The sequence below is a fragment of the Pontibacter roseus DSM 17521 genome (assembly GCF_000373265.1).
Classification (GTDB): domain Bacteria; phylum Bacteroidota; class Bacteroidia; order Cytophagales; family Hymenobacteraceae; genus Pontibacter; species Pontibacter roseus.
In genome coordinates this window covers 230687-692059 of record NZ_KB890762.1, presented here as the reverse complement: position 1 = coordinate 692059, position 461373 = coordinate 230687, and the positions used below count along the sequence as shown (strand labels likewise).

General features: G+C 52.0%; 402 protein-coding genes, 5 tRNA genes and 2 pseudogenes (2 of these 409 only partly in view). 230 read left to right on the top strand and 179 right to left on the bottom strand.

Annotated elements, in window-relative coordinates:
* From B051_RS0109565 to B051_RS0109545, 5 genes are all read right to left on the bottom strand, one after another.
* Nucleotides 1-542, bottom strand: partial view of a hypothetical protein gene (locus B051_RS0109565; protein ID WP_018477978.1) — the start only. Its footprint begins 625 nt before the window's first position; 542 of the gene's 1167 nt are visible here — the first part of the coding sequence; the start codon lies at nt 540-542; its stop codon lies off the left edge, out of view.
* 179 nt (nt 543-721) lie between these two features.
* A tRNA-Thr gene (locus tag B051_RS0109560) sits at nt 722-794 on the bottom strand.
* A gap of 31 nt (nt 795-825) precedes the next feature.
* A tRNA-Thr gene (locus tag B051_RS0109555) sits at nt 826-898 on the bottom strand.
* A gap of 129 nt (nt 899-1027) precedes the next feature.
* Entirely contained in the window at nt 1028-3178 is a 2151-nt protein-coding gene (locus B051_RS0109550; protein ID WP_018477977.1) for a DUF349 domain-containing protein, read from the bottom strand.
* Nucleotides 3179-3209: 31 nt separating this feature from the next.
* Nucleotides 3210-3779, bottom strand: a complete 570-nt coding sequence (locus B051_RS0109545) for a YqgE/AlgH family protein (RefSeq protein ID WP_018477976.1) — start codon at nt 3777-3779, stop codon at nt 3210-3212.
* Nucleotides 3780-4055: 276 nt separating this feature from the next.
* Between B051_RS0109545 and pdxH the strand changes: the two genes are divergently transcribed.
* The 4 genes from pdxH to B051_RS0109525 all read left to right on the top strand — a co-directional run bounded on the left by pdxH (nt 4056) and on the right by B051_RS0109525 (nt 7861).
* Nucleotides 4056-4706 (top strand): pyridoxamine 5'-phosphate oxidase, encoded by a 651-nt coding sequence (gene pdxH / locus B051_RS0109540; RefSeq protein ID WP_018477975.1) that lies wholly within the window; start codon nt 4056-4058, stop codon nt 4704-4706.
* A 32-nt stretch (nt 4707-4738) separates the two neighbouring features.
* Nucleotides 4739-6037 (top strand): DUF1015 domain-containing protein, encoded by a 1299-nt coding sequence (locus tag B051_RS0109535; protein WP_018477974.1) that lies wholly within the window; start codon nt 4739-4741, stop codon nt 6035-6037.
* The gene (locus B051_RS0109530; protein WP_018477973.1) at nt 6003-6575 is read left to right on the top strand and encodes a Maf-like protein; all 573 of its coding nucleotides are present in this window, start codon (nt 6003-6005) and stop codon (nt 6573-6575) included. The genes B051_RS0109535 and B051_RS0109530 overlap by 35 nt, the downstream gene beginning before the upstream one ends.
* Nucleotides 6576-6673: 98 nt before the next feature.
* Entirely contained in the window at nt 6674-7861 is a 1188-nt protein-coding gene (locus B051_RS0109525) for a class I SAM-dependent rRNA methyltransferase (protein WP_018477972.1), read from the top strand.
* Between the two features lie 44 nt (nt 7862-7905).
* On the opposite strand, the gene B051_RS0109520 is transcribed toward B051_RS0109525, so the two are convergent.
* The 7 genes from B051_RS0109520 to sdaAB all read right to left on the bottom strand — a co-directional run bounded on the left by B051_RS0109520 (nt 7906) and on the right by sdaAB (nt 15512).
* Nucleotides 7906-9324, bottom strand: a complete 1419-nt coding sequence (locus B051_RS0109520; RefSeq protein WP_018477971.1) for a methyltransferase RsmF C-terminal domain-like protein — start codon at nt 9322-9324, stop codon at nt 7906-7908.
* An 83-nt stretch (nt 9325-9407) separates the two neighbouring features.
* Nucleotides 9408-9809 carry a (deoxy)nucleoside triphosphate pyrophosphohydrolase gene (locus B051_RS0109515; RefSeq protein WP_018477970.1) on the bottom strand — a complete coding sequence of 134 codons (402 nt, stop codon included), beginning with the start codon at nt 9807-9809 and terminating at the stop codon, nt 9408-9410.
* A 41-nt stretch (nt 9810-9850) separates the two neighbouring features.
* On the bottom strand, nt 9851-10840 hold the full coding sequence (locus B051_RS0109510) for an acyltransferase family protein (protein WP_018477969.1): 990 nt from the start codon (nt 10838-10840) through the stop codon (nt 9851-9853).
* Nucleotides 10841-10940: 100 nt separating this feature from the next.
* Nucleotides 10941-11930, bottom strand: a complete 990-nt coding sequence (locus B051_RS0109505; RefSeq protein ID WP_026236303.1) for an NAD(P)H-dependent glycerol-3-phosphate dehydrogenase — start codon at nt 11928-11930, stop codon at nt 10941-10943.
* A 12-nt stretch (nt 11931-11942) separates the two neighbouring features.
* Nucleotides 11943-13334 carry an efflux RND transporter periplasmic adaptor subunit gene (locus tag B051_RS0109500; RefSeq protein ID WP_018477967.1) on the bottom strand — a complete coding sequence of 464 codons (1392 nt, stop codon included), beginning with the start codon at nt 13332-13334 and terminating at the stop codon, nt 11943-11945.
* A gap of 11 nt (nt 13335-13345) precedes the next feature.
* The gene (locus tag B051_RS0109495) at nt 13346-14824 is read right to left on the bottom strand and encodes a TolC family protein (RefSeq protein ID WP_018477966.1); all 1479 of its coding nucleotides are present in this window, start codon (nt 14822-14824) and stop codon (nt 13346-13348) included.
* 10 nt (nt 14825-14834) lie between these two features.
* On the bottom strand, nt 14835-15512 hold the full coding sequence (gene sdaAB, locus B051_RS0109490; RefSeq protein ID WP_018477965.1) for an L-serine ammonia-lyase, iron-sulfur-dependent subunit beta: 678 nt from the start codon (nt 15510-15512) through the stop codon (nt 14835-14837).
* Between the two features lie 386 nt (nt 15513-15898).
* Between sdaAB and B051_RS0109485 the strand changes: the two genes are divergently transcribed.
* The 3 genes from B051_RS0109485 to B051_RS0109475 all read left to right on the top strand — a co-directional run bounded on the left by B051_RS0109485 (nt 15899) and on the right by B051_RS0109475 (nt 19104).
* A complete protein-coding gene (locus tag B051_RS0109485) occupies nt 15899-16867 on the top strand; it encodes a tryptophan 2,3-dioxygenase family protein (protein ID WP_018477964.1) in 969 nt (322 codons plus the stop codon).
* 198 nt (nt 16868-17065) lie between these two features.
* Entirely contained in the window at nt 17066-18643 is a 1578-nt protein-coding gene (locus tag B051_RS0109480; protein ID WP_018477963.1) for an NAD(P)/FAD-dependent oxidoreductase, read from the top strand.
* Between the two features lie 98 nt (nt 18644-18741).
* On the top strand, nt 18742-19104 hold the full coding sequence (locus B051_RS0109475) for a CoA-binding protein (protein WP_018477962.1): 363 nt from the start codon (nt 18742-18744) through the stop codon (nt 19102-19104).
* Nucleotides 19105-19371: 267 nt separating this feature from the next.
* Here the strand turns inward: B051_RS0109475 and B051_RS0109470 are convergent, their stop codons facing one another.
* Together B051_RS0109470 and B051_RS0109465 are read right to left on the bottom strand one after the other, a co-directional pair.
* Nucleotides 19372-21882, bottom strand: coding sequence for an ABC transporter permease (locus B051_RS0109470; RefSeq protein WP_051080658.1), 2511 nt, complete (start codon nt 21880-21882; stop codon nt 19372-19374).
* Between the two features lie 114 nt (nt 21883-21996).
* Nucleotides 21997-22716 carry an ABC transporter ATP-binding protein gene (locus B051_RS0109465; RefSeq protein WP_033316835.1) on the bottom strand — a complete coding sequence of 240 codons (720 nt, stop codon included), beginning with the start codon at nt 22714-22716 and terminating at the stop codon, nt 21997-21999.
* A gap of 146 nt (nt 22717-22862) precedes the next feature.
* On the opposite strand from B051_RS0109465, the gene B051_RS0109460 reads away from it, so the two are divergent.
* The gene (locus tag B051_RS0109460; RefSeq protein ID WP_018477959.1) at nt 22863-23582 is read left to right on the top strand and encodes an arylesterase; all 720 of its coding nucleotides are present in this window, start codon (nt 22863-22865) and stop codon (nt 23580-23582) included.
* 183 nt (nt 23583-23765) lie between these two features.
* Here B051_RS0109460 and B051_RS0109455 read toward each other — a convergent pair whose 3' ends face one another.
* From B051_RS0109455 to B051_RS0109445, 3 genes are all read right to left on the bottom strand, one after another.
* Complete coding sequence (locus tag B051_RS0109455; RefSeq protein WP_018477958.1) at nt 23766-24938, bottom strand: efflux RND transporter periplasmic adaptor subunit; 1173 nt, start codon at nt 24936-24938, stop codon at nt 23766-23768.
* Nucleotide 24939: 1 nt separating this feature from the next.
* Nucleotides 24940-29337: a CusA/CzcA family heavy metal efflux RND transporter gene (locus B051_RS0109450; protein ID WP_018477957.1), complete on the bottom strand. Its 4398-nt coding sequence runs from the start codon at nt 29335-29337 to the stop codon at nt 24940-24942.
* A 112-nt stretch (nt 29338-29449) separates the two neighbouring features.
* Nucleotides 29450-29773, bottom strand: a complete 324-nt coding sequence (locus tag B051_RS0109445; RefSeq protein WP_322786342.1) for a DUF6660 family protein — start codon at nt 29771-29773, stop codon at nt 29450-29452.
* 259 nt (nt 29774-30032) lie between these two features.
* Here B051_RS0109445 and B051_RS0109440 point away from each other — a divergent pair, with 259 nt between their 5' ends.
* Genes B051_RS0109440 through B051_RS0109430 form a run of 3 tightly spaced genes read left to right on the top strand, consistent with a single transcriptional unit; the run spans nt 30033 to nt 32590 of the window.
* Nucleotides 30033-30566 carry an RNA polymerase sigma factor gene (locus B051_RS0109440; RefSeq protein WP_018477955.1) on the top strand — a complete coding sequence of 178 codons (534 nt, stop codon included), beginning with the start codon at nt 30033-30035 and terminating at the stop codon, nt 30564-30566.
* 15 nt (nt 30567-30581) lie between these two features.
* Nucleotides 30582-31451 carry a hypothetical protein gene (locus tag B051_RS0109435; RefSeq protein ID WP_018477954.1) on the top strand — a complete coding sequence of 290 codons (870 nt, stop codon included), beginning with the start codon at nt 30582-30584 and terminating at the stop codon, nt 31449-31451.
* Nucleotides 31452-31462: 11 nt separating this feature from the next.
* Nucleotides 31463-32590, top strand: a complete 1128-nt coding sequence (locus B051_RS0109430) for an outer membrane beta-barrel protein (RefSeq protein WP_018477953.1) — start codon at nt 31463-31465, stop codon at nt 32588-32590.
* Nucleotides 32591-32635: 45 nt separating this feature from the next.
* Here the strand turns inward: B051_RS0109430 and B051_RS0109425 are convergent, their stop codons facing one another.
* Nucleotides 32636-33388, bottom strand: a complete 753-nt coding sequence (locus B051_RS0109425; RefSeq protein ID WP_018477952.1) for a TrmH family RNA methyltransferase — start codon at nt 33386-33388, stop codon at nt 32636-32638.
* A gap of 13 nt (nt 33389-33401) precedes the next feature.
* Here B051_RS0109425 and tamL point away from each other — a divergent pair, with 13 nt between their 5' ends.
* Nucleotides 33402-35840 carry a translocation and assembly module lipoprotein TamL gene (gene tamL / locus B051_RS0109420; RefSeq protein WP_018477951.1) on the top strand — a complete coding sequence of 813 codons (2439 nt, stop codon included), beginning with the start codon at nt 33402-33404 and terminating at the stop codon, nt 35838-35840.
* A gap of 82 nt (nt 35841-35922) precedes the next feature.
* Here tamL and B051_RS0109415 read toward each other — a convergent pair whose 3' ends face one another.
* Nucleotides 35923-38001, bottom strand: coding sequence for an alpha-ketoacid dehydrogenase subunit alpha/beta (locus tag B051_RS0109415; protein ID WP_018477950.1), 2079 nt, complete (start codon nt 37999-38001; stop codon nt 35923-35925).
* Nucleotides 38002-38197: 196 nt separating this feature from the next.
* On the opposite strand from B051_RS0109415, the gene hemF reads away from it, so the two are divergent.
* The 4 genes from hemF (at nt 38198) to B051_RS0109395 (ending at nt 43040) form a co-directional block, all read left to right on the top strand.
* A complete protein-coding gene (hemF, locus tag B051_RS0109410; RefSeq protein ID WP_018477949.1) occupies nt 38198-39097 on the top strand; it encodes an oxygen-dependent coproporphyrinogen oxidase in 900 nt (299 codons plus the stop codon).
* Between the two features lies 1 nt (nt 39098).
* Nucleotides 39099-39686 (top strand): phosphatase PAP2 family protein, encoded by a 588-nt coding sequence (locus B051_RS0109405; RefSeq protein WP_018477948.1) that lies wholly within the window; start codon nt 39099-39101, stop codon nt 39684-39686.
* Between the two features lie 73 nt (nt 39687-39759).
* A complete protein-coding gene (locus B051_RS0109400; RefSeq protein ID WP_018477947.1) occupies nt 39760-42102 on the top strand; it encodes a TonB-dependent receptor in 2343 nt (780 codons plus the stop codon).
* Nucleotides 42103-42107: 5 nt separating this feature from the next.
* Nucleotides 42108-43040, top strand: coding sequence for a DUF4249 family protein (locus B051_RS0109395; protein ID WP_157578718.1), 933 nt, complete (start codon nt 42108-42110; stop codon nt 43038-43040).
* 2 nt (nt 43041-43042) lie between these two features.
* On the opposite strand, the gene B051_RS0109390 is transcribed toward B051_RS0109395, so the two are convergent.
* Nucleotides 43043-43630 carry a riboflavin synthase gene (locus tag B051_RS0109390; RefSeq protein ID WP_018477945.1) on the bottom strand — a complete coding sequence of 196 codons (588 nt, stop codon included), beginning with the start codon at nt 43628-43630 and terminating at the stop codon, nt 43043-43045.
* A 243-nt stretch (nt 43631-43873) separates the two neighbouring features.
* On the opposite strand from B051_RS0109390, the gene B051_RS0109385 reads away from it, so the two are divergent.
* The 3 genes from B051_RS0109385 (at nt 43874) to B051_RS0109375 (ending at nt 45856) form a co-directional block, all read left to right on the top strand.
* Entirely contained in the window at nt 43874-44536 is a 663-nt protein-coding gene (locus B051_RS0109385; RefSeq protein ID WP_026236300.1) for a protein-L-isoaspartate(D-aspartate) O-methyltransferase, read from the top strand.
* Between the two features lie 123 nt (nt 44537-44659).
* Complete coding sequence (locus tag B051_RS0109380; protein WP_018477943.1) at nt 44660-45199, top strand: acyl-CoA thioesterase; 540 nt, start codon at nt 44660-44662, stop codon at nt 45197-45199.
* Nucleotides 45200-45208: 9 nt separating this feature from the next.
* On the top strand, nt 45209-45856 hold the full coding sequence (locus tag B051_RS0109375) for a hypothetical protein (protein WP_018477942.1): 648 nt from the start codon (nt 45209-45211) through the stop codon (nt 45854-45856).
* A gap of 72 nt (nt 45857-45928) precedes the next feature.
* Here B051_RS0109375 and B051_RS0109370 read toward each other — a convergent pair whose 3' ends face one another.
* The 3 genes from B051_RS0109370 to alaS form a co-directional block, all read right to left on the bottom strand.
* A complete protein-coding gene (locus B051_RS0109370; RefSeq protein WP_018477941.1) occupies nt 45929-47041 on the bottom strand; it encodes a TlpA disulfide reductase family protein in 1113 nt (370 codons plus the stop codon).
* A gap of 125 nt (nt 47042-47166) precedes the next feature.
* Nucleotides 47167-48624: an Asp-tRNA(Asn)/Glu-tRNA(Gln) amidotransferase subunit GatB gene (gene gatB / locus B051_RS0109365; RefSeq protein WP_018477940.1), complete on the bottom strand. Its 1458-nt coding sequence runs from the start codon at nt 48622-48624 to the stop codon at nt 47167-47169.
* A gap of 70 nt (nt 48625-48694) precedes the next feature.
* Complete coding sequence (alaS, locus tag B051_RS0109360; RefSeq protein ID WP_018477939.1) at nt 48695-51331, bottom strand: alanine--tRNA ligase; 2637 nt, start codon at nt 51329-51331, stop codon at nt 48695-48697.
* 203 nt (nt 51332-51534) lie between these two features.
* Here alaS and B051_RS0109355 point away from each other — a divergent pair, with 203 nt between their 5' ends.
* The 3 genes from B051_RS0109355 to B051_RS21125 are packed head-to-tail and all read left to right on the top strand — an operon-like array spanning nt 51535 to nt 53859.
* Complete coding sequence (locus tag B051_RS0109355; RefSeq protein ID WP_026236298.1) at nt 51535-51882, top strand: MerR family transcriptional regulator; 348 nt, start codon at nt 51535-51537, stop codon at nt 51880-51882.
* 18 nt (nt 51883-51900) lie between these two features.
* On the top strand, nt 51901-53022 hold the full coding sequence (gene dprA, locus B051_RS0109350) for a DNA-processing protein DprA (protein WP_018477937.1): 1122 nt from the start codon (nt 51901-51903) through the stop codon (nt 53020-53022).
* 21 nt (nt 53023-53043) lie between these two features.
* A complete protein-coding gene (locus B051_RS21125; protein ID WP_018477936.1) occupies nt 53044-53859 on the top strand; it encodes an aminotransferase class IV in 816 nt (271 codons plus the stop codon).
* A gap of 93 nt (nt 53860-53952) precedes the next feature.
* Here the strand turns inward: B051_RS21125 and B051_RS0109340 are convergent, their stop codons facing one another.
* Nucleotides 53953-54510, bottom strand: a complete 558-nt coding sequence (locus B051_RS0109340) for a hypothetical protein (protein ID WP_157578716.1) — start codon at nt 54508-54510, stop codon at nt 53953-53955.
* Nucleotides 54511-54781: 271 nt separating this feature from the next.
* On the opposite strand from B051_RS0109340, the gene B051_RS0109335 reads away from it, so the two are divergent.
* Nucleotides 54782-55849, top strand: a complete 1068-nt coding sequence (locus B051_RS0109335) for a Gfo/Idh/MocA family oxidoreductase (RefSeq protein ID WP_026236297.1) — start codon at nt 54782-54784, stop codon at nt 55847-55849.
* A gap of 95 nt (nt 55850-55944) precedes the next feature.
* Here the strand turns inward: B051_RS0109335 and B051_RS0109330 are convergent, their stop codons facing one another.
* Nucleotides 55945-56739 carry a thymidylate synthase gene (locus B051_RS0109330; RefSeq protein WP_018477933.1) on the bottom strand — a complete coding sequence of 265 codons (795 nt, stop codon included), beginning with the start codon at nt 56737-56739 and terminating at the stop codon, nt 55945-55947.
* 225 nt (nt 56740-56964) lie between these two features.
* Here B051_RS0109330 and B051_RS0109325 point away from each other — a divergent pair, with 225 nt between their 5' ends.
* A complete protein-coding gene (locus B051_RS0109325) occupies nt 56965-58959 on the top strand; it encodes a cation:proton antiporter domain-containing protein (protein ID WP_018477932.1) in 1995 nt (664 codons plus the stop codon).
* A gap of 25 nt (nt 58960-58984) precedes the next feature.
* Here the strand turns inward: B051_RS0109325 and B051_RS21975 are convergent, their stop codons facing one another.
* A complete protein-coding gene (locus B051_RS21975; RefSeq protein WP_018477931.1) occupies nt 58985-59608 on the bottom strand; it encodes a DUF4136 domain-containing protein in 624 nt (207 codons plus the stop codon).
* 176 nt (nt 59609-59784) lie between these two features.
* Between B051_RS21975 and B051_RS0109315 the strand changes: the two genes are divergently transcribed.
* The 6 genes from B051_RS0109315 to alr all read left to right on the top strand — a co-directional run bounded on the left by B051_RS0109315 (nt 59785) and on the right by alr (nt 70568).
* The gene (locus B051_RS0109315) at nt 59785-61074 is read left to right on the top strand and encodes an acetyl-CoA hydrolase/transferase family protein (protein ID WP_018477930.1); all 1290 of its coding nucleotides are present in this window, start codon (nt 59785-59787) and stop codon (nt 61072-61074) included.
* 57 nt (nt 61075-61131) lie between these two features.
* Nucleotides 61132-61971, top strand: coding sequence for a DUF1206 domain-containing protein (locus tag B051_RS0109310; protein WP_026236296.1), 840 nt, complete (start codon nt 61132-61134; stop codon nt 61969-61971).
* Between the two features lie 389 nt (nt 61972-62360).
* Nucleotides 62361-63719 (top strand): sigma-54-dependent transcriptional regulator, encoded by a 1359-nt coding sequence (locus B051_RS0109305; protein ID WP_018477928.1) that lies wholly within the window; start codon nt 62361-62363, stop codon nt 63717-63719.
* A gap of 147 nt (nt 63720-63866) precedes the next feature.
* Entirely contained in the window at nt 63867-68129 is a 4263-nt protein-coding gene (locus B051_RS0109300) for a PAS domain-containing hybrid sensor histidine kinase/response regulator (RefSeq protein WP_018477927.1), read from the top strand.
* 111 nt (nt 68130-68240) lie between these two features.
* Entirely contained in the window at nt 68241-69410 is a 1170-nt protein-coding gene (locus B051_RS0109295; RefSeq protein ID WP_018477926.1) for an amidohydrolase, read from the top strand.
* 6 nt (nt 69411-69416) lie between these two features.
* Nucleotides 69417-70568, top strand: coding sequence for an alanine racemase (gene alr, locus B051_RS0109290; protein ID WP_018477925.1), 1152 nt, complete (start codon nt 69417-69419; stop codon nt 70566-70568).
* Between the two features lie 4 nt (nt 70569-70572).
* Here the strand turns inward: alr and B051_RS0109285 are convergent, their stop codons facing one another.
* The 15 genes from B051_RS0109285 to B051_RS0109215 all read right to left on the bottom strand — a co-directional run bounded on the left by B051_RS0109285 (nt 70573) and on the right by B051_RS0109215 (nt 87460).
* Nucleotides 70573-71409: an ion transporter gene (locus B051_RS0109285; RefSeq protein WP_018477924.1), complete on the bottom strand. Its 837-nt coding sequence runs from the start codon at nt 71407-71409 to the stop codon at nt 70573-70575.
* Between the two features lie 130 nt (nt 71410-71539).
* Nucleotides 71540-72895, bottom strand: coding sequence for a DUF2254 domain-containing protein (locus tag B051_RS0109280; RefSeq protein WP_018477923.1), 1356 nt, complete (start codon nt 72893-72895; stop codon nt 71540-71542).
* A 125-nt stretch (nt 72896-73020) separates the two neighbouring features.
* Nucleotides 73021-73392 carry a cyclic nucleotide-binding domain-containing protein gene (locus tag B051_RS0109275; RefSeq protein ID WP_083919439.1) on the bottom strand — a complete coding sequence of 124 codons (372 nt, stop codon included), beginning with the start codon at nt 73390-73392 and terminating at the stop codon, nt 73021-73023.
* 65 nt (nt 73393-73457) lie between these two features.
* The gene (locus tag B051_RS0109270; RefSeq protein WP_018477921.1) at nt 73458-74375 is read right to left on the bottom strand and encodes a universal stress protein; all 918 of its coding nucleotides are present in this window, start codon (nt 74373-74375) and stop codon (nt 73458-73460) included.
* A gap of 142 nt (nt 74376-74517) precedes the next feature.
* On the bottom strand, nt 74518-75234 hold the full coding sequence (locus B051_RS0109265; RefSeq protein WP_026236294.1) for a sulfite exporter TauE/SafE family protein: 717 nt from the start codon (nt 75232-75234) through the stop codon (nt 74518-74520).
* Nucleotides 75235-75238: 4 nt separating this feature from the next.
* Nucleotides 75239-75706: a FixH family protein gene (locus B051_RS0109260; RefSeq protein ID WP_018477919.1), complete on the bottom strand. Its 468-nt coding sequence runs from the start codon at nt 75704-75706 to the stop codon at nt 75239-75241.
* A gap of 45 nt (nt 75707-75751) precedes the next feature.
* Nucleotides 75752-77158 (bottom strand): cytochrome c oxidase accessory protein CcoG, encoded by a 1407-nt coding sequence (gene ccoG / locus B051_RS0109255; RefSeq protein WP_018477918.1) that lies wholly within the window; start codon nt 77156-77158, stop codon nt 75752-75754.
* 269 nt (nt 77159-77427) lie between these two features.
* Nucleotides 77428-78630: a c-type cytochrome gene (locus tag B051_RS0109250; protein WP_018477917.1), complete on the bottom strand. Its 1203-nt coding sequence runs from the start codon at nt 78628-78630 to the stop codon at nt 77428-77430.
* Nucleotides 78627-78824, bottom strand: a complete 198-nt coding sequence (locus B051_RS0109245; RefSeq protein ID WP_018477916.1) for a hypothetical protein — start codon at nt 78822-78824, stop codon at nt 78627-78629. The genes B051_RS0109250 and B051_RS0109245 overlap by 4 nt, the downstream gene beginning before the upstream one ends.
* A 107-nt stretch (nt 78825-78931) precedes the next feature.
* Nucleotides 78932-81127, bottom strand: coding sequence for a cytochrome-c oxidase, cbb3-type subunit I (ccoN, locus tag B051_RS0109240; RefSeq protein ID WP_026236293.1), 2196 nt, complete (start codon nt 81125-81127; stop codon nt 78932-78934).
* Between the two features lie 145 nt (nt 81128-81272).
* The gene (gene ccoS, locus B051_RS0109235) at nt 81273-81458 is read right to left on the bottom strand and encodes a cbb3-type cytochrome oxidase assembly protein CcoS (protein ID WP_018477914.1); all 186 of its coding nucleotides are present in this window, start codon (nt 81456-81458) and stop codon (nt 81273-81275) included.
* Between the two features lie 65 nt (nt 81459-81523).
* Entirely contained in the window at nt 81524-83932 is a 2409-nt protein-coding gene (locus B051_RS0109230; RefSeq protein ID WP_018477913.1) for a heavy metal translocating P-type ATPase, read from the bottom strand.
* Between the two features lie 354 nt (nt 83933-84286).
* The gene (locus B051_RS0109225; RefSeq protein ID WP_018477912.1) at nt 84287-84991 is read right to left on the bottom strand and encodes a Crp/Fnr family transcriptional regulator; all 705 of its coding nucleotides are present in this window, start codon (nt 84989-84991) and stop codon (nt 84287-84289) included.
* Between the two features lie 157 nt (nt 84992-85148).
* Nucleotides 85149-85682, bottom strand: coding sequence for a plastocyanin/azurin family copper-binding protein (locus B051_RS0109220; RefSeq protein WP_018477911.1), 534 nt, complete (start codon nt 85680-85682; stop codon nt 85149-85151).
* 32 nt (nt 85683-85714) lie between these two features.
* Entirely contained in the window at nt 85715-87460 is a 1746-nt protein-coding gene (locus B051_RS0109215) for a L,D-transpeptidase family protein (RefSeq protein ID WP_018477910.1), read from the bottom strand.
* Nucleotides 87461-87893: 433 nt separating this feature from the next.
* On the opposite strand from B051_RS0109215, the gene B051_RS0109210 reads away from it, so the two are divergent.
* Nucleotides 87894-89696, top strand: coding sequence for a M1 family metallopeptidase (locus B051_RS0109210; RefSeq protein ID WP_018477909.1), 1803 nt, complete (start codon nt 87894-87896; stop codon nt 89694-89696).
* Nucleotides 89697-89846: 150 nt separating this feature from the next.
* Here B051_RS0109210 and B051_RS0109205 read toward each other — a convergent pair whose 3' ends face one another.
* A complete protein-coding gene (locus B051_RS0109205) occupies nt 89847-90350 on the bottom strand; it encodes a YciE/YciF ferroxidase family protein (RefSeq protein WP_018477908.1) in 504 nt (167 codons plus the stop codon).
* Between the two features lie 345 nt (nt 90351-90695).
* Here B051_RS0109205 and B051_RS0109200 point away from each other — a divergent pair, with 345 nt between their 5' ends.
* Complete coding sequence (locus B051_RS0109200; protein WP_018477907.1) at nt 90696-91589, top strand: cyanophycinase; 894 nt, start codon at nt 90696-90698, stop codon at nt 91587-91589.
* A gap of 22 nt (nt 91590-91611) precedes the next feature.
* On the opposite strand, the gene B051_RS0109195 is transcribed toward B051_RS0109200, so the two are convergent.
* Complete coding sequence (locus tag B051_RS0109195; RefSeq protein ID WP_018477906.1) at nt 91612-92535, bottom strand: isoaspartyl peptidase/L-asparaginase family protein; 924 nt, start codon at nt 92533-92535, stop codon at nt 91612-91614.
* Between the two features lie 170 nt (nt 92536-92705).
* Between B051_RS0109195 and B051_RS0109190 the strand changes: the two genes are divergently transcribed.
* Nucleotides 92706-93083: a DUF3127 domain-containing protein gene (locus B051_RS0109190; protein ID WP_018477905.1), complete on the top strand. Its 378-nt coding sequence runs from the start codon at nt 92706-92708 to the stop codon at nt 93081-93083.
* A 179-nt stretch (nt 93084-93262) separates the two neighbouring features.
* Nucleotides 93263-93883, top strand: a complete 621-nt coding sequence (locus B051_RS0109185; RefSeq protein ID WP_018477904.1) for an AlbA family DNA-binding domain-containing protein — start codon at nt 93263-93265, stop codon at nt 93881-93883.
* 89 nt (nt 93884-93972) lie between these two features.
* Here the strand turns inward: B051_RS0109185 and B051_RS0109180 are convergent, their stop codons facing one another.
* The gene (locus tag B051_RS0109180) at nt 93973-94437 is read right to left on the bottom strand and encodes a toxin-antitoxin system YwqK family antitoxin (protein WP_157578714.1); all 465 of its coding nucleotides are present in this window, start codon (nt 94435-94437) and stop codon (nt 93973-93975) included.
* A 304-nt stretch (nt 94438-94741) separates the two neighbouring features.
* On the opposite strand from B051_RS0109180, the gene B051_RS0109175 reads away from it, so the two are divergent.
* Nucleotides 94742-96166: a PhoH family protein gene (locus B051_RS0109175; RefSeq protein ID WP_018477902.1), complete on the top strand. Its 1425-nt coding sequence runs from the start codon at nt 94742-94744 to the stop codon at nt 96164-96166.
* A 114-nt stretch (nt 96167-96280) separates the two neighbouring features.
* Here B051_RS0109175 and B051_RS0109170 read toward each other — a convergent pair whose 3' ends face one another.
* Nucleotides 96281-96832, bottom strand: a complete 552-nt coding sequence (locus tag B051_RS0109170; RefSeq protein WP_018477901.1) for an SRPBCC family protein — start codon at nt 96830-96832, stop codon at nt 96281-96283.
* Between the two features lie 166 nt (nt 96833-96998).
* Here B051_RS0109170 and B051_RS0109165 point away from each other — a divergent pair, with 166 nt between their 5' ends.
* From B051_RS0109165 to gndA, 3 genes are all read left to right on the top strand, one after another.
* Nucleotides 96999-97481 (top strand): YkvA family protein, encoded by a 483-nt coding sequence (locus tag B051_RS0109165; RefSeq protein WP_026236291.1) that lies wholly within the window; start codon nt 96999-97001, stop codon nt 97479-97481.
* A gap of 195 nt (nt 97482-97676) precedes the next feature.
* Nucleotides 97677-100004, top strand: coding sequence for a S46 family peptidase (locus B051_RS0109160; protein WP_018477899.1), 2328 nt, complete (start codon nt 97677-97679; stop codon nt 100002-100004).
* Nucleotides 100005-100226: 222 nt separating this feature from the next.
* Nucleotides 100227-102122 carry an NADP-dependent phosphogluconate dehydrogenase gene (gndA, locus tag B051_RS0109155; RefSeq protein WP_018477898.1) on the top strand — a complete coding sequence of 632 codons (1896 nt, stop codon included), beginning with the start codon at nt 100227-100229 and terminating at the stop codon, nt 102120-102122.
* Between the two features lie 160 nt (nt 102123-102282).
* Here the strand turns inward: gndA and B051_RS0109150 are convergent, their stop codons facing one another.
* Entirely contained in the window at nt 102283-103155 is an 873-nt protein-coding gene (locus B051_RS0109150) for an SDR family oxidoreductase (protein ID WP_018477897.1), read from the bottom strand.
* A 126-nt stretch (nt 103156-103281) separates the two neighbouring features.
* On the opposite strand from B051_RS0109150, the gene B051_RS0109145 reads away from it, so the two are divergent.
* Nucleotides 103282-103686, top strand: a complete 405-nt coding sequence (locus tag B051_RS0109145; protein ID WP_018477896.1) for a nuclease A inhibitor family protein — start codon at nt 103282-103284, stop codon at nt 103684-103686.
* A gap of 49 nt (nt 103687-103735) precedes the next feature.
* On the opposite strand, the gene B051_RS0109140 is transcribed toward B051_RS0109145, so the two are convergent.
* Entirely contained in the window at nt 103736-104575 is an 840-nt protein-coding gene (locus B051_RS0109140) for a DNA/RNA non-specific endonuclease (RefSeq protein WP_018477895.1), read from the bottom strand.
* Nucleotides 104576-104715: 140 nt separating this feature from the next.
* Entirely contained in the window at nt 104716-106170 is a 1455-nt protein-coding gene (locus B051_RS0109135) for a phytoene desaturase family protein (RefSeq protein WP_018477894.1), read from the bottom strand.
* 107 nt (nt 106171-106277) lie between these two features.
* On the opposite strand from B051_RS0109135, the gene B051_RS0109130 reads away from it, so the two are divergent.
* From B051_RS0109130 to B051_RS0109115, 4 genes are all read left to right on the top strand, one after another.
* Entirely contained in the window at nt 106278-106553 is a 276-nt protein-coding gene (locus B051_RS0109130) for a hypothetical protein (RefSeq protein WP_018477893.1), read from the top strand.
* A 36-nt stretch (nt 106554-106589) separates the two neighbouring features.
* Nucleotides 106590-107417, top strand: coding sequence for an SDR family oxidoreductase (locus tag B051_RS0109125; protein WP_018477892.1), 828 nt, complete (start codon nt 106590-106592; stop codon nt 107415-107417).
* 92 nt (nt 107418-107509) lie between these two features.
* On the top strand, nt 107510-108748 hold the full coding sequence (locus tag B051_RS0109120) for a BaiN/RdsA family NAD(P)/FAD-dependent oxidoreductase (protein ID WP_018477891.1): 1239 nt from the start codon (nt 107510-107512) through the stop codon (nt 108746-108748).
* Nucleotides 108749-108829: 81 nt separating this feature from the next.
* Nucleotides 108830-109285: a ferritin-like domain-containing protein gene (locus B051_RS0109115; RefSeq protein WP_018477890.1), complete on the top strand. Its 456-nt coding sequence runs from the start codon at nt 108830-108832 to the stop codon at nt 109283-109285.
* Nucleotides 109286-109616: 331 nt separating this feature from the next.
* Here the strand turns inward: B051_RS0109115 and B051_RS0109110 are convergent, their stop codons facing one another.
* On the bottom strand, nt 109617-111458 hold the full coding sequence (locus B051_RS0109110) for a DEAD/DEAH box helicase (protein ID WP_018477889.1): 1842 nt from the start codon (nt 111456-111458) through the stop codon (nt 109617-109619).
* 667 nt (nt 111459-112125) lie between these two features.
* Between B051_RS0109110 and B051_RS0109105 the strand changes: the two genes are divergently transcribed.
* The 11 genes from B051_RS0109105 (at nt 112126) to B051_RS0109050 (ending at nt 125696) form a co-directional block, all read left to right on the top strand.
* The gene (locus B051_RS0109105; RefSeq protein WP_018477888.1) at nt 112126-112665 is read left to right on the top strand and encodes a hypothetical protein; all 540 of its coding nucleotides are present in this window, start codon (nt 112126-112128) and stop codon (nt 112663-112665) included.
* A gap of 179 nt (nt 112666-112844) precedes the next feature.
* Nucleotides 112845-116243, top strand: a complete 3399-nt coding sequence (locus B051_RS0109100; protein WP_018477887.1) for a UvrD-helicase domain-containing protein — start codon at nt 112845-112847, stop codon at nt 116241-116243.
* A 104-nt stretch (nt 116244-116347) separates the two neighbouring features.
* Nucleotides 116348-116902, top strand: coding sequence for a DUF5655 domain-containing protein (locus B051_RS0109095; protein ID WP_018477886.1), 555 nt, complete (start codon nt 116348-116350; stop codon nt 116900-116902).
* Nucleotides 116903-117003: 101 nt separating this feature from the next.
* Nucleotides 117004-117435 carry a VOC family protein gene (locus tag B051_RS0109090; RefSeq protein ID WP_033316768.1) on the top strand — a complete coding sequence of 144 codons (432 nt, stop codon included), beginning with the start codon at nt 117004-117006 and terminating at the stop codon, nt 117433-117435.
* Nucleotides 117436-117476: 41 nt separating this feature from the next.
* Complete coding sequence (locus B051_RS0109085) at nt 117477-117767, top strand: hypothetical protein (RefSeq protein ID WP_018477884.1); 291 nt, start codon at nt 117477-117479, stop codon at nt 117765-117767.
* A gap of 47 nt (nt 117768-117814) precedes the next feature.
* Nucleotides 117815-120715, top strand: a complete 2901-nt coding sequence (locus B051_RS0109080) for a PD-(D/E)XK nuclease family protein (protein ID WP_018477883.1) — start codon at nt 117815-117817, stop codon at nt 120713-120715.
* 59 nt (nt 120716-120774) lie between these two features.
* Nucleotides 120775-121515: an energy transducer TonB gene (locus tag B051_RS0109075; protein ID WP_018477882.1), complete on the top strand. Its 741-nt coding sequence runs from the start codon at nt 120775-120777 to the stop codon at nt 121513-121515.
* Nucleotides 121516-121602: 87 nt separating this feature from the next.
* On the top strand, nt 121603-122655 hold the full coding sequence (locus B051_RS0109070) for an FUSC family protein (RefSeq protein WP_018477881.1): 1053 nt from the start codon (nt 121603-121605) through the stop codon (nt 122653-122655).
* Between the two features lie 83 nt (nt 122656-122738).
* Nucleotides 122739-123494, top strand: coding sequence for a metallophosphoesterase (locus B051_RS0109065; protein WP_018477880.1), 756 nt, complete (start codon nt 122739-122741; stop codon nt 123492-123494).
* 472 nt (nt 123495-123966) lie between these two features.
* A complete protein-coding gene (locus tag B051_RS0109055) occupies nt 123967-124851 on the top strand; it encodes an N-acetylmuramoyl-L-alanine amidase family protein (protein ID WP_018477878.1) in 885 nt (294 codons plus the stop codon).
* A gap of 245 nt (nt 124852-125096) precedes the next feature.
* Complete coding sequence (locus B051_RS0109050) at nt 125097-125696, top strand: hypothetical protein (RefSeq protein ID WP_018477877.1); 600 nt, start codon at nt 125097-125099, stop codon at nt 125694-125696.
* Between the two features lie 72 nt (nt 125697-125768).
* Here the strand turns inward: B051_RS0109050 and B051_RS0109045 are convergent, their stop codons facing one another.
* On the bottom strand, nt 125769-127025 hold the full coding sequence (locus B051_RS0109045; RefSeq protein ID WP_018477876.1) for an alkaline phosphatase family protein: 1257 nt from the start codon (nt 127023-127025) through the stop codon (nt 125769-125771).
* Between the two features lie 191 nt (nt 127026-127216).
* Here B051_RS0109045 and B051_RS0109040 point away from each other — a divergent pair, with 191 nt between their 5' ends.
* Nucleotides 127217-128596, top strand: coding sequence for an MBL fold metallo-hydrolase RNA specificity domain-containing protein (locus B051_RS0109040; RefSeq protein WP_018477875.1), 1380 nt, complete (start codon nt 127217-127219; stop codon nt 128594-128596).
* A 9-nt stretch (nt 128597-128605) separates the two neighbouring features.
* Here B051_RS0109040 and B051_RS0109035 read toward each other — a convergent pair whose 3' ends face one another.
* On the bottom strand, nt 128606-129067 hold the full coding sequence (locus B051_RS0109035; RefSeq protein ID WP_018477874.1) for an RES family NAD+ phosphorylase: 462 nt from the start codon (nt 129065-129067) through the stop codon (nt 128606-128608).
* On the bottom strand, nt 129064-129492 hold the full coding sequence (parS, locus tag B051_RS0109030) for a type II RES/Xre toxin-antitoxin system antitoxin (protein ID WP_018477873.1): 429 nt from the start codon (nt 129490-129492) through the stop codon (nt 129064-129066). Before parS ends, B051_RS0109035 begins: the two co-directional genes overlap by 4 nt.
* Nucleotides 129493-129755: 263 nt before the next feature.
* Here parS and B051_RS0109025 point away from each other — a divergent pair, with 263 nt between their 5' ends.
* From B051_RS0109025 to B051_RS0109015, 3 genes are all read left to right on the top strand, one after another.
* Nucleotides 129756-130469 (top strand): tetratricopeptide repeat protein, encoded by a 714-nt coding sequence (locus B051_RS0109025; RefSeq protein ID WP_018477872.1) that lies wholly within the window; start codon nt 129756-129758, stop codon nt 130467-130469.
* Between the two features lie 74 nt (nt 130470-130543).
* A complete protein-coding gene (locus tag B051_RS0109020; protein ID WP_018477871.1) occupies nt 130544-131245 on the top strand; it encodes a tetratricopeptide repeat protein in 702 nt (233 codons plus the stop codon).
* 202 nt (nt 131246-131447) lie between these two features.
* A complete protein-coding gene (locus B051_RS0109015) occupies nt 131448-132305 on the top strand; it encodes an OmpA family protein (RefSeq protein ID WP_018477870.1) in 858 nt (285 codons plus the stop codon).
* An 88-nt stretch (nt 132306-132393) separates the two neighbouring features.
* Here B051_RS0109015 and B051_RS0109010 read toward each other — a convergent pair whose 3' ends face one another.
* Nucleotides 132394-132921, bottom strand: coding sequence for a DUF2062 domain-containing protein (locus tag B051_RS0109010; protein ID WP_018477869.1), 528 nt, complete (start codon nt 132919-132921; stop codon nt 132394-132396).
* 221 nt (nt 132922-133142) lie between these two features.
* On the opposite strand from B051_RS0109010, the gene B051_RS0109005 reads away from it, so the two are divergent.
* The 5 genes from B051_RS0109005 to B051_RS21110 all read left to right on the top strand — a co-directional run bounded on the left by B051_RS0109005 (nt 133143) and on the right by B051_RS21110 (nt 138259).
* Nucleotides 133143-133937 (top strand): SDR family NAD(P)-dependent oxidoreductase, encoded by a 795-nt coding sequence (locus tag B051_RS0109005; RefSeq protein WP_018477868.1) that lies wholly within the window; start codon nt 133143-133145, stop codon nt 133935-133937.
* Between the two features lie 69 nt (nt 133938-134006).
* The gene (locus B051_RS0109000) at nt 134007-135155 is read left to right on the top strand and encodes a helix-turn-helix domain-containing protein (RefSeq protein ID WP_018477867.1); all 1149 of its coding nucleotides are present in this window, start codon (nt 134007-134009) and stop codon (nt 135153-135155) included.
* Between the two features lie 80 nt (nt 135156-135235).
* Complete coding sequence (locus B051_RS0108995) at nt 135236-136390, top strand: acyltransferase family protein (protein ID WP_018477866.1); 1155 nt, start codon at nt 135236-135238, stop codon at nt 136388-136390.
* A gap of 99 nt (nt 136391-136489) precedes the next feature.
* A complete protein-coding gene (locus tag B051_RS21970) occupies nt 136490-137440 on the top strand; it encodes a helix-turn-helix transcriptional regulator (protein WP_018477865.1) in 951 nt (316 codons plus the stop codon).
* Between the two features lie 66 nt (nt 137441-137506).
* Entirely contained in the window at nt 137507-138259 is a 753-nt protein-coding gene (locus B051_RS21110) for a hypothetical protein (RefSeq protein ID WP_018477864.1), read from the top strand.
* Between the two features lie 8 nt (nt 138260-138267).
* On the opposite strand, the gene B051_RS0108980 is transcribed toward B051_RS21110, so the two are convergent.
* Nucleotides 138268-139380: an AI-2E family transporter gene (locus B051_RS0108980; protein ID WP_018477863.1), complete on the bottom strand. Its 1113-nt coding sequence runs from the start codon at nt 139378-139380 to the stop codon at nt 138268-138270.
* 135 nt (nt 139381-139515) lie between these two features.
* Here B051_RS0108980 and B051_RS0108975 point away from each other — a divergent pair, with 135 nt between their 5' ends.
* Nucleotides 139516-140895, top strand: coding sequence for a DEAD/DEAH box helicase (locus tag B051_RS0108975; protein ID WP_018477862.1), 1380 nt, complete (start codon nt 139516-139518; stop codon nt 140893-140895).
* Nucleotides 140896-141003: 108 nt separating this feature from the next.
* On the opposite strand, the gene B051_RS0108970 is transcribed toward B051_RS0108975, so the two are convergent.
* Entirely contained in the window at nt 141004-141276 is a 273-nt protein-coding gene (locus tag B051_RS0108970; RefSeq protein WP_018477861.1) for a hypothetical protein, read from the bottom strand.
* A 109-nt stretch (nt 141277-141385) separates the two neighbouring features.
* On the opposite strand from B051_RS0108970, the gene B051_RS0108965 reads away from it, so the two are divergent.
* The 4 genes from B051_RS0108965 (at nt 141386) to B051_RS0108950 (ending at nt 147087) form a co-directional block, all read left to right on the top strand.
* The gene (locus B051_RS0108965) at nt 141386-143644 is read left to right on the top strand and encodes an efflux RND transporter permease subunit (RefSeq protein ID WP_018477860.1); all 2259 of its coding nucleotides are present in this window, start codon (nt 141386-141388) and stop codon (nt 143642-143644) included.
* Between the two features lie 61 nt (nt 143645-143705).
* Nucleotides 143706-144302 carry a hypothetical protein gene (locus B051_RS0108960; RefSeq protein ID WP_018477859.1) on the top strand — a complete coding sequence of 199 codons (597 nt, stop codon included), beginning with the start codon at nt 143706-143708 and terminating at the stop codon, nt 144300-144302.
* Nucleotides 144303-144504: 202 nt separating this feature from the next.
* Complete coding sequence (locus B051_RS0108955) at nt 144505-146445, top strand: AAA domain-containing protein (protein WP_018477858.1); 1941 nt, start codon at nt 144505-144507, stop codon at nt 146443-146445.
* A gap of 126 nt (nt 146446-146571) precedes the next feature.
* Nucleotides 146572-147087 (top strand): FKBP-type peptidyl-prolyl cis-trans isomerase, encoded by a 516-nt coding sequence (locus B051_RS0108950; RefSeq protein WP_018477857.1) that lies wholly within the window; start codon nt 146572-146574, stop codon nt 147085-147087.
* A 61-nt stretch (nt 147088-147148) separates the two neighbouring features.
* Here B051_RS0108950 and B051_RS0108945 read toward each other — a convergent pair whose 3' ends face one another.
* Complete coding sequence (locus tag B051_RS0108945; protein WP_018477856.1) at nt 147149-147736, bottom strand: acyl carrier protein phosphodiesterase; 588 nt, start codon at nt 147734-147736, stop codon at nt 147149-147151.
* A 137-nt stretch (nt 147737-147873) separates the two neighbouring features.
* Here B051_RS0108945 and B051_RS0108940 point away from each other — a divergent pair, with 137 nt between their 5' ends.
* Entirely contained in the window at nt 147874-148368 is a 495-nt protein-coding gene (locus tag B051_RS0108940) for a pyridoxamine 5'-phosphate oxidase family protein (RefSeq protein WP_018477855.1), read from the top strand.
* 123 nt (nt 148369-148491) lie between these two features.
* Entirely contained in the window at nt 148492-149229 is a 738-nt protein-coding gene (locus B051_RS0108935) for a DUF3291 domain-containing protein (RefSeq protein ID WP_018477854.1), read from the top strand.
* Between the two features lie 56 nt (nt 149230-149285).
* On the opposite strand, the gene B051_RS0108930 is transcribed toward B051_RS0108935, so the two are convergent.
* Nucleotides 149286-150059, bottom strand: coding sequence for a DUF1003 domain-containing protein (locus B051_RS0108930; protein WP_018477853.1), 774 nt, complete (start codon nt 150057-150059; stop codon nt 149286-149288).
* Nucleotides 150060-150125: 66 nt separating this feature from the next.
* Nucleotides 150126-150776, bottom strand: a complete 651-nt coding sequence (locus tag B051_RS0108925) for a DsbA family protein (protein WP_018477852.1) — start codon at nt 150774-150776, stop codon at nt 150126-150128.
* A 172-nt stretch (nt 150777-150948) separates the two neighbouring features.
* On the opposite strand from B051_RS0108925, the gene leuS reads away from it, so the two are divergent.
* The gene (gene leuS / locus B051_RS0108920) at nt 150949-153720 is read left to right on the top strand and encodes a leucine--tRNA ligase (protein ID WP_018477851.1); all 2772 of its coding nucleotides are present in this window, start codon (nt 150949-150951) and stop codon (nt 153718-153720) included.
* Nucleotides 153721-153951: 231 nt separating this feature from the next.
* On the opposite strand, the gene B051_RS21105 is transcribed toward leuS, so the two are convergent.
* The 4 genes from B051_RS21105 to ispG all read right to left on the bottom strand — a co-directional run bounded on the left by B051_RS21105 (nt 153952) and on the right by ispG (nt 157389).
* Nucleotides 153952-154458 carry a MarR family winged helix-turn-helix transcriptional regulator gene (locus B051_RS21105; protein ID WP_018477850.1) on the bottom strand — a complete coding sequence of 169 codons (507 nt, stop codon included), beginning with the start codon at nt 154456-154458 and terminating at the stop codon, nt 153952-153954.
* 318 nt (nt 154459-154776) lie between these two features.
* Nucleotides 154777-155127 (bottom strand): MmcQ/YjbR family DNA-binding protein, encoded by a 351-nt coding sequence (locus B051_RS0108910; RefSeq protein ID WP_018477849.1) that lies wholly within the window; start codon nt 155125-155127, stop codon nt 154777-154779.
* A gap of 13 nt (nt 155128-155140) precedes the next feature.
* Nucleotides 155141-155305, bottom strand: coding sequence for a DUF6728 family protein (locus B051_RS22580; protein ID WP_018477848.1), 165 nt, complete (start codon nt 155303-155305; stop codon nt 155141-155143).
* A gap of 110 nt (nt 155306-155415) precedes the next feature.
* Entirely contained in the window at nt 155416-157389 is a 1974-nt protein-coding gene (gene ispG, locus B051_RS0108900; protein WP_018477847.1) for a (E)-4-hydroxy-3-methylbut-2-enyl-diphosphate synthase, read from the bottom strand.
* 188 nt (nt 157390-157577) lie between these two features.
* On the opposite strand from ispG, the gene B051_RS0108895 reads away from it, so the two are divergent.
* Together B051_RS0108895 and B051_RS0108890 are read left to right on the top strand one after the other, a co-directional pair.
* Nucleotides 157578-158096, top strand: a complete 519-nt coding sequence (locus tag B051_RS0108895) for a flavodoxin family protein (RefSeq protein ID WP_018477846.1) — start codon at nt 157578-157580, stop codon at nt 158094-158096.
* 13 nt (nt 158097-158109) lie between these two features.
* On the top strand, nt 158110-158472 hold the full coding sequence (locus tag B051_RS0108890; protein WP_245539602.1) for a hypothetical protein: 363 nt from the start codon (nt 158110-158112) through the stop codon (nt 158470-158472).
* Nucleotides 158473-158532: 60 nt separating this feature from the next.
* Here B051_RS0108890 and B051_RS0108885 read toward each other — a convergent pair whose 3' ends face one another.
* Nucleotides 158533-160725: a glutamine synthetase III family protein gene (locus tag B051_RS0108885; RefSeq protein ID WP_018477844.1), complete on the bottom strand. Its 2193-nt coding sequence runs from the start codon at nt 160723-160725 to the stop codon at nt 158533-158535.
* 259 nt (nt 160726-160984) lie between these two features.
* Between B051_RS0108885 and B051_RS0108880 the strand changes: the two genes are divergently transcribed.
* From B051_RS0108880 to B051_RS0108870, 3 genes are all read left to right on the top strand, one after another.
* Nucleotides 160985-162826 carry an LTA synthase family protein gene (locus tag B051_RS0108880; protein WP_026236289.1) on the top strand — a complete coding sequence of 614 codons (1842 nt, stop codon included), beginning with the start codon at nt 160985-160987 and terminating at the stop codon, nt 162824-162826.
* 154 nt (nt 162827-162980) lie between these two features.
* On the top strand, nt 162981-164300 hold the full coding sequence (gene mtaB / locus B051_RS0108875) for a tRNA (N(6)-L-threonylcarbamoyladenosine(37)-C(2))-methylthiotransferase MtaB (RefSeq protein WP_018477842.1): 1320 nt from the start codon (nt 162981-162983) through the stop codon (nt 164298-164300).
* 73 nt (nt 164301-164373) lie between these two features.
* Nucleotides 164374-165009 carry an OmpH family outer membrane protein gene (locus B051_RS0108870; protein WP_245539601.1) on the top strand — a complete coding sequence of 212 codons (636 nt, stop codon included), beginning with the start codon at nt 164374-164376 and terminating at the stop codon, nt 165007-165009.
* A gap of 230 nt (nt 165010-165239) precedes the next feature.
* On the opposite strand, the gene B051_RS0108865 is transcribed toward B051_RS0108870, so the two are convergent.
* The gene (locus B051_RS0108865; protein ID WP_018477840.1) at nt 165240-166472 is read right to left on the bottom strand and encodes an ABC transporter permease; all 1233 of its coding nucleotides are present in this window, start codon (nt 166470-166472) and stop codon (nt 165240-165242) included.
* Between the two features lie 133 nt (nt 166473-166605).
* Here B051_RS0108865 and B051_RS0108860 point away from each other — a divergent pair, with 133 nt between their 5' ends.
* Complete coding sequence (locus B051_RS0108860; RefSeq protein WP_018477839.1) at nt 166606-167874, top strand: hypothetical protein; 1269 nt, start codon at nt 166606-166608, stop codon at nt 167872-167874.
* A 59-nt stretch (nt 167875-167933) separates the two neighbouring features.
* Here B051_RS0108860 and miaE read toward each other — a convergent pair whose 3' ends face one another.
* The 3 genes from miaE to lpxK form a co-directional block, all read right to left on the bottom strand.
* Complete coding sequence (gene miaE / locus B051_RS0108855; RefSeq protein WP_026236288.1) at nt 167934-168536, bottom strand: tRNA-(ms[2]io[6]A)-hydroxylase; 603 nt, start codon at nt 168534-168536, stop codon at nt 167934-167936.
* A gap of 64 nt (nt 168537-168600) precedes the next feature.
* Complete coding sequence (locus B051_RS0108850; RefSeq protein WP_157578710.1) at nt 168601-170499, bottom strand: putative porin; 1899 nt, start codon at nt 170497-170499, stop codon at nt 168601-168603.
* Between the two features lie 109 nt (nt 170500-170608).
* Entirely contained in the window at nt 170609-171649 is a 1041-nt protein-coding gene (lpxK, locus tag B051_RS0108845; protein ID WP_018477836.1) for a tetraacyldisaccharide 4'-kinase, read from the bottom strand.
* 129 nt (nt 171650-171778) lie between these two features.
* On the opposite strand from lpxK, the gene B051_RS0108840 reads away from it, so the two are divergent.
* The 12 genes from B051_RS0108840 (at nt 171779) to groL (ending at nt 184411) form a co-directional block, all read left to right on the top strand.
* The gene (locus B051_RS0108840; protein WP_018477835.1) at nt 171779-172276 is read left to right on the top strand and encodes a hypothetical protein; all 498 of its coding nucleotides are present in this window, start codon (nt 171779-171781) and stop codon (nt 172274-172276) included.
* Between the two features lie 69 nt (nt 172277-172345).
* Nucleotides 172346-173455: a Nif3-like dinuclear metal center hexameric protein gene (locus B051_RS0108835; RefSeq protein ID WP_018477834.1), complete on the top strand. Its 1110-nt coding sequence runs from the start codon at nt 172346-172348 to the stop codon at nt 173453-173455.
* A 4-nt stretch (nt 173456-173459) separates the two neighbouring features.
* Nucleotides 173460-174191 carry a zinc ribbon domain-containing protein gene (locus tag B051_RS0108830; protein ID WP_018477833.1) on the top strand — a complete coding sequence of 244 codons (732 nt, stop codon included), beginning with the start codon at nt 173460-173462 and terminating at the stop codon, nt 174189-174191.
* Nucleotides 174192-174238: 47 nt separating this feature from the next.
* The gene (locus B051_RS0108825) at nt 174239-175711 is read left to right on the top strand and encodes a tetratricopeptide repeat protein (RefSeq protein ID WP_018477832.1); all 1473 of its coding nucleotides are present in this window, start codon (nt 174239-174241) and stop codon (nt 175709-175711) included.
* A 13-nt stretch (nt 175712-175724) separates the two neighbouring features.
* Nucleotides 175725-177026, top strand: a complete 1302-nt coding sequence (locus tag B051_RS0108820) for an anthranilate synthase component I family protein (RefSeq protein ID WP_051080649.1) — start codon at nt 175725-175727, stop codon at nt 177024-177026.
* A gap of 119 nt (nt 177027-177145) precedes the next feature.
* Nucleotides 177146-178585 (top strand): tRNA (N6-isopentenyl adenosine(37)-C2)-methylthiotransferase MiaB, encoded by a 1440-nt coding sequence (miaB, locus tag B051_RS0108815; protein WP_018477830.1) that lies wholly within the window; start codon nt 177146-177148, stop codon nt 178583-178585.
* A 102-nt stretch (nt 178586-178687) separates the two neighbouring features.
* Complete coding sequence (locus B051_RS0108810) at nt 178688-179959, top strand: sigma-54 interaction domain-containing protein (protein WP_018477829.1); 1272 nt, start codon at nt 178688-178690, stop codon at nt 179957-179959.
* Nucleotides 179943-180473 carry an LPS assembly lipoprotein LptE gene (gene lptE / locus B051_RS0108805; protein WP_018477828.1) on the top strand — a complete coding sequence of 177 codons (531 nt, stop codon included), beginning with the start codon at nt 179943-179945 and terminating at the stop codon, nt 180471-180473. The genes B051_RS0108810 and lptE overlap by 17 nt, the downstream gene beginning before the upstream one ends.
* A 30-nt stretch (nt 180474-180503) precedes the next feature.
* On the top strand, nt 180504-181793 hold the full coding sequence (locus tag B051_RS0108800) for a tetratricopeptide repeat protein (RefSeq protein WP_018477827.1): 1290 nt from the start codon (nt 180504-180506) through the stop codon (nt 181791-181793).
* 1 nt (nt 181794) lies between these two features.
* The gene (gene secG, locus B051_RS0108795) at nt 181795-182190 is read left to right on the top strand and encodes a preprotein translocase subunit SecG (RefSeq protein WP_018477826.1); all 396 of its coding nucleotides are present in this window, start codon (nt 181795-181797) and stop codon (nt 182188-182190) included.
* A 255-nt stretch (nt 182191-182445) separates the two neighbouring features.
* A complete protein-coding gene (gene groES, locus B051_RS0108790; RefSeq protein WP_211214327.1) occupies nt 182446-182736 on the top strand; it encodes a co-chaperone GroES in 291 nt (96 codons plus the stop codon).
* Nucleotides 182737-182773: 37 nt separating this feature from the next.
* Complete coding sequence (groL, locus tag B051_RS0108785; protein ID WP_018477824.1) at nt 182774-184411, top strand: chaperonin GroEL; 1638 nt, start codon at nt 182774-182776, stop codon at nt 184409-184411.
* Nucleotides 184412-184661: 250 nt separating this feature from the next.
* On the opposite strand, the gene B051_RS0108780 is transcribed toward groL, so the two are convergent.
* Complete coding sequence (locus B051_RS0108780; protein ID WP_456107042.1) at nt 184662-186167, bottom strand: peptide MFS transporter; 1506 nt, start codon at nt 186165-186167, stop codon at nt 184662-184664.
* 308 nt (nt 186168-186475) lie between these two features.
* On the opposite strand from B051_RS0108780, the gene pckA reads away from it, so the two are divergent.
* The 3 genes from pckA (at nt 186476) to B051_RS0108765 (ending at nt 189639) form a co-directional block, all read left to right on the top strand.
* The gene (pckA, locus tag B051_RS0108775; protein ID WP_018477822.1) at nt 186476-188092 is read left to right on the top strand and encodes a phosphoenolpyruvate carboxykinase (ATP); all 1617 of its coding nucleotides are present in this window, start codon (nt 186476-186478) and stop codon (nt 188090-188092) included.
* 150 nt (nt 188093-188242) lie between these two features.
* Nucleotides 188243-188959, top strand: coding sequence for a 16S rRNA (uracil(1498)-N(3))-methyltransferase (locus tag B051_RS0108770; RefSeq protein WP_026236283.1), 717 nt, complete (start codon nt 188243-188245; stop codon nt 188957-188959).
* A 14-nt stretch (nt 188960-188973) separates the two neighbouring features.
* Complete coding sequence (locus B051_RS0108765; protein ID WP_018477820.1) at nt 188974-189639, top strand: DUF4159 domain-containing protein; 666 nt, start codon at nt 188974-188976, stop codon at nt 189637-189639.
* 10 nt (nt 189640-189649) lie between these two features.
* Here the strand turns inward: B051_RS0108765 and B051_RS0108760 are convergent, their stop codons facing one another.
* Nucleotides 189650-190192 carry a hypothetical protein gene (locus tag B051_RS0108760; RefSeq protein ID WP_018477819.1) on the bottom strand — a complete coding sequence of 181 codons (543 nt, stop codon included), beginning with the start codon at nt 190190-190192 and terminating at the stop codon, nt 189650-189652.
* Between the two features lie 141 nt (nt 190193-190333).
* Between B051_RS0108760 and smc the strand changes: the two genes are divergently transcribed.
* A complete protein-coding gene (gene smc, locus B051_RS0108755) occupies nt 190334-193876 on the top strand; it encodes a chromosome segregation protein SMC (protein ID WP_018477818.1) in 3543 nt (1180 codons plus the stop codon).
* Between the two features lie 77 nt (nt 193877-193953).
* Here smc and B051_RS0108750 read toward each other — a convergent pair whose 3' ends face one another.
* From B051_RS0108750 to B051_RS0108725, 6 genes are all read right to left on the bottom strand, one after another.
* On the bottom strand, nt 193954-194307 hold the full coding sequence (locus B051_RS0108750; RefSeq protein ID WP_026236282.1) for an MmcQ/YjbR family DNA-binding protein: 354 nt from the start codon (nt 194305-194307) through the stop codon (nt 193954-193956).
* A gap of 29 nt (nt 194308-194336) precedes the next feature.
* Nucleotides 194337-194888, bottom strand: coding sequence for a 1-acyl-sn-glycerol-3-phosphate acyltransferase (locus B051_RS0108745; RefSeq protein ID WP_018477816.1), 552 nt, complete (start codon nt 194886-194888; stop codon nt 194337-194339).
* A 91-nt stretch (nt 194889-194979) separates the two neighbouring features.
* Nucleotides 194980-195510, bottom strand: coding sequence for a hypothetical protein (locus B051_RS0108740; protein ID WP_018477815.1), 531 nt, complete (start codon nt 195508-195510; stop codon nt 194980-194982).
* A 249-nt stretch (nt 195511-195759) separates the two neighbouring features.
* On the bottom strand, nt 195760-196536 hold the full coding sequence (locus B051_RS0108735; protein WP_018477814.1) for a patatin-like phospholipase family protein: 777 nt from the start codon (nt 196534-196536) through the stop codon (nt 195760-195762).
* Nucleotides 196537-196540: 4 nt separating this feature from the next.
* Nucleotides 196541-197383, bottom strand: a complete 843-nt coding sequence (locus tag B051_RS0108730; protein WP_018477813.1) for an MBL fold metallo-hydrolase — start codon at nt 197381-197383, stop codon at nt 196541-196543.
* 176 nt (nt 197384-197559) lie between these two features.
* A complete protein-coding gene (locus B051_RS0108725) occupies nt 197560-198510 on the bottom strand; it encodes an acetyl-CoA carboxylase carboxyltransferase subunit alpha (protein WP_018477812.1) in 951 nt (316 codons plus the stop codon).
* Between the two features lie 222 nt (nt 198511-198732).
* On the opposite strand from B051_RS0108725, the gene B051_RS0108720 reads away from it, so the two are divergent.
* Together B051_RS0108720 and B051_RS0108715 are read left to right on the top strand one after the other, a co-directional pair.
* Nucleotides 198733-198806, top strand: a tRNA-Asp gene (locus B051_RS0108720).
* Between the two features lie 58 nt (nt 198807-198864).
* Nucleotides 198865-198938, top strand: a tRNA-Asp gene (locus B051_RS0108715).
* Between the two features lie 20 nt (nt 198939-198958).
* Here the strand turns inward: B051_RS0108715 and B051_RS22415 are convergent.
* The 3 genes from B051_RS22415 to fcl form a co-directional block, all read right to left on the bottom strand.
* The gene (locus B051_RS22415) at nt 198959-199105 is read right to left on the bottom strand and encodes a hypothetical protein (protein WP_157578708.1); all 147 of its coding nucleotides are present in this window, start codon (nt 199103-199105) and stop codon (nt 198959-198961) included.
* Between the two features lie 54 nt (nt 199106-199159).
* The gene (gmd, locus tag B051_RS0108710; RefSeq protein ID WP_018477811.1) at nt 199160-200272 is read right to left on the bottom strand and encodes a GDP-mannose 4,6-dehydratase; all 1113 of its coding nucleotides are present in this window, start codon (nt 200270-200272) and stop codon (nt 199160-199162) included.
* Nucleotides 200273-200388: 116 nt separating this feature from the next.
* Nucleotides 200389-201324: a GDP-L-fucose synthase gene (gene fcl / locus B051_RS0108705; RefSeq protein WP_018477810.1), complete on the bottom strand. Its 936-nt coding sequence runs from the start codon at nt 201322-201324 to the stop codon at nt 200389-200391.
* A 713-nt stretch (nt 201325-202037) separates the two neighbouring features.
* Here fcl and B051_RS0108695 point away from each other — a divergent pair.
* The 4 genes from B051_RS0108695 (at nt 202038) to B051_RS0108680 (ending at nt 206690) form a co-directional block, all read left to right on the top strand.
* The gene (locus tag B051_RS0108695) at nt 202038-202508 is read left to right on the top strand and encodes a hypothetical protein (protein WP_033316766.1); all 471 of its coding nucleotides are present in this window, start codon (nt 202038-202040) and stop codon (nt 202506-202508) included.
* 105 nt (nt 202509-202613) lie between these two features.
* Complete coding sequence (locus B051_RS0108690; RefSeq protein WP_018477807.1) at nt 202614-203231, top strand: HD domain-containing protein; 618 nt, start codon at nt 202614-202616, stop codon at nt 203229-203231.
* A 95-nt stretch (nt 203232-203326) separates the two neighbouring features.
* Complete coding sequence (gene rmuC / locus B051_RS0108685; protein WP_018477806.1) at nt 203327-204676, top strand: DNA recombination protein RmuC; 1350 nt, start codon at nt 203327-203329, stop codon at nt 204674-204676.
* Nucleotides 204677-204839: 163 nt separating this feature from the next.
* Complete coding sequence (locus B051_RS0108680; RefSeq protein ID WP_018477805.1) at nt 204840-206690, top strand: M2 family metallopeptidase; 1851 nt, start codon at nt 204840-204842, stop codon at nt 206688-206690.
* Between the two features lie 97 nt (nt 206691-206787).
* Here B051_RS0108680 and B051_RS0108675 read toward each other — a convergent pair whose 3' ends face one another.
* The gene (locus B051_RS0108675; RefSeq protein WP_018477804.1) at nt 206788-207507 is read right to left on the bottom strand and encodes a pirin family protein; all 720 of its coding nucleotides are present in this window, start codon (nt 207505-207507) and stop codon (nt 206788-206790) included.
* A gap of 167 nt (nt 207508-207674) precedes the next feature.
* Complete coding sequence (locus B051_RS0108670; protein WP_026236280.1) at nt 207675-208451, bottom strand: XRE family transcriptional regulator; 777 nt, start codon at nt 208449-208451, stop codon at nt 207675-207677.
* 524 nt (nt 208452-208975) lie between these two features.
* On the opposite strand from B051_RS0108670, the gene B051_RS0108665 reads away from it, so the two are divergent.
* Nucleotides 208976-210427, top strand: a complete 1452-nt coding sequence (locus B051_RS0108665; protein WP_026236279.1) for a S8 family serine peptidase — start codon at nt 208976-208978, stop codon at nt 210425-210427.
* A gap of 84 nt (nt 210428-210511) precedes the next feature.
* On the opposite strand, the gene recQ is transcribed toward B051_RS0108665, so the two are convergent.
* Entirely contained in the window at nt 210512-212650 is a 2139-nt protein-coding gene (gene recQ, locus B051_RS0108660) for a DNA helicase RecQ (protein ID WP_018477801.1), read from the bottom strand.
* A gap of 171 nt (nt 212651-212821) precedes the next feature.
* Between recQ and B051_RS0108655 the strand changes: the two genes are divergently transcribed.
* The gene (locus B051_RS0108655; protein WP_018477800.1) at nt 212822-213157 is read left to right on the top strand and encodes a four-helix bundle copper-binding protein; all 336 of its coding nucleotides are present in this window, start codon (nt 212822-212824) and stop codon (nt 213155-213157) included.
* Between the two features lie 64 nt (nt 213158-213221).
* Here B051_RS0108655 and B051_RS0108650 read toward each other — a convergent pair whose 3' ends face one another.
* The 11 genes from B051_RS0108650 to B051_RS0108600 form a co-directional block, all read right to left on the bottom strand.
* Entirely contained in the window at nt 213222-213554 is a 333-nt protein-coding gene (locus B051_RS0108650; protein WP_018477799.1) for a phage holin family protein, read from the bottom strand.
* Nucleotides 213555-213629: 75 nt separating this feature from the next.
* Nucleotides 213630-214718, bottom strand: a complete 1089-nt coding sequence (locus B051_RS0108645) for an agmatinase family protein (protein WP_018477798.1) — start codon at nt 214716-214718, stop codon at nt 213630-213632.
* Nucleotides 214690-216018 (bottom strand): polyamine aminopropyltransferase, encoded by a 1329-nt coding sequence (gene speE, locus B051_RS0108640; protein WP_018477797.1) that lies wholly within the window; start codon nt 216016-216018, stop codon nt 214690-214692. Before speE ends, B051_RS0108645 begins: the two co-directional genes overlap by 29 nt.
* 415 nt (nt 216019-216433) lie before the next feature.
* Nucleotides 216434-217078: a chemotaxis protein CheC gene (locus B051_RS0108635; protein WP_018477796.1), complete on the bottom strand. Its 645-nt coding sequence runs from the start codon at nt 217076-217078 to the stop codon at nt 216434-216436.
* A gap of 39 nt (nt 217079-217117) precedes the next feature.
* Nucleotides 217118-218752, bottom strand: a complete 1635-nt coding sequence (locus tag B051_RS0108630; RefSeq protein ID WP_018477795.1) for a chemotaxis protein CheA — start codon at nt 218750-218752, stop codon at nt 217118-217120.
* Nucleotides 218749-219864: a chemotaxis protein CheB gene (locus B051_RS0108625; RefSeq protein WP_018477794.1), complete on the bottom strand. Its 1116-nt coding sequence runs from the start codon at nt 219862-219864 to the stop codon at nt 218749-218751. The genes B051_RS0108630 and B051_RS0108625 overlap by 4 nt, the downstream gene beginning before the upstream one ends.
* A gap of 54 nt (nt 219865-219918) precedes the next feature.
* The gene (locus B051_RS0108620) at nt 219919-220281 is read right to left on the bottom strand and encodes a response regulator (RefSeq protein ID WP_018477793.1); all 363 of its coding nucleotides are present in this window, start codon (nt 220279-220281) and stop codon (nt 219919-219921) included.
* Nucleotides 220282-220320: 39 nt separating this feature from the next.
* Nucleotides 220321-220908: a chemotaxis protein CheW gene (locus B051_RS0108615; RefSeq protein ID WP_018477792.1), complete on the bottom strand. Its 588-nt coding sequence runs from the start codon at nt 220906-220908 to the stop codon at nt 220321-220323.
* 15 nt (nt 220909-220923) lie between these two features.
* Entirely contained in the window at nt 220924-225483 is a 4560-nt protein-coding gene (locus B051_RS21100) for a methyl-accepting chemotaxis protein (RefSeq protein ID WP_018477791.1), read from the bottom strand.
* Nucleotides 225484-225628: 145 nt separating this feature from the next.
* Nucleotides 225629-226375 carry a ParA family protein gene (locus tag B051_RS0108605; RefSeq protein ID WP_018477790.1) on the bottom strand — a complete coding sequence of 249 codons (747 nt, stop codon included), beginning with the start codon at nt 226373-226375 and terminating at the stop codon, nt 225629-225631.
* Nucleotides 226376-226466: 91 nt separating this feature from the next.
* Complete coding sequence (locus B051_RS0108600; RefSeq protein WP_018477789.1) at nt 226467-226955, bottom strand: SixA phosphatase family protein; 489 nt, start codon at nt 226953-226955, stop codon at nt 226467-226469.
* Between the two features lie 168 nt (nt 226956-227123).
* Between B051_RS0108600 and topA the strand changes: the two genes are divergently transcribed.
* The 3 genes from topA (at nt 227124) to B051_RS0108580 (ending at nt 233536) form a co-directional block, all read left to right on the top strand.
* Nucleotides 227124-229556 carry a type I DNA topoisomerase gene (gene topA, locus B051_RS0108595; protein ID WP_018477788.1) on the top strand — a complete coding sequence of 811 codons (2433 nt, stop codon included), beginning with the start codon at nt 227124-227126 and terminating at the stop codon, nt 229554-229556.
* Nucleotides 229557-229675: 119 nt separating this feature from the next.
* Entirely contained in the window at nt 229676-230374 is a 699-nt protein-coding gene (locus B051_RS0108590) for an SIR2 family NAD-dependent protein deacylase (RefSeq protein WP_018477787.1), read from the top strand.
* 378 nt (nt 230375-230752) lie between these two features.
* Nucleotides 230753-233536 carry an outer membrane beta-barrel protein gene (locus tag B051_RS0108580; RefSeq protein WP_018477785.1) on the top strand — a complete coding sequence of 928 codons (2784 nt, stop codon included), beginning with the start codon at nt 230753-230755 and terminating at the stop codon, nt 233534-233536.
* A gap of 65 nt (nt 233537-233601) precedes the next feature.
* Here B051_RS0108580 and B051_RS0108575 read toward each other — a convergent pair whose 3' ends face one another.
* Complete coding sequence (locus tag B051_RS0108575; protein WP_018477784.1) at nt 233602-234681, bottom strand: o-succinylbenzoate synthase; 1080 nt, start codon at nt 234679-234681, stop codon at nt 233602-233604.
* A 197-nt stretch (nt 234682-234878) separates the two neighbouring features.
* Between B051_RS0108575 and egtB the strand changes: the two genes are divergently transcribed.
* The 4 genes from egtB to B051_RS0108550 all read left to right on the top strand — a co-directional run bounded on the left by egtB (nt 234879) and on the right by B051_RS0108550 (nt 239438).
* Nucleotides 234879-236141, top strand: coding sequence for an ergothioneine biosynthesis protein EgtB (gene egtB / locus B051_RS0108570; protein WP_018477783.1), 1263 nt, complete (start codon nt 234879-234881; stop codon nt 236139-236141).
* Between the two features lie 6 nt (nt 236142-236147).
* On the top strand, nt 236148-237155 hold the full coding sequence (gene egtD, locus B051_RS0108565; protein ID WP_018477782.1) for an L-histidine N(alpha)-methyltransferase: 1008 nt from the start codon (nt 236148-236150) through the stop codon (nt 237153-237155).
* 279 nt (nt 237156-237434) lie between these two features.
* Complete coding sequence (locus B051_RS0108555; protein ID WP_018477781.1) at nt 237435-238775, top strand: MATE family efflux transporter; 1341 nt, start codon at nt 237435-237437, stop codon at nt 238773-238775.
* A gap of 75 nt (nt 238776-238850) precedes the next feature.
* Entirely contained in the window at nt 238851-239438 is a 588-nt protein-coding gene (locus B051_RS0108550) for a DUF922 domain-containing protein (RefSeq protein ID WP_018477780.1), read from the top strand.
* An 83-nt stretch (nt 239439-239521) separates the two neighbouring features.
* On the opposite strand, the gene B051_RS0108545 is transcribed toward B051_RS0108550, so the two are convergent.
* Nucleotides 239522-241075 (bottom strand): FAD-dependent oxidoreductase, encoded by a 1554-nt coding sequence (locus tag B051_RS0108545; RefSeq protein ID WP_018477779.1) that lies wholly within the window; start codon nt 241073-241075, stop codon nt 239522-239524.
* Between the two features lie 220 nt (nt 241076-241295).
* On the opposite strand from B051_RS0108545, the gene B051_RS0108535 reads away from it, so the two are divergent.
* Nucleotides 241296-241652, top strand: a complete 357-nt coding sequence (locus B051_RS0108535; protein WP_018477778.1) for a tRNA-binding protein — start codon at nt 241296-241298, stop codon at nt 241650-241652.
* 8 nt (nt 241653-241660) lie between these two features.
* Here B051_RS0108535 and B051_RS0108530 read toward each other — a convergent pair whose 3' ends face one another.
* Nucleotides 241661-242074 carry a DUF4296 domain-containing protein gene (locus B051_RS0108530; protein WP_245539600.1) on the bottom strand — a complete coding sequence of 138 codons (414 nt, stop codon included), beginning with the start codon at nt 242072-242074 and terminating at the stop codon, nt 241661-241663.
* A 58-nt stretch (nt 242075-242132) separates the two neighbouring features.
* On the opposite strand from B051_RS0108530, the gene B051_RS0108525 reads away from it, so the two are divergent.
* From B051_RS0108525 to B051_RS0108495, 7 genes are all read left to right on the top strand, one after another.
* A complete protein-coding gene (locus B051_RS0108525; protein ID WP_018477776.1) occupies nt 242133-243014 on the top strand; it encodes a DUF58 domain-containing protein in 882 nt (293 codons plus the stop codon).
* Nucleotides 243007-243921 (top strand): hypothetical protein, encoded by a 915-nt coding sequence (locus B051_RS0108520; protein ID WP_157578706.1) that lies wholly within the window; start codon nt 243007-243009, stop codon nt 243919-243921. Before B051_RS0108525 ends, B051_RS0108520 begins: the two co-directional genes overlap by 8 nt.
* Nucleotides 243902-244954 carry a VWA domain-containing protein gene (locus B051_RS0108515; protein ID WP_018477774.1) on the top strand — a complete coding sequence of 351 codons (1053 nt, stop codon included), beginning with the start codon at nt 243902-243904 and terminating at the stop codon, nt 244952-244954. Before B051_RS0108520 ends, B051_RS0108515 begins: the two co-directional genes overlap by 20 nt.
* Nucleotides 244955-245104: 150 nt before the next feature.
* Nucleotides 245105-245794 (top strand): YggS family pyridoxal phosphate-dependent enzyme, encoded by a 690-nt coding sequence (locus B051_RS0108510; RefSeq protein ID WP_033316818.1) that lies wholly within the window; start codon nt 245105-245107, stop codon nt 245792-245794.
* Between the two features lie 39 nt (nt 245795-245833).
* Nucleotides 245834-246283 carry a DUF2750 domain-containing protein gene (locus B051_RS0108505; RefSeq protein ID WP_018477772.1) on the top strand — a complete coding sequence of 150 codons (450 nt, stop codon included), beginning with the start codon at nt 245834-245836 and terminating at the stop codon, nt 246281-246283.
* Between the two features lie 197 nt (nt 246284-246480).
* On the top strand, nt 246481-247338 hold the full coding sequence (locus tag B051_RS0108500) for a glycerophosphodiester phosphodiesterase (protein ID WP_051080657.1): 858 nt from the start codon (nt 246481-246483) through the stop codon (nt 247336-247338).
* Between the two features lie 57 nt (nt 247339-247395).
* Complete coding sequence (locus B051_RS0108495; RefSeq protein WP_026236274.1) at nt 247396-247773, top strand: DUF423 domain-containing protein; 378 nt, start codon at nt 247396-247398, stop codon at nt 247771-247773.
* Between the two features lie 76 nt (nt 247774-247849).
* Here B051_RS0108495 and B051_RS0108490 read toward each other — a convergent pair whose 3' ends face one another.
* The 3 genes from B051_RS0108490 to B051_RS0108480 all read right to left on the bottom strand — a co-directional run bounded on the left by B051_RS0108490 (nt 247850) and on the right by B051_RS0108480 (nt 250382).
* Nucleotides 247850-248299 carry a DUF1573 domain-containing protein gene (locus B051_RS0108490; RefSeq protein WP_018477769.1) on the bottom strand — a complete coding sequence of 150 codons (450 nt, stop codon included), beginning with the start codon at nt 248297-248299 and terminating at the stop codon, nt 247850-247852.
* 78 nt (nt 248300-248377) lie between these two features.
* Complete coding sequence (locus B051_RS0108485) at nt 248378-249784, bottom strand: ATP-dependent DNA helicase (protein ID WP_018477768.1); 1407 nt, start codon at nt 249782-249784, stop codon at nt 248378-248380.
* A 130-nt stretch (nt 249785-249914) separates the two neighbouring features.
* Complete coding sequence (locus B051_RS0108480; protein WP_018477767.1) at nt 249915-250382, bottom strand: PaaI family thioesterase; 468 nt, start codon at nt 250380-250382, stop codon at nt 249915-249917.
* 37 nt (nt 250383-250419) lie between these two features.
* Here B051_RS0108480 and B051_RS0108475 point away from each other — a divergent pair, with 37 nt between their 5' ends.
* The 3 genes from B051_RS0108475 to coaD all read left to right on the top strand — a co-directional run bounded on the left by B051_RS0108475 (nt 250420) and on the right by coaD (nt 252504).
* Entirely contained in the window at nt 250420-250905 is a 486-nt protein-coding gene (locus B051_RS0108475) for an NUDIX domain-containing protein (protein ID WP_018477766.1), read from the top strand.
* Between the two features lie 78 nt (nt 250906-250983).
* The gene (locus B051_RS0108470) at nt 250984-251871 is read left to right on the top strand and encodes a DUF3822 family protein (protein WP_018477765.1); all 888 of its coding nucleotides are present in this window, start codon (nt 250984-250986) and stop codon (nt 251869-251871) included.
* A 153-nt stretch (nt 251872-252024) separates the two neighbouring features.
* A complete protein-coding gene (gene coaD / locus B051_RS0108465; RefSeq protein ID WP_018477764.1) occupies nt 252025-252504 on the top strand; it encodes a pantetheine-phosphate adenylyltransferase in 480 nt (159 codons plus the stop codon).
* On the opposite strand, the gene B051_RS0108460 is transcribed toward coaD, so the two are convergent.
* Nucleotides 252458-253138: an NUDIX hydrolase gene (locus B051_RS0108460; protein ID WP_018477763.1), complete on the bottom strand. Its 681-nt coding sequence runs from the start codon at nt 253136-253138 to the stop codon at nt 252458-252460. The genes coaD and B051_RS0108460 overlap by 47 nt on opposite strands.
* A 110-nt stretch (nt 253139-253248) precedes the next feature.
* On the opposite strand from B051_RS0108460, the gene pyrE reads away from it, so the two are divergent.
* Both pyrE and B051_RS0108450 read left to right on the top strand, forming a co-directional pair.
* Nucleotides 253249-253887 carry an orotate phosphoribosyltransferase gene (gene pyrE / locus B051_RS0108455; RefSeq protein ID WP_018477762.1) on the top strand — a complete coding sequence of 213 codons (639 nt, stop codon included), beginning with the start codon at nt 253249-253251 and terminating at the stop codon, nt 253885-253887.
* Nucleotides 253888-253889: 2 nt separating this feature from the next.
* A complete protein-coding gene (locus B051_RS0108450; protein ID WP_018477761.1) occupies nt 253890-254387 on the top strand; it encodes a metallophosphoesterase family protein in 498 nt (165 codons plus the stop codon).
* A gap of 107 nt (nt 254388-254494) precedes the next feature.
* Here B051_RS0108450 and B051_RS0108445 read toward each other — a convergent pair whose 3' ends face one another.
* Nucleotides 254495-254686, bottom strand: a complete 192-nt coding sequence (locus B051_RS0108445) for a hypothetical protein (protein ID WP_018477760.1) — start codon at nt 254684-254686, stop codon at nt 254495-254497.
* Nucleotides 254687-254765: 79 nt separating this feature from the next.
* Here B051_RS0108445 and B051_RS0108440 point away from each other — a divergent pair, with 79 nt between their 5' ends.
* The 4 genes and pseudogenes from B051_RS0108440 to B051_RS23040 all read left to right on the top strand — a co-directional run.
* Nucleotides 254766-255806: a threonine aldolase family protein gene (locus B051_RS0108440; RefSeq protein WP_018477759.1), complete on the top strand. Its 1041-nt coding sequence runs from the start codon at nt 254766-254768 to the stop codon at nt 255804-255806.
* A gap of 82 nt (nt 255807-255888) precedes the next feature.
* Entirely contained in the window at nt 255889-256527 is a 639-nt protein-coding gene (locus B051_RS0108435; RefSeq protein WP_018477758.1) for a DNA-3-methyladenine glycosylase family protein, read from the top strand.
* A gap of 196 nt (nt 256528-256723) precedes the next feature.
* Nucleotides 256724-256939, top strand: a complete 216-nt coding sequence (locus tag B051_RS22715; RefSeq protein ID WP_018477757.1) for a rhodanese-like domain-containing protein — start codon at nt 256724-256726, stop codon at nt 256937-256939.
* 27 nt (nt 256940-256966) lie between these two features.
* Nucleotides 256967-257107 (top strand): annotated as a pseudogene (locus B051_RS23040) (rhodanese-like domain-containing protein); the annotation flags it as partial.
* A 160-nt stretch (nt 257108-257267) separates the two neighbouring features.
* Here B051_RS23040 and B051_RS0108425 read toward each other — a convergent pair.
* Nucleotides 257268-258179, bottom strand: coding sequence for a DUF58 domain-containing protein (locus B051_RS0108425; RefSeq protein ID WP_018477756.1), 912 nt, complete (start codon nt 258177-258179; stop codon nt 257268-257270).
* A 9-nt stretch (nt 258180-258188) separates the two neighbouring features.
* Complete coding sequence (locus B051_RS21090) at nt 258189-258605, bottom strand: septal ring lytic transglycosylase RlpA family protein (protein ID WP_018477755.1); 417 nt, start codon at nt 258603-258605, stop codon at nt 258189-258191.
* Between the two features lie 146 nt (nt 258606-258751).
* On the opposite strand from B051_RS21090, the gene B051_RS0108415 reads away from it, so the two are divergent.
* Together B051_RS0108415 and ychF are read left to right on the top strand one after the other, a co-directional pair.
* The gene (locus B051_RS0108415) at nt 258752-259114 is read left to right on the top strand and encodes a DUF3276 family protein (protein WP_018477754.1); all 363 of its coding nucleotides are present in this window, start codon (nt 258752-258754) and stop codon (nt 259112-259114) included.
* 207 nt (nt 259115-259321) lie between these two features.
* Nucleotides 259322-260419 carry a redox-regulated ATPase YchF gene (gene ychF, locus B051_RS0108410; protein ID WP_026236273.1) on the top strand — a complete coding sequence of 366 codons (1098 nt, stop codon included), beginning with the start codon at nt 259322-259324 and terminating at the stop codon, nt 260417-260419.
* Nucleotides 260420-260527: 108 nt separating this feature from the next.
* Here ychF and B051_RS0108405 read toward each other — a convergent pair whose 3' ends face one another.
* From B051_RS0108405 to B051_RS0108395, 3 genes are all read right to left on the bottom strand, one after another.
* Entirely contained in the window at nt 260528-261382 is an 855-nt protein-coding gene (locus B051_RS0108405; protein ID WP_211214326.1) for a putative sugar O-methyltransferase, read from the bottom strand.
* A gap of 212 nt (nt 261383-261594) precedes the next feature.
* Nucleotides 261595-262224: a class I SAM-dependent methyltransferase gene (locus B051_RS0108400; protein ID WP_018477751.1), complete on the bottom strand. Its 630-nt coding sequence runs from the start codon at nt 262222-262224 to the stop codon at nt 261595-261597.
* Between the two features lie 14 nt (nt 262225-262238).
* A complete protein-coding gene (locus tag B051_RS0108395; RefSeq protein WP_033316765.1) occupies nt 262239-263558 on the bottom strand; it encodes a type IX secretion system plug protein in 1320 nt (439 codons plus the stop codon).
* A 191-nt stretch (nt 263559-263749) separates the two neighbouring features.
* Between B051_RS0108395 and B051_RS0108390 the strand changes: the two genes are divergently transcribed.
* Nucleotides 263750-264613 carry an SDR family oxidoreductase gene (locus B051_RS0108390; RefSeq protein ID WP_018477749.1) on the top strand — a complete coding sequence of 288 codons (864 nt, stop codon included), beginning with the start codon at nt 263750-263752 and terminating at the stop codon, nt 264611-264613.
* Nucleotides 264614-264627: 14 nt separating this feature from the next.
* Here B051_RS0108390 and B051_RS21085 read toward each other — a convergent pair whose 3' ends face one another.
* The 3 genes from B051_RS21085 to B051_RS0108375 form a co-directional block, all read right to left on the bottom strand.
* A complete protein-coding gene (locus B051_RS21085) occupies nt 264628-265062 on the bottom strand; it encodes an OsmC family protein (protein WP_018477748.1) in 435 nt (144 codons plus the stop codon).
* 88 nt (nt 265063-265150) lie between these two features.
* On the bottom strand, nt 265151-266509 hold the full coding sequence (locus B051_RS0108380; RefSeq protein ID WP_018477747.1) for a sensor histidine kinase: 1359 nt from the start codon (nt 266507-266509) through the stop codon (nt 265151-265153).
* Nucleotides 266499-267884 (bottom strand): sigma-54-dependent transcriptional regulator, encoded by a 1386-nt coding sequence (locus tag B051_RS0108375; RefSeq protein WP_018477746.1) that lies wholly within the window; start codon nt 267882-267884, stop codon nt 266499-266501. Before B051_RS0108375 ends, B051_RS0108380 begins: the two co-directional genes overlap by 11 nt.
* Before the next feature lie 292 nt (nt 267885-268176).
* Here B051_RS0108375 and B051_RS0108370 point away from each other — a divergent pair, with 292 nt between their 5' ends.
* The 22 genes from B051_RS0108370 to B051_RS0108260 all read left to right on the top strand — a co-directional run bounded on the left by B051_RS0108370 (nt 268177) and on the right by B051_RS0108260 (nt 287713).
* Complete coding sequence (locus B051_RS0108370) at nt 268177-270582, top strand: ABC transporter permease (RefSeq protein WP_018477745.1); 2406 nt, start codon at nt 268177-268179, stop codon at nt 270580-270582.
* A 152-nt stretch (nt 270583-270734) separates the two neighbouring features.
* Nucleotides 270735-270806, top strand: a tRNA-Glu gene (locus B051_RS0108365).
* A gap of 663 nt (nt 270807-271469) precedes the next feature.
* Nucleotides 271470-271664, top strand: a complete 195-nt coding sequence (locus tag B051_RS22180; protein WP_071594865.1) for a YgaP family membrane protein — start codon at nt 271470-271472, stop codon at nt 271662-271664.
* A 39-nt stretch (nt 271665-271703) separates the two neighbouring features.
* Nucleotides 271704-272090, top strand: a complete 387-nt coding sequence (locus tag B051_RS0108355; protein ID WP_018477743.1) for a DUF302 domain-containing protein — start codon at nt 271704-271706, stop codon at nt 272088-272090.
* 161 nt (nt 272091-272251) lie between these two features.
* Nucleotides 272252-272863, top strand: a complete 612-nt coding sequence (locus tag B051_RS0108345) for a class I SAM-dependent methyltransferase (RefSeq protein WP_018477742.1) — start codon at nt 272252-272254, stop codon at nt 272861-272863.
* Nucleotides 272864-272914: 51 nt separating this feature from the next.
* On the top strand, nt 272915-273757 hold the full coding sequence (locus B051_RS0108340; protein WP_018477741.1) for a universal stress protein: 843 nt from the start codon (nt 272915-272917) through the stop codon (nt 273755-273757).
* A 56-nt stretch (nt 273758-273813) separates the two neighbouring features.
* Entirely contained in the window at nt 273814-275211 is a 1398-nt protein-coding gene (locus B051_RS0108335; protein ID WP_018477740.1) for a hypothetical protein, read from the top strand.
* A gap of 178 nt (nt 275212-275389) precedes the next feature.
* A complete protein-coding gene (locus tag B051_RS0108330) occupies nt 275390-276733 on the top strand; it encodes an MBL fold metallo-hydrolase (RefSeq protein ID WP_018477739.1) in 1344 nt (447 codons plus the stop codon).
* A gap of 58 nt (nt 276734-276791) precedes the next feature.
* Complete coding sequence (locus B051_RS0108325; protein WP_018477738.1) at nt 276792-277103, top strand: rhodanese-like domain-containing protein; 312 nt, start codon at nt 276792-276794, stop codon at nt 277101-277103.
* Nucleotides 277104-277554: 451 nt separating this feature from the next.
* A complete protein-coding gene (gene trxB, locus B051_RS0108320; protein ID WP_018477737.1) occupies nt 277555-278544 on the top strand; it encodes a thioredoxin-disulfide reductase in 990 nt (329 codons plus the stop codon).
* A complete protein-coding gene (locus B051_RS22705; protein ID WP_018477736.1) occupies nt 278541-278780 on the top strand; it encodes a hypothetical protein in 240 nt (79 codons plus the stop codon). The genes trxB and B051_RS22705 overlap by 4 nt, the downstream gene beginning before the upstream one ends.
* 19 nt (nt 278781-278799) lie before the next feature.
* Nucleotides 278800-279447, top strand: a complete 648-nt coding sequence (locus B051_RS0108310; protein WP_018477735.1) for a Crp/Fnr family transcriptional regulator — start codon at nt 278800-278802, stop codon at nt 279445-279447.
* Nucleotides 279448-279598: 151 nt separating this feature from the next.
* Nucleotides 279599-280462 carry a sulfite exporter TauE/SafE family protein gene (locus tag B051_RS0108305; RefSeq protein WP_026236271.1) on the top strand — a complete coding sequence of 288 codons (864 nt, stop codon included), beginning with the start codon at nt 279599-279601 and terminating at the stop codon, nt 280460-280462.
* 127 nt (nt 280463-280589) lie between these two features.
* Nucleotides 280590-282002, top strand: a complete 1413-nt coding sequence (locus B051_RS0108300) for an MBL fold metallo-hydrolase (protein ID WP_018477733.1) — start codon at nt 280590-280592, stop codon at nt 282000-282002.
* A gap of 170 nt (nt 282003-282172) precedes the next feature.
* Nucleotides 282173-282499 (top strand): rhodanese-like domain-containing protein, encoded by a 327-nt coding sequence (locus B051_RS0108295; RefSeq protein ID WP_018477732.1) that lies wholly within the window; start codon nt 282173-282175, stop codon nt 282497-282499.
* Nucleotides 282500-282580: 81 nt separating this feature from the next.
* The gene (locus B051_RS0108290) at nt 282581-283138 is read left to right on the top strand and encodes a YeeE/YedE family protein (RefSeq protein WP_026236270.1); all 558 of its coding nucleotides are present in this window, start codon (nt 282581-282583) and stop codon (nt 283136-283138) included.
* Between the two features lie 49 nt (nt 283139-283187).
* Nucleotides 283188-283601, top strand: coding sequence for a DUF6691 family protein (locus B051_RS0108285; RefSeq protein WP_018477730.1), 414 nt, complete (start codon nt 283188-283190; stop codon nt 283599-283601).
* A gap of 100 nt (nt 283602-283701) precedes the next feature.
* Entirely contained in the window at nt 283702-284967 is a 1266-nt protein-coding gene (locus B051_RS0108280) for an MFS transporter (protein WP_018477729.1), read from the top strand.
* Nucleotides 284968-285058: 91 nt separating this feature from the next.
* Nucleotides 285059-285421 carry a hypothetical protein gene (locus tag B051_RS22700; protein WP_018477728.1) on the top strand — a complete coding sequence of 121 codons (363 nt, stop codon included), beginning with the start codon at nt 285059-285061 and terminating at the stop codon, nt 285419-285421.
* Nucleotides 285422-285563: 142 nt separating this feature from the next.
* Nucleotides 285564-286448 carry a DoxX family membrane protein gene (locus tag B051_RS0108270; protein WP_018477727.1) on the top strand — a complete coding sequence of 295 codons (885 nt, stop codon included), beginning with the start codon at nt 285564-285566 and terminating at the stop codon, nt 286446-286448.
* Between the two features lie 55 nt (nt 286449-286503).
* The gene (locus tag B051_RS0108265; protein ID WP_018477726.1) at nt 286504-287139 is read left to right on the top strand and encodes a TlpA disulfide reductase family protein; all 636 of its coding nucleotides are present in this window, start codon (nt 286504-286506) and stop codon (nt 287137-287139) included.
* A 127-nt stretch (nt 287140-287266) separates the two neighbouring features.
* The gene (locus B051_RS0108260) at nt 287267-287713 is read left to right on the top strand and encodes a DsrE family protein (protein WP_018477725.1); all 447 of its coding nucleotides are present in this window, start codon (nt 287267-287269) and stop codon (nt 287711-287713) included.
* Nucleotides 287714-287793: 80 nt separating this feature from the next.
* Here B051_RS0108260 and B051_RS0108255 read toward each other — a convergent pair whose 3' ends face one another.
* The 4 genes from B051_RS0108255 to B051_RS0108240 form a co-directional block, all read right to left on the bottom strand.
* Nucleotides 287794-289416 (bottom strand): bifunctional metallophosphatase/5'-nucleotidase, encoded by a 1623-nt coding sequence (locus tag B051_RS0108255; protein WP_018477724.1) that lies wholly within the window; start codon nt 289414-289416, stop codon nt 287794-287796.
* A gap of 25 nt (nt 289417-289441) precedes the next feature.
* Nucleotides 289442-290866, bottom strand: coding sequence for a bifunctional metallophosphatase/5'-nucleotidase (locus tag B051_RS0108250; protein WP_026236269.1), 1425 nt, complete (start codon nt 290864-290866; stop codon nt 289442-289444).
* 121 nt (nt 290867-290987) lie between these two features.
* On the bottom strand, nt 290988-291926 hold the full coding sequence (locus B051_RS0108245) for a YeiH family protein (protein WP_018477722.1): 939 nt from the start codon (nt 291924-291926) through the stop codon (nt 290988-290990).
* A 3-nt stretch (nt 291927-291929) separates the two neighbouring features.
* On the bottom strand, nt 291930-292322 hold the full coding sequence (locus B051_RS0108240) for a rhodanese-like domain-containing protein (RefSeq protein ID WP_083919444.1): 393 nt from the start codon (nt 292320-292322) through the stop codon (nt 291930-291932).
* Nucleotides 292323-292482: 160 nt separating this feature from the next.
* Here B051_RS0108240 and B051_RS0108235 point away from each other — a divergent pair, with 160 nt between their 5' ends.
* From B051_RS0108235 to B051_RS0108225, 3 genes are all read left to right on the top strand, one after another.
* Complete coding sequence (locus B051_RS0108235) at nt 292483-292869, top strand: hypothetical protein (protein ID WP_018477720.1); 387 nt, start codon at nt 292483-292485, stop codon at nt 292867-292869.
* Nucleotides 292870-293070: 201 nt separating this feature from the next.
* Entirely contained in the window at nt 293071-294723 is a 1653-nt protein-coding gene (locus B051_RS0108230) for a bifunctional metallophosphatase/5'-nucleotidase (RefSeq protein ID WP_018477719.1), read from the top strand.
* 174 nt (nt 294724-294897) lie between these two features.
* Nucleotides 294898-295950 (top strand): c-type cytochrome, encoded by a 1053-nt coding sequence (locus B051_RS0108225; RefSeq protein ID WP_018477718.1) that lies wholly within the window; start codon nt 294898-294900, stop codon nt 295948-295950.
* A gap of 37 nt (nt 295951-295987) precedes the next feature.
* Here B051_RS0108225 and B051_RS0108220 read toward each other — a convergent pair whose 3' ends face one another.
* On the bottom strand, nt 295988-296200 hold the full coding sequence (locus B051_RS0108220; RefSeq protein WP_018477717.1) for a hypothetical protein: 213 nt from the start codon (nt 296198-296200) through the stop codon (nt 295988-295990).
* A gap of 474 nt (nt 296201-296674) precedes the next feature.
* Between B051_RS0108220 and B051_RS0108215 the strand changes: the two genes are divergently transcribed.
* Together B051_RS0108215 and B051_RS0108210 are read left to right on the top strand one after the other, a co-directional pair.
* Nucleotides 296675-297646 (top strand): MBL fold metallo-hydrolase, encoded by a 972-nt coding sequence (locus B051_RS0108215; protein ID WP_018477716.1) that lies wholly within the window; start codon nt 296675-296677, stop codon nt 297644-297646.
* A gap of 266 nt (nt 297647-297912) precedes the next feature.
* Nucleotides 297913-298716: pseudogene (locus tag B051_RS0108210) on the top strand (MBL fold metallo-hydrolase); the annotation flags it as partial.
* Nucleotides 298717-299172: 456 nt separating this feature from the next.
* Here the strand turns inward: B051_RS0108210 and B051_RS0108205 are convergent.
* The 6 genes from B051_RS0108205 to B051_RS21965 all read right to left on the bottom strand — a co-directional run bounded on the left by B051_RS0108205 (nt 299173) and on the right by B051_RS21965 (nt 306999).
* Nucleotides 299173-299742, bottom strand: coding sequence for a DapH/DapD/GlmU-related protein (locus B051_RS0108205; protein ID WP_018477714.1), 570 nt, complete (start codon nt 299740-299742; stop codon nt 299173-299175).
* Between the two features lie 165 nt (nt 299743-299907).
* Nucleotides 299908-300069: a hypothetical protein gene (locus tag B051_RS22405; protein ID WP_018477713.1), complete on the bottom strand. Its 162-nt coding sequence runs from the start codon at nt 300067-300069 to the stop codon at nt 299908-299910.
* Nucleotides 300070-300416: 347 nt separating this feature from the next.
* Nucleotides 300417-300935: a DUF488 domain-containing protein gene (locus B051_RS0108195; protein ID WP_018477712.1), complete on the bottom strand. Its 519-nt coding sequence runs from the start codon at nt 300933-300935 to the stop codon at nt 300417-300419.
* A gap of 294 nt (nt 300936-301229) precedes the next feature.
* The gene (locus tag B051_RS0108190; protein WP_018477711.1) at nt 301230-301631 is read right to left on the bottom strand and encodes a GlcG/HbpS family heme-binding protein; all 402 of its coding nucleotides are present in this window, start codon (nt 301629-301631) and stop codon (nt 301230-301232) included.
* 377 nt (nt 301632-302008) lie between these two features.
* Complete coding sequence (locus B051_RS0108185) at nt 302009-304555, bottom strand: PAS domain-containing sensor histidine kinase (protein WP_018477710.1); 2547 nt, start codon at nt 304553-304555, stop codon at nt 302009-302011.
* Between the two features lie 473 nt (nt 304556-305028).
* Nucleotides 305029-306999, bottom strand: coding sequence for a PAS domain-containing sensor histidine kinase (locus B051_RS21965; RefSeq protein WP_083919437.1), 1971 nt, complete (start codon nt 306997-306999; stop codon nt 305029-305031).
* A 370-nt stretch (nt 307000-307369) separates the two neighbouring features.
* Here B051_RS21965 and B051_RS0108170 point away from each other — a divergent pair, with 370 nt between their 5' ends.
* The gene (locus tag B051_RS0108170) at nt 307370-307705 is read left to right on the top strand and encodes a 4a-hydroxytetrahydrobiopterin dehydratase (RefSeq protein WP_018477707.1); all 336 of its coding nucleotides are present in this window, start codon (nt 307370-307372) and stop codon (nt 307703-307705) included.
* Nucleotides 307706-308170: 465 nt separating this feature from the next.
* Nucleotides 308171-309193, top strand: a complete 1023-nt coding sequence (locus tag B051_RS0108165) for a rod shape-determining protein (protein WP_018477706.1) — start codon at nt 308171-308173, stop codon at nt 309191-309193.
* A gap of 71 nt (nt 309194-309264) precedes the next feature.
* Here B051_RS0108165 and B051_RS0108160 read toward each other — a convergent pair whose 3' ends face one another.
* From B051_RS0108160 to ygiD, 12 genes are all read right to left on the bottom strand, one after another.
* Nucleotides 309265-309876: a DUF417 family protein gene (locus B051_RS0108160; protein WP_018477705.1), complete on the bottom strand. Its 612-nt coding sequence runs from the start codon at nt 309874-309876 to the stop codon at nt 309265-309267.
* A 48-nt stretch (nt 309877-309924) separates the two neighbouring features.
* A complete protein-coding gene (locus tag B051_RS0108155; RefSeq protein ID WP_033316811.1) occupies nt 309925-310752 on the bottom strand; it encodes a helix-turn-helix domain-containing protein in 828 nt (275 codons plus the stop codon).
* A gap of 90 nt (nt 310753-310842) precedes the next feature.
* Nucleotides 310843-311121: a GNAT family N-acetyltransferase gene (locus B051_RS0108150; RefSeq protein WP_018477703.1), complete on the bottom strand. Its 279-nt coding sequence runs from the start codon at nt 311119-311121 to the stop codon at nt 310843-310845.
* A 4-nt stretch (nt 311122-311125) separates the two neighbouring features.
* Nucleotides 311126-311761, bottom strand: a complete 636-nt coding sequence (locus B051_RS0108145; protein WP_018477702.1) for an alpha/beta hydrolase — start codon at nt 311759-311761, stop codon at nt 311126-311128.
* A gap of 37 nt (nt 311762-311798) precedes the next feature.
* Nucleotides 311799-312167 carry a cupin domain-containing protein gene (locus B051_RS0108140; RefSeq protein ID WP_018477701.1) on the bottom strand — a complete coding sequence of 123 codons (369 nt, stop codon included), beginning with the start codon at nt 312165-312167 and terminating at the stop codon, nt 311799-311801.
* A gap of 51 nt (nt 312168-312218) precedes the next feature.
* Nucleotides 312219-313154, bottom strand: a complete 936-nt coding sequence (locus B051_RS0108135; protein WP_018477700.1) for a ring-cleaving dioxygenase — start codon at nt 313152-313154, stop codon at nt 312219-312221.
* A gap of 131 nt (nt 313155-313285) precedes the next feature.
* Nucleotides 313286-313738, bottom strand: coding sequence for a DoxX family protein (locus B051_RS0108130; RefSeq protein WP_018477699.1), 453 nt, complete (start codon nt 313736-313738; stop codon nt 313286-313288).
* Between the two features lie 20 nt (nt 313739-313758).
* The gene (locus B051_RS0108125; protein ID WP_018477698.1) at nt 313759-314331 is read right to left on the bottom strand and encodes a YceI family protein; all 573 of its coding nucleotides are present in this window, start codon (nt 314329-314331) and stop codon (nt 313759-313761) included.
* Nucleotides 314332-314379: 48 nt separating this feature from the next.
* Complete coding sequence (locus tag B051_RS0108120) at nt 314380-315036, bottom strand: NADPH-dependent F420 reductase (RefSeq protein ID WP_033316764.1); 657 nt, start codon at nt 315034-315036, stop codon at nt 314380-314382.
* A 118-nt stretch (nt 315037-315154) separates the two neighbouring features.
* A complete protein-coding gene (locus B051_RS0108115) occupies nt 315155-315733 on the bottom strand; it encodes a Crp/Fnr family transcriptional regulator (protein ID WP_018477696.1) in 579 nt (192 codons plus the stop codon).
* Between the two features lie 178 nt (nt 315734-315911).
* Nucleotides 315912-316883, bottom strand: a complete 972-nt coding sequence (locus B051_RS0108110; RefSeq protein WP_018477695.1) for an aldo/keto reductase — start codon at nt 316881-316883, stop codon at nt 315912-315914.
* A 133-nt stretch (nt 316884-317016) separates the two neighbouring features.
* A complete protein-coding gene (gene ygiD / locus B051_RS0108105) occupies nt 317017-317850 on the bottom strand; it encodes a 4,5-DOPA-extradiol-dioxygenase (protein WP_018477694.1) in 834 nt (277 codons plus the stop codon).
* 366 nt (nt 317851-318216) lie between these two features.
* On the opposite strand from ygiD, the gene B051_RS0108100 reads away from it, so the two are divergent.
* Both B051_RS0108100 and B051_RS0108095 read left to right on the top strand, forming a co-directional pair.
* Nucleotides 318217-319059 carry a DUF3575 domain-containing protein gene (locus tag B051_RS0108100; RefSeq protein ID WP_157578701.1) on the top strand — a complete coding sequence of 281 codons (843 nt, stop codon included), beginning with the start codon at nt 318217-318219 and terminating at the stop codon, nt 319057-319059.
* Between the two features lie 509 nt (nt 319060-319568).
* The gene (locus B051_RS0108095; protein WP_157578699.1) at nt 319569-319835 is read left to right on the top strand and encodes a hypothetical protein; all 267 of its coding nucleotides are present in this window, start codon (nt 319569-319571) and stop codon (nt 319833-319835) included.
* A gap of 24 nt (nt 319836-319859) precedes the next feature.
* Here B051_RS0108095 and B051_RS21070 read toward each other — a convergent pair whose 3' ends face one another.
* Entirely contained in the window at nt 319860-320981 is a 1122-nt protein-coding gene (locus B051_RS21070) for a serine hydrolase domain-containing protein (protein ID WP_018477691.1), read from the bottom strand.
* Nucleotides 320982-321320: 339 nt separating this feature from the next.
* Here B051_RS21070 and B051_RS0108085 point away from each other — a divergent pair, with 339 nt between their 5' ends.
* Nucleotides 321321-322037, top strand: a complete 717-nt coding sequence (locus tag B051_RS0108085) for a protein-L-isoaspartate(D-aspartate) O-methyltransferase (protein ID WP_018477690.1) — start codon at nt 321321-321323, stop codon at nt 322035-322037.
* Nucleotides 322038-322057: 20 nt separating this feature from the next.
* Here B051_RS0108085 and B051_RS0108080 read toward each other — a convergent pair whose 3' ends face one another.
* Nucleotides 322058-322861, bottom strand: a complete 804-nt coding sequence (locus B051_RS0108080) for a CPBP family intramembrane glutamic endopeptidase (RefSeq protein ID WP_018477689.1) — start codon at nt 322859-322861, stop codon at nt 322058-322060.
* Nucleotides 322862-323023: 162 nt separating this feature from the next.
* The gene (locus tag B051_RS0108075) at nt 323024-323938 is read right to left on the bottom strand and encodes a pirin family protein (RefSeq protein ID WP_018477688.1); all 915 of its coding nucleotides are present in this window, start codon (nt 323936-323938) and stop codon (nt 323024-323026) included.
* 111 nt (nt 323939-324049) lie between these two features.
* On the opposite strand from B051_RS0108075, the gene B051_RS0108070 reads away from it, so the two are divergent.
* The 3 genes from B051_RS0108070 to B051_RS0108060 all read left to right on the top strand — a co-directional run bounded on the left by B051_RS0108070 (nt 324050) and on the right by B051_RS0108060 (nt 326374).
* A complete protein-coding gene (locus B051_RS0108070; RefSeq protein WP_018477687.1) occupies nt 324050-325108 on the top strand; it encodes an LLM class flavin-dependent oxidoreductase in 1059 nt (352 codons plus the stop codon).
* Nucleotides 325109-325411: 303 nt separating this feature from the next.
* A complete protein-coding gene (locus B051_RS21065) occupies nt 325412-325615 on the top strand; it encodes a hypothetical protein (protein ID WP_018477686.1) in 204 nt (67 codons plus the stop codon).
* Between the two features lie 21 nt (nt 325616-325636).
* Nucleotides 325637-326374 (top strand): PRC-barrel domain-containing protein, encoded by a 738-nt coding sequence (locus B051_RS0108060; RefSeq protein WP_018477685.1) that lies wholly within the window; start codon nt 325637-325639, stop codon nt 326372-326374.
* Nucleotides 326375-326449: 75 nt separating this feature from the next.
* Here the strand turns inward: B051_RS0108060 and B051_RS0108055 are convergent, their stop codons facing one another.
* Nucleotides 326450-328882: a TonB-dependent receptor gene (locus B051_RS0108055; protein ID WP_018477684.1), complete on the bottom strand. Its 2433-nt coding sequence runs from the start codon at nt 328880-328882 to the stop codon at nt 326450-326452.
* A 244-nt stretch (nt 328883-329126) separates the two neighbouring features.
* Here B051_RS0108055 and B051_RS0108050 point away from each other — a divergent pair, with 244 nt between their 5' ends.
* Nucleotides 329127-329645, top strand: coding sequence for an ExbD/TolR family protein (locus B051_RS0108050; RefSeq protein WP_018477683.1), 519 nt, complete (start codon nt 329127-329129; stop codon nt 329643-329645).
* Between the two features lie 84 nt (nt 329646-329729).
* Here the strand turns inward: B051_RS0108050 and B051_RS21060 are convergent, their stop codons facing one another.
* The gene (locus tag B051_RS21060) at nt 329730-330338 is read right to left on the bottom strand and encodes a hypothetical protein (RefSeq protein WP_018477682.1); all 609 of its coding nucleotides are present in this window, start codon (nt 330336-330338) and stop codon (nt 329730-329732) included.
* A gap of 378 nt (nt 330339-330716) precedes the next feature.
* Here B051_RS21060 and B051_RS0108035 point away from each other — a divergent pair, with 378 nt between their 5' ends.
* The 8 genes from B051_RS0108035 (at nt 330717) to B051_RS0108000 (ending at nt 342566) form a co-directional block, all read left to right on the top strand.
* Complete coding sequence (locus B051_RS0108035) at nt 330717-331304, top strand: RNA polymerase sigma factor (RefSeq protein ID WP_018477680.1); 588 nt, start codon at nt 330717-330719, stop codon at nt 331302-331304.
* A complete protein-coding gene (locus B051_RS0108030; RefSeq protein WP_018477679.1) occupies nt 331291-332088 on the top strand; it encodes a carboxypeptidase-like regulatory domain-containing protein in 798 nt (265 codons plus the stop codon). The genes B051_RS0108035 and B051_RS0108030 overlap by 14 nt, the downstream gene beginning before the upstream one ends.
* Nucleotides 332089-332431: 343 nt before the next feature.
* A complete protein-coding gene (locus tag B051_RS0108025; RefSeq protein WP_157578697.1) occupies nt 332432-333985 on the top strand; it encodes a GAF domain-containing protein in 1554 nt (517 codons plus the stop codon).
* Nucleotides 333986-334016: 31 nt separating this feature from the next.
* A complete protein-coding gene (locus tag B051_RS21960; RefSeq protein WP_083919435.1) occupies nt 334017-338126 on the top strand; it encodes a chemotaxis protein CheB in 4110 nt (1369 codons plus the stop codon).
* 112 nt (nt 338127-338238) lie between these two features.
* Nucleotides 338239-338535: an antibiotic biosynthesis monooxygenase family protein gene (locus B051_RS0108015; RefSeq protein WP_018477676.1), complete on the top strand. Its 297-nt coding sequence runs from the start codon at nt 338239-338241 to the stop codon at nt 338533-338535.
* 111 nt (nt 338536-338646) lie between these two features.
* Entirely contained in the window at nt 338647-339147 is a 501-nt protein-coding gene (locus B051_RS0108010) for an ankyrin repeat domain-containing protein (protein ID WP_018477675.1), read from the top strand.
* Between the two features lie 424 nt (nt 339148-339571).
* The gene (gene hrpB / locus B051_RS0108005) at nt 339572-342121 is read left to right on the top strand and encodes an ATP-dependent helicase HrpB (RefSeq protein ID WP_033316763.1); all 2550 of its coding nucleotides are present in this window, start codon (nt 339572-339574) and stop codon (nt 342119-342121) included.
* A gap of 214 nt (nt 342122-342335) precedes the next feature.
* Nucleotides 342336-342566 carry a hypothetical protein gene (locus B051_RS0108000; protein ID WP_245539599.1) on the top strand — a complete coding sequence of 77 codons (231 nt, stop codon included), beginning with the start codon at nt 342336-342338 and terminating at the stop codon, nt 342564-342566.
* Nucleotides 342567-342657: 91 nt separating this feature from the next.
* Here the strand turns inward: B051_RS0108000 and B051_RS21050 are convergent, their stop codons facing one another.
* From B051_RS21050 to B051_RS0107940, 12 genes are all read right to left on the bottom strand, one after another.
* Nucleotides 342658-343305 (bottom strand): OmpA family protein, encoded by a 648-nt coding sequence (locus B051_RS21050; RefSeq protein ID WP_018477672.1) that lies wholly within the window; start codon nt 343303-343305, stop codon nt 342658-342660.
* Between the two features lie 5 nt (nt 343306-343310).
* The gene (locus B051_RS0107990) at nt 343311-345080 is read right to left on the bottom strand and encodes a hypothetical protein (RefSeq protein ID WP_018477671.1); all 1770 of its coding nucleotides are present in this window, start codon (nt 345078-345080) and stop codon (nt 343311-343313) included.
* Nucleotides 345081-345145: 65 nt separating this feature from the next.
* A complete protein-coding gene (locus B051_RS0107985; RefSeq protein WP_018477670.1) occupies nt 345146-346120 on the bottom strand; it encodes a hypothetical protein in 975 nt (324 codons plus the stop codon).
* 135 nt (nt 346121-346255) lie between these two features.
* A complete protein-coding gene (locus B051_RS21045) occupies nt 346256-349720 on the bottom strand; it encodes a cell division protein FtsA (protein WP_157578695.1) in 3465 nt (1154 codons plus the stop codon).
* 206 nt (nt 349721-349926) lie between these two features.
* Nucleotides 349927-351378 carry a hypothetical protein gene (locus B051_RS0107975; protein ID WP_018477668.1) on the bottom strand — a complete coding sequence of 484 codons (1452 nt, stop codon included), beginning with the start codon at nt 351376-351378 and terminating at the stop codon, nt 349927-349929.
* Between the two features lie 2 nt (nt 351379-351380).
* A complete protein-coding gene (locus B051_RS0107970; protein WP_018477667.1) occupies nt 351381-351794 on the bottom strand; it encodes a hypothetical protein in 414 nt (137 codons plus the stop codon).
* Nucleotides 351795-351800: 6 nt separating this feature from the next.
* Nucleotides 351801-353153 carry a hypothetical protein gene (locus B051_RS0107965; RefSeq protein WP_018477666.1) on the bottom strand — a complete coding sequence of 451 codons (1353 nt, stop codon included), beginning with the start codon at nt 353151-353153 and terminating at the stop codon, nt 351801-351803.
* 638 nt (nt 353154-353791) lie between these two features.
* Nucleotides 353792-354226: a response regulator gene (locus B051_RS0107960; RefSeq protein WP_018477665.1), complete on the bottom strand. Its 435-nt coding sequence runs from the start codon at nt 354224-354226 to the stop codon at nt 353792-353794.
* A 52-nt stretch (nt 354227-354278) separates the two neighbouring features.
* Nucleotides 354279-356402, bottom strand: coding sequence for a sensor histidine kinase (locus B051_RS0107955; RefSeq protein WP_033316762.1), 2124 nt, complete (start codon nt 356400-356402; stop codon nt 354279-354281).
* 250 nt (nt 356403-356652) lie between these two features.
* Nucleotides 356653-358047 (bottom strand): M16 family metallopeptidase, encoded by a 1395-nt coding sequence (locus tag B051_RS0107950; protein ID WP_018477663.1) that lies wholly within the window; start codon nt 358045-358047, stop codon nt 356653-356655.
* A gap of 6 nt (nt 358048-358053) precedes the next feature.
* Complete coding sequence (locus tag B051_RS0107945) at nt 358054-359502, bottom strand: M16 family metallopeptidase (protein WP_033316761.1); 1449 nt, start codon at nt 359500-359502, stop codon at nt 358054-358056.
* 353 nt (nt 359503-359855) lie between these two features.
* Nucleotides 359856-360410: a fasciclin domain-containing protein gene (locus B051_RS0107940; protein WP_018477661.1), complete on the bottom strand. Its 555-nt coding sequence runs from the start codon at nt 360408-360410 to the stop codon at nt 359856-359858.
* 237 nt (nt 360411-360647) lie between these two features.
* Between B051_RS0107940 and B051_RS0107935 the strand changes: the two genes are divergently transcribed.
* The 3 genes from B051_RS0107935 to B051_RS0107925 all read left to right on the top strand — a co-directional run bounded on the left by B051_RS0107935 (nt 360648) and on the right by B051_RS0107925 (nt 365009).
* Nucleotides 360648-362255 carry a class I SAM-dependent methyltransferase gene (locus B051_RS0107935; RefSeq protein ID WP_026236262.1) on the top strand — a complete coding sequence of 536 codons (1608 nt, stop codon included), beginning with the start codon at nt 360648-360650 and terminating at the stop codon, nt 362253-362255.
* Nucleotides 362252-362752, top strand: coding sequence for a GNAT family N-acetyltransferase (locus tag B051_RS0107930; protein WP_157578693.1), 501 nt, complete (start codon nt 362252-362254; stop codon nt 362750-362752). The genes B051_RS0107935 and B051_RS0107930 overlap by 4 nt, the downstream gene beginning before the upstream one ends.
* A gap of 151 nt (nt 362753-362903) precedes the next feature.
* Nucleotides 362904-365009, top strand: coding sequence for a M13 family metallopeptidase (locus B051_RS0107925; RefSeq protein ID WP_018477658.1), 2106 nt, complete (start codon nt 362904-362906; stop codon nt 365007-365009).
* 60 nt (nt 365010-365069) lie between these two features.
* Here the strand turns inward: B051_RS0107925 and B051_RS0107920 are convergent, their stop codons facing one another.
* Nucleotides 365070-366338 carry a hypothetical protein gene (locus B051_RS0107920; protein ID WP_018477657.1) on the bottom strand — a complete coding sequence of 423 codons (1269 nt, stop codon included), beginning with the start codon at nt 366336-366338 and terminating at the stop codon, nt 365070-365072.
* A gap of 140 nt (nt 366339-366478) precedes the next feature.
* On the bottom strand, nt 366479-368050 hold the full coding sequence (locus tag B051_RS0107915; RefSeq protein WP_018477656.1) for a malate:quinone oxidoreductase: 1572 nt from the start codon (nt 368048-368050) through the stop codon (nt 366479-366481).
* A 425-nt stretch (nt 368051-368475) separates the two neighbouring features.
* On the opposite strand from B051_RS0107915, the gene B051_RS0107910 reads away from it, so the two are divergent.
* The 5 genes from B051_RS0107910 to B051_RS0107890 all read left to right on the top strand — a co-directional run bounded on the left by B051_RS0107910 (nt 368476) and on the right by B051_RS0107890 (nt 375801).
* Nucleotides 368476-369519 carry a hypothetical protein gene (locus B051_RS0107910; protein WP_018477655.1) on the top strand — a complete coding sequence of 348 codons (1044 nt, stop codon included), beginning with the start codon at nt 368476-368478 and terminating at the stop codon, nt 369517-369519.
* A 251-nt stretch (nt 369520-369770) separates the two neighbouring features.
* Nucleotides 369771-372386 carry a penicillin-binding protein 1A gene (locus tag B051_RS0107905; protein WP_018477654.1) on the top strand — a complete coding sequence of 872 codons (2616 nt, stop codon included), beginning with the start codon at nt 369771-369773 and terminating at the stop codon, nt 372384-372386.
* 103 nt (nt 372387-372489) lie between these two features.
* A complete protein-coding gene (locus B051_RS0107900; RefSeq protein WP_018477653.1) occupies nt 372490-373164 on the top strand; it encodes a response regulator transcription factor in 675 nt (224 codons plus the stop codon).
* Nucleotides 373164-374438, top strand: coding sequence for a sensor histidine kinase (locus B051_RS0107895; protein WP_018477652.1), 1275 nt, complete (start codon nt 373164-373166; stop codon nt 374436-374438). Before B051_RS0107900 ends, B051_RS0107895 begins: the two co-directional genes overlap by 1 nt.
* Before the next feature lie 82 nt (nt 374439-374520).
* Nucleotides 374521-375801 (top strand): SdiA-regulated domain-containing protein, encoded by a 1281-nt coding sequence (locus B051_RS0107890; protein WP_018477651.1) that lies wholly within the window; start codon nt 374521-374523, stop codon nt 375799-375801.
* 56 nt (nt 375802-375857) lie between these two features.
* Here B051_RS0107890 and B051_RS21040 read toward each other — a convergent pair whose 3' ends face one another.
* The 3 genes from B051_RS21040 to B051_RS0107875 form a co-directional block, all read right to left on the bottom strand.
* Nucleotides 375858-376676 (bottom strand): phosphatase PAP2 family protein, encoded by an 819-nt coding sequence (locus B051_RS21040; protein WP_026236261.1) that lies wholly within the window; start codon nt 376674-376676, stop codon nt 375858-375860.
* A 120-nt stretch (nt 376677-376796) separates the two neighbouring features.
* A complete protein-coding gene (locus B051_RS0107880) occupies nt 376797-377654 on the bottom strand; it encodes an aminotransferase class IV (protein ID WP_018477649.1) in 858 nt (285 codons plus the stop codon).
* Nucleotides 377638-378774, bottom strand: coding sequence for a DmpA family aminopeptidase (locus B051_RS0107875; protein ID WP_018477648.1), 1137 nt, complete (start codon nt 378772-378774; stop codon nt 377638-377640). Before B051_RS0107875 ends, B051_RS0107880 begins: the two co-directional genes overlap by 17 nt.
* A gap of 180 nt (nt 378775-378954) precedes the next feature.
* Here B051_RS0107875 and B051_RS0107870 point away from each other — a divergent pair, with 180 nt between their 5' ends.
* The 3 genes from B051_RS0107870 to B051_RS0107855 all read left to right on the top strand — a co-directional run bounded on the left by B051_RS0107870 (nt 378955) and on the right by B051_RS0107855 (nt 382645).
* Entirely contained in the window at nt 378955-379722 is a 768-nt protein-coding gene (locus B051_RS0107870) for a S1/P1 nuclease (protein WP_018477647.1), read from the top strand.
* A 232-nt stretch (nt 379723-379954) separates the two neighbouring features.
* Complete coding sequence (locus tag B051_RS0107865; RefSeq protein ID WP_007659836.1) at nt 379955-380146, top strand: cold-shock protein; 192 nt, start codon at nt 379955-379957, stop codon at nt 380144-380146.
* An 834-nt stretch (nt 380147-380980) separates the two neighbouring features.
* Nucleotides 380981-382645, top strand: coding sequence for a M1 family metallopeptidase (locus B051_RS0107855; protein WP_018477645.1), 1665 nt, complete (start codon nt 380981-380983; stop codon nt 382643-382645).
* A gap of 142 nt (nt 382646-382787) precedes the next feature.
* Here the strand turns inward: B051_RS0107855 and B051_RS0107850 are convergent, their stop codons facing one another.
* Entirely contained in the window at nt 382788-383918 is a 1131-nt protein-coding gene (locus B051_RS0107850; RefSeq protein WP_018477644.1) for a hypothetical protein, read from the bottom strand.
* Nucleotides 383919-384220: 302 nt separating this feature from the next.
* Here B051_RS0107850 and B051_RS0107845 point away from each other — a divergent pair, with 302 nt between their 5' ends.
* The 22 genes from B051_RS0107845 (at nt 384221) to B051_RS0107740 (ending at nt 407519) form a co-directional block, all read left to right on the top strand.
* Nucleotides 384221-384742 (top strand): DUF2911 domain-containing protein, encoded by a 522-nt coding sequence (locus B051_RS0107845; RefSeq protein ID WP_026236259.1) that lies wholly within the window; start codon nt 384221-384223, stop codon nt 384740-384742.
* A gap of 144 nt (nt 384743-384886) precedes the next feature.
* Nucleotides 384887-385651, top strand: coding sequence for a membrane or secreted protein (locus B051_RS0107840; protein WP_211214325.1), 765 nt, complete (start codon nt 384887-384889; stop codon nt 385649-385651).
* A 90-nt stretch (nt 385652-385741) separates the two neighbouring features.
* On the top strand, nt 385742-386590 hold the full coding sequence (locus B051_RS0107835) for a restriction endonuclease (protein WP_018477641.1): 849 nt from the start codon (nt 385742-385744) through the stop codon (nt 386588-386590).
* A gap of 261 nt (nt 386591-386851) precedes the next feature.
* Complete coding sequence (locus B051_RS0107830) at nt 386852-387286, top strand: CBS domain-containing protein (protein ID WP_018477640.1); 435 nt, start codon at nt 386852-386854, stop codon at nt 387284-387286.
* A 68-nt stretch (nt 387287-387354) separates the two neighbouring features.
* The gene (locus tag B051_RS0107825; protein ID WP_026236258.1) at nt 387355-387789 is read left to right on the top strand and encodes an NADH-quinone oxidoreductase subunit A; all 435 of its coding nucleotides are present in this window, start codon (nt 387355-387357) and stop codon (nt 387787-387789) included.
* 77 nt (nt 387790-387866) lie between these two features.
* On the top strand, nt 387867-388505 hold the full coding sequence (locus B051_RS0107820; protein ID WP_018477638.1) for an NADH-quinone oxidoreductase subunit B: 639 nt from the start codon (nt 387867-387869) through the stop codon (nt 388503-388505).
* Between the two features lie 479 nt (nt 388506-388984).
* On the top strand, nt 388985-390733 hold the full coding sequence (gene nuoC / locus B051_RS0107815; RefSeq protein WP_018477637.1) for an NADH-quinone oxidoreductase subunit C/D: 1749 nt from the start codon (nt 388985-388987) through the stop codon (nt 390731-390733).
* A gap of 18 nt (nt 390734-390751) precedes the next feature.
* A complete protein-coding gene (gene nuoE / locus B051_RS0107810) occupies nt 390752-391216 on the top strand; it encodes an NADH-quinone oxidoreductase subunit NuoE (protein WP_018477636.1) in 465 nt (154 codons plus the stop codon).
* A 19-nt stretch (nt 391217-391235) separates the two neighbouring features.
* The gene (nuoF, locus tag B051_RS0107805; RefSeq protein ID WP_018477635.1) at nt 391236-392537 is read left to right on the top strand and encodes an NADH-quinone oxidoreductase subunit NuoF; all 1302 of its coding nucleotides are present in this window, start codon (nt 391236-391238) and stop codon (nt 392535-392537) included.
* The gene (gene nuoG, locus B051_RS0107800) at nt 392519-395254 is read left to right on the top strand and encodes an NADH-quinone oxidoreductase subunit NuoG (protein ID WP_018477634.1); all 2736 of its coding nucleotides are present in this window, start codon (nt 392519-392521) and stop codon (nt 395252-395254) included. The genes nuoF and nuoG overlap by 19 nt, the downstream gene beginning before the upstream one ends.
* Nucleotides 395224-396195 (top strand): NADH-quinone oxidoreductase subunit NuoH, encoded by a 972-nt coding sequence (gene nuoH / locus B051_RS0107795; RefSeq protein ID WP_018477633.1) that lies wholly within the window; start codon nt 395224-395226, stop codon nt 396193-396195. Before nuoG ends, nuoH begins: the two co-directional genes overlap by 31 nt.
* 308 nt (nt 396196-396503) lie before the next feature.
* Complete coding sequence (gene nuoI / locus B051_RS0107790) at nt 396504-397019, top strand: NADH-quinone oxidoreductase subunit NuoI (protein WP_026236257.1); 516 nt, start codon at nt 396504-396506, stop codon at nt 397017-397019.
* 3 nt (nt 397020-397022) lie between these two features.
* Nucleotides 397023-397580: an NADH-quinone oxidoreductase subunit J gene (gene nuoJ, locus B051_RS0107785; RefSeq protein ID WP_018477631.1), complete on the top strand. Its 558-nt coding sequence runs from the start codon at nt 397023-397025 to the stop codon at nt 397578-397580.
* A gap of 11 nt (nt 397581-397591) precedes the next feature.
* Nucleotides 397592-397885: an NADH-quinone oxidoreductase subunit NuoK gene (gene nuoK / locus B051_RS0107780; protein ID WP_018477630.1), complete on the top strand. Its 294-nt coding sequence runs from the start codon at nt 397592-397594 to the stop codon at nt 397883-397885.
* A 4-nt stretch (nt 397886-397889) separates the two neighbouring features.
* Entirely contained in the window at nt 397890-399776 is a 1887-nt protein-coding gene (gene nuoL / locus B051_RS0107775; protein WP_018477629.1) for an NADH-quinone oxidoreductase subunit L, read from the top strand.
* Nucleotides 399773-401350, top strand: coding sequence for an NADH-quinone oxidoreductase subunit M (gene nuoM, locus B051_RS0107770; protein ID WP_018477628.1), 1578 nt, complete (start codon nt 399773-399775; stop codon nt 401348-401350). The genes nuoL and nuoM overlap by 4 nt, the downstream gene beginning before the upstream one ends.
* Nucleotides 401337-402791: an NADH-quinone oxidoreductase subunit N gene (locus tag B051_RS0107765; protein ID WP_018477627.1), complete on the top strand. Its 1455-nt coding sequence runs from the start codon at nt 401337-401339 to the stop codon at nt 402789-402791. The genes nuoM and B051_RS0107765 overlap by 14 nt, the downstream gene beginning before the upstream one ends.
* Nucleotides 402792-403046: 255 nt before the next feature.
* Entirely contained in the window at nt 403047-403625 is a 579-nt protein-coding gene (locus tag B051_RS0107760; RefSeq protein WP_018477626.1) for a YqeB family protein, read from the top strand.
* Nucleotides 403626-403672: 47 nt separating this feature from the next.
* Nucleotides 403673-404638: a GNAT family N-acetyltransferase gene (locus B051_RS0107755; RefSeq protein WP_018477625.1), complete on the top strand. Its 966-nt coding sequence runs from the start codon at nt 403673-403675 to the stop codon at nt 404636-404638.
* 9 nt (nt 404639-404647) lie between these two features.
* Complete coding sequence (locus tag B051_RS21035; protein WP_018477624.1) at nt 404648-405793, top strand: alpha/beta hydrolase-fold protein; 1146 nt, start codon at nt 404648-404650, stop codon at nt 405791-405793.
* 161 nt (nt 405794-405954) lie between these two features.
* Nucleotides 405955-406875: a lytic transglycosylase domain-containing protein gene (locus B051_RS0107745; RefSeq protein ID WP_018477623.1), complete on the top strand. Its 921-nt coding sequence runs from the start codon at nt 405955-405957 to the stop codon at nt 406873-406875.
* 101 nt (nt 406876-406976) lie between these two features.
* The gene (locus tag B051_RS0107740) at nt 406977-407519 is read left to right on the top strand and encodes a GreA/GreB family elongation factor (RefSeq protein ID WP_033316760.1); all 543 of its coding nucleotides are present in this window, start codon (nt 406977-406979) and stop codon (nt 407517-407519) included.
* Nucleotides 407520-407863: 344 nt separating this feature from the next.
* Here the strand turns inward: B051_RS0107740 and B051_RS0107735 are convergent, their stop codons facing one another.
* The 4 genes from B051_RS0107735 to B051_RS21030 form a co-directional block, all read right to left on the bottom strand.
* Nucleotides 407864-409639 carry an efflux RND transporter periplasmic adaptor subunit gene (locus tag B051_RS0107735; RefSeq protein WP_018477621.1) on the bottom strand — a complete coding sequence of 592 codons (1776 nt, stop codon included), beginning with the start codon at nt 409637-409639 and terminating at the stop codon, nt 407864-407866.
* Nucleotides 409640-409685: 46 nt separating this feature from the next.
* Entirely contained in the window at nt 409686-411113 is a 1428-nt protein-coding gene (locus tag B051_RS0107730; RefSeq protein WP_018477620.1) for a TolC family protein, read from the bottom strand.
* Nucleotides 411110-414871 (bottom strand): efflux RND transporter permease subunit, encoded by a 3762-nt coding sequence (locus tag B051_RS0107725; RefSeq protein WP_018477619.1) that lies wholly within the window; start codon nt 414869-414871, stop codon nt 411110-411112. Before B051_RS0107725 ends, B051_RS0107730 begins: the two co-directional genes overlap by 4 nt.
* A 98-nt stretch (nt 414872-414969) precedes the next feature.
* A complete protein-coding gene (locus B051_RS21030; protein WP_157578691.1) occupies nt 414970-415377 on the bottom strand; it encodes an HYC_CC_PP family protein in 408 nt (135 codons plus the stop codon).
* Nucleotides 415378-416006: 629 nt separating this feature from the next.
* On the opposite strand from B051_RS21030, the gene B051_RS0107710 reads away from it, so the two are divergent.
* The 4 genes from B051_RS0107710 (at nt 416007) to B051_RS0107695 (ending at nt 419964) form a co-directional block, all read left to right on the top strand.
* Nucleotides 416007-416465 carry a DUF2892 domain-containing protein gene (locus tag B051_RS0107710; RefSeq protein WP_018477616.1) on the top strand — a complete coding sequence of 153 codons (459 nt, stop codon included), beginning with the start codon at nt 416007-416009 and terminating at the stop codon, nt 416463-416465.
* A gap of 112 nt (nt 416466-416577) precedes the next feature.
* Nucleotides 416578-417654: a COX15/CtaA family protein gene (locus B051_RS0107705; RefSeq protein WP_018477615.1), complete on the top strand. Its 1077-nt coding sequence runs from the start codon at nt 416578-416580 to the stop codon at nt 417652-417654.
* Nucleotides 417655-417883: 229 nt separating this feature from the next.
* Nucleotides 417884-418633 carry an ABC transporter ATP-binding protein gene (locus B051_RS0107700; protein WP_018477614.1) on the top strand — a complete coding sequence of 250 codons (750 nt, stop codon included), beginning with the start codon at nt 417884-417886 and terminating at the stop codon, nt 418631-418633.
* A complete protein-coding gene (locus B051_RS0107695) occupies nt 418624-419964 on the top strand; it encodes a hypothetical protein (protein ID WP_018477613.1) in 1341 nt (446 codons plus the stop codon). Before B051_RS0107700 ends, B051_RS0107695 begins: the two co-directional genes overlap by 10 nt.
* Nucleotides 419965-419980: 16 nt before the next feature.
* Here the strand turns inward: B051_RS0107695 and B051_RS0107690 are convergent, their stop codons facing one another.
* The 10 genes from B051_RS0107690 to B051_RS0107645 all read right to left on the bottom strand — a co-directional run bounded on the left by B051_RS0107690 (nt 419981) and on the right by B051_RS0107645 (nt 430169).
* Nucleotides 419981-420976: a PorP/SprF family type IX secretion system membrane protein gene (locus B051_RS0107690; RefSeq protein WP_018477612.1), complete on the bottom strand. Its 996-nt coding sequence runs from the start codon at nt 420974-420976 to the stop codon at nt 419981-419983.
* A gap of 6 nt (nt 420977-420982) precedes the next feature.
* Nucleotides 420983-424990: an Ig-like domain-containing protein gene (locus B051_RS0107685; protein WP_018477611.1), complete on the bottom strand. Its 4008-nt coding sequence runs from the start codon at nt 424988-424990 to the stop codon at nt 420983-420985.
* Nucleotides 424991-425181: 191 nt separating this feature from the next.
* A complete protein-coding gene (locus B051_RS0107680) occupies nt 425182-426810 on the bottom strand; it encodes an ArnT family glycosyltransferase (RefSeq protein WP_018477610.1) in 1629 nt (542 codons plus the stop codon).
* 10 nt (nt 426811-426820) lie between these two features.
* Entirely contained in the window at nt 426821-427465 is a 645-nt protein-coding gene (locus B051_RS0107675; protein WP_026236255.1) for a lipid-A-disaccharide synthase N-terminal domain-containing protein, read from the bottom strand.
* The gene (locus B051_RS0107670; protein ID WP_018477608.1) at nt 427452-428195 is read right to left on the bottom strand and encodes a glycosyltransferase; all 744 of its coding nucleotides are present in this window, start codon (nt 428193-428195) and stop codon (nt 427452-427454) included. The genes B051_RS0107675 and B051_RS0107670 overlap by 14 nt, the downstream gene beginning before the upstream one ends.
* Before the next feature lie 22 nt (nt 428196-428217).
* Nucleotides 428218-428490, bottom strand: a complete 273-nt coding sequence (locus tag B051_RS0107665) for an NAD-dependent epimerase/dehydratase family protein (protein WP_018477607.1) — start codon at nt 428488-428490, stop codon at nt 428218-428220.
* A gap of 141 nt (nt 428491-428631) precedes the next feature.
* Nucleotides 428632-429141 carry a DUF2243 domain-containing protein gene (locus B051_RS0107660; RefSeq protein WP_018477606.1) on the bottom strand — a complete coding sequence of 170 codons (510 nt, stop codon included), beginning with the start codon at nt 429139-429141 and terminating at the stop codon, nt 428632-428634.
* Between the two features lie 9 nt (nt 429142-429150).
* The gene (locus tag B051_RS0107655; RefSeq protein ID WP_018477605.1) at nt 429151-429360 is read right to left on the bottom strand and encodes a hypothetical protein; all 210 of its coding nucleotides are present in this window, start codon (nt 429358-429360) and stop codon (nt 429151-429153) included.
* Nucleotides 429361-429481: 121 nt separating this feature from the next.
* Nucleotides 429482-429841 (bottom strand): hypothetical protein, encoded by a 360-nt coding sequence (locus B051_RS0107650; protein WP_018477604.1) that lies wholly within the window; start codon nt 429839-429841, stop codon nt 429482-429484.
* A 10-nt stretch (nt 429842-429851) separates the two neighbouring features.
* A complete protein-coding gene (locus tag B051_RS0107645; protein WP_211214324.1) occupies nt 429852-430169 on the bottom strand; it encodes a hypothetical protein in 318 nt (105 codons plus the stop codon).
* Nucleotides 430170-430615: 446 nt separating this feature from the next.
* On the opposite strand from B051_RS0107645, the gene B051_RS0107640 reads away from it, so the two are divergent.
* From B051_RS0107640 to B051_RS0107630, 3 genes are all read left to right on the top strand, one after another.
* Nucleotides 430616-430987, top strand: coding sequence for a hypothetical protein (locus tag B051_RS0107640; protein ID WP_018477602.1), 372 nt, complete (start codon nt 430616-430618; stop codon nt 430985-430987).
* 23 nt (nt 430988-431010) lie between these two features.
* The gene (locus tag B051_RS0107635) at nt 431011-431193 is read left to right on the top strand and encodes a hypothetical protein (protein ID WP_018477601.1); all 183 of its coding nucleotides are present in this window, start codon (nt 431011-431013) and stop codon (nt 431191-431193) included.
* 364 nt (nt 431194-431557) lie between these two features.
* Complete coding sequence (locus B051_RS0107630) at nt 431558-432286, top strand: VIT1/CCC1 transporter family protein (protein WP_018477600.1); 729 nt, start codon at nt 431558-431560, stop codon at nt 432284-432286.
* Between the two features lie 264 nt (nt 432287-432550).
* On the opposite strand, the gene B051_RS0107625 is transcribed toward B051_RS0107630, so the two are convergent.
* Nucleotides 432551-433099, bottom strand: a complete 549-nt coding sequence (locus B051_RS0107625) for a transposase (protein WP_018477599.1) — start codon at nt 433097-433099, stop codon at nt 432551-432553.
* Nucleotides 433100-433390: 291 nt separating this feature from the next.
* On the opposite strand from B051_RS0107625, the gene B051_RS0107620 reads away from it, so the two are divergent.
* A complete protein-coding gene (locus tag B051_RS0107620) occupies nt 433391-436873 on the top strand; it encodes a class I SAM-dependent DNA methyltransferase (RefSeq protein WP_018477598.1) in 3483 nt (1160 codons plus the stop codon).
* Nucleotides 436874-436987: 114 nt separating this feature from the next.
* On the opposite strand, the gene B051_RS0107615 is transcribed toward B051_RS0107620, so the two are convergent.
* The gene (locus B051_RS0107615; protein WP_033316759.1) at nt 436988-437347 is read right to left on the bottom strand and encodes an endonuclease domain-containing protein; all 360 of its coding nucleotides are present in this window, start codon (nt 437345-437347) and stop codon (nt 436988-436990) included.
* Nucleotides 437348-437683: 336 nt separating this feature from the next.
* On the bottom strand, nt 437684-437950 hold the full coding sequence (locus tag B051_RS0107610; RefSeq protein WP_018477596.1) for a hypothetical protein: 267 nt from the start codon (nt 437948-437950) through the stop codon (nt 437684-437686).
* A 609-nt stretch (nt 437951-438559) separates the two neighbouring features.
* Here B051_RS0107610 and B051_RS0107605 point away from each other — a divergent pair.
* Nucleotides 438560-438955 (top strand): hypothetical protein, encoded by a 396-nt coding sequence (locus B051_RS0107605; protein ID WP_018477595.1) that lies wholly within the window; start codon nt 438560-438562, stop codon nt 438953-438955.
* Between the two features lie 209 nt (nt 438956-439164).
* Nucleotides 439165-439551, top strand: a complete 387-nt coding sequence (locus tag B051_RS0107600) for a GIY-YIG nuclease family protein (RefSeq protein WP_322786340.1) — start codon at nt 439165-439167, stop codon at nt 439549-439551.
* Nucleotides 439552-439926: 375 nt separating this feature from the next.
* Here the strand turns inward: B051_RS0107600 and B051_RS0107595 are convergent, their stop codons facing one another.
* From B051_RS0107595 to B051_RS0107585, 3 genes are all read right to left on the bottom strand, one after another.
* A complete protein-coding gene (locus tag B051_RS0107595; protein ID WP_018477593.1) occupies nt 439927-440142 on the bottom strand; it encodes a hypothetical protein in 216 nt (71 codons plus the stop codon).
* Between the two features lie 172 nt (nt 440143-440314).
* Nucleotides 440315-440812 (bottom strand): hypothetical protein, encoded by a 498-nt coding sequence (locus B051_RS0107590; protein ID WP_018477592.1) that lies wholly within the window; start codon nt 440810-440812, stop codon nt 440315-440317.
* 130 nt (nt 440813-440942) lie between these two features.
* A complete protein-coding gene (locus tag B051_RS0107585; RefSeq protein WP_018477591.1) occupies nt 440943-441398 on the bottom strand; it encodes a hypothetical protein in 456 nt (151 codons plus the stop codon).
* Between the two features lie 99 nt (nt 441399-441497).
* Here B051_RS0107585 and B051_RS0107580 point away from each other — a divergent pair, with 99 nt between their 5' ends.
* The 4 genes from B051_RS0107580 (at nt 441498) to B051_RS0107565 (ending at nt 444919) form a co-directional block, all read left to right on the top strand.
* Nucleotides 441498-441914 (top strand): hypothetical protein, encoded by a 417-nt coding sequence (locus tag B051_RS0107580; protein ID WP_018477590.1) that lies wholly within the window; start codon nt 441498-441500, stop codon nt 441912-441914.
* Nucleotides 441915-442169: 255 nt separating this feature from the next.
* Nucleotides 442170-443426, top strand: coding sequence for a PQQ-dependent sugar dehydrogenase (locus tag B051_RS0107575; protein ID WP_018477589.1), 1257 nt, complete (start codon nt 442170-442172; stop codon nt 443424-443426).
* A gap of 69 nt (nt 443427-443495) precedes the next feature.
* Entirely contained in the window at nt 443496-443945 is a 450-nt protein-coding gene (locus tag B051_RS0107570; RefSeq protein WP_018477588.1) for a hypothetical protein, read from the top strand.
* Nucleotides 443946-444046: 101 nt separating this feature from the next.
* Complete coding sequence (locus B051_RS0107565) at nt 444047-444919, top strand: hypothetical protein (RefSeq protein ID WP_018477587.1); 873 nt, start codon at nt 444047-444049, stop codon at nt 444917-444919.
* Between the two features lie 84 nt (nt 444920-445003).
* Here B051_RS0107565 and B051_RS21955 read toward each other — a convergent pair whose 3' ends face one another.
* On the bottom strand, nt 445004-446584 hold the full coding sequence (locus B051_RS21955; RefSeq protein WP_157578689.1) for a YfaP family protein: 1581 nt from the start codon (nt 446582-446584) through the stop codon (nt 445004-445006).
* A gap of 286 nt (nt 446585-446870) precedes the next feature.
* Here B051_RS21955 and B051_RS0107555 point away from each other — a divergent pair, with 286 nt between their 5' ends.
* Nucleotides 446871-447203, top strand: coding sequence for an ArsR/SmtB family transcription factor (locus B051_RS0107555; RefSeq protein ID WP_018477586.1), 333 nt, complete (start codon nt 446871-446873; stop codon nt 447201-447203).
* Between the two features lie 52 nt (nt 447204-447255).
* Complete coding sequence (locus B051_RS0107550) at nt 447256-448095, top strand: arsenite methyltransferase (protein WP_018477585.1); 840 nt, start codon at nt 447256-447258, stop codon at nt 448093-448095.
* A gap of 71 nt (nt 448096-448166) precedes the next feature.
* On the opposite strand, the gene B051_RS0107545 is transcribed toward B051_RS0107550, so the two are convergent.
* Together B051_RS0107545 and B051_RS0107540 are read right to left on the bottom strand one after the other, a co-directional pair.
* Complete coding sequence (locus B051_RS0107545; protein ID WP_018477584.1) at nt 448167-448760, bottom strand: hypothetical protein; 594 nt, start codon at nt 448758-448760, stop codon at nt 448167-448169.
* A 30-nt stretch (nt 448761-448790) separates the two neighbouring features.
* Nucleotides 448791-449516 carry a hypothetical protein gene (locus B051_RS0107540; RefSeq protein ID WP_018477583.1) on the bottom strand — a complete coding sequence of 242 codons (726 nt, stop codon included), beginning with the start codon at nt 449514-449516 and terminating at the stop codon, nt 448791-448793.
* Between the two features lie 223 nt (nt 449517-449739).
* On the opposite strand from B051_RS0107540, the gene B051_RS0107535 reads away from it, so the two are divergent.
* The 4 genes from B051_RS0107535 to B051_RS0107520 all read left to right on the top strand — a co-directional run bounded on the left by B051_RS0107535 (nt 449740) and on the right by B051_RS0107520 (nt 455011).
* Nucleotides 449740-451254: a hypothetical protein gene (locus B051_RS0107535; protein WP_018477582.1), complete on the top strand. Its 1515-nt coding sequence runs from the start codon at nt 449740-449742 to the stop codon at nt 451252-451254.
* 103 nt (nt 451255-451357) lie between these two features.
* Nucleotides 451358-451858: a VOC family protein gene (locus B051_RS0107530; RefSeq protein WP_018477581.1), complete on the top strand. Its 501-nt coding sequence runs from the start codon at nt 451358-451360 to the stop codon at nt 451856-451858.
* 930 nt (nt 451859-452788) lie between these two features.
* A complete protein-coding gene (locus B051_RS21950; RefSeq protein WP_169336204.1) occupies nt 452789-454585 on the top strand; it encodes a right-handed parallel beta-helix repeat-containing protein in 1797 nt (598 codons plus the stop codon).
* A 144-nt stretch (nt 454586-454729) separates the two neighbouring features.
* Entirely contained in the window at nt 454730-455011 is a 282-nt protein-coding gene (locus B051_RS0107520) for a GNAT family N-acetyltransferase (RefSeq protein WP_018477579.1), read from the top strand.
* A gap of 16 nt (nt 455012-455027) precedes the next feature.
* Here B051_RS0107520 and B051_RS0107515 read toward each other — a convergent pair whose 3' ends face one another.
* A complete protein-coding gene (locus B051_RS0107515) occupies nt 455028-455258 on the bottom strand; it encodes a hypothetical protein (protein ID WP_018477578.1) in 231 nt (76 codons plus the stop codon).
* 405 nt (nt 455259-455663) lie between these two features.
* Between B051_RS0107515 and B051_RS0107510 the strand changes: the two genes are divergently transcribed.
* Nucleotides 455664-457274, top strand: coding sequence for an alpha-amylase family glycosyl hydrolase (locus tag B051_RS0107510; protein WP_018477577.1), 1611 nt, complete (start codon nt 455664-455666; stop codon nt 457272-457274).
* Nucleotides 457275-457409: 135 nt separating this feature from the next.
* Here B051_RS0107510 and B051_RS0107505 read toward each other — a convergent pair whose 3' ends face one another.
* The gene (locus B051_RS0107505) at nt 457410-457925 is read right to left on the bottom strand and encodes a YciE/YciF ferroxidase family protein (RefSeq protein WP_018477576.1); all 516 of its coding nucleotides are present in this window, start codon (nt 457923-457925) and stop codon (nt 457410-457412) included.
* A 266-nt stretch (nt 457926-458191) separates the two neighbouring features.
* Here B051_RS0107505 and B051_RS0107500 point away from each other — a divergent pair, with 266 nt between their 5' ends.
* The 4 genes from B051_RS0107500 to B051_RS0107485 form a co-directional block, all read left to right on the top strand.
* Nucleotides 458192-458641, top strand: coding sequence for a DinB family protein (locus tag B051_RS0107500; RefSeq protein WP_157578687.1), 450 nt, complete (start codon nt 458192-458194; stop codon nt 458639-458641).
* 108 nt (nt 458642-458749) lie between these two features.
* Nucleotides 458750-459223 carry a GbsR/MarR family transcriptional regulator gene (locus B051_RS0107495; protein WP_018477574.1) on the top strand — a complete coding sequence of 158 codons (474 nt, stop codon included), beginning with the start codon at nt 458750-458752 and terminating at the stop codon, nt 459221-459223.
* A gap of 68 nt (nt 459224-459291) precedes the next feature.
* Nucleotides 459292-460644 carry a TolC family protein gene (locus tag B051_RS0107490; RefSeq protein ID WP_033316758.1) on the top strand — a complete coding sequence of 451 codons (1353 nt, stop codon included), beginning with the start codon at nt 459292-459294 and terminating at the stop codon, nt 460642-460644.
* A 16-nt stretch (nt 460645-460660) separates the two neighbouring features.
* Nucleotides 460661-461373, top strand: partial view of an efflux RND transporter periplasmic adaptor subunit gene (locus tag B051_RS0107485; protein WP_018477572.1) — the 5' portion only. The gene runs 340 nt beyond the window's last position; only the first 713 of its 1053 coding nucleotides appear in the window; the start codon lies at nt 460661-460663; its stop codon lies off the right edge, out of view.

Below are 461373 nucleotides of genomic sequence, written 5' to 3'. Positions count from 1 at the left end.
GTAAGCTTATCTTCTACAGTCCGGTAGTACACATACTGGTTGAAGTATAGCTGGAAACCATAATTTTCGAACAACTGCTGGTAGTAGGGGTAGTTATAGTTCATGCAGTAGGTGGGCGGCAGGAAGCCGTCTACCATAAGTCCCCACCACTTGTCGCGCTCCCCAAAATTGACAGGTCCATCCATGGCCTCCATACCTCGCTCCTGCAGCCAGGCGCGGCAGGCATCAAAAAGCAGGTTGGCGGCTGCCTGGTCGTTGATGCAGTCAAAGAAACCCATGCCTCCGGTAGGCTGCTCATATGTGTTGGCCGTTTTCTTGTTGATGAAAGCTGCCACACGTCCTACCGCCACGCCACTTTTGTCGCGCAGTATCCAACGTATAACCTCGCCGTCACGGAGCAGTTTGTTCTTCTTTGGGTCGAAGACTTGGTCTATGTCTTTGTCGAGCGGACGGATGTAGTTGGGGTCTTTCTTGTATAACCTCAGCTGTACTTTCAGGAATTCTTCTGCCAGTGCAGGCGTGGTCACTTCTATCAGTTGCATGGCTGTTCTGTAGCGTTGGGTGAAAGCCCAAAATAACTCATAAAACTTGAGAAAGCATAGCTATTTAAGCATACTGGTAAGAGGCAATAGGACCTTACGAAAATTGGTGAGACGAGAATATGGGAAAGGTATAAATAGAAAAAGCCTCCAGATTTCTCTGAAGGCTTTTTCCGTTTCTGAGCCCCCTGCCGGGATCGAACCAGCGACCTACTGATTACAAGTCAGTTGCTCTACCAGCTGAGCTAAGGAGGCTTTGAAACAAACAACAAATCTGGTAAAGAAGAGCCCCCTGCCGGGATCGAACCAGCGACCTACTGATTACAAGTCAGTTGCTCTACCAGCTGAGCTAAGGAGGCGTACTCTTATTTGTTGTGCCCTATCGTTCTAAAGCGTTGCAAAGGTATAATCTATATTTTAATCTGCAAATACCTGTTGCATGTTTTTCTGCTATATTGGATAAGGGTTTGAGTATCAGGAATAATTTTTTACCCTCTGAACGCTGCTAATTGCCGCTGCAGAATATCAATGCGCTTCTGAGCGTCCTCGATACGTCCTTCGTACTCCTCCCGAAGCTTATCCGCGTTCTTGGAGCGTGCAAAGAACTCCAGGTTGGTGCGGAGCGTCTGGATGTCGTTCTGCAACTGGGAAATCTCCCGACGCACCGTCTGTTCCTTCTGGTGCAGCTTGTGCGATGCATCCGGGCTGCTCTTCAGGCGTTCCACTTGCAACTGCACGAGCATAGAGGTACGCTCATCGTATGACAGGTTCGGTACGCGCTCCAGGTAGCGCTCCATCAAGGCAATGAATTTCTCCTCCACTTTGGTGCTGGAACGCTTGCTGCCAGCATCCAACTGACTCCACTCCTGCACAATGCTGTTATAATCCTCCAGCGTGGTGGTGGTGTTCGGCTGTGACAGTTCTTCGGTGATTCGGTCACACAAAGCCATCTTCTCAGCTGACAGCTTCTCCATTTCAGCGCCTTTTTGTTGTTCCTGTACCTGCTTGCGGTCAAAGAACTCGTTGCAGGCCGCACGGAAGCGCTGCCATATCTTGTCTGAGTGCTTGTCCGGCACGCGCCCAATAGTTTTCCATTTTTTCTGGAGCTGAATCATCTTCTCCTTGGTGGCATTCCAGTCGGTGCTTTCCTTTAGAGCTTCTGCCTCCTCACACAGGGAGGTCTTCAGGCGTAGGTTTTGCAGTTTTTGCTCATCCAAGCCTTTGAAGAATTGGTTCTTGTGCTGGAAAAAGCCTTTGTAATTGCTCCAGAAGGTCTTGTTAATCTCCTCTGCATATTCTTTCGGCACCAGACCGGCGCTGTCCCACTCCTCCTTCAGTCTCTGGATTTCATCCGTCTTGTCACGCCACTCGTTAATACGGTCTGTGTTGAAGTTCTGGAACTCGCGCAGTCGCTCAAGCAGGGCGCGCTTCTTTTCCAGGTTAGCAGTTTCATGTGTCTTGCGCTCCTCCATGTAGGTACGGCGGTGCTCGTGCACCCGCTCAGAGGCTTGAATGAAACGCTCCCAAATAGGGTCACGCTGTTCGTTCGGTACAGGTCCTATGTTCTTCCATTCCTCATGAAGGTGGCGCAGCTCCTGCAGCGCTTTGTTGATGGACGGCTCGTTTTGCAATGCTTCGGCACGCTCTATCAACTGCAGCTTGGCATCCAGGTTACGCCGCCTGTCAAGCTCCTTCATCTCGAAGAACATGCTGCGGTTGTTGTAGAAGATGTCCAGCAAGGCGTGGTAAGAATCCCACAGCTCCTGGGCCTCGCCTGGAGGCACTGGCCCTATCGTCTTCCACTCTGACTGTAGCTTTTTAAGCTCTTCGCTGCTGCTCTTGGTCTCGGCGGACTCCACCAGTTCACGAAGCCTTTGCAGGAGTTCGCGCTTACGATCCAGGTTTCGGTGCCGCTGCTCCTCAGTTTGCTGGCGCTCCTGGTAACGGGCCTCGCGGTAGGCTGTGAAAAGCTGCTCCAGTTCCTGGTGCTCCACAGGAGCGTGGTATTCGAAGTCCTCGTCCGTCCCCCCCTCCTGCTTGAAGCGTTCCAAGGCCTCCGCCCTCTCCGCTTGAAAAGACTGGTCGTAGAAGCGGTGGAGCTCGTTCACCTTCTTGTATTTTTTTCGGGCGTCAGGTCCCTTGAGCATCTGCTGGAGCTGCGTGCGCAACTCCTCAATGGACATGTGGCTGTAATCCGCGGCTTCGTCTTCTTCGTGCTCCTCCTCGTCATGTAACTCCTCTCCGGTATGGGTCGAAGGTGCAGCAGTGGCATCTGTCTGGGCCGACTCGGTCTCATCTGCTACAGGAATAACTTCGGAGGTTTCTTGTATGGAAGGCGCTTCGGTAGGAATCTCCTCTGGAAGGTTCGCTTCGGCAGAGGCCTGTATCTTCTCTTCTATGAGCTCTTCTTCAGCGTCGGTAGTTAGGTCTGGCTGCATCTCCGGTTGCTCCTCCTTAGGCACACCTTCATCCGTTGGTTCCTGCCCGCTTTGATTTTTGGCGTTTATCTCTGCAAGGCGTTTCTCCAGGATGTTCATCGGGGACTCCGCCTGCTGCTGGTTTGCTTGGGCGTCGCCTTGCTGCTGGGGCTTGTTGGCCTCAGCCCCATTAGGGATGGTGTGCTGATTCTCAGTTGTCATGACTTCAGGTTTTGGTACAACGTTAGAAGCGTTAGTTTAGCCGGGGGTCTACCGGGTAATTGGACAGCACCTTGTATTTGCCCCCCATTTGGCGCAAAATGCCTCGCCACAAGGTATCTGCCTCCAAATTAAATAATTTATCAGTAGCATTGTTGTTCACAATCCAAACATTTTTATCTATTTCCTCCTGAAGTTGCCCCGGCGTCCAGCCGGAATAGCCCAGGAAAAACCGGATATCTGACGTCGAAACGACACCCGAGGCTATCATGGTGCGCAGCATCTCGAAATCACCGCCCCAGTACACTTCCTCACCTAGTTTGACCGCCTGCGTGAGTTGGGAAATCCGGTGCACATAGTGCAGGGTGTTGTACTGAACCGGACCGCCTATACCTAGTTCTGCTTCAAAGGAATCGTTGTAGATGTCAATCACATCTGATAGCTTTAAGTTAGACATGCGGTTGAGCACCAGCCCGAAGGTTCCCTCGTCCTCGTTGTGGCTGCAAATCAGAACCACTGTCCGCTCAAAGTTCGGGTCTCCCAGGTATGGCTCCGATATGAGTATGCTGCCGTTCTGCGGCTTGTTTAAGCTGTCTTCATCCATGTATCGTAAGGCTTTTGAGTCTTGTCAGGAAAAGCGTTCAGATAAATCTTCTGCAACACTTTGCATCGTTATCCTCTCTTACGCAAAGAAGACGATAGGGTATCGAATGCACGATTCTGGCAATGATTACCTTTATCTGTACTTCCCTTTCCATACCTCTCTATGGACAGAACCTATTACGCAGGATTATAAAAATAATGGAAATTTTCACAATGTCAATTAATATTTACGTGCAGCGGAATATTTTATAATTTTGGGAAACCTTTGGTATCGCCTATGTCGCTCCTACATGACATCGCCTCTATCCGGATAAACTACTCCCGGCAGGCTCTCACGGAAGAATCAGTTCTGGAAGACCCGTTGAACCAGTTCAAGGTATGGCTGAACGAAGCCATCGCCTCGGAGGTGCTGGAGCCTACGGCGCTGGTGCTCTCTACTGTCTCCGCCGACTGCCGTCCTTCGGCTCGTGTGGTGCTCCTGAAGGAAGTTTCAGGGCAGGGCTTTGTCTTTTTCACGAACTACGACAGCCGCAAAGGCCAGCACCTGGCGGAGCACCCGTTTGCCTCACTCACCTTTTTTTGGGCGGAGCTGGAACGGCAGGTGCGCGTGGAAGGAAGCGTGCAGAAAGTGCCAGAGCAGGTGTCGGATACTTATTTCCACAGTCGCCCCAGGGGCAGCCAGATTGGGGCATGGGCCTCTCCGCAGAGCCAGATTATACAAAGCCGCGAGGAACTGGAGAAGGCCGACAAGCGCTATACCCAAGAGTTTGCCGAGAAGGAAGTGGTTCCCCGGCCCGCGCACTGGGGTGGGTATATCCTGTTGCCGGAGCGCCTCGAGTTTTGGCAGGGACGCCCCAACCGCCTGCACGATCGCATTCTGTTTGAGCAGCACGGCGGCACGTGGAGCCGGAAACGCCTGGCTCCCTGATATCAACTTATAATCGCACCTAAGACCATCCGATGGCAGAAATATTACCCATAAAAGCTTGGCGCTACAGCGAGGCGCTGGACCAGTCGATAGAGGAGCTGACTTCTCCTCTTTTTGATGTGGTGTCGGCGAAGCAGCGGGAAGCACTGTACCAGAACCAGTTCAACAGCATACACCTGTCGGTGCCGCGTGGCGATAGTCCGGCTGAGGAAGCGGCCCGCCTTCTGCAGGAATGGAAGGACAAAGGTATACTGGCGCAGGACCCGTTGCCGGGCATCTATGTCTACTACCAGTATTTCCGACTGACGGGAACAGACAAAGAGCATTGCCGCAAGGGCTTTATCTGCCATATCAAAGCCTATGACTGGGATGAACGCGTTTTGCTGCGCCACGAAAACACCATACCCAGCGCCGTGAATGACCGGATTGACCTGCTGGATAAGACACAGCTGAACACTAGCCCTACCCACGGCCTCTACACAGACCCCGAGTTCGTGTTGGAGTCGTACATGGACGAGAGCATCAAGACGCCGCTCTATGTGACGGAAGACTACCAAGGCGTGCGCGATGTGCTGGCGGTCATTCATGACCATGACATCATCAGGCGGTTTGTGGAGGTGTTAGAGGAAAGGCAGGTGCTGCTCGCCGATGGCCACCACCGCTACGAAGGTTCTTTGGAGTACCGCAAAAAGCGGATAGCACAGAATCCGGAGCATACCGGTTTTGAGCCCTATAACTACCATTTGATGTACTTGACCAATACCGAGGCCGATGATTTGCGCATCCTCCCGACGCACCGCGTGCTGGAGCAGATGGACTATACCGATGAGGAGTTTCTGGAGAAGCTGCGTTCCTATTTTGTGGTAACCCCGAAGGAGGACGTGTATGAACTGAATGAGGTGATAGTAGGCAAGAATTGGGCGTTCGGGCTATACCTGGCGGGCAATGCTTATAAGCTGCGCCTCAAACCCGAGGTCCATCCCCTCATTGACTGGCCGGTACCGCAGGAGGTGAAGGACCTGGACCTGACCGTGATGCACTACTTCATTTTTGAGAAGGTGCTGGGCATCAACCGCGAGGAGCAGCGCAACTACAGCGGACTGAGCTACGTGCGCAACTTCACAGCCTGCGTGAGCCAAGTGGACTCAGGCAAGTCGCGGCTGGCACTTATCACCAACGACGTGTCGATGGAGCAAGTGAAGCGGGTGTGTTTCAGTGGTGCCATCATGCCGCAGAAATCCACGTTTTTCTATCCGAAGGTCATCTGCGGGTTTTTGTTCAGTTCAATCAAAGAAGATGAATTTATCTCGGCCCATACTGCTTGCCTCTAACTCCCCGCGCCGCAAGGAACTGCTGGCCAGCCTAGGGCTCAGCTTTGACGTGCGTGTGAAGGAGGTGAACGAAGATTTCCCGGAGCACATGCGGCGCGAAGAAGTAGCGGAATATCTGGCCTCACACAAGGCCGAGGCCTACGCCGCTGACCTGCAGGACGAGGTGCTGATTACGGCCGACACCATCGTGTGCCTGAGAGAGCGCATCCTGAACAAACCAGCCGATGCTGCGGAGGCCTTTGAAATGCTACGTTCCTTGTCCGGCACGTCGCACGAGGTCATCACTGGCGTCTGCCTGCTTACACAGGAAGGCAAAACCGTTTTCCATGACGTGACAAAGGTATACTTCAAGGAGCTGACGGACGAAGAAATCAACTACTACATCCTGCATTACAAGCCCTTCGACAAGGCCGGTGCCTACGGCATACAGGAATGGATTGGGATGATAGGCATCGAGAAGATAGAAGGTTCTTATTTCAACGTGGTGGGCCTTCCGGTCCAGAAACTCTATACGCACCTGCTGGCACTCTGCTCCTAATATTGCTCTCGCCATACCTGTTGGAACTGATTCCGGCTATTCTTGTTCTTTTGCAGGTATAAGCTATACCTTTGCAACCACATTTCAATCCATCTTTGATGTCATTCACGAAGCTATACCTGGCGACAGGCAAGGAGCACTCGCTCAAACGTTTTCACCCCTGGGTTTTCTCCGGGGCCATCAAAAAATTAGAGGGACCTGAGCCTGAGGAGGGCGACACCGTGGAGGTTTACTCCAGCAAGCGCGAGTTTCTGGGTATGGGCCATTGGGCGCCGGGCTCTATCGCCGTGCGTATTTTCTCCTTTGAACAGGTCGAACCTGACTACGCCTTCTGGCGAAGCAAGGTGCAGCAGGCCTATGACTATCGTAGTCGATTGGGCCTTGCAGAAAACCCACATACTGACGTTTACCGGCTGATTTATGCAGAAGGCGATGGCGTGCCGGGCCTGATTGTGGACGTGTACAAAGACACGGCCGTGGTGCAGACGCACTCAGTAGGCATGTACGGCGTGCGCGAATACGTGGCCAGGGCGCTGCGGGAAATCTATGGCAATCGACTGAGGGCCGTGTATGACAAGAGCGCAGAGTCCTTGCCACCTAAGGCGCCTGTGCAGGCGGAGAACGGCTATTTGTTCGGAGATTCCTCTGGGGGCGTTGTGGTGAAGGAGAATGAAAACCAGTTTTTCGTGGATTGGGAAAGCGGTCAAAAGACAGGCTTCTTCATTGACCAGCGTGAGAACCGCGACCTGCTGGCGCGCTACGCCAAAGGCAAATCAGTGCTGAACACCTTCTGCTATACCGGCGGCTTCTCTGTGTACGCCCTGAACGCAGGTGCTAGTCTGGTGCACTCCGTGGACGTGTCGAAGAAGGCGATTGAAATCACGGAGAAGAATGCCCAGTTGAGTCAGGCGCCGGAGCGGCACGAGGCTTATGCAGTTGATACCTTTGAATTCCTGAAAGGCAAGGAAGAACAATATGAAGTCATTATCCTAGACCCGCCTGCCTTCGCCAAGAGCCAGAAGGTACGACACAACGCGGTAATGGGCTACAAACGCCTGAACGCCGAGGCCATGAAGAAGATAAAGCCGGGCGGTATACTTTTCACTTTCTCCTGCTCACAGGTGGTGGACAAGTACCTGTTCAACAACACGGTGATGGCCGCCGCTATAGAGGCAGGCCGCAGCATCAAAATCATGCACCACCTTTCCCAACCGGCAGACCACCCTATCTCCATTTTCCATCCGGAAGGAGAATACCTCAAAGGACTGGTACTGTTTGTCGAGTAAGGTATAGAAACAGAAAAGGCAGGTAAAGCACCTGCCTTTTTTATTCAAATAGTGCGTAATTGGTACTGCGCCAAGGTATAGAGGGTGCCATTTGTAATGTGCTGCGGCAGTTCCATCCGTATGCGCCATTCCTTCGGGTAGTAGTTGTTCAAACGATTTCCAACCTGCTTCGCCCATCCGAGTGGGAGGCCCAGATACGTTAGCAAAATCCAGTCCGTGCCGTTGCTGTCGAGGCTGATGTCTACTTTCCGCAGGAAACGAAGCGCTGCCTCCAGGTCAAGTTCCGCTATTTTGAAATTATCCCTGTTCAGGTGACGGGACAAGGCCAAGGCATGGAGCGGTTTCAGCTTTTTCCCATTCACCTCGGCTACTTCAGTGCCGGCGTATACCACATATAAGCTCTGGTATACCTGGTCCGCGTCTTCGAACAGGTTGGCAGGTATAGCCGATATCACTTCCCCGTGTTGCAGCCACTCGAAGCGCTCAGGCTGTGACAACCATTCCCGGACCAGTGCCTGCTCTTTCTTGCCGGCTGGTGTCAGTTTGTATTTTTTTCTTTTGCCAGAGCCATGCACTTCTTGCGCTTCCCCGGCTTTGCGTATTACAGCCAGAAAGAAGCCTTCCCCCTGTACCTGATGCGGATAAAAACGGTACCCGGTCAACCCGTTCCATTCGGAGGCGACCACACCCCAAGCCGGGTCAATGTCGAGCGGCAGGCTCTGGGTATCTTCCTGTTCTGCCAACCAGGCCATGTTACATTCATTCTCGGCCTCGTTCCAGGTGCAGGTGCTGTAAATGAGCGTGCCACCCGGTTTCAGAGCACCCCACACATCCATCAGGATGCGCTGCTGCCGTTGTGCGCATAGGTTCACGTTCTCCTCAGACCACTCCTGCACCGCCTGTGGGTCTTTGCGGAACATCCCTTCGCCGCTACAGGGAGCATCTACTACCATGACATCAAAAAACTCTGACAGACGGCCAAATTCACGTGGGTCGTTGCTGGTGACAAGCACATTGCCGCTCCCCCACTTGGTCACGTTCTCTGCCAGAATAGAGGCTCGGCTACGGATAACTTCATTCGCCACCAGCAGGCTGTCTTCCGAAATAAGGCTGGCGATGTGGGTGGATTTGCCTCCGGGAGCGCCGCAGAGGTCCAACACCCGGAGGGGCTGCTCCAGGTCTACCGTCTGCCGCAATGCCTGCTCCAGGAACATGGAACTTGCCTCCTGCACATAATAGGCGCCTGCATGGAGCAGGGGGTCTAGTGTGAAGAGCGGCCGCTCCGGCAGGTAAAAGCCTGTGGACGACCAAGGCACATTCGGAAGCACCGGAGGAGTCTGTAACTTGAGGTTGTTCACTCGGATGCTGACCGGCGCCGGCTGCTGCAGGGCTGCCGCAAAAGAGGCGTAGGCAGGGCCTAACTGCTGCTGCATGCGCTCAACAAAGGAGATTGGTAGTTCCATACACAAAGGTACGGCTATTTCAGCGGAAAATACAGATGTACCCTGGTGTCAGGTATAGACAAGGGCAAGCGGAAATACTATACCTAGCCCTGTTCAGCTTGCAATAACCTAAGGTATTCTTCCACGATGGGCACATCCGCCGGGCACCAGTCGTAGTTGGGTAGTTCCTGCTGCGTAGCCCAATGGTAGGTGCGGTGCTCCAACAGTTGGATTGTCCCGCCGTTGTACTCGCACATGTATGGGATGAGTTCAATGATTTTATCTGGGTATTGCTGCACGACCGGCGTCAGCCGACGGGATGGAGTGATATTTAAGTTCAGCTCTTCCTGTATCTCCCTGATGAGGCACGATTTCTCTGTCTCACCGGCCTCCAGCTTGCCTCCAGGAAACTCCCAGAGCAGTGCTTGTGACATCGATTCGCTGCGCTGGGTGACCAGCACCCGCCCATACTGCTCAATAATAGCACAGGTAACTTTAATAATCATGGCGCCAATTTATAGATTTCCGCCAAAGAAGCCTCCGGACATCATGCAGAAAATCTTTTCGCCAAGGCACTCTCTAAATAATAAAACAGGTTGCCGAGCAATAGGCAAGTACCCAGGTTGAGCAGTGGGTTAGAACTGTCCGGGAGCAGCCCGAAGTATAGCACCTGCACCAGGAAGATGTGGTAAGAGGCTTTGCCGATGGACGCTATGGTGGCCAGCAGCCTGTTACCAGACTGTTGCGGGAAAGCCAGCATGAACAGATACACCAGGAAAGCGGCATACGGGAAAGTCAACACCTGCTGCGCCTGCCACTCCGGCCGGATGTGCGGCAAAAGCAGGCCCTGGTATTGGTAATAGTACAGGTATACCCCACTGGCCATCGCCAGCACAAGCAGCAACCACCTGCCGCTTTTCCGTTCCGAGGTGATTAACACCGACAGCCAAAGCCCCAGGGCGATGGCAGACAGGTAGCGGAAAAAGGCGGCATCGTAGAGATAGCGTTCCGTATCAAAATAGTCAATCCGGAAAGCCGCCAGCAGAAACACAACCTCACCCAGCACCAGTAGCAGCGTAGTGACCAAGCGCCACCGAAAGAAGCCATACCCAATGAAAGGCAGGAACAGCACCGACTGCAGCGCCAGCGTAATAAAGTAGTTGCCTTTGCCTGACACTGGCAGCACACCGACGAAGCTCTCCCACCCCAATGTATAGACGTCCTCGCCATACAGCCGCTGCCAGATAAAACCGGCCACCAACGCGATGCCATACATGAGGAGCAACGGGAGCAGGATGCGAAGCCCCTTCTTTTGAAAGTAATGCCAGGTATAAATGTGACGGAACCGAAGTGTCTTGCTGCTGTAAGAAAGTCCCAGGTTCAAGCCCATGATGACCAGGAACACAGGAACGGCCTGCCAAATATGGAACACAGCATAGCTCTGCTGCAACTCCTCCCTGGAGAAGGTGTGCAGCAGAATGACGGCCATGATGGCCAGCCCTTTCAGAATGTCTATTTGCTGGAAATGCTGCTTCATGAGCTTTGTGCAAGAACAACAGGCGATACCACTGCCTGCTGCCCGATAAAAACAGAAGGCATACCTGCCGGCATGCCTTCTGTTTTATTATGCGTTTAATTTATTTCAGCTTCTCTTTCAAAATCTCGAACTCCACGGCAGGTGCGATGCGCTCATACAGTATCAGATACACCGCCGTCGTGATGGGCATGTCTACTTTCAGCCTCTTGTTCAGTTCGTAAATGCTCTGCACGGCGTAATAGCCCTCAGCCACCATGTTCATCTCTATCTGGGCCGATTTTACGGTATAGCCGTGGCCAATCATGTTGCCGAATGTGCGGTTACGGCTGAATTGCGAATAGGCCGTCACCAGCAGGTCACCAAGGTAGGCGGAGCCGCTGAGGGCGCGGTGCATGGGCATGATGGCGTGCAGGAAGCGCTCAATCTCCAGCATGGCATTCGACACCAGCACCGCCTGGAAGTTGTCGCCGTAGTTGAGTCCGCGAGCTATACCGCAGGCAAGCGCTATGATGTTTTTGATAACGGCACAATACTCCACCCCATCCAGGTCATCAAGCGGGTTGGCCTTTACGTACCGGTTGCGCAGCAGTTCACAGAAGCGCTCTGACGTAGCCAAATCGTGAGACCCGATAGTGAGGTACGACTGCTTCTCCATGGCCACTTCCTCGGCGTGGCAGGGGCCGGCAACCACCAATAAATGGCTTTTGGGCACCTGGTAATGCTTCTCCAGATAATCCGTAATGAGGATGTTCTCCTTCGGAATCATTCCTTTAATCGCAGATACCAGCACTTTGTTTCTCAGCGCATCAGTCGGCAATGTTTTCAAGGCCTCCTGCACAAAGGCCGCCGGAACGGCCAATACCACCCAGTCTACCGTAGCCACCACCGCCTGCAGGTCCGTGGAGGGTTTGACGTATTGCAGGTCATAAGTCACGCCGCTCAGGTAGCGGGGATTATGTCTGTAATTGATGAGGTGCTGCACGTCGTTTTCGTTGCGCATCCACCAGTGTACCTGTGATTTATTCTCAGAAAGGATTTTCACCAGGGCCGAAGCCCAACTCCCCCCTCCTATAACTGCTATTTTTTCCAAGCCGGATAGTTTTTATTTTTCACCATTCGCATCAGCAAGTGCTGACTTGTTTAGTGACTTCTCATCCTTCACCGCTACTTTGGCGCCGTCTTTCAGTGTCTTAGATACTGCTCTGAATGGACCAGACACCAATTTCTGGCCTTCCTGCAAGCCGCTCAAAATCTCGATGTTGTCAAAGTCGCTGATGCCGGTTTTCACTTTAACGGCCTTCACGGTGTTTGCGCTGTCATACACGAACACAACTTCTTCTATTGGTCCGGCAGGAGCTGGCTGCGGCGTGGCGGCCTCCTGCTTCTCTGCGTCGGCATCGTCACCCTCGGCCTTTTCGCCTTCAGCAGGCGTGTTGGAGCGAGTCGTCACTGCGGACAAAGGTACTGATAAAACGTTATTCTTTTGCTCTGTGATGATATCCACCGAGGCTGTCATACCTGGCCGGAACGGTCGGGCGCTGTTCTTTGACAAATGAGCGTAGGAATCGTTGAGCAGGCGGATGCGCACCTCGAACTCTGTCACGGCCTCCAAGGTGGTAGCGTCTTTGGCGGTATTGGCGATGGCTGTCACCACCCCTTTGAATTTCTCGTCGCGGTTGGTATAGGAGTCCACCTCCACCACTACGGAGTCACCCAAGTCGACGCGCACAATGTCGTTCTCATTCACATTCACGCGGACCTCCATGTTGTTGAGGTTGGCTATACGCATGATTTCGGTACCGGCCATTTGTGAGGTACCCACCACGCGCTCGCCGCGCTCTACGTTCAGTTTGGATACTGTGCCACTTACTGGGGCATAAATGGTGGTTTTGTTCAGGTTCTCACGTGAATCATTGAGGGAGGCCTGGGCGCTCTGCACGTTGAATTCAGCGGCCCGTACACTCTGAACCAGCGATTGGATTTCCTGCTTACCGGCTTCGTAGCTTGCCTTTATCTGCTGGAACTCGGCTTGTGATATCACCTTCTGGTCATAGAGTGTTTTGTTGCGATTGTAGTTCTGTGCCACTTGCTCAAAGTTAGCCTGTGACTGGGCCAGACGTGCCTTTGACTGCGCCAGGTTGGCACGCGACTGATTCACAGCGGCTTGCTGCATCTCCACCAACGACTGGTAGTTGTCCGGGCGGATGCGCAGCAATAGCTGACCCTTTACTACGGAATCGCCTTCCTGCACGTGCAGCTCAATGATTTCACCTGAAACGTCCGGGCTAATTTTCACTTCAGTTTCAGGCTGCACCTTGCCCGAAGCACTTACTTTTTCAGTAATCTGTATTTTCTTCGCTTCGGATAGCACTACCTCCACCCCTTCTTCTTTGCCTATCCAGCCTGCTTTTTTTGCAACGAGTGCGCCTACAAGCAGTAATACCAGTACGCCTACCAGAGTGTAAATAAGCTTATTCGATTTTTTAGTCGCCATAGTGTGTTTGATTATAAAGAAAGGTCTTTGCCTTGGTAAAAGTCTAATACTTTAAGCTTGAAGGTATACTCATATTTAGCCTGCACCAAGCTTGACTGCGCCGTGCGGTAAGAGTTCGCTATCACGTTGAAATCAACTGTATTGATGATGCCGCTGTTGAGTCGCAGCTCAGCGTTTCTGTAATTCTTCTCGGAGGCGTTCACCTGCTCTCTGGCGGCGGCGTAACGGCGTTGTGCGGCAATCGCATCTACGTAGGCTTGCTCAATCGTTTGGCGCAGGTTGTTGCGAGCAATGTCAGCGTTCAACTGTGCGTTCTGCTGCGAAATCTTGGCTCTTTGCACGTTCAGCCTTGTCTGGAAGCTGTTCAGGATTGGGATTTGCAGCGCCAAGCCTACTTGGGTCGAGAGGTTATCGTCGAATTGTCGGAAGAGCGGGTAATCCGATTCGATGCGCTGCACGCCGAACTGAGGAAAGTAGAGTGTCTCAGAGCGAGTACCAGCTTCGTCGTAGTAAACCACTTGAGGCTGCAGACCCTGGTTGACCTGTTCTAAACCCAAAAGCCTTCTGCTGGTGCTGGCATAACGACTACCTGCGCCGGCAAACAAGCTTAGACGTGGATAGTAAGCGCCTCGTGCCACATCAATGCCCTTTTCGGAACTGCGCAGGCGTAAGTCAACGGCACGTATGGCAGGCAGTGTCTGCAGCGCCACATCGTATACCTGGCCGCCGTCCACGATGACAGGATTTTCATCCGGCTCCGGAATCTGTGGTATCTCTATCTGGAATTCCTGATTCGTGGGGATATTGAGCAGCTGCATGAGCGAGAGGCGCGCAATGTCTCGTTGGTTCTGGGCTGTGATGAAATTCAACTCATCTGTGGCTAATTGCGACTCAATGTCTAATACCGCGTTTTCAGCCACGCTTCCTGCTTTGAAGAGGGTGCGCGTCCGGTTCAGTTGCTGTTGGGTCAGGCCGCGCTGCAGCTCCGAGATACTCATCTGCTCATTGGCGAACAGGATGTTGAGGTATGCTGTGACTATCTGAATGGTAATGTCATTCTGCGCTGACAGAAACTCCTGCTCACTTGCCTCCGCATTAAGCGTGCTCTGCTTGATTTGATTCACGGTCTGAAAGCCAGCGAACAATGGCAGGTTTGCATTGATGGAGGCGTTGGCGGTGCGCGCGTTCTGCGTGAGAAGACTGAACGTAACCGGGTCCTGGAAAGAACCAGTGTTGAAGCTGTAATTCCCGTTCGCGTTGATGGTTGGCAGCCGGCTGAACTTTGCCTGATTCAGGTCTGCCCTGTCCAGATCGCGGTTCAGGCTGCTCTGCCGTATGTTCAGGTTGTTGGTTTTGGCGTGATTAATGGCCTCTTCCAGAGACCAGATGCCATCACCACCCGCTCCCTGCTGCTGGGCCATGGCGATAGGCGCACCTGCCAGGCTCAGACCCAAGGCGAGCAGCAGTGCCTTCTTAGATAATTTTTTCATAGTGGGAAGATTATAGGTCGATGTTGGGTATGTAGATGACATGTTTCACCCAGCTCAGTTGCTTCAGGTATTCCAGTGTGATGGGTTTTATGCCGGAGTCCATCTCGATGAACTGGCGGGCCAACTCGTTTTTCCCCTTTCTGGACACGTTCATGGTGGCGATGTTGCAATCGTCGTGTGCAATGACCGAAGCAATGAAAGCAATGCTTCCCTTCACGTCAGCTGCATCGATGATGAGGGTGTGCAGGTTGGCTGAGAAGTTGGCTGAGAAGCCATCGACCTCCACAATCTTGATGACGCCACCGCCCCGGCTTTGTCCGATTACCTCAACATTCCGCTCGCCTGCCTTCAGGTTGAGCTTGATGGTGTTGGGGTGCATGGTGGAGGCATTGCCCACCGAGCGGAAGGTGTACTTAAGGCCACGCTCTTTGGCATGGTCAAAGGCCTCCTTGATGCGCTTATCGTCTGTTTTGAAGTCCAGCAGACCGGCCACGATGGCCCTGTCTGAGCCGTGCCCTTCGTAGGTCTGGGCAAAGGAATTGTAAAAGGTGATGATGGCCTCTTCGGGAGCGGCGCCAAGTACCCGGATGGCGGCACGCGCTATGCGCACGACGCCAGCTGTATGCGAACTGGAAGGGCCAATCATAATCGGTCCTATCATATCAAAAACACTGCTCTTTTCGGCCATTGGAATCTATGCGGGCAAATATCGTAAAACCCAAATTTAGCAATTTAGCTGAAGTATAACATTTTTTGGCGGGTATATTGTGCCTAATTCTACCAACCGCCCTATTTACTCTATAAATGTTATCTTTATACCTATTAGCGTGTCGCCTCTATTTGCCTCCATCAAGGCTGTGTTACAACACCTTGCCTTTGCAGGTATACCTAACAATGATGAGATGAACAGACTGCAGGGATGGTTGCCTGGCTTTCGGCAGCGTAATCCATGGTGATTGCGTTTAACCATAGGGAGCGCCAAATTTCTGCTGCGGCTAGGACTTCTGATGGATAGTTTTAGTTACTTTGTGTCAACTTTTTGCAGCATCTGACATCACCAAGCATTTGTACACCATGGAGCAACAAGCGTTTAAGCCGGAAGTACTGGAGCAACTCAGGAGATTGGAGGCCAAATACGTGCCCCTCGGTCAGGATTTGGCGGCTTACCTGGAAGGCCTGTACTACACAGACTACCTCAACTACTGGGATTACATTCACCTGGACACCCTGTTGAGCCTTCAGAACCCGCGTACCTCCATACCGGATGAGAAGATTTTCATCATGTATCACCAGATTACGGAGCTTTACTTCAAGCTTTGCCTGGAGGAGTACCGACAAATTGGTGAGGACAAGGAGATTACGGCCGATGTGTTGATGAAACGCCTGAAGCGCATCAACCGCTACTTCGATAACCTGATTGACTCCTTCGATGTGATGGTGGACGGTATGGACCCGAAGCAGTTCCTGCAGTTCCGTATGGCACTGATGCCGGCGAGTGGTTTCCAGTCTGTGCAGTACCGCATGATAGAAATTGCTTCCACAGAATTGCGCAACCTCACCGACAAAGAGAAACGCAAGGCGCTTGGTTTGCAAAGTACGCACGAGGAGATGATGGGATGCATCTACTGGAAAGAGGGCGCTACCGAGGTATCCTCCGGCTCTAAGACACTCACCTTGATACGTTTTGAAGAGAAGTATACGCCACAGCTGATTCAGTTCGCACGGGAGTATGAACACAAAAACGTTTGGAGCGTGTACAAGCGCCTGCCAGAAGAGGCACAGCAAAACCCACGGCTAATCCGGCAAATGCGCGAACTGGACAGCAACGTGAACGTGAACTGGCCCCTGATGCACTACAAATCAGCGGTGCGCTACCTGCAACGCGACCCGGAGGTGATTGCGGCCACAGGCGGCACCAACTGGCAAAAGTACCTGCCTCCCAAGTTCCAGAAACGCATCTTCTACCCGGAACTTTGGTCGGAGGAAGAGCTGCAGAACTGGGGAAAAGGCTGGGTTGAGAAAGTGCTGAATGGGGATATATAAGTTTGGAGTATACAATCAGTTGAATGGTTCAGGTATAGATTTGAGGTATAGGTAGGCTAATTTTCTTTTGAAATATAGGCCCAATCTTTTCACCCGATGAACAGAACTACAACCGACTTAAACATGTTGAACAGACAATCTACAATTACCCATCAATAGAAATTAAAAGTTTAAGGTTAACTACCTTACCTGTTGTGAATGAGAAAGAAAGAGATTGAAGTGGTGTTGTCGCCTGAAGTGGCGTATGACAACGACCTGCTGGAGCGTGAGCTCATCAAAAGTGCCGGCGTACAACCGGAAGATGTCAAGTACATCCATAGAATCAAGCGCTCCATTGATGCGCGCGGGCGGCAGGTGCAACTCCGCATCAGAGCTGACCTATACCTGGACACCCCTCCTGCCGATATCCATTTGAACCGGTATACCTACCCGGACGTAAGCCAATCCAAAAAAGTAATTATAGTGGGCGCCGGTCCGGCTGGACTGTTTGCTGCCCTGCGTTGCATCGAATTGGGACTGAAGCCCATCGTGCTGGAGCGCGGCAAAGACGTGCGTTCCCGCCGCCGCGACCTGGCAGCCATCAACAAGGAGCACATCGTAAACCCCGATTCCAATTACTGTTTCGGGGAAGGCGGCGCCGGCACCTATTCCGACGGAAAACTCTATACCCGTTCCAAGAAGCGGGGCGATGTGCAGCGTATACTGGAGATTTTCGTGCAGCATGGCGCCACAAAAGACATTCTATTTGATGCCCATCCGCACATCGGTACAAACAAACTGCCTGTCATTATTTCCAATATTCGTGAAGCGGTGATAGCCGCCGGAGGCGAGGTGCTGTTCGATAAGCGGGTGTCGGATTTCATAGTAGAGCAGGGCGTGATGAAGGGCGTGGTGACGCAGGATGGGCAGGAGTATGTCGGCGAGGGCGTCATTTTGGCTACCGGCCACAGCGCCCGTGATATTTTTGAGTTGCTTCATCAGAAAGGTGTCACTATTGAGGCCAAGCCCTTTGCCATGGGCGTACGTGTGGAGCACCAGCAGCGCCTGATTGACAAAATACAGTATAAGTGCGAGGACCGTGGCTGCTGGCTTCCGGCCTCCTCCTATTCGCTGGTGCACCAGACGGTATACGATAAGAAGCAACGGGGCATCTTCTCGTTCTGCATGTGCCCGGGCGGGTTTATCGTTCCCTCGGCCACCGCGCCAGGCGAGGTGGTGGTCAATGGTATGTCGCCTAGCCGCCGCGACTCCCGCTTTGCCAACTCAGGCATTGTGGTGGCCATCGAGCTGGAGGATTTGGAGCTCGACAAATACGGTCCTTTGGCCGGCCTTCGGATGCAAGAGGCGCTGGAGCGTAAAGCCTGTGACATGGCTGGCGGCACCCAGAAAGCCCCGGCTCAACTCCTGTTCGACTTCACACAGGGCAAAACAGGCGGTCAATTGCTGGAAACTTCCTACCAGCCAGGCCTCACTCCTGTGGACATGAATAAACTGTTCTCAACAGCCATGGCCTATCGGTTGCGGGAAGGTTTTAAAGCTTTCGGAGCCAAAATGCGCGGCTACCTGACCAACGAGGCGCAGATTATAGGTGTGGAGAGCCGTACCTCCTCCCCTGTCCGGATTCCACGTGACCGGGAGACGCTGGAGCATGTGCAAATCCGGAACCTATACCCTTGTGGCGAGGGCGCAGGCTATGCCGGAGGCATTGTGTCGGCGGCCATGGACGGTGAGCGCTGCGCCGAGATGATTGCCGCCAAGGTAAAGCGGGTGGTGTAAGAACAGGCATAGCATTCAACTCATACTGCCTTGCTTTGTAACGTTTTAGGTAAAGCGCCTGTTAAATAAGCTTGAATTACCAATCATTGAATAAAGCTATGAAAAAGACACTCGTATTAGGCGCCACGGATAACCCATCCCGGTTTGCCTACAAAGCCATACATAAACTGCAGCAGAACGGCCATGAGGTGGTGCCAGTGGGCATTAGAAAAGGGGAAGTAGGCGGTCAAGCCATCATCACGGACAAGGAACAGACGATTGAAGGGGTTGATACCGTGACGCTGTACGTAGGCCCACAGAATCAGCCCTCCTGGTATGACTACATCCTGTCGCTCAAGCCCAAGCGCATCATCTTCAATCCAGGTACTGAGAACAGGGAACTAGAGCAGATGGCGGAAGATGCCAACATCGAGACGCTGCACCATTGTACCCTCGTGATGCTGGCTTCTGATACCTACTAAAATTTTTAAAATATTTCAGATAGACCTAAACCTGTGCATGCCTGGGTCGTATAAGCTAGTATAATCAAAATAAACAGATGGCATTGGTTGTCTATGTTTATTTAGGGAAAAGGGATCTTTCAAGAGATCCCTTTTTTATTTTATATCTGTTTCGCATTCCCTAGCAGGTATAGCATATGAGCCACTTTACAACAGAGCAAAAAAACCAAAAGAGGTATAGCCGGCGAAGCTATACCTCTTTTGGTTTTAAAATTTGTTTTAGAAGGATTATGCTTCGCGGCGGAGCACCTCCAGCGGTGGTCTGTTGAGAATACCCCGGCTGTTCAAAAGCCCCACGGCCACAGTGAGCAGCACGACTAGCGCGAAGATGACGACCATCGGCCAGAGTACCGGCACAAATTCCATCTCGAAGCTATAGACGGCCAGAGCCCAAGCGGCTCCAAAAGCAATGACACAGCCGGTTGCCGCGGCTAGGATGCCCAACAGGAGGTACTCCATGAAGGTTATACCCAAAATCTGTTTTTTGTTAGCCCCTAAAGTACGCAGCAGCACGCTTTCCTGCACTCGCTGAAATTTACTTACGTTTACCGAACCCACCAGCACCAGCAAGCCCGTGAAAATGCTGAAAAGGGCCATGAACTGGATGACGAACGAAATCTGGCTTACAACCTCATCCAGTGTGCGCAGAATCAAATCGAGGCCTATGGCCGAAACGTTCGGAAAGGTCTCCACTACACGCCGCTGGAACTGGGCCGCCTGTTGCTCATTGTCGCTCCGGGTCATGAGCACATGGAACTGCGGCGCCTCCTCCAGCACGCCTTTCGGAAAGAGCACCTGGAAGTTGGTCTGGACGCGATTCCAGTCCACGCGACGCAGGTGGGCTACTCGGGCAGGTATAGAAGCTCCCTGCACATTGAAGATGAGTGAATCCCCTACCTGCACCTTGATTCGCTCCGCATAACCTTCTTCCAGCGACACCGGCACCAGCTCCCCCTCTTGGTATTGGTTCTCGCTCCAGGTTCCGCTTTCTGTTTCTTCTGAGTCGCTGAGGTGGTCGCGGTAGGTCACCCTGTACTCGCGGGTGAAGTTCCTAGGGCCGATATCCAGAGTTGTGTCTTTGCGGACATCGGCTAGGGTCAGTTGCTTTATCTGCTCCAGCCGCACCGTCACAATCGGGTCGAAGTATAGGATAGGAAGGCCTTGTTCTTTCGTTAGCTCCGCCACCTGATCGCGCTGCGAATTCTGGATGTCGAATAGTACCAGATTAGGCTGGTCTTCGCTGCCTGCAATGGATACCTCGCTCAGGAGTGTCCGCTGCACCATGTAAAGCGTGCCAATCAGCGCTGTACCAAGCCCGATGGAGACCATGAGCAGCAAAGTTTGGTTGTTCGGGCGGTATAGGTTCGCCAATCCTTGGCGCCACACGTAGCCCCAGTGCTTTGGGAAATAGCGTTTCACCGTCCAAGAAAGGCCTTTTGCGAGCAGCGCCAAGACCAGGAAAGCGGCAATCACCCCACCTGTAAACGCCAGCGCCTGCCACCAAGTGCCCATTTGCCACCGTGAAAACACGAGAATGAAAGCGAGAATCAAACCATAAACGGACCAGCGTAACGGGTCTTTCTGGTTCGTTAAATGTTCAATACTGGCCCGCAAGGTGATGAGCGGCGATACCTGCCGGATGCTGAGCAACGGCAGCAAGGCAAACAGCACCGACACAATCACACCTAACATAATGCCCTGTGCCGCCGCCGTGAATGAGAAATAGGCCTCTACTTGCACCGGCAGGAAGGATTGGAACAACTTGGGAAGCAGTAGTTGGACCACACTACCCAAGGCGGCGCCTGCCAGTCCTCCCAGTAAGCCCATACCCATCACCTGGAACAGGTATACCAGAAAGGCCCGTTTCCCGCTCATGCCCAGGCAACGCAAAATGCCAATGGTAGCCAATTTGTCCCGCATGTATACGTGCACGGCACTGGCTACTCCCACACAACCCAACAAAAGCGCCACAAAGCCGACGAGCGCCAGAAAACGGGCCAATTCGTCATAGGAGCGCCCCATGCTCTGCTTCCGGGTTTCCACAGTGTCGTAGAAGAGGCCATATTCCTCCATACGCGATTCCAGACGGCTGCCCAGCGTGTCAGGCTGGACACTATTATCCAAGTCATAGTAATAGTAATAGGAGACGCGGCTGCCTCGCTGCACCAGGCCCGTTTCCGGCAGGTACTGTCGTGGGATGTACACCACAGGCGCTACGGCGGCCGTCATGGCTGTCTGTCCAGGTATGCGGTGGAGCGCTCCTTCAATGGCAAAAGTCAGGTTTCCCACCCGAATGGAATCTCCGGGTTTGGCCTCGTACTGCAACATCAGGTTGTAGTCTACTAAGGCGCGTCTGTCTTCCCGGAAGGTGCGGCTCGCCGCTGCCGGTTCTGTTTCAATGGACCCGAAATAAGGAAAGCCACCCTCCAGAGCCCGCACCTGCACAAGGCGGGTGGCATTGGTTTTCACAAAATAGACCATGGAGAGCATGCGGTTCTCATCGGAGCGCTCCCCCAGCGTCTTGACTGAGTCTATCAGCGCCATGGACAGGGAGTCGGGCTCTTTGTTCATGCCCATCACAAAATCTGCCCCTATCAGCGTTCTTGCTTTGTCATCTATGGCTACCTGCAGGCTATCGCGGAAAGAGTTAATGGCCACCAGGGCGGCTATACCCAGCACAATGGACGAAAGGAACAGCACCAGTTTGCCACGGCTTCGGCGCGTATCGCGCCAGGCCATCTTGAGCAGCCAGGGTATGTTCAGTTTAGGTTTTTTATCTGATTGAAGGTCTTGTTCAGGCAAGGTATACTTGAAGTTAAGAAGGTTAACTTGATGTATTGATGTAAGGTATAGCTACAGCTGTGGGGCTCCGTTCTGCTGCTGCACGATTTCCGGGGCTCCCGTGTCAGATACAACGTGCCCCCCTTTGATGCGGATGATGCGCTGTGTTTTCTCGGCCAGTTCCAGGTCGTGCGTCACCAGTACCAGGGTGGTGCCCGCCTCACGGTTGAGGTCGAAGAGCAGCCGCTCTACCTTCTCGCCTGTCTCCTCGTCCAGGTTGCCGGTGGGCTCATCTGCAAAGAGAATGGTGGGTCTGTTTGAGAAGGCCCGTGCGAGTGACACGCGCTGCTGCTCTCCTCCTGAAAGCTGCGTCGGGTAATGGTCATGCCTTTCTGCCAGCCCTACCCTGGCCAACAGTTCCATTGCCTGTTGCTGCACGTTGCGTTCGCCCCGCAGCTCCAGCGGCACCATTACGTTCTCCAGTGCCGTGAGTGTAGGTATTAGCTGAAAGTTCTGAAAGATAAAGCCAACGTACTGATTTCGAACCTGTGCCCGTTTGTCCTCACTGAGGTTGTCGAGGGTAACACCGTTTAGGATGACGGAGCCGCTACTGGCGCGGTCAAGGCCGGCGCATAGGCCAAGCAAAGTGGTCTTGCCGCTCCCGGAGGGGCCCACGATGGAGCAGGTGTCGCCCGCCTGGAGTTTGAAATTGATGCCTTCCAGCACCGTCAGGTGGCGGTCGCCACTGTCGTAGGTTTTGCGTAGGTTGTTTATTTCGAGTATAGTAGACACGCTGTTTGTGTTTGGTTTGATGGACGAAAGGGCCAGCACCTGTTTCACTGTCTGGAGCCGGTTGCTGCGCCCCGAACCTAATAACTAATACAGGACGTTATAGGTTTTACATACGTTAAGACTAAATTTAGGAAAAAATCACATACATGAAGAAAAATAGCAAGCTTATCTCCCTGCTCCTGTCCCTGTTGCTGCTTGCCTCCGGCTGCGAGCAGGCCGGCACAACGGAACGCGTGCAGGCCGAGCAGGAAGCAGGCGCCCAGGCCACTGTGGCGGGTGAGAACACCAAAACCGAACGCACCAAGACCATTGTATTTTTTGGCAACAGCCTTACGGCAGGATACGGATTGGAGCCCGACCAGGCTTTTCCCGCCTTGCTGCAGGCGCGCATAGACTCGCTGGGGCTCCCTTACAAAGCAGTGAATGCAGGTTTGAGCGGAGAGACATCCGCTGGCGGGAAAAGCCGCATTGACTGGCTTTTGAAACAGCCGATTGATGTTTTTGTACTTGAACTGGGAGCGAATGACGGCTTGAGAGGTATAGACCCGGCCTCGACCTACGACAACCTGGCTACAATCATTGACAAGGTGCGGGAGAAGAACCCTGAAGCGGAGATTATTCTGGCAGGTATGCAGATGCCACCGAGCATGGGGCAGCGGTTTACCAAGGAATTCCAGGAGGTATACACGCGCTTGGCCAAAGACAAGGAGGTAGCTTTGATTCCATTCCTGCTGGAGGGCGTTGCCGGAGAACGGGCACTGAACCAAGGCGATGGCATACATCCTACCATAGAAGGGCAAAGGATTTTAGCTGATAATGTCTGGACCGTGCTAGAGCCGATTCTGGTAGCCAACAGAGCCTCCTAACCCTTATTTTTTGAAAAAGTAAATTATTTTCAAAAGTTTGTAACCCTACACAATCTAATAGCCGTATAAAAGAACGGCTAAAAGTTGAAAGTTTATTTACGAATAAATCCTTTCACATAATAACAGCACCGGCTCACTTGTGGACCGGTGCTGTTTTATTTTAGGCAGTTTTATTGCCAGAGCTTAATCCTCGGCCACTTCCGATTTCATCTTCTCGGCCAGAATGTAATACGCGCCCTTCGTCACCACCTGTGCATCCTGTGGCAATTCTTTAATAGGCCTGACTTCCGTAAAGCCTTCTTCGGCTACACCGGTCTCTACCTCTTCCATCCGGAAGGTGCTCGGCCCTTCCTTCACAAAAACATAGTGCTTGCCCTTGTAGCGAACCACCGCTTCCTCGGGCAGGGACGGCAGTTCCTGTCTTCCTGCCAGTATCTGGGCGTTCACGTACATGCCTGGCAGCAGCTTCGCGTTTTTATTGTTCTCCAACTCAGCGTGTACCATTACCATACGCGAGTCTCCTTCAAAAGCTTTCCCAAGCGCGAATACTTCTGCTTCTAGCGGCTCGCTTGCCACGTTAGGAAGCGTGAAGAGCACCTTCTGCCCTTTCTCCATCTTTCCAAAGTCCTTCTCAAAGACATTCAGTTCCAGGTGCAGGTGGGAATTGTCCACCAACTGGAACATCTGCTGGCCTGGCTGTGCGTAGCTGCCCATGTTCACATCGATGCCCTGCACATAACCGCTGATAGGGGCTGTGATGGACAAGGTAGAGGTGATTCTTCCCGCTTCTACGTTTTTGGGCGAAACGCCCATAGCGGTTAGGTGCGTTTGCAAGGCCTGTAGGCGCGCGCGTTGCACTTTCACATCAGATTCAGATTGTTCAAACCGCTTGCGGGAACCTACCTGTTCCTCATTCAAGGTGCGCTGCCGCTCATAGTCCTGCTCCGCAAAGCGCAGCTGGTTCCGAGTGGTCAGGTACTCCTCCTGCAATTTGATGAGCTCCGGGTTCTGGATGGTGGCCAGGACTTTCCCCTTCTGCACGTAGTCCCCTTCTTTGACAGGTATGCTGCGCACCACGCCGCCCATTAACGGGTTGATACTGGCTATGTTCTGGGGCGGCAGTTGAAGCTGGCCGTTAGCCGGCACCCGTGCCGAAAGGCTGTGGTTCTGGATGGAGCCGAGTTCGATGCCGCTTACTTTCTGCTGTTCCGCCGAAAAGGCTACCACAAAGGGCGACGTGGTGGCGGCTGGTTCTGCCGTGGCGGCCTCTGGCTGTTTAGCCTGCTCTTGCTCGGAGCAGCCAAACAAGCTGAGGAGACCGCAAAGGGCGATGATTCTTATGGTTGATACTGTCATGTTATTCGATTCCTGCTGTGAATTCTAAGCTGATGATGGTTTGGTTGTAATCCCTCAGGGCGTTGAGGTAATTCGTCTTAAGCTGATAGGCCTGGTCAAGCGCCTGCACATACTCCACGTAGTCGATGTCGCCGGTACGGAAGCTGAGTTCAGCGGCTTTGGACAATCGGTCGGCCTGCTTTAGGGCGCCCTGTTCGAAGAAGGAGAGCGTCGTACTGTGCTTCTGCAGTTCCTGCGTCAGGTTCTGCAGTTCAGTCAGCAATAGCTGCTGCTGGTAGGTCACCTGGTTCTTCACCGCCTCCTCATTCAGTTTTGCCGCCTTGATACGGGACTTCTGCGCACCGAACCACAGGGGTATGGCTATACCTGCCTCTATACCTGTGAAGCGGTCGCTGGAGGTATACACCCTGCCCGGGGTGTCTCGGGGAGTCTCGCCTTTAAAGGTCTGGTTGAAGTAGCCCACCGTAAAGTCAGGCAGAATACGCGATTGCTCCAGTTTTTTCTGACGCTGGGCCAGGTTGAGTTCGCTCTGCAGGAAGGCAGCATAAGGATTGGCTGAGGCCGCAGTGCTATCAGTCAGCACCTTCAGCTCACGTTTCGTCAACTCCTCCAGATTGAAAGCCAGCGGTTCTTGCGCCTGCAGCAGCTGTCTCAGGCGACGCTCAACTATCTGCAAGTCTGCCTGTGCCTGTTGGAGCTCAGTACGCATAGCCAGGCTGCGGGTCTCAGCCGTGGCCTGCTCCAGGTAGCCTGTCTCACCTGTTTTAAAACGAATGGTGGCGGCACGCGTGAAGCGACCATACAGGCTGTCCTGCTGTTGCAGCAGTTGCAGGCGCTCGTTGTGGTACTGCATTAGGTACCAGGCCAGCTTCACATCCCGTACCAGTTCCCGCTCCACAATGTGCTTCTGGGCCTCCGCCTGTTGGATGGTGGCATCCGCCAGCTTTGCCTGGTCACGGTATACCGTCGGGAAGGCGAATTGCTGGGAAGCGGATATGTACTCATCCTGGTTCATGGTGCTGATTTGTCCGCGACTGTAGTTTATGTTGGTCTTGGGCAAATCGGTGGCCGCACCACGTAGGGCCTGTTCCCGCTCCACACTGTACTGCGCGCTCTTCAGTCCTAGGTTGTTCGTCTTGGCATATTCGATACTCTGCTGCAGCGAAAGCGGCTGCTTTGCCTCCTGTGCCTGAGCGGTATAAGTGTCCAACGTTCCTGCACCAAGCAAGAACCAGGCAATCACGTGTGCCGGTACAGCCCTGCGTACTGGTTCTTCTTTGGAAGGCTTTTCCTTGGAAGAGAAAATATAATAGAGCACCGGCAGTACCACCAGCGTAAGCAGCGTGGAGGTGAACAGGCCACCAATCACTACTGTAGCCAGTGGGCGCTGCACCTCGGCCCCGGCAGACCCGGAAAGTGCCATCGGTAAGAAGCCCAGCGCAGCCACGGAGGCAGTCATGATAACCGGCCGGAGTCGCACGCTTGTTCCCAACAGCACCCGTTCGTACACATCTTCTATACCTTCCTTCTTGAGCTGGTTGAAGTAGCCAATCAGCACGATTCCGTTCAACACGGCCACACCAAACAAGGCGATGAAACCAACGCCGGCCGATATACTGAAAGGCATGTCGCGGAGCCAGAGGGCGAAGATACCACCGATGGCCGACAAAGGTATAGCGGTGAAAATGAGCAGGCTTTGCTTTACGGAGTTAAAGGTAAAATAGAGGAGCGCCAGGATAAGCAGCAAAGCGGCAGGCACCGCCACAGAGAGGCGCTGTTTGGCGGCCACCAGGTTCTCAAACTGTCCACCGTAGGTGATGTAGTATCCCACCGGCAGGGGCAATTCCTGGTTCAGCTTCTGCTGTATTTCTGAAACGATGGACTCCACATCACGTTCCCGCACGTTGAAACCCACCACGATGCGCCGACGTCCTTCTTCTCTAGAAATCTGCATAGGTCCTTCTTCAAACCGGATGTCAGCCACCTGTTGCATCGGTACCTGCCCACCTCCTGGCAGTGGTATGAACAGGTTCTCAATGTCTTTCAGGTCTTGCCGGGCGGTGCCTTCCATCCGAACTACCAAGTCAAATCGACGGTCACCTTCGTAGATGGCACCTGCCGTCTGTCCCGCGAAGGCAGTACGCAGCACCGCATTCACATCTGCCACCTGCAGGCCGTATTGTGACATGCGGGCCCTGTTATAATCTACCACAATCTGTGGCAGACCCGTCACTTCCTCTACATAGATGTCCTGCACACCAGCAACGGGAGCTATGAGTCTGTCTACCTGGTCTGCCAAATCAGACAGTTGGTCGAGGTCCTCCCCGAAAATTTTGATGGCTACGTCTTGTCTCGCTCCTGTCATCAATTCGTTGAAGCGCAGCTGGATGGGCTGCTGGAAACCGTAATTTACGCCTGGAAGCACTTTGAGCGCCTCGTCCATTTTGGCGGCGAGTTCCTGTCTGGTACTCGCGCTGGTCCACTCGTCTTTATCCTTGAGCAGAATCATTACGTCGGCGGCTTCAATCGGCATCGGGTCTGTTGGGATTTCGGCTGTTCCAATCTTGCCAATCACCTCCGTCACCTCCGGAAACTGCGTCAGGAGAATCTCACTGGCTTTGGTGGTAGTTTCAATGGTCTGGGTTAGGGAAGCCCCCGGCACCAGGCGCAGGTCCATGGCAAAGTCACCTTCCTCCAAATCCGGCAGGAACTCCCCGCCCATGCGGCTGAATACCAACAGACTGAAAGCGAACAGCAACACGGCTGCCCCTACCACCAGTGCTTTGCTGCGCAATGCGACGCGGATGATCGGCATGTAAGCACGCTCAATGGCCGCCATGATGCGGTCCGAGATATTGGGTTTGTGCTTCGTCTTCTTGCTCAGAAGCAGCGTGGACACCATCGGCACGTAGGTAAGGGACAGGATGAAGGCTCCCAGGATGGCAAAGCTCACGGTTTGGGCCATCGGCTTGAACATCTTGCCCTCTATACCTACCAGCGCCATGATGGGCAGGTATACGATTAGGATGATGAGCATACCAAAAGCAGCGGAATTCATGATGCTGGAGGCGGCTGATTTTACTTCCAAATCCATTTCCCGCTGGGTCAGTCGCCGCAGAGGGAGATTTTTGTTCTTGACTGCAATGAAGTGCAGTACGCCTTCCACGATAATCACCGCTCCGTCCACTATCAGGCCAAAGTCTATGGCGCCCAGGCTCATCAGGTTACCCGATACCCCGAACACGTTCATCATACCTAAGGCGAACAGCATAGAAAGTGGTATAACCGAAGCAACCACCAGGCCCGCCCGCAGGTTGCCTAACAACAGCACCAGCACGAATATCACAATCAGGCCTCCTTCTATAAGGTTGGTTGCCACTGTGTTGATGGCTTTTTCCACCAAGTCGCTACGGTCGAGGTAGGCTTCGATGATGATTCCTTCCGGGAGCGATTCCTGTATTTCCGCCACTTTGTCCTGCACATTCTGGATGACCTCCGAAGAATTTGCCCCTTTGAGCATCAGCACAATGCCACCTACCACTTCGCCTTCGGTGTTACGGGTGAGGGCGCCATACCTGACGGGATGTCCGTACTGCACTTGGGCCACGTCGCGCACCAGCACCGGCATGCCGTCGCGGCTGCTCACCACAATCTTTTCGATGTCCTCCAGCGTATTTGCCTGCCCCAGACCTCGGATAAAGTAGGCACTCTGGTTTTTCTCAATGTAGGCGGCACCGGTGCTCTCGTTGTTCTTCTCCAATGCCCCTATGACGTCCGCTACTGTTAGGTTCATGCTACGCAGACTGTTGGGGTTCACGGCTACCTCATACTCTTTGAGGAAGCCGCCGTAGCTGCTCACATCGGCTACGCCAGGTGTGCCCAGCAGTTGCCGGCGTACTATCCAATCCTGTATGGTTCGGAGTTCGGTGGCGTCATATTTCTTTGGACTTTCAGGGTCCTGTACCAGCACATACTGGTATATCTCGCCCAAGCCAGTGGTGACAGGGGCCAACTCAGGCGTGCCCATCTGCTCGGGAATCTGTCGGCTGGCGTCTCCGAGCCGCTCTGTTATCATCTGGCGGGCCAGGTACTGGTCCACATCATCGTCGAACACGACCGTGATAACGGATAGTCCGAAGCGGGAAACGGAGCGCATCTCCTCGACATCCGGCACATTGGCCAGGGCCATCTCGATAGGTGTAGTGATAAAACGTTCCACCTCCTGTGCGGCCAGGGTAGGCGAAGAGGTAACCACCTGTACCTGGTTGTTGGTGATGTCGGGCACGGCGTCAACGGGCAGCTGGGTCAGGGAATAGGTCCCCCACACGATAAGCACGAGCACCATCAGCCCCACCACCAGTTTATTATGAATCGAAAAATCGATGATTCTATTGAACATGGTAAGCTTTGGTTATACTTGGTTGATTGGAAATGCGGCAATTGGGCAGCCAGTGGAATGCAGGTCTGCCTTGACAACCAGGTATGGCTGCCAACGCCGCGTCAAGGAAGTGTTAGGCTACCAGCCGTGGAGGGTGCCACCAGGCAGAGGCCACTCTGATTTCGCTCATTTCAGGGTATACCAGTGGTTTGGTTTGGGGAACGACGGGAAAGCGGAACACAATCAGCTCCGGCTCCATCGCAATGGTGAAGGTGGCGCAGCAGCCGCAGCCGCAGAACACCGGGCAAGTGTCGTCATGAAAAGGGGAACTGCCGGTGGTATCGGCTACGTCCGTCATGCTCGGGTGGTGTTCGTGGGTATCCATAATCTTATCCGTGCACGGCAGGCAAGCCATCCAGCACAGGTATAGAGAAAAGAAAATAGCCACGAATCGCATCACTACAAATATAATCCATAATTATGGAAACGGGTTCCTGAAGCCGCAATTCAGAATTATTCTTAAAAAGATGGAATAAAATATAGCTGACAGTCAATAAATTACCGTGAAGAGCTACCCCATCTGAAAAAAATAGCGCAAATTTATTCCTGCTTAGGCAACCTCCCCATGGGGTATCTGCATCTAAGGGGTAAAGAGCAACGAAACAGCTCCCACTAAGGCCAGGAAAGCAAATTGATTTGATAAAATTTTACCCAGCGTGACGGAACAGGAGTTAATAGCAGGATGCCAGAAGGCCGAGAGTAAAGCGCAGAAATGCCTTTACGAGCGCTTCGCCTCGCCGATGTACGGTGTGTGCCTGCGTTACCTCAAAAACCAGATGGACGCAGAAGAGGCTCTACTCAACGGGTTTATGAAAATCTACCAAAACATAAATCGGTTTGAGGGCAAAGGCAGCTTCGAGGGTTGGGTGAGACGCATCATGGTAAACGAGGCCCTGGGGTTTCTTCGGAAAAAGGAATCGCTATACCTGTCCATTGAGGACGACCACGTACAAGTGGCCGGAGGTATGGGAGCTGATCAGGACTTGGCCGAGGGAGAGCTTTTGGAGTTGTTGCGCACTTTACCTGCCGGCTACAGGGCAGTTTTCAACCTGTATGCGATAGAGGGATATTCCCATAAAGAAATAGCCGATTTGCTGAATATCACGGAAGGGACGTCAAAATCGCAGTTGAGCAAGGCACGTGCCATGCTGCAGCGAAGACTGACCGGACAAGAAGCAGTCGCTAGCTAAAAAAAGGAGGTACATATGAGACCAGAAGACATAGACAAGCTATTCAAAGAGCGCCTGGGGCCTTCGTCCCCTACCCCGCCCGCTGACCTCTGGAACAGGCTCCAGGACAGGATGGAAGCCGAAATGCCAGAAAAGGAAGCCGAAAAACGCAAGCCAGCAGGCTATATGTGGCTGTCCTACTCTATTGCGGCGGCCATCACGCTGCTTCTGACGGTGGGCATCGTGTTCTACAACGTGAAGCACAACAATGTGCCCTTCGATGGTATGGCCCATGACAACAGCCAGGTGGCGGAGCAGCCGCTCGTTATCGCAGACCCAGCCCAGGAGCAGACGATTGCCGAGGCCACGGAGCCAGTAGCTATACCTGAGGTGACAGAGCAACCCGTTGCCCCCGCTCCTATACCTGATAACACGGTTGCCATACCTCAAAACACAGTGGCCAAAGCAGAACCCAAACCAGCAACCACCAAAAGAAATGTACTAGCGGCGGCACCTAAAAAGCAGAAAGCGGCCCCTATACCTTCCAGCCATCAGGTCGCCAAGGTAGAGAAACCCGCTATACCTGCGGAGGCTGAAAAGGGCTCCTACTATAACACAGGAGAACCTGTTCCGGCAACATTTGCATCGGCAGGCAACTCTAACCTGGATGCGCAACCAGTCGAAATCATCATCAAGCGCGCTGTGGCGGTGCAGCAAGCGGAGGAGGAAGCTGAGCCGAATGGCTTTGAGAAGAAGCAGAAGCTGGCCAAGAACATCTTCAAGCAGGTGCGCAACCTCTCCAACGGGGAGCGGGTGGAGCTTTCGGAACTCGGCATCAACGCTGACAAAATTGCACTCGAAACCCAAATCGGAAAACAGAAAATATCCAAAGTCATCAATCTCTAACCTTTAAAACCATGAAAAGAGTACTACTTCTCGTAACGGCCATCATCATAGCCGCAGTCACCGGTGTGTCTGCCAAAGGCGGACAAACCATCGGCCAGCGCCTCGGCCAGCAGGATACCATTGTCGTCAAAATGGCCAACGGCGCCAAAATGGTGCTATACCTGCAGAACATCGAACAGCTCAAGGCCTTCGAAAACTACAGCCTCGACTCCCTCATGCGGGTGCTCAACAAGTATGTCGACCAGGTGGATAAGATGGATGAAGCCAACAAGGAGCTCAAGTCCAAGGAAACAACGGTAACCTTCGGCCGCGACTCCGACGACCCGGAGCAAGTCACCATCACGGTGCAGGAAACCGATCAGGACGGCAAGGTGAGCAAGGAAAAGCACGAAATCCGCATCAACAAGAAGTTCAAGATAGATGTGGAGATTGAGGAGAAAGACGGCAACACCCGCGTAGACGTGAATGTGCCCAACCGGGAAGAGCGCGACAGCATCCGTGTCCATACCAAGAAAGACACCTACAAGTCTACCCGCTTTAACTTTGACGTGGACCTGGGCCTCAACAACTTTATTGAGAAGAACGACCAGCTGGTGCCTGACCTGAAGCCGATGGGCTCCCGTTATGTCAGCCTCAACTCACACTTGAACTCCCAGATTGGCGGCCGCACCAGCCCCTTCTACCTGGTGTCAGGTCTTGAGTTCGCCTTCAACAACTACATGTTCGACCGCAACTACGTGATTGAGGAAGACGTGAACGAGGTGACCTACTTCCGCCGCGAAACCGAGATTGACTACGACAAGTCTAAATTGACCATGTCTTCGGTGAATGTTCCCCTCATGCCCATGCTCAAGTTCAAGCGCCAGAACGGCAAGGATGGCTTCAAGATAGGAGCTGGTGGTTTTGCCGGTTATCGGTTGGGTGCGCACGCCAAACTCAAGTATGAAGAAGGCGGCAAATCGCAGAAGGACAAAATCCGCAGCAGCTACAACCTGTCGGATTTCCAGTACGGCCTGACCGGCGTGATTGGCTACGGCAACCTGGACCTGTTCGTGAAGTACAACATGAACGATTTGTTCAAAGACAACCGCGGTCCCGATGTGAACGTCATCAGCTTCGGCTTCAGACTGTTAAACTAATTAAATGTGAACGAGCAGAGAAGGCCCTGATGGGGCCTTTTCTGTTTACAAGCCGGCTGTGCGCATGAAATTGTCGATGATGATGGCCGTAGCGGTGGCCACATTCAGGGATTCCGCCTTGCCGAAAGCCGGAATCTTTATCAGTCGGTTCACGCGTTGCGCCACCTCGGGCCTGAGGCCGTTGGCTTCATTCCCCATCACGACTATACCTTGTGGCTTCAGTTGCATGCGGTGGATGTTGTCACCTTCGAGCGAGGCGCCGTAGATGGCCACCTCCTTTGCCTGCGCGCCAAGCCAATCCGCCAGGTCCAGGTAATACGCCTTCACGCGGGTGAAGGAGCCCATGGTCGCCGAGATGGTTTTGGGGTTGTAGAAGTCGGCGCAAGTGTCGGAGCAGACGATGGTGCTGATGCCATACCAGTCGGCGATGCGGATGATGGTGCCCAGGTTGCCCGGGTCACGTATGTCGTCCAAGGCGATGGCGAAATCGGAAGGCTGAAAGCGCAGCTCGGGTAACCGCCGCATGTGGGCGATGGCCAGCGCGGCATTGTTGCTGGAAAAAGTGCCGGCCTTGATTAAATCCTGCTCCGTAACCACATCATAATGCGTACTTTTAGGGAATGCTTTGGCGTGCTTCTGGTAAAATTCCTCCGTCACGAACACATGTTGCAGCTCAAAATCCGATTGCAGGAGCTCCAGCACGCTTTTGGCACCCTCCACCACAAAGGCTTGGTGTTGGTTGCGGTATTTTTTTACTTGCAGAGAGTTCGCGTACTTTACAACTGCTTTCGACAACATAGCTGACAATCGTTTGAGATCACGATTTTACATATTCGGGCTGGTAATTACAATTATAAGTTTCCAGGCCTGTGTCCCCACCAAGCACCTGGCGGAGAACGAGCAGTTGCTGGTGAGCATCCAACCCATGGGGCTGCAGAACATCGAACCGTCTGCTATTGAGGCTGTCTACCAGCAGCAGCCCAACCGAACCTTCCTGGGCTCCACGCCCTACCTGGCGCTATACAACTTTGGGAAGAAATTCTACAGCCCGGCCAAGATTGACGAGCGCATAGAGAAGCAGCGGGCAAGGCGTGCCGAGAAAATGCGGGAGGCAGGAACCGATTCAACCAAGGTGCGCCGCCAGCAGGACAAGTATGACCGCCGCATTGCCCGCCACCGCAAGAAAAAAGAGGAAGGCAATTTCCTGATGCGTATAGGTGAACCCCCGGCCATTTACGACTCCACCCTCATGGAGCAGACGATGGACCAGGTAGACATCTTCCTGAACACCAAAGGCTATTTTGACCATGAGGCTGATTATGAAAAGCAAGTAAAGGGTAAGAAGGTATACATCACCATCAACATCGCCGAAAACGAACCTTACCGTTACAGCCACCTCGACTACAATATTCGGGATGACTCGGTGTTGGCCGTGGTGAAGCGATACGAGAACCGGTCGCTGCTGCAGGTAGGTGACATTTACGATGAGCAAGTCATCAGTGCTGAGCGTGACCGGCTGTATGAGATGATCCGGCACAACGGCTACTTTGACTTTGCACGGGCCTACATCGTGTTTGAGCCTGACACCAGCTATGGTGGCAATACCGTTCGGATGCGCACTGTGATTCAAGACCCGGAGGATGGCACCTCACACAAAGCCTATACCATCCGCAACGTATACTTCAAGACTGACGCTGACCGCTTTGGCATTGCTCGGGATACAGTATTCTTCAACAATGTGAAGTATGTGGCCTATGACCATAACTTCTCACCCAAGGTGCTGGACAAGAAAGTGTCAGTATACCCGGGGCAAAAGTATAGCCAGTTCCGCACCTCGCTTACCCAAAGGCGACTGGCCGAGATGGATGTGTTCCAGTTCAACAACCTGAGCTACAATAAGGTCACCAATCCCACCGATTTTGCCGCTGGCTACCAGCTGAACGCCTTCATCAATGCCGTACCCTCCAAGAAGTTCCAAGAGACAACGGAGCTGGGTATGAACTTCACCGAGCGACGCCCGGGGCCGTATTCCAGTATCCGCCTCAAAATACGCAACGTGTTTGGCGGGGCCGAGAATCTGGAAATCGGTGTGCGAGGCGGTCTGGAGGGCCAGATAAACCTGACCACAGACGCTACGGTTATGATTCGGGAATATGGCGGCGATGCGGCCCTGTCTTTTCCGTTGTTTCTTCTACCGTTCGGCGGAAAGGATGTGCTGCAGGACTTCAACCCGAGAACCCGAATCTATACAGGCTATACCAACGTGGATAGGGCTGAATTTCAGCGCACGCTGTACGAGTCGTCGCTGGAATACATCTGGCAGAAGTACCCACGCCCTTTGTTGCCTCCAACGGTTCAGTACATCTTCTCTCCCATCAACATTGATGTGATTCAGGTGGGCCGCATCGATTCCTCCTTTCAGGATTTCCTGGGCAGAATCAGCACGGGGGAAGAAGAAGGCGGAACCCGCTCCTTTAGCGAGAGTTTCCAGAGTGGCTTCATTTCCTTCATCGGGATGAACATCATCTACAACACCAACGATTTCAACCAGACCCGCAATGCGCGCTACCTGCGTGTGCTGACAGAGGTGGGAGGTCTTACCTCGAAGCTGGGAATCATGCCGAATGTGGGCAATCTGAGGCAGTACCAGTACGCCCGACTCAACCCCGACTACAGGCGCTACATCCCTTTGGGTGGCCAGAAGTACTTTGTTTACCGGGTGAATGCCGGGGTGGCAAGTCCCCTGTTTGGCTCCAATGCCATTCCCTATGACAAGTACTTTTTTGCGGGAGGCGCCTCGAGTGTGCGAGCCTGGCGCGCGCGCAGGCTCGGCCCCGGCTCATACCAGACGCTTATAGAAAACGGAGCGGAAGACAACCAACTGGAACCCGAGCAGCCTGGAGAAGTGATTCTGGAAGGAAGCGCCGAATACCGGTTTAATATGGTGGGTTTCCTGAACGGGGCGTTTTTCCTGGATGCCGGCAACGTATGGCTGCTGAGTGAGGATACCAACAGACCCGGCTCCGGCTTTAGCTTCAACCGGTTCTACAAAGAGCTGGCCGTGGGTACTGGCTTCGGACTGCGCCTGGACTTCTCAGTGATGATTTTGCGGTTTGACTTCGCCACCAAGGTATACGACCCGGCAGTCACTGACGGAAGCAAGTTTGTTATCCGGGATTTCCGTTTTTCGGAGTTCTTCAAGCTGAGCAACCAGGCAAATCTGAACATAGGCATTGGCTATCCATTCTAGCCTTGTTAGCATTCAATCCCAATAAAAAAAGCCCTGTCGCTTATGACAGGGCTTTTTTTATTGTTGCTATACCTGATTTGATTTAATAGTTCAGGAGTTCCTCCATGGCCGCGGCTACTTTGTCGGGGTTCGGTAGCATCATCTTCTCCAACTCCACGTTGAGCGGTATGGCCGGCAGGTTGGCGGCACCCAAGGTATAGACCGGCGCATCGAGCTGCTGGAAACACTCTTTGGAGATACGCCCGGCTAGTGACTCAGCGAAGGAGTTCATCAACGGCTCCTCTGTCAGTACCAAAGCCTTACCATGGCGGCGGACAGAGGCTACCACCGCCTCGAAGTCGAGTGGGTTGAGCGTGCGCAAGTCAAGTATTTCCACGCTGCCATTGAACTTCCTGGAAGCGGCCTTGGCCCAGTAGACGCCCATACCGTAGGTGATGACCGTCATGCTGTTCCCCATTCGCAATGCTTCGTCGCTGGCCTGTTGCACTATGTTGGCTTTGCCCAGTGGCAGGATGTAATCCTCGTCCGGCTCCACGGTTTTGGCGTCATCCGTACCGGCGACTTTAGACCAGTAAAGGCCTTTGTGCTCCAGCATGACAACCGGGTTGGGGTCCAGGAAGGCAGCTTTCATCAGTCCTTTCATATCGGCAGCGTTGCTCGGGTATACTACCTTGATGCCGCGTATGGTCAGCAAAGTGGATTCAATGCTACCAGAGTGGTAGGGCCCGCCCCCGCCGTAGGCCCCAATGGGTACCCGTATCAGCGACTGCACCGGGAACTTACCCATGGACAGGTAGCAGCTCTTGGAAAGCTCCTCTACCAGCTGGTTCATGGCAGGCCATATGTAATCGGCGAACTGTATCTCCACAATAGCCTTGGCTCCTACCGCGGACATACCGGCTGTAGAACCCACAATGTAAGCTTCTTGGATGGGCGTGTTGAACACGCGCGAGTCTCCATATTTCTTGGCTAGCAAGGCTGCTTCCCGGAACACACCACCTAGCTCCCCTCCTACGTCCTGGCCGTAGAACAAGGCTTCCGGATAGGTGCGCAGGATGTCGTCCACGGCATGTAGCGCCGCGTCTACCATGATGGTTTTCTCTGCACCGGCGGGGTTACGTTCACCTGTTTCCTCTGTCACTGGCGTAGGGGCAAACTCATGCTGGTCGAAGGTGCTGGGGTCCGGTACGGGTGCGTCAAGGGCGCGCTGGTAATCTTCGGCTACCGTCTTACGGGCTTCATTCTCCAGCCATTCTACTTCCTCAGACGTGACATCCGCTTCCAGCAACGCCTGGCGTAGTTTCGGTATAGGGTCGTTCACGCTGTGCTCCTGCAGGTTGTTTCCCCGGTACCACTCCCGGCGCACGCCGGAGGTATGGTGGCCCAGCAGCGGCACTTTGGCATGTACCAGAATGGGCTTTCGTACTTCCCGCGCATATTCAAAGGCGATGCGCATACCCTCATATGACTCAGCGAAGTCGGAGCCGTTCACGCGGAGGCGCTCCATACCTTTAAAGCCGGCTGCATATTCATAGGCATCCATGGCGCGCATCTCTTTGCCGGTGGCCGATATGCCCCAATCGTTGTCCTGTACCAGGTATACGATGGGCAGGTTCTTGAGTACCGCCATCTGGAAAGCCTCAGCCACTTCGCCCTCCGTCACAGACCCGTCTCCCAGCGAGCAAAGCACCACCGGCTTCTCCTCAGGCTGTGACAGCCCCTGCGATTCAAAATAAGCGATGGCGTGTGCCATACCTGTTGCCGGAATGGCCTGCATACCGGTGGCGGAACTTTGGTGTGGGATGGTCGGGAAGCCTTCGCGGCGCAGCGAGGGATGACCGTAGTAGGTACGGCCACCCGAGAATGGGTCGCCGGCCTTGGCCATCAGCTGCAGCATGAGCTCATAGGGCTGCATACCGATACCCAGCAACATGGAGTCGTCGCGGTAGTAGAGGGCCGCATAGTCGTAGGGCTTCAGCTGGAAGGCCGTCGCCAGTTGTATGGCTTCGTGGCCCCGTGAGGTGCTGTGTACGTACTTGCTGCAGATGGTTTTGTTTTCTTCGTAGGTGTCTGCCATGGTCTTGGCAGTTATCATCAGGCGGTAGGCTTTCTTAAGAATCGCTGTGTCAATCTTAAAGGCCTCCATCAGTTCTTTGGACATAGGTTGCGCTTGTGTTATTGGCCGAAGATACTAAATAAAGCCCTACTTCTAAAATCCTGGAGAAGGTTCGGTAGAGCGGGCTTTATTTGGTAATTTTGTGGTTTGAATTTGAGCCCAAAGCCCTATACCTTGTTTTCCAGGTATAGCGGCGAGCCAAAATTCTGGTGTCTTGTGTCATACATGTAACGACTGTAAAATGTTCAGAGAAGAAGTTGAAGCCTTTATGCGCCAGTTCCAGCTGGACCTGGTGCGTGACCTGGAAAACTGCGACGGCGGCACCACTTTCCAAAAGGATGAGTGGCAGCACGAACAGGGCGGTGGCGGCATTTCGCGCATCATCGAAAACGGCAACGTGCTCGAGAAAGGCGGTGTCAACTTCTCAGCGGTGCAGGGCGAGTTGTCGCCCCAGTTCCTGCAGATGCTCCAGATGCCTGACCCCAAGTACTTCGCCACGGGCGTGTCGGTGGTGATGCACCCGCACAGTCCCATGGTGCCCATTACGCACATGAACGTGCGCTATTTTGAAGCCGGCGATGGCAAGGCCTGGTTTGGCGGCGGCATAGACCTCACTCCTATTTATGTGGATGTGCAGCAGGCGCGGGAGTTCCACCAGGCTATGAAGGCGGTATGCGACAAACACCACCCCTCCTATTACCCCGAGTTCAAGAAATGGGCCGATGACTACTTTTACAACGAGCACCGCAAGGAGACCCGTGGCGTGGGCGGCATTTTCTTTGACCGCCTGATGGCGACCGACCAAATCAGCATGGAAGAGCGCTTTGCTTTTGTGCGCGATGTGGCCTACGCCTTCGCCCCTTTCTATACCTCCATCATCAACCAGAACCGTGATTTACCTTACGGTGAGCGCGAGAAGCAGTGGCAGCTCATCCGGCGTGGCCGCTATGTGGAGTTCAATCTGGTCTATGACCGTGGCACCAAGTTCGGGCTGGCCACCAACGGGCGCATCGAATCCATCCTGATGAGCCTTCCCCAGCATGCCTCCTGGGTGTACAACCACAAGCCAGAGCCGGGCGGACCAGAGGAAAGGACGCTGGGCTACCTCAAAAAGGAAATTGACTGGATAAACATTGCCTGATATGCTGGAACGATTGGAGAAGCTGGACCAGGAGCTGTTCCTATACCTGAACGACCAGCACAGTCCCTTCTGGGACACCGTCATGGTCACGGTCTCGAACAAATATTTCTGGATTCCCTTTTACCTTCTTTTGGTAGGCTACATCGTGTACCGCTACCGGTTGCAGAGCATTCCCATGCTCCTGATGGCGGTTGTCGGCATAGGTCTGGCGGATTATGTGGCTTCCGGCATTTTCAAGCCATACTTTGCCCGATTGCGTCCTTGCCACGATCCGGAGCTCTCGGCGCTGGTGAATATCGTGCAGGGCTGCGGAGGCAAATTTGGTTTTCTCTCGTCCCATGCCTCCACAGGCTTCGCGCTGGCGGTGTTCTTCAACCTGATTCTTTCTGACCGCTACCTGGTGTTTAAAATCCTGCTGGTGGTCTGGGCAGCGTTGGTCTCGTACAGCCGCATCTACCTGGGGGTGCATTTTCCGGGCGACATTATAGGAGGCGCCTTGGTGGGCACCGGCACGGCTATGCTGGCAGTGGTGGGCTACCGGTTCTGGCTCCGAAAATATACCCGCTTTCAGCTCAAACCTTCGTCATAGTCCGCTGTTTCTGACGTATTGTTAGAACAGTTGATTCCCGGTTTTGCGACTACGACACTTCTTATACCTTCTTTTGGCCTTTATCCTGCTGTCTGCGCCGTCGGTCTGGGCACAGGATGGCTTTGTGTTGCGCGGCCGGGTGCTGGATGCAGGCACAGGTGAGCCCTTGGCCGGAGCCTCTGTCAGCCTGAAAGAGCGGCCTTCGGTAGGATCCGTTTCAGAACCCGATGGGCGCTACAGTATGGTCGCTCCGCCGGGAAGCTATACCTTGTTGGTGCGGTACATTGGCTATGAGGAGCAAGAACTCACCTTATTGCTTTTCCGGAACGAGACACAGGACCTGCGGCTGAAGCCGGTCAGTTATAGTACCAACGAAGTGGAGGTAATCGGCACGCGGCTCAAGCCCATCACCCAGACAGCCGTCATGGGGGAATTGGATATCCCGATGGAGTCTGTCAAAACACTGCCTGTGCTGTTTGGGGAGACGGATATCATGAAAACCGTGCAGCTGCTGCCGGGTGTGCAGTCGGGTGGTGAAGGAAACACGGGTTTTTACGTACGCGGCGGCGGGGCGGACCAGAACCTCGTGCAGCTCGACCAGGCAGTGGTATACAATCCTGGGCATTTATTCAACTTCTTCTCCGTCTTCAACAGCGACGCCATTAGCAATGCTACGCTTATCAAAGGCAACATGCCGGCCAGGTATGGCGGTAGGCTTTCTTCAGTGCTGGACGTGGAGATGCGCGAAGGCAGCCCAGACAGCCTGCAGGCCGAAGGCGGAATCGGCCTCATAGCCTCCCGCCTGAGCGTGCAGGGGCCTTTGGTGAAGGACAAGGCCGCTTTCATTTTCTCCGCCCGCCGCACTTATGTGGATGTTTTGTTCAGTCCTTTGTTGCGCAACACGGAGCAAGGTGGCGTACCGTATTATTTCTATGACTTCAACGGCAAGCTCTCCTATACCTTGTCGCCCAAGGACCGGCTATACCTGAGCGGCTACTACGGCAAGGATGTTGGTTCGCTCAAGCTCTCCTCTGGCAAGTTTGTGGCGGATTTCCAATGGGGCAACGCCGCCGCCACGGCCCGCTGGAACCACCGCTTCTCTGATGGGCATCAGGTAGATGTCTCTGGCATCCTGAGCGACTACGCCTTCAACTTTGATTGGGACTTCGGCGACATCACCACCACCGTGGAGACGGGCGTGCGGGACTATAGCCTGAGAGCAGATTTCGTCTATACCCCTTCGGTGCGGCATCAGCTGGAATACGGACTGCACTATACCCACCATACCCTGCGCCCGCGCACCGGCAGCGCCGAAACGGCCGAGGGCGATGTGTTCTCGACGGACCGCATCCTCTCCAAATCGGCGCACCAGGCTGCGCTATACCTGTCTGATGACTGGAACGTAACCGACCGGCTCCTGCTGAGCCTGGGGCTGCGGGGCAGTTATTTCGTGCAGATGGGGCCGTTCACTTTTTATGAATTCGATGATAATCAACGGGCCACAGACTCGGTGGTGTATGCGGCGGGTGAGCGCGTGAAGGACTTTATGGCCTTCGAGCCTCGTGTATCGGTGCGCTATACCTTGAGTGCCTCCTCCTCTGTGAAAGCCAGCTATACCCGTTCGGCGCAGTACCTGCACCTGGTCTCCAATGCCTATACTACTTTGCCATTGGATGTGTGGGTGCCGAGCTCGGCCATCGTGGAGCCGCAGCGGGCCACCCAATATGCAGCCGGATATTTCCAAAGCTTCCGCCAGAACATGTACGAAGGCTCGGTGGAGCTTTACTACAAGACCATGGAAAATCAGCTGGAGTACCGCGAGGGATTTGTGGCAGGCCCCTCTAACCGAGACCTAGAGTATGAATTTGTGCAGGGCAGCGGCGAGTCCTATGGGGTGGAACTTTTCCTGCGCAAAAACTACGGCGATTTGCAAGGGTGGTTCGGCTATACCTTATCCTGGACCGACCGCACCTTCGCTGGCATTAACCAGAGCCGCGCCTTCCCCGCCCGCTTTGACCGGCGGCACGACGTCTCGCTGGTGGGCACTTTTAAGCTGAACCCGCGCTGGACCTTTGGCGGGAGTTTTGTGTACGGCACCGGACAAGCCACCACCATGCCCGAGCGGCGCTACCTCATTGAAGGAACGGTGAATTACCAGTATGGCGACCGCAACAGTTTCCGTATGCAGCCTTTCCACCGGCTCGATTTGTCGGCCACTTTAGATGGAAAATCCTATGGCAGGCTACAGTCGAGCTGGACCTTCGCTATTTACAACGTCTACGGCCGTCGCAACCCCTTCCTGTACTACATCGACAGCGAAGGACCGCCTTACAGCACAGATACCTCGGTACAGGCCAAAAAAGTCTCGCTTATACCTTTCCCACTGCCGTCTGTCACGTTCAATTTCAAATGGTGATGCTTATGCGTTTGATAAATATTCTGTTGTTGCTCCTGCTCTTTTCTCTCGCTTCCTGCGAAGAGAACCTAACGCTGGATATACCTGAAGGACAGGAGCAACTGGTGGTGGAGGGGCACATAGAGCAAGGGGCACCGCCGGTGGTGGTGCTCACGCGCAGCCTGCCCGTGTTCGAAGGCTTTTCGCCTGCCGATACCGAAGCAGGTTTTGTGCATGGGGCGCAGGTGGTGGTGTCGAGCGGAGGCCGCAGCTATACCTTAGAGGAAATCCCTGCCGCAGCCTTCTGGTCGGAACTCCGCCGCGTGGTGTCGGAGCAGTATGGCATACCGGAGGACCAACTCACCAACGGCAGTGGCTTTATCTTCTATGTCTATACATCTAGGGAGTTGTTAGGCGAGGTGGGTAAGAGTTACCAGCTGCGCATCAGCCACGAAGGGCGGGTGCTGTCTGCCTCTACCACCATTCCGCAGCTGAACCCGCTGGATGCGCTCTTCCTGCAGCCGCACCCCGACCCAGACCAGGACAGCCTGTTCACCCTCTTCTACCGCTACCGCGACCCCGACACACTGGGTAACAGCGTGCGCTACTTCACCAAACGCAACAGCGAGCCCTTCTACCCCGGTTATTTCGCCTCCGTTTTCAATGATGAACTCATTAATGGTGTGCAGGCGCTTTCGTACCCACTCGACCGTGGCGAACCTCGCGGACAGGACCCAGACCTGGACACCTACAGCTACTTCGGTAAAGGGGATACGGTGGTGGTGCGCTGGGCGGCCCTCGACCTCGACCACTACCGCTTCTGGTATACCCTGGAGAATGAACGGAACAACAACGGCAGCCCCATTGGCTCTCCCAACACCACCCGTTCCAACATACAGGGCGGTATGGGTGTATGGGGTGGCTATGGCGTCACCTACCACCAGATTATCATAGAGTAAGGCTAGTTTTTGCTGAGGAGTCGCGCTACGTACTTGCCGATGATGTCGAATTCCAAGTTGACGGTGGAGCCGGGCTTTACCTGGTGCAGGTTGGTATGCTCGTAGGTATAGGGGATGATGGCCACTGAAAAACGGTCCTCTTGGGAGTTGACCACCGTCAGGCTGATGCCATTGACGGTGATGGAGCCTTTCTCCACAGTCACATTACCTAAGGAAGGGTCGTAGCGGAAAGTGAATACCCAACTTCCGTTCTCATCTGTCACCGACTCGCAAACAGCCACCTGGTCCACATGGCCCTGCACGATATGGCCGTCGAAGCGGCCATTGGCGCTCATGCAGCGCTCCAGGTTGACTTTGTCTCCTACCTGTAGTGCGTTGAGGTTTGTTTTTTGGAGCGTCTCGTCAATGGCAGTCACGGTATAGGTTTCGCCGGCAATGTCCACCACCGTCAGGCAGATGCCGTTATGCGCCACACTTTGGTCTACTTGCAGTTCCTGCGTGAAAGGCGCCGAAACGGTGAAGTGTTTGTTCGTTCCCTCTGCCTTAATGGACTGTACCTGGCCCATGGCCTCTATTATACCTGTGAACATCGTTTTTTCTGGTTATTGGAGCTGCAAAATTAGCCATGATTTGGTTTAAAACCGCTGACGGCCCCGCCTTTATGTCACATGCACACGTTATAAAAGCAAACCAGATGAGGTAATTATGGCCCGGGTTGCTTATTTTCGCATGATTCAATTACCATATTTCCTCTACGGCGGAAGGTGGTGCACGAGGAGTCAGCCAAGGGGCCGGTTCACCCTTATTTTGTTAACGTACTGAAACAAACGGAAATGCAAACAGATTTGTACAAGCACAAAGGTATGCGTCGCGCGTTGGTCAGCCAGCTCAGGCAAAAAGGCATCCGGGACGAGCGGGTGCTGGCGGCTATCGAAACCGTGCCGCGTCACTTTTTCTTCGAGAAGGCGTTCCTGGAGCAGGCCTATCAGGATAAAGCGTTTCCGATTGGCGAAGGACAGACCATATCCCAACCCTACACGGTCGCTTTCCAGACGGAACTGCTGAAACTCAAGCCTACCGACAAGGTGCTGGAAATCGGGACCGGCTCCGGCTACCAGTGTTGCGTGCTCTTACAAATCACTCCCCACGTCTATACCATCGAATACAAAAAGACGCTTTACGAAAAGGCGGTTAAGTTCTTCAGGACCTATGGCCTATTCCCCCATACCTTCCATGGAGACGGCTCCCTGGGCCTGCCGGCCCATGCGCCCTACGACAAAATCATCGTGACGGCAGGAGCGCCAGGCGTGCCCACCGCTCTAGTGAAGCAGCTCAACACAGGGGGTGTCCTGGTGATTCCGGTAGGAGGCGAATCAAGCCAGAAGATGCTGCGCATCACCCGAACCGGCGAAAACGAGTTCACCAAGGAGGAGTTCTCTGACTTTAAGTTCGTGCCGCTCCTAGGCAAGTCGGGCTGGGAGGCGGAGCGTTTTTAGCAAACTCCATTATCCCCCTATACCTGCATCCAAGGTCAGATGAATTTGCACCTGACGCGAAAGTATATTTTACGCATTGCCCTTTGAGGACTATATTTGTACCACTAAAAAAGCCTATACCGAATGCGTAAACAGAAAAAAGTAAGCGAATCATACGTTATCATGACCGAACTGGTGTTACCCAACGACACCAATACCCTGCACAACCTGATGGGGGGAAAAATGATGCATTGGATGGATATCGTGTCGGCCATTGCCGCGCAAAAGCACTCCAACCGCATCGTGGTGACGGCATCGGTAGACAACGTTTCGTTTGCTGAAAGCATAAAACTGGGCAATGTCGTGACGCTCGAGGCCAAAGTGACGCGCGCCTTCAGTTCCTCCATGGAGGTACACATCGTGGTGTATGCCGAGGACATTCCGAGTGGCAAGAAAGTGAAGTCTAACCAAGCCTTCTTCACGTTTGTAGCGGTAGACCAATCCGGTAAAGCGATTGACGTACCAGAGGCCGTGCCGGAGACGGAAGAGGAAATGAAGCTGTATGAAGGTGCCCTGCGCCGCCGCCAGTTGCGTCTGGTGCTTGCCGGCCGCATGAAGCCAAGCGAAGCCAATGAGCTGAAGTCCATTTTCGATTTGAAGGAAGAGCAGCAACAGAATCCATAACAAAGCTACATGGCACCACTCTCGACAGAACATCCGAACGCAGCCTTTTACAAGAACTTCCTCACCGAGACACTATACCTGGTGCAGGAGGAAATGCCCGCTCCTGCCCTGCCGGTAGCGGAGCAATCTGTGCTCGCCCCTGTCGCTGAGTCTGCTCCTGCGCTTCCTATAGCCGAAGCGCCTGTTAAACCTCCCGTCACGCCACCCGCTGCTCCGGTTCCCGCTATACCGAAGCTTCCAAAAGTGGAGTCGGTTGAGGTGCCGAAGAGTTTTGAGGTGATTGGTGAGAACCGGAAAGGACTTGTCGTGTTGGTGACACTTCCAGCCAATGAATTCCAGACCTTGCCCCAGTCAGAGTTCCTGCAGCGAATACTGGCCGCCATCGGTTTTGGTCCCGCCGATGTAGCCTTCGTGAACAACGTCTCGGGAACAATAACCCGATTCGAGGCACTCTCCGAAGCCACTCTGACCAGACACATCATCAGCTTTGCCAGCCGACTCGATACTGACTTGCCGCACGAGAAGTTCACGCTGTACAACCCGGTGCTCCTGGACGATGTTCCCGTCGTGTTCTCCCAGTCACTGGCCGTGCTGGATGGCGACCAGGAGCAAAAGAAACTTCTTTGGAACGCACTACAGCGGGTTTTCAAAAAATAAAAGCGAAACAGCTATAAACAAGAAGGCCCCTCTAATTTAGAGGGGCCTTCTTGTTTATAGCTGTTCATTAATCTACGGTAGCAGGGAGGCCAGTTTGTTCTCCAGTTCCTCGCCTCTCAGGCCTTTGGCGATAATCTTGCCCTCCTTGTCAAGTAGGATGGTCTGCGGGATGGCATCTACCTGATACAGCTGCGCCGCCTGGCTTTCCCATCCTTTTAGGTCTGATACCTGGGGCCAGGTCAGCTTGTCATCCGCAATCGCTTTCAGCCATTTCTCGCGTGACTGGTCCAGCGACACGCCAAATATCTCGAAGCCTTTGTCCTTATACCGGTTGTACATTTTTACCACGTTCGGGTTCTCTTTGCGGCACGGACCGCACCAGCTTGCCCAGAAGTCGATGAGCACATACTTGCCACGCAGCGATGACAGTGCTATACTGCCGCCTTCTGGTGTGGCCAATGAGAAATCCGGTGCCACTGAGCCGACTGCCGTACTGCGCAGGCTCTCCAATCGCTTGTTCAACAAAGCGGTATACCTGGAATCGGGCAATTTCTCGGAATACAGGGTAGCCATGCTGTCAGCAAAGCTGAAGTCGGTCGTCGGGTTGATGAGGTTGAGCGTGCCGAATGTCGATACGATGGAACTAGGATGCTGCGCCAGAAAGTTCTTCAGCTCCTTCTGCATCGCCAGGTATTGTTGCCTATACCCTTCTGCTTCCTCGGTCTTGCCCTCTGACATGGCCTGGTTGAATTGCTGGCTCAGTTCCGCCTCTTTTTGCCGCGACTCCGTCACCATCTTGTTTAGCTGCTGGAACAGCTCAGAATCCTGAGACCCTTCAATTTTGGCTGTCCCGTTCAAATCGCTGGCATCCGCCTCCACTTTGATGGTGCTGTTGTCGAGCACCAGCATCAAACCATTCTGTTGGTCAAGTCCCACCCGGTAGAAAGTGGGCTCCTTCACCTCTCCTTCAAAGGTGAAGGTACCGTCCTGGCTGATGACGGCTGTGTCGCGGGCTACAAACTGCTGTTCCCCCAATTCATACAGGTATATCTGTCCGGCTGAGGCATTCTGCAGTTTCCCTTGGATGGTGTAGGCGCTTCCGCCATTAGAAGCTGACTTATTCCCCTGGCAACTGCCCAACAGTGCAATGGCCAACGGCAGTATAGCAAATTTTCTTAGGTTCATATCACTTCAGATTTGATGACTTGACAAAGGGCTGTTTTACAATCGACTTTATAATTCAAGGTTTAGGCTTTATACTATCTATTCCTGAATGAAAATATAATTGATTCAGAGCTTTGTCTTATAATTTAAGCATTCAGGCTCTCTTGAAGCAACTTGTTTGCCACTTTCGGGTCTGCCTTGCCTTTTGTCTTTTTCATTATCTCACCCATGAACATACCGATGAGAGATTGCTTCCCAGCTTTGTATTCTTCTACCTTCTGCGGATTGGCAGCCAATACCTCGGCCACTATACCTTGCAGTGAGTCAGAATCCGACTCTTGCAACAGATTCTGCTCTTCGGCCACCTGGTGCGCCGCCAGTCCGGGGTTCTCGAGCATGTAGGGGAAAATCTTCTTGGCGGCCACCGAATGGCTCACCTTGTTCTCGTCCACGAGTGCGATAATTTCCGCAATGCTGTGTGGCTGCAGCGGGAAATCCTTGATGTGCAGCTGAAGCTCGTTCAAGTAAGATTTCACCGGACCCATCACCCAGTTGGATGCGCCTTTGTAATTGCTGGTATACTTGCAGAGTTCCTCAAAGTATAAGGCAATCTCCTTGGAGTCGGTCAGAACGCCTGCATCGTATTCTGATAAGCCGAACTGCTCGGTGAAGCGTTTGTACAGTTCCTGCGGCAGGCTCGGCATGGTGGCCTTGATGCGCTCCAGCCACTCTTGTTCGATGACCAATGGCGGCAGGTCCGGCTCCGGGAAGTAACGGTAGTCGTTCAGCGTCTCTTTGGAACGCATCGCTGTGGTCGTTCCCGTGTTAGCGTCGAAGTTACGTGTCTCAGAGTCTACCTGGCCCCCGTTCTCCAGTACCATAATCTGACGCTCGATTTCATGCTCAATGGCGCGCTGCACGTTGCGGAAGGAGTTCATGTTCTTCACTTCGACCTTGGTACCCCAAAGCGGCGAGTCCTTCAGCATCACCGAAATGTTGGCGTCACATCGCAGCGAGCCTTCTTCCATGTTGCCGTCGCAAATCTCGAGGTAACGCACCAAGCGGCGGATTTCGGTCAGGTAATTATAGGCTTCCTCTGAATCGCGTATATCCGGCTCAGAAACAATCTCAATCAGCGGCACACCGGCACGGTTCAGGTCAATAAGCGTTTCCGTCTCACCGGGCAAGTGCATGGATTTGCCGGCATCCTCCTCCATGTGAATGCGCGTGATACCGATGCGTTTGTCGTTGCCGGCCGCGTCTTTCACGTCCAGGTAGCCAGCCGTACAAACAGGTGTCTTGTCCTGCGTGATTTGGTAACCTTTCGGAAGGTCGGGGTAAAAATAGTTTTTGCGTGCGTAGAGGTTATAGCGCCTGATGTCGCAGTTGGTGGCCAGGCCCATCTTCACGGCCATCTCTACTACCCGCTTGTTGATGCGCGGCAAGGTGCCCGGGTGGCCCAATGTTATCACGCTCAGGTTGGTGTTGGGCATCACGCCGTATTCAGTTGAGTCAGACGAGTAGGCCTTACTCTCCGTCAGCAGCTGCGCGTGCACTTCCAGGCCGATAATCGCCTGGTATTTGTCTCTTATCTCTTTGTTCATTATCTGATTTTGAAGGTGCGCTATACCTGTTTCGTAAGTTTCCTGTCTACAGGTATAGCGCTGCTATCGTTTAAGCATTCATCAATGTCGTTACAAGTTCCTGGGCTTTGGCAGGTATAGCATGTAGTCCGGCTGTTTCTTTACCGCCTGCCGTGGCATAAAAGGGCTGTCCGCCGCCTCCGCCTTTGATTTCTTTAGCTAGTTCGCGCACCATTTGACTGGCGTTCAATTTGCGTTCAGTTACCAGGTTGTCTGATAGCATCACCGCAATTTGTGGCTTGCCATCAATTTCTGCGGCCAGCACCAGCACCAGGTTTTCGACTGCCTGACGCATATCGAATGCCAGTTTCTTCAAATAATCCGCAGTGGACACATCCACCTTTTCTGCCACGAAGTTAACCCCGTCAATCGACTGCGCTTTCTGCACCAGGCTTTCCTTCAGGCTAGTCAACTGCTTCAGTTCGAATTGCTCTAGTTGCTTTTGCAGGGCTTTGTTGTCTTCCTGCAGTTTTTGTACGGCACCTGAAATGTTGCTATGTGTACCCAGCACGTCGCGCACGGCGTTCAGCTCGTTCAACTGCTGCTGCATGTATTCTTCTGCCGAGCTCGCCGTGGTAGCCTCGATTCGACGCACACCTGCTGCTACAGAACTTTCAGACAGAATCTTGAAGTAGCCAATCTCGCCGGTGTTAAACACGTGCGTACCACCGCAAAGCTCTACCGAATGGTCGCGGTCGAAAGCAATAACACGAACAAACTCGCCATATTTCTCACCGAATAGCGCCATCGCGCCCATTTCTTTTGCCTGGGCAATCGGCACATTGCGCTGCTCCTCCAAAGGTATAGCCTGACGCACACGCTGGTTCACAATGGTCTCTACTTCGCGCAGCTGCTCGTCGGTTACTTTAGCGAAGTGAGAGAAGTCAAAACGGAGCACTTTCTCGTTCACCAAAGAGCCTTTCTGCTGCACGTGCTCACCTAAAACTTTACGTAAAGCGGCGTGTAGTAAGTGTGTAGCCGAGTGGTTCTTACGAATCAGGTTGCGGCGCTCGAAATCCACTTCACTTCTAAATGCAGCCTCTATATTCTGAGGCATTTTTGATGTGATGTGCAGAATCAGGTCGTTCTCCTTTTTGGTGTCCAGCACCTCGATTTGCTCGGAATCAGAAATCAAGTAACCGGTATCGCCTACCTGTCCGCCGCTCTCGGCATAGAACGGCGTACGGTCCAGCACCAGGTGGTACTCGCTCTTGTTTTTGGTCTTAACCTGACGGTAACGCACAATGTGCGAATCGGCCACGTCATGCTCATAACCTAAGAACTCCGTCTCCACATCTGGCTGAATGATGACCCAGTCACTTTGCTCTGAAGCCGAAGCGTTGCGTGAGCGGTTCTTCTGCTGCTCCATCTCCACCCCGAAACCAGTCTCGTCCACTTTCAGGCCTTTTTCACGGGCTATCAGGGCAGTCAGGTCGAGTGGGAAACCGAAGGTATCGTATAGTTCGAAGGCGGTTTTGCCGTCGATGATGTTGTTATTTTCTTTGAATTTAACTTCCAGAGCATCAAGACGCTTTAGTCCGTTCTCCAGCGTACGCAGGAATGCATTTTCCTCTTCCTCAATCACGCGTTGCACAAAGCTTAGCTGTGCCTTCAGTTCCGGGAATACGGTTTCCATCTGGTCGGCGAGCACGGCTGCCAGTTTGTAGAGGAAAGGCTTTTTGAAGTCCAGGAAGGTGAAGCTATACCTGACGGCACGGCGCAGGATACGACGAATCACATAGCCCGCTTTGTTGTTTGACGGCAGCTGTCCGTCAGAAATCGCAAAGGCAATAGCACGGATGTGGTCAGCCATTACACGAATGGCAATGTCTACTTGCTCGTTCTCGCCATAAACCACACCGGCTTCTTTGGCGATGAACTGAATCAGCGGCTGAAATACATCCGTGTCGTAGTTGGAGCGCTTACCCTGGATGGCCATGCACAAACGCTCGAAGCCCATACCTGTATCCACGTGCTGCGCAGGCAGTTTTACCAGCGAGCCATCGGCCAAGCGGTTGAACTCCATGAATACGTTGTTCCAGATTTCCACTACCTGCGGATGGTCAGCGTTCACGAGTGTCTTGCCGTCTACCTGCGCACGCTCTTCGTCGGTACGCAAGTCCACGTGTATCTCCGAGCACGGACCACACGGGCCCGTATCGCCCATTTCCCAGAAGTTGTCCTTCTTGTTGCCCATCAAAATGCGTTCTTCCGCAATCATAGACTTCCAGATGTCAAACGCTTCCTGGTCCATCGGCAGATTCTCAGAATTATCTCCCTGAAAAACTGATACATACAGCCTGTCTTTCGGCAGTTGGTATACCTCCGTCAACAACTCCCATGACCAGGCCAAAGCTTCTTTCTTGAAGTAATCACCGAATGACCAGTTGCCCAACATCTCGAACATGGTGTGGTGGTAGGTGTCGTAGCCTACTTCCTCCAAGTCGTTGTGCTTTCCCGAAACGCGCAGACACTTCTGCGTGTCGGCGATACGCTTGGACGGAGCCGGTTTGTTGCCAAGGAAATAATCTTTGAAGGGCGCCATACCTGAGTTGATAAACATCAGGGTGGGGTCATCTTTTACCACAAGGGGGGCCGACGGCACAATCTGGTGCTGCCGTTGCGCGAAGAAGTCAAGAAACTTTTGTCTAATCTCAGCTGAGTTCATCTATGAGTATTAAGCCTTTAGATACTATCTGCTATACTTGTTGTTTAATAACAAAAAATATAGAATTTTTGCCTTACAGAAACAGCCTCTACAGGTTATGCTTCATGGGCCTGCAATAAGGCAAAAGTAGCATATTTTAGCCGTATTTCTTGCGCTATACCTGAAAATTCGTGCTGTGGCTGCCATCCCCTGAAACCGACATTATGCCTTATAAAGAAAAAGAAATCGAGAAACAGTACTACACGATAGGTGAAGTAGCTGCCATTTTTGACGTTGCCCCCTCCCTCATCCGCTTTTGGGAAACAGAGTTTGAGCAACTAAAGCCAAAGAAAAGCAAGAAAGGCAACCGCCAGTACACTCCCAAGGACATCGAGGATTTACGTTCAGTCTACCACCTGGTAAAGGAGCGCGGCTTCACCATTCAGGGCGCCAGGGAGGTGCTCAAGAACAAATCGGTACAGACGAAAGACAAAATCGAAATCATCAACTCACTGGAGAAAGTGCGCTCTTTCCTGGTCGGGATAAAGGAACAGCTGAACACCAAAAGCTAAGCCTGCGTACCTTGGTGCATGTCTGAAGAAGCTCAGTTCGAAGTAGCCCTTTCCTTTCTGCCTTATGTCGGCCCACAGCTGACAAAGGTGCTGGTGAGTTATTGTGGCTCAGCCAAGGCCATTTTTGTTACCCCTGCCGCCAAGCTGGTCAAGATTCCAGGTATAGGCGAACGGGTGGCCAACAGCATCCGCGACAATGCCCGGCAGGCGCTGCTAGAGGCCGACCAGGTGCTCAAGCAGGCGGAGGCGAAAGAGGTGCAGTTGCTGTTCTATACCTCTCCAAAATACCCGAACCGGCTCAAGCAATTGCCGGACGCTCCCCCGCTGCTCTATTACCGCGGCAATGCCGATTTGAACCACCGCCGCATCATCAGCATGGTGGGGACACGCAAACCTTCTTCTTATGGAATGTCTGTGACGGAACGGATTGTCGAAGATTTAAAGCCCCTCAACGTGATGATTGTGAGCGGCCTCGCGTACGGTATTGACATCCTGGCGCACCGGGCAGCTCTTCAAGCTGGCCTGCCGACGATTGGCGTAATGGCCTCTGGGCCAGACATCATCTACCCGGGTGTACATAAGAAGTATGCGGAGAAAATGCTGGAGCAGGGCGGCGTGCTGACGGAGAATACATTCGGCACCAAACCCGACGCACCCCGCTTTCCAGCCCGAAACCGCATCATCGCCGGCATGTCGGATTGTACCATCGTAGTGGAGGCGGCTTTCAAGAGCGGCACCCTCATCACCGCCGATATTGCCCACAGCTATGACAAAGAAGTGATGGCCGTGCCGGGCAATATAAACTCCCCCGTGTCGGAAGGCACGAACCACCTCATCAAATCGAATAAAGCCGCCGTCTATACCTGCTCGCAGGATTTGGTGGAACTCCTGAACTGGGACGTGGAGGACAGCCTGGCGGCGAAGCGGGCCGCAGCCATACCTGTTCTCAATCCAAAAGACTTCACTCCGGAAGAGATGCAGGTGCTGCAGGTGCTCATTCAGGCTGGTGAAGAGCACATGGACAACCTCAGCTGGAAAGCTCAGGTACCGGTGAGTCAGTTGGCCTCCGTGCTGCTCGCGTTGGAATTTAAAGGAATGGTCAAGGCTATTCCTGGTAAACGCTTTGCCCTCATACGATAACCAACCCTCCTAGCTCCTGCCATGCAAGTGATTTACAACAGCACCCCAATGCCAGAAGAGGACGTCCGACTGTCGCTTTCCAACCGGGCCTTCCAATACAATGATGGGTTTTTTGAGACCATTATGATGGAAGGCGGTAGATTGCGGTTCTGGCTAGACCACCAGGAACGGATGCGGGAGGCGGAGCTGGCATTGCACCTGGAGTTGCCGGATTGTTTCTGGGATGGTACTCTGGAGCAGCAACTGCTGGAATTGACACAGCAGAATGAGGTCTCGCTAGGGCGCCTGAAGCTTCAGGTATGGCGGGCTGGTTCCGGCCTTTACACCCCTCAGACAAACCAGGTAGAGTGGTTAGCGACGGTGCAACAGGCAGCACCTGCTCCGGAGGAACCGATTCATATAGGGGTATGCCAATCAGTGCGAAGCATTCACTCAGCTCTCTCCCATGTCAAAGGTCCACAGGCCCCTCTTTATGTGTTGGCAGGTATAGAAAAGCAACAGAAGCAGCAGGACGACATGCTGCTGCTCAGCCTACAGGGCTATGTATCTGAGTTGATTTCATCCAATATTTATTGGGTAAAGGAGAACGTTCTCTACACACCCACACTGGACACAGGCTGCGTAAATGGCGTTTCCCGACGGAACATACTGCGCTACTGCCTGGAGCAGCACATGGAGGTGCGGGAGTTGCAGTGTGCAGTCGGGCAGCTGGCAGAGGCAGAAGCGGTTTTTGCTTCTAATGTAGCCGGCCTTCGCGCTATCGCTTCCATAGATGCTGTCCCCCTGCCAACACAACACCCGCTCATCTCCCAAATCAGGAAGGCGCTATACCTATAGAAATAATCTTGTCCGGCCTATACCGAGCAGAAGTTAGGAAAAAGCCATAAGATAGTTTAAGCAATAGGCTTAGCGGAGCCACATACGGCTAACCTATATATTGTAATCCGGTACTTGAACGCCCTGGAGGGTGGGACGCTCGTCAAAGTCCTGCAATAGGTGGTTAATTTCCTCTTGCGATAGCTTCCCCGTTGCCAGTTCATACACCTTGCCCTTCAGAATCTGCACCCAACTGCGCCTGCCCAGTAGGTTGAGTAGGCTCCTGAGTTCAGCCATTTCACGGTCCAGCGTGGCATCGGATATGACTTTGCCTAGGCTCGACTCTCGTAATCTTTGGCAGAGCTCATCCAGTTTGTTCCCTAGTACTTCCCGCTGCAAGGGTTTGATTCTGTCCTGTGGCAAATAACTGCTGCCGGTGAAAAAGTTATTCTCATCGAGAAATTCAACACCGTCAGTTGAAATCTGCGCATACACGGTGTCTTCCACCGTCAATGTTTTAACCAAGCCATCCTCTTCCAGCGTTCTTGCAATCTCACGGCACTCAATGGGATTGCATCTGATGCCACTGCTGGCAAACACTTCCCCTACTTCGTAGAGTTTTCCATTGTACTTGTGCTCGTACAGGGCCAGGAGCAAATACCTTATCTTCATCGACAATTCCATATCAACCTCCTCTTTATGCTATTGATTTGCCCCCGTTTCTATAACACAACACGATTAATTCGGGTTTTTCTCTAGACAGAATATACAAACAATGTTGGTGAACCGAACCAGAAGACGGGCAAAGAATCGATTGGAATTGGTAGGTGTTTTGTTAATTTGTCCCGGTTCCAGAACTGGATTGCATCGTGGCCTCGTAGTAGGTCTATAAGCCTTTCTTATTATGGGAAGCTCCCGGTACAGGAGTGTTAAACTTACCGCTATGGAAAAAAGGATACGCGTAGGATTGTTAGGTTTCGGGATGGCTGGCAGGGTGTTTCACGCGCCCTTCATTTCCATCCTTCCCGCATTGGAACTGAAGAAAATAAGGGCAAATCGGCAGGAGAGCGTGGCCCTGGCGAAAGCAGCTTACCCCACTGCAGAGGTGGTGCAAGACGATGCGGCTATACTGGATGATGAAGGAATCGACTTGGTCATTGTGGCCACCACGAATGCCACGCATTACAGTCTGGCCAAGCAAGCGCTTTTGGCTGGCAAGCACGTGGTGGTGGAGAAACCTTTCACAGTGACCTCCGACGAGGCGACTGAACTCATCGCCCTGGCCAAGCACCAGCATAAGGTGCTCACGGTATACCAGAACAGGCGTTGGGACAGCGACTTCAAAACAGTACGCAAGGTGCTGGAAAGCAACCTTCTGGGCACTCTGGTGGAGTATGAAGCACATTTTGACAGGTTTCGGAATAAACTGTCTCCTGACACTTGGAAAGAGGAGAATGTTCCGGGCACCAGCCTGCTCTACGACTTGGGTTCCCATCTGATAGACCAGGCGCTATACCTGTTCGGGATGCCGGAAGAAGTTACTGCCGACCTGCGCATACAGCGCCCGGAGGGTAAAATCGTGGACAGCTTTGACGTGACACTGCACTACCGAAGTGGGCTCAAGGCCATTCTGAAAGCAGGTATGCTGGTCAAGCAGCCAGGTCCCCGATTCATATTGTCGGGTGACAAAGGTTCTTTTGTGAAGTATGGACTGGACGTGCAGGAGGTGGCCCTGAAAAGAGGACTCTCGCCGGCCACTACGTCCGAGTGGGGAGTGGAACCTACGGAGCTTTGGGGGCAGGTGGACACGGAACTGCACGGGATGCGGCTATCAGGCAAGATAGAAAGTGAAACGGGTGATTACCGCGGTTTCTATGAGAACGTCAGCCAGGCTATTCTGGGGAATGAAGAACTGGTAGTGAAGCCGGAACAGGCTAGGAATACCATCCGCATCATTGAGCTAGCCATGCAGAGCAGCGCCGAAAAACGCACTCTACCCTATCATGGATGAAATGGTAAGATTTCTCCCTTTCCATCTTGCAGCTACTTAGAATCCATTTCTAAATACAGAAAGAGGATACCGTTTCCCCAGTATCCCCTTTCCTTCTATACCGCGACCGGTGCTTTTATGGCAGGATGCGAAATGTAGTTTTCTAATTTGAAGTCCTCGAATTTGAAGTCGAAGATGTCTCTTATGTCCGGGTTAATCCTGATGGTAGGCAACGGATAGGTATGGCGGGTAAGCTGCAGTTTGGCCTGCTCCAAGTGGTTCAGGTATAGGTGGGTGTCGCCGCCGGTCCAGATGAACTCACCAGGTTCCAGGTCGGTGACCTGCGCCATCATGAGCACCAGAAGGGCGTAGGAGGCAATATTGAACGGCACTCCCAGGAACACATCGGCGGAGCGCTGGTACAGTTGGCAGGAAAGCTTCCCTTCCGCCACATAGAACTGGAAAAAGGCGTGGCAAGGCGGAAGCTTCATGTTCTCTATCTCCGCTACGTTCCAGGCGCTTACAATTATTCTGCGGGAGTCCGGGTTGCGTTTCAGTTGCTGTACCACCTGCGAAATCTGGTCGATGTGGCGGCCGTCTGGTGTTGGCCAGTTGCGCCACTGCGAGCCATACACAGGACCCAAATCACCGTTCTCATCGGCCCATTCATCCCAGATTGTCACCCCGTTCTCCTTCAGGTATGCGATGTTGGTGTCTCCTTTCAGAAACCACAGCAACTCGTGTATGATGGAGCGCAGGTGTGCCTTCTTGGTGGTCACCAACGGAAAGCCATCCGCCAGGTTGAATCTCATTTGGTAGCCGAAAACACTCAATGTGCCTGTTCCTGTCCTGTCTTCCTTCTTCACCCCTTTGTCCAGGATGTGCTGCATCAAGTCTAGATATTGTTTCATGGCTACTAAGTATGTTGTGTGTGATTCGGAAGCTTAAATATAGGGGAAATATCAGAATTTATAAATGGATTTGGAGGAGCCTAACAGCAAATAAAGCGTAGTGATTTAATTCACTGCACCTTAGCCCATACCAACTAAATTCATCTGAGTTGCAGTATTATTATTGTATATTTCAACTCGATTTTAGAAGATAACGAATAACAGAGTCTATAGCAGAAAAGAGCAATGGAGATTCCTTTACTATCAGACGTCGTTATCATCTTAGGTCTTGCTGTGGTGGTTATACTGCTCTTTCAGCGCATCAAACTGCCTACTATTCTGGGCTTCCTGGTGACGGGCGTGATAGCGGGCCCACATGGTCTGAGCCTTGTGGCGGATGCGCATAACATCGAGATTCTTGCCGAGATAGGAATCATTCTGCTTCTCTTCATCATCGGAATTGAGTTTTCGCTCCGCAGACTGGCACTCATCAAACGAACCGTACTGTTGGGGGGGGCTACACAGGTGGTCCTTACCATACTGCTGGTGGGCCTGTTCCTGATGATGTTCGAGTTCAGTGCCGGTGAGGCTTTTTTTGTAGGTTTCCTGGTTGCCCTGAGCAGCACGGCCATTGTGCTCAAACTCCTGCAGGATAAAGGGGAAATCAGTAGTCCGCATGGCAAGGTGGTGCTAGGCATTCTCATTTTCCAGGATATCGTGGTGGTGCCGATGATGCTGGTAGCCCCGTTGATGGCAGGTGGGTCGGATAATGTAGCTTTGAAGCTGCTGCTGATGCTGCTCAAAGGCATTTTTGTGATTGTGTTCGTTCTGATTAGTGCCCGCTACCTGGTGCCCAGGCTCCTATATTTGGTGGCCAGCACCAGAAGCAAGGAGCTTTTCATCCTGAGTATCGTCGTTATCTGTTTTGCGGTGGCCTGGCTCACGCAGAGTCTGGGCTTGTCTCTGGCCTTGGGTGCCTTTATGGCAGGTCTGATTATCTCAGATTCGGAGTACAGCTACCAAGCCACTAGCAACATACTTCCCTTTCGCGAAATATTCACCAGTTTCTTCTTCGTTTCCATCGGCATGCTACTCGACTTTGAGTTCATGCTGCAGCATTTCCTGCTGGTCGCTGTGTTGGCTGTTTGCACCTTCCTGCTCAAGAGCCTGGTAGCCACCATCGCTGCCCGCATACTGCAGTACCCGCTGCGCACCTCGCTGCTGGTAGGGTTGTCGCTGTTTCAGGTGGGTGAGTTCGCCTTTATCTTGTCCAAAACAGGTATAAGCAGTGGGCTCCTGAGCAAAGAGGTATACCAGTTTTTCCTGTCGGTCTCCCTTCTGACTATGGCCATCACCCCCTTTGTGATAGGCAATTTCCACGTTATTGCCAATTTTATCGGTGCTAAGGTGCTGCGTATCCGAAATTCTCACACAAACGAACCTGTTGAAGGGGCGCCGACAGACGAGCTAATTCACCTGGAGGACCATATCATTATCATTGGATATGGTATTAATGGGCGAAATGTGGCCAAAGCGGCACGGCACGCTAACATACCGTATGTGATTGTGGAGTTGAATCCTGTTATGGTGCGAGAGGAGCGCCTGCGAGGAGAAGCCATCCTGTACGGCGATGCGGTGCATGGTGTGATTTTGTCGCACGTCAACATTCACAAGGCACGTGTGGTGGTTGTTGCGATTTCAGATGCTGAGGCCACCAAACGTGTAACAACCGCCATCCGGGAGCTAAATGACAAAGTGCACATCATCGTGCGTACCCGTTTTGTGCAGGAGATGGAGGAGAACTTCAAAACAGGAGCCGACGAAGTGATTCCAGAGGAATTTGAGACGTCCGTTGAGATTTTTACCCGCGTGCTCAACAGGTACCTGTTGCCTCGTGACGAGATAGAAGCCTTCACCAACAGCATCCGGGCAGACAACTACGATATGCTGCGGAGCCTCACGAATGCGAAGCGCCCTTCCATAGGTATAGGAACTGAACTGCCGGATATTGAGGTAGCCAGCCTGCGCATCTTTACCAAAGATGATTCGCTGGTAGGCAAAACACTTATCGAATCCGATATAAGGAGTCGGTTTGGCGTAACGCTGGTAGCCATCAAGCGCGATGGCGCTACGCTGCTGGAAATCAATGGGCGCACCACGCTGGAAAGAGGCGATGTGGTGTATGTGGTTGGTAGACCAAAAGACGTCACGCTTTTCAACAGTTTTCTACGCGCCGACTAGACGGGCTCCTAAAGCCATGTTTCAGTTAATTGCCGCTTGCAGCAGGCAGTTTGGAAATGATGTTACGCACTATGCCCGAGACTTTGCCATAGCCGGCGTTGAAATTGCTGATAGCGCCCTCGGTCCAGCCGCGCCAAAGAAGTTGATTGGTTTTCGGGTCAATCAGGTCCACTATCACGGTACCTTCCTTGAACAGGTCCACGGCACGGTAGCCAGGCATCTGGGTGTTGCCATAGGTATAGCGGTAACCGCCCATATACGCATAGCTATACCCAAACCCGTTGCCATACAGCTCGGGCACATCCTTTTCAACCGGAACCGAAACACTCACGTCGTATGCCAGCAGCAGGTCGGGGTTGACACTGGTTTTGCGGTACCCTTTCTCAGCCAGTTCCGCCTCAATGGCCTTTGTCAGGTGTTGGTGCAATTCCGGGCTGTAGTCTTTGCCGTAGGTAGCCGGGGCAGTGGGTTTGGGCTGGTACCAGCTGTATGTGCGCTGTTTGCTCAGGGACTTGTCCGGCGACATAATAGTATTGGTGCGCTCTACGACGGAGGTAGTCACGCAGGAGCTGAAAAGTACACTGATGAGCAGCGCAGGTAGCCACTTGAATAGCCTGAGGGGAGTCGTTTTCTGTACAGTTTGCTTCATTTTGAGGGGTTGTGCTGGTAACAGTGACAAATATCATCGCTTCCGAATCAAATTTATATATCCTTTGCCGAATAAATTTTCAGCCGGGGCCTGAGCCTGTGCCGCACCATAACCGAAGCGTGCTGGCTCCGTACCCCTTAGCTATACCTAGTCCTGAACCATAAAGAGATTTACATATGAACCATCCACACCTCCCCTATACCTCTGCTGAGGAAGCCCTTTCGGCCATCAAGTCAGGCGACCGCTTGTTTATACACGGAAGTGCTGCCACGCCCCAGTACCTGGTGCGCAAGTTGGCGGAACGGGCCGATGAGCTGCGGAATGTGGAACTGGTGAGCATTTCCACCTTCGGCGACATGCCCTGTGCTGAGGAAAGATGCAGCGACGCCTTTTACATCAACTCCCTCTTTGTGTCGGCCAACGTGCGCGAAGCCGTGAACAGCGGCCGCGGCGACTACGTGCCCATCTTCCTGAGCGAAATCCCCAACCTGTTCCGCTCCGGCATCATGCCGCTGGATGTCGCCATCGTACACGTGTCGCCACCTGACAAGCACGGCTTCTGCTCCCTCGGCGTGTCAGTGGACATTGCCCGCGAGGCCGTTATCAGCGCTAAGCATGTCATCGCGCAGGTGAACCCGCAAATGCCCCGCACCCACGGCGATGCCCTCATCCATACCCGGCGTTTTAATGCCTTGGTGGAGGTGGACGAAGCGCTGCCCGTGGTAGATTACAGCCTCAAAATCTCTGAGACGGAAGAGCGGATAGGGCGTTACATCGCGGAGATGGTGGAAGACGGCGCCACGCTGCAGATGGGTATAGGCGGCATACCGGATGCCACGCTCAAGAGCCTCACTAACCACAAAGGACTTGGCATCCATACCGAGATGTTCTCAAATGGCATACTTCCGTTGGTGAAGCAAGGCGTAATCACGAACGAATTCAAGACGAAACACAAGGGGCGCATCGCGACAGGCTTTATTGTGGGGAACCGGGAGTTGTATGACTTTGTGGATGATAACCCGCTCATCACCATGCTCAGCTCAGATTATGTGAACGATGTGACCGTCATCCGCTCCAACCCGAAGGTGACAGCCATCAACAGCGCCATCGAAATCGACCTGACAGGCCAGGTGGTGTCCGATTCCATCGGAACGTATCAGTTCTCAGGTATAGGTGGTCAGATGGATTTCATACGGGGAGCCGCTCTCTCTAAAGGTGGCAAACCCATCATCGCGCTGCCTTCTGTCACCGCCAAAGGCATTTCACGCATCACGCCGTACATCAACCAGGGTGCCGGCGTGGTGACCACACGGGCACACGTGCATTATGTAGTGACGGAGTATGGCGTGGCTTATCTCTATGGCAAAAACCTGCGGCAGCGAGCTAAGGCCTTGATTGAGATTGCCCACCCAGACCACCGCGAACGACTGGAGGAGGAGGCTTTCAAACGTTTTAAGACTATATAGGAAGTGCCATAACCTTGCGGGTTTTTTTGCGTGTATGGGAGAAACAAACTCACTCCTATGGATATATCTACTGTTTCTTCGCATATACCTTCACCCCGCCCGGAATGGGTGGTGCGTTTTGCCCGTGTGGGCCTCATCGCCAAAGGCATTGTGTACTGCCTGGTGGGGGCGCTCGCCTTTATGGCAGCCTTCGAGATTGGCGGCAAGTCCACGCAGGACTCCGGGAAGACTGGCGTTTTCCAGTTCCTGCTGGAGCAGCCTTACGGCAAGGTCATATTGGCTTTGGTGGCGCTCGGCATGCTCTGTTATGCCGTGTGGCGCATTATCCAAGCCATCAAGGACACTGAAGACAAAGGCGATGACGCCAAAGGCATCGGAAGGCGAATCGGATATCTGTTCAGTGGCCTAGTGTATGGTGCGCTGGCATTTTACGCGGCAAAGCTCGTAATGGGCAATGGCGGCGGAGGCAACGGAGACTCACGTCAGACGATGGCCCAGGAGCTTCTTTCCCAGCCTTTCGGGCAGTGGCTGCTGGGCGCGGTAGCCGTGGGCACCATGGCTGTGGGCATTTACCAGTTCTACAGGGCGTTCTCCGGCAAATACATGAAAAAGGTGCAGGCCTCAAGGCTACAGCCAGAACTCCAGCAAACGCTTATTCGCGCCGGAAAGGTGGGGTATGCAGCCCGTGGAGTCGTCTGGCTGATTATCGGCTACCTGCTGCTCAAAGCCGCTCTGGAATCGGACTCGCAGGAAGCGGGTGGCAGCGCAAGTGCTTTCCAATTCTTGGAGAATAGCTCCTATGGATCCTTCCTGCTAGGGGCTGTGGCCTTGGGGCTGATTTGCTACGGCGTGTTCATGTTCGTGCGGGCCAAGTGCGAAGTCATCAATGCCAATTGATGCGTATTCAGTTCTAGGGCTGTAGCCTCACTATACCTGTATTGCTTTCCTGAAGAGCCTCTCATTTGTTAAGCCAAACGAGAGGCTCTTCTTTTTCTTCCAGTTTTCATTAAGCAGCTTTGGTCTTTTTGGAGTGGCTATCAAAGCCTGAGCGGCAGGTATAGAATAAAGCGAGTGCCCGCTTTTAGAACTTCTCTACTTTTACCATCCCCTGTTGTTTTCTCATGCATGGTGCTCTGATTAAAGACTTCATGCTGCGGCTTCAGGTATAGGTTCCTTCGAATTGGCCATACCTGTTTCAGGGTAAACCAATTTAGCCGGCCAAACTGTTCAGAAGGTACGACAATCCTGTTATATTTGATGCTTGCAAGGAAACTCCAACTGGCTAGATGACAAACGACTCTTTTAAGATATTCATACTGGATGACGACGTGTGGTACAGCGAGTTGCTGGAGTATCATCTGTCCCTCAATCCGGATTACGAAATCAGGAAATTCCATTCTGCCAACGAGTGCCTTTCCAACCTGTACCAGAGCCCCAATGTCGTGACGCTGGACTATTCCCTCCCCGACAAAAACGGCGCGGAGGTGCTCAAGAAAATAAGGGAGCAGAACCCGGACGTGCAGGTGGTGGTGATTTCTGGCCAGGAAGACGTCGCCACTGCCGTAGACCTGCTTAAGCAAGGCGCCTACGACTACATTGTCAAAGACGAAGACACCCCGGAGCGGCTCTGGAACACCATCAACAAGATTCGTGAGAACGTGTCGCTGCGCGAGGAAATCAGCCAGCTCAAGGAAGAAATCGGTCAGAAATACGATTTCAGCAAAGTCATCATCGGCAATAGTGAAGCCATACGCAAGGTATTTTCGCTCATGGATAAGGCTACCAAAACCAACATCACCGTCTCGATACACGGCGAGACTGGTACCGGTAAGGAGCTTGTAGCCAAGGCCATCCATTACAACAGCACCCGCAAGAAACAGCCTTACGTGGCGGTCAACGTGGCCGCTATACCTCGAGAATTAATAGAAAGCGAACTGTTCGGCCATGAGAAAGGCGCTTTTACTGGCGCGTTGTCCAGACGGCTGGGCAGGTTTGAAGAGGCCAGCAAGGGCACCATTTTCCTGGATGAGATAGGCGAACTGGACATCAGCCTGCAGGCCAAACTGCTTCGGGTGCTGCAGGAGAAAGAAATCACCCGCGTGGGCGGCAACAGCGTGGTGCCTGTGGATGTGCGCATCATTGTGGCTACCCACAAAAATCTGGCAGAGGAGGTCAAAAAAGGCACCTTTCGCGAAGACTTGTACTACCGCCTGCTTGGACTTCCCATTCAACTGCCGCCCCTCCGCGAACGTGGCAGCGACATACTAGTGCTAGCCAAGTACTTCATGGACGCATTCGCGAAGGAAAATGGGATGGGCAGGAAATCGCTCTCGCCGGCTGCTCAGCAGAAGCTACTCTCCTACCCTTTCCCCGGCAACGTGCGCGAACTGAAGGCACTGGTAGAACTGGCCGTCGTGCTGGCGGACGAAGACGTTGTGCAAGAGCACGAAATCAATTTCTCAGCCAGCCACACCGACAGAGATTTTCTGGCGGAAGAGCGGAGTCTGAAGGACTATACCACGGCCATCATCCAGCGCTTCCTCGACAGGTATGACTACAATGTGCTGCTGGTGGCCGATAAGCTAGGTATAGGCAAGTCCACCATCTATCGCATGATACAGAGCCGTGAGCTCTTTGTGAAATAATTTCCCTAGGCAAATTTTATCTGCGGCATGTTCCGCTTGAATAGCGGAACATTTCCATACCTGTAAGCAATCATTGAGGCATTTTGTCTGTTGATGCTTTCAGATATACCCTTAGTATCGTATCATTTTCTCTGCTAGCTAGTTCAGATGGAAACAATCAATAACACACAGGTGCTACAGGAGCTGGAACAGGAGCGGCAGGCGCGTCTGCAGGCAGAACAGCAGGTCGCGCAACTGACCCGGCAACTGCATCGCCTCCAGCAGGCACAGTCCGCTCCAGAGCTGGAGCATGCCCAACCCATGCTGCGCCTCTCTTACCAAGGAGAGCTGCTACACGCCAATGCCTCCGGCCATCAGTTTCTGGAAAGTCTGGGAGCACGACGGTTCCCGGCATTGCAGAATCTGCTCCTGAACAAAGCCAAGCGGCTGGAACGCCTGGGAGCTCCGGCATCCTTGGAGGCGAGCATCAGCGGCAAGCACTTTTTGCTGCACCTGACTTCCAGCCCCGACAAAGGCTACCGGAACTTCTTCCTGACCGACATTACTCCGCGCCGGCTGGCAGAGAAGGCCTTGGAGGAAAGCCAGATGTTTGTGCAGAACATCACGCGCACCATACCCAACATCGTGTACATTTATGACCTCGAAGCGGACCGGACTATCTACCTCAACAAGCAAATCAGCAATGTGCTGGGGTATACTGATGCCGATATCACGGCCATGGACGGGCACGTCTTCAGCTCCATCGTGGAGCCGGTGGGCAAGGAAGCACTGTATGCGCACGCGCAGCGTATGAGGATAGCATCCGATAATGAGATACACGAAGTAGAATATAACGTCCTGGCGAAAGATGGCTCCGTCAAGATTCTCAGCTGCCGCGAAAGTGTGTTCAAGCGCAGCCGCAACGGGCAGGTGAAGCAAATTATCGGGTCGGCTGAGGACATCACCCGTTTGCGCCAGAAAAGCCGGGAACTGGCCCGGCAGAAAGACTTTTACGAGTCCATACTCAACCATATCCCTTCGGACGTCGCGGTGTACGACGAGCATTTGCGCTACCTTTTCGTGAACCCCGCCGCTGTGGGCGACCCCGCTATTAGGGAATGGATTGTGAACAAAACCAATGAGGAGTACTGCGCCTACCGCAACGTGCCGCTCCACCGCATCGAGTCGAGGGGCCGCCACCTGCACCGGGTGCTGGAGGAGAAAAGACGCGTTGAGTTTGAGGAAAACCTGGTAGACAAAAACGGGGAAGCCTCTTACCACCTGCGCAGACTCAACCCCGTGCTGGATGAGGAAGGGAACGTCAAACTCATTATCGGGCATGGCCTCAACATCACGGAGTTGCACCACGCGCAACAGGAGATAAAGCAGAGCGAGGCCAAAGTCAGGACCATACTGGAGGCTATACCTGACCTCATGTTCATCATCGACAAAGACGGGGTATACCTGGAGATGCACAACGAGAACGAGGCCCACCTGCAATACGATGCGGAGGAAATCATTGGTAAAACGATTTTCGACACGCACCCCGACTCGCTAAGTCAGGATTTGTATGAGCGGGTACAGCAGGTGCTGCGGACAGACCAAATGGAGTCCATTGATTACCACCTGGATTTGCCCATTGGAACACGCTACTATGAAGGCAGGATAGTCAAGTATAGCGACGACAGAGTGCTGGCCATCATCCGGGACATTACCGAAGAACGGCAGGCGGCGCAGGAAGTCAAGGAAAAGAACGATTTCATACGATTAGTACTAGACACCAGCCCGAGCCTGATCTACGTTCGGGATGGGAAAGGGCATTTCAAACTGGCTAACCAGGAGTGCGCCGCCTTGTTCGGCCTAACGCCGGAGCGGATGATAGACAGCAACACCAGCGAAATTCATACCATTCAGCAAGAAGTGGCTTTTTTCAATGCGATAGACCAGCACGTGATAAAGTATGGCAAAGAGGTCAAGGTGCAGGAGCGCTTCACCTTGCCGTCTGGCAGCGTGGTCTGGTTCAACACCATCAAAAAGCCGCTTGTGACCAGCGACGGCCAGGTGCATGTGCTAGGTATTTCCACCAATATCACCGAGCAGCGTTCTGCCCGTAAGCGGCTGGAGCGCAGCGAGGAACTACACAGACTCCTCTCTGAGAACTCACGCGACCTGATTTGCCTGCACGACCCGGATGGCACTTACCTGTACGTGTCCAGAGCGGCCGAAGAGATGCTGGGATACAAACCAGATGAATTGGTAGGTACCTCCCCTTATGAAATCGTGCACCCGCAGGACAGCCAGAACGTGCTGGTGAACGGACACGAGCGGACCATCCAGACGCGGAACAACATCATCATACAGCACCGCCTGCGCCACAAGAACGGCACCTATGTATGGATGGAGACCAGCATTCGGCCGATTATGGACAGCAGCGGTGAAGTAATGAAGCTCCAATCGGCCTCGCGTGACATCACTGACCGCCGCCTGTCAGAGGATGCGCTTAAAAACAGCGAGAAAAAGTACCGGGACCTTATCAAGTACAGCCAGGCTTACATCTGTACGCATGACATGGAAGGGCGCATTCTGGCCGTTAACCCATACCTGATGCAGATGCTGGGTTACACAGAACAGGAGATAGTGGGCAAAGAGCTGAAAAACTTTTTCCCCTTGCTGCACCGGCAGCACTTCCCCGCCTACCTGGAGCAGATTCAGACAAACCGCGTGGTGGATGGCGTGCTTTGCATCCTCAACAAACAAAAAGAGGAACGCTACCTCTACTACCAGAACTACAAGGTGAGCGAAGAGGGACAGGAAGCCTATGTGATTGGCATCGCGCAGGACATAACGGATAGGATGCAGACCGAGCGGGAGCTCAAAAAAGCCAAGGAAGCCGCCGAAGAATCGGCGCGGGTGAAGGAGAACTTCCTGGCTAACATGAGCCACGAAATCCGTACGCCATTAAACGGTATACTGGGTATGGCGGGTCTGCTGAACAAAACACCACTGAAGGAAGACCAGCAGAACTACCTCAAAATCATCAACCAGTCCGCCGACAATCTGCTAGTGGTCATCAACGACATTTTAGATATAGCCAAGATTGAGTCCGGCAAACTGGAGTTGGAGTCTATCCCTTTCCATGTTGATGAAACAGTGCAAGCCGCTTTCCAGACGCTGCGGTACAAGGCCGAAGAGAAGGAAATAGCGCTGGTGCTGGGAGACCAGCAGCTTGGCCATACCGTGCTGGAAGGCGACCCCTACCGCCTGAACCAGATTCTGCTGAACCTGCTCAACAACGCCATCAAGTTTACCGACGAAGGAAGCGTGACGCTGAGCGCCCGCACGCTAGAAGAAACCTCCTCTACCCTCACCATTGAGTTTGCCGTGACGGATACAGGTATAGGCGTGCCTGAAGATAAGAAGGACTTTATTTTTGAAGGATTCACGCAGGCCTATTCCAGCACGACCCGCAAATACGGTGGCACCGGCCTCGGACTGAGCATCTGTAAGAACCTGGTGGAGCGACAGGGCGGTGACATCTGGGTGGAGAATAACCCTACCGGAGGCAGCACCTTCAAGTTCATGCTGACGTACCCTAAGAGCAGCAAAACCTTGCCAGAAGCCACTGAGCAGACTGCCATTGACTTCAGGAGCCTGGGCGAGGTGCGTGTGCTGCTGGCAGAGGACAACGAAGTGAACGTGTTCCTGGCAAAAGCCATTATGGAGGATTGGGGATTCAAGCTGGATGTGGCCGTCAATGGACAGGAAGCGGTCGAACTGGTGAACCAGCATACCTACGACATCATCCTGATGGACATACAGATGCCCGAGCTCAGTGGTATTGACGCCACCCACATCATCAGGGAGCACCAGGATGAGCGGATAGCGCAGCTGCCTATTATCGCTCTCACAGCCAACGCTTTAAAAGGAGACGCTGAGAAATACCTGAATGCCGGCATGAATGACTACGTGTCCAAGCCCTTTGAGGAAGAGGTGCTGTTTTCTAAAATAGCGGCGCTCCTGCCCCACAAGCTGAGCGGCGGCAAGCTGACAGTGCCTGGAAAAGCAATCCAAACAAGCACCTTGGAACCCATGTACAGCTTAGATGTCATCCGGAAAATGTCGCGCAACAACACGGCCTTCCTGAACAGGGCCATGCAGTTGTTCACTGACACGGTACCTGGCACTGTTCAGGATATGCGCCTGGCTGTGCAGCGGGAAGACTGGCAGCAGGTGAGTTCCTTGGCCCACAAGCTGAAATCCACCATCGATACCATGAAGATTGGGCAGTTGCGCGAAATGGTCCGGTTCATTGAAGGAAATGCGAGGCAGCAAACCCATCTCTCAGAAGTAAGCACATCTGTCGAGGAGCTCTGCCAGGTGATGCTGCAGGTAGTGGACCAGGTACGCGAGAACATTCCGGAACTAAACTAACCCTATCACCTTCCAAACGGCTGCCCTACCTGAGACGGTAAGGCAGCCGTTTCCATTTTTGCACTCTTCGCTCGTATTGAGTATATTAAGCCATACCTGCCAGCTATACCTATGTCAACAACCCCTGTCAGCCCAACTCTGGAAGACCTGAACAACATCACAGCACTGCGTCACCACCTGCACCATTTTCCTGAATTGTCGGGAAGTGAGCACAATACCAGCCATACCATCCGGCAGTTCGTGAAGCGCTACCAACCCACTGAGGTAGTGGCAGATTTGGGCGAAACAGGTATAGCCGTGATGTTTGCAGGAGCAGGTGCGCCTGGACCTACCCTCCTTTTCCGGGCTGAACTGGATGCACTCCCTATAAAGGAGACCAACGTCCTCCCCTATACCTCCTCTAGCCCGGGCATAGGGCACAAGTGCGGTCACGACGGGCACATGGCTATCCTGATGGGCTTGGCGAGTCTGTTGCATAGCCAGCCTTTGGCAGCAGGAAAGGCTATTTTGCTGTTCCAGCCGGCTGAAGAGACAGGCGCAGGAGCCCGGAAAGTTTTACAGGAGGAACGCTTCAAGGATTTGAAGCCGGATTACGTGTTTGCGTTGCACAACCTGCCAGGTGTCCCGTTGCACCAGGTGCTGGTGCGCGAGCATACCTTCGCGGCGGCCTCCGTTGGGCTCAAGGTGTCTTTATGGGGCAAGGAATCGCACGCGGCGGAACCTGACAAAGGCCTAAACCCCGGTGAAGGTATGAGCGAACTGATTCAGACCCTCAACGCATTGGTGAAGGATCAGCGTTCATTCCAGAGCCTGACCCTGCTCACTGTAGTCCATGCCCGTTTAGGAGAGGTCGCTTTTGGTACGAACCCGGGTTTTGCCACGGTCATGGCGACCTTACGCGCTTTTGAACAACAGGACCTGAATAAACTAAAACAGCTTGCCCTACACACAGTTGAAGCCATTGCCGAGAAGTACGGCTTGAAGCACAGCCATGAGTTTGTGGAGGAATTTCCGGCTACGGTGAATGCGCCGGAGGCGGTGGAGGTGATTATCGCAGCAGCGAAGGATTTGAATCTAGATATACAGCAAGTTGAGCAGCCGATGCGGTGGTCAGAGGACTTTGGTCACATCACGAATACCTACACAGGCGCGCTCTTTTGCCTGGGGTCCGGCTTGAATCACCCTGAGTTGCACCATGCTAACTACGATTTTCCGGATGAACTCATCCCGACAGGCAGCTCCCTGTTATACCGCATCGCGCAGCGCCTTACCAAATCCTAATCTAACATGTTCTACAGCTCCTATATTGAGATAAGTAAGTCAGCCTTACACAATAATATTGCCTTCCTGAAAGGGCTGCTTCAACCAGGGGTGCGGCTTTCTTCAGTAGTCAAGGGAAATGCCTATGGCCATGGCATAGAGGAGTTCGGGCAGTTGGCACAGGAATGTGGCATTGACCACTTCTCCGTATTCAGCGCGGATGAAGCATACCGCTTGCTCCAGGTGGCTTCCCCTGGTACGACTATCATGATAATGGGGTTCCTGGATGAAGAGCAGCTGGAATGGGCCATTGCCAACGGAATTGAGTTCTATGTTTTCCATATAGACCGTTTGGAGCGCGCCGTGGAGGTTGCCCGCAAGCTGCAAAAGCCTGCCCGCATCCACCTGGATTTAGAAACAGGCATGAACCGAATCGGGTTGGGTGGTGCAGAACTGAAGGCTGTGGTCAGAATGCTGCAGCAAAACAAAGCGCTGGTGGAGATAGCCGGCATCTGCACACACTTTGCAGGCGCCGAGAGCAGCGAGAACCATGAGCGCGTCACTAGTCAGCTAGAAAAGTACAGCGCTACCGTTAACTACCTCTCTTCCAGTGATATTGCCGCCGACGCGCTGCACACAGCTTGTTCAGCCGCTGTGGTGGCCTACCCCGAAACACACCTGAACATGGTTCGGGTGGGCATTATGCAATATGGTTTCTGGTCCAGTCCTGAAATTTTCCAGCGCTATATGCAACAAAATGGAGAACAAGCAGACCCACTCAAGCGACTGATAAACTGGAAAAGCCACATCATGACCATTAAGCTGGTGGCTGTAGGCGAGTTTATCGGGTATGGGAACAGCTACCAAGCCAAAGAGGACATGCTGCTGGCGACGGTGCCGGTGGGTTATGCCTGGGGGTATAGCCGCTCGCTCAGCAACCAGGGCGAGGTGCTGATTCGGGGGCATAGGGTGCCAGTCGTTGGGATTGTGAACATGAACGTGCTGATGGTGGACGTGACCAGCGTACCAGATGTAGCGCTGAATGATGAGGTGGTACTGCTGGGGCATCAGGGAGAAGAGAACATCACCGTCGCCTCTTTTGCGGAGTTGAGCACCCAGCTGAACTACGAACTGCTCACCCGGCTCCCGATGAACATCCCCCGCTACATCATCGACTGAGTAGCTATACCTCCCTTTCCTCCGGCCTGAGCCTATATCCGCAATTGTCACAGAAATTGGCTCCTGTTGAATGACCCTCTTTATGGCAATTTGGACATAAACGGGTGTTTGCATCCAGACGGTCTGCTCTGGCCAGTTCAACAGACACTATACCCGTTGGCACGGCGATGATGCCGTAGCCCATTATCATCAGGCAGCTGGCCAGGAACTGACCAAGCGGAGTCACCGGTGTGATGTCTCCGAAGCCTACTGTGGTGAGTGTGACGATGGCCCAGTAGATGCTGATGGGGATGTTGGAGAAGCCGCTTGCCTTGCCTTCTATCACGTACATCAAGGCGCCTACCACCACTACTGTCATCAGCACCACTCCTAAGAAAACCGAGATTTTTGTCAGACTGGCTCCCAGTGCTCGGGATAGTACCTGGCCCTCCGTAACGAAACGAGTGAGCTTGAAAACGCGGGCTATGCGCAGCAGGCGGAACACCCGGATGACCAACAGGTACTGAGACCCCAGGATAAACAGGCTGAGGTAGGTAGGGATGATGGCAAGCAAATCGATAATCCCGAAAAAAGAAAAGATATACCGCAAAGGCTTTCGAGTTGAGACTATCCGCAGCAGGTACTCTATGGTGAACAACCCGGTAAATGCCCACTCCAAGCCCTGCAGGATAGGTAAGTATTTCCTTCTAATCTCCACCACACTCTCCAGCGAAACCACCACAATGCTGGCCAGAATCAGCATGAGTATCAGGATATCAAAAGTCTTGCCTGCAGGAGTCTCTGCCTCAAATATGATAGTGTGTAGCCTCCGCTGAAGCGTGTTTTGTCCTGTCTGGCTCATGTGCTGTATACGGTTTCTGCTGCTTTCTGCTACCGCTTGTGTCTGAAGGGGTGTGAAAACAATGTGGAGGCCATTTCTCTTTACAGGTTTGAAAGCCTGGCGGGGCAGTGCTATACCTGTATACTTATTCTTATGACATTAAGGCAAGAGGTGGCACCTTCAGGAGCGGCAGCTTCGGGTGCAGCGCTTCCAAGGCATTCATCTCACGGAGTTTGTTGTTCAGCAGTTCTATATCACCGGGGTTGTGGATGGAGCAAGCGGCATCCTGTATCACCAACAGCGCCTCTTTGTGAAGAGCAGGGATGTATTTTCTGAAATCGGGTGCCAAAAATAGTACGTTTTGGAGCAGGTGAAGCAGACGCTGCAAAATGATAGGGTCAGACTTTCCGTAAGTCCGTACCGGACCGAGACACAGCGACAGCAGGTCCGCAAACTTCACTTCATCCAGTCGGAGGCGCAATACCTGCTCCTCGTCATGGAATACCTTCTCCTCCGTCAGTTGCATTCGCACAACCAGTAAGTCTGTCAGGTAGTCAATGGCCCGGATTGCCGTACCTGGGTCGTTGATGCCCGGGCTCAGAGCCTTGACGGCACTTTCCGTAATCTGCTTGAACCCATAGAGGTAGTTGAGGCTGGTGAGTTCTTCCTGATAGTAGTTGATGTGGCTGTTGAGCGCTTGGCAGAAGTCCGCTTCCCTCTCCAGTTTTCTGCTGATGCGGGCAAACGGTATGCCCTTGACAACGAACTGGCCGAGTGGCTGCAGAAACTCCAGCACCACATCGTGTTTTTGGCACAGTTTAATGATAGGCTCTCGGTCTATCTCCTGCAGGTAACCAGAAGAAATGCTCTTGAGCGGGTGCCAGTCCTTGACCTCAGACGCACCGGGAGGCACAACCCCCTCATCCTGCTCGATTTCTTGCCGCAGTTTGTCCAACGTCACTTTGTAGATGCTCTCCAGGATATTGTCAATCTGTATGGCGGTAGAGATGGAGTGGATAAAGTAAACGAAGGATGCGAGACATAGAAAGGTAAAACACATCGCCAGAAACACCGCCAGCCCAGGCAGGTCCGCATCATAATACTCAGACCGTATGTTAACCATCACCACCAAGGTATAGATGAGCGTACCCATAAAAATACCCAGCACTTTCTGGTTAGATTTAGAGGAGATGAGGCCAGGTATGACCCGGGGTGAGAAATTGGAACTAGCCTGGTTGAGCACCAGCATCACCATGGTGAAACTGAAGACGATGAGGGAAAACACACCAGTAGCAATGGAGCTGAGAATCATGGTGGCTGTTTCGCCGTGGGTAATAATGATGAAGGGCATTTCTTCTTTCAGGCTGTTGCTGAGCCCCTGTGTTTCGAGGTATATGGTGAACACGGCTAAGGCAAAGAACAACAGCGAAATAAGAGTCGGATAAAACCCAATGCTGGTGACGATGAACTGGAAGGCATGTCTGAACCGGCTTAGGAGGTTGGTCATAGTGTGCGGGCGCTGTCTTTTCAGGTATTGTTTGGTTTACTGTACCGGTGCCCCGCAGGTTGTAAATCAAAAAAAAGCCACTGCTGGAGACAGTGGCTTTTCTTTACTCGGTTTATCGGCTTATTCTATTCAAAGGCGGCATTTGCCAAGGTGGTCTGCCGGCTCATCTGTCTGAGCAGGTATAGGCGCAGGTGGGGCATGCACTGCAGTGCCTCCAGCAGGTCCTCCTTTTGGAGCCGTACGCAATCCGTGACTTCCAGTACTTTGGCCGTGTGGCTATAGCGTTCGTTCATGAGGTCAGGCAGGCCCAGGAGGTTGTTTTCAGAGGCGATGGCTGGCAATGGAGCATCCACCGCTGGGGTCAGACTCACACTCCCTGACATCACGAAGTAAAAGCACTCCAGCTGCTCCCCTGCCTTGAAGAGACAGCTTCCGGGCTGGAGCCTCTCCGGCTTTCCTTTCAGCATCCCGCTCTCTATCAATTCCCTGACTACCATACCTCCTCTACTTTACAGAAGCCTATGAATAACTTGTCTAAAAGCCTACAACAGTGAAAATCTGGTTATCCCATCAGCACGTTGAGTTGCTGCACTTCTTGTTCCCGCTGCTTGCTGGTGCAGTTGGCACAGCAGCCGGAGCAGGGCTTCTTCTTCAGCTGGCGGAAAGTGAGCAGCGGAATGCGGGTATGGTAGGCCATTGTTTTGGTGTAGTTGCTGCTGAAGAGGCGCTCCATCAGGAAACTGTCCTGGGTGGCCAGCACGAGCATGTCAGCTGATGCCAGTTCAGCAAATTCACCGATGCCTTCCAGCACATCTTCTTCCTCGAGTAGCCTGCACGTCACCTTCCGGCCCAACAACTGTTTCTCCACCTCCAGCATGGCCGCTTTGTAGCTGCACAACTGAGAGCGTTCATCGGGACCGTATACCTGCACCAGCGTGAGACGGGCTTTCAGTTGCTGCGCGAAATCGGCGATTTGGAACAGTACGGTTTGCTGCTGGTCTGTGAAGTCGGTGGCGAATACCAGGTGCTTCAGCTTCTTGAAGCGCACAGAGGCTGGAAGCACCATCACCGGGCAAGACACCAGTTCCATGATGGCCGAGGCGTGATTCGCGGCTTCGGCAGGTATAGCGTGTGGCGGTGTAACCCCAGCCTCCATCAGCACCAGGTCTATCTGGTACTCCTGCACCACGCTTTGGATGCTATCTCGGATGTTGCCAGGCCGGACGACGCAGTCAAAAGGCGCTGCCGCTTTGGCTGAGTTGAACTCTCTGCTGAAAACGCGCTCAGCGAACGCGCGTAGCTTCTGGATGCAGTTGCTCTGCTGGGTGAAGGTCAGGTCGAGTGTCTTGCAGGCATGGAACAGGTATAGCTCCGCTCCCATGGCCATGGCGAGTTGCCCGGCATAATACAGCAAGTCTTCCCCCGTCTGGTTGAGTTCAACTGGAACCAGTATCCGCTTTGTTTGTGATGGCTTGCTCATTTCTTTCGTCTTTTATCAGGTATAAAGGTATAGGTCCGGCAATGAAAAGTCAGTGAGCCAAGTCAGCTGCAAAAATGACTTATGTTAGTTATCGCTAGAAAAGGAAAGGCCATGTCCAGGTATGGCTGGCCGAGGTGGCTGCCTATTTCGGCTTGGAGCAGCAGCTCATCTCCGTGGTGTGCTGCTCGGTATGCACCACTTTGGGGCTGAGGTAAGGTATGCCCAGTCCCAGGCCGCGCACAATGAAGAGCACCGCCAGGCACATGCCTACGTATGGCACAGCCTTGTTGAACGTAGCCCGCACCTTCAGGCTGATGAGCTTGCCAGACAGGGACACCAAAAACATGAGTGGGAAGGTGCCTAGCCCGAACAAGGTCATGTAGAGCATGGCACCGCCTATACCTGGCGCGCTGATGGCGCCCGCCAACGCAATGTAAACAAACCCGCAGGGCAGCAGGCCGTTCAGCATACCTACCGTGAAGAGGGAGCCCAAAGAGTTTTTCTGGAAGTAGTAGCCCAATTTCTGGCGCACCCATACCATGATTTTATCTGTGCCCAGCACCTGCGCTGCCTTGCCTTTAGAGGCCGCCGGCAACACTAGCAAGAGTAGGATGAGTATACCTGACACAATGGAAACGGTCTGTTGCAGACCAGCCAGCTGCAGCGACTGTCCAAAGGCACCCGCCAGGGCACCAAGTGCGGCATAGGTCACGATTCTCCCACCATTGTACAGGAGCCGGCCAGCGTAATAACGCCAGCCGGTACTCCCGACAAATGGTAGAGCCATTGCTATAGGGCCGCACATCCCGACACAATGGAAACTGCCTAATAATCCGAAAAGAAGTCCTGCCCAAATCATGGCTTTATCTTATCTGGATGGTTTTCTCTGAATAAAATGTCTCTTCGCCTGAGCTGTAGTTCACGCGCAACTTCCAGACGCCCTTCTCCAGGCCGGAGGCCTCTATGAGCTGGCTCTGGTCGCGGCCCAACTGCAGCGGGAACTGCTTGTCCAGCTTGTCGTCTGACGGGCGGAACAGCGTGATGGTGCCGCTCAGGCTCATGTCTCGGTAGGTAGCGGGCAGCTGAAGCAGGATGGTCTCAGCCTCAGCATTGTAGTTTATCATCACGTCACCCAGCGCCTGCGTACGCTTCACACGGTCAATCTGGTCCTGGTAAGCGATTTCCTGTTGGTAATAGTCCTTGCTCACCAGGCCTACTTCCTGGTTCATGGCTCTGTAGACAAACATGGCGATGTAGCCCATAAACAGTACCATGGCTATGACGATGGCATAAGGCCAGTATGTGAATTTCTTGTTTTTATCAGTTGTCATTGTGGTCGTCTTTAGTAGTTGCCGTTGTTATACAGCCAGTTACACTTATTTTGCCGGTGCCAGGAACTTGGTTTCCTGTGTCGTAATCAGCTCATCGTTGTGGAAGACCCCGATTTCAATCTCGGAGTTCATACCTGTCAGCTGTTCCTTCGGAATCTCAGCGAAAAACACGCCTTCGGCTATACCTTGGGCTGGCAGCACCAATTCATTTCCGACCACTTTGATGGTCCCGTCTGAGGAGAGCAGCTTCAGCGTGAGCGGCATTTCGGTATTGGTCTTGTTGATGACGGAGATGTTATACAGGTTCTTCACCGTGCCCTGCTCTGTTTTTTGATACAACTGGCCCGGCGTACGCAGAATGGTGGCCTCGGCATTGTCACGGATTATGAGCAGCGCAGAGAGTGCCAACAGCAACAGTGCCAGCACAGCGCTATACCCCATGACGCGTGGCGTGAACAGCTTCCAGCTTTTCCCTTCAGCAATCGCCTCTTCTGAGTCATAACGGATGAGGCCTTCCGGCTTGTCAATCAGGCGCATGATGTCGTTGCAGGCATCGATGCAGGCGGTACAGTTGATGCATTCCAGCTGCTGCGCTCCGTTGCGGATGTCTATACCTGTCGGGCATACCTGCACGCACTGGTGGCAGTCGATGCAGTCGCCTTCCGTCCGCTCCTGCCCTTTTCTGAACTTTCCGCGAGGCTCGCCACGTCCATAGTCGTAGGCCACGGTCAGGCTCTTCTTATCGAGCATCACGCCCTGCAGACGACCATACGGACAAACGATGGTACATACTTGCTCCCGGAAATAAGCAAACACCCAGTAAAACACACCTGTGAAGACAACGATAGCACTGAGGCCACCCAAATGGTTCATAGGATTGTCCGTGACGATTTGCTTCAGCGCATCAATACCGATGATGTAGGCGAGAAAGGTATTGGCGATAATAAAAGAGATAAGCAGGAATACGACCGTTTTGCTCCCTTTTTTGAGAATCTTTTCGGTATTCCAAGGCATCTTGTCTAGGGCCCGCTGCTTCGTGTAGTCGCCCTCTATCAGGTATTCTATTCGCCTGAACACCATCTCCAGAAAGATGGTCTGCGGGCAAACCCAGCCGCAGAACAGGCGGCCGTATACCACCGTGAACAGGATGATGAACACGACGAGCGCCAGGAAGGCCAGCACCAGGATGAAGAAGTCCTGCGGCCAGAAGAGCACGCCGAAGATGACGAACTTGCGCTCCACCACGTTGAGCATGAGCAGCGGCAATCCGTTGATTTTGATGAAAGGGCCTACGAACAGCAATGTCAGCAGGCCATAGCTGACCCACTTCCTGTAGTCGTAGAGTTTGCCTTTCGGCTTTTTGGGGTATACCCAAACCCGCTTGCCATGCTCATCTACCGTCGAGATGTGGTCGCGGAATTCGTCCGGGGACGTCTGTACTTTACTTGCCATGGCAGTTTAATTTGTGCGGATATTAATCCTGCCTTTAAATGAAAAATTGAAAGCGGAAATCCGTAAAGCGGTCATCTCCACCGTGACAAAATTCCGAAAATGCCCCTTCGTAAAAGATGACCTAGGTCACTTTCGGAAGTGATTGTCATCAGTAATGGGCATCAACTCTCAATCTAGCTTTCGGCTATACCTACTGTAAAAGACCTGAGGGTTATAAGCACCCTCTACAGATGCCTATAACCCTCAGATTCACTATCATGGATTAGCGCTTACTCCTTCTCGCCTTGCGCCTCTTTGCCATTAGCTGGGTTGGAGCCTTGCAGGGACAGGATGTAGCTACTTACTTCCAGCATCTGGTCTTTGGTCAGCTTGCCTTGCCAAGGCACCATGCCTTTGCTCGGTACGCCAAACTTCACCGTCTTGAAGATTTCGTTCACATCCCCACCGTGCAGCCAGTACTCGTCTGTCAGGTTAGGTCCTACGGTACCCTCACCGGCCTGGCCGTGACAGGCAGCGCAGTTTTGCAGATAGATAGCCTTGCCAGACTCCAGCGCGGCAGCCTCCGTCAAAACCTCAAAGTTGGTTACAGCGTTCGGGTCTTCCACGTTCTGGGCGGCAATCAGAGCGGCTTCCTGCATTTCCATCTCATACTCCTCCTCCTGCAGGGCCCCAGTGCGGAACACGTGGTAGTGCAACATATAGCCTACCGCAAATACGATGGACACATAGAACATGTACTTCCACCAAGGTGGCAGGTCGTTATCGTACTCCTGTATACCGTCGAAGTCGTGGTTCGAGTGGATGACGTCCTTTGCCTTGCCCGTCATCACGGTGGTGTCACCTTTGAGCAGGAACAGCATACGGCCGGCAAATGAGGCGCGGAAGTCTTCGTCATAGATGGAATCACCCATCATAGGCACCAGCAGGCGGAACAGCATCACTAGCGTCAGGACAACTAGCAGCGCCACCAGGCCTGCCAGGGCAAATGTAATCAGCATCACGGGCGGAAGGTCCAGGAAGGCCACTTCGGCAGGTGCGGCCGGAGCCGCCGCGGCGTCAGTTGTAGTGGCCGGAGCCTCTGCTACGGCAGCCGCTGCGGGTTGTGCGCTCGCCTCTTTGATGTAGGCAATCACGCTGGAGATTTCACCGTCAGACAACGAGCTCCCAAAGGCCGGCATCGGCATCTTGTTGAACTTCTCGTATACCGCCACGGCATCCTTGTCACCTGATTCAACGAGCGCCTGTGAGTTCTTGATGAATTTCAGCAGCCATTCGTCTCCGCGACGCTCGTGCACGTTCTTCAGGGCAGGCCCTACTACATCGGCATCCAGGCTGTGGCAGGCGGCGCAGTTGCCTTCGAATATCTTCTTGCCCTCGACCGCATCCTGCGCTAAGGCCGGTGCGCTCATGAGAAGCAGGCCAGCCACCAGGGCCAGACCACTGTTGCGGATGGTTTTTAATGCAGCGTTCATTGTCTAGTGCCTCCTAGCTTTGGTTCGGTTTCATCATCCACAGAGCAGGCGAAGCTGCTCATGGTACTCACATATTTCTTGTCCATTAGCGCCACGTATACCAGCAGGCCCAGGAAGAACACGAAGAATATCGTGAAAGAGATAAGCGGGTATATTTCGATGCCGTCTATGGCTTGCAAAACGTTCTTATACATTGTCTTTTGCGTTTTTTGACTTTGTGACTCAGGACAAAAGGCCTTGCTGTTCTGATACTTTTGAAAGCTCGCCTTTTGTCTTTCGTCAAATCGTCCTTTGTCCTAAATTATTCCTCTACTTCAGCTTTCACCTTAATGTCGGTTCCCAGGCGTTGCAGGTAGGCAATCAGAGCCACAATCTCAGTCTCAGGGCGTACCTCCAGTCCTTCTTTGGCCAGGTCAGCGGTAATCTGGTTGGCCTGCTTCATGAGTTCCTCGTTCGCATTGGCGATGTATTCCTCCTCATAAGGAACACCCAGCTTCTTAAGCACTCTCAGCTTGTCTTCTGTGGTGCTCATGTCCACGTCTTGCTCAAACAGCCATGGGTAAGCCGGCATGATAGATCCTGGTGACATGGAAGTCGGGTCGAGCATGTGGTGGTAGTGCCAGCTGTGCGGGTACTTGCCGCCTACACGGTGCAAATCCGGACCGGTACGCTTGGAGCCCCACAGGAAGTTGTGGTCGTACACAAACTCGCCTGCTTTGGAGTACTCTCCGTAGCGCTCTGTCTCTGAGCGGAACGGACGCACCATCTGGGTGTGGCAATTCACGCAACCCTCTTTGATGTACAGGTCTCGCCCTTGCAATTCCAGTGAAGTATAAGGCTTCACACTGGCGATAGTCGGCACGTTTGATTTGATGACGAAGGCAGGTATGAATTCTACCAGGCCACCAATCAGGATTGCAACGGTTGCCCATACGGCCATTTGCATTGGGCGCTTCTCAATCCAGCTGTGCCAGTGACCGGCGTTGTGGCTTTCTTCTTTCACAACCGGAGGAGCTATTGCTGCCTCATCTGCTACCAGGGCACCAGACTTGGCTGTTTTGTACAGATTGTACACCATCAGGAATACACCACTCAGGTATAGCACGCCACCGATACCACGCAGGTAGTACATCGGCACGATTTGCAGCACAGTCTCCAAGAAGTTAGAGTACTGAAGCGTTCCTTCTGCAGTGAATTGTTTCCACATCAAACCTTGTGTGAAACCAGCCCAGTACATAGGTATGGCGTAGAACAGGATGCCCAGCGTACCCAGCCAGAAGTGTGCGTTCGCCAGCTTCTTGGAGTGTAGCTTGGTGTTATACAGTCGAGGGAACAACCAGTACAGCATCGCGAATGTCAGGAAGCCGTTCCAGCCCAAGGCACCTACGTGCACGTGTGCCACTATCCAGTCGGTGAAGTGGGCGATGGCGTTCACGTTTTTCAAGGAAAGCATCGGACCTTCGAAGGTCGCCATACCGTAAGCGGTGATGGCCACCACCATGAACTTGAGTACCGGCTCTTCGCGCACCTTGTCCCAGGCACCACGCAGCGTCAGCAAACCGTTAATCATACCGCCCCAGCTAGGCGCAATCAGCATCACGGAGAACACCACACCCAGCGACTGAGCCCAGTCAGGCAGAGAGGTATAGAGCAAGTGGTGCGGTCCAGCCCAGATGTAGATAAATATCAGGGACCAGAAGTGGATGATGGACAGGCGGTACGAGTATACCGGACGGTTAGCAGCCTTCGGCAGGAAGTAATACATCAGGCCCAGGAAAGGAGTAGTTAAGAAGAATGCTACCGCGTTGTGGCCATACCACCACTGTACCAGTGCATCTTGCACGCCAGCGTAGCCAGAGTAACTTTTCCAGAATGTAACCGGCATCTCGTAAGAGTTCACGATGTGTAGCACAGCCACAGTCAGGAAAGTAGCGATGTAGAACCAGATGGCTACGTACATGTGCTTCTCGCGGCGCTTGGCAATGGTACCGAACATGTTCCAGCCGAATACCACCCATACCAGTGTAATCAGGATGTCAATTGGCCACTCCAGTTCAGCGTACTCCTTGGAAGTGGTGATGCCTAGCGGCAAGGTGATTAATGCAGCCAGGATTACTGTTTGCCAGCCCCAGAAATTGAGTTTGCTGAGTTTGTCGCTGTACATGCGCGTCTTGCAGAGACGCTGCAGCGAATAGTACACGCCCATGAAGATAGCGTTGCCCACGAATGCGAAAATCACCGCGTTGGTGTGCAATGGTCTGATGCGGCCAAAGGTGGTGTACTGGTTGCCCATATTCACCTCCGGGTTAGCCAGCTGGAAGGCAATCAGCGTACCGATAATCATACCGGCCAGACCCCAGAAGATGGTGGCTATACCAAAGTTGCGGACTATGGTGTTGTCGTAAAAAAACGTTTCCGTAACCCCAGGATGATTCCCCTTCGGCGGGGAAACCTGTTGTGGGTCATGTTCCAAGACTCTTTCTACCTTAGTTGACATGTGCGGTGTCCTCCATTCGTTTGATTGTGTTGAGTAATGTGTTGATGATTTCTGTGTGATTTAGTGTTACAAAATTCTAAATAAGCGTCCGCCCAAAAGATGACCTAGGTCACTTTCGGAAGTGATTGTCATCAGTAATGGCAGGCTAGGAAGTCTTCTGTTCCAGCTTTTCGGATTTGCCGGCTGGCTTGTACTCGTTTTCGAACAGCATGCGCACGGCTGGCGTATAGTCGTCGTCGTACTGGCCGGAGCGCACCGCCCACAGAAATGCCGCCAGGAAACCCGCCGCCACCACGACGCTTATTGCTATTAAAATGAATATGATATGCATGAGAGTTTAGGAGTTAGAGGGTTTGAGCGTGAGGGATAAATATAAAGCACCATACCTACTGATTATTATAAGCCTGCTTTTTTGGCAGCATACCTAACGGAAAGTGTGGCAAATGCCATCACGCTGAGCGTGCTAATGGGCATCAGGATAGCAGATACAATGGGCGTAAAAAGACCTTGCACAGCAATAGTTAACCCCACCACGTTATAGATTAAGGACACAGCGAATGTCAGCAGGATGAGATTCATCGACTTTTTGGAGAAGTTGAGGAACGTGCTTAGTTTGTCAAAGGCGCCAGCATCCAGGATGGCATCACAGGACGGTGAGAAGTTAGTCACGCTGTTGCTCAAGGCTATACCTGCATCGCTTTGCTTCAGGGCTCCTGCGTCATTCAGGCCATCGCCCACCATCAATACCTGGTGTTGCCCCCCCTGCTTGAGGCGCTGGATGTACTCTAGTTTCTGCAGCGGCGACTGGTTGAAATTCAGTTCCGCCTCCTGGCCCAGCAACTCTTGCAAACGTGCCTCCTCGTGGTTATTGTCACCAGACAGGACGGCTATCTTTTTATCGCCGAGTCCCTGCAGTACCTGACGCAGCCCTTCGCGGTACACGTTGAAGAAGGTATAGTATCCCAGCAACGTACCGTCCACAGATACATATACCGTCGTCTTGAGAGTATCCTGCTGCTTGTCGGCGGGCACACCCAAGTAGGCGGCAGATCCGATGCGGACAAGCATGCCGTTCACCTCACCTGCCAGTCCCTTGCCTGCATATTCCTGGAAGTGCTGCACCTGAGCAGTGTCTCCTGTCAAAGCGTGGCTGATGCGCTGGCTAAGTGGGTGAGTAGAGTGGCGCAGCACTGACAGTATCGCTTGCTGTTGTGCGCTGGAAAGTGTTTTCCCTGTGTAGGTTACCTCAGCCTCGCTAGGTTCGGTGAGCGTACCGGTCTTGTCAAACACCACGGTGTCAATTTTGGCCAGCGTCTCTACGACTGCTGCGTTTTTGATGTAGAACTTATTCCTTCCAAACACCCGCATGGTATGGCCATGAACGAAAGGTGTGGCCAATGACAGGGCGCAAGGACAGGCAATAATGAGTACAGAGGTAAAGGCTTTCATGGCCATATCCATATCGCGCGGCACCCAGTACCAAAGCGCGCCAGCGGCCACCAGCAGCGTCACGATGATGAACCACTTGCCAGCGATATTAGAATAGGTATGGAGGCTCTGCGATTCATCTTTGGAGAACACAGTATCGTTCCAGAGTTGCGTCAGGTAGCCCTGCGATACCTCTTTTACCACTTCCAGCTCAATGCTCTCGCCTTCCTGTCGGCCACCGGCATAAATCACCTCGCCCATCACCTTCTCCACCGGCTCCGATTCACCGGACACGAAGCTGTAGTCAATCATGGCGCGGCCTTGCAATAGGATGGCATCTGCAGGTATAAGTTCTTGGTTACGAATACGGATACGGTCGCCTACTTTAAGGTTTCGTACAGCTGTGGAGGCTTCTTCCCTATTCTCTTTTATCACCGTAATGGATACCGGGAAGTACGAGGTATAGTCGCGGTCGAAGGCAAGCGTGTCGTAAGTCTTTTGCTGAAAATACTTGCCGATGAGCATGAAGAACACCAAACCCGTGAAGGAATCCAGATAGCCTGGGCCACGCCCTGTCACAATATCGAATATACTTACAAAGAAGAGCGCCAGCAGACCCGTAGAGATAGGCAAATCGATGTTGACCATCCGTTGTCTGATGCCTTGCCAAGCTGAAGTGAAGAAACCACGTGCGCTGTAGAAGAACACAGGTATGGATAAAAGGATGCTCAGGTACCCGAAGAAGGAGCCATAGCTGTGCTGCAGTTCTTCTGTGAAGGAGAGGTAATCCGGAAAGGCAAGCAACATGACGTTGCCGAAAGCGAAGCCGGCCAGACCCAGTTTGTAGATGATGGTGCGGCTCTGCTTGCTCGTTTTCTTTCCATCCGTGTCTGCTAGTGTGATAGCGGGTTCATACCCGATGCGGGCGAGCAACTGTACCACCTCCCGAAGGCTCGTCCTTTCATGGAAATACGTGATGGCCACTTCCTTGCGCAGGAAGTTCACGGTCGTCTCGGCTATACCTGGGTTCAGCTTGAAGAGGTTCTCGAGCAGCCAGATGCAGGAGCTGCAGTGCATCTGCGGGATGTAAAAGGTAAGCTTGCAGATTTTGTCGCTGCGGAAATTTATCAGCTGTGCCTCTACACCTGGGTCATCGAGGTAGGCAAAGCGGGCCTCTGACACCGGCTTCTTGCCCGTGAGGCCTGGGTTTTCCTCCAGGTTATAATAGGTGCAGAGGTTGTTTTCTTCGAGAAGTTCATAAACGGCTTTGCACCCATCGCAGCAAAACGCCTTGTCGTGCGCCAGGATGGGTTCGTCCTTGCAGGAATCCCCGCAATGGTAGCAGTTCTGAATATTGGTTTGGAGTGCGGCTTCCATCTCAATTATCCTTTTTAGTCTGATACAAAGGTAATTGGCGGGTATAGCCTAAAAGATGACGCTTATCACTTTCTAAAGTGATTCTACTCAGTGCATAGGTTCAGGAAGACCAGGATATTTGTAACAGAAACAAGGGCAAGAAAAGCCTGTGGTACTATTAGCCCGAGCATATCGAATGAAAGAAACGCTTCCGCAGGGTATAGCCATAGTGCGGCAGGCGAGGCAGATATAAGTTGTTTTGTGATTAAAGTTTAGTGTTTTAGTATAAGGTGATTGGAGCCAAGCTGTGCTCTATCAGAAAAGGCAGGTGTCTTACACCTGCCTTTTTATATATACCTGTTGTAGCGTCTCTGCCTAGTCGTAGAGGTGACCTATCTTATACAGCTTCTCCTGGTCCAGGATGGTGATGGAACTGCCTTTGGTGGTGATGACCTGTTCGTCTTTAAAGTCAGATAGTAGGCGGATGGTGGTCTCTTTGGCGGTGCCCACTATGGAGGCCAGGTCTTCGCGGGAAATGGAGATGGTGAAGTTATCCTCGCCTTCGCGTTGTTGGTAAGTCTTCTGGAGAAGCAACAGGGCCTCGGCCAGGCGCTCGCGCACTGGTTTGTAGGCCATCTGCACCATACGCTCCTCGGCTTCACCCAACGCATTGGAGAGCAACTTCATCAAGCCACTGGCAAAATCCACGTTATGGCTGATGAGCTCCAGAAATTGTGAGCGTGGAATAAAGCAGACCACTGCATCTTCCAGACTCACGGCCGAGGCCGAATAGTTGGAGTCAGCCATAAGGGCGCGGTAGCCAATCACGTCGCCCGGCTTGGCCAAACGCACGATTTGCTCTTTGCCGTCGCTGCCCATCTTAGAAATTTTTATTTTGCCGGAGTTGATGCAGTAGAGTCCGCTCGGCTTCCCTCCCTCATGAAAAATCAGCTGCCCCTTTTTATAGGCATAGCAAGACTTGGTGGCAGAGAGTTGCTCCAACTCGGCACCGCGACAGCAGCCTAGCAAGGAAGAGGCTCTGCTGGTGCAGTTCTTGCAATCAGGAGTGGTGAATTTCATATGCAATCAGTATTCCGTAAAAATATACATTCAGCCGATAGGAAGTACGCAATATAACAGGCTTTTTTTCGGAATCGTTCGTTTGCCGCACTGGGGTAGATTTGCGCTAGCCTGGGAAAAAACAAGGCCCTCTGTGGAGGGCCTTGTGAACATACTGTTATTTTACAATCAGTGTGCCTCGCATCCGCTCATAATCTCCGGGGTAAGTGGAGACAAAGTCGTATGTGCCCGTGCTCTCCGGCGCCACAAACTCCAGTTTGACGGTCTGGCCCGGAAGCGCCAGCGGCGAGGCCGCTATGATGATGGAGCTGTCGGGCAGGTAATTGGCAGTGGCGCCCGCTTTGCTCCCCTCCTGCGCCGCTCGTTTGTACTGCCCCGGCTGGGTGAACACGATGTTATAAATCATTTTAGGGTCACTGCCTTCGTTGATGAGTTCCAGCTTGACGAGCGCATTGGCCTTCACCTCCAGCGTGTCCTGGTCGAATGCCATGCTCTCTTCCTCGGTTCCAACAGCTCGTATGGAGAGTTCCTGCACGGGCTGCAAAGTGGTGTCCTGCTCTGTTTCTTCCTGCTTCAGGGGCTCCTCCACAATGGTTTCCGGTTTCTCCGTCACATCTTCGGAGCTACCGCCATTGCAGGCAAAAAGAAAGAGGCCAGTTAATAGACTATAAACTATAGTACGGAAGTTCATGTGTTTATACTGATAGGTTAGCTTCTGCGGAATTAGCTAAAGAACTCCTGCTCAAGCTTCTTGTCGTGCCCGTAAATGTCCTCTCGGAAGTGCACATTCCCGGCCTCGTCGACCCAGCTGGTGAAGTATACCAGGTATACCTGCAGCTTTTTAGGGAGCGTTATCCATATTTCCTCCCCTCCGTTTATGGTCTCCCGAATCCTGTTCTCATCCCACTCCGGCATGTCCTGCAGTACGTACTTGGCTAGTTCCATAGGTTTTTCCAGTCGCACACAACCGTGGCTAAAGCCGCGTTGCGTCTGGCTGAAGAGCTGGCCTGATGGGGTATCGTGCAGGTATACGGCGTGCTCATTGGGGAAAAGGAACTTCATGCTGCCCAGTGAGTTCTTAGGCCCAGGACGCTGGCGCACCATGTAAGGGAAGTTCTTCTCCGTGACAGAAGCCCAGTCAATGGAGAAAGGGTCAATTGGTTTCGGGTCTTTCTCCTTGGTCACGATTTCCATGTTCTGTCTTTCCAGCCAACCGGAATCACGCAACATGGCAGGGGCCACTTCCTTCTCAACAATGCTGTTTGGCAGGTTCCAATAAGGCGCCAGTACCACATACTCCATCTTATCGCTGAAGATGGGTGTGGAGTTCAGCGTCTTGCCCACAATCACGTTCATTTCCATCACTTTCTTATAGGCCCGCTCGGCTTCGGGGTCGTTGTCCGGGTCTTCGTAGATGTATAGTTTATATTCCGGTATGTTCACCCAGATGTATCGCTGGTCCTGGCTCTTGGGCACCAGTCGTTTAGGAATCCAGCGCCAGCGCTCCATGTTCATCATGATTTGATCGATGCGGCTCTCAATCGGCACGTTCATCATTTTGAGGGTGTTACCCCCCACCTTGCCGTCCTGGCTCAGGCCGTGCAGCAGTTGAAATTTCTTCACCTCTGCCTCCAGTTTCTCATCAAAACGGCGCATGGTGGAGTCATTCGGGTTGAGCTGTAAATCGGGGTTCAAACGCTTGCGCACCTGCAGCACTGCGGCGGCTGTGTCGCCTTTCTGCAACATCTTCCGCTTGCCCAGCTCGACCTTGGACCAGCCGCCTTTCTTTTCAATCTCTCTATACTTCTGCAGGGCATCGCGCAGGTCTATGTAGCCTTTGTGCAGCGCCTCAAACTCGTAATACGGATAAGTGCTCTCCCGTTCTTTCAGAATGGTCTGAAGGGCCTTGTGCAGCTTTATCTTGTTCTTCTTCACGCCCCACTCTACCTGCGTCACTTCGTTAGGGTTGATGCGGCCCCGGTAGAAGTCGGAGGCATAGTTGAAGTAAGTGCCTGTCAAGGCGACATCAATCTGCTGCTGCAGTTCCAGACGGGCAGAGTCTTTGCGGCCCATCTCTTTGTAGCGCGCTATCATGTTGTCTATGTCGACCACTTTGTATTCCTTAGGGTCGAGGCCTTCCTTGGCGGCATTGTTAAGCGTCGAGAGCAACTTGTCTGACTGCGGTACCAAATCCGTGTCTTTGAACCAGGCTAGGTTGTAGTCCCGCTCCCCGTAAAAGAGGTATATCAGGTCTTCATGCTTTTTAAAGGCTGGTTGCTTGTCAATGTAGCTTTTGATGAAGAGGCTGTCGGTGGCGCTTTGAGACAGCGTCTCCAATCCGAGCAAATCTTTTACGCCGGAGCCCTCGCCATCTTTGTTATCGCCGCTGCGGTTACAGGAGGCGAACAGGAACAGGCACAAAAGGCCTAGGGTGAATTGTTTCAGTTGCAGTAATTTATTTGGGTTCATGGGTGCTGGTTTTTGGTGAATGATGCTGCAGGCAGTGCAAACTAATTCAGGAGAGTGGCCTGCAATGGCAGGAACATGCTTTAAATTGTACTATTTGCCGCAGCATATCGCTTTCTGTCTATGCTTTTGGTTTATGTACTTCAATAGGCGTTAAAATGTTCTGCCAGCCAAGGCAGTGCTTCTCATCTAGTGACTTGAATTATGGCACAGTACCAGGTATAGCTGATTGGCTATACCTGATTTTCCACATAACATCCCATCTACTGCAGTCCGCTATACCTTGTTTTTAACATTTGAGGCAAATGATGTATCTTTCCGTTTGCATATACAAACGACTATGACTCCATACCGTAAATGTCTACTCGGTTTAGGTCTGGCGAGCTGCCTGCAATTGGCGGCCTGTTCCACCCAAACAAAGAGCCACGAAGAAACTATGACAACCCAGCAGCAAGACATGGCGCAGGCCCCTGCCGACGTGCACAGCTTCGCCAAACCGGCAGAGGCGGTAGCCCGACACCTGGACCTGGACATTGCCGTCAACTTCGACAAGAAGACAATAAGCGGCAAAGCCACCTACCAGATTGAGAACCTGGCAAAGGGCAACCGCATCGTATTCGACACCCGAGGTCTCAACATTGAACAGGTATACCTGGGCGAAGAACAGACACCCACCACCTTCCGTCTAGGTGACGAAGCCAAATTCCTGGGAAGGCCGCTGGAAGTGGATATAAAACCAGACACACGCCTGGTGACGATACAGTATAACACAACAGCGAACGCCGACGCGTTGCAGTGGCTGAGCCCGCAACAGACGGCTGGCAAAAAGCACCCGTTCCTGTTCACGCAGTCGCAGGCCATCCTGGCCCGTACCTGGATTCCGATTCAGGACAGCCCAGGTATACGCATCACCTACAGCGCTAAAGTGAAGGTGCCTAAGGAACTGCTGGCCGTGATGAGTGCTGAAAACCCGATGCAGAAGAACAGCACCGGCGAGTATACCTTTGAAATGCGTCAGGCGATACCTTCCTATTTGATGGCGCTGTCGGTTGGAGATTTAGTGTTCAAGCCTATCGGGCAGCAGACGGGCATCTACGCCGAACCAGCCACCATTGATGCGGCGGTGTACGAGTTCGCTGAGATGGACAAGATGCTGGTGGCAGCCGAGAAACTGTACGGCAAGTACCGATGGGACCGCTACGACCTGCTGGTGCTCCCGCCTTCCTTCCCTTTTGGAGGTATGGAGAACCCGCGCCTCACGTTTGTGACACCCACGGTCCTGGCCAAAGACCGTTCGCTCACCAGCCTGATAGCGCATGAACTGGCCCACAGTTGGAGCGGCAACCTGGTGACCAATGGCACATGGGACGATTTCTGGCTGAACGAAGGCTTCACGGTATACTTTGAGCGCCGCATCATGGAAGAACTGTATGGCAAGGAGTATGCTGACATGCTCAACGTGCTGGGTTTTCAGGATTTGCAGAACACGCTGGAAGAATTGGGTCCAGACAGTGAGGACACCAGGCTGAAGCTGGACCTGGAAGGCCGTGACCCTGATGAAGGCCTGACCGACATTGCCTATGAAAAGGGCAATTTCTTTTTGCAGAACATTGAGCGAGCCGTGGGGCGTGAGTGCTTCGACCAGTTCGTCAACAAGTATTTCCAGACCTTCGCCTTCCAGAGCACCAATACCGACCTGTTCCTGGACTTCCTCCGCTCAGAGCTGATAAAGGGAGATGAGAAACTGGCTGAGCAAATAAACATCGAAGGCTGGGTATACTCTCCTGGTCTGCCGGTAGGCTTCCAGAAACCTACCTCCAGCCGTTTCGCGCAGGTGGAGCAGGCGTATACCTCCTGGAAGAGTGGCAAGCCTGCCGCGCAGTTAAACACCAAGGAGTGGTCAAGCCATGAATGGCTGCACTTCATCCGGATGCTGCCTGAGCAGATGAGCGAGCAGCAGTTGGCAGAATTGGATAAAGCGTTCGGTTTCACCAACTCCGGCAACTCTGAGGTGTTGGCGGCCTGGTTCATCCATACCATCCGCAACAACTACACCACCGCCGACCAAGCGCTGGAAACATTCCTGACCAACGTAGGCCGCCGCAAGTTCCTGGTTCCCATCTACAAGGCTTTGGCTGCGACGCCGGAGGGCAAGAAGAAGGCATTGGCCATCTACGCAAAAGCTAAGCCCAACTATCACGCCGTGTCCACAAGTACCCTCGATGCCATGCTGAAGTAGCAAGGACGATTGCTATACCTGGAAATAAGAAAGCCCCAGTTCAAAAACTGGGGCTTTCTGTTGGTGCCTGAAAACGAAAAACTCCGTCTGCTTCTGACCAGCTGGGTTAGCGTGGGGAAGGACGGAGTTTTTTCCGTTATGCTTTAAGGATTAGCGGCCGCCTTTGTTCTCGGCCTTGATATTGATTTTGCTTTCGGCAATACTGGTCAATTTCATGTCAGTTGACTTTTCTTCTTCAAGAGTCTGGTGCAGTAGGTTAAGCACTTCGGTATGGCCGAGCTGCTTGGCAAAGGTGCAAACCGTGCCATAGCCGGCAATCTCATAATGCTCTACACGCTGTGCGCTGGCAATCAAGGCGGCATCCATCACATCAGGGTCAGCGTTTTCAGACATGATATCCTGCGCCTCCTTTATGATTCCTTCCATTGCCTTACACTTCTCGCCAGTGGCTTTCTGTCCCAGTTTCTCAAAGACCATGTCCAGGCGCTCAATCTGCTTCTCGGTCTCACGCAGGTGCATCTCAAAGGCATTCTTCAAATCAGTTGAGGAAGCCTCTTTGGCCATTAGAGGAAGAGCTTTCATGATTTGGTTCTCTGCGTTATACAGGTCCTTTAGCTCATGGATGAATAGGTCATTTAAGTTGTTTAATTTCATAGCTTGGAAAGGTTTAGCGTCGTTAAAAAATTTACAATTGCTTGTGGGTTTACTATACGGCAGCTTTTTGCTTAGGTTAGAAAATATAACTTTTATTAGATAAAATCTATATTTATACATTTGAAAAGGTTATGTATATGATTTTAAATATATAATAAGGTTGGTATCCTAGCAGAAAACCAGTAGTTTGGCAGCTGTTGCAGGCTCCTAGAGCTTTAATTGTGGAAGGAAGCCGTAACGATTTTCAGAAAACAGGGTACTCTTATTGGGTAGCTGCTGCTCAGGCAGAAACCTGCACATTTTTTGCTCATACATTATCTATAACCCTTATAACCCTAAACGCACGTGGATAGACCAAAAGGAAAGCTTTTTGCAATTGGAGGGAACGAAGACAAGGGGTCGTACCCCAACCCCAAGTCTAAAAAGAAGTACTACCTGGATTTTTTTGAACTGGGCATACTCAAGCGCTTCCTGACTGAGATACCCGCAAAGCAGCCTTCCATAGAAGTCATCACGACGGCTTCACTTATACCTGAGGAGGTAGGTGAGCGCTACGAGAGCGCATTTGGTATTCTGGGTTGTAGCACCATGAACCTGATGCACATCCGCGAAGAGGAAGACGCCTTCAAACCCGAGTACATAGAACGAATCCGCAATGCGGACGGAGTCATGTTCAGTGGCGGCGACCAATCGCGTTTGACTCGCATCTTCGGTGGCACCGAAATACTGGACATCCTCAAGCAGCGCTACTGGAACGAGGAATTCGTTATTGCCGGCACCAGCGCGGGCGCCATGGCCATGTCACAAATCATGATTAAAGGAGGCAGTTCCACAGAATCGCTTCTGCGCGGCTCTGTTAAAATCGGGCAAGGCTTCGGATTGATTGAAGGCGTTATCATTGACTCTCATTTCGTTATCCGCGGGCGTTTTGGCAGGCTGATGGAGGCGGTGGTCACCCACCCAAAAACGGTAGGCATAGGTTTGGGCGAAGACACGGGCGTGCTAATTACGGAAGGCCACATCATTGAGACAATTGGCTCAAACCTGGTAGTAGTGGCAGATGGGCACCACGTGAACTATACCAATATAGATGAGGTAGAGCCTGGAAAACCCGTTTCCATAGCCGGTATGATGATGCACGTATTAGCCAAAGGCAATGTCTTTAATATGGAGACGCGTGAGTTCCACAAAAGCCTGGAGACGCTGGAGCGAATGGAAAAGCAGGAGATGCAGTCGTAATTCTGCTTTCGCTCCTGCCCCACTATTTATAGATGGCCACCAGGGCCTCTTTGCCTGATGCTCTGCAGCCTCTGTACATCCCTTCGGAGTTAAAGGGCAGCGCGATGTTCCCCACCTTGTCCACGGCTATAAGGCCTCCCTCTCCCCCGAACTTCACCAGTTTGTCCAGCACCACCTGTTCACAGGCCTCCTGCAAGGTATAGCCTTTGTACTCCATCAGGCACGAAATGTCGTAGGCCACAACGGCTCGAATGAAAAATTCGCCGTGTCCGGTGCAGGAAATAGCGCAGGTGGCATTGTTGGCGTAAGTGCCAGCCCCGATGATGGGCGTATCCCCTATCCGATTGTAGTTCTTGTTGGTCATGCCGCCCGTGGAGGTAGCGGCACCCAGGTTGCCTTCTGCGTCCAGGGCCACGGCTCCCACTGTTCCGAATTTCCGGTCGTGGGTATGGTCGAGTATGAAGACGTCGGTGTCACGCACCTCGCGCCATTGCTTGTAGCGGTGTGCGTCATAGAAGTATTCCTCCGGCTCAAAGGAGATGTCGTATTTCCGGGCGAACTCCTCTGCGCCGTAGCCGCTCATGAACACATGGTCCGAATGCTCCAGAATGGCGCGCGTCAGTTGGATTGGATTCCGAATGCTGCGCACGCCTGCCACCGCGCCGGCCTGCATGGTTTTCCCGCACATAATGGCTGCATCCATCTCGTGCTTCCCATCCTTGGTGAAGACAGACCCCTTGCCGGCGTTGAACAAAGGAGAGTCTTCCAGGCGCACCACGGCCAGTTCCACAGCATCCAGCGCAGAGCCCCCAGCCTCCAGCACCTGGTAACCGGCGTCCAGCGCATGGGAGAGAGCGGCTTTGTAGGCTTTTTCGAGTTCGGGCGTCATGGAGGCAGGCGTGATGGTGCCCGCTCCTCCGTGTATGGCGAGGGCAATGTTGGACATGGTCTTGCTGTTGTTGGTCGTTAGCCTCCTACGCCTGATTTGGCACGCCTGTTCTGTAAGCTCTTGAAACAGCTAAAAATATTATCCCGAAAGGCAGTAATCCGGGCTCAAAAGGCAAAGATTTTGTATATTTGTACGTAGATCAATCTATTAATTCTAAAGTTTATTTTATGTCGTTTGATATTCAAGGAAAGCTGTACGAGGTATTTGAGGAGCAGCAAGTAAGCGAGAAATTCAGAAAGCGTGAGTTCGTACTCGAGATTCCGGATGGCTCATTCACACAGTACTGCAAGTTTCAGCTCACGCAGGACAAGTGCAACCTGGTAGACCAGTACAAGCCGGGTGACGAGGTGAAAGTTACCTTCAACCTGACAGGCAAGCCTTTCACGAAAAACGGACAAACCATGTATTTCACCAACCTGCAGGCTTGGCGCATAGAAGGTGCGGCTTCCGGTGGTGGATTCAGTGCACCTGCTGGTTCCTCGGCTCAGGAGTCCTCGGCTCCTTCCTTCTACAGCAGCGATGCCGACAATGATTTGCCTTTCTAATCTGATAATACGTACACTAAAAGCGAGCCCCACCGGCTCGCTTTTTTTATGTCCTTCCCGGTCTTCAGGTATAGCCCTGTATCCGTTCCGACTGCTGCACCGGGAAGCACACATGCTGCAACTGAACAGTGGCAGGTATAGCAGGCTCATTCGCCTATACCTGTCAAGAAGCACTTACTATGGATGATATTCAGCGCCTGATACTTCAGGGAGAAAACGACCAGGTTGATTTCAAGCAGCGGGTGACGCAGCCCGACAAAATAGCCCGTACGTTGGTTTCCTTCGCCAACACACGTGGCGGTACCATCCTCATCGGGGTGAAGGACAACGGCCGGGTATGCGGAGTAGACCCCGAAGAGGAAAAGCATACCCTGCAGCTTGCCGCCAGTTTCTACTGTGACCCGCCACTGGCGTTATTATATGAGGAAGTGGAACTGGATGGGCTGACCATTTTGAAAGTCATCATTCCGGAGAGCAGGCACAAGCCGCATTTCGCGAAGGTGAAGGAAGATGACTGGCGCGGCTATGTGCGGGTGAAAGACACCAGCGTGCAGACGAGCAAAATGGTGGATAAGGTGCTGCAGGCAGAGGAGCCGGCATTTGAGCACATTCCGCTGGACCGCCACGAGCAAGCGGCCCTCGACTACCTGGCCCTGAACCGTCGTGTTACGCTGCGTCAGTACATGAAGCTGGCAAACCTGTCAGAAAGACGAGCCTACCGCATACTGGTCAAGCTGGTGCTGCACGGCTACCTGCGCCTGCACGACAAGGAAAAGGAAGAATACTATACCTTGAGTTAAATGCCGAGCAGGTATGGGTTCCTCGGTTTATTGCCGAACAGCCATCAAAGGAAAGCTTTACTAGGTTATTAGAATCCTACAGGCTATACCTACTTTGTAGCCAATTCCAGCCGTATCTCCCTTCCTTTCTCATAGTATTCTGCGTGGCTGAACTGTCCCTGCCGGTCGTACACCTGCCAGGTACCAGTCCAGAAATAATGGATGTCCCGCTCCGTCTCCACCACCCGGGCCATGCCTTGCCGCTCCACTTGGCGGTTGTCGTGGTATACCTTGGTCAGGAAAAAAGGCGACTTCCGCTTGTGATACTCTATTTTCCGGAGCTGGCCATTCGGGTGGTAGTAGCGCCAAACGCCTGTTTCCCGCCCGTGCCTATACCTGCCGTTTCGCAGCAGCGTGGCGTTGTCTGCCGTATATATTTTCCATCGGCCATGGTATTGACCTTCTTTATCGAAGCGGTTCCTCCCAAAAGGCCACAGCTTTTTAGGTCGCGGCTCTGCCAGTGTCAGCAGGGGCAATAACAGGAGAAAGAAACAGATGCAGATTCGCCTATCCATACAGCTAACATTTAAAACAAACAACTACAACCGCACCAAAATTAAAAAATATTTTTTTTAAACTAATAGTTTAGTTATACTCTATTTAAATACGTAATGTTTTCACATTCAGTAGCATATAGTGAAAATAGATTATTCAATGCAGTCGTCGTTCCAAACACAGGATATAACATAGTGTTTTGAAGATAGACGAAGTGATATGGTTTGCGTAAAAAGGGTATGATTGGAGGGACAGCCTCTGTTCCCAATCGTCCACAGAGGCAGAAGACAGTTGCTATCCATTTCACCCTTTAGCCCATCCCTTATGCCGAGAAACACCAAGAGCCAAAAGGCTAACGATGCAGAAGTTGTAACGTCAACAGCCACTACTGTTCCACTACCTGCCAACGGCAAAGCCAAGGCAGCCGATTCCAAAGCCAAAAAGATATTCGTCCTCGACACATCCGTCATCCTGTATGACCACAGCGCCATCCAGAACTTCCAGGAACACGATGTGGCTATACCTATCACGGTGCTCGAGGAGCTCGACAACTTCAAGAAAGGCAACGACATTAAGAACTTCGAGGCGCGAGAATTCATCCGCTTCATAGACAAACTTTCCTCGGAACACATGCTGCAGGAGTGGATTCCGCTCAACGGCAAGACCAAAGGCAAGTTCAAGGTGCTCATGCACAACAACTCCAACGTAGACGCCACAAAGATATTCGGGGAGAAGAACGACCACCACATCCTCAACTCAGCGCTGCAGATGCAGCAGGAGTTCCCCAAAAGCAATGTGGTACTGGTCACGAAGGACATCAACCTGCGCCTCAAGGCGCGCGCCCTCAACCTGACGGCAGAAGACTATGAGACGGGCAAGATACAGGATGTGGCCGGCCTCTATACCGGCAGCGACACGTTGGAGGAAGTGCCCGCCAACATCATCAACGACCTCTATGAGCAAGGCCGCAGCGACAGCGACAATGTAATCAAAGAGACGCCGCCTGATAACCATTATTATGTGCTTAAAAGCTTCAAGAACTCCGTCCTCTCCTACTTCAATCCGGTTGAGAACCAGTTTGAGCGGGTGGACAAGCAGTCGGCCTTTGGGGTGAAGCCGCGTAACGCGGAGCAGACTTTTGCCATGCACGCGCTGCTCAACCCGCGCATCAAGCTGGTGAGTATACAGGGCGTAGCCGGCACGGGCAAAACGCTGCTGGCACTGGCCAGTGCCTTAGAGCAGCGCCGCGAGTACAAGCAGATATACCTGGCCCGCCCCATTGTGCCGCTCAGCAACAAAGACATCGGCTACCTGCCCGGTGACATCAAATCGAAGCTGAATCCCTACATGGAGCCGCTTTGGGACAACCTGAAATACATCCAGAACCAGTATGCCGAGACAAGCAAGGAGTACCAGAAGATACGCGAACTGTTAGACCTGGAGAAACTCGTGATTACGCCGCTTGCCTACATCCGAGGGCGCAGCCTTTCCAACATCTTCTTCATCGTGGATGAGGCCCAGAACCTGACGCCCCATGAGGTGAAGACCATCATCTCACGGGCGGGCGAAAACACAAAAATCGTCTTTACCGGTGACATTTACCAGATTGACACACCCTACCTCGACTCGCAAAGCAACGGCCTCTCCTACCTGATTGACCGGGCCCGCAACCATCCGCTCTACGCCCACATCACGCTGCTGAGGGGCGAGCGGTCTGAACTGGCGAACCTGGCAAACGAACTTCTGTGATGCACAGCAGATGGCAGCAAAGAAAAAGCAGCAGCTAAGGTATAGCTGCGGCTTTTTTAAGTTAGTAGAGAATTAACCTTTTTGTTAGAATTAGCAGTGTCACTTAAAGCAGGCTCACAGGGCTTTAGTGGAGCTTTGTGCCTCAAAGAGGCTTTTTAAGGAGCTTAAGCTCTGTTCAGTTTCGTTTTCTGTCTGCAGTTTTCTGAAAAACCCTTTGTACTTCGCCATTGGGTTGTCCTCCAGGCTGGTCTTCTGCTGCCATACCACGCGTGTACTGTCAGCCATCGGCTGCAGGCTGAATACGCCTATCGTTTCATAGGGCTCGCCTTTCACCTGCTGTTTGTAGTAGAGCTGTGAGGGAGGCGTGCTTTCCGTGAAGTGCATCTGTACCATTCCCAGTTTGTCTCCGTTCCACTGCTGGTAAGCGCCTTTGCCAGTCATCGGACCGCCATACAGGCGAATCATGGTGGGGTCGTAGGTTTTGTTCCAGGCATTCCATTTTTCCCATTGGGTAGGGTTGTTGAGGTAGGGGAACACCTTCTCGGCCGGGGCCTGCACGACCACCGACTTGGTCACCTCCGAGGAAACAGGCAACAGGAAAGAACCAGAATAAACCGCGGCCACTGTCACCAGCAGTGACACGATCAGGATGATGAGCGCCTTCATAAAATAAGCGGTAGAGTTAGATTAGGCTTTGCACAATGGAGTGGTAAAAGTACTCCAATTTAAAGGAGAATACAGGTCGTAGTCAAGTGTCTGTAGATTTATTTTCAAATATATTTATCCAGGCTGATTTGCCACACCTTCTCCCTTCATACCAAATTGGGGAACCATGCCGTATAAGTGCAAAACTAAAACGACGATTATGATTAATGATTTGATAAACAAAGGGCTGCAACTCTCGCAGCACAGCATGTTCAAGCGGTTCTTGGGAAAGGCAGGCGGTTTTATGTCGAAGCCTGTCAAACTGGGCATGTTGCTCACGACGGCCTATGGCAAACTGGTGGATGTGGACAGTAACAAAAGTGGCTTCGCGCAGGTGAAGGACTTCATGCAGACTTTCATCCGGCTGGTAAAGGCTTATTCGAATGGCTCTTACCGCAACGTTTCGAATAAATCACTGCTCGTAGGCGTAGCCGTGCTCCTCTACCTGGTCACCCCGCTCGATGTCATACCCGATTTTATACCTTTTATAGGATTTCTGGATGATATCAGCTTGATGGCCTGGTTCATTGATTCCTTCCAAAAGGAAATCACCAACTTCAGAACCTGGGAGAGCAACTCAAACTTCACTCCTACCCCCGGTACGCTTTAATAATGAAGGCTATGGTATAGCTGCTATACCTGGTGTTAAATAACAGACTGGCTGGTGCCTCAAAGGCATTGGCCAGTCTTTTTTTGGCTATACCTGTAGCGTATGGCGTCTGCCGCAGCCTCAGCCTGGTTTCCGAATCGCATTCCTGAATTAATGCTTATCTTCGGCTTTTGAAATCAACTCTTATTCTAAACCATGATTAGCAAACGCATCGTAGCATTTTTTGCCGCTGCTTTCTTGAGTCTGGGTATAAGCACCGCCCGCCCCGATGAGGGCATGTGGCTGCCTATGCTCCTAAAGCAGCTCAACGAGTCGGAAATGCAGAAAAAGGGCATGAAGCTCTCTGCAGAGGATATCTACAGCATCAACCAGTCCAGCCTCAAAGACGCCATCGTGTCTTTCGGTGGCTTTTGTACCGGTGAGATGATATCCGCTGAAGGGCTCCTGCTCACCAACCACCACTGCGGTTACGGCCAGATTCAGAACCACAGCTCCGTGAAGAACGATTACCTGACGGAGGGCTTCTGGGCGATGAACCGCCAGCAGGAACTCCCGAATCCAGGTTTGACGGCCACTTTCATCGTGCGTATGGACGATGTGACGAAGCAGATTTTGGCGGGTATACCTGCCAACGCATCAGAGACCGAGCGTGAAGCGGCTATCCAGCGCAACATCGCCAAGGTACGCCAGGAGTCTACGGCCGGCACGCATTACGATGCCGTTATCCGACCGTACTTCTATGGCAACGAGTATTACATGTACATCACCGAGACCTTCCGTGATATCCGCTTGGTGGGCGCTCCGCCTTCCTCCATCGGCAAATTCGGCGGCGACACAGACAACTGGATGTGGCCACGCCATACCGGTGACTTCTCGCTTTTCCGCATCTACGCCGGGGCCGACAACAAACCAGCCGATTACTCGCCCAACAACAAGCCTTACCAGCCCAAGCACCACCTGCCCATCTCGCTCAGCGGCGTGAACGAGGGTGACTTCACAATGGTCTTCGGCTTCCCGGGCCGCACCAATGAGTATCTGACCTCGCATGCCATCCAGGAGATACAAGAGGTGTCCAATCCTGCCAAAATCAAGATACGCGACACGAAGCTGAACATCCTCAACGAGGACATGAAAGCGTCTGATGCCGTGCGCATTCAGTATGCCGCCAAGCACGCGAGTGTGGCCAATGCTTGGAAAAAGTGGATTGGCGAGAGCCGCGGCCTGCGCAAAGCCAACACCATCGCCCGCAAGCAGGAACTGGAGAAGCAGTTTAACCAGTGGGCATCAGCCGATGCGGCGCGCAAGCAGCAGTATGGCAATTTGATGGCGCAGTTTGAGAAGAACTACAAGGCGCTGGAGGGAATCACCATCTCCCGCGACTACATTCTGGAGGCAGCGCAGGGTGTGGAACTCATAAAATACGCCACCGACTTTACCAAGCTGAACGAGTTGCTGGAGGCGAAGGCGCCACAGCAGGAAATCAACGCGCAGCTGGAGCGACTGGAGAAAGGTATAGCCGGTTTCTTCAAAAACTACAACGCCCCTACCGACAAGAAGGTGTTTGTGGCCCTGTTGAGCCTTTACTACAACGACATCGACCAGAAGCTGCATCCGGAGGCCCTCAAAATGGTGCGCCAGAAGTACAAAGGCGACTTCAGCAAGTATGCCGATGAGGTATACAGCAAGTCCCTGTTCACCTCAGAGGCAGGCGTGCGCAAAGCCCTGGCCGATATCAAAGCGGGCAAAGCCAATCCATTGAATAATGATGTGGGCTTCCAACTGGCCAACAGCATCAACGAGTACTACCGCACGCAGGTGCTGCCGACTTATACGCAGGTGAACGACAACCTGAACCTGCTTTACAGAAGCTATGTGGCCGGACTGCGCCAGATGCAGCAGGACCGCAAGTTCTACCCGGATGCCAACTCCACTCTTCGTGTGGCCTATGGCATTGTGGAGCCTTACGAGCCGGTAGATGGCGTGAAGTACAAGCATTACACCACCTTGGAGGGTATCATGGAGAAAGCCGCCTCAGGCGCCGCCGAAGATTACGCCATACCTGCCAAGTTGAAGCAACTGTACGACGCCAAGGACTACGGCCCTTACGGCGTAGATGGCCAGATGCCGGTTGCCTTTATCGCGTCGAATCATACCACTGGGGGAAACTCCGGTTCGCCCATCATCAACGCCAACGGCCAGCTCATCGGCACCAACTTCGACCGCAACTGGGAAGGCACCATGAGCGACCTGACTTACAACCCGGACCAGGTGCGCAACATCTCGGTGGATGTGCGCTACATGCTGTTCATTGTGGACAAGTTCGCAGGAGCCGGCCACCTGGTGCAGGAGATGACACTTGTTTCCGATGACACTTCTGGCCTGCCGCAAGTGGATGCCCGCAAGAAAGTGGAGGCTGCCAAGCCAGAACTTTCGAAGAAGGAGCTACGCAGAGCCGAGAAGGCAAAGCGCAAAGCCGAGAAAGAAGCCAAAAAGAAAGCCAAAGAAGCCGTCGAGGTAGATTAGGGTTAACCCAGTTTCTCCAATTTTGAAAGCCCCGTTTGGTTATCAGGCGGGGCTTTTTGTTTTAAATAGCCCCGGGTAAAAGCCTGCTTATTTGGATGCTGCTGCATTATATCTTGCGCAGCTGAGTTCGCTCCTGCGCTTCAATTGTAAACCCCTTTCAACATAATCGTACACTAGGTAAAGCAGCCGCTGAGCTCTTGAATCTGTACAAAACAAGTTGACATGATATACATCGTGATGGGTGTTTCGGGAAGTGGCAAAACCACCGTTGGACTGATGCTGGCTGAGCGGCTGCAATTGCCTTTCTATGATGCAGACGACTACCACTCCCCGGCCAGTATAGCCATAATGCGCCAGGGTGTACCGCTGACTGACGAGGACCGTTTGCCCTGGCTAAATGAACTGGCAGCTGCCCTACCTGCCTGGGAAGAGGCCGGCGGCGCTGTCGTGGCCTGTTCTGCTCTTAAAGAAAGTTACCGGAAACTCCTCATGACCGTTCCCCATATCACCTGGATATACCTGGACGGGACACGAGACACTATCCTGGAGCGGCTGCAGGCCCGTAATGCACACTTCATGCCCCCCGTCCTGCTCGACTCACAACTAGAGGCCTTGGAGAAACCAGCGTATGGCATCCATGTAGATGTCTCCATGAGCCCGGAGCAGATTGTAAATCAAGTAGAAACCAAAATAAAACATATGATTCCTCTCTCTGAATTCGGCGTGATTGGCTTAGGCGTGATGGGCAAAAGCCTGGCGCTGAACCTGGCCGGCCACGGCGTCAGTGTGTCCATGTTCAACCGCCACGTCGCGGGCAAGGAAGAAGGTATAGCCGAGCAGGTCATCCGGGAAAATCCATCGTTCACCAACATAAAAGGGTTCGACCAGCTGGATGAGTTCGTGCAGTCGCTGGAGAAGCCCCGCAAGGTGCTGCTCATGATTTACGCCGGGGTAATAGACACTCAAATCGACGCGCTGCTCCCGTTGCTGGAACCTGGCGACGTAGTCATAGACGGCGGAAACTCCTACTTCAAAGATACAGCCCGAAGGACCCAGCTGCTCACCAGCCAAGGAATCCATTTTGTGGGTACTGGCATTTCGGGTGGCGAAGAGGGCGCACGCAAAGGCCCCTCCATCATGCCCGGAGGCCCTAAGGCAGGTTACCAACTCATTTCGAAATACCTGGAGCTGATTGCTGCCCGCGACAGAACAGGCAAGCCCTGCACTACTTATGTGGGTCCGGAGGGAGCCGGGCATTTTGTGAAGATGGTGCACAACGGCATTGAGTACGCCGAGATGCAGGCGCTGGCCGAAGCCTATCATTTGCTGCGCCACATGCTCCAGCTTACACCTGCTGAAATCGCCGACCTCTTCAGTAGCTGGCAGACAAGCGGGCTAGGCAGTTACCTGTTGGAAATTACCATCGACATCCTCCGAAAAAAGGAAGATGGAGAACTGCTCTTGGACAAGGTGCTGGACCAGGCCGAGCAGAAAGGCACCGGTGGCTGGTCGGCAGGTGTGGCGTTGGAATATGGTGTTCCGTACGACTCCTTATCGGCTGCGGTGATGGCGCGCGCGCTGTCAGCCATGAAAACAGAACGGGTGCAGGCGGCACAGCTCTATGGGCAGCAGATTAAATCAATCGATGTGAATCAGGAGGAGTTTGTGAAACAGTTGAAGAACGCTTACCAGGCCACCCGCTATATCAACCACGAAATTGGCTTTAGACTGATGCAGCAGGTGTCAGCGCAGCAAAGCTGGGATATCAACTTCAGTGAGATTGCCCGCATCTGGACCAACGGCTGCATCATCCGTTCCCAATTGATGGAAGAGCTGGCCGAGCTCTACAAAACACAACAGTGTATCCTTACCGCTCCCGACGTGGCGGGGCGTATGCGTAGCTGGCAACAGGATTTCGCCTATTTGGTGTCGCAGGGGATGCAACATAGGGTTGCACTTCCCGTTATGTCTGCGGCGTTGAACTACTTCCTGGGCTATACCACGGCCGACTCACCTGCCAACCTGATTCAGGCGCAGCGCGACTATTTTGGGGCCCATACCTACCGGCGCAAAGACACTCCCTCAGGAGAGCACTTCCACTCTAATTGGAAGGTATAAGAAACCTGTCGGGGTGATACTTGTCTCTTAAAGTGCAACTTTACAGCAAACGGCCATCCATTGCCAAAAGCAAATCAGGTATGGCCGATTCTGTTTAGTTTTAACAACTATATGTAAGGGATAGCCAGTCAATTGAGTCTTCTTGACTCGCTAACTTCTACTATTGCCCTTTTCCGCGCATCTGCTTTTCCATGGCGTCCCACATTTCCTGCGGTATCTGGTCAAAGGCGTTGAACTCTCCGGCACCGTAAAGCCACTCGCCCCCATCAATCGTCACCACCTCGCCATTCACAAAGGCCGCATAATCCGACACCAGGTATGCTGCCAGATTCGCCAGCTCCTGGTGCTCGCCGAAGCGCCCCACAGGTATACGCTTCACCGGGTCCAGCTTATCGGCGAGCTGCTTCGGAAACAGGCGCGTCCAGGCACCCTCTGTGGGGAATGGTCCCGGTGCGATGGCGTTGGAGCGTATGCCATACTTGGCCCATTCTGATGCCAGCGACCGCGTCATAGCCAGCACACCCGCCTTGGCGCAGGCCGATGGCACTACGTAGCCAGAGCCGGTCCAGGCGTAAGTGGTCACAATGTTGAGGATGGTCCCCTCCTGCTTCTGTTCTATCCAATGCTTGCCCAGCGCCAGGGTGCAATTGTAGCTACCCTTGAGCACGATATCCGTTATGACGTCAAAGGCCTTGTGGCTGAGGCGCTCGGTTGGGCTCACGAAGTTGCCGGCGGCGTTGTTCACCAGCACATCCACCCGGCCGAACTTATCCAGTGTGGCCTGCAGCATGGCTTCAATCTCGTTGTATTTGCGCACATCGCACGCAATAGGTAGCACCTGTCCGCCTGTCTCTTGCATGAGTTCCTGCGCAGCCTGCTCCAGCACGTCTTGCTTGCGGCTGCAAATAACGGCATTGGCCCCGAGTTCCAGGAAGTATTTCACCATGGAGCGGCCAAGGCCGGTGCCGCCACCGGTCACAACAATTGTTTTGCCTTTCAGAGCACCTTCTTTCAGCATCGGTTCTGCTTTCATAAGCGTAGCTTCGTTTATAGTTTATCAGGTAACGTATAACACCATCACCCCGGTCATGCTAAAGATAAGCAACCGGGGCATTAAATTCAGGAAAAGATATACTCTTTTGAAAGCAGACCAACAGCCATGGAACTGAAACAGATTGAAGAAGAACTGAAAAGGGCCTTCAACGGGCTTCTCATGAGGAGCGAGACAGATGAGCCCTTTGAATTCTATTATGACGAAGAAAATACTGCCGATAAGCTGAACGAAGACACGGTGCGCAAACTGGCAGGTATGCCGGCCGAATATCCGCTGGAGGTGGTGGAGGTAGACTACTTCTTCCGCAACATGACCAAAGTAAATCCTGAGAACGGGACCGAAGGCGAGCAACAGGCACAGCGTTTCCGGCAGTTGCAGGAAAAGCTGCAGGAACTGCTACAGGATGTGAAGGTGTACAAAGTGGGCGAAGACCGCATCTCGGTGCTGATACTTGGAAAAACGCCCAACGGAGAAATAGCCGGCATCAAGACCGTCGTAGTCGAGACTTGATTAGCAGCTGAAATGCGCTAGAACCTAGTTCGCTATACCTGGAGTCCCATCAGGAAGTCGGGCCTTTGTCTACCTGCGCCTCCAGCACATCTTGTATGGCAGCAGGCACGCTGGAAAGGATGTCGTGGCCGGTTTTCTTCTCGATGGCATCTACGGTGGTGCGGTAGCCGCCCCAGTCGGGGTTGACGGTTACTGAATTGGGGGTATCTACGGCAATTATGCGGGTGTTTGTCGTAATACGGCCTACATCATCATGTCCCTGCGGCAGTACTACAATTACTTTCCAGATGCGATTGGGCACTGTCACTTTACCGTCCGCCAAGGTTTCTTTGAAGCCATTGCTCCCGGTGCCTCCTTTGCCGTAGCTCCCCATGATGATGTACAGCTCATTTCCCTGGTCCACCAGTTTGCGGCTATAGTTTTCCAGATTGGCCCAGGTTTCCTGGTTGTTGTCAGGCGCCTGCGGAATCATGTTCGTCATCAGGAACGTGGCAGAGTTGTCGTCCTCTGTGCGGGTACGGTCGGCTGAGGGGCAGTTGTGCCCTCGGTCAAACCCGCTGTTGGTATAGTCGCTGGGGATGACCCGCTGAAAGCTGGCGGGCAAGGTATTGTCGCCACGGAAGTCATCCTGACGGGAAGCATTGCCCATCCAGTCTGGACTCAGGTGCCAGCTTACCCAGTTAGGCGTACCCCGGTAGTTGCTGTAGGACAAGGCATACTGTGGCTTCTCTATCAGGAAGTTATCGAAACCGGTTCCGGCATTGCTTGGGTTGCCCATGGCCAGGTTGTTGTCCTGGCTGCTGGCTGGCTTTACCTCCTCGTCGGAGCAGGAAACAAGGGCCAGGCAGAGAAGGGAAAGTGAAGCCCACTTGCGTAATTGATTCAGCATAAGGTATGGCAGCCGATGCTGCCAGGTGTATTAGACGAAAATGATAGTAGAGTTTATCGCTCTCTAAAGCATAGCGAGCCAGTCCTTGAACCTTTAACTCACCGGCAGCAGGTATAGTATGCAGGTATGGCAGGAAAATATCAAAGATGGTCCTGCTGGAGCTTGTGCGCCGCGATGATGCCGCTTAGACAGGTGCCTACGATTCCCTGCCCCGGGTACACGGTGTCACCGCAAATATACGCCCCTTTGTGGTCAAGTCGTGCATCTTTCATCTGCCAGGGCTTCACATGGCTGTACTGCGGGTAGCCTCCCACCATACCGAATGCCCGTTGTGTCCAGAAAATCCAGGCGCCGGGCGTGGCCGAGTCGCGGTATACGATGTCCTGTCGCCGTAGAATCCCGCGCTGCTCCAGCACCTGCAGGATGGCCTCCTCCAATGGTTTTTTGTCGGAAATGTAGGTCTGTACCGGGTCCGGCACGTGTGTGCTGATGGCGACTACGGTCTCGCCGGCTGGAGCACGCTGCGTGTCTTCGGGGTGGCTGAAACTGACGAAGAAGCTTTTACTCCCGGTATAAGGCAAGCCCTCTGGCACATGCACCTGCTGGTGCAGCACCTGCCGCGGCTCCTGACTGCGGATGACGAGACCCATCGTGAAGGCGCCGTTCAGCATCTCGGAGGGTAAGGTATACCTGCTTAGGCGTTTCCGCAGTCGCTCATCCTGGAACAGACCCAAGGTATCGTTCAGAGGTATGCCACTGATGACGAAGCGGCTCCGAAAGATATCACCCATAGTACGCACCTCATACCCCTCCTTCAACGGAACGACCTCCTGCACTGCTTGTCTGTAGCGTATGATGGAGCCTTTCTCCAATAAGTACAGTTCCAGCGGCCGCACCAAGTTAATCAGGCCTCCATCCACGTAGTAGTTGCCATACAAGGTATAGCAGAGAGCGGTGGCGCCAAACAGCTCGTTTACTTCCCCAAGGTGGTTTTGGGCAGTAATCAGCAGCTGTTCGTTCACAAAATCCACGAATAGCTTGTTCTCCAGCAGCCCATACGCCTTCAGCACATCCTCCATGGTGCGGAAGGCAGCCGTAATCAGCCGCAACTGGTGCGGGCGGGCGCTACGGGCGGCGTGAAGCATATCCTTGATATTCGAAAAAGGGAAACTCAGCTGCCCCAGCGATGTGCGCCATACCTCCTGGCTGATGCGGTAGCAATGTTCCCAAAAAGGCCTTTGCTGGTACTCGCCAAACACTCGCTCCGCCTCCTCTATCCACTCCTCTAGGTTGTTGTGCCGGGTGAGTACCTGTCCATCCGGCAGGTATACCTGCATGGGTACCTCCAGCTTCCGGAGTGGCACTTCTATACCTGTTTTGTCCAGCAGGTAGCGCAGGGGCATGTGCTCGTCCAAGCCTACCAGGGTGGTGGCCCCGGTTTCAAACCAGTAGCCTTTGCGCTTGAAGGACGAGGAGCAGCCACCTGGATACTTGGCCTGTTCCAGCACGCATACCTGAAGCCCGCGGTTAGCAAGCAAAGCAGCAGCCGTGAGTGACCCAAAGCCGGAGCCAATTACTATGACATCATACTTCATTTATGCGTTACTTTGTCCTGTTGCCCATGTACATCTGCCAGGGTTAACACAAAGCCCAACGAAATGTTAGGCGATAAGTACAGGATACTATACATACGACGCACACCATGCCGAACACCCGCATCGACCAGATTTTACTGCTGTTGCCTGCCCTCAGTTCCTGGCTCATCGCCCGTGTGCTGACCAATGACCTCATGCTCATGGTGCTGATTACGGCTGTTCTGGCCCTGGCAGGTATAGCGGTTGGGTACCTGCTGGTGCAGAGGCTGCAAGGCAAGCAGTTTCACGTCAAAGTGGCTGCCGCTGTCGTGGTGTTTGTGCTAGTATTCCTGTTGCCCGTGCTTGTGGATACGGCACTGGATTTCTACTGGAACTACCGCTAACCCGAAGTACAAGAACTATCTTTATACCGACATACTATGAAAGAGAAAGCGGATATCAGCATCATGGGGTGTGGTTGGTTGGGCATGCCCTTGGCGGAACGCTTCGTGCACCAGGGCTTTAGGGTCAACGGTTCGACCACCTCCACCGAAAAGCTGGGGATATTAGAAGCGAAAGGTATAGCACCGTTCCTGATTAACCTGGATGGACAACAGCTGGAGGAGCAGCACCTACAGGATTTCCTGAATACAGATTTGTTGGTGCTCAACATCCCACCCAAACTCCGCTCCGACGGTGGCGAAAGCTACCTGCGCCAGATGCACCTGCTCCTGGCAACCCTACGCCAGTCTCCTGTCAGCCGGCTGCTGTTTGTCTCCTCCACCTCCGTCTATCCAGACCTGAACCGGGTTGTGACGGAAGAGGATGTTGCTTATACTGACGTACAAAATCCTGAAAACACCCTGCTGCAGGTCGAGAAACTTTTCCAGGACAAGGAGGATTGGGTGACTACCATCGTCCGTTTTGGCGGACTAGTAGGCGGCAGCCGGCAGCCGGGAAGGTTCATGGCGGGCAAACACAACCTGCCCAATGGCGATGCTCCTGTCAACCTGATTCACCTGGAAGACTGCCTGGGAGTGCTGCAACGCATTGTGGAACTGCAGAAGTGGGGGCAGGTATATAACGCCTGTGCCGACGAGCACCCTCACCGAAGAAAGTTTTACCAAGCGGCGGCGGCAGCCATCGGGTTGGTCCCCCCTACCTTTAAGGACATGGAGGAAACCAAGTTCAAGCTCATCAGCAGCCAGAAACTGAAAGAACAGCTCTCCTACGTTTTCCAGCACCCTGACCCTATGGCTTTCTTTTAGTAACTTTGTGGGCATTTGTTGTTTGCTGATGGTTAATGGTTGTGTTCTCATCAAGCAAATGACAGTAGTAAATCAAACTTACAATCCTCTGCATGCAAGTAGTAATAATAGGCGGCGGCGCTGCTGGTTTTTTCGGGGCGATTGCCTGCGCGGAGGCGAAGCCGCAGCTGCAGGTGACCCTGCTTGAAAAGACAAACAAGCTGCTGTCGAAAGTGCGGGTTTCTGGGGGCGGCCGTTGCAATGTCACGCACTCCTGCTTCGTGCCCTCCATTTTCTCCCAGCACTACCCTAGGGGAGCCAAATTGCTGAAGGACGCTTTCAAGACATTCGGGGCGGCTGAGACGGTTGCATGGTTTGAGAAGCGCGGAGTGAAACTGAAGGCTGAACCGGACGGACGAATGTTCCCGGTCACCGACTCCTCCGAGACCATCATCGATTGCCTGCTGCAGGCAGCCCGAAAAGCGGGCGTACAAATCAAGACAGGTATGGGCGTGGAGCGTATCGAGCCACAAACGGGCGCGAACGGCAATCCCTTCTTCTTACTTCACCTGAGCAATGGAAGCACTTTGTTAGCAGACAGGCTGCTGGTGAGCACCGGGGGCAATCCTAAATTGCAGGGGTATGACTGGCTGCGTGAGTTAGGTCATGCTGTGCAGGAACCGGTGCCCTCCCTGTTCACGTTCAATGTGCCTGCCTCCCCGCTCAAAGAGTTGCAAGGTATAGCCGTTCCGCACGCACGGGTGCGTATAGCTGGTCAGAAACTCGAGTATGAAGGGCCTTTGCTCATCACGCACTGGGGCTACAGCGGTCCGGCTGTGCTGAAGCTATCGGCCTGGGGAGCGCGCGTGTTCCATGAGCAGAACTACCATTTCACCGCCCTCATCAACTGGATTCCGGAGCGCAGCGAGGAAAGCCTGCGGGAGCAGCTGCAGAGCTACCGCAAAGCACATCCCAAGAAACTGGTTTCTTCTAACCCCTTGTTCGGTTTGCCGCAGCGCCTCTGGAAGGCACTGGCAGGTATGGCAGAAATCCCGGATGATACAAAGTGGGCCGAGCTGCCCGCCAGGAACACGAACAAACTGGTGGAGTCCCTGCTGCGGACTTCGGTGGAAGTGAAAGGCAAAACCACATTCAAAGAGGAGTTCGTGACCTGCGGCGGCATCGACCTGAGCCAAGTGAACAAGAGGTCGATGGAGAGCCAACGGTTGCCTGGGTTATACTTCGCCGGTGAGGTGCTGGATGTGGATGGCATCACCGGAGGATTCAACTTTCAGGCCGCCTGGACAACTGGTTTCCTGGCCGGCAAAGCCATAGCGGCTTCCATATTGTAGCATAGCCATATATCCATAGTTGGTAACAAAAAGTACTTTACAACAGTACATCAGCATACCAAACATTAAAAAAATATAACTATGGAAATTAATAAAGAAGTCTATTCAACTGTGCACCACCTCATCGAAAGATGCAAGGACGGTGTGAAGGGCTATAAGACGGCGGCCGAAGATGTAGAGGACCAGGACCTGAAAGAGCTCTTCAGAAAGTACGCTGTGCAGCGCGACAGTATGATTACGGAGCTGCAGGACCAACTGCACAAGATGGGCAAGACCGACGATGAGTCCAGCTCTATTGAAGGCACCATCCACCGCGCCTGGATTGACATCAAATCTGCCCTGTCATCAAAAGATAGAAAACGCATACTGGAAGAGTGTGAGCGTGGCGAGGATTATGCGGTGAAGGCCTATGAGGAGGCCATGCAGAAGAACCTGCCAGGTGAACTGAAACCGATTGTGGAACAACAGTACCGGGATGTCAAAAATGCACATGACCACATCCGCACCCTACGTGACAACGCAAGGGAAAACGCATAATACTATTAGCAGATTCAAATAACAGGAAGGAGCTTCGGCTCCTTTTTTTGTGGCTATACCTGACGGTGAGCCTATAATAGCGATAAGCCTGACATCCGTCTGATGTCAGGCTTATCATTTCTAACTGCGTAAACAGTAGAATAATCTTCCAACCTTTTTATGATACCTTCTTTAACGCGGCCAGGTATGGGCAGGTTGCGCGGATTATGAAAATTTCTAAAAACAAAAAGGTCGACGTTTCAAGTCGACCTTTTCTAACAATTCTAAAGCTTTTTACACTTTAATACTGTATGCCTATTTATACGACCTGCCAAGCGACAGGTTGTATAACCTAGAATCTTTTTTTGCGGAAACCACCACGGTCTCCACCGCTGCTGCGACGATCGCCTCCTCTGAAGGAGTCACGGTCGCCACGGCCACCGAAACGGCTTCCGCCACCACCGTAGCCACCATCACGGCGTCCGCCACGGTCACCACCTTCGCGGTCACCGCCACCGAAGCGTCTGCCTCCACGGTCACCACCTCTGTCACCGCCACGGTCGCGATCACCGAAGCCGAAGTCTTCTCGGCCACCGGCAGCACCGCCTTCTTTCTTCTGCGATTTCTCCACAATCACCATGCGGCCCTCCACTTCAATGCGACCTACTTTCTGTAGGATGTCAGCTGTGTATTCGGTTGGCACCTCCACAAAGCTGAACTTGTCATACAAATCGATGTCGCCTACTTTGGAAGCAGGGATGTCAGCGTTCTGGCTCAACAGGTCAATCAGGTCTTTCGGATGTACGCGGTCTTTCTTGCCAATGGTGATAAACAGACGGTCATAACCGTCTTTGGTCGCACCCATCGTTTTCTCCGCTTCTTTTCCGGCTTCTTTGGTCTTGGCTTCCTTCAGGCTCATCTTCAGCAAGGCGGCAGCTACTTCAAGCGAGGTATACTCCTCGTTCACGAGCTTCTCTATGCTGTTGATGTGCTTGTTCAGGTTGCCTTTCTCCAACACCTCGCGCACCTTGTCCAGGAACAGGTTGGTACGGATTTCATTCACGTCTTCGTAGGTAGGCACCTGCTGCAGCTGGATGTTGGCCTTGGTATAGCGCATGATGTCCTTCAGCTTGTACATGTCGGAGCGACCAGACACGAAAGAGAAGGCACGGCCCGACTTACCGGCACGACCCGTACGGCCAATGCGGTGTACATAAGACTCTTCGTCCTGCGGCAGGTCGTAGTTGAACACGGCTTCCACGTTCTCCACGTCCAGGCCACGGGCGGCCACGTCTGTAGCTACCAGTATCTCCAGCATGCCGTTACGGAACTTGCCCATCACGTTGGTACGCTGGTTCTGGTTCAGGTCACCGTGCAGGCCATCAGCGAAATAGCCGCGTGCCTGCAGGTTGGTCACCAGTTCGTCCACCATACGCTTGGTATTGCAGAAGATGATAACCGATTTCATGTTGTGCATGTCCAGGATGCGGGAAAGCACTTCCTGCTTCATGCTGTTGCGCACTTCGAAGTATACCTGATCGATGTTGGTCACCGTCAGCTCCTTGTGCACCACTTTCACAATCACCGGGTCGTTCTGGTAACGCTTGGTCAGCTCCATAATCGGCTTGGACATGGTGGCCGAGAAGAAAATGGTCTGGCGCTCCTCGGGCATCTTGCTCAGCACGAACTCGATGTCCTCACGGAAGCCCATGTCAAGCATTTCGTCCGCTTCGTCCAGGATGATTTTCTTGATTTTATCAAGCTTAAGCGTACCGCGCTCAATGTGGTCCATCACACGGCCTGGCGTACCAATCACAATCTGTACACCCTGCTTGAGGGCACGCAGCTGGCGGTCATAAGCCTGTCCACCATAGATAGGCACAATGCTGATGCCTGGCTTGTATTTGATTAATTTCTGTATTTCACCGGCTACTTGTATAGCCAGTTCACGGGTTGGGCACAGGATGAGCGCCTGCACACTGCGGTCGCTCTCGTCTATGCTCTCAATAGTTGGAATACCAAAGGCAGCAGTCTTTCCAGTACCTGTCTGTGCTTGGCCGATGATGTCGCGACCTTCTAAAACAACCGGGATGGCTTCTGTTTGGATGGGGGAGGCTTCTTCGAAGCCCATGTCAGCGATAGCACGCTGTACTTCCGGCGAAAGCGGAAGCTCGTCAAATCTGATTTTGTTCATTCTGTTTTTTTATTCTTTAATACTTCACGTCTGGAGGCAGCCTGTCCTTAAGCCTTTCTTTTACGAAAGAAAAGAGCGAGCGAAACTAAAATCAACCAGGTTATGCCAAAAAACGGAGTATCCTTTACAAAAATCAGACTGATTCCAAATCGGGTGCAAAGATACGCATAATAATCGACATACCTTATTTTATTCTTCTATTCGTTTTGAAGGGCCTCATATTTCTAGTCAAATTAAATTTAGATTAAAATTTGTGCTAAAAATATTCACTTATGTTAGATTAATTTGAAATAAAAATTTTATTTTGTTTCTTATATTCCAATTTAATATAAAAATAAGGAACATCGGTTTTGCACACCCGTAAAAAGGGTTAGTTCACTATCAAAATAGGTTCTTTCGCTTATTTTATAATTAATCGTTGGTATATCCTATTTAAAGGTCGTAAACTTGTACAGACGCCTGCCACACAAAGCATCGTTTGGATTACTTTCCACTAATAGAGACTTTTTGGTACAGAGACAAGTTGGGTTTCTGGTGATGGAATTGCCGCCTGCTACAATTGCACCTATTTAGCGATGAAAACTTAGCTTATGTAAAACCAAGCCTGCCTGCGGGGTTTTACAGGTAGATTTTAAAAGAACTTTAACCCTTTAACTCCTTTCCTACTATGTTACACTTCTCCAAAATCTCAACCAAGAACAAGGACCTCAACTTGATAGCCTCAGGAGCTCTGGCTTTCAAAATCCACAACAAGATTCTGAAGGACGAGACCTTCATCAAAGGCACCAAGGTGACGCGCGCCCTGCTGCAGACCAATGCGGTACTGAAGTCTGAGAACACAGACCAGAAGAAAGTCTTCTTCGTCATCATATCTGATTTAGATAAGATGAACGCTGAGTCGCTGTGCAACATGATTGCCAAGGAACGAGCCAAGGGAAGCTACGCGGTGTGCCAGGTGATTCCGATGTACTACAATGAGCCATCGTTTAAGGCCCTGAAGATGCTGCGCCAGAATTTTGATGAGGTGATTGAGTTGAACAAACTGACGTTGGGAGGCGGAAAGGCGCTGATGAGCACGGAGCAGCAGCACTGCATCATCACGGAGTATTCTATCTCTATGGCCCGCATCATGCGCAACGTATGCGTGAGCGACCATGTGGCCAAAGAGAAAGAAGTTAAAAAAGGAGAAATAGTTTACGTGGCATAGCCATTTCAGACAACATAGAAAGGCAGAAAGCCCCTCCAGACCAGTTCCGGAGGGGCTTCTTCTATTCTATACCTGCAGCATCAGCGGTCTTGTGCTGAGCGCTTTTTTTGCTCTCCCGGTTTGGTATTACACATCTCGCCGCTGTATCTTTAGAATCCGGTTAACACAGGATTACCTCTATGCCATCTCTCTTCAAGATATACTCCTCCTCTGCCGGTTCGGGCAAAACGTATCAGCTGACAAAGGAATACCTGAAGCTTGCCCTGCATACGCCCAATCCGGACTATTACCGTTCCATTTTGGCCATCACGTTCACCAACGATGCCGCCGCCGAAATGAAGGACCGCATCCTGGGAGCCTTGCGTGGCTTCAACGACCCTGGCCTGTCAGTCAAGGACAAGGCTAAGAGCGAAGCGCTGCTGCAGGAAATAACTGAAGAGCTACAACAAGACTATCCGGAGGAGCACTTCAGTCTGGAGGAGGTGCGACGGCGCGCGCAGGTGCTGTTCACCCAGATTCTCTATAATTACAGCGACTTCTCAGTAAGCACCATCGACAGTTTCGTTAACAAGATTGTGCAGGCCTTCACGCGGGAACTCAACATCCCTTACAACTTCGAGGTGGACCTGGACTCGCAGACGCTGGTGAACACAGCGGTGCAGTTGCTGCTCGACAAAGTGACCAACCGGAAAGACGACCTGCTATCAGAGACGCTGGAGCAGTATGCCTTAGAGAAGGCCCGAGAAGGCCGCAGCTGGAACACCCTCCCCGAAGACCTGGCTGATTTCGCTAAGAACCTGCTCAACGAACAGGTATATGAAGCGGTAACCGACATCCAGAGCCTGACGCTGGAGGATTTCAAATTGATACGCGCCCAGCTGAAAGAGCTGCAGCAAGGTATAGCGGAAGCCTTGCACGAGGATGCAGCCAAGGCCCTGGCCGCCATTGATAAGGCTGGCCTCTCCCCTGCTGATTTCTTCCAAGGGAACCGAGGCCTGTGGGGCTACTTCAATAAGTTTAACAAAGACGCTGACCTGAACTATGGCAACAACTACGCCCGCCAGACCATAGAAGAAGACAAGTGGTATGCCGGCAAGGCGTCCACCCACACCAAAAAACAGATTGATAGCATCAAGCCGCTGCTGGCGGAGCTTTACTACAACATAGAAGGTATAAAAACGCAGTATGCCGGCACCTTCACGCTCATCAACGCCATTGTGCCGCACCTGTACAAGGTGTCGGTGCTGAACGAGCTGGAGAAGTGCCTGCAGGAAATCAAGCTGGACCGGAACACGGTACATATCTCTGAGTTCAACAAGCGCATCATTGACATTGTGCTACAGGAGCCGGTGCCCTTTATATATGAGCGGCTGGGCGAGAAATACAACCACATTTTGATTGATGAGTTTCAGGACACCTCGGTGCTGCAGTGGAACAACCTGTTGCCCCTCGTGGACAATGCCCTTGCCTCCGGCCATTTCAGCATGGTGGTGGGCGACGCCAAACAGGCCATCTACCGCTGGCGCGGCGGCGAGATGGAGCAGATTCTGCACCTCTATAAGCGAAACACGCAGAAGCTATACCTGAACCGCCGGCACGGCCACCTGATACGGGAGCGCTACGAGTCGGTGGACCAGGCCTTGGCCCCGGACGAACTGAGCGTCAACCGTCGCAGCCGTGCCGAAATCATCCAGTTCAACAACGAGCTTTTCACCTATGTGAGCAAGGAGCACGAGGTATACGGCATGTTCGCCTCCATCTACGACGACAAGTTTCAGCAGCAGGTGCCGGATGGCGATAAGAGAGGTGGGCACGTCCAGATTCTGTTCACGCACCCCGATGACACCAATTACAGGTATAACCTGGACAGCTGCACCCGCTCCGAAGAACTCTATGATGGGTATACCCATGAGAAAATACTGAGCTACGAAGAGAGCACGCTGAACATGGTGCTGCAGCTGGTGCAGCAGGGCCTAGCCGACGGCTATACCTTGAGCGACATGGCCATCCTGTGCCGAACCAACGTCAGGAGTAAACAGATAGCTAATTTCCTGAAGGAGAAACGGTACGATATCATTTCGCAGGACTCGCTCTCGCTGCAATTCGCGGAGGTCATCAACCTCGTTATTGCGTTATTCCGGGTCTTCAACCGCCCCAATGACACGTTAGCCAAATCAGAGGCACTCTATTTAGTCTGCGCCGTTGCGCTGGAGACTATACCTGACACAGAGATGACGCAGACCATTGCGCGTATCGCCAAAGAGCCGGAACCGCAGGCGTTCTACGACCAGCTGCGCACTTTCGGCTTTGACGTGAAGGAACGCGAGACGGGCAACCTTTCCATCTACGAGCTGACCGAGCAGCTGATTCGCATCTTCGACCTGCTGGGCCATAACAACGAATGCGAGTACCTGTTCCGCTTCCTGGACCTGGTGCTGGAGTACAGCCTCAAAAACAGCAACAACCTCAATAACTTCCTGGCCTATTGGGATGTGCAGAAGGAGAAGCTGAGCATCAACACACCTAAGGACCGCAACGCCATCACCATCACCAGCATCCACAAATCCAAAGGCCTCGCCTACCCCATCGTCATCATCCCCTTTGCCGACTGGAGCACAGAACCACAGACACGAGCGCTTATGTGGAGTCAGTTGCCGGAAGAGGTGAGCGTAACGGGTAAGCTACGCAGCGTAGCAGTTAACATAAGTTCCAAACTGGAGACGACGGTGCTGGCCAAGCAGTACAGCACCGAGATTGAGAAGACCTTCATTGAGAACCTGAACATGCTCTATGTGGCCCTCACCCGCCCCATCGACAGGCTATACCTGATTGGCAACGGAAAGGACCTGCTGGAGGAGAAGAAAGCGCAGCGGGCGCTGGAGGGAACAGCCAAGAACGTGAGTCACCTGCTCTACCGTTTCCTGGTGCACAAGGACATGTGGCTAGGGGGGCAGCTGTGCTACCAGCTACACAAAGGCAATGCCCAACAGCTACAGCACACGATAATTGACTCGGAGCATACCTACCACCTGGAGCATCTGGTGACCACCGATTGGGCGCAGCGCCTGCAGCTCAAGCAGCACGCCAACAACGTGTTCGACTTCGAGACGCAGGCCCTGCAGCGCGCCCTGAACAAGAAGCTGCACTACGCGCTGGCGCGCGTCATCACTACCCCGCAGCTGGACACCGTGCTGCGTCAGATGGTATACGAAGGCATCATCAGCGAGCGGGAGAAACCCGCCCTGCGCGAGCGGCTGCAAGAGGTATTGCAGCACCCTAAACTGCAGCATTATTTTTCTGATAAGGTGGTAGTGGAGCATGAGAAGGAGCTCCTTGATGCCCGCGCCTACCTTTACAAGCCCGACCGTGTGGTGTTTGATGGCCAGCAAGTCGTGCTGCTGGAGTTCAAGCTGCCGCCGCCCCAGCCGGAGCACCGCAACAAGCTCGACCATTATGCCGTGCGTTTCAAGCAGCTAGGCTACGAGAAGGTAAAATGCATCCTCTATTACTTCGACACCGAGGAAATCCTGGAATGGGGCTACGGCGGGAAGAGCCTGCAAATGGGACTAGTGCTCTGAGCTGGGTTAAGATTAAATAATTATGAATTGCTGATTCTATGAGGAGCTATACCTACAGCATAGATTCCAGGCAATAGTATCAACCAAACATAAACAACAGCTAAATGGACCAGGCAGCGCAGACCATGCTCGACAACCTGCAGAAGAACACAGGTAAATCGCTGGAAGAATGGAAACAGATTGTATCCGACTCCGGGATTCAAAAGCACAACGACATTATCAAGTTCCTGAAGACCGACCATGGCTTCACACATGGCTTTGCCAACATGGTGGCGCTTAAATTCCGTGGCACTGATGCCGGCTCGGCTGAGAGTACGGAGCAGTTGGTGGAGCAGCAGTACGTAGGAAAAGAAACTCTGCTGCCGCTCTATGAAAAACTGGTCACAGAAATCAGGCAATTCGGTGAGGAGGTGGAGTTAGCGCCCAAGAACGCCTACGTCAGCGTTCGTGCCAAAAAGCAGTTCGCACTGCTACAGCCGTCCACCAAAACCAGGCTGGATGTGGGAATCAATCTGAAAGGTATAGAACCGGCAAGGCGACTGGAGAAATCGGGCAGCTTCAATGCCATGTGCTCGCACCGCGTGCGGCTGGAAACTCTAGCCGACGTTGATGCCGAGCTGCTGGGATGGCTGAAGGTAGCTTATGAGCAGGCGAAATAGTCTGCGAGATTTGGCGCAGGTATAGTCACATTTATAGATATACATCAGACAGAAGATAACCTATTCCCTTCCAATTACCAAGGGATTAGGCGGAGGACAATATGGAACAACGAATTACTTTGATTACACTGGGCGTGAAGAATCTGCAGCGCTCCAAAGACTTTTACCAGAACATCCTGGGCTGGCAACCACTGGAGAGCAGCAACGAGAGCATCGTGTTCTTTCAGCTGAACGGTCTACAGCTGGCGCTCTTCCCGCAGGAGTCGCTGGCCGACGATGCGGGTGTGGAGGCTGACGGCAAAGGCTTCCGAGGCTTTTCGTTAGCGTACAACGTCCGCTCCGAAAAGGAAGTGGACGAGCTGGTGGCGTCGCTGGAGGCAAAAGGCGTGCGCGTGCTCAAGCAACCGGAAAAAGTGTTCTGGGGCGGGTACAGCAGCTACGTCGCCGACCCGGACAACAACCTCTGGGAGATAGCCTACAACCCGTTCATGCCGTTGGATGAAAGAGGTAATACAAATTCGGGAACGAATTAACACCTAGAAGAAGTAGATTGCATTTAGTTTTTAGAAACATCATGATGAAATTTTACAAGGTAAGCTGGACTATTGCTTTTGCTATGATAATCCTGCACCTCCTTCTAGATTACACCTTTTTTACTAAATCAGCCGAATCCATCATCCTTTTTGTAGACGGTTTTGTACAGGTGTTTATGACTGCACTTGTAGCATGCTTAATTGCTTCTTTTGTTGCGGCTGTACCATTTAGAAATCTGAAGTATAGCTCTAAATTTTTGTTTGTTATGCCTTATGCCGTGATTCTTTTAGCAGGTATAAATCTTTTGTTCCTATCAAGGCATATTATCTAGATTCTACTTAATCACTCAGACACTCTTTCACCTATTCAAAAATACCCGTGCAGACTTTCCTGGAGCTAACTGCGAAATACGTTTACGAGAAGTACAAGGAGAACATCAGCGACCTGTGCATCATCCTGCCATCGCGCCGTGCGAGTTTCTTCTTCAAGAACGCGCTGGCGCAGGCGGCGTCGGAACCCATCTGGTCGCCGGAGGTGTCAGGTATGGAGGACTTCATCACACGTCTGGCCAAAACCGATGTGCTGGAACCCATCAACCTGCAGTTGGAGCTCTATGACCTGATGCGGGAGCAGGACCCTACCCTGGACTTCGATCAGTTTGTGACCTGGGGCGGCACCCTGCTCGACGATTTCAGCCGCATCGACCAGAACCTGGTGGACACGGGCAAGCTGTTTGAATACCTCACGGAGGCAAAGGCCCTGGAGCGCTGGGACCCAAAGTACCTGGGCAAGGAGCTCTCCCCGACCATGAAGAAGTATTTCAGCCTTTGGGACAACGTCGAGAAAACCTACCACAACCTCCGCAAGCGCCTGCTGGAGAACAAGCAGGCCTATACCGGTATGGCTTTCCGTAAGGTGGCTGATACCATTGAAGGTATAGCCAGAGACCCGGGTTGCGCCCAGTACATCTTCATCGGGCTGAACGCCCTCACCAGCTCTGAGGAGAAAATCATCCGGACGCTGCTACGCCACGACAAGGCCGAGGTGTTGTTCGACTCCGATGATTTCTACATGGAGGAAGGCATACCCAACCGGGCGGGCAGCTTCCTGCGCCAGTACAAGAGCACCTGGAAACTGCCGGAATGGCGCTGGCAACAGAACATGCTGCTGACCGATGAGAAGGAGATAAACGTAATTGGCGTGGCCAACGCGAGCATGCAGGGCAAGCTAGCGGGGCAGCTGCTGCAGGAGATTCGGCAGCAGGACAAACAAGCGCAGGTGGCCATCATCCTGCCCGACGAGACCCTGCTCCTGCCGGTGCTGCACTCCATACCCGACGAGGTGCCGAACTACAACGTGACCATGGGCCTGAGCTTCAAGGGCACGCCTCTCTACAACCTGATTGACCTGCTGTTCGATGTGCACCTGACCGGCGTAACGCAGCTGCAGGAGTCGGGCTACAAGGTATACCAGTACCACCACCTCTCGGTGACAAAACTGCTCACCCACCCCTTCATTCGCAGGTATGAGTTATACCTAAACGAACAACCGGAGCAGGCCAAATACCACGGCTTCATCCAGAAAGTGCTTGGACAGATTTTGCAGGACAACCGCGTGCTCATCACGGCTAACGAACTGCTGCGCCTGGGTGAGCACCAGCCGCTTTTCGAGACGCTCTTCAAGTCCTGGCGCGACTGTGACGACATCATCGCGTCGCTGTACAAGCTGATTGACATGCTCCGCGAGGTATACAGCCACCAGCCTAACACCATTGAGACGGAGTACCTGTACATTTTCTATACCATCGTCAAGCGACTCGATACCATTTTTGACTGTCGCGAGCAAAAGATTTCGGTGCGCAGCTTTCGTAAGTTCCTCAACGAACTCATCGCTTCCCAGCGCCTGCCCTTCAGCGGCGAGCCGATTTCGGACGTGCAGATTATGGGTATGCTCGAGACGCGCGCGCTGGATTTCGAGAACCTCATCATCCTGTCGGTGAACGAGAACACACTGCCGGCACCCAAGCGCCACGAGTCGCTGATGCCCTACGATGTGCTGAAGCAGTTCGGACTGCCGACCTACGCCGAGACGGAAGGCGCGATGGCCTATAATTTCTACCGCCTGCTGCAGCGCGCCAAGCGCGTGAACCTGCTCTATGTGCTCCCTTCCGACACCTATGGCTCCGGGGAGAAAAGCCGCTTCATCCTACAACTGCAGAACGACCTGGCCCTACGCAATCCGGGCATTAGGTTCCGGGACCTGACAGCCGCCGTGGAGCAGAAGCAGACCAAGGAGTATGACGAGGACATCGTGATACAGAAGGACGCCCAGACGTTGGAGCAGCTCAAGCAGGAACTGCGGCGCGGCCTGTACCCCTCGCACCTCAACATGTACATCAATTGCTCGCTGCAGTACTATTTCAGCCGCATCGCTAAAATCAGGGAGATGGATGAGGTGGAAGAGCAGCTCGGCGCCGACCAATTCGGTACCATCGTGCACCAGGTGCTGGAGGATTTCTTCCGGCCGTTTGAACAGAACGGCGAGCCCATTGAAAGGATGCATGTCGAGCAGATGCTGGCACAGCTCCCGAACCAGGTGGAACTGGAGTTCCGGAAAGTGACACGTGGCGCCAGCCCGGAGCGCGGCATGAACTTTCTACTCTACAAGGTGGCCGTGCAGGTGCTGGAGAAATACTTGGATAGTTTATTAAGCTCCCCTGACGAACTGCCACTCTATGTGCTGCGCCTGGAAGAGCAGCTGGAAACGGTGCTGGAGGTGCAGGTGGGCGACGAACTTATACCTGTGAAAGTGGCCGGCAAGGCCGACCGCATCGACTTGAAAGGTCATGAGTTGCGCGTCATCGATTATAAGACTGGGAAGGTTGAAAGGAACCAGGTGACGGTAAAGCCGGACGAGGTGGAACTGCACTTCACCACAGACCCCAAGTATGACAAGGCACGACAGCTGTGGCTATACGAGTACATCCTGCACCGCAACCTGCAGCAGCAACCGGAGACCATCCTGCGCAACGGGCGACATGTTCAATTGCAAAGCATCGTGCCTAAGTCAGGAATTCTATCGTTTCGCAACCTGGACGCTGGCGTGCTCTCCTCAGATTTTCCTTTCAAAGAAGCGACAGGCAAGGATTTCGTGGCGGCTTCCGAAGAGATTCTCTCCGCCTTCGTGAACCGGCTGCTAGACCCGGAGGAGCCGATACGCAAAACCAAGGATTTGGAGATATGCCAGTATTGCCCGTATAGAGGAATCTGCGCGAGGTAGCGCTGATAGAGCCAAGTAATAGATAATACCAACTCAATTATTCACATACACCAGTAGATTTGAAAAGTATAGCCACGCTCCTCTTCACAGCCTTCCACCTCACAGGCCACCATACGCAGGCACAAATTGGTAGCCCAGCCAATTTGGCCACAGCTACTGCGCCCTCTGAGGTGGAGGTAATCTACAGCCAGGAAAGCCTGCCATCCACTGGTGAGAAGTTAGGTGAAGTAAGATTCACAAAAGGCCGTAAAACCCTTTGCGACATCCATGATTTACTGGCACTGGCAAAAGCACAGGCGGCTGAAAAAGGTGGCAACGCCATCTACGTCACGTCTATCAAGTCGCCAGCCAATGGCAGAGGGTGCTTCAACATAGAGGCAGATATCTACAGACTGCAGGAAGCTTATGTCTCAACGCCAATCACAGATTTTCCTAAGAGCGGTTCTGTCACAAACTCCAATGATGGCTATACCTATACCGAAAGCGTTCCCGAATTCCCCGGAGGTGAAAGTCAGATGCTCGCCTTCATTATCCGAAACTTCAGCTATCCAGCCTCAGCACTTCGCGACAAAATAGAGGGCAAGATAATTGTGAATTTTGTCGTGCATAAAAGCGGTAAAGTAGGGAGCGTACAGGTGAAACAAGGTGTGCGAGATGACCTGGACCAGGAGATAGTTCGCATCATTGCGAGTATGCCCGAATGGGTGCCGGGCTTCCAAAACGGGAAAGCTGTGGATGTTGCCTACAACGTTCCCATCAACCTGAGCTTACCGCAGCGTAAAAAGAAAGCAGCAAAATAGAAAGTCTTCCACTCTCTCAGCAGTAGCAGACACATGCAGACTCGGCCACAGGCTAACCAATTGCAGCGGCTTCAGTAATAGTCTGGAATGGATAGAGTCATAGACATACTGGAAAAGCTGGGTCTGACCTTGCAAATCGCGAAAACAGCCTTTGCCGCTTCACTTTCCTGGTTCATCGCCTCTACCCTCCTGCAATCGGAGTACCCTTACTTCGCAGCAATCGCCTCTATCATCACGGTACAGGTCACGGTGGCGGACTCCGTCAACAAGGCCTCTCAGCGCATCATCGGCATTATCGGCGGCGTGTTGCTGAGCATGCTGCTGGGCCTTTGGTTCAAGGTGAATGCTTTTTCCATCTTCTTCGTCATCCTGATTGGCATGGCCATTTCTAAGGCTTTGCGCATGAACCCGCAGATTATCTCGCAGGTGGCCATCAGCTCTTTGCTGGTGCTCGCCTTCGGGCAGAGCGAAGAAGGCTACGCCTACGAGCGGATTGTGGAGACGGTTCTGGGTTCAGGTATAGCCGTGGCCATCAACGCCCTGATTGTACCGCAAAACGCGATTCCGGAGGTGGAGCGGAGTGTACTCAGGTATAGCCAGTTGGCGGCGGAGACGCTGAGGAGCCTCAGTGCCTTGATGGACACGACCAGCAAGCGCAAACGATTTGGCCGTGCCGAAGTGGACGCCCTCATCAAAGAGGCAGCTGATTGCCGCAAAACACTCGACCTGGCGGAGCAAAGCCTTAAGTATAACCTCCTACTCACACACAACCGAATCGCTCTGAACCGCCTTGCCGTCCATATTGCTAACTTGGAGAGCATCACCATCCAAATCAGGGGCATCCGCAGAAGCCTGGCAGATTTGCAAAGGATAAAAGCTTTCCGGACTGAATATACAGGAAAAGAGCAGCTGAAACGTGCCATGGAAGCTACCGCCCTTTGTATCGCCGCCTATGGGCAAAGCGTGGTAGGAGATTCAGGAGCTGATTTGGCTCAACTGAAGGAGGCGAACCAACAGGCACTGGTAGAACAGGAACGGTGCCTGCAGTCTCTTGCCCATATCACCTCACTGGAAGCACTGCGCGATGTGGGTAGCATCCTGACTGACCTGAGCCGCATTGTGGCTGAGACGGAAAGGTGACATGATTGGCCAGCCCCGCCAAGCACAAAGCTGTACCGTATTTATAGATGAAGGTATAGCCCATAATGTAATCTTTTGACAGTATGAAGCGGTTCGTTACATCCGATAGCCATGGTGGTTACAAAGCACTGGTGCAGTGCTTGGAGCGTTGTAGTTTTGATAAGGATAATGACCAGCTGATTTTCCTGGGGGATGTAGTGGATGGCTGGTCGGAGACGAAAGAGAGCATAGATTTGCTGCTGACGTTAAAGCACCTGGTATACCTGCTCGGCAACCACGACCAGTGGGCGTTGGAATTCTATTCAGGCAAAATGGCAGGCAACGATAGGGTGCAGCAGGCTTGGCTGCGGCAGGGGGGCACGGCTACCGTTGCCTCCTACGGACATGGCACAGGTATGCCCCCCAAGCACTTGCGACTGCTGCAGCGCGCAAAGCTATACCATGTTACCGAAGACAACATCCTCTGCGTTCATGCCGGCTTCGACATAGAACAAGCCATCGAGATGTCGACAGTCTATACCCTGCTCTGGAGCAGAGGCTTCGTGGAGGAGCGCTTTACAAGATTCTCGCAGCAGCAGGATGCCACCGTCACAACCTACAAAGAAGTCTACATTGGCCACACGCCCACCTTCCTGCTGAACCGAAAGCAGACTACCCCGCTGCAGATGGGAAACGTCTGGCTCCTAGACACCGGCGCTGGGTTTACCGGCTGTCTTTCAATTATGGACATCGACACCAAACAGGTATGGCAATCGGACAAGGTGATGACCCTCTACCCGGACGAGGCAGGCAGAAATGGCATCAGCTGGAATGAAATGAATTTGTTCAAGATGGACTAAACCAGCCACGGGTACCCAACGCATCATGCCTCTTTTTCACTATTGACCAGGCAAGTGGTACTGTGGCTGCTACTGAAATAAAAGAGATAAATAAATGACTGATGCTATGCATTTTATAAAGGGATGCTATATCGTTGCCAACCAAAGCCTACCTGATGCTCCAACCCATAAGCAGCGGTTTCGTATGTCCTTTTACATTAGGTGTTTTTTATATAGCTATACCTGTATTTTTAGCAGTATTTAAAGAATCTCTTTTATCCCTCACCCTTTTTTACTAATATCGGATTCAGAATATATGCCGGTAAAATTTATTGCTTTGCGTACGATTACTCTCAACCTCCTCTTCTTCCTTGTCTGCTTCCATACCTTCGGACAGAGCCCGAGTCTCCAGGTCGTGGCTATGCCCGGCGATGGCATCTATACCCTGCTCCGACGCCACGGTCTCAGCCCCTCCGAGCATTTGAGCAGATTCATGGAACTCAACAAGGAACGCTTCGGAAAGGACAATGGCCTGATTGCAGGCAAGGAGTATGTGCTTCCTGCAGCGTCCTCTGCCCCAGACAAGACGGGTGTATCTCCTGAATATAAGGCCGCCGAGCCCGAGAAGAAATTAGCTGCCAGAGTGCTCACCATGCCACTTTTTGGCGAGAAGTATGAGCGGGTGGAAATAAAGTCCCAGAAGCTGCAGGGGGCGGTATACTACCTCTCTGCTGGTCACGGCGGGCCTGACCCGGGGGCCGTAGGCAAGTATGGCTCCAACGACCTGGCCGAAGACGAGTACGCCTATGATGTCACCATACGCCTGGCACGGGTGCTGATGGAGCATGGCGCCACCGTCTACATGATTCTGCAAGACCCGGATGATGGCATCCGTGATGAGGGTGTGCTGAAGATGGACTGGGACGAGGTGGCCTACCCGAACAAGAAGGTTCCGCTCAACCACAGTGCCCGTCTGCGCCAGCGCACCGAGGCAGTCAACAGCCTATACTCGAAACACAAAGGGGCCTACCAGCGCATGCTGTCCATACACGTAGACAGCCGCAGCGAAAGCCAGAACATTGATGTGTTCTTCTACCACCATGAAAACAGCCGTGATGGGGAGCAGTTGGCCAAGAACATCCACCAAACCTTCACGTCGAAATACAGGCGCTATCAGCCCAACCGCGATTACTCGGGCAATGTGTCGCAACGCAGTAGCCTCTATGTGATTAAGTACAGCCATCCCCCTACCGTATTCATCGAGCTTGGCAACATCCGCAACGACAAAGACCAGCGACGCTTCGTCATAGCAGACAACCGGCAAGCCCTCGCCAACTGGATTTACGAAGGCCTTTTGTCCGATTATACTTCCAAGTAAAACCAGAAGGAGCAGCCCATTCACAGGCTGCTCCTTCTGGTTTTATGGGTAAGCGCTGGCTTTTCCTGCATCCAAATCCCTTTCGATAAGATGGTCACTTGCAGGTATAGGCATTCATGTTACAGACGCCCAAAGTATTGTAAATTAGATTATTAACGTGAATTTCCTAACTATGATATGTAGGTTTCGTTCAATATTGTATAAATAATACAATAATTCTTATTCAATCTATGAGGCCTACGACTATGAAACGATTTCTTCTCATTCCTTTTTTTCTGTTTTTCCTGGTAACCGGCGCCTTTGCGCAGGACGTGGACATCAGCAGACCGCAAACGACGGCACCAGTGGCCGGGGATGCCATACAGCAAGGTAACTGGCTGGTGGGCGCCACCATCGGCTCCCTAGGTTACAACTTCAAATCCGAGACTTTTCAGTTGGCCATTGAGCCGAGAGCAGGATTCTTCATCAGTGATAATGCCGCCATAGGCGCGCAGGCGCAGTTGGGACTCCAGTTTTATGATGGTGGAGAGAACTTCAGCTATGGCCTGACCCCCTTTGCCCGCTACTACTTCCCCGAGGGAGCCGCACCCACGCACCGCTGGTTTGGAGAGGCGGTGGCGGGCTTTGCCGGCAGCTCCCTGAAGGACAGCGACGGTGACCGAATATTCGGTTCTGTATTGGGGTTAAGAGCAGGATATGCGCACTTTGTGGCGAGCCATGTAGCCCTGGAAGGGACGCTCAACTACACCCGCACCAGCGCCGATATCTCCATTGGTACGGCTACTTCTGGTCTTTCCCTCGGTTTGGGTTTCCAGATATACCTGCCGGGTAGAGCGAACCGCTAAGGTATAGCACATGAAAAGAAGAAGCCTGCCCAGACATAAGTTTAGGCAGGCTTTTTTTCATGTGTATCTAGGCTACAGTACTTCTTTCAAAAGCTTCCCTTTGCCGTCAATCTTGTGGTCAAAGGTCAGGCCTAATAGCTTGGCAATAAGTGGGTATACCTCCACATTCTCAAACGTGGGCACTTTCACCCCTTTCCTGAAGGCTGGGCCCCAGGCGTAGAAAGTGGCGTGCATTTCTTTCACTTGGCAGGCATCGTAGCCATGCGTGCCCGGTGAGGGTTTGCGCGAAGAGAAATGGAAAACCTTTGGGGCATCTGACAAGAGTAGGATGTCACCAATGCGGCCATACCTGTCATCCTTCTTGCCGTAGCGCAAGTGTCGCGGCATGTTCTTCTTCCTGTATACCTGGTACTTAGTCGCCTCTTCCTTCAATTGCCTGTAGGTGCTTCGGATGGCTTTTTTGTTTTTGGCGTGCAGTTCCACCACCATGCCTCCACCTGATACCATAAACTTGGCCGTGTCGATAGCAGCAGGAAGCGGCAACGTGTTCTCGGTGTCGATGTGCAGCATGCCATGGTCCGACACGAAAATGAAGTTGACTGGCAGGCCAGTAGTCGCCACGGCATCGGTCAGCTGCTTCATGTGGGTGTCTAGTTCTTGCACGGCTTGTTTGGTCTCCGGGGCGTCGGGCCCGTAGCGGTGGCCGGCGTGGTCCACCTCCGGCAGGTAAAAAGTGATGAGGTGCGGCCGGCGCTCCTCTGGCAGGTTTAGCCAGTCTACCACGGTTTGTATACGCTTCTCCATCGGCATCACCTCGCTATACTGGTAGTGGTAAGTGGGCAGTATACCTTGTATGGGCGCCTCGGAACCTACCCAGAAAAAGCTCGCCGACAGCATCTGTTGCTGCTCGGCCAGTACCCATAGCGGAGTGCCGCCATACCATCTGCCGTCTTCCACCTTACTGCGTTCACGCATGGAATAGGACTCCTTCCGCTGCGGGTCATAGAAATAGTTGTTCACCAGGCCGTGGTGCGCCGGGTATAGGCCTGTCACAATGGAATAATGGTTGGGGAATGTCTTGGTAGGAAAGGCAGGAACCATGGATTCTGCCTGCACCCCCTGCTCCCGCAGCGCCAGCAGGTTCTTGGCCTGGTATTTATCGGCATAATCGTAGCGGAAGCCATCTGCCGAGATAAGAATGACGTACGGCTTCTGCTGCTGCTCCGGGCTGTTTTTTCTGTTAGGCGCTACGCGCTGCGTGGTATCCACCTGCGCAACTGCCAGGGTTTGGCTGAGTACGCAGGCTAAAACAATAAGGAATGATTTCATACCTGCAAAGTTACTCCGATTGCAGTTATTGTTACAAACCTGCGTGTTATTTCATCGTTAAATCCGCCCTTCCTACTCCTTATATGTGTCGTATTGTCCTGATTGTATGATGATACATTCTATATATGAAAGGATTTTCATACATTAGGTTTGACCATTGCTATACCTCGTCTGCCCCTAACTAAAAAACTATGCTCCAGAAACCCTCTCCCATCCAAATCAAGTTTCTTGGCGGTGCCGGCACTGTCACCGGTTCCAAAATCCTGGTTAAGACGGACAGGCACCAGGTCCTCATAGACTGTGGCCTCTTCCAAGGGCTGAAACAACTCCGGCTCCTAAACTGGCAAAAGCTGCGCGTAGACCCGGATGAACTGGACGCCGTTATCCTGACGCATGGCCACCTGGACCACTGCGGTTATCTGCCCGTGCTGGTTCAAAATGGATACAATGGCCCTATCTATGCTACCCCGCCTACACGTGATGTAACCAACATCATTCTCTTGGACAGCGCCAAAATACAGGAAGAGGACGCTGCTGCAGCCAACCGCAAAGGGTATTCCAAGCACCACCCGGCCAAGCCGCTCTATACCTCGGGCGATGTGGAGATGACCATGCCCTTGTTCGAGACTTATGATGACGGGGAATGGGTGGTTATCAATGAGGATTTCTCGTTTTGCTTCCGCAAGAGTGGGCATATACTCGGGTCGGTGTTTGTGGAGCTCAAGTGCCAGGGGCGCAAATTCGTCTTTTCCGGCGACCTGGGCCGGCGACAGCCTATCCTCATGGAGCCGCCCGCTTTCGTGCAGGAAGCTGACTACGTGGTGCTGGAATCCACTTACGGGGACAGGCTGCATGCCCAGACTTCGCCCTATGATGAATTGCAGGAAATCGTCCACCATACAGTGGCGAAAGGCGGTGTGCTGGTGATTCCGAGTTTTGCTGTGGAGCGGGCCCAGGAGCTGCTGCTCTTGCTCAACACGTTGCGCGAGGATGGCAGCATACCGGCTATACCTATCTACCTGGACACCCCCATGGGCATTGACGTGACGGAGCTATACCTACGGTACCGCGACTGGCACAGTCTCTCCGATGCCGAGTGCCGCACCATGATGCACAACGTGCACGTCATTCGGGATTACGTACAATCGATGCACGTGTTGGATAAGCAGGGTCCAAAAATCGTGATTGCCGGAAGCGGAATGGTAACGGGTGGCCGTGTGATGCACTACCTGGAGCGCTTGCTGGGCGACAGCCAGAACACGGTGCTGCTGGTAGGGTTTCAGGCGCCGGGTACCCGGGGTAACCTCCTGCGCAGCGGCGCAACCGAATTGAAAATGCAGGGCCGCTACTACCAGGTGAAGGCGGAAGTGCGGCAAATCTCTACGCTTTCCGCCCATGGGGACCAATCGGACCTGTTATGGTGGCTCAGTCACTTGAAAGATGCGCCGCAGCGGATATTCCTCAACCATGGGGAAGCGCAGGCTCTGGAGGCTTTCCGACTCAAAATAACGGACACACTAGGCTGGCCAGTGACTATCGCGGAAATGGGCACCACCTATGATTTGCAGTAAGGATATTGGTTATTTGACGAAAAGCCGCTTATCGAACTCAAAGGGCTCTGTAGCCGCGACCTGTACCTTCCCGAAATCCCGGTGCCTAGGGTTGATGAGGTAGTTGTGCGTACCTTGCACCGTGGCAGAAGGCACCTTCATCACCAGGAACTCTGTTTCCAGGACAAAGGCATCGCCAATCTCCTGCGTGATGTTCGGGTGGGGAAACGATTTCCAGGTGGTGGGCAGGCTGTCTTCAGTCACTTCTTTCATCGGCACATCGTCTGGAAGCGTAATGTGCACCAAGTGGTAATCTTTTGGCACGATGCCGAGCGGCATGTGAACGGCCACCTCTACGGTGCAGAGCGCGATAGACTCACTGGTATACAGCATGGCGATGCCTTTGCTGTTCCAGCGGCCTCCCGCCAGCTCGGCTCCCTTTCCGGAGAGGTCGTTGCGGTACAATCCTTTGCTCAGGCGGTATACCCTCATGCCAGCACACCGTGCTCTATGCGGGTCAGTTCGTCGCGCAACAGGCCGATGCCAAAAGTGCTGTCCAGCAGCTCCTTGGGCCGGATGCTGCCCAGCGCCACGTTTTTGGCCTCCAGCCAGGCATCGAAGTTCGCCTTGTCGCCAAACACTTCTATGCCCTTGTTGTACACCAGTGTTATCTCCAGAATCTTCTCCGAGTGGAGCGGGTCGAACTTGCGCTTTTCCTTTTTGTAACGCTGGAACGTGCGCTCAGACAGGTGCAGGAAGTTAGACCATTCGCTCGTGCTGAAGGGGCTTTTGTCCGCGATGTTCTGGAACATGGCATACTTAATACCTTCGCGTACCGTGCTGATGAGCATGAATACATCCTTGTCGTCAATTAATTTGTAACTGAGGCTGTCCTCTAGTTTCAATGCGCGTCCCATACCTGTGTGTCTTTACTTTTTCAAATATACGAAAGTTGTCATTAAAATAACGTCAATTGTCGCTTTAAAAGTTTAAAAATTATCCATTTACCTCCTGAGCTAGTGAGGCTGTCAATTGTCGCAGGTATAGCTGGTTAGGTATAGCAGTATGTAGTTAAGTCCTTTCAAGCCAAAGTTACCTGAAGTCAGCACACAGGAATTGCACCCAAAGACACACTTTTCGGCTTGCTCCGGCGTTAGTACCCAAACCAACCTTTCACAACATGCGACTCTGGATACTGGCAGTCGGCTTCGTAGCAGCGGGTCTTGGCGCCTGCAACTCCCAAAGTGCCCTCACCGAGAACAAACAGAAACCCAAGCAAAATTTCACTGTGTCAGACGTGGTGACGGTTTCAAAGCCGAGAACCACGCAGGAAAAACAGCAGCGTCAGAAGTTGCTGCAGAGGGATGTGAAGCGCTTCAAGAGCCGTAAATTGGCGGCGACCTATTACGTGATGGAGGCGAAGCGTACTTTCAATGAGGAGAAACTAGACTCCGCCAGCTATCTTTTCGGACGCGCCTGGCTCTTGGATAGCACCAATCAGGACGTGTACTGGGGCTACGGACTGGTATACGGACAGCAGAAGGAGTTTGACAAAGCACTCTTCATCCTGTACAAAGCGCTGGACAGCGACAACGACAACCCCCGCCTGCTCACCGATGTGGCCACCACGCACCTGGGTCGGTTCTACGAGGAGAGCAACCCCGAAGACCTGCTGCAGAGCAGGAAACTCCTGCAGAAAGCGGCCTCCTACTCACCTGACAAGGCGGATATCTACTACAAGCTGGCCATCAACTCTTACTACCTGCGCGAGTATGGCAGTGCCTGGCGCTACTTGCATAAGAGTCTGAGCAAGGACGAGAGCCTGGCCGAGCCCACCTTCATTGCCGCCCTGCTCGAGAAGCAGCAGGACCCGCAGGGCAAATACCAGCGTTAGTTTGTGTATTACGGCTCAAAGCAGTATTTTAGACGGAGAATACCGACACAACGACCGACCTGATTTTGCACCACATGAAGAAATTACTATTGGCCGCGACAGCGCTCCTGTTCTGCGCCACCACTGCATTTGCACAGGAGCAACCTGGCACACCACATCCCAAGGTACTGCCTATGTTTGGGAACGTTCCTAAAACGGAGGCGGAGCAGAAGGCCGATGAGAAGTTCCTCAGCAGCTGCGACAAAAGCTTCTCGAGCAGAACCGAGGCCAGCAGCTTCTTTATGGAGCGCGGCTGGGAGTATTTCAACGAAGGTCAGATTGACACAGCCGTATACCGCTTCAACCTGGCCTGGCTCCTGAACCCTGACAATGTCAATACTTACTGGGCCTTTGGACTGGTGGAGAACAGCAAAGGCAATACAGCGGATGCCATTGGCTTGTACGAGCGTGCCTTGAAGTACCAGCCCAAAAATTCATTGCTGCTGTCCGATGCCGCCGGTGCCTACCTCAAGCTGTATACTGAGAACAAAAAGAAGAAGGATTTAAAAAAAGCGACGGCATACCTGGACCAATCGTTGGCTGCCGATAGCAAGAACGCCTACGCCCTCTTCAACCTCTCGCAGGTAAAGTTCCATGAAAAGAAATACGCCGATGCCTGGGATTACCTGCACAAGAGCCGGGAAATAGACATGCGCACGCTAGACTACCAGTACTTAGCCAATCTCATGGCACAGATGCCCGACCCAACGGGACTGTTTAAAGGAGAAGAGCAGTAAAAGCATCGCCCCGGCAAACCAGTCGGGGCGATTTCATTTCATGCCATACCAAAAACCGTAATACCTGAGGTGGGCAGACACCGTAGCTCCGGTATCAAATGATTACCTAAAGCGGGCAAATATGCAGTTTTGGCCTTTCCTGTTTTCCTTTTATTCCTATATTTGTTCAGACACCCTTGAACCAACCTTTTAGTATAGTGATATGAAGAAAAATCTTTACAGAGCATCGGTATACCTGTTGGCAGGAAGCATGGCGCTCTCCTCCTGTGTGGTATCCAAAAAGAAGTACGATGACCTGCTGGCTCGCAAAAACTCCCTGGAGATAGACAAATCTGGTCTGGAGCAGCAGAAGGCGTCTCTAGAAGACGAAAAGGCAAGACTAGAGCAGGAGCGCGCCGAGTTAGAGCGCCAGAAGGCCGAGTACCAACAGAGCCTGCAACAGGCCTTGAAAGAAGGCAAAGCTCTGGGCGAGACGCTCAACTTGAACAAGAGCCAGATAGACAAGCTCAACGCCGACCTGAAGGCGCGGGAGCAGCGCCTGGCAGAGCTGCAGCGCATATTAGACGAAAAGGACAAAGCCGTGAACGCTCTTCGTTCTAAAGTGAGCAACGCATTGCTGGGTTTCAACGACAAGGACCTGACCGTGAATATCCGCAACGGCAAGGTATACGTGTCGCTGGCAGAGCAGCTGCTTTTCAACTCCGGCTCTACTAAAGTGGACCCTAAGGGCGTAGAAGCCCTGAAGAAACTGGCTGCCGTTCTCAAAGAGCAACAGGATGTGAACGTGGTGGTGGAAGGCCATACCGACGATGTGCCAATCGCCAGAGGAACCGTGGGCATGCAGGACAACTGGGATTTGAGCGTGCTCCGTGCTACAGAAATCACCCGCATTCTGACCCAATCCGGCGTGCAGCCGGACCGCGTGACGCCATCGGGACGCAGCCTCTACGTGCCGCTTGACAACGCCAAGACCAAGGAGGCCCGTCAGAAGAACCGCCGCACCGAAATCATCCTGACGCCCAAGCTGGATGAGTTGTTCCAGATTCTGGAGAATGCCTAAGTCATACCTGTATACCATGCAAAAGGCCAGCCTCACCAGGCTGGCCTTTGTGTTTGTACAATATATACTTGACAGCTAAGAAATCGTGTTATACCTCCGCCTCGATTGTTAGCGGTGCGGCAGGCACATCCAGGACTGGTGCCGGTTTGGGCAGCACGCGGTGCAGGATAGGGAGAAACAGGAAATAGAGGGCAGCGCCGACAGGCAGGGCCAAAATAGCCCAGGCAGAAACAGCAGCCAGGTTAGCCATCCAAAGCTTGTTGAGCGCCTCAAGCCAATCCAAGCGAAACATGGCAATCATCTCATCCAGCGAAAGCTTGAGTTCATCCAACCCAAACAGGAAAATGCCTGCCTTGATGAACGGGATGATGAGGAGTAATTGGATGGGGTGCACCAGGTAGCTGACCAACACAGTGGCCGCTATGTTAAGACGCAGACGGGCTGCCAGGGCAGTTCCCACCACCGTCGTGACACCCAGGGCCGGCAGAATGCCCACCACTGTACCCAGCGCCAGGGTAACGGCAAGCTTATGCGGCGTCATACCCTGCTTAAGCAACTGGAGCACGGGCTGCACGATTCTGCGCCTGAAAAAACCGATGATGATGGAAGATGACAAACCTTTGACTAAACCCGTAATAAATGAGGATGGATGCATGAGGAGAACACCCCTCTACTAGAAGACGCCTAACCGTACTAAACAGTTGCAAACAAGGCAGCATAAATTATGCCACTATATAAGCTTCTTTTAATACTTGTTTGGTGCAGAAGTAACCTACGGCAGTCGCTTTTGTTCAATCTGCTTTTTTTAATTAGGCCACATAAGAGATAAATTAGGCTATGATTCAATTTGACTTCTCAGGAAAGCTCGCTTTGGTGACCGGTGGCAGCTCAGGGCTGGGTTTTGCCACCGCAAAGGCCTTGGCAGAACACGGCGCCACCGTTCTCATTGCCTCCCGCAGCCAAACCAAATCACAAGCAGCCATTGAAAAAATAGATGGAGAAGTTCATTTCATTCAAGCTGATATGTCGGAAATGGCAGACGTGCACCACTTGTTCGACGAGATAAACACCCGCTATGGCAGGCTAGACATCGCCATCAACAACGCGGCAGGCGAGTCAGGTATAGGAAAGCCGCTATCCAGATTTGAAGAGGCTGAATTTGACAACACCATCAACACCAATCTCAAAAGCGTCTGGCTCTGCATGAAACGCGAGATAGAACTCATGCAGCAGCACCCAGAGGCCGGTGGCCACATCGTGAACGTGTCTTCGGTCAATGGTCTGGGCGGAGTGGAATACGGTTCCATCTATGCGGCCACCAAAGCAGGCGTTATTGCGCTGGCCAAGTCAGCAGCCTTGGAACTGGTAGGCACCAACATAATGGTGGATGTGCTGGTACCGGGGGCCTTTGATACGCCTTTACTGCAAAAAGCCATGGAAACGCAGACAGGAGGCGACCCCGACAAGCTCCTGCTCATCCGACAGCAGTACGAGCAGCTGATACCAAAAGGGCGCATCGGCTATCCAGAAGAATTTGCCAGCACCATAATGTGGATTTGCTCCGGCAAGAGCCCGTACATGAGCGGGCATACCTTCATAATAGACGGCGGCATGAGCAGCAGGATGCGGTGAGCCCCAAAGCACAGGTATAGCCTGGGCGTATTGCAATTTGTTCTTCTGAAGAGTACATTAGCAGCTGTTATGGGTCAACACTTTCTCCGGATAGATTTGTATGCCGCCGTGCTATTGCTAGGGGTCGTTCAGGGATTTTTCTTGACCTTGCTGTTCCTGCTCCGGCGCCCGCACCGCCAGCCCTATCACAACCTGCTGCTGGCTGCGTTGGTAGCCTCCTTTGCCAGCGTCATTCTGGAGATTTTTCTGTGTTACTCGGGGCTCATGTTCCGTACCTTGCCGCTCGTCAATTTTTCGGAGCCGCTCAACTTTGCCCTGGGTCCTGTCACATACCTGCTGCTGAGGAGCCTGTGTGGCAAGGATTGGAAACCAAAGCAGTGGCTTCACTTCCTTCCTTTTGCCTTCTACAGCCTCTATCGATTGTCTTTCCTGCTGCAGCCTGAGGCGGTCAAGTACAACGCCTATATCAACGCGTATTTCCCGCACCTGCCCCGGTTGGATGTCGCCTATACCTGGAACCCGGACCCGCTATACTTGTCCCAGTGGGTGAATGAGATGACACTGGTGCATATCACCGCCTATGTGGTAGTTTCCTTTCTCCACTTGCGTGCCTCCCGGCAGTCGCAGCGCCTGAACACCTATTTTTACTCATGGTCGAGGATGCTGCTCTTCTTCTACGCCGCTACCATCCTGCTTTTCCTGTTGCTCAAGCTCACCTTTGAGCAAGACCTGGGCGACCATCTCTTCGCCGTGTTCATGACGGGTCAGCTTTTCTTCATAAGTTACAAGATGCTGACGGGTTCAGCGTTTTTCCGCCCGGTGGTGCAGGTCAAGTATGAGAAATCGGCGCTAAGCGAGGAGGCCAAACAGTCGTTGTTGCAGAGGCTGCGGGCTGCTGAGGAACAAAAGTTCTTTGTGCAGCCCTCTGCCAGTCTGCCCGGTCTGGCCAGCCAACTGCATACCTCTCCACACTACTTGTCGCAGTCGCTGAATGAGTGCCTGGGCAAGAGTTTTTTTGAATACCTGGCGGAATTGCGTGTGCAGGAGGCGCAGCACATCCTTTCAAACCCCACCCTGCAGCACCTCAAGATTGAGGAAGTAGCCGAGCAGACGGGCTACCTCTCCAAGTCCGCCTTCAGCTCCGCTTTCAAGAAGCAGACGGGGCTCACGCCGGGGCAATTCCGCAAAAACAGCAGTTCTGTGGGTGCTTCCCTATAAACTAGCACCTCGCACCTGCCGGCAGATGCCATGTCCAGAGTATCTCTTGGTTATGTTTGGTCCACAAAAGAGCATCTACTATGGAAAATCAACTGAAAACGAGACGTTACGAGCTGGACTGGCTGCGGGTGCTGGCTTTTTCGCTCCTCATCTTCTACCACACCGGCATGTTTTTCGTGTCCTGGGAGTGGCACGTCAAGAACAATGTGCTGAGCGAGACGCTGGAGCTTCCCATGCTTTTCCTGAGCCAATGGCGCATGTCGCTCATCTTCCTGATATCAGGGGCGGGCGTATACCTGGCTATGGGTTACCGGGGCGCAGGGGCCTTTGCAATGGACCGGGTGAAGCGCATCCTGGTTCCTTTGCTAGTGGGTATCCTGGTTGTGGTGCCGCCCCAGGTATACTTTGAGCGTCTCACCCAAGGCCATACCTACAGCTATGCTTCCTTCTGGCCCACCATCTTCGAGTTCATACCCTATCCCGAAGGCAATTTCAGCTGGCACCACCTGTGGTACCTGGCCTACATCTTTACCTATAGCCTGTTGCTGCTGCCGCTGTTGCGCTTCCTACGCAGCAAGCGTACCGATTTTACACACGGCAAAGGCTGGTTTTTGCTGCTGGTACCTCTCTTGCTGAGCGTCGGCGAGATGCTGCTCCGGGAGAAGTTTGATGCCACCAACGCTCTGGTAGATGACTGGGCGAACCACTTCCTGTATGGCAGCCTTTTCCTGCTCGGCTTTGGCATCATCTCCTCTCCTACTCTACAGGATAAAATCAGGCAGGCTCGGTGGTATAGCCTGGGCGGTTCGCTGCTGCTGGTCACGGTGCTTTATACCCGCTACTGGCTCCCCGACCCAGATTTGGAAGGTATGGAGCTGAACCTGTACTGGGTGCTGAAATCGTTTAACCGGTGGGGCTGGATAATGACCATACTGGGCTTTGCCATGCAGCACCTGAACGTCAGGCATCGGTACTTGCCGCTGGCCAACCAGATGGTCTACCCCTTCTACATCTTGCACCAAACGGTGATAGTGGTGTTGGGCTATTACATGCGGGAGTGGCCCTGGCCTGTGGCTGCCAAATTCGCGTTGCTGGTGACTGCTACCTTCCTTATTTGCTTCGTGCTGACCCGCTTCGTAATCATGAAAGTGATTTGGCTGCGGGTGCCATTCGGGCTGAAGCCAGAGAAAAAGAAACCTGCCGCTATTGAACCAGCACCGGTACAGGCAGTTTAATCCGCTATAATGGTGCGGTCGCTAAAAAAAGAATAGCTGATGAGATGAATGCGTGTAAATAAGTTATTTTAGGATGTATTTATACCTTAATGAAAGCCTATGTTCCTGAAGGAGTTCCCAGACTATGCATGGCTGAAAAGGCAGGCGGAGACGGCCTTTGAGAATCGGCTTGTGGTCAAGGGAGCACCACTCAAAAAAGACGGCTGGCCCCTCGTCATCCTCAACACCCACACACGCCACTGTCACCGTCAGAACATCAAAGGCCCATTCACCATTTTCACCAACATCAGCGGTACCTCCACCGTCAGCACAGGCAGGCAACGGGTGCAGGTAGATGAAGACAGTTTCTTTATCACGAACCGCGCCCAGTACTACTCGCTGGAAGTGGACAGCGAGCAGGATGTGGAGACGTTCAACATGCACCTGGGGCGGGACGTGTGGGAGGACTTTGTTTACAGTCAGTCACTGGAGCAAACCACCCTGCTCGACAACCCCTTCGAGTCCAGTACATCCGCTGTCAGTGAATTTCCCAACCTGTTGCAGCTTCAGACCAGTCAGATGTCAAAAGCTATCCAGCACCTGCACCAGCTTTCCAAACAACCACATAGCGGTAGCCTGGAAATAGAAGAAGCCCTCTTGCCCCTATTGCTGGGCTTGGCCTTCCAGAAAAAAGAGCTGACCAGGCAGGTGCTGCGCATACCTACGCTCAGGCCGGCTACCCGGCAGGAACTATTTCGCCGTGTCTGTATGGCTACAGATTATATGCTTTCCAAATCCACGGAAACTGCGCCGCTGGAGCGATTGGCTGCTATGGCATGTCTTTCTAAATTCCACTTCCTGCGCACCTTCACGAGCATACATCGCACAACACCGCACCAATTCATGCTCCAGCAACGGCTCAGGCGTGCACAACGCCTGCTCTCAAAAACTAGGCTAGCCGTGGGAGACATTGCACTGTTGTGTGGTTTCCCGGAGGTATCCACGTTCAGCAGAGCCTTCCGGAAAGCGATGGGCACTACGCCACACCAGTACAGGCTGCAGGTGAATTAGCAATTTTTGTCAAACAAGAAGCTGGCTACATGCCGATATTTGCAGAGTAACCATACCTACAAGCTTATGGAAAAGACCTATTATCCGATGGTAGCCGCTGGCTTTGTTGCGCTGGCCATTGTTTGCCTGGTATGCCTCTTGGCAGGCACATATAAAACCTTTATCCGGATGGGTATACCTGACAGAAAGGCGCGACGCAGAAATCTCATGGTGGCTGTGGTGCTTCTTATCTGGATAGGCATTGCAAGTGCCCTCGCAATTTCTGGTATACTAAGCGACTTTGCGTCCATACCACCCAAGTTTGCCATTGTTATTGTGGCTCCATTGGTTTCTGTGGTGCTGCTCATGCGTTGGCCGGTTTTCAAGAATTTCCTGGCACACGTACCCGACTCCTGGCTTTGCTACATACAGGTTTTCCGTGTGCCGGTAGAGCTGTTCCTGTGGCTGTTGTTCCTCGATAACCTGATTCCCGTTCAAATGACGTTTGAAGGTCGAAACTGGGACGTGCTGACTGGTCTGACAGCCCCATTAGCCGCTTATGTTTGCTTTGGGCAAGGACGGAAGCGCAGGCAGCTGGCACTTATTTGGAACCTGGTAGGTATGGCGCTACTGCTCAACATTATTTCTGTAGCCATGCTCTCTACCCCTTCCCCCTTCCGGATGTTCTTCAATGAGCCGGCGAACACCATCGTAGCGACCTTTCCTACTGTGTTGCTGCCGGCCTTACTGGTCCCCATCGCCTACACCATGCACCTATTCTCCATCCAAAAAATCCTGATGCGGCAAGAGACGTCCGCGCCTGCCACTGCTTTCAGCTAGCGTTAGGTTTATGTTGCCTTCTTGCGGATGCCTACAAAGCGCAACAGTTTGTCCAGGGTCAGGGCGTGCTCTTCGGTGCCGTTCGTGCCCAGCAGGTAGGAGTAGGCCGACAGGCTGGTTTCATTCTCGCAGTAGATTTTGAACATGCCCAGCAAGGGCACTGACACGAACATACCAGGCAGTCCCCAGACCATGCCGCCTACAATAATGCTCAGGATGGTGAACATGGGGTTGATGTTGACTTTGCTGCCGGTGATGTTGGGCGTCAGGATGTTGTTTTCGGTGAACTGCACCACCAGGAAAAAAAGCAGCACGGCCAGCGTCTTCTGTGGGTCGCCTTGTACTACCAAGGTATAGAGGAAAGGTACCGCTCCGCCAATCAAAGTACCGAAATAGGGAATGAAATTGATGAAAGCAGACACGATTCCAAGTAATACCGCATACTCGACCCCAATGATGAGCAGCCCCGCCGAGTTGATGACGCACAGTATCAGCACCACCATCACGACACCACTCATGTAGCGCTTAGTCACCAGCGATACTTCGTCAATGAGGCGCTTTACCTTCAGGTGGCTTTGCGGCGATGTTACGCGAAGGATGAAGCTCTCGAATTTGTTGCGGTAGTAGAGCATCAGGAAAATGTATACCGGCATGAGCCCGAACTTGACGAGGGTGTTGGTGGTGGCGAGCAGCACATCCGTAATCAGGCTCCCGCTTTGGTCAAAAAGACTGCTGACCTGCAACCGCAGCCAACGCTCGTTCTTCTGGTTCTCATCCCCGAAACGTTGGTCAATGACCGCCTGCAGTTCGTCGATGTTGCGGAGCGCCTTCTCCTTTAGGTCCGGGAAATCGGTGATGAAAATGGAAAGCTGTTTGTAGAGCAGAGTCAGGAGCCCCGCCGCTATGGCCACAGCCGTGACGATGGTAATCAGGTTGGCCAGAATCCGAGGCACCCCCCATTTCTCCAGCCGCTTCACGACAGGGTATAGCAGGTAGGCGAAGAGCAGGGACATCACCAGGGGATATAGAAAATCGCGTGCTTCTACCAGCACATACACCAGCAGTATAAGGAAGAGCAGCCAATAAGTCAGTCGTTTGATGGTGTCGTATCGCTGTTCCATACTCCTCATACTGAAATGCTAGCACAAAGGGTATAGCCGGTGCTGCATCGCAGGCTTGTGAAAAGGAGGCGTGTATAATCCGGCTGAAGGTTGGCGATTAAAATCCGTACCTTTGCTCCGAACGTATCCATTCCTATGCCCGGTTTCCAAGATTTCAAACTCTCTCCCGCGCTGCTGCAGCGCCTTGACGAGCTCAGCTTCCATACCCCTACACCCATTCAGCAGGCTGCTTTACCGCTCCTGCTCAAAGGCAACGATGTGGCCGGACAAGCCGAGACCGGCAGCGGGAAAACCGTGGCATATGGGCTTCCCATCCTGCAACAGGTGAACCCAGATGTGCAGGCCGTTCAGGCCCTGGTGCTGGTGCCCACCCGTGAACTGGCGCTGCAGGTGCGCCATGAACTGAAGCAGCTGGCGCAGCAAATCCCCAACCTGAAGATAAGTGCCTTCTACGGAGGCCATGCCTTCTCACAGGAACGGGCCTCGCTCGCTTTCCCGCCGCAAGTGCTGGTCGGCACCCCCGGCCGCCTCACCGACCACCTGTACCGCCGCACGCTGGACCTGGGCCAGGTGAAGCAACTGGTGCTGGACGAGGCCGACAAACTTTTGGAGATGGGTTTTGCCGATGAGATAGACCAGATTATGGAAGCGCTGCCGCCCAAACGCCAGACACTGCTCTTCTCTGCCACCATGCCTGAAGAAGTGAAACAGCTGATTGCTGAATCGCTCAAAAATCCGCAGTTCGTGCAGGTGTCGCCCAATGCCATACCTGACCAAGTGAAGCTGGTAGGTATAAAAGTACAGCAACCCGAGAAGCAGCGGGCTCTGATTGACTTGCTCAAAAGCATCAACCCGGCAGGCACGGTGGTGTTCTGCAACACCCGCGGCGCCTCTGATGAGGTAGCAGCCGTTTTGCAACAGGAGGGTTTTGTGGCCAAGGCACTGCACGGTGGCATGGAGCAGCCGGACCGGGACAAGGTAATGACGCTCTTCCGCAACCGCACCACACAGGTTTTGGTTGCAACGGATCTGGCTGCACGCGGCCTCGACATCGCCTCGCTGGTGACCATCATACATTATGAATTGCCTGACGACGAAGCAGCCTACCTGCACCGGAGCGGGCGCACCGGCAGGGCCGGCCGAAGCGGCGTGGTCTATACCATGGCCACCCAGCGCGACGAGAAAAAGCTGCGTGACTGGGGACTGGTACGCATGGATGAGTGGCTATCGGCGGAATCACTGGCCAAGCAGTCAGCTGGCGCAGCGCCGGAGACCTCTGAGGCCTTTGCGACGCTGCACATCAACGCAGGCCGCAAAGACAAGCTCAGCCCGCGCGACATCGTAGGCGCCCTGATTGCCGAAGCCGGGCTGACAGCAGAACAAATAGGAAAAATTGAGGTGCAGGACAAAGCCAGCTTCGTGGCCATACCTGCGCAGCAGAGTCAGCAGATAGCCACGGCCTTGACCAACGGCAAGATAAAGGGACGTAAGTTTAAGGTGAGCCTGGTGAAGTAAAATATTATAATGGCAGGTATGGCGGATTCACCCATACCTGATTTACATACCTTGTATAAAAGAAAAGGTCTCCAAAATCATCTGGAGGCCTTTTCTTCTTAAAGCGGTTTAGCGTTGTGCTTTAGTCTCTTTGGCGGCCTCTGCTTTAGGGGCATCCTTTTTAGCGCAGCAGGACTTGGCGGCTGCAGTTCCCGAAGTACTGGCTGTGGCCGTCGTGGCGTGGCAGCTTTCACTTTGAGCACCTTTTTTGCCTTTCTTGGCTTTGCCGGTTTTGTCGCTGTGCTCCATTTTGCACTTGCCGCCTTCACAGGCTAGGGCTGGGCTGGCTATACCTGCTCCCAGGAATCCAGCCAGGGCAATCGTTAGAATGAATCTTTTCATATTGTCAATTGATAAAAATTTAAACAGAAAATGCACGTAGGTTGTTCTGAGAGTAAATTTACCATTTCCGGCGAAAGCTCAAAATGACCTTCATCACATTCAGATTCAATTGAACCACAAGACCAGCAGCATCCTCGTACTCACCCTCGTGGCAGTCCTCACGTTGGCCAGCAGCATCTTTGCCTCCCGCCTCCGTTTCGACTACAACTTCGACAACTTTTTCCCGGAAGGGGACCCGGACCTCTCCTACTACTACAGCTACCGCGACAAGTTCGGCAACGACAACGACTACCTGCTCATCGGGTTGGACAATGGGGGCAACAGCGTTTTCGAGGCCTCGTTCCTACAGCGCGTCGATAGCTTGACCAAGCTGCTGCTGGGGCAGCCGCATATAGAGTCTGTGCTCTCTCCCACCACGCTCCGGAGCCCAGTGGTGGAGCAGTTCGGCTATTTTGAGATTCCATACCTGCATGCTGACGAGCCCAATCGCTACGCAGAGGACTCCGCCCGCATCTACAGCAACAGAGAGCTAATCGGGACATTCTTTTCAGAGGATGCGACCGCTGTGTCGCTTTTCGTGCAGACATCCGACAACCTGGGCAAAGCCGACAGCGATACCTTGTTGGCATACCTGTACCAGCAGTTGGACCTCCTGCAACTCTCCGACCATCACATCGCGGGCAAGGCCCTGGCGCAATCCGTGTTCATTGAGAAAATGAAGGTAGAACTGGCCGTTTTTATGTCAGCTTCCATCGTGCTGGTTATTGCCTTTCTCTGGATAGCCTTCAGGACCCCATGGGGTGTGCTGGTGCCACTGGTGGTCGTGCTGCTGTCGGTGCTGTGGAGCCTGGGCGTGATGGGCATGTTCAATAAGCCCATTGACATCATGACGGTGCTGCTGCCGACTATTATGTTTGTGGTGGGTATGTCCGATGTCATCCACATCCAGTCGCGCTACATCACGGCTGTCGGCGCTGGCGCCTCCAAACTCCTGGCCATCCGCACCACGTTGCGCGAGGTAGGTATGGCTACCCTGCTGACCTCCCTTACCACCGCCGTGGGTTTCCTGACCCTGCTTACTACCGCAATCGTGCCCATCCGGAACTTCGGACTCTATACAGGTATCTCGGTGATGCTTGCCTTTGTACTGGCCTTTACCGTGCTCCCCGCCATCCTGCTGCTCATCCAGAAGCCTAGTCAAAGACTAACCCGGCGAAGCGAATTCTCCTGGCCTGTGCTGATGCGGCGTCTGTACCGTTTTATCCTCCGCAAACCCAAGCTCATCCTATACTCTAGTATGGGCATTGCGCTACTCTCATTGATAGGGCTCAGTCTGATAAAGGTAGACACCACGCTGCTGGAGGATTTGGGAGACGACGACCCTATCATTCAGGACTTCCAGTATTTCGAGAACAAGTTCTCAGGCGTGAGGCCATTTGAGCTGCACCTGAAGGCGGCACCCGGTAGAACCATGTATGATTTGGAGGTGCTGCAGGAAGTAAACCAAATCGAGGGCTACCTTTACGACACCTACGGACTCAACTTCATCAGCTCGCCTGTCACGGTGGTCAAGACACTCCACCGTGCACAGAATGGCGGTCTCAGCGACTTCTATACCTTGCCGGATACCCCGCACGAGATGAATCAAGTAAAGCGACGACTCGATGCCTTCAACAAACGCAGCGAGCTCCGCTCCGTCGTGACTGCCGACATGAAAGAAGGACGTCTCGCTGGTAAGATGACGGACGTAGGCAGTGCGCGGGCCGCTGAGCTTAACGATTCCCTGCAGCTTTTCATTGACCAGCAGATAGACCCTACACTGCTGCAGACGCGTATTACGGGCAGTGCCGTGATGCTGGACAAGAACAATGAGTACGTGGTAAGCAACATGCTGGAGGGACTGCTGATTGCCTTCCTGGTGGTAGCGCTGCTGGTAGGCATCATTTTCCGTTCGCTGCGCATGGTCATCATTTCGCTTGTCCCTAACATCATCCCCCTCATGATGATAGGCGGCATCATGGGCTTCCTGGGTATCAACATGACCGTGTCTGTTTCCATCATCTTTACCATTGCCTTCGGTATAGCCGTTGACGACACCATCCACTTCCTGGGCAAGCTCAAGCTGGAACTGCGGAAAGGGAAGACCTTGCCCTATGCCATTAAAAGCACGCTGGTCTCTACAGGCAAGGCCATCATCATCACCTCCTGCATTCTGGTGGCTGGCTTTTTGACGCTGGTGCTCTCCACTTTCGATGCTACCTTCTATGTGGGCGTGTTCGTTAGCCTGACGCTTGTGTTTGCCCTGCTTGCCGATTTGCTGCTGCTGCCGGTGCTCATCCTCTTCTTTTACCGCCCGCCCCGAAAATAAAACTGGCCTAATCCAATAAGGATGGCCATATTTGCGTGTAATAAGTATACCAATCCTTTTTATGATGATGAAGAAACTACTGGCAGCACTAGCACTTTGCCTCTGGTTTGTGGGTGTTCAGGCGCAGGAACAAAATCAAGAGCAGCAGCAGCAAAAAGAAGACAAACTCGCACGCCTGATGAGCGAGCGGGAGCAGCTGGTGCTTGAGTACCAGTACTACAGCCAGCAGAACAGCAACTTCTGGGGCAAGCAATCCAAAAAAGACCTGCTCAACATTGTCAACACCCTCAAGGAAATCATCCGAAAGGACTCGGAGCTCATCAATGCCGTCAAGGAGGTCAGCGTCAGGAAGATTGCCCAAAGCACCGTGGAGAACCAGCGGGCCGGCAAGCAGATTGTGCAGGACGAGCGCCTGATAAACAACCAGATAGCTGACCTGCAAGGCCAGATTAAAACACTGCAGAGTCAGGCCAAGAAGCGCGAGCGCGTCATATTGGACGTGCAGGAGCAGCTTAAGGCCGCCGATGAGGTGCGCTATGGCAAAGACAGGGTGATTGCCATTCTGGCTGGGGCGGCTTTCGTGCTTTTCCTATACGCCGTTTTCCTGCAGATTCGCCTGAGCAAAAAAGCCGCTCCCAAGAAACGCAAAAAGGCCTGAGCTCGTAATGCAGCGGGTGCCTAATGGCTTCCTACAGGTATGGCAGACAACAAACAAAGCCATTAATTCAAGCTAGCTGAACAGGAATTATTTATAGCACGTCATTTGTTATGAATGCATACCTTTCAGCGGGTTTAAGTACATAAAATTTACTAATCGAAAAGGCTGGCATACCCATACCAGCCTTTCTTTTTTGATACAGATGATTGACATTTTCGATGAACTGAAGCAGGTACAGGAACTGCTTAAAATAGAACAGGAAGAAGACCGGCAGCAATACAAGCTGAAGGCACTCAAAAGCTCCATCACGGAGCGCAAAGCCATGGGGCTGTGCTGGTATCCGGTGGTTATTTCCAAGGAGGAAATCGGCTTTGGTAACAAGGTGGTGCTGGAACTGGAGCGCACATCCGACCGTGATCAGCTGCACCTATTCCAGACCGGCAAAGCAGCGTCTTTTTTTGGAAATAACGGGGAGCGGGCCAACCTGAATGGCGTGGTAGTGGGCCTAAAGCGTAACAAAGTGCTTTTCGCTACTAACAAAGAAGACCTTCCGGATTGGGTGGACGGCGGCAAGCTGGGCATTGAGCTCACGTTTGACGAGATGAGCTACCGCGAGATGGAGTATGCCATCAAGAAAGTGCAGGAAGCCAAAGGCACCCGCCTGGCGGAGCTACGGGACATACTGCTGGGAATCAAGGCCCCCTCCTTCACCAATGAGCCAGTAGAAGAGATTCCGACACTGAACCCGTCCCAGAACGAGGCGGTGCAGAAGATTGCGCAGTCGAAAGATGTAGCCATTATACATGGTCCTCCGGGCACGGGTAAAACCACTACACTGGTGCAGGCCATTCTGCATACCTTGAAAACGCAGAAACGACTGCTGGTGACCGCACCTTCCAATACAGCTGTGGATTTGCTCACTGAGAAATTGGCCAACGAAGGTGTGAATGTCATCCGCATAGGCAACCCGTCCCGCGTGTCGGATGTGCTGCTCGAGCATACCTTGGATGCCCAGATTATGGCCCACCGGGCGTACAAGGACCTGAAGAGCCTTCGCAAAACCGCCGAGGAGTACAAGCGCATGGCGCATCAGTACAAGCGCAACTTTGGGCATCAGGAGCGGGCACAGCGGCAACTGTACAAAGCGGAAAGCCACCGGCTGCTGGATGAGGCAGACAACGTGGAGCATTACATCACCGACGACCTACTGGACAATGTTCAGGTCATCACGTGTACGCTGGTGGGTGCGGCCAACAAGGCTATCCGGCACCTGAGCTACGACACCGTATTCATTGATGAGGCGGCGCAGGCCCTCGAGCCAGGTTGCTGGGTGCCCATTACACGCGCTAACCGGGTGGTGTTGGCTGGCGACCACCGGCAGCTGCCCCCTACGGTTAAGTCTTTAGATGCTGAGAAAGGCGGTTTGGGAATCACCTTGTTTGAGAAGTGCATTGAGCGGCAGCCGGAGGTATCGGTGATGCTGAAGACGCAGTACCGCATGCACCACCAGATTATGGAGTTCTCGAACCAGCAGTTTTACCACGGCGAGTTAGTGGCTCATGAGAGTGTGCACAGCAGCGACTTGCACGGGTATAGCACCATTTTCGCTCCTGACAAGGCAGTAGAGTTTATTGACACTGCCGGTTGTGGCTACAATGAAACCGAGATGAACGAGAGCCAGAGCGCCGCAAACCCGGAAGAGGCAGATTTGCTGCTCAACCACCTCTCGCTCCTGCTCAAAGATTATAACGAAGAGGAGGCCGTAGCCCCGCTGCGGATTGGGGTCATCGCACCTTACCGTGCCCAAATCAACTATCTCCAGGACAAAGTGGAGCATACGCCGCGGCTGCATGAGCTCTATAAAAAACGGCAGCTCACCATTGGCACCGTGGACAGTTTCCAGGGCCAGGAGCGCGACATTATTTGCATGAGCATGGTGCGCAGCAACGAGAAAGGCGAGATTGGTTTTCTGGGAGATGTTCGCCGAATGAACGTAGGTATGACACGCGCGCGCAAGAAACTGGTGATTGTCGGCGACAGCGCTACGCTTTCCCTGCACCCTTTCTTTGCGGACCTGATTGCCTATACAGAGCGCATTGGGGCATATAAAAGTGCCTGGGAATTAACAGAGTGCCTTCCTTAACGTAGGTACTAGGGAAGGAAACATATTGTATAAAAAATCAGAAGGTGACGGGATTTAGTGGCGGTCGGACTATGGACCTAAACTTTATATTTCTACCTTTCTGGTATCAAAACAAAAGCACATTACATGAAAATCGAGAAAAACAAAGTGGTGACGCTCTCCTATGAGCTTCGTATCCAAAACGAAAACGGTGAGCAGAGCCTCGTGGAAATAGCAAATGAAGAAAACCCGATGGTCTTCATCTACGGCATGAGCGGCCTGCCGGACCAGTTCGAAGAGAACCTGGATGGTCTGAACGCGGGTGATGGCTTTGACTTCAAACTGGAGGCAGAGGCTGGCTACGGTGACTTCGATGAGAACGCTGTGGTGGAACTTCCAAAGAGCGTATTCGAGATTGAAGGCAATGTTCCGGACAACATGTTGGAAGTAGGTAACTTCATCCCGATGGCGGACAGCGAAGGCAACCAATTACAGGGCCGTGTGGCTAAAGTAGGCGATAGCACCGTTACTATGGACTTTAACCACCCATTGGCTGGCAAAGAGCTGAACTTCAAAGGCAAAGTGGAAAAAGTACGCGAAGCCACCAAAGATGAGCTGGACCACGGCCACGTGCACGGCGAAGGCGGTGTACACCACCATTAATCAGAACTAAAACTTATTAGAGAAGGGGCTGCCGTTGAGGTGGCCCCTTTTTGTTTGGCGCTCAATCCAGCTCCTGAATCATCTGCTTCACATAGGCTATGAGTTCCGGGAAGAAGGCCGAAAACTCTTCGTTGTAAAGCGAGTAGTTCTCCAGCAGTTCCTCTCCCGCCGTCTCCATACCTGACTCAAAGGAAGTCCTGCGACTGAGGCCGCCCAGTGCCTGCCCTATACCTGCAACTTCGGCATAAGACAACAGCCAGTTCTGGCGCATCATGTACGGGAAGAAATATTGCACCCGCTCCGGCAGCAACTCAAAATGGGCATCAATCAAGGTATAGACACGTGCGGTATAGCGCTCCAGCGGCTCTTCCGAGAACTCCCCAAAGCGTCTCGCCAGAAAATGGTCGAAGTATAAATCGGCTACGACGGGTGCGTACTTTTTATAGCGTGGGCGAAGGCGGGCTTTGGTCTGGGCAACTACTGGGTGGGTATCGGTATAGGTGTCAATGAGGCGGTGGAGGCGGATACCTCTGGCTATACCTGGAGCAAAGCGCGCCGCCTGTTTTCCCTTCACGGCATCCGCTATGAAATTGCCAATCAGGAGTTCTTCGTCATCGCCGGAAAGGAAGGTATGGGCCAGGTAGTTCAAGGGTATAGGTATGGTTTGCCAGTAGGTATAAACTTATTCAATGGCTTTTGGTTGTAAGTGAACACAGGCGCAAGCCATAAACCCTTTGCTTTGTAGCCCGTACTCCAATACACATCCAACTTACAACTAATTGCACTATGAACAACGAACAAAAAGAAAATCTGCACAAACTGATAGATAAGCTAAAAGACATTGATACGGCCATGATGACCACCGTAGACGACGATGGCAGCCTGCGAAGCAGACCGATGCGCAACCAGCAAATAAAGGAAGATGGCGTCATCTGGTTCTTCACGGGGTATGAGTCGGGCAAGTCACATGAAATCAAGCAGGACGCGCACGTGAACCTGAGCTATGCCAAGCCGTCTGATAACCTGTATGTATCGGTTTCAGGCAGGGCTTCGCTGGTGAAAGACAGAGCTAAGATAGAAGAACTCTGGAACCCAGCTTTGAAAGCTTGGTTTCCAGAAGGGAAGGAAGACCCCAATATTGCGCTCATCAAAGTGACCATTGACAAAGCAGAGTACTGGGATTCACCTAACAGCGCCGTGGTACACCTCATTGGGATGGTGAAGGCCACCGTAACCGGTGAGCAGTACGACCCAGGTGAAAACAAAAAAATCAACCTGTAGACGATAGCTTCGATTTACTCAGGAACCAGAAACACCTGCTAAACAATTTCGCTTAGCAGGTGTTTTTGCTCTAGCCATTTCTTAACTTGGCATTCAACACACATCCCCTTAATCCTGCTTACCTTGCGACCTCTTACCAGCAAAACCGACCGCCTGACCACCCTGACATTATTCGGTTTCAGGAAAGGGCACATCCGCTGGGGATTGGCCCAGATGGGCACCTCCGCCGCACACCTTAACCAAGTGCCGGGCCTCCTATTCTACAAGTTGCTGGGGAGCGGCCTGGGCCGTGGCTTCAGCATCAAGCCCAACTTCAGGCGCTACGGCCTGCTGTGCACCTGGGAGAGCGAAGAAGCCGCCGATGAGTTTCTGGAGCGCTCTGAGTTGATGCTGGAGTATCGCGTGCACTCTTACGAAATCTGGACAGTGAAGCTGCTTCCGCTGCAGGCGCACGGCCTTTGGGACGGAAAGCAGCCCTTCACACCGCAACTTGGTCAGGAGAAGGCCAATGGACCGGTGGCGGTACTCACCCGGGCCTCCATTAATTGGCGGGCCCTGCCGCAGTTCTGGCGTTTCACTCCCCAAACAAGCAAAGCGCTGGATAATGCCGAAGGACTGGTCTGCTCCATCGGCTTAGGCGAACTCCCCCTGATTAGACAGGCTACCTTTAGTGTATGGGAATCGGTGGAGGCGATGAAGCAATACGCTTACAAAGACCCGCTCCACCAGGAGGTCATCCGCCGCACCCGCTCCGAGAAGTGGTATAAAGAAGAGCTTTTCGCCCGGTTCATACCTGTGGAGAGCATGGGCACCTGGAACGGCATAAATCCACTTGCCACATTACTAACAAAGCAGGTATAGGTAGAATCATCCATCCCTCTTTGGCACACAAAAACCAATAGGCGCAACAAAGGGGCTTATTTTTTGAACCGGTTGAGGATGTCCTCCATCAGGTCCACCTGTATCTGTTGGATTTCCAGGAGGCGCTGGTTCTGGTGCACGATGAGGTGGTCAATTTTCTCATGGAGCAAACGGATTTCCAGCTCCGCTTTCAGGTTTACTTTGTAATCGTATTCGGAGCGTTGCCTGTCTTTTGATTCTTTTCGGTTCTGGCTCATCATGATGATGGGGGCCTGTATCGCCGCCAGGCAGGACAAAATGAGGTTGAGGAGAATGAACGGATAGGGGTCGAATGGTCTAGACGCCAGCAGGTATACGTTGACGGCCATCCAGAGCAGGATGAACAGGAAAAAGAAAATGATGAAGGTCCAGCTACCGCCGAAGGTGGCAATATTATCGGCCATTCGCTCCCCTAGCCGCAGGTTCTCCCCCAGTTCCGCCTCGACGTTCGAAGACAATAGTTCATTCTCGTGGATGCTCTCCAGCACCTCCTTCTCCAGTTCGGTTAACTCCCCTATTTCCTTCTCCAGCATCACCTCCAGGTATCTTTTCCGGTAGCCATTGAGGTTACCGACCGCAATGTAAGATTCATCCTTAAAATCAGGGAAGTCAGACTGAATCAGCTGGAAAATAGGGCGCCGAATGGCAGCCCCCTGCACCAGCTGCGAGAGAGGCAGGTGCCTTTTTGTGAGGTGGCAGATAGCGGTTTTCAAGAGGCCGTTGCAGGTATGGTTGCCGTAATCTAAATCGAAACCAAGAGCTATACCTGGTTTCCAATCCTGCCGATACATACGTAATCAAACCTCTTAAAGTGAAAAGCCAGTTTAAAAATCGAAAACTGGTTTTCCGTAGTGTCCTTACTGGGGAGAAGCCTTCAGGGCTTCGGTCAAGCGGGCTTGCAGCGCGTCATATAGGCGGTAGCCTCTGCTGAGCAGGTAGACGTGATGGCCGTTGAGCAGGTATACGCTCGGGAAGGCGACAGCCTGCAGGTGGCGCGCAATCAGGAAATCCTGTTTCGTTTTCTCTTTCATCTCCTCTGAGTTGAACTTCTCAAGAAAGGCTTCCTCTTCTATACCTAGCCTGAAGGCGATTTCGGCCAGCACCTCCGGCTTGGTCACGTCATTGTTGCGGGCATAAAAAGCGCTCTGTACTTCCTCCGCCATCTCCAGCTCTTTGTCGGCATGCAGATAGCGCATAGTCACCACCGCACGGCAGGATGGCTCGGTGTCATAAACAAATTCGTCCCTGTCAAAGAAGGTATAATCGATAGGTTGCCCGGTGGCTTTCTCCACCTCCTGCCAGTGGTTCTGGATGGAAGCTTTCATCTGCTCGTCCATGGGTTCTGTCGTACCGGGTCGCAGGCCACCCAGCACCAGTTTAAAGTTGAGTTTTCCTTCCTGCACTTGCTTGAGACGGTGCAAAACGGGGGCGAATCCGTAGCACCAGGAGCACATAGGGTCCATCACATAGATGAGGTGAGGCACGTCCAGCAAATCATACTTTTCCATCGCTTCGTCTGTTTTTGGCTATCTGCGGCAAAGGTAGCTATAATTCAGCATACCCACGCGTGCACCCCTTCAACTGATGTATACCCACTTTTACGCCTCCAGGAATTCACAATACCCCATCCATTGAGTATATTAGCGGTTTCAGAAAGAACAAGCGATTAACACAGAGCCGATGTCAGAGTATAATTTCAACCAGATTGAGAAGAAGTGGCAGCGTTACTGGGAAGAAAACCAGACGTTTAAAGCCACAGAAAATACAGATAAACCGAAGTATTATGTGCTGGACATGTTCCCCTACCCTTCCGGGGCAGGGCTACACGTGGGGCACCCGCTGGGTTATATCGCCTCTGACATCGTGAGCCGCTACAAGCGCTCCAAAGGCTTCAACGTGCTGCACCCCATGGGTTTCGACGCCTTCGGTCTGCCGGCCGAGCAATATGCCATCCAGACGGGCCAGCACCCGGCCATCACTACCGAGCAGAACATTGGGCGCTATATTGAGCAGCTCAAGAACATTGGCTTTTCCTATGAGTGGGAGCGCGAGGTGCGTACCTCTGATCCCTCCTACTACAAATGGACGCAGTGGATTTTCATGCAGCTCTTCAACAGCTACTACAATTATAACACCGACAAAGCAGAACCGATTGAAAAACTGGTGGCTGATTTCGAAGCAAATGGAAACGCCAGTATAAACGCCGCCCGCGACGAAGACACGCCAGTCTTTACCGCTGAAGCCTGGAAGAACATGAACGAGCAGGAAAAGGCGCAGCTCTTGCTGAAGTATAGACTGACCTACGTAGCCGACGCAGTGGTGAACTGGTGCCCGGCCCTGGGCACCGTATTAGCAAACGACGAGGTGAAGGATGGTCTGTCAGAGCGTGGCGGCTACCCGGTGGAACGCAAACTGATGCGCCAGTGGATGATGCGCATCACTGCCTACGCCGAGCGCCTGTTGCAGGGACTGGAGGAGATTGACTGGCCGGAGCCGGTAAAGGAGATGCAGCGAAACTGGATTGGCAAATCAGTGGGTGCCGAGCTGGACTTTGCTGTGGAAGGCGGTGCCTCTGAGAAAATCAAGGTATTCACCACCCGTATCGATACCATTTTCGGAGCCTCCTTCGTGGTGCTCGCCCCGGAGCATGAGCTGGTTGCCCAGATTACAACAGATGAGCAGCGTGCTGCCGTGGAGGAATATGTCAACGTTGCCAAAAACCGTTCGGAGCGGGAGCGAATGACGGATGTAAAAACTGTGAGCGGTGTGTTTACGGGAGCCTACGCCGTCAACCCGATTTCCAACGAGCGTGTGCCAATCTGGATTGCGGATTACGTGCTGGCCGGCTACGGTACCGGTGCCGTGATGGCCGTTCCAGGCCACGACTCCCGCGACTATGCCTTCGCAAAATATTACAACCTCCCTATACCGCAGGTGGTAGAAGGCGGCAACCTGGAGGTGGAAGCCCATGCAGCCAAAGAAGGTAAAATCATCAACTCCGGTTTCCTCAATGGCCTGGAGGTGAAAGACGCCATCAAAGCAGGTATAGCCAAAGCCGAAGAACTGGGTGTAGGAAAAGGACGGACGCAATACCGCATGCGCGATGCCGTGTTCAGCCGCCAGCGCTACTGGGGTGAGCCGGTGCCCGTGTATTTCAAAGAAGGGATTCCGCATCTACTGTCAGAAAATGAGCTGCCACTGGAGTTGCCTAAAATCGATGCCTACCTGCCCACTGAGACCGGGGAGCCGCCACTCGGGCGCGCCGTGGACTGGAAATACCAGAATCAATACGAGTATGAGTTGAGCACCATGCCTGGCTGGGCCGGCTCCAGTTGGTACTGGTACCGTTACATGGACCCGCAGAATGACAATGCCTTCGCGGACAAAGCAAAAATCGACTACTGGCGCAACGTGGACCTGTACATGGGTGGAGCCGAGCATGCCACCGGGCACCTGCTCTACTCCCGCTTCTGGAACAAGTTTTTGTATGACCTTGGCTTGGTAGTGGAACAGGAGCCATTCAAGAAGCTCATCAATCAAGGCATGATTCAAGGCCGGTCCAACTTTGTATACCGCATCAAAGACAGCAACACCTACGTCTCATACGGCCTGCGGAACCAGTATGACACCACTGCCCTGCACGTGGACGTGAACATCGTGGAGAACGATGAACTAGACTTGGAGTCCTTCAAGGCGTGGCGACCTGAGAACGCAAACGCTGAGTTTGTCCTCGAAGACGGCAAGTACATCTGCGGCGTCGAAATCGAGAAAATGTCCAAATCGAAGTACAACGTGGTGAATCCGGACATCATTGTGGAGCGACAGGGAGCAGACACGCTGCGCATGTACGAGATGTTCCTGGGTCCGCTGGAGCAGTTCAAGCCATGGAACACCAACGGTATGGACGGCGTGCATAAGTTCCTGAAGCGTTTCTGGAAACTCTTCCACGACAACGACGGCAACTTTGCCGTGTCCGACGAGGAGCCAACCTCGGCTGAGTTGAAATCGCTGCACAAGACCATTCGTAAAGTAGAAGAAGATATTGAGCGGTTTTCGTTCAATACTTCCGTATCCACTTTCATGATTTGTGTGAACGAGCTGACAGCGCTGAAGACGAACAAACGCGCTATCCTGGAGCCTTTGACCATCACACTGGCGCCTTACGCGCCACACATCGCTGAAGAACTTTGGGAGAAACTGGGCCATACTGAGAGCATCACCTTCGCTCCTTTCCCTGTATGGGAGGAGAAATACCTGGTGGAGAATACCTTTGAGTACCCGGTTTCCGTGAATGGCAAGATGCGCACGAAGATTACGTTCGCCACAGACACCCCACGCGAGGACATAGAAAAGGCCGTTGTGGCAGACGAACAGGTGACCAGATTCTTTGATGGAAAAGCACCAAAGAAAGTCATCATAGTCCCTAACAAAATCATCAATGTGGTAGTATAACTACCTCCATCTTACCACTAACTATGCCGAAAGCCGCTCAACAGCAATGTTGGCGGCTTTCGGTTTTTAATGTTACTGGTTTAGTTAAGGAGTATGCGTATTTAATAGGGATAGTTAAGAGAGCAGTGATATTCTGACGCCTCAGATGAAGGCGCTTTAACGAAGCATTTTAAAATATTCACTTCAGGTAAGGCTATACCTGAGAGTGACAGCGGGAACAGCATCGGTTGATTAGGCCGTCTGCTCGACCTCAGCCAGGGCTTTGATGCGCTTATCTGCTGTTTGAAGGGATTTACGGGCTTTCTCCAATAGCTGCGAGAGTTGCACTGCCTCCTCTTCCGAAAGTCCTTGCAGCATGTTGTCGAGCTTGTACAATTCACCATCTATGGCAGCGAGCAGGTTATGGCCTTTGGTGGAGAGGACGATGTTTACCAGGCGCTTGTCACTTGCGTTGCGGCATACCTCCACCAAACCTTTGGACTTTAGGCGGCTGACCAGTCTGGAGGTGTCAGACATCTTGTCCAGCATACGGTTGCGCAGCACCGACGTAGAAATAGGTTTGGGAAAAGCCTCACGCAAAATTCGCATGATGTTGTACTGTTGTGCCGTCAGGTCATATTGCCTGAAGAAGTCCTCATGGCTGTTGTACAACAAACCATAGGTAAGAATGATGTTCATGCTAGCTTTCTGCCAGTCATTCCGAAATGTCTTGATTCCGGTTTCGCTTTCCAATTGCATAGTTAGTTAGGTGAGAGTTGCAAAAAATAGGTCTTAATATACAGAGATTTCATAACACAAGTTGCAGGTTAGAAGCAATATTGAAACAAAAAAATCGTTATTTAGAACACCCCTAGCTACATTTTGCAGGATTCGATTAACTGCATGCGCAAACATGCAACCTATGTTATTGCAGATTGCGTTTTTGTGCTGAATTGCACAATATCTATAGGAATTTTTTTTCTGGAGGTTACGCCAGAGTTGCGACGAAAAAGGGCGGAATAGAGTTTTACTGCTGAAAAAGGATATAGGCGTATTCGTACTGCTTGGGCGGTTCAGCTATTTTATCGCCTCGCGTTTGGCTTTGGATAGCTTCGCGACGACCAAGGTATAGGAATCATCTATCCAAGTGCGGATGATGCTGTCTGGCAGCCCTGCCTCAGGAAGCACACTGTTCCAGTGCTGTTTGTTCATGTGGAATGCCGCCTTCACCTGCGGGTACTGTTCCCGTAGTTCCACTGCATTAGCCGGGTCACTCTTTAATATGATGCCATTTTGGAATTCAGAGAGGCTGCATAAGGCAAACATTTTGCCGCATACCTTAAAGACGAGCGTATCCTCATCAAAAGGAAGCTCTTCTGTGATGCCGGCCTTGTCCAGGCAGTACTCTCTGAATTCCTCAATGTTCATAGCACCAATAATGTTACCAGTGCTTGATAACGAAGTATACCATGGCAGCCAGGAACATCAAGATGGATATCTTGTTGATGGTATGCATGGCACGGAGATTGAAATTCGTCTTGCGATTAGGGTCTTTCTTGCGGAAGAAGTAAGTGGCTACTTCAGTGAAATCGAACAATCCTTTCATAAAATCTTGGGTATCGGTCTAAAGAAATTCGAGCAGCAGACGTAATGCTGTGGCTGCTCTGCTATATAATCAACATCCAAAAAGGATAAAAGATTTAGCCCAGAACAGGTTTATTCCTCCAGCACCATCGGCTCAATCCACCTAGCATCTTCACGTATCAGTTCTATCAATTCATCCACGGCACGGTCAGCTGGAACGGACTTCTTGACAACGGTCTGGCCACGGTAGAGAGCGATTTTGTCTTTCCCCACACCCACATAACCATAATCCGCATCGGCCATTTCGCCGGGGCCATTCACTATACAGCCCATAATGCCAATCTTCACTCCTTTCAGATGGTCTGTGCGCTTACGTATCATGGCGGTAGTTTCCTGCAGGTCAAACAGGGTACGGCCGCAGCTTGGGCAGCTGATGTACTCGGTTTTACTCATGCGGGTGCGGGCAGCCTGTAGTATCCCGAAGCTCAGGTTGTTGAGTTTATCTATCGTCTGTAGCCACTCTCCTTTCTCTTGCTGCGGTAGAAGCTCCGTGCCCAGCAGAATGCCATCCCCCAGGCCATCAATAAGCAGTCCGCCTACATCGGTAGCCGCGTAGAGTTGCACTTCGTCGGAGGTCAGCTGGCCATAGGCGCGCTTGACGATGCAGGGGTTCGCCACACCGTTGTTCATCAGCCTGAAGAAGCATTTGCGCAGTTCCGGCATGGCATGTTCATTAGCGGTATACAGCACCAGAACAGCCGTAGCGTCCTGCTTCAGGCGCTCCATCAGCGTATCCGTGATGTCATGAATGGTCGCTTCAATGAAGTTCAGCTTTGGGTGCAGGGTTTCAGCTTCCACATATTGGCGAGACGTCAATAGCGGGTGCCTGTTCTCCTGGTCTTCCGCCAGTTGCCATGGCACATAATTCACAATCTCCTTCAGGCCGTTCGGCAGCATGAACTGAATCGGGTTGTCACCGGTATAGATGAAGTCAGCCCCTAAATCGTTCATGTTGAACTTGTCGAGCAGCATGGAATACAGGTGGCCTACGCACTTCAGGTCAGCATACTGCACCGCTGTCAGGCGGCTCAGGTCTGCCACTACCCGCGGCACATTGGTCCCTCCTATGTTCGCTATCTCAGTCGTCTCTCTGCGGTGGTACTGGAAAGGGTCTATGGGTACGTTGCAGATGGGCTGGATGGGCTGCGCTAATTCAGCGCGATGGGTATAGCGGTCAATCAAGGCTTTGGCTACCGGGGCTTCGGCCTCAGGCGCCTCGGTCAGGGAAACACGTACCGTATCGCCTAAGCCGTCTTCCAGTAGGGTGCCTATACCTACGGCCGATTTGATGCGGCCGTCCTCAGCCTCTCCCGCCTCAGTCACGCCCAGGTGCAGCGGGTACGGCTTTAAACCTTCCTCCTCGAGCTTCTGTACCAATAACCGGTAAGCCTGCACCATCACCTGCGTATTAGAGGCCTTCATCGAGATGACGATGTTGTAATACTGCTCATCCTCACAGATACGGAGGAATTCCAGCGCGCTCTCTACCATTCCGAGCGGGGTATCGCCGTAGCGGCTCAGTATACGATCAGACAACGAGCCGTGGTTGGTCCCGATGCGCATGGCAGTTCCGTGTTCCTTGCAGATGCGCACCAGCGGCACAAAACGCTCCCGTATCCGGTCCAGCTCTGCTTGGTAAGTAGTGTCGTTATACTCGATAACCTCAAATTTCTTCTTATCGGCATAGTTGCCGGGGTTGATGCGCACCTTTTCCACGATGCGGGCTGCCACCTCAGCGGCGTTCGGGGTAAAGTGAATGTCGGCTACAAGAGGCGTGGTATAGCCGCGGCGGCGCAATTCCTCTCGAATGTGGCGCAGGTTTTCTGCTTCCTTTATACTGGGTGCCGTGATGCGGATGTATTCGCAGCCCGCCTCAATCATCCGAATGCACTGCTCCACAGAGCCTAAGGTATCCATGGTGTCGACCGTGGTCATGGACTGCACCCGGATGGGATGGTTGCCACCCATGGGCACGTCGCCAATGTTCACGACAATGGTTTCTCTGCGTTTGTACTCCGTGAGGCTGGGGCTATAGTTCTTGTTCATAAAAGCGTAAGCTGGTGCTTCGTTCTCTTAACTAATGTCAGGCTGGCTTTGTTCATTGGGCCATACCTGTAAATTTAACACCATTATTCCAAAGTGACACAAGTCGGCGGGTTTTTGTATTTTAGTGTTCGTCTGCAGGTATAGCTAGCGTATACCTGTCGCTCTTTTCGAAGTATACCAGGTATAGCATGTCAGTCAAACCACTCATCTTGCTGGGCAGTTCGCGCAAAGCTGGTGACACCAGCCAATTCGTCCGTACGCTATTCCCGGGAGGCTCTGCTACCGTGGTGGACCTCCTTGACTATTCTGTCGCCCACTACCGTTACGACGGGCAATACCCAGAAGACGATGATTTCATGCAAGTAGTGGAGTTGCTGCTGCAACACCAGCAGCTGGTGTTCGCCACGCCGGTGTACTGGTATGCCATGAGCGGCGTCCTGAAAGTGTTCTTTGACCGACTGACGGATTTGGTCACGACACAGAAAGCCATAGGGAGAAAGATGAAAGGAAAGCAGACGTTCCTGCTGGCGTTAGGTGCAGAAGAGAAACTGCCTTTGGGCTTCGAAGAGCCATTCCGTTTGACCTCCAAATACTTTGGTATGGAATTTATTTTCTCTATGTATCGTAGAACTTCAGAAATAAACGTTAAAGGGATGACGGGCGCGGAATTTCTACATAGTGGTCCTGGCAAAGACAGAAAAAACTAGACTAATGATACACATGAGTACTTTCATACCCAAGGATACGGACGCTAGGCTGCGTGCCCTCATGCAGTGGGCCAGGATGCGTCAGGAGCAGTTCAGTGAGGCTGTCTTTATCACCAAAGACACCGTGCTGGGCTTCCTGAGGCGGCAGATTGAGCGCGGAAACTGGCGGGAGGTACAGGAAGTGCTGAAGGGCAAGCCCATGACGAAGGCTGGACGCTTCCTGCTCGACGAGTTGCGTGGGAAGGTGGTCCGGAAACTCATCATGCGTCTGGGCCTTCGGCCGGTGATTGCCGTGGGCTTGGCTGTCGTGCTGCTCCCGCTCATACTGGCAAAAGTAGCAGGCGAGGTCATCGGTTGGATGAGGAACCGGCACTAAACAAAGAGAGCACCCTGGTCGGGTGCTCTCTTTGCGGTAGTAGGTATAGGAAAGCCAGAATTAGCGTCTGAACATCAGCTCACGGTATTTCACCAGTGGCCAATCCTCATCATCCACCATCAGTTCGAGCTTGTCTACGCTGGTGCGGATAGGTTCGAAATAGCTTAGCACTTTCTCGTTGTAATAGATGGCTCGCTCCCGCACGTCCTCTATCTTGTTGGCCTGCTTGCGGGACTGAATCATCTCCACCGCGTTCACCTGTATGTTTTTGATGTGTCTGGAGATACGCTTGATAGACTCAATCGTGGTTTCCATGTACTCCTCCTCCATCCCCAAGTCTTTCAAACCGCGAATGTTTTGGATGAGTTTATTCTGGTAAGCGACGGCTGTCGGGATAACGTGATTCATGGCCAGGTCACCCATCACGCGGGACTCAATCTGGATTTTCTTGATGTACTCCTCCAGCAAAATCTCGTGGCGGGCGCAAAGTTCCTTCTCTGAAAGGATGCCGTGGCGCGTGAACAGTTCCTTCACCTCATCACGCTCGTATACATCCAGAGCCAAAGGCGTCGATTTAATGTTGGACAAACCTCTGGTTGCGGCTTCGTCCTCCCACTCTTTTGAATAGCCGTTTCCTTCGAAGCGAATGGCCTTGGAAGCTACTACATACTCACGCAGCACCTGGATGATGGCTAAATCCTTCTTCATGTTTTTTTCCTCAATCAACTTATCGACTGCGATACGGAAATGCATGAGTTGGTCAGCCACAATGGTGTTGAGTACTGTCATGGAAGAAGAGCTGTTGGCGGAAGAGCCTACCGCCCGGAACTCAAACTTGTTGCCGGTGAAGGCAAATGGCGAGGTACGGTTACGGTCGGTGTTGTCGCGCAGGATTTCAGGAATTTTGTCTATACCTAGTTTCAGGTACATGTTGTCACCTTTTTCCATAGGTACCTTGGCCGTACGCTCCAGTTCTTCGAGCACAGCCGTCAGTTGCTGCCCCACGAATACCGACATAATAGCCGGTGGCGCTTCATTGGCACCCAGACGGTGGTCGTTGCTGGCCGAGGCGATGCTGGCGCGCAGCAAATCAGCATGCTTGTGTACCGCCATGACGGTGTTGATAAAGAAGGTCAGGAACTGTAGGTTCTCTTTTGGTTTCTTGCCGGGGGAAAGCAGGTTCACGCCGGTGTTCGTGCTCATGGCCCAGTTGTTGTGTTTGCCGCTGCCGTTCACGCCTTTGTAAGGCTTTTCGTGCAGCAACACCTTCAACCCATGGCGCTCTGCCACACGGTCCATAATGTCCATAAGCAGTTGGTTGTGATCTACGGCCAGGTTGGCGTCTTCATAAGTAGGAGCGCATTCAAACTGGTTGGGAGCCACCTCGTTGTGGCGGGTTCTCAAAGGTATACCCAGTTTAAAAGCGGCTTTCTCAAAATCAACCATAAAGGAGTGCACACGGCTCGGAATGGAGCCGAAGTAATGGTCCTCTAACTGCTGGCCTTTGGCCGGGGCATGTCCAAATAGGGTACGGCCGGTCATCATTAGGTCAGGGCGCGCCTCATACAGGGCACGGTCCACCAGGAAATACTCCTGCTCTATGCCTAAGGTGGTATTCACCTTTACCACATCCTTGTCAAAGTACTGGCAAACCGGAACGGCCGCCTGGTTGAGCAGGTGCAGCGACTTGAGCAAGGGCGTTTTGTAATCCAGTGCCTCACCGGTATAGGAAACGAAAATAGTAGGTATACAAAGCGTGCGTGTACCGGCATTCTCAATCAAAAAAGCTGGGGAAGAGGGATCCCAGGCGCTGTAGCCGCGGGCTTCGAAGGTATTGCGTATGCCGCCACTCGGGAAAGAGGAGGCATCCGGCTCCTGCTGCACGAGCGCGCTTCCCTTGAAGCTCTCGATGGCGTCGCCGTCGCTGCTGAGGTCGAAGAAGGAATCGTGTTTCTCGGCAGTGGAACCTGTAAGTGGCTGGAACCAGTGCGTATAGTGGGTGGCTCCTTTGCTCATGGCCCAGGTCTTCATGGCAGCCGCCACGGCATCTGCCAAATTGCGGTCTACTTTCTCACCGGCATCAATCGTGCTGCAGAGCCTCTTGAAGTTCTCAGTGGACATGGTGGAACGAAGGGCCGAGAAGCCGAACACGTTTTCACCAAAGTACTCACTGATTTTGCTGGAAGGTAAGGATACCTCAGCAGGTTTGCGCTGACTTACCAGTTCCAGCGCTTTGAATCTAAGAATTGCCATGGGGTTTTGGGTTAGGGTATAAATTCTGACCAAAGGTATTGACAAAATAAATATGTTGTTTGCAGGAGGGGTATGTTTTTAAGGGGGTGTAGTAAAAAATATTTTACTTTTTAACTAATGCCCCTCTGTTTTTATAGGGGCTATTTACATTTACTACTATTTTATTTAAATCCGCACTGGACTTAAAAGCAACATCAGTGAATCAATGGGTGAACTGTTCCGTTCTATGTAGCAGCACTTATGTTGTATATTTGCAGCCGTGAAACGAAGCCTATTCTACCAGCCTCTCTACTTTTTGTATTGGGTCCTATATTTTATAGCCACCCGGGCTATCTTTCTGCTTTACCACGCCAAGCGTACTCAGGAACTTTCTCAAGCTGATATACTGACCATTTTCGCGAAGGGGCTCCGGCTCGACCTTTCGTTCAGTTCCTATATCTGTGCTATCCCGTTTCTGGCGATACTGGCCACCACGCTTTTCCCTGGCCTGAAGGTCCGTCGCTTTATCCGTTATTATACCTATGTGGTGCTGGCGCTGCTGTCGGTGCTGATGGCCGTAGACCTGGAGCTCTATACCTATTGGGGCTTTCGGCTGGATTCTTCTCCCCTGCTCTACCTCAACACGCCGGGTGAGATGGCGGCCTCTGCGGCGGCGGCCCCTATCCTGTTGCTTTCCCTGATTGCCCTCCTGACCGGAGTCGCCTTCTCTTTTCTGTTTCGCTATACCTTCGACTACCGCAATTACCATTTGGCTTTTTCCAAATGGCGCTATGCAGGTATAGCAATGGCCTTCCTGGCGGTGCTCATCCTCCCTATGCGGGGGGGCTGGCAACAGATTCCAATCAACCAAAGCGTGGTGTACTTCTCTGAGAACCCCTATGCCAACCACGCGGGACTTAATATGCCATGGAACCTCATGGACACCATGCTGAAGTATAACAAGGAGACCAAGAACCCCTACCAGTACATGGAGGCGCCAGAGGCAGCTGCGCTGGTGGAGGAACTCTACACCCCAGCAAAGCAGGATGCTCCGAAGCTAATTTCCGTCAGCAGGCCCAACGTACTCTTTATTATATTGGAGAGCTTCACCGCTAAATTTGTGGGCAGCCTGGGAGGCGAGGCGGGTGTCACCCCTAAATTGGATAGCCTGGCAGCCACGGGCATCAGCTTCACCAAGACGTACTCCAGCGGCGACCGCAGCGAGAAAGGGATGGTGGCCTTGCTGAGTGGGTATCCGGTGCAGCCAACCACCTCCATCATCAAAAATCCTAAAAAAACCGAGCAGTTGCCCCACCTGAGCAGGGTGTTCAAGCAGAACGGGTATGGCACGAGCTTTTACTATGGCGGCGAGTTGGAGTTCGCCAACATCCGGTCCTACCTGCAGAACGGCGGCTATGACCGCCTCATCGATAAGCACGATTTTCCGAAAGAGAGCTATAACACCAAATGGGGAGCGCACGACCACGTGTTGTTCGAGCGCGTGCTGCAAGACCTGAACCAGGCGCAGGAGCCGTTTTTCACCACCATCTATACCTTGAGCAGCCACGAGCCGTTCGAGATTCCCATACCAGCCAAGTTCCCGGGCAACACCGTGACCGATAAGTTTCGGAACTCCATCCACTATACCGACTGGGCGCTGGGCAACTTCCTGCAGGAGGCGCGAAAGCAGCCTTGGTGGGACTCCACGCTGGTGGTGTTGGTAGCAGACCACGGCCATCCGCTGCCGTATGACGACGCGAACTACCGCAGCACCAAGTTCCGGATACCCTTCATCTTGTCAGGAGGTGCGCTGGTGGAAACGAAGGGCAAGCAAGTGGATGTACTGGCCAGCCAGACCGACATCGCTACTACCCTGCTCTACCAGCTCAATCTGCCCCATTCTGAATTCAAGTGGGGGCGTAACATCCTGGCACCAACTGCCTATCACTTTGCGTTCTATGCCTTTAACGATGGCTTCGCCTTCATCACCCCCGGTCGCGTGCTGTCATTTGACAACGTGTCTCAGAAACCAATCATTCTTGGGAAAGGCGTAGATGAAAGGCAACTGGAGTATGGAAAGGCCTACATGCAGCATTCCTTCGAAGATTTCGTGCGAAAATAAGGTATAGGAGTGGCTTAATTTATACGCTTTCATCAGGTATAGCGGTAGGAAGCAACAAGATAGGGACAGGCTAAAAAGGGTGCAGTAAACTTACATTCATCCAACCCTGCCTTCCTTCTTTCAAAATTAAAATTTGTATCTTTGCCCCCTGATTATGAAAAAGGTAGCATTTTATACACTAGGCTGTAAACTCAATTACTCAGAGACGAGCACCATCGGGAGGATTTTCCAGGAGCGCGGCTTTGAGAAGGTGGAGTTTACCGATACGCCTGACATCTACGTCATCAACACCTGCTCTGTCACCGATAACGCGGACAAAAAGTGCCGCAAGATTGTGAAGGAAGCACAGAAGCATTCTCCCAATGCCTTTATCACCATAGTAGGCTGCTATGCCCAGCTCAAACCAAAAGAGATAAGCAAAATACCGGGAGTGGATGCCGTGCTGGGCGCAGCCGAGAAATTCCAGTTGGTCGACATACTGGAGACTTTCGAGAAAAAGGAGCAGCCGCAGGTATACGCCAGCGCCATCAGCGAGGCAAACACCTTCCACAACTCCTACTCTTTCGGTGACCGCACCCGTACCTTCCTTAAAGTGCAGGACGGATGCGATTATTCCTGCACCTTCTGCACCATACCCTTGGCCCGTGGCAACAGCCGCTCCGACAGCATCGCCAACGTGGTGCGCTCTGCCCATGAGATTGCCGAGTCAGGTGTGAAGGAAATCGTACTGACGGGCGTGAACACCGGTGACTTCGGTCTGCAGGATGGCGAGCGCGTAGAGACTTTCTTTGGGCTGGTGCAGGAATTGGACAAGGTGGCAGGTATAGACCGCTTCCGCATCTCATCCATTGAGCCCAATCTCCTCAAAGACGAAATCATTGAATTCGTGAGCCAGAGCCAGCGCTTCATGCCGCACTTCCATGTGCCGCTGCAGTCGGGCTCCAACAAGATACTCAAGTTGATGCGCCGCCGCTACCTGCGCGAGCTATACGCTGACCGCGTGTCCAAAATCAAATCGCTGATGCCGCACTGCTGCATCGGGGTAGATGTGATTGTAGGCTTCCCAGGCGAAACGGAAGAGGATTTCCTGGAGACATACAACTTCCTCAACGGTTTGGATGTGAGCTACCTGCACGTGTTCCCTTATTCGGAGCGCGAAAACACCATGGCCCCGGACATGCCCGGCAAAGTGAGCATCAAAGACCGGAACCGCCGAGCCGACATGCTTCGCATCCTGTCCGAGAAAAAGAAGCGTTTCTTTTACGAGCAGAACATCGGACGTGAGTTCACGGTGCTGTTTGAAGACGACGTGAAGGATGGCATTATGGAAGGCTGGACAGAAAACTATGTGCGCGTGGTGGCCAAGTACGACCCGGTGCTGGTGAATGAGACCAAACACGTTCGCCTGACGGGCATCAACGAGCTAGGCCTAATGGAGGCCGAAGAGACGTATGTGGAGGTATTGAAACATTAAAAATTCTGAATTTTTAAAAATAAGCCTTATATTTTCATCCTGAAACAATCAACAAAGCTTTAATCCATTCATTGTGAACCTATCTAAAATTGTATTGGGAGTAGCTGCAGCGGCTCTTATCACGGCTTGTAACACCGACCAGAAACCCCAGACAACTGGAACCGCCACTACCTCGGCCGCCACTTCTGACTCCGTGGCCACTGCCCCACAAGGCATCGTTTACATCAATTCGGATTCCCTCCTGAATAAGTACGAGTACTTCAAAGATGCCCGTTCCCGTTTCCAGGCTAAAACAGAGAAAGCCGAGAAAGACCTCCAGTCCAAAGCATCTGCCTTTGAAAAAGACGTGCAGCAATACCAGCGCACGGGCGGCAACATGAGCATGGAGCAGCGCGCCTCCACTGAGCAAAAACTGGCCCAGCGTCAGCAGCAGTTGCAGCAGCAGAGCCAGACAACTGGCAATCAGCTGGCCAACGAGGAAGCGGAAGAGATGAAGAAAATCTATGACCGTGTGGAGGCATACCTGCAGAAGCTGAGCCAGGAAAGAGGCTACAAAATGGTACTCACGTACTCCAGAGGCCAGAGCGCCATCCTGTACGGAGACTCTACGTTGGATATCACCAGCGAAGTGCTGGAAGGGCTGAACAACGAATACAGCCAGGAAAAAGAGGCAGCCAAACCAAAAGAAGCGGAAGCTAAAAAGAAATAGGCTATACCTATACAAACAGGAAAGGCGGGTTAATCACCCGCCTTTTTTTGTTCCTCCTGTTTCAAGCTATACCTGCAAGTCTGCTGATTCTTAATCAAGTTCAGCTATACCTGTGCTGAGCCAAATTGTGTGCTACCTGCAAATGAATAGCTTCACCGTCTTCAAAATGAGAGACTAGCAATGCACTAGTGTTTGAGACTTCTATCATCTGGAACACTGGCAGGTATGGCTTATTCGTAACGCAGTGCGTCTATCGGGTCGAGTTTGGAGGCGCGGTGCGCCGGGTAGTAGCCGGAGAGAACGCCGACCACCACACAGATGGTCAGACCAACGAAGACCCAAAGCCACGGCACGATGAAACCGCCTTCGCCAATCATGGAGGCGATGCCATTGCCCATCAGTATACCCAGGAAAATCCCTGCAAAACCTCCCAGGATGCAGATAACGATAGCTTCGATGAGGAACTGTAGCCGAATCTGCTGGGAAGTGGCACCCAAGGCCTTGCGCACACCTATTTCGCGTGTACGCTCGTTCACCGATACCATCATGATGTTCATCAACCCAACGGATGCTCCCAGCAGGGTGATAAAGCCAATCACAAAACCGCCCACTTTCAGATAGCCGGATATTTCGTTCAGGCTCTGGATGAGCGAGTCGCTCCGTCTGATTTCAAACGATTCTTCCTGCCCCAGCTTGTCCTGCCGTACGTTTCGCATGATGCCTGTTGCCTCTCCCATCACATAAGGAAGTTCTTCTGCTCGGTTTATGGAAGTTTTGATGTTATATGTGAGCGAGAAGCCGCCTGCGCGCGGTATCTGTCGGCCGGTCTCAAGCGGAATCACAATGGTACGGTCTCCGCCGCTGCCCCCCATGCTGCTGCCTTGCTTCTCCAATTCGCCGACCACTTTGAACCGGCGACCCAAAAATGAGACATACTGGCCAATGGGTTCTATCTTCGGGAAAAGCTTGTCTGAAATCTCTTTGCCAATCACGGCCACATTATTCCCGTATTCCAGTTCATAGGAAGAGAAACCACGGCCACGCTCCAGGTTGAGGTTCTGGTTCTGGAGGTAGAACTCGTCTCCGGCCACTATGTTGATATTGGGGTTCGTCTTATCGTTGTTACTCTTCACAATCGTGGCACTGGAGATATTGGCCGAAAGGCTCACTTGTGAAGTGGACTCCATGAGCTGCTTGTATTGAATGGCCTGCTCATACGTAATGTCCGGGTATACCTTGTCTGTCCTGTTGTCGTTGCTGCTACGCTTCTTCCGGATATCGAATGAGTTGGCGCCCAGGCTGGAAAAAGTCTGATTGAGCGAGTGCTTCATGCCATCCACAGCGGTGAGTATGCCTACCAATGACATAATGCCGATGGAGATGATGAGGCCGGTCAAGACGGTGCGGAGCAGGTTGCTTTTGATGGCGCGTATACTTTCCCGGATGTTTTCGAGCAGGTTCATGAATCAGATTTTTATATGCGCAACAGCCAATAATTACGTTATGTATAAAATTAGCGCGCTAAGTTTCTAAATTAGCTCCAATATCTGAAAAAAGAACGTATTTCAATACATTTGTTCTAAGCCCCTATACCTGATGATGTTCGTTCGCTACCTTCTCTCCTTCTCCTTTAGCCTGTTGCTTGTGCTGAAGGCGACAGCCTCCACGGTGCTTATTCCGATGGATGAGACGCAGAAAGACCACCTCAAGTCTTATGGAGCGGCATATTGGGCGCTTTCTCAAAACGTGCCTGTCGATTGGCTGCTCAACTACCGGGGCGGCAGCTTCGCCTTCCAACACGCGCCACAGCTGGAGAACGAACTGGTGGTACGGGGCATCAGCTACAGCGTCATCTCAGACGCTCAATACAACACCATCCTGACCCAAATAAGCGACCCAGAGGCGAACATGGACGTGATGAAGCTGGAGAAGGTACCTAAGATTGCCGTGTATACGCCCAAATCCAAGATGCCTTGGGACGATGCTGTTACACTGGTGCTCACCTATGCTGAGATTCCCTACGACAAAATCTATGACGAGGAAATCATGCGCGGTGATTTGCCTAAGTACGATTGGCTGCACCTCCACCACGAAGATTTCACTGGCCAGTACGGCAAGTTCTACTCCAGCTACCGCCATTACCCCTGGTACCAGGAGCAGCAAAACGAAGCGGAGTCCTCTGCCAAATCCTTGGGTTTCAATAAAGTATCGGAACTAAAAGGGGCTGTGACAAGGAAGATTAAAGATTTCTGCGCGGGCGGGGGCTTTCTGTTTGCCATGTGTTCAGCCACCGATACCTACGACATCGCGCTGGCCGCTGAAGGTATAGACTTCATTGAAGCCATGTACGACGGCGATGGTGCAGACCATAATGCACAGAGTAAACTCAACTACGATAAGACCTTTGCTTTTAAAGACTTCCGGATTGTACGCAACCCACTGGAGTATGAGTACTCTGATATTGATATGCAGCCACAGGAGCGCAGCCTGACTGAGGCAAATGACTTTTTCCAGCTGTTCACCTTTTCAGCCAAGTGGGACCCCATCCCGACCATGCTTTCGCAGAACCACACCAAAACCATCAAAGGCTTCATGGGGCAGACAACCGCTTTCCGTAAAAATCTGGTGAAGCCGGAAGTGGTGGTGATGGGTGAGAACAAGGAATTAGGCGAGATTCGGTACATGCATGGCACCTACGCACGGGGCACTTGGACCTTCTACGGCGGCCACGACCCGGAAGACTACCAGCACTTGGTGGGGGAAGACCCGACAGACCTCGCTCTCCATCCCAACTCACCGGGCTACCGCCTCATCCTGAACAACATTCTGTTCCCAGCTGCTAAAAAGAAGAAGCAGAAAACATAATATTTAGTTAAAAGCTAAGAGTTTAAAGTTATGAGTGCTTCTATCAACTTTTAACTAAACTAGTGCATTCTGTCGGGGCGTGGCTCCAGTTTGCTGATGATGTCGGCCTCTATTTCCAACAACTCCTTCAGCCGGGCATCCACCACATCGGCAGGCATGTATTCTTTGGCGAGTTTCACAAAACTCACATAGTGTCCTGCCTCAGACACCATCAACTCGTAATAGAACTTTTGCAGGTCTTCGTCCTGTATGTTTTTCCAGAGCAGCTTGAAACGTTCGCAGCTGCGGGCCTCTATCAAAGCATTCACGAGCAGGTGGTCCATCAGTTGACGCTCCCTCAGCCCGCCTTTCCGGATGTGCTTCGTCAGTTCCACCACATACTCATCCGGTCGGTTACGGCCCAGGCCATAACCCCGCTTCTTGAGTTCAGCCATCACGCGCTCAAAATGGCTCCACTCCTCCGCCACCAGGTCCGTCATCTCCTCTACCAGGCGGGTTTTGTCCGGGTATTTCACAATGAGTGAGATGCCAGATGTGGCTGCCTTCTGTTCGCAGTAGGCGTGGTCTACCAGAATCTCCTCTATGTTTTTTTCGGCGATGTTCACCCAGCGTGGGTCGGTGGGAAGCTGTAGGCGAAGTATGGTTTTGGTAGGTATTGACACTTAAAAGAATTTATTAAAGATATAACGATTGAAAACCTTACAATCAGGCAATTAACAATCCAAATCAATCAAAGAACATCCACTTGATGCCGAAGATGAAACTGGTGCGCATACCTGGATAGTAAGGCGTCACAAAGTAGCCAGGAGCCGTTAATCCTTCATTGATGTGTGACATCTTCAGAAACACGTTCAGGCTCTTGATATCGGCATTCAAAAAGACATCCAACAAAGAGTATGATTTCACCACAAAGCCGTTCTGCAGGTGGAACTGCTGTGTCACAGGCATGTAGGCGTAGGCTTCATAGTTGGTGGTCAGGTATAGCTGCACCCCGAATTGGGTATGGAGCGCCCGCTTGAACAGGTTGCCCTGAAAGTATAGTTTGGAGTCCACAAGCCACTCCGGTATTCGGATGAACTCGGCTTTGTCTGTATTGGTGTAAGCTACGAAGTTCTCAAAGTGGACAGGTCCAAACTGAATGTGGTGCTGCAACTCTGCGCCATACAGTTGCTGGTTGCCGACTGCCTGGGCTGGTTCTGCATTTGTGTTGAAGTAAACGTGGCGCTTTATGTTGTTGTAATGGCCCGTCAGCCGCACGAATTGCTTTTCGCCTAACTTGCCAGTTAAAGTGCCCTCCAGCCTATCGGTCACCGAGTTGTTGAAGTTGTTGCCCCATGTAAAATGGTTGCTCCACATGCGCTGTTCAATAAGCGAAGGCGAACGCAGCACGCGCGCTACTCTGCCTTGCAGCGGCCCAAGTTTTGCGGTGGCACTCACGTTGTAGTCGCGGGTCATCTGGAACTCTCCGTCAACTGAAACCAAAGCAGGACCATAGTTAAACCGCAGCTGCCCTCCCACGAACAGCTGATTGAACCTATCTGAATCGCTGAGGGTACGCCCCCTTAGGGTATCGTTCAGCACAAATGCTTCCAGTACATTGTACTCGATTTTAGAATTCCGCTGCTTTACGTAAGCTTTGTAGAAGGAGATTTTACTGTTTCCGGTCACACCAAATACGTTCTGCAGCTCCCTATAGAAGTTCCTGTCGTCTGTCTGTGTGGGATGGAAGGTAGCCTCGGGGTAGAAAAGCAGCGTCCTCAACGAATCGGCTGTACGCGGTATGGCATCATCTTGGTACAGGTCGCGCTGGCGTCTCCAGTCAAAGGAATGGTACAGTTTCATGCCCTCGCCAGCCAGTTTGTAGATGTGCAGCAGGTGATAGTTGTTCCGGAATTCGCGTGATGCGGCCTGACTCAGGTTTGTCAGTTCTGCCTGATACCGGAACAGGTCGTCCTGTGTATCATCAGGGCCTGGCAGTATGCCCCCGAACTCTATTTGCTCGTGATTGAGGTGTGTGTAGTTGGCGAAGAGGTCGTACTTCCCGTTTTCAGAGCGGTAATGTGTGAAGGCCTTCACGGCCTGGTGGCTTAGGTAGCCATCCCGGCGTAGGTTGGAAACGCCAATCTGCCGATTGCCTGTCATTATCTGGTAAGCCACCCCGATGTTCCAACGCGGGGTAATATTGCGGGCGTGCGTGCCTTCAAACACCTGCTCACCGCGCTGCCCCTGGATATAATAGATGTGCGAATAAGGAGAACGGGTGTCGTAATAATTGATGGTCTCCGGGTTATAAGCGTAGCGTTCGAAGGCGTTTTTCCCGATACGGACCCCTATCTTGTTCGGCATCTGAAAGAGGATGGGCCGAGAGGCTGTTCCGATGTTACCCAGGTGTTGGTAGTACGCAGTGTCCTGGTACCAGAAGCGCTCGTTGTGTATGTTGTGGAGGCTCGTGTCAATGCGCTGCTGCAGGTAGCGCCCTTCCAGCACATCGTTCTCATAGAGACGGAGCGTCGTTTTGGGGCTGTAAAGGACGCGCGTGGTATCATCAATAATCTGGGCGAAGGCATCCGTGCCTGCCATCAAGCCCAAAAGGAGCCATATTCCTGCTAGTAGCTTACTTTTCACAGTCCAAAATTAGTGATTTTCGCACAACAGCCATACCGGCCAGCGTAAAGTATAAGGTATAGGTACGCGCATTACTTGGTATGAGCACGCAAGTCAGGGATTATTGTTTTCAGAAGGAGGCTACATGCTGCAGAACAAAGGCATCAAACTGCTCGCCATTCTTCAGAAACGCGACTTCGACAGGTATGTAAAACAGCGGTAACTGGTGGGTAATTTCTAGCAGCTCTCCCTCCTGCAGTTTCACCGCATCCTTACGGGTGGTCAGGATACTTAGGCTCTCTACTTGGTCCTCATTCAGGGATTCCTGTAGCAGCTGCAAGTCCTTCTGGGTATAATGGTGATGGTCGGCAAAGGCTAAATGGCGGTGGATGATGTAATGTTGTTCCTCCAGATAGCGTACGAGCGGAGCAGCATTCGCTATACCTGTCATTAGGATGATACGCTTACTCAAACTCCCTGCAGAACCGATGGGCACAGGCTCGCCATAACTAAATGACGAGAAAAAGACGGGTGCATCTGCCCTGCTATACCTGCTGATTTGCTGTCTGATAGCCTGCTCCTCTTCCAGCTTTAGGGCAGGTGGGCATTTACTGACCACCACTATGTCAGCGCGGTTGGCTCCTTGCCTAGGCTCACGCAGTATACCGGCTGGCAAAACCAAATCTTTGTAGAACGGGCGGGTATAATCCGTCAGCAGGATGTTCAGCGAAGGCTGTACGGGGCGGTGCTGCATGGCATCATCCAACACAACCACCCCAAGCTCAGGTTTAAGTTTCAGCAGCTTTGCTATACCTGCCACGCGGTCTTCGCTCACGGCCACTGTCACACCCCGGAAGTCCCGGTGGTACTGGAAAGGCTCATCTCCTAGCGTAGCGGCTGAGGCCGTGTGGTCTGCCAAAACAAAGCCTTTGCTCTTACGCTTATAGCCTCGGCTCAGGGTAGCAGTTGGATACCCCTTCAACAACCGCAGCAGATACTCTACATGGGGCGTTTTGCCGGTACCCCCAACGGTGAGGTTGCCCACGGCTATGACAGGAAGGCTGAAGCGGGTGGAGCGCAGCATTCCCGTATCATACAAGTAGTTCCGCAGCAGCATGATGCCCCCGTACAACAGGGAGAAAGGCCACAGCAGCAATTTAAGATATTTCATCCATCTGGGTTAAGTAAGGCAAATTTAACTAAAACCATATCAATGAATCAGTACAAATCCTTGTTTTGAATAATATAAAACAACTATATTCAGCTTGCAATATGTTTACGCCTCTATACCTCTATTTACATGAAAACAACAAAACTATTTCTTGCCATGATTATACCTCTGGCTGCCTCGGTTACAGGCTGCAACAGGTGTGTGACGACCAGACCAGAGACACCGGCTCCCCTATCCTTCTATCTAGTAGACGAGCGGGGAAACAGTCTGTATAGCGCATCTAACGCCCAGTACCACCCGGATTCCCTCCGACTCACACTTGACCAGGAGCCTTTCACCTACTTGTTCAGTGGCCGGGACGAGAGCCTCGATAACATCGTCTTTGAGACCTATCCCGTTATGTACCACAAAAAAAGCGTGCGCCTGATGCTGCATCACCGTAAAAAGAATACCGATACCTTGGACATAAGCTATAGCCTCAAAAGAACCCCCTGCTTTACCAATTACAGCTATACTTCCATCTACTACAACGGTAAGAAAATCGAACCAGACCCCACTACGGGACATCTGCAACTGGCACTACAGGAGGACGCCAGCCAGCTTGGACAGACGGCGGTTTTAAACTAAAATGCTTTTATCTCTAAGCCAAAGTTGATACTTTAGCCCCAAAACAAAGGCAAAAGCCACCGCAGGGAGATGAATGAAAAAGTTACCATAGGCGACGTTGCCAGGCTGTTGGAGCAGTATGCCCCCATGCCCTACCAGGAAAGCTATGATAATTCCGGTTTGCAGACAGGCAACCCCCATGATGAAGTGAAGGGGGTGCTCGTGACGCTCGACTGCACTGAGAACGTGCTTGAGGAAGCTGTCATCAAAGGCTGTAACTTGGTAGTGGCCCACCATCCGGTCATATTCAAAGGCCTGAAAAGTCTGACTGGCAAAAGCTATGTGGAGCGCACCATCATCAAAGCCATCCAACACGACATCGCCATCTACGCCTGCCATACCAACCTCGACAGCGTGCACAACGGGGTGAACGCCAAAATCGCAGAAAAGCTTCAACTACAGAATGTCAACATACTATCTCACAAGCCGCAAACACTGATGCAACTGGCTTTTTTTGTACCAGTAGAGAATACGGAGGAGGTGCTGAAGGCCATACACCAGGCGGGTGCCGGAAAGATTGGAGAATACAGCGACTGCAGCTTCCAGGTGCAGGGCACTGGCCGCTTCCTCCCCTCCGATAGCGCCGAGCCAACCATTGGCCAACCCGGCAAACCGGAACAGGTACAGGAAAACCGTATAGAAGTCGTGTTTCCGGCCTATAAAAAGAACCAAATCATGCAGGCGCTGTTGCAGGCACATCCTTACGAAGAAGTGGCCCATTTCCTGACCCTGCTCGAAAACCAGAACCAGGAGGTTGGCATTGGTATGATTGGCGAACTGCGGGAGACGCTACAAGAGGAGACTTTCTTGGATTATCTAAAGCAACATATGCAGATTCCAGGCGTTCGCTTTACCCCGATAGGAGACAAGACCATAAGGCGCGTGGCCGTGTGTGGCGGCTCGGGCAGTTTCCTTATCAAAGAGGCCATCCGTCAAGGTGCGGACGCCTTCGTGACGGCCGATGTAAAGTACCACGAATTCTTCGACGCTGAGGGCAAACTGCTCCTTGCGGACATCGGGCACTATGAGAGTGAGGTATTTACAAAGGAGATTTTTTATGATACTATTTCCAAAAAGTTTACTAATTTTGCAGTCTATTTATCGGAAGTAAACACTAACCCTATCAGATACACCTATTAACTACATGGAAAGTACGGTAGCCAGCAAATTAGAAGCACTGCTTAAGCTTCAAAGCATCGATTCGCAGCTTGATGAAATTAGACGCGTAAGAGGCGACCTCCCGGAAGAGGTGCAGGACCTGGAAGATGAGATTGAAGGCTATGAGGTAAGGGTTCGAAAGTTTGATGATGAGGTAGGTGCCCTCAACGACGCTATCGTTCAGCGCAAGCAGGCCATCAAGGATTCTGAAGGCCTCATCAGAAAATACGAGGAGCAGCAGGAAAACGTGCGTAACAACCGTGAGTACGATGCCATCACCAAAGAAGTCGAGCTTCAGAAACTGGAGATTCAAATCTCCGAGAAGAAAATAAAAGAGGCACACTACCAGATTGAGCAAAAAATAGCTGAAATAGAAGGCACTAAAAACCGTCTGGAAGAGCGTCGCAAGGACCTGGAAAACAAGAAGCACGAGCTTGACCAAATCGTTTCAGAGAGCGAAGAAGAGGAAAACAAACTGGAGCAGGAGCGCGTTTCTGCGTCTGAGCAGATTGAAGACCGCCTGCTGAGTGCCTATAGCCGTATCCGCAAGAATGTCCGCAATGGCTTGGCCGTCGTGCAGGTGAAGCGTGACGCCTGCGGTGGTTGTTTCAACACGGTTCCACCTCAACGTCAAGCAGACATCGCTGCCCAGAAGAAAGTGATTGTATGTGAGCACTGCGGCCGTATTTTGGCCGGTGTGGAGCAGCGCGTTTACTAAATGAAATGATGCTCAGCGGATTTCGCTTGAACATAACATACAAAAGGATGGCTAACCCCCATCCTTTTTTTGTGCTGCTTTGGCTGCTCCTCTCCTACACGGCCGGCGCTTCCAGTTCCAGCTTTAACCAGACCGTCAGCCGCGCCCACGCCGAGACACTCAAGCTCAAATTAGCAAATGGGCGAAACCTGATTCGGAAGGAACTGCAGAGCAATTCTGCCAACGCCGCCGCCCTGCTTATACAAAACCAGCAGGATTTTCTGACGCTGTGTGTGCAGCAGGACCCCAAAGTATACGACACACTCATCAAGGCGCAGGAAGAGCGGCTGCAGCAAATCAACAACTTGAAGGAGCGCTCTGCCTGGGTGGATTACAGCAAGGCGGAGGTACGGCTGCACATCGCCCTGAGCAGGCTGCTGTTCGACCACAAACTGGCTGCAGCCTGGGACATCCGGCAAGCCTACCTGCAGTACGTGGCCAATACCAAGCGCTATCCCTCTTTTATTCCCAACAAAAAGACCCTGGGCACCTTGCAGGTGCTCATTGGCTCCGTGCCCGATACGTACAAGGTGTTTCTGAACATCATCGGGATGAAAGGCGATATTAAGTCAGGTATGGCCAACCTACGCGAGGCCGCTACAAAAGAGAACCCCTTTCAGGATGAGGCAATACTGCTGCATGCGCTGCTTCAACACCTGCTCGAACAAGACAAAAACAAGGCCGCTGAGACAACCATATCAAAACTTTCCCAGTCACATCCGGATAACCTGCTGTTTGCCTTCGTCTCGATGCACATCCTCAAAAAGAACAAGCGAAGCGAGCTTGCGTTACAGGTATACCAGCGCCTTCCCAAAGGTCCGGCATACCTGGCTTTCCCCTACCTGCACCACATGGCCGCTGACCTATACCTGTACAAAGGCGATTTGAACGAGTCAATCCACGAGAACCAGTTGTTTCTGCAGCAGCACAGAGGCAACCATTATTTGAAAGCGGCGCATTTCAAGCTATACCTGTCCCATTGGCTGCAAAACAACGAAAGGCAGGCAGGGCACCATTACCGCATGATTCCACAGGTAGGGCAGCCGGTGGTGGAGGAAGACGCCTACGCCGCCCGCTTTCTGGAGCAGCAGACAAAACCCAATCGCTGGCTCCTGCTGTCACGCTTGCACTCGGATGGCGGCTATTACCAGCAGGCCCTGGCCACCCTGAGCCGGATGCAGCTCCACGATAATACTCCGCAGGCTGAGGTGGCAGAATATCATTACCGAAGGGCGCGCATCCACCACGGTCTGCAGAACTCGGAACAAGCGAAACGTTCCTACAAGCAGGCCATCAGCGCCTGTGGAAACACTACACTCTATTTTGCGCCACATGCCGCCTTGCAACTAGGCTACTTATACCAGGAGGAAAAGAACATACATCAGGCAAGAACCTATTTCAACAAAGCCATAGCCTACAAAGGACATGAATACAAAAGCAGCATAGACGCGAAGGCTAAACTAGCTTTATTGATTTTATAATCCCTCATCCACAATGCTTTACAGCACAACGGTTAAAGTTACAGAGTTAGGCATCTCTATACCTGAGTTCCGGGTGAAGGCGCTAGCCTGGGCGCAACATTTCCAACTGGTTGCCTACTATACCTCCAACCACATTCCATACCCATACCAGGGGTTTGATGAGTTGCTAGCGGTTTCTGCCCGCGCTCCAATAGCTTTTGAATGTGACAAGGCTTTTGAAAGCCTGCAGGAGAAATTGAAGCAACAGCAAACCTTGTGGTGCGGCTACCTGGCCTATGATTTGAAAAATCAGGTCGAAAAACTCAGTAGCCAAAACCCCGACCACATTGGCTTTCCACCTGTTTTTTTCTTTGAGCCGGAGCTATACCTTTACTTCAGGGACGATACTATACTTATCTACAGCTCAACAGATAAAATAGATGAACTCATTGGAACCATTCTGTCTACACCCGCTCCTGCAGCCTTTGTTGTCCCTGAAGTTCAAGTACGGCAGCGTGTCTCTTTTCAGGAGTATGTGCGACAGGTAGAGCGCATCAGACAGCATATATGGGCTGGCGATGTGTATGAACTGAATTATTGCATGGAGTTCTTCGCGGAGCAGGTGCAGCTTCAATCCTTGCCGCTATACCTGGCCCTGAACGAGCAGTCTCCTACTCCTTTCTCGGGCTATCTGAAGTATGGCCAGCGCTTTCTGATGTGCGCCTCCCCTGAGCGGTTCCTGAAAAAACAAGGCCGTAAGCTCATCTCCCAACCCATCAAGGGCACCATCCGCCGCGGTGCAACGCCCGAAGAGGACCAGCGATTGCAGTTCCAGCTCCGGCACGATGAGAAGGAATTGGCTGAGAACATGATGATTGTAGACCTGGTGCGCAACGACCTTCGGCGGTCCTGCGCCACCGGCACCGTACGGGTAGAGGAAATGTTCGGCATCTACGGCTTCCGGCAGGTCTCCCAGATGATTTCCACCATCAGCGGCGAGATGCGCCCCGAGTGCAGTATAGTGGATGCCTTCAAAGGGGCCTTCCCAATGGGCAGCATGACGGGTGCGCCCAAAATCAGAGCCATGGAATTGATTGAGGAGTTGGAAATTACGCGTCGTGGTCTCTATTCTGGTGCATTCGGATATATTCAACCTAACCAGGATTTCGACTTCAATGTAGTTATCCGCAGCCTGCAATACAACGCTGAAACAGGCTACCTCTCCTTTATGGTAGGCAGCGCCATCACTTTCGACTCCATACCTGAAAAGGAATATGAAGAGTGTCTGCTAAAGGCTCAGGCCATGATGCGCGTGCTTGGGCAGGCTAATGCCTAATGAGCTGAATTTAGATTAGGCTTCGTGCTTCAAATTTATTCCACTCAATTCCTCTGACATTCTGTCACGTTATTTAGGAGGATGTAGTATATTTGCAGCTGAAAGAGATTATTTGAAGCATGGACCCAATCGTTGATTTAGATTTTATAGATAACCGTACCCCGGAACAAGCGACTGCTGTGGCCTCCTGTGACACCAAAGTGACAGAGGAGTCAAACACAGGCAAGTCGCGCAAACTCTACATTGAGAGTTACGGCTGCCAGATGAACTTCTCTGACAGTGAAATTGTGTCTTCCATCATGCATGAGCAGGGCTTTGACACTACCTCCAGTATTGAGAACGCAGACGTGGTGTTCCTCAACACCTGCTCCATCCGCGAGAAAGCGGAAACGACCGTGCGCAATCGCTTGGGCCAAATCAATTACTACAAGCGCAAGAAGCCAGCTATGGTGATTGGCATATTGGGTTGCATGGCCGAGCGCCTCAAGAAATCACTTCTGGAAGAAGAGAAAATTGTAGACCTGGTGGTGGGGCCAGACGCTTACCGCGACCTGCCGAACCTGATTAACGAAGTAGACGGGGGACAGAAAGCAGTGAACGTGCTACTGTCACGCGAAGAAACCTATGCCGACATCAACCCTATCCGTCTGAACAGCAACGGCGTGAGCGCCTTCATCTCCATCATGCGGGGCTGTGATAACATGTGCTCTTTCTGCGTGGTGCCCTTCACCCGCGGCCGCGAACGTAGTCGGGACGCCCACTCCATCGTGCGGGAGGCGGAGGCATTGGTTGCGCAGGGTTACAAAGAGGTGACACTGCTGGGCCAGAACGTGGACTCCTATAAATGGACCTCTGAGGATGGAAACGAGCACGTGAACTTCGCCCAATTGCTGGAACAGGTGGCGCTCCTAGACCCTAATCTGCGCGTACGCTTCTCTACTTCACACCCCAAGGACATTACAGACGAAGTGTTGTACACCATGAAGAAGTACGACAACATCTGCAAATACATACACCTGCCTGCCCAAAGCGGCAACTCCCGTGTACTGGAGCTCATGAACCGCACCTATGACCGTGCTTGGTACCTGAACCGGGTAGATGCCATACGCGCCATTCTGGGTGAGGAATGCGGTATCTCCTCAGACATGATAGCCGGTTTCTGCTCCGAGACGGAGGAGGAGCACCAGGACACACTCTCGCTGATGGACTACGTGCAGTACGACTACTCCTACATGTTCTTCTACTCAGAGCGCCCCGGCACATTGGCTGCACGCAAGCTGGAAGACGATGTTCCGCTGGAGGTGAAGAAGCGCCGCCTGGCCGAAATCATTGAAAAGCAGCGCGAATGCTCCCTAAACCGCAACAAGCGGGACATAGGCCGCATGCACCGTGTGCTGGTAGAGAACTTCTCTAAGAAGTCCGGTGACTTCTTGAGTGGACGCAACGACCAGAACAAGGTGGTCATATTCCCGAAGAAGCACTACAAGAAGGGCGACTATGTGAATGTGTTCGTGAACGACTGTTCCGTAGGCACTCTTTTCGGTGAAGCAGTAGATTAAGGTTGAATTTGTAACCAATTAAGGTATAGCAAATTAAGTAAGGTATACCTCTATTACAAAGTCAACCCAACTGTCAGTTATCCAAGCTCCATACCTGATTGCATGTACAACATCGATATTCAAAGTATAAAACAGCGCTTCGGCATCATCGGGAATTCTCCCCTGCTAAACCACGCCATACAGGTGGCGGCACAGGTGGCCCCGACCGAGATGACGGTGCTGATTACTGGAGAGAGCGGCAGCGGAAAGGAGTCCTTCTCTAAAATCATCCATAACATGAGCCCCCGTAAGCACGGGCAGTTCATTGCCATCAACTGCGGGGCTATACCTGAGGGCACGATTGATTCTGAATTGTTCGGCCACGAAAAAGGCTCTTTCACCGGCGCCACCGATACCCGCAAGGGATATTTTGAGGTGACGGATGGCGGTACTATCTTCCTGGATGAGATTGGCGAGATGCCCCTCGGTACACAGGCCCGCCTGCTGCGGGTACTCGAGAACGGAGAGTTCATCAAAGTGGGCTCCTCTAAGGTTCAAAAAACCGACGTACGCGTAGTGGCCGCCACCAACGTCAACCTGATGCATGCCGTGGAAAAAGGCCGTTTCCGTGAGGACCTGTACTACCGCCTTAGCACGGTGCCTATCACGGTGCCGCCTCTGCGTGAGCGCGGAGAGGACATCTACCTGCTCTTCCGCAAATTTGCTTCTGACTTTGCTGAGAAATACCGGGTCAAACCTATCACGCTGACGCCAGAAGCGGTGCAGGAACTGCTCAATTTTCGGTTTCCGGGCAACATACGCCAGCTCAAGAACATCGTGGAGCAGATTTCCGTGCTCGAGTACGAGCGTGAGATTGACGTAACCAAACTACGCCAGTACCTTCCACGCGAACAGACCAGCAGCCTGCCTGCCATCATGGCCAAAGAGAACGGGTCGGACCAATCCTTCTCGGAACGCGACCTGCTGTACAAGGTGTTGTTTGACATGCGACGCGACGTCTCTGAATTAAAGAAACTGGTGTTTGAGCTCATTACCCACCAGCCAAATGACCATGAACTCCTCAAAGAGCACGGACATCTCTTTGAAAATATTGAGCAGGTAGGCACAATGCGCTCCTACAAGTCCTCAGAGCAGCCGGAACCCTTCTACCTGCCAGTGAATCAATCGTCGCATGAAGACGACTACGAGGAGAAAGTGGAGGACATTCCACACGAGACCGAAGAAGAGAGCCTGTCCCTGGAGACCAAGGAGAAGGAAATGATTCTGAAGGCGCTCAAGAAGCACAACAACAAGCGGAAGTATGCCGCCAATGACTTGGGCATATCCGAAAGAACCCTTTACCGCAAATTGAAGCAGTATGACATCGAAGATTAACAAGCGCGCCCTGGCACAGAGCGCCATCCTGTTATTGGCCGTTTTTTGCAGCGCCTGCGGCGTCTACTCCTTCACCGGTACCTCTATATCACCGGATATCAAGACGATATCGATTCAGAACTTCGAGAACAGCTCTGGTGAGGGTCCAGCCAACCTGACGCAGTTGGTGACCAACAACTTCAAGAACTACTACCAGCGCAACACCAACCTGACTATATTGCAGCGCGAAGGCGACTTGCAATTAGAAGGACAGATTATTAGCTTTACCCTGACGCCAGCCGCCGTGCAGCGCGAGGGCAACATTGACCAGGCCACGCTGAACCGCCTGACGCTGGGGGTGCAGATTCGTTTTACCAATACCAAAGACCCGGAACAGGACTTCGATCAGCAGTTCACCATCACACAGGACTTCCCGCAGGACGTGGACATTACCCGCATTCCGCCGGCTACCATAGACCAGCTGACGGAGCGCCTGGTGGCTGATGTGTTCAACAAAACGGTAGCCAACTGGTAGGCCTTAATTTTTTGCGTTATCAACCTTTTCATGAATAAATCGGCCTTTATAAAACTGATACAACAGGTATCCAACATCTCCGACCAGCAGACTGAAGAGCTGGAGAAGGTGGCGGAAGCCTTCCCCTATTGCCAGACAGCGCACCTGCTGTTAGCAAAATCAGCTTTTGATAAGGGCAGCATGCTGTCTACACAGCGCCTTCGCCGTGCCTCCTCCTACGCCACTGACCGGCAGTTGCTCAAACGTGTCATCTATACCTCCCCATCGCCAGAACCTGTTTTTGAGGAGGCGGAAGCACCCGAAAAAGCAGATGAACAAGTTGCCTTGCCTGAAAGTACGCCAGTAGAGGAGGCAATCATAACAGCAGACGTTCCGGAGGCTGAAGCTATACCTCAGGAAGACCTGAACGAGGTATACGCGGTAGGTATAGCAGCAGAAATGCAGCAGGATGCCTCAGAAAATGCAACTGCCGAAGAGGCACAAGCGGAGGAAATGCTTGATTCAGAGCTGGCCTTGCTATTCACCTTCAACAGCATAAGCTCCTCCTCCACCGACTTGCTGAGCCACAGAGAGGAAGCAGAGGCTATACCTGTTTCAAACCACTATTCAGAAACAGATGAAGCTCTGGCTGAAGTCGATGCATACGAAGCTGTTGATGAGCCGCAGGAAGAAGAACTACATGTAACAGAAGTTGAAGTTACTGAGGTAGCTACTCCCTCGGATGAGCTTTCAGAAGAGCCGGCAAACGCTGATGAGAGTGACTTTGAACCTGAAATTAGCCAAGACAATGGCTTAGCTCAACAACCTGACTTTACCGATGATCCCGAGGATGCCGAAATCAACTATACGACGGATGAAATAGACCGGCTCTATGCAGAGGATTCACTGGGTTATTGGATGGGTTCCAGCCGAATGGGTGAAGTCCTACAGTTGAAAGACGACTATACCCGGCAACGGCCGCAGAGCTTCCACCCGGAGCTTATCCTGGAGTATAGCAAAACACATGAGCTAGAGAAAGCCATACAGCCAAGCAAGCATGTGCTCAGCCAGCAGTTGGATATCATTGACCAGTTCCTGAAGTTGAATCCGCGCCTCAAAACCATGGCCAACATGAAACTGAAGCCGGAACCCCAAGAGGACTTGTCTTTGAAGAGCTCCAAAATAAAGAAAGGAATGGCCTCTGAAAACCTGGCCAATATCTTCCTGAAGCAAGGCAAGACAAAGAAAGCCCTCAAAATTTATGAACAGCTAATTTTGAAATATCCGGAAAAAAAGTCTTACTTTGCCCAACAGATAGAGAAATTACAAAACATAACCTAAAATGTATATCGCCCTAATCAGTATCATTGTTTTCATTTGTGTACTGCTCATCCTAGTAGTACTGGCACAAAACCCTAAAGGAGGCGGACTATCTAGCCAGTTTGGCGGCGGTGGAGCCAGCCAGCTGATGGGCGTGAAGCGTACCGGTGACCTGCTGGAGAAACTGACTTGGGGATTTGCAGTAGCACTGGTTGTTCTGACTTTAGGCACCCACATGCTGATTGATTCAAGCGGAGATGCAGGCGTAAACAGAAGCATCAACGAAGAGCGTGCACGCCAGTCAGGCATGCCGGCGGCCCCTGCTACTTTACCAGGCGCTGAGGGAGCTGAAGGACAGGAAGACATGTCTATTCCGTCTGCAGCGGAAATACCTACAATGACAGACACCGCTCAGTAAGCACATAAACGATTTTAGAAAGCCGGCCCGACAGCCGGCTTTCTTCATTTATACCCTCTCCTACTGTGTGACACCTTTTGTCTGTTTAGTTCCCGCTCTCTGACACTTTCTGTCAAGTTTGTCAGGTATAGCCACTGCCAAAGCTGCAAAATTGACTTAAAATGGCAGGTTTCGGGGCTTGGCACAAGAAATGATAGGTAGAGTATGGTTTCAACGTTAACATATTAACCACAAAAACTAAAAACATAACAAACTATGTCAATCAGCATTAAACCATTAGCAGACAGAGTGATTGTAGCTCCTGCTGCAGCAGAGGAAAAAACGAAGTCTGGCATTATCATCCCGGACACTGCTAAAGAAAAACCACAGCGCGGCGAAGTGGTGGCAGTTGGCGAAGGCAAAGTGTCTGAGCAAGGCGCTCTTATGAAGCCTCAGGTTCAGGTAGGTGACCAAGTGTTGTATGGCAAGTATGCAGGTACAGAGATATCAGTAGACGGCAGCGATTACCTAATCATGCGTGAGTCCGATATCTTGGCTATCCTTTAATCATTTCCTTTTAAACAAAAATAAAAGCAATATAACTATGGCTAAGAACATCACATTTGATGCCGATGCTCGCCACAAGATTAAGTCTGGCGTAGACAAACTGGCAAATGCTGTTAAAGTAACCTTAGGCCCGAAAGGCCGCAACGTTATCATCGACAAGAAATTCGGAGCCCCTACTATCACCAAAGACGGTGTTTCCGTAGCGAAAGAAATCGAGCTGAAAGACGCCATCGAGAACATGGGTGCCCAACTGGTGAAGGAAGTAGCCTCTAAGACGGCTGACCAGGCAGGTGACGGTACTACAACGGCCACTGTATTGGCTCAGGCCATCTATACCGCAGGTATCAAGAACGTAGCTGCTGGCGCTAACCCAATGGACTTAAAGCGTGGTATCGACAAAGCGGTGCATGCCGTAGTGGAGAACCTGCGTCAGCAGTCCAAGAAAATCGAGAACTCTTCTGAAATCTCTCAGGTGGGTACTATCTCTGCCAACAACGACGCTGAAATCGGTAAAATGATTGCCGACGCGATGGACAAAGTGGGCAAAGATGGTGTCATCACAGTAGAGGAAGCAAAAGGCACTGAGACCGAGGTGAAGACAGTAGAAGGTATGCAGTTTGACCGCGGTTACCTGTCTCCTTACTTCGTGACGAACCCAGAGAAGATGGAAGCTGAGTTTGACAACCCTTTCATCCTGATTTACGACAAGAAGGTTTCTACCATGAAGGAGCTGCTTCCGGTGTTGGAGCAGGTTGTCCAGACAGGCAAAGGCCTTGTGATTGTTTCTGAAGATGTAGACGGCGAGGCGCTGGCTACTTTGGTGGTAAATAAATTGCGTGGTTCCCTGAAGATAGCTGCTGTGAAGGCTCCTGGTTTCGGTGACCGCAGAAAAGCTATGCTGGAAGACATCGCCATCCTGACTGGTGGTACTGTGATATCTGAAGAGCGTGGCTACAAACTGGAGAACGCTACCCTGGATTACCTAGGACAGGCTGAGAAAGTAATCATCGACAAAGACAACACCACCATCGTGAACGGTGCTGGTCAGAAAGATGATATCGTAGCGCGTATCAACCAGATTAAGGCGCAGATGGAGACGACTACATCTGACTACGACAAAGAGAAACTGCAGGAGCGTCTGGCTAAACTGTCTGGCGGTGTGGCTATTCTTTACATCGGTGCTTCTACTGAAGTAGAGATGAAAGAGAAAAAAGACCGTGTAGACGATGCGCTGCACGCTACAAGAGCTGCCGTTGAAGAAGGTATCGTAGCAGGTGGTGGCGTTGCCCTTATCCGCGCCATCGATGCCCTGAACAACGTCGACGTGTACAACGCTGATGAACAGACTGGTGTTCAAATCATCAAGACTGCCTTGGAGTCTCCGCTTAGAACAATTGTTTCTAATGCAGGTGGCGAGGGCTCAGTAGTGGTACAGGCGGTTCGTGAGGGCAAGGCTGACTTCGGTTATAACGCCCGCGACGACCGTTATGAGAACATGTTTGCTGCCGGTATCATCGACCCAACCAAGGTGACTCGCCTTGCTTTGGAGAACGCCGCTTCAATCGCAGGTCTGCTGCTGACTACAGAGTGCGTAGTATCTGAGGAGCCTTCAGAAGAAGGTGGAGCTCCTGCTGGCATGCCAGGTGGCATGGGCGGCATGGGCGGCATGATGTAATCGACTCCCATAGTTGAATTAAAAAGCCCCGGGCCTACTGGTCCGGGGCTTTTGCATGTATAGCTATACTCTATAGATGAAACTCCTTTAGGTATAGGTATAGGTATGCTCATGACTGCCTAAATTGATGGAGGTTAGTTATACCTTATTTCTATTAATATGATGAACAACTATAACCTAAAAGTCTTATTAAAACAAAAAGTCCTGTGCTGGTATCAGCACAGGACTTTTATTATGGAAGGTCTACCACTTAGTGTATACCATGCGACCACTTGCGCATCAATGGGGTAAGCAACAGCGCCAATACCGCGAAACCGAAGGCTACGTAAGCAATCTGTTCGAAAACGCCTGTATAAACAAGCAAAGAAGCCATGCCGGTCGCCGCTTCGCCTTCTCCTCCACTCACAGAAGTCAGCTTGGCGATGATACCAGCAATGTGGTGCGCGAATGAAGAAGACAGGAACCAGATACCCATGATAAAGGCCACAATCTTCTTAGGGGAAAGCTCCGTCACTTTGGACAGGCCCACTGGTGAAATGAACAACTCACCTGTTGTGATGAACATATAACCTAGAATCAGGAACCAAATAGAAACCCTTCCATCTGCATCAGCGAAATCGGCGCTCCATGCAAAAACCAGGAAGCCTAAGCCAAGCTGCGCTATACCTAAGGCGAACTTCACTGGCGTGTATGGGTTCATTCTCATTTTAGAGAAAAGAAGCCACATGGCAGAGAAAGGAAGCGCGAAGAGCACGATGAAGAAAGGGTTGATGGAGTTAGTCTGTGCCGCATTCATGAACGTCAGGTTCACGTTACNCTCAGCAAACAGCGTGAGTGAGGAACCAGCTTGCTCAAAAAATGACCAGAATACCGTAATGAAGAACGTCAACAGAATTACGACAATCAGGCGCTCACGCTCTACTTTCTCAGCCTTAACCAGGTTCATGATGAGAATAATGGCAATGATTGGCAGCAAGGCATAATACATCACATAATCTATCAAAGAGCCATCAAACACAGTTTCACCCAGTACAGGAAGTGTGATGGTGCCATTGAACAGCATCAAGCCCAGGAAAGGCAGCGCCGCAACGGATAAGATGTTCACCCACCACTCCTTGGTGATGCCGCCTACTTTTTCTTTGATAGCCGCCGGGTTAGGAGGCAGGCCTCTGTCACCGAACACACCGCTGCGGCTACCTTGCCAGAACATAACCAGCCCGAGCAACATACCTACACCGGCAGCGCCGAAGCCATAATGCCAGCCATAATTAACGCCTAACCAACCACAAACGAGCGGAGCCAACATAGCACCAATGTTGATGCCCATATAGAAAATGGTAAAGCCCGCGTCTCGGCGCGTGTCACCCTGCTTATAAAGAGTTCCTACCAGCGTTGAAATATTTGGCTTAAAGAAACCGTTACCTACAATCAAAAGGGCAAGGGATCCGTAAAAGAAAAGTGGGTGCTCAATTGCCAGTGCAAAGTGGCCTAGAGCCATCAGAACGGCGCCCAACATAATGGATTTGCGGTAGCCCAGGAATTTATCGGCTATCATACCGCCAATTACAGGAGTGGCATAAACTAAGGCGCCATAGGCTNCGTAGATACCGAAAGCTATCTCGTCACGGTTTGCAAACGATTCGAACAGGTTGTTAACCATGTACAGAACCAACAGGGCACGCATACCATAGAAACTGAAGCGTTCCCAAAGCTCTGCGAAGAACAGGTAGAACAGTCCTTTCGGGTGCCCAAACATCTCCGGACCTGCCGGGTCTGCTCCCAAGGGGGCATTTTGTTCGCTGACCTGGTCGGTTAGCGTGTGTTCTTTATAAGACATAGGGGTTTGGTTGTTGATTGTTTTAGACTAGTTGACCATACAAAGAAGGTAAATATATCGGTTTGTACAGAGATAGACAAATTTTTTAGGGCCTACGCCACAACAAAGGACCCAGAGAGACCTCACATTTATTAATGGAACTTAATCATATTTTAATATCTAATATTTTATATTTTTGTACCACAGTTGTGAAACAAACAGTTCACTTATAAACCCTTTATTTTCAAATGAAAGAATCTGGTATTAAATCAGGTACAGTTGGTCTTGAAAGCCTGGGCATCAAAGAAGCGCAGGAAGTTCTCTGGAACCTTACTCCTGCCGAACTGGTGGAGGAGGCCCTGAAAAACGGCGAAGGCGTACTGACTGACACTGGCGCACTGATGTGCGACACAGGCAAATTCACGGGTCGCTCACCAAAGGATCGCTTCGTGGTGAAAGACGCCAAAACAGAAAACACCGTGTGGTGGGGTGATATCAACATTGCGTTTGACCCGGAGAAGTTCGACAGCCTTTACAACAAGATGACAGACTCCCTGAAAGGTCGCAGACTATACGTGCGCGACGCCTATGCAGGAGCCCACCCGGATTACCGCCTGAACCTGCGCATCATTAACACCCAGGCATGGCATAACCTGTTCTGCAATAACATGTTCCTGCGTCTTACGGCAGAAGAGCTTAAAGACCATAACCCTGAGTTCACCATTATCTGCGCACCAGAGTTTGAAGCAGACCCAGAGGTAGACGGCACACGTCAGCCAAACTTCGCCATCATCAACTTTACCCGCAACATCATCCTGATTGGCGGCACAGGCTATGCAGGCGAAATGAAGAAAGGCATCTTTGGCGTGTTGAACTACATATTGCCAGAAGAAAGAAACACACTGTCTATGCATTGCTCTGCCAACGTAGGCAAAGACGGCGACACAGCCATTTTCTTCGGTCTTTCCGGCACAGGCAAAACTACTCTGTCTGCTGACCCGAACCGTGGTTTGATTGGCGACGACGAGCACGGCTGGACAGTAGACAGCGTTTTCAATTTTGAAGGTGGCTGCTATGCTAAAGTGATTGACTTGAGCCGCGAAAAAGAGCCCCAAATTTGGGATGCCATCAAATTTGGCGCCATCGTGGAAAACACCCGCTTTATAGAGGGAACACGCACGGTTGACTATGCCAACAAATCGGTCACAGAAAACACACGCACGGCCTACCCAATCAACCACATTGACAATGCCGTAGAACCGTCCAGAGCTGACATACCTAAAAACATCTTCTTCCTGACAGCAGATGCTTTTGGAGTATTGCCTCCAATTTCCAGATTGAACACGAGCCAGGCAATGTATCACTTCATTTCAGGCTATACTGCTAAGGTGGCAGGTACTGAGGTGGGTGTGACTGAGCCTCAGACGACTTTCTCTGCCTGCTTCGGTGCGGCGTTCCTGCCTTTGCACCCAACCAAGTATGCTGAGATGCTCGGCCAGAAGATGAGTGAGAATAACGTGAACGTGTGGCTGGTGAATACTGGCTGGACAGGCGGTCCATACGGTATTGGCTCACGCATGAAACTGCCGTATACCCGCGCTATGATTACAGCAGCGCTTGAAGGTCAGCTTGACAGCGTGACCTATACCAAGCACCCTATCTTCGGTGTAGAGATGCCAAATTCCTGCCCGAACGTGCCGGAGGAAATCCTGAATCCACGCAATACTTGGTCTAACAAGGAGGAGTACGATGCCAAGGCAACAGACCTTGCCTCAAAATTCGTCAAGAACTTCAGCAAGTACGCGGGAAGTGCTAGCGAAGACATTCTGGCCGGTGCTCCACAAGTGGAGGTATCCATTAACTAGTGATTCCTTTATAGGATTAAGAAAAGCCTTTCTGCTACGGCAGGAAGGCTTTTTTATGTGGCAAGGCATCCTTTTGTTTCCGGATTTCTTATTTTCGTATACCTGTATAGACCCAAATTCAAAGTTATTTTCCAACCATAAACTGAAACAGTGCATCTATTCTATACCCCTGACATAGCTTCTGAACTCTATACCTTGCCTGAGGAAGAATCTAAGCATTGTACCCGCGTGCTGCGGCTTCAGCAAGGCGATACGGTATACCTGGTGGATGGCCGCGGTGGCCTGTATACCGCCATCATTCAGGATGCACATCAGAAGCGGTGCCAGCTGCAGGTGATAGACAAGCAGGTGGAGTACGGCAAACTGCCTTACTACGTGCATATTGCAGTGGCTCCTACCAAGAACATAGACCGAATGGAATGGTTCGTGGAAAAGGCTGTGGAGATTGGGGTGAGCGCCATTACTTTTCTGGAATGCGAGCACTCAGAGCGTAAGCAGCTGCGCCTCGACAGAATTGAGAAAATCGCTGTAAGCGCCATGAAACAGTCCCAAAAAGGGTTCCTGCCACTTCTGAACGACATGACTCCTTTTGAGCGCTTCATCCAAACGTGCATACCTGCCGATACGTTTATCGCTCATTTAGAAGATGATGCAACTAAAACCATCAAGGAGTACTATAAGCCAGGGAGGCAGCATTGTATTTTGATTGGCCCCGAAGGTGACTTCTCCCCAAGGGAAATTACAGCGGCCTACGAAGCTGGGGTTAAGCCTATTACACTGGGCCAAAGCAGGCTGCGTACCGAGACGGCGGCTTTGGTAGCCTGCCATACCCTGCACGTACTACACGATATATACGCACCGTTATAGTTGAACAGAAAAACATGAAGCGCGCGCTCTTATTCCTTCCTCTCCTACTGCTTTGTGGTGCTTTGTTGGCGCAGCAGAAGTATAGCTTCAAAATTGCCAAACTGAAGTACAATGGCGGCGGCGACTGGTATGCCAACAAGACCTCTCTCCCTAACCTAATCAGGTTCTGCAACCAGAATCTCAACATGAACATCGCGCCAGAAGAGGCAGTGGTGGAGGTGGGCAGCGTGGAGTTGTTCAGTTATCCCTTTGTGCACATGACGGGGCATGGCAATGTGGTATTTTCAGATGTGGAAGCCCAGAACCTGCGCAATTACCTGCTCAGCGGCGGTTTCCTGCACATTGACGACAACTATGGCTTGGACCAGTACATCCGCAAAGAGATGAAGAAGGTGTTCCCTGAATACGAGTTTGTGGAACTGCCCTTCGACCATCCCATCTACAAACAGAAATACCCCTTCCCCAATGGACTTCCTAAAATCCACGAGCACGACAACAAGCCGCCGCAGGGTTTCGGCATCATGCACAAAGGCCGATTGGTATGCTTCTATACTTACGAGACAGATTTAGGCAATGGTTGGGAAGACGCCGAGGTGCACAACGACCCGGAGAACAAGCGGCAGGATGCCTTGCGTATGGGCGCCAACATTTTGGCCTATGCCCTTACTCAGTATCTATAATAGATGCTGCTTAATACTGTTTGCGGTTGAAAATCTCTGTGAAGATAAAAGCCTGACGTGCGGATTGTGGGTTTCTGAGCAGTTCAGCGTATACATTCGTCTGTGGTAGCAACTTCTGTCGTTTGATTTCGGACAAAGCTTCATCCGATTCTCTTCGCTCCCTCCTTCTCTGGTTCAATATCCTCGCTTGGTCGGGATTCTCCTGTGATAGCACCCGAACCGTCTCGCGCTCTTTGTAAGGCTGATGTGGTACGGGTTTGGAAATTGGTCTTGGCACCTCTACAGGTTGCTGGGCCTGCTCGTTAGCCCGCTCCATCTTTGATTGCATCTCGCGCAGAATGTCCTCAAATGAGGTAGCCGGAGCAGCAGGCCTTTGCTGCTGAGGCCGTTGCACCGGCCCCGGCATAGGCTTCGGTATAGCTCTCTCCTGCTTTGGTCTCTCCTGTTTAGGGGCCACATCCTCATCAGGCGTTTTGAACGCTTTGCGCCAGGCAGTGTAAATGAAGTATGCCACAATGGCCAGGATGTATAGTATGAGCTTAAAATCTTCCATGGTGTCAGTCTCTTATCAAATATAGCAGAAATTATGTGTGCCGCGGCCAATCCTCCTGCATATTTATACTGCTTCCTTGCGCCATAGTAAACAAATTAGTCTTATTTTTGAGTTTGTATCGAATAGTTTCCGCTCACGCGAATGCAAGTATCAAGATTAGAAATCAAGGGATTTAAAAGCTTCGGCGACCGTGTCGTTATCAATTTTGACGAAGGTATAACCGGAATCGTAGGGCCTAACGGCTGCGGCAAGTCTAACATCGTAGATGCCATACGTTGGGTGTTGGGAGAGCAGAAAACACGCAACCTACGCTCAGACAAAATGGAGAACGTGATTTTCAACGGCTCCAAAACGCGCAAACCGGTTCAATTGGCTGAAGTGTCCATCACCTTTGACAACAACAAAGGCATCCTTCCCACGGAGTACTCTCAAGTGACCGTCACCCGCAAGTATTATCGCAACGGCGACAGCGAGTACATGCTCAACGGCGTCACCTGCCGCCTCAAAGACATCAATGAACTCTTCCTCGATACAGGTATAGGCTCCGACAGCTACGCCATCATCGAGCTCAAGATGGTGGATGAGATTCTCAATGATAAAGAAAACTCGCGCCGTTTGCTTTTCGAGGAAGCCGCTGGCATTTCCAAATTCAAGGTACGCAAGAAGCAGACGCTGAAGAAACTGGAGGAAACAGATGCCGACCTGGAGCGCGTAGAGGACGTTCTCTTTGAGATTGGCAAGAACATGAAAACGCTGGAACGCCAGGCAAAACAGGCTATTAAGTACTTCCAGCTCAAGGATGACTACAAGCGGTATAGCCTGGAGTACTCTCGCCGTAATATTACACAGTACCAACAATCGCTTCAGCGACTGGAACAGGACGTGCAGCAGGAAACATCCCTTAAAGAGAGTTATGTACTTGCTGTAACAGAGGCTGAAGACGCTATAGCAGACCAAAAATCGGAACTGAACCTGACACAGGAGCAGCTGGCCGAGATGCAGAAGACCATGCAGGTGCAAACGGCAAAACTGCGCCAGTTGGAGAACGACATCAAACTGAAGTCGGAGCGCAGCAACTTCCTCAAGGAGCGCATGCTGCAGCTGCGCCAGCAGATAAGCCAGGACACCGCTAACCTGGAGCACACGCAGGAGAGCATTATGCATTTGCGCGAGGAGATGGAAGAGGTACAGGACAGCTTTGCCGGTGCCGAAGAGCAGGTAAACGAGTTGAAGGAACAGCTACAGGAAGCCAACGAACAGAAACTGAGTCTGCAGGAGGCTTTTCAGGAGCTGACACAGCAGCAACGCACTAAGCAGAATGCCGTTTTCCAGCTTAATAAGTCACTGGAGATTGCACAGGTACAGATAAATAACCTGACACAGGACCTGAATCGCTTGCAACAGCAGCAATTGACAGCTGACGAAGACGCAGGCTTGCTACAAGAACAGTTGCAGGAGGCACAGACCGAGTTGGAAGAAAAGACCGGTGAACTAGTACGACTGCAAGCCAAAGAAGAGTCGCTGCTGCAGGATATTGAGAAAACCGAAGGTGACATTGAGGCACTGAAGGAGCAGCTGGTGGAACTCAACAGAGCCCTGGATGCGCGCCAGAACCAGTATAACCTGACCAAATCGCTGGTGGAGAACATGGAAGGTTTCCCGGAGGCCATCAAGTACCTGGCGCAATCAGACAGCTGGAGCAAACCGGCCCCTCTTCTGTCTGACATTATCGTTTGCGAGCCTAATTATAAGTCACTTATTGAAAGCTACCTCGAGCCCTACATGAACTTCTTTGTGGTGGAGGAACTGCAGGACGCCGTGGAGGCCATTGCCTTGCTCAAGCAGCACAACAAAGGAAGGGCGAACTTCATCATCCTCTCTGAGATTGAGGAACTAGAGCCTACAGCAACCTTTACCGACGGTAATTTGAAGGCTGCCTTTGAGGTGGTTTCTGCCGACAAGAAGTATGGCAGTCTGCTCAAGTACATGCTCCGCAACGTGTACATCAGCGACGAAACGGAAGAAGATTTCTCAGCAGAGGATTACCGAACCATCATCCTGAAGGACGGTTCCGCTATCAAGAAGCCCCTCAGCCTTTCTGGCGGTTCAGTGGGCTTGTTCGACGGCAGTCGGTTGGGTCGCAAGCAGAACCTGGAGAATCTAGCAAAGGAGTTGGAAGAACTTAACTACCAGGTAGACCTAATGCAGAGTCGCATCAACACCCAGCAGCAGATTCTGCTCAGCTACAGGAGCGAATCACAGAAGGAAACTATCAAGCAGTTGGAGAAGGAAGTGGCCAAACAACAGCAGGAACTTCTCACCATCCGCATTAAAAACGAACAGCACCAACAGAACAGAAAAAATTTCGACCAGAAACAGGAGGAGCTGCAGCAGCGACTGGAGGAACTGCGGGTGCAAAGCCAGCAGGTATCCCCTCAGGCTGCGGAAGACCAGCAGGAACTGAAACGGCTGGAGGAGGAATTAGCTGTGCTCAGTTCGCAGCTCAACCAGCAACAGGAGCAGATAGCAGTTATCTCCAGCAGGTATAACCAAGAAAACATACAGTTCCACCAACTTAAAAACCGCTACGGCAGCCTGCAGCAGGAAATAAGCTATAAGCAGAAGACGGTTGAGACAAACCAGGAGCGGATTGAAGGACTCCGATTGGAGTTGGTAAAATCCGAAGATGAAACACTTCAGGCCACTGATTTCATTGAAGAGAATGAGGCACTGGTAGAAACCATGGTGGAGGCGCGCCGGGAATTTGGGTACGAACTGGATGCCGTGGAGAAGAAGTATTTCAGCCTGCGAGGGGAACTGGATGAGAAAGACAAGACCATACGCGAGCTGCAACGCAAGCGCCAGAACGCCGATGAACTGTTGATGCGCATGCAGCAAGCCATCAACGACACCAAAATTAAACTGGTATCGGTGCAGGAGCGTTTGGCAGCCGAGTTTAACATCGCTACCGAGGATTTGGAGCAGCCAATACAGGAGATGCAACCAGAGGGCTTGTTCCAGCTGAGCAACGAGGAGCTGAGCAAGTTTATAGCCGAGGTGAAAACTGCATTGGACAAGATGGGGCCTGTAAATGCCATGGCAGCCGAAGCCTATACCGAGATTGAGGAGCGCAACAGGTTTATCACCGAGCAACGCAACGACCTTTTCAATGCCAAAAACGCGTTGATTGACACCATCAATGAAATTGATACAGTAGCCAAGGAGAAGTTCCTAACCTCCTTCAACGAAATTAAGCAGAACTTCATCCGGGTGTTCCGCAGCCTCTTCACTGAAGAAGACAACTGCGACTTGGTGCTCACTGACCCCAAGAACCCGCTCGAGTCGCGCATTGAAATCATGGCGCAGCCAAAAGGCAAACGCCCGCTGACAATCAACCAGTTGTCAGGCGGTGAGAAGACTTTGACGGCCATTTCGTTGCTCTTCGCTATCTACCTCCTCAAGCCGGCACCTTTCTGTATCTTCGATGAGGTGGATGCGCCGCTGGACGATGCCAACATCGATAAGTTCAACAACATCATCCGCACGTTCTCCAATGAGTCGCAGTTCATCGTAGTGACGCATAACAAACGAACCATGGCCTCTACGGATGTGATGTACGGCATCACCATGATTGAAGCAGGTATATCCCGGGTGATTCCGGTGGACTTGCGCCAAATCGCCTAGACATATCAGGATCATACAAACAGAAAAGCCGCTGAAGTATATCAGCGGCTTTTCTGTTTGTATGGCAGGTAAATATGCTATACCTGGCTGGCTTCTATTTCTTTGATTAGCTTTTTAGGCAGCTTTGCTTTCACGAGTCCGTAAGATTGCGCTACATAGTGCTGCCACTCTGCCTCCGTGAGCCTGTCCCATCGCTGTACCTTCACCCATTTGTTCCGGGCCATATAAGGTGCCGGAATAATGGCAGGAGTGACTGACAGCTCTTCGAACTCTTCCTCTTTTACTTTGAAAGAAACGCCTGTATCTCCTTCCAGTCCGGTCACGCAAAACATTTTGCCTCCAACCAAAAAGCAAAGGTCGGCTCCCCACTTTACATCTTCTGTTACGCCCGGCAATGCCAGACAGATTTCTCTTAGCGATTCTAGGTTCATTTCAGAATTTCTTACCCGTTATGAATAAACTACCTGATGCCTTGCTCCGGGAATTTACCCTTTTTGGTCCGGTAGAAGGCGAATATCTTCTCCATATCCGCGTCAATGTCTCCTGAAGGATAAATGGCCGGACCTATACCTGCCTCATTTTTGGAGTAGTCCACATAGCCTAACACGATGGGCACACCAGCTCCAAGCGCTACGTGGTAGAAGCCCATCCGCCAGCGAGGCTGGTATTTACGCGTGCCTTCTGGTGTTACGAGCACGCACATGTCGCCCGGCGTCTCCTTGAAAATGCGAATCATGGTATCAACCATACGTGTATTCTTGGAGCGGTCGATTGGCAAAGCGCCCATGGATTTGAGCAGCCCCCCGAACGGAAAGCGCATGAATTCTTTTTTGATGGTGAAGCGTATGGGTGCTTCCATGATATAAAAGGCCGCTCTGGCAAAAATGAAGTCCCAATTACTGGTATGGGGAGCGGCAATCATGACGCACCGGCGGAGTTCAGGAGCTAGGTTCCCGTTGAGTTTCCAGCCAAAGATTTTGAAGATGAGTTTTGAAAGGGCTTTAGCGAACATACGTATTTTATAAAAAATGCTAATCTACAGTCAAATTGACTACAGATTAGCATTTCAAATATACTATATAAAATTTAGAAACGGGAATGGACTAGAGACCTTGCTTGATGACGTGCGATTTCTTTCTCAGCAGGTATACCTGCAATCCGAACCCTACCATGGGTCCTATCTCCTGATAGCTCCTGCCGTCTCGGTCTACTTTCCGGAAGTAGCGCAGCGACAGCACCGGCTCCAGCGAGAATTTTTCATTGATGAAGTGCGCGTAGCCTACTCCTACCGAGCCGGCTAATGATTTGTATTTTCTATTTACATCGTTGAAGTTGTGCAGACCACCCAGCGCCGTAAATTCACCAAACACGCCATTCAGCAGATAGTAGCGAATGAAAGGGCCTGCCAGCATAAACGTCTCGCGGCTAGGCTCGAACTCACTGCCAACAGCTGTTCGCTTGGTACTTTGGTGCAGTATGCTAACATCAAGTCCCACTACTAAGTCTTCCCGGATGAAGTAGCCGTTTTTCCCCTGCAACTGAAAGTTGATGCGCCGGCCATCCACTTTTTCCCCAGTGTTATTAAGCTCGCTGGAGGTGATGAAGTAGCTGCCGTTCAGGTTGCCACCTAACATAAGGGAGCCGTGTTTCACTTTTGCTCGTATTAGCGAGCTTTCATTTTCTTGAGACCAAGCCTGATAGTTAAGAGCAAGAACCAACAGGGCAGCTAGAGAAAGTATGCGCTTTAGCATATTTTTTTATCGAAAAGTTATAATTAATCCCTTTTACGGATTGCTTTCATATTCGGATGATATAATGAATAAAATATTCATTGATATCTATATAGGCTTACACTAAAGTAATTATATTTTGGATAAAAGTAACTAGAAATTCTGATTTTTCAGAACAAGTTTTAAGAGTTTTTCTTTGAGACTCAAGGTATAACGGTAACCTATATCGAATATCTCATCGGCCTTCCCAAAGCTCATGAGGCGGTAGTATTTCAGGTCCTGTGGCTCCAGAAAAAAGTCACACTGGTGCATGCGGAGCTTTACGTTGTTGTTGATGGCCAGATGTAGCGTGCGCTCCACCATGCTGCGTAGCGTGGTAATGCGCGCCTGGTGGTTCACTGGGTTGGAATGGACTCCTATTTTTATGTCACAGTTTCCTTTAAGCGGGTCTATAGGCATGTTGTTCAACAGCCCACCGTCGTTCAGCAGCATGCCGTTGATGGACACAGGACGGTATAATACAGGTACGGCACAGGAAGCCAGCAAGGGTTTAATCAAGTCGCCGCTGCGAAAGTAGGCTGTTACGCCCTCATTCATATCTGTGGCACTGATGATGACAGGTATACCTAAATCCTCAAACGTAGCGTCTGCGCCTAGGTATCTGTGAAATAATCTTTCTACCGCATCCAGATGGAGTATACCCACCTGCCCGATAGCCAACCGCATGACGCGGTACAGCCTCAGCTCTTTGATGAGCTTCAGTATATCGTCTGGAGAAAAGCCTGCTGCATAAAACACCCCGGCTATGGCGCCGGAACTGACCCCCGATATGATGGTTGGTTTTATCCCTATCTCGTCAAATGCCTTCAGTACGCCCAGATGAGCTATACCTCTGGCAGCTCCCCCCGACAGCGCCAGTCCAACCCGCATGCTGTTAAAGTTCGTTTAGTGAAAATGTCTCTCCTAAACGAATGCCCTTCTCGGTATGTTGCACCGTACAGCACTCATTTACGGAATCGTGCTCCAGGTATAGCACATACTGCTCATCGGCAGCCTGTTGCAGAAACCGGGCTTTTTCGTCTAAGGTGAGCAAGGGGCGGGTATCATAGCCCATAACATACGGTAACGGTATATGGCCTGTAGAAGGAAGGAGGTCAGCCATGAAGGCCACTTTACGTCCTTTATACGGTATGACGGGCACCATCATCTTATCCGTGTGCCCATCCGCATAAAAGATATCGAATTGCGAGAACGGTGAAGGCTGGCTAGGTTGTACATATTTCAGATGCCCACTTTCCTGCATGGGCAGGATGTTCTCCTTCAGGAAAGAGGCTTTTTCTCTAGCGTTAGGCTCTGTCGCCCACTTCCAGTGGTCCTCGTTGGACCAGTAGGTGGCATTTGGAAACACCAACTCCAAGGCTCCGTTGCCATCCTTGTACCTCACGCCACCGCCGCAATGGTCAAAGTGCAGGTGCGTCAGGAAAACATCCGTCACATCAGCAAAAGAGAAGCCTGCTGCTCTTAGTGACTTCTCCAAGGTGGCGTCGCCGTGCAGGTAGTAATGGCTGAAAAACCGGGCATCCTGCTTGTCACCTATACCGTTGTCAATCAGGATGAGGCGGTTGCCGTCTTCAATGAGCAGGCAGCGCATGGCCCACGTGCACAGGTTGTTATCATCGGCAGGGTTGGTGCGCTGCCACAGGGTTTTAGGCACCACCCCAAACATGGCACCACCATCTAATTTGAAAAAACCTGTATCGATTACGTGTAGCTTCATGAGATTTTTATCGTTTTATGATTTACATGTTGCGGCCATCAGGTTTTCAAAGTTACACTTGATGAGCCTCTTGCCTTAACTCTATACTACCTACGGGTTTAAGTTAAACAAAAAGAAAAGTGGCAGCAAAGGTTATATCCCTTTACTGCCACTCATCCAGTTTATTCTTTTGACGGTTAACCCTCCAGCACCACGCCCATGGCAGAAAATTTATCGATGCGCTGCATGATGCGTTCCTCTGCAGGTATAGCTTCCAGTTCGTCCAGCATTCGGATAATCTCCTTCTTCAGGGTGCGCATCATGCGCTGCGGTTCCGTGTGGGCACCTCCAAGAGGCTCTTTGATGATGCCGTCAATGAGTTTGTGCTGCAGCATGTCGGTAGCCGTGAGTTTGAGCGCCTCCGCCGCCTGCTCTTTGTAGTTCCAGCTGCGCCACAATATTGAGGAGCAGGATTCTGGAGAAATAACCGAATACCAGGTGTTCTCCAGCATCATGACACGGTCTCCTATGGCAATACCCAACGCACCGCCTGAGGCTCCCTCTCCGATGATAATGCAGATAACGGGCACTTTCAGCATGAACATCTCTTTCAGATTCCGTGCTATGGCTTCTCCTTGTCCTCGCTCTTCAGCCTCCAGTCCAGGGAAAGCGCCTGGCGTGTCGATGAAGGTCACGATAGGCTTTCCAAACTTCTCAGCCATCTTCATCAGGCGGAGCGCCTTACGATAGCCTTCCGGGTTGGCCATACCAAAGTTGCGCATTTGCCGCTGCTTGGTGTTGCGGCCTTTCTGCTGGCCAATGAACATGATGCTGCGGCCCTCCACCTCACCAAAACCTCCAACCATCGCTTTGTCGTCGCTCACGGTGCGGTCACCGTGCAACTCCACAAACTTGTTGGTAAGCCCTTCAATGTAATCCAAGGTATAGGGTCTGTCTGGATGACGGGAGAGTTGCACACGCTGCCAGCGGGTAAGGTTGGCATAGGTTTCCTTTTTCAGGATTTTTATCTTCTCTTCCAGTGCCTTCACTGCCTCCGAAACGTCCACCTGGCTTTCGCTGGCCAGCTTTTTCATTTCCTGCAGTTTGCCTTCCAGGGCCGCAATGGGTTGTTCAAAGTCCAAAAGCATAGTCGTTGTCGCTAATTCTGACACAAATTTAACAGTTTCCGCAAATGCTGCAGCTAAACCGAAAAATTTATCCTTTATTCTAAAAATAAAATATTTGGTTTTGAGCCCGTTACATTTTGGCGCCGAAAATATAAGCCCAAAAAGCGGCCCTCCTATTGCAGAATCGAAAATAACCCTCTACATTTGTATCACTTTAACGGAAAGCGTTAGAGAAAACAGAAAGGTCTGGTAGTTCAGTTGGTTAGAATGCCGCCCTGTCACGGCGGAGGTCGCGGGTTCGAGTCCCGTCCAGACCGCAGCACAAAACTGCGGTTTTAGTAAGAAAGAGCACACGGCTCTATATCACAAAGTATTGGTCTGGTAGTTCAGTTGGTTAGAATGCCGCCCTGTCACGGCGGAGGTCGCGGGTTCGAGTCCCGTCCAGACCGCTTAAAAAGCTCTTGAGAATTCAAGGGCTTTTTGCGTTTATAGCCTCCCCCCTTTCTATACCTATACCTATACCTATACCTATACCTATACCTATACCTATACCTATACCTATACCTATACCTATACCTATACCTATACCTATACCTCCGAGAACTCCTCTAAACAAAAATGGCAGCTCTACTTTCGTAAGGCTGCCATTTCAGGTTTTTGCTATCTGATATTATTCGTGATAGTTGAGGATGCGGTGACCGCCTTCCATCAGGTAGGTGTCGCGCTTGAAGAGCTCGATGTCGTGCTGCATCATATCGGTCACCAGGGCCTGAAGGTCGTATTTCGGCGTCCATCCCAGCTTCTCCTTCGACTTAGTGGCGTCGCCTATCAGCAGCTCCACCTCCGTCGGGCGGAAGTAGTTCGGGTCCACACACACCACCTCTTTGCCAATCTCCAACTGGTACTCCGGGTTGTTGCAAGCGATTACGTATCCTTTCTCGTCTACGCCCTCGCCCCTGAACTCAAGCTCGATGCCCACGTGTCCAAAGGCCATGCGGATGAAGTCGCGCACTGTAGTAGTCACGCCTGTGGCAATCACGAAGTCCTCCGGCTCGTCCTGCTGCAGGATGCGCCACATGGCCTCCACATAGTCCTTGGCATGGCCCCAGTCGCGCTTGGCGTCCAGGTTACCCAAGTACAGGCCATCCTGAAGCCCCATGGCAATACGGGCGGCAGCGCGGGTGATTTTGCGGGTCACGAAGGTCTCGCCACGGAGCGGAGACTCGTGGTTGAAGAGGATGCCGTTGCAGGCGAACATGCCGTAGGCCTCACGGTAGTTCACCGTAATCCAGTAGGCGTAGAGTTTGGCCACCGCGTAGGGAGAGCGTGGGTAGAACGGTGTGGTTTCCGTCTGCGGCACAGCCTGCACCAAGCCATAGAGCTCTGAGGTAGAAGCTTGGTATATTCTAGTCTTTTTCGTCAGTCCCAGGATACGGATGGCCTCCAGAATGCGCAGCGTGCCCAGTCCATCGGCATTGGCCGTGTACTCAGGTGTGTCGAAGCTCACCTTCACGTGGCTCATGGCGGCCAGGTTGTATATCTCGTCAGGCTGTGTCTCCTGGATAATGCGAATCAGGTTGGTCGAGTCGGTCAGGTCGCCGTAATGCAGCTTGAAGTTGATGTTCTTCTCGTGCGGGTCCTGGTAGAGGTGGTCAATGCGTTCTGTGTTGAACATGGAGCTGCGACGCTTCACGCCATGTACCTTGTATCCTTTGCTCAGCAGTAGTTCAGCTAAATATGCGCCATCCTGTCCGGTTACGCCAGTGATAAGGGCTGTCTTCATTTTGTATACTTAAATTATATTATTCGATTGGTTTATGGGTTCTCGTGTCAAACAATGCCTGTGCAGGAACAACCTTCGTGAGTATGGCACTGTCAGAAATGAATGTATTGCCAGCCTTAGGCCATCATGTATTTATTCTTGAAGTCGGCGTAGGCCAATGCTATACCTTCTCGTAGCTCTATTTTATGTCGGAATCCCAGACTGTGGAGTTTGGAGACGTCCATCAGTTTACGGGGTGTACCATCCGGCTTAGAGGTATCAAAAACCAGTTCCCCTTCAAATCCGATAACGTCTTTAATCAAAAGCGCCAGTTCTTCAACGGAGACATCCTCCCCAGTGCCCACGTTCACGAGTTCGCGTCCATTGTACTCCTGCATCAGGTATACGCAGGCTTCGGCCAGGTCGTCGGCAAATAAAAACTCACGTCGAGGCTTTCCTGTGCCCCATACGGTAACAGTGGCTGCTCCGTTGTCTTTTGCCTCATGAATCTTTCGGATGAGCGCCGGCAGCACGTGCGAGTTGTTCAGGTCGTAGTTATCGTTGTACCCATATAGGTTGGTGGGCATCACACTGATGAAATTGCTTCCATACTGGTCGCGGTAGGCTTCACATAATTTAATACCCGCAATTTTGGCAATCGCATATGGCTCGTTGGTTGGCTCCAGAGCACCTGTCAGCAGGTACTCCTCCTTGAGAGGCTGCGGCGCCATTTTCGGATAGATACAGGACGAACCCAGGAACATCAGTTTCTCTACACCGTTCAGGTAGGCCGCATGAATGACGTTGGACTCCATCATCAGGTTGTCATAGAGGAACTCTGCCCTATAGGTGTTGTTAGCTTGGATGCCACCCACTTTTGCTGCTGCCAGGAAAACGAATTCTGGTTGCTCTGCCTCAAAGAAGTCCAGCACAGCCTGTTGGTTGCGCAAATCCAACTCCGATGAGGTACGGGTGATGAGGTGTGTATAACCGGAAGCTTCCAAGCGGCGCTTGATGGCGGATCCCACCATACCCCGATGTCCGGCAATGTATATTCTAGAATTTTTTTTCATTAATGCTACTACTAGTATCTAATTGAATCAAGTAAATCGAACTCAAAGTTAGCGGTTAAGTTAAAATATGTCGAAAATTGTCACACACAAGCTTCAACACATTGGACTAGGAAGGCTTTTATACCTATAACAGTTTAAGTTTAAGAAGTACAATTAAACAGCAAGCAGAAGGCCATGCTGCATCATGTGTTAATCAAACCCTACGCCGCTGCTTACGCCAGAAATGAGGGCTTGGTTTACCTGAAGCCGATTTATATTAAAACTTTTTTATATAAAACTGAAGGGCTAGGTATTGCTGCAGTCACACTGACGGTCATGTTGCCCTGAAAAATCGTCCTAAAAAATCACCAGAGCACCATTGGCATGGCTTATATAAATAACGTGTTAGGCACAATCGGCCTGTCCTTTACGAGCAGCTGATGTTGACGCTAAGCGAGTAATAGTTACCGAATATTAAGTTGATTCCTTCTTCACCGCTCACCCTGTTTTGCATCCGCTGTATAGGAAATTACATTGAAAAGATGCATGTGAACAGCCAATCAAACAAAGTGAGAAGTCCGCACCTAAAAGTAGAATACGTATACGACTAATATAAACCGCTGAGCATTATAAAAGGTGCACAAGATGCAGTTGGCATTAAAGGAAGCAGACGACATCAATAAACATTTACTAGGTATTTTAGCTTATAATTAAAGAAATAATCACTTGAAAATATGGCAAGAAGTTCAGTGCAGTTGGTAGAGGCCATTCGTCAGACAGCCCGTCGTTTGGCAAAGGGAGATACTTACCAGTGGGGACATATGGGGAGCTGTAACTGCGGCCACCTAGCCCAGACCCTGACACAGTATTCCAAAGGGCAGATTCACGGTGCCGCCATGTGGCGCCACGGCGATTGGCGTGAACAGCTCCGGGATTACTGCCCCCAAAGCGGTCTGCCACTGGACCAAATCATCGACCAGATGCTATCATTCGGGTTGACGACGGATGACCTGACGCACCTGGAGCGGCTATCCCATCCGCAGGTGGTGGAGGCGCTCCCGGAGGACAAGCGTTACCTGAAGCACAACGTTCGGGATGATGTCGTGCTATACCTGAATACCTGGGCTGCCATGCTAGAAGAGGAATTGCTACACAACATCAAATTGAACGGCATTGTGACAGTTCAAACCATGGAATTCGGGTAACCATACGTTGTTCCAATCGGAATTATTCAGGAGCTTTGGCGCATGAATAATCAACTTAAAAGGACACCTCGGCAAACGGAGGTCATTGCAACTACTGTTGAGCATGTGAAGGGAATCCTCAGCGGCGAAGGCTCAGGTCATGATTGGTGGCACATCTATAGGGTATGGAAAAATGCCCAGCACATCGCCTCTAAAGAAAATGGAGCGAATTTATACACAGTAGAGCTGGCGGCGCTTCTGCACGATATCGGTGACCATAAGTTCCATAACGGCGATGAAACAGTAGGGCCTCGGCTCGTGCGCGAGTGGTTGGAAAGCATTGAAGTAGAAGAAGAAACAATACAGCATATTTGCACCATCATCAATGACTTATCTTACAAAGGTGCTGGCACCTCCTCAGCCATGCATACCTTAGAGGGACGCATTGTGCAGGACGCCGACCGGCTTGACGCCATCGGGGCGATAGGTATAGCTCGCGCCTTTGCCTACGGCGGACACAAAGGCCGGGAGCTTCACAACCCAGACATTTCCCCTGTACATCACGACAGCTTTGAGTCTTACAAATCCAGCACCGGCCCTACCATCAACCACTTCTACGAGAAGCTGCTCCTGCTCAAAGACCGTCTCCATACTCCAACAGCTCGCGCCATGGCTGCAGGCCGCCATCAGTTCATGGAGGATTTCCTAAAGCAGTTCTTCACTGAGTGGGAAGGAGTAAAATAACGTTGCCTCCACGGGGTTTCTTCTTTTCCTACACGCTCTAAAACTAATTCCATTAGCATCTGGTTTGGATTGCTAAAAAACAATACCTTTACTGTATGGAGATAATCGTAGGTATAGCTGCATTCTTGGGAGGACTGGTAGTGGCCTTTCTCCTGCTGAAGGGGAAGATGAGTGCCTTGGAACAAACAGCCAACCAGGCTGCCGTAACGCAGGGCGTGCTGGAGGGGCAGGCCAGAATCAAAGCCGAGGAAGCTGAACAGCTGAAACGACAACTCCGCGATGCGCAAACCGAAACGCTGGACCTGACCAACGCACTCACCAAAGTGGAGTCAGACTACGAGCACCTGCGCAATCGCATGCAGGAGCAGGCGCAAGAATTGGAGCAGCTTCGCGAGAAATTCCTGCAGCAGTTCCAGAGCATCTCCAACCAGGTGCTGATGAACAACGCGGAGCATTTCAACAAATCCTCCTCCGAGAACCTGGAACGCATCCTCTCCCCGCTCAAGGAGCGCATCAAAGAGTTTGAAGCCAAGGTTGACATGACGTATGAGAAAACCCTGAAGGAGAGCGTCTCTCTAAAGGAGCAGATTACACAACTGGCCTCCCTCAATCAACAGATGAGCCAGGATGCCCTCAACCTGACCAAGGCGCTCAAAGGCGAAAGTAAAACACAGGGCAACTGGGGCGAGTACCTGCTGGAAAGCCTGCTGGAGAAATCCGGATTGCGCAAAGGAGTGCATTACGAGCGTGAGGAAGTACGGCAAAACGATGAGAGCAAGGTATACCGACCTGACGTTATCGTGCGCCTACCAGACTCAAAACACCTCGTTATCGACTCTAAGCTTTCGCTAGTCGCCTATGAAGCCTACTGCAGTTGCGAGGACGATGCCCAAATGGAAACTTATCTGCGGAGCCACATCACCTCCATTCGTACTCACTTCACCGATTTAGGCCGAAAGAATTACCATCGCCTCAGCGGACTCAACTCCCCTGATTTCGTGATGATGTACATTCCCATTGAGCCTGCCTTCAACCTAGCTTTGCAGCACGACCATGACATCTTCACCGATGCCTTTGACAAGAACATCGTGCTGGTGACTACCTCTACCCTACTGGCTACGCTTCGCACGGTGGCTGGCGTATGGCGACAGGAAGACCAGAAACGCAACGTGATTCGCATCGCGGAGGAGAGCGGAAAACTCTATGACAAGTTCGTCGGGTTTGTAGAAGACCTCAAAACCATTGGGAGACACATGGACAGTAGCCAAAGCGCTTACAACGCGGCCATGAACAAACTCACCGAAGGCAAAGGCAACCTCATCCGAAAGGTAGAGATTCTGAAAGAACTCGGTGCCAAGACAAGCAAAACGCTGGATGAGAATCTACTTCAGGAAGCACAGGTTTCCCTTGATGCTGAAACATCCTATCCCAAGGATTTGAACTAAGGCACTGCAAAGCCTTGAGCGAAATCTTTCCATCTGCTTAGACGAAAGCTTTAAAGTGCTGCCATCAACTGTCCTGTTTGTAACATTTTAGGTATAGCACGTTAAAGGTACTGGAAACAAATAAACAAGATTTCCTGCGTGCAGGAAACAATTCCTATACCTTATGAAAAAAGTCATTTTCTCAGGCCTGGCAGCGGCCCTGCTTTTCTCCTGCACCAGTCAGCAGCCGGCAGCCACCGGAACCGACACCTCTTCTGAGACAGCCACGGCTACACCAGCAGCTGAAGCAAATCCGCAACAGGAGGCACAGGCATTCCTGGACAGTTACTCCAAACGCTTCCAGCAGCTTTACACGGCATCTGCTGAGGCGGAGTGGCAATCCAACACGCGGATTGTGGAGGGGGATACCACCAATGCCGTGGCGACACGCCGTGCGAACGAAGCGCTAGCCGCTTTCACCGGCAGTGTGGAGAACATTGAAAAGGCACGTGCACTCATGGAGCAGAAAGGCCAGCTGACTGACCTGCAAGTGAAGCAGTTAGAGGCCGTTCTTTACGCGGCTGCCAACAACCCCCAGACCGTGCCTGACCTGGTGCGCGCGCGCATCAAGGCTGATACGGAGCAGACAGAGAAACTATACGGTTTCGACTACAAACTCGCAGGCAAGTCAGTTACCACCAATGACATCGATAACATCCTCCGCTCAGAGAAGAACGTGCAGAAACGTTTGGTTGCCTGGAATGCCAGCAAAGAGGTAGGTAAGAATTTGCGTGAAGGTATACTGAACCTGCGCGACCTGCGCAACAAGACCGTGCAAAGCCTCGGCTACGACGATTACTTCAGCTACCAGGCTTCAGATTATGACATGTCCCGCGAGGAGATGATGCAGCTAATGCAGAAGATAAACGAGGAACTACGCCCGCTATACCGTGAGCTACATACCTATGCACGCTACGAACTGGCCAAGCAGTATGGCGTGAAGCAGGTGCCTGACAATCTGCCGGCGCATTGGCTACCTAACCGATGGGGCCAGGACTGGAGCGCCATGACCGAGGTGAAGGGGCTTAACCTGGAAGCCGCCTTGAAACCTAAGGGAGCCGAGTGGCAGGTGAAGCAGGCAGAGCGCTTTTACATGAGCCTAGGATTTCCGCAGCTGCCGCAATCCTTCTACGAGAAGTCCAGCCTATACCCGCTCCCGCCAAACGCTGGTTATAAAAAGAACAACCACGCCTCGGCCTGGCACATGGACTTGGAGCACGACGTGCGCTGCCTCATGAGCGTTGAGCCAAATGCCGAATGGTATGAAACCACGCACCATGAGTTGGGGCACATCTACTATTACATGACCTATACCAACCCTGATGTGCCGGTGCTGCTTCGTGGAGGTGCCAACCGCGCATACCATGAAGCCATCGGGAGTCTAATGGGCTTGGCTGCCATGCAGAAGCCCTTCCTGGCCAGTCTGAATCTGGTAGACAAGAACGCGAAAACAGACGAAGTACAGACACTTTTGAAGGAAGCACTCAGCTATGTGGTATTCATTCCGTTTGCATCGGGTGTGATGAGCGAATGGGAGCATGATTTTTACGCTAAGAATCTGCCCGCCGACCAACTGAACCAGCGCTGGTGGGAACTGGTGAAGAAATACCAGGGAATTGAGCCCCCAGCACAGCGTGGAGAGCAATACACCGATGCGACCACTAAGACACACATCAACGATGACCCAGCGCAGTACTATGATTATGCCATGTCTTACGTCATACTGTTCCAGCTACACGACCACATCGCTAAGAACATCTTGAAGCAGGACCCGCACGCCACCAACTACTATGGCAGCAAGGAAGTGGGCAGCTTCTTGCGTGACATCATGTATCCGGGGGCGTCTGCAGACTGGCGAGAGATGCTAAAGGAGAAAACAGGTGAGGAATTGAGTGCCCGTGCCATGGTCGAATATTTCCAGCCCCTGATGGACTACCTGAAGCAGCAGAACAAAGGCAGAAAGTACACCATCTAATACTAAGGATGCTTAAAAGAAGAAGAGGCGGCGCTGAATCAATCCGCGCCGCCTCTTCGTTTATGAGTAATTGAGCCTCTTCTATACGACTGGGATTCTAATAGTTCACCTCCAGCGCCGGCACATCAACCAGCACAAAGGAGGCTCCGGATGTAGCCCTAATGGAAATGACATCCTGGTCCTCTAGCCGTACCTGGTCTCCCTTATCAGCTTCGACATTATTCACCAAAAGGCTACCATCCAGTAGGTATAGGAGGGCTTTCCTGATTTTGAATGTGCGGAAATCTATCTCCTCTCCTTGTTCCAGCCTTCCGTAGTAAACAGTGGAATTGGAATTCAGAAAAGCGACATCCTCTAACACCTTCTGCCCAGTCACGAGCGGCACCAACTTGTTTTTCTCATCCAGAAAATCAATGTGCATCACTTCATAAGATGGTGCCAACTCCCGCTTGTTCGGGATAAACCAAAGTTGCAGCAAGTGAACCTCTTCATCAGTCTCGTTGCTTTCGGAGTGCGTTATACCTGTTCCAGCTGTTACGCGCTGCACCTGACCTGGAGTAACAGTAGCCTGGTTCCCAATATTGTCTTTATGCGTGAGTTCACCTGACAGCACAATCGTGATGACTTCCATTTCTGAATTCGGGTGCGTCGGAAAGCCTGACTTTGGTGCTACGTAAGCCTCGTTGAAAACCTTCAATGGCCCAAAGCCCATATTGGATGGGTCGTAGTGTTCTGCAAAGGAAAACAGGTAATGTGATTTCAGTCCGTCACCTACGGCTGCCTGGTGGCGCTCAGAAGCGGTAATAAGTCGTATCATGTCGCTTTATCGTATAGTTGGTGCAATAAGATTCCTTTCAAAAATAGTTCTGCTAAGCCTTTACGCATAAAGGAACATCTAGTTAGTGAAAGCAATGCCACAACCCTTAAAACAAAACATCCTGCCCTTTTGGGAGCAGGATGTTTTGTGATTGATTACGGTATACCTTAGTCAACTTTCTTCAGTTTCTGCACTTCCTTCTGCAGGTCCAGAACAATGGAAGAGAGTTTGTCAAGTGACAAATCGGCAATGGGGAAAGTGGAGCTGATGTAGGATTTGGCTTCCCAAATCTCAACCACATCCTCTAGGTGCACCTCATAAGGTGTATATACCGGGTTGTCGGAGTGCAGGCGAAGCGTAGAAGACTCTTCCATCTTGTTATAGACACGTTTGAATACTACGCCCTCCTTCTCACTTACCACAATACAGGGGGTACCATCCTTCAGTTGGCTCCAGTCCTCTACAAAACGGCCCACAATGACAGTGCCGGATACAATAGGTAACATGGAGTCACCACTAATTTCAAAGGCACGATAGGTACCACCTGTCCCGAGCATAGGCAAACGGAAACGGGGTAACTCCTCTATGAACTCTGGGTCAGCATACCCGTTGAGGTAACCGGCACTAGCCTTATGAGGAACCAGTTCAATATTTTCCCGCTCCTCCTGGTCAACGGTGATGGCCAACACCCGAAGTTTACCACCAGCGGAAGCGCCTGAGCCAGATTTGAAAGCAGAGTCAGACAAATCAGCGGTAATAAGTTCGTCTAGGGAGATATCAAAGAGTTTGGCTACGTTAACAAGCGTACTAAGCTTGGGTTCAGCCCTTCCCTCCTCATAAGCACCTACTAACGAACGCTTTATATCGAGCCTTTCTGCTAGTTGTGCTTGCGTGTAGCCTGCGCTTTTCCGCAAATGCCTTATGTTAGATGTTACTTTTTCCACTTTGAAATTTCAGAGTTCAAGATATTGTGAATGGTCTGCTCCAATCACTTAGTTCTGTAAATATACTAAATGTATACGTAATTTACTAATTATGTTAGCACTTTTATTATGATTTCAATTATATCTATAACTGCTGTTAGTATACCTTAGTCCAATTCATGTCAATGCCTCACAATAGAACTTTTCCCAATCAAATTATTAAAAATATCATATATTCAAATTTTTATAAATAAACTGTACCTCAGTATTTATTTTTGATATATATTTAAACCAGTATAATAATCAAACTTTTACGGCATGATAAATACCCTCTACCATCTTTCCAACTAGCATAGCTTAAGTGTTTGCCATGTCCTTTTCGAGCAAACACACTATTCCCTGCTTTACCATACCTGCCACCAATACAGTTTGATTCCTCTCTTTTATACAATTGAGTAATTACCTACAACTGCTTCTTTCAGCGCTTCAGAGTGACCTTTGGAGCGGTTAACGTCATATTTTTCAATTTCCAACTTTATTATCTTATGATTACAACCTTTACCCCATTCCGCAAGGCTATGACCGGTCTTGCATGCGCATTGCTTTTGACTGGATGTCAGAAAGAAGACCTCATGGAGGAGCAGTTCCAGCAGCCTTTTGCCGTAGCCTCTTCTTTGAACGGTCAACCTATACCTGGCCAGTACATAGTGGTGTTCAAGAACAGCGGCAAGCTAGGTGCCACCAACATTCAGGAACTATCAGCCGCAGGCCGAAAGGCAATCGTAACAACGCGTGAACGGGTGTTGCAAGCAGCTGCCGTAGACGTGTCGGCAGTAGAACAGTCCTATACGGGTGTTGTAAACGGCTTTGCTGCCCGCCTTTCGAAACAACAGTTGGATGCTGTCCGCCTGCACCCGGATGTAGCCTTTGTGGAGCAGGACCGTGTGCTGCTGCTCTCTAAACCTGCCTTCGCCGGGAACGGCCAGAGCAATGCGGGGGGGAAAGACAAAGCAAAGTCTAGTAATGGGAAAGGCCTAGGTAAAGACAAACAAAAGGTTGAAAATCCAATTGAAGAGGAGCCTGTAGTGCCGGCTCCTACCGAACCAGCACCAGCCCCTGCTCCTACTGAACCTATACCTGCCGAACCAGCCCCAACTGAACCAGTACCAGTAGAACCTACTCCAGCAGAGCCTGCACCGGCTGAACCTGCTTATGCAAAATTGAATCCCCTTCCTGGTGAAACCATATCTTGGAATGTAGCCGCCACAGGGTATGGCGATGGCACAGGCATGACAGTGTGGATTGTAGACTCAGGTATAGACACGGACCACCCAGACCTGAACATCGACCTGGAGCGCAGCAAATCTATGATTTATAACATCACATCCATTGAAGATGGTTTTGGACACGGAACCGAGGTTGCCGGCCTTATAGCTGCGAAAAACAACGGAAGCGGTGTGATTGGAGTAGCTGCCAATGCTACTATTGTGGCCCTTCGCGTGTTTGATGACACCGGCTACGGAACCCTTTCGCGTGCCATCAATGCAGTGAACTATGTCAACAACAACGGCAAACCGGGTGATGTGGTGAACATGAGCCTGGGTAGTGGCGTCTCTTCTATTTTGGACGATGCCGTGCGGGCAGCCGCTGCGAAAGGAATCTTGTTTGCCATAGCGTCCGGCAACAGTGCGGTTGATTGCAGTAACAACTCTCCTGCCCGCGTTAATGCCGAAGGAGTTTACACTATTTCTGCCATGGATTCGTACCAGCGCCTGTGGTCCAACTCCAACTACGGTGCCCCAGTAGACTTTGCTGCACCAGGTGTGAATGTAACGACAACAGTATTAGGCGGAACCTTCAAATCGGGTAAATACGGTACCTCCTTTGCAGCCCCTCACGTGGCTGGCATCTTGCTATTGCGAGGTACTGTTTACTCGAAAGGTACTGTGACCGGTGACAAAGACTCCTCTCCTGACCCGATTGCAAGTGTTGAGTAGACATAAGATTGCATCAAAGAAGAAGGCCACTGTTGAGGTGGCCTTCTTCTTTTTATAGGTATGAAATTATTGCTATACCTTCAGTTACCAGGCATACTGCTTTTTGTACATGGCCAGCGAAAGCCTGATTTTGAAATACTCATGCTGCTCCCCCAGGTGCTCATACAAGTCCTTCAGCTTTGCGTCAGGTCCTAGTGTTTCAATGGCCTCCACAATGGCATTGTACTCGCGCTTCGTTACGAAATCCTTTACCGGCACATCGTAGCCCTGCTCTAGCAGCGTGGCCAGATGTGAGTAAACCGTGATAGGGTTCAATTTCCGCTGTTGTGCGATTTCCTCAGGCGAATAACCTCTCTGGTAAGCTTCCCAAGTAACCAAGTGTGTGGCTCCTTTGATGGTGCTGCCCTTGGCCTGCTCCTCCGTCACAAAAGCGATGATTTCATTGATGAAGTCGTGCCCATACCGCTCAAACTTCTGTGCTCCCACCCCGCTGATAGCCAACATAGCTATCCTGTTGGAGGGCTTCTCTGTGGACATCTCCTGTAGTGTGCTGTCGGTGAAGACGACGTATGGCGGCACATTCAGCTCGTCTGCCAGTTTCTTGCGCAGCGCACGGAGCTTATCAAACAGCGCATCGCGTATGATTTCGCGCTTCGGCTTCTCCCGAAGTCGTGGCTCCTCCGCCTGTTTCACCTCCTCAAATTTCACCAGGTTGACACGCCTGCCTTCAAATAGCACCTGCCGACTTTGATCCGTCAGCTTCAAGGTATAGTTCTGGTCATAGGCGAGCTCCACAAGGCCGGCGTTCAGCATCTGGTGCAGGTAGCGGTGCCAATCCAGCGAGCCTATCTCTTTGCCGGCACCGTAGGTCTTAATCCGGTCATAGCCGGAAGACAGCACTTGACTGTTACGTGAGCCGCGCAGCACATCCACCAATAACCCCATGTTCACTTGCTCTTGTGTGCGCGCAATGGCAGAAAGCGCTTTCTGTACAATCAGTGTCCCATCAAAGCTGGTCGGCGGGTTCCGGCAGATGTCGCAGTTGCCGCAATCCTTCTGCATGGTCTCCCCAAAATACTGCAACAGGATGCGCCGTCGGCAGAAAGTAGCCTCTGCAAACTGCTGCATGCGCTCGAGCTTCACCAACTGCAGCTCGGCCGCCTGTGCTTTGTCGTTATCCGAGAGCATGGTGCGCAGGTTGATGACATCGCCAAAACTATAGAATAGTAGAGCCTCTGATTTGGCACCGTCGCGGCCGGCGCGGCCTATCTCCTGGTAATAGCTTTCAATGTTCTTGGGGAGGTTGTAGTGAATCACCCAGCGCACGTTTGACTTGTCTATACCCATACCGAAGGCAATCGTGGCACACACAATCTGTACATCATCGCGCAGAAAGGCTTCCTGCGCCTTAGCGCGCAGTTGAGACGACATACCAGCATGGTAATAGGTGGTGCTATAGCCGTTCTGCTTTAGTTTTGCGGCCAAATCTTCGGTGGCCTTGCGGCTGAGGCAGTAAATGATTCCAGGTTGCCGGTGGTGGCGCTCCAAAAAATCCGTGATTTTCTTGAGTCGGTTCTGCCCGGGCAACACCGTCAGATTGATGTTGGGCCGGTCAAAAGAGGATAGAAACACCTCGGGCTGCCGCAACTGAAGCTGGTCCTGGATGTCCTTTTGCGTAAGTCTGTCTGCAGTGGCTGTGAGCGCCACCACAGGTATAGTCGGGAACTGCTGCTTTAGGGCGCGTAGCTGTGTGTACTCCGGACGGAAATCATGCCCCCATGCAGAGATACAGTGTGCCTCGTCCACGGCAAATAGCGAAATGTTTAGGCGCTTCAGAAAAGAGAAGAAACCACCAGAAAGTAGTTTCTCCGGAGAAACGTAAAGCAGCTTCATGGCCCCGCTCAGGCACTTGTTCTCAATTTCGAATTGCTCCTCCGCACTTTGTGAGCTGTTCAGGTAGGCGGCAGGTATGCCATTGACAAGCAAAGCCTCTACCTGATCCTTCATCAGGGCAATGAGCGGAGAAACGACCACACACAATCCAGGCATCACCACTGCCGGCACCTGGTAGCAGACAGACTTGCCGCCTCCGGTAGGCATCAGCACCAACACGTCCTTACCTTGTAAAATGTCGGAGATAATCTGCTCCTGCATGGGCCGGAACTGGTCATATCCGAAGTAAAGTTTAAGCGCCTCGCGTGCCTCTCTGATTCCTATGCTCATGCTTTTGTATGGGGTGATTTCTAGCTGAAATAGCAGGTATATTCTTACTCAAAGGTAACCATAAAAAACGTGAAATGGGTTCCTGAATCACCATCATATGAGGCGCCAGACAAACCAACTGGTGCCCCACCCGTACCTTTTAAGGAATAATAACCTAAAACCCAATAAGCTATGAAATCTGAAAGAACCAATGAACTAGAGCACGTGCTCATCAAGTGTATCACCGCCTGCGAGGCCTGTGCCACTGCCTGCCTGCAGGAAGATGACGTGAAAATGATGGTGCGCTGCATCATGCTAGACCGGGACTGTGCCGATATCTGTGCCCTCACAGCACGTTTCGTTGCTCGCGACTCTGCCCATGCCAAGCATGTGATGAAGGAATGCATTGAGATTTGTCGCCTTTGCGCAGAAGAGTGCGGCAAGCACGACCACGACCATTGCCAAAAATGCGCCGAAGCCTGCCGCGAGTGCGCCGACGCCTGTGAGGCTTGGATGTCTGGTCGATAAGCAGCAAACGCAAGAGGCCCGAAGACTGTAAAAGTCTTCGGGCCTCTTGCGTTAAGTGGTTTTCCTAGAAAATCAAATCCAGTATACCCTCTATGATGGACAGCACCAGACTGAAAATCAACGCCCACAGAAAACCGTCCACATCGAAACCGGCAATCAGGCTATCCGCCAGCAAAATGATGACGGCATTGATGACCAGCAGGAACAAACCCAGCGTTAGTACCGTGACAGGTATAGTCAGTAACACCAGTATGGGTCGCACGATGGCATTGAGCAGTGCCAGCACGATAGCCAGAATCAAGGCTGACACAAATCCATCAATCTGAACCCCTGGCAGAAGATAGGCAGCAGCCAGGGCCGCCACTCCGGTAAGTAGAATTTTAACAATAAGTCCCATTATAACTTTGTCTATATAGTGATGCTAAAGTATTTATTCAACGCTATACGGTATCAAAGCGATAAAGGTAAAATATTAAGCTTCCAGTCGCTTCTGTGACACGGCCATCCAGTTACACAGTTTATACAGCAGGCGTGCCCCTACATTGCCATTCCACTCACTGTCGCCAGGCGCCACCTCGCACAGGTCAAACCCGATGATTTCCCTGCCAGACCTCACTAATGCTTTTATAAGGTATATGGCTTCTTCAAACTCCAGACCGCCCGGAACCGGCGTACCTGTAGCCGGGCAAAGCTTCGGGTCGAGGCCGTCAATATCAAAGCTGATGTATACCTTCTGGGGAAGCTGCGCGATGATTTTCTTGCATTCTTTTTTCCAGCTGTCGCCTTCGTACATGTTCTCCTTCAGCACGCTGTCATAGAAAACGGTCACCCGCCCGTTGGATTGATCCGCCATCTCCGCCTCTGACTGGGCCAAATCCCGTATACCCACCTGCACGAGCTTCTTCACCTGCGGCAGCTGGAGGGCATTGTACATGATGGATGCGTGTGAGAATTGAAAGCCTTCATAGGCTACACGTAAATCGGCGTGGGCGTCAATCTGCAGGATACCGTATTCTTCGTGGCGCTCAGCCAAAGCATGCATGAGGCCCAGTGGGGTGCTGTGGTCTCCGCCAACTACACCCACCATTTTGCCCTGGTCCAGATAGGCTGAGGCCTTGGCCTTCAACCACTGCAGTAGTTCCATGCCTTTTTGGTTGACTTCTTCTGTCACGTTGGCGAATTCAGCTGCATCCGTTTCAGGGCTTCCTTCCTCCAGCCACTCAATGTAACTTTCGGCACGCTGTCGCAGCTGCTCGCTAGTGGCAGCCCAATCCATGGACACCTCTTCCATGGCTATACCTAGCTTCCAGGCATCCCGTATGGCGGGGTCAAACAAGTCGAGTTGGGGCGAAGCATCAGCGATGGCCTGCGGACCTGCGGCCGTTCCTGCGCTGTAGGATACCGTCACCTCCCAAGGAACAGGAATCAGTACTACCTCTGCCTCCTCAATCGTAAATGGCAAGCCGAACAGACCTCCATTCACGTCGCCTACGCCATTCGGGTCGAAATTGGCTATCTTCTGCTCCTTGCTGTTAGTTGGTTGGCTCTGCGGAGTATTCATCGGTTACGTCTTTTGGGTTAGTATTGAGCAGCTCCTTCACAAAATTTGGAAGTGCAAAGGCAGCAAGATGTATGTCTTCGTTGTAATATTTCAATCCTTGGTTCCTTGAGAAAGCAGCGGCGGCCTCTCTATCAAACTGCAGCGGATGGGCATCTCCTTTGGCTGAGTAGGAAAAACTCCAGGTGCCGGTTGGGTAGGTAGGTATAGCAGCCAGGTAGCAGTGTACTTTGTCCCGACCGAAAATCTTCTTATAGGTGTCGTAAATCTCCACAAACACGGCGCTGTTGAATCGCGGCGACTCACTCTGCGTAATCATGACGCCATCTTTCGTCAAGCAACGGTATACCTCCTGGTAGAACTCCGCCGTGAACAACCCCTCGCCCGGGCCTACCGGATCGGCTGAATCTACGATGATGAGGTCATATTGCGCATCTGCACAATCGCGGATATACTTGATGCCGTCTTCCACCAGCAGGTTGAGGCGCGGGTTGTCAAAGGCGACAGCCGTTTCAGGCAGGTGCAGTTTGCACGCCTCTATCACCAGTTCATCAATCTCCACCAGCGTTACTTCCTCCAATTGCTCATGGCGCAGCAGCTCCCGTACGGTACCACCATCCCCTCCGCCAATCACCAGCGCGCGCTTCGCGTTGCGGTTGCTGAACATGGGCACGTGCGTAATCATTTCATGGTACACGTACTCGTCCTTCTGGGTGCACATCACCATACCGTCCAGCGTCAGCATGTTGCCATAAGCCAGCGTCTCGTATACCTCTACCCGCTGGTAAGGCGAATCTTTTTTGTAGAGTTGGTCACCGGTGTGTTTAAGCGACAGCGCGATGTTTTCGTCTCGCTCCGTGAACCAGACGTCCCGTGTGATGGAGCCGTCGGCCTCTATTGTCTTTGGCGCCACGTCCCGTACCACATCTAAATTGAAGTCAGTACGCTTGAGCAGGCTCAATTGCCCTCTGCGCAGCTCCATGGAAGAGCCATGACCTGACTGGAAAGCCTCTTTGAGATACATGTAAGACACCCACGGGTCAACCGAATCGCCACAAGTAAAGAGGTCGACCGCAGCGTAGCCATACTCCGGCCAAGTATGTATGGCCAGGTGGCTCTCCTGTATCACCACCACACCAGACACCCCATAGGGCGAAAAATGATGGAATGTGCTGTTGATGACGGTGGCACCGGCAGTCTCGGCTGCAGCCACCATGCTGTTTTCGATGTGCACTACATCGTTCATCAGCTCGGGGGAGCAGTCGTAGAACTCAACTAAAATGTGTCTTCCTAATGCGTTCATTGAGGGGGTATGAGTGTTTCAAATCGTATTGTGGGACAAAAAAACTAAATCTAAAAGTATAATCAAATTATAAACTACGAGTCCAAGGCCGAAACAGCTGTGAACCAATGCGTTTAAAAAAGACACGGGTATGCCGTCTCTGAATAGCAACGGCTATCGGCGCAGGTATAGCCAGGTTACATATAATCAAATAATGACCGGAAGGTATAGCAGGAATAAGAATCAGGAAGGAATAGGCTTTCGGCTGCCTCAGGCATAGGTATAGGAGAAGGGATATCCTAAGTAGGACATACAGGTATAGCATATAAGCCTACCTCCTGCTACTGCAAAGGAACAGGTTAGCGTACAACTGTAAAGAAAATCAGTTTACCAGTACTCTTATTTTTCAAGTGGTAGGTATAGCGAATGATGGTGCCTATTCCTCCCCCATCAGGTTGTTTTTGTCTGTGCTGAAGGTCCGGATGATGTCCAGCATCTTGATGAGCGTAGTCGTGTCGAAGAACAACAGCAACGGCAGCTCTACATTTTTGGAGTTATGCGTGAACTGGGTGATGACGGTAAAGACCAGCGGCTGGAAAAGCGGATGCTGCACCAGAATGTCTTTAAGTGAGTTGGCGATGTGGCTTTTGGGTGCCTTTGGGGGTGACCCGTAAATGTTGCTCTTCAGGATATTGGCCAGCTGCGTGACAAGTGCCCCGGTGATGATATTGCTGATTTCCAGTAGCAGCGATTCCTGCATCACGTTCAGTTCTCCCTTGCGTACATCCAACATGCTCAGACATACCTCTGAGAGCTTGGTCACATGTTCATCTGAAAAGAGCATGAGTGTGGCCCCATTGAAATCGCCTTTTATATCAGATTGGATGATCAGGTGGGTATCCTCATATTTGGTGACAAGCGAGATTAACTCTTTTACATCGATAAGCTGTATGGCGGGGACTTTCAGCAGCACCTTATCTTTTGCTATCACTGCAAAGGAATCAGCAGCCCGTGCCAGTCCTATATTCAGTATCTCCTTGATAATGTCTTTCTCTAACTCCGTTACATGAGTATCCATCATGGTAGTCGTGTTAATAGTTTTATCGTCCATCGCCACTGCCTATCTTTTGCTTATGAAATATTTAGTGATGGCCGGCACATCGAGCACCAGGCATACCTTGCCGGTACCCAGTAACGTCACGCCGCCATATAAATCAATGCTATCCAAAGGCTTGCTAAGTGGCTTCACCACTATGTCTTGCTGCCTGTACAGTTTGTCCACGATAAGGCCCAGCTTACGGTTGTTGTACGAAACAATGATGATGTTCTGTACCTGCCCCTGTAGGCGTGTCTTGTCGCCAAGCCTCATGTTAGGCTCCCCGGTATTCAAGAGCTCGTGCAGGTATACCACCGTCACGGTCTCTCCTTTGATGTCTGCCACGAGCACATCGCTTACTTCGTGTAGTTCGTCTTTATCCAGCGCCACCACCGAGTCGGTATGTATCAAAGGTATGGCGTAGAAGATGCTATCCACCTCAAACAGCAGGGCTCCCTTCACGGCAATGGAAGTGGGCAGCTGCAGCGTGAATGTGGTGCCTTTGCCCTTCTCCGACTCTACCCGAATGCGCCCTCCAATGGAATCTATGGCGTTCTTCACCACATCCAAACCTACGCCCCGGCCCGAGAATTCTGTGACTTCCTTGGCCATTGAAAAGCCTGGTTCAAACAGAAAAGAAAAGACTTCTGAGTCTGGTAGGTCCTCCGCCACATCAGCCGATACCATCCGCTGCTGCACGGCAGCACTCCGCACTTTCTTCAGGTCGATGCCCTTTCCGTCATCCGCCAAGGTAATCACTACGCTTTCCCGGTCGCTTCTGGCTGAAAGCTCCAGGTTGCCGGTTTTTGGTTTCCCGCTCTTCTCGCGCTCTGCCGGCTTTTCAATACCATGCGTAATGGCATTACGGACCAGGTGAAGCAAAGAATCCGTCATGATTTGCAGGATGTTCCTGTCAATCTGGATGTCCTGCCCGGAGAGTTCCAGGTCCACTTCCTTCTTTTCGGCGTTCGCAATATCACGCACCACACGCGGAAATTTATTGAATAGCGTACCGATGCTCACCAAACGGGCGTCCATCACGCTATACTGCAGTTCTTCGGTAATCCGGTACAGGTGGGAACTCACCTGCTTCAGTTCATCGTGGTCCAACTCGCGGCTGAGTGAAAGTATGCGGTCACGGTCTATGATGAGCTCGCCTACCAAATTCATAAGGTGGTCCAGCTTCCTGATTTGGATGTAAATCAGGTCAGAGAGGGTAAGGTTACGGGAGGTGCTGAACTTCTGCACCTTAGCCAGCTCAATGGTGCTGTCAGAGAGACTGTCCACGATGATATCGAGATTGCGGAGCAGCACCTGGTCTGGCTCTACAGGAAACTCGCCATCAATATTGCCAATCAGCTCCCCCAGCATGTCGATGCCGTCAAACAGCACGCCCACCACTTCATCGCTGAAGCTGAGCTCTTTGTTCCGAATCAGGCCGAAGGCGGTTTCTAGCTTGTGGGACAAGTCAGAGATTTGCAGGTAGCCGATTGCCTTGGCATTGGCCTTCAGGTTATGGAGCATACGGAAAATCTCCGCCAGTACCTGATCGTCCTGTGGCCTTTTCTCCAGCTCGCTTATAAGCCTGTTAAGGGCGTCGAAATACTCCAACGCCTCCGCAATAAATATCTCTTTATACTCCTGCTCTCTCGATTTCATGTATCACTGTCAGTCAAACTGACCTGCTGCTCTGCCACATACCTGTTCAAATAGGATGCTATCTGTGAAAGTGGCAGCACCGTGTTTGTATACCCGCTCTCTATGGCGGACTTTGCCATTCCAAAAATGGCGGATGATTCTTCGTTTTGAGCGACAACATGGCCACCAGTTCTCTTGAATATGGCTCCAGCTCCGGCCGTGCCGTCCTTTCCCATACCGGTCAATACTACACCTATCACGCGTCTTATACCACTTTTAGCGACTGACTCCATGAGTAAATCCACTGAAGGCATGTCGTAACCGGAAGCAGCCTCATCAGCGAAGCCTATTTTCAGGTTGCTGGCACTGCCCATGAAGGACTGCAGAATCATGTTTCGCCCGCCAGGAGCCACTATGATTTTACCGGGCTGTGGCACTAAACCGCTTCGCCCTTCTACCACCTGCAGTGTTGTCAATTCCTGCAGACGCTTCGAAAAGCTTAACGTGAAGTTAGCAGGCAAGTGAAGCGCCACCAGAACAGAGGCCTTCAGTTTAGCATCCAGCTGTTTCACTATTGCCTCCACTGCTTGCGTGCCTCCTGTTGAGGCACCTATAATCACAACCGTATCTACTGCTTGTGATTGCGACCTTTTCGAAGGAGATTGTCCTAGCTTTACCTCTTCCTCCAGCATTTGCAGCCGCTTTTCCGGATTCCAGTACTCCGACTCGCGCACCGCCCTCACCTTTTCCCTTATCTCATCCGCTATACCTCTGTAATTTGGCCTGGATTGAGGCTCAGGCTTCACAATCACACTATATACCCCTAAATCAATCGCATCATGCAATAAGTCCAGCGACAGCTCTTCTCTTTCCACCAACATGATGATGGGCGTTGGGTGCTCGCTAAAAACACGTTTAAAAGAGAAGAGACGCTTGTTGTACCGCAGGCTGGCCGAGGCGAGGACCACATCCACATGCTGTGACTGAAGTTGCTCCATCAACTGATTGCCATCTACTGCCAGTCCGCCTACCTCTATATCAGGTTCAGTACTCAGTATATCCTCAAGCACTAACCTACCATAGCTGGAGCGTTCTGCCAGCAGCACCCTGAGTTTATGCTTCTGCTCTTTCAAAGTACACCCCCTAACTCGACAACCCTAACGTACTTCTACTAACAAAGGTATAGACTACTCTTCGAGTGCCTTTTTGACAACCTCCAATACTTTCTCCTCTGAGAATGGCTTTACAATGTAGGAAAGGGCGCCGTATTCCATCGCCTCATTCACTATTACCTCCTGGCCAACAGCACTCACAATAATCACTCTCATATCCGGCTGCTCGGCTTTTATACCTTTCAGCACATCCAGGCCTGTGTTGTCAGGCAGGATAACATCCAGAGTTATCAAGTCAGGCTTTGTCTCTTTCGCCAGCTCAAGGGCAGTTTGTCCGTTAGGAGCCTCGCCTACTATCTCATACCCTGCATCTGTTAGCATGTTCTTGAGCATAGTGCGCATGTAGAAGGAGTCGTCTACAATCAGAATTCTTTTCATACCTTATAATAGTATAGCTTCTATTTATGTATTCTAAAACTAGCTTTTCAGCTCCTGTATCTCATCCTGTGTCAGAATCTTGTACATGTCCAGCACGATAATCAGGCGTTCGTTCACTTTGGCTATACCTTCTATATAATTCGCGTGGATGTTGATGTCCTGCAAAAAAGAAGGCGCCTTGTCAATTTTGGCCATGGAGAGGTTCAGTGACTGGGGCACTTCACGCACAATCACCCCGATGCTGTAGTCCCTTGCCTCAATCACCAGGGTATAGGTGATATTAGGGTTCTGGTCACTTGTCAAGGGTGCCGGGCGTATACCAAAGCGCTCCTCCAAATCCATGATGGCAATAATATCACCCCGGATGTTGGCAACTCCTTTGATAAAATCAGGTGTGCGGGGCATACGCGTCACGCTTGGCGTCACGGTTACTTCCTTCACCTGCTCTATCTTGATGCCATACTCCTCCGCACCCAATTTGAACACGATAAGGTGTATTGTCTCTTCCGCGGCTGCAGTGGATTTGGTGGCCTCTGCCAGGCTGCTTATTTCCTGTACATCGGTGGCTGAGGTTGTCACGGCGTCTGCTGCTAGTTGTTCTTCTTTCTTCTTACTCTTATCCTTCATCTCTCAGAAAGCCTGTTATTTAACATTCCCCTCTGCGTTTCGGTGGCTCATAGGGCCTGTCGCTAACCTGGCGTTACCGCTGATTGACTTTACATGCTTGCCCCGTGCAGCCACTGAAGTAAGCCTGCGGTTGTTGTTGCTGTGATTGAATACCAGGTTTCCATCTACCAGCTTGAAGGCCGATATACTGATTTGCAGGTCCGCCGCAATGTCGTTCAGGTTCTGCGAAGATGAAGTCAGTTCCTGCATGGAGGTGGAGAGTTGCTTGGCTGTGCTCGCTACCTGCTGCGTACCAGAGGCAGTCTGCTCAGCGATGGCTACCACCTCTTCCACATACTTTACTACATCACCAATCGATGACTTCTGTACCTCAGTTGCTGTCAGGATGTCCTGTGCAGATCGGAGCGTCTCGCCACTGGATGCAGCAATGTTCTTAAAGGCTCCAGAAGCCTCAAACGTAGCGTTCTTTCCTTTCAACACGCGGCCTTCCATAGTCGAAATCGCCGTAGCAGCTGAAGCCGTATCTTTTTTCACGTCCTCTACCAGCGTGGCAATTTCACTAGCCGACTTGCGAGAACCCTCTGCCAGTTTTCTGATTTCCTCGGCTACAACAGCAAAACCTCTACCTGCCTCACCGGCACGGGCGGCCTCAATGGCAGCGTTTAAGGCAAGCAAGTTGGTTTGGGCTGCGATGTCCGTGATAACACCCAGTGATTTGGATATTTCCTGGGAGCGTACACTTAATACTTCAATGGTCTTAGAGGTGAGCGAAGCAGAGCTGGAAATCTCTTCCATGTTCTTCACCACTTCCGCTACCGTTTTCAAACCAAGCTGTGAAGTTTCTTCACCCAACGTGGCTGATTTATTCACTACTTCCGCACGAGCGGCTGTATCCTTCGTAGTTTTCATGATTTCTTCAATCAACTTGAAGGCCTGGTCAGTCTTAAGAGCTTGGTTCTGTGCACCTTCCGCCATTTGCTGCATTGCCAATGCAACATCTAGTGTTACGCGGTTCATCTCCAACCCTTTTCCGGCCATCTCCTCTGAGGAGCTTCCCACTACGAGTGAAGAATCATTGATTTCACCCAATAGCGCGTTCAGGTTATCCACTGCTAGATTTAGGGCATTGGCCATGTCCAGGATATCCCCGGCGGTGTGCGCCTCTACTTTCTGGGTAAGGTCACCTTCGGAAATGGCACGCACTACGCGCGATACTTCCAAGACAGGCGTCACGATGGACTCCAGCAAGTCGTTCAGCGTATCTACCAGCTCTTTCCAGCTTCCGCCTACACCCTGTAAGGTAGCACGCTCAGTCAGTTTTCCTTCCACACCGGCAACTCTCGCCACACGGCTTACCTCACCAGCCAATCGGTTCAGGTCAATCACCATCGTGTTGATGGTATCAGCCAGTTCTGCCACCTCACCTCTTGCTTCGAGGGTCAGTTTCTGGGTCAGGTCACCTTTTGACACTGCGGTTACTACTTTCACTATACCTCGTACCTGCGTTGTCAGGTTGGAGGCCATGGTGTTTACGTTGTCGGTCAAATCTTTCCATACACCCGCCACGTTTGGCACGTTGGCCTGTCCGCCTAGCTTACCCTCGGTACCTACCTCAAGCGCCACACGGGTTACCTCACCAGCGAAGATGTTCAGGGAATCCACCATGCGGTTCATGTTCTCCTTCAACTCTCCCAGTTCACCCTTCACATCCACAGACACTTTCTGGGTCAGGTCACCCTTGGCCACAGCCGTCGCCACCTTAGCGATGTCGCGTACCTGCAATGTCAGGTTACTGGCCATGGTGTTCACATTGTCGGTCAATTCTTTCCAGGTACCGCGTACTTTTGGCACGTTGGCCTGGCCACCCAGACGACCTTCTGTTCCCACCTCGCGGGCAACCCGTGTTACCTCATCGGCGAAGATGTTCAGGGAATCCACCATCTGGTTAAGGTTCTCCTTCAAATCGAGGAGTTCGCCGCGTGCCTCTACTGTTATCTTCTGGCTCAAATCGCCTTTCGCCACCGCGGTCGCTACTTTGGCAATGTCTCGCACTTGAGAGGTCAAGTTGCTGGCCATGTAGTTTACGTTGTCGGTCAGGTCCTTCCAGGTACCGGCCACGTTTGGCACGTTGGCTTGACCACCCAGTTTACCTTCCGTTCCCACTTCACGGGCTACACGCGTTACCTCATCACCGAATATATTGAGCGAGTCCACCATCTGGTTGAGGTTCTCCTTCAGGTCCAGAATTTCGCCTCTTGCTTCTACTGTTATCTTCTGGCTTAGGTCGCCCTTGGCCACAGCGGTTGCCACTTTTGCTATACCTCGCACCTGCGTTGTCAGGTTAGAGGCCATGGTATTCACATTATCTGTCAGGTCTTTCCATACGCCACCTACATTTGGCACTGCAGCCTGACCTCCTAATTTTCCGTCTGTACCTACTTCGAGTGCTACACGGGTTACTTCACCAGCAAATATATTGAGCGAGTCCACCATGCGGTTCATGTTCTCCTTCAGCTCATTCAACTCACCTTTCACATCCACAGACACTTTCTGGGTCAGGTTGCCCTTGGCCACTGCCGTCGCCACATTGGCAATATCACGTACCTGAAGGGTCAAGTTGGAGGCCATGGTGTTCACGTTGTCGGTGAGGTCCTTCCATACCCCGCCTACATTAGGCACTGATGCCTGACCGCCGAGACGTCCTTCCGTACCCACTTCACGGGCCACACGGGTCACCTCATCGGCGAAGATGTTCAGGGAATCGACCATCTGGTTAAGGTTCTCCTTCAGGTCAGCCAGTTCACCTCGTACGTTCACCGTGATTTTCTGGCTCAAATCGCCTTTCGCCACAGCGGTCGCCACATTGGCGATGTCACGCACTTGGAGCGTCAGGTTACTGGCCATGTAGTTCACATTGTCAGTCAGTTCTTTCCAGATACCGGCCACGTTGGGCACGTTGGCCTGACCGCCTAGTATACCTTCTGTACCCACTTCACGCGCAACACGGGTTACTTCCGCGCCAAATACGTTCAGTCGGTCCACCATTTCATTCAGGATATCCTTGAGGTCACCCAGTTCACCCTTCACATCCACCGACACTTTCTGGGTCAGGTCGCCTTTCGCCACGGCAGTCGCTACCTCAGCGATGTCACGCACCTGCAGCGTCAGGTTACCAGCCATGAGGTTCACATTATCGGTGAGTTCCTTCCAGGTACCTTCCACATTTGGAACAGCAGCCTGGCCACCCAGTTTACCCTCTGTTCCCACCTCACGGGCAACTCGTGTTACCTCACCAGCGAAGATATTCAGAGAGTCCACCATCTGGTTGATGATGTCCTTCAGTTCTGCCATTTCACCACGCACGTTCACCGTGATTTTCTGGGTCAAATCGCCCTTCGCTACCGCTGTAGATACGTTTGCAATGTCACGCATCTGAGAGGTTAAGTTGGAGGCCATGGTGTTCACGTTGTCGGTGAGGTCCTTCCATACACCACCTACGTTCGGCACCTTGGCCTGACCGCCGAGACGTCCCTCCGTTCCGTATTCACGGGCCACACGGGTTACCTCGTCAGCAAAAATGTTGAGCGAGTCCACCATCTGGTTCATGTTATCCTTCAGCTGGGCAAACTCACCGCGCACATCCACTGATACTTTCTGCGCCAGATTTCCTTTTGCCACCGCAGTGGCCACATTGGAAATGTCTCGCACCTGAGAGGTCAGGTTGGAGGCCATCGTATTTACATTATCTGTCAGGTCTTTCCATACACCGGCTACGTTCGGAACAGATGCCTGACCACCGAGTTTACCTTCGGTACCTACCTCAAGTGCCACACGGGTTACTTCCCCTGCAAACAGGTTCAGGTTATCAATGGTACGGTTGATGGTCTCGGCCATGACCTTGAAGTCACCGGAAACAGGGATTTGGAACGTCTCATCCAGATTGCCCCGCGAGATGTTCTTCAGTACCTTGCCCACTTCTAGTACCGGAACCGCGATGGAGTCTACTAGACCATTGATGTTGTTAATCATGTCCTTCCAGAAACCGGAAGCGTTTTCGGCTGATGCCCTGGCCTTAAGGTTACCCTCTACTCCGGCAACCTTAGAAATACGGGATACTTCCCCGCCTACGCCGCCAATCATCTCCACCATTGAGTTATAGGCTTCGGCGATTTCAGCGAAAATATCTTCGTTCTGTTTCGTCAGACGAACAGAAATATCACCTTTCTTGAAGGCATCAAGGGCATAGAGCACCTTGTTCAGCTGCTCGCCAATATATTCGGGGTTAGAAGGCAGTACCTGCTTGCGTGTAGCTTTGCCATTCTGCCCATTCCTGGCTGGGAGCGATGTGTTACCATATGATTTTTTGGCGACGGTTGGTTCCGGTGCAGGAGATACGGGAGGGTTTGCTGTCTCTTCTGCCGGCTCCGCCTGCTCTACCACGCGTGCGGTAGGAGCTGCAGCCTCTTCCATTGCCCTGGACTTGGCTTTGGGGGCAGCTGCTTGCTTGGGTTGGCTGGTTTCTACGTCACTAATGAGCTTGTCTTTGCTCAGCTTCAAATTTTTACCTAGGGCCATATGTATAGGGTTGTGTAAGGTAGTAGCAATAAGTATGAATCCTTCTCATCAATTCAAACCTCCAATGAGAGGAGCCATTGCGTACAGAATATTATTGCAATTTAGTCATTTATTGTGATTGATAGCAATACTATTCATTAGATAACTAGGCGTTGCTGAATTCAACTGCCAATGCTTTATAGTCTTTTGCCCCGTTTGAGGTACCATCATAGTCCAGCACACTCTTCCCGAAAGACGGGGCCTCGGCCAACTTGACGTTGAGGCGTATCTGGCTGTCGAAAATCTTCTCTTTCACATTCTCCCGCAGGTACTCCAACACCTCCAGGCTTAGCTTCCTTCTGACATCAAACATCACCACTACGATGCCTTTTATTTTGAGTTTCGGGTTAAATGCCTTTTGAACCTTATTAATAGTATTCATAATCTGGTCAAGCCCTTGCAAGGTTAGCACCTCCATTTGCAAAGGTATAAGAACCTCATGGGCAGCTGTAAGTGCGTTGAGCGTCAGAACCGAGAGGGAAGGCGGACAGTCTATCAGCACATAATCGAAGCCTTTGACCTCAGAAAGCAGGGTTTTCAGGAACTTCTCGCGGTCCGGCTGAGAGACGAGGGATATCTCCACATCAACCAGCTCATTGGAACCGGGAGCTACCCAAATTCCGTCTTTCTGCACCAGTATCTCCTGCATGGATTTACTGCCCAGGAAGGCCTCGGCCAAAGTGGCATCTGGAGAGGAAACAGCAAGCGAATAGGAAAGGTTGCTTTGTGGGTCCAGGTCAAGCAGAAGCACCTTGTGACCAAGTTTGCTGAGGGCGCTCCCCAGGTTGATGGTCGTAGTGGTTTTACCAGTGCCGCCCTTCTGGTTGATGACGGCTACTATCTTTGTTTTCATGCAGATGCAACAATAAAAGCTTAGAAGGCTGTTGAGCTGATAAAACTATCAAAAATTCTGGAATAAATAGCTCATCTACCAATTTAGCTTCCTACTCTATCTCAAATTGGTTGTCTATCTTGCCGGTTACTAGGTATACGTCCTCCCATGAGGGCAACTCCAAACTGATGGCGATGGCTGCGGCGGGCTCCAAGTAACCGATGTGCTCGTCAGTGAGGGCTCGGGCGAGGCGCGTAATGCCAGGGTTATGGCCCACCAGCACCACCTTGGAGACAGCATCAGGTAATTGGCTCAGGGTTTCGAAAAGGATGTTCTCGCGTGCGTTATACAACTCGGGGAGATAGTTGATGTTTTCTTCATCAAAGTAGACCTTAGCAGCTATGAGACAGGCCGTCGCGTTAGCCCGGCGTGCCGGGCTTGCTAACAAAGCACCTATCTTCTGATACTTATCACGTATCCATTGGCCAGTGGCATGTGCCTGATGTATGCCATGCCGTGTCAACTCGCGCTCGAAATCTGGCTGCAGCGGATAAGGGTCGTTGGTTTCAGCGTGCCGGCAGATGACTAACAATCTTTGCATATAAAACAAAAAGAGGTTCGTATAGTACTTTTAAAGCTACTAAATAAGTCTTACTTCAAAATGAATGATTGCCTGTTAAACCTATGTTATCAAATTCAGGTTGTATTTGTTTGAAAAAAAATTTGAACTTTGGGCAAAATCGAATTGAACTGCCTCTAAACATACAGAATGATTAAAAACTTAGTTATTGTCGAGTCGCCTGCCAAGGCTAAAACGATTGAAGGGTATCTGGGGAAAGATTTTGTGGTGAAATCCAGCTTCGGCCATGTGCGGGACCTGCCTAAGGACAACAATGCCATTGATATAAAAAACAATTTTAAGCCAACCTATGTCATTTCGAGCGATAAGAAAGAGGTAGTATCGCAGTTGAAGAAACTGGCCAAGGAGGCGGAGATGGTCTGGCTAGCATCGGACGATGACCGCGAAGGAGAAGCCATTTCGTGGCACCTGACCGAGGCACTGGACCTGACGGCGGCCAAAACAAGGCGAATCGTATTTCGTGAGATAACTAAAAACGCCATCATTAACGCCATCAGTTCACCACGCGGCATTGACATGGATTTGGTGAATGCGCAGCAAGCACGCCGTGTACTTGACCGGCTTGTAGGTTTTGAGCTGTCACCGGTGCTTTGGAAGAAAATCAAGACCGGGCTCTCAGCCGGACGCGTGCAATCCGTGGCGGTACGCCTGGTGGTGGAGCGCGAGCGCGAGATTGAGCGTTTCAAGGCGGAAGCAGCCTTCCGTATAAACGCACAGTTTGAAGTAGGCGGCAAGAACCTGGAGGCTGAACTCCCTGCTAAATTCAAGACAGAAGAAGAGGCGCAGGCCTTTCTGCAGCGTTGCATAGGGGCCAGCTACACCATTGGCAACCTGGAGACCAAGCCGCTCAAACGCAGTCCTGCCCCACCCTTTACCACCTCTACCCTGCAGCAGGAAGCCAGCCGGAAACTGTCCTTCTCGGTTGCACAGACCATGACGGTGGCCCAGCGTCTTTACGAGGCCGGTAAGATATCCTATATGCGTACGGACTCCTTGAACCTTTCTGAGGAAGCCATTCAAGGAGCCTCTGCTGCCATTACTAAGTCATTTGGGGAGCGCTTCGTGAAGACGCGCCGTTTCAAGACCAAGTCCGCTTCGGCTCAGGAAGCGCACGAAGCCATACGCCCCACTGATTTCGGAGCGCTAAATGTGAGCAGCGACCGAAATGAGCAGCGTCTGTACGAGCTGATTTGGAAGCGCGCCATCGCCTCTCAGATGGCAGACGCAGAAATAGAGAAAACCACTGCCACAATTGACATCTCTACCCAGCCGGAGAAATTAGTGGCTACCGGGGAAGTCATCAAATTTGAAGGCTTCCTGAAGGTATACATAGAGTCTAAAGACGATGAAGAAGGCGGTGACGAGGATGTGAAAGGTATGCTGCCGCCGCTGAGTATCGGTCAGCAACTGAACCTGCGCCAGATGCAGGCCACGCAGCGTTATTCCCGCCCTGCCCCCAGGTATACCGAGGCCAGCCTGGTGAAGAAGCTGGAGGAAATGGGAATTGGTCGTCCGTCTACCTACGCTCCTACTATCTCTACTATTCAAAAGCGAGGTTATGTGGAGAAAGACAGTCGCGAAGGGAAAGAGCGCCCGTACCGGGTACTGACCTTGCAGAAGGACCAGATATCAAGCCAAACCAAGACAGAGATGACCGGTGCCGAAAAGAGCAAGCTGTTCCCGACGGACATGGCCATGGTGGTGAATGATTTCCTGGTGGAGCATTTCCCGAACGTGATTGACTATTCCTTTACAGCCCGCGTAGAAGCTGAATTTGACGAAATAGCCCAAGGGCAGCAGGTATGGGAACATATGCTGGAGAAGTTCTACGAGAAATTCCACCAGCGCATCGAGAGCAGTGAGAGCATCAACCGGGCCGACGTATCGGGTGCTCGTGAGATAGGTATAGACCCGGTGTCGGGGCAGAAAATAATAGCCAAACTGGGCCGTTACGGTCCTTTTGTGCAACTAGGCGAGGAAAACACAGAAACTGGGGAGAAACCAGCGTATGCCAGCCTGCGCAAAGGACAGTTCCTGGAAAGCCTGACCCTGGAGGATGCCCTGGAGCTCTTCAAACTGCCGCGCATTGTGGGTGTTTACGAAGACAAGGAGATGAAAGCCGCCATTGGTCGCTTTGGTCCCTACATCAGCCACAGCAGCAAGTTCTACTCCTTGCCAAAGAACATGGACCCGCATACAGTGACGGCAGAAGAGGCTATTGCGCTGATAGAGGCCAAACGCAAAGCCGACGCAGAAAAGCTGATAAAGGACTTCCCGGAAAATCCGGAGGTACAGGTGCTTAACGGAAGGTATGGCCCCTACATCGTGGTCGGCAAGAAGAACGTGAAGATTCCGAAAGGCAAAGAGCCGGCCGAGCTGACGCTGCAGGAATGCCTGGACCTGGCAGAGCAGACACCAGAGAAAAAAGGCCGTGGCGGTTTCAAAAAGAAAACAGAGGCGGCGACTGCCGAGAAGAAACCTGCAGCCAAAAAGCCGGCAGCTAAGAAAAAGCCAGCATCCAAGAAGCCTGCCGCCAAAAAGGCGGCCAGCCCAAAAAAATAAGGCAATATAGAAAGCCGCTCCCAATAGGAGCGGCTTTTTTGTATCTGCAGGTATAGCTCAACCCAAAGCAGATTCAGAAGTAAAAGGTAAAAAAGCGAAAGACGAAACGCAGGACAGGTATGGCAAAAAAGAAACTGGTCGTATTGACGGGGGCAGGTATAAGCGCAGAGAGCGGAATAGCCACATTCCGGGATGCCAATGGGCTTTGGGAAGGGCATGATGTCATGGAAGTAGCCTCACCGCAAGGTTGGCACAAAAATCCAGAGTTGGTGCTAGATTTCTACAACCAGCGCCGTAAGAATGCCATCAGTGTGAAACCCAACGCCGGACATGAGGTGCTCGCAGAACTGGAGAAATACTTTGACGTGCGCATTATCACCCAGAACGTGGACGACCTGCACGAGCGCGCCGGCTCTACCCATGTCATCCACCTGCATGGCAAACTTTTTGAGAGTCGCAGCACCTTAGACCCAACGCTGGTGTACAAAATGGCAGGTTGGGAGCTGAAGCTAGGCGATAAATGCGAGCGTGGTTCCCAATTGCGCCCTAATATCGTGTGGTTTGGGGAACAAGTGCCAATGATGGAGCAGGCCATGGCGGAAACCATGCAGGCGGATGTCTTTCTGGTGGCTGGCACCTCGCTGGTGGTATACCCGGCGGCCGGACTGGTGGACTTGGTGCCGAACGAGTCTCCTGTCATCGTCGTGGACCCGAACCTGCCTTACGTGCGCCCCAAGCCTAACCTGCACCTGTTCGAAGAAAAGGCCACCACTGGCATGCCGAAAGTTGCCACCCTGCTGCGCGAAAAATACCTGTAACTCTCATAAGCTGGTGCTTTCCCCCAAGAACCTGCATACATAGTTTTTCAGCTGAATTCTTACAGCCAGCCAGGAAGCGTCGCTCAACACCTCCTTCATCAACTTCTTCCCAGCCTTCATCATCTGACTGGCAACTGTAAACATCTATAAAGTATTCTGAAACTGATTCGGACACTTAAGGAGTAGCCGCTCAGGGCTTCCTCCTCCTATACCCAACCCTGAAAATAAATTATCCAGAACGTTAAACCTTTCGCCGCTGACCTGTTCTAAATGCTACCAATTCCCTACTGGATAAATGCGGCTAAGTAAATTCGCATATCTGGGAATTCCCTGACTGTTTATTAGAAAACAAAACACTACTACCCAATTCAAACACAAATGAGAAAATTGTTCTCCCTGCTGATTATGTTCATCAGCGTATCACAGGCTTACGCACAGGCCGTGACGGGCATCGTTCAGAGTGCTTCAGACAAAAGCGGTCTCCCGGGTGCCAGCGTTGTCATGAAGCGAGCCGCCAGCACGGGCATCCTGACTACTGTAACTGACGGTGAGGGGGCTTTCCGCTTTGAGCAAGTGCAGTCAGGCGACTATACCCTGGAGGTGCGCTACCTTGGTTTTGATTTATTAAGCAGACCCGTGAAGGTGCAGCAGGGTCCGTTGGACCTGGGTGTACTGGCCCTGCAGGAGCAGAACAACCGACTGAGCGAAGTACAGGTGATAGGCCGCGCGCCACTTGGAGAACAGAAGGGTGACACCACGCAGCTGAACGCCAAGGCCTTCAAGACAGCGCCTGATGCGAGCGCCGAGGACCTGGTTACGAAGATGCCGGGTGTGACGGTGCAGGATGGTAAAATACAGGCACAGGGCGAGGAAGTGCGGCAGGTGATGATTGACGGCAAGCGCTACACCGGCGAGGATGTGAACTCAGCCATGCGCAACCTGTCTTCGGACATGATTGAGAACGTGCAGGTGTTCGATGCCCAGAGCGACCAAGCTGCCTTCAGCGGCTTTGACGATGGCAACCGCATCAAGACCCTCAACTTCGTGACGAAGAAAGAGCGCCGCCAAGGTTATATGGGTAAGATATCGGCTGGTTACGGCACAGACGACAGATATATGGTGGGCGCTGCGGTGAACTACTTCAACAACAACAGAAGAATCACGGTGACAGGCCTCACCAACAACATCAACATGTTCGACTTCTCGGTAGGTGAAACGCCGGGTGGCGGCATGCGCGGCCGCAGAGGCTGGGGCGGCGGCTCTCCCACCGGCATTATCAACACGAACACCTTCGGCGTGAACTACAACGACATGTGGGGCAAGAAGATGGAGGTGAGCGGCAACTACAACTACTCTAACCGCGACGTCATTAACAACCAGTACCGCTTCCGCGATTTCGTTTCAAACGATGCGGGCTTGCAGTATACGGAGAACAGCCGCAACAACGACGTAGAAGAGAGCCACCGCCTCAATTTCCGACTTCAGTACAACATCAACCAGAACAACAGGCTCCTCGTGACGCCGAACATCTCGTTGCAGAAAATCAACGCCTTCACGGAGCGGGATGCGCGTACCTATGATGCTGCCGGCGACTTGTCCGAGTCTTTAAACCGCTCTACTTCCGACAACACGAGCCTTAACTTCAACAACAACATCCTGTACTCCCACAAGTTCGGCGATTCAGGCCGTATCCTGACCACCAACTTTAACACCAGCGTGAGCAACACGGAGGGTGACGGCTACCAATTGGAGAACACACAGAACTTCGAGAACCCGGACAAGAGCGTGTCCCGGAACCAGTTCATCAAGCTGGACCGCATGAACTTCAACTGGTCTGGTAACGCGAACTATTCCCAGCGCCTGGGTGAGAAGTCACGCCTGCAGCTGGAGTACTCCATCGGCAACCAGATGCGTGATTCCGACAGAAGAACCTTTGACTATGAGGAGACGGCTGGCCTTTATTCTGGCCTGAACACGCCGCTGAGCAGCACGTTCAAGAGCGACTACCTCTCGCAGAGCGTGGGGCCAAGCTACCAGTACCGCAATGACAAGGTACGGTTCCAGGTGAGCACGCTCTACCAATACGCCACCCTCAACAGCGATAGCGAGTTTCCCACTGATTACAACCTGAAGCGCAACTTCTCCAACATCCTGCCATCGGCGGAGTACGAGTACAAGTTCTCCAACTCGCGTAACCTGACGGTGAACTTCCGCTCCAGCACCAATGTGCCATCGGTGGAGCAGTTGCAGGAGGTGCTGGATATTTCCAACCCACTACAGGCCAGAATCGGTAACGCAGAGCTGGACCAGGACTACCAGAACAGAATCAATGTGCGCTACCGAAACTTCAACCCGGAAACGAACAGGGTGTTCTTCATTGGCATGTTCGGTACCATGACTCAGAACTACATAGCCAATGCTGTGTATACCAACTCCATCCCTGAGGGAGTGGCTACTGGCTATGAATTGCGCCCGGGTGCTCGCCTGAGCCGACCGGTGAATATGGACGGTTACTGGAACGTGCGCTCGTTCTTCAACTACGGCCAGCCGCTCAACTTCATCAGCTCCAACTTCAACGTGAACGGTTCCATCGGGCATTCGCGCATACCTGGTATGATTGACAATGAGGTGAATTACGCCAACAACACGAACCTGGGCGCTGGCTTCAACATCAGCAGCAACATCAGCGATAAAGTTGACTTCACTGTCTCCACTTTCTCGAGCTACAACATCGTGTCTAACTCGCTGCGCACAAACCAGAACAACAACTTCTTCAACCAGAACACGAGCCTGCGCTACAACTGGATTCTGTGGAAGGACCTCGTATACCGCACTGAGCTGAACCACCAGTACAATTCTGGTCTGTCAGCGGGAGTGGATAACAGCTTCCTGCTCTGGAACATGAGCATCGGCAAGAAGGTCTTTAAGAACAAATTGGGTGAGGTTAGCCTTAGCGTGAACGACCTGCTGAAGCAGAACGCCAGCATTCGCCGCAACATCACGGAATCGTACGTGGAGGATGTGCAGTCTACAGTGCTGCAGCGTTACTTCATGCTGACCTTCTCCTACAACATTCGCAGCTTTGCCGGCGGGCAGGCTCCAGAGGAGAACATGCAACGCCGTGGTCCGGGTGGCCCAGGCGGTTACAGAGGAAATAACTAATGTGTATGTAAAAAAAGGCCTGCAAAAACTGCAGGCCTTTTTTTATTAGGTATAGCAGGTGGCACCTATACCTGCACTGGTAGCTGCCCCCACCCCGACTTGCTAAACCACAGTTCGCCTGCATTGATATCCAGCGGGGAGGCAATGTTGTTGTGGTAGAGCTGACCGGTGCCAAGTCCTTGTGGGAGGCTGATTGGATAGTTTGCCGTGAATTGGCTGATGGCGTTGAGCCCGATGTTCGACTCCAGTGCTGAGGTCATCCACCAGTTGATGTTCCGCTGCTCGGCTATACCTACCCAGTTTGCGGTGGCCTGTAGCCCTCCTACCAGCGTCGGCTTGAGGATGATGTACTGGGGCTTGATGAAATCCAGCAGTTCCGCCTGTTGGGCAGGCTCCTGTATACCTATTAGTTCTTCGTCCAGGGCGATGGGTATGGGGGTGAAGGCACAGAGTTGCTGCATCTGCTCCGGCTGCCCCTGCCGGATGGGCTGCTCAATGGAGTGCAGGCTATACCTGGCCAGGCGCTCCAGCTTCCGGAAAGCATCCTGCGTAGTGAATGCGCCATTGGCATCCACTCTAACGGTCAGGTGCTCCGGCCCGGCCACCTCCCGGATTTGCTCCAGTATCTCCAGTTCCGTTGCAAAGTCCAGACCTCCAATCTTCATCTTCAGGCAGGTATAGCCTTCGCTAAGCTTCTTCTTTATCTGTTCCTGCATGAAGTCCCGGTCTCCCATCCAGATGAGTCCGTTGATGGCTATACCTTGCTCCCCTCTGCTGAAGGCGTTGTCATAGAGTTGCTTTTTCCCTTCTTTCCTCAAATCAAGCAGAGCCGTCTCCAAGGCGAAACGCAAAGAGGGCCATGCGTTAAGTTCTTCACTATAAATGTAGTGTTGCAGCAAGTCCGGGGTAAAGCCTGCCCTGTTGATGTGTTGCACCAGAGCCTCAATACGTGCTTCCAAATCTGGGCGAGCATCCAGGCTCAGGCCTGGTAAAGGCGCACATTCCCCGATGCCAACCACCTCCGGTACATCAGTTTCCCACAACGAAAGGTAGTAGACCTGGTGAAAAGCCATAGCGCCACGGGAGGTGCGGGCATCAAACTTGAACTGCAGGGTATGCGGGGTAACGGCGACTTGAAGCGGCATAATTTTTCAATCTGAATGGTTAGCACATGGGATGAACTAAAAACAAAATACGTATAAAAACAGTTAGCATCAGAGGAAAAACGGTATTGGAGGCACACAGAAGCAAAACAGCATCAACCAACTGCCATACATCGCTGATATTCCAATGCTTCACCGAATGCTGCACCATACCTGCTTATCCTTTAGACATCAAACTTATGAGTACCCTCACCGCACCCCCGACGCAACAGCAAATTAAACGATTCGAGCAGATTCGGTCGCAGACAGAAAGCATTTGCGCGCCGCTAGAACCTGAAGATACCGTGGTGCAGCCCATGGTGGACGTGAGTCCACCCAAGTGGCATATGGCCCACAGCACCTGGTTTTTTGAGCAGTTCGTATTGCAGCCATACCTGAAAGGATACCAGGTTTTCCACCCCAGCTATGCTTTTCTATTCAACTCTTACTACAATACCGTAGGCAACCGGGTGCAGCGGGCCGAGCGGAGCACCCTTACCCGTCCGCCCCTCCGGGACGTGTACGCCTACCGGAGGCACGTGAATGAGCACATCGGTGAGTTGCTCACGAAGGCCAATGAGGAGACGCTGGCAGAGCTTATGCCGATACTGGAGTTGGGCCTGCAACACGAGCAGCAGCACCAGGAACTGCTGGTCACTGACATCAAATACATCCTGAGCACCAACCCGCTACTGCCGGCTTACTATACCCAAAATCCATCCAGCTCTCCTGCTCTAGAAGCCGCTACTTTTTTGGAGGTTCCGGGGGGCGTATACACCATAGGCCATACCGGTGACGGGTTTTGCTTTGACAATGAATTGGGCGTGCACGAGGTGCTGCTGAATGATTTCAGCGTCATGAACCGGCTGGTGACAAACGGAGAGTATTTGGCATTCATGCAGGCGGGAGGGTATGACGACTTCCGCTTCTGGCTCGATGAGGGGTTGGCGCTGGTTCGTTCCAACAACCTGAAAGCGCCCCTCTATTGGCTGGAGCAGGACGGTGAGTGGATGGTGTTCACGATGCATGGGCTGGAGCCACTGGAACTGAATAAACCTGTCACCCACATCAGCTTTTATGAAGCACAGGCCTATGCCTCCTGGGCAGGCAAGCGCCTCCTCACAGAGTTTGAATGGGAGGCAGCCGCACAGGTATACCCGCCTGCAACAGGCAACTTCCAGGAATCAGGCTTATTTGAACCCACGGCCGCACAGCCAGGTACAGGTATGCAGCAACTGTATGGCGACAACTGGGAATGGACCTACAGCGCCTACCATCCCTATCCGGGTTTCTCGACCGCTCCCGGTGCCCTAGGCGAGTACAACGGCAAATTCATGATTAACCAGATGGTGCTTCGGGGGGGCTCCTGCGCCACTCCTGCCAGCCATATCCGGACGACGTATCGCAATTTTTTCCATCCTGATAAGCGCTGGCAGTACACGGGTATCCGGCTAGCTGAATAACGTTTTATGATTCTCAACCTCCCCAAAGCACCTATGATTGACCTCAGCCGCAATGCCGATGGCAGCTCCGACGTACGCGCTTTTGCCCGTGATGTGGCAGAAGGGCTGTCGCGTGAGCAGAAACGGCTTCCCTCCCGCTACTTCTACGATGCCGCCGGAAGCGAACTTTTCAGGCAGATAATGGAGCTACCGGAATACTACCTGACGCGCAGCGAGTTTGAGCTCCTAACACAGCACCGGAAGAACATAACAGAGCATTTTACCAAGGAAGGTTTTTTCCATCTGATTGACCTGGGCGCTGGCGATGCTTTCAAGACTAAAATCCTGCTGAAAGAGCTCAGCCACCAGCAACATGCCTTTGATTATGTGCCAGTCGATATCTCAGGAGATGCCATGCAGCAGCTCACGAACAGCCTACAGCAGGAATTGCCGGACGTACAGGTGCAGGCGGTGGTGGGGGAATATGCACAAGCGCTGGAGTGGTTGCAGGTACATAAGTCGGAGCGGAAAGTGGTTTTGTTCCTGGGGTCCAACATCGGCAACTTTGATGCTGATGAAGGGCTGGCGTTTCTTTCCAGCATAAGGGGCTATCTAGATAAAGGGGACCAGCTCTTGATGGGCGTGGACCTGCGCAAAGACCCAGACACCATCCTTCTTGCCTATGATGACTCTTCCGGAACAACCGCGGCCTTCAACCTGAATCTGCTACACCGCATCAACCGGGAACTGGGTGGTAACTTCGACCTGGAGCAGTTCAGACACTACGCCTTGTATGACCCGCAGGAGGGCGTCATGAGGAGCTTCCTTATCAGCCAGCAACAGCAGCAGGTATACCTGAGAAGCCTCGACCGTAGCTATACCTTTGCCGCCTGGGAGGCCGTGCATACAGAGAACTCCAGGAAATATACCATGAATCAGGTGCAGGGACTAGGCCAGCAATCTGGCTTCAGAACCGACACCATCTTCCAGGACGAGCGCCGTTACTTTGCTGATGTGCTCTTCACGGCTGTCTAAAATTATAATCTAAACCTACTGAAGGTACAGAGAAGATTACACTATGAAACTGAAGACACTCCTCCTCACAGCCGCCCTGCTGCTCATCGCCATACCTGCCAAAGGCCAGCAAAAGAAGAAATGAACCAAATAACAGGTATAGCTGCCCTTTCAAATCTGTTGGTTTAATCGCTACTCCTGCATCCCCATCCGCTGGGCAGCAATAGTTTAATTGCAGGTCTAGGGTATAGGTTAAGGCAAAAAAGGCTAATTTTGCGGGCCTTTCCCTTAACTGCCGGTATGAAATCTGAAGAGTACAAAGAGCATTTTCGAAAAAACTTCGTGTTGGCATTCCCCGTGGTGCTGAGCCAGTTGGGCCACATCATGGTGAGCGTGATAGACAGTCTGATGGTTGGCCAAACGGGCACCATACCGCTGGCGGCGGCCTCGTTGGGCAACAGCATCTTTACTATAACCATGGTATTCGGTCTGGGCGTTTCGTACAGCATCACCCCGCTCATTGCCGCCGCCGAGGGCCGCCGAAATTATACCCGCATCTCCCTCCTGCTGCTGAACGGACTCTTCTCCAACATGCTGTTGGGCATCGTGTTGTTCGGGGTTGGTTACTTCTTCTCCCCTTACATCACCTACCTCAACCAACCGGAGGAAGTGGTGCGGCAGGCTATACCTTACATTAATATTCTTTTCCTGTCCATGGTACCGCTCATGGTTTTTCAGGCATTCCGTCAGTTTGCGGAAGGTCTGTCGCTTACCAAGCAATCCATGTACATTTCCATTCTGGCCAATAGCCTCAATGTGGTGCTGAACTACATCCTCATTTACGGTAAACTGGGATTCGAGCCGATGGGGCTGGTAGGTGCCGGCTGGGCCACGCTCATCTCACGCGTTGTGATGGCACTGATGATGGGAGGATATGTGCTCTATTCACGCCGTTTTGCGGTGTTCCAGCGTTTTCTAACCTATCGCCATCTCTCCTTCGTCCATATGTACCACATCTTCCGGCTTGGTTTGCCCATATCCGGGCAGATGGTGTTTGAGATGGGGGCCTTCAGCTTTTCGGCTATCATGATTGGCTGGCTTGGAGCACGAGAATTGGCTGCCCACCAGATTGCCATCAACGTAGCCGCGGTCACCTACATGATGGCCAGCGGCATCGCAGCGGCGGCAACCATCCGGGTAGGTAATCAGAAGGGACTGCGGAATTTCCGGGCGATGCAGGTAGCGGGGTTCAGCAGTTTTGCAATGGGCGTCATGTTCATGATTGCCAGCGGACTTTTGATGGTGCTTGGAAACAAATTTATTCCTAGCTTGTACATCGATGACCCTGCCGTGATCGAGATAGCTTCCATGCTGCTCATTATAGCGGCACTCTTCCAGATTTCTGACGGAGTGCAGGTGGTGGGACTCGGCGCGCTGCGTGGCCTGGAAGATGTGAAAGTGCCCGGATTGATATCGCTGATAGCTTATTGGATTATTGGACTTCCTGTCGGATACTTCCTTTGCTTCAAAGCCGGATTTGGAGTAAACGGGGTATGGACTGGACTTTTAACAGGACTAAGTATTGCTGCTATATTACTATTTTGGCGCTTCAAAAAGCTCAGCCACCAACTTACCAGATAAAAAAGTGCAAATCATTGGCACCTATTTCTGAAGGTCAGTGTTGCCCGGTTAGAGACACTTTTAAACTTTTAGCCAATGTTTATCTTTACTCTGCTCCTGTCGCTGTTGGTGGCCCTGATGAAGCCCCACACAGCCCCGGCCGGTCTTGCGCCTGCCGCTATCACTGTGCCGGTGCCTCCTGCCCTGGCCGCTTCCACCAACGACAAGTTGGCCTGGTCTGCTGAGCGTAAGCTGAACTGGGATGACTTCAGGGCGATTCCTGAAGGCGATAACCCCCACCACGCGCTTACGGCCGCCAACCTGGCCGTAGATGCCAAGTGCAAGAACAACAAGTTCTACTATGAGGTGAAATGCGTATTCCTGCCGGGCGAATCCTGGTCCAAAAACAAGAAATCAGAGAAACTACTGGCGCACGAGCAACTTCATTTTGACCTGACGGAGGTACACGCGCGGCTCCTGCGCAAGCGTCTGAAAGGCATGAGAAGCTCCTGCGACAACATGAAATCCAAGCTGAACACTACCGTAGGCGACGCCTTCAAAACCTGGAAAGCGGAGCAGGGCGAGTTCGACCGATTGTCACGCCACGGGCTCGATGCCGAAGTGCAGCAGGTATGGGCCGCTGACATAGAGCAGCGCCTGGCGGCATTGGAGGCCTGGCGGTAACATACCTTGTATAGATGGAAAAGACTGCTGCCATACCTTTGAGAGGTATGGCAGCAGTCTCTATTATTCTAGTTAGACAGGAGTTACTCTGCTGGCCCCAAGTCCTTTATGGCAGGCCCAGTTATCACTTTTCCAAATGGATCGAAGCGGGAGCCGTGGCAGGGGCAATCCCAGGAACTTTCCACGTCGTTCCAATGCACGACGCAACCCAGGTGGGTGCATACCGCTGAGCATTGGTGCCGAATGCCATCCTGGTCACAGTACACGGCCACTTTCGACAGGCCCTTTCGCATGATGCTGCCTGTGCCGGGCATAACCTGCATGGGGTCATCCACCTCACCGGGCGTGACGTAGTCTTTGAACTGAGCCGCCACATTCAGGTTTTCTTTGAGGAACTCGCCGGATGATTTCAGGCTTACACGAGCCGGGTCATACAGTTTCTCCCAAGGATTTGGGCGGCCCATGATGAGGTCGGTGATGAGCATACCTGCGATGGTGCCATGCGTCATGCCGTGACCAGAGTCGCCCGTGGCGATGTACACATTGTCAGAATCGCCAGGATTTCGGCCGATGAACCCAAGGCTGTCAACGGGTTCGTATACCTGACCAGACCAACGGTACACCACATCCTGAGCCATCGGGAAGCGGAGCCGCATCCAACTCTCCAAATCACTGAACTTGCTGCTCAAATGTGATTCCTGCCCGGTTTTATGGTCCTCGCCCCCCACAATGAGCAGGTCCAGGTCGTGTGGCAGCTGCTCTTTGCCTTCTCCGGCTGCCTTACCCCGCAGCAAGCGCACGTAATGGTACGGGTCCTTCATGTCCCAGTACAGGGCATCGGGCACCTCGTCGCGTCGCACAGCAGCTCCTATCACGTAAGTGCGGTACGGAGCTTGTTTGGTATGCATGGTTACCATGTCGTTAACAGGCGTGTTGGTGGCTACCACCAGATGGTTGGCTGACACGGTATGGCCCGCTTCTGATACCACCGTCACGACAGAGCCGGAATCAAAACGTTCTATCTTGGTCTTCGTGAAAATCCTGCCTCCTTTGGCGATGATGGCATTGGCCAAAGCAGAAAGGTACTTGAGTACGTGGAAGTGCGCCTGGTTCGGAAAATGCAGACAAGGAAGGGCAGTTAAGGTGTCAATGGGGGCTTTTTTACGGAGCACCACATCCTGCCACCCTATCTGTTGCAGCGCCTCCAGTTCTTTCATAAGTTGCTCTTCTTCCTGTTGGTCGTTGGCGAACATGTAGCCATCCACGCGGGTGAAGTCGCAGTCAATTTTCTCGTCCTTTACAACTTCTTCTATTTTGTCAATCGCCTTGCCGTGACTCTGCACGGCCAGCCGGGTACCCTCTACCCCAAACAGTCGTATGAGCTCCGGGAAACCGTCATCCAATGCATTTGTTAAATGGGCTGTGGTGCGGCTGGTCTCTCCACCCCCTATTTCTTTGGCCTCAACCAACACCACGTCTTTTCCCTCCTTGGCCAACAGATAGGCTGTCGTGATACCGGAAATGCCTCCACCTATCACGCACACATCGCACTTCACATTTTCATGCAGGGGATTGGTGACGGGCATGGTGATGTTCTCGACCCAAACGGGCAGGCTTGCTCCTGATTCTCTTTTCATAGTTTCTGATTTTGTGCAACAGGTAAACAGGCTTATACTTATACCCTGAAAAACAGGAAGAAAGCCGGTTGCATAGGATACGCTGCTAAAAACTGAATGTTACTGAGCAGGTTCGGAATGGCCATTTCGAAAGGCGCTAAGGTACAGAAGCTATACCTAAACAGGCACGGCAGATTTTCGCAGGAATCAGTATCTTGCTCCGCTGATAAACAAGAAAACTATGTACGCACCATCCGAAGCCTGGGAAACCATCTCTTGGCAACACTTTGAAGCGACCGACATACGGGTAGGCACCATCCTGGAAGCTACAGATTTCCCCGAAGCACGAAAGCCTGCTTTCAAACTGGTGGTGGATTTAGGTCCATTGGGTATAAAAAAATCCAGTGCCCAGATTACGAAGCACTATACCAAAGAAGAACTGGTGGGGAAGCAGGTGCTGTGCGTCACAAACCTGGGCAGGAAACAGATAGGCAAGTACGTTTCAGAAGTACTGGTGACGGGCTTTGCCGATGAAAACGGGGATATCGTGCTCGCGCAGCCCGCCGGACGCGTTCCAAACGGGAGCAAGTTGATTTAAGGTATAAATCAGTAAGCCATCTCAGGCACACCTTTCATGCCATTCTTTTGGGGTTCGGGTGGAGTGCTCGGTTGTCCGTCCGAGGCTCGTGCTTTGGCCTCCCGCACGCTCAGGGTGTCCAGGATGACTTCATACAGCTTGTCCATCTGCGGGATGTTGTCAAGGTAGTATTGGTAGGTGTTCCGGAACTCCTGTTGCTCCACGCCGTGGGCCTCCAGAATCTTCTGCTGCTCCTTGTTGAAAGCCATCAGGGCTGTGTCCGGGTATAGCACCCTGGTCTCAATACGCGCCTCCACCACATGGATGTCGGCCAGAATCTGAACCATCTTTGCCTGTGGCACCAGGTTTTGAGGCATTTCGTCGTTCTGGGACTGGCAACCCAGCAGCACTCCCAAAGAAAGTATACAGAAAAGTCTTCTCACGGATGCAAATTACGCGAATATGTCCTAATTTTAAAATCTGACGCTACGGCACAAGGTTATGAAGGAGCTTGTACAAAAGCTACGAAAGTACGAGATACGCATAAGAAAGGCAATCAACACCCAGATGCAGGGCGATTTCCACTCTGTTTTCAAAGGAACCGGCCTGGAATTCGATGACGTGCGGGCTTACCAGTACGGCGATGACGTGCGCTCCATTGACTGGAACGTATCCGCTAAAGGCCATGGCACCTTCGTGAAGACCTACCGGGAGGAGAAAGAGCAATCGGTGTTTCTGATGCTGGATGTGAGCGCCTCGCAGACCATCGGCACCGGGAAGCAGCAGAAACTGGACGTGGGCAAGGAGATATGCGGTGTGCTGGCCTTGGCGGCAGCGCGGCAGCAAAGCCAGATTGGCATTATCTGCATCAGCGACCAGAAGGAGAAGTACATTAAACCGGCCAAAGGTATAGAACAAGCCTATACCCTGATTAAAGCCCTGAAGGAACTGCAGCCCAAGTCGTCGAAGACCAACCTGGCGTCAGGCATCAAACTCACACTCGACATCATCAAGCGCCGCAGCATCATCCTGCTCATTTCCGACTTCATTGACGTGAACTATGAGAAGGAGCTGGCTATGCTGGCCAAGCGCCACGACCTGATTGTGATACAGTTGTTGGATTTGCGCGAACGCAGCATACCTGGGCTGGGCATTGTGCCGGTGGTGGACAAAGAAACCGGCCGGACGGTATGGCTGAACACCTCCGGGGCCGAATTCCAAAACCATTATTTCTCGCAGTACAAGGAGAACCAGAACCGGGTGATTCGCATCTGCCAGAAATATCAGGCCAATTACCTGGCCATACAGACAAATGAGGATTACGTGCCGCAGCTGGTCAACTTGTTCCGGCTCCGAAACAGAACCACGAAAAGAAGTGCCTAGATTCCTTTTGCTCATACCGTTCTTCCTGCTGGCGTTAGTTGGCAAGGCACAGCAGGTGCAGCCACCTATGGGCAGCTTCAGCCGAGACTCGGTGCAGATTGGGGAGTTGCTGCGCTATACGCTCGTGCACCACCACCCAGCCGCACAGGAAGTGGTGCTGCCTGATTCTGTCTACAATTTTCACCCCTTCGAGTTGGTGCGGAAGAGCTTCTATCCTACCACGACCAAAGCCGGCATCAGTACCGACAGCGCCGTCTATACCCTCCGCACCTTTGAGACGGAGCCCGTTCAGGCACTGGCTTTGCCGGTATTCGTACTGCAGGGGAAAGACACAGCACAGGTTTTCGCCCCTAGGCAGTCGGTCGTGTTGAAGCAGTTGGTCAGTCAGGTGCAGGAGCCTCTGACATTGCGCACGCATACGGCGTTGGCTCCGGTGGCAAAGCGTTTCGATTGGCCCATCCTCCTGCTCTGGCTCGTGACCGGGGCTGCCTTCCTGGCGCTGGTCGGGCTTGCGTTCGGGCAGACCATTAAGACCAAGTACCAGCTCTACCGCCTGCGCAAAGATTACCTGTACTTTAATTCCCGTTACAACTCGCACGTGGACCGCTTTGTGAAATCAGGCTCCTCTATCAGTATGGAAAAAGCGGTGGCTCTTTGGAAGAATTACCTGACCAAGCTGGAGCGCAGTGCTATCAATTCCTTCACAACCAAAGAAATAGTAGAGTACTACAACGATGATGAACAGGTGAACCTGGCCTTACGCTTCTGCGACAAGGCCATCTACGGCAACGCCGTTGCTGAGCCCGACACAGAAACCAACCAGGCGCTGGGTATGCTGCGCCGCTTTGCCAGAGGACGCTACAAGACTCACCGTGAAATAACCAAGGATGCTAAAAATCAGCGATGATATGTGGGATTGGCTGAGCCTGGAATGGTTCAGCTATGGTACCCTCCGCTCCTTCGACTGGGTATACCCGCTGGTGCTTTACGCCCTGCCGGTCATTCCGCTGCTCTTCCTCATCAAAGGGCTGCTGCGCCTCAAGTCACGTAACAAGTTGGACATAGCCATGTTCGAGGGGAAAGTGAAGTGGCAATGGACGAGCCTGCTGCGGTTTGTGCCGGATGTGGTATACATCTTGTTCGTCATGCTGGTGCTGGTGGCGCTTGCCAGGCCCCAACGCATCAACGAGCAGGTGGAGCAGACCGCGGAAGGTATTGACATCGTACTGGTGCTCGATGTGTCGGGCTCCATGGAGCTACAGGACATCCAACCGAACCGGCTGGAGGCGGCCAAGGAAGTGGCCATCAACTTCATCGATGGTCGAGTGGAAGACCGCATTGGTGTGGTGGTGTTTGCCGGTGACGCCTATTCCCTCGCGCCGCTCACAACTGATTACCAGCTCCTGCGCGAGAGTATCGGTTCCATTGAGTTTGGTATGATTCCTAATGATGGCACCGCGATTGGCAGCGCCTTGGCGGTGGCAATCAACCGCATGCGTGATTCACCCGCCAAGACAAAAGTGGCTATTCTTATCAGTGATGGCGAAAACACCGCCGGCAGCCTGGACCCCAAAATGGCAGCCCGATTAGCCTTCGGCCATCAGATAAAGATTTACACGATAGGTATTGGGAAAGACGGACTGGTGCCGCACGATGTGGATGCAACCGGTAAAACCTTGTTGGTGGAAACGCAGTTAGACGAAAAAAGCCTACGGGAGATAGCTAGCACCGGCGAAGGGCGTTTTTTTAGAGCCGATTCGCGTGAGGGTCTGCAGGACGTGTTTAAAGCCATTGACCAGTACGAGAAGACGGAAGTGACGGAAAAGCGGTTCCGGGATGCGCGTGACTATTACCAGGTATACCTGAAATGGGCCCTGCTCCTGCTGGTGGCTTGGATGCTGCTCAAAAACACGTTCATCACCAATGTGCTGGAGGACTAAGGTGAATCAGAGAATATCATTCAGAGCGGTTTTAGGTATAGCTATACCTGCTCTTACAGCCTAAACTTCTACCGCTAGTATACCTTGAAGGATGCAGCTGCAAAAATCAATGTGACAGATATATACAACAGACGCTACGAAATAAAAACTATGACTGCTATCGCTGATAACATACGGTATTTTGACGAGAGGCTGCGGGATACGCCTTGCCGCCTGGTGGCTGTTTCCAAAACACACGCCCCTGAGAAAGTCATGGAGGCCTATGCGGCTGGGCACCGAATCTTCGGTGAAAACAAGGTGCAGGAGTTGCTCGAAAAGCGGGAGCTGCTCCCCCACGACATCGCCTGGCATCTCATCGGTCACCTACAAACGAACAAAGTCAAGCACATAGCGCAGTTCATCGACACCATTCAGTCGGTGGACAGCCTGAAACTGCTAATGGAGATAAACAAACGGGCCGAGCAGTTCAACCGTACGTTCCCAGTCAACTGCATGCTACAGCTATCCATTGCTGACGAGGAGACCAAATTCGGTATGAACTATCAGGAAGCAGTAGATTTGCTGCAATCAGACGAGTACCGGAGCATGCACTTCATCCGGATAACGGGCGTGATGGGTATAGCCACCAACACCGGCGATGTCCAAAAGCTGCGGAGCGAGTTCCGTACGTTGCGCGGCTATTTTGAGCAGCTGCGCGAGACGTTCTTCTTTGCCAACCCAGATTTTAAGGAGATATCCATGGGTATGACATCGGACTGGGAATTAGCTTTGGAAGAAGGCAGCACCCTGATACGGGTGGGTAGCGGAATTTTTGGCGCCCGCGACTACAGCAAAAGCTAGAAACACGTAACTAAGATTACATACTAAACAACGAGCATTATGCAAGAGAAAGATGGGAATATGGAGGCCAATTACCGAAAATTCATTCAGCACATTGTTGAGAAGGACGCTGTTTGGGGCCTGACCCACGATGACACCTGGGCTACCTCCAGCTCCGGCGAATACGAAGATGCGGAGGTCATCCTGTTCTGGTCAGATGCTGAAGGCGCCAAGGCCTGCGCCGAAGACGATTGGGCCGAGTACCAAGCAGATTCCATCACACTGGTTGAGTTCCTGGAGAACTGGTGCGTGGGCATGTACGGCGACCAACTTTTGCTCGGACCCGATTGGGATGCCAGCCTGGTAGGCCGCGAAATGGAGCCGCTCATCGTAGCCCTAGATGTAATAAACGAACTCAAGCAAAAAGGGAAAACGCTTGAATTTACGCAATACGACAGCCAGGAAGAGTTTGAAGAGCAGGTGACAGAAGCGCTCGAAGGTGACGAATAAGACAAAGCCAGCATCATGATCAGGCACAGCTATGCGCACAGGTATAGCTGGCGAGTTGTTTTGTTGATTGCCTAAGCTTCAAGTAGTGCCTATACCTGGAAACCACAACAAGAAGCCGGATGACCTGCTTTGCCATACCTTCTATACCAGCAATTCTTGGTCTGCTTCTCTGCCTGTCCGCCCTTAATTTCCCACTCATGTCTCAGCCAAAACAAGTATCTAGCGTGGCTAACAAGTTCCCGACATTCGACATGGAAGGACACCGAGGAGCCCGCGGGTTGATGCCGGAGAACACTATTCCAGGTATGCTTAAGGCGCTGGAGCTTGGCGTGACTACGTTGGAGATGGATACCCACATCACCAAGGACAAGAAAGTCGTGCTCTCCCATGACCCCTACATCAACCCAGCGCATGACCTGCTGCCCGATGGAACTGAGATACCCTTTATGCACAGGCGGAAGTACGTGCTCTATCAGATGGAGTATGACAGCATCCGCCAATTCGACGCAGGCTCCAAGTATTATGACAAGTTTCCGCAGCAGCAGAAGCTAGAGACACACAAGCCGCTGCTGTCTGAGGTGATAGATTCGGTTCAGGCTTATCTCCAGGAACATCAGCTTCCCCAGGTATACTACAACATCGAAACCAAGTCGAAACCTTCCGGTGACGGAAAGCTGCATCCTGAACCTGCGGAGTTCGTCGACCTGCTCATGACTGTTCTGGAGGAAAAGCAGCTATTGCCTTGGGTCATTATCCAGTCTTTTGATGCGCGCACGCTGCAGGTGCTTCACGGGAAGTGGCCCACAGTGAAGACTTCGCTGCTGGTGGAAAACCGCAAAGGGCTCGAGAAGAATCTGGAGGCGTTGGGTTTTATACCGGACATCTACAGCCCCAATCATAAACTGGTGACTCAGAAACTGGTGCGAGTGTGCCATGAACGCGGTATCAAAGTAATCCCCTGGACGGTGAACGAGTTGGAGCAGATGCGGCGCCTGAAGCAGAAAGGCGTGGATGGAATCATCACGGATTACCCACACCTGTTTCAGGAATTATGATTTTGGGATTTAAAGTCTGAAATTGGAGGTTGAAACTCAACATTATAACTCTACCACGTGACACAGAAAACCATACTTTTGATAGCCAGTGCATTAGGTGCGCTGAGTGTGATGATAGGAGCCTTTGGGGCACACGCCCTCTCCTCTTTGCTACAAGCATCTAATCGTGTAGATACCTTCGAAACCGCTGTCAAATACCAGATGTACCATACCCTGGCCTTGCTGGCGGTAGGGCTGCTGTTGTTCCGGGTGGAGCACCCGGCGCTGCAGGTAGCTGCCTGGGCTTTTTTCATCGGCATCCTTATTTTCTCTGGCTCGCTCTATACCTTGTGCCTCACCGGTATCACGTGGCTGGGCGCCATCACACCCATTGGTGGCACTGCGCTGATTGTGGGCTGGGCTGCTTTGTTCTATGCTATCTTGAAGACACTCTAAATTTTCGAACCACATAAACTCAAAAGGCCCTCCTGTTACCAAGAGGGCCTTTTTATTAAATAATGTAGGAAAAAACTTATTGTGTCTTCACGCTGGAAGTAGCTTTCTCTTTCACGTCCGTCATGATGTATACATAGGCAGCACCATCAGCCGCATTGGAGTGGATGGTAATCGCCTTTTTCTGCTGCCCCAGTATGCCGGCGCTGTTGTACTTGGCGGTCACAAAACCAGTCTTACCAGGCATTACCGGTTCTTTCGTCCAGGCGGGGGTAGTACAGCCGCAGGTAACGTCCACGCGCTCAATTATAAGCGGCTGTGTGCCTGTGTTGGTGAACTTGAAGGTATGCTCCACCACATCTCCCTGCGCAATCTCCCCGAAATTGTGCTCGGCGGTCTCAAACGAGATGGCAGGGCCATTCTTAGCCTGTGCCTGTGGCGCGGCAGTCTGCTTGGCAGGAAGTTGTTGCGCCATGGCACCACTGGCCGCCAAGGCCGCAAATACGAACGATAAGATGATTTTTTTCATATGATTAGGGTTATATTCTCAATCTACGATATAGCTCCTGATTGGTTATAGAACGCGCTATACACGCTCTATCGTATGCTAATCAACCAACAGTTGCTTGTTAAAGTTCAGCAGGAACAGCTCTTCCGATGAACGTGTAAGCGCGGTATAAAGCCAGCGGGCAAACTCTTCGTTCACCATGTCGTCCTTCAGGAATCCTTGGTCCACAAACACGGCTTTCCATTGTCCGCCCTGTGCCTTGTGGCAGGTGAGGGCGTAGGCGAATTTCACCTGCAGAGCGTTCAGGTAAGGGTTCTTTTTAAGTTCTTTGGCCCGGTCACGCTTGTTTTTGATGTCCATGTAGTCCTGCAACACCCCTTCATACAGTTTCTTGTTCTGGTCGGCAGGAAGCGCGGGAGCATCCGTATAGAGGGTATCCAGCATAATCTTTACTTCCTGCTCCTCCTCATCGGGGTAGTCCACAAACCGGATGCGCACGTCAGCGAAGCGGAAGCCATACATCTCCTCATCCCGGATGATTTTCGTGATTTCGACAAAGTCACCGTTGGCCATGAAGCCGATGTTGGAATCCTTTGGAAGCCAGAAGTAATTGTTGCGCACAATCATCAGGTAATCGCCCACGCCTATCTCATCCTCCGAAAAGAAAATCTGCCGGCGAATGTGCTGATTATACAGGTTGGCTGTCTTGTTGGAGCGGCACACCACAATGGAGTTCTCGATGCCGAACTTGTCGTAGGCGTATCGCAGCCCGTCTTCCAGTTTCTCCCCCGTCATGCGGTAGATGTCGCGCCACCCTTTCGTTTCAAGCTTGATTTCAGGGTTCTCACTCTTGAGCTGGTTGCGTAGGTTGGTAGCGTTCATCAGTATACCTGATGCCTCAGCCTGGCGCATAACCTGCTTCAGTTCAAGCTCCTGCACCTGGCAACGGAAGTTGTGTTTGAGGTATGCCGCATCAAGCGAAGGGCTCACCACTTGGTTGACCGGGGGCAACTGCGCCGTGTCACCTATCAGCAGCAGCTTGTTATTCTTCTTGTCGAACACGTACTGCAGCAGGTCCCGCAACAGCCCGTTTTCACCAAAACCGCTTTCGTCGGATATCATGGACGCCTCGTCTACAATATAAAACGTGTTCTCTGATTTATTGGGCTGGCGCGTGAAGGCCAGACCTTCCGAATAGGGATTGGCAGTTTGCCGGTATATTTTCTTGTGGATGGTGAACGCTGGCTTGCCGCTGTATGAGGACATTACTTTCGCTGCCCTTCCGGTAGGGGCCAACAGCACGTATTTGTAACCAAATGTGTTCAGAATCTTGACAAGGGAGGTCACTACTGTTGTTTTTCCAGTACCGGCATACCCCTTGAGTAGGAAGACAGATTTCTCCTCCTGCTTGTTCAATATGAACTCGTCGAGCTTCGCAAAGAGCCTGGCCTGGTCCTCTGTAGCCTCAAACGGAAAACTTTTTCGCAATGCTTCTACTGGGCGCATTGTGTGGTATTAAAAATTATGAAATACTAATTAGGAATGCAAGCAGCAGTATCGTGCCCCATACCTGTTTAACAACCATTGCTACAGGTATAGCAACACAAACCATAGTGAGCTAAGCAATTAAATCGACTTAGGAGGCGCTGCTCATCCTCCTGGCAATGTCCTCTGGGGTGATGGTAGCCATAGAAGTAGTGGCCTTGGCTATCAGCAGCGGCTCCTCCTCCCCTTTTACCACGTATACCTCCGCCTCGCAAAAGTTGAGTTTGCGCCCCTGCTTGATAACGTACCCCTTTGCCAACATTTTGTCGCCTACACCCGGATGGAAATACGACACCTTGATTTCAGCTGTCACCACGTGGTGGTCTTTAGGCACCAGACTTACCGCAGCAAAGCCAGCCACAATATCAGCCAATGTGGCGATGACGCCACCATGGGCGAAGCCTTTGTGCTGCTTGTGCCGCTGCTCCAAAAGGAGCTCCCCTTCTACCCTGCCTACTTCAATGCTAGTCACCTGGAAGCCCATCAGCTTCATGAACTCCTGGCGCTCCAGCTTCTCTACAATATCCGACTTGAAATCGGGGTTGTACGTTTGAATCATTTTGTAAATTTACCACCAATACCCCGCTATAGCAAACATGAACACGCTCAATCCCAACGTTGCCCTCTATACCGATAAAGTGCGGCTACGCGTCTGCGGCATCTGCATAAAAGACGACAAGTTGCTGCTGGTGCGACACCAGGCCACGGTCCAGAACAAGGCCTTTTGGATGCCCCCTGGCGGCGGGCTCCAGTTTGGAGAGACGGTGGAGGAATGCCTGAAACGGGAAGTTTTAGAAGAGACTGGGCTGCAGGTAGAGGTCAGGCGCTTCCTATTTGTGAACGAGTTCAAGCAGCACCCGCTGCAGGCGGTGGAGCTCTTCTTTGAGGTGGTTATAACCGGAGGAAGCCTGATGACAGGCACTGACCCGGAGGCAACTGCCGACCAGCAACTGATAGAGGAGGTGGTCTTTCTACCACTGGAGGAGATAAGAGAGCTGCCTCTCCCGGACAAGCACCGGGTGCTGCACTACCTGTTCTCGCTCGATGACCTGCTGGGTATGCCTCATCATTTCCTCAAGTAAACACAGCTATACTGTGTTATTGCTATATTTTTTTTATACTTGCATAGTACATCACGCCACCACTCCAGGCTTCACACATTGGAAACAACCAACACGCACTTCCAACTTTCTTACCAGATACAGGACGAGGCCTTCCGGCTAGCCCAGGCAGGTAACTGCAATCTGTACATTTCCATCAGTTCCAAGGCCGTGCGCTTTGCCGTGGTGGATGTGGAGCGGAACAAGTTCGTGGTACTGGAAGATTATGAACTGATATCGGTTTTCACGCCCCTACAAGTGGCCGAGCAACTTACCCTTATTGCGGACCAAAGTCCCATTCTGCAGGAGCAGCGCTGGCTGAACGTGCGCATCAGCGTGAGCAATCAGCACTTCACACTCGTACCGGAAACGCTCTTTGACCCAGCCCACCAGGAGGACTACCTGCGTTTGCACAGCGATCTCAACTCCCAGCAGGAAGTGACGCTCATTTACCGACATACCAGTCTGGAGGCGGTCAACATCTTTGCGATTGACGGTGTGCTCTACCGGATGGCGCAGAGTCTATACCCGGAGCGGAGCGTGCAGTTTCTGCACCAGACCAGCGCCCTCATCAAGAGCAAGCTGCACCAGGCTGAGCGCACAGCCGGCCACAGTATGTACATTTTCGTGGAGCGGAATTATGTTACCATCGTGGTGGTAAGCGAGGGAGGGCTGCAGTTCTGCAATGTGTTTCACTACCTTAGCCCTGAAGACTTCATCTATTACATCATCTTTGTGATGCAGGAACAGAAGATGAATCCGGAGCAGGAAACCATTACCGCGTGGGGAGACATCACCCACGATTCCAGCCTCTTCAACATCCTTAAGAAGTATATCCGGCAGGTACGGTTAGGCAAAAAACCGGCTGACATTTCCTACAGCTACAAATTCGATGACATGTTTGAGCACCGGTATTTTGAGCTCTACAGCATGCACTTCTGTGAATAAACCCAATGTTAAATTTTGAATGAGTGAATCATAGGAAACAACTATAATAGAAACCTGTTTCACTCACCCGAGGCTCGTACAGGACCAGTATACGCACCACGAATCATCAAATAATAATTCACCCATTCGCTCAGTCACTCATTCAAAATTAATATGAAACGAATCGCTATTTTCCCAGGCTCTTTTGACCCGTTCACCAATGGGCATTTGGATGTGGTGTTGCGAGGAGCCCGCATGTTCGATGAGATAGTTATAGCGATTGGCAACAACAGCAGCAAGCAGCGCTACGTGCCTGTGGATAGGATGATTGAGGTGATAGGGAAGCTATTCAAAGACCAGCCGAACATCACGGCGCAGTCTTATAAAGGGTTGACAGCTGAGTTTGCCCGGGAGGTGGGGGCCAACTTCCTGCTGCGCGGCCTGCGCAACACCACCGATTTTGAGTATGAGAACACTATCGCGCAGGCGAACCGGCACATCAACAAAGAACTGGAGACAGTCTTCCTCATTACCTCACCGGCCCTGGCGGCCATCAGTTCCTCCATCATCCGGGAGATTCACCGCTTCGGAGGTAATGTGGATGACTTTATACCTTTCCGGATTTCAGAGATTGGAGATATTCCCGCACAATAAAGGCAATGGAGGTATAGGCTTTTGGAAGCACTTCCAGCACCTCCTCCGGTGTCATCCAGCGTACCTCCTCTATAAATTCCTCCGCCTGTGGCTTCATAAGGCTGTCATCAGTGCATTCCATTAAGAACCAGCTGGTCTTCTTCAGGATTTTTTTGCCTTTGAACGCATAGGAGTGCCAGGTTTTTGGCAGTTTTTCCAGCACATGCACCTTGATGTTGCACTCCTCCTCCACTTCCCGTAGCGCACCTTCTACGGTCTTCTCGCCTTTGTCCAGTTTTCCTTTGGGCAGGTCCCACACGCCAAGGCGGTACATCATCAGGATTTTTCCTTCTTTCAGGACCAGGCCACCTGCGGCCTTCACAATCTTGAACTGGTCTTTGAGGTGCTCAATCAGCTGCTTTTTTTTGTTGGTCACTAGGGTCAGTGACTTGAGCTTCTTGAGCTTCTTTACCTCCATCAGGCGCACAATCCTATCAATGAGCAATGTGTCCGCCCGTTTAATCATCACATCCCCCACCAAATCCTTGGACGAAAAATGGTCCTCGGCGTCCAGCACCAGGTCATAATGGTGACGGTATACCTTCTCGTTTGATTTCTTCAGGATAAGCGGGATATCGTTTATGAAAACGTTCATGGGTATCGTGCTGGTTTAACAGCTTGAAATTTACACAAATGAATCAATATTTCACTCGAAAGAAGCTCCTGTGGCGCAAAAAGGCTAAAATAATTCTGTAAATTCGGCTCATGGATTCTACGACAATAGCACACCAGGTGGCCTCTTTCCTGCTGGAGACAGAGGCTGTGAAACTGAGACCGGAACAACCCTTCCGCTGGAGTTCCGGCTGGAACTCACCCATTTACTGCGACAACCGCGTCACGCTATCCTTCCCGTATATACGCAGCTACATCAAGCAGCAGTTGGCAGAAATGGTGAAGCAGAACTTCCCGGAAGCAGAGGCGATAGCCGGTGTAGCCACCGCAGGTATAGCGCAGGGCGCATTGGTAGCCGACCAGCTGGAGATGCCCTTCCTGTACGTACGGCCGCAGCCTAAAAGCCACGGCATGGCCAACCAGATAGAAGGCAAGCTGGTGCCAGGCCAGAAGGTGGTGATGGTAGAAGACTTGATATCGACGGGCGGCAGCTCGCTGAAGGCGGCGGAGGCCGTGCGTTCAGCTGGAGGCAACGTGATAGGTATGGCCGCTATCTTCACGTATGGCTTTTCGGTGGCCGAAGCAAACTTCAAAGAAGCAGGTATAGCCTTGCACTGCCTCAGCAATTACCAGGCGCTGACAGAGGCGGCCATCCAGAATGGCTACATACCGGAAGCCGCCATGCAGACGCTTTCTGAATGGCGTAAATCACCGGCCACCTGGAAGGTATAGCGATGAAGATAGGCCTCCTCTCCGACACCCACGACTACCTGAACGACCAGATACTGCGCCTGTTAGAGGGCAGTGATGAGATATGGCATGCGGGTGATTTCGGGACGGCTCAGGTATCGGAGAGGCTGAGCCAGGTGGCACCGCTCCGGGGCGTGTATGGCAACATAGACGGTCAAGACATCCGGCAGTTATACCCGAAGGTGCTGCGTTTTGAGGCTAATGGCTTGGACGTGATGATGACCCACATCGGAGGCTACCCCGGTAAGTACCACCCGGATGTACGGGAGGAGATTAAGTCAGACCCGCCGAAACTCTACATCACGGGGCACTCGCACATCCTCAAAGTCATGACGGACAAAAACCTGAACAACCTCCTGCACATCAACCCAGGCGCGGCAGGCAGGCATGGCTTCCACAAGATTAGAACCATGGTGCGTTTTGCCATTGCCGAGGGGCAGGTGCGGGACCTGCAGGTGGTGGAGCTTGGAAAAAGGGCATAAAAAAAGCGTGCCTGCGGAGCAAGCACACTTTGAAGTCTTTTGAAAACCCGCCAACCGCAGCTTACACAGCGTTGGCAGGCAGATGGTTTTACTTTGCCGTAAAAGGACTACTCAGCAGAAGCTTCTACAGCAGTTTCTTCTTTCTTGCCTTTTGGAGCCTCACCGAACTGAGCTCTCAGCTCGTCCATGTCAACATTCTTGATAACTGGTGTCAGCAGCAGTTGCTTTATTCTGGCAACCTTGTTGTTTGCTCTTGCCTTATTTTTACGGTCTTTTCTTTTAAGTCTAGTAACTCCCATCGTTGCAAAATTTTAATTTGAAGGGCAAAAGTAAGTTATTATTTTTACAAAGTAAAGTATTTATAGAATCAAATTCATCATGCAGATAACAGACCTTCGTTCCGATACCGTCACCAAGCCTACTCCTGAGATGCTTCAAGCCATGTTCGCGGCCCAGGTAGGCGACGACGTGTATGAGGAAGACCCAACCATAAACGCCCTGGAGCAGAAAGCCGCCGCCATGTTCGGCATGGAGGCAGGCCTCTTCTGCCCTTCCGGCACCATGACCAACCAGATTGCCATTAAAGCCCACACAGAGCCCCTGACGGAGGTGATTTGTGACGTAACAGCCCACATCTACCAATATGAAGGCGGCGGCATTATGTTCAACTCGGCGGCATCTGTGGCGCTGGTGCACGGAGAACGCGGCAAAATGACGCCGGAGCAGGTGGAGGCGCACATCCGCCCTGACAACATCCACTACCCTCCAACCCGCCTGGTGGCGCTGGAAAACACTTGCAACAAAGGCGGCGGCGCTTACTATACTCTAGACGAGATTGTGGCTATCTCAGAAGTTTGCAAGCGGCACGACATCGCCTTGCACCTGGATGGAGCGCGTGTTTTCAATGCCCTAGTGGCCTCCGGCGATGACGGCACTTCCTATGGCAACTACTTCGACAGCATTTCCATCTGCCTTTCCAAGGGGCTGGGCGCACCGGTGGGGTCCGTGCTGTTGGGCAGCAAGGCCTTCATCAAGAAATCGCGCCGCATCCGCAAAGTGCTGGGCGGCGGCATGCGTCAGGCTGGATACTTGGCTGCCGCGGGACTTTACGCGTTGGAAAACAATATTTCAAGGCTACAGGAAGACCACCGCAAAGCCAAAGCCATGGAAGAGGTGCTCCTGCAGGCCGATTACGTGGAGCGTGTGCTACCGGTAGAAACGAACATTGTTATCTTCCAACTGAACGACAGGTACAAAGATGCGGAATTTGTGGCGGCGCTGGCCGAACAAGGTATACGTGCCTCCAGCTTCGGACCCCAAATGATTCGCTTCGTGACCCACTTGGATGTGAGTGACGAGATGCAGCAGCATGTGCTGCAGGTGCTGCATTCGCTCAATAAACAGCAGGTCGAGGCTTAAAAAAGTTACTTTTTAGAAAGCCAGGAGCTGGCTACTTTCAGCCCCTGGCTTTTCCCTATACCTGCACCTCTTGTATAAAACTATGACCATTCACTTCCCTGATTACCCGTCTTCAGACATTATGGCTGTTCTAGCCAAAGACCCAATCCTGGCGGCTCTTGTAGGACAGGGCAAGCCGTTGGCTTCCACTAGGTCAGAGGATTTGTACTTCGAGCTGCTGAGCTCCATTGTGTCGCAGCAGCTATCCGTCAAAGCGGCGGCCACCATTTTCAGACGGTTAACGGAGCTATACCCAGACGCCTACCCGCACCCGCACCTGGTGTTGGAGACGCCCGATGAGACATTGCGTAGCGCCGGGCTTTCTTTCCAGAAAATAGGGTATATCCGAAATGTGGCGGCTTTTGCACAGGAAGGAAATCTGGAACATGCCACCATAGATGCCATGGACGATGAAACGCTCATCCAACACTTGACGAAGATAAAGGGAGTAGGCCGATGGACTGTGGAAATGCTGCTAATGTTCGCGCTGGAACGCCCGGATGTGATGCCGGTGGATGACGTAGGTATACAGAACGCCATGAAACGTCACTATGGACTAGAGGAAACTGGAAGGGTGCTGAAAGCACGCATGCACGCGATTGCAGAGAACTGGCGCCCCTACCGCACCATCGCCTGCAAGTACCTATGGCAGTCACTGAACAACATGCCTACGCAGACATAATATCGACACAGCTAACTGGAGGTACTGAAAAAAGCTACTAGAAGATTGTCCGCCGCGAAATCAGGCGCCTCTGCCTACACCTATCTCACCTTTCTGCCGCTATCTTTTCCAATTTAAAATAAGGAATACAACAATTTTTTATTACCCACGCTATAACTGCTTATCTCTTTATAAATTAATTAGTTATACCGGTACGATGGCACATAAATCCGCTGCTGACATGGTCAAAGAGGCCAAACAGCAAATAGAAAACATCTCACCTGACCAGGTGGAAAGAGAAATCTCATCAGGTGATGCTACCGTGATTGACATCCGCGAAAGCGAAGAGTTGACTCAGAATGGAAAGATTGCTGGTTCTGTACATGCGCCACGCGGTATGTTGGAGTTCTACGCTGATTCTTCGTTACCCTAGCATCGCCCGGAATTTGAAAAGAACAAGCGACTCATCCTGCACTGCGCTTCCGGCGGGCGTTCGGCCCTGGCAACAGCCACGCAGAAGCAAATGGAATACGAGAATGTAGCACATTTAGACGGCGGCTTCAAAGCCTGGAAAGAGTCCGGAAAACCTGTAGTTGATTGAAGTAAAGCCTATGGCTAACGTGTGATTTTTTCATAACCCAGGTATAGCAAGCAGTGCTTCACAGAAAGTATCTCTGCTGCCATATAATACAAGAGCTGTTCCAATAGAGGCGTCTACTTCCCCTCTACTGAAAAAGCTTTTTTTATGACTGCAAGTATAGTTACCTTACCTTAGCGCGCTTCACCAGGTATCCGTACAGCACTTTATCGAAGGGTTCGGTGATGTCCACCGGCACGAAATCAATCTTATACTGACCGCATTTTAGCTCCAGCTCACGCTTGTAGGTAGCCACGGCGTTGCGGTAATGCTCCTTCACCTGCGAGGGCTGTAGTTTCAGTTCCTGCCCCGTCTCCACATCCACAAACACGTAGGGCCGCTCAGCGAAATCGAATTCCTCTTCTGTTTTGCGGTCCATCACATGAAAGATGAGCACCTCATGTTTCTGGTGCTTCAGGTGCTGCAGTGCGGCAAAAATGGCATCGCTGTTCTCATGGCGGCCCAGCATGTCACTGAAAATGACCACCAAAGAGCGCTTCTGTATCTGCTGGGCTATTTGATGGATGACCTCCGGCACATTGGTTTCTACCCGCACCGGCTCCTCTTCCAACTGCTTCTGCAACAACAAGAGCAAGGTATGCAAGTGCGAGGCGGTGGAGCGGACGGGCGTCTGCTGCTTGATGGTATCGGCAAAGGTGACCAGGCCCACGGCATCGCGTTGCTTGCGCAGCAGAGTAGCCAGGGCAGCAGCGCACAGGATGCTGAACGTGATTTTGCCCCGGTTCTCGACAGGATAATACATGGAGGGAGATACATCCAACAGCATGTGGCAGCGCAGGTTGGTTTCCTCTTCAAATCGCTTCACAAACAGCTTGTCCGTTCGGGCAAACACCTTCCAGTCGATGTGGCGGGTACTCTCGCCGCTGTTATAGAGGCGATGCTCTGAGAACTCTACTGAAAAGCCGTGGTACGGTGACTGGTGCAAGCCTGTGATAAAACCCTCCACCAACTGCTTGGCCAGAAACTCCATGTTCTCGAATTTCTGAACGTCGGCAAGTGTGAGGGGTTTTTTCATGGTTTGGCGTCAGTCCTTGTTGGCTAGGGTTACCTCTGAAACGTCGGCAGGCGCATCTTGTTGCGCAACTTCGGCAGCATCGAGTTCCTGCAGCTTCACGGCGGCTATACCTGTCTGTATCAAATCAATTTGCTGTGCGGCGGTTCGTGATAGGTCAATGGTGGCGAGGCGGCTCTTGGGCATTCGGTCGTTTATTCTGACGATAACGGATTTGCCGTTCTTGCGGTTGGTCACGCGCACATGGGTATCAAAAGCCAAGGTCGCGTGTGCGGCGGTCAGCTTTGTCTTGTCGTAGCGCTCGCCGCTGGCGGTGCGTTGCCCGTGCATGCGGTCGGCGTAGAAAGAGGCCTTACCCTCAGCTGAATAGAGAGCGTTGCTCGGCAGGTAATTCAGTAGAAATACTAGTATAAGTGAACATATATTCATACTATACTATATTTGGTCCGTTCCAAATATAGAGTATATTATTTATAGGGTGTTTATTTGGTGAATTTTAAATTCGAAAATTTTTATATATCGAAACAATATGTTACTTTTAGGTTCACAAGGTTGAATTTAACGTCTTATAAACGGTGGAAGAGAACAACGAAAAAGCAGAGATTTATTCCCAAAGAGTAAGAGCCGGGAAAAGAACGTATTTCTTTGATGTGAAGTCAACTCGCTCAAATGACTTTTACGTAACCATCACGGAGAGTAAAAGAAAGTTCAAGGATGAGAGCTTCTCTTACGAGAAACACAAGATTTTCTTATACAAAGAGGATTTCGCGAAGTTTCTGGAAGCACTGCAAGGCACAATTGACCACGTGAAATCCGAGCTTCTGACAGAAGAGGCGCTAGCGGCCCTAGAGGCATCCGTGGAGTCCGAAGAAGCCACCCCAGTGGCTGTAGTCGCTGAGGCGGAGGTATCGTTTGACGAAGAACTGAAGTGGGAATAACTCACGGTTTATAACCATACACTAAAAAGCCCAGGGGAAACCTTGGGCTTTTTTTTGCCCTATACCCAAACCCATACCCATACCCATACCCATACCTATACCCATACCTATACCTGCTCTCACCTCGCATCAAAGTATCAAACGCTCTCCTCCAATACTCGTTGAAAATATGTATCTTTGCGCCCTGATAATAAACCAAAATAATCAATGGGACTAAGATGCGGAATCGTGGGACTGCCAAACGTGGGCAAGTCTACTTTGTTCAACGCCATTTCTAACGCCAAGGCAGAATCTGCCAACTATCCTTTCTGTACCATAGAGCCGAACGTAGGTGTCATCACTGTGCCCGATGAGCGCCTCAACATTCTGGAGGAGCTGGTGAATCCGCAGCGCGTGTTGCCTACCGTGATTGAGTTCGTAGACATAGCCGGCCTGGTGAAAGGTGCCAGCAAGGGAGAAGGCCTTGGCAACAAGTTCCTGGCGAACATACGCGAGGTGGATGCCATCATACACGTGGTACGTTGCTTCGAAGACCCAAACATTGTGCACGTGGCCGGCAAGGTTGACCCCATCTCCGACAAAGAAATCATTGATACCGAACTGCAGCTGAAAGACCTGGAGTCCATCGACAAAATGATGGTGAAGGTGCAGCGCTCAGCAAAAGCCGGTGACGCCAAGGCCAAAAAAGAGTTAGCGTCGCTGGAAAAATACAAGAACCACCTGGAGCAGGGCCTGAATGCCCGCAGCCTGGAGGCCACTGAAGACGACAAAGAAACGGTAAGCGAACTGAACCTGCTCACCGACAAGCCCGTGATATATGCCGCCAACGTGGACGAGGACTCCATGCTTTCTGGTAACGAGTACTCAAAGGCGCTGGAGGAGCACGTGAAAAACGAAAACGCGCAGGTGGTGCTGATTTCTGCTTCCATCGAGGCACAGATTGCTGAACTGACAGACCCAGAAGAGAAAGAGATGTTCCTAGCTGAATATGGTTTGAAGGAGTCTGGCCTGAACAAGCTCATCCGTGCCTCCTACGACCTCCTGAACCTTATCACTTACTTCACCGCAGGCGTGAAAGAAGTACGCGCCTGGACGATTGAGAAAGGTTGGAAAGCCCCTCAAGCTGCAGGTGTTATCCACTCTGACTTCGAGAAAGGCTTCATCCGCGCCGAGGTAATAAAACTCAAGGATTACCAGGAATACAAGACAGAAGCCAAGATAAAAGAAGCCGGCAGAATGGCGGTAGAGGGCAAAGACTATGTGGTTCAGGACGGCGATATCATGCACTTCCGCTTCAACGTGTAAAGTCAATTTGCACTAGAGAGAATTTCAAATAAAAAGAAGCCCCCTTGGTTGGTAACCAAGGGGGCTTCTTTTAGTGCTTATACTGAATGATAGAGCTACAGAAGAATCCTAATTGTATTTGTTCCAGACTATGATACAGTTCTTGGCATGTGTCAAAGGCTCTTCATCAATGATGTAGGAGTTAGGTATGATACGAAGCAGTTCATCTCTCTTATAAGATTCAAAGGCTTCAGGAGTAATTTCATTATATGTGATATAACCACTGTTAGAATTCAGTATTATCTTTTTTAAATATACATCCTGGAACTTCCTCGGCAGCTCAGTGAAGGCATAATTGCTAATCACTAAGTCATAGGTTTCAACCTTAAGCTCATTCATTGTCTTATAACTTAAGACAGAATCCAGGATATAATTGTCTAGATAACGCTGTGTAAGCATCAGCGCAGGCTTTATGTCAACTAAAGTATACGCGGAAGGAGAAGTTGCACAATCAATGATTCTACATTGTCCTCCATACCCTACACCTATCTCACAAATCTTCATCCCATCTAAACCGCTGAATAACTTTAGCAAATCAGACAGTACCTTTATATACCGCAGTGTCGTGGGGGAAATCTTTCCAACATTTTCGTATTCAAAAACACGGGGATTGCCCCAAACATCATTTTCTTTGAAGAGCTCAATGCTCTTTAATAAGTGCACATTCTCCTTAAGTATGGTATCGAGATATAGCTTACCATATTCTTCTGATACATGCTCCAGTGTTAGACAGTAAACCTCATTTCTTCTGAAATTAGAAAACAAAGCTGCATCAATGTTTGCCTTTGCACAAAAATCAGGATAAACCTGATTGTCAGAAAGGCTTGTCGACATTCTGTATAACTTATTAGTACTAATCGAATCTTTTACTCTAAGCAACCCTCTAACAACAGCTTTCTTCATGGCAAGTTCTACTTTTTTCATTTTAGACTGCTGTGCACTATTTCTATTACTCTGCATTTCTATGAATTGGGTATGGTCTTAATTTGAATCTTATAGTTGCTGCACTGTTGTGTTAGCACAAAAAGTTGATAAGCATGCATGTTAGGTTTTGTTAGAATCAACTGTCGTTTGAAAACCTCTTGCATTATAACAAAGCACTAGCTTTTAGTCAAATACCTCATTATACTGAACAGCTAAACCTCCTTCCGCAGCAGGAACGTCAGGATTCGGGGCAGTTGAGATCTATCGCCATCATCAAAATACTCCTTCAGCTCAACCAGAGTCAATCCGTGTTTTCTGGCCGATTGCAAAAAGTCAGAGATGTGGTGGGTATAGCAGATAAGCTCCTGCCGCCCTGCTTCTGTCTCGAATCTAGCCTTGGTGCCTGCGTATTGTTTGAAGGGGTGAAGTTCACCCAGGTATACATGCCCACCTGGTTTTAGTGCATTAGCAGCCTCCACAAAAACATGGTCCAGTTGCTCGATATGCTCCAGTACCAGGCTGAAAGTCACTAAATCGTATTGCTGCTCCACAAAGGTCCAGCCACCTGTGATGTCAGCCTGTACAAACCTCACCCGCTCCGAGCTGACTTTCTCCTTTGCCTTGGCCAGCATCTCTTCAGAAAAATCCACGGCCGTCACCTGCTGCGCCTTGCTCGCTAGCCATACAGTGTTCTTCCCCGTCCCGCAGCCAATTTCCAGACAGCTATCAAATCGCACGGAAACCAATGCTTCGCGCAGCGCCACTGCCTCCAGGTCCCTGGTTCTGTTTTGATTGCTGTCGTATTGGGCTGCCCATTGGTTGTAGGCCTCTTGTATGTCCATCGCTATACCTTGCCTTATCTTCTGTTGAACGATATCTCCTCATACCCTATGAGCAAATCGGCACGGGAACCCGGCGGACGATAATATATCAGGATATCATAGGTGTTCCCTGTAGCGAAATGGCTGCCCTCAAAGTAACTGGCATCCGGCTGCTGGCTGTTGCTGGGCTTGAGCGCATAATAGTAGTTGTAATAGCCTTGCTTCAGCAACAAGCGCCCGGAATAGGCCTGCCTCTCAGCATCATAGCGCATCCGGCTCTCGTCGGTCAGTTGCCAATCGGTCAGGCCTCCGATGATGTGCACACTGCCGTTGCTCACTTCCCCTGTGCGCAGTTCGAAGTCCACCCAGGTATAGTCGGCATTCACGATGGAGTTGCCGTACTCCCGGTTGCCAAAAAGCTGCTTTCCATCCACATCCGGGTCCTGGCTATACGCTTGCCCATCTCTGCTCCTGTCGGCCTGTAGCATCACTTCGACGGGGTTTGTCTCAAGGTTAATGTTGTCAATACCCAAACCCTTGAAGCGAATGCTGCGCGTATCGAACGGACGGAACTCGCTCAGACCCAGAAAGTGGTCTTTCGGCTCAAAGAAAACATACTCCAGGCGGCGCTGGTCGTCGCGCACAAAAGTCGGCTTTGGGTATACCTTCATGTTATCCCAGCGGTGGTTCTGCCGCATCACGGCCTTCACCTCCTGCGAAGGATTCACCAGCGCGTAGTCTTTGTAGAACACGTTGAACTCCACCGGTTGCCTGGCGGTTTTGCCATCGGGACCTGTAGGCGCTCCCAGCTTGGCGCCCACGGCAACCAGATTCTGGTACACCAGGATGCGGCGCGTCAGCAACAGGTTGCCTCCCTCCTCGCTCACCTGCAGCACATAGTTGCCGCTCAGCTTCACACGGGGCACCCGAAAACGATAATGCACGTAAGGCACCCGCGTGTTGATGGAGTTCTGCACATCGTTTAGAAAGTATTCATTGAAGTCGTTGAGGTACTGCGTCTCGTTGAGGCCAGAAGGAGTCCAGTCGGCGTTGCAGTGCACCAGCTTCGCCACAAGCCGCTGTGGCCCCGCGTTCAGCCGGTCGAACTCCAGTAAGATAGGCTGCTCCTGGCCCAGCGAAATCACCGCCGGTTCCAGCACCGCCTCAGGACCGCCGGTAGCCCGGTAGCATTGCACAGACTTGATACTCGTATCGTACACAAAGTCCTCGTAGCGGATTGCCTGTTGCGTACTGCCAGCGCTGGTTTGGCCTTGCTGTTCCAAAGGCACACAGCCTGCTATACCCAAGGTCAGCACTGCGGCCAGCAAGCCGCCCAATGTATTTCTCAGAAGCATAATGAAGCGTTTTTTTATAATCCGGCATAGCCTGGCAAGGCAGACAGCACGGGTTCGTCTTGATTTTCGAAGATAGGAAAAATTAAGCTGCTCCTCCCTCAGATGAAGAAAGTGACATATATTTTTCTACAATATGTTGCTAATCACATTGTTATCCATTATATTCAGACACGCGAAATTAAACCCCTACTATGAAAAAGATTTTACTCGCTGGCTCCACAGGCCAATTGGGGAAGTACATCTTCCGGGAACTCAAGCAGCAAGGGTACGAGGTGCGCGCCTTGGCCCGAAACCTCAAGCGGGCACAAGCCCTTTTCCCCGACCCTGAGGAACTCGTCCTTGCCGATGCCACCAGGCCCGAGTCATTGGATGGATGTTGTGCCGGCATTGATGTGGTGATTTCTGCCCTCGGCAAGAGTGTGAGCCTTCGCAACCAGAACAACGTCTCTTTTCAGGAAGTAGATTACCAGGCAAACCTGAACCTGCTGCAGGAGGCTAAGCAGGCAGGCGCAAGTCAATTCATCTACATTTCAGCCTTTGGAGCAGAAGAGCACAGGCACCTGGCTTATTTCAAAGCACACGCCGATTTTTCAGACGCCCTGAAGGCAAGTGGTATCACCTATTCCATACTGCAGCCCACGGCTCTCTTTTCAATCTTCGAGGAGATAATGGCGTTTGCGCGCAGAGGCAGGGTGGCCGCCTTGGGAGCCGGGGACAAACGGACGAACCCAATCTTTGAAGGAGATGTGGCCAAGGCAGTCGTTTCCAGCATAGGACAGCCAAATCAGGTCATCCCGCTAGGTGGTAAAAGAACGTATACGCGACTGGAGTTGGTGCAGATAGCTTGCGAGGCGGCCCGTTATGTTGGTAGAATCCCTAAGCTCCCTTTCCACTTCGTGGAGCCCCTGCTCCCCATGGTCAAGGTGGTGAGCCGCAGCCTGTATGACAAGCTGGCCTTTATGCTAGCAGTGACCAAGGAGGATTGCATCGCGCCTGCCTTCGGTGAATTGACGCTGGAAGAGTACTTTGAGTTGGAGCCGCAGCTGAGCAACTGAGGCTATACTTATACCTATACCTGCACTTCCAGAATCGTGTGGACGGCCACTCCTGCTTCCAGGGTTTTCTGTACCGGGCAGCGTGAAGAAATGTCCTCCAGGCGCTTGTGCTGCTCCGGACTCAGGTCTCCAAACAACCGAAGCCTCTTCACGACGAGCAATCGCTTGCCGGCAAACGCCTCCGGCTCTGGCAATGTGCCTGAATCAAGCGGCTCCATTCGGAGCAGCACCTCTGCCCTATCTAGGGGCCAGTTCTTGCGCTTGGCATACATGTGCAGCGTGATGACGGTGCAGGCACCCAATGCGCTCATCAGGTAATCATTCGGGTCTGGGCCTGTCTTCACGCCTTCCTCTATACCTGATTCGTCTATCACAAACGACTCCTCTTCCATCCGGATGTTCGCGACATAGCCTGCCGAACAATCCGCACTTACAAACACACTGCTCATATTTAGAATAATGCTGCTCCTGCTACCCTATACGTTCAATGCTTGCCAAGCAGACCGTCCGTCCCAAAATATTCAGAAAAGAGGCTGGTCAGAAGCGGAGAATGAAGGTGGTTCCCTTGTGGAGTTCAGACTGCACCGAGATGGAGCCCTTGTGCAGGCGCATGATTTGCCGGGACAGACTCAACCCTATACCTGATCCGGATTGCTTGGTAGTGAAGAAGGGGATGAAGATTTTAGTGGTAGCCTCCGGCGTCATACCTTCTCCATTGTCTTGTATCTCAATACATACACGGCTGCGTTCGTCCAGATTCGCCCTCACCACAATCTGCCGCTGCTCTTTCTCCTGCACGGCTTCTATGGCATTCTTAATCAGGTTGATGAGCACTTGCTCCAGCATGCCACGGTCGGCTGTCAGGAGAAGGTTGCTTGAGGGTAGCTCCAAGTGAAAGTCAATGCGTTGCTGGGCGAGCTGCTCCCGCATTAAAGTGTTTATTTCCCGCAGCAGTTCCCCTACGTTTATCAGACTAAGTTCCGGCGTTTTGAGGCGTGTGAGGTTCCGGAAATCGTTCACGAAATGGATGAGCCCATCGCTGCGGCGGCTGATGGTCTGCAGGCACTGCCGTATATCGAGGAGCTCGTCTTTCAGCACCGTAATCTCTTCGGCTGTGGTATCTTCCACGTAGCCACTGATTTCGTCTGAGGCACTCGCCGAGAGCGAAGCGATGGGAGTGACTGAGTTCATGATTTCATGCGTCAGCACCTTTATCAGGTTCTGCCAGGCCTCCATCTCCTTGTCCTCCAGCTCACGCTGTATGTTTTGAATAGATGCCAGCTTGACTTTGTCTCCCAGCATAGCCAGTTCAATCACCTGCACCGACAGGTTAGCCACACCCCCGCCTTGTCGCAGGGGTACCAGCGCTTTCTCGGTATGCGCCAGTTCCTGCAGCCGATGCACCAGGTCCGTACTCACCGACTCAAGGTCCTGTACCTGATGCAGCTGCCCTACCTGCAGCAATCTCCGGGCGGCATTGTTCATCAGTAGAATAGTGCCATCGGTTTTGTAGGTGATGATGCCGGTGCCTACGTGCTGCACAATCACCTCATAATAGTGCAGGTGCGCCTCCTTCTCCGCGCGCACATCCCGGAACTTGGCCATCACTTCGTTCATACCCGCTGCCAGTTCCTGCTGCAGCCTGCCTCCTGTATGCGCCGGTATGAGCTCTGTGAAATCGTCGTGTTTGATGGAATGCAGAAATCGGATGAACTGTTTGTTGGTGCGTTCGTGGAAGCGTATCAGGAGCAGCACCTGCAACAGAATCAGGAGGGCTATACCTACAAACGTGCCCCTGTACTCCGGCTGAAAGCCAACGCGACTCAACAGGAAAATGCTCAGCGCTAGCAAAGCCAGCCGCAGCACCACCTGCAGCCTATAATGGTTAAAGCGCATATTTCTCCAGTCTACGGTAAAGGGCTCCCCGCGACAGGCCAAGCTCTTTGGCAGCCTTCGATATATTGCCTTCATGCAGCTGCATGGCCCGTTGCACCGCCTGCCGCTCCAAATCTTCGAGGTTCTGCGTTTCCGCTACCTGGGCAACCGTGATGGTTTGCGCTTTCTCCTCTGGCAGGAAGAAGAAGTCCTCCGGCTGCAGTTCCCGGTTATCACTCATGATGGAGGCGCGCTCCAGAACATGCTGCAGTTCCCGCACGTTTCCAGGCCAGGTATAGCGTCGCAGCTTGGCCAGTGCCTCCTCCGACAGCCGCTTCAGTGGCTGCTTGTATTTCTGGGAGTAGGTCTGCAGAAAGTGCTCCGCAAATAAAGGAATATCCTCCAATCGGTCACGCAAAGGGGGCAGGTTCAACTCCACCGTGTTGATTCGGTATAGCAGGTCCTGCCGGAACTCGTGCCGCTGCACCATTTCCATCAAAGGCATGTTGGTTGCACAAATCAGGCGTACGTCAATGGGTATAGGTTTATTCGTTCCCACGCGTATCACTTCCCGGCGCTGCAGCACCGTCAGCAGCTTGCTCTGCAGGGAAGGCGATAGATTGCCAATCTCGTCCAAAAAAAGGGTTCCTCCGTTGGCCGCCTCAAACCGACCGATACGGTCTTCCTTGGCATCCGTGAAGGCGCCTTTCTTATGCCCGAATAGCTCACTCTCAAACAGCGACTCCGTCACGGCACCCATGTCCACGGTCACGAACACCTTGTCGGCTCTGGAGGAACGCTGGTGTATGGTGCGGGCAATGACTTCCTTGCCCGTGCCATTCTCGCCGAGCAGCAGGATATCGGCATCGGTTTTGGCTACTTTGTCAATGATGGAGAACAGGCTGCGCATGGCTCCGCTCTGCCCTGTGATGATGGGCTGCTGCGTTTGCAGCTCGGCAGACAGTGTGCGGTTGGCCACCTTCAACTGATTAACCTCTTTGTAGGAGTTGCGCAGTTTAGATGCCGCCGTCAGCGTGGCAACCAGTTTTTCGTTCTGCCAAGGCTTAAGTACGAAGTCGGTGGCCCCCTCTTTCAAGGCGCGCACCGCCATTTCCACATCCCCAAAAGCTGTAATCATAATCACCACCGCCGATGGGTCGTACTTGAGGACTTCCTTCAACCAGAAGAAGCCCTCTTGCCCGCTTGTGATGTCTTGACTGAAGTTCATGTCCAGCAGGATGATGTCAAACTCTTCGTTAGAGACCAGGAACGGAATCTTTTTCGGGTTCTTTTCCATCACCACTTCTTTGGCATACTTGCGAAGCAGCATTTTGGCCGAGAACAACACATCTTCGTTGTCGTCGATTACAAGTATCTTTCCCAGGTTCTGTTCCATGGCAGACGTTATATTTAAGTACAGCAGTATAGAAAAATGATGCCAGACAATTCTAAGGTTAATTTAAGATATTTTCAGAACTCTTACCTCATTTCTATGTCCAATCCCGGACACTTTTTGTCCGCACATGGACAGCGTAGCTTGTAGCTATACCTATATTGTATCAGAATAACCCTTTCTGGCGACTGGCACAGCAATGGCATAGGCTATACCTGAAGGCCAGCCACCTTTCATGCCCCTGGTAAACAAAGACTATGGAAAATACCACTACAATCACTAAACCTGCTTTCCTATGCTCAAGCTATATTTCCTGACTGCAATCCGGTCACTGCTCCGCAACAGGAGCTACAGCGTACTCAACATTGCAGGACTTGCCTTAGGCATCACGTGCAGCATTCTGCTCTTCCTGGTGATAGAATTTGAGTTGAGCTATGATACCTTTCATACCAAAGCAGACCGCATTTATCGCGTAACCATGTCGTACCCAAACAGTGAGAAAGGATTTATTGAACCCTCTGTATACTTCCCGGTAGGTGATGTGCTGAAGCAGAACAACCCAGGTATAGAAGCGCATGCAGAAGTTTTCGTCGAGGAAGACCCGCAATTCACCATCGTGCGCTCCAACGGTGAAATTGCTAAATATTATCTGGAGGATGTTCGGATTGCCTTTGTAGAGCCTGCCTACTTTACCATTTTTGATTTTGTGCCGGCAGATAAAAACCTGCTGAAAGGATTGGCAGAGCCTAATACGGTGGTACTGACGCAGGGAATCGCATCCAAATACTTTCCGGGTGAAGATGCAGTAGGCAAGTTTCTAAAGCTTAACAACAGGCTTACGGCCAGGGTGATTTCAGTTATACCTGATATGCCACCTAATACAGATTTTCCGTTCAGCGCTTTCTTTTCCTATGCCTCTCTGGAAAAATACAGCACCTTCGACGTCACCTCCTGGAATTACTCGTTCAGTTACCAGAACCTGTACATTACGATGCCGGAGAACGCCAATCCTGCTGAGTTGGAAAAACAGCTGAACGCCACTGTAAAACAACACATGCCAGAACGAAAAGCCAAAGACACAGACTTTGTGCTGCAGCCCCTGGGCGACCTCCACTATAACGATGAGCTTTTCAACCTGGCAGGTCGCAACGTAACCATGCAATATATTTTTGGCATGGCACTGGTGGGCATTTTCCTGTTGCTGACGGCTTGTATCAACTTTATAAACTTAGCTACTGCACAGGCCATAAAAAGGGCAAAAGAAGTAGGTGTACGCAAAGTAATGGGCAGCAATCAATGGCAAATCATGCTGCAATTCTTTGGCGAAACGCTTTGCATTACTATCCTGGCCACTTTGTTGTCCATAATTCTGGCTGAGTTGGCACTGCCTTACCTCAACGACCTGCTAGAACTGAAGTTAACATTCGACATTTTCCAGAACCCGCAGATACTGCTGTTCCTGGTGCTGGAGGTGTTGGTGGTGACTATTTTCTCAGGCTTATACCCAGCATTGGTGCTCGCTCGATTTGAGCCTATTGCGGCGCTTAAAAGCAGAGCGGCGGTGCAGCAGGTGGCAGGCTTTTCGTTGCGTAGTGTACTAGTAGTGTTGCAATTCGCTATTTGCCAGGTGCTCATCATCTGCACTCTGATTGTTACAGAGCAGATGCAGTATGTGTTTAACAAACCCTTAGGATTCGACAAAAACGGTATAATCCAAATGGGCCTGCCTCGCGAGGAAGCTAATAAACTGATGCCTTATCGCCATGAAATGCTTCAAAATCCCGCAGTTATCAATGTCAGTTTCGCCACTGCCCCGCCCTCTTCTGACCTGACCATGGGCACCGGCTTCTATTACAATCACTCAAGCGAAAGAGTGGATGTCAATGCGAATGCCAAATTTGTGGATGAGTATTATTTCGAGACTTTTGATTTAAAGCTCATTGCAGGTAGGACATTGTCTAAGAGCGATACCACTATTGAATTTGTCATCAATGAGACGATGCGCCGCAAACTTGGTATAGAAAGCCCACAAGATGCAATCGGTAAAAAGATATCCTTTAACAGCAGAGAGTACTATCCCATTGTGGGCGTAATAGAGGATTTTCATCAAAATTCTCTTCGTGACCCCGTAGACCCTGCCCTGCTTACGAGTTACCACAAACAGTACTTTTACGCCACGGCTAAAATAGACTTGAACAACATCGAACAAGCTACTAAGCACCTGGAGAGTGTATGGAACAAAGCTTACCCGGATGATGTGTTTAACTATACTTTTTTAGACGAAACGATAGCAAATTTTTACAAGGAGGAAACCAGGCAAAAGGTACTCTTCCGTACATTTGCCTTCATAGCCATACTCATCGGCTGCATTGGGCTCTATGGTCTGGTGGCTTTTATGGCGGCACAACGCACCAAGGAAGTAGGTATACGCAAAGTGATGGGGGCCTCCATTTTTGACATCACACTGCTTTTTTCGAAGGATTTTGTGAAACTGGTGCTGATTGCTTTTGTGATAGCTGCCCCTGTGGCCTACTACCTGATGGACGAGTGGTTGCAGAGTTTTCTGTACCGCATCAGCATTGGCTATTGGCCTTTTGTATTGGCTGGAGCGGTTACCTTGCTCATTGCCCTCGTAACAATGAGTTCCCAAGCTATTCGGGCTGCCATGGCCAACCCGGTCTACTCGCTGAAAGCAGAATAAAACTATGTGTTGACACAGTGTTTATAGATAAAATTTTTGCTCTTCAGAATGAGCCAGTTACATTAACTGGCTCATTTTTTATCTAAAAAGCCATCTTAGGGTTTTGCAAAATAAATCCGGCTCTCTATATTTGCACCACAATACGACAGAATGGTCCGTTCGTCTAGGGGTTAGGACTCCAGATTTTCATTCTGGCAACAGGGGTTCGATTCCCCTACGGACTACAAAGCCCGCAAACATGAGAAACCAAAGGAAGGCAGAAACGCCTTCCTTTCTTATTTTTAAGCCCTTTCCCGACTATTTCCTTTGCATTGTTTGCACTTGTTTGCGTAATTTCCGTTATCCGATTGTTACCTGTTCCTTTGTAGACTCTACACCTACAAGCTACCCAAGGACGAAACTGAGAAGCAGCACAACAAGGACACCACCAGGCTGGCAGAGAGTATCCGTTCCAAGCGGGAGCTGCAGATTAACAGCTCCGAGCATGACTTCGGGACCGTACTGCAGAAGAGCATCAATCTCCACTCCTACTAGGAGCATTTCGTGGCGAGCTATCCCATGAAGGATAAGCGTCTGGCTACAGCCTCCCTCCCTGCAGTACTTCAAGGCGTTCGTCGGCAAAGATTCTATCAAGCCTGCTGATCTGACAGAGCAGATTTGCATTGACTTCAAGGAGTACCACTGCCAGAACCTTAGTGGAGAGGCCACTTACCCTAATTTACTAAGCGGGTTAAGATGTGTTGTTCAGCTCACATTTTCTCCTACAAAGCATAAAGTACCGGCGCTTACCTGTGTGGCAATGATTTTATTGGCCTGGAACACTCCTAGAATCCCTGCGTTAACTAATTAATTAGCGTTGATTATCAGAACCACTTAAATAGAAAGCTATGACAAAGAACATGGGCACAGCAGACCGGATTGTCCGGTCTACACTGGCAGCGGGCGCGGCAGCTCTCATTGCAACTAAAACAGTGAAAGGACCAGCTGCTATTGCATTAGGTGGCCTAGCCACCATCTTTGCGCTTACAAGTTCAGTCGGACATTGCCCTGCTTATGATGTGGCCGACATCAACACCCTATGACACACGTAAGCGGTTAAACACTACAAGAAACAATAAGCTATGAGTTACCACTTAAGTAAGAAAATAAACGGCTCTTTTGAAGATGCCACCACCAAAGTAAAGGAAGCGCTGCAACAGGAAGGCTTCGGCGTAATCAGTGAAATAGACCTGAAAGAGAAGTTCAAAGAGAAGCTGCAGGTAGATTTCAGAAACTACAAGATACTAGGGGCCTGTAACCCCAAGCTGGCACATCAGGCCATACAGCAGGAGCCCAACATTGGCGTCATGCTGCCTTGCAATGTGCTGCTGCAGGAACATGAAAATGGAGAAGTGGAAGTAACCGCAGTCAACCCGATGGAGACAATGGCTGCCGTAGACAACCCAAACCTTTCTTCTTTAGCAGAAGAAGTAAGCCAGAAGCTAAAAACTGCTATCAACAAGCTCTAGCGAATACTCGACCAAAGATTATTATCAGAAGGCTGTGCTGAAAAGTACAGCCTTTTTTATTGCCTGTCTGCTTGTTATTCAAAAAGAAAAGGCTTGTGTAACCAATGTCACTGAACCAAGGCAGGCTATACCCCATCTTTGTATCACATAACTTAAAAAGCATGACTATGAAAGACTTCTGGAACGAACGCTACAGCCAGAATCAAATGGTATACGGCGCTGAGCCGAACGAATTTTTCAGGGAGCAACTACAGCACCTGCGTCCCGGAAAGTTGTTATTACCTGCCGAAGGAGAAGGCAGGAATGCAGTCTATGCGGCTCTGAAAGGCTGGCAGGTAACAGCATTTGATTTCAGTGAAGCAGGTCACAAAAAGGCCATGGCGTTGGCAGAACAGCGTGGCGTAACCATCAACTACCAGGTAACTGATGCAGCGCAATTCTCCTGTGAGCCTGAGAGCCAGGATGCAGTGGCACTGATTCATGCCCATTTCCCACCCGCACTGCGCCAGCAACTGCATCAGAAGGTAATTGAATGGTTGAAACCCGGAGGCACTGTGATACTGGAAGCTTTCCACCCAAATCAGTTGAGCTATAGCTCCGGCGGACCAAAAGATGAAAGTATGCTCTATACCGCCGAAATGCTACAGGATGACTACAGACTGCTTGATATAAAATTGCTACAGGAGATAGACATACAACTGCATGAAGGCGCCTATCACAGCGGTGCTGGCTTTGTAACCAGAATGGTTGCTCAAAAGAAGATGAATAAATAAGAGAACATAAAAAGCAAAAAACTAAAATAAAGGCTGACAGCCACTACTCAAATGAAAGATAAATTAGACATCATGGTACCGGTTGATTTCACGCCGGTGTCTTACAGAGCAATCGAATTTCTGGCTTTCCTGATGGACAAGACGCCCATTAACACGCACTTGGTGCATGTCATAGAGGTAAACTCCGCTGAATGGGCCGGTTCTGTAGATGCATCAGAAACAGTAAACAAAGGTGAGCTAAAGCAAAAGCAGCAATTGGCAGAACAGAAATTTGCAGAACTGAAACAGCACGTTGATTTTAGCTTTACCAGCGAAGTACTATTTGGTGGATTAACCACAGTGCTCGCTGACTATGCCAACAATAAAAGCATTGACCTGGTGATTATGGGCACAGATGGAGCTGATGGCTGGCTGGAGAAAGTATCAGGCTCAGAAGCGCAGCACGTGGTCAGGTATACCAACATTCCAGTTATCACCGTTCACAAGAATGCAGCCATCACCCCTATCCAGAACTTGTTGTGGGTAGCTGACTTTGAAGCAGAAAAGCAACCAGAGCAAAGTGTGGCAACTATTAAAATGCTGCAGCAACTTTTTGATGCCAGGCTGCACCTGTTGCAGATTGTAAACAAGGAAGATGAAAACAGGTTAAACCAACTGAAAGGTAAAATGCAGGATTTCGCGGAGCAGTTGAACTTGCAAAACTACGAACTGCACCTGCACCACAACTATAAGGTTCCGGCGGGAGTGCGCAGCTTTAACGAAGTATCTGAAATGGACCTGGTGCTGATCGGTACGCATGGCAGAAAAGGCATCAGCCACCTGTTCTATGGCAGCGTTGCGGAAACGCTTGTAAACCACTGCATCCGTCCTCTGATGACCTATCATCTTAACTAATATCCTTTCTCTTCAATGTGCAGCTCCGGCTGCACATCTTTTTTACACTAAATACGATGCGTAATACATTTAAACTGGCGGCTATATTTGCTGCCAGTATGGCCTGGAGTACGGCCTCTGCCCAAAAACACCACGAAGCACATCAACCAGATACTGTACTGGTAAATAATGTACAGGAGCTTTTTACAAAAGGCACAGTGCACGGGCATGTACGGAATTACTTTATGGCTACCTGGAACCACCGCGAACTCTCTGATAACTATGCCAATGCCATTGGTGCAGAAATAGCCTATAAGACAGCTCCCTTCCATGGTTTCAGACTAGGGTTTGCCGGGTTGTTTACCTATAACCTGTTCTCATCGGGCATGGCACACCAGGACCCTGTAACAGGCAAACACCCTAAGCTGGAGCTGGAGCTTTTTGATGTAGAAGACCCGGAAAACAAAGCCGACCTGGACCGGCTGGACGAACTATACCTGGAGTACAAAACAGATTGGCTGCACGCAAAAGCTGGCCGTTTTAGTTTCACTTCTCCCCTGATGAACCCGCAAGATACCCGCATGAAGCCATACTCCTTTCAGGGTATCAGTTTTCGGTTTCCAGTACAGGAAAAAGCGCTGCTGACACTCGCCTGGTTTGATCATTTCTCCCCCAGAAGTACAGTAGAATGGTTTAAAGCGGGTGAATCCATCGGTACTTTTCCTGCAGGATTTGATATACAAGGCAATCAATCCGGTTATGCCCACCATACTAAAACCAAAGGTGTTGCCGTAACTGGTCTACAGCTTAACTCAGATCAATCCCATCACGGCTTTAACGCAGAAGTATGGAACTACTGGATCGAGAATGTATCGAACACCAGCTATGGTCGGACAACTATAGAAATAATACCGCAGGTGAAAGCAGGTATAGAAGGGCTTTACCAAATGCAAGTAGGCAATGGGGGCAGTCCGGAAGAAGCACATACCTATTTCCCGGATCAGCAACAATGGCTGGTAGGTGGTCAGTTAGCATACGAGCCCGGAAGCTGGAACACATCACTTAATTACCTGCACATAGATGGAGATGGGCGCTTCCTGTTTCCGCGTGAATGGGGCCGTGAGCAGTTCTTCGCCACCCTCTCCAGAGGCAGAATGGAAGGCACAGGTAAATCAGACCTGCTGGTGGCAAAAGTAAAAAAACGCTGGTCAGATAGGCTCTCTATAGAAGCAGCTGCTTCCAAGACCTGGTTGCCTGGCAGTGAGAACTATATTCACAACAAGTATAGAGCTGTCCCTTATATTGGCTGGTTAGCTGACATAAGTTATAGCCCTGCAAAACCTGTGCTGAAAGGGTTGAACTTTCGGTTGCTTTATGTAGGAAGAGCATCACCAGGATCAGATGTGCCGCTCGAAGCCATGTACTACAACACCAACTTTCACAATGTAAACTTTGTAACGCAGCTTAACTTCTAGGCTACACCTAGCTTAGCTATCAGCTTTATGTTATGAGTGATGCACAATGACTATAAACACATCAAATTTGAAGCATGTACAGTACAATTAGTTGTGTGACAAACATCACTGAACTTAGTTAGCGTACGCTTTAACTTTGCATTAGAAATTAAATCAATATCAAAAAATAAGAAAATCTATGAAAATCAAACAATTTGAAGACAAAGGCTTAGCCCATTATGCATACGCTATCCTAAGCGAAAGCGAAAAGGAAATAATATTGATTGACCCGGCCCGCGACCCGCAGCCCTACTATGATTACGCCAAAGAGCACGACGCCAAAATTGTAGGGGTGATTGAAACGCACCCCCATGCTGACTTCGTAAGCTCGCACCTGGAGATACACCAGAAAACCGGCGCTACCATTTACACACACAGCCTGGTAGGTGCCGACTATCCGCACAAAGCGTTTGACGAAGGCGCAGAATTGCAGCTAGGTGAAGTAAAACTGAAGTCGCTGCACACCCCGGGGCACTCCCCCGACTCAATCAGCATAGTGCTGGAGCACGAGGGCAAGGATAAAGCCGTGTTTACGGGTGATACCTTGTTTATTGGCGATGTGGGCCGCCCGGATCTGCGCGAGAGTGCCGGTAACGTAACGGCCAAGCGTGAGGAACTGGCCCGCCAGATGTATAAGAGCACCCGTGAAAAGCTGATGAAGCTGGCCGATGATGTGGTTGTGTATCCAGCACACGGGGCAGGCTCGCTTTGCGGTAAAGGCCTGAGCGATGCCAACAGCAGTACCATCGGTGATGAGAAGCTGGGAAACTATGCCCTGAAGCCTATGAGCGAAGACGAGTTTGTAAAAGTATTGACAGAAGACCAGCCCTTTATCCCAAAATATTTTGGCTACGATGTGAGCCTGAACAAGCAGGGCGCGCCTGACTATAATCCAAGCGTGGAAGGTGTCGCTAAACTGGAGAAGAACTACAAGCCGGAAGACGGTGCTGTGATAGTAGATGCCCGCAGCGAAAAAATATTTAAGCAAGGACACTACAAAGGAGCCATCAACATACAGAACGGTGGCAAATTTGAAACTTGGTTGGGCAGCATCGTTGGCCCAGAGGAAAGTTATTACTTGGTGGCTGAAAGTGAGCAGGAGTTGAAGGAATTGATTTCCAAGGCTGCTAAAATCGGCTACGAACTCCTGATTAAGGGCGCATTTGTATACGATCAGCAGGACGGCGAAACGAGCGACAATTTTGACAGAAAAACGTTTGAAGAGAACAAAGATGACTATACCATTGTGGACATCCGCAACACATCAGAAGTGAAAAGTGGTAAGTTCTTTGATAATGCTATCAGCATTCCATTGCCGGAGCTACGCGAAAGAGTGAAGGAGATTCCTACTGACAAACCGGTGGTAGTGCATTGCGCTGGTGGTTATCGCTCGGCAGCGGGTAGCAGCATCGTGGAGTCTGCCCTACCAGATGTGAAGGTGCTGGATATGAGTGAAGCTGTCACAGAGCTTAAGAATAATTAACCTAGAACAGGAGACCCAAAATAAGGGTCTCCTGTTTACCTTAACTATAACAACAATCATGAGCTATAAAGATATATCTGGAGAAGAGCTTAAAAAGCTTCGTGAAGAGCAGCCTGATGCCGTTGTGGTAGATGTTCGCACTCCCATGGAAGTAAGCCAAGGCAAAATACCGGGCGCGCAGGTAATAGACCTGATGGATGCCCAGTTTCCACAAAAAGTAGATGCACTGGATAAAGACAAACCGTATGTACTATACTGCAGATCAGGCAATAGAAGTGCCCAGGCCTGCAACTATATGGCAGGACAAGGATTTACAAAATTGTATAACCTGAGTGGCGGCATAGGTAACTGGCCTTATGAAACTGAATAAGTTAAAAACTAATGCAAGCTCCAGGCTGATGTTAGGCATGTTGGCCGGCAGCATACTGGGCTATCTTTTCTATGCCTTCTATGGGTGTGACGGTAGTTGTGCCATCAGCTCCAGCCCTTTTAATAGCACCCTATACGGCACTGTCGTGGGAGCTTTGGTTTCCAGGAGGTTTACATCGGCTGACAGAAAATAATAAGACCATACACCTACTGCCTGTGCTTAAGAAGTGCAGGCAGTAGGTGTATGTAAGTAAGTCCTGCCTCTAGAGCATTACGGGCTTCACTGCTATACTATGTGACTAAAATCACTGACCAATGCTAAGTAAAACGCTTCCTTTGTAAAGCAAGACAGCTCCCTGTCCCCTTAGGGAAAGGAGGCTTCGCATGATTAACTTGAACAGACAATAAGACGGGAAAACATTCCGTCTTTAGCTAAGAGAAACCTATTTACAATGGAAAAAGAAAAGGTTAAAGTTTTGATAATTGGTTCTGGCCCTGCCGGGTATACTGCTGCAATCTATGCTTCCAGAGCCGGCCTGAACCCTGTATTGTATCAGGGCTTGCAGCCCGGTGGTCAGCTTACCATCACAAACGACGTGGAAAATTACCCCGGCTACCCAGACGGCATCAATGGTCCTCAGATGATGGAGGATTTTAAGCGGCAGGCAGAGCGCTTTGGTACCGACGTGCGCTATGGCATCGCTACTGCTGTCGATTTCTCTTCTAAACCCCATCAGGTAACGATAGACGACCAAAAGGTAATAGAAGCCGAAGCAGTTATTATCTCCACCGGAGCATCCGCCAAGTGGCTAGGCCTGGAATCTGAGGCACGCCTAAATGGCAGTGGCGTATCGGCATGTGCCGTGTGCGATGGTTTCTTCTACCGTGGGCAGGATGTGGCCATAGTAGGCGCAGGCGATACGGCAGCTGAAGAGGCCACCTATTTGGCCAACCTTGCAAACAAGGTATATATGATTGTACGCCGTGATGAAATGCGTGCTTCTACCATTATGCAGGAACGTGTAAAGAAGACACGCAACATTGAGATTCTATGGAATACAGTGACTGACGAAATCCTAGGCGAGCAGACGGTACAGGGGATGCGTGTGCGCAATGTGTTGACTGATGAGTTGAGGGAAATCCCGGTACAGGGCTTCTTTGTGGCTATCGGGCATAAACCGAACTCAGACATATTTGCCGATTACCTGAATTTGGACGAAAATGGTTATATCCGCACGATACCCGGAACGAGCAAGACCAATATTGACGGTGTATTTGCCTGTGGCGATGTGCAGGATTTTACGTACCGCCAGGCAGTTACAGCGGCTGGTTCAGGCTGTATGGCTGCCCTGGATGCCGAGCGTTACCTGGCCTCTCTGGAATCAGAACAAGCAATAGAACAGGGTCAGAATGCAACGCTTAGTTTATCTGAGAAGGCATGATAAAGACTTTAAAATATCAACTGCTGACTGGCTGGCACCCGGCCAGGTGGATTCGTTTGGCGCTAGGTATAGCACTGCTGGTACAGGCTATAGCGACAAGCGATGTGCTGGTTGGTGCATTTGCCATTTTGCTTTTCGGACAGGCTATTTTGAATACAGGCTGTTGCGGACCAACAGGCTGCAGCGTGCCCCAGACCAAACAACACACAAAAGATACTACCGGACCTATTGAATAGGGAAAACGTACAGGATAATATGGAAAGTATACATAAAGAAGAGTTACTGCAGAAGTTCTCACAGTTAGAGCAGCCCCTGCTGGACGAGATACTGGCCCAAAGCACCTTTAAGCACCTGGAGGAAGGTGAAGAAGCGCTGCGCACCGGCCAGTACATTAAATCGACTGTGCTGCTTTCTAAAGGTCTGCTGAAAGTATATCGCGAAGACGAAGAAGACAATGAGTTTTTGATGTATTACCTGGAACCAGGAAACGCCTGCGCCCTTTCCATGATGTGTACCGCACGTGATGAACAGAGCCAGATTATGGCAAAAGCAGTGGATGAATCTGAGATTATCCTGATTCCATCGCACCTATCAGAGCTGTGGCTAGCCAAGTATAAAACCTGGCACAACTTCGTGATTGCTTCGTACCGCCAACGTTTTGAAGAGCTCCTGCAAACCTTGGATAGTGTAGCATTCAAAGCCTTAGACGAGCGACTTATCTTCTACCTGCGTCGCCATGTAAAAGTAAGCGGAAACGAAGTTAAATTATCTCACCAGCAGATTGCCAATGAGCTCAGCAGTTCCCGTGAAGTGATTTCCAGGCTACTCAAAAAACTAGAGCAAACCGGCGCTATCACACTTCACCGAAATTACATAGAAGTACACGACTTAGATATAGTCTAAACAGAAAGACAAAAGCAAAAGGCGGCCTGATATTTTATTAGGTCGCCTTTTGCTTTAAATTTTGAGCAAATTTCCTATGTGACAACAGTCACTGTACTCCCTCCTGCACCACCCTACCTTTGTACTAGAAATCAAGATAAGACTTTAAGAAATGGAAATACTCGGATACATCGCTGCTTTACTCATTGGTTTATCTCTTGGCCTGATTGGTGGCGGCGGTTCTATACTCACCGTACCGGTACTGGTTTATTTGCTTGGCCTTAGCCCGGTTATATCTACCGCTTACTCTTTGTTTATAGTTGGCCTAACCAGTTTAGTAGGCTCGTACAAATTTTATCAAAAGGGACTGGTCAGCATGAAAACGGCTGTCGTGTTTGGTTTACCTTCTATTGTCGCAGTATACCTGACGCGGCGCTACTTGGTACCCGCTATACCTGAAAACCTGTTTACAGTAGGTGACTTGGCAGTAACCAAAGGCGTGCTGTTGATGCTCCTGTTCGCAGGTCTGATGGTGTTTGCCTCTATATCCATGATTAGAAAGAAAAAGGAAGTACCGGCAGAGCCAGCTGATGTGGTTGATGAGAACATCGACACGGAACTCGATGTGGAGCACACAGATCCTGCTGAGACGCACCCGAAACCAAAGTTCAACTATGGAGGCATTCTGGCTGAAGGGCTGGTGGTAGGTACGCTTACCGGCCTGGTTGGCGCAGGCGGTGGTTTCTTGATTATCCCGGCGCTCGTGCTCTTCAGTAAATTGGACATGAAAATGGCGGTGGGTACGTCACTCCTTATCATAGCTGTTAAATCGCTGTTCGGTTTTATAGGCGACGTGTTCAACTATGAGATTGACTGGTTGTTCCTGGGCATTTTCTCAGCCATTTCTATCGCCGGCATCTTCATTGGCACCTACCTATCTACTAAAATCCACGCCGACAAACTGAAGACTTCTTTCGGCTGGTTTGTGCTCGTGATGGGCATTTACATCATCATCAAAGAAATATTTTTTGCATAGGCCTGACAGCGTGATATAAGTCACAGACTTCGGCTATTCTTATTCCGAAATTTGTAGTGTCATCCAGGTGAAAGGGTGATAATAAAGCTTAGAGACTAGAAACTCAAAAACCATAAAATCAACTACCATGAAAGTAGAACAAATCTATACCGGTTGCCTGGCACAAGGAGCTTATTACATCGAAAGCAAGGGCGAAGCTGCTATCATCGACCCGCTTCGTGAAGTAAAGCCATACCTGGAAAAAGCAGAGAAGGATAATGCTACTATTAAGTATGTGCTGGAGACACACTTCCATGCCGACTTCGTTTCAGGTCACGTGGACCTGGCCAAAGCATCAGGTGCAACAATTGTTTTCGGACCAAATGCCAAGACTACTTATGATGCTTACATCGCAAAAGACGGTGAAGAATTGAAAGTGGGTGATATAAGCATAAAAGTGCTTCATACCCCGGGCCACACGATGGAGTCTACCACATACCTGCTGATAGACGAGAACGGGAAAGATTACGCGCTTTTCTCTGGCGATACTCTGTTCATCGGGGATGTGGGACGTCCAGACTTGGCAGCAAAATCTGACTTAACACAGGACCAATTGGCAGGTCACCTCTACGACTCGTTGCGCAACAAAATCATGACCTTGGCGGACGACGTGATTGTGTACCCGGCGCACGGTGCTGGCTCTGCCTGCGGTAAGAACATGAGCAAAGAGACAAGCGATACGCTAGGCAACCAGAAAGAAACGAACTACGCCCTTCGTGCCGACATGACCAAGGAAGAGTTCATCAAAGAAGTGACAGATGGCTTAACACCGCCGCCAAGTTATTTCCCGCTGAACGTGCAGATGAATAAGGAAGGCTACGATAACATTGAAAGCGTGCTGGAGCAAGGCTTGCAGGCCCTGTCGCCGGACGCCTTTGAAGCGGCAGCCAACGAAACGGGCGCCCTGGTATTGGATACCCGCAGCCCGGAGACATTTGCAACTGGTTTTATACCAAACGCTATCAACATCGGCATAGATGGCAGCTTCGCCCCATGGGTAGGAACGTTGATTCCGGACATCAAACAGCAGATATTGCTGGTAACAGACGAAGGACGTGAAGAGGAAGTAGTGACCCGTTTAGCACGTGTAGGATACGACTATACCATTGGTTACCTAAAAGGCGGCATGGATGCCTGGAAGCAGGCTGACAAAGAAGCAGATGCTATCAATTCTATCTCTGCAGAGACATTTGCACAGCGTTTTGAGCAAAACAACTCTATCAAAGTAGTAGACGTGCGCAAGCCGGGTGAGTTCCAGGCAGAACACGTGGAAACAGCACAAAGCGCCCCGCTAGACTACCTGAACGAGCACCTGGCTGAACTGCCGAAAGAAGACACCATGTACCTGCATTGCGCCGGTGGTTATCGCTCTATGATTGCGGCATCTATCCTGAAAGTCAGGGGCTTTGAAAATGTGGTGAATGTGGCTGGTGGTTTTAAGGCTATTGCTGAAACCAGCGTACCGAAAACAGCTTTTGTTTGCCCGAGCACGCTGAAGTAATTTCTTATAGTTAAAGACGCTTGATGAGCTGGCGTAGTGTGATGCTGCGCCAGCCTTTGAGTTTAATAGAACTTCTCTTTCCTGCGTGACCAAAGTCACAGACAATGGCTCCTATTATGCCGACCTTTGTATTGTAATTGAAACACAACAAGAATTTAAGAAGAAAAGCTATGTTTAATATATTCGGAACAAAACCAAAAAACTACGAGAACCTGGACGGCACTACATTCAGAACCAGGTATCAGAGTGCTGCGAAAGCGGAGCTGCTGGATGTGAGAACAGCCGGTGAATTTGCCGGTGGTTCTATCAAAGGTGCTAAGAACCTGGATGTGTCATCATCGCAGTTTCAGCAGGCACTTAAAACGATGGATAAGAACAAAGAGTATTTCGTGTTCTGCCGCAGCGGCAACCGCAGCGGTTCCGCTTGCGACATCATGAGCAAAGAAGGTTTTAAAGCCTATAACCTGGCCGGCGGTATCGGTGCCTGGCCAAAATAAAAAAGTATAAAAATGAAAAGGTGGGGAGTTTGGAAACAGGCTCCTGCCCTATCTACTAAACCTAAACTAAACGAGTAAGAAATGTTAGAATTTTTGAGTCAGCCTTGGCCTTGGTATACATCAGGTATTGTCATAGCCTTAGTTATGTTGATCCTGCTGTTCTTTGGTAAGTCATTTGGTTTCTCATCCAACTTGCGCACCATTTGCTCCGCTTGTGGTGCTGGTAAAACTGTCAAGTTCTTTGATTTTGACTGGCGCTCCCAGACCTGGAACCTGTTGTTCCTGGTAGGTGCAATCGTTGGTGGTTTCATCGCTTCAGAATTTTTGTCAAATGGCGAAGCGGTGCAAATCTCACAGGCAACTATACAAGATTTGAGTGCACTTGGTATTTCAGCACCGGATGGTATGCAGCCAGAAGAAATCTTTAGCATGGAGAATGCCTTTTCGCTTAAAGGCTTCCTGATTCTGCTGCTGGGCGGGTTTGCTGTGGGTTTCGGTGCACGTTATGCAGGTGGCTGTACCTCGGGCCATGCCATCAGCGGAATATCTAATCTGCAGTTGCCCTCACTTATTGCTGTTATCGGCTTCTTTATTGGTGGTTTGTTCACCACATGGGTACTGATGCCCTTGATATTCTAAAGAAAGCAATACGAAGCTAAATCATTAACTAAACAAAGAGATTTATACCGTGAGAGGATTAAAATTTATAATTGCCGGCATTCTGTTCGGTATCGTGATGAGTAAATCGGAAGCCATATCGTGGTTCCGTATCCAGGAGATGTTCCGCTTCCAATCGTTCCATATGTATGGCATCATTGGTACGGCTGTCGTACTGGGTATCATCATCACCTACGTTATCAAAAAATACAAACTACGTGATTTTCAGGACAACCCAATCACCTTTACACCGAAGGAAATGTCTGTTCCGCGCTACCTGATAGGTGGTATCATCTTCGGATTAGGCTGGGCATTGACAGGGGCTTGTCCGGGACCTATGTTCGTGAACATCGGCTTCCAGTACTGGTCTATCCTGATAGCAGTAGTTGGTGCTATTGCCGGTACGTACCTGTACGGCGCTATAAAAGACAGATTACCGCATTAAGAAATTTGGCTAAGAGTGTTTTGTGTTGTGAGAGTCACCGGTGTTGTAACTGGTGGCTTTCCTGCATAATCTGAACAGGTAAAGAAACTATACAAGTAAGATGGCACAACCTTCAGAAACAAAGCTCGGCTTACGGGAGAATGCAAGGCAGTTCTGGCTGCTGGTGCTCGTAAATGGCTTTGTGGGCGCAATGGTAGGCTTGGAGCGCTCGGTGATACCAGAGTTTGCCGAAACGGTGTTTGGTATTAACGGGCATACAGCGCTTTTGTCGTTTATAGTTGCTTTTGGTCTGGCCAAGTCGGGCGCTAACCTGGCGATGGGCCGTTTGGCTACTAGATACACCCGCCGGCAACTGTTACTTATTGGATGGTTGTTTGCATTGCCTGTGCCCTGGCTGCTGCTGTATGCCGATGCTTGGTGGTGGGTAATCTTTGCGAACCTGCTGCTGGGTATTAACCAGGGATTGGCATGGTCAGCCACTGTAGTGATGAAGATTGACCTGGTAGGTGAAAAAAACCGTGGCCTGGCCATGGGCATCAACGAATTTGCCGGTTACCTGGCTGTTGGTTTGGTAGCTTTCTTGGCTGGCTATATCGCTTCTACTACCGGCGAAGTAACCTATGCTTTTATTCCGGGTATTGCATTCTCCATAATTGGCTTGCTACTGACGGTGTTCCTGGTGCGTGATACGCACAGCCATGTGCAGACAGAAACAAAGCAGACCAACATCCCGCTGCTGCACAACCTCTGGAGAGACACTACTTGGCGACATAGTAACCTGGGTTCTGTTACACTGAACGGTTTTGTCAACAACCTGAACGATGGCATTTTGTGGGGTTTGCTGCCTGTGCTGTTAAGTACCAAAGGATATTCCCTGACCGAAACAGGTTTACTTGCTGGCATATATCCGGTGGTATGGGGACTGGGCCAGCTGGTAACTGGTAAACTGGGCGACGTGCTTTGCAAAAAGCAGTTGCTGAGCATGGGCATGATGATACAGGGTGTGGCGATAGGCCTGCTTTTATTTGCCAGCTCCTACCCTATTTTGGTGGCTTCACTCATTATACTGGGAGCTGGGACGGCCTTAGTTTACCCGAATTTCCTTTCGGTAGTAGCCGAGAACACGCATCCGAGCCAACGGCCACAGAGCTTGGGCATTTTCCGGTTCTGGCGTGATTTTGGTTACGTTGCTGGTGCGGTTGCTGCCGGTATATTTGGTGACTTGTTCGGACTGGAAGCTGTTATACTTGGCACTGCTATACTTACAGTCGGCGCTGGATTATTATCAGAATTCAGGATGTGCTGTACCAAAAAACTGCTGTGGCATAGTAAGGAATGCAGCACTAACTTTGTTAAAGCTACCTAACTATATAACACTCTGAAGGAAAGATTAAGCTACCATAGCTTCTGTTTAGTTTCTTTTTAAACAGATACTGTAGAGCGCATAAAAAACATACATGAAAAACTACCTGCTGTTATTTGTAAGCCTGACGCTCCTGCTCTTCGCAACGCCGAAGAACGATAGTTTGCGCAGCTTTGCACAGCAGGCAGCGCTGAAAAAAGACTGTACATACAGCAAACGTTTTGGCAAAAAGCCTTGCGCCAAAAAATGCCTGAAACACCAGACGCACTCCAACCAGCAAAACAATGCCACGGGTATAGCTGCAGATTGCAGTCAGCAGGTATATGCTGTCGTAAACGAACTGCATTCAGAGCTAATTAATCTTTTATCAGCTAAACAGGATTTTACTCTCCCACACATCCGGAAGCACCTATCTCCTGTGCTCGAGTACGACCCTAAGCCGCCCCGGATTTCTTAAAATACACTTTTATCCATTGAAGCAACAGCTCAACTGATTACAGTTACTGTTGGTGCTGCCATAGCTGTACTTGCCAAAAGGTAAGTTGCTATAGGTATGCTCATACCTTATCTAACAAGTTATTTTAAGAAAATTAAAACGCATGGAAACTACTCCAAAACAAAGAATATCATTCCTGGTGCTGCGTAGCTTGGGCAGCCTGATTTTTATCATGGCTGGTGTAAGCCACTTTGTGAAAACTGCCGGTGCAGCTGCCCGATTAGAAAAGGCGCCATTCGCGCATCTGGCCACCTGGATGGCTCCTGCCGAAACGCTAATACTGCTATCAGGTGTTGGCCTATTGATAGGTGGTTTTATGCTGCTGCTTGGCTTTAAAACCAAACTGGCTTCTGCTGGTTTGCTCGCTATCCTAATACCGATTACGCTAACCGTGCAGGTAGGCAGCGGAGATTACGGGCCTTTGTTCAAGAACGTGGCGCTGATAGGTTTGCTTATCTTCTTTATCATAAACGGCGCTGTGTACTATAGTATAGATTCGTTCCTGGAACAGAAAAAGAGAATCATTCCTATACCTGCACAAAACAAGAGTTATGTAACGATAGTAGCTATTGGGCTAATGGTATTGCTTGGTTCCTGCGCCACGACAAGTGCTCAAAATGCCACGCAACAGGTTACATCTTTACCTGCTACAACCACGAAATATGCCGTGCTCATTAGCCAACCCAACCACCTGAAGGCGGCCGTAAATACCGCCGAGACAATTACCAAAGACAGCAAGTATAACCGTGAATCGTTTGTAGTGATGGCCTGCGGAAAGTCGGTAGAAGCCTTCAAAAAAGACGGTGCGATGGCTGCAGAGATAGCCAAAGGCAGGGCTGCCGGGGTTACGTACATGCTGTGCGGCATGTCGCTGAAGCAGTTCAACATTATTGCTGCCGATTTGGTAGATGGAGTGGAAATCACGCCGAATGGCCTGACCTACATGTTTGACCTTAAGCAAAAAGGCTATACGACTGTGGAACTTTAGTCACAGAGCATCTTAAAAGATTCAGCTAACTTAGCTTCATTAACAAATTCACATCATGGATAAGAAGAAATTTTCGATAAAGGATATACCTGGCTGGGCTGTGATGCTTGGCATTTTTGGGATTTTATACCTGACTGGTCTTCATACCGAAGCCATCGGGCAGGTGCAGCGTATACTGCTGGCTACGGGCATCAAAAATGCAGATGTACCGGAAACATTACAGAACCCGGATGCTACAGCCGTAGTAGATGCAGCTGCCGTGGCGAATACTGAAATGGCGGGAGCCGGTTTTCAGATGGTAGACCTGCAGGGCAAGCAAGTAGCCTTTGAAAGCTTGAGGGGGAAGGTGGTGTTCCTGAACATTTGGGCTACCTGGTGCCCGCCCTGTATCGCCGAGATGCCTAACATCCAGAAACTATACGACAAGGTAGGCTCTGATAAAATTGCCTTCGTGATGCTGTCTGTAGATGAAGGTGGCATGGAGAAGGTAAAGAAGTTTATTGACAAGAAAGACTATACATTCCCGGTGTACATGCCGGCAAGCCAGTTCCCGCAGGAGTTTTACTCAAATGCTATACCTACCACGTTCATCATTTCGCCGCAAGGTAAGATTGTAGCCAAGCAGGAAGGTATGGCCGATTACAATACGCCGGAAGTGGTGGAGTTTCTGCAGGGAATGGTAAAAAAATAATGTTTGTACTCCATACGCATAGTTTGCGAGAAGTGGATTATGCGTATGGAGTACAACCAATTGAATTATAGAAACTTTACTTCCCAGTTCAAGAATTTAACTAACCACATACCAAAACAAGCAAATTATGAAATTGAAACTAATCATAATGGTGCTGTTGGCTTCGCTGATAGCGCCCATTTCCATAGCCCATGCACAGACAACTTCAAAAGCTAAAAAAACTGAGCAAACATCGCAGCGCAAGATTGTATACGATCTGTCGGTAGCTGACACCACCATGCATGCCGGCCTGATGAGACAACTCAACAACATCAAGCGTGGCTGGCCGGATGCACAGATTGAAGTGGTGGTGCACGGCAAAGCACTCAACCTGCTTGTTACAGGAAAATCGACCCAAGCCAACGCCATAAAAGAACTACAGGCCAAAGGAGTAGTTTTTGCCGCTTGCGAGAATACGATGAAAAGAGCTAAAGTAGAAAAGAGCCAACTGCTGCCGAACATACCTACCGTGCCAATGGGCATAGGCGAAATCGTTTCCAAACAGGAAGAAGGCTGGAGCTACATTAAGTTTTAAACTTATAAAGCTATAATAAAAATTGAAGCCCCGTAGTAAATCTTTACCACGGGGCTTTTGGTTGGGGGTGTAGTTTATACTTAGCGTTTGATGGTTACTTCTCCCATATTAGATGGCATGTCTATTGTCTTCATCTCCTTTAACTTCTGAATGATAAATTCAGTTAATGGTTGCGCTGTTCTGTTGATGTTCTGCCCCTTCCCTAACTCATCGAAGTTGTGCAATCCGGTTAGTAAACCGTTGTGGGTGACAATCCTATAGTCTTGATTATCATTTATAGGCTGATTTTTGATTTGAACCTTGCTGATTCGTTTTCCCAATGGCTTGGTAAGGTCCATTTGGTAGCGAATACCAGCTGTCTGGATAAGACCACCTACCGCATCCAGTTTGTTAGCCGGCTTCAGGTTTTTGGCCGCCTGCTCAAGAGTCATCGTTAACTGCCTACCCGTCATGGTCAAAGTTACTATCTTAGATGGGTGTGGCAACAGCTTGTATACTTCTTCACTTGTCACAGGGCCTGGTTTTAAAGAGATACCATAACCCACTCCCGGCATGATGGCCACATCTCCTTTGAATTCTTTGAGCAGAAGATTACCTACCAGCTTATCAAATGGACTTTCAGATTTATACTGACGGCCGATAGTTGCCTTGCTATCCACCACATGTTCTTGCAGCCTATCCAGGTGTGGTTTCCGCTGCTCGTTTATCAGCGCCTGCATGGCTGCATCAGGCTGCACCTGCTCGTTCCAGAGCCAATGATGATGCGTTTTCACATCAACCAGTTGTTGGTCCCTGACTACCAGTTCTGTTTCGCCCAATACTGCCGCATCTGACATCGCCTGCACCACATAGGTCTGCCCTATCTTCTTTCTTGGCTCCAGGATGTCGTGGCTATGAGCACCTATGATTAGGTCTATACCTGCTACTTCGCGGGCCATTTTGTAATCCACCGCCGTCCCTTCATGCGAAAGCACGACCACTATATCGGCTTTCTTTCGGAGCTCCGGCACATAGGCTTGTGCTACTTCCTGGCCCACCTTAAAGCTAAGTCCTTTTACGTTGTCTGGATTGCCCGTTTTAGGAGTATTACGGTAGCCAAGTGCCAGAATCGCCACCTTTACCCCGTTCTTTTCCTTTATAATATAAGGCTCTCCGAAAACAGGTTGCTGCGTGTTGTCATCTGTAATGTTGGCTGCCCGCATCGGGAAGGTTGCCATTTGCTGCAGTTCGCGTGTGCGCTGTAACCCATAATCAAAATCATGGTTTCCAAGCGCCATCAGGTCATAATTCACCGCATTCATGAACCGGATCATGGCTTCTCCTTTGGTCAGGTTGCCAAGTTGGTCGTCACTAAAGGTATCGCCCCCATCAACCAGCAACACCTTATCTGCACCTTTCTCTGTTCGCACTTTTTTCACAGCGCTGGCCAGGTACGCGAAGCCCCCAATTCTTGCGGCTTTATTGAACGTAATAAGCGTGTCACGGCCTGCATCGCCGGTTTGAGCAGTAGCGTTATCAGTTGTCGTCAGGAAAGGCTTGTAGGTTCCATGCATGTCATTTGTATGCAAAATGCTGATTGATTTCTGTTCTTTTCCTGTCATTTCACTTGCAGCCGTTGCTGCTGGGTTTGAGTTTGTACAGGCGCCGGCAAGTATAAGTGGCGCCATCATAAAGCGTATTCCTAAATGCATACTTATCCTCATCGTATTAGTGTTTAATTGGTGAGATTTATACAGCCGTGAACGTGCCCAGCAGGTCTGCATGGACTGGTGAATGGTTATTCAGGTATTGCTTCATGGCTTCGATAGCCTTTATACCTGCATCGGCGCGGTTGGTACCATACGCTGAAGGCACGCCCTGCTCCGTCACGAAAGAAGCCTTATACGTTCGCTGTAAGTCCAGTTCTTCGTCGTTCACAAAGAGCTTCTGGATACGGGTGCCTTTGGGTGCTTCTATTTTTATAAAGGCCCTTAATCCCATACACCGTTTTACAAAGCCACCTTGCTGTGCGTAGGGGTCCGGCGAAAACGTTTTCTCCAGATTCTCTTCCAGCATGTATTGCAGTTCCTGCCCTGTCAGTTCCACCGTTTGTATAGGCGGATTCATGGGAATGATGTTGTAAAGGTCGTTCAGGGTAACAGACCCGGGAACGATAGGCGCTCCGTAACGCCAGCCATTCGAAAAAGCTAGCTCTGCTCCTGTTGCGTGTAGCATACTTTGCAGCAGGAAATTATCCATGGTAGATTCCAGGATGTTGTTCCGGTCCAGCACCGTAGCCGTCTCCCCCACTGTCTGGCTTAGCTCTTTATGGTAAGGCTGAACAGCTTGCTGAACCAGCTCCTGCATGTGGGCATCGTCGGGTAATTTATCAGAGACTACTACCAGCTCATGTTTATAGTTGGAGATTCTGCCTTTCTCAATAATCAGATCCAGCCGCCCCAAGAAGGAACCATGGCAACCAGACTCCATCACAATCGTCTGCCCTTGTTTTATGGCTTTAGAGGTTCGGTAATGGGTGTGGCTACTCAGACAGACATCTATACCTTCCACTTCGGAAAGCAGCTTCATGTTTTGCGGGAAGCCGAGGTGAGAAATCAGTACAATTAAATCAACCTTTTCTTCCTGCCTTAGCTTTTGAATGTAGCCGGGAAGTTCTTCGTTACCCAGTGTAAAGTAAATGCCTTCACTGAAATGGGGTGGCATGGTCTTATCAACGATGTTACAGGCAATGCCCACTATACCTATTTTAACGCCATTTACTTCTTTCAGCGTGTAAGGCTCAAACACCAGCTTATCCGTAGTTTTATCATACACATTGATAGCCAGGATGGGATAATTGAGCATGGCAGTCAGTTTCCTGAACTGCTCCGGGCCATAGGCAAATTCCCAATGTGCCGTCATGGCTGCCAGGCCAAGTTCGTTCAGCACAGGTATCATTACTTCACCTTTCGATGCAACAGCCGGAAAGGTGCCATGAAATGTGTCGCCGCAATCTAGTGCCAGCACCGCATCCAGCTTCTCATGGCGGAGTTGCTTTAAGTACCCTGCTATTTTAGCAAAGCCGCCTGCTTTACGGTATTTCGTTGTACCATTCTCCCAAAACATTTCCTGGTGGGGCTCCAGGTAGGCATGGGTATCGTTGAGTTGAAGAATAGTTAAGTTCGTTTGTCTTTACATAGTTAAGTAGATAAGGCTACACCACTAAGTTTAGTTAGTCGTGTAGCCATTGAGTTAAATATGTTACATCATACCTTTTATAGGCAATCCTGCTCTGTTAGACTACATAATAAACTGCCAGCAGAGAACCGGTGGCTACTACCAACCAAAGCACCACTCCTTGCAAAAAAGGCCTGATACTTATGGTTCTGAGCAACGACATGCTAATGCCTGCACCAGTTAAAAATAAACTGATAACCAAGCCTTTTCGGGCCAGCAAGGTCAGCCAGCCATACACTTCGCTCAGGCCACTCAGAAAAGTGCTGAACAGGGATGCTACCAGGAAGAAAAGTATGAACTTCGGGAAGCTTGCCTTGCCTTCCGACTTAAACAGAAAGCCTGTAATCAGTACCATTGGGAGTATCCACAGCGCACGCGTTAGTTTAAGCGTAGTGGCAATTTCGAGAGCTTTTTCACCAAACTCCGTGGCAGCCCCCACGACGGAACTGGTATCGTGTATGGCAATAGCGGCCCAAACCCCGAACTGTTCCTGCGTTAACTGCAACTGATTACCGATAAATGGGAAAATAAACAAGGCTACCGCATTCAAAATGAATACCACACCCAGCGCTACAGAAATTTCCTTTTCTGATGCTTTTATAGCCGGGGCAACGGCAGCAATGGCACTTCCCCCGCAAATAGCTGTACCGGCAGTAATAAGGTGATTCAGCTTTTTCTCAACGCCTAACAGTTTCGCCAAAAGCAAACCGACCACCATGGTGGCAATAAGGGAGATGGCTGTATAGAAGAAGCCTGTTAAGCCGGTTTCAGCTACCTGGTACAGGTTAATGCCGAAACCCAAGCCTACTACCGAAGCTTGCAAAGAATACTTGGTAAATTTGCTCAGCTTTGCCGGATACGGATTACCGAAAATCAGGCCTAATACGATACCTGAGAATAAAGCGAGCGGCGCACCAATAAAGTCTGTTATTACAATCAGTAACAGTATCAGCCAAAAAATGCCCAGTTGAATATATCTTTTGCTTGAAATCTCCACGGTTTATTTTGTTTGCATCCCTGCTGATTTGAGTGCATCAAACCCTACGGTTGCGTTGTAAATGTTATTGAAATTATGGCTCTTCATGACAGCTGTAGCACGGCTACTTCTGTTACCGGATTTACAGTATAGCAGGTAGGTAGCGGCTGTGTCCAGTTTGGCTATTTTCTGTTCAAAATCCGGTGAAGTATAGTCTATATTAACAGCGCCTTCCAGGTGGCCGTCCTGAAATTCATAAGGTGTCCGCACATCCAGCACTATAATATCCTGATCAGATGCAATGAGTTGCTTTACTTCGGTTGCATTTAAGTTTACTTTTGTACTACCTGTTTCCTGCTGACAACTGCTAAATCCAAAAAACAGCACGAAAGCAATTAGTTTTACTACATAGTTCATAGGCATAGTTTAATTATAAGCTTTTAATAAGTCTATAGTTTGCAATTACACACATTGTTGCCTGAACCAATGTGACAAATGTCACAGTTAAGCTCATGGTCTTTCGCTTGTTTTGTAAAATATCACAGTAGAACTCAGTCATAAACTATAAAACTTTTACTTGAAGCACTACCTGCACATATGGGCTATTTTGATGTTAATGTTACATCTTGCGGTGCTGACCGTAATCAGCTTCGTGCCTGGAGAACGTGCGGGTGTATCTATCAAGAAAGTTTGCCTCAGAAAAGAAGCCAAAAAGCAGTTCATAGCAACGGGTGAAAATACCCAGTCTGTAAAGCAGCTTCTAACTAAAGCACCAGTTACAGAAAAAGGGAAGAAGGATGGTACTGTGGAAATCCACTGTTCTGTAAAACTCATAAGTACGGCGCCTACCAGTGAATTCGTGTTTGTGCCTCTGTACCTGGGCTTTCACACGTCTGGATACAAACAGGCAACATACCTCTCTTTTAGCAAATTACTAGAGCCTGACCCGCCCCGGCTTGTCTAATCATTTTCCTATTCATTGGCAGCAACAGGTATAATCAAACCTGTGGTTTCCTTCTACTATCAGCACCCTTCCTGCTCCTTTGTAGCTATTCCTTCAGGTGTAGAGCCTGAAGACTCGGTGCATCTCTTTAAAATCAATTAATCGAATCAGATATACCTATACTGATGAGGCTTATCCCCATTACCTATTTATCTACAGACCATGAAGCTAAACTTCAATAAAATCATACTCTCAACCCTATCTGTTATTGGCTTGGCAGCTTTTAGCAGTTGCCAAACAACAGGAAACAGTGAAACCATAGCCAACAACGATGGCATCGAAATCATAACCATCTTACAGACAGCAGACATCCATGGGCAGCTGATGCCCCACCAGGAGATGTTTGTAGAAAACGGTGAGTTTGTGTTTAAAGAGCGTGGCGGTATGGCCAACATCCAAACCCTCTTCAAACAGGTAAAGGCAGAAAATCCCGAAGGCACTGTGATTGTGGATGGTGGCGACCTGATACAGGGAAGCGCCGTGGCCGCCATGTCGGAAGGAGATGCCATAGCCCCGGTCATCAAAGCAATGGATTATGATTTCCTGATTCCCGGTAACTGGGAAGTGATTTTCGGCAGCCAGAAAATGCGCAGTATACTGGCCTCGTATGGCAAGCCTGTAGTATGTGCCAACATTTATGATGAAGCCAGTTCTGAGATGCTGTACCCGCCGTACATCATCAAAGAAATGAAAGGTGTTAAGCTGGGATTTATCTCCTACAACGACCCGGAAGTGCCTGTTCGCCAAAATCCGGTGTTCAGCAAAGGGCTTATTTTTAAAGGACTGGAAGACAACTTGCAACCACTCATCAAAGAGCTAAAAGAAGAAAAAGGCGTAGACATCCTGTTCCTGGTAACGCACCTGGGCATTTCAAAACAAATCTATCTTGCTGATCAACCTGAAATTGAAGGCGTGGACTTTGTACTGGGCAACGATACCCATGAGAGAATCAGAAAGCCGCTGAAGCGCAAGTATGCGCAGGTAGTAGAGCCGGGCGGGTTCGGTTCCTTCGTTGGTCGCCTGGACCTGCAGGTGAAAAATGGTAAAATAGTAGACCAGAGCTATGAGCTGATGGATGTAGACCCAAAGAAATATCCGGCTGACCCTATCGTACAGAAAATAGTGGACGAGCAGACGGCACCCTACAAAGCGCAAATGGAAAGGGTGCTAGGCTATACTACGGAGCCTCTATACCGTTACCTGGTGGTGGAGAATGCGCTGGATAACATGATCACCGATGCGGTTCGCTTAAAGACGGGCGCTGACATAGCCATTTCAAATGGTTTCCGTTTTGGTACTCCAATCGTACCGGATGCCTCAGGCAGGGCGCCTATCACCTACAGCGACATCTGGAACATGCTGCCTGTGAACGAGAACGTGAAAACAGGCAAAGCTACTGGTCAGCAGATAAAAGACTGGATGGAACAGGAACTGCATAATGTATTTGCAGAAAAGCCGCTGGAGCGCTTTGGTGGTTGGGTAATCCGGTTCTCAGGAATGAAACTGACCTTCAATGCGAATGCCCCGAAAGGTGAACGAGTACAGTCTATTACGGTTGGTGGAAAGCCGCTCGACCTGAAGAAGGAATACACCATGGCTGCCTGCCGTAGAACAGGTGAGCCAGACCATGTGCTGTGCCGCATGCCGAACGCCAAAGACCCGAAAGTGCTGGATTATACTGTTCACGATGTAATGGAAGAATACCTGAAAAAGAATGGTACAGTATCTCCAAAGATAGACGGAAGAGCCAAAGTGCTGGACCTGGAGTCGCCGGTACTTTCGCAGTTGCCAAACGTGGATTATGTTTTCAGATAGGAATTTAGATTAGTGTGTTTGTTAGAGCAGGGAGTATAAACTTCCTGCTCTTTTTGTTTCGGGAGTTGAAATATTGAGTTTTTTTATTTGAATAAGGCTCGTGTGACTTTTATCACATATTATGAAATGGCAATACAATAGCTTGTACTTATATTCAATATAAGTGATTAGACTATGAAAATCAGTCAGGGACAAGATTTTGGAAGCCAATTAGTGAAGTTATCTAATTTGATAGGCTTAAGTGCTCTTACTACGTTACTACTGTTATTTATAGTTGTAATCTTCCGAATCACCCCGGCTCATACGTACTTACCGGACTTGAGCCAGGTATTTCAGAATAGTGCTTCGGATAAAGTTCCTGAACCTACAGCAGACGATGAGATGTGGAAAGCCCCCGATTTGGCATCGCTACCTGCGACACCTGAGGGTGATTTAATCCGCTACGGCCATGAATTGGTAAAGAACACTGCTCAATACCTCGGCCCTGAAGGAAGTGTATTACATATATCAAACGGAATGAATTGTCAGAACTGCTACCTGGATGCAGGCACTAAACCTTTTGGAAATAACTATTCACTAGTTGCATCTACCTATCCTAAGGTTCGGGCGCGGTCAGGGGTGGAAGAGGATGTAACGAAACGTGTAGCTGACTGCTTTGAACGCAGTTTAAACGGAACTGCACCTGCTAAAGACTCTAAAGAAATGCAGGCAATGGTCGCTTATATCCAATGGGTTGGGAATGATGTAAAGAAAGGAGAAAAAGTAAAGGGATCTGGCTTGATGGATATAGAGCTGCTGAATCGTGCGGCCAGTCCGGAATTGGGCAAGGCCATATATGTACAGAAATGCCAGGTATGCCACGGCGAAGAGGGCGAAGGCATGAAACCTGAAGGTAGTACCGTGTATGTTTACCCTCCGCTTTGGGGTGAAAACAGTTACAACGACGGAGCTGGCTTATACCGTATTTCAAACTTTGCCAAGTATGTGAAAGCTAATATGCCATTAGGAGCAACGTATGGCAGCCCTCAACTTACAGATGAAGAAGCCTGGGACGTGGCTGCTTTTGTGAATTCGCTACCTCGACCGAAGAAAGACATCAGCAAAGACTGGCCTGATATTTCAAAAAAGCCATTTGATTATCCTTTTGGTCCTTATACAGATAGCTTTAGTGAAGAACAGCATAAATATGGCCCTTTTCAGCTAATTATTATATCACAAGAAGAGTAAAGCAGGTAAAAATGCATAGTAAGAAAGCAGACAGAAGCTAACCTCCAAGATTTAATCCACTAACAAACGCCTCCCTAAACCCCAGCACCTTGGTCGTTAACTGCATCACCATCGGCTTACGCTCAAGCAATTTCGACTTGACCGTCAGCTTGTCCAGCAACTCATCATGCAGTGTCTTATACTCAATGTAAAGGTAGTTGCGTAATAAAGCTTGCAGCTTCACCGTGGCAACTTGTTCTTGTTTGCTCATCTAATGAAAAACGGTCATTTGTTTTCTGGTCCAGAAGTTCTCGAAGGCCATCTGTATCCATTCTATATCTTAAATTTGTAGCAGGTATGCCTACGCAGTATCATATCAAGGAAGACAGGAACAAACTAGGGACTATTCAAAAGGGGCTAACTGTAAAGCGAGTTTTGGTCTTCTGCTAAAAAGTAATCCTGAAATGCTATTAAGTCACTGTGAATAAAGTTTGATAAATCAATACTTTTGTCTACTACAACAAAAAAAACCGCTTCATTTATTAAAAAGCGGCTTTTTTGGTTCGATATATACCCTCTTGGGTTACTACCTAGGCCAATATTGCAACCTATATAATTCTAGATGCTTCCGCAGACTGTTAAACTAGTCAGTAAATAAAACTACTTAAACTTATTTATTCACAACTATTTACGTACACCTATCAATCCTTTAGAAGGGAGAAGCCTACTAGAACAATAACGAAAGATGGGGAGATACAAAAACATACTGCTTGCCTTTATGATGTTTGTAGCCAACACGATTAGGTTCACAGCTATTGCCCAGCCAAACCCCAATTCAACTACTATAAAACTTATCAATCTATATGATGCATTCGGTGCAGATAAAGCAGGGCTGAAGCAGGACTTCGGCTTCTCCTGCCTCATCGAGTATAAGGGAAAGACGATATTATTTGACGCAGGCACTAATGCTGAAACCTTCCGGCAAAATCTCGAAGCCCTGAACATCGACCCCAAAACAATAGACATTGCTATCCTATCACACGGTCACTACGACCATATGGGAGGTCTGGACTATCTGGTCGGTGTAAATCCAGCCGTAAGAATCTATCTACCCAACGACTTCTTCTCCCTGGGCGCACCGGTCGTGTTCCCTTTTCGTGAGGCTGAAACGGCAGTCGCCAAGACACTTCCAAAAGACGAGCAGTATTTCCGGGGGCAGCAGGTAGTGGAAGGCATGGTGACTGTCCCGACCGGAAGGTTCTGGAGAGGAAATGCAGTGTATCTGACCAAAGCCGAAGAGGTGCTGCCTGGCCTGACCATCGTTCCGACCACATCTCAACTGATGGGCACCTTCATCAAATACCCGCCACATGCAGACAATCCGCAGTTCATTGGCTTGCCTGAGTTGTCTGCCTCTTTTTCTTCGCCCAAAGGGCAAATCATCATCGCTGGATGCTCACACTCCACCATTGAAACCATCATCCAAGAAACTCTGAAATCACGCAAAGAAAACATTTACTTGGTGACCGGAGGCTTCCACCTGATTCCCTACGACCGTGCCTACATAGAAGAGCTGGCCAAGCGTATGCAGAAAGATTATGCCGTTAAAAGCGTGGCTCCTGCTCACTGTACAGGGCACCTAGGCTTTTCTGTTTTTAAGCAGGTTTTCGGAGACCAGTACATGTTCTTTGGTCTTGGTGAATCGCTTCAGTTTTAAGGCTAGCAGTAAGTAATAATTCATATAGAAAGACACCTCGTTCATGCCTTTTTATTAGAACTCGTTTAATCCGGGATTATGAATGGGAAATCTATTATTCTTTTTTTGTAGCGCTGGGCTTCTGTTTCACTTCTACCCTAGCAAAGGCACAGGAGATAAAAGTCACTTTGTTAGGCACAGGGGCACCCCTTCCGTCTATGGAGCGATTTGGACCTAGCATTCTGGTAGAAGCCCAGCGCTACAAGCTGTAGTTCGACTGTGGAAGGGGCACAAGCCAAAGGCTCTGGCAGTCAGGTATACCAGTAGGGCAAATAACTAAACTGTTTTTGACGCATCTGCATTCAGACCATGTGGTGGGTATCCCGGATGTGTGGCTCACCGGTTGGATACCGGCCGCGTATGGGAGAAGGGCCACGCCGCTGGAAGTGTGGGGGCCTGCCGGCACAAAAGACATGATGGCTCACCTGGAGAAGGCATTCGCTTGGGATATCCAGACACGCAGCAAGGAGAAAAACAAAGCGGAAGACGGCGCCAAGGTCAATGCCCAAGACATTGAGGAGGGGTTCATCTATGAACAGGATGGCATTAAAGTCATTGCGTTCCAGGTGAATCATGCCACATTCATCGACTCTGCCTTAGGGTACCGGATTGATTATGCAGGACGTTCCGTTATCCTTTCAGGCGATACCCGCTACAGTGCGAACCTGGTACGATTCGCAAAGGGCGCAGATGTGATAATCCAAGAAGTGGCGGCAGCTCCTGACAAGCCAGGCAAGTCATCTGCACTTGTCAGGCAGATACTGGGGTTCCATACCTCACCCGAAGAGGCAGGCAGGGTATTCAAGCAGGTAAAGCCAAAGCTGGCCGTTTATTCCCACATTGTTCTCCTGACTACGGATGCCACTATACCACCTCCTACCGTAGCAGAGTTGATAAGCCGAACACAGAAAGTGTATGATGGAGCCTTGGAAATGGGGGAAGACTTGTTGACTATCACAATTGGAGACAAAGTAGCCGTCACAAAGTTTGCTTCCTCTTCTAAGAAGAAGGTTCCTGAAGCAATCAGGTAGTAAAACACAATAAAAATCTCGACGCTAACTTGTTTTCAAATACTCAGCTAAAGCCGCTAAGTCCATGTGGATAAGGTTCGATAATTCCATCCTTCGGTCTACTAGTAAGCCTCTCAGTTAACGCTGAGGGGCTTTTTTTGCACTTAAGACACCATTGAAAATATTCACGATAACGGACTTGTATGAATACAGTACCCGATTTCACATGACTACTCTATGGATAATAGTTTTGTGATTTGAAAGAAAGCAGCCATACAAGTTGTACTTAAATCGCTTCTGCACTTATAATCGCTTAGCGGAAAAGATATCGATTGGCTCTATCAGTCTCTTTCGGCTTTTACGCTTGCTTCATCATAAGCCTATCCCAAAACCATAAGGGAGGCAACTACCAAAATATGATTCTTTTCATGCTCCAATAAATAATATGATTTGAGTGCGGAGCCAATCTAAATATTACTAGTCAATTGTCTTTATAAGTTTGGCAGGTATACCTCCTACCACGGTATTATCCGTCACATCGTTGGAAACCACTGCACCTGCCGCTACCACGGAATTTTCGCCAACCGTAACCCCTTGCAGAATCGTTGCATTCGCCCCAATCCAGGCGTTTCTCTTGATGTGAATGGGTTTTGGAACAAGCGCTTGCCTGTTTTCGGGAGTTATCGGATGACCTTCTGAAAGCAATTTTACACCAGGCGCCAACATCACATTATCTTCAATGGTAATGCCGCCTAGGTCCAGGAAAGTGCATCCAAAGTTGACAAACACATTTTTCCCGATTCTCGTATTCTTCCCGTAATTGATGTATAAAGGTGGAAATACAGCCGTTGATGCATCGATTTCACTTTCAGTAATCTGACTCAACATAGTTCGAATCTCCTCGGGATTGCTGGAATTATTCATTTGTTGAACCAGCTTTATCGCAGCGTAGGATGCTTCAAGCAGCCTGCTGCTCTGCGAATCATCTGGTCTGATTATCTCGCCTTCCCTCAATCGTTCAAAAATATCTTTGTGTGTTGCCTTCATACCGTAGCATACTTATACTACAAAGTTAAATAATACACGCCTCCTGTTTTGAAGTACGACCTTAAGCAATGTTCAAAAAATTCCCCAATCATTTCCTACAGCTGTACAATAACTACTTGCTCTGTCACCGTGGAAGTATAAAGTATACAGCATCATAGAGCTGGTTTAGTCTTCGGTTATTGGCTTTTGATTAACTTCATCCTCTTTTCCTGTTGAATCGCGTTTGGCTTTTTTTGCAGCAACCTTAAGAGCTTCCTGATGCTCTTTCCTTTCTTTAAATTCTTTTTGGCGCTGTTTCTTTTGTTGGTCTCTTGCTCTGGTACTCATCTTCTATTGTGATTTGATTGTAACTACTTTTAGATTCTACCTAAGCAATTATTTCCATGGTAGTCCTATTTATACGCTCAAATAAGATTAACATATTATCTGCAAAGGGTGATAGGGTAATTGGAATCCTCTAAATCAGAATGAATTGGCCAGTGGATTTTTGTGCTATGTGAAATACTTGATTAGAAAAAATATCCGGTTTCAGCTCTATCACTATTAACATGAAAGGGACACACTTCATACATCCCTCCCTCCTGCTAGATTGGAATACGTCAAATTTCCATCATTTAGCACCATGAGAGGTACCTTTGGCTTTGAAACACATTGAGAGAATAAACCTTCCAGTGCTATACCTTTACCGGATGTGTCTGCAGGTAGGCCGCAGTGAAAGGGTGTTCTTTGGCTACTCCCTCTCCCATGATGTGCATGACAATCCAGCCTCTTTCTTTAAGGTAGTCTGAGATGATGGCCCGATGGCACCGCCACCACACGGCTTCAGAGCACATATAGGCGGTTCGCTTTTGGGAAGCTATTCCCGTCAGCTTGGCTATTCCTTCTTCGAAGTCCTTAGTTTCAGTGTAATCAGCATAGCCACGGAAGGAGTCGCTTCTCCAGACAGTATTAGGTGAATCGGGCCTGGGTTTTCGACGGCCGCCTAACCCTTGCTCAGGTATGTAGCTGATACCGGATTCGGGTAGATAGGTCTCTAAGGCGGAAACGTTGAAATGAGGATACTTTTTAGAGCCAGGATACCGACGCACATCCACCAGCACCTCAATCTGAAACGACTTTAGCGCCGCCACGAATTCCTCCGGGCTTCTGGTTGAATGACCAAAGGTCCAAATAGTATTGTTCGTTACTGACATAATCGTTTCTTTTCCCCATCAAATGCTTTTCTCATGCGTGCAATTAATGATGGGTTGTCACCAAGCTTCAATCAAACTAGGAAATTCGTTTCTATACTGCCTCATTACAGAAGGTCCGTCTTTCGGCTTTCCCTACGTAATGCGGATATAATTTGCTACCGTGGCGTCCAGTATAAAAGGATACGAAGGCTGCCGATTTCATTGCAATCTAAACACTGCCTTCGGAGAAGAGAAAGTCAGGCATATTTTCTATTCGACTAGTCTGACAAGTATAATCCACCCTGTTCCTAGGAACTATAGCACAGCTTTGATTCCCGCTTCAGCTACTGTGTGGTCATTCTCGACTGTACTGCCAGATACCCCAATGGCACCTATAATTTGCCCAGAACTGTCTTGTATAGGAAGGCCACCTGGGAAGGTAATCAAACCGCCGTTGGAATGCTCTATGTTGTAAAGGGATTCGCCCGGTTGGGAGGCCTGTCCCAAATCGCCGGTAGGCATATCGAAATAGCGGGCTGTTCTGGCCTTTCGGATGGCAATATCTATCGAGCCGAGCCAAGCACCATCCATTCGGGCAAATACCACCAGGTTAGCCCCTGCATCTACCAAAGCGATGTTCATTTTCAGGTTCAACTCCCTTGCTTTCTCCTTAGCTGCTTGTAAGGCCTTTTCAGCCTGTTCCAATGTTATTCCCATTTAGATAGTTTTTTAGCTGTTAATTTACAGCTGGTTAATTCTTCTTATCTCATACTGCATGGAAAGGGAAAGGTTAGAGAAGAAGGGGTATAGCTTCCCCTAACGGATAGCGACAGCAGAATATGCCGAAGTTTTAGAAAGTTTCTACCTGGTTTCTCCTTCTCTCAGGTAAAAACATCCTTGGGATAAATTGATTTCCTGAAGTTGAACAGACCGCCAACATATTTTGCGTACCGTCACCACAACATAGAGTATCCACTCTGTATTGTAATGAAGAAATGTATTCATGCGTTAGCCACAAGAAGGATAAGCATTGCTACAAATGCTTTTTTCTGAATCACAGGCGTTTCTCTGGATTCTAGGTAATGAAGTCAAACCTATAGGCTATTTGCCTTCAGGTAAACTCTGAAAATAGTTCCTATACCTTCTTCACTTTCTACCTCAATCCTGCCGCCTACGTTGTCAACGATTCTTTTCACCATGTACAAACCAATACCAGAACCATCGACATGGTCATGGAAGCGCCTGAACATGGTATACAGTTTACCTTGGTTCTTGACGCTCATTCCTAGGCCATTGTCCTCAATAGTCAGCACCAGGTACTCTTCTTCCTGGTGGCTGGCAAGTTTAACAATTGGAGTTCGTTCTGGATGATGGTACTTTATAGCGTTGGCCAAAAGGTTGTAAATGATGCTCCTCAGGTTCTTTCTTGAAAATGAGACCGAAGTAGCTTCGTCCATACTCACTTTCAATTGTGCTCCTGATTCTCTTATATTGTTCTCTAAATCAAGCACCACTTCCCTTACTAATTCTGACAGGTTTACAGATGTTGTTTCCTGATTTTCATCTTTCTGTAGTTTAGTGATTTCTGTAAGGCTGGAGATGGTTCTCTTGAAGCGGTTTACGGCCTCTTGCATCATACTTGTGATGTATTTCACTTCACTCTGCTGATAGTCTTCTGCAGAAAGCTCCAATAACAGTTCTTCCAGAAGCCTCTCGATATTGTAAATCGGTGCCCGCAAATCGTGTGACGCGGTGTAGATGAAGTTGTCCAGGTCAATGTTGGTGTACGTCAGGCGTTGGTTGGTTGCGCCCAATTCTTTGTTCGCGGTTTGTAGTTCCAGGTTTATGGCCGCTAGTTCTTCAGCCAATGCCAGAGCTTTCTGCTCACTTTTTTCTACCGCCTTGCGTGCTTCTACCTGGTCTGTAATGTCGGTTACCAGTGTATAAAAGCCTTTTACCTCACCGTTCTGTACATCAGGTACATAGGTGGTCTGAATATGTTTTTTAAAGTCCTCACGGTATGGCATAGAGGCCTCAAAGTCGACCCGCTCACCGGAGAGCGCCCGGTCCATGTACGCGCTTGTATTATCATAGGCTTGCTGGCCCACCACGTCTTTTACGTACCGCCCGATTAGGTCACTAGCCTTTATTGGGAACCACTTTTCGTAAGCTTTATTGGTAAAACGGTATTTTCGTTCTTTATCAAGGTAGCCAATGAGCACCGGCAACGAGTCGGTGACAAGCCGCAATTGGTTTGCACTCGCTTCTACTGCTTTTCGAGCCTCAACCTGCTCAGTAACTTCCAGCGCAAAAACGATTACGCCATCTACTATACCTTCTTCATTGTGGCGAGCTTGTTGGATGTAGCGAAAATACCTGTCTTCAAGCACGCCATCTCCAGGGCGAGCGATAGGTATAAACATTTCGGTTTCTTCGTGCGTTTGCCCCGTTTCGTATACCTGCCTGAATGTCTTGTAAACAGGATTGTTTTTTATTTCAGGCAAGGCCTCTAAAATAGGTTTACCCAGCAAAACGCGGCCCGGGAAAAGCATTGCATAGCCTGGATTGACCAGTTCATAGACTAACTCAGGACCATCCAGAATGCAGATTGCTGCTGGTGCCCTCATAAACAAGTCGGTGAGCCTTTTACTCTGCCATTCTGCTTCGGCTTCGGCCAGTTGTAACTCCTTAGTCCTGCGCTCAACCCGTTGCTCCAGTTCCTGGTTTAAGTTTTGTAAGGCTTCAGCAGTATTTTCGACCTGTCTGCGCGCCTCAACAAAGTCCGTCACATCCAATGCAAAAATCAATATGCCGTTCACCTTGCCCTGTGCATCAAATAAGGCCTGGTAAATGAAGTTCCAGTAGATATCTTCTACTGGTTTCCCTTCATAACGAGCCACTGGAATCAGGATTTCTTTCCCCTCGAAGGTTTCGCCTGTTTGGTAGACATTCTGGATGATATCATACACAATCTGATTTCTTAGCTCCGGCAATGCCTCGAACAGCGAGAGGCCCATCATCTGGCGCCCTGGGAAGAGTTGCTGGTAGGCACTGTTAAGCACTTTGTAAACAAAGTCTGGCCCTTCCAGTATGGCACAGGCAGCGGGTGCCTGTTCGAACAGGCGCTCCAGGCGCAGGCGTTGCTGTTGTGCGTCCGCCAGGGCTTCCTGTTCCCTTCTCCTACTTTCCTCTAACAGCGCTTGGGCCTTTACGCTGTCCGTAATATTGACCGTTTCATGTACTACACACGTCACTTTCCCATCCTGGTCTAGCACAGGAGTGTTGGTTGTGCTCCAGAAGCGCTGTAAGAATTGTCCAGGATTATCGGGGTCGGGGATATCGTATTGGAGTGTTCCTGCTTGATGCTGCTTTCCAGTTGAAAGTACCTTTTCAATGGATGCCTTGATACTCTTTGATTCGCCTTCCGGCACTTCTGGATTATCTGGAAATACATTAAAAAGATATTTTCCGATAACCTGTTCCCGATGAGTCAATGTTTCACGCAGGTAGGCGTCTGTAGCCCCCAGTATGATGAGTTGTGGCGAAACCACAAGAACAAGACCCGCTTGAGACTCAAAAACGGATTGGAAGCTAAATTGCTGATTTTGTTTCTCCTCTTGCGAAGAAGGGCTATAGGCCATACGGAAGCATTTATTCTTATTTGGTTACACGGGAGCATTTATGCTCTTTAATCGTGCTGTATCTTTGTGCAAACAATAGAATCCTGACTATGGCTTGAACTCCAGCAATTTAGGTATACCTTGGTTGAAGTATACGCACATATAAGGTATAGCTGGAAGCAAATACAGCTAAAATTTAAGCTGATTTTCGAATATTTTCAAATTAAAGATGCTTCCTTACGAAGCCCCATGGCTGTTAGCTTCTACCCACTGGCTGCTGTTCTCGCTGCTCAATTTGTGAATCACACTCCTATTCGGAAGCAAGCGAGTTATACTTTTGGTTTGGTTGTTCCAGAACTATGGATTGTAGTAAGTACCTAATCGTATGGAGTGAGGTGCATTGATACTATGGTGAAGTATATAGTAAATATACAGTTATAGCCATCCTATACCTGGCCACAATATAAATTATGCTCCCGATGGTAAGTCTTCTTTTAATCTTGGTTATTGGCAGCAGCAATAGGTAGTGCTGGTCCTTGCTTGAAGTATACCCTGAACACAGAACCTTCGCTTTGGACGCTCTCCACTTCTATCCTGTCACCGGTATTATCCAGTATCTTTTTCACCAGGTATAGCCCAACGCCTGAGCCTTCCACATGGTCGTGGGCGCGTTTGAACATGCCAAAGATTTTGCTTTTCTGTCCTTCTGATATACCTAAACCATTATCAGCTACTGACAATACAAACTCACCTGTGTCAGCCACGGAGGTGCTGATGGTCACTTCTGGTGTTTTGGCTGGATTGGCATATTTGATGGCGTTCGACACCAGGTTGAACAGAATGCTACGCACATTCTTGCGGGAATACCGCAACGACTCAAACCCTGTTGTGGCTGTAGTAATCTTCACTGACTTCGAAAGGATATTGCTGCTCAGGGTTTCTTTTACCTCCTCTATCATGGCAGGAATATCTACCTCTTCAGGCGCTGTCTTGTCCTGCTGCAGCTTTGTCACGTCGGACAAATCGTCTATCGTTTTCTTAAGCTTCTCAACGGCGCCTCCCATCATTCGGAACAGTGCTTCGTGCTTCCCAACATCAGCGCCCAAGTCCTCCTTCAGTGCAATCAACAGCCCTTCCAAATTGATGACAGGTGATTTCAAATCGTGTGAAGCGGTATACACGAAGCTGTCCAGCTCATTGTTGATTCTCACCAGCTCCAGGTTGCGCCGCATCAGTTCCTCGTTGCGGCGGCGTTCGGTCAGGTCGCGCGTGATTTTAGCAAAGCCAAGCAGGCGTTTGTTCTGGTTGTAAATAGGCGAAAGCACAACATTCGCCCAGAAGGCGGTGCCGTCTTTCCGGATACGCCAGCCTTCGTCCTCGAATTGACCGTTGGCCAACGCCGTTTTCAGCTCAAACTGAGGAAAGCCTTGCGCAACAGCCTCCCGCGGGTAGAAAACCGAGAAATGTTTCCCGATAACCTCTTTCGCCTCATACCCTTTGATGCGCTCTGCTCCCTCGTTCCAACTCATAATGATGCCGTCGGGGCTCAGCATCAAAATGGAGTAGTCCCTGACGCTGTTTATCAGCAGGCGGCTTTTCTCTTCGCTTTCCTTGAGTTCCTCATTTGACCGGTACAGTTGCTGCTCCAGTTTCTTCTTATCTGTTAAGTCACGCGTGATTTTAGAGAAGCCCAACAGCTGCCCTTGCGCGTCTCGCACAGCGGTGAGCACGGTGTTGGCCCAGTAGGCGGAGCCGTCCTTTCTGTATCTCCACCCTTCATCCTCAAACCTGCCATTCGCTTTTGCCTGTCCTAGCTCGTACTCCGGGAAACCCCTTTCTATATCCTCACGGCTGTAGAACTTCGAGAAATACTTTCCGATAATCTCATTCGCCTCATACCCTTTCATCCTCCTGGCGCCTTCGTTCCAACTGGCGATGTTACCAGCCGAATCGAGCATGATGATAGCATAGTCGCGCACCCCCTCAATAAGCAGGCGGAACTTCTCCTCACTCTCCTTCAGTTCCTGATAGGCATGTTGCAAGTCTTCCTCGGCTTTCTTTTTTTCCGAGAGGTTGCGGGTGACCTTTGAGAAGCCAAGCAGTGTTTTGTCTTTGTCATACATCGGGGTGATGATGACATTTGCCCAGAAAACGGTTCCGTCTTTTCTGACGCGCCACCCCAAGTCTTCATACCTGCCGTGCTTTAGAGCCTCTTTGAGTTCAGTGGCTGGATAATCCCGATTGATATCCGCCGCCGTATAGAAAACCGAGAAGTGCTGCCCGATTATCTCCTCCGCTTTGTACTGCTTTATCAGTTCAGCACCGATATTCCAGGAGATGATGTGCCCCGTAGGGTCTAACATGAATACGGCGTAGTCGGCTATATTATCGACTAGCAGCCTGTAATAATCATCTGGTAACCTATTGTCGTACTTGGGTGAAACAACTTCTGGCACTAGGCTCATGGCAGTTATATAAACTTATGGGTAAAGTTCCTCTCGGAGTCTAGTACGCAATATAACAGCTTGTTGGACATAACCCAATGCACCAACCTTGGGGTGAGGCTAATCAGAGTGGTTGAGGGAGCGTTAAATACAAAGTTAAAACACTGATTCTGTGCTCTTATCCTCATTAACAAACTGAGTGCATTTTCATGATTTAAAATTTACTAGATAGGGAACGTATACATAAGCTACTTTTCGCTCTCAGCATACCCCGGGCTCGGTTCAAGCGATATGAAAACCAAAATATGACTTCATTCATACCAGCTCTTTACGTATGGGTGTCCGTTAACTGTACACTATCGAAGGCATTCATCATTTAAGAAAATACACCATGGCACTTACAGATAAAAAATGCGTACCATGCGAGGGCGGTATACCTGCTATTGAAGGGGAGTCAATCGGGAGCTACACCTGCCAACTTAAAAGCAAGTGGGAAGTGGTGGAGGGCAAGAAACTGCGCCAAGCGTTCTCCTTTCCTGATTTCAAAGGAGCGATGGATTTCGCCAATAAGGTGGCCGCCATCGCCGAGGACGAGGGGCACCATCCTGACCTGCACATTGCCTGGGGCAAAGTCGTAGTGGAACTCTATACCCACGCCATTGGAGGCTTGTCGGAAAACGACTTCATTGTAGCAGCCAAGATTGACGAGCTGGCCGACAAGATATAGGGTTGATGGCGACGCACCAGGCATTTCCTTACGCCTGCGTTGAGCCAGGAAACGGCTGTCATGAAAAAGATAGCCTAGTACAATTTTAATATACTGAGCAAAGATTACATTCCTTCAAAGCTGGCATCTTATCTCTTGCATTTTAACCTAGCAATGGCGTACTTTGAGGTATAAACGAAGGTTGTTTTTGTTACCATTCTGCTCCATACTTTTCCATTTCCTAAAGCCGCTTACGGGTTTTGTAGCAGCATCTCATCATGTTTCGTTATCGGATGAGTTGAATGGGTATTGCCTTTGCTTTCTGACCTCTCCCAAGGACTTCAACAGGTAAGCCGGACTCCCGGCTTCAAATCACCCCATACCAAAGTGCCGTGGCCTGTACCAACATGCCTTGGCACGAATTCATACACAGGCTTATAGGCCTATAACCGATGGAGTTGCTTCCATACCTTTTTAATCCAGCATATGCGTTTTTTTAATTTTCTTCAACAGGACATTGCCATTGACATCGGTACGGCCAATTTTCTGGTGCTGCACCAGGACAAGGTGATAGTGGATGAACCATCCATCATTGCCTTCAACTACACAACCGGTGAAGTAGTGGCGATAGGAAGACAGGCAGAGCAGATGGTGGGGAAAGAACACGAGAACATCCGCATTGTAAGGCCGCTCAAGAATGGGGTGATTGCTGATTTCCATGCGGCTGAGCACATGATAAAAGGTATGCTGAAGCTGAGCGAGCGCGGCAAATTCGGGCTTTCTCCCTCCTACAAGATGGTGGTCTGCGTGCCAGCAGGTATAACGGAGGTGGAAAAACGCGCCATAAGGGACTCTACCGTCATTGCCGGAGCCAAAGAGGTATACCTGATTCACGAGCCTGTTGCCGCCGCCATTGGTATGGGCCTGGACGTGCAGGAACCGACCGGCCACATGATTATTGACATTGGGGGTGGCACGACCGAGATAGCCGTGATTGCCCTGAGTGGTATTGTCTGTGCACAATCTGTTCGGATTGCCGGTAATAACTTTGACGAGGACATCCTGGAGTACATACGCCGTGAGCACAGCATGCTCATTGGCCGTCGCACCGCCGAAAGAATTAAATTGGAAGTAGGCGCTGCCTTGGATGATTTGTCAGAGCCGCCAGCGCCGTATGCGGTGAAAGGCCGCAACCTGATGAACGGACTGCCTAAACAGGTTTCTATTACGCACCACGACATTGCCTCCTGCCTGGACCGTTCGTTGACCAAGATAGAAGAGGCTGTGCTGCTCACCCTGGAGATGACGCCACCTGAATTGTCCTCTGATATCCATCAGTCTGGCATTTACCTGACTGGCGGCGGCGCGCTGCTGCGCGGCCTGGACAAGCGCCTATCCCGCAAAACCAAGCTCCCCATCCATGTGGTGGACACGCCGCTTCGCTCAGTTGTGAACGGAACAGGTATAGCCCTGAAGAACCTGGATAATTTCAAATTCCTGATGCGGTAGTGCAGCCGCTGATACAGACTGTGCAGCTGTCAGAAATGACATAGAGAAAGGCTAGGCTTTCTGCACCCATGCTATGCGGGTATGGCTGTCTCCTTTGCCGCTGGTATTGTCTTCTTTTGATGCAACAACCTGTTTGCTGCATCAGAGGCTACAACCAGGCCGGCAGCCAACATGATGACATCCTTGAGCACCAGCCTTCCGGCTCCGGAAAGAAACGGGAAGCCATGGTCAGGGCCATCTAAATCAGGCACATATACCTCGGGTGTAGTCATCAGGAATGACAGCGTGACCAGTGACATGCCTGCCGTCAGCAGGCCTCCTATCAAGCCTATGCCAGCATGGAACAAACCGCCCAGCGTGAGCAAGCCGATTATGACGATGACAGTGCCTAGGGCATAAGAAAAAACATAGGTGCCGTTCTCCTGGTGCCAGGCTATGTTCCGCGGAACCACCTCCCCTTCCTTATTCTTGTACTGGGCGTATTCAGGTGCGTCTTTCGTATAGAAAAAACTCATGACCGGGCTGTTTGCCACAAAGGCAACAATGCCGTCCGCCTCATACTGAAAAGCCTTCAATACCCCTATCCAGGCCATCACAATGAAAATCGAAATCCGTAGCAGGTGAATGAAGAGTCGTTGTGCGTGTGCCAGGGTATGGAGCAGTCGTTGGAATGTATCTTTCATAGCACAAAGCTACTTTTTACCTTCTCCAGTCGCCATGGACAGATTCCGCTATCTCATGGACGAATCCGCCACAATGGAGATGCCCACCTTCTCTCGGAAGACGGTAGGCGAGACGCCGGTGTGCTTTTTGAAGAAACGACTGAAGTAGTGCTCATCTTCGAAACGTAAGGCCGCAGCCACTTCTTTGACGCTTTTGCGGGTCAGGTGGAGTTCTTTCTTGGCTTCCAGCACCACTCGTTCCTGTATGAGCTGCGAGGGCGATTTGCCAAAGTAACTTTTGCACCTTTTGGCAAACGTGGTTGGTGACAGCGCCAACTCAGTTGCATAAAAGTCTATCGTGCGGTTGTTCAGGAAGTGTTTTTCCAGCAGCTCTTTGAATTGTTCTATACCTGATGGGGCCTCGGCGACTTTCAGGGATTGCATCTGCAGCTTGGTACGACTTGAAAAGGCTAAAATAAGCTGCAGGTAAGTGCGCAGGATGGGCTCCGAGAAGGGCTGGTTCTGCTTTATTTCGCTGCGTATCCGGTTAAAGATGGTGTGCAGTTCGCCGTCGTGCAGGGGGATGAAGGGCTGCTTGTAGATGTTGTTGAACAGCAAGCCGTTGCAGGCAACCTCCTGCTTGTGATACTCAATGCAGTAGAAATCTCCATGGAACGAGAGCTGCTCAATTCTCAAATCAGGAGTACCGTTTAAAAGTATATGCTGGTAGGGCGATGTGAACAAAGCGACTCTCCCTTGAAATGCATACTCTACGAAATCGACGCTGATGGTGCCGCTGCCTTCCAACAGGAAAATGTTGTAGTACTTCAATTCCAACGGACGTGTACTGGCATGGCCATCCAAGGTGCGCAAATGGAAGAGTTCTTCGTAAGCCATCATCTCAAAACTTACTGACGCATTGAAAGAAGCGTTTTGGTTCAGGTATAGCGATGAACCTGCAAAGCAGTCAACGTTAACCTTCCCTGCTTACTTTTTCACCAGAAAATCGTATTCCGGATGCTTTTTCAGGTATGCCTTCACGTAAGGGCACAGTGGGGTTACCTTCAGGTTTTGAGCAGCTATCTGCTCCAGGGCCTGCTTGGTCATGGTTCCAGCTATACCTTGGCCTCCAAGCTCCTTCGGCACCTCGGTGTGCAGTAACTTAATCTGGCCTGGGGAAGCTTCATATTCGATGAAGGCTGTTTTGCCTGCTACTTCTGCCTCAAAGCGATGTTGGTCGGTATTATTTTTCACTTCTATCTCCATGGTACTAATCTTTTTGTGGTGCCGTCAGTACCTGCTTAGCTAAGTTAAGCTCTTCCTGCAGAATCGTGTGCGGGCGTCCTGGGTATACCTTCTTGGTCACGTTGGCGCCCAGCTTCTCCATCACCTTTACTGTCTCCTCTACCCTACTCACGGGCACGTGCGGGTCTGGGTCACCAGTAGTGATGAGAACGGGTGTTCCGGCAAAGTCGCCTTTGTAGTTGCCAGTGTCCAAGTGCTGGCCAATGAGTCCTCCTGTGAAAATAAGCAATCCGCCATACCTTTGCGCATTACGGGAGGAATATTCTGAGGTAAGGCAGGCGCCTTGGGAAAAACCAGCCAGGTATAGGTGTTCCGTTTTTATATTCTGTTCCAGTATGCTCTTCACCAGTTCATCGAGCCTATCCAGGGCGGAGTCCAGCGCTGGTTGGTTCTGCTCCTGCGGAGCTAAAAAACTATAAGGGTACCAGCTGTGGTTGGTAGCTTGCGGAGCAAATAAACTAAAATCCTGAACCGGCAGGTGCGAGGCCAGGTCCAGTATGCTCTCAGCGGTGGCGCCACGGCCGTGTATCAAAATCAGTGCTTTACCGGTCTCTGACAGCGGCTTTCCCTTCGTCTTTACGTCTTTCTGATGTGTGTACATGGTCTTCTCTGTTTGTCTTAGGTATAGCGCTTCTGCTTTAGGGCTTTTCCTTCAGCGTCACGAAAACGGAGCTGCGAACAGCCTGTTGCAGGTTGCGCGTCTTGTGGCCCTTGCCCGTGGTGTCTTCTAGCAGTAGCACCTGCCCCGTTTCAAAACGCCGCTTTTCGCCCAGCGATGTCTCTATCTCGATTCCGCCGTCCAGCAGAAAGATGTATTGGCGGGCGGGAGCGTTGTGAAAGTCGTAGTCGTAGGAAGGGACCACTTTACGGAAGATGACGCTATCGGCCACCTCTGGCTCAGACAGAAATCCTATCTCTCCTTCCGGGTCCAAGGGCTGCAAAAAATCCTCAAAGCGGCTGTCGCCGTTCTCGTCGGCGTACAGGCGGGTGATGGCAAATGCTTCCATACGTATTCTCCTTCTACCTATTTGTATTGTAAAATCTCGCCTTGCTCGGACTCAATCTACTTTGGGCAGCACAGCTTCTATCTCGGCTCTGCGTGGCTCGTACTGTGGCGGCAACAGCAGGCTCGAGCCCAGTTTATCCCATGGCTCATCGATACCGAAGCCCGGGTTGTCGGTGGCAATTTCGAAAAGCACACCGCCCGGCTCGCGGAAGTAGAGCGAATAGAAATAATTGCGGTCGATCTTGTTGGTGATGTTGTAACCTAGAACAGCGATTTTGCCATGGAAACCCATCAGCACCTCTTCGTCCTTCACACGGAAGGCGATGTGGTGGTTCGTGCCCGCCCCGCCAACGCCGCGCGCCTCATTCGGCAGTTCCGTCAGGTCGATGATGTTGGCCGTGTCCACTGCGTCGGTGGTGTAACGGTAACGGTTGCCACTTTTTTCCTGCAGTTCGTAGCCGAAAATATCCGTCAGTACCTGCGCAGTCTTTTCCTTGTTTTGCACCGTCAGCGTCACCCCATGGAAGCCTTTGGTGGCTACCGCCGCTTTCACCCCGTCGGTCTCCCACGGCTTCCTATTATCCTGGTATTTAGGTATAACCAATTCCAGTTTCAGCCCATCGGGGTCCAAGAAAGTCAGGTACTTCTCCCCAAACTTCTCTGAGGGCTTGTTATAGATGACATTGTGTTTCTCAAACCTGTCTAACCAAAAATCGAAGCTGCCATCTGGCACGGCGTAGGCGATGTTGGTGGCCATGCCGGTGCCGGCACTCCCGCGGCGGGCTCCTTCGTAGGGGAAGAAGGTAAGAATAGTGCCAGCGCTTCCTTTTTCATCACCGAAGTAGAAGTGATAGGTGCCCGGGTCGTCGAAATTCACGGTCTTCTTGAGCAGGCGCAGGCCCAGTACTTTGGTATAGAAGTCGAGGTTTTTCTTGGCCATACCGGCAATCGCCGTGATGTGGTGCAGGCCCAGTATCTTGTTTTCCATGGTTATTTCCTTTAGAAGATTATACTCCTATTCTTGAGGAAGCGGTTGGTTTATATATGAAAACCTTATGAGATGTGCATGCGCAGGCTATACCTGACGCCCTGCTGCCTCTGCCGGGAAGTCAACAGCGCCTATTCGGCTACTGCCAACTGCCTGGTGGCAAGCTGCCCAGACTTCTGTTGTAACAGGTAATCGAGGGAGTATTTGCCGCTGCCCGCAAGCAAGAGCACGACGTAAGGCAGCAGGTATAGCAGACCTAATTCCTGCTTGGCGAAAGGGTCGGCACCATGAACATAAAACACGGCTACCAACATGGTTGCAATCAGCGGCAAAGTGGCTAACCTCGTGCCTAAGCCAACGAGTATCAGCAGAGAGCAAATCACCTCGGAGAACACTGCCAAGGCTAGGGAGCTTTCCGCACTTAGACCCAGCACCGCTGGGAACTGTACCGGCTCTCCCGATAGTAGCATGACCAGCTTAGGTATACCGTGCGTCAGCATCAAGGTAGCAACGGCAACCCTACTGATTAGTAGGGCTGCATCTATGCTGGATGGACTTTGATTTACGCTTATCAACTTGTTCATTTTCTGCACTTTTGTTTAGATTATTGCACAAACTCACCGTCTGCTTTGATGCGCACTTCGTCGCTAATCATAGGAGCCGGAAAACCGCTGCCGAGGTTAAAGTCAGAGCGCTTGATGGTGCCAGTCACCTGGAATCCTGCTGTCTGCTTCTTGCTCATTGGGTTCTCCACGGTTCCTTTGTATACCATATCCAACGTCACGGGCTTGGTCACGCCGTTCATAGTCAGGTTGCCGGTCAGTTTGTAGTTGTCTTTGCCTGTCTTCTTCACGGCGGTGCTCTTGAAGGTCAGCTCCGGGAATTTCTCAGCGTTGAAGAAGTCAGGGCTCTTGAGGTGCTTGTCTCTGTCTTCCACGCGTGTGTCAATGGAGGCTGTCTTGGCTTTCAATTCAATGGATGCATCGCTGAAGTCCGGCTTGGTGGAGGTGATGGTGGCATCAAAATCATTGAACGTACCCGTCACATCGGCTATACCCAGGTGAGAAACAGTGAAGGTCAGCTGGGAGTGTGCGTCATCATTCGTCCAGGTGCCATTCAATGTGGTAAAGGCCGAAAGGGATAAGAAAGCGAAAATGATTACGAATATTCTTTTCATGTGTGTGAATTTTGGTTTTTTTGATGAATTGAAATATAAATTATAAGCTTATTGGTGCAGTATTTTCCAACCGGCCAGCCAGTTGTAGTTATACTTCAGGGTCAGTTGCATTAGCAGGATTTGCATGTGCTCCAGAGTTCGGCTAACGGATAAGTCACCCGCCACTATGGGGTTAAAGCCGGCTACGCGTACGAGTTCCGAAACTGTCTGCAGCGCCTCTTCATCCTGACCCGCCACAAAGGCATCCACCTGCTTCCCATCTATAACGGGCGTGGCAAAGTCGGCTGCGAATGTTGTGTTGAAAGCCTTGATGACCTTTGAATTAGGCAGTAATCTCTGTAATTCTTCGGCCGCGCTGGTATTGGGTGCCGTCACCGCGCCATCAAAGCTCTCATTCACCAGATTGGCGATGCTGATGACGATTTTCTGGTTGGCGACCTGTCTGATTCTCTCTGCTACCTCTTTCTCGGCAGCGTAGGGAACCGCTGCAATAATGATGTCGGCTTCCCAGGAAGCGTCCACTGTGCAATCCAGCGCCTCGACATTGGCGGCAGGGTTATCGCGTTTGATTTCGTCCGCCACTGCCTGCACCTTGTCTAGGTTGTTGGCGCACAGCAGTAGCCGGTAATCGCCTTTCGAGAGGCTCTTGGCTAGGGCGGAGCCCATGTTTCCGGAAGCTCCTATTATGGCTATAGTTTGTGTCATCTGATTCCTTTCTATTTGTAACAATACAAAGGTACGGACACGAAAAGCCCAGCACATTGCGCGGAATCAAGAAAAAGCCTTGACTCAAATCAAGGCTTCAGGGTATGGAACTGTATATCTATTTTTTGGAGATGCGCCTTCTGATGCGGCTAAGCGTTTCGGGGGTGAGACCCATGTAAGAGGCGATCATGTGCTGTGGCACGCGTTGGGCAATGTGCGGATATAGCGCGATGAAATCCTGGTACCGTTCATCTAAGGAGGAGCCAATGATGGAGGTGAGTCTCCTCTGCATGGCCAGGTAGGCGCCGGTAATGTTCAGGCGGGTATAGGTCTCGTATTTGGGCATGGTCTGCAGCAGTTCCTCGTGCGCGGTTTTGCTGATGAGCACCAGCTCGGAGTCTTCCAAGGCATCGATGTTATAAGTGGCCGGTTCCCCGGTCAGGAAACTGTACAGGTCCGCGATGGTCCACCCTTCCAGCCCAAACTGGATGATGTGCTCGGCGCTGTTCTCGTCCACCGAGTAAGCCCGCAGAGCCCCTTTCTCAACAAAGGCAATTGCTTTGCAGACATCGCCCTCCTGCAAAAGGTACTGCTTTTTGCGGAGCTTCTTGAAGGTGAGGTGGTCCAGAATCTGGACCTGCTCCTCCCCCGTCAACTGCACTTTCTCGTTGAATTTCTGAAAGAATAAATCGTACATGAACCGTGTCTGCTGTGTTCCTTGATTATGACTCCTGACGCTATGGCCGCCCTACCTGCCAATATAAAGTAGAAAAACCGAACGGCAGGGATTCCCTCAATCTTAGTCCGAATAAAACTTCAAGTTGTAAGTGTTGAAATCAAGTATAGCTGTGCAGGGAATACAGAAGATTGATTAACTATTGCGACCACGCCGTAGGTTCACGGTCCCAGCGGTGCTGTTTCAGTTCTACCAGTAAGTCCTGCGGCAGCCCTTCGCCATCGCTGGTGCCCAGGTTGGATTGCACATGCTGGGGCTTGCGCATGCCTGGTATGGTGGTGCTCACATCGGGATTACTGAGGATGAACCGCAGCGCCATTTCGGGCATCGTCATGCCCTCCGGGATAAGGGGCTTCAGACGGTCGGCATGGGCCACGCTGGCCTGCAGGTTCTCGGGCACGAAATAGGTGCTGCGCCAGTCCTCTTTTGGGAAAGTGGTCTCTAAGGTGAAAGTGCCTGTTAACGTGCCTTCATCAAAAGGCACTCGGGCGATAGTCGCAATGTCCAGTTCGCGGCACAGCGGGAAAAGCGCATCTTCAGGGGCCTGGTCGAAGATGTTGTAGATGACCTGCACGCTGCTGATATGGCCGGTACGCAGCGTGTTCAACACGTTTTCTGGTTCCCAGCGGTTCACGCTCACTCCCATGTGCTGGATTTTGCCTTCGGTTTTCAGCTTCTCCACGGCCCGCTGCCACTCCTCCTGCTCCGCCCAGTTATCTTCCCAGACATGGAACTGCTGCAAATCAATGGTCTCAAGCCCCAGGTTTTTCAGGCTCTTCTCGGTATAGGAAATGATATGGTCGGCAGGAAAGCAGTCCTCTAACTTATACTCCCGCTTGGAGGGCCACTTCATGTTCTTAGGCGGAATCTTGGTCGCCACATACAGCCGCTGGTTAGGGTGGCGTTTGATCAGGCGACCCAGGATTTGCTCGCTCTTTCCCTTGCCATAGCCCCAGGCCGTGTCGAAGAAATTGCAACCGCCTTCCACGGCGATGTCCAACGAGCGTTCCGACTGAGCGTCGTCTGAGTTCGTCCATCCGGCCATCCCCCACATGCCATACCCTATCTCGCTTACTTGCCAGCCTGTGCGGCCAAATCTTCTGTATTCCATATGCTTGAATCTTTTAGCGTAAACGGAAGGAAAACTCCTTCTCCTTCCTGCGTTATTTACCTTCAAGGCATACGCACACCTTAGTCAGATGGCTGCAGAAATCACTCGCTTTGGAAAATGAAGGTATGGGGTATTAGCCTATTTTCACGGAGGTCATGGTAAGCGACCCGCCCACTATTTTGTCGTTGAAGAACGAGACATCGTCTTGGTTGCCTTTCAGGCCGAGGGTATACAGCAAGGGCCAGTAGTGCTCAGGCGTAGGTATAGACAGCAGTGCCTCTTTTCCAAGCTTCTCGTAATGGATGAGTTTATCGTGATGCCCCTTGCTGATGAGGTCCTTGAAGGTGTCGTTCATCTGAATGGCCCAGTCGTAGCCATACTCTTTGTCGTCGAGCCGGTCCCAGGCCACCATCCGGAGGTTGTGCACCATGTTGCCGCTTCCCATAATCAGCACCCCCTTCCGCCTGAGTTGAGTCAGTTCCTTTGCCAGGTCATAGTGGTACTGCGGGCCCTTGGTGTAGTCAATGCTGAGTTGAAGCACAGGTATAGAGGCCTCGGGATACATATGGCGCACAACGGTCCAAGCACCATGGTCCAGTCCCCAGTCGTGGTCCAGTTCCACATCGGTTGATGTGAAAAGGGAGGCTGTCTCCTTGGCAAGGGCAGGGTCGCCGGGTGCTTTGTATTGTACATCGAACAGCTCCTGCGGGAAGCCGCCAAAGTCGTGGATGGTCTTCGGGAAATCCATGGCCGTGATGCGGGTGCCTTTGCTGAGCCAGTGTGCCGATACCACCAGCACAGCCTTGGGGGTTGGAATTTCTTTGGCTAAAGACTTCCATTTCTGACTGAATTCATTGTCCTCAATGCCGTTCATGGGCGTTCCATGACCGATGAACAGTACCGGCATCAGGGCGCCATCTTCCTGAAGGGTACTGGTGAATTTGCTGAATGCTGATAAACTTGTCATACCTACTGCTCCTAGTGCTAACGTCCTGATAAAATGCTTGCGATTCATGTACAGGCGATTGGGCTATACTTTGTTGGATTGGCTGGGCCTCTAGGACCTAACCAATATGATTCTTGTCTATACAAAGGTACAACACTAAGATGCCTTCCTTCATTGATTAGAATCAAGAAACAGCACACCATTAGATGAGCGGCAATGTCAGCTCACATGCGGATGTGCTTGAGTGTGGCTGCTTTAACACAAAATAAATCATCACAACCTCTATGAACAGATTGCGGAACCCATGCGATACATTGCATTAAATACTTAGAAATGGGTATTTTAATTAGGCAGAACAATGCTAATTTTGCGTCCCTAATCCATTTTATGAAGAAAATTCTACTACTCCTGGGTATGCTGGCTGCGTGCCCCGCTATGGCACAGGTACAAAGCACTGAGTCAGGTACCGTTACAGACACACTCTCTGCTAATCCAGCTGCAGTGATACAGCCAGCTGCTAACCCGGTTCAACCGGAGGTGTTCCGTAAAAACATCGTGAAAATCAACCTCTCGTCTCTGGCGCTGAACAACACCAGCCTCAGCTACGAGCGCTCCATCCGACCTAAAATGAGTGTAGTGGTTGATTACCGGCACATGCCGGTCAAATCGGTGGTCTCTGCCCCATTGGTGAAAAAGGCGCTGGAGAAATTCTGGGAAGAGGAAGACAGCGAAGACCTGGATGCTGTGTTCTTGGGCAACAATGCCTATACCGGCGAAATCCGATTCTATGCGGGCGACAAACCTGGGGCTCGTGGTCTATACCTCTCGCTCTATGGCCGGTACCTGCACATGAAAGGAGCTTACCATGAGTATGAATACAGCTCTGATGTCAGAACCTACATCCTGCCATTCAACCTGGAGATGAAAGGTTTTGGCGGCGGCGCGATGGTGGGTTACCAATGGCTGATTGCCAAACGGGTGACACTGGACTGGTACATCCTCGGCGGACACTATGGCAGACTGAATGTGGAAGCGCCTGCCCTGACCAACCTGCGTTCTATGACTTCCGAGGAACGTATGGGTCTGAAAGATGACATCGAATCGCTGAATGAAGAAATCCCTGGTGTAAGCCTGAAAGCTACCGTTACAGACGAGGGAGTAGATGTAAAAGGAAAGGCTCCTTTCTATGGGCTTCGCGGTCTGGGCTTTAGTCTAGGGGTTGCTTTCTAGATTCTCGCACCACGCAATTAGTTTCATACGGAATACCGTCAGGTTATTAGAAGAATCTGGGAGGTATAACAAACTATACACTTAAGCCCTTCTGTAGGTATAGAAGGGCTTTTTTGCGGCTAAACCCTATCATAGGAAATCTTCACCGCACCGGACTCCCCTATCGGATAAATACTATTGCGACTACCCTTATTAGTAGCACTTTTAAATGAATGGTTTTCTAACGGCATGTATGCTAGGATGAACTCTGTATGTCCTATGCCTTGCTGATAGGTATATCGGTATACTTCATCTTTCTGAACTTCAGCCCCATACACAATTACTCAATTTATACATAGCTGCTGTACTTGTTTCTAAAGGTCGGCTGCCATACGTGCATTAACTAAAAAAGTTAACCGGCAGACAATAATAAAAACAAGATAAAGGTTTTATTGATTAACCGCGCCGTGCTATTGCGCCTGCTGAAGACCCTTTTGCTGCGTGTTGTTTTTACCCTTAAATTGAGTACCATGTTGATTACGTTTATCCTCGCCTTGATTGGTGTTTTTGGCACCCTCACCATCGTGGCCTACCTGCGACAGGTGGAAGACGAGATGCCCAACCTGCTGGAGAAGCTGGACGCGCCAGAATGTCCCGTTTGCCACTTGCCACACCACAACGAGAGCCACCCTCAGAGCCGACAACAGGTGCAGCGTGGCTTCAGAAAGATAAAAGGATACTACCACCGCAAAAAAACAGCGGCTGCCGGTTACTGCAGCCGCTCTAAAAAATCGTAGCTATACCTGAAGTTCACACGGACTCTACATATTGGCACTTCTTTGTTTAGACGGCTTTTGGCCATTAGCCAACATCCTTGGTTGCGGCGGGTACAGGAAATTCCGGACGTCTTTGATATGGGTCAAACTGCCGTTAGTATGGTTGCTCAGCACGATGATGGCGCTGTGGTCTTTGGGATTGCGCAGCATGTAGGTATTGAAGCCATGCCACAATCCCCCATGGTATATTACTGTATCGCCGTTCTCCACCTGGCGCAGGCGGAACCCGAAACCATAGTCCTCTGATTTCTTGTCTATTTTGCCTGGTCCGGCAAACGCTTCTTCCAGGGTTTCCCGCTTCACCAGGCTTTGCGTATACAGCGCCTGATCCCACTTATACAAATCCTCCACCGTTGAGAACACGCCTTTATCGCCCAGCACGGTGTCGAGGTGGTCGGGGCTTCTCCTTCTTCTGCCACTGATGTAGCCGGTGGCCACTTTCTCCTTCTGTATGAAAAGATGTGGGTCGAAGGTATAGGTGCGCGTCATTTTGAGCGGGTCGAATATCTGCTCCTGCAGGTAGGTGGCAAAAGGCACCTCGGCCACTTTCTCGACAATGGAAGCCAGCACGGCGTACCCCGTATTGCTGTAATTGAAGCGCTTTCCAGGTTTGAAGTACATAGCAGGCTTGTGCTCCGTCATAAGGCTCAGCACATCGTCGTTGGTCAGCGGCACCTTGCGGCTGGGCCAAAGTTGGTCACTGAAATAGGTATAGTTCGGCAGACCGGAGCGGTGGTTGAGCAAGTGCCGAACGGTGATGCCATTGTAAGGAAAATCAGGGATGAACTGCTGCACGGTGTCCTCGTAGCTGAGTTTGCCCTGCTCCTGCAGCATCATAATGGCCATGGCCGTGAACTGCTTGGACACTGAGGCGAGCTGGAAAACGGTGTTTGGGGTGAGGGGCTCTTTGCAGATGAAATCGCCATAGCCGAACGCGCCTTTGTATACCACCTGGTCGTATTTGGTCACCAACACCGTTCCATTAAAGCCGCGCCTCTTGTGCAGTATGTTGAAAATGGAATCGACCTGCGACCCTAGTTGACTGGCAGCAGCTGGCGTAAAGGAATCAGGCACCTCCACGTGCTCCTGGCAGTCCTCTTCTACCACCAGTTTGTTTTCCCTGGATTCGGAGCCTGAACAGGAGAACAGGGATATAGATAAAACAGATGCCGAAAAGCACCTAAACAGCAAACTTTGCACTCTTGGAAAAGCCATACCTTTACAACTACACGAAATGGATTTTAAATATAGGAGAACTTCCTGGAATTTTCACTCCAAAACTAAACCTCCGATAATTTTTTTGCACAAAAGCAGTAGTCCGGCATTTGCCTCGGTCAGCCAAAGAACCTAATCGGAGCTGCTAAGTATATCTATAATACACCCGGTACGCTTACAGCGGGTACAACTGCAAAAACATGCTGCCATCTAGCTGAACACCTACAGGCTATGTTATCACCTGTCTTTATCCTGACTTTGTTCCTGCTGCTATTCACACCTCATACCCCGAGGCAGTCCGTTCAGGAGGATGTGTACAAAGAGCGGCGCGAAACCATGGTGCAGCGCACGATTGAAAGCAGAGGCGTGCGCGAAGAGGCCGTGCTGGAGGCTATGCGCACCGTCAGGCGGCACCTGTTCGTTCCTCCTAAACTCGCGGCCCAGGCCTATGCCGACAACCCCTTGCCCATTGGCCACGAACAGACCATCTCGCAGCCTTACATTGTGGCCTACATGACAGAGGTTATCAAACCGAATGATAAGATGAAGGTACTCGAAATCGGCACCGGCTCTGGCTACCAGGCCGCCGTACTCGCCGAAATCGTTCGGGAGGTATACACCATTGAGATTGTGCCTGAACATGGCAAAGCCGCGGCCAAGCGCTTGGAGCAATTAGGCTACGACAACGTGCACGTGAAGATAGGAGACGGATATCAGGGTTGGGAAGAACATGCTCCCTACGATGCCATTGTGGTTACGGCCGGAGCAGAGCAAGTGCCTCCTCCCTTGCTACAGCAACTAAAGGAAGGTGGCCGGATGGTCATACCTGTCGGCCCACCCAACATGGTCCAGTCGCTGTTGCTAATCCAAAAGAAAAAAGGCAAGGCCATTACTAGAGACCTGATGCCCGTGGTGTTTGTGCCGTTCACGAGGAGCGAGAAAAACTGAGCTATACCTGTCGCACACGATTAAGCTACAACCTGTCCATCCCTCACAAAATCTTCCTGCGCGATAGGGCTTTTTTTCTTCAGCAGGAAGTAAACGGCTGGCAGCAGCAGGGCCGTCACCAGCAGTCCCATGTAATCGTAGAGGGGCGCCTCCCGCACCTGCTCCAGCACCCACACGCCTTGCCCGTCAAAGCCGTACATCACCCTGTACATGGTGTTGCCTCCCCAGTGCAGGCCCAGCGACATCCAAATGGAGCCCGTTTTGAGTACCGTGTAGGCGAAAGCAAGGCCCAGAACGGCAGAGAAAACCAGGTTGAGCGGGTCTATGCCTTCATTCCAGAAGTCGTCCAGGGTATAGAGGAGTGTGGCGGTAAGCACGTACCACACCAGGAGTTGGCGCCGCCTGAAGAAGGTATACCAATAGCCGCGTATGGTGATGTCGTTGAGGATGGAAGAAAAGAACATGGCCAGCAGTGCCTGCCCCAGCATGGGCAGCAGGAAGGAAACATCCCGCACGCCGGCCACGTCAAACTTACCCATCTGATAGAAAACCAAGTACTTGAGGGCATAGACTGTGAAGGCGAGCATAAAACCGAGCCCGAGGTTCTTCAGCCAGCCCTGGTGCAGTGCCATACCAAATGACTTCAGCCCGGGCAGTTTCAGCATGAACCTGCTCACCAGGAAGGCCAGCAGAAAGAAACCCGTCCAGTAGGCAAACCAGAGCGGCACATTGCCTGCATCAAACAGACGGGGCACGAGGTTCACGTAAAGGCTCAGCAGGATGAAACCCATCACCCACAGTGCCATAGGCATTTTCTTTTCCATAGTGTAAAGGCTATGGGCACGAATATATGCTATTCCTGCATCAAATAAAACAATAGAAAATAGGCACCTGCAGGAATAGCTGTCTATGATCTCGTTTGTGTCAATAATCTGGGAAAATGTGCCCTTCAGATATAACAGGACAGGTATGGCCTTTCTGGTTTTTCAGGAGAGCGCCTGTGGGGCGGGTCCGCCGGCCGGTTTGGAGCGGTCCTCCGGCAAAGGCACGAATTCCTCATTATCGGTTGTGGGTAGCTGTATCCTTCCCTCCTTCCAGTCCGCCTTGGCCTGCTCAATGCGCTCTTTGCGGGAAGAAACGAAGTTCCACCAGATGAAGCGTTCGCCCAGCGGCTCCCCCCCCAGCAGCATGAGTGTGCTTTTTTCGGTGGCAATCAATACGGGCTCGGCCGTCTTGTTAAACACGAGCATCTGCCCTACACTATACCGTCTGCCTGCCACTTCCACACTCCCTTTTGCCACATAAACCCCACGCTCCGTGTGCCCCAGCGGCAGCGTGAAACGGGCGCCTTGGTCCAGCACAAGGTGCAGGTAGAACAAGGGCGAGTGCGTTTTGACGTCATTTCGCAAACCAAAGGCATTGCCTGCTATGAGCCGCATCCAAATGCCGGTATCGGTATAGACGGGAAGGTGCTCAGGTTTGTAGTTGTCAAAGGCGGGCGAAGCTTCCTCGTCCTTCTCCGGTAAGGCGACCCAGGTCTGTATCATCTCCAGTTCGCCGCCTGCCAGGGCAGCCGGGTCCTCGAAACGCTCCGAATGCGCAATGCCGCTGCCGGCCGTCATCCAGTTCACCTCCCCCGGACGTATCACCTGCTCCACGCCCAGGCTGTCGCGGTGCGTTACCTGTCCGCCAAACAGATAGCTCACCGTAGAAAGCCCAATGTGCGGGTGAGGCAGCACGTCCATATTGTGGCTGAATTGAGGCTGTACCTCCACCGGACCGGCGTGGTCCATGAAAATAAAAGGTCCCACCATCCGGCGCAGGCGGAAAGGCAGGATGCGGCGCACGTCCATCCCCGGGGCGATGGCTGCTTTACGTGCTTCGATTACGATGTCCAGCATAAGGAATCACTTTGGTTGTATCTATAAACGCAGATACGGGAACGAAGGCAGCGGCCCTAAAACCTTTTTACTGATTTATTTCTATACCTATACATAAACAAGAATCTACTTATGGAAATCGGAATCACCAGCTTTGTAGAGAATACGCCAGACCCTACCACCGGCAATCTATTGCCCGCCTACGAGCGCATAGCTAACCTGATGGAGGAAGTGGAACTGGCCGATCAGGTGGGTTTGGATGTGTTTGCCATAGGCGAGCACCACCGGCCCGATTACCTCGTCTCCTCGCCTGCGGTTGTGCTGGCTGCGGCGGCCGTCAAAACCAAAAACATCAAGCTCTCTAGCGCGGTGACGGTGCTGAGTTCCGATGACCCCGTGCGCGTGTTCCAGGATTTCGCGCACGTGGACCTGCTCTCCAAAGGCAGGGCCGAAATCATAGCAGGGCGCGGCTCCTTCATCGAGTCTTTCCCGCTCTTTGGAAACGACTTGAACGATTACGACTCCCTTTTCTCCGAGAAACTGGAACTGCTACTGCAACTCAACAAGAGCGAGAAAATCACCTGGAGCGGCAAGCACCGGCCGGCCATCAGCAACCGGGGCGTGTACCCCCGGCCCTACCAGGCGGAGTTACCCATCTGGGTAGCCGTAGGCGGAACGCCGGCCTCGGTGGTGCGTGCCGCTACGCTTGGATTGCCCATGGCCCTAGCCATAATCGGAGGCATGCCGGAGCGGTTCGTCCCGTTCACACAGCTATACAAGGAAACCTACCAGAAGGCCGGGCATGACCTTAGCAAGCTGCAACTGGCTATCAACTCCCACGGCTACCTGGCGGATGATTCCCAGCAGGCGGCGGATGAGTACTATGGACCCTACGCCTACGTGATGAGCAAACTTGGCCGGGAGCGCGGCTGGTCACCTATGAACCGGGAACACTACGAGATGATGCGAGAACCAGAAGGCTCGCTGCTGGTGGGCAGTCCGCAACAGGTCATCGACAAAATCCTATATGAGCACGAACTCTTTGGCAACACCCGTTTCCTGCTGCACATGAGTGTGGGCACCCTGCCGCACAAGAAGGTGCTGCGCGCCATCGAGTTGCTGGGCACGGTGGTGGCGCCGGCGGTCAGGAAAGCTGTTTCGAAATCAAAGCCTGGCGAAGAAAAGAAGTAATGCTGAGGCAGGAACGTTGTCTTGGCGGCTACCGAATTTTCTAGAACTGTGACAGGTATAGCAGGCAGTTGCATCCCCATCAGGTATAGCCAATCTAGATTCTACTCAACCAGGTATACCGGCTTATTAATCAATGCCGGTTGCAGTTGGAATGCCTGTGCAGATTGGCAAATGAATCGGCTGGTTATGTGGTTTATAGCAGACTTTCAACGTAAGCCTAGCTATTAGCGTATTTAGTTCAAACAGCGCCTGAACAGGTATGGTGAATAACAAAAATGAATCTATGAAAAGAACCTTACGAACATGGTAGAGATAAACATCGAAAAGAAAAAGAAGCCGGTATGGCCCTGGATTCTCCTGCTCATCATACTCGCGCTCATTGGCTGGGCGGTTTACGAAATGCTGAGTTCCCCAGCCGCTGATTCGGTTGACACAACCACAAACACAACCGGTATGGTGGAGCCTGCCAAACCACAGCCTCCGCAGCACACGTTGGCATTCGTCTGAAACAAAAAACTGAACAAGACCATGAAAAATAATGAGTTAAGAAATGAACGCCTGATGCCGCTCCGCGACATGAAAGACTACCAGGTGGCCAAAGACAGCCTGAACCTGGTGGGCTGGAACGTGCTGGGAGCCGATGGCGACAACCTGGGCGTGGTGGATGACCTGATAGTGGACACGCAGGCCCTGAAGGTGCGCTACCTGTCGGTGGCGCCGGAGAGAAGGTTCTTCAACACCGACCACGATCCTTACATGCTGGTGCCCATCGGGGTGGCGGCCTTCGACAAGAAAAGGAAAAACGTGTTCGTCTCGTATATCGACTCCAGAAGTATCAGCAACTACCCAATATACGCCGGTGGCCCCATACCCGAGGACTATGAGTATTCGGTGCGGGACAGCATACAGCGGGCGCAGCACAGCACGCTGCACAACACCACTGATGCGGATTACAAGCAGGAGTTTGACGAGAACCTGAAAACCACCCACTCGGAGCGGCGCCCCATCACAGAGGATTTCTACGACAACGACGCCTACAACGAAAACCGTTTCTATACTTCCGACCAGGACACCAGCCGGACCACGGCCTACACGACGACCGATGCTGACCGGGTAGACACCACATCAGAGTTGCATGATGAAACAAAGTCGAAGACCGTGGAAGACTCCATTGCCACCATCGAGCGGCTGGAGCGGCTCCGCGAAAGAGGCTCCATCACCGAAGAAGAATTCATTCTGATGAAGAAGCGCGCGTTAAAACTTTAATAGAGGTTGGATTACTTTAAAAAACAGAAGCCCCTCTGCGTTTGCGGAGGGGCTTCTGCTTTTGAGCTATACTTTTTAAAATTCGACAATAAAGCCAAGTGTGGGCACCAGGTTACCATCGTCATTTTTCAGCACGACAGGTATGGCATTGCTGCCATCGAGGCGCAGCGGACTACCGTCGGTGGTGGCGAAGCCGGTGTTGTCCTCGTTGCGCTGGAAGGTATAGCGGTCGAAGCCGGGCGTATTACTAGCCAGCACATTGGCTATGTCCAGGAACAGGTCCAGCGTGATGCGATTGAAGTTCCACTTCTTGTCGATGCGCACATCCAGCTGGCTGAAGGGGCGCAGGCGCTCGGTGTTCAGCCGCTCGTAGTCCAGTATACCTACCCCCAACGAGGCGTAGTTGCGGCGGGAGGCCTCTAAATCGAAAGGCGTGGAGGGTGCGCCACCGGCATAGCGGTATTTGGCCCCGAATTCCCAGTTGCGCGGCAGCTTCTTGCCCAGCAAGCCCGACACCAGGTGGCGGTAATCCCAGGCGCTGGATACATAGCGGCCATCCGTTCCGGCAAACTCACTGATGACGTAGGTATAGGAAAGCACTGAGAAGACTGTTCCGGTCAGTTTCTTCTGCACGTAGAACTCCGCCCCATACGCCCTGCCTTTGCCATTGGTGCTCACCGCTTCATTTCCAATGGATCCAAAGTCGCCGCCTTGGTTGGCCAGTGATATGCCATCGCGCAGCGAGACTGGGTAATTGCCATAGTCCTTATAGAAGCCCTCGAGGGTGAAACGCAAATCCTGGCGCGGCAAAAACTCTGTTCCCAGCACGTAATGTATGGACCGGATATAGTCTGCCTCTTTGTTCAGATAAGCTCCGTTTTCCTGATAGCCCAACACAGTATAGGTGGGCAGTTTGTAGTAGATACCAGAAGACGCATTGACCGACCATTTATCAGTAACTATGTACGAGAGCGAAAGCCTGGGCGAAAGGGTGTTCAAGGGGTTTTGGCCTTCTTCTGTAAAGGTGTTCATGTCCGTGCGAAGGCCGAAGGAAAGTCCCAGGCGATTATCAAGCACGGATTTGGAGACCTGACCGAAGGCGCCATACCTGAAAAAGCTCAAATCGGTGTTGTAGTCCACCGTCAGGGCGGGCTGCACCAGGTTGCCAGACTCGTCGCGCACCTCCTGCCGCACCAGGCTGAAGATGTCGTTGGTGAACTGCACGTGCTGCCCTGTCACTCCATAGGCATACTTAAAGCCATTGCGGTATTTGTTCACGTCCAGGCGCAGTTTGTGCTCCGTCTCCCTTGATTGGGACTTGAGCGTCAGCACTTTTTCATTCACCCGTTCTGCCGCTTCGGATTTCTCTAAATCAATATCGAAGGCGTTCCGGCTCAGGGCCAGGTTCACGTAGCCATCCTGCACCAACCGCTTCAGCGCAACGCCGGTGGTGTAGTTCCACTGGTTGTTGTAAGGTATGGAGCGTAAAATATACTCATTCTCCGGTGTGCTGTTGCGCGGAACGCCGAACGAGAACTCGTCAATAGCGCCCACCCCGATAAAGGAAAGGGAAGTCTTGCTGTCAATCTTGTGGTCTACTTTATACTGGAAATCCCAGTAGTTTGGCCGAATGGGCAAATCCAGCAGCTTGAACAGGAACTGCAGGTATGAGCGCCGCGCCGATACCAGGTAGGTCGTTTTGGGGGAGATAGGTCCCTCCAATGTGGTGGCAAACTCAGAACCACTCAGGCGCACGTTGCCTGAAAAACGCTCCGGATTGCCATAGCGCTGCCGAAACTCAAACACCGAGGACAAAGCATTGTCATAGCGCGCGTCAAAGGCAGACGAACTGACTTTCAAATCTTCGATAAAAGAAACATTCAGAATGCCGGTGGCGCCACCCGAACTCCCTTGTGTAGTGAAATGGTTGATGAGCGGAATCTCGATGCCGTCGAGGTAGTACACGTTTTCGCTGGGTGCACCGCCGCGTATAATCAGGTCGTTGCGGGAGCCGCCGCCCGTGCCATTCGTCGCTACTCCCGGCAGCACCTGCACCACCTTTGAGATGTCAAAGTTGCCGCCCGGGTTACTGCGGATTTCCTCGGTACTCAGGCTTTGCACTGAAAGTGGCGTCACGATATCGGCCACGGCAGCGCTCGTCCTTCGGTTGGCCACCACTTCCACCTGCTGCAGCTGGCTGGCCGCCGGCGCCAACTCGAAATTGAGAATCTGGACGTTGCCGGCCGTCACGTTGATGTTGAACTTGCTCAGGGTTTCATATCCCACGTAAGAGCTCTGCACAGTGTAACTCCCTACCGGTATGTTGTCAATCCGGAAGGCGCCGCTCTCGTTGCTGACCGTACCCAGCTGCGCGCCCACCAACTGCACCGATACACCGATTAGCGGCTCTTGTGTGTTCCGGTCGCGTACAGTGCCGGTGATGATGCCAGTCTGGGCCACGGTGATGAAAGGAAGCATGGCCAGTAACAGGAAGGAAAGCAGTTTCATGGAGAGGGGGTATACGTTTTGTCTGTACTACACCAAACCTGCACAAATGTTTAGGATTTCGCTAACAAAGCTGCACAGAATGCCCAATCTCACCAAATAAGAAGTTCTACTGGAAGGCTTATTTTCAATCCCATACCTAGCGGCTTCCTTTTAAAAAAATCCAAGCCGGCTTCTATGGAATATAGCACACCAATGCATCATGTTATAAACGGGTACCATTCCACAATAGAAAGGAGAAACAGATATGGCACAGCTTCAGGAAAATTCGGCACCCAGGAACGGAGGGAAAAAACTGACAAAAAAACGAACCACGCACCTCGACATGACACCGATGGTAGACCTGGCTTCCCTGCTCCTCACCTTCTTTATTCTGACCACTACCTTTGCCAGACTGCAGACGATGGAGCTCAACATGCCTGTGCCAAAAGGCGACGCCACAGCCGTAGCCGCCAAAGATGCGCTGACTCTGGTGCTGGCAGGTAAGGACAAGGTATACTACTATTTCGGCTTCTCAGGCGACAGGCCGGAAGTCCATGAGACGGATTACTCTTCAACGGGCCTTCGGAAGCTGCTGCTGACAGAGCAGGTGAAATCAAACAAAAACAGGGTGGTGCTCATCAAGGCAACGGAAGCCTCGCGTTACAAGAACATAGTGGATGTGCTGGACGAAATGCGGCTGACGGAAACCAGAATGTACGCCCTGGCGGCGCTGCAGGAAGAGGACAAAGCATTGCTGGAGGAGAAACTGGTGGCGTATCGATAGGCCGCAAAAAAACAGGTATGCTGCAGCCAGGCGGCTACAGCATACCTGCTGGCACCGCGTGTGGTATTGTGTTAAGAGCTGGCCCTAGTCTGCATAGTCGCAGGTGACGTTCGGATTGAACGCTGCGTGCATACCAGAAGGGTTGTGCTTCCAAACCCAGGCATGGAGCTGGTAGTGCGGGAACGGAGGGCCTCCCTTGCTGAAATCGCGGTGGTCGTCGTATACCTGGTTGCCCAATCTGGGGGCGCTATCGTGCTGAGCATCCCACGGTTCTGCCACCACCAGGAACTCCACCGCCACCAGGCGCATCTTGCCGTTCTTCATCGGCTCATACACCAGTACTTCCGGTTGTGTCGGGTCAATGGTACCATCTACCAGCGTGCCTTTGATGTAATGGTGGCCCATACCGCCAGCCGGACTCGACACGCAGGGACTACCCAGTTCATAACCATCGGCCAGGGCGGCCTCTAAGTGGTGGTAGCGGGCAGTGGCCTGCCGCACCTGAGCAAGCACCTTGTTGTGGTAAGCTGATACAGGACGTTGTGGACCAACCCCTTTTTTGTCTGCTTCCACCTGCGCTTTAAGTGGAGCGGTCGTATCGACCTCTTCTGCCTCGCAGCCACTGAACAGGAAAGCAAGGAGCAAAAGCACGGCAAACAGGATTACTCTTAACTGGCTTCTGAGCGTTATCATGTGATAAATAAATGAAAGTTGATAGATGGTTGAGAATCAAAAGCAAAGACCCTAGCCATGGAACGGCGAACACTAATCCATGCTATACCGGAGGAGTTGTTACTAATGGCGACTGTGCTTGCAATGGCTATTCAGAAAGGGGATACTGAAGCCGCTCAAGGATGGCAAATAAAACCGTTTCCTCTAATCATAGATAAGCTGTTTTACGGTTTTGTATAAATATAGTATAATAAAAAATCTGTTAAATTATCAAACATGACTTCAAACCAGTTCCTAATCCTATTGCTATCTTAAAATACAAATCATGTTAATGTCGATAAACCCCAATATTATTCTCTCCTTTTTCTTTACTTAGGCCCTTGTAACAGGTATAGCCCCATGTTTCTGAAGCTTTTCACAAAAGAGAGACCACCTGATGACGCGGAACTGGTGCAACAGTACCGGCGGACGGGTGATATGGCCTACATCGGCAAACTCTTTGAGCGCCACACCGACATGGTATACCTGGTTTGCATGAAATACCTGCAGGAAGAAGAGGAAAGCAAAGACGCCACCATGCATATATTTGAGCAGTTGGTGGAAGCCCTTAAAAAACATGAAGTAGGCAATTTCAAAAGCTGGCTGCACGTGCTCAGTAAAAACCATTGCCTGCAACTACTACGCGCCCAGAAAGCAAGGGGAAAGACGGCGCTGCCTATACCTGCCGAGTCGAGCACCGAGATGGTCACGTCGCTATACCTGAGCGAAGACCAGCAGCACGACCTGGAGATACAGGCGCTGGAACAGGGTCTGACGGAGCTGCCGCCAGAGCAGCGCACTTGCCTGGAGCTGTTTTACCTGCAGCACAGGAGTTACAAAGAAATAGCAGTGATGACCGGCTGCGAGTTGTCGCGCGTGAAAAGCCACATACAGAACGGACGCCGGAATTTGAAAATTTACGTGGAGAAGCACCATGCGCAGCGATAAGATACAGAAAAGCCATTGGGGAGTAGAGGAGCACCCACCAGTCGAACTGCTCCGTCAGTACGAGGAGGGCGTCCTGTCCTCCGCGCTCAGCCATGAACTGGAGCGCCACCTCATGGACTGCGAACTCTGCGAAGATGTCCTGGGTGGTATGGCGCTGACAGACAGGAACCACACCGAACAGGCCAAGCACCGGATATTGCAGCGCATCCGCATCCGGCTGCGGAAAAAGAAGAAGCTGCAGGTGCTGCATGGCTTGGTGGACTGGCGCGTGGCCGTAGCCGTACTGATGATGTTCTGCTCGCTGGGCCTCCTCCTCTTCTTCCACTATACCCGCACGATGACAGACGATACCACCTCTACCCCATCAGCTGGTCTGCCTGGCGAGGTGCTGCCTCCTTCGCCGGAAGAGCTGTTGGCCCGGACCATTGACTCTGCTCTTGTGCTGGAAATTCAGGCCCCTCCCCCGGCAGCGTCCCACAACCTTCCCTCCTCCACTACCCAGCCTAAAGCTGAAGCCGACAGGTATAGCCCGCTGCAGCAGGTACAGGTGACCGGCAGGGTGCTTTCTCCCACGGGAGCGGGTATACAAGGCGTGCGCATTCTGATGAAAGGAACTGTGCTGGGCACCTACACCGACCAGGCAGGCAATTTCGCACTGGAGGTGCCGGCCAGCTTGCGCACATTGGTCCTCAGCCGCCCCGGCTATGAAACGAAAGAGGCCGATTTGGGAAAATTAAATTCCGAAGTGGTTATCCGGATGCAGGAATCTGACGTAAAACGCTAAGCTAAAAGCATCCAGGTATAGCCTTTGAGTGGCACTGCCTCCTATCAATCTGTCTTTTTAGGTCTACCGAGAACCTGATTCCGGTAACTTTTCAGCGGCTTCTGGTTTGGGCAGAAAAGCATTTCAAGGGGCAGTAATGGGCTTTTTTTAAATAAAAATCAGTAACTTTCAGCTTGCTAGCGTCACAAAAAGTAAAATAAGCTGGCCACAGAAACGGGAATTCAGAACCAGCAGCGCCGTGTGTTTGCCACGCTTCTGCCTGCTGGAGAACACTGGATCTGGTTTCTACTGGAATCAATTTGAAACCGACCGCATACCCCGCCCTGGCAATGGCCGCTTGACTATGACAAATACCACATCACCACAAAACTACACAGCAGACAAAAACTACGATTCAGAATTCTGCGGCAGCATTCCCCTGCACCTCGTCAACCTGATACAGCCACACGGCATCCTGCTGATGCTCGATAAAGAGGAGCTGCGCATCAGGCAGGTAAGCGAGAACGTGGCCCAGAGCCTGCACATCCAGCCAGATGACATACTGCACACCCTGCTCGCTGACTACTTGCCCGCTGCCCAATTTGAAGACCTGAGAAACAAGCTCAGCAACCACCTCAGCCAGGACAAAATTCCGTTCACGCTGCATGTCAACACACAGCAACAGCAAGTCACATTCACGGCGCTCATCCACCCAGAGGAAGACTATGTATTGGTAGAGTTGGAGGAAGCCAAGCCATACGAAGCCTACTCCTTTATTGAGTTCTTCCAGCAGGTGAAGTACATCACCTCCCGTCTGAAGCAGGCCGCCTCGACAGCGGAGATTGCTCAGATGGCGGCAGATGAGTTGAAGCGTTTCACCGGGTTCGACCGGGTGCTCGTCTATAAATTCGATGAGCAATGGAACGGCACTGTCATCGGGCAGGCAAGGGAAGCGGATATGAGCGACTACATGGGGTTGCGCTTCCCCGCTTCAGACGTGCCGCGCCAGGCCCGCGAGCTCTACTTCAAAAACCCATACCGCCTGATACCGACGCGCCAGTACCAGCCGGCCCGTCTGGTGCCTGTCATCAACCCGCTGACGCAGCGCTTCACCGACCTCTCGGACTGCAACCTGCGCAGTGTGGCCGGAGTGCACCTGGAGTACCTGACCAACCTCAACATCATGGCCTCCATGTCGCTGCCCATCATCATCGAAAACAAGCTTTGGGGACTTATCTCCTGCCACCACAAACAGGCAAAGAACCCGGCGTATGAGGAGCGCACTGCCATGGAATTGCTTACCGCCATCATCTCTACCCAGCTTTCAAGCAAAGAAAGGGAGTCCAACATTACGCTGCAGGCACAGCTGCGTGGCGTGCATGCCCGCCTGTTGGAGCAGGTATACAACAGCACCAGTTTCGCTGATGGTCTGTTAGAGGGCGAAACCCACATACTGGAATTGCTCTCGCTGACCGGGGCTGCTGTGGTATACGAAGGGGATGTGCGCACCACCGGCCAGACGCCGGAGCCGCAGAAACTGAAGGAGCTCGTGTCGTGGCTGCGCCGCAACAGCACGGAGCGCACCTTCGCCACCAACACACTGCCCCGCCTCTACCCCAATAGCCAGGACTACCACCAGGTGGCCAGCGGACTGATTGCCCTTCCCATCAACAGGGAGCAGGGCGAGTACATTCTGGGCTTCCGGGAGGAAGTGCTGCAGACGGTGAACTGGGGAGGCAACCCGGACCAGGCCATCCAGATGGAGCCGGACGGGAAGCATTACCACCCCCGCAACTCCTTCGCCACTTACCAGGAGACGGTCAAGCATACCTCCATACCTTGGCAGGACGAGGAGGTAGCGGCAGCCGAGGCCTTACGCAGTGCCGTGCTGGAGAAGATTATCAGAGAGAAGTACTAAGGCCAACCCCAATTCCCCTGCCATTACCTACATGCAACAACCAGCACCCAAGACTTTAAATAACAAACAAGCCGTGAGGCCCACAGACCATTACCTAGTGGGGATTGGCGCATCAGCAGGTGGCCTGGAAGCCATCCACAAGCTGTTCGACCATTTTCCCAGCAACTCCAGTTTCTCTTTCGTCATCATTCAGCACCTCTCGCCCGACCATAAGAGCCTGATGGCGGAACTGCTAACGAAGCACACGAGCATGCAGGTACAGGAAGCGGAAGACAACATGTTTACGCGCCCCAACTGCGTGTATGTGCTGCCGAGCGGCAAACAGCTAACCATACAGAATGGGCGTTTACGCCTATCAGAGAAGCCCCGCAACCGGGAACCGAACTTCGCCGTCGATGTCTTTTTTGAGTCGCTTGCCAAGGACAGGGGTGCTTATGCCATAGGCGTGGTGCTTTCCGGTACGGGAACCGACGGTAGCAAGGGCGTGGTAGCCCTCAAAAAAGCAGGTGGCATGGTGGTGGTGCAGGAACCCACCTCGGCAAAGTTTGACGGCATGCCCCGCAGCGCCATCGACACCGGGCACGTGGATTTTGTGCTTCCGGCCGAGGACATGTCGAAGGAGATTATCGAGTACACCCGTAGAACTCCCCTCCTCCAATCCATACTGAACAAGGAAGAGGAACAGGGGCAGGATGAGACGTTGAAGGAGATACTCGATTTAGTATGCACCCATACCCAAACCGATTTCTCCAACTACAAGCAGGCCACCATACAGCGCCGGATTCAGAAACGGATGCAGCACCTGCAGGTGAAAAGCATGCAGGCATACCTACACTACCTGCACGAAAACCCTGCCGAAATCAAGCAGCTTTGCCAGGAGTTCTTCATCAACGTGACCAGTTTTTTTCGTGACCCCGAGGCTTTTGCCTTGCTCGAAGAGCAGGTGATTCCTCAGATTATTGAGGAAAAGGAAAACGGGGAAGGGAGCAAGGTATGGGTGGCCGCGTGCAGCACCGGCGAAGAGGCCTATACCCTTGCCATACTTTTCTTTGAGGCGTACGAAAAGCTCGGAATGGAGCCCAACGTGAAACTGTTTGCCACTGACATTGACCAGCGGGCCCTACGCCAGGCATCCAAAGGAACATACCCTGCCTCTATCGAGAAAAACCTGACGCAGGAGCGACTGCAGCGGTTCTTCCGGCCCAGCGGAAATAAATACGTAGTGGATGAGGCTATTCGCAAGCTGGTCATATTCGCGCACCACGACCTTCAGAAAGACCCTCCCTTCAGCAAAATCGACTTGATTACTTGTCGGAACATGCTGATATACCTCAACCCGAGCCTGCAGAACAAGGTGCTTTCTCTGTTCCCCTATGCCCTGAACCCGAAAGGGTACCTCTTGCTTGGCCCCAGCGAGCACATCGGCGATTTGAAGGAGTACTTCTCGGAGGAGGACCGCAAATGGAAGCTATTCCGCAAAACGAAGGAACGGGGGGCGCTGCAGCAAACATACGGCATCAGCAACTATCCTTCCAGCCTTTCACAGCCGAGCCAGGCCAGCCAATACAAAGCCATACAGCTCAACCGCTACAACGACACATTCATGGATGCCCTGGCCGAGGACTTCAAGGTGACCGGCCTTTACGTGGATGCCAGCTACCAGCTGCTGCACGGCATCGGGGACATCAACCGTTTCCTAAAGTTCCCGGACAAGCGCCTGCATTTCAACCTCATCAAGATGGTGCCCGAGGAGCTGGCCGTGACGCTGAGCGTAGGTATACGCAAGGCCCTGAAGCAGAACCGAAACGTGATAGCGCGGCAAGTGGCTGTGAAGTTCGGCAAGAAGGAAAAGATGATTCACGTCTCCATACGCCCGGTTTCAATCGAGAAAGGCCAACCGAAAGTCATCCTGATTCTGCTACAGGAGATGGGGGAAGTCCATCCCTTGCCGAAGGTTTCGGAACTCTCCATTGTGTCAGACTCTGACTACTACCAGCAGCTCACCTCTCTGGAGATGGAACTCAAGGAGACGCGCGACAACCTGCAGATGACGGTGCAGGACCTCAGCACCGCCAACGAGGAACTGCAATCGAGCAACGAAGAACTGATGTCCAGCAACGAGGAGCTGCAGAGCTCCAATGAGGAGATGCAGTCGCTGAACGAGGAGTTGCACACCGTTAACTCGGAGCACCAGCTTAAAATAAAAGAACTGCACGAACTGAACGAGGACCTGGACAACTACTTCAGGAGCTCCAACGTGGGGCAACTCTTCATAGACCACGACCTCGACATTAGGAAGTATACGCCCACGGTAGAGAGCATCATCAACATCATGGGAAGCGACATTGGCCGGCCGGTGCACCACATCTCCCACAACCTGAAGTACAACCGCCTGATTGAGGATGTAAAGCAGGTGAACAACTCTTCGCAGGAGATTGAGCAGGAAGTGGAGACAAATGATGGCCGACATTTCCTGATGCGCATCATCCCCTACCTGCGGCGCGATGGCAACAAAGACGGCGTGGTTATCAGCTTTGTGGATGTCACTACCCTGAAGACGCTGAGCAGCGTGGTGCAGGGTGTGCTCAACAGCTCCCTCAACAACATCATGGCCTTACAGGCGGTGCGCGATGAACGGGATGAAATCACGGATTTCAAGTGGACACTCCTGAACAAGAAGACGGAAGAGCTCCTGGGTGCATCCAGCGCTAACCTGTTGCATACCAGTGTCTTAAAATCAATTCCCTTCCTGCGGCCGAGTGGCTTGCTCAAGAAATTCATTGCCGTGGTGGAGGCCGACAAAAACCTGCACCTGGAGCAGAAACTGGAAATAAAGGGACACAAAGCCTGGTACGAAATAGCTGCCGTCAAAATGGGCGATGGACTTACCGTTACGATGGCCGACATCACCGACAAAAAAGACTCCGAAGACCAGACCATGCAGGCTTTCGAGGACTTGAAAGTGGCCGAGGAGAACCTGGTGAAGCTCAATAACCAACTCGAGAAACTAGTGGCCGAACGTACCAAGGAACTGGCAGCCAGCGAAGAGCGCTTCCGTCTGGTATCCATGGCGACGAACGACGTAGTGTGGGACTGGGATTTGGCCAGTAACCAAATCTGGTGGAGCGACAGCCTGCAGAAGATGCTGGGATTTGCCGAAGAAGAGATGGGCGCAGGCATCAACAGCTGGTTTGACAAGCTGCACCCTAATGACAAGGAGAGCATCGTCACCAGTATCAACAAAGCCATCAACCAGGGCCGGGAGCAATGGTCGGGCGAATACCGCATCGCTCGCAAAGATGGCTCCTACTCCTACGTCTCTAACCGGGCCTACATTCAGTACAACGAGTACCAGATGCCTTACCGCGTCATCGGCTCGTTCATTGACCTGTCGGATTTGCGGGACACGCAACAGGAGCTACAGCACACCAACGAACACCTTTTGCGAGTGATTGAGGACCTGGATACCTTTGTGTACACCGCTTCCCACGACTTGAAGTCGCCTATAGCGAACATAGAAGGACTGATGCTACTGCTGGAAGAGCAAATCAAGGAGGCAGCGCCTCTGCCTGGTGAGCCCACCGAGCCGCTCTTCCACATGATAAAAGACTCCATCGCCCGGTTCAAGAACGTGATAAAAGACCTGACCGACATAGCCAAGGTACAACGCGACGTAGACGGAGAGGCAGAGTCCGTAAACCTGCAGCAACTCACAGACACGGTACTGCAGAGTCTGAAAGAGGAAGTAAGCAAGAAAAACGCCCGGATAGAGCTCGATTTTGCACAGGCTCCTCAGATAAACTTCTCGAAGAAGAACCTGTACAGTATATTCTACAACCTGGTGAGCAATGCCATCAAGTATAGCTCACCAGAGCGGCTACCCCATATCCAAATCAAGTCAGAAATGGAGGGCAAGCACCTGGTGATAACCTTTTCAGACAATGGATTGGGCATCAGCAAAGACAACATGGGCAAGTTGTTCACGTTGTTCAAGCGGTTCCATTCTCACGTAGACGGCACAGGTATGGGCTTGTACATTGTCAAACGCATCATGGACAATTCGGGAGGCACCATAGAAGTGGAGAGTGATGTGACGAAAGGAACCACCTTCAAGCTCTTCTTCCGGCTTGAAAATGCCTGAGGCAGGAAGATGCAGGCAGGTTGAAGCAAGCCAGGTGTAGCTTATTGTCGTCCCAACCATTTACAAAGATTTTTCCTGTAAACACAGGAGCCAGAAACAGATTAAGAGTAGCATGTATATAGCACTGAGTACGTTTGAGATTGCCAATGACATGGCAGAAGAAGTAAGAGCCGCCTTTGTGGCCCGCCCACACATGGTAGACAGTGAAAAGGGCTTTTTAGGCATGAAAGTGTTCACTCCCCAGGAAAATGACAAAGAGTTTTGGGTGATGACCACCTGGACCGATGAAGACAGCTATAGAGAGTGGTACAAGCAGCACATGAAAGAATCACACCAAGGTATACCCAAAGGACTCAAGTTGGTTCCGGGCAGCCTAAAAGTTCGTTTTTTCGACCAGGTGAGCGAGTAGGCTATACCTGGTCAGGTATAGCCGGAGGGACAGGTATAGCATCTCGCTCATGCGCAGCTTTGTGAAGCACTTTCCCGTAGTAAGCAGGGACACCCTTCATCGCTATAGCTTATGACTTTCTATTCGACCCAATCAACCGATGTTCTATTTGATGCCGCCCGGAAAGGCGACCTTCCCCTCCTCAAGCAGCTCATTGCCGAGGGAACCGATGTGAATGCGCATGGCCCCAGAGGGTTTACACCGCTCATCATCGCGACCTACAACAACCAACTGGAGGCCTCCCGCCTGCTGCTCGAGGCCAAAGCCGATATCAACGCACAAGACTTTGCCGGCAACACCGCCCTCATGGGCATCTGCTTCAACGGCTACGAAGACATTGCGGAACTGCTGCTGGAGAACGGCGCCGACCTGAACCTGCAGAATGGCAGCGGCGGCACGGCCCTCATGTTCGCCACCATGTTCGGCAGGAACAACATGGTTAAGCTGATGCTCGAGCAGGGAGCCGATAGGGACTTACGCGATAGCCGTGGCCTGACTGCCGAACAAATGGCCCAGCAGGTAGGCAACACAGAAGCCCTCCACTATTTTGAGACGATAGGGAGAAAGGTATAGTTGCTAGAAAATGGTTTCTGCCATATTAATATATAACGGTCCGTGCTTTTGAATGCTCTGCTCCCCTCAGGTGAAGAATTTGGAAAATTGACATCCCCCTGTCCCCTTCAATGGGGGACTTTTTCCCACCATTGTCATTTCATACACGTTCTGTCATTTCGACGAAAGGAGAAATCTCTTACCCTACTGGCCGCAAGTTTAGCGCCAGCGCAAACGGGGCTTTTTGTGAACCCCAGCTGCAGCCGATTCTCATGTTTCACCACCCGTTCCCGCTGTGCTTGAACCGGAAGTGGCTGTGGCAACAGATTCCTCCTTGCGTCGGAATGACAGGAAAAGTAGGCAATAACAGTGGCAACACAGGTATAGAGCTACTACCAAACTCCTCCCACCATTTCCTCCGAAAAATTTCGGAAATTGCAGCTCTATGGCTATACCTAACCTGCTTTCCAGATTACCTGATTTACCCGTCAAAGAAGCCATTCCGAGGCTGCTGCAAGCGCTGTCTACCAATTCCAGGGCAGTGTTGGAAGCTCCTCCGGGTGCTGGTAAGACCACTCTTGTACCCTTAGCCTTGCTGGAGGCGGACTGGCGACAGGACGGCAAGATACTGGTGCTGGAGCCACGTCGGTTGGCCACGCGTGCCGCTGCGCAGCGTATGGCAGATTTGCTGGGTGAGCCGCTCGGGGGAACGGTTGGTTACTGGATACGGATGGAACATGTGGTCTCCTCCAAAACCCGCATCGAAGTGGTCACGGAAGGTATACTTACGCGCCTGCTTCAGGAAGATCCCGCTCTGGAGGGAATTGCCGCTGTCCTGTTCGATGAGTTTCATGAGCGGAGCCTGCAGGCAGATTTGGGTTTGGCCCTGGCCCTGGATGCTCAGGCGGTGTTGCGCCCCGACCTGCGCCTGCTCGTTATGAGCGCCACCCTCAATGCCGCCACCGTCGGAAATTGGCTACAGGCACCGGTCATCCGCAGTGAGGGCCGCCAGTACCCCGTTGAAACCCATTACCTGACTCCCGCAGAAGTCGCCGCAGCCGGTACACGTCCGGGCGAGCGCTTAACCCATCTCGTTCCAAAAGCCATCCGGCAGGCTTTGGCAGCCAACAATGCCACTGGTGATGTGCTGGTTTTCTTGCCGGGTATGGGTGAGATGCGGAAAGTGGCCCAGCACCTGGAGGGCAAATTACCACTGGGTACAGACCTGCATCTACTTCACGGCGATTTGGCCCTATCAAAACAGGTGGCGGCTATCCAACCTGCCCCGAACGGCAGACGCAAAATAGTGTTAGCCACTAGCATTGCCGAGACCAGTTTGACCATAGAAGGCGTCAAGACAGTGGTGGATGGCGGCTTCTCCCGTGTTCCGAAGTTTATTCCCCGCACCGGCTTGACTACTTTGGCTACTATACCTGTCTCGAAAGCGGCGGCAGACCAACGTCGGGGTCGCGCCGGCCGTCTAGGGCCTGGCATCTGCTACCGCCTTTGGTCCACAGCTGACCACAACCAATTGCCCGACCGGCAAAGTCCAGAAATCTGGGAGGCTGACTTAAGCGGTCTGGCTCTGGAGTTGGCCATTTGGGGAGTACAGGATGCCGCCTCGCTTCAGTGGCTCGATACCCCTCCTGCAGCGGCTCTGTCCCTCGCACGAGATCTGCTCCTGCGGCTCAATGCACTGGATGCTACCGGTCACGCCACCCCACATGGTAAGGCACTAGCCGCACTCGGTCTAACGCCGCGCCTGGGCCACCTGGTCATGAGGGGGCGCGAATTAGGCATGGCGGAGAGTGCCTGTGCCCTGGCTGCTTTACTGGCCGAGCGCGATATCCTGAAGCCACTGCAGGTACCGGGAAGCAATCCTTTGCCTGATTTGCCGCTTCGTCTGGAGATGCTGTACGGGCGGCGCCCCCATACTCCTGGTTTCGTGACAGATGAGAATGCCCTGCGCCGTGTGCAGGAACAGGCTCAGCACCTGCGGCAGCGTCTGCGCGAGCCAAAAGGCAGAATCAATCCGGACCACGCGGGTATACTCACCGCCCTAGCCTACCCTGACCGCCTGGCCCAGCGGGAGTCATCGGGCAAAGTGCGCCTTATTACGGGCATGCGGGCCAGTCTGCCAACGGAATTATTCAGCGAGGCTGAATTCTATGCTATCGCCCATATGGACGCAGGTCAGCATCCGCGTGTGCTGGTGGCAGCCCCCCTTTCTGCAGATGAGCTGCTGGAGCATTTCGCGGAGCAGCTGGAAGAGAGCCAGGAAGTAAAATGGGATGCAGCAAAAGAGCGTGTCTTAGCGCGCCGCCTGGTTAAGATTGGTGCGCTTGTGTTGGAGGAAAAGCCATTGGCCAACCCTGACTCAGAGCAGGTGGCGAGGGCCTTATTAGGTGCCTTGCAGGAAAAAGGAATCAGCCGCCTACCCTGGTCAAGTGAGGCAATCAAAATGAGGCAGCGACTGGAGTTCCTGCACCTGCTGGAACCAGCAGTATGGCCCGATGTATCAGAGGTGGCCCTGTCAGAAAGCCTGGAAGAATGGTTGCTCCCTCACTTGAACGGGCTTCGGTCTATGGACCAAGTAGCCCGACTGGATTTCGAGCAGATTCTGCTATCCGGCTTATCGTGGGAGCAGCAGCAGGAAATGGACAGACTGGCGCCAACTCATCTAAACGTGCCTAGTGGCTCCCGTATACCTCTGGATTACTCGGATGCGGCCAGTCCTGTGCTGGCTGTGCGGCTGCAGGAAGTATTCGGGCTGCTGGACACGCCCCGCATCGGTGGTGGCAAGGTGCCGCTGCTCCTGCACCTGCTCTCCCCTGCTTCGCGCCCGGTGCAGGTCACTCGGGACTTGCGCAGTTTCTGGAGCAACGGCTATTTTGAAGTAAGAAAAGATTTGCGCGGCCGCTATCCCAAGCACCATTGGCCAGAAGACCCTCTTTCTGCTCCTCCTACCAGAGGCATCAAGCGCAAACCATTGTAACTTATTGAGGTGCATACCTGCTCCTTATTTGTGCACGCAGGTTTATTGGTATCCGGTATAGCCAGTATACCTATTTGTACATTTCCAACCCGGTAGAAAAACTATATAGTCAAATCTGTACCCATTACCGTTTCCAATTCGTATTAAATGGAGGTATAGCATGGATGCTATTGCACTCCATATTGTACCCATTGTAGAACGAAACCATAAAACCATGAAAAAGATATTGTATACTGGCGCATTTGTACTGGCAACAGCAGGTATGATGGCCTGTGAAAGAACAACAGACAGCTCTAACACAACAGAGGGCGAAGGAACTGTTGTAGAACGCGATTCGGTAGCCACTGAGTACGAAGTGACGGAGACGGTTGTAGAGTATGACACTACCACAAGAACGAAGACCGTTGACGTAGATAAAGACAAGGATAAGGACGATAACCGCTAGTTAGAAATTTCCATAAAGATTACACACAAAAGAGCAGGCTTTGGCCTGCTCTTTTGTGTGTGGCTATACCTGTTACCAAGCGGTTTACCGTTCAATCCCCCAAAGTCCCGACCTTGGGCAAAATCTGGATAACAAATCGCCGGTCCCGGATGTCACCTGTGCGGCCGGCTCCTTCAAAGCCACTTCCCGCTGCCACCAGTTCGATTCTGTCCCGCGGGAATTTGATGCCGGAGCTTTGCCAGAACTTCATCAGCGCCACGGCTCTTTTGTAACTTAGCTCCAAAGCGTATTCTCGTTCGGTGATGTTGCGCGGGTCCCCTTTAGGGTAGCTAGCGGCCCGGCCGTCAATCACAATCAGGTATTTCACCTCATCGTCGTCAATGGAGTTGATGACTTGGCTCAGGTTCTCGCCGGCGCGGCGGAGTGGTGCAAGCGAGCGCTGGGGAATCACGGAACTGCTTTGCGCAAAGAGCACATCCACCAGCAGCTCATGGCGTTTGTGCCGTTCGTTGTACTGAAAGTAACGCTCATCTAACCGGGCCAATGCTGACTTTATCTCATCCAGCTTCTTCTTCTCTTCCAGTTCCACCTCCAGACGGGCCAGTGTACTCTGGTTTTCCAGTGCCTTGTCCTGGAACATCTTAAAGCTCAAGACAAACAGTACGAGCATGACCAGGAAAAGCACGGTCATCAAGTCGACATAACTGGGCCAGAAAAAGTCCCTGTTCTCCTTGCTCATGGCAACTACCTCCTGCTGTTCTGTCCGCTCCCGAAAATCCTACCGAAGGCGGCTTTCAGTGGTCCTGGTTCAGCTGCTTTGGCCAATTGCACGTTCAGCTGGTGCAGCTGTCGGAGAAGCTGCTGCTGTACCTGTGCATCGGTCTCCATCTTCTGCAATAGACGCTCATTCGTTTGTTTTATCTCCCCTGTCAGCTGTTGCTGCTGTAGGTTAAGCCTGTCCTGCTGCTGGTTCAGGGTCTCGAAAGGCCGCATGTAGTCGAGTATGCGCTCGTACACATTGTCCTCGTTGAGCCTTGTAAAATGTTCCTGCCATTTCTCGTAGGCGTTCTGTGCGTCACGCTCCTGGTGCTGCAGGCGTGCCTCCATCAAATCGGTGAGTTTGAGAGCCGCCTTGTCGAAGTACTGCTCCACGCGTGCAGCGATGGTGTTAAGGTCTTCTTCGTGGCGACCAAAGAAGTTGATTTGACGCTGTATGGACTCGTCGTGTTTCTGCAGGTAGCCCGGCACCTGGTCGAAGCCCTGCTGCAGCGACGTCAGGCGGCTGAGCACCTGCCCAATGTTCTCTGTGAGCTCCCCACCTTTCTGCACCGACTCGTTCAGCGCCACCTGGTACTGCAGGAAGTTCTGGAACAGCTGTTCGCTCTCCTTCAGCTTGTCAAACACCTGCAGGTTGGCGTTGGCCATCTGCGTGAACCCAATCTCGTCCAGCTTCTGGATAAACTCCTTTTGGATGCGGATGTTTTCGGAGAGCGAATCCACGATGGGTCGGAAGCCCAGTACCTTGTCCAGGAAATCTTTGTTGAAAGAATCGAGCACCGACTTGAGATTACCCAGACTGGCGGCCATGTCGGAGTTGAGCTTGGGCAGCAGGTTGGTCTGCAGGAAGGTATAGTACTCGTTCTGATGTTTGTCGCGTATGCTGCGGGCGTTCTTGAGGTAATGGTTGCCGAGCAAGGTGAGCAGCAAACCAAAAAAGCTCCCCGCCATGGCAATCAGCACTCCGAACAAAAAGCTCGGGATGTTTTGGTCGGTGATGAAGGAAGAACCAGCGGCACCCGCCTCACCCGCATCAGCCGTCACCATACCTGTGAACACCAGACTGGAAAGGCCGATGATAACGCCCGAGAAGGTACCTAGCAAACCAATATAAAGTGGCGTGGCAACGGTTGACTGCACCTCGTCATCCAGTGCATCGGAGTGGCGCTCGGCCACATCCTTCAGAATCTCGAAATCAGCCGCGGCGCCTTTGTTGCGCCGCAAGTATTGGTTGGTGCTCTTGACAATCTTGGTGAATGTCTCCGATGGCTGCTGCACCTCAATCAGGTCGGTGGTGCCGGTACCTTTGCCGCCCGTTGCGGCAGTCGTCACCAGCGCCTCTGGGTCACCAGATACCAAGTGCAGGTTTCCGGCGCTCAGCAGCTTCTCAAATTTTTCAAGCGGCAAGGTATAGCTGGGCACCGGGCCGCCTTTCGCCTCCACCTGCAGCACATCATTGTGCTTGGCCACGATGCGTTTCACCACCGGGTTGGAAAGTGTGTACTCCCGGAAAGGCTGTCCGTCCAGGAACGCTGCCCGCAGTTGGTCCACGGTTTTGCCTGCCCCGGCCGCGGCTGCCGGCTGGTCCAGCACATGCTCGCGCAGGGAAAGTTGGCTTTCGGAAGGAAACAGCTGCTCAATGCTCCTGATTCGGCTCCGCGTGCCCCTGTACACGTACAGTTGGTAACCCAGAATAGCCAGTATCAGTACCGCTTCAAAAACAAATATTCCTCCCATGTGCTTCCTTTTCCTTCACCACCCTGCTGTGGCGCTATTGCTATACCTGAAGTCGCTCCAGGATTTTATCTGAAATCTATGCGTGCCTTTTCTTCTATCTTCCAACCGTTGCCCACTCTGGAAAGGATGCCGTCTCCCTGCTGCACCACCTGGCTCACCATGCGGTTGGAAGGCTTTTCAAAAGAGAAGGCATTCTCCAGCCGGTCTATACCTTGTGAAATGACGAAGGCATGGTTACCTGCCAGGTTGAAACGGTAGTGGGTCCTGCTGCCACCCTCTGCCGGCACATCCACTTCAATGTAGCTGTCGGAATCAGGCTGCTGCTGAAGCTGGTATTGCCGTATCACACCGTCTTCCGGAATGATGGCGTACTTCTTGCCGGATTGCACAACCTCCTCCATTGGGGTAGGCTGATTGGCTGCCGCCTGCTCCAGTTCGGCTAGCAAGTCGCCGCCTGCCACTTCCAGATTGATGGGACCTGAGCCTGTAAACTGTGGCTCCTCATTTGATGATTCTTCTCTGGGTGTTCTGTCCATGGGTTCGTTGCGTCTCCTGTTCTCGTTTCTTCTTCTCCTGGACTGGCCAGGCTGGTCTTCATCCTGCTGTTGCTGTTGCTGCGGCTGACGCTCCTGGCGTGGCTGTCGCTCCTGGCGTTCTGGTCGCTCGCGTCTTTCTGGTCGCTCCTGCGGTTGCCTTTCCTGCTGCTGGCGCTCTTGCTGTGGCTGCCTGTCCTGTGGTTGGCGTTCCTGACGGTCACGTTGTTTTTGCCTTGGCTCGTTGCGCTGCTCCTGTTGCTGCTCTTGGCGCTCCTGTCTCGGTTGGCTTCTGCGTCCCACCGTTTCGCCCACTTCTTCCACGTTCTTCTTGCCACGGTTGCCGGAGCCTTCCACCCTTCTGAGCCTCTCTTCCAGGTAGGCGTTGTTGTCTTTCAGCTTCTCAATCCGCTTGGTGAGAATGCGGTGCGAACTGCTGGCTCTAAGGAAGGCGAAACCTGCTCCCACCATGGCAAGGATGCTTATAATGATTGCTACATAATCCATAGTTTGTCGATGTTGTTTTTCAATGGTAAAGATATGCTGTAAATTATTGAAAACTGAAAAATACTGAGGCACCCTTGCCCTGCCACTTTGGAAGAACAAGGGTGCTGATTTCAGTCAAGGTTGTTGGGCCATACCTTAAGATAGCGCTGTCACCTGCGATTGATGCCGGTACAACTCCTTGGAGAGCAGGTATAACGACTGCTTGAGCGGCATGAAGAACATGGTCTCGTGCAGCGGCTCCCGGTCTGTGAGGCCCCGTACGGTATCCTCCAGTATCATGGTATAGCTGTCCTGCAGGTTCATCCGCATGAACTCCAGTACCCGCATTGGGTCCACCTCCACACCCATGGAGCGCATGAGCGGCGATACATCCGGGTCATCGAGCAGCATTTCCAGGCAGGCCATCACGTTGTCCAGCACTTCCTGGCGTAGCCCGCCATCAATCTGCGTTTTGGTCACAGGTGTGAGAGCTTGCTCCAGGTTGGCCGAGCCAGTTGGGCGCATAATTGGTATGTTAGTCAGGTCGTTAAGGTCGGCTCCTTCCAGCGCCATAGCGCCACCATTAGCCGTCACCTGCTTCGGATTGTCCACCAGCACCAGTTTGAAGTTGGCCGGCGGCTCCTGTCCCGTCACTTTCTGGAATATCGCCTTGGCATAGCGCTCCACGTTGGACAGGTTGTTGCCAGCGCTCAGCAAGCGGATGTACAAGCTTCCACGACCGCTGAAGGAAATATAGCGCGGCACCTTCACGTCGAGCTGCTGCACCAGCTGCGCCAGGTGGTACATGAGCGAACCGAAGTGTAGGTAGAACATGAGTCGGAGTTGGCGTGCCTGCAGCAACTGCTGGCTGTAACTGAGTTCCTTGTCATAGTTAAAGAGCAAGCTGCTGATGTCGGCAGAATTGAAGTCTGGGTTGTCCAGTGCCGTCTCCAGGAACTTGCGGTATTCACGTCCTTCCTCTGTCAGAGGTATACGCAGCACGTGGTCCACGCCATACTGTAGCAGGCCGTTGTCTTTGCTCGTCTTCACTGTGGCGAAGCCATCACCCCAGAGGTCATTGCCGGCGAAGCGTAACGAGGAGCTGTGAGAAGGCTTGCGGTTGGTGAACAGCAGCACGTCGGTGGTGCCGCCGCCTATGTCCACATTTATCAAGTTCTCGTCCTGGCTTGGAACCACGGCTCCGGTACGGGACAGGAAGTAGAAAGGCGCCACCGATTCGGTGATGCACACGGTGGTGCGTCCGTTCTTGAAAACGTTGTTGTACACACCGTCCCACACGTTCTGGAACATGTTACGGGAATACTCATCGAAGCTCAGCGGGGCGAACCACACGATTTTGGTGGCAGCCACGTTGCCGTTGTTCAGTGCCACCTTGTTGCGGATGAGCAGCATAATTTCGGTGAAGAAGGCCTCGATGCGGCGCTTGCCGGTGTTGGTCAGCGTCTCGCTCCACTTCAGGTCGGTATGGTAGGTCTGCTTGTACTGGTCCTGGTGCGTACCTTCGGTATTGATGGAGAAACCGATGTTGATGTTGCCGAACAGGTTCGTAATCTGGTTCTCGAAGTCGATAGACTCGCAGGTGGCCGTACGTGTTGGGAAGTTGTATAGCGAGCCGCCCGAGCCAATAATCAATGGGATGAACTCCCGCTTGAGCAAAGACTCCACCGCAAACAAGCGACCGAAACCGCGCTTGTGGAAACGCTGGTAATCCGTAAGAGCCGGGTCATCGGACGGCTTGTTGAGCATCACCAGTTGCTGGTCGTTGCTTGTGATGTTGAACTCGCGCGGCGCCTGGTTTGGACCAGAGGTATAGGCAATGTGCGTGTTGGACGTACCGAAGTCAATGGCGAAGGTGAAGTTGTGTATACCTTGCTGCAGCTCCTGGAACTTGGGAACGATAAGCGCCTTGCCTGTAAAGTCGACTCCGGCATGGATAAACTCGGCGAAGTCGAAGTGCGTGCCCCGGATTTCGTAATAGGTACTGCCGGCGCTGCTGTTGCTCTTCTTGGTGCGTCTGTGGGCCGTGGCCGAGATAATGCCTCCTCCTGCTTCCAGCTGCTTGCCGCCAGCAAAGAAGCTAAGCGAGTGGTTGCGGTTCACCAACAGCGGGTCAATGTCCTCGTCCACCAGCATCACCTTGAAGAAGTCGTTATACTGCGGCGCATCCACGAATTTGAAGAAAGGGAAAACACCCAATCCGATTTTAGATTTCAGAATGTGGCCTTTCTCCGGAATCACATTGCCGTGCGCGTCTTTGGAATTAAGCGGATTGTCGTAATAGCTGCGCTCGTATACCACGTCGCCCTTCTCGGTCGGCACCCGCAACGTTACCCGCACATGGTTCACGTCGATGTGAAAAGTCAGGTGGTTGGCCAAATCCTGTGGTGAAAAGTAGTTGAAATACAGGCTGGTCACCGGCAGCAGGTAATTGAAAGATTTTTCCGTCACGCCTGGCTGGTATACCACGGTGCCGCTGTAGAAGCGATCGGTGTTCACCTCGTAGGGCACCTGCACCAGCGTCTCGTGCAGCAGGTCGTTTATGGTCAGGTATGGGTAGTTGAAACCCACACCCGGCAAGGAGCGGTTCTCCAGTGGCTTCTCATCTGAATAGCCTACCACAGTGTTCACCGGCCAGGCCAAGTTGTTTACATACTTGATGTTCGGGGCCAGGCGCAAGTCGGGCTTCAGCACAATTGGCCGCTCGCCGGAGAAGCCGGTATGGGTCGGACGTATGAACAAATCGCTGCTCGTCACGGCAGTCTGGTCCTTCTTCACCAGGAAGTTGATATGGCCTACGTGTACTGGGTTCTGCTGGAAATCCACGAGTTGCAGATACTCCGAAGCGATGGCCCCCTGCCCTACCGCACCTGCCATGTTGATGTTGCGCAGCAGGTTCTCGTCCAGTGAGTTGTACACCGCCGGAAAAGCCTGAATCATGGCCGGGTTCGACACGAACAGCTTGTGTACATACTCCCGGAAGTCACGCTCCCGCGCTTCCAGCCCCACATAGTTGTGGTCGAAGTAAGTGCCGATGTTTTGAGCACGGTTGATGCCCAGTGGCTGCACGTTCGGCGCCACGAAAAGGAACGTCAGCGGCGAGGTGCCCCCGATGAGTTGCATCTGGCGCTCACCGCGGCTGTTGGTCGATTCGAAGAAAATCAGGAAGATATCCTCCACACCCTGGAAACGGCTGTCGTTCATGAACAGCTCCAGCGTGCGGCCCAGCAGGTTGGTGTTCGGGTTGGACTGCATGGCGTTCAGCTGCTGGTGCTTGTTCCAACGGCGGATGATGATTTTGTTGCCCGCCTGTGCGTAGCTCTGGTAGTTGTAGAGTAATTCCCATAAATCCCAGAAGTGTGTCACAAACCGGTGGTAGATGGTGTTGGTGCCTGAGCCTCCCACACCGCGCTTCACAAAGTCGAAGGCAGTCTCGAAGAGATGCATGCGGGCAAAGGGCGTAGGTATGGAGGCGTTTATCTTCAGCGCTCTTCCACCTGACCCATCGGTGATATCCTTGATTTCAGTACTCGTGATTTGGCTGGTTTTGGCCCAGCCTTCCACGTTTGAACCTGTTTTATGAAGACGAAGTACTTTCGGCATGTTTTCGTTTGATTATTTAGAGTATTGTACCGAGTCATCAGACTCTCAATATTTTATGCCTTCAAACCTGCATGTAACTTGATTTGAAAGATGAACCAGATTGTTACTTTAAGAAGGCTACAGAGGGTTTACATCGGCTGGCTACAAGCTGCAGCTTCTTCAATCGCCTATAGCACCCTGTGCTCCCCTCAAGGGGATAATTTCCACTAGCTATACTTCAGCTTTTCTTCCACCAATCTGTCTGTGGCGGTTTCGAAGGCGCTGATGGTAGCTTTAAACGCGTTGCGCTCGCTGATGGACTCGGAGGCGCGGTTGAGCTCTTTCACGAAGGAGCCCTGGTGAATCCCCTTGTTCAGGAAACCCGTCTCAATCTGCTTGTCCGACACCATGCGGTTGAAATCGGTCTCGTTCAGGTTGAGCGCGGCGAAGGTTCTCTCTTTGCGGCTCAGCTCGCGTAGCCAGGCCTGGTAGCCAAACTCCGGGTGCGTCAGAAATTTGTTCAGCTCCTTGAAAGTCTGGTCGTTGCGGAGGGCACTCGTTAAATCCACCCCTTTGGCATAGGCCGCCTGTGCATCATCCGGCATATGGGAAGAGTAATAGCGTTCGAAGTAGTGGAAGCGGATGAGCTGCTTGGCAATGCGGTCGCGGGTCTCGCTGTCCAGGTGGGAGAACTGCACATTGCTCACATCCTCGCGTAGCCCATACTCATGGTATACCTCATTGCCTTCCAACTCATTGTCTGAGTAGTCCATGAAGTCCACTATGGCCAATGCGCTCAACAATTCTACTAAGTGGGCATCGTTTTTCTGACTGGCACGTCCTGGGTTATTCTCCATCGGTTTGTCCGGCGTGTCGCCCATATAATACACGGCGTTTACCCCGTTCAGGTGGTTCTGATAGTACGACAGCGCGTCCTTGGCTTTGGTGGTGAAGGTGTTCGAGTCGATGAAATCGGCCTCCACGCCTGCTGCGGGCTGTTCCAGCGAGAAGTAAGGAAGCACCACCATGGCGCCGGTCAGGGCGGTGTTCAGGCTGGCGGCGTTGGGCAGGCTGGTGCGCGCGTCTTTGAAGTTTTTGAGCAGCAGCGGGAAACCGGCGGCGCCCGTACCCCCGAAGATGGAACTCACAAAGAAGATGCGGTCACCGGCCTGGAAGTTGGAAGCGAAAAAGCGCATCTCAGGCGAGTCGATAATCTCGTTCAGCACCACGCTGCCCACGTTCGGGCTGCCGCGGAAGCCCACGTCCAGGCTGTTGTTGAGGTTCTCCGGCGTGAAGAGCAAATCTATCAGCGCCTGACTCTCCACATCCAGCTGGTTGTAGCCCACGTGGTCTTTGAAAGGCTTGTTGATGCCCCCGAAATCATACACGAAACTGTCACGGATTTTGGAAGTACCGTCACCGGCTATGCTTGACAGCGTGCTGATGTCAGTATGGAAGAAGCCTTCCTCCCGGCGGCCAAGCGAGTCGTGGATGTGCTTGTAAGTCTTGAGCAACTCCACCGTACGGTTCATGTCGCCGTTCTGCGTGTCCGGGTCAATGATGATGGGTACTATCTTGTCGCAGTTTTCTATTTTGACACCCGCCGCCATCAGCATGACCAGCGAACGGATGACTCGGGAGCCTGTGCCCCCTATTCCAAATACAAAAAGCTTTGCCATTGTTATTTTTTGTTAGGCCATTTCATAGGGGTCGTCCATGCCTGCACGGAACCCCTCTTGAATAGAATGGAGAAAAGAAAGAAAAGTATCAGGCTGTAAATCGTGTTCACGAAAGCGAACATGTAGGTATAGGAATGTGTCTCGATGCCGTTGCTGTTGACCTGGATGATAGGTATAGCAAAAGCGATGATGGCATTCAGGATTAAGAACATCACCCAGTGCTGTGTCTTGTAAAGCCCGGTACTCATGATGCGGTTGAGCACATAGTAGTACAGGAGCACGATGGCGAGGGTGATAAGGAAAAGCTGTAGGCCTGTGTTGGGGAATACCACTTCGCGGTAGTCGTTGGTGAAGTTGGCAGGTATAGGCCGGCCCAGGAAGAGCTCATACAGCCCCGAGAAGAACTTCTGAATCATATGGATTTAGTCTGCTTTGTTAAATTGCATGGATACACTGAAAATATTATCGCTTTGGTCTCTGTATAAGGCTTGTACGCCATCCATTATCTTCGTCAGCTGGTACGTCCTGCCTGGCTCCGCCACGGGGTTGTTGTCATTCTCCGTCGTCCAGTTTTTCACCCAGGCGGGGTATACGTGTGGCATCTGAATGTACACCGAACCGGTGTTGGCTGTCAGCTGCGGCACCTGCACCCGCACAAAGTGGGTATACCTGGCCAGGTCCGGAGTGGCTTTTATACCTTCGTCGGCCGCCGTCACCGATACCATGGAAGCCCGGCAGCCATTGCCCACCACCTGCAGGTGCTGCTTCAGATACTTGGGCTGCTGCATGCTCGCCGGCAGTGAGCTCAGGTCCAGCCCCACGGTGAACTCCACGGGCTCCTTGGGCTGAGGCTGCAGGTTGACGGAGGTGCACGGGTCAGCGGTGCGGCTGCTGCAGTAAACGATGCCGACTGGCTTGAAATTGCCCGTCTTCAGTAAAGCCGAATAAGGTATGCTCTTGTACTCAAACCCGAAAAATGCCTGCTGTGCCGGTAGGTCGCGGAACACTTTGTTGATGACCACCTGCACCTCCTCCTGTTTGCCAATCACCCAGGTATAGAACGGAATCTGCTCCCCTTTCAGTGTCCTGCGCACCTCCGGCTTTTTCACGGCTGGGTGGTAGGTGCCATGGAAGGCAGATACGTCACCCAGAACGGCCACGACGAGCCCCCTGTGTTCTGCCTCGCGCAGCGCGCTTCGGATGTCAGAATCCAGTGACAGAAACTGCCCCTGGTCGCTGGGTCCATGGATGAAATCCGAGATGATGACGCTCACTGCATCGTGCTCTATAGACTGCTGCAGCGCCGCGCGCAACATGTCGGGTAGCGGTGTGCCGCGCACATCGTCCTTGATACCGCTCACGATGTAGCTCTTCATGGTATTGTAGGACACGCTGTCGAGCACCGGTCTGCCCTGTGCGTCTTCTTTGGCCAGGAAAAAGGCCTTCTGGTCCACGTAGCGTCCGTCCTGCACCTCCGATATCAGCCTGTTCATCTTGCTCTGGAACTGTGTGGCTTCCTTGCCGGCCACCGAGGGAGGCATGAAGCCTTTCATGCCATTGGAGACCTCCAGGTATACGTTCACGTTGGCGGTGGCAGGGCTGGCCTCTGCTTCAGGTTGGTTATTGGGTTGCTCGGGCTTGTTTTCCTGCGGAGCGGTAGCGGTCTCAGTTTCTGTTGCGTCCTCACCATTTTGTTTGGTGTAGCAGCCTGACAGCACCAGCGACACGCCGAGAAACAGCGCGTACAGGCTACTTACTGATTTTTTTGGAAGCATGCACTTTGGTTTTGTTTGCTTTAGGCATTAATTGGAAACATGTTAAAGGTTGTGGTGCTTGCGTCAAGGCCGTATTATGACAGAAAGGGACCTGATGCAGCAGCAGCCTTCATCACGCATCACAAAAATTGTACTGTCTTAGATGATCCTAAACGTAACTGACAACGTTCAGGATGCATATAATAGTATATATTTATATTATACTTTACGAAGCAGCTTGACCTATAGGCCGTTCGTATCGCCAAACACACCATTCCTTTAACGGAGTAACAGAGGATGTGTTTGTCAAGCTACTCAAGCCCGCAGGCTATACCTGAAAACGCACAGTAGAAATTACCGCCCGCTATACTATTGGAAGGCGAAGAAACTACTCTGAAAAAACGTGCCAGCCTAACTTGCAACTCACCTTTCTCAGGAGCTTCATGCGGAACCAGTCAAAGACTGAATTCAATTATCTTCCAGAATCGTATACTCCCCTTGCATTCGTATCTCGAAAAAACTTAAAATATTTTTGAAGGAATAACAACCTATCCTGAACTCACTCCGTATAAATGAATGGCTAAAAGTTGAAAAGTTTATTTTTTATTAAATGACCTTTCAATATAAAGAAGGCTCCCTCATCAGGAGCCTTCTTTTTTTTATGCCGTTCTCTCGCCTTGCCCGAAACGCACGGAAATGAGCTGCTCCAACACTGCCTTGGTCAGTGGCTTGTTCAGAAAATGCCGTATACCGGCTGCCTTCACACGCTCCTCATCCCTAGGGTTCAGCGAAGTGGTAAGTACCGCTATCATAGCTGACTCTTTAGAAGGACAGTCCATATTCTCAAAAGCCTCTAAAAACCCAAACCCATCCATTACGGGCATGTTGATGTCTAGCAGAATCAGGTTGGGCATGTTGGCAGGCGTACCTTCCGGCTCCAGGCAACGTTCCTGTATGATGTCTATCGCTTCCTTTCCGTTGCGGGCTATCAGCAGGTTCTGTGTGATGTTCGCTTTCTGAATCAGCAGCTCATTGATGAAGTTGGAGGCTTGGTCATCGTCAATAAGCAATATGGAGTTGAGGTTCGTATTCATAGTTCTATTGGCAGCAAAACGGGTGTGTTCCCACTCCCGTTACTGTCTGTATTTATCGTTTGAAAAAAATTCTGAAAGTGGCCCCCTCGCCTGGTTGGCTCTCCACTTCTATTTTCCCGCCGGCATTCTCCACAATCCGCTTCACAATATACAGGCCTATACCTGAACCCTCCACATGGTCGTGCAGACGCTTGAACATGGAGAAAATCTTGGACTCATCCGCCAGGTTCATCCCGAGGCCCTCGTCCCGGACGCTCAAAGTGATATAATCTGTGCCCGACGTAGTGGAAATGTGGAGACGGGGGGGTTGGTTGGGCTTGTGGTATTTAAGGGCGTTGCTCACCAGGTTGTAGACGATGCTCCGGAGGTTTTTGGCAGAGTATTGCAGGGCAAGGTCCTCTTCCATATCTAGCTCTATTATGGCGGCACCGTTTTGAATAACAGATTCAAAGTCCAGCAAGACTTCTGACACGGCGTCAGACAGATTAATCATGTAAACGTCGTCTCCCGCCTCCCGCTGAATCTTGGCTACCTCCGTCAGGTCAGTCAGCGCCCTTTTGAAGCGTAAAATGGAGCTGTGAATCATCTGCGTGAGACGCTGTACAGTAGGGTTTTCCAGTGTCTCGTTCGGTAAAAAGTCCAGCAGGGCGTGCATCAGCCCTTCAATGTTGGAGATAGGCGCCTTCAAGTCATGTGAGGCCGAATATACAAAATTGTCCAGGTCGGCGTTGATGGCCATGAGCTCTTTGTTCATGGTCTCTATTTCCCGCCGCGCCGCCACCTGCTCGTTGATATCGATGGCAACGGCGATGATGCCCGTAATGGCGCCATGGGCATCGCGCACCGGTTGGTACACAAAGTTCAGGTATACAGTATCAGATTTTCCGTTGCGCATAAACTCAAAAGGAAGTTCATTGGCTACAAACGGTATACCTGTGTAAAATACATCGTCGAGTAATTGCTTTACTCCCTGATTCGCGACTTCAGGCAAGGCTTCTAAAACAGGTCTTCCAATGATGTCCTCCTGCCGGCGGCCCCAAATCTCACATACGCCCGGGTTGGCCAAATCAATGATGTGGTCAGGGCCCCGCAGAATGGTGATACCAACAGGTGCCTGCTGGAACATCTCGTGCAGGGTTTCCTGTTGCTTCATAACCGCCTCGCGCGCCTGTATGCTGATGATGGAGGTGGCTATCTGGCCGGTGATGAGTCTATGGAAATTCTGGTAATCAGCGGTATAGTCGAGCTTGGAGCTTATGCCTGCCACAAAGAAACCGATTATCTGTTGGTGGTCAGGCCGATGTACTGGCAGAATCACGGTCCTTCCAGGCAAGTCCCTGAAAAAGGCATGTGGCTCAAGGGATGTGTTGCTGCTGGAGTCATCGACCACGACAGGCTCCCGTCTCCGGATAGCCTCCGCGAAAGGAGAATCAGCCGAAGCGGACAAATCGCTTAGGTTTAGCGCATCAGGTATGGCAGCTCCTGCTACAGAACCAGCCTTACCGGCAAGTCTTGCTTCGGTGGCGCTTCCGTTCAGCAGGTAGATGAAGCAATAGGGTATATCCTGAGTGTTCCTGGCCAGTATGTCACAGGTATGCTGGCATGCCTGGTCCAAGGTATAGACTGGGGTCATGGCATCAGAAGTCTCCCGAAGTGTGTTGAGACGTCTCTGACCCAGCATACTGTCGGTCACCTCGCTGCAGGCGCAGAACATTCCTGCCACATTGCCTGCATCGTCAAAGGCGGGACTGTAGGAAAAAGTCCAGTAGGTCTCTTCGTTGTAGCCCTTCCTTTCCAGGTATAGGAGCAGGTTTTCAGCGTAATACGAATTACCCTGCTGCAGAATCGTCTCTGCTATACCTCCTACCTCGTCCCAAATCTCAGCCCACATGTCGCGGGCACTCGCACCCAAGGCCGCTGGGTGCTTCTTCCCAAGGGCGGGCAGGTAGGCATCGTTGTGGAACATGTAGAAATCTCCAGACCACCAGATGAACATCGGGAAGCGGGAGTTGAGCAGGAGTCGGATGTTGGCCTGCAGGCTTTGCGGCCATTGAGAAGGCGCTCCGAGTGGATGCTTTTCCCAATCATAGGCCTGCATCAAGGCCCCCATCTCTCCTCCACCCCGAAAAATATCAGCCGCCCTTGCTTCAGAAGAGCTTGTTGTCGTGTCAGGCATTCAAGTTAAGTTTTCAAGCAGATTCCTTCATCCGCCTCCTATGCAAGGCAAAACGGACAAAAGCACAGAGGCCGATAACGTCTGGGGCACCTGTACATGGATTTTTGTAATGTAGGCAAATATAGCCGCAATTCAAATCAGGGTCAAATATGCCAAGAACATATGAATTGAAGTTCAAACAAAAGCCGCCCGTGTTGTACGCGGGCGGCTTGTAAATAGATATAAGGAACCTTCGCTATACCTAGGCAATTTACAGTGGGTTCTTCTTGAGGTTGCCCTGGAAGGTCTTCAGCTGTGAGTCTATCTGTTTTCGGTCGCCCACCACAACCAGCGTCATATCTTTGGGTCGGATGTACTTCTGGGCGGTCTGCTGCACCTGCTGCGGCGTGATGGCCATTATGTTCTGCACCTGGTTGGTCAGGAAACTCTCCGGCAGCCCGTGCAATTCCAAAAAGTTGAGCTGCCCGATGATGCCTCCCGGTGTGGAATTGCGCAGCACGAACAAGCCAGCCTCGTAGTTCTTGATGCCCTCCAGCTCCTCCTTGGACGGTGGCTCCTTGCTCAGGCGGTTTATTTCGTTCACGATTTCGCGCAGCGAGTTGCCTGTGTGCTCCGTGGTGACGTCTGCCACCTGCGACCAATCGCCCACTCGGTAGCGCGCGGCCAGCGTGCTGTAGGGCGAGTAGGTATAGCCTTTGTCTTCGCGGATGTTGCGCGTAATGCGGGAGCCAAACGAGCCGCCCAGCAGGGAGTTCGTGATGCGCAAAGGCATGTAATCCGGATGAGCTGGGTCCACTACTGGCAAACCGAAAACAATGGTGGACTGCGGTGCCCCGGGTCGGTCAATCACCAGCATCTCCCCTTTGGTTACCGGCTTGGCTACTGCAATCTGCGGAGCGGGGCCCTTTTCCCAATCATTAAGCGAAGCCGTGATGGCCTCTTTCATGGCACCGCCATCAAACTTGCCGGCCACATACACGTTGGTGCGGTCGGCACCGTAGTGGGTGTTGTAGAAATTTCGTACCTGCTCCAGTGTGAAGCCCTCTATCATGGCGTCTGTGGGCAGCGCCCGACCATAAGGGTGATTCGGGTAGAGCACGCTCATGAATTTGACCTGCGCCTGGGTCCCCGGCTGCTGCCGTGCCAGGTTCATCTGGCGCTTGAAGTCGTTCTTCACGCGTTCCACCTCCGACTCCGGAAAGGCCGGGTTCTGCAGCAGGTCTGCCATCAGGCGTACCAGTTCCGGGCCATACTCTGACAAGGCGGAGCCATACACTGCGGTCTGGTTAGGGCCAACGCTGACATATAGGGAGCCGCCCATATGCGCCACTTTCTCCGCCAGCTGGCGGGCGTTGCGGGTAGCAGTGCCTTCCTGCAAGAGGTTACCTACAATGTCAGCCAGGCCGTTTTCCTTCTCACCCTCATGCACGTTTCCTGCCTGCACAATAATTCCCACGGTCACTTTCGGAATCTCGCCATAGGGCACCATGGAGGCAGACAGGCCATTGGCCAAGTCAAAGTCCTGCTTGGCTGGGAGTCTGAAATCTTTGGGCGCACTACCTTCCGGGGGCGCCTGTTTCTGGGCAATTGCGGTACCTGCCTGCAGTAGCAGGAAGCTCAGTACGGTTATCAGTATCTTGTTCATAGCGGTTTAGCTTTTTGCCTGGGGGTTTACAATCAGTACAGTACGGTTAGTCGGGCGCAGGTACTCCTGTATGGTTTTCTGTAGGAGCTGTGGGGTGACTTTTCTGAACTCAGCTTCCAGGTTGTTGATGCGGGCCGGGTTATCGTCAAATAAGGCGAATGAGGCCAGCAAATCAGCCGTACCGAAGCCCGAGCCTTGCGCCAGCTGGTCATATAGGGAAGAGCGCATCTTGACGATGGCCAAATCCAGCAGTTCCTGGCTGATGCCACCCTGCTCCAGCTTCTGTATCTCCTGGTCAAGGACCGTCACGATGGAATCGGCGGTCACGCTGTTGTCGTGAATCAGGCTGCCCATCCAGAGCATGGGGCCGTTGTAGTTGTACATGTTGCCCAAGAAGGCGTTGATGCCACCATCCACTGAACCGGCGTAGCCTCGCTCCTGCACTAGCGCCTGGTACAGCCGGCTATCGTTGCCCTGCAGCAGAATCTGGTCCAACAGGCCCATGGCATAATACTCCGGCGTGTTGCGCTCCGGCATGTGGTAGGCAAAAGCCAAGGCGGGCCGGTTAGCCAGTTTGTCGTCTTTGGTGAAGCGCTGCTCCTTTTCCTGGCGCGGCTCCGTCAAATCGGCTTTGGGAGGCAGGTTGCCGGCAGGTATACCTGCAAAATACTGTTGAATCCAGTTCTTGGCCTGGCCCGTTTCGAAATCACCCACCACGACCACCACGGCATTGTTAGGTGAATAATAGGTGTCGAAAAACGACTTCACGTCCTCCAGATTGGCAGCATCGAGGTCTTTTAAATCACCATAGAAGTTATGGGCGTTGTACCAGTTCTTGTTGGCGTACTGCGGCATGTCTAGCCAAGGAAACCCACCGTAGGGCTGGTTGAGCACGTTCACCTTCACCTCGTTCTTCACCACACCCTGCTGGTTGGTTAAGTTCTCCTGGGTGATATTGAGGCCCTTCATGCGGTCAGCCTCCGCCCAGAGCATGGTCTCCAACTTATGGGCTGGCACTGTCTCGAAGTAGTTGGTGAAGTCAAAGCGGGTACTGCCGTTCAGCACGCCCCCATTCTTCTGCACCAACTGGATAAACTCCATCTTGCCCAGGTTCTCGGAGCCCTGGAACATCATGTGTTCGAAGAGGTGGGCGAAGCCAGTGCGGTTTTTAGGTTCAATGCGGAAGCCGATGTTGTAGTACACGGCCACCGTCACCACGGGAGCCGTTTTGTCGGGTGAGAGCACGACCTTGAGACCATTGTCCAGTTTGTAATAATCGACGGGAACTTGGTAGGAAGATTCAGTGGGTGCCGCCGGACTGGCAGGTTCCGCCGTGGTTGCGGCTGCCTCCGTTTCTTGGGTGGGAGTGGTACGCGGGCTGCAGGAGGCAACTGCCAGTACAAACAGCATAAGCGGATACCGGATGAATTGTAAATGACTCAGTTTAGGATACATAAGGTGCTGACGTTTTAGGTTGTAGATAAGCTATTCCTGAATACTGAGCATTTTACGGCAATCACATAAATTATATTCTATTTTTTATAATTATTTTACATAATTATAAAACTTTAACACTTTTTGTTCATTTATCTACCCATTTAAGATTCAACAACCTTTGATTCAGGTATAGCTGTAGGAGGAGTGGCCATACCCAGTTACCACCCTGAATGTACCCACTCCCACAGTAAAAATGGGTCGGCCATACCATGTGCTAAGACAAGGTATGGCCGACCCATAAAGTAACTTCTGTGTGAACCGATGGATAAAATGTTCTTAGAGGCTGCCTATAAGATTTTGCCTATGGCTACCTATTTGGGCAGCAGCACCTGGTCAATCACGTGAATCACACCGTTTGAGGTAGGTATGGAAGCCACGATGTTGGCACCGTTCACGGTTACTTTGTCGCCGTTCACGCCCATGGTCACGCGTCCGCCATTCACCTGGCCCAGGCTCTGCCCATCCTCGAATCGGTCGGTGTTTAGCACGCCAACATACACGTGGTACTGCAGCACATTGCGCAAGTCGCTCTTCTTGGCCGGCTCCAGCAATCCTTCTACCGTACCTGCCGGTAGTTTCTCAAATGCCTCATTAGTCGGCGCGAATACCGTGAATGGTCCGGCATTGGACAGCACATCGACCAACTCAGCTGCTTTCACGGCAGCTACCAACGTGGTATGGTCTGGAGACCCTACGGCCGTCTGCACGATGTTTTTCTGTGACTCGTCATCTGCCACGGCAGACTGACCCGCACCTGTTGTTTCTACCTCTGTAGCTGCCGCTACTTCCTCTTGTTGTTGTGAGGAGTTGCAGGAAATAAGGCAGGTAGCTGCCACTGCTATTACTGCTAGTTGTAAACTTTTCATGTGAGTATAACGGTTTAGTTTTCAGTTATGTAAAGATTAAGTATTCCTAAGTCCAGAAATATGACGGTGCTTAGCTAAAAAGATGATTTTAGTTACTTATTTTAGGGCGATGTCTATTTTGATGCAGTATTTGGCACCTGGTGTGACTGTGTCGTAAGACACGAAACTACCGCTCCCGCTTTAGCAAGAAGTATGGCAGCAAGTGCTGTGGATGCATCAGAATCTGAAAAAAACAACATGAGAAACAAAGCTGAACTAAGGGAAACAATATTCCGGCATCTGGATGGCTTGGTGTCGGCGCCTACTGCCTTTGCCCTGCACGAAAAAGGTGTGCTTACCCATTTACTGACCCACAAGAAGGCTACCCTATCAGAACTGGTGTCAGCCTTCAAAGCCAATGAAGGGTATCTGAATGTGGCCCTGCGCGTGCTGAGTTCCCAAGGTTGGCTGGAGCAGCACCTGGACAATGCCACCGATGAAATAGCCTACAGTCTGACCGAACGAGGGGCCATTGCTTTCCCGCTTGTTCCGCTGTACGCTGACGTGGTGCGGCTGATGAAGCTCTCCGGTAAATTCCACCCCCGCAAGTTCGAAAAGGAGCCTTACCAGGTATGGGCCCAGATAGCCGACAGGTATAGGCATAACTATGGAATCCCCTTTTCTGAAAATGCCCAAGAACGCGAAGTGCAAGAGCAGTTGCTAACCCACATAGAAGGAATGCTAGTGGGGCCGACCATCGTGCTGCTGGGCATGAACGGCATGTTTCACAAATATTTCATGGAGACGCGCTTCAGCCCCGAGGAATTCCATGAGAACCACGAGGACTTCCGCAAAATACTGGACCTGTTCACGCACCTGGGCTGGTTCCGAAAAGTGAATGAGCAGTATGAGTACACAGAAGAGGGCATTTTCTTCGCCAAGCGGGGCAGCGCCTACGGCGTGACGGTCTCCTACATCCCCACCTTCCGTCACCTGGACGAGCTGATTTTCGGTGACCCGAACATTCTATGGAACAAACCAGAAGGTGCACCAGAGCTGCACGTTGACCGCGAGATGAACGTCTGGGGAAGCGGCGGCGCCCACTCCACCTATTTCAATGTGATTGACGAAATCATCATCGAGCTCTTCAACCGTCCTATTGAGCAGCAGCCCAAAGGTATACTGGATATGGGTTGCGGCAACGGTGCTTTCCTGCAGCACATGTTTGAGGTGATAGACCGGCAGACGGAGCGCGGCAAGGTGCTGGACCAGTACCCGTTGTTCCTGGTCGGGGCCGACTTCAACCAGGCTGCTTTGAAAGTGACCCGGGCCAACCTCATCAAAGCGGATATCTGGGCCAAAGTCATCTGGGGAGACATCGGGCGGCCTGACCTACTGGCCCGCGACCTGCTGGAGAACTACAACATCGACCTGAAGGAACTCCTCAACGTGCGCACCTTCCTGGACCACAACCGCATCTGGGAGCAACCAGCTACCCGCACCGAAGGCAGAATCAGCGAATCCACCGGGGCCTTTGCCTTCCGGGGCAGGCGCCTCAACAACAACGAGGTGGAAGATAACCTGCTGGAGCACCTGCAAAAGTGGACGCCCTATGTTGGTAAGTTTGGCCTGCTGGCCATGGAACTCCATACTATCCCGCCTGCCTTGGCCGCGGCCAATCTGGGCAAAACGGCGGCCACTGCCTACGACGCCACCCACGGTTTCTCGGACCAGTACATTGTAGAAGTGGAGGTATTCCATAAGGTGGCAGGCGAGGCGGGCCTATACCCAGAGAAAGGAGCCTTCCGCCGCTTCCCAGACTCGGACCTGGCCACCATCAGCATCAACCTGCTCAAAGGCCATTGAGACTGAGCTTCCTCTACGAACATACACTATACCTATACCTATACCTCATGCCGATTATCCGGAGCGCCACCCTGCAGGACATCCCTTCTATCAAGTCCATTGACCAGCTTCTGTTCCAGGAGGACAGTTATCCGCTCTTCGTGCTGCGGCAGTTTTATGACATCAGCGCGAAGTATGTGAAAGTGGCCGAGGTGGACGGTGCGGTGGCTGGTTACATCATCGCGCACTATTCTCCAGAGCAGGCCATTGGCTGGCTGCTGTCGCTGGGGGTGCTGCCCAACTTCAGAGGCAGGCGCTTGGGGGAGCAGCTGATGGCCGCCTGCGTAGAGGAGATGGCAAATCTTGGAGCCAAAGAGATTTTCCTGACCGTGCATCCAGACAATGCCTCTGGCCTCCATATCTATACCCGCATGGGCTTTGAAGTACGGGAAGAGCAGTCTGATTATTACTTTGACAGTAGCCCCCGGCGGCTGATGAGTCGTCGCTTTTCAGGTTAATTGGTGGCAAAACGAATTTTCGACCCGATTCTGTGGTTGTTAGAAAAAATAAAGTCGGGTTTTTCCTGAAGAAACCTTATTTTGTGCCGTCAAAAATGCTCTTCATATTGACGGAGCCCGACTTGACATTTAAATACACATTCATCCAAAAATGAAAGAAACACAAGAAAACACTTCTTCTCCGCTGCAAGCGGCAGGAACTACTGTTTGGAAAAACCGCCTGAGGCTGTTGCTTTTCGGAGCGGCTACTTTCTGCGCACTGGAGGTATCGGCCCAGTACGGCGGCAAACCTACCAAACAGGGTAAATTCATTGACAAGTCCAACATGGACCTGAGCGTGAAGCCCGGCAATGACTTCTATACCTACGCCAACGGGGTATGGCTCAAGAACAACCCGGTCCCGGCTAAGGAAACCCGCTGGGGCAGCTTCAACGAGCTCCGTGACTTCAACATCAACGCCGTTAAGACAATCTTAAGGGAGTCTGCAGCCAACACCAAGGCACCGGCTGGCTCTATCGAAAAGCGCGTGGGCGATTTCTATGCCGCCGCCATGGACAGCGCTGCCATTGAGAAACTGGGTTATACCCCAATTAAGGCAGACCTGGAGCGCATCAAAGCTATACAGGACGTAAACGGTGTGCTGAACGAAACAGCATTCCTGCGTACTTCCGGAGCCGCTTCCCCTATGTTCGGCTTCTATGTGGGCCAGGACCGCAAGAACGTGGAGGTAATGATTCCACAGCTGAGCCAGGGCGGTACCACCCTGCCTGACCGCGACTACTACCTGAAAAACGATGCCCGCAGCACCAAAATCCAGGAGTCGTATAAGAACTACATCACCACTCTCTTCACCTTGACCGGTGTAGACAAAGCCACTGCCCAGAAGAACGCTGAGACCATCTTCAACCTCGAGAAGAAAATGGCTGAGGCCCAGATGGCCCGCGTGGAGATGCGTGACCCACACAAAACTTACAACAAATTCGCCGTAGCTGACTTCAGCAAATCCACACCGAACATGGACTGGAAAGCGCTGATGACGAAGATGAAGGTTTCTGGCGAGGACACCATTCTGGTGAACAACCCGAAATTCTTCACCGATTTGAACGGTATGCTGACGTCTACTCCAGTAGCTGACTGGCAGACTTACCTGCAGTGGAACGTATTGAAATCAGCCGCGCCATACCTGAGCAACGACTTTGTGAACGCAAACTTCGCCTTCACCCAGACCTTGACAGGACAGAAAGTACAGACCCCGCGCTGGCAGCGCATGTCGTCTCTCACAGACGGCACCATTGGTGAGCTGTTGGGTCAGCTGTACGTGGCCAAGCACTTCAAGCCGGAGGCGAAAGCCCGTATGGATGAGATGATTGCCAACCTCATCAAAGCCTACGAAATCCGCATCAAAGGTCTGGATTGGATGAGCGCTGAGACAAAAGAGAAAGCCTTGGCGAAACTGAGCACCTTCCGTCCGAAAGTGGGTTACCCTGAGAAATGGAAGACCTATGAAGGCCTGGCTATCAGCCGCAGCAACTTCTTCCAGAACGTGCGTAACGCCGGCCAGTGGGGCTACAACGACATGGTGAGCCAGCTCGGTAAGCCAGTTGACAGAACCAAATGGGGTATGACGCCTCCAACCGTGAACGCTTACTACAGCCCGGTGATGAACGAAATCGTGTTCCCGGCAGGTATCCTGCAGTTCCCGTTCTTTGACCCGAACGCGGATGATGCGGTGAACTACGGTGGTATCGGTGCCGTTATCGGCCACGAAATCTCCCACGGCTTCGACGATTCTGGCAGCCAGTACGACAAAGACGGCAACCTGCGCAACTGGTGGACGGCTGAAGACCGCACCCGTTTCCAGGAGAAGGCTAACCAACTGGTGGCGCAATACAATGCCTACACTGTGCTGGACACCATCCATGTGAACGGCAAGCTGACCCTAGGTGAGAACATCGGTGACCTGGGTGGCCTGAGCGCCGCTTACGAAGCCTTCAAGATGACGAAGCAGGGCAAGTCGAACAAGAAGATTGACGGCTTCACCCCAGACCAGCGCTTCTTCCTGTCCTGGGCACAGGTATGGAGAGGCAACACGCTGCCTGAAACGGAAGCACAGCTTATCCTGACAGACACCCACTCTCCGGGACAGTACCGCACCATCGGTGCTCCGGTGAACATGGATGCCTGGTACAAGGCCTTCGATGTGAAGCCTGGTGACAAGCTTTACAAGAAGCCTGAAGACAGAATCCGTCTCTGGTAATTGGAAATACCTTTAATAGAAACGCCACCCATACCTCGGTTTGGGTGGCGTTTTTGGTTCTCAGGTTTTTGTCTTCTTCTTTTTGGCGGCCGGAAAGAGAACGTTGTTCAGGATGAGCCGGTAACCGGGTGAGTTCGGGTATAGTGAGAGGTCGGTGGGAGGAGCGCCGGGCATGTGCTGGTAATCTTCTGGGTCGTGGCCGCCATAGAAGGTCCAGGTGCCTTTGCCGAAGGTGCCGTTCATGTAGCGTGCCTCGTTGGCTTCCTTCGTCTCCCCCATCACGTTCACATCAGGTTTGATGTGCTGGTTTTTGAAGGCCGTCGTCTGTCCCATGAAGCCTTTGATAGTAGTCTCATGGTTCTGTGTGAGCATGGAAGGTATAGGGTCCCACTTGGCGGAGAAAGTGAATAGCTGGAAATAGTCCTGCGGTTGATAGATGCCCCGCTCATGCCGCTGGTTGTCGATGCTGGAGAATTCCCGGTTGTAGGGCTCCAGGTATACCTCGAAATCGCGGAAGGCAAAGGTCTGGCTGTAATCCAGTTTCTGCTGCGCCTGCGGGTCAGACTCGTCCCCATCGAACAGCTCCCCCACTATGTCGACGCCATTGGCTGCCAGCGCAATGTCATAGCTGTCGGTGGCCGAACACATGGCGAACATGAAGCCTCCTCCCGCCACGAATTCCTTTATCTTACGGGCCACAGCCAGCTTCATCTGCGGCACTTTGCTGAAGTTATACTTGCGGGCAATCCCTTCTGACTCCTCCTGCATGGCTTGGAACCACTCCTCGTTACGCCAGCGGCCCATGGCCTTGCCATACTGGCCAGTGAAGTCTTCGTGGTGCAGGTGTAGCCAATCATAGCCAGGCAGTTGCCCTTCCAGCACCTCCTCGTCAAACACCTGGTCGTACGGAATCTCGGCGTAGGTGAGCACCAGCGTGACGGCATCGTCCCAGGGTTGGGCCGTGTTGGGGGAATAGACGGCGATGCGCGGGACTTTCTCCAGCTTCATCACCTCCATATTGGCATCGGGGTGGGCAATCTGCTGCAGGATATCCTGGTAGCGCGCATCGGTGAGCACCTCGTAGGAAATGCCGCGTGCAATCAACTCCATCTCCAGTTGCTGTGCGTGCTGGAAGGCAAAGCTGCCTCCCCGGTAGTTCAGCAGCCAGTCCACCTCTACCTCCTGCCCCAGCACCCAGAAGGCCACACCATAGGATTTCAGGTGGTCTTTTTGGGTGGCATCCATAGGGATGAGTAGCCGTGAGGCAGATGCCCCACCAGCCAGGGTCAGCCAAAGGACCAGCGTCAGCATAGCTCGTATACCCTTCATCACGCGATGCAATAAAACACACAGGATAGCTATGTTTTATTACGCATCTGACTGATACACTGTATACTGAACCCCAGAATAAATTTCACTTCGGCTGGATTTCTGAAACTGGCAGACTGAGCTAGGCTATACCTTAAAGCTTAGCTTTTAGCCATTCCTCTATTAGAGGCATCAGAAGTATCACTTTCCTCCGGCTGCTCCAGCACCACGTTCTCCAGTCCCAGCACCTCACTGGTCCAGGCGCGCAGCCCGCGGAGCAGTTCCGCGTTTTGTGCCAGCGATTGCCCATAGGATGGTATCATCTGCTTCATCTTGCTTTGCCAAGCTTCCGTCTTCACCTTGTCCGGGAAGCAGCGGTGCAGGAGGTTCAGCATGATAGACACAGCCGTGGAAGCCCCTGGAGATGCGCCTAGCAAGGCCGCCAGCGAACCATCGGCGCCGCTCACAATCTCAGTACCGAACTCCAGCACGCCGCCGTGCTCCGGGTCCTTCTTGATGACCTGCACGCGTTGTCCGGCTATCTCCAGCTGCCAATCCTCGGGCCGTGCCTCTGGATAATATTCCCGCAGCGCCTCCACCCGCTCGTCCGGAGACTGGCGCACCTGGTTGATAAGGTATTGCGTGAGGGGCAGGTTTCTGACGCCGGCAGCCAGCATCGGATGCAGGTTGTTCACTTTGAGCGAGAGCGGCAGGTCAAAGAAGGACCCGTTTTTGAGGAACTTGGTCGTGAAGCCGGCATAAGGGCCAAAAAGCAGTTCACGTTTCCCGTTGATGAAGCGCGTATCCAGGTGGGGCACCGACATGGGCGGCGAGCCTACCGAGGCCTTTCCGTATACCTTGGCGTGGTGCTGCTCAATCACAGCCGGGTTGGTGCACTTGAGCCATTGCCCGCTCACCGGAAAACCGCCAAAGCCCTCTCCTTCAGGTATACCTGACTTGAGGAGCAGCGGCAGCGATCCGCCTCCTGCTCCTATGAAAACAAAAGAACCCCGGACTTTCCGCTTCTCCCCTGTCTCTCTGTTCTTTATTTTGAGGCGCCACCGCATGTCTTCCTCCTGCCGCAGCTTGCGCACCTCCTGCCCAAAGTGCAGGGTTACGCCTTCCATCCTCCCCAACTGCTCAAACATACAGCGGGTCAAGGCACCAAAGTTCACATCCGTGCCCAGTTCCATCCGCGTGGCAGCCACCTTCTGCAGCAAATCGCGCCCTTTCATAACAAGAGGCATCCACTCAGTGAGCTGTTCACAGTCCTCTGAGTATTCCATACCTTGGAACAGATGGCATTGCGTCAGGGCCTGGTGGCGCTTCCTGAGGAACTCCACGTTGCCATCGCCCCACACAAAGCTCATGTGCGGTATGCTTTGGATGAAGTGTTCCGGCAACTTGATGTGTCCCTGTTCAATCAAGAACGACCAAAATTGCTTCGACACCTCAAAAGACTCGGCTATGGTGACCGCCTTGGCGGTTTCTATGGTGCCATCCGCACGTTCCGGGGTATAGTTCAACTCACAGAAGGCGGAATGCCCCGTACCCGCATTGTTCCAGGCATCAGAACTCTCCGCTGCTGCCACGTCCAGCCGTTCGAAAACGGCAATGCGGAGACCAGGCTCCAGTTCCTTGAGCATCATGCCCAAAGTCGCACTCATGATGCCTGCCCCAATCAGAACCACATCCACTTCATCTGCTCTCAATGCTTTGTCTTTCTCTATCATATGCTGTTCACCCTATTGTCTTGCACCATAGTACGTGATAGCAGTGGGGAGGGATGAGTGGGTTAAAAGCAGGGAAATTGACCTCCCCTGTGCCATCTGCTTAAGAGGCCAGGTTTTATGGGGAACGTCAGACTATTGTGGGTGAACGTACCCCTGACACTGGTGATTGAAGCATCTGGCCCACAAACAGCACACCAATCATTAAACTCCTTGAACTCATATACTTACAATAGGGTTTATCAAGCATAGCATCAATTTAATAGCTTGCATGACGTCCAAAACAGGCTATGTAAATGAGGCTTTTTAACCAGTTTAAAGGATTGATTGCACCACCAATCTGATACACAAAAAGGCATCAGTCGCATGGCGAAAAAGCTTTGCACTTACTGATTCAAGTTTGAACAAAAAAGTACCGAATAAACCAAATGGAAAAATCGTTCTTATCTGTACCACAGCAAAACAAGCTTAACACCAACACGAAACAACAGAGCCTAACTACCTCTGACTTCATTTCCATCAGTTTCAGCCCCAGCCTGAAATACCTGCATGTCGAGTGGCTGAGGCCTGTAGTAGGCGAAGAATACAGACAGTCGGTGAGGATGATTGTCAGAAGCGTCGCCTTTCTGCGGGCTGAGTACCTTCTAGTTGACGTTACCGCTTTAGCCATTCCGTCGCGGGAAGACCAGGTCTGGACCTACTCCTTTTTGCTGCAGGCACTCACCAAGACTTCTATTAAGCGGAGTGCGCGCGTGGTCTCCAACATATTGCAACAGCAGAGCGCCATGCAGGATTTAGTGACCCAAACAGAAAGGCTTCCCTATGAGATTGGCCTGTTCCTGAGCAAGGAGGAGGCGAAGCAATGGCTGCTGAAAGATAAAATACAGTCTTCTTTGCGCGTAGAGGACAAAGTCTCCATCCCGCTGAACTTCAACCTGAAACTGCGCAGCCAGAAGGTAAATCGCCCATACAAGGAGCAGGAGCAACCAAGCAATCCATCTGCAAGCGTTAGCCGATTAGAACAAGATGAGGACAGGCTACCCAGTCTGGTCAACCTGCGCACCGACTATGTGGGTATTTCGATTGACCACTCCCTGAACCTGATGAGCATCCGCTGGATAAAATGCCCTGAAAGCCGGCAGTACCGGTATGGTATGTTGAAGGCAGGTCGGGCGCTGATGGAGCATAGACTGGAGCGCGTGTTGCTCAACAACCAGCGCCTGGGCATACTCACTCTGGAAGACCAGGGATGGCTTGTGAGTGCATCTGTTGAGCTCCTTCCCAAAACCAACATCAAAAAGCTGGCTGTAGTGACATCTGCCGATGCCTTGCAGCAAATGAGCAGCGAGGCCATCGGCTGCAGGCTGAAAGCAGCGGCTCTCTGCCACCATGCACGTTATTTCCTGACCGAGGAAGAAGCCATTGAGTGGCTGTTATCAGAGGATGACCCAGAACACCTCACCTCCTTTTAAGTGTAATCCGGCTAATGGCCTTTTACAGGGCATAACAATCTAGCCGAACACACTCCGCACATCCATCAGATTTTTCATAACTTGCAGGTTTTCGCAAGCCTAGGTATAGGCAGGTCATTTCAAGCTTATCTATACCTGGCTTCTGCTGCCGACGTATTGTTGCCATACCTTAGTGAATGGCGCAATTATTGCCCTAAGGGAGCAGCAGACATAGTCGGCCAGAATGGCCGGAAAAGGATATACCGCAACAGATGGGACGTGTTCTCTTAAAAATCATCAGATTCATTACCTACGGGCTACTTGTGCCACTGACCAGTTTTCTGGGTACGCAGTTCCGTCTCTTTTACCAGAGCCAGAAACCGAAACTGACGTCCGCCTACTGGAATCGCAAATGGCAGAACCTGCGGCAGTACAACTGGCTAAAGCCCGGCCTGCCCGAGTTCAGAGCTTTGTTGCGCTTCTCGCTGAAGGGTATCCTGTTCCTGCTCCTCGCCTTTTCCATGTTCTACCTGGCGGTTTTTACGGGTGTACTGGGGGGCGACTTGCCTTCACGAAGAGAGTTGAAAGAGCTCCAGAACAACACCGCTTCTGAGGTATACTCTTCTGATAACGTACTCCTTGGGCGCTACTACATACAGGACCGCACGAACATATCCTATGACAAAATCGCACCCGTTGCCGTAGACGCCCTCATCGCTACGGAAGACGTGCGCTTCTATGACCACAGCGGCGTGGATGCCCGCAGCCTTTTCCGTGTGTTCTTCAAGTCGCTGCTCCTGCAGCAGGAAAGCTCGGGTGGAGGCAGCACGCTGAGCCAACAGCTGGCCAAGAACCTTTTCCCGCGTAAAAGCCGCAGCTGGCTGGCCATGCCCGTGAACAAAATGCGGGAAATCATCATCGCCCGCAAGCTGGAGAGTATCTATTCTAAACAGGAGCTGCTGGAGCTATACCTGAACACGGTGCCAATGGGCGGCAACCTGTACGGCATCGAGCGGGCCTCGCGTCGCTTCTTCAACACGACGGCCGATTCGCTCAGAACCGAGCAGGCCGCCGTACTGATAGGAATGCTCAAGGCCACCACCACCTACAACCCGAGGCTGCACCCGGAGCGCTCCCAGCAGCGCCGTAACGTGGTCCTCAACCAGATGGCCCGATACGATTTTCTGACTACACAACAGGCTGATTCCCTTAAACAACTCCCACTTAAACTCAACTATCACTATACCACTCACAACGATGGCATGGCGCCTTACTTCAGGGAGCAGCTACGTCAGGAATTGGTGGCCTGGGCGTCCAACCAGCGCAAGAAAAACGGCGAGCCTTACAACCTCTACACCGATGGCCTAAAGATTTATACCACCATTGATTCCCGTATGCAGCGTCATGCCGAGCAGGCAGTCCGGAGAAAGATGGCCCAGTTGCAGCAGCAGTTTGATGCACACTGGAAAGGGCGCACACCTTGGGGAAGCGATGCCAGCGTCATCCAAAACGCCATGCTCCGCTCTGACCGCTACCGGAAGCTGAAAGCGGCCGGCGCCTCTGACGCGGAGGCTGCCGCTTCGTTCCGAAAGGCTATACCTATGAACGTGTTCAGCTGGAGCGGAAACAAGACCCGTGACATGACTCCGATGGATTCCCTGGCCTACTACCAGCGCTTTCTGAACACGGGGCTGCTGGCCATGGAACCGGCGACGGGCTACGTGCGCGCGTGGGTAGGCGGCATCAACCACCACGTGTTCAAATACGACCATGTGCGCTCCCGACGTCAGGTCGGCTCCACGTTCAAGCCCTTTGTGTATGCCGCCGCTCTGGAGAAAGGCATTGCCCCCTGTACCTACTTCGCCAACGAGCAGCAGGTATACCCGGCGTTCGAAAACTGGTCGCCCCGCAATGCCAACGAGCAGTATGGCGGTGAGTACACCATGCGCGGCGCCTTGGCACACTCCGTGAACACAATCTCGGCACAGCTCATCATGGAGGCCGGCGTGGACCGTACCGTAGCCCTGGCGAAGCGCGTTGGCATAGAGCAGGACCTGCCGCGCGTCCCTTCCCTGGCATTGGGAACCGCAGACCTTTCCCTGTTTGAGATGGTGAGCGCCTATGCCACCTTCGCCAACGGCGGGTATAAGGCGGCACCGGTATACGTGTCGCGCATCCTGGACCGCAACGGCAACGTCATACGCCAGCACCGGCCTGGAAGTGATGCCCGCCGGGTGTTGAACCGCGAGAATGCGGCCATCATGCTGCACCTGATGCAGGGCGTGGTGGAAGAAGGCAGTGCCGCCAAGCTGCGCTCCGAATATGGGCTGCGCATGGACATAGCCGGCAAAACAGGCACTTCGCAGGAGCATGCCGACGGCTGGTTCATCGGCATCACCCCTGACCTGGTGACGGGCGTATGGGTGGGAGCCGAAAGCCCCAAGGTGCGCTTCCGTACTCTGACCATGGGCCAGGGCTCCCGTACGGCGCTGCCGGTGTGGGGCGAGTTCATGGCACGCGTGACCAAAGACAAGGAGTATGCCGAATACCGCAGCAGCCGCTTTGCACCACTGCCTCCGCGCCTGCTGACCGAACTCGACTGCGCCCCTTTCCGGGAGGAGGCACCGGAGCCAGAGAACTTCTTGGACCGCCTGTTCAACAACGTAGCGGGCAAAGTGACAAAGAGCTACGATGACTGGAAGAACCAGAGCCGGAACAACCGTTCTAAGAAAGAGCGAAAAGCGGAAAAGAAGAAGCGCGAGTGGGAACGTGAGTTCGACAAGAAGATGGAAGAGCGCGAGCGGGAACGGCAGAAAAGACTAGAGGAGCGTAATCGGGAAAGCCAGAAGCGCGCCCGGGAAAGAGCCAAAAGAGAGAACGGTTGGTAGGTATAGCTATCCTGCTTAAGCCACCATACCTATACCTGCAGTCAGCGTAACAGCACAGATTTCCTTCAGATTCCGTACCTATACTTCGCCGTATACCCTAACTATGAAAGTGCTGATAATCGAAGATGAACAGGCCTTGAACGCCTCTATTGTGACCTACCTGCAGCAGGGAAGCTATACCTGTGACTCCGCCTTGAATTTCAGGGAAGCGCGGCAGAAAGTGATGAACCAGCCCTATGACTGCGTGCTGGTCGACCTGACCCTGCCTGACGGCAACGGCCTGGACATCGTGCGGCTGCTCAAGGCCAACGACCCGGAGACGGGCATCATCATCATCTCTGCCAAAGACGCTTTGGATGATAAAGTCGCTGGCCTGGAACTCGGAGCGGACGATTACCTCACCAAGCCCTTCCACCTCTCGGAGCTGAACGCCAGGCTTAAGTCTGTGCTCAGGAGGCGCAACTTCAACGGACAGAAAGTGCTGCAAGCCGGCTCATTGGAGGTATACCCGGAATCTGCCGAGGCGATGGTGGACGGTCAAAAGCTGACGCTTACCAAAAAGGAGTACGATCTATTGCTCTATTTCATCTCCAACAAGAACAGGGTGCTCACCAAAGAGTCCATCGCGGAGCACCTGTGGGGGGACCACATCGAGGGGCTGGATTCACTGGATTTTGTGTACACGCACATCAAAAACCTGCGCCGCAAGCTGGTGGAGGCCGGAGGCGAGGACCCTATCCAGACGGTATACGGCATGGGCTATAAGTTCAGCAGCTGATGCGGATTCTCACCAAAACCAGTCTCTACTACCTCCTCGTCTCCGTTATTGTGTTCCTGTTGGGTGGCCTGAGCTTCTACAAAATCATGCAGGTGGAGATTTACGACGAGGTGGACGACCAACTTTTCACCGACAAGGAGAACATCCTGGAGTACATCCGGCAGAACAACGAGTTGCCCAGTGTGACCTCAGGTATTTCGGAGGCTATCCTGGTCAAAGAAGTCACAGTGGCCTCTCCTACCCTGGAAGCCCTCTCCGATACGCTCATTTTCAGCGCCTACGATGAGGAGTTCCTCCCCTTCCGGAAGCTGACCTTCACCACCTACCAGGACGGGAAGCCCTACCAGTACACCATCCTGAAATCGCTCATGGACTTTGATGACCTGTCTGAGAGCACGATGCTGGCCATGGGATGGATTTTCCTGCTACTGCTCTTTGGCCTGGTCACAGTCAACTACATCATCAACCGCTTTGCCTGGGCTAATTTTTACGATACCCTGGCGAAAGTGAAAGGGTATAGCCTAAGCCGCTTTCAGCCGCTGCACCTCCGCTCGTCTAATACGCGTGAGTTTCAGGAGCTGAACGAGGTGCTGCTGGCCATGACCGACAAAATACACGGTGACTACCTCAACTTGAAGGAGTTCACCGAGAACGCCTCGCACGAGATACAGACCCCACTCGCCATCGTGAGCAGCAAGCTAGAGCTTTTCATGCAGTCCGAGAACCTCACGCCTCAACAGGCCACTATGCTGGAGGAGATGTACAGTTCCGTCAACCGCCTCGGCCGCCTCAATAAATCACTTATCCTGCTCACCCGCATCGAGAACCGGGAATTCAGCGAGCGGGAGCAGCTCCCACTCCACGAACTCCTGAAAGAGCAGTTGGAGCAGCTGCACGAGATTATGGAGATGCACGACCTGGAGCTTCTTCCCCCAAAGCTCGAGGCGGTATACCTGACCATGAACCGGGGGCTGGCCGAGGTGCTGGTGTCTAACCTACTGCTCAATGCCATCCGGCACAACCAGCCGGCCGGTACCATTGAGGTGCGGCTCAGCCAGGAACAGCTGTGCATCAGCAACACCGGCTCTGCACTTGAAGGGACTCCCGAGGAGCTGTTCCGGCGGTTCATGAGCAGTAAGGACCAGGCCGGCTCGCTAGGTATCGGGCTGGCCTTGGTGAGCAAGATTTGCACGGTTTACCGACTGCAGCCCAGCTATACCTACACCGATGGTTTGCACCGTCTCTGCATAAAATTCCAAAAAAATCGCGCTTGACCCCCGTTTCTTCAAATTGTCTTCAGAATCACAGAGTATACCTTGATTAATAAGAATCTAAAGAAGACAAACTGATACGAAAATGAAGAAAAATACGATTATGGCCTTTGCCCTGGCAGCCCTGCTGGCGGGCAGCAGCTGCAACAGCATCTGGCCTGAAACAGAAGTACCGGAAGCCGTAAAAGATACATTCGTGGAGCTATACCCTTCTACCCAGAATGTGGAATGGGACCAGGAAGCGGAACTGTATGAAGCCGAGTTCCTGATAAGCGGACGGGAGCGCAAAGCCCTGTTCCGGCCCGATGGCACCTTAGTAAGCTACACCGAAGAGATTGAGGAACGCCACCTGCCTGGGCCTGTGCAACAACTGCTACAGCAAAGCTATAACCAGTACAAGGTAGACGAGGCCCATCGGGTGCAGAAAGGGGAAACCGCTCACTTTGAGGTGGAGTTGGAAGACAAAACCAAGGAGCTGTGGCTCTTGATGAACGAATCCGGCGAAGTACTGGAGCAGAAACCAGCCTCAAAACCCGCTGCGTCTAAGCGCGAAGCTGCCTCTCTCCTTCCTCTCTCACCGACGGATCCTGCCAGTGGCACAGACTTGAACGCCCCTACCAGCCAATGGACTCTCCCAGCTGAGCTGCAAGAGGTATCAGCCATTGCCTTGTTAGAAGATGGCCTGATGGCTTGCGTGCAGGATGAGGAAGGCAAGATTTTCCTGTATGACCTGGAGAAGAAATCCATTGTGGACCAAATCAGCTTCGGCGGCCCTGGGGACTACGAAGGTATAGCCATCGTCGGGCAGGATGCCTACGTGCTGCGCAGCGACGGTAGTCTTTTTGAAGTGCCCGACTTCAGAGGCGGCCAGCCTAAGGCCGTAACGCATCAGGCTTCGTTCCCCACCAGTATCGACATGGAAGGGTTGGCGTATGATGCCTCTAACAACCGGCTGCTGCTGGCCCCCAAAGGGCATGACGAGAAGTTGGGAGACGCGAAGGGCATCTACGCCTTCTCGCTCTCAGACAAAAAGATGCAGTCAGAGCCGGTCATGACCATCTCCATGTCACAGGGGCAGCTGAGCGCTACAGGCAAAAAGAAGAAAAAGTCTAAGTTTGATGCCTTGCAGCCTTCGTCCCTGGAGGTGCATCCTCAGAATGGCACATATTACATGCTGGATGCGGCCAACAGCCGCCTGCTGACTTTGGACGACAAGGGAGCCATACAAAAGGCACAGCCGTTAGATAAAAAGCTTTTACGTCAGCCTGAGGGGCTTGCCTTTGGGCCTAACGGAGAGATGTACATTTCCAGTGAGGGCGGCAAAAAAGGGAATGGCCTGATTGTAAAGTACCCCAGCGGGATATAAAGAGAAATAGATACTAACAGAAAAGCCCAGTTTAGTACCGGGCTTTTCTGTTTTACTCAGGGTAATCGGTACATAACGGCTATACCTCCCGCGCCTCCACCATAAAACGGCATCAGGCCGATTTGCTTCTTCTTGAGGTAGCCTTTTGCTATTTTTTCCTGCACAAGCGGATACACCAGGTATACCGCCTCAGCCGACAGAATGCCTATGCCCGCTCCGGCCAGTACATCAGACAGCCAATGCCTGTCGTTGAGGATGCGCATGGCACCCGTGGCCACGGCAAAGGAATAACCCGCCACACTGTACCAGGGACTCCGCTGGCCATACTCCTTGTGAAAGAAAGTGGCATAAGCAAAGGCCGCGCTGCTGTGCCCTGACGGAAAAGCATCGTTGTTGGAACCATCCGGTCTGTTGACGTCCAGCATGCTTTTGAGGTTGTTGGTGATGGTCTTGTTGAGGAAGTAGGTCATTCCTAATAGAATGGCTTGCTCAGCGAAGTGGTGCTCCCCTTTCACGCCTGCTACATTGAGTCCGATAGTCATCGCCAATGGAGCATAGTAGGTATAGTTGTCTACCGTGGTCTCAAAGCCGCTGTAGTGGCGCTGCACCACCCTTCTGAGGCCTCTGCTTCCCTCGAACAGTCCTTCATCATCCATGTGCGTGATGCCAGCCCCAATCAACAAGACAGGTATAATGGCTTTCCGGATGGTGGGATGCAGGCGACGCCTGGTATCCTCTGCCTGAACCAGGCTGCTGTCAGTAGGGACGACCAGCTGTACTGAGTCGGGAGTGGAGGTGCTGTCCGGTAGCGCGGGCTGGGCCCATGCTGGAATCTGAACGAGAAAAAGAATAGAGAGCAGTAGTTTTATTCGCATAAAGCACAACATTATACCTCTATTATACTGCCTGAATCTGAAGAAAATCTGAAGTCTATGAAAAAAAAGAGGTCACTACGTGAATTTGTAGTGATTCACCTCCCAAACCATTGCTTTTGGCTATACCTTGGCCACAGAAACCTGCTCCTCTTCGAGTGCTATCAGGTCTTGGAGTAGCGCCAGTGACACATCGCCTGGTTTGCCTGTTCCTATGATGGTGTCGTCCACTTGCACGATGGGCAGCACACGTTTGGTCGTGCTGGTCAAGAAAGCTTCTTTGGCTTGCGCAATGTCTTCCAGCGTCACCTTGGCCTGCTCAGCCCTATACCTGCGGCCGGCAATCTCCAGCACCCGCTTTCGGGTCACGCCCGGGAGCACGTTTTCCGCTGGGGTCACTACGGTGTTGTCCTGCCGCACAATGAAAAAATTGCAACGCGGAAATTCCGACACAATGCCCTGCCGGTGGTAGAGCACCTCTTCCGCCCCCTTGGCTTTTATCTGGCTGATGAGCCGGATGCCCATGGAGTAGTTGATGGTCTTCGCCGTCGGGATTTCCCGCACATAGTCATGGGTGATGATTTTGATGCCGTTCTCTACCTTGCTTTGGGTGGGCAGCGTGAGGGGATGCTGCGTGATGAGCAGGTTGGGGGCAACCGGCGTGAAGCCATCGTCGGAGTAGCCGCCCGTCAGAATCATCTTCAGACCCGACACCTCCAGGCCGTTCTTTTGGACGAGTAGGAAGATGGTGTGTTTCAGCTCTTCGCGCGAAAGCGGCAGTTGCAGTTCCATCTGCTGGGCTGAGCTAAGGAAACGGTCCAGGTAATCGTCCAGGAAAAGGGGCGTGTTGCCGTGCACTTTCACAAAGTCGAACACTCCATAGCCGCGCTGGATGGACAGGTCGCTGATGTGGAGAAAGGCCTGGTCGAGTGGCACCACCCCCCCGAGGTTGTAGGCGAAGAGCTTAGCGTTTGATTGCATTGTATTTTTTCATAATCTTGATGACTTGGTTTACGGGCAGGGCCCCCACTTTGTGCTGCTCCTTGCCTTCCATGGTCTCTGCCATGAATAATGAGTTGATAATGGCTTCTTCCGTCGCCTCGATGGTGGCCATAAATAGTGGGGACATCTCATCGTTGCGCAGCAGCGTGACCGTCTGTGTTTTTTCAGAGGAACTGTAGGGTATGCGCAGCCCCTCGTTGGTGGAGAAGGCGATGACATAATCGCCGCTGCCATTGGAAGCGATGCCGCCTGTCCGGGCCAATCCCATCATGGCGCGCTGGGCGATGCGTTCCAAATTACGGGCATCGACGGGCGCGTCCGTCGCCACGACCATCATGCAGGAGCCGTCGGCGCTGCCCAACACCTGTTTGCTAAAGGCGAACTGTTGCAGTTCCTCGCCCACTGGAACGCCGTCAATTTGCAGCACCCCACCAAAATTGCTCTGTACCAGCACCCCCACGGTATAGCCGCCAAGGCTTGCAGGCAGCTTACGCGAAGCCGTCCCGATACCGCCTTTATAGCCGAAGCAGACGGTGCCTGTTCCCGCTCCTACATTGCCTTCCGCCACAGCGCCGGTGGCAGCTGTACGTATGGCTTCGGTTACGTGCTTCTCCTGCACATGGCGGCCGCGTATGTCATTCAGCCCCCCATCATTCGTTTCGCCTACCACTGCATTCACCGACTGCACCTGCTCATTGCCGGGCTGCTGCAAGGTATAGTCCACCACGGCATTCAGGGCAGTGCCCACTCCCAGGGTGTTAGTCAGGATGATGGGCGATTCCAGGTTGCCTAGTTCCTGCACCTGCGTGGTTCCGGCCAGTTTCCCGAATCCATTGCCTACGTATACCGCAGCCGGCACCTTTTGCTGAAAGAGGTTATCGGTATGCGGTACAATGGCCGTCACACCTGTACGCACCTGCTGGCCCTGCACCAGTGTGGTGTGCCCCACCCGCACGCCCGGCACATCCGTAATGGCGTTGTGTGTTCCGATAGGTAGCACCCCTATCTGGATACCGTAGTCCCGCGCCCGTTTACGCTCCTGCCCGGTGGCATCAAATAAAACTGCCATCATCAGCAAACCTATTAAATATAGCTTCATATCAATTGCATAAATTTCATTCCTGACAAGACAGCTATACCTCCATACCATACCTACGCTACCAGCCGCTGAACTATACGTTACCCAGATTCATTCTTTGAAAGAATTGACTTTCGGATGACACAATTAAGCAAAAAAGACTTTGTTTTGCAGCTTATAACCTTCCAATACTTATCACCCATGAAAAAAATAATTTGCGTCCTGCTATTTCTCCCTTTGTTCATAGGAGAGGCATTTGCCTGGGGCCAGAACGGACACCGCGCTGTAGGACTGATTGCAGAACAGCACCTGAGCAGAAAAGCGAAGAAGAAGATTAAAAAAGTGCTGCACGACAATTCCCTGGCGGAGGTATCGGTGTGGATGGACGACATCAAATCTGACAAAGCCTACGACCATACCCACGACTGGCACTGGGTGACTATACCTGCCGGGATGAAGTATGAGCAGACGGAGAAAAACCCGAACGGCGACATCATCATGAAGATAGAGGAGGCGGTAAAGGCGCTGAAAGACGAAGACCTGAGTGACAAACAGCAGCAGGAGTATCTGAAGTATCTGGTGCACCTGGTAGGCGATTTGCATCAGCCGCTTCATGTGGGCAAAGAGGGCGACTCAGGTGGCAACGCCGTGAAACTCCAGTGGTTCGGTCAGTCCTCGAACCTGCACCGCGTATGGGACTCCGAAATGATTGACGGCAAGAACCTCAGCTTCACGGAACTGGCCAGATTTGTAGGCTGTCCTGACAAAAAGCAGGTGAAACAGTGGCAAGCCACCGGCGTGCGCGACTGGGCATATGAGTCGGTGGGACTGCGAAACCAGGTATATGCGATTCCGGAGGACGGTCGGTTGAGCTACCGCTACAGCTACGAGAACTTCAGCACCGTGGAGCAGCGCATTCTGCAGGCGGGTGTCCGTCTGGCTGGTTTGCTGAACGAAATCTACGGCTAAACTACTCCTTAACCCTCAAAGGGCCCGGCAGCTTCCTTAAGGCATGGCTGCCGTGCCCTTTGTTGGCTGCCTATAATCAACCTGTATGGAGTCAGGAATTAAATGGAAGGCGAGTTAAACGCTTCTTTTTTAGCACCTGGAGGCACTTTTTTAAATTATTTGCAAAAAGTTGTAAACTATCAGGAACAATTTTACGTCTTGAGGTGTCAATAGGTAATAACAACAAAAAATCATGAGTAACGGAAAAGTAAAATTCTTCAATGAGACCAAAGGTTTTGGCTTCATCAAAGACAGCGAAACAAACGAAGAGTACTTCGTACACGTAACAGGTCTGATTGACGAAATCAGAGAAAACGACGAAGTAACATTCGAAGTGAAAGAAGGTAAAAAAGGACTAAATGCGGTGAATGTGAAACTAGCTTAGTCTAGCTATATATAACGCAAAATCAAGCAAAGGGCCTCTCAGCATGAGAGGCCCTTTGTATTTTGAAGATTTCATACTTGGCTCTGCAACCTGTATACCTATGGTGAGCAACCCATCAGACTTTCTATACCTGAGATGATAGGTGTTGTTGGAGAGTTGACTGCTTTTACTGTTGGTATCTATCATCTTGCATTGTTTCATCGCTTTGCCTGTGCGGCGGGCACCTACTTTTCTCCTTGATGGGAAAGTAGGCAAAAAAGCCAAGACGCTCCTTTCTCGAGGGGCCCTACCCCCACTCGCTGAACGCTCAAATAGTGGAGCGCCTACAAGGTGCACCTGGCCCATACCGCTGCTCTGTTGCTACAGGGCAACTCTCCCCTTGAGGGGAGTCAGAGGGGTGTTAAGGCTTTACCTGCTCACGCTTCTGTCAATCTTATACCATTCCCGTCACTCTAAAACACACTCTGTTTTTCCGACGGAAGGAGGAATCTGCTAGCATTGCACCCGCCGGTGCGAGCGCAGCGGGAACCGGCGGTGGAAAATGAGAGTCGGTCTGCACCTGGAGTTTTCCTCTGTTTCCTCCCTCGTTGTCCTCAGAAAAGCCGCATCTGCGCTGGCGCTGGATTTGCGGCCAGTAGGGCGTGAGATTCCTCCTTCCGTCGGAATGACAGAAATAAAAAAAAATGACTGTGAACGCAGAAGAAGCCCCTCCTGATAACCAAAGACTAGCTATACCTGGCTATACCTTATCAACCTTACAAATAAACCACAACCAATGCTGATTTTAGCGCTAAATTCGTAATTTGGGAATGTGAACCTTCAACCATAGCACGCATGAAACAGCTCTTTAGACAAAATAAAGCTATCTTCCCACTGGCCCTTGCACTGCTTTCGCTGGGGGCTGCAGAGGCCCAGGCGCAGCAGACGCCGACCTTCTCCCGGCAGGACACCCTGCGCGGCACCATCACCCCGGAGCGGGCCTGGTGGGACCTCAGTTACTACCACCTCAACATCAAGGTAAACCCGACCGACAGCACCATCTATGGCGTCAACACCATCCAATATAAAGTGCTGGAGCCTCACCAGGTCATGCAGATTGACCTGCAGCCGCCCATGCGTATGGAAAAGGTGATGCAGAACGGGAAACAGCTGGAAGTGAAACAAGAGGGCAATGCCTATTTCGTGCAGCTGGCAGAGCAGCAAAAACCCGGAGCCGTGAACAAAGTAGATGTACACTACGGCGGCAAACCGCAGGTGAGCGTGAATCCGCCCTGGAGCGGGGGCATCACCTGGAGACGCGACAATAACGGCAAGCCTTTCATAGCCAGTTCCAACCAAGGCGACGGCGCCAGCCTCTGGTGGCCGTGCAAAGATCACATGTACGACGAGCCCGATAGCATGCTCATCAGCGTGTCCGTACCCAAAGAGCTAACGGATGTCTCCAACGGTCGCTTGCGGAAAATAGATGAGAACCCGGACGGCACCCGCACCTTCCACTGGTTTGTCTCCAACCCCATCAACAACTATGGGGTGAACATCAACATTGGGGACTATGTACACTTTGGTGAGAAGTACAAGGGAGAAAAAGGCCTACTTGACTGCGACTATTACGTGCTGCGCGATAACCTGGAAAAGGCGAAGAAGCAGTTCAAGGATGTACCCCGTACCATGCAGGCCCTAGAGCATTGGTTTGGCCCCTACCCTTTCTATGAAGACAGCTATAAGCTGGTGGAGGTACCCTACCTAGGTATGGAGCACCAAAGCTCAGTCACCTATGGCAATGGCTACCAGAACGGCTACCGGGGCAAAGATTTGAGCGGCACCGGCTGGGGCCTGAAGTTCGATTTCATCATCATACACGAGACAGGCCACGAGTGGTTCGCCAACAACATCACCTACAAAGATGTGGCCGATATGTGGATTCACGAAAGCTTCACTGCCTACTCTGAGTCGCTGTTCCTGGACTACCACTATGGCACCAAGGCAGGCAATGAGTACACCATCGGCAAGCGGGCAACTATTAAAAACGACAGGCCCATGATTGGCTTGTATGACGTGAACTATGCTGGCTCCGGTGACATGTATAACAAAGGCGCCAATATGCTGCACACCCTACGCCAGTTGGTGAACGACGATGATAAATTCCGCAGCATCCTGCGCGGCCTGAACAAGGACTTCTACCACCAAACCGTGACAACCCAGCAAATTGAAGGTTATCTGGCTAAGCACTCAGGCAAGGATTTAAGCCTATTCTTTGACCAGTATCTGCGCGATACCCGCATTCCGGAACTGGAGTACCGCCAGGAGAAGAACAAACTGGTTTACCGCTGGAACAATGTAGTGGAAGGTTTTGACATGCCGGTGAAGGTATACCTGAACGGCAAAGAGCAGTGGCTGAACCCATCGACGGAATGGAAGGAAATCAAGAAAGTGAAAGCCGGAAGCACCTTTACCGTAGACCCTAATTTTTATGTAACGGCGAGCAGCCAGACAACCTAGGTATAGTCGCGACCTAAAACGAAACACCCGCTTCACCAATGAGGAGAAGCGGGTGTTTCGTTTCTTAACCTGGCCTGCTAAACTCACCTTAGTCCCGAAGGCGGCCTTTTGTGGCCAAGTCTGAACAAGTTGAATCTAACCCCTACTTCACAGCGAATTCCATTAGCTCCTTCTCCAGTCGCTGGTTCCACCGCTCCTGTGCGGCCTGGTCTAGGCCATGGCGTGTTTCGCCATCGTAGGCGTCCTGCAACTGGTTCATCTCCCGGTACGATTCAATGAATTGGTACTGGATGATGCTGTTATAATCCTCCACCGACAGCATCTCCGGTTTTATTTTCTGCTTGAACCGCTCGGCCACCAGTTTCACGATATCAAAGTGCCGCTGCTCGTGGTTCAGACCATAGGCATCCTTGGAGGCTTCTTTCACCCAGGAAGAACTCTTGAGCACGTATACCTTCAACTTCAAATCCAGGTGCACGATGCCGTTGATTACCTTGCTGTCGCCCTCGTAGGAAAAGCTCGGGAACACGGTGGCGGAGAAGCGGCTGGTCGTGTTAGGGCTCGCCTTAAAATCATTCCAGTTCAGGGGGCGGTCAGGCGAGTAGAAGACCGTGTCCAGGTCGGCGGAAGTGGTGTAATCCGTAAACGAAACTTTTATACCCTTAGCCAGCTTCTCATTGGTCGGGGCCTCCCGGTCCATCCAGGTGTTGAGGTAGCGTAGCGCCTCCACCAGCGACTGTCGCAAAGCGGGTTCGGTCACTTCATTCTTGCCAGCCGGTCGGGTATAGCGGGCGCCTCCTTTGTACTGCAACAACGGCACGGACTCCTCCCCCCGCTGCAGTTCATACGCCATCACCACGGCCACAGTGCCTTCCACCCTTCTAGCTGCGACAGGCTTCTCCTTTACGCTAAGCTCCTGGAGCCGGATGGTGACCGGCCGGAGGGATTTGTTCTGGGGCACACTCATCCGCATGAACTGGCGTATAGCAACCAATCCCCCTCCCTCCAGGTCTACCGGCTGGGCTTTGGCCTGAGAAGCGGTAGCGCTAGCGACAGGCAACAGGTAGGCCACCGCCTTCTTGTCGGCCCGCTCATCCACTATATCGGCAATGTAAAACTCCTTGGGCGTGAAAGGCAGCTTTTCAGGACGCAGCACAAGGCTGCCGGTGCTGTTGTCGGGCAGCGCGGCTGCACTCAGGAAGAGCAAAACCAACACCGGAAGCAGCGCCCGAAAACTAAAACGGGCAAAAATATCTTTCGGTTTAAAGTGCATAGAGTAGGTAAAAAAATTGTTTTAGCAGCAACCAATGAGTAGCAAAGATGAGTTGCCATACCTTGCAGATGGAACATATGCCTGCTAGTTTCAGTTCGCAAAAAGCAGGTATAGCCGCATCTTGTTTATCATAATTCATCAACTTCGAACGTTAAACCATTTGTGGCTGCAACAGTCTATATACCATACTAACGCGTGAGCCCAAGCCAACTATACACCAATGGATTTAATGGGCATAAATGAGGATAATTTTTTATCTTGGCAAAACCTAAAGCTGTATGAACTTCCCTAATTCCGCCTTCATGAAAAGAGCAAATTTGTTCACCTTACCCCTTCTGCTTGCCTTCCTGCTGCTTCCGGCCACCAGTTGGGCGCAGGGTAATAATAAATCGAACCGGCCTAGTCCTCCCGCTGTTGCCACCGGCAAGATAGGCGAGACAACCGTGACGATTGACTATAGCAGCCCAGCAGTGAAGAACCGCAAAGTATGGGGCGAGCTGGTACCTTATGGCAAGGTATGGCGTGCCGGTGCTAACGAAGCGACCACCATTGAGTTCAGCCGCGATGTGCTGGTGGAAGGCAAGCACCTACCCCAGGGCAAGTACAGCCTCTATACCATTCCCGGTGAGAACCAATGGACGGTCATTTTCAACAAGGCTATCGGCCAGTGGGGCACCGAGTACGACGAGCGCCGCGATGCGCTGCGCGTGAACGTGAAGCCACGGAAATCCCCACGCATGCAGGAACGCCTTGCCTACGTAGTAGCCAAAAACGGCATTCTGATGCGGTGGGAGAATTTAGAGCTTCCTGTGAAGATAAAATAATGTAGAGCCGCCTGCCCTTCCTGCAGAGCGGCTCTTCTCTTATACCAAGGTGCTGAGCCAAAGCGCTTTCTCCAACCCCATAGCATTACGATCGTTCTTATTTAGTACTTACTAGACCGTTACACCATGCGCAAGATAAAACGAATGAAAAGGTTAAAACTGGCAGGTATGGGCCTCCTATTACTCATGGGCTTTACGGCTCCTGCCCCGATACAGCAGCCACAGCAAACCACCACAGACGCGAAAAAGGTGCAGACAAATCAACTAGAAGGCGCCTGGCGCATGCAGGACCCCTCCGGCAACTCCATCATCATGCTGGTGCAGGACGGATTTTTTACGGTGGCGGTGTACGACCAGCCCAATAAAAAATTTCTCGGCACTACTGGCGGGACCTTCATTGCCCAAAACGGCAAACTCACCATTACTCCGGAGTTCGATACCATGGACTCCACCAAAGTGGGAAAACCGACTACGAGCAATTACAAACTAGAGAAAGGCAAGTGGCACATCAGCAACGCGACCCAAACCGAAACTTGGGAGAAAGTGCAGGAACAGGGCACCTCTCCTCTCGCCGGCACCTGGCGCATCACTGGCCGCGAACGTGACGGACAGATGAACACCATGCGACCCGGTCCGCGAAAGACGCTGAAAGTACTTTCAGGCACCCGCTTCCAATGGATTGCCTTCAACTCCGAGACAGGTGAGTTCTCCGGAACAGGCGGCGGCTCCTACACCGCAAAAGACGGGAAATACACCGAGCACATCGAGTTCTTCTCACGCGACTCCAGCCGGGTAGGCATGCAGCTCAGCTTCAATTTTGAGGTGAAGGATGGCAAGTGGCACCATACCGGGCAAAGCAGCACCGGCAACAAGGTGAACGAAATCTGGGAGCGTATTTCAGCAAAATAAACATACCAAGATAGTGAGAACCAGCTGGCTGCTTTCACAACTGTAGGATAGCAACCGGGCCAACTCCTGCTGCCAAACCACACAAACAACATGGCTGAAAAAACAGACCCATTGGTCGTGACTAAATCGACCGGCGAGAAAGTCACATTCTCCATTGGCAAGCTACGCTCATCGCTCAGCAAATCGGGAGCCGACGAGGAACAGATACAGGAAGTGCTTCAGCAACTGGAGCCCGCCCTGTATGAAGGTATACCCACGCGCAAAATCTACAAGCTGGCCTACGGCATACTCAAAAAAATCTCCAGACCGACCGCTGCCAGGTATAGCCTGCGGCAGGGCATCATGGAGCTTGGGCCTTCGGGCTTCCCTTTCGAGAAGTTTGTGGCCGAGTTGCTGCAGGCGCAGGGTTTCCAGACAGAGATAGGCGTGTTCGTGGACGGCCATTGCGTGCGCCACGAAATTGACGTGATAGCCTCCAAAGACGGGCAGCGCATCATGATTGAGTGCAAGTACCACAACCTGAACCACAACAAATCAGACGTCAAGGTGCCGCTGTACATCCACTCCAGGTTCAAGGATGTGGAGAAGGTATGGCCATCGGAGAAAGAGTATGAAATCAGGTTCCACCAGGTATGGGTGATGACGAACACCCGCTTCACTGAAGACGCCATCCGGTACGCCACCTGCATGCACATGCACCTGGTAGGCTGGGACTACCCTGCGAAAGGCAGCATCAAGGACATGGTAGATTCTTTTGAGCTATACCCACTCACCTGCCTCACCACCTTATCCCACACCGAAAAACAAAAACTGCTGGACCGCAAAGTGGTGCTGTGCAAAGAACTGTTGCACAACGAGGCGCTGCTCCGCCAGGTGGGCATACGGGAACAACACCTGCCCAGCGTGCTGCACGAGGTAGCTGGCTTGTGCGGCAGGTAAAATAACTTTTTGGGCAAACCATACATAGCAACTGGCAAGCGACATATCAGTCGTTATGCAAGGCATTCCTGTCTAAATACCATGCCTTCTCTTCCGCAGGTATAGCTACCAGTTCGCCATAACATTGCACTTATGCAACCCCACCATTAGAACATAAAGAACATATTTGTAACGTTTTTAATATTTCTTATACCTTTAGCAATTCACTCCGTATAACAGCCTAACAATCAAGTCTATCAATTTAGTAAAGCAGGAGGCAGTATGGGAACAGTCAGGCATATTCTCCAGAAAAAAGGCAATAAGGTGATTGCCATCAAGCCCACATGCACCGTATTCGAGGCGCTGGAAATGATGGTGGAGCAAAACGTAGGCGCCCTTCTTGTCATGGATGGCGAAAAGTTCGTGGGGATATTCACAGAACGCGATTACGCCCGAAAAGTGATATTAAAAGGCAAGGCCTCCCGCGATACATTGGTACAGGAAATCATGAGCGAGCATCCTCTCACCGTGACCCCGGACACCACCATGGAACAGTGCATGGCCCTGATGACACAGAAGTATATCCGTCACTTGCCGGTGATGGACAAACAGCAACTAGTGGGCCTGGTGTCCATAGGAGATATCGTGAAATACATGATAGAGGAACAGAAATGCATTATTGAGGACCTCGAGCACTACATAACCGGGCACGTCTAATAAGTCGCCCGGATATCTTATCTACCCTTTCTTGCTTTCATGTAACCGCCTAATAGAAGGAGAAAAGTATGCAGGAATCAGTTCAAAACACGACGTTACTCTGGCCAATGGTAGTGTATGGAGCCATTGTGCTGAGCCTGGTCCTGCTGATACTGGGCCTCTCCTATGTGCTGGGCCAACGGGGCAATGCCCGTGCCACCGGCGAACCCTACGAGGGGGGCATTGTGAGTGCAGGAGGTGCCCGCATCCGTTTCTCCTCCCAGTTCTACATGGTGGCCATGATGTTCGTGATTTTCGATGTGGAGACCATCTTTATTTTTTCCTGGGCCATCGCTTTCCCCGAGCTGGGCTGGTATGGCTATTTCGGCGTGCTAGTGTTTATTGCCATGCTGGTTGTGGTGCTGGTATACGAGTGGCGCAACGGGGCGCTGGACTTCGGACCGGATGGCAAAAAGATACTGGCGGCCTATAAACGCCTGACACACAAACCAGGATTGAATTGAACCCAGACAAAAGCCTGATAGATGAAGTGCTATTGGAGAAGGCTAAGGTTTAGAGATAGTACCAAACACCCTACGATATGAAATGGTGGTTAAGCAAACCAGATGAGCCGGCCAACGCCGTGAAAGGCACCAGTTCCTACGAGGAAACTGTGCAGCAGAGCATCATGCTCACCACGCTGCAGGACCTCATTGGCTGGGGACGAAAGAATTCTATGTGGCCTTTCCACTTTGGCCTCTCCTGCTGCTTTGTGGAGATGGCCACCAGCATGACGCCTAAGTATGACGTGGCCCGATTCGGAGCTGAAGTCATCCGGGGCACCCCGCGTGAGGCGGACGTGATGATTATAGCAGGAACGGTCTTCATCAAAATGGCGCCTATCATCAAGCGCCTGCACGAACAGATGATGGAACCGAAATGGGTCATTTCGATGGGATCCTGCGCCAATTCAGGCGGCATGTACGACATCTACAGCGTGGTGCAGGGCGTCGACAAGTTTCTTCCCGTGGATGTCTACGTTCCCGGTTGTCCGCCCCGGCCAGATGCCTTTATGGAAGGCCTGATGTTGCTGGCTGATCGTGTAGGAAAAGAGCGCCGCCCACTCAGCTGGACCATCGGCGATCAGGGTGTCATTAGACCGGAGAAAATCGAAGTAAAAGCAGGAAAGAAAGAACGCTGGAGCCAGATGAACGAATTCCGGTCGCCGGATGAGCTTTAGCGAGTTTGGGGAGTTTGAGGATTTTAGGAGTTGTAGGGACAGGTCGCGAATTTGTATGTATCAGGATTTATAGGATTCTCGAAGATGATTGACATCCACCTTCCCCCTTCAACGGGGGACTTCTGTAGCTACAAGCGCTCAGGTCTAAGTCCTGCGAGTGGTTTATAGTCCACTGGCAAGCATCGAAAAATATCCTTGCCCCTGAAGCAATGAAACATTCAGCCTGAGCACGGTGCACTTTACGACGCTCCACTGTTTGAGCGGTCAGCGAGTTTGGAGCGTCTTGATTTTTTTGCCTACTTTTTTCATCAAGGAAAAAAGTAGGTGCCCGCCGCACAGGCGAAGCAATGAAACAAGTTAGCAAGCTACAAGCTATAGCAGTTGCTACACTAGCAAAGTGACACAAGTATAAACTTAGCATAAAAAGAAAGAGAGTACATGACTTAACATATTACTTCAACTTCTTACGGCCTCCTCCCATGAATAACAACAGCGGCATACTGGAGCAACTCCGGTCGCGGTACGGCGAAGATACGTTCAAGACGCAGACCACCAAGGATGACATCCTCACCCTCTGGCTTCCTGTGGACCATGTGCCGGAAGTGCTCAAATTCCTGAAGCACGACCTCCCGCAACCCTTCCTCCTCCTCTTCGACCTGACGGCCATCGACGAACGTACCCGCAAACCCGAGAACGGCCATATACCTTACAGCTTCACGCTCATTTACCATCTCTTCTCTTTTGAGCGCAATACCTTCATCAGACTGAAAGCCGGACTCCGTGAAGACTTTCCGAAAGCCCCCAGCATCAGCGGACTCTGGCAAAACGCCAATTGGTACGAGCGCGAAGTATACGACATGTTCGGCATCCGCTTTGAAGGGCACCCGCACCTTTCCCGCATTTTAATGCCACGCACGTGGGTGGGCCACCCGCTCCGAAAAGAGCACCCAGCCCGCGCAACCGAGATGGGTCCTTTCCAACTCTATGACGATAAGATAGACCTCGAGCAATCAGCCCTGCAGTTTAAGCCGGAAGAATGGGGACTGGCAAAGCAGAGTGATGATACGGACTTCATGTTCCTCAATATCGGTCCGCAACACCCCGGAACGCACGGTGTGCTGCGCATTATTCTGCAACTCGACGGCGAAGACATCGTGGATGCTATACCGGACATTGGCTTCCACCACCGCGGTGCCGAGAAAATGGGTGAGCGCCAGTCGTGGCATACCTATATCCCTTATACCGACCGCGTGGATTACCTGGGCGGCGTAATGAACAATTTGGCCTATCTGCAGGCAGTGGAGAAACTGGCAGGCATCGAAGTGCCGGAGCGGGTAAAGTATATCCGGGTGATGCTGTGCGAACTCTTCCGCATTGCAAGTCACCTCGTCTGGTACGGCACTTTTGCGCAGGACGTAGGCCAGTTATCGCCGGTGTTCTACATGTTCACCGACCGCGAAAAAATTTTCGACATCATCGAAGGTATCTGCGGTGGCCGCATGCACCCCAACTGGTTCCGCATCGGTGGTGTAGCGCAGGACATGCCCAAAGGCTGGGAACAACTGGTGCAGCGATTCATTGACTACTTCCCGAAACGCCTGAAAGAGTACGACGCGATGGTAATGAAGAACAGCATCTTCAAAGCCCGCACGGTAGGTATAGGCATCTTCACCAAAGAAGAAGCCATAGAATGGGGCGTGACCGGACCGAACCTGCGCGCTTGCGGATTTGAATGGGACTTCCGCAAAATGCGTCCCTACTCCGGCTACGAAATGTTCGACTTTGAAGTGCCCACCGCCAGCAACGGCGACTGTTATGACCGCGCCGTGGTGCGGGTAGCCGAAATGCGCCAGAGTCTGCGCATCATCGAACAATGCGTGAAAAATATGCCGTCCGGACCTTACAAGTCTGACCACCCGATTACCACGCCGCCCATCAAGCAAAACACCATGCACGATATCGAGACCCTAATCACGCACTTTTTGGGTGTAACGTGGGGACCGGTCATTCCGCCGGGTGAAGCGATGAGCTGCATTGAAGCGACCAAAGGAGCCAACGGATACTATTTGACCAGTGACGGGAACACCTCCCCTTACCGGGTACGCATCCGCACTCCCTCGTTCCCGCACATGCAGATGCTCCCCTACATCACCCGCGGCTATACCGTAGCGGATTTGCTCTCCATACTTGGCGCGATGGATTATGTATTGGCAGATATTGATAGATAATTCAAAAATTTAACACCCATGCTCACAACCGAAGAAAAACACAAAATCGACCACGAAATCAGCTTAGTGCCTTCGCCGAAGAACGCCTGTATCGAAGCGCTGAAAATCGTGCAGCAAAGCCATGGTTGGGTGTCGGACGAGAGCCTGAAGGATGTGGCAGATTATGTAGGGATGTCATCGGCGGAGCTCGACAGCGTGGCCACTTTCTACAACCTGATTTTCCGCAGACCGGTGGGGCGTCATGTGATTCTGGTGTGCGACAGCATCAGTTGCTGGGTGATGTGCTACGAAGGCATTCGCGACCGCCTCTCCGAAAAACTGAACATCCAATACGGCCAGACCACCGAAGACGGCCGCTTTACTTTGCTACCCAATTGCTGCCTCGGTACCTGCGACCGGGCCCCTGCCCTTATGATTGACAACGATTTGTACCGTGACCTGACGGTGGAACAACTGGACGAGATTCTGGAAAAGTATACCTAAAACCCAAGCGGGCATACCTATGGAGAAGCCCCTGACCCAACACATTGTCCCCGGACGCGCACCGCTCTCCCTCAAAGAATACGAGCAAGTGGGCGGCTATCAGTCGGTGCGAAAAATCCTGAAAGAAATGGCTCCTGCCGATGTGCAGAATTTAGTCAAGGCCTCCGACCTGCGCGGGCGCGGTGGTGCGGGCTTTAACACCGGCCTGAAATGGAGTTTCGTGCCGATGGGACCTGAAGTGGCCAAGCCCAAATACCTCGTGGCTAATGCCGACGAGATGGAGCCCGGCACCTTTAAGGACCGCGTGTTGCTGGAAGGCAATCCGCACCAGTTGATAGAAGGGATGATTGTGGCGGCCTATGCCATCGACGCCAGCATTTCCTACATCTTCATGCGCTGGGCCTACAAGGTGGCGGCACGAGAAATCATCAAGGCACTCGACGAAGCCTATGAAGCGGGTTACTTGGGTGAAAATATTCTGGGTTCAGGCTTCAATTTGGACATGCACCTGCACACCGGCGTAGGCAGGTATATGTGCGGCGAAGAAACGGCTTTGCTCAATGCCCTCGAAGGCAAGCGGGCCAACCCTAGAGCCAAGCCTCCTTTCCCGCAGGTGAGTGGTTTGTTTGGCAAGCCGACCATCGTGAACAATGTGGAGACGCTCTGCTGTCTGCCGCACATCATTAATAACGGAGCGGAGTGGTTTAAGGGCCTGAGCAAAACCGGAGACGCCGGCACCAAACTATACGGCATCAGCGGTCGCGTGAAAACGCCGGGTTGCTGGGAACTGCCGATGGGCACGACCATCCGGGAACTGATTGAAGAGCACGGCGGCGGCATGCAAGACGGCTACCTCTTCAAAGGCCTTTTGCCGGGCGGCGCTTCCACGGATTTTCTGGTGGAAGAGCACATGGATTTGCCTATGGATTATACCGCCATTCAGGCCGCCGGCAGTCGCATGGGTACGGGCACGATGATTATCCTCGATGACCAGACCTGTCCGGTTGGCTTTGTGCACAACCTGCAGCATTTCTTTGCGCAGGAATCCTGCGGTTTCTGTACGCCTTGCCGCGAAGGACTGCCTTGGGTAGAGAAAATCCTTCTCGCCATTGACCGGGGCGAAGGCAAACCCGAACACCTCCTCACACTTGACTTTCATACCAAATACCTCGGCCCCGGCAACACGTTTTGTGCCCTTGCCCCCGGCGCCATGGAACCTCTGCAGAGCGCTCTGAAGTACTTCAGAGAAGATTTTGAACGACACATTCACGAACAACACTGTCCTTGGAGCAAAGCAAAAGTATGGCAACCATCTATATAGACGACAAACCCTACGAAGTACCTACAGGCAAGAACCTGTTGGAAGCCTGCCTCACCCTTGGCAAGGACCTTCCCTACTTTTGCTGGCACCCGGCCATGGGCTCCATCGGTGCCTGTCGGCAATGCGCCGTGAAGGTATACAAGGACGAAAACGATACCAAGGGCAAGCTCTTTATGTCGTGTATGGAACAGGTGCGCGACGGCATGCGCATCTCCATCGCCGACATGGAAGCCAAGGAATTCCGGGCGCACGTCATTGGCTGGCTGATGACCAACCACCCGCACGACTGCGCCGTTTGCGACGAAGGAGGCTCCTGTCACCTGCAGGACATGACCGTGATGACCGGCCACAACTACCGCGCCTACCGCTTCGACAAGCGCACCTACGTTAACCAGTATCTCGGCCCGTTCATCAACCACGAAATGAACCGCTGCATCCAGTGCTACCGCTGTGTGCGCTACTATAAAGACTATGCCGGCGGCAAAGACCTCGACGTTTTCGCCGCGCACAACCACCTGTATTTTGGTCGCCACGAAGATGGCGTTCTGGAAAGTGAGTTCAGTGGCAACCTGGTGGAGGTCTGCCCGACTGGTGTGTTCACCGACAAGACCCTGAAACAGCACTATACCCGTAAATGGGACCTCACCATGGCGCCGTCCGTTTGCCACCATTGCAGTCTCGGTTGCAACATTACGGCGGGAGAACGCTACGGCAGCTTGCGCAACATCACAAACAGGTATAACGGCGAAGTGAACGGCTACTTCCTCTGCGACCGCGGACGGTTCAGCTACGAGCACGTGAACCATGTGGGCCGCATCCGAAAGCCGCTGGTACGGGCAAAACTACCTGAAGCGACCGATAAATTAACTGCACTACAAGCTGCGGCTGCCGCTTTCCGGACTGGCAGCGTGATAGGTATAGGTTCGCCACGAGCCTCACTGGAGTCGAACTTCATGCTGAAGACGCTGGTAGGTGATGACAACTTCCACCACGGTGTATCCGACACCGAGCACGACTTGGTTTGTCTGGCGCTTAAGATTCTGAAAGAAGGTGCCGCTCTTACTCCATCCCTGCGGGAAGTGGAGCAAGCCGACGCCGTGTTTATTCTGGGTGAAGACCTACTCAACACCGCTCCCATCCTGGCGCTGGCCGTGCGGCAATCGGTACGCATGCAACCTTCCCTCGAACACATTTCAAAAGCCAATATACCAGTATGGCAGGATGCTGCCGTGCGCGAAATCGTGCAAGATGAAATGGGTCCGCTCTTCATCGCCACCATCCACGACACCAAGCTCGACGAAATCGCTACCCATACCTACCACGATTCCCCAGACGCCATTGCACGACTGGGTTTTGCCGTGGCCAATTTCATAAATGCCGACTTCCCGGAAGTGTCCGGTTTGAATGAAGACGAAATTCAGCTGGCTAGAGAGATTGCTGATACCTTGATGGCAGCAAAAAAACCACTCATAATTTCAGGAACGCACTCCGGCAGCGAACGAGTACTGATGGCCACGGCCAACATCACTAATGCGCTGGTAGCTAAAGAAAAGGATGCTGGTATTGTGCTCACGCTGCCGGAGTGCAACAGCATGGGCCTCGCCATGCTGGGCGGCCACAAACTGGAATCGGCCCTCGAAGCGGTGCTGAATGGCTATGCTGATACGGTTATCATTTTGGAAAATGACCTCTACCGACGTGCCAACGCAGGTATGGTGACCAATTTTCTGAAGACCGCTAAGAATGTGATTGTGCTCGACCACTTGCACAATGCCACTACCGAAGAAGCCGACATCTTGCTCGCAGCTGGCACATTCGCTGAAGCCGATGGCACGCTGATTAACAACGAAGGACGGGCGCAGCGTTTCTTTCAGGTATACCCGACTGGCGAAGACCTGCAGGAAAGCTGGCGTTGGCTGGGTGAACTGGGCACTTTGCTGGCCCACGACCAAATCAGTCACTGGCACGGCTTCGACGACGTGCTGCAGGCCATGGTGAAAGAAATGCCGGAGTTTAAAGGGGTTGACGCCGTAGCTCCGGGAGTTGACTTCCGCATTGCCGGACAGAAAATACCGCGGGCGCCGCATCGTTTCAGTGGTCGCACCGCCATGCTGGCCAACATCAATGTGAACGAGCCGAAACCGCCGGTAGACCCGGACGCACCGCTTTCCTATACCATGGAAGGCTACCGCGGCCAACCACCTTCGTCTATGATTCCGTTCTTCTGGGCACCGGGCTGGAACTCGGCGCAGGCCACCAACAAGTACCAACAGGAAGTAGGCGGTCACTTAAAAGGCGGGGACCCGGGCTTGCGCCTAATCAAACCCGATACCAACCATACCGCACCCTATACCCAGACGGTGCCTCAGAAATTCCAGCCGCTGGAAGGCCACCTGTACATGCTGCCGCTCCACCACATTTTTGGTTCCGAAGAACTCAGCATGCACTCCCCACCCATCGTGGAGCGGGCGCCGGAGCCTTATGTGTTACTCAACGAAGAAGACGCCATCCAGATGAAACTGCAGGAAGGCCAGACCCTGAGCTTCACCATCGAAGGGCAGGTATACCAACTACCCGTGAAAATAAGTCCGATTATCCGTAGCGGCACCGCAGGTATGCCCGCCGGATTGCCGGGTATACCATATGCCGAACTGCCTGCCTGGGCCATACTTAACCGAGAACTCAAATGGAAACAGCAACCCCAAACTACTTACTGATTATAGGCGGCGTGCTTTTTGTCATGCTCAACGTGGCGGCATTGCTTATCTGGGTAGAGCGACGCGGTCTGGCTTTATTGCAGGACCGCTATGGACCCAATCGAGCAGGCCCTTTTGGTTTGCTGATTGTGGCCGCCGACTCCATCAAGCTGTTCTTCAAACAGGACTGGATTCCGCCTTTCGCCGATAAGCCGGTGTTCATTCTGGCTCCGGCTATTGTCGTGGTCACGGTGCTGATGTCCTTTGTAGTGATTCCCTTTGCGCCGGGCATTGTAGTAGCCGACCTCAACATCGGTTTGCTGTTCTTCCTGGCCATGTCCTCGATGGGCGCTTACAGCATCATTTTGGGTGGTTGGGCCTCCAACAATAAGTACAGTTTGCTGGGCGCCATGCGCGGTGCGGCGCAGATGATTTCCTATGAAGTGTTCATGGGACTGTCGCTTATGGGCGTGGTGCTGATGGCGGGCTCTTTCAACCTTAGCACCATCGTGGAAGCGCAGCGGGGCCTATGGTTCGTGGTGCCGCAAATCATCGGCTTCGTCATTTTCTTCATCGCAGGTATAGCCGAAACGCACCGCCTGCCCTTCGACGTGCCGGAAGCGGAAAGTGAGCTCGTAGCCGGTTTCCACTCTGAGTACTCCGGCATGAAATTCGGCATGTTCTTCATCGGCGAGTACATGGGCATTACCCTGATTTCCTGCATGATGGTAGTCCTGTTTTTCGGCGGCTGGCTCGGCCCGGATTTCCTACCACCTATCGTGTGGTTTATTCTGAAGACGGCTTTTTTCCTAGGTATATTTATTCTGTTACGCGCTTCCATGCCAAGACCACGCTATGACCAATTGATGGAGTACGGATGGAAGTATTTGCTGCCGTTGACACTGTTGAATTTGGTAGTGACGGCAGGGGCGTTGTTGTGGTTGAATGATGGGTATAGGTGAGTTTAGGAGTTGGGGAGTTTAGAAGTTAGAAGGTTGAAGATTGGATAACACGAGACTGTCCCCTTGAGGGGACCATAGGGGTGTAAGGCCAGTTGGAAAGTCTATCGCTAAGCGCCTAATAAATTAGGTAAGAGAGAACAAAAGGCAACAAAAAGTCCCCTCTGAAGGGGGCAGGGGGATGACAATCGTGCATGATTAACACCCCTCTTACTCCCCTCAAGGGGAGAGTTTGCGGAGAGAAGTGCATCGGATTCGAATGTACAGTTTCGTAGCACGAATAAATAATAAAATAAACGAAAGGAGCAGGTATGTTTAGTTTATTGCGCAGTATGTGGCTCACGTTTCTGCATGCGTTTCATAAGCGGGAAACCATTCAGTATCCGGAGCAAAAGGCCATTCTCCCGACCCGCTGGCGGGGCCGCATTGTCTTGTCGCGGGACCCGGACGGGGGCGAACGCTGCGTGGCCTGCAATCTCTGCGCTGCTGCCTGCCCCGTAGACTGCATCGCGCTGCAGGCCACCGAAGACCCGACCGGCCGACGCTATCCCGAGTTCTTCCGCATCAACTTTTCGCGCTGCATTTTCTGCGGTTTCTGCGAAGACGCCTGCCCGACTTATGCCATTCAGCTCATACCTGATTTTGAGATGGGCGAATACAACCGCCAAAACCTCGTCTACGAGAAAAAGGACCTCCTCATCAACGGACAAGGCAAGTACCACGGCTACAACTACTACAAGGTAGCGGGACTGGCCATCGGCGGAAAAGGCAAGGGCGAAGCCGAGAACGAAGCGCCTCCTGTAGACATCAAAAGCTTACTCCCCTAGCCTATGGAACTCACATTTTATATAGCCGCAGCCGTCGCCGTGCTAGCCACCATTATGGTCATCACGCGCTTCAACATGATTCATGCCCTGCTATACCTGGTGGTCTCTTTTCTGGCAGTGGCCGTGGTGTTCCTGACGATGGGCGCACCTTTCATGGCAGCCCTTGAAGTGATTGTTTATGCCGGGGCGATTGTGGTGCTCATCATATTCGTCATCATGATGCTCAGCCTTACCCGCGAAGATGTGGAACAGGAAAAAGCATGGCTCCAGCCCAAACTCTGGATGGGTCCTGCTCTGCTTTCCTTTGTCTTGCTGGCTGAGTTGGTATACCTGTTGGTCATCGCTGAAATGCCTGCCGATCCTGCCGCTGGCAGCTATGTTGATGCACGGGCTGTCGGGTTGGCGCTGTACGGCCCCTATGTGCTGGGTGTGCAGCTATCGGGTATTCTCCTGATGGCAGGTATAGTCGGGGCCTATCACTTGGGTAGACAGAAGAAGAAAGTCATCCACCGCTTCCTGCAGGAAAAGGAACCGAAAAAAGAAAGGAGCACCGTGCTATGAGTGCTATACCTATGGAAACAGGTTTGTTGCTCGCAGGCGTGCTGTTTATGCTCGGGCTTATCAGTGTGATGATTCGCCGCAACATCATTTTCATGCTCATTTCGGTGGAGATAATGCTGAATGCCGCCGGGCTGGCCTTTATCGTGGCGGGCAGTCACTGGGCGCAGCCGGACGGACAAATCATGTTCATCTTCATCCTCACGATGGCCGCCGCTGAAGTGTCGGTTGGGCTGGCTTTGATACTGCAGATTCATCACCAGCTGAAGACGCTCAACAGCGACGCAGCTAATTTTATGAAAGGATAAAACGATGGGAGAATTACTCTGGTTAATCCCCGCCCTGCCCTTTGCCGGCGCCCTTTTGCTGGTACTCTTTGGCAACCGCATTTCCCGTGCGCTGGTCTCGGTCATCGGGGTCGGGAGCGTCGGCATTTCAGCCGCTGTTACACTGGTGTTGGGTATAGAATACCTCAGCTCACGGCCGGCTTTTATCCGGCAGGAAGTATGGCAGTGGTTTGATGTGGCGGGCTTCAGTCCTTCTATTGCTTTCCACCTCGACGCCCTTTCGATGGTCTTCATTTTCGTCATCACTTTCGTCGGGTTTCTCATCCACATTTACTCCACCGAGTACATGGCCGAAGACAAGGACTACGCAAGATTTTTTGCCTGCATGAATCTCTTTGTGGGCTCTATGCTCATGCTCGTGATGGCCGATAACTTGCTGTTGCTATACCTGGGTTGGGAAGGCGTGGGGCTCTGCTCATACCTGCTCATCGGCTTTTGGTACAAGGAGCCCGAAAACGGCTATGCCGCCCGAAAAGCTTTCATTATCACCCGTGTCGGTGACACGGCCATGGCCATTGGTTTGTTCATGCTCTTCCAGCAATTCGGCACGTTGCACATCCAGAGTATCTCTACAGAAGCGGCGCAGGTATGGAGCATCGGCAATGAAACGGCGATGATTATTGCACTGCTCCTCTTGGGTGGTGCGGTAGGCAAGTCTGGTCAGTTGCCGTTGCAGACCTGGCTACCTGATGCGATGGCGGGTCCGACGCCGGTCAGTGCGCTCATACACGCGGCCACCATGGTGACGGCCGGGGTATACCTGATTGCCCGCATGCATGTGATTTTTGCACTGTCGCCGGTGGCCATGACGGCCGTGGCGGTGATTGGCGCTGTGACCTTGCTCATCGCGGGTTTTGCGGCACTCACACAGTACGACATCAAGCGTGTACTGGCCTACTCCACCATCAGTCAGGTGGGCTATATGTTCCTGGCTTTGGGTGTGGGTGCCTGGTCATCGGGGGTGTTCCACTTCATGATTCACGGCTTCTTCAAAGCGCTGCTTTTCCTTTGTGCCGGAGCGATAATTCTGGCGCTGCACCACGAACAGGACATGCGCAAAATGGGTGGCCTGAGTAAGAAACTTCCTGTAGTATTCTATACCTTCCTGATAGGCGCTGCCTCGCTGGCGGCCTTCCCGCTGGTGTCGGCGGGCTTCTACAGCAAGGACCAGATTCTGTGGCTGCAACTGGCCGGAGAGAACGGAAACATCTGGCTATACCTGGCGGGTTTGCTGGGCGCTTTCATCACCTCCATCTATACCTTCCGGATGGTTTTCCTCACTTTTTATGGTGAAGAGAAAACCCACGTCGGACACAAACCGACTTGGGCGATTACGGTACCGCTTATCATTCTGGGCGTGCTCTCCTTCGCGGGTGGTTTCATCGAGCTGCCGCACAACTTCGGGCACGTCGTGCTCTTCTCAGACTTTCTGGCTCCTATCCTGCCAGCCGTCACGATGGTACCAGATTTCAACCAGTATGAGTGGATGTTGCAGTTGCTGGCGGCTGTCGTATCGTTGGGCGGAATTTTCATCGCCTACCTTTATTACTACAAAAAACCGGAGCTTATTGAGAGCATTCACCGTTCCGAATTTGCCATGGCGATTCACCGTTTCTGGCATTCGGGCTGGGGCTTCGACCAGCTCTACGACACGCTTTTTGTGCGGCCTTATGTCTACCTGTCGAAGGTGAATAAAAAAGACTTCATCGACTCCATCTATACCTTCATTGCCAACGTGACACAAAACTTTCACGAGCTCTTCTCCCGCACCCAAACGGGCGTGATGCGCAATTATGTGGCGGGCATTGTCGTCGGTGCGATTATGATTCTAACCATAAGTCTACTGCTATGATACTGGTCTGGCTGATTGTGATATTGATGGCCGGCGGCGTGCTGGCCTGGATTTCCGGAAAAATCAACCGTGCTCTGCCCCGCTGGATAGCGCTGGGCTCGGTACTAGCTGTTTTCGGGATGACGCTATACCTGTGGCTGAGCAACCCTATACCTGTTCTGGACTCGGCCTGGCTGATTCAGTTCAACCAACCCTGGATTCCGCAATGGGGCATTGATTTTCGTCTGGCGCTGGATGGTTTGAGTCTCCTCATGCTGTTGCTCACTTTTTTTCTGGGCTTGCTATCGGTGCTCATTTCGTGGCGCGAGATTCAGACTAAGGTCGCTTTCTTTCACTTCAATCTGCTGTGGGTGCTGGCAGGTATAACCGGCGTGTTCCTCACCATGGACCTCTTCCTGTTTTACTTTTTCTGGGAAGTCATGCTCATCCCGATGTATTTTCTCATCGGCATTTGGGGACACGAAAACCGCCGTTATGCCGCCTTCAAATTCTTCCTTTTCACGCAGGCTTCCGGCTTGCTCATGTTGCTAGCCATCCTTGGACTTTACTTCATTCACGGCAGGCAAACCGGCCTCTATACCTTCAGCTACTTCGAACTGCTCAACACCACGCTGGCACCCGAAGCGGCTCGTCTGCTCATGTTCGGGTTTCTGGCTGCTTTCCTGGTAAAACTGCCGGTTGTGCCTTTCCATTCCTGGCTCCCCGATGCGCACTCACAGGCGCCCACAGCCGGCAGTGTGATTCTGGCGGGATTGCTGCTCAAAACAGGTGCTTACGGTTTGCTCCGCTTCGTGCTTCCGCTCTTCCCGACGGCCACGGTAGAGTTCGCGCCTTGGGCCATGCTGCTGGGGGTAATCGGTATCATCTATGGAGCCATTCTAGCCTTCTCACAGACCGACCTCAAGCGACTGGTGGCCTATACCAGCGTGAGCCACATGGGCTTTGTGATTCTGGGGGTATTTTCCTTCAACGAGTGGGCGCTGCAGGGCGTGGTCATGCAGATGATTACCCACGGTTTGAGTACCGGCGCGCTTTTCATTATAGCGGGCTTCCTATACGAACGACTCCATACCCGCGATATCCAGAAAATGGGTGGCTTCTGGACCACGGCTCCCAAGATGGGCGTCATTGCGCTTGTCTTTGTCATGGCCTCGCTCAGTCTGCCCGGACTCGGCAACTTCATCGCGGAGTTCCTGACGCTGGTCGGCTCCTGGCAGGCGAACAACTGGCTAACGGTTTTCGCAACCATCGGTCTGGTAATGGCCACCATTTATTCGCTGCGCATCATGCAGAAAATCTTCTTCGAAGCCAACCGCATGGAGCAAGCCCTACCGGACCTGAACGCCCGTGAGATGTTGATTGCTATACCTATGGTTGCCATGATTCTCTGGCTTGGACTATACCCGCAACCTTTCCTCGACACCGCCCGGCCGAGTATACAGGAGCAACTGCAGGCTTATACTGCTTCGCCACCTCCGCCTGTGGCTATGAGCCAACTCACCCCGCAGGTGCAGCTAACTGATACGATACGCTTAAACCAAATTTTAAAAGCCTCACGCCATGACCCTGACTGATTTTCAACACCTCATGCCGCTGCTCATCCTCACCTTTGCGGTGCTGGTATCCATGCTGGTGATTGCCGTGGGGCGCAACCACAAAATCATGTACGTGATTACGGCTGTCTCTTTTCTAGCGGCTTTTGCCTCACTGTTTGAACTGCGGGATGTCGGGCGCTATACCATCGAGCCTCTGTTGGTGGTAGACGGTTTTGGGGTTTTCTACATTGGAATGATTTTGCTCACGGCGCTGCTCATCAGCATGCTGTCTTATGCGTATTTCGAGCAACGGGAAGAGCGCAAGGAAGAGTATTACATCCTGCTGTTGCTGGCGACTATCGGGGCCTGCGTACTGGTCATCAGCACTCATTTCGCCTCGCTCTTCTTGGGTCTGGAAATTCTCAGCGTTTCGCTTTATGCTCTAATCGCCTATCTCCGCACACGTGAACGCTCTGACGAGGCAGGTATAAAATACCTCATTCTGGCGGCTTTCTCCTCGGCCTTTCTGCTCTTCGGCATGGCGCTGGTTTACGCCAGCACAGGCACCATGGAGTTCGCAGGTATAGCCACGGCCATTGCCAACTTCACAGAGCTGCCGCTGCTGCTCCTAACAGGCTTCGGACTGATGATAGTCGGTATTGGTTTCAAGTTGAGTGTTGTGCCTTTTCATATGTGGGCACCGGATGTGTATGAAGGCGCCCCTGCTCCGGTTACGGCTTTTATCGCCACCGTCTCCAAAGGCGGCGTACTGGGCGTACTGATTCGTTTTTTCATGGAGGTCGACGGTTTCCGCTACCCTACTCTCGTGCTCATTTTCACCATCGTGGCGATTGCCTCTATGCTGGCCGGTAACCTGCTAGCTTTGCTGCAGCGCAACGTCAAGCGCATACTGGCTTACTCTTCCATCGCGCACCTCGGCTACCTGCTGGTGGCCTTTCTGACCGGCAACCAGATGGGTGTGGAAGCAGTGACCTTTTACCTCGTAGCCTACTTTATTACGACAGTTGGGGCCTTTGGAGTCGTGGCCATGCTCTCGGACAAAGAGCGCGATGCAGAACAACTCGAAGACTACCGCGCCCTGCTCTGGCGCAGGCCGTGGACAGCGGCGGTGTTCACGGTCATGCTACTCTCGCTGGCAGGTATACCGCTCACGGCGGGATTCGTAGGCAAATTCTACATTCTGGCTGCTGGCGTGAATACCCAGTTGTGGCTGCTCGTGGTCATGCTGGCGCTTAACAGCGTGATAGGTCTCTTCTACTACATCCGCATCGTGGCCGTCATGTTCCAGCAAGCGGATGCGGAGGTTGAAATGGAACCACGTGGCAGATTGCGGCCTTCTATCTACCTGGCGAGCGTGGGTACACTCACGATTCTGACGTTGCTGCTGGTATACATTGGGGTCTATCCAACAGGTCTGTTGCAGGTTATTGAAGGCATGCTTGCGGTAGCTACGCCATAGAAATCAGCAGAATGAACGTTAAAGAAAAAGGCCCATTGTGAAGGGTCTTTTTTCTTTTCCCGAACATACGCCGTTTCTCGTCCATCAGAGTGCAGCCTCTTTTAATAATTACGCTCTCTACCTTTTTTAAATTAGCAGATAAAAAGGCACGTTATACCTGATTTTAAACCTCTTGTGCCTCGGCTATCATGCTCAGAAAAGCGTATAATTTAGCAACCACCCCTGTGCCTGTTCAAATTTTTTTATCTCCTCCATATGAAATGGTTGCTACTGCCCCTGCTGTTTTCTATGGTGCTGCAAACTGGCTTTGGGCAGAGCAGAAAACTACCCATCTACCAGACACAAATTACGACGAAAAAGGGTCTGAAAGTAGACGGCATCCTGACTTCGCTAGGTGATTCCACACTGCACCTGCTGGCCCTCCCGGAATCGCAAAAGGCTATACCTGACAACAGGGCTGCAGCTTTATCTTATGCCGTGAAAGACGTCTATCTGCTGCGCATCAGCCGCAAAAACGCAGCAGGCGGCGGCGCTCTACTGGGCGGATTGGCTGGATTGGTTCTTGGGGCGGTTGTTGGGTATGTGGCTTACAGTCCATGTGAGCCTACCGGGCAGGGCGGATTCATCGACTGCCTGGAAATCATTGACCAAACCGGTTCTACAGCCATAGGGGCTGGATTGGGAGCCGTGGCCGGAGCAGGTATAGGAGCACTGGCTAGCCGCTCCCGCCGCACCGTGTATCTCTACGGAGACCAGGAGACTTATAGGCAAAAGCGGAACACACTGGAGCCATACGTCTCAAAACAAAGGTTACAGTCTCAAACCAACAGATAACCACAACCTTGATATAGAAGGTTTCACATCCATTAAAGGCAGCAGGTATGGGCTCGACACTTGTAGAAAACAGGATGCAGGAATCTTTCCAGATTGTACCTTACAGTCCGGAGTACGAGGAGGCCTTACTGGAATTGGAGCGCACGTCGCCACAGGGGTACCTGGTCAAGCTACAAACGGTACGCGAACACTTTCACAGCAGGGCGCAACTTTTCGACGATTACCAGTCCTATGTCGCCCTAGACCAGGCAGGCACACCAATAGCCTCCGCCATCGGGGCACAGGTACCCATGCTCCACAACGGGCAGCTCACGGATGCAGGTTACGGGTTCAATGCGCGGGTGGCGCCCAGCTACCGGAATCACGGGTTGGGACGTGAGTTGGCTGCGCATCTGGCCACGCACTTTTTCGAGCCCAAGCAGCTGCGCCCCCAGTTCACCACCCTGCGCACCAGCAACCTGCCCGTGCTCAAGCTGCTGTCAAAGTCTTACCGGAACACTTCTCAGTATGAGTTCGCCTACCTCACCTTCTCAACGGCCAGGGGAATCAAGGTGCAACCGGTGACAGATGCAAAGCCAAACTTCCACATCGATTTGCTTTCCTGCCATACCCGGCTGCAGGACTACTTCCAGATGACGGACGACGGTCTGGGCCTCTGGAAGACGTACCAGGTATACCAACTGAAAATCACTTCCATCAGTCCTCTTGCCCGTGCCAGTTTCTGGATGGAGAACTTGCTCAAAAACAATCAGCGCGTCATGCCTGAGCCGGATGTGGTGCTTAAAACCATGACAGCCTTCAACCTGAACGAAACCAATATCCATACTCTGCCAGCGGTGGCCCTGCAACTGTACAAAGAAGGCATCAACTACCTGCAGATTTGCTGTCAGCCCGATGATTACGTATACAAAGCGCTGCACCGGAGCGCGCTCAACGTGTACGGGTACTACCTGGTCAGCACAGACAAATTGAGCCCGAAAGATACCCTTACTTTGGACATTAGATGCCTCTGAACTCCGCCTATGAGATACCTGTTGCTGCTTTTGCTGTCCCTGCTTGGCACAGCCGTCCTCGCCCAAGTCAAGTCCGATGGCCTGCGCGTCACTTTCCGGCTGCATGCCCCCTCGCTGCCAGATACAGCACAGGTATACCTGACCGGCAGCACACCGGAGCTGGGTGAATGGAATCCGGCCAGGGTACTGCTGGACTATAACGGAGACAAGACATGGACCAAGACCCTGCAACTGCAGGATAGCGCCGTGCAATACAAATACACGCTCGGCTCCTGGGAGCGGCAGGGAACCGACACGAATGGACAGCCGCTGCCAAACTTCAGCATCAGCATACATAAGGATACCATTGTGACCGATGAGGTGCAGTATTGGCTGGAGCAAAGGGGACGGAAAGTGACAGGAGGCGTGACGGGAGAGCTGCGCTACCACCGGGATGTGGCCGGAAAAGGTTTGCAGAACAGAGACCTTGTGGTATGGCTGCCACCGGGGTATGAGCATGGCAAAAAGCGCTACCCGGTGCTCTACATGCACGACGGACAGAACATCTTCGACCCTGCCACCAGCTCATTTGGCGTCGACTGGCAGGTGGATGAAACAGCCGACAGCCTCATCCGGAAAGGCGAGATTGCGCCGGTGATTATAGTCGGCATCAACAACACCGCTGATCGGATGGAAGAGTATACCCCCGGCGAAAAAGGAACAGCTTACATGGACTTTGTGCTGCACACGGTAAAGCCGCTCATCGACCAGACCTACCGCACCAAGCCCGGCCCGAAGCATACGCTGGTAGGCGGCTCCTCTGCCGGCGGCACTATCTCCTTCATGTTAGCTTGGGAGCATCCGGATGTTTTCTCAAAGGCCATTTGTATGTCGCCTGCCTTTCAAATCATGCACATCGATTACGTACAGGAGGTGCAGAACTATGCAGGCGAAAAGAAGAAGCTGTTCCTTTACATCGACAACGGCGGCATTGAGTTAGAGGCGAAGCTGCAGCCAGGTATAGATGCCATGCTGCAGGCGTTGCAACAGAAAGGCTACCGCCCCGGCAAGGATTACTACTGGGTGAAAGACCCGAAAGCACCGCATTTTGAGTCGGCCTGGGCCAAGCGGATGCCGTTGGCGCTGAAGCTCTGCCTCGGCAGGAAAGGGAAGTGACAGAAGTGCGGGTGGTGGTATCTTTGGCTCCAAAACCTGCACTCAGCATAGAATTACCCCCCAGCACCTAGGGCTTGATAGGATTTTTCCTTAACTTGAAAATGAATGGCATCAGAATACAGTTATAGATTATAGGTAGCATAACAAGAAAGGAGAACATTATGGGACAGCAGTTTTTAAAGTACGGTTGGGTTTTAGTGGCTCTTCTGCTCACGCTGCAGCTTTGCAGCCAGAATAGCCGCAAACTGAACGCCACTCCCTCCAAAGATGGGGAGGGGGGTATGAATTCCATGCGGCAGATGTTCAGTTCGCCTGCCCTGCCCGATGCCATCAGTTTTGCCGGTGAGCCGGTGCCCTTGCACATACCTGATGTGGCGGAGCGGCTGGACCGCGAGCTGCTGGCCAACACCTACCTGCATACCAGTACCCTGCTCGGCCTCAAACGCATGCAGCGCTACTTGCCGGAGATACGGCAAATCCTGAATGAGAACGACATACCGGAAGACTTCATCTACCTGGCCCTCGCCGAGAGCTTGTTCAGCCAGGTGACCTCTTCTGCCGGCGCCTCCGGCTTCTGGCAGCTGATGCCCGACACCGCCCGCGGCTATGGCATGGTCGTGAATGGAGAGGTGGATGAGCGCTTCCATGTACAGAAGTCTACCCTCGCTGCCTGCCGCTACCTCCATACCGCCAAAAAGAAATTCGGTAACTGGACCGATGCCGCCGCCTCCTACAACCGGGGTATGGCCGGCATTGACCGTGCCATGAAGCAGCAGGGCGTCTCCTCCTTCTACGACCTATACCTCAATGACGAAACTTCCCGCTACATTTTCCGCATACTGGCGCTGAAAGAGGTGCTGGGCAATCCGCAGAAATATGGCTTTGAGCTATCCGAGGATAAAGGCTATAATCCGCTGCCTTCCCGCAACGTGACCGTTACATCGTCTATACCTGACCTTGCTACTTACGCTTTGGAACAGGGTACCAATTACAAGACCCTGCGCCTGTTCAACCCTTGGCTGAGAGGCTACAAACTCACTGTTGCGGAAGGCAAGGAATACGATTTGAGAATGCCGATGTAACAGCAACACACCCGCCATACCTGAACCAAAAACAGGTATAGCCGGAAACACGAAAGGGGGCGGTCCACAACTTGGACCGCCCCCTTTCGGTATACGCTCTCATGAGCAGAGCTTTTGTAAAAGAAGATGATGCAGGCGAAGCGCCCATCATACCGCCTCGTGCCGCCCTGCCGCCCGGCACTCCCAATTACGTCACCCCCCGCGGCCTGGAAAAGCTACGCGAAGAACTAGCGGAACTGGAAGCCGAACGCTCCCTCGTGGAGGCGAACCGGGAAAACGAAGCAGACCGTACCCGTCAACTCACCGTCCTCAACGCGAGGCTCAGTGCCCTCTCCGGCCGACTAGCCTCGGCCAAGGTGGTTGACCCGCTCAGCCAAACTTCTGACGAAGTTCGATTCGGAGCCACCGTCACGCTTATTACCCGCAGCGGCGGCAAGCCTGGCACAATGCGCGAATTCACTATAGTTGGCGTGGATGAGGCGTCCGTTGCAGAAGGACGCATTGCCTTTGTAGCCCCCATCGCCCGCGCCATTACAGGAGCCCGCCTCGGCCAAACAGTCAAACTCCGCATGGGCCGTGTGGAGGAAGAAGTGGAGGTAACGGAAATCGCCTATGAAGGAGGTGATGCAGCGGGTGGAGAGTAGTTGAAATTGTCACTTCCGTATACTGTCGTTTCTCCTCAGTCCTTTACTCCTTCTCACCATTCCTGTCATTCCGAAGATAGGAGGAATCTGTTATGACACTACCGCCGGTGCGAGCGCAGCGGGAGCCGGCGGTGAGCCATGCGAGCCAATCCGCATCTTGCGTTTTCCTCTGTTTCCTTCCTAGCCGACCCCAGAAAATCCGCATCTGCGCTGGGGCTGGATGTGCGGCTAGATAATAATAAGATTTCTCCTATCGCCGAAATGACAAAAAGGAAGTGGAATGGCAGTCAGTGCAGCAGAACTCATCCTTTTGTTGGAATGACACAAAGCTTTAGCAGCGAAAATCAATGCTGATGCCCCTGCGGTGCGGAAGGCTGTTTAGCTTCTGTAGCGCCACTTGCCTGTCCGTTTCTATAGGTTTCTTCTGTCTCGCCGCAGGCCAGCATCGCCTCCCCGAAGTATGGGTTCCGAATTTCCTGCTTCTCGCTCAGCCAGAATGCGCCTTTGTCCCCAAAAGCCATCGGGCACGACTGCTTATAGGCCACTGCGTGCTGAGTCCCGAATACCTCCACCGCCTCAATCAGGTGATTGGAAAGTGTGGAAAAAGCTGCCCGCTGTTTGTCCAAATCACGGCTTTTCTGTATGGCTTCCGCATTCGATTTCAGCGCGGGCAGCAGCTGCATCCATTGCTCGTGCATCGGACCCTCCAGCAGGCCCATGTCTACTTTCCCCAATTTCACCACAAAGGTGCCGGCAGCCTGTCGGGCGGCGGGGACATCCGAGGCGACCAACGCATTTTTCAAGGTATAGTACTGGTTCACCAGCTCTGTCAGCTGTTTCTGGAAAGCTTCGGGTGCTTTTGGTCCACCTGCTGGCGGTGGCGACATCATGCTGTAGTTACCCCGCAGCTGCGCAGCGCCGTCTACGGCGAAGGCTCCGTTGCTCACCACTTCCTCCCCTTCCTGCAAGCCAGATTCCACCAGGTATAGATTGCCCAATCGAGGACCAAGCGTCACTTCCCGCATCTCAAAAGCAGGCATCTCCTGCCCCTCCGCTTTCACGTACACCACGGAGCGCTTGCCAGTCCATAGCACGGCATTGCTCGGAACGGCTAATGATTGTTCCTTAGCACCAGTCGAAGTCTTGATGCGGGCATCAGCGAACATACCTGGCTTCAATTGCTTGTCCGGGTTCGTCACTTCGGCGCGCACTTCTATGGCTCGGGTGGTAGGGTCCAGCACCGGGGTCACAAAAGCGACTTTAGCCGTGAACTCCTTACCTGGTATACCTGGCACCGTGAAGGTGATGTTGGCGTCCTGCTTTATCCAGGCGAGGTCTGCCTCGTAGGCATCCAGCACCACCCACACCGAGGAAAGGTTGGCCACCTGGAACAGCACCGAGCCTGTCGTCACGTAGTCTCCGGCTGCCACCAGCCGCTCCGTCACCACACCGGAGGTATTGGCATAGATGTCGAAATTCGTAATCAGCTCAGAAGCGTTCTCAATGCGTTTGATTTGTGCATCGGTCAGCTTCCACAGCTTCAGCTTGCCTCTGGCCGCCTCGTATAGTTCGGGCATCAGGTCTCTGGCGCGGGCGGCCTCCTGCAGCTCCCGTTGCGCTGAAATCAGCTCCGGCGAATAGATGGAAGCCAACCGCTCCCCCTGCCGTACTTCCTGCCCCGTGAAGTTCACGTACAGCCGCTCGATGCGACCAGGGAATTTAGCCGTGATGGAGGATACCTCCTGCTCGTTCAGACTTACCTTGCCTGATAGCGTCAGCTCATTCTCCGGGTTCACCAGCTCCACCGGGGTGGTCTGAATGTTGGCGAGCGCGATGGCCTCGGGTGTCATTTCCAGTACGAAGCGGTTAGCTTTAGAGGAGGTACCGCCGCCATTGCTCACGGGTATGAGGTCCATGCCGCACAACGGGCATTTGCCCGGGCCATCCTGCCTGATTTGCGGGTGCATGGAGCAGGTATACTCTGTGGCACCAGCCACTTCCCCGGCGGCGTGTTCGTGCGATTGGTCCGCGGTGCGGCCCCCGAAAATCAGCCAGCCCAGCAGCAGACCTCCCAGCGCGACCAGGATATAGGTGCCGATTCTTTTATTTCTTGATGTCATGGTATGAATGTCTTTTGTCGTATATCGAATGCTCGTTTGCTTAAATCTAGTTATCGCCCTGCATCAGTCTGTTGATGGCGGAGACGGTGATGTTCTGGTTGGTGACGGCCTGCACCAACTCCTGCCGGTAACTCAGCACCGACTGCCGCTGACGTATAATCTCCTCTATACCCGTACCGGATACGGAGTAGTTAGTGGTGAGCAGAAGCAGCGCCTGCTCCGTCAGCGCCACCTGTTCCTGCAGCAGCTTCATGCGGCTCTCGGCGCTCTGGTAGTCATAGAGCAGGTTCTCCAGTTCCGTGAAGAGCTGTCGCTCCGTCGCCTCCCGCTGGTAGCCCGCAGCCTGCTGCGCAAACTCCGCTTCCTTCTTGGCCGCGTTGTACTTTTTACGGTATATCGGCAGCGACACGCTCACCATGGGCATCACCATATTGCCGCCGGCCATCTCGCCCGACATGGCATCCATGCGGGACTGGAACACCATGTAGTTCAGTCCAACGCCAATCATCGGTCTGCCCATCAGCTGCGCCATGCGCAGCTGCGACTCCCGCGCCTTTTCATCCCAGGTATACATCTTCAGCATGGGGTGGTTGAGGCGGATGGAATCCTGTATGAGTGAGACGGAAGCCGGCATTGCCGCCGGGAGCAAAGTATCGGCTGAAGCCACCGGCAGGTAAGGGTTGCGGTGCAGCAGGTTGTTGAATTTGATTTCGAGAGGCCTGCGCGAATCGTGATGCAGCTGCATCCTGTTTTCCAGGTCCTTCACCTGCAATCGAATTAGCATGACGTCCACCATGGAGTTGCCTCCGGTGCTGGCCATACCACCCATGCTTGCCCCACTGCTCATATTGCTGCTGGTGGCAGGCGTGCCACTGCCAGAGCCACCCATGCCGGCCATACCTGAGGAGCCTCCTGCGGCTGCGCTGGAGCCGGTACCAGAGGTGGTGGAACGGGCTGGGGTCCCGGCACTGGAACTGCTGCCTCCCGCTGGGGCAGCTTTATACTTGGCCAGTGCCAGCCGCTCCAGCGTCTGCATGATTTGCAGTTCCTTTTCCATCAGCTCTGACTCCTGGTCAATCTGGTATAGCTGGTACCAGGCGGTACGCACGTCGTGGTACAGGTTGATTTTGGCCTCTATGAAAGAGGAGAATTTCATCTGCGCCATGGAATGGGCCTCGTCTTTGGCCGCGCCCAATGAGCCGAACCAGGGGAACATCTGCATCACCGACACATCCCCCACCTGGTTGCCCATGTAGCGTTCCATGGGCTTGAGGAAGAAGTTGAAGTTCGCCTCCGGGTCAGGTAAAGCACCGACCTGCGGCACCTTCTGCAGGGCAGCCTCATACTCGGCATAGCGTGCCTTCAGCGTCGGGTTGTTCTCACCCGCTGTCAGCAGGTATTCGTCCAGCGTCTGGGCCTGTGCCAGGGGCATGGCCGCCAGCAACAGGATTAGGAAAGCCAGTATCTTATTCATAGGGTCTCTTTTTTAAGTTTGAGTTCCTCGCGCCAGCTGTACAGCACCGGCACGATGAACAGGGTAATCAAGGCCACCGTCATACCGCCGAAAGAAGGTATAGCCATCGGAATCATGATGTCGGAGCCACGGCCTGAAGAGGTGAGCACCGGCAGCAGCGCCAGCAAGGTGGTAGCCGTCGTCATGATACAGGGACGAACGCGGCGTATACCGGCCTCTAACACGGCTTCCCGAACGCCTGCTCTGGTATTGGGAGTGTTGCGTTCAAAGCTCTGTTTCAGGTAGGTACCCATCACCACGCCATCGTCTGTGGCGATGCCGAAGAGGGCGATGAAGCCCACCCATACCGCCACACTCAGGTTGAAGGCGCGCATCTGGAAGAGCTCCCGCATGTTGGTCTCACCGAACGAGAAGTTCAGGAACCAATCCTGCCCGTAGAGCCAGAGCATCATGAAGCCGCCGGCAAAGGCCATGGCAATGGAGGTGAAGATAAAGAACGTGGTTGCCACTGACCGGAACTGAAAGTACAGTATCAGGAAAATGACGAGCAAGCTGAGTGGCACGATGAAGGCGAGTCGCTCCTCGGCCCGCACCTGGTTCTCGTAGTTGCCAGAGAACTTGTAGCTCACGCCAGCCGGCACCACCAGTTCCCCTTTCTCCACTTTCTCCTGCAGGTAGCGCAGCGCATCCTCCACCACCGACACCTCGGCAAATCCCTCGCGCTTATCCAGCAGCACGTAACCTGTAAGGAAGGAATCTTCGCCCCGTATCATCATGGGTCCCGGACGGAACTCCACCTTCGCCACCGAGGCCAGGGGAATCTGGGCACCAGAGGATGTGCTGATGAGAATACGGCTCACCGACTGCGGGTCGTTGCGGTACTCGCGGGCGTAACGTGCCCGGATGGAGTAGCGCTCGCGTCCTTCCACGGTAGTGGTCAGCGCCATTCCGCCCATGGCCACCTCGATATACTCCTGCACATCAGCTACACTCAGGCCATACCGGCCCAGGGCCCTGCGGTCCAGGTCTATCTCGAGGTAAGGCTTGCCCAGGGAGCGGTCTGCGTAAACAGCCTCAGGTTTCACGGAAGGCACCTCTTTCAGGAAGCGCTCCAACTGCATACTGAAGTCCTCTATGGTCTGCAGGTCCGGCCCGTATACCTTCACCCCCATAGGGGCGCGCATACCTGTCTGCAGCATCACCAAGCGAGTTTCTATGGGCTGTAATCTAGGAGCTGACGTCACACCGGGCAGGTCCGCCACCGTCACTATCTCATTCCAGATGTCATCGGGTGTGCGGATGTGGTCGCGCCACTGTCGAAAGTACTCGCCATTGCTGTCTTTAATCAAATCGCCTTTTTCGTCGCGCACAAAGTTTCCTTCGTCGTCTACCTCGAAGCGCAGCTTCTGACCGTTCGCATCCGTGATGAATTCCGACTTGTACTGAATCACGTTCTCGTACATCGACATTGGAGCCGGATCCAGCGCCGTCTCCGCCCTACCTGCCTTGCCTACTACCATCTCCACTTCCGGTATGGCTGAGATGAGCATGTCGAGCTGCTGCAGGTAGCGTGTGTTGGCCTCTACGCCCGTGTGCGGCATAGAAGTGGGCATGAGCAGGAAGGCACCTTCGTCCAGCGAGGGCATGAACTCCTCTCCCATACCCGGGAAGGTATGCACCAAGCCGCTCCAGGGCGACGAGGTGCGAACATTCACTCCTACCTTGTCAAAGCCGGTGGCCACCCAACCGAACACCCCGTTGAAGCCCACCCAGATGGTGAGGCCCAGCAGCATGATGAAAGCCGGGATGAGCAGAAAAGTGCCTTTGTTCGCCAGACACCAGTTCAACACCCGCGGGTATACCCGAATGAAGAGTGTGAACATGCCCAGGAACAGCCCGATGACCAGCAGGATGAACAGGAAATTGACGAACAGACTCACCGACACCCCCAGCGGCACCCACTCCGAGGCCAGCCACCACGACACCGCCAGCACGGCCACCGATACCATCACCAAGGTATGGTAAGGCCCAAATCGCTCCGGCTGGTAGTACTTGAGCAGGTTGTTGGCTGCAATCAGAAGCAGCGTAACACCCGCTAGCGGCAAAATAAACAGCGCAACTAGCCCCAGCCCTAACAGCAGCCAGTTCATGATTTTGGACCAAGCGATATTGCGCGACTTCAGTCCGAATATGAAGTGCGAGAAGGCTGGCATGATGAGGAGCGTAAATACCAGAGAGGCCACAAGTGCAAACGTTTTGGTGTAGGCCAGCGGACCGAACAGCTTGCCCTCCGCCGCCTCCAGCGTGAACACAGGCAAGAAGCTGACAACCGTGGTTGAGACTGCCGTCAGGATGGCGGAGGAAACCTCGGCAGTGGCCTCATACACCGTCTTCAGCAGCGATTGGCCAAGGGGCGCCTCGTCCATGTGCCGCAGAATGTTCTCGTTCAGGATGATGCCCAAGTCCACCATGGTGCCGATGGCAATGGCTATACCTGAGAGCGCTACAATGTTGGCATCCACGTTGAAGTGTTTCATCAGGATGAAGGTCATGAGCACAGCCAGCGGTAGCAGCGCCGAAATCAGTAGCGAGGCACGTAGGTTGTACACCAGCACGATGATGACGATGATGGTGATGAGAATCTGCAGCAGGATGGCGGAGTTCAATGTGCCCAAAGTCTCGTTTATCAGCTGGGTACGGTCGTAGAAAGGTACCACCGTCACCTTGGAAGTGCGCCCGTCGGCCAGCTTTTTGGAGGGAAGACCGGCCGCGATTTCGTCCAGCTTCTCTTTCACGTTGTTGATGACCGCCAGCGGATTGTCGCCATACCGGGCAATGACCACACCGCCCACGGCCTCGGCACCGCCCTTGTCGAGCACGCCCAGCATAGAGCGGTCGGCGGGGCCAATGTTCACCCGCCCGATGTCGCGGATGCGGATGGGCACGTTGTTGTTCACCCGCACCGTGGCCTCCTCTATATCACTGATTTCCTCTACGTAACCTAGCCCGCGCACCAGGTACTCCACCTGGTTTATCTCTATGGTGCTGGCCCCTACCTCCTGGTTGCTGCCCTGCAGGGCGTTCATCACCTCCATCATGGTGATGTTGTTGGCTTTCATAGCCACCGGGTCCAGGTCAACCTGGTACTCTTTGATATAGCCGCCTACCGAGGCAACCTCGGCCACGCCTTCGGCACCCGCCAAGGCATACTTCACATAGAAATCCTGGACGCTGCGCAATTCGTGCAAATCCCAGCCTCCGGCAGGCTTGCCTTCTTCGTCACGTCCCTCCAGGGTATACCAGTATACCTGACCCAGAGCGGTGGCATCAGGTCCCAGTTTGGGCGTGACGTCCGCCGGCAGCAGGTCAGCGGGCAGCGAGTTGAGTTTTTCGAGGATGCGGGAACGGCTCCAGTAGTACTCCACCTTATCATCAAAAATGACATAGATGCTGGAGAAGCCAAACATGGAAGTGGAGCGGATGGTTTTCACGCCCGGCATACCGAGCAGCGAGGTGGTCAGCGGGTACGTAATCTGGTCCTCTACATCCTGAGGCGAGCGGCCCATCCACTCGGTGAAAATGATTTGCTGGTTCTCGCCGATGTCCGGAATGGCATCTACTGGAACAGGGTCGCGGGGCAGGAAACTCACGTTCCAGTTGAAGGGCGCCACGATGATGCCCCAGCCCACGATAAGGAGCAAAAGCAGTACGGTGACCAGCTTCTGCTCCAGGAAGAATTTAATGATGCTGTTTAACATGCTTTATTCGATTGAATACAGGAAAGAGTGGCTGACCGGTAGGCAGCAACAAAATCAGCCCAACCCCATAGGGATTAAGCGCAAACGAATAAGCGGATTTATAGCAGGAAGGATTGCACGAGCACCGGTATGTCCAGGGCGAGCAAGGGGGGGGAATAGTCCAGAACCAGAGCGGAGGCCGGTTCATATAATTCGAAGAGGGAAGTCCAAACCGCTGCAAAGGCAGCAATAAAGGTCATATCTGGAAGTGAGAGCTTGAAGGTCTGCTGGTCCTCTACCTCCAGTTCGATGGTCTGGTCCTGGCAGCAATCCTCGTCAGCAGCAGGCTGGTGGCAGGGCGGCAGCTTTTCTTTCTGCTGCTCCATCTCACACTCAGCTGTATGCGAAAACAAGGAAAACGACATCACCTCACCAGCACACAGATGCCGCGTCATGGTCATCCCCAGCGAGGAGAAAACGACTAGCAAGGCGAGTGCTAAGGTCAGTATGGTGCGTAATGGACTCAAGGCGTCTGCTTCAGGTATAGCGAATGTACGGTTTCTTTTGCAAAAGTACCGCATAAACTTTAACAGCCGTTTACAGATTTCTGAAGAAGTTTTACATATATACCTGCTATACCTATACGCATCCCTTTCTGCTATACCTGCTCACACTCTTATCATTCCTCTACCCATTTCTGTCATTTCGATACTTTTTCTTGTCATTTAGATAGGAGAAATCTATTACCATACCTACCGCCGGTTCACGCTGCGCTTGAACCGGCGGTGGAAGATGCGGGCCCGTTACAGAAGAGGCTCATAGAAAGCCGCATCTGCGCTGGCGCTGGATGTGCGGCCAGTAGGGTAATAGATTTCTCCTATCGCCTAAATGACAGATGAGGTATAAAAAACAGCTAAGGGAGGAATGACAGCTAGCGTAGCAGGAATTCCTTTTTCGAAAGGGGCAGGGGGATGTTCAGTGTTCCCTATACTCCTCCTCGGAGGAGTATAGGGATGTCAATCGTTTCCAGTTCTGTTCCTGAAAGGAGTAAGAACTATATCAATCAATTTCGTTTTCCCTCCTACCCTTGCTTTTGTACAACTTTGAAGTCACCCTGCTGCGTATAGCAGAATACGACAGCTATCAGACAATCAATATGAAAAATAACCAACAGGAGGTACAGGGACGCGTGCGGGAAAGCTCACTGGACAGTGCGAATGAAGCCGTGGACGATTCTATAAAAAGTAGCATTTCGCGCTACAAGGTGAAGAGCAGCGACGCCATCACGGAACGGCTCCGGGAACTGGACAAGGAATGGAGCATTGAGCGCACCCTGGAGGTGAACGCTGCCTCGTTGGCACTGACCGGCACTTTGTTGGGTGCCTTCGTGAACAGGCGCTGGTTCCTGCTTCCCGGCATTGTGTCTACTTTCCTGCTCCAGCACGGGCTGCAGGGTTGGTGCCCGCCCCTGCCCGTTATGCGGGCCATGGGCATCCGGTCCAGGCGCGAGATTGATGAGGAGCGCTATGCGCTCAAAGCCATGCGAGGCGATTTCAAGGAAGTGACCTCAAGCAGTACGCCAACCGAGGTGCTCAAGACCGTGCGCAGCACCTGAAAAGAACACCTGTAAAAATCTCCGGAATCGCACTGACGAAAATCACTAACTGAAAAGAGATGCATCATCAGCAGGTATAGCAGTCGTCTGCAATTTTGCGGTTTTACGGACGATGCAAAAGAAAGAAGACAGTATGCCTATCGTGCTGTGGCTGCTCAGTGGCGTGTTCCTGATACTGGCCATGGTGGTGATAGGAGGCATAACCAGGCTGACCGGGTCAGGCCTGTCCATTGTGGAGTGGAACCTCATCTCCGGGACCCTTCCCCCGCTCTCGGAAGCCGAGTGGCTGCTGACGTTCGAGAAGTACAAGCAGTTCCCAGAGTACCAGAAACTCAACCAGGGCATGACGCTCTCCGGGTTCAAGGGCATCTTCTGGTGGGAGTACCTGCACCGCCTGCTGGGCCGCTTCATCGGCATGGTTTTCATTCTCCCTCTCCTCTACTTCCTCATCCGTGGAAGGCTCTCCGGCTGGCTCCTCAAACGCCTGCTTCTGATTCTGCTCTTGGGTATGGCCCAAGGAGCCATGGGTTGGATTATGGTGAAAAGCGGACTCAGCGACATGCCGCATGTGAGCCACTACCGGCTGGCCGCACACCTCGTGCTGGCTTTCTCCCTTATTGGGGTCATCCTCTGGACGGTTGCTGACCTCCTCACCCCTGCCCAGCAGCGTTCTACAAGTCCTGCTCCTCTATATAAACTGTCATGGTGGGTGTTGGCCGCCATTTTACTGCAAATAGTGCTGGGTGCCTTTGTAGCCGGACTCAAATCGGGTTTCTCCTACAACACCTATCCGCTCATGGAGGGAGAGATTTTTCCTACCCATTTGCTCGGGCACCTCACCTGGCAGAACGTGTGGGAGAATGGAGTGGCCGTGCAGTTTCTGCACCGCTGGTTCGCGCTGCTGGTGCTTGGCCTGTTATGCTGGTTCTGGTACAAGTCCACCCGCACCCCAATCGCCGCTTCCGGACAACGCACCATTCAGTTGCTGCTCCTCACAGGTATAGCGCAAGTCGCGCTCGGCATAGCGACGCTGGTATTGGCTGTGCCCTTGGTACTTGGTGTGCTGCACCAACTCGTGGCAGCGCTGCTGTTCGGGTTGGCCGTGCTGGCGGTGCACCAGTCAAAGGTGGGCTCAAGGGCAGTCGCTTATTCCTCCTCGCAGGAATACCTGCAGGTGAAGAAAATGTAGGTTTGGTCGCAGAAGCTGCAATGTGTCTAGCTAACTGCAAAGGCTATACCTGTGCACTTGGCTTCGCCTGATAGTAAAAGAACCAAGTGAATCGTATCATTTAATACTTCTATTGATAGAGGCAATTCGCCTTTTCGTCTAATACCTATACCTGCTCCGTTCGGCGACTGGTTATTTCCCCGGCGAAGATGTATTTTGGCCTGAGTTATAGCCGCTAAACACGCCACGCATGGAAATACAGCTGACGGATTTACATAAAACATTTGGGAACAAGGTCATATTAGACAACCTCAACCTGACCATTGGGAACGGAGAAGTCTGGTGCTTGTTGGGCACAAACGGCGCTGGAAAAACGACGCTCATCAACATACTGCTTACCCTGCTACGGCCGGAAGTGGGCTCTGTCGCCTACGATGGCGAGGTATACCACCAGTTGCCCCAGGCGGTGAAGCGGCGGATAGGCGTAATGGGAGAGAACAACCCAGTGATAGAGGAACTCACTGCCTTTCAGTTTCTGCAGCTCACCGGAAAACTCTACCAGGTTGACGCCGGGCTGCTGCCCGTGCGGATACAGGACCTGGTGGCTTACTTCTTTGACGAGGACATCCTGCACAGGCGTTTGTCGGGTTTCTCCACTGGCATGAAAAAGAAAATAGGGCTAATAGCGGCCATCCTGCATACCCCCGACCTACTCATCCTGGATGAGCCCTTCTCGGGCCTCGACCCATTGGCGGCGCAGCAGAGCATCGACTTCCTCAACTCCTACCGCAGCGACAGCAGAGCGATTTTCCTGTCTTCACACGATTTGAGCTATGTACAACAGGTAGCCACGCATGTGGCGGTGCTGCACAACCAACAACTGACCTTCGCGGGTTCGATGGAGGCTTTCACGGCCGGAGGAACCACCCACATCAACTCGGCCCTGCTGGACCTGTTACAACCGGAGACACAACAGAAAAAGAAAATCGAATGGCTGTAATTCTTTACTACCTCTCGCTGAAAATAAGGCAGGCTTTCAGCCCTTTCCAAAACACCTGGGGCTTTGTGAGCCTGATTGGTTTTGTATTGATGGGACTGTTCTACGGCTGGGTGGCAGCGGCCGCAGTAGACGGTACGTTTGAGGGGTTTCCGCCGGACTTTGAGGTTGTGTTTCGGCAGGCATTGCTGGTGCTTGTCGCATTTATGACGCTGATACGCAACTACACCCCGAGCTATCGCCCTTTGCAGACCTGGTTCAAAGGCTTCCATGCGCTCCATCCGTGGCAGCGCTTTCTGCTCAACTACAGCAACGACCTGGTGGCCACCTATTTCTTCGCCATGTCGGGTTTCCTGCTTGCGATGACGTCCCTTTCCACTACACTCGACTATACCTTCGGGCTACGGATGGGCTATGTGCTGATTGGCACCCATGCCGCCCAACGCATGCTGCAAACGGTGCTGGAGAACAAGCTGCGCTATACCTCCCTTACCCGACTGCTGCTGGCGATATTGCTTGCGGTGGTAGTTTCATCGCTTGTGCTGTTGACGGTGCAGGAAAATTTTACGCTCCTGGTGAGCACGACGGCCTTTGTGGCGCTACTGCTGGCGGGGCTTGTATTGGAAGAATATACTTGGCGCGAGTCGGTGAGAGTACAGGAAAATGCAAAAGCGGGCAGGTCCTTCTCCACTGATTTACTTTTGCAGAACAGGTCTGCCCGAATCGCGCTGCTGATGGCGCTGGTGTTCAAAGTCGTCTTCCTGTCGCTGGATGCTTTCTTCTATGCCAAGCAAGGCAAGCACATGTACGGCAATTTTGCCATGATTTGGCTATTAGCCTCTCCTGCCATCATTTTCACCTACGTCTTCAACAACATCTGGGGCTATTTGCGCCACTTCTGGCTGCTGGCCGATAGAACCGCTACCGATGGGAAGGAACTGCACAAGCTGCTGCTCCAGCTCATCAAATGGCCCCTGGCACTGGACTTTACCATCTCGCTACTTTATTTCAGCTTTTCAACAGACGAGTTGTTTACCGCAGGAATGAGCATGTACGTATGCTGTGCCTTTCTCTTCACGGCTATGAGTTTGTACTGGTCGAGCGCCAGACCCATCTATATCGACAAGCCCGTCTCCATGAAAGCCAATACCTCTTCCGTGGCCAGCCTGGTCCTGCTGCTCATCAGCTCATGCTTTCTGCTGCTCTTCGTGTCTGACTGGTTTTATGTGCTGGTACCTGCTTCTGGATTACTTGGCTACTGGATGATGCAACAGCTACAGCAGCTATACCCTGGACAGCGCCAACAGCTGTTCCTAAAGCTTTTCAAAAGGTAAGGCAAACAGTTCCCGCTTACCAGAACGAGACACTATAGCTACCGGTACGGGTTTGGGTGGCTGGCCGGAAGGTATAGGAAAGTCCGATTTCGTTCGTAGATTTCTGGATGGAACGGGCCTCCTGTATAGGTGACTCATAGGCGTAACTGATGCGCAGCTGGCTGAAGTTGACACCTGCCGCCAGGTTGTAGGCCAGCTCGTTTCGGTAGCCCCCACCCAGCCAAACCATGTTCTGGTAGACCAGTTTCACCTGTGCCTCGGTGGTACTTTTCACCTGCTGGTCGTACTGGTAGAGCCCGTTCACAATCATCCCGAACTGGTCAGTCAAATCGGTCCGGAAGCCTGCCTGCACCACGTGCTTGCGGGTATAGAGTTCCTTGGAGAAGGTATCGCCGTTGAAGTTGAAATGCCCTCTGGTGACGTCCTGCATGGCGTAACCGAGGTAGTAGTTGCCCGAAGCCAGGGCAATGCCCAGGTTCAGGTCCGCTTTGCTGCTGCGGGCGTCCTGTCCGTACAGGTCCTGGTAGCGCGGATCACTCTCCTCGTCCACCACCAGGCTGCTGCCATCCACACGGTAGTTGTGGTAAGTCAGGGCACCGCCCCAGCGCAGGCTCAGCTTCTCGGAGAGCCGCACGCCTGTGCCGTAATTCAGCTGCAGTTGCGTCTCCCGCGCAGGCCCAAACCGGTCCTGTAGCGCCGTCAGGCCAAAGGCATGCTTGGCTCCCTGGTAGCCTGTTCCGGAATCCCGAAACTGGAAGTTCTTCCGTTTGTCAACCGATTTGCTGAAATCAGCCGCATCCATTTCGGCGGAAAAGAAAATCGTCTTGGGTGCGTCCTCAAAACCGGTCCACTGGTTTCTGTAAAAAGACTTCGCCACAGAGCCCTCATTGCCCGTGAGTGCGGGGTTGTAGAACTGTTGGTAGGCGGAGAAATTACTTACATGCTTGATGCTTTGCGCCTGGGCGGCCACTACAAAAAGCAACAGGAAAGGTAAAAAGTTAAGCTTATTCATTTTAGATTACTTCAATACTGTTAATACACCTTTTTGCACCAGGTTAATGTCCTTCACCTCGATGATGTAGAAATACGACCCCTGCTTCACCTGCCCGTTCTGCCCTCTTCCATCCCAGCCTTCTTCGGGGTTGGTGGTATGGAACAGGCGCACCCCGGCTCTGTCGAACACCTGTATGCTGACCTCGTTGTAGAACTTGAGCTCCGGCACCGTCCAGGTGTCGTTCACGCCATCGTTATCCGGTGAGAAGGCATTCACCAATTTGAGTTTCTCGGGCTGATATACCTCCTTTTTCAGGGTGAAGGTCTGCTCCAGTGTGTTCTGGTAGGGGTCGGTGCTGCGGACGCGGATGCTGAGCGAGGGCGTGCCGGACAAGCCAGCGTTTGACTTCAGGTATAGCTGGTTGTCCCTGATTTCAAAGCGGCTGTTGTGCTGGGCTCCCGCACCATCCACCAAGGTATAGGTATGCTCCCCGTCATCCGGGTCGACGGTACTGAACAGACCAATCACATCCGCTGGTCCTGCATTGGGCTTGAAGGTATTGGTGCTCAGGTTCAGTATAGTGGGTGCCAGGTTGGGCTCTACCACCACGTTGATGCTGGCTTTCAGGTTCTGCTCGTTCGTGGAGTTCGGTTGGAGCACCAGGTCGCCTTTCAGTGTGTAGCTTCCTGGTTTCATGCCATCGTAGTCACCGCGTTGCCAGCTTACCTGAAGCGGCTCTTTCTCCCCGTTGGAGAAGGTCACCTCCAGCTGCCCCGGCAGGCCCAGTTTCTCAAAAGCAGTTCGGAAGGGAACGGTAATGCGCCCGGGCACTTGCACCGACACCACGTTCTTCGTGTTCTTCACCACCTGGGCCGACACCTCTTTGCCCCGGTTGCCTGCGGCATCCACCTGGTAGAAGGTCACTGTCAGGGTGCCGTCGTTGAGCCGCTGCAGGTTCAGGCCGGGAATCTTGAAGCCTGCTGCTGCGGCTGTAGCCGTACCTGATAAGGCTTCGCCGCCGTTGTTGCTGGAGATGCTGTAGAAATAGGTCGCTCCCTCTTCGGCTCCCGCCACAGTGAGCGATACATTCTGCTGGTTGGCCACGTCTACTTTCTCGGTGTCGAAACGGATAGCGTAGCCGCTCGGAGCTGTCGCGTCATACCGGCGCTTCAGGAGATTGGAAGCCGTATTGGAGTTGCCTGCCTCGTCTGCTGCCTTGGCGGCGGCCACCTGCACCGTCACCTCACCATCAGCTGTAGGAGTTACTTCCACAGTATACCTGTCTTTGCTGACCTGTTTGAAGTTGCCCGCAGTGGCGTTACCTAGGCTCAAGTCATTCAGCGCAAATCCCTCCACTGCCTCACTGAAGCGTATGGAAACCGTGAAAACCGTATTGGAAAGTTCCGGTGCATCGGTACTCAGCTCGACGCTTGGCTTGGTGCCATCATATTGTAGTTTTAGCACGTTAGAGGCTTTGTTGCCATTTTCCGCCTGGTCTTTGGCCGCGTCGGCTTTCACCGCCACCGTCACCTCCCCATCGGCAATAGGCGTTACCATGAAGGTATAGCCCGTATCGCCCGACTTCTGCAAGTCGCTGGCTCGGCCATTGGTCACCGTGATGGCGCTAAGCGAAAAGCCGGTCACCTGCTCATTGAACTCTGCCTTCACCGGGAAAGCACCGTTGATAGGATTTTTGGCGGAGGTACTCAAAGTCACGGCTGGAGGCGCCACATCGTACAGCCGCTGGAGCACCGCTGAAGCCTGGTTGCCATTGCCGGCGGCATCGGCCGCTTTGTCAGCGGCCACACTCACACGCACCTCCCCGTCAGAAACAGGCGTCACCTGGGCCGTATACACGCTGCCGCTCGTGGCGGTAAAGTCACTTACTGCTCCGTTGTCTACGGTGATGTCGGCGGCTGCAAACCCGGCCACTGCTTCATCGAATGTGAAGGTCACGGTGAAGGGGCTTTTGATGATGGCGGGAGCCGAAGACTGCAGCACTACTTTGGGACGCTGCCTATCGTAGCTCAGTTCCAATTTGTTGGAGGCGGTATTGGCGTTGCCTGCTAAATCAGCCACTTTCGAGGCCGCCAGCGCGACCGTGCTGTTGCCCTGCCCAGTGGTTGGCGGCGTGATGGTAGCGGTATAGGTGGCTTTGTCTACAGCGGTCAAATCACTTAGCGTCGCGTTCGTCACGGTGATGTCCGCTGCGGTTAGTCCATATACTTCCTCTGAGAATTCCAGCTGGATGGAGAAGGCCTCCTTCACCGGGCTTTTTGCTTGTGTAGAAAGAGTGGCATCAGGCGCAGTCGTGTCAATCGTCACTGGGAAGGCCTTGCTGACTGCGCTCACATTGCCGGCTATGTCGGTGGCGGTGGCGGTGAAGCGGTAGGTTCCGGCAGCCAGGGAGGTGCCTTCGTAATTGAAAACCCAGTCGCCTACATTGTTGGCTTTGGTCTTGCCCAGTTCGCCTTTCCCCTCCAGGCTCACGCTCACCTCCACGCCCGCCTGCGCCTTACCCAACAAGCGGATGCTGTTGTCTGAGGTTACCTGGTCGTTCTGATTAGCGCCTCTATCTTCTGAAACGGCTGTGAAAACCGGAGCTGTGGGCGGAGCCGTGATGATGGTCCAGGTATAGGTGGCGGGTGTGGCATCCTTGTTTCCGGCGGCATCCACGGCGCGCACCGAGAAGGTATAGGTTCCGTCGGCCAGGTTGTTCAGCGTGATGGGACTGCCTGTAGTGGTATAGGCGGCGCCATTCAGGCTCATCTCAAAAAAGACCGGGCTCTTGTTGCTGGAAAAAGCAAAAGTAGCCGTCTTGCTCTTAGAGACAGCGGCAGGCTTTTCGGTGATAGTGGTCTCCGGTGCCTTGGTATCGGCAGCGACAGGCTCGAGCAGCGGTTTGAGTGCTTTGAACCAGGTGTTGGCCATTTTCTGGAAACCGGTTGTGTGCGGGTGCAGGTAATCCTCCATGTCACCTCCCTGGCCCACGAATTTGTAGACGATGCCCGCGCCCTTTTCCATGTCCACCACAGCGATGCGGTCGCTCTTCTCCCGGATGCGTTTCTCTGCCAGGGCAGCCACTTTCTCGTTGAAGCGGGTGGTATGGCCAATGTCAGGGTCATTCGCATCTTTAGGGACCCGGTTGATGATGCGCGCCAGCACCACCGTGACCTCCTTTTTCGCTCTGGTTTCATAGGCATCCACCTCGTCCAGAATCGCCCCTACCTCCGCTATGGTTGCCTCGTCGTCGTATACCCCGAACTTGCCTCCATTCGTGCCGATGTGCAGTAGGATGATGTCAGGGTTATACTTGTCAAGGTAGGTGCCAGAGCCTCTTGAAACAAGTTCGTTCGCTTGATTGCGATAGCTACTTGTTTTGAGCAGGCTCAGGATGTCCATGGTGCGGGCTCCGGAGAAACCGGCGTGCTGGTCGTTTGCCAGGTACTTGCTGCCCGACCGTTCGCTGCCCACGTAACTGACTTTGGCTTTGGCACCGGTCAGCAAATCATAGAGTTGCTTGCGGTAGGCTATCTTTTCAGCCTCAGGGCGTGTGCCGGCTGAGTTGGCGCCATGTGTATTGGAATCCCCGAGCGGCATGATGTTGAAAACCTTGCCCTGTACATGCGTTGTTGCGCTGACCGGACTGCTGTACTCCGTATCGCCGGAGCCCGTCACGGCTTTTACACGGTAATAGTGCGTCTCGCCATACCCTAGACCCGTCACGCGGTGGCTATACCTGATTTTACCGGCGACTGCTGTTACAGTGGCAAGGGGCTGGAAACCACCGTCCCGCTGTAGGGAGGACTCTACCACGTACTGCGTCGCACCGGAGAGGGCGTTCCACTCCAAAGTGACGGCTCCTACCAGCGAGGCACGCGCTTGCACCGTAGGGCCAGAGGCAACAGGCAGATAAGATAGAGAAGCAGGACGTTCAGAGGTGGCTGAGGAGTTATGGGAGTTGAAGAAAAAGATACAAATGCCAAGAAGCCAATATAGCCTGGAAGCACCTGAGAAATAAAATTTTTCCATTTTCTAGTACAAGGGAATTTTGAAGGCAGCCCAATAGTAAGACTGCAGCGAAAGCTCAGAGGGTAAACGAAAATGGATAGATGGGGTTCTATATTTTGCACAAAATATATGCAAGCATTGCTATTGAAGGGATATTTTAGGCTTGGTCTGCCACTATACGCTGCTAGCTATCAGGCTATACCTTCCGGACTTCAATAATAGACAGTCCATAGGCCGACGGTCTTTTTATGTCTATACTGTGCTACCAGCCAGGCTCTGTCCTTCGGCAGGTCCCTTTTCACAACTAGCACTGTTTCCTGTTTCAACAGGCGCCGCAACGTGGCCATATCTTCAGGCCGCTTCATCTGCAACAGGGTAGTACGCCAGGATTCATTGGCTTCGAACTGCGTCTCCCGGTTCAGCTTCTTGCTCCTGTCCTGCAGCGTCAGTAGGTCCCGCTCAAGTGCGAACGCAAGGGACGGGAGCAGCCTGTCGTACACAATGATGGGCCGGTGGTGCAGGCCCTCCTGCTTCAGTACCGCCGCCAGCTGTGCCGTGCTGTTGAAGAAGGAAGGGTTAGCACCCAGCAAATGGCTGGAGTAAGGGACCAGAAGAAAGGTAAACAGCAAGGCAGAACCTAGTGTCCGGAGCAGCAGGTTCTGCGCTTTCCGCCAGATTAGGAGCAGACCAAGCAGCATCAGCAAGGGAAAGACGAGCGTCCAGAGGGGTAACGGAATCTCTGTCTTCAGCACATGCAGGACGGCGAGCGAGAGTGTCAGCACCACAAAGTAGCCTAAGGTCCATGTAGAAGCTCTTCTGAGGGTGGTTTCAGGCAACTGTTGCAGCAGCCAGGCGACCAACAGCGCCATCCCCGAAAACAGCGGCAGGATGTAAGGGAGGAGTTTTGAACCTGAAAACGAGAAAAAGACCAGCGGAATCAGTAACCAGCATCCGAACAGGCGTTTGTATGGCTTATCTAACGATTTCAGCTTCCTGATTTGCAACAGCAGCAACAAGGACCAGGGCAAGCTCAGGGCAGGCGCCAGCACGAGGTAGAACCACCAGGGCTGCGATCGGCCAAATGTTTCCGGACTGGCATAACGGTTCACGGTATGGTTGATGATGAAATAGTCTACGAACTGCGCATTCTTCAGCATCAAGTATACATACCAGGACGAGGCCAACAGCAGGAAGAAAAGAAACCCTATGACATGGTGCGGAATGCTGGGCTTAACAGGAGTGGCTACCCTATACCCTACCACGACCAGTAGTGGAAATATCAATCCTACCGGGCCTTTGGTCAGAAAAGCGAGCGCCAGCGCGCCATAGAACAGGTATAGCCAGCCTGCTGTTTTTCGTGGTTTGTAGCGAATCCACGCCCAGATAGCCAGCAACTCGAACGTAGTCAGGAAAGAATCAGTGGTCAGGTTGCGGGTAGAGAGCAACACCGCCGGAATGGTGATGTACACGGCCATGGCCGTCATTGCGATGGTGTTGTTTCTGAAAAGACCACGCCCTATCAGGTACACCAGGCAGGCCTGCGCCAGAAGCGAGAGCTGCAGAAAGAAGCGGGCGCCTGCTTCGTTCACGCCCAGTATACCCATGCCTGATGCTGTAATCAGGTAAGTGATGGGCGGTTTGTGGTAGTGCTGGATACCTAACAGGCGGGGGTGCAGCCAATCCTCGCTTTGCAGCATCTCCCGGCTTATCTCCGCATAGCGGGCCTCACTGGTCTCCATCACCCCCCAGCCGCCCAGATTGTAGAGCAGCAGCGGTAGGAGTAGTATAAACAGGGCAAAAAAGAGGGTATGGCTGCGCTTGCCAGTCAACAGAGGTAGCATGGGATGTGTGCTAGGTGCGTTGCCCCGCTGCCTGCTGACGCAGGCCCAGGTATAGGTTCCGTGTATAGGCGACCACCCCCACTACCTGCCCCAGGAACAACACGGGGTCCAGGCGCAGGACGGCGTAAGACACTATCATGAGGCTGCCTATCAAGCTGATTACCCAGAAGCCATTGGGAAGGACAGACTCCTGGGCCAGCTCAGAGAAATACCATTGGTATACAAACCGGAGCGTGAAGATAACCTGTCCCGCCCCGCCCCAGGCTACCAGCGCACCCGATGCCTTGCTGTGCTCCCAGATGGACCCCAAACTGTATTCGTCCCCGAAAATCAGCCAGATGACAGCCATAGCCGGAAACAGCACAGAAGACCACCGCACCCAGCCCGGCAATTCAACCCACACATCCTTGAACTGCAGGTTGCGCATGTAGATGAAATAGGAGATGACCTGGCCGCCAATGATAACCAAATCGTTGCGCAAGGCGCCATATACCATCAGCAGAAAGGAGGCCATCAGGCTGAAGGTCCAGAAAGAAGTAGGCGACAGCACTTGCCCCGCCCGCTCCGATTTTACCCATTGCACCAGAATCCGGGCAGAGAAAAGACCCTGGGCAACCAGGCCTAAGCCATATACCCCCATCTCAGACCTGCTCATGCCTTACCGCCTTTTGATTCACAAACTCCTCTGCAACGGTATACCGGATATAGCGCTTGCGCATCCACCGGAAAGCGAATGTATCGTTCAACGGGCCCCACAGCCGGTTGAACAGGTGGTATTTGGAAGTGCCAGCGTAGCGCTCAAAGTGCTGCACCGGCACCTGTTTCACCTTTCCCCCCTGCAACTGTATGAGTGCCGGCAAAAAGCGGTGCATGCCATCAAAGAACGGCACCCGCCTGGCATAGACCGCATCCATAATCTTAAGTGGACAGCCGGTATCTGCGATGTTATCCTGTATCATCCGGCGCCTGAAGCCGTTCGCTATTCTAGAGGAGATTTTCTTGACGAAGGTATCCTTACGGTGCATGCGTATGCCGTTCACCATCTGGTACTGTGGCAGGTGCTCAAAGAACAGCAGCAAGTCCATAGGAGATGTCTGCAGGTCAGCGTCTATGTACCCGATGTAGGTGCTGCTGCAGTGGTCAATGCCAGCCTTGATGGCGGTGCTGAGTCCATGGTTCTGGCTCAGGGAAATGTAGCTGTAGCCACTCCGGCTGTGGCAAATTGTCTGAATCAAGGCCAGGCTCCCGTCTGTGGAGCCGTCGTTGATGAACAGTATCTCCGTGGCCATAGGCGACTGAAGCAGGAAGGCATCCAGTGCTTCGGTGAGCCGGACCAGGCAATCTACCTCATTATACACGGGCACCAAAACAGTCAGCGATTGCATTTGTGGTGAAGTAGTTGGACTTTCAGGTAGCATAGCAGGAGGCTTTGTCAGTGCTGTCTAGTTGGTTGAACGAGAGAGCGGGTGCATGTACGCCGCGGGCAAGGGTATGCGGTCCAATAGAGGAACGTCCAAAGTCCTGAAGCGCCAGGCGTGCGTATTTCAGTTCAGGGTCATAATAGCCATTTATAGTATCCAGGCCCAATACATGGTGGCCTAACAGCTGCAAAGCCTGTACGAGGTGGTGCCCGGTGAAACCTGCACTGCCTGTAACTAATACATATTTTGCACCCTCCATCGTAACTTTTAATGGCTGTTGAGGTTAAAGACGATGACTTTCTACTTGATTCATTCTATACGTGTAATGGATAATTGAATATTAAATAAATATAAAATTATTTATACCCGTAAATTGCTGCAGCAGGAACCAACCTGGAGGCTATTTCACCCCTGCCTCTCTCCTGCCCTGTTGCAGCAGCCGCCAACCTGCCAGCAACAGGAGCACGGAAATACCCAAAAAGCCGAAGTTCCAGGCCGAGGGGTTGGAGCTGATTTCCCGCACGTTGTGCAGCACCAGGATGTGGTGGTCGAGGATGCCCTCCACAATGTTGAAGAGCCCGAAGCCCAGCAGCAGACTCCCGCCAAACACTTTGTTCGACAGTATGGACTTGCGCTCATAGGCCACACGCCACAGCAGGTAGACGCCCAGGGCCGTGGTAAGCCAGGTGAAGGCATGGAAAATGCCGTCCCAGAACATGTTCACCTCTTTGTTGATGACCGTGTCCGGCGGCAGCTTGGCCGATAGCATCTGGTGCCACTGCAGAATCTGGTGCAGCACAATGCCATCCACAAATCCGCCCATACCTATACCTATGAGCGTGGCGGCGGCAATGAGCGGACCTGTGCGGGGTGCTGCTGCCTCTTCAAAATACTGGTTCCTTGTCTCCATTGCCTTGTCTTACTTTAGTTTGTGAAGCCGGTTGGCAATGCCCCATACCAGCGCAAAGGGAAGCAGCATGTAAAAGAAAAGTCTGGTAAAACTGGCATCGAAAATAGCCGCCTGCAGCGGGCGGTTGCAGGTGGTGCAGGCTAATGCCGGCAAGCTGAGTAGCAGGAAAAGAACCATGAGACCTGCACAAAACATAGGAATGTGTAGCGTATCTTTCATACTTCCGCTTGAATACTATTCAAAAGATAATCCTGTATACCTGCCAACATTACTCTAGGTTTTGAGCGGCTCACCCACCCGTTTTTGGTCTCCCTGTGTGTTAAGCACCATTATACAAGGCTTATTGTCTGGCGGCTCGTTCTACCTGTATCAAATCAGCTTCCACTAGCAAGCAGAGCGGAGGCTGCCCAGGCTGAGTCGCCTTTATCCGCATACGGTAGAATGACAAAGGCACAAAAGCCCTGATTTTCGCCTCCTGCGCACCTAACTCTTTAAGTAGCGCCCGCGTCTCGGCCGTATTTTTGTCCGTGTAATCCTTGTTTTCAGCAAAACGCCTTAGCGCCTCATAATCCACTTGCTGCACTTCAGCCTGTGCAGCTTCCAACACTTGTTCCCTTCTGCGTATGGTACAAGTCCCACCAAGCTTCTCTCTAAGCTCCAAAATCCTGCTCAGGCAGTAGTAAAATTGATCCTGTTTCATTTGTCGCGCTTTAAATAAGGGTGTACATGTTAGGGTTGAACCCCAGAACCAAGTCCTCAATAGTAATAAGCCGCACGCTTTGCACTAGCGTAGTTCTCAGGCCGCCCACTACTGCCGACTCAACAGTGGCGTCCATTATCAGGTAAATTTCTTCCGCTGCACCCTGCGCCTCAAACAAGACGGAGAAAAACCAGTGGACGCCCTTCTGGCTGTGCAATTGTAAGCAGTCGCCAAGGATAACCCCGTCAGTCAGCTGCTGCTTGGCTGTGGTGTTGGCGAATGTGATGGGGTACACTGCGTTCAGTGGTGACCGCCTGTTTATCAGCAAGAGGTCCTGATTATTAGTGAAAGCGCTGAGTTCGGCTGGGGAAGGCTGATGACCTATTAGTTGCGCTAGATAGGCTGAATGGTCGCTGTAAGGAACACGGTTAACAATCATAGTTGCGGATTAACAGCGGGATAAAAATGCAGGGTCAGCTAATTTACTGGTAGATTCAGGCCATCGGACAGTGTGCGTGTGAGTGAGTGTATACCTTCGTAACAGGGACGCTACCGGTATTAGTTTAGTTATCTACGTATTTATCCCTTGGTAAATGACGGTAGCCAGACCTACCTGAAATAAAACCACTTCAGGTATGCCTCTTTATGTGCTCTCAGATGACCAGGATGGCTATTTAAAATATAAATCGTTTATTATCAAACATTTACGTTTTATTAAAATTAATAGTCGTATACCTATATACAGGATAATAGAATATACCTTTTCCTGCCATCATGAAAATAAAGACCCTAACCATTACGCTGCTCACCGGATTGCTGACCTTGGGCTCCACGTATGCTTTTGCCCAGACAACGCAGACGGAGCATGAGAACAAAACCGAACAACAGGAAGCAAAGGACAAGAAGAAGGCGGATAAACAACGTCTCGATGACTCGAATGACCTGAGAAGAGACACCAAGGCGGATGCACGGGTTGCCAAAGCGAACGCAAAAGAAGCAAAACGCATAGACAAGGAAGCAGCCTACGCGGCGAAACATGCAAAGCGTGCCGACAAAATGGAGGCCAAGGCACAACGTAACCGTGCCGACGCGGACAAGCAGGCCAAAAAAGCGGCCAAAGCTACCACTAAGTCAGAGAACAACTAAATTACCGGTATACCTACCTATCCATGGAAAATAAATATCCTGAGGGATCTATCGTGTTTGCAAAAGTCAACCCCAGTCTCAGGCTAGCGGTAAGGCGGTACGCAAAGCGCATCTATTACTGCACCAACGTAGCGCACCCCCAAGAAAAGGAACTCGTGTACTTTGAGCGCGAACTCATGGACAACGAGGCTGCAGCAAGCAGCTAAGCGATGGGCTGTGGTCCGATACCATTAGATGAAACTTCAAAAAACCTCACAGGATGCGCTGAACCTAACATACCTGGCACACCAAAACACATAAAGTCCAAGAAGAAAGAAAACATGGCTTAATCTTTCAGCAGCCCTCAGCAAAAACTGGGGGCTGTTGTTGTTAGGCCATACCTGGTAGGAAAGAAATCTCCATTCCCCCGGCTGTTGGTTGGCGCAGGTATACAGCTTCGGTCGGGCAACTAGTGAAGCAAAGCTTTGCGAGTAACTGACAAAACCAGGTATAGAAACAGCTGGCGGATTGACTAAATTGGTTAACTTAGATTCCGTTAGCACCTGAATCCCCGAACTTGGCCCAACCGCTATGCAGGAAAGCAAAATACACGCGACAGACAAAATCCTCTTTTTCAAAAAGGAATACATCTCGGAGTTTGTGTACGGCGGCATCGACGGGGCCATCACCACCTTTGCCGTGGTGGCCGGAGCCGAAGGCGCCAGCCTGGGAGTTACCGTGGTCATCATATTGGGTTTGGCCAATCTCATTGCCGATGGCTTCAGCATGTCGGTAGGCAATTTCTTCTCCACCAAGGCTTCGCGCGACAACTTCGACCGGCAAAAGGCCATTGAATACTGGGAAGTGGAGCACCTGGGCGAAACAGAGAAAAACGAAATCAGGGAGATTTATGCGGCTAAAGGTTTTAAAGGTGATTTATTGGAAAACGTTGTGGAAGTCATCACCTCTGACAAAGACGTGTGGGTGGATACCATGATGAAGGAGGAATTGGGAATGACCCAGGACGACAAGACACCCATCAAAACCGCCTCCGTCACCTTTCTGAGTTTCATTGTGGTAGGGGCCATACCGCTACTGGCGTACATTTTTGCGGGGAGCGGCAAAGGCATGGACGGCACTGAACTTTTCTTCTACTCCAGCCTGCTGACCGGTATCGCCCTAACCCTGGTGGGGAGCCTCAAGAGCATTGTGACGGAAAGAAACATGGTGGCAGGTATAGCTGAAACGCTGCTGCTCGGTGGGCTGGCCGCCTCGCTGGCCTATGTGGTAGGCGATGTGCTGGAGCGGGTTTTTATGTGATAGGACTTAAAACAGCCTCCGCCTACCTCCTTGGGAGGGGACTTTCGGCAACTACGGTAGGCCAGGTATAGAAGCATTGTAGTGTCAGGCGCTCCATATCGTAAGTTTCACGTCTATACCACCTGTTCCCGCTGCGCTCAAACTGACGGTATGCAGAGCAAAATAGGACCTGTGGCTGCAGGAAGCCTGAATATCCTTTCATCCTTAAAAAACCTGACTCAAACAAATTGTTCATGCACGTTTCGGACAGGTCGCGACCTGTCCCTACGGGCTTGGTTGCTGGTAGAACACGTCATCCTTCCATAGAGCCGGGTTGTTATGGATGTACTGCTCAATCCGTTGAAAAGCCTGTTCGTGGCGGATGATGTGGTCGTGAAAGGAACGTTGCCAGGCGAATCCCTCCAGTCCTGCTTGTCTGATTCTTTTGGAAGTAGTCGTCTTATATACCCCCATCAGTTCAGAAATTGATTTAACCTTCGTATGGACAGGTTTCGACCTGTCTGAATCGTGCACGGGTAAAGCCGAAGCATTCCCCGGCAAAACAGGTACAGAACCAGTATCAATTTCGATAAGGGCATGTACGTGGTTTGGCATAATGACAAAAGCATGTAGAAACACATAGGGATACTGCTGTTCCAACCAATGCCACTGTCGCTCTGCGATTTCTCCGAAGCCATTCAGAAGCATTTCCCCTCCGTCTATGTGCCCAAAAACACACAACTTATCCTGAACGCAGGAGGTCACAAAATACAGACCTTCGTTGCTGTAATCGTACCCCATCAACCTGTTCCGTTTCCGATTCTGTAATGCCATAAAGCAGGTATACGACAAGCCCCCTCGTAGGGACAGGTCGCGACCTGTCCGCGCGACAGGCCGGTCAATGAAACAAGAACGGTTCACGCAGTATTGCCTGATCCTTATATTTATTAATCATGCAAATACTGTTTCTGCCGTTTTTACCGTCGACCGATTTCCTGTGCACGATTCGGACAGGTCGCGACCTGTCCCTACGATGGCGTACTTTAAATAGCTTTTCCCCTATACTTTCTCCCCAAATTTTCCTAAACTGCATACTATTACATTTGCAGCCGAAGGAAACAGACCATGCCCCACACCTCTACCCCTGCCATCACCAACTTCATCACCCGCTGGAAGGCCTCCGGTGCTTCCGAAAGAGCCAATTACCAGCTGTTTCTGACGGAGTTGTGCGAGTTGCTGGGCGTGGAGAAGCCGCGGCCGGCTTCGGATAAGGTGCACGAGGCGACCTATACCTTTGAGCGGCCCGTGGTGTTTGACGATGGCGAGGGCAAGACGAGCACCAACTTCATCGACCTCTACAAGAAGGACTGCTTTGTGCTGGAGGCCAAGCAGGGCGCCGACAAGGCAGGTATAACCGAGGCCGAACAACTGGGTGGCGAACGTATCAAGACCAAGACCGGCACCGCCACCCGCGACACCCGCACCTGGGAGCGCGAAATGAAAAAGGCCAAGGAACAGGCCCTGCGCTACGCCCGCTCGTTGCCAGGCACAGAAGCTTGGCCACCGTTTTTGGCGGTGGTGGATGTGGGTTATTGCATTGACTTATATGCTGATTTTGCGCGGCAAGGAAGAACCTATGTGCCGTTTCCGGACCCGCAGAACTATAGAATCACGCTCGACGAGCTGCACCGCACGGAGGTGCGCGAGCGCCTGCGCCTGCTCTTCACGGAGCCGCTGGAACTGGACCCGAGCCGCCGCGCGGCCCGTGTTACCCGTGAGCTGGCCGAGCGGCTGGCAAAGCTGGCTTCCTCGCTGGAGCTGGCCGGCCATACGCCCGAGCAGGTGTCGGGTTTCCTGATGCGCTGCCTCTTCACGATGTTTGCCGAGGACGTGCAGCTGCTGCCCGACAACTCCTTTACCAAGCTGCTGCAGGACTACCGCCAGAACATCCGGTTCTTCCCCGATGCCCTGCAGGCGCTGTGGCAGAGCATGGACCGGGGCGGTTTCGATGCGGCCCTGCGCACCAACATCCCGCAGTTCAACGGCTACCTGTTCAAGGAGCCGGAGGCGCTGCCGATTTCGGAGGCGCAGCTCGACCTGCTCATACTGGCCGCCGAAGCCGACTGGGCCGAGGTGGAGCCTGCCATTTTCGGCACTCTGCTGGAGCGGGCGCTGCAGCCGCGCGAGCGCCACAAGCTGGGTGCCCACTACACGCCCCGCGCCTACGTGGAGCGCCTCGTGATGCCGACCGTGATTGAGCCGCTGCGCGAAGAGTGGGAAGCGGCCCGCACGGCATCGGCCATACTCGAGGACAGTGGCGACGAAGCCGGAGCCCGCAAAGAGATTGAGAATTTCCACCGCCGCCTGTGCTCGGTGCGCGTGCTGGACCCGGCCTGCGGAAGCGGCAATTTCCTGTACGTGACGCTGGAGCACCTCAAGCGACTGGAGGGGGAAGTGACCGAGCACCTCGACCATTTCCCGGGGCAGAAAATACTGGATATGACGGGCGGCTATACCGTGACACCGGCGCAGTTGCTGGGCCTGGAGGTGAACCCACGGGCTGCGGCCATCGCCGATGTGGTGCTCTGGATTGGCTACCTGCAGTGGCACTTCCGGGCGCACGGCTCGGCCACCCGCCTCAGCAACCCGATATTGCGCGAGTACGGCAACATCAAGCAGCAGGACGCGGTGCTGAACTATAGTGAGCGCAAACCGCGCCTCGACGCCAACGGACAGCCCGTTACCCGCTGGGACGGCCACAGCACCAAACCGCATCCGGTTACCGGACAGGAAGTGCCCGACGAAACCGCCCGCACCATCGTCTACGATTACCTCGACCCCAAACCCGCCTCCTGGCCCGAAGCCGATTTTATTGTCGGCAATCCGCCGTTTGTAGGCAACAAGCGTATGCGCGATGCTTTAGGAGATGGCTATACCGAAGCACTCCGCAAGGTATACAAAGGCGCTGTTCCGGATAGTGCCGACTTCGTGATGTATTGGTGGCATAAAGCCGCTGAATTGGTGCGTGCAGATAAGGCTGAACGTTTTGGTTTCATTACAACTAATAGTATTAAGCAGACCTTTAATCGTCGGGTGATTGAAGCGCAAATGCAGGCGAATCCTCCGCTCTCCATCACGCTTGCTATACCTGACCACCCTTGGGTAGATAGTGCTGATGGTGCTGCTGTTGAAATTGCGATAAGTGTTGCTGAAAAAGGAGAAACAAATGGCAGGCTTTTGTCTGTAGTTTCAGAGAGTAAATCCGATGGACTTGAAGTACATGTCAACTTTACAGAAAAGCATGGTAAGGTACATGCTGATTTATCTATAGGAGCAGAAGTACTAAAAGCTGTTGCCTTAATATCTAATGAGGGAATAAGTAGTATGGGAGTAAAGCTCCACGGTCTAGGTTTTGTATTGGAGCCCAAAGAAGCTTTGACTTTAATAGAGCAAAACGAATCAAATCAGAATATCATCAGGCCATACCTGACGAGTAGAGATTTAGCTCAAGGCATTAAGGAGAAATATGTAGTTGATTTATATGGCCTTGAAGAAAGTGAAGTACTTCAAAAGTACCCAGAAGTATACCAACTCATTTCCTTAAGAGTGAGGCCAGACAGGATTGCAAAAGCTGCAAACTCAAAAGATGCAGAGAAATATGCCAAAGAGTGGTGGTTATATGGCAAGACGCGACCACAATTAAGGCAAACACTTAAAGGTTTAACAACCTTCATTGCAACTTCAAGAACAGCTAAACATAGAATTTTTCAAAAACTAAGTGCGGGAAATCAGATTGAAAGTGAAATAATAGTTATAGGCAGTGAAGATACTTTCCTTTTAGGAGTACTATCATCTGATATTTTTAAAAAATGGGCATTAGCTGCTGGTAGCGACTTAGGAGGAAATACACCTCGCTATAATAACTCAATATGCTTTGACACCTTCCCCTTCCCTACCCCAACTGAAGCACAGAAAGAGCAGATTCGAGGTATAGCCGAGCAGCTGGACGCGCACCGCAAGCAGCGGCAGGCGCAGCACCCTACGCTCACCATCACCGACATGTACAACGTGCTCGAGAAACTGCGGTCGGGCGAAGCGCTTTCGGCCAAAGAGCAGAAAACCCACGAGCAGGGGCTGGTGAGTATTCTGCTGCAGCTGCACACTGAACTCGACGCGGCAGTGGCCGCCGCCTACGGCTGGTCTGCCCACCTGCCCGAAGAAGAGATACTCGAGCGCCTGGTCGCCCTGAACAAAGAGCGCGCCGCCGAAGAGGCACGCGGCCTCATCCGCTGGCTCCGCCCCGATTACCAGAACCCGCAGGGCACGCAGCAAACCGACATCGGCCTCAGCACCAAAACCAAAGCCGTGAAAGCCACCGCCAAAGAAGTGCTGGCCTGGCCAAAAACGCTGGCCGAGCAGGCGCAGGCCGTGCAGCGCGCCCTGCAGCTGCACGAGCGCCCGGCCACAGCCGAAGACCTGCTCTTCCAGTTCAAGCCCGTCGCCAAGCCCCAGCAAGGCCAGCGCCTCCAGCAAATCGACAGCCTGCTGCAGACGCTGCATGGCCTGGGGTTGCTACGGAAAACGGAGCAGGAGCAGTATGTGAAGTAAAGACCTCGCGGTGCGCGCAGCTCCCGCGAGCGTCTGGCCCAAAGCCTCGGCTATACCTGTACCTCTGCCGGGTCCAACCACCCCTGCCCCTCCTTTTCTAAGGAGGGGAGCTTCTTACTTACTGAAGCTGCTGCTAATTTCCTGTAGAACAGCTTCCAGATTATCGAATACCTCTTTGTTTTCGAAACGCAGCACGTGTATACCTAGCTTTTGTAGGGTATCGTCACGCTCAGTATCGTATCGGTCATGAGCCGCACTGTAATGAATCTGTCCGTCAAGTTCTACTGCTAATCTCTCAGATGGACAATAAAAGTCTAGTATGTAGTTTCCCACGCTGTGCTGTCTTCTAAACTTTCTGCCTTCTAAGTTCCCGCTTTTCAGGTGCTTCCATAGCTCCGCCTCAGCAGGTGTCAGACTACTCCTCAACTGCACCCGGCTCTCCTTCAAATACTTTCTATTATGTAATGCCTTCATCTTTGTTCTACTCCTCAAAAGTCATGCTACCCGAGAAGTGTATAGTAAACGAGAGAAAGAAAAAGAAGTAACGGCCGACTCCCCTCCTTAGACAAGGAGGGGCAGGGATGGTTGGACCCGGTACAGGTATAGATAAGGTATAGCTATACCTAATGCAATACTGCTTTACTCACGCTGCTATACCTAAGACAATGATTATACACCATCCCAAAAATAGAAGAAGACAAACGCATTTGCCTATTGCATAAAACAGCCCACTCTTCCGGATATGAGAATCCCAAAGCAGCAGGTATAAGCACAGCAAAAAAGTGGTAGCACCCGCCAGGTATGCGGCCGTTATCTGGAGAGTTCTTCGATGAGCCTGCGCTTCACGCCGCGCTCAATCTCACGCTCCACGTTTATGGTGTCGATTGCCCGAACCTTGTTCGCCAGCGAGTCGATTCCGGTGTAGCGTTCCAGCTCTTTGTTGGCGGTATGGTGCAGCGAGTCGATGGCCATGTTGGCACCGGATTCCGCTATATTGTACAGGGTGTCTTGCAGGTTGTTGTCTGAGGAGCAGGATGTAGCGCTTAAAACGATGGCTACATAAAGTAATTTCTTCATTATGTGTAAAGTGATTTCAAGGCTAAGATACCACTCTAAATGGCAGCTACCATACCGACGTATAGTGATAGCCCGCGGCAAATCAGTATATTAGTACATACAACTGAAGGAGTGACCTATAAAGCAGGTATAGCCAGCCAGACACATAGCGGTTTTCAGGTATAAAATGGCAGGTTCAGGACTCATGCCCGCTGGCGCGGGTCTATAGTCCGTGTTCTGTTACGGCCACGCATACATTGAGAACGAGCAGCCAACTCGCACCCGTAGCGCGCTAATGTCATTCCGACGAAAGGAGGAATCTCATACCATAGCCACCGCCGGTTCGAGCGCAGCGGGATTCGGCGGTGAAGGATGCAGGCAGGTTGCAGAAGAGGCTCACATCCAGCCGCATCGGCGCTGCCTCTGGATGTGCGGCTAGTAAGGTAACAGATTTCTCTTATCGTCGAAATGACAGGGAGTGTAAACAGGGACTGTGATTGGAGCGGTAGGAATGGCGATCGGGATGGTGAGAGAAGAATCAATAATACAGTTGCCCTAGTAACAGCTATTTTTATTCACCATACGCATTAAACAGGTATAGCCTATACATTCATTTAATCCTTCAACCGCATGCAAACGAAAACCATGATGATTTTGAGCGCCGTCGTGCTGGCCGCGCTGGGTATAGCCCTCACGTTTCTGCCCGCCGAGCTGGCGACCGCTTTGGGCTCGAACCCGGACCCGTTTTTTGTGCTGGTGCTGCAGGTGGTGGGCGCTTTGTACGCCGGCATGGCCATGCTCAACTGGATGTCCAAGGGCAGCCGGATAGGTGGAATATACAACCGGCCCATCTGCATCGCCAACTTCGCCCACTTTTTCATAGGCGGTATGGCGCTGCTCAAGTTCATGTTCCAGTACCCGGAGCAGCCGGCCATCCTCTGGGGCCTGAGCGTCGTGTATTATGGGCTGGCCGCCTGGTTCGGCCTCACGCTCTTCCGCCACCCACTCCCCGCTCAACAGGACTAAGCCGTTCAACTTCCCTGTCTTTCCAAATACCTTTTTTGTCATTCCGACGAAAGGAGGAATCTGTTACCATGACCACCGCCGGTGCGAGCGCAGCGGGAACCGGCGGTGAAGGATGCGGGTAGGCTACAGAAGAGGCTCCCACAAAAGCCGCATCTGCGCTGGCGCTGGATGTTCGGCCAGAAGAGTAACAGATTTCTCCTTTCGTCGAAATGACAGGAGTAGAAGAGGCTTATAAGGTATCAATGGTCACTGCAAACCTAATCCGTGTCTGCCCCGTTACTCTCCGCATGCCAAACCACAATTACTTTGTGTACATCACGACCAACAGGACAAAAAAGGTGCTTTACATCGGCATGACCAACACGCTGCAACGGCGGCTGGAGGAGCACGGCGCAAACGCGGGTATTCCGGACACCTTTGCCGGTAAATACCACTGCCACTACCTAGTGTACTACGAGCGCTTCACGTATGTGCAACAAGCCATAGACCGTGAAAAGGAACTCAAAAAGTGGAGCCGGAAAAAGAAAGAAGCCCTTATCCAATCTATGAACCCCACTTGGAATTTCCTCAATGAGGAAGTTAAAGAGCATGAATAGGAAGCAGCTGATTCAAGTTCTGCCCACTTCCGCCATCCGCCAATCCTCCTAGTCCTTTCGGTTCCCGACTGTATCAATCCTCTCCCCTCACAATACCACAAGCTTCCCCTGTCATTTCGACGATAGGAGAAATCTTATACCCTTCCAGCCGTACATCCAGCGCCAGCGCCGATGCGGCTTTTCTGAGGACTTAAGTAACCCTCGCATGCCTCACCGCCGGTTCCCGCTCCGCTCGCACCGGCGGTGGTCATGGTAATAGATTTCTCCTTTCGTCGAAATGACAGGGAGGGGTTGGAATGACAGTAAGAGAGGAATGACAAGAGATAGAAGCGGAATGACAAAAAGTGGAGTGACAATAAAAGAAGCTGACACACTTCAATAACCCTCAAAGCCTTCCCGCAGGTCTTTCAGGTGGGCGTAGCACACAGGGCTGCTGCTCTCCCGCTGCCCTTCCGGCCGGGTCTGCGGCTGCAGGCGCGTTTGGTGACGGAGCTTGTACAGCGGCACCAGTTTCCGGGCATCATCTGGGAAAGAGAAGGTCGATTCGCGTTTTAGCAAAAGTAACGATGCCTGCATAGCTGCTCCATTCATACCTGAATGTACGGAATAACCCCGCATATGGCAAGCTGTTGTCATAGCCCAAAAGCCTTAGGTATGCCTGCCCTAGGTATAGCAAAACCCATATTCTAAGTAAATAAAAACGGCTTCGGATAAAAACCCGAAGCCGTTTTAGCTATCGCCTGCACAGGCGCCAGGTACAGGTTTATTTCACCGCAACCCGAGCCAGGGTGGCGATGGCTGCGTTGATGCGGTCGCTCCACTTGCGGGCCAGTTGCAACTCGACGCTCAGCATCGTGTTGCCCTCTTTGCTGTAGAACTCCAGAATCTGCTCCCGCTGCGCTGGGTTGCGGAACGTGAGGCGCAGGCCTATCAAGTCGATGATGCGGTTGCCGTTCAGCTCCCGGTACTCGTTGGCCACCTCGCATTTTTTCACCTCTGTCAGGTCAACTACAATGGGTGGCACCTGCGCCTCCTGCTGGTTCAGGTAGAACAGCTTCCGCTGTCCCTCGTCCAGACCGATGGCGTAGAACTCGTTCCATGATTCGTGTTGGGTAAGCCGGAGTTGGTGCTGCTCGCCTAAAGCCAGGAAATTACCCAGCGCCTTCCCCGCTTTCGCCTTTTGTTTTCGTTGGATGTACAAGATAGGCAGCACAAACACCGCCAATGCGAAAAGCCCGATGACTATAGTTTCTAAATCCATTTTTAAAATTCGGTTAACATGCAAATACATGCACCTGACCGCAAAGCAGCCCCATAACAGGCTGCCCGTGCGTCCGGATGCTTAAAAAGACCGGTGACAGACCGGTCGCACTACGAAAGTAAAAGCGGGATTACCAGAAATAATGGAAGGGGAAAATGATGTCGCGAATCGTTAGACTCCGATGCAGGAACCTTGCCTGCGACAGGTACTGCGCCATCAGGCGTTGTATCCGCAACTCGAAGGCGCTGGAGTTTAAGATGAGCCCATTGGGCTGAGGCTGGAAGGGCGGCGTGGGCAGGTGACGCAACACGCCCAGGTGCTCTTCGGCCCGAGCCAGGTACGGGAACTTGAGCAGTTCGCCGCCCGAAAGGCTTGCCTTGGCAGCTGCCTCCTGACCCTGCTGCTGCACTCCGTAGTACATTTGGCTGTCGCTGGGCAGCCGAATACCTGCACAGGCAAGCAGGATGGCAACAAGCAGCAGCATGTATCGCATGGGGTACTTCACCCTGCAAAGGTACGGAATTTGAACCGGATGCTGCTGCTGCTCCACCCGTAATTCAGGGTTCTGCTGGAATGTCCAATCCACCTTCAGGACTGTTCGTAATGCAGGTATAGGTATGGCTTATTTGCGGAGTATGGAGGCTATCGATAACCATCAGCCACTGCCCTGCCGTTATACCTACTTATGAAGCGACCTTACAAGTACTACCGCAACAGCCTGGGCCGCCGGTACTGCACACTCCGCTACCTGGAAATGAACAATACGCTGAGCATCATCTGGAAAGGCACCGCTCCAGCCGAGAGCATCCAGAAAGTGGAAGCCGGGTTAATGGAGATGCTCCAACGCTATGGTTGCAGTGCTATCATCAGCGATGAGCAGGAGTTTTTTGAAGCACCTACTGAGGTGTTGGCCGACCTGACACGCTCTAGCTGGTACAAAGAAGTGGCCAGCAAGGCCGGCGTGCGCTACATTGCCCATGTGCTGCCCCCAGAGGAAGAGCTGCCAGAGCCGGTAGAAGGAAATGACAGCAGCCCTGAAATCAGGTTCTTTTCCCATAAAATGGATGCCCTGGAGTGGCTCAGCCATCAGGTGGATACCTGACCTATCCCGCTCCAGCCAGAAGGGATAAGCCGACACTGGATGCAACAGGTATAGAGATATCCTTACACTTGTGTGTGCATCGCTACCCGCTTGCCTCTCCCCCACTAACCCGTAATCGGCCGCTTTCCCAAGACCTTCTGTTTTGCCGTACCTGGATGCACTAAACCCCAACCAACCTGTCGCTTAAACTTTACCTGTCCCAAAACAGTAAAATGAAGACGATATATAGAAGACCACCTCAACCAACATAAAACTATGAGCCTTTCTACAAGAATTCTCCTACCTGCCGTACTGCTGGCCACTATGACGTTTGGCTGCACCAACAGCCCGGAAGACAACACGACACAGGCAGAGGTCGAGACACCCCAGGACTGTCAGCCGCTGGAAACCCGTGAGGCAAGTGACCCTACGCAGAAGCCCGCCTTTGAAGGACAGACCCGCGCCTGCGGCATCAAGTCCGATGTAGCCTTTGATGTGCAAGTGATTACGAAGGGACTGGAGAAGCCTTGGGCGGTGGAGCCACTTCCAACCGGCGACCTGCTCGTGACCGAGAAGCCCGGCCGTCTGCGCATCATCTCGGCCTCGGGCCAGGTGGGCAATCCCATCACAGGTGTGCCCAAGGTGGATGACCGCGGACAGGGAGGCCTGCTGGATGTGGCGCTCAGCCCCGACTTCAGCTCAGACCGCACCATTTACTGGAGTTTTACGGAACCCCGCAAGGGAGGGAACGGCACCAGTGTGGCGCGCGGCGTACTCTCCGAAGACCGCAGCCGGGTGGAGCAGGTCCGGGTGATTTTCCAGGCACAGCCCACTTATGATGGCACTATGCACTACGGTTCCCGCATCGCATTTGACCGGGACGGCATGCTGCTCGTGACCTTAGGTGAGCGTTCTGACATCGAGATTCGTCCGCAGGCGCAGCACATGGACAGCCACATGGGCAAAGTGGTGCGCATCGCCCCAGATGGCTCCGTGCCGAAGGACAATCCTTTCGTAAACGAGAAGGGCGCGCTGCCTGAAATATGGAGCGTGGGGCACCGCAACGTACAGGCCGCCGCCGTCGATTCGGAAGGCAGGTTCTGGGTGGTGGAGATGGGCCCCAAAGGAGGCGATGAACTGAACCTGGTGGAGAAAGGCAAGAATTATGGCTGGCCGCTGGTCACCTATGGCACTGAATACTCTGGTCAACCCATACCCAATGCCGTGACCCAGCGCGAAGGCTTTGTGCAGCCCGTTTATTACTGGGACCCGGTAATTGCTCCTTCAGGTGCGCAATTCTACAGCGGCAACGCCTTCCCTGACTGGAAAGGCAGTCTGTTTGTAGGGGCGCTCAAAGAGATGCGCCTGGTGCGACTGGTATTGGAAAACGGCCGGGTGAAAGGCGAAGAGCACCTACTCACAGACCGCAAGCAGCGCATCCGCGACGTGAAACAGGGACCAGACGGCGCGCTCTTTCTTGTGACAGACCAGCAGAACGGGGAGCTCTGGAAGGTGGCGCCACGCGCCCAATAAGTACTCAGATTGAAGGGATGTGTTACAAAACGCTATTGCAAAGCTGTAAGAACAGATAAACACGAAACCATGAACAAGGTATACCTGACGCTGCTCTCCTGCCTCTTGCTGGCCATGGCCGGTTGCCAGGGCTCAGGCAATGCGAAGGAAATGCTGCAGGACGAGGAAAAACGCACGCAGGTTTACACGGCCATACTGGAAGATGAACAGCTGCGCGAAGAGATGATGGCACGGATGCGCGACTACAACATGGGCGGACCCGGCAGCAGAGGGCAGATGCAGGGCCGCGGCATGGCCGGTGACACAGCAGGTATGGCTGCCATGAACAGGCAACAAATGCAGGTGCACCTGCAGCAGCTAACAACACTCTGCGCCACCGACACCGCCGCCTGCAGCATGCTGTCGGATATGATGCTGGATAACCGTGCCATCATGGGCCACCTGATGCAGCGCATGCAACGCCGCGGCTCCATGGATTCCGGTTGCCTGCAGATGATGATGCGCCAGTTGGAACGTTAAGGTACGGGAACGGAATATTTCCCTACTGGACGTTGTCGCTGATTTTCGTCATTTTTTAGGCGGTTGTACGGAGCTATATTGACTGCTGTAGCACCTCTTCCATGAAGCAGAAATCGGTTATCAGCCTATTGGTGGTCCTGATTGCCCTGGCGGCAGCTGTAGCCACCCTCACTGGCATTTTGTCCACGGAAGGTCCGGGACCTTACCAGCACGAGTCCATCCGAGGCGAAACCGTGACCATTTATGGGCGCGGCGTATACCAGCACATGTCAGCTGAGGTGGCGCCGCAAGGTATAGCACAAGACTACGTGACGCTGTTGCTGGGTATCCCGCTCCTATTGCTTGCCTTGCTATGGGCTAGGTCCGGCTCCCTCAAAGGTCGGCTTCTGCTGGCCGGTATTCTGGGTTACTTCCTGGTGACATACCTCTTTTACCTGCTCATGGGCATGTACAACGCGCTCTTCCTGGTGTACGTGTTCCTGCTCGGCACTACCTTCTTCTCCTTTTTGCTCACCCTGTTTTCTCTGGACAGAAAGCAGCTTCCTTCCGCCTTCCTGGCCTCCACCCCGAATCGGCTCACTGGTGGCTTTCTCATTTTCGTGACCGTTTCCATTGCCCTGCTTTGGCTGGGAATTGTGGTGCCGCCGCTGCTGGAGGGCACGGTGGTGCCGGTGCAGGTGGAGCATTACACGACGCTGGTGGTGCAGGGGCTGGACCTGGGATTGTTACTTCCTTCTGGCTTCGTGACAGGTATGCTATTCATCCGCAAGCGTACCTGGGGCTATCTCTTCGCGCCCGTCTACTTCGTGTTTCTTTCCCTGCTGATGACGGCCCTCACCGCTAAGGTCGTGGCTATTGCCCTGCTGGACTACAACGTGATTCCAGTCATCTTTATCATTCCTACCTTCAACCTCCTCACCGTGCTTAGCAGTGTGTTCCTCTTCAGGAACATCCGGGAGGTGGCGCAGGTATAGCATTTGGGTGGCAGGCGCAAAAAACACAGGCAGCTATGGGATGGCTGCCTGTGTTTTTTCATCAAAACGGAAGGTATGCTTACACTAAGGCTTTGTGGGGTATAGTTTGCGCGGCAGTCCGTTCCTGTCTACCAGTTCAATCACTGGGGCTGCCACTCTGCCGCCGGCACCACCCCAAGGTTGGTTCGCGTTGAAGATAGCCACCGTCGCCACTTGTTCGTAAGACAAGGCGCCTGTGAAGGTCTTGGATTTGCCGAAGTTGTTGATGATGACCCGATAAGAGGTTCTGCCGCCTGTTGAAGGTCCGAAATAGTGTACCTGTACCCGATAGGTTCCGAATGGTGCCTGGTTCGTTGGCCAGAACACGTTCTCAGGACCACCGCCATCGGTGTCGTCCAAATCAAGTTCCCCCTGGCTGACGATGGACTTGGGGTTGCCGTAATATATTTTTTCGCCATAGGGGTCAATTACCCACAGGTCGATGTCAGCGTCTGTGTTCCAGTCCAGCGTTATTTTGATGTCGCCGTAGCCGGAGGCCAGGATGGCATCCATACGCTGGAAGTCCTTGGCACGCGTCTTGGTGAGCTCCGAGTATACGTAATCTGCTCCTTTGGCGGCCTCCAGTGCCAGACTATAGCAGCCGTACATACCATCGTACAGGTCTTTCGCATTCTTCGGTTTTGAGGCCAGGCTCAGGCAGTCTATCAGGCTCATTTTCACGCCATAGTAGGACTGCAAGTGGCTACCTAGTATGTTGTCCTGCTCCGGGTTGATGAGTTTCACCACATCATAGACCGCAGAAGCACAGGTAACCGCGAGACCGGCACCCGCCAACAAGGTGAGCGGAGGAGCACCAACCGCTAGGCCCACTCCCACAATGCAGCCCGTCATGTTGAAGACCGTGCCTATCAGCGACAGGGCGGTTCCGACTTCCGTGGCGGCACCGGCATACCTGCCGTTGGCGAAGCGTCCGTTGCGGGCGTTCAGCAGCACCGCTAAATCAGTGGGGCCCAGCGCAATGCCGTACTGGTACGTAGCGGCATCGATGTTGTCATTCGGGAAGCGGGCGATGTTCACGGTGCCTTTTTCGAGGTTATACCCCCCAAACAGCACTGTTTCTTTTCCGGTATGGTACGAAGCCGGGAAACCATCTTCGTTGAGGTAAATCACGTAATTGTCGCCCCTGTGGCTGTGGATGTAGAGCTTGTCCAGCTTACCGGCGGTGTAGTGCGGGATGATGCCATTGTTATCCTTGTCGGTGATGTGATAGGGATGCTCCGGGTCACCCGTCTCGAAATAGGCAACGCCGTGCGGTGCCGCCGTCTCCCAATCCAGCACCTCTACGGTGCCCAGTCCATGTGCTTTTCCCATGTATTCCAGTTTCACCTCCTGTCGGCCCGGCTGCACCTCCAGCGGAACGAAGGCATAGATGGAATCACCGCTAAGTTTGCTGACCGATACCTCGGTGCTGCCGAAGTACATCCGGTAGTCCTCTGCCCCACCCGGATAGCGGTTGCCTCCGAAGGCGACCGTCTGGTAAGGGAGCGCCTGACTCACATCACTGATGCGTTCGAATTTGGGGTCTTCTGGTTTCACGTCGGCTAATTCGCAGCTATTCACAACGAAGCAGGAGGCTAGAAGACACAAAGCGTAAAATTTCTTCATTATATGTCTTTAGGTTAAGGAAATGTGCTGCAAGGAATAACTAATCAATGGATTAATAAAATTTAATATATGTTTTATCATAATAATACCCACTTCTGAGTACTGCCTATAACTGTTGCAGGTATACTCTCTTGTATTATGCAGTAGAAATCAGGTATAGCGTGGGCTATATTGCTATAAGGGGAATGTGATAGGTATCACACGACTGGCCCGGCTACGAAAAAAACAGAGATAACAGTTGCTAAAATATTTTTATCATCGTATAATTACGATAAGAACAAACCACATGGGACAGACGAAGACAGAACAGTTCACAAAAGCAGATATCGAGTTGGCTGCTTTAGCCAAGGCGATGGCCCACCCCGCCCGTGTTGCCATTCTGCGCATCCTGCTGGAGCGCAGGGCCTGCATCTGCGGCGACATTGTGGAGGAGCTCCCACTATCGCAGTCTACGGTGTCGCAGCACCTGAAGGAGCTGAAGGAGGCAGGGCTGATACAGGGCGATATAGACGGCAAGAAGGTATGCTACTGCATCAACGAGCAGACCTGGAAACAGGCGCAGCAGTTGCTGGACGCTTTCTTTGCCGATTATACCTCCTGTGGTAGCAGCTGCTGCTAAAAAATTTGACTTATATCATCGTAATTTACCGATAAATTAAATTCAGGAAATCATGAACAACGCAGAAGAACTAAAGAAAATCGTAAAGGACAAGTACAGCGAGATAGCGCTGCAAAGTAAAGAGCAGAACGAAGCCTCCTGTTGTGGCGCCACCGGCTGCGGCACAGTGGACTACGCCATTTTCGCTGACAATTACTCGGAACTGGAAGGTTATAACCCCGATGCAGACTTGGGGCTGGGCTGTGGCGTGCCTACTGAGTTCGCTCAAATCAAAAAGGGCGACACGGTGGTGGATTTGGGCTCCGGAGCCGGCAACGACTGCTTCGTGGCACGCGCCCTGACCGGCGAGAGCGGCAAGGTGATTGGCCTGGACATGACGGAAGCCATGGTGGCCAAAGCGCGTGAGAACGCCGACAAGTTGGGCTTCAACAACGTGGAGTTCCGCCAGGGAGAGATTGAGGCGATGCCGATAGCCGCTAACCGGGCCGATGTGGTCATCAGCAACTGCGTGCTCAACCTGGTGCCGGACAAACGCAAGGCTTTTGCCGAGACCTTCCGCATACTCAAACCAGGCGGGCACTTCAGCATTTCGGATGTGGTGCTGGTGGGCGAGCTTCCGGCAGGCATTGTGCAGGCCAGTGAGATGTACGCCGGCTGCGTGTCGGGCGCCATCCAGAAAGAGGACTACCTGCAGATTATCCGTGAGGCCGGATTCGAGAACATCATGGTGCAGAAGGAGAAGGCCATTCAGGTGCCGGACGAAATCCTGCGCGACTATTTGGATGAGGCAGGTATACAAGCCTTCCGAGAAAGCAACACCGGGATTTACAGCATCACGGTATATGGTGTCAAGCCATTGGAAGACGCCTGCTGTGCGCCCGGCTGCTGCTAGATTTGTCACTCTCTCTAAGAGTAAAGGAAGGCCACCTCGTACGAGGTGGCCTTCCTTTCTGTCGTCTCCAGCTAGTACATGACGGCCATCAGCAGCATCATGGCTGTGAGCTGAATACCGACGCCAATTCCCACTCCTGCCAGGACCTTTCCTTTTTTACGTCTGTGCGCCTGCTCCTTGTAGCCCTGCACATAGTCGGGGTATTGCAGCAGGTTGACATCCGAAATCCTGTGGTTCTCTATTTTGGGCGGCGTGGCACCTATCACGACGCTGCCCACTAAACCTATGGGGAACATGGTGAAGGCACTGGCAGCCGAACCCCACATGGCGCCACTGCCGGTATAGTACTTCAGCGCATCTTCTCGGCCTAGCAGGCGCAGTTCCTCAGGCGTAAGCGCCGCCGCTTTGGTAGCAGGGCTTGCAGGCAGGTTTTGCTCGAAAACTTCTTTAGTTCCGTCTTGGAACTGCACCATGAACACCTCAGATTTGGGTATACGCCAAGTCATTCCCTGCAGCGAGTCCGGATGCTGGAACAGTATCTCCTGAAGCGTTATTTCCAGTATCCGGGCAGACACTTCCTCTCCGGATGTCTTAACGATTCTGTCTTGCGCAAACACCCCCTGGTGCAGCAGGAAGAGGAGGATGAGTAGAGTCAATTTTTTCATGATGGACGATGTTAGTTGCTGGAACAGATGTTAGTATTTGCGTGAGTTGAAGCCAAACAGCAGGCTCAAGCGCATTCCGTCTTTGGAGGGAGCCACGGCCAGATTCACCGGGAAGTTCACACCCTGACTCTGGAAGTTGGTGCCAACCGCCAATACAAGGCCCGCCCCACCCAAGGTCACGTTCGGCCCGACACCAAACTCAAGGCCCTTCGCACTTCGGATGCCCACCAAGGCACTGAGACTCGGCAGGAACTTGCCCTGCTCCAGACCTCCCACCAAAGGCACAAACTCAAAAAGGCCGGAGGTGCCGTTGTCGAGGGTGAACACGCGAGTTTCGAACTGCCAACCGAACTGAGTCATAAAGGCGCTTACCTCCCTATCGTACTCCTCCACCAAGTGGTCTCTGTACTTCTGGCTCAGCACCGTAAAGCCGAGACGTGGTCCGCCCAGCTTCAGGTTTGCCTGAGGATAACCTGTGCGTCCAGGTATGCCGGGTATCTGCTGTTTAGCTGGCTGCGCGACATCGGTGAAAGTGACCTTTGTGCCGTTTTCATACTTGATGAGGAACACCTCCCCTTTCGCAATAGCAATGATGGGCCCCTTCAGGTTATCAAAGCGCTTGTAGCGGATTTCCTCCAGGTTGATTTCGAGTACCTTCACCTGCAGTTCGTCGCCGTTGCGCTTGATGAGCAGGTCCTGCGCCTGGCCGATGAGGCAGGTGGTACAGGCCAATAAAGTAAATAGAAGCTTTTTCATGTAATTTTTGGTTTAGATGTGTTTGTAAAGCATGTGAGTGATGCAGTAAAGGTATAGGCGCCTATGCCAGAAGGAAAGCCGACATTGCGTTTTTAAGGACTTTTAAAATTTACAAAGTATCCTCCTATATAATTGGCTAATAATGGTTTATATTCAACCCATCAGACTTTAAAATTTTTGTTTTTCTCCAATAAATCCTTTAACTCGATGCTGCACCTGACCTATGGATGATTTAAGAATCACAATTGACACGCTTTCAGAGGAGGACAAGCGGGAGTTGGCTGTTTTCATACAGCGACAGAAGAAAAAGAAGTGCCGCAAGGACCTGGAGCTATTTCAGTTACTGCAGCAGAAAAAGCGCCATAAACCAGAGGAACTTATCAACCGGCTATACCCGGAGTCTGCCAATCCGGTGGCTTACTATGCCTTGCGCAAAAGGCTGACGCGCCACCTCACCGATTTCATCATGCTCAAGCGGATGGAAGAAGACATTACGGCGGCTTCTTCCATCATGGGCACTCTTTCACTGGCTAGCTATCTATTTGATGCGGGTGTGGGCCGTCTGGCCTGGGCATACCTGCGAAAAGCCGAGAAACTGGCGGCAGCCAATGAACAATATGACCTCCTCAATGCAGTTTACAACCTCCAGATAGAGAAAGCCGACAGCGAGTATGCTGACAAACTGGACGCCATCATCAGCAAGCGCAACCAGAACAAGCTGGCTGCCGACGAAGACGAGCGGGCAAACATCGCCAGCAGCCTCATCAACCAGCGGTTGCAGGCTGTGCGCCGCCAAGGAATGGACCTGAACTTCGATAAAATCATACAGGAGGTGCTCCATACCTACCACCTCACAGAGGCGGTGAGCAAGCGCCCTTCCCTCCTCTACAAACTGATGTCGATTGCGCGTAGCGCCGTGCTCGCCCGCAAGGATTTCCTGACTTTTGAGCCTTACATCATCTCGCAGTTCCAGGAGATTGAGCAGCGGCAGGGCTTCATCAGGGCCCACCAGTACTACCGCCTCAGCCTGCTCTATATGATTGCGCACGTGCTTTACCGCAATAAGAAATTCACAGAGTCGATGCGCTACCTGAACCTGCTCCACCAAGGTATAGGAGGTGAAGGCAAAAGCCATTACGCCCACTTCTTTCCCCGCTATACCTTCCTGACGGTGGCCAACCTGGTGTTCCTGCGTCGCAACTCGGAGGGCATCGCGCTGATGGAGAAACTTCTTTCCAGCAATTCGCTCGCGCTAAGCACCAAAGACCAACTCACCGCTCAGCTAGGACTCAGCTTCAATTATTTCGCACAAGGGGAATTTTCCAGAGCGAACCGTGTGTTGCTGGGCATCAAACGGTCCGACAAGTGGTGTGCCGGCAAGATGGGCCGGGAATGGGTGTTGAAGAAGAATATGGGGGAACTGATTCTGCAGTTCGAGTTGGGAAACGAAGACCTGGTGCTGAACAAAATAAGGTCGTTTGAGAGGACCTTCCACGATTTGCTTCAGGAGCCGGCCTACCGCAACGTGAGGCAGTACCTGCTGCTCCTCAAGAACATGGCGGACCAGCCGAACGCCGTGGAGAGTAGCGCCTTTTTTCAGCAGGTAGAGCAAAGCCTGGAATTCGAATCATTTGAGAACACAGACATACAGGCCATGAGCTTTTACGCCTGGCTCAAAGCCAAAATGCTGCGCCGCCCCTATTACGACGTATTGCTGGAACTATCGAAGAGCGCTTGATGTAGGGCCACGTGCGACCTAAAAACGGTAATGCGCGTAGAGACAGAATAATCCCATTGGTACATTCGCACCAGCAGGACTCACACACTAGCCTTTTATAGAAATGGGAAAAGACTATACCATACCTGCGCAGACTCGCATTGGCCATGTGCACCTCAAGGTGGCCGACCTCGACCGCGCCATGAAGTTCTACTGTGACCTGCTGGGCTTTGAGTTGATTACGACCTATGGCGAAGATGCTGCCTTTATCTCAGCCGGCGGATACCACCACCACATCGGGTTGAATACCTGGTATAGCAAAGATGGCACTCCTCCTCCCGCCCGAAGCACAGGCCTGTTCCATACCGCCATCCTGTACCCTACCCGCTGTGATTTAGCGGCCATCCTAAAGCGTCTATTGGAAGCAGAGTACCGGCTTTCCGGCGCCTCAGACCATGGCGTTTCCGAAGCCTTATACCTATCGGACCCCGACCAAAACGGTGTGGAATTATATTGGGACAAGCCAAGGGATGTATGGCCTAAGAAAGCAGATGGTTCCATTGACATGTACACACGCCCGCTTGACTTACAGGACCTCCTAGGCGAACTAAAGAAAGAGGCTTAGCAGGTATAGCCAACATCTACTATAGGTCAAGAGAAGTTTGCATTCGTATTCAACCCACTACAAGCCGCTTTTGCTGATGCGTATACCTGCAGTTTGTACTTCATCTGGTTGTAATCGTCCGTCATTACGAAACGTAACATCCTCTACTCTGAAGCTTGTTCATCATCCGATAGCCTTTCAGCAATTACTAGCTATTCAGCATCGTTGACTAGTAACAGCCACATCTGCCACGTAAAATTGCACTGTGATTCCTACCTACCTGAAAATACACGCGTACTATATCTTATGGACAGTCCTATACTGAGTTGCTGAACACTTATTGTGAAGGCTTTTCCTAATAGACCTGTTCGATAAAGTTATATTTCCTTTTTATCATATGATACGTGCACAGCATCTAGTAACGTGCTGAGTTGTATCGTAGAGTGTAGCTGTAGGAGAAAGCGATATTGGAAGAAGGTTTAAGCCTTTTTGTCTGACATGCGGATTTGTGGGAGTGGGTAAATTTATGGAAGCATCATGGGGACAGGGGGCAGGTTTGATGTGCAGCATCTATTCAGTACAGTATATTGGTTAGCTTTTCTTCTTTCTCCCTTCGTTTCCTGGGCAGAAACCTACTATGTCAGCCATTCCGGGAAAGACGGCAACACCGGAACCTCTCCAGCCCTAGCCTGGGCCACTATCGATAAATTAAACACCACCTACTTTCAGCCAGGCGATACCATTTTACTGGAGGGAGGAAGCTTATTTGAGGGTGGTATTCTTGTAAAGCCTAATCGAGGCGGAACAGCTCAAGAACCTATCGTCTTCAGTTCATACGGATTAGGGCGCGCGACCATCAGTAGTGGTAAGGTTGCAGGATTCAAAGCTTACAATACTGCGGGAATCCGGATTGAGAACCTGATTTTCGCTGGTGCCGGAAGGAACATCAACGTGTCTTTCGGAGTAGAGTTCTACATGGATATTGCTGACACATTGCTCAGCTTCATCCGCATTGATCAGGTGGAGGTATACGGTTACCGTGAAGCAGGAATCGCTATCATAAGTTGGGACCAGACCACTGGAGGGTTCAAAGATGTATCCATTACCAACTCCTCCTCACACGACAACGGGGATGCAGGCATCGCTATTTATGCCCAGGGTATCATCTGCCACAAGAATGTCTATGTCGCATATTCAAAAGCCTATGACAACCCTGGTATACCTGACAAAGATTGGAACCATAGCGGCAGCGGGATTATGGTGGGAGGAGCAGATGGCGCTGTGATAGAGTATTGCGAAGCCTACAACAATGGCTGGTTGAACAGTTACGGTAGGGCAGGTCCGATTGGCATCTGGGGATACCACTGCAGAAACCTGCTCATACAATATAATGAATCCTACGGCAACAGAACAAAGAACCGCACCGACGGCGGCGGGTTTGATATTGACGGTGGCTGCACCTCTTGCATTATACAGTATAACTACTCCCATGACAATGATGGAGCTGGTTACGTTATATCGCAGTACAGGAACGCCCCTCCGATGCGGGATGTGGTAGTTCGGTACAACATCAGCGAGAACGATGCCAGGAAGAACAGCTTTGGCAGCATCCTGGTGTGGTCGCATGGCAGCAGTGGGGCGATGACCGGTACAGACATCTATAACAACACCATTTACACCTCACCCTCCGCTAAAGGCTCCCCTGCCGGAGTGTGGGTAGATGTCAACTCCACTTATGAAGTGAACTTCCGGAACAACATCCTGCTCACATCAGGTAACGTGCCCCTGGTGGATGGAAAGCGTTCTCAAAACGTGCGCTTCGAAGGGAACAACTACTGGTCGGCTGATGGCGACTTTAAAATCCTATGGCACGGTGTCACCTATACCTCGCTGCAAGACTGGCGGACAGCTACAGGCCAGGAAGCGTCAGTAGACGAACTTCTGGGAACTGCAATAGACCCACAATTACGAGGACCTGGAACAGGCATAACCATAGGCAGTCCTACAGAACTCTATAAGCTTAGCGGCTACGAACTGAAGGAAACTTCTCCCCTTGTTTTGAACGGCTTGGACCTGAAGAAAAGATACGGAATAGATGTGGGTAAATCTGACTTTTTCGGGAACATACTCGAAAACCCAAATGGCTTCTCTGTCGGAGCTTATCAATTTATAAAACAGGCCACTCCATTTGTTTTGATTACATCTTTCACTGCAACAAATCAAGGCCAATCTGCTCTGCTGCAATGGGAGACATCTGCAGAGCGCAGGAGCCGGGGCTTTGGTGTGGAGGTATCAGTTGATGGAACCACCTATAAGCCACTTGGATTTGTGCCCAGCAACACCCCAAACACAGACCAGCCACAAAGCTATACCTACGTGGATGCAGAGTCTGACAAATCCGGCACCTGCTATTACCGCCTCCGCCAGGTAAATTTGGATGGCACGGCCACTTACTCCGAGGTTAAGGAGTTGCATTTCGAGAGAGAAGCAGGAGTAGGTATACTGGCATACCCAAATCCGTTCAGCAATGTAATTATATTGGATGTCATGGCAGAAGAGGAGGAGAAGTTGATGCTCAGCCTCAAGGACATATCAGGCCGCACCATACTAATTGAGGCTTCACAGTTACTACAGATAGGCAACAACACCCTGCGCCTGAACTTGCCACAAAAATATCCAGCCGGCATTTACCTGCTGACCGTGCAGCAAGGAGATAAACTGCACATATTCAAACTACTCAGTCAATAGCTAACTCCAAGTATACCTGTATCTGGCAAGCCAATCTGTTTTAAAAAGGCAGTTAGTTCAGGTATAAGAATGCATCTGAGGTAACCTGAACAAACACCGCCTTCAGCAGAACGTATACCTAGTCTCACTTACTAATTTTGAAACATGGATATCATACACGACGAAACAGATTTGCGGTTCTATGCTGACACAGGAGACGGAGAGGCTGAGCTGACCTATACTTATACAGAAGAAGGCGAAATGGACTTTGACCACACGTTCGTACCGGAGCCCCATCGCGGGAAAGGTCTTGCGGACAAGCTGGTAAAGGCGGGTCTGGAACATGCACGCGAGAAGAACTGCAAAGTGGTACCTTCCTGTCCGGTGGTGGAGGCCTACGTGAAACGCCACGACGGCTACGAAGAAATGATTAGTTGGAAGTATTAAATTCTATAGCCGGGAGCTATACCTGGTGGCGTTGGGACTGCGGCCGTAGGAGCAGCCAAAGTAACAAACCGACTGGCCATACCATCAACAGCACGACCAGCGCCACCAGCCATCCTGGTTTGCCCCTGCGCCGGGCATCCATGTAAGCCCACACAACGCTCCATACATAGAACACCAGCACCACCAGGCAAATGATGAGCACCATAATGCCTAAACCTGAAAAAACGTCGTCCGTTAGCTGCTCCATACCTAGTTGCTTCACCTTAGTACTTATACTTTCTCAGTAAATGAATGTTGTTGATGGCTAAATCAATACACGTTCACATAATTAGAAGTTCTTATATTAAAGCACAGTACCTGCATGCCGTTAATAAGGGCTATTTAGTGCTGCGATGTCAGCAATCATTAGCTATGTGAGGCGACAAAAACTTCCATTACTACTCCTGGGAAGAAATCGCTGGCCCCCACCTCCGGGTGGCTCCGTAAGGTATACGCCCCTCTCATCCCGACTGCCACCGCTTCAGTTTCAACCCTTCTTCCCCTACCGCCATACCTGAACAGGTATCCGTAAGCGCCATACCCCGTACAAAGGACTTCTTTGATTTTGTTTACGGGCTATACTATACCCCGGCATGAGACAGACAACATGACTATGAAAGAAACGCAGCACAAGCACCTTTGGTGGCAGGAAGGCATCATTTACCAGATATACCCCCGCTCCTTCCAAGACAGCGACAACGACGGAATAGGAGACCTTCCCGGCATCATCCAACGGCTCGATTACCTCCAATCCCTCGGCATCACCGCTATTTGGCTATCGCCCATATTCCCCTCTCCCATGGCAGATTTCGGGTATGACATTTCCGACTACTGTGGTATCCACCCCCTGTTTGGCAGCATGGAAGATTTTGATGAACTCCTGCGGGAGGTGCATGAACGGGGCATGAAACTGATTTTGGATTTGGTGCCTAACCATACCTCCAGCGAGCACCCCTGGTTTTTGGAATCCAAATCCTCACGCACCAGCCCGAAACGCGACTGGTACATCTGGAAGGACGCCCAACCCGATGGCTCAGCACCCAACAACTGGCTCGCTATGTTCGGGGGCAGCGCCTGGGAGTGGGATGAGGAGACGCAGCAGTACTATTACCATGCGTTTCTGAAGGAGCAGCCGGATCTGAACTGGCGCAACCCTGAGGTGCAGGAGGCCATGCTGAACGTCATGCGTTTCTGGCTCGATAAAGGCGTAGACGGTTTCCGGGTGGATGTGATGTGGCACATGATAAAGGACAGCCAATTCCGAGACAACCCCGTTAACCCGAATTACAGGGAGCATCAGGCCACTTACGAAAGACTCATCCCCGCCTACTCCACTGACCAGCCTGAGGTGCACGACATTGTGCGCAGCATGCGCCAGGTATTGGATGCCTACGACGAGCGCATGATGATCGGGGAGATATACCTGCCCATAGATAAACTCATGACCTACTATGGCACCGACAGCAAGGAAGCCCATCTGCCCTTCAACTTCCTGCTGCTTTCCATCGACTGGGACGCAGGCAAGCTGGCTTCTGAAATCAACCAGTACGAAGGCGCCCTGCCGGCGGGCGGATGGCCTAACTGGGTGCTAGGCAACCACGACCAACCCCGCATCACCAGTCGGGTTGGCCAGTCGCAGGCACGTGTAGCGGCCATGCTCCTTCTCACCCTGCGCGGTACGCCCACCATCTATTATGGAGACGAGATAGGCATGCGCGATGTACCAATTCCACCCGATGAGGTGCAGGACCCACAGGGGCTGAACATGCCAGGCCTTAACCTGAGCCGGGACCCCCAGCGCACTCCCATGCAATGGAACGCAGGCGAAAACGCCGGCTTCAGCACGGAGAGACCGTGGCTCCGGCTACCGGATTTTTACAAGAGACAGAACGTGGAGGCGCAGCAGGAGGACGAATTTGGCATGCTGACACTGTACAGCAAACTCATCAGGCTTCGGCAGCAGGAGCCTGCCCTGCATGTCGGGGAGTACAAGCCGGTGGTGACCAAGAGCCCCCTGCTAGGCTACTTGCGTGTTTCTGGCGACACCCGCTTCCTGGTATTACTCAACCTGAGCCACAAGCCATGTTACTTCACCCCTGACCATTTCACATTTGAGGGTACGATAGCACTCAACACTATACCTGAACGCGAGGGCACATCCGTGAAAGACCAGGTATACCTGAGCGGTGACGAAGGGATGGTCATCCGATTAAAGAACTCATAGCCTGTATAACAGGTATAGCACTTGAATGCAAGCAATGTTAAACGCCTGTAATTAAGTAGCCTGTCGGTACTTCCGCAAAAGAAACGGCCGGTACTACCTGTAGTACCGGCCGTTTCTAATAGCAACATGGTATCCTTACTCTGTGTCTGTATCGGCTTGCATGGCTTTGATGTTGACCGAGTTTTTGGCGATTTCATTCAGCTTGGTGTCCGCCATCTTCTCTTCGTCTAGCGTTTGCCGCAGCAGGGTGGCCACCTCCAGGTGTCCCAGGCGCTCAGCGAAGTGTGCCGCCGTACCGTACGCAGAAATCTCGTAGTGCTCTATCTTCTGCGATGATGCAATCAGGGCCGCGTCTATGGTCTCGGTGGTGGCATCTACTGACATCAGCTCATTCGCAAGCTTCAGCATGCCTAAAATAGGGGAAGTTCCCATTTCGTCGTTCAGCTCGATGTTCATCATCTGGCATACATGGTCCAGCCGCTGCCGCTGTACTTTTGTTTCCTCCAGGTGCTTTTCCAGCGCCATCTTGAGCAGCTGGTCTCCGGCGCGCTCCGCCATTTTAGGCATGGCTTCTATCAGTTGGTCCTCCACCTTGCAGAGCTCGTTTATTTCGTGCTTCAACAGGTCCTCCAGACTCCTTAATTGGTTCATAGCTTGTATCTCCTATATGTGCTTAAATTGTGTGTATGGGCTATCAGAATCTGTGGCAGCCGCACTCTAAATAAACGTTTCTTGAAATGGGAGGTTGATGAACTTATACCTAATCTGCAGGTCATCAAGGTGGAAACTACGTAGTCTGCCAGCAAGGTCCAAGGTCCTATACCTTCAAAGCCCCGCAAGCACGCCCCATACCTTTCCGCTACACCTTAGCGGCTCCGCCCCGTAAATACGGGTAACATCTTCTCAGCCAACAGAACATGCGAAACATGACTGCATCCATTGCCGCGATTCTGGCACGCGACCTTGATAAACTGGTCCAGGAGCTGACGCTGTTTGAGAAAGAGGAAGCGCTTTGGAGAACCGAAGGCCAAATCACTAACCCAGCCGGAAACCTCTGCCTGCACCTGGTGGGCAACCTCAACACCTACATCGGCGGCATACTGGGTGCCAGCGGTTACGTGCGTGACCGGGAGGCAGAGTTCAGCCTGAAAAACATACCCAAGGAGGAGTTGCTAGCGCAGGTACGGCAGACCAAAGCCACCGTCACCCATACCTTGGATATGCTGTCCGACGAGGCGTTGCAGCAGCCCTATCCGCAGCAGGTACTAGGCCACGAGATGACGGTAGGCTTCTTTCTGGTGCACCTGACCGGGCACCTCTCCTACCACCTGGGCCAAATCAACTACTTGCGGCGCCTGCTGCCATGACCAATAAGCTCTCAGCTATTTATTGCAAAAATTTAGTTCTGTAAATTATGAACTAACGAAACTAGATTCTACCTTTGTGGTGTTATTATCCTGTAACAGACAATTACTATGACTTTAACCGACAAGCAACTGGAACTGATTGAAGAATTTGGTATCTACCAGGAGAGCAATGGTTTTCAGCCGGCTGTAGCACGTGTTATGGGCCTGTTGTTGGTGTCTGATAAGCCGGAGCTTACCTTCGAGGAGATTTCAGAAACCTTGAACATAAGCAAAAGCGCCACCAGCAATGCCCTGAACATGTTGCTCAACACGGGCCACATCGAGTATACCACCTTCCATGGCGACAGAAAACGCTACTTCCGAATAAAATCGTCGAATTGGCGTGAGCTCTTTAACAAGAAGATGGAAGACTTAGGTGAGCTGAACAACCTGCTAAAGCGTGTGCTGGAAGTAAGGGAAAGAGAAAATCCCATCTACGACCAGAAACTGCAGTACTTCATCAGCTTCCTGGACTACCTGAAAGCCCAACTCCCCAACCTCATTGAACAGTGGGAAAAGGAACACCTGAAGGAGAAAGCTTAATTTTTTATTTTACCGGTTCTATAATTTCAGAACTAACTACAAACACCATAACTAAAAGGACTAAAAACGTGAATACCAAGCACTTATTTGTTGGTCTTGCCCTGCTCCTGATGAAGCCGGCACTTGCCCAACAGCAGCCGGAGGCAAAGGAGCTGAACCTGCAACAGGCAGTGACTTATGCGCTGGAGCATAACGAAGATGTGCAGAAAGCCTCCTATGATGAGCTGTCTGCTCAGTACGTGATTAAAGAGGCCAAGAGCAATGGTCTGCCGCAAGTAAACGCATTCGGCAAAGTAGACGCCTACCCGGCCCTCCCAACCCAGATACTGCCCGGTGAAATCATCGGTAAGCCAGGCACCACGGTGCCGGTGCAGTTCGGTACCAAATACAATGCGCAGGGTGGCGTACAGTTCTCGCAGCTGCTTTTCAGCAAATCTTACTTTGTGGGCCTGCAGGCAGCCAAGACCACTGAAGACCTGTTCCGCCTCCGCAAGCAAATGACCGAAGAGGATGTGATATACAACGTTGGCGCCGCCTATTTCCAGATTTTACAGACACAGGAGCAGTTCAATACCATCGAAGCGAACCTGAACCGACTGACACAACTGGAGAAACTCCTGCAGCTGCAGTACAAGAACGACCTGGTGAAGAAAGTGGATGTGAACCGCATCACGGTGAACAGGTCCAACCTAGAGACGCAAAAACAGACGCTTACCTCTGCGCTGGAGCAGCAGGTGAACGTGCTCAAGTTCTTCATGGGCATGCCGCTGGAAGAGAACATCACACTGGCCAACTCAGCCATACTCCTGGACACGCAGGAGCCGCAGCACATCGATGTGAAGCAGGTGGCCGAACAGCAGACGCAGTACAAGCTGCTTCGCACCCAGCAGGAGCTCAACGACCTGCAGGTGAAAAACATACGGGCGGGTTACTACCCTTCCCTCAACCTGACGGGCAGCTACCTCTACCAGGCGCAGCGCCAGGAGCTTAACTTCTTCGATACCAACCTGCCGTGGTTCAACACCGGTGTGGTGGGGCTGCAGCTGAACATCCCGATTTTTGATGGCTTCAAAAAGAACGCGCAGGTACAGCAGGCGCAGATTGAGGCCAAGAAACTGGAAGAGGATACCAAGAAGCTCAACAAGAACACCATGGTGCAGCTGACCAACTCCATCAACCAGCTCAACAACAGCACCGAGGCCATCAAGGCGCAGGAGCGCAATGTGACCCTGGCACAGGAGGTATACAACACCACCAACGAGCTGTACAAAGAGGGCATTTCGCCGCTCACAGACCTGCTGGAGGCAGAAGTGACTTTGCGTGAGGCGAACACAAACCTCAACAATGAACAACTAAAGTATCAGCTGGCCCAACTCGGCTACCTGAAAGCAAAAGGAGAATTAAAGACATTAGTAAAATAAGAACCTAAAAGACAAAATGAAAAAGCTGATTTATATCGTAGTTGTGGTGTTGATTCTGGGCGCTGTTGGCTTCAAGCTGATGAGCAACAAAGAACAGATGGCCGCCAACGCCGCCGTAGCCTCCATCAAAAGCGATGCTATACCTGTGACCATTACCGAAGTGGCATCTGCCAAGCTTGACAAATCATTCACAGCACAAGGCAATTTCGCCCCTATCCAAAGCCTGACGCTGCTTTCTGAAACACAGGGCCAGATTCAGCGCGTGCTGAAGCGCAAAGGTGACAAAGTGAAGGCAGGCGACCTGTTGGTGCAGGTGGAAAGCAATACCATGTCTGCTGACCTGGCTACCGCACAAACCAATGCCGAGAAAGCGAAAAGAGACCTGGAGCGCTTCGAGAACCTGGCTGCTGGCGACGCCATCACCAAAAGACAACTGGAAGAGGCCCGTTTGGCTGCCAAGTCAACGGAGGCTCAACTGGTAGCCGCCCGTCAGCGCCTGAACAAGACCCGCATCACTGCCCCTATCAGCGGCGAAATCAACGAGATTTATGTGGAGGTCGGCTCTTACCTGAACATGGGCACGAAGCTGTATGATATCGTGAACGTGGACAAGCTGAAGCTGCAGGTGAAAGCCTCTGAAAGCGAAGTGCTGCTGATTAGCAAAGGCGATAAAGTGAAAGTGAAAGCAGCCGCCGGCGCAGGTCAGGAATACGAAGGTATAGTGACCGC

What these genes read in the sequence shown, in the direction of transcription:
- egtB (WP_018477783.1), top strand. Translation starts at nt 234,879, where the DNA reads ATGAGTACCCTCACCGCACCCCCGACGCAACAGCAAATTAAACGATTC.
- B051_RS0107985 (WP_018477670.1), bottom strand. Translation starts at nt 346,120, where the DNA reads ATGGATTATGTAGCAATCATTATAAGCATCCTTGCCATGGTGGGAGCA.
- B051_RS0109035 (WP_018477874.1), bottom strand. Translation starts at nt 129,067, where the DNA reads ATGAGGGTATACCGCCTGAGCAAAGGATTGTACCGCAACGACCTCTCC.
- B051_RS0108735 (WP_018477814.1), bottom strand. Translation starts at nt 196,536, where the DNA reads ATGCGGGTTGGACTGGCGCTGTCGGGGGGAGCTGCCAGAGGTATAGCT.
- nuoM (WP_018477628.1), top strand. Translation starts at nt 399,773, where the DNA reads ATGATACTGGTCTGGCTGATTGTGATATTGATGGCCGGCGGCGTGCTG.
- B051_RS0108575 (WP_018477784.1), bottom strand. Translation starts at nt 234,681, where the DNA reads ATGCCGCTTCAAGTCGCCGTTACCCCGCATACCCTGCAGTTCAAGTTT.
- B051_RS0107530 (WP_018477581.1), top strand. Translation starts at nt 451,358, where the DNA reads ATGGGAAAAGACTATACCATACCTGCGCAGACTCGCATTGGCCATGTG.
- B051_RS0108930 (WP_018477853.1), bottom strand. Translation starts at nt 150,059, where the DNA reads ATGTATCGGCAGGATTGGAAACCAGGTATAGCTCTTGGTTTCGATTTA.
- B051_RS0108810 (WP_018477829.1), top strand. Translation starts at nt 178,688, where the DNA reads ATGTACAACATCGATATTCAAAGTATAAAACAGCGCTTCGGCATCATC.
- B051_RS0107835 (WP_018477641.1), top strand. Translation starts at nt 385,742, where the DNA reads ATGGCTGAAAAAACAGACCCATTGGTCGTGACTAAATCGACCGGCGAG.
- B051_RS0108330 (WP_018477739.1), top strand. Translation starts at nt 275,390, where the DNA reads ATGAAAATCAAACAATTTGAAGACAAAGGCTTAGCCCATTATGCATAC.
- B051_RS0109405 (WP_018477948.1), top strand. Translation starts at nt 39,099, where the DNA reads ATGCTGGAACGATTGGAGAAGCTGGACCAGGAGCTGTTCCTATACCTG.
- B051_RS0107950 (WP_018477663.1), bottom strand. Translation starts at nt 358,047, where the DNA reads ATGAACAAGATACTGATAACCGTACTGAGCTTCCTGCTACTGCAGGCA.
- B051_RS0109475 (WP_018477962.1), top strand. Translation starts at nt 18,742, where the DNA reads ATGAAAAAGACACTCGTATTAGGCGCCACGGATAACCCATCCCGGTTT.
- B051_RS0108160 (WP_018477705.1), bottom strand. Translation starts at nt 309,876, where the DNA reads ATGAAAGATACATTCCAACGACTGCTCCATACCCTGGCACACGCACAA.
- B051_RS0108390 (WP_018477749.1), top strand. Translation starts at nt 263,750, where the DNA reads ATGAAAAAGATTTTACTCGCTGGCTCCACAGGCCAATTGGGGAAGTAC.
- B051_RS0109040 (WP_018477875.1), top strand. Translation starts at nt 127,217, where the DNA reads ATGCTCCAGAAACCCTCTCCCATCCAAATCAAGTTTCTTGGCGGTGCC.
- B051_RS0109150 (WP_018477897.1), bottom strand. Translation starts at nt 103,155, where the DNA reads ATGAAAGCAGAACCGATGCTGAAAGAAGGTGCTCTGAAAGGCAAAACA.
- speE (WP_018477797.1), bottom strand. Translation starts at nt 216,018, where the DNA reads ATGAACGCATTAGGAAGACACATTTTAGTTGAGTTCTACGACTGCTCC.
- B051_RS0108335 (WP_018477740.1), top strand. Translation starts at nt 273,814, where the DNA reads ATGCGTAATACATTTAAACTGGCGGCTATATTTGCTGCCAGTATGGCC.
- B051_RS0108840 (WP_018477835.1), top strand. Translation starts at nt 171,779, where the DNA reads ATGAAAACAACAAAACTATTTCTTGCCATGATTATACCTCTGGCTGCC.
- B051_RS21105 (WP_018477850.1), bottom strand. Translation starts at nt 154,458, where the DNA reads ATGCAATTGGAAAGCGAAACCGGAATCAAGACATTTCGGAATGACTGG.
- B051_RS0107670 (WP_018477608.1), bottom strand. Translation starts at nt 428,195, where the DNA reads ATGCAATCGCTGACTGTTTTGGTGCCCGTGTATAATGAGGTAGATTGC.
- ispG (WP_018477847.1), bottom strand. Translation starts at nt 157,389, where the DNA reads ATGAACAAGAACTATAGCCCCAGCCTCACGGAGTACAAACGCAGAGAA.
- B051_RS0107500 (WP_157578687.1), top strand. Translation starts at nt 458,192, where the DNA reads ATGCGAAACATGACTGCATCCATTGCCGCGATTCTGGCACGCGACCTT.
- B051_RS21960 (WP_083919435.1), top strand. Translation starts at nt 334,017, where the DNA reads ATGCAACAACCAGCACCCAAGACTTTAAATAACAAACAAGCCGTGAGG.
- B051_RS0109165 (WP_026236291.1), top strand. Translation starts at nt 96,999, where the DNA reads ATGCCGTATAAGTGCAAAACTAAAACGACGATTATGATTAATGATTTG.
- B051_RS0108370 (WP_018477745.1), top strand. Translation starts at nt 268,177, where the DNA reads ATGCTCAAGCTATATTTCCTGACTGCAATCCGGTCACTGCTCCGCAAC.
- egtD (WP_018477782.1), top strand. Translation starts at nt 236,148, where the DNA reads ATGATTCTCAACCTCCCCAAAGCACCTATGATTGACCTCAGCCGCAAT.
- B051_RS0108095 (WP_157578699.1), top strand. Translation starts at nt 319,569, where the DNA reads ATGTTGATTACGTTTATCCTCGCCTTGATTGGTGTTTTTGGCACCCTC.
- B051_RS0107825 (WP_026236258.1), top strand. Translation starts at nt 387,355, where the DNA reads ATGCAGGAATCAGTTCAAAACACGACGTTACTCTGGCCAATGGTAGTG.
- B051_RS0108265 (WP_018477726.1), top strand. Translation starts at nt 286,504, where the DNA reads ATGGATAAGAAGAAATTTTCGATAAAGGATATACCTGGCTGGGCTGTG.
- B051_RS0109015 (WP_018477870.1), top strand. Translation starts at nt 131,448, where the DNA reads ATGAAGAAAAATCTTTACAGAGCATCGGTATACCTGTTGGCAGGAAGC.
- B051_RS0107690 (WP_018477612.1), bottom strand. Translation starts at nt 420,976, where the DNA reads ATGAATAAGCTTAACTTTTTACCTTTCCTGTTGCTTTTTGTAGTGGCC.
- B051_RS0107680 (WP_018477610.1), bottom strand. Translation starts at nt 426,810, where the DNA reads ATGCTACCTCTGTTGACTGGCAAGCGCAGCCATACCCTCTTTTTTGCC.
- B051_RS0109380 (WP_018477943.1), top strand. Translation starts at nt 44,660, where the DNA reads ATGCGTAAACAGAAAAAAGTAAGCGAATCATACGTTATCATGACCGAA.
- B051_RS0108635 (WP_018477796.1), bottom strand. Translation starts at nt 217,078, where the DNA reads ATGATGGATACTCATGTAACGGAGTTAGAGAAAGACATTATCAAGGAG.
- B051_RS0108675 (WP_018477804.1), bottom strand. Translation starts at nt 207,507, where the DNA reads ATGATACGACTTATTACCGCTTCTGAGCGCCACCAGGCAGCCGTAGGT.
- B051_RS0108125 (WP_018477698.1), bottom strand. Translation starts at nt 314,331, where the DNA reads ATGAAAAGAATATTCGTAATCATTTTCGCTTTCTTATCCCTTTCGGCC.
- B051_RS0108075 (WP_018477688.1), bottom strand. Translation starts at nt 323,938, where the DNA reads ATGCTGGACATCGTAATCGAAGCACGTAAAGCAGCCATCGCCCCGGGG.
- B051_RS21060 (WP_018477682.1), bottom strand. Translation starts at nt 330,338, where the DNA reads ATGATAACGCTCAGAAGCCAGTTAAGAGTAATCCTGTTTGCCGTGCTT.
- nuoG (WP_018477634.1), top strand. Translation starts at nt 392,519, where the DNA reads ATGGCAACCATCTATATAGACGACAAACCCTACGAAGTACCTACAGGC.
- B051_RS0107515 (WP_018477578.1), bottom strand. Translation starts at nt 455,258, where the DNA reads ATGGAGCAGCTAACGGACGACGTTTTTTCAGGTTTAGGCATTATGGTG.
- B051_RS0107700 (WP_018477614.1), top strand. Translation starts at nt 417,884, where the DNA reads ATGGAAATACAGCTGACGGATTTACATAAAACATTTGGGAACAAGGTC.
- B051_RS0107595 (WP_018477593.1), bottom strand. Translation starts at nt 440,142, where the DNA reads ATGAATGGAGCAGCTATGCAGGCATCGTTACTTTTGCTAAAACGCGAA.
- B051_RS0107555 (WP_018477586.1), top strand. Translation starts at nt 446,871, where the DNA reads ATGGGACAGACGAAGACAGAACAGTTCACAAAAGCAGATATCGAGTTG.
- B051_RS0108820 (WP_051080649.1), top strand. Translation starts at nt 175,725, where the DNA reads ATGCTTTACAGCACAACGGTTAAAGTTACAGAGTTAGGCATCTCTATA.
- B051_RS0109460 (WP_018477959.1), top strand. Translation starts at nt 22,863, where the DNA reads ATGAAGAAAAATAGCAAGCTTATCTCCCTGCTCCTGTCCCTGTTGCTG.
- B051_RS0109170 (WP_018477901.1), bottom strand. Translation starts at nt 96,832, where the DNA reads ATGAAGGCGCTCATCATCCTGATCGTGTCACTGCTGGTGACAGTGGCC.
- miaB (WP_018477830.1), top strand. Translation starts at nt 177,146, where the DNA reads ATGGACCCAATCGTTGATTTAGATTTTATAGATAACCGTACCCCGGAA.
- B051_RS0109020 (WP_018477871.1), top strand. Translation starts at nt 130,544, where the DNA reads ATGAAGAAATTACTATTGGCCGCGACAGCGCTCCTGTTCTGCGCCACC.
- B051_RS0108405 (WP_211214326.1), bottom strand. Translation starts at nt 261,382, where the DNA reads ATGAAAAAAGTAGAACTTGCCATGAAGAAAGCTGTTGTTAGAGGGTTG.
- B051_RS0109435 (WP_018477954.1), top strand. Translation starts at nt 30,582, where the DNA reads ATGAGACCAGAAGACATAGACAAGCTATTCAAAGAGCGCCTGGGGCCT.
- B051_RS0107725 (WP_018477619.1), bottom strand. Translation starts at nt 414,871, where the DNA reads ATGTTAAACAGCATCATTAAATTCTTCCTGGAGCAGAAGCTGGTCACC.
- B051_RS0109370 (WP_018477941.1), bottom strand. Translation starts at nt 47,041, where the DNA reads ATGAACCTAAGAAAATTTGCTATACTGCCGTTGGCCATTGCACTGTTG.
- B051_RS0108730 (WP_018477813.1), bottom strand. Translation starts at nt 197,383, where the DNA reads ATGAAGCTACACGTAATCGATACAGGTTTTTTCAAATTAGATGGTGGT.
- B051_RS0107510 (WP_018477577.1), top strand. Translation starts at nt 455,664, where the DNA reads ATGAAAGAAACGCAGCACAAGCACCTTTGGTGGCAGGAAGGCATCATT.
- B051_RS0107990 (WP_018477671.1), bottom strand. Translation starts at nt 345,080, where the DNA reads ATGGGAGGAATATTTGTTTTTGAAGCGGTACTGATACTGGCTATTCTG.
- B051_RS0109305 (WP_018477928.1), top strand. Translation starts at nt 62,361, where the DNA reads ATGACAAACGACTCTTTTAAGATATTCATACTGGATGACGACGTGTGG.
- B051_RS21050 (WP_018477672.1), bottom strand. Translation starts at nt 343,305, where the DNA reads ATGAGCAAGGAGAACAGGGACTTTTTCTGGCCCAGTTATGTCGACTTG.
- B051_RS0108060 (WP_018477685.1), top strand. Translation starts at nt 325,637, where the DNA reads ATGAAAAATAATGAGTTAAGAAATGAACGCCTGATGCCGCTCCGCGAC.
- B051_RS0109230 (WP_018477913.1), bottom strand. Translation starts at nt 83,932, where the DNA reads ATGGAAGCCGCACTCCAAACCAATATTCAGAACTGCTACCATTGCGGG.
- B051_RS0109105 (WP_018477888.1), top strand. Translation starts at nt 112,126, where the DNA reads ATGTTACACTTCTCCAAAATCTCAACCAAGAACAAGGACCTCAACTTG.
- B051_RS0108750 (WP_026236282.1), bottom strand. Translation starts at nt 194,307, where the DNA reads ATGAACCTAGAATCGCTAAGAGAAATCTGTCTGGCATTGCCGGGCGTA.
- B051_RS0108450 (WP_018477761.1), top strand. Translation starts at nt 253,890, where the DNA reads ATGAAGATAGGCCTCCTCTCCGACACCCACGACTACCTGAACGACCAG.
- B051_RS0109115 (WP_018477890.1), top strand. Translation starts at nt 108,830, where the DNA reads ATGGAAATTAATAAAGAAGTCTATTCAACTGTGCACCACCTCATCGAA.
- B051_RS0109485 (WP_018477964.1), top strand. Translation starts at nt 15,899, where the DNA reads ATGGAGCAACAAGCGTTTAAGCCGGAAGTACTGGAGCAACTCAGGAGA.
- B051_RS0107655 (WP_018477605.1), bottom strand. Translation starts at nt 429,360, where the DNA reads ATGAAAGATACGCTACACATTCCTATGTTTTGTGCAGGTCTCATGGTT.
- B051_RS0108195 (WP_018477712.1), bottom strand. Translation starts at nt 300,935, where the DNA reads ATGTCAGTAACGAACAATACTATTTGGACCTTTGGTCATTCAACCAGA.
- B051_RS0108480 (WP_018477767.1), bottom strand. Translation starts at nt 250,382, where the DNA reads ATGATTCAAACGTACAACCCCGATTTCAAGTCGGATATTGTAGAGAAG.
- B051_RS0108300 (WP_018477733.1), top strand. Translation starts at nt 280,590, where the DNA reads ATGAAAGTAGAACAAATCTATACCGGTTGCCTGGCACAAGGAGCTTAT.
- B051_RS0108145 (WP_018477702.1), bottom strand. Translation starts at nt 311,761, where the DNA reads ATGTACACACATCAGAAAGACGTAAAGACGAAGGGAAAGCCGCTGTCA.
- B051_RS0108680 (WP_018477805.1), top strand. Translation starts at nt 204,840, where the DNA reads ATGAAAAAAGTCATTTTCTCAGGCCTGGCAGCGGCCCTGCTTTTCTCC.
- B051_RS0108460 (WP_018477763.1), bottom strand. Translation starts at nt 253,138, where the DNA reads ATGAACGTTTTCATAAACGATATCCCGCTTATCCTGAAGAAATCAAAC.
- B051_RS0107865 (WP_007659836.1), top strand. Translation starts at nt 379,955, where the DNA reads ATGAGTAACGGAAAAGTAAAATTCTTCAATGAGACCAAAGGTTTTGGC.
- B051_RS0107495 (WP_018477574.1), top strand. Translation starts at nt 458,750, where the DNA reads ATGACTTTAACCGACAAGCAACTGGAACTGATTGAAGAATTTGGTATC.
- ygiD (WP_018477694.1), bottom strand. Translation starts at nt 317,850, where the DNA reads ATGACAAGTTTATCAGCATTCAGCAAATTCACCAGTACCCTTCAGGAA.
- ccoG (WP_018477918.1), bottom strand. Translation starts at nt 77,158, where the DNA reads ATGGCAAGTAAAGTACAGACGTCCCCGGACGAATTCCGCGACCACATC.
- B051_RS0109470 (WP_051080658.1), bottom strand. Translation starts at nt 21,882, where the DNA reads ATGGCCTGGCGCGATACGCGCCGAAGCCGTGGCAAACTGGTGCTGTTC.
- B051_RS0107735 (WP_018477621.1), bottom strand. Translation starts at nt 409,639, where the DNA reads ATGACATCAAGAAATAAAAGAATCGGCACCTATATCCTGGTCGCGCTG.
- nuoL (WP_018477629.1), top strand. Translation starts at nt 397,890, where the DNA reads ATGGGAGAATTACTCTGGTTAATCCCCGCCCTGCCCTTTGCCGGCGCC.
- alr (WP_018477925.1), top strand. Translation starts at nt 69,417, where the DNA reads ATGTTCTACAGCTCCTATATTGAGATAAGTAAGTCAGCCTTACACAAT.
- B051_RS0108030 (WP_018477679.1), top strand. Translation starts at nt 331,291, where the DNA reads ATGCGCAGCGATAAGATACAGAAAAGCCATTGGGGAGTAGAGGAGCAC.
- B051_RS0109125 (WP_018477892.1), top strand. Translation starts at nt 106,590, where the DNA reads ATGAAAGAGAAAGCGGATATCAGCATCATGGGGTGTGGTTGGTTGGGC.
- hrpB (WP_033316763.1), top strand. Translation starts at nt 339,572, where the DNA reads ATGGCTATACCTAACCTGCTTTCCAGATTACCTGATTTACCCGTCAAA.
- B051_RS0109340 (WP_157578716.1), bottom strand. Translation starts at nt 54,510, where the DNA reads ATGAAGATAAGGTATTTGCTCCTGGCCCTGTACGAGCACAAGTACAAT.
- B051_RS0107590 (WP_018477592.1), bottom strand. Translation starts at nt 440,812, where the DNA reads ATGGATTTAGAAACTATAGTCATCGGGCTTTTCGCATTGGCGGTGTTT.
- B051_RS0107960 (WP_018477665.1), bottom strand. Translation starts at nt 354,226, where the DNA reads ATGAATACGAACCTCAACTCCATATTGCTTATTGACGATGACCAAGCC.
- B051_RS0108590 (WP_018477787.1), top strand. Translation starts at nt 229,676, where the DNA reads ATGGCAAAAAAGAAACTGGTCGTATTGACGGGGGCAGGTATAAGCGCA.
- pyrE (WP_018477762.1), top strand. Translation starts at nt 253,249, where the DNA reads ATGGATTCTACGACAATAGCACACCAGGTGGCCTCTTTCCTGCTGGAG.
- B051_RS21100 (WP_018477791.1), bottom strand. Translation starts at nt 225,483, where the DNA reads ATGGCCCTAGGTAAAAATTTGAAGCTGAGCAAAGACAAGCTCATTAGT.
- ccoS (WP_018477914.1), bottom strand. Translation starts at nt 81,458, where the DNA reads ATGCATATCATATTCATTTTAATAGCAATAAGCGTCGTGGTGGCGGCG.
- B051_RS0109260 (WP_018477919.1), bottom strand. Translation starts at nt 75,706, where the DNA reads ATGACAACTGATAAAAACAAGAAATTCACATACTGGCCTTATGCCATC.
- B051_RS0108260 (WP_018477725.1), top strand. Translation starts at nt 287,267, where the DNA reads ATGAAATTGAAACTAATCATAATGGTGCTGTTGGCTTCGCTGATAGCG.
- B051_RS0107900 (WP_018477653.1), top strand. Translation starts at nt 372,490, where the DNA reads ATGAAAGTGCTGATAATCGAAGATGAACAGGCCTTGAACGCCTCTATT.
- B051_RS0108655 (WP_018477800.1), top strand. Translation starts at nt 212,822, where the DNA reads ATGAAATCTGAAAGAACCAATGAACTAGAGCACGTGCTCATCAAGTGT.
- B051_RS0108325 (WP_018477738.1), top strand. Translation starts at nt 276,792, where the DNA reads ATGAGCTATAAAGATATATCTGGAGAAGAGCTTAAAAAGCTTCGTGAA.
- fcl (WP_018477810.1), bottom strand. Translation starts at nt 201,324, where the DNA reads ATGAAAAAAAATTCTAGAATATACATTGCCGGACATCGGGGTATGGTG.
- B051_RS22180 (WP_071594865.1), top strand. Translation starts at nt 271,470, where the DNA reads ATGACAAAGAACATGGGCACAGCAGACCGGATTGTCCGGTCTACACTG.
- coaD (WP_018477764.1), top strand. Translation starts at nt 252,025, where the DNA reads ATGAAACGAATCGCTATTTTCCCAGGCTCTTTTGACCCGTTCACCAAT.
- B051_RS0107660 (WP_018477606.1), bottom strand. Translation starts at nt 429,141, where the DNA reads ATGGAGACAAGGAACCAGTATTTTGAAGAGGCAGCAGCACCCCGCACA.
- B051_RS22700 (WP_018477728.1), top strand. Translation starts at nt 285,059, where the DNA reads ATGAAAAACTACCTGCTGTTATTTGTAAGCCTGACGCTCCTGCTCTTC.
- B051_RS21065 (WP_018477686.1), top strand. Translation starts at nt 325,412, where the DNA reads ATGGTAGAGATAAACATCGAAAAGAAAAAGAAGCCGGTATGGCCCTGG.
- B051_RS0107695 (WP_018477613.1), top strand. Translation starts at nt 418,624, where the DNA reads ATGGCTGTAATTCTTTACTACCTCTCGCTGAAAATAAGGCAGGCTTTC.
- B051_RS0109495 (WP_018477966.1), bottom strand. Translation starts at nt 14,824, where the DNA reads ATGAAAAAATTATCTAAGAAGGCACTGCTGCTCGCCTTGGGTCTGAGC.
- B051_RS0108120 (WP_033316764.1), bottom strand. Translation starts at nt 315,036, where the DNA reads ATGACACAAACTATAGCCATAATAGGAGCTTCCGGAAACATGGGCTCC.
- B051_RS0108220 (WP_018477717.1), bottom strand. Translation starts at nt 296,200, where the DNA reads ATGAGCAAACAAGAACAAGTTGCCACGGTGAAGCTGCAAGCTTTATTA.
- B051_RS0107570 (WP_018477588.1), top strand. Translation starts at nt 443,496, where the DNA reads ATGAACAAGGTATACCTGACGCTGCTCTCCTGCCTCTTGCTGGCCATG.
- B051_RS0108475 (WP_018477766.1), top strand. Translation starts at nt 250,420, where the DNA reads ATGAACACGCTCAATCCCAACGTTGCCCTCTATACCGATAAAGTGCGG.
- B051_RS0108535 (WP_018477778.1), top strand. Translation starts at nt 241,296, where the DNA reads ATGTACGCACCATCCGAAGCCTGGGAAACCATCTCTTGGCAACACTTT.
- B051_RS0107975 (WP_018477668.1), bottom strand. Translation starts at nt 351,378, where the DNA reads ATGGCAAAGCTTTTTGTATTTGGAATAGGGGGCACAGGCTCCCGAGTC.
- ychF (WP_026236273.1), top strand. Translation starts at nt 259,322, where the DNA reads ATGGGACTAAGATGCGGAATCGTGGGACTGCCAAACGTGGGCAAGTCT.
- B051_RS0107635 (WP_018477601.1), top strand. Translation starts at nt 431,011, where the DNA reads ATGGAAAATAAATATCCTGAGGGATCTATCGTGTTTGCAAAAGTCAAC.
- lptE (WP_018477828.1), top strand. Translation starts at nt 179,943, where the DNA reads ATGACATCGAAGATTAACAAGCGCGCCCTGGCACAGAGCGCCATCCTG.
- B051_RS0108130 (WP_018477699.1), bottom strand. Translation starts at nt 313,738, where the DNA reads ATGAACAAGTTGATAAGCGTAAATCAAAGTCCATCCAGCATAGATGCA.
- B051_RS0107965 (WP_018477666.1), bottom strand. Translation starts at nt 353,153, where the DNA reads ATGCTTCCAAAAAAATCAGTAAGTAGCCTGTACGCGCTGTTTCTCGGC.
- B051_RS0108165 (WP_018477706.1), top strand. Translation starts at nt 308,171, where the DNA reads ATGCGTTTTTTTAATTTTCTTCAACAGGACATTGCCATTGACATCGGT.
- B051_RS0109140 (WP_018477895.1), bottom strand. Translation starts at nt 104,575, where the DNA reads ATGCTGAATCAATTACGCAAGTGGGCTTCACTTTCCCTTCTCTGCCTG.
- B051_RS0108395 (WP_033316765.1), bottom strand. Translation starts at nt 263,558, where the DNA reads ATGCTTCTGAGAAATACATTGGGCGGCTTGCTGGCCGCAGTGCTGACC.
- B051_RS0108185 (WP_018477710.1), bottom strand. Translation starts at nt 304,555, where the DNA reads ATGGCCTATAGCCCTTCTTCGCAAGAGGAGAAACAAAATCAGCAATTT.
- B051_RS0108290 (WP_026236270.1), top strand. Translation starts at nt 282,581, where the DNA reads ATGTTAGAATTTTTGAGTCAGCCTTGGCCTTGGTATACATCAGGTATT.
- B051_RS0109110 (WP_018477889.1), bottom strand. Translation starts at nt 111,458, where the DNA reads ATGAACAAAATCAGATTTGACGAGCTTCCGCTTTCGCCGGAAGTACAG.
- secG (WP_018477826.1), top strand. Translation starts at nt 181,795, where the DNA reads ATGTATATCGCCCTAATCAGTATCATTGTTTTCATTTGTGTACTGCTC.
- B051_RS0108015 (WP_018477676.1), top strand. Translation starts at nt 338,239, where the DNA reads ATGTATATAGCACTGAGTACGTTTGAGATTGCCAATGACATGGCAGAA.
- mtaB (WP_018477842.1), top strand. Translation starts at nt 162,981, where the DNA reads ATGAAAAAGGTAGCATTTTATACACTAGGCTGTAAACTCAATTACTCA.
- B051_RS0108960 (WP_018477859.1), top strand. Translation starts at nt 143,706, where the DNA reads ATGATGATGAAGAAACTACTGGCAGCACTAGCACTTTGCCTCTGGTTT.
- B051_RS0108150 (WP_018477703.1), bottom strand. Translation starts at nt 311,121, where the DNA reads ATGGAGATAGAAGTGAAAAATAATACCGACCAACATCGCTTTGAGGCA.
- B051_RS21965 (WP_083919437.1), bottom strand. Translation starts at nt 306,999, where the DNA reads ATGAGCCTAGTGCCAGAAGTTGTTTCACCCAAGTACGACAATAGGTTA.
- nuoI (WP_026236257.1), top strand. Translation starts at nt 396,504, where the DNA reads ATGTTTAGTTTATTGCGCAGTATGTGGCTCACGTTTCTGCATGCGTTT.
- B051_RS0108925 (WP_018477852.1), bottom strand. Translation starts at nt 150,776, where the DNA reads ATGGAAAAGTATGATTTGCTGGACGTGCCTCACCTCATCTATGTGATG.
- B051_RS0108545 (WP_018477779.1), bottom strand. Translation starts at nt 241,075, where the DNA reads ATGAAAAGAGAATCAGGAGCAAGCCTGCCCGTTTGGGTCGAGAACATC.
- B051_RS0107520 (WP_018477579.1), top strand. Translation starts at nt 454,730, where the DNA reads ATGGATATCATACACGACGAAACAGATTTGCGGTTCTATGCTGACACA.
- nuoJ (WP_018477631.1), top strand. Translation starts at nt 397,023, where the DNA reads ATGGAACTCACATTTTATATAGCCGCAGCCGTCGCCGTGCTAGCCACC.
- ccoN (WP_026236293.1), bottom strand. Translation starts at nt 81,127, where the DNA reads ATGTCAACTAAGGTAGAAAGAGTCTTGGAACATGACCCACAACAGGTT.
- B051_RS0109205 (WP_018477908.1), bottom strand. Translation starts at nt 90,350, where the DNA reads ATGAAATTAAACAACTTAAATGACCTATTCATCCATGAGCTAAAGGAC.
- B051_RS0109530 (WP_018477973.1), top strand. Translation starts at nt 6,003, where the DNA reads ATGAATTTATCTCGGCCCATACTGCTTGCCTCTAACTCCCCGCGCCGC.
- B051_RS0108740 (WP_018477815.1), bottom strand. Translation starts at nt 195,510, where the DNA reads ATGTTAGGTGGCAACCTGAACGGCAGCTACTTCATCACCTCCAGCGAG.
- groL (WP_018477824.1), top strand. Translation starts at nt 182,774, where the DNA reads ATGGCTAAGAACATCACATTTGATGCCGATGCTCGCCACAAGATTAAG.
- B051_RS22580 (WP_018477848.1), bottom strand. Translation starts at nt 155,305, where the DNA reads ATGAAAGGATTGTTCGATTTCACTGAAGTAGCCACTTACTTCTTCCGC.
- B051_RS0108630 (WP_018477795.1), bottom strand. Translation starts at nt 218,752, where the DNA reads ATGAAATCGAGAGAGCAGGAGTATAAAGAGATATTTATTGCGGAGGCG.
- B051_RS0107640 (WP_018477602.1), top strand. Translation starts at nt 430,616, where the DNA reads ATGAAAATAAAGACCCTAACCATTACGCTGCTCACCGGATTGCTGACC.
- B051_RS0107705 (WP_018477615.1), top strand. Translation starts at nt 416,578, where the DNA reads ATGCAAAAGAAAGAAGACAGTATGCCTATCGTGCTGTGGCTGCTCAGT.
- B051_RS0108665 (WP_026236279.1), top strand. Translation starts at nt 208,976, where the DNA reads ATGATTACAACCTTTACCCCATTCCGCAAGGCTATGACCGGTCTTGCA.
- B051_RS0109045 (WP_018477876.1), bottom strand. Translation starts at nt 127,025, where the DNA reads ATGAAATCATTCCTTATTGTTTTAGCCTGCGTACTCAGCCAAACCCTG.
- B051_RS0109375 (WP_018477942.1), top strand. Translation starts at nt 45,209, where the DNA reads ATGGCACCACTCTCGACAGAACATCCGAACGCAGCCTTTTACAAGAAC.
- B051_RS0108170 (WP_018477707.1), top strand. Translation starts at nt 307,370, where the DNA reads ATGGCACTTACAGATAAAAAATGCGTACCATGCGAGGGCGGTATACCT.
- B051_RS0108650 (WP_018477799.1), bottom strand. Translation starts at nt 213,554, where the DNA reads ATGGGACTTATTGTTAAAATTCTACTTACCGGAGTGGCGGCCCTGGCT.
- B051_RS0109100 (WP_018477887.1), top strand. Translation starts at nt 112,845, where the DNA reads ATGCCATCTCTCTTCAAGATATACTCCTCCTCTGCCGGTTCGGGCAAA.
- B051_RS0109095 (WP_018477886.1), top strand. Translation starts at nt 116,348, where the DNA reads ATGGACCAGGCAGCGCAGACCATGCTCGACAACCTGCAGAAGAACACA.
- B051_RS0108940 (WP_018477855.1), top strand. Translation starts at nt 147,874, where the DNA reads ATGAACAACGAACAAAAAGAAAATCTGCACAAACTGATAGATAAGCTA.
- B051_RS0108865 (WP_018477840.1), bottom strand. Translation starts at nt 166,472, where the DNA reads ATGAACCTGCTCGAAAACATCCGGGAAAGTATACGCGCCATCAAAAGC.
- B051_RS0107870 (WP_018477647.1), top strand. Translation starts at nt 378,955, where the DNA reads ATGAAAAAAATAATTTGCGTCCTGCTATTTCTCCCTTTGTTCATAGGA.
- B051_RS0108895 (WP_018477846.1), top strand. Translation starts at nt 157,578, where the DNA reads ATGTCAGTCAAACCACTCATCTTGCTGGGCAGTTCGCGCAAAGCTGGT.
- B051_RS0108995 (WP_018477866.1), top strand. Translation starts at nt 135,236, where the DNA reads ATGGAAAATCAACTGAAAACGAGACGTTACGAGCTGGACTGGCTGCGG.
- B051_RS0108695 (WP_033316766.1), top strand. Translation starts at nt 202,038, where the DNA reads ATGGCAAGAAGTTCAGTGCAGTTGGTAGAGGCCATTCGTCAGACAGCC.
- B051_RS0108445 (WP_018477760.1), bottom strand. Translation starts at nt 254,686, where the DNA reads ATGGGAGTTACTAGACTTAAAAGAAAAGACCGTAAAAATAAGGCAAGA.
- B051_RS0107840 (WP_211214325.1), top strand. Translation starts at nt 384,887, where the DNA reads ATGAAAAGGTTAAAACTGGCAGGTATGGGCCTCCTATTACTCATGGGC.
- B051_RS0109050 (WP_018477877.1), top strand. Translation starts at nt 125,097, where the DNA reads ATGAAACGATTTCTTCTCATTCCTTTTTTTCTGTTTTTCCTGGTAACC.
- B051_RS0109280 (WP_018477923.1), bottom strand. Translation starts at nt 72,895, where the DNA reads ATGACCAACCTCCTAAGCCGGTTCAGACATGCCTTCCAGTTCATCGTC.
- B051_RS21955 (WP_157578689.1), bottom strand. Translation starts at nt 446,584, where the DNA reads ATGAAGAAATTTTACGCTTTGTGTCTTCTAGCCTCCTGCTTCGTTGTG.
- B051_RS0107945 (WP_033316761.1), bottom strand. Translation starts at nt 359,502, where the DNA reads ATGTATCCTAAACTGAGTCATTTACAATTCATCCGGTATCCGCTTATG.
- B051_RS0108255 (WP_018477724.1), bottom strand. Translation starts at nt 289,416, where the DNA reads ATGAGGATAAGTATGCATTTAGGAATACGCTTTATGATGGCGCCACTT.
- B051_RS21110 (WP_018477864.1), top strand. Translation starts at nt 137,507, where the DNA reads ATGGAAAAGACCTATTATCCGATGGTAGCCGCTGGCTTTGTTGCGCTG.
- B051_RS0109185 (WP_018477904.1), top strand. Translation starts at nt 93,263, where the DNA reads ATGGATGATATTCAGCGCCTGATACTTCAGGGAGAAAACGACCAGGTT.
- lpxK (WP_018477836.1), bottom strand. Translation starts at nt 171,649, where the DNA reads ATGAAATATCTTAAATTGCTGCTGTGGCCTTTCTCCCTGTTGTACGGG.
- sdaAB (WP_018477965.1), bottom strand. Translation starts at nt 15,512, where the DNA reads ATGGCCGAAAAGAGCAGTGTTTTTGATATGATAGGACCGATTATGATT.
- B051_RS0109245 (WP_018477916.1), bottom strand. Translation starts at nt 78,824, where the DNA reads ATGTATAAGAACGTTTTGCAAGCCATAGACGGCATCGAAATATACCCG.
- gmd (WP_018477811.1), bottom strand. Translation starts at nt 200,272, where the DNA reads ATGAAGACAGCCCTTATCACTGGCGTAACCGGACAGGATGGCGCATAT.
- B051_RS0108295 (WP_018477732.1), top strand. Translation starts at nt 282,173, where the DNA reads ATGTTTAATATATTCGGAACAAAACCAAAAAACTACGAGAACCTGGAC.
- B051_RS0108310 (WP_018477735.1), top strand. Translation starts at nt 278,800, where the DNA reads ATGGAAAGTATACATAAAGAAGAGTTACTGCAGAAGTTCTCACAGTTA.
- B051_RS0109285 (WP_018477924.1), bottom strand. Translation starts at nt 71,409, where the DNA reads ATGAGCCAGACAGGACAAAACACGCTTCAGCGGAGGCTACACACTATC.
- B051_RS0107575 (WP_018477589.1), top strand. Translation starts at nt 442,170, where the DNA reads ATGAGCCTTTCTACAAGAATTCTCCTACCTGCCGTACTGCTGGCCACT.
- B051_RS22705 (WP_018477736.1), top strand. Translation starts at nt 278,541, where the DNA reads ATGATAAAGACTTTAAAATATCAACTGCTGACTGGCTGGCACCCGGCC.
- B051_RS0108600 (WP_018477789.1), bottom strand. Translation starts at nt 226,955, where the DNA reads ATGCAAAGATTGTTAGTCATCTGCCGGCACGCTGAAACCAACGACCCT.
- B051_RS0108510 (WP_033316818.1), top strand. Translation starts at nt 245,105, where the DNA reads ATGACTGCTATCGCTGATAACATACGGTATTTTGACGAGAGGCTGCGG.
- rmuC (WP_018477806.1), top strand. Translation starts at nt 203,327, where the DNA reads ATGGAGATAATCGTAGGTATAGCTGCATTCTTGGGAGGACTGGTAGTG.
- B051_RS0107545 (WP_018477584.1), bottom strand. Translation starts at nt 448,760, where the DNA reads ATGAAAAAATTGACTCTACTCATCCTCCTCTTCCTGCTGCACCAGGGG.
- B051_RS0108490 (WP_018477769.1), bottom strand. Translation starts at nt 248,299, where the DNA reads ATGAAAAAAATCATCTTATCGTTCGTATTTGCGGCCTTGGCGGCCAGT.
- B051_RS0109175 (WP_018477902.1), top strand. Translation starts at nt 94,742, where the DNA reads ATGCCGAGAAACACCAAGAGCCAAAAGGCTAACGATGCAGAAGTTGTA.
- B051_RS0109500 (WP_018477967.1), bottom strand. Translation starts at nt 13,334, where the DNA reads ATGGCGACTAAAAAATCGAATAAGCTTATTTACACTCTGGTAGGCGTA.
- nuoK (WP_018477630.1), top strand. Translation starts at nt 397,592, where the DNA reads ATGGAAACAGGTTTGTTGCTCGCAGGCGTGCTGTTTATGCTCGGGCTT.
- B051_RS0108080 (WP_018477689.1), bottom strand. Translation starts at nt 322,861, where the DNA reads ATGGAAAAGAAAATGCCTATGGCACTGTGGGTGATGGGTTTCATCCTG.
- groES (WP_211214327.1), top strand. Translation starts at nt 182,446, where the DNA reads ATGTCAATCAGCATTAAACCATTAGCAGACAGAGTGATTGTAGCTCCT.
- B051_RS22715 (WP_018477757.1), top strand. Translation starts at nt 256,724, where the DNA reads ATGGCACATAAATCCGCTGCTGACATGGTCAAAGAGGCCAAACAGCAA.
- B051_RS0108010 (WP_018477675.1), top strand. Translation starts at nt 338,647, where the DNA reads ATGACTTTCTATTCGACCCAATCAACCGATGTTCTATTTGATGCCGCC.
- B051_RS0107685 (WP_018477611.1), bottom strand. Translation starts at nt 424,990, where the DNA reads ATGGAAAAATTTTATTTCTCAGGTGCTTCCAGGCTATATTGGCTTCTT.
- B051_RS0108505 (WP_018477772.1), top strand. Translation starts at nt 245,834, where the DNA reads ATGCAAGAGAAAGATGGGAATATGGAGGCCAATTACCGAAAATTCATT.
- B051_RS0109430 (WP_018477953.1), top strand. Translation starts at nt 31,463, where the DNA reads ATGAAAAGAGTACTACTTCTCGTAACGGCCATCATCATAGCCGCAGTC.
- B051_RS0108375 (WP_018477746.1), bottom strand. Translation starts at nt 267,884, where the DNA reads ATGGAACAGAACCTGGGAAAGATACTTGTAATCGACGACAACGAAGAT.
- B051_RS0107730 (WP_018477620.1), bottom strand. Translation starts at nt 411,113, where the DNA reads ATGAATAAGATACTGGCTTTCCTAATCCTGTTGCTGGCGGCCATGCCC.
- B051_RS0108580 (WP_018477785.1), top strand. Translation starts at nt 230,753, where the DNA reads ATGAGAAAATTGTTCTCCCTGCTGATTATGTTCATCAGCGTATCACAG.
- B051_RS0107765 (WP_018477627.1), top strand. Translation starts at nt 401,337, where the DNA reads ATGACCCTGACTGATTTTCAACACCTCATGCCGCTGCTCATCCTCACC.
- B051_RS0108500 (WP_051080657.1), top strand. Translation starts at nt 246,481, where the DNA reads ATGTCTCAGCCAAAACAAGTATCTAGCGTGGCTAACAAGTTCCCGACA.
- leuS (WP_018477851.1), top strand. Translation starts at nt 150,949, where the DNA reads ATGTCAGAGTATAATTTCAACCAGATTGAGAAGAAGTGGCAGCGTTAC.
- B051_RS21085 (WP_018477748.1), bottom strand. Translation starts at nt 265,062, where the DNA reads ATGAGCAGTGTGTTTGTAAGTGCGGATTGTTCGGCAGGCTATGTCGCG.
- B051_RS0107535 (WP_018477582.1), top strand. Translation starts at nt 449,740, where the DNA reads ATGGATGATTTAAGAATCACAATTGACACGCTTTCAGAGGAGGACAAG.
- B051_RS0108025 (WP_157578697.1), top strand. Translation starts at nt 332,432, where the DNA reads ATGACAAATACCACATCACCACAAAACTACACAGCAGACAAAAACTAC.
- B051_RS0107875 (WP_018477648.1), bottom strand. Translation starts at nt 378,774, where the DNA reads ATGAAGCTATATTTAATAGGTTTGCTGATGATGGCAGTTTTATTTGAT.
- B051_RS0107630 (WP_018477600.1), top strand. Translation starts at nt 431,558, where the DNA reads ATGCAGGAAAGCAAAATACACGCGACAGACAAAATCCTCTTTTTCAAA.
- dprA (WP_018477937.1), top strand. Translation starts at nt 51,901, where the DNA reads ATGTCTGAAGAAGCTCAGTTCGAAGTAGCCCTTTCCTTTCTGCCTTAT.
- B051_RS0109385 (WP_026236300.1), top strand. Translation starts at nt 43,874, where the DNA reads ATGCAAACAGATTTGTACAAGCACAAAGGTATGCGTCGCGCGTTGGTC.
- smc (WP_018477818.1), top strand. Translation starts at nt 190,334, where the DNA reads ATGCAAGTATCAAGATTAGAAATCAAGGGATTTAAAAGCTTCGGCGAC.
- B051_RS0109055 (WP_018477878.1), top strand. Translation starts at nt 123,967, where the DNA reads ATGGAACTCAACAAGGAACGCTTCGGAAAGGACAATGGCCTGATTGCA.
- B051_RS0109270 (WP_018477921.1), bottom strand. Translation starts at nt 74,375, where the DNA reads ATGAGCAAGCCATCACAAACAAAGCGGATACTGGTTCCAGTTGAACTC.
- B051_RS0108910 (WP_018477849.1), bottom strand. Translation starts at nt 155,127, where the DNA reads ATGAACATTGAGGAATTCAGAGAGTACTGCCTGGACAAGGCCGGCATC.
- B051_RS0109090 (WP_033316768.1), top strand. Translation starts at nt 117,004, where the DNA reads ATGGAACAACGAATTACTTTGATTACACTGGGCGTGAAGAATCTGCAG.
- B051_RS0108955 (WP_018477858.1), top strand. Translation starts at nt 144,505, where the DNA reads ATGATTGACATTTTCGATGAACTGAAGCAGGTACAGGAACTGCTTAAA.
- B051_RS0108380 (WP_018477747.1), bottom strand. Translation starts at nt 266,509, where the DNA reads ATGCGCTTTAACCATTATAGGCTGCAGGTGGTGCTGCGGCTGGCTTTG.
- B051_RS0108825 (WP_018477832.1), top strand. Translation starts at nt 174,239, where the DNA reads ATGGCTAACCCCCATCCTTTTTTTGTGCTGCTTTGGCTGCTCCTCTCC.
- nuoC (WP_018477637.1), top strand. Translation starts at nt 388,985, where the DNA reads ATGAATAACAACAGCGGCATACTGGAGCAACTCCGGTCGCGGTACGGC.
- B051_RS0109310 (WP_026236296.1), top strand. Translation starts at nt 61,132, where the DNA reads ATGGATATATCTACTGTTTCTTCGCATATACCTTCACCCCGCCCGGAA.
- B051_RS0108800 (WP_018477827.1), top strand. Translation starts at nt 180,504, where the DNA reads ATGAATAAATCGGCCTTTATAAAACTGATACAACAGGTATCCAACATC.
- B051_RS0107955 (WP_033316762.1), bottom strand. Translation starts at nt 356,402, where the DNA reads ATGCCTGACACGACAACAAGCTCTTCTGAAGCAAGGGCGGCTGATATT.
- B051_RS21045 (WP_157578695.1), bottom strand. Translation starts at nt 349,720, where the DNA reads ATGCCGAAAGTACTTCGTCTTCATAAAACAGGTTCAAACGTGGAAGGC.
- B051_RS0108280 (WP_018477729.1), top strand. Translation starts at nt 283,702, where the DNA reads ATGGCACAACCTTCAGAAACAAAGCTCGGCTTACGGGAGAATGCAAGG.
- B051_RS0108760 (WP_018477819.1), bottom strand. Translation starts at nt 190,192, where the DNA reads ATGGAAGATTTTAAGCTCATACTATACATCCTGGCCATTGTGGCATAC.
- B051_RS0108435 (WP_018477758.1), top strand. Translation starts at nt 255,889, where the DNA reads ATGACCATTCACTTCCCTGATTACCCGTCTTCAGACATTATGGCTGTT.
- topA (WP_018477788.1), top strand. Translation starts at nt 227,124, where the DNA reads ATGATTAAAAACTTAGTTATTGTCGAGTCGCCTGCCAAGGCTAAAACG.
- gatB (WP_018477940.1), bottom strand. Translation starts at nt 48,624, where the DNA reads ATGAACAAAGAGATAAGAGACAAATACCAGGCGATTATCGGCCTGGAA.
- B051_RS0109535 (WP_018477974.1), top strand. Translation starts at nt 4,739, where the DNA reads ATGGCAGAAATATTACCCATAAAAGCTTGGCGCTACAGCGAGGCGCTG.
- B051_RS0109065 (WP_018477880.1), top strand. Translation starts at nt 122,739, where the DNA reads ATGAAGCGGTTCGTTACATCCGATAGCCATGGTGGTTACAAAGCACTG.
- B051_RS0108550 (WP_018477780.1), top strand. Translation starts at nt 238,851, where the DNA reads ATGTTTATCTTTACTCTGCTCCTGTCGCTGTTGGTGGCCCTGATGAAG.
- B051_RS0108425 (WP_018477756.1), bottom strand. Translation starts at nt 258,179, where the DNA reads ATGAAAAAACCCCTCACACTTGCCGACGTTCAGAAATTCGAGAACATG.
- B051_RS0109190 (WP_018477905.1), top strand. Translation starts at nt 92,706, where the DNA reads ATGTCGTTTGATATTCAAGGAAAGCTGTACGAGGTATTTGAGGAGCAG.
- B051_RS0108555 (WP_018477781.1), top strand. Translation starts at nt 237,435, where the DNA reads ATGAAATCTGAAGAGTACAAAGAGCATTTTCGAAAAAACTTCGTGTTG.
- B051_RS0109325 (WP_018477932.1), top strand. Translation starts at nt 56,965, where the DNA reads ATGGAGATTCCTTTACTATCAGACGTCGTTATCATCTTAGGTCTTGCT.
- B051_RS0109180 (WP_157578714.1), bottom strand. Translation starts at nt 94,437, where the DNA reads ATGGATAGGCGAATCTGCATCTGTTTCTTTCTCCTGTTATTGCCCCTG.
- B051_RS0108110 (WP_018477695.1), bottom strand. Translation starts at nt 316,883, where the DNA reads ATGGAATACAGAAGATTTGGCCGCACAGGCTGGCAAGTAAGCGAGATA.
- B051_RS0108085 (WP_018477690.1), top strand. Translation starts at nt 321,321, where the DNA reads ATGTTATCACCTGTCTTTATCCTGACTTTGTTCCTGCTGCTATTCACA.
- B051_RS0108885 (WP_018477844.1), bottom strand. Translation starts at nt 160,725, where the DNA reads ATGGCAATTCTTAGATTCAAAGCGCTGGAACTGGTAAGTCAGCGCAAA.
- B051_RS0108035 (WP_018477680.1), top strand. Translation starts at nt 330,717, where the DNA reads ATGTTTCTGAAGCTTTTCACAAAAGAGAGACCACCTGATGACGCGGAA.
- B051_RS21090 (WP_018477755.1), bottom strand. Translation starts at nt 258,605, where the DNA reads ATGAATATATGTTCACTTATACTAGTATTTCTACTGAATTACCTGCCG.
- B051_RS0107845 (WP_026236259.1), top strand. Translation starts at nt 384,221, where the DNA reads ATGAAAAGAGCAAATTTGTTCACCTTACCCCTTCTGCTTGCCTTCCTG.
- B051_RS0108070 (WP_018477687.1), top strand. Translation starts at nt 324,050, where the DNA reads ATGGAAATCGGAATCACCAGCTTTGTAGAGAATACGCCAGACCCTACC.
- B051_RS0107915 (WP_018477656.1), bottom strand. Translation starts at nt 368,050, where the DNA reads ATGATAGAGAAAGACAAAGCATTGAGAGCAGATGAAGTGGATGTGGTT.
- B051_RS0107580 (WP_018477590.1), top strand. Translation starts at nt 441,498, where the DNA reads ATGAAGCGACCTTACAAGTACTACCGCAACAGCCTGGGCCGCCGGTAC.
- recQ (WP_018477801.1), bottom strand. Translation starts at nt 212,650, where the DNA reads ATGAGCATAGGAATCAGAGAGGCACGCGAGGCGCTTAAACTTTACTTC.
- nuoH (WP_018477633.1), top strand. Translation starts at nt 395,224, where the DNA reads ATGGAAACAGCAACCCCAAACTACTTACTGATTATAGGCGGCGTGCTT.
- B051_RS0108980 (WP_018477863.1), bottom strand. Translation starts at nt 139,380, where the DNA reads ATGGAACAGCGATACGACACCATCAAACGACTGACTTATTGGCTGCTC.
- B051_RS0108890 (WP_245539602.1), top strand. Translation starts at nt 158,110, where the DNA reads ATGAGTACTTTCATACCCAAGGATACGGACGCTAGGCTGCGTGCCCTC.
- B051_RS0107665 (WP_018477607.1), bottom strand. Translation starts at nt 428,490, where the DNA reads ATGGAGGGTGCAAAATATGTATTAGTTACAGGCAGTGCAGGTTTCACC.
- B051_RS0109390 (WP_018477945.1), bottom strand. Translation starts at nt 43,630, where the DNA reads ATGTTCACAGGTATAATAGAGGCCATGGGCCAGGTACAGTCCATTAAG.
- nuoF (WP_018477635.1), top strand. Translation starts at nt 391,236, where the DNA reads ATGGAGAAGCCCCTGACCCAACACATTGTCCCCGGACGCGCACCGCTC.
- B051_RS0108485 (WP_018477768.1), bottom strand. Translation starts at nt 249,784, where the DNA reads ATGCGCCCAGTAGAAGCATTGCGAAAAAGTTTTCCGTTTGAGGCTACA.
- B051_RS21975 (WP_018477931.1), bottom strand. Translation starts at nt 59,608, where the DNA reads ATGAAGCAAACTGTACAGAAAACGACTCCCCTCAGGCTATTCAAGTGG.
- B051_RS0109315 (WP_018477930.1), top strand. Translation starts at nt 59,785, where the DNA reads ATGAACCATCCACACCTCCCCTATACCTCTGCTGAGGAAGCCCTTTCG.
- B051_RS0107760 (WP_018477626.1), top strand. Translation starts at nt 403,047, where the DNA reads ATGAAATGGTTGCTACTGCCCCTGCTGTTTTCTATGGTGCTGCAAACT.
- B051_RS0107625 (WP_018477599.1), bottom strand. Translation starts at nt 433,099, where the DNA reads ATGGCATTACAGAATCGGAAACGGAACAGGTTGATGGGGTACGATTAC.
- B051_RS0107935 (WP_026236262.1), top strand. Translation starts at nt 360,648, where the DNA reads ATGAGAAACAAAGCTGAACTAAGGGAAACAATATTCCGGCATCTGGAT.
- B051_RS0108240 (WP_083919444.1), bottom strand. Translation starts at nt 292,322, where the DNA reads ATGAACTATGTAGTAAAACTAATTGCTTTCGTGCTGTTTTTTGGATTT.
- B051_RS0107650 (WP_018477604.1), bottom strand. Translation starts at nt 429,841, where the DNA reads ATGAAACAGGATCAATTTTACTACTGCCTGAGCAGGATTTTGGAGCTT.
- B051_RS22405 (WP_018477713.1), bottom strand. Translation starts at nt 300,069, where the DNA reads ATGAGTACCAGAGCAAGAGACCAACAAAAGAAACAGCGCCAAAAAGAA.
- B051_RS0108515 (WP_018477774.1), top strand. Translation starts at nt 243,902, where the DNA reads ATGCTAAAAATCAGCGATGATATGTGGGATTGGCTGAGCCTGGAATGG.
- B051_RS0107850 (WP_018477644.1), bottom strand. Translation starts at nt 383,918, where the DNA reads ATGCACTTTAAACCGAAAGATATTTTTGCCCGTTTTAGTTTTCGGGCG.
- B051_RS0109550 (WP_018477977.1), bottom strand. Translation starts at nt 3,178, where the DNA reads ATGACAACTGAGAATCAGCACACCATCCCTAATGGGGCTGAGGCCAAC.
- B051_RS0108100 (WP_157578701.1), top strand. Translation starts at nt 318,217, where the DNA reads ATGAAGAAAATTCTACTACTCCTGGGTATGCTGGCTGCGTGCCCCGCT.
- B051_RS0107505 (WP_018477576.1), bottom strand. Translation starts at nt 457,925, where the DNA reads ATGAACCAATTAAGGAGTCTGGAGGACCTGTTGAAGCACGAAATAAAC.
- B051_RS0107675 (WP_026236255.1), bottom strand. Translation starts at nt 427,465, where the DNA reads ATGAGCAGGTCTGAGATGGGGGTATATGGCTTAGGCCTGGTTGCCCAG.
- B051_RS0108970 (WP_018477861.1), bottom strand. Translation starts at nt 141,276, where the DNA reads ATGAAAAGATTCATTCTAACGATTGCCCTGGCTGGATTCCTGGGAGCA.
- B051_RS0109215 (WP_018477910.1), bottom strand. Translation starts at nt 87,460, where the DNA reads ATGAACCCAAATAAATTACTGCAACTGAAACAATTCACCCTAGGCCTT.
- B051_RS0107740 (WP_033316760.1), top strand. Translation starts at nt 406,977, where the DNA reads ATGAGCAGAGCTTTTGTAAAAGAAGATGATGCAGGCGAAGCGCCCATC.
- B051_RS0109330 (WP_018477933.1), bottom strand. Translation starts at nt 56,739, where the DNA reads ATGAAACAATATCTAGACTTGATGCAGCACATCCTGGACAAAGGGGTG.
- B051_RS0109135 (WP_018477894.1), bottom strand. Translation starts at nt 106,170, where the DNA reads ATGAAGTATGATGTCATAGTAATTGGCTCCGGCTTTGGGTCACTCACG.
- B051_RS0108765 (WP_018477820.1), top strand. Translation starts at nt 188,974, where the DNA reads ATGAAGCGCGCGCTCTTATTCCTTCCTCTCCTACTGCTTTGTGGTGCT.
- B051_RS0108000 (WP_245539599.1), top strand. Translation starts at nt 342,336, where the DNA reads ATGAAAAAGATATTGTATACTGGCGCATTTGTACTGGCAACAGCAGGT.
- B051_RS0109000 (WP_018477867.1), top strand. Translation starts at nt 134,007, where the DNA reads ATGGGTCAACACTTTCTCCGGATAGATTTGTATGCCGCCGTGCTATTG.
- B051_RS0108400 (WP_018477751.1), bottom strand. Translation starts at nt 262,224, where the DNA reads ATGGACATACAAGAGGCCTACAACCAATGGGCAGCCCAATACGACAGC.
- B051_RS0109515 (WP_018477970.1), bottom strand. Translation starts at nt 9,809, where the DNA reads ATGATTATTAAAGTTACCTGTGCTATTATTGAGCAGTATGGGCGGGTG.
- nuoE (WP_018477636.1), top strand. Translation starts at nt 390,752, where the DNA reads ATGCTCACAACCGAAGAAAAACACAAAATCGACCACGAAATCAGCTTA.
- B051_RS0107755 (WP_018477625.1), top strand. Translation starts at nt 403,673, where the DNA reads ATGGGCTCGACACTTGTAGAAAACAGGATGCAGGAATCTTTCCAGATT.
- B051_RS0109545 (WP_018477976.1), bottom strand. Translation starts at nt 3,779, where the DNA reads ATGGATGAAGACAGCTTAAACAAGCCGCAGAACGGCAGCATACTCATA.
- B051_RS0109520 (WP_018477971.1), bottom strand. Translation starts at nt 9,324, where the DNA reads ATGGAACTACCAATCTCCTTTGTTGAGCGCATGCAGCAGCAGTTAGGC.
- B051_RS0107600 (WP_322786340.1), top strand. Translation starts at nt 439,165, where the DNA reads ATGACAGGAGTAGAAGAGGCTTATAAGGTATCAATGGTCACTGCAAAC.
- B051_RS21970 (WP_018477865.1), top strand. Translation starts at nt 136,490, where the DNA reads ATGTTCCTGAAGGAGTTCCCAGACTATGCATGGCTGAAAAGGCAGGCG.
- B051_RS0107880 (WP_018477649.1), bottom strand. Translation starts at nt 377,654, where the DNA reads ATGCAATCAAACGCTAAGCTCTTCGCCTACAACCTCGGGGGGGTGGTG.
- B051_RS0107970 (WP_018477667.1), bottom strand. Translation starts at nt 351,794, where the DNA reads ATGATTCAGAAGTTCTTCTCGGGGCTGTATGAGCTCTTCCTGGGCCGG.
- B051_RS0108745 (WP_018477816.1), bottom strand. Translation starts at nt 194,888, where the DNA reads ATGTTCGCTAAAGCCCTTTCAAAACTCATCTTCAAAATCTTTGGCTGG.
- B051_RS0107830 (WP_018477640.1), top strand. Translation starts at nt 386,852, where the DNA reads ATGGGAACAGTCAGGCATATTCTCCAGAAAAAAGGCAATAAGGTGATT.
- B051_RS0108725 (WP_018477812.1), bottom strand. Translation starts at nt 198,510, where the DNA reads ATGCTTTTGGACTTTGAACAACCCATTGCGGCCCTGGAAGGCAAACTG.
- B051_RS0109250 (WP_018477917.1), bottom strand. Translation starts at nt 78,630, where the DNA reads ATGAACGCTGCATTAAAAACCATCCGCAACAGTGGTCTGGCCCTGGTG.
- B051_RS0108605 (WP_018477790.1), bottom strand. Translation starts at nt 226,375, where the DNA reads ATGAAAACAAAGATAGTAGCCGTCATCAACCAGAAGGGCGGCACTGGT.
- B051_RS0108975 (WP_018477862.1), top strand. Translation starts at nt 139,516, where the DNA reads ATGCCCGGTTTCCAAGATTTCAAACTCTCTCCCGCGCTGCTGCAGCGC.
- pdxH (WP_018477975.1), top strand. Translation starts at nt 4,056, where the DNA reads ATGTCGCTCCTACATGACATCGCCTCTATCCGGATAAACTACTCCCGG.
- B051_RS0108340 (WP_018477741.1), top strand. Translation starts at nt 272,915, where the DNA reads ATGAAAGATAAATTAGACATCATGGTACCGGTTGATTTCACGCCGGTG.
- B051_RS0109395 (WP_157578718.1), top strand. Translation starts at nt 42,108, where the DNA reads ATGCGTTTGATAAATATTCTGTTGTTGCTCCTGCTCTTTTCTCTCGCT.
- B051_RS0109425 (WP_018477952.1), bottom strand. Translation starts at nt 33,388, where the DNA reads ATGTTGTCGAAAGCAGTTGTAAAGTACGCGAACTCTCTGCAAGTAAAA.
- B051_RS0109480 (WP_018477963.1), top strand. Translation starts at nt 17,066, where the DNA reads ATGAGAAAGAAAGAGATTGAAGTGGTGTTGTCGCCTGAAGTGGCGTAT.
- pckA (WP_018477822.1), top strand. Translation starts at nt 186,476, where the DNA reads ATGAAAGAATCTGGTATTAAATCAGGTACAGTTGGTCTTGAAAGCCTG.
- B051_RS0108135 (WP_018477700.1), bottom strand. Translation starts at nt 313,154, where the DNA reads ATGGAAAACAAGATACTGGGCCTGCACCACATCACGGCGATTGCCGGT.
- B051_RS0109445 (WP_322786342.1), bottom strand. Translation starts at nt 29,773, where the DNA reads ATGCGATTCGTGGCTATTTTCTTTTCTCTATACCTGTGCTGGATGGCT.
- B051_RS0109195 (WP_018477906.1), bottom strand. Translation starts at nt 92,535, where the DNA reads ATGTCCAACATTGCCCTCGCCATACACGGAGGAGCGGGCACCATCACG.
- B051_RS0109275 (WP_083919439.1), bottom strand. Translation starts at nt 73,392, where the DNA reads ATGGTAGTCAGGGAATTGATAGAGAGCGGGATGCTGAAAGGAAAGCCG.
- B051_RS21035 (WP_018477624.1), top strand. Translation starts at nt 404,648, where the DNA reads ATGAGATACCTGTTGCTGCTTTTGCTGTCCCTGCTTGGCACAGCCGTC.
- B051_RS0108835 (WP_018477834.1), top strand. Translation starts at nt 172,346, where the DNA reads ATGAATGAAAAAGTTACCATAGGCGACGTTGCCAGGCTGTTGGAGCAG.
- hemF (WP_018477949.1), top strand. Translation starts at nt 38,198, where the DNA reads ATGTTCAGAGAAGAAGTTGAAGCCTTTATGCGCCAGTTCCAGCTGGAC.
- B051_RS0109510 (WP_018477969.1), bottom strand. Translation starts at nt 10,840, where the DNA reads ATGAAGCAGCATTTCCAGCAAATAGACATTCTGAAAGGGCTGGCCATC.
- B051_RS0109455 (WP_018477958.1), bottom strand. Translation starts at nt 24,938, where the DNA reads ATGACAGTATCAACCATAAGAATCATCGCCCTTTGCGGTCTCCTCAGC.
- B051_RS0108305 (WP_026236271.1), top strand. Translation starts at nt 279,599, where the DNA reads ATGGAAATACTCGGATACATCGCTGCTTTACTCATTGGTTTATCTCTT.
- B051_RS0109265 (WP_026236294.1), bottom strand. Translation starts at nt 75,234, where the DNA reads ATGATTTGGGCAGGACTTCTTTTCGGATTATTAGGCAGTTTCCATTGT.
- B051_RS0109210 (WP_018477909.1), top strand. Translation starts at nt 87,894, where the DNA reads ATGACAACCCAGCAGCAAGACATGGCGCAGGCCCCTGCCGACGTGCAC.
- B051_RS0109335 (WP_026236297.1), top strand. Translation starts at nt 54,782, where the DNA reads ATGGAAAAAAGGATACGCGTAGGATTGTTAGGTTTCGGGATGGCTGGC.
- B051_RS0107905 (WP_018477654.1), top strand. Translation starts at nt 369,771, where the DNA reads ATGGGACGTGTTCTCTTAAAAATCATCAGATTCATTACCTACGGGCTA.
- B051_RS0107820 (WP_018477638.1), top strand. Translation starts at nt 387,867, where the DNA reads ATGAAATGGTGGTTAAGCAAACCAGATGAGCCGGCCAACGCCGTGAAA.
- B051_RS0108050 (WP_018477683.1), top strand. Translation starts at nt 329,127, where the DNA reads ATGGCACAGCTTCAGGAAAATTCGGCACCCAGGAACGGAGGGAAAAAA.
- parS (WP_018477873.1), bottom strand. Translation starts at nt 129,492, where the DNA reads ATGGGACGCGCATTGAAACTAGAGGACAGCCTCAGTTACAAATTAATT.
- alaS (WP_018477939.1), bottom strand. Translation starts at nt 51,331, where the DNA reads ATGAACTCAGCTGAGATTAGACAAAAGTTTCTTGACTTCTTCGCGCAA.
- B051_RS0109085 (WP_018477884.1), top strand. Translation starts at nt 117,477, where the DNA reads ATGATGAAATTTTACAAGGTAAGCTGGACTATTGCTTTTGCTATGATA.
- B051_RS0108205 (WP_018477714.1), bottom strand. Translation starts at nt 299,742, where the DNA reads ATGAAGGCAACACACAAAGATATTTTTGAACGATTGAGGGAAGGCGAG.
- B051_RS0108230 (WP_018477719.1), top strand. Translation starts at nt 293,071, where the DNA reads ATGAAGCTAAACTTCAATAAAATCATACTCTCAACCCTATCTGTTATT.
- B051_RS0108950 (WP_018477857.1), top strand. Translation starts at nt 146,572, where the DNA reads ATGAAAATCGAGAAAAACAAAGTGGTGACGCTCTCCTATGAGCTTCGT.
- B051_RS0108115 (WP_018477696.1), bottom strand. Translation starts at nt 315,733, where the DNA reads ATGTACGATTTATTCTTTCAGAAATTCAACGAGAAAGTGCAGTTGACG.
- B051_RS0107925 (WP_018477658.1), top strand. Translation starts at nt 362,904, where the DNA reads ATGAAAGAAACACAAGAAAACACTTCTTCTCCGCTGCAAGCGGCAGGA.
- B051_RS0108615 (WP_018477792.1), bottom strand. Translation starts at nt 220,908, where the DNA reads ATGAAGGATAAGAGTAAGAAGAAAGAAGAACAACTAGCAGCAGACGCC.
- B051_RS0109220 (WP_018477911.1), bottom strand. Translation starts at nt 85,682, where the DNA reads ATGAACTTCCGTACTATAGTTTATAGTCTATTAACTGGCCTCTTTCTT.
- B051_RS0108525 (WP_018477776.1), top strand. Translation starts at nt 242,133, where the DNA reads ATGAAGGAGCTTGTACAAAAGCTACGAAAGTACGAGATACGCATAAGA.
- B051_RS0107605 (WP_018477595.1), top strand. Translation starts at nt 438,560, where the DNA reads ATGCAAACGAAAACCATGATGATTTTGAGCGCCGTCGTGCTGGCCGCG.
- B051_RS0109525 (WP_018477972.1), top strand. Translation starts at nt 6,674, where the DNA reads ATGTCATTCACGAAGCTATACCTGGCGACAGGCAAGGAGCACTCGCTC.
- B051_RS21040 (WP_026236261.1), bottom strand. Translation starts at nt 376,676, where the DNA reads ATGCGAATAAAACTACTGCTCTCTATTCTTTTTCTCGTTCAGATTCCA.
- B051_RS0108345 (WP_018477742.1), top strand. Translation starts at nt 272,252, where the DNA reads ATGACTATGAAAGACTTCTGGAACGAACGCTACAGCCAGAATCAAATG.
- B051_RS0107895 (WP_018477652.1), top strand. Translation starts at nt 373,164, where the DNA reads ATGCGGATTCTCACCAAAACCAGTCTCTACTACCTCCTCGTCTCCGTT.
- B051_RS0109130 (WP_018477893.1), top strand. Translation starts at nt 106,278, where the DNA reads ATGCCGAACACCCGCATCGACCAGATTTTACTGCTGTTGCCTGCCCTC.
- B051_RS0107890 (WP_018477651.1), top strand. Translation starts at nt 374,521, where the DNA reads ATGAAGAAAAATACGATTATGGCCTTTGCCCTGGCAGCCCTGCTGGCG.
- B051_RS0109300 (WP_018477927.1), top strand. Translation starts at nt 63,867, where the DNA reads ATGGAAACAATCAATAACACACAGGTGCTACAGGAGCTGGAACAGGAG.
- B051_RS0109295 (WP_018477926.1), top strand. Translation starts at nt 68,241, where the DNA reads ATGTCAACAACCCCTGTCAGCCCAACTCTGGAAGACCTGAACAACATC.
- B051_RS0107550 (WP_018477585.1), top strand. Translation starts at nt 447,256, where the DNA reads ATGAACAACGCAGAAGAACTAAAGAAAATCGTAAAGGACAAGTACAGC.
- B051_RS0108215 (WP_018477716.1), top strand. Translation starts at nt 296,675, where the DNA reads ATGGGGAGATACAAAAACATACTGCTTGCCTTTATGATGTTTGTAGCC.
- B051_RS0107710 (WP_018477616.1), top strand. Translation starts at nt 416,007, where the DNA reads ATGAAAAATAACCAACAGGAGGTACAGGGACGCGTGCGGGAAAGCTCA.
- B051_RS0107745 (WP_018477623.1), top strand. Translation starts at nt 405,955, where the DNA reads ATGGGACAGCAGTTTTTAAAGTACGGTTGGGTTTTAGTGGCTCTTCTG.
- B051_RS0109415 (WP_018477950.1), bottom strand. Translation starts at nt 38,001, where the DNA reads ATGTCCAAAGAACTGATGGAGGCCTTTAAGATTGACACAGCGATTCTT.
- B051_RS0108645 (WP_018477798.1), bottom strand. Translation starts at nt 214,718, where the DNA reads ATGAATACTCCGCAGAGCCAACCAACTAACAGCAAGGAGCAGAAGATA.
- B051_RS0109005 (WP_018477868.1), top strand. Translation starts at nt 133,143, where the DNA reads ATGATTCAATTTGACTTCTCAGGAAAGCTCGCTTTGGTGACCGGTGGC.
- B051_RS0107855 (WP_018477645.1), top strand. Translation starts at nt 380,981, where the DNA reads ATGAAACAGCTCTTTAGACAAAATAAAGCTATCTTCCCACTGGCCCTT.
- B051_RS0108225 (WP_018477718.1), top strand. Translation starts at nt 294,898, where the DNA reads ATGAAAATCAGTCAGGGACAAGATTTTGGAAGCCAATTAGTGAAGTTA.
- B051_RS0108830 (WP_018477833.1), top strand. Translation starts at nt 173,460, where the DNA reads ATGGAAAGTACGGTAGCCAGCAAATTAGAAGCACTGCTTAAGCTTCAA.
- B051_RS0109225 (WP_018477912.1), bottom strand. Translation starts at nt 84,991, where the DNA reads ATGAAATTCACCACTCCTGATTGCAAGAACTGCACCAGCAGAGCCTCT.
- B051_RS0108440 (WP_018477759.1), top strand. Translation starts at nt 254,766, where the DNA reads ATGCAGATAACAGACCTTCGTTCCGATACCGTCACCAAGCCTACTCCT.
- B051_RS0107565 (WP_018477587.1), top strand. Translation starts at nt 444,047, where the DNA reads ATGAAGCAGAAATCGGTTATCAGCCTATTGGTGGTCCTGATTGCCCTG.
- B051_RS21125 (WP_018477936.1), top strand. Translation starts at nt 53,044, where the DNA reads ATGCAAGTGATTTACAACAGCACCCCAATGCCAGAAGAGGACGTCCGA.
- B051_RS0109025 (WP_018477872.1), top strand. Translation starts at nt 129,756, where the DNA reads ATGCGACTCTGGATACTGGCAGTCGGCTTCGTAGCAGCGGGTCTTGGC.
- B051_RS0108190 (WP_018477711.1), bottom strand. Translation starts at nt 301,631, where the DNA reads ATGGGAATAACATTGGAACAGGCTGAAAAGGCCTTACAAGCAGCTAAG.
- B051_RS0107610 (WP_018477596.1), bottom strand. Translation starts at nt 437,950, where the DNA reads ATGAAGAAATTACTTTATGTAGCCATCGTTTTAAGCGCTACATCCTGC.
- B051_RS0108355 (WP_018477743.1), top strand. Translation starts at nt 271,704, where the DNA reads ATGAGTTACCACTTAAGTAAGAAAATAAACGGCTCTTTTGAAGATGCC.
- trxB (WP_018477737.1), top strand. Translation starts at nt 277,555, where the DNA reads ATGGAAAAAGAAAAGGTTAAAGTTTTGATAATTGGTTCTGGCCCTGCC.
- B051_RS0109355 (WP_026236298.1), top strand. Translation starts at nt 51,535, where the DNA reads ATGCCTTATAAAGAAAAAGAAATCGAGAAACAGTACTACACGATAGGT.
- B051_RS0108155 (WP_033316811.1), bottom strand. Translation starts at nt 310,752, where the DNA reads ATGGCTTACGAAGAACTCTTCCATTTGCGCACCTTGGATGGCCATGCC.
- B051_RS0107615 (WP_033316759.1), bottom strand. Translation starts at nt 437,347, where the DNA reads ATGAAGGCATTACATAATAGAAAGTATTTGAAGGAGAGCCGGGTGCAG.
- B051_RS0107920 (WP_018477657.1), bottom strand. Translation starts at nt 366,338, where the DNA reads ATGAAGGGTATACGAGCTATGCTGACGCTGGTCCTTTGGCTGACCCTG.
- B051_RS0109160 (WP_018477899.1), top strand. Translation starts at nt 97,677, where the DNA reads ATGATTAGCAAACGCATCGTAGCATTTTTTGCCGCTGCTTTCTTGAGT.
- B051_RS0108860 (WP_018477839.1), top strand. Translation starts at nt 166,606, where the DNA reads ATGATGTTCGTTCGCTACCTTCTCTCCTTCTCCTTTAGCCTGTTGCTT.
- gndA (WP_018477898.1), top strand. Translation starts at nt 100,227, where the DNA reads ATGATATACATCGTGATGGGTGTTTCGGGAAGTGGCAAAACCACCGTT.
- B051_RS0108055 (WP_018477684.1), bottom strand. Translation starts at nt 328,882, where the DNA reads ATGAAACTGCTTTCCTTCCTGTTACTGGCCATGCTTCCTTTCATCACC.
- B051_RS0109145 (WP_018477896.1), top strand. Translation starts at nt 103,282, where the DNA reads ATGGAACTGAAACAGATTGAAGAAGAACTGAAAAGGGCCTTCAACGGG.
- B051_RS0109450 (WP_018477957.1), bottom strand. Translation starts at nt 29,337, where the DNA reads ATGTTCAATAGAATCATCGATTTTTCGATTCATAATAAACTGGTGGTG.
- B051_RS0108140 (WP_018477701.1), bottom strand. Translation starts at nt 312,167, where the DNA reads ATGGAAGCATTTGCCATCACCCGCCTGTACGCCGACGAGAACGGCGAC.
- B051_RS0107910 (WP_018477655.1), top strand. Translation starts at nt 368,476, where the DNA reads ATGGAAAAATCGTTCTTATCTGTACCACAGCAAAACAAGCTTAACACC.
- B051_RS0109120 (WP_018477891.1), top strand. Translation starts at nt 107,510, where the DNA reads ATGCAAGTAGTAATAATAGGCGGCGGCGCTGCTGGTTTTTTCGGGGCG.
- B051_RS0108620 (WP_018477793.1), bottom strand. Translation starts at nt 220,281, where the DNA reads ATGAAAAGAATTCTGATTGTAGACGACTCCTTCTACATGCGCACTATG.
- B051_RS0107940 (WP_018477661.1), bottom strand. Translation starts at nt 360,410, where the DNA reads ATGAAAAGTTTACAACTAGCAGTAATAGCAGTGGCAGCTACCTGCCTT.
- B051_RS0107620 (WP_018477598.1), top strand. Translation starts at nt 433,391, where the DNA reads ATGCCCCACACCTCTACCCCTGCCATCACCAACTTCATCACCCGCTGG.
- B051_RS0108270 (WP_018477727.1), top strand. Translation starts at nt 285,564, where the DNA reads ATGGAAACTACTCCAAAACAAAGAATATCATTCCTGGTGCTGCGTAGC.
- B051_RS0107540 (WP_018477583.1), bottom strand. Translation starts at nt 449,516, where the DNA reads ATGAAAAAGCTTCTATTTACTTTATTGGCCTGTACCACCTGCCTCATC.
- B051_RS0109070 (WP_018477881.1), top strand. Translation starts at nt 121,603, where the DNA reads ATGGATAGAGTCATAGACATACTGGAAAAGCTGGGTCTGACCTTGCAA.